Raw genomic sequence first — 337,958 nt, 5'->3', positions numbered from 1 at the left:
GGAGACCGACCGAGACCGGTATCCTCGCGGTTCGATTCCGCGACTCGGCGTTAGGCGGCCACAGCGGCGGGGTTGCCTCCCGTACCCATCCCGAACACGGAAGATAAGCCCGCCAGCGTTCCGGGGAGTACTGGAGTGCGCGAGCCTCTGGGAAATCCGGTTCGCCGCCACCATTCATACCTTACACAGCCCACCCGGGAGAGACATCTCTCCCGGGTGGGCTTTCTGTATTTATAAGCAGTAGGTAACTACACAATCGCCCCGAGTGTGTACTGTATGAGTCGCGAAGTCAAACTGAATGAAGCACTTCTCGAGACGGCGACGTACCCGCTCTCGGTCGCAACTGCGCGGCAGGAGTTTGAGGATGTACGGCTCGTGTACGCAGACGGTACCGAACCGTTAGCTGCGGTACTGGATCGGGTCGAAGACGAGCAGTTCGACTCTCCCGACGAAGCACAATCGTCGATCTATAACTCTATCCCGGCTGAGGGAGTCGGCGAACCGGGCCAGTCAGGGGGCGAGGGCTGATCGAATCCGCTACCCTTAAACGAACGAATTGAGTACTTCTATTTGCGCCAAGGTGGCAGAGTCTGGCCTAACGCAGCGGCCTGCAGAGCCGCCCATCGCCGGTTCAAATCCGGCCCTTGGCTTTTGACTTCTTGACACGTCGGAGACCCAAGTAGACAATCTGGATGGACTCGCTTGCTGACGCCACAAAGTCACCTGAGATCACTTTGTGCGCAGGGCAGAACAGACTAATGTGACCACTGGCTCATCTGGAATAACCTTTGGGAGACGGTAGTTAGTATAGCCCCGGAAACTGTGTCCTGGCAATATAGGGAGTCATGAACCCCAGTGCGTAGCCGAGGAAGTGCTCATACAGATTTAACACACCGCTATCAACCTGTGGGCTAGCGGGGAACGCGATAATTGGAACAACGAAAAGTAGCAAAACAGTGAGTAACAGCAGGTCGGTGTACCCGGTTGCCCGCATTGCAGATTTGATCTTCGTCCGTGTATTGTCGGTCTGATCGTACACCGAAAGGCCATACAATACTGTACTGAGCACCGCCGCTAAAACCAGACCGGCGGTGCCCAGCAGTACTGTTGGGTTCTGAAGGAGCACGGACTGGAGACCCAACACTGCAATAAACCCCAAACTTGCAAAGAATAAAGTTGGCGCGAACACGCTGACTGGACCGATATCGAAGTTCGTGTCAACGTACTCACTCACTGCCAGTGGGAGGTAGCCGGCAAAGACCATGATGACTCCTGAGGCACCGAATGTTACAGAAGACCTGGCAATCGCGAGATTCAGATACGAAAGAACAGGAGGAAACGCAACGAAGGTCGTGAAGGCAAACACTCGGAACTGCTGCTGACGACCGCTCAGGACGCATAGGACATACAGTACTGGAATCAAGAGGACGTACAACCCGACGTTCGTAATCAGGTGTCCGAACTCGAAATGAACGAACGCAGACGTAACCGCTGCGAGCAGTGTGGGATTTCTATAATCAAAAACGAGCGACTCACTGATGTTCAGTGGAAGGCTGTATCCGAGCCACAGAAGTAGTGGAAATGAAAGTAGAAGGGCAATATCGAAGAGCCGTACCTGCTCAGAAACGGCTTGTCGTACCGATTTTCTCGTCCGCTTGTCGGTAGTCGTATTGATATCAGTGTATACCCGTGTTATTTAAATAAGCACTCGGCTACGGATATCAGACTTGATTCTGTGGTAGTATCGGACGTATCCACCAGTTATGTCTCTGATCGGTGGTGTTGTAGAATCACAGATAGCACTGCTGACCTGGTATCAACTCTTATTTGTCGGCACCAGTATTACAGTTGCAATGGGGTTGTTGGGACGGGAAACACGACGGACAGTCGTCGACAACTACGAATTGCTACTGATTTGTCTGGTTGCCATCGCTGCGGCTGGCGGATATCTCACGTATACGGGGCATGTTGCTCCAGGAACGGAGACAACCACGCGACAGGTATCGTCGTGGCAATCGTCTGGATCGTTCTCGCATAACGCGACAGTTCGCAACGGTACCTCAGCGTTTCCCGAGGGTGAAGTGCTCGAAGACCAGCCCGTGTACCTCCGAAAGGTCGCTCCTGTATTGGACGGCGTGTTTGCATACACATACAGCGCTAGTAACGAAAGCGACCTCACCGCCTCGGCTGACATATTCGTCCAGTATCGATCCGTCGAATCGACGCAAAACGGCGAGCTCGTTTACTGGGAGGTAAAACGCCCACTGACACAAGACACCGAGCGCTCGTTGGCTACGGACGAGCGTATGGCAGTCCCGTTCTCGCTGAATGTCAGTCGCGCAGCTGAAACTGTTCGGCGTATCGATTCGGAGCACGGCCAGACACCCGGCCGACTGGAGATCGCGGTGATTTCTGAGCTTGCTCTCTCGGGAACACGTAACGGGCGGTCGGTCGACACAGCTCGCACGTACCGACTCCAGATTATTCCGAGCCAGAGCAGTTATCATGTTGCAAACGCCGGCCCGGTGACGAACGGCGGTGACCAAACTGTCGAAACACAGGTCGAGAAGAGCTACGGACCGCTCTGGATGCTCGGTGGCCCAGCACTCCTCTTTGGTGGCCTTGGTTGTGCTGCTGCTCTCGTCTACGGGCGCATGACCGACTATCTCACACTGACTGATGCCGAGTGCCGGTGGCTCGTATACAGGTCTGCCCGCGAGGAGTACGACGAGTGGATAACCGTCGGCCGGGCTGATCCAGTCGACGACGATATCTGGACCACTTCCGTTGATTCGCTTGTCGGTCTCGTAGATATCGCCATCGACACCGACGAACGTATCATCGAGTCGGATAGTGATTCTACTCTTATCGTGTACACAGGCGACCGACTGTTCCGGTACGAACCTCCGCCAGAGCCCGGGGCTGCTGTCACTGCCGGAGATAGTGGCGCTGAATCGTCGGACTGAGTGAGTATTTTATTGCTTTTCCGTGCTGCTGTCAGTGGCGTTCGGCCCGGGCGGTGCATCGAGCTTTGGGAGCAATCGATACCCGGTCACCGTGCCGGCTGCAGCGGAGAACGCGAGCGCGGCAACTAGTTGCGGGACTGGGCCGAAGCCAGCGCTCGAAACCGCTGAGACGACAAGCACCGTAAGCACGATTCCGGCGAAACCTATCGCCGCTTCACGGACAGCGACGTGGCGGAACCGGTGCCGGCGGTCACTCGGTTGTGTCTGGAGTACCGGGAGGACATCATGATATCGCGTTTGCACGAGGTAATTCGTCACTACGGCGAGAAGGCCAGCGATGAACGCCCACAATCCCCAGTTAATTCCGAATGCAGGGTCGAAATCGGGTGCGAATCCGCTCGGCTCGGCCGGCTGTTGGTTTTCGGGTTTCGACGGCGCGGGCTCGGCGCCACCGCCGGCCACGGTTTCGGTCTCTCTGTCGCTATCGGCGGGTGTCTCGGTCGGTGTCCCGACGCCAGTACCGCTGCCATCGCCTCCTCCGTCAGCGGGCGTTTCGGACTCGTTCCCGTCCTCGCCTGCGGCCCCGTTCGTCGAGCTATCGTCCCCTGGCGTTGGCGTCGGCGTTGCGGAATCGCTTCCGTCCTGCGTCCCGCCGCCTCCGTCGCCACCGGGTGAGATACCGCCACCACCCCCGCTGGTGCTCTCGTCGCCTTCGGTTGACTGCTGTTCGGGAACAGGGACGGTGATAGATACTGTTCCAGTGAAGTTGCGTTCTGCTGGTGTCACTGCCAGCCCAAAGCGCACTGATTCGTCTGGCTGTAACGAGACAGTATCACCGGCGACCCGTGCGCCAGTGTCCATCCGATATATCCGAACTGTTTCCGGCTCGCTGTCCAGCTCGACGGCAGCAGCACTACTATTTCCCTCGTAGCCCGCAAAGCCAACGACAAACAGGTCGTCGACACGGGTCTGACCGTTCGGGAGCACCGGTGCGAGACTGATACGTAGCTGTCCCGTCTCGTCGTATTCGGCGTACTGGTCCCCGTTTGCAGTGTCAGCGGGAGCCAGATAGATGCCGGAGTTCCGGTCGGGTGCCACTTCGTCGCCGGTGATGAAAGCACCCGTCGCCATAGCGGTCCCTGTCAAAAGGACGACCGCTGCCATGACGGCGACGAGTGTGCGATTCATAGGTGGTTGTGTTGTCCCGGCTACGTCGTGTCTTCGTGTGGGCCTGTATCTGGACCTGTTGGTCGACAGTCAGCGTCGGACTCGGGTTTCACTTACTGTTGGACCGCCTCGACGATGAAGGTCACATCGCTGATACTACTGAGGTTACTGCCATCAACACCGTCATCTCGGAGGTCGACAACGATGTCTATCTCCACGGTGTCGCTATAACCCCCGTCTGAACTCCCCCCGTCGGGGTCGAGCGTGATGGCCTGCGCTGAACCGACAATCGATGCATCAGTGCTGCCCGCGCGGAAGTCCAGAACCTCACCGTTTGTGGGGTCGTCCCCAATGCCAGTGGTGCTATCATCGATGTAGAGACTGACCTTCGACGCACTGTTGTTGTCGACCTGCAGGGCGTTCTCGAAGGTGGTCTTCGCTCGTTCGTTGAGGTCCGTCTGTTCAAACTTGATGATGTCAACCGATTCACCTGAGTCTGTTCCGATGATGCCTGTGGCACCGCTCCCCGGGCTAAACCCCACCTGTGCTGACCCGGTATCGCCGGTGACTTGCAGATTGACGTTCCGGTCTGCTTCGATAGAAGTGAACGCACCGGAGCCAAACACCGCACCAGTCCCCACACTGGCTGCACCAATACTAAGGAGAAAGCCACGCCGATTCATTGAAGCGTAGTTCACGGCATAGCGGCTTAGTACTGAACAGCGTTAGCAGCTTCAATGAGTGCTTTAGCCGGGCTAATGCAACAAAATAGTAAGTAGTAACCTCTCGACGAATGAACTGAACATGAAACTGAACCGTAGAAGCGTACTCGGTCTCATCGGGACAGTCGGTATCGGATCCGGCGCGGCGTTCGGCTCTGGTGCATTTAGCAATGTCAGCGCAACGCGTGAAGTCGAAGTCAATGTCGTCGGTGCTGACGGCAACGGCTCTGAGATCGCAACCGAATTTACCGACGTGCTTGTCGACGCGTCCGCCGCTGAGGTCGCGCTTCGGAATAGCGACGGCACTCTTGTTACCGATGCCACGACCCTGTTTCCGACGAGCTCTGACTCCCTAACTACCGACGGCGGCACGACTGTTTCGACCGACTACGTAAGCCTCATCGCAAACGATGTGTCTGTTGTCTTTGGCTACGAGGACAGTGGAACCGACGAGCGACTGATGCCAAACAGCACGTACGACTACTCGAGCGGGTTCTTCAAACTAGTCAACAACGACGACGGAAGCGGAACGAACTTTAACGTCGATCTGGATACTGGGAGCGGTCTCCTTACCGGAATTGGCGGTAGTACGGATTCCTACAATCAAGACGTGTCTGCTGGCTCGGTTTCCGATCTCTCTGCGACTCTCGAAACGGGCGACAGCGCCACAGAAACTGAAGATCTGACGATCACAATCACTGAAGCGTAACGCCTGCCCTGCAGGTCGAATCTTTCCCTTCACCACGCCCTGCCGCCGCCAGACGCCTGTCCCTGACGGTGGCTGTCTACCGTGGAAAACCATTTACTTACCATTTAGAATCAAATACGAACAAAAAATCTATCAAGTAGTACAGTATAAGCAGAGATATGGGACAGGTGGGGGTTAGCCGACCAGAAGAGCGACAGCTATCGCGCGATGACGTATACGATATACTAAGCAACCAACGACGTCGGTACGCTTTGCACGCAATAAAACAAGAGAACGAGCGTGCTGAACTCTCTGACCTTGCCGAGCAGGTCGCTGCGTGGGAAAACGACAAGTGCATTCAGGAGATCACGTCCACGGAGCGACACCGCGTGTACACGTCGATGCAACAGACACATCTCCCGACGCTTGAACGCGCGGGCGTCATCACGCACGACAACGGCACCGTAACGCTGACCGACACTGCTGACGGCCTTGATGTGTACCTCGACGTTGTGCCGGGGGATTCGATACCGTGGGCGGAGTACTATCTCGGACTCGCCGCTGTCTCGTTAGCGCTCGTCGTCGCTGTCTGGGTCGGTGTCTTCCCACCGTCGGTTCCGTCGCTCGTGTGGCCGACAGTGATTACGCTGCTATTCCTGGTCTCTGCGGCGTACCACGTCAAGGAGACTCGCCGGCTGCAACTCGGCGCGGCGGATAAGCCGCCGGAGCTGCTGGAATGAGTAAAAAGTGGACCCGGCGCAGTGCACTCGCGTTCATCGCCAGCGGTGCAGGCCTGCTTGCGGCCGACACATCAGGTGTCACTACCATTGACGCAGAGCGGTCCAGTAACCTGGGGACGGCCAGTGACAGCGATGCGCTGCTTGGTGTCGACATCGACCCAGTCAGTGGAATGGACGGCCAGCAGGTGATACTGGCAACACTCACAAACAACTTCGACCAGCAGCTCACGAGTGTTAGCGCCAGTCCCGGCCCGGCTCCGCCGTTCGAGACCGTCCAGACACCGAACAGGCTTCTGCCGGGCGAGAGCGGCGATGTCACAACGACGCTTTCCTGTGATTCAGAAGGGACGACGACTGTCGCCCTCGATATCACTGCGACCGGTCCCGACAGGCGTGTCGAACTGAGCCGGTCGCTTTCAGTCGAGTGTCGCGATCCCAGAGTGTCGTGGTGGCGCTTCGAAGACGTTAGCAGAACGGTTGTCCCGGATTCGTGGGCTGCCGGCAACGATGGTGAGCGTGCGTTTCGTCCCGGCAGAGGGTCCGACTTCCTTTTCGAACCTGACCTAGTAACATCACAACTGGGTCGCGGCGAAGTGCTGAATTTTGATGGTGACGATGCTGTTACCGTTCCCGACGACGAGACGCTTGACTTGACCGACGACTTCTCGCTCTCCGCCTGGGTATTCCCGCGAACCCAGGGCGGCCTCACGCGATTGTTCAGCAAATGGAACTCCCGTAACGAGAATAGCTATCAGTTCGGCTTCGGTGGCGGTTGGCAGGGCTCTGACGACAGAGAACTGCTCATTGAAACCACCGACGAATACAAGCTCACGGGTGTCTCACTGACGGAGAACCAGTGGGCACACGTCGTCTGGACCCACGGTTCACAGGACAAGGTGTACGTCAATGGGACTCAAAAGGGGCAGACGTTTTCACTCCCCGATGCGCAGGCGTCCACGCAACCGCTTCGAATCGGGACCGGCATCAACCCCGGTGGGAACGCTATCTACGGATTCAACGGCGCCATGGACGAGCCTAAAATATACGACGCCGCACTCACTGCCGACCAGGTGAGCACACTCTACAGCTCAAGCACGGCAAGTGCAGGCGGTGGTGGCGGCGACATCACCAGCTAAACTTGCCATCACTCACGTCCGAGCAGGCGACGTATCTGCCGCTTCAGCGGAACCGACCGGTCCCGGCTTCGCTTGCGCGTCGTTCCGAACCCGAATGTCGCCCCAACTGCCGCTGCAAGGCTTCCGAGAACCAGGAAATTGAACGCTCCGATGGCCACCAGCGGGTGGACTCTGTGCAGCCCTGCGATGACGCCCGGCGGTGCTAGCAGGAAGTAGCGATGCTCTTCAACGGTCACGACTGCCCGTTCGCCGGGCGGCGGGGCAGTCACCGACAGCGTTGCCGTCGCCGACCCGCCGCGCTGGACGACAAGCCGGTTACGGTCCATCGTTGCGTCCGGGTGTGGGGATTCGAGGACGATGAGCATCGTCACCAGGCCGCCGTTTTCCGCAGTGAATTCGCTTTCGACAGGCTCGCCCGGTGTGACCTCTTCGCTCGCACTATCGATGGTGACGCTATGTGTGCCGCTCGGAGCGACCATCGCGGCGTTTGCCGGCACGAGAATCAACACTGCCAGTGCGAGTATGATCGTCCAGCCGTTGATCGCGTCCCCATCGCGCGACCGAGTTCGGTCTCTGGTTCGCCCTTCACTGGCCCGGAAGCTGTCAACGAAGACGAGTAAAAACAGCCCGAGCCCGATAGAGATGAACAGTCCACTGAGTCCCTGCCCGCTCGTCAGGTCGCTGTTGCTTGCACCGCCAACCAATACCAATCCACTTTCCGCCGCCGTTCGAGCGGAGCTGATTGCGGTCCCGAGGCCGGGGAGCCGGACGACCTGTCCGTTGACCTGTAGTGCTGTCGCGACGACTCGGTCGTCAGTGACGACCGGCTCGCCGCCGCTCTGGTCTCTGAACGGGTTGTTGTCCCCTTTCGTGATGTACCCCGCTTCGGTCTCCGCGACGACCCGGTGTGTGGTCAGTCCGCCGCCCTGTAGCTCGACCGCTTCGAACACAATAACGTCTCCCGGCTCAATCTCGCCAGCGACGGGTGCAGGAACGGCGACAAACGCGTCACCCGTATTCAGCGTCGGCGACATACTTCCCGATGTCACGTACCCCAGCAGGATCGGCTGTCCGAGGAGTTGTCCGATAACGAGGGAGAGAACGACGAGGACAGCAAGCAGGGTGAACGCGTCCTCGACGGCCTGCCGCAGCATACCTGTAGTAACCGGCCACAGGTTTTCAACCCTCCGAACAGCGGAGGAGTCGCGGTGTGTCGACCAGTTATCGGTACGGTTCGAAACCGTGCGTGCTGTCTCTGGACGCAACGCGCTGCCGTCTGTTGACCGCGCGGCAGGGGTTGGACTACTCCCGTCTCGATTACTCCCTTTCGACAGGGATCGTGTGGACCTGCCGAAGTGGCTCGATGTGTGCTTTTGCTGCCGTGTCCAGTGGAAAGGTGCCGTGGATATCGGCCGGGACCTGGCCGTGGATGAGACGCCCGAACGGCGCGGCGGCGGTGGGATACACCTGCTCGGCCAACCGAGCGACGGGGGCCGCGACATCGAGTCCTTCCAGCGCTTCCTTCACAGCCGCTTCGCCGACGTGGACGGACTCGCCTTCGATCAAAATGAACGCGAACGGTGGGTCGTCGAACTGCGCTTGGAGGAACGCCTGAATGGCGTCGGATTCCCAGGGGACCGGCGTGATGTCCGTGGCACAGCGGGTTACCGTCTCGGCAGCGCGCCGGAACAGGTCGGTACTGCCGTCGTAGACGAGAAGCGACTGAGTCACACCAACTGTACGGGTCTGGGCCGTTTGAACGTTGTGTCGTGTCACAACGGCTTATACGTCTGCACCTCGACCGTCCTGTATGGACGCGCGGGACGAACCAGTGGCAAAACTCGCCCGCCGACTCGAAACGGCACTGGCGCGCACACTCGATGATAGCGTGTCGTGGACGGTCACGACTGACAACCCAGTCATCGCTCGACTACCCGACCGCGAGTTCGTGTTCGAACAGCGCGATGGGCCGGACGGATACCGGTTGACAGTCGTGTTGCGCGCGGACGGTGCGGTTGTGAGCAAGTTCGGGCAGTTCGAGACCATCGATAACGCAGTCGAGAAGGTTGTGTCTCTTGTCCGGGCCGACGTTCGGTACACGGTTTGCTGTGACGGCTAGCTGTCACAGTGCTGGACCCGGTCTGTGTGGCTAACTCGGTGCCCCCGTGTCAGTCAGCAAACACCGCTTGGGGGTAATCTCTATACCAATCCCACACCAACAGTGGGCCGTATGAGTCTGCTCAAGAGCAAGCATCTCCTCAACGGAATCGTCTCGCTGGTGGTGAGCGTCGCTATCACTGTCTGGCTGGCTGATGACGAAGACGCGCCCTGGAGCCTGACTGATATGGCCATGGCCGTCGCTGTTTCGTCGTTTCTGTCCGGCTTTTTCACTAGCTACTTCGCTGACTGATAGTCGGACGCCTCTGTGCAATGGGGGAACACCGATGCCGTTCCGGTCCGTTTCCCCAGTATGGATGAGCCAGACCCCGTCGACAGCTGGCCTCACCGCCCCTTCTCACCGGCGGAAGCCAGTGCCCTGCTGGACGACATTGACGGTGCTGCTGCGGTCTGGGTGATGCACCACGACAACGACGTTCGGTCAGCTATCGTTCTCGATAATGCTCCCGAGGACGCAGCCATCGACATCATCGTCGAGACCGACGTTGGCTTCGAGATGTACAGTTACACGAGCGGCGTGTGGCTGAACTACGGTACGCAGCGGAAAGACGACCCGGATGCGCCGCCGATGGCAGGGACGCTTGACAGCTACGACGTTCTCGCGGGGGAGTCCGATACAGCCTGATCGGTGTGATACATCGGCACCGTCGTTCCGGAGCGAGAGTCTGTGTTCCCCACGTACCAATGCGCTCGAAAAGTAATCATTAAACGGCGCGGCGACTGACCGTCCTGATATGCAACGACGAGCCGCGGCGGCGTACTTCGCGTTCTTCCTCGTTATCAGTGTTGCTGCGTACGCCTACATCGGCGTCGCGGAGAGTCAGCGGCCGACGGTGTCGCTCGACGCTGACGCCGAACTGACCAACGAGAGTACGTTCACTGTCGACGGAACGGAATACACAGCCACGAACATCCACATGTCCGGTGGCGGTGGCGGCCACGGCGGCGGTGGCGGGGGCAGTATGGCAGCTGACCTCTCGTGGACGAACGAATCGTCACAGTACACTGCGACGTTAGAGCACAACGCCACGACGACGTATCAGAACGACACCTACCGCGTACACACTGACAGCAACGAGAGTACGGTGACTCTCGAAGAGGAACTCAACGTCAGTGCGCTCCTCGCCGAGGACGCCTCGGTCAAGAACACGCTGGCAACCCAGAACGGAACTGAGTACGTGGTCTACCGGTCGAACAACACGCAGGTCCCACTGAGTGAATGGCTCCCTGAGCCGGAGACAGTGACGTTCTCCGTCGGTGATACCTACCCGTACGCGACCGACAGCGGTACCCAGGAGACCACTATCTCTGAAGTGACCGCCGACGGTGCAACGCTCGAATGGTTCGCCCCGCGTGAGAACACAGTCGAACTTTCGGAGGGTGGAAACGTCACGCTGAACGAGCAGCAGTTCTTCGCCCACTTCCCGGACCACAGCACCGTCCAGATCGTCCCGATTCAGCAGTACGACCAGTACCAGGCGACGCTTGACAAGCAGGACTACTTCCACGAGCGCAAGAACGGTATCTGGGGCGTCTCGATCCTCTCGGGCATCGCGGCCGTGCTGATGTTGGGAATGGCGTATATGCCCGTCCGCGGATAACAACGACGTCTGTTTCCGGCTTTTTTCAACGACTGACTTACGCGTCGGCTGCCCAGGTGATGTACGCCAGACCGACTCCGATCACACCCATCAGGCCCGCCGCGACCATCTGTACAATCGCCGCTGCCATTGAGGCGTGCGTCTGCCAGGGTGTGCCGGCGACCGCCGCGAGCGTCGCGACGACGAGCAATACACCGACAGTGACACCTAGCGGGCGCAACGGCTGCGTGAGTACGCGTTGAACCGTACCGGTCGTTCCGTCCATACTGATGCCATTCGCTGTCTGGGTGGTAAATGAACCGGTCTCGAAGTATACACTGCCGCGCCGCTTGTCCATAGAACAGCGTGTTGGGAGGGAGTTGAACCGACTCGCGTTGCTCAGCGGCTCACTGTGCGGGCCGGGAGGTGGTTGAACCGGAGCCAGACGTGCTCACTTCGTTGCGCGCGACTGGCAGGGTTCAACGCCCTCCGTAGCGCTACCACTATTCACTGTCGTTCATAGGGTGACGGGCCGGGAGGGAGTTGAACCCCCGACCATCTGGTTAAAAGCCAGACGCTCTGCCTAACTGAGCTACCGGCCCTCGCTATTCGCTCGGGGGAGCGGCGATTAAGACCTTACGGTCCGTCGTCGAAGTACGATTCGATAGCTTTACTCATGACCTCACCTGGGGACGCCCCGTCGAGTGCGGCCTGCCGGCGGAGTCGACAGTAGGCGTCGCGGCCGAGTTGTGTCCGCATCTCACCCAGCGCGTATCCGTTTCTGGCGAGTGCCGCGTCTACGGACGCGCCGTCGTTGACGCTGCTGGCAACGGAGCGGATCTGGCGGACAGTGAGGTCGTGGTCGAGGGCGGCCCACGCCAGCAGGAGGCGGGATTCGCCGGAGACTCTGGCGATGTGCTTGGCCGCCGTCGGCGCAATCTCTCCCTTGGCGACGTGAATGCGCACGGAGCGCGGGAGATCGTGCACCCGGGACCACTTGCGGATGAACGAGACCGACGCCTCGCCACCGGCCCGCTCGGCAGCGGCCTTGTAGGACCCTTCACCACGGACCAGGGCTGCACACGCGGCCGCGCCTCGTAGAATGAACACGTTGTCGTCGGCGCCGGCGGTGTTCTCGGAGAACTTCTCGACTGTTCTGGCCGCGAGTTCGAGACTCTCGGGGTCGTCGGGATCGAACTCGATTGCCTCCTCGGGTCGCTGGCCGGTGAGTGCCGGGTCACCGCGGATGACCGGTTTACCGACCGGTGATTCGCGGTCGGTCGATGGAACGTCGTTGTCGGGCCCCTCAGGCATCGATACGTGTTTGGGGAGCGCCGCACAAAAGTATCCCGTACAGGGGTGTCATGCAGGCTATTGTAAGTAATTCCCGGATGTCACCGACCCGGTGTCGGCGCAATCAGTGCCCAGTCTGTATCAGTCGTCAGATGCGCTCTCGCGCTCTTCGCTCATGTGCTCCCAGATTTCTGTGCAACCGCAGCCGTCCTCGACGTTATCGAGGTGGTCTGTGGTCGGCTCTTCGCGTTCGGCGTCATCGTCGTGGGTCTGTTGTGCGTTCGTCATCGTTTCAGTCACAGCAGCGACCTACGTGGCCGCCACGTGGTGTCGTACTCCTCCATAACGCCCCCATTATCTTAAACACGGACTCTCCTGTAAGCTTGGCCCGCACTGCGACTTACAGGCAACATTTAGTCCCATCTCGTACAGAACCCAAGAAATAGTGGGCCATTATATTTGATGCAGTTACCGCATGACTGCGACGGATTCGACCCGACCGCGGTGATACTTGCGACCGCCGATGTCCTCAGGTGTCTCGGGAATCTAATGAGATGTAATGACGACTGACGTTCACCAGCTCGACGACGGGGCCTGGATCTCCGTCAACGACTCGCGGGAAGTGAACGTCTCGGACCTGTGGCTGCTGGCTCGAAGCGGCTTCTGCGGGTGTGAGACGACGGATTTACTCGCTGAGGGGTTCGTGGAAGTGGGCGTTGATTACCCGGACATCCAGGCACGAATAGCCGGCCAGTGCATCGCCTGCGGTGAAAGCGGCGTTACCGACTGGTTGACCGTCGGCCGCGTCGTAGATCCCGATTCCGGCGAGTTCTACGGTGTTGTCCACGAGAGCATCCATTTTCCGGAGAAACGAACCCGGCTTGCGAACCCTGAAGAATAGGCAACAATCTCTTGTTTCGGGGAGTGGGGGAGACGGTTGACGGCAAAGTGTGTTGTATAAGTCTGTGAGACTTGTGAGAGAACACATTAGCTATGCCCAGTAAAGTCGAGAAATGGAAAGACGAGGTTTACGGCAACGAGATACGGGAGCATCTGATGGAGTTCGCGGAGAAGGGCTGGGACGCCATCCCGGAGGACGAACACGACGCCTGGTTCGAGCGCTTCAAGTGGTGGGGCCTGTACCACCAGCGCTCCGGGCAGGAGTCGTATTTCATGATGCGTATCGGGACGCCCAACGGCGTCATCAAGCCGGGACAACTGGAGGTCATCGGCGAAATCGCGAAAGAGTACGCGACCGGTCCCGCCGACAACCCCGAGTTCGGCGAGGCCTACTGCGACTGGACGACCCGCCAGAGCATCCAGCTCCACTGGATCAAACTGGAGGACATTCCGGAGATCTTCGAGAAGCTCGAAGCCGTCGGCCTCGGCACACAGCAGGCCTGCGGTGACTCCTGGCGCAACATCGTCGGCTGCCCGGTCGCCGGCAAGGACAAGCACGAGCACGTCGACGCCTGGCCCGTCGCCGAGGACCTCCACGAGACGTTCAAGGGCAACGACGACTACTCGAACCTCCCGCGCAAGTGGAAGGTCGCCATCGCCGGCTGTGACGAGGGCTGTGGCCAGGGCGACATCAACGACCTCGCTTTCGAGCCCGCAGAAAAGGACGGCGAACTCGGTTTCAACGTCCGTATCGGCGGCGGCCTCTCCCGCAAGGAGCCGCGCCTCGCCCGCGATATCGACGTATGGGTGCCGCCAGAGCAGGCCGCGGACGTGGCCCACGGCATGTCCGCGCTCTTCCGCGACCACGGCGACCGTGAGGACCGCTTCAACGCCCGCATCAAGTTCCTCATGGACGAGTGGGGTCCCGAGAAGATGCGCTCGGTCCTGCAGGAGGAGTACGTCGACTTCGAACTCCCGACCGCCGGCGAGGACATGCGCGACCAGTACAGCTACAACACCGGGTCCCAGGACGGGCACAACGACCACGTCGGGATTCACGAGCAGAAGGACGGCAACTACTACGTCGGCCTGAACGTGCTGGTCGGCCGCATGGGTGCCGACGACGTGCTCGAACTCGCCGAACTCGCCGACGAGTACGGCTCCGGCGAGGTCCGTCTGACCCAGCGCCAGAACATCATCGTCACCGACGTGCCCGAGGAGAACCTCGACGAGTTCACCAGCGAACCCCTGCTCGAACACTACTCCCCGGACCCGTCGCCGTTCATGCGCGGCTCCATCGCCTGCACGGGCACGGAGTACTGCTCGCTCTCTATCGTCGAGACGAAGAACCGCCAAGTTCGCTACGCCCGCTGGCTCAAGGACAACGTCGAACTCCCCGATGACCACAAGGACTTCCATATCCATCTCTCGGGCTGTACGGCCTCCTGTGCCCAGCCCCAGATAGCCGACGTGTCCCTGCGCGGCATGAAGACCCGCAAGGACGGCGAACCGGTCGAGGCCCTCGACATCGGCCTCGGCGGCGGCCTCGGCGACGACCCGCGCTTCGCCGACTGGGTGGAGATGCGCGTCCCCGCCGACGAGGTGCCCGGCGCTATCAAGAACCTCGTCAACAACTTCAAGGACGCCCGCGAGGGCGGCGAGACGTTCCGCGACTTCGTCGCGGACCGCGACGAGGAGACGCTGGCCGAGATGGTCGAACCCGAAGAGACGGACTACGACGACCCGTACATGCACAACACGAAGATGACGTGGTACCCCTACGCCGAGGACGACGACATGCAGGCCTCGCCCGCGCCGACTGACGGCTCCGGCGAGCCCCTGCCGTCTGACGACTAAGACGTACTACTGGGCATTCGCGCCTCGCTTCTCGCGGAACCGCGTGGCTGTCCACGTTTTGATTGCTCTCTGTCGCTTCCTGTGGCCGGGAGCGCGCTCCGTTGCGCGACCCGCCGTCAGAGCTGTGCTCTGACGAGCCTTCGTTCGCTTCGCTCACGAAGACGGGGAAGGGCAGGCGTGCCTGAGCAGAATACACAAATTTAGTGGCCGCTGTCGGTAAGCATACCGCGAGCGAAGCGAGCGGTTTCACGCGAATCGCGGCGCGATTCGCGCTTTTTTCATCGACGTTTTTTCCCCGGGGTTGAGCGCTCACCACCGGCGAGCGCGATGCCCCGGCGAAAAAAGGTCGTTGGTAAGTCTTATTCACGGCACTGGCGTACCCATTGGTGGCAGCGGGAGGCCGGCTCCCGTGGCGCAAGCCATGAGGAAAGTCCCCCCACCTGTCGGACAGGTGACCGGGCGCAAGCCCGGGGCGGGAGACCGTCGGCTCTGGAACAGCAACGACACGTCGTCGCCGGACCGATGAGGTGTGCGAATCCCGAGCGAGGCGACTCGTGCCCCACCAGACGGTGCGGCACGCCGCCAAAGCGAGGGAGAGGTAACCCACCGAGGGCAGTTGCGACCCGGTGACTCCGGGGCGCATTCCGTGGGCCGTCTCTGACGCCCCACGCTTCCGGCGACGGACCGATGGAACGGCGAAACCTCACCGGTGCAAGGCCGCGTCGACAGGTAGTCCGACGCTGCGCGCAAGCGCTGGACGTGGCCGCTCAGCCGAATGCTGGCCCGAACAGAAGGGGGCTTACTCCCCGCAGCCACACTACCTCGGTAGCGGCGGGTCCGATGGTTACAAGCCCGCGCCGGCCACATGCTGGAGTATGACTGCAGCCGACCTCATCGACGCCGTCCGTGACGACCAGCAGACGGAACTCTCCCGACTGGGCTCCTCGAAGACGCTCTATGCCGACACCCGCGGCGAGATGGACCCGGACGTGGTACTGGCGGCGGCGGCCGCCCGTGAGCAGGCGGCGCACGCAACCTTCGACGCTTGGAGCGACGACGACGCCGACGACGACGCGGCCGCGCTGTTTGCCGACGCGGCGGACGAGACGGCCGAGCGCGGTGACAGCACTGATGCCGAACCGGTCGACCGGACACCGGCGATGCACGACGTACTCGACGACCTCGATGGGACCGTCCAGCGCCTGGGCGGGTTCGTCGGCTGGTCGCTCGTCGACAAGAAAGTCAAAGAGCAGTACACCGGTTTCTTTACCGGGCAGGCGGACCCACAGACTGCGAGTACGTTCCGTAGCGCTGGCAGCGACGTGGTGGACCTCCGCGAGGACGCTGCCGACCTACTCGACGCAGTCTGTGAGAGCGACGACGACTGGGACGCCGCGGAGGCGGCCGCTATCGACGTTATTTCGACGGCCTACGACGAGTACTTCGAGACACTTGAAGACCTCGGCGTGAATCCGAAGCCGGTCTGCTAACTCTTTACGAACCACGCGGCTCAAGTCTATCCAGCCCGATATGTGGGTAATGAGCGACACCGGCGGCCCACTCTCTATCGACCGACCAGATGTCGACCGCGAGTTTCGTGTCGATGCCCCGTTCGACCCTGCGGGCGACCAGCCCGAGGCCATCGAACAGCTCGCGTCGGGCTTCCGGCAGGGAATGGACCGACAGACCTTGCTCGGTGTGACCGGTTCCGGGAAGACCAACACCGTCTCCTGGGTCGTCGAGGAGATCCAACAGCCCACGCTGGTCATCGCCCACAACAAGACCCTCGCGGCCCAACTGTACGAGGAGTTCCGAGAGCTGTTCCCGGACAACGCCGTCGAGTACTTCGTCTCTTACTACGACTACTACCAGCCCGAGGCCTACGTCGAACAGACGGACACGTTCATCGATAAGGATGCCTCCATTAACGACGAAATCGACCGCCTGCGCCACTCGGCGACGCGTTCGCTGTTGACCCGCGACGACGTGATCGTCGTTGCGTCGGTGTCGGCCATCTACGGCCTCGGTGACCCGCGCAACTACATCGACATGTCCCTCTCGCTGGAGGTCGGGCAGGAAATCGAGCGCGACGACCTCCTCGGTCGCCTGGTCGACCTGAACTACGAGCGCAACGACGTGGACTTCACGCAGGGAACCTTCCGCGTGCGCGGGGACACGCTCGAAATCTACCCGATGTACGGCCGCTACGCCCTGCGGGTGGAGTTCTGGGGCGACGAGATAGACCGGATGCTGAAGGTCGACCCGCTGGAAGGCGAGGTCAAAAGCGAGGAGCCGGCTGCGCTGATTCACCCGGCGGAGCACTACTCGATTCCTGAACAGCGACTCCAGCGGGCTATCGAGGAGATTGAGGAACTGCTGGACCAGCGCATCCGCTACTTCGAGCGCCAGGGCGACCACGTCGCCGCCCAGCGTATCGAGGAGCGGACCACCTTCGACATCGAGATGATGCAAGAGACGGGCTACTGTTCGGGCATCGAGAACTACTCGGTCCACCTCTCGGACCGCGAGACGGGCGAGGCTCCCTACACCCTGCTGGATTACTTCCCCGACGACTTCCTCACCGTCATCGACGAGTCCCACCAGACGCTCCCGCAGATTCGCGGCCAGTTCGAGGGCGACAAGAGCCGCAAGGAGAGCCTCGTCGAGAACGGCTTCCGCCTGCCGACGGCCTTCGACAACCGTCCGCTCACCTTCGAGGAGTTCGAGGAGAAGACCGACCAGACGCTGTACGTCTCCGCCACGCCCGGCGATTACGAGCGCGACCACAGCGACCAGGTCGTCGAACAGATCGTCCGCCCGACTCACCTCGTCGACCCGGCCGTCGAAATCGCCTCCGCGACGGGGCAGGTTGAGGACCTGCTCGAACGCATCGACGAGCGCGTCGAGCGCGACGAGCGGGTGCTGGTGACGACGCTGACAAAGCGGATGGCCGAGGACCTCACGGAGTACCTGGAGGAGTCCGGCGTCGACGTGGCCTACATGCACGACGAAACGGACACGCTGGAACGGCACGAACTCATCCGGTCGCTCCGGCTTGGCGACATCGACGTGCTGGTCGGCATCAATCTCCTGCGGGAGGGCCTGGACATCCCAGAGGTCTCCCTCGTCGCTATCCTCGACGCCGACCAGGAGGGCTTTCTCCGCTCGGAGACGACGCTCGTCCAGACGATGGGGCGCGCAGCTAGAAACGTCAACGGCGAAGTGGTGCTGTACGCCGACGAGCAGAGCAACGCCATGCAGTCGGCCATCGAGGAGACCCAGCGCCGCCGCCGCATCCAGCAGCAGTACAACGAGGAACACGGCTTCGAGCCGACCACCATCGAGAAGGAGGTCGGCGAGACGAACCTGCCGGGGAGCAAGACCGATACCGGCGGTATCTCCGGTGACGGGGCAAGCGACGCCGACGAGGCCGCCCGCCAGATCGAACAACTGGAGGAGCGAATGCAGGAAGCCGCGGACAATCTGGAGTTCGAACTGGCCGCGGACATCAGAGACCGCATCCGCGAGCTGCGCGAAGAGTTCGATCTCGACGGCGGCGACGACAGCGACGGCGTGCCGGCACCCGGGCCGGAGTTCTGACGGTCCGGTTCGGACCGCTCATCTGGGGAACCGGTTTGTACCCTGAAGTGAAATGGTACGTATCTCGATGACTGTCCCGTCGGAAGAGGCCATGCTCGACTCTATCCGTTCTCTGGGCGGCGGCATCTCGCCGTCCGGACTCGTCGTCGCTGGCATCGGTTTTTTTCTGACCCGATTCACGGTCACGCTGGCGGTCAGCGACGGCCCGGTGGCGTTCGTCTTCGGCGGTGTGTTGCCGCTGATGCTCGGTCTGGGGCTGTCTGCATTCGGTGTCGCCCTTGCCGTCGGCGAGTTCGAACGCGCCTTCGTGCGGACGGTCACGCTGTGGTGTCTCGCTGGCACTGGCGCGATGTTCGTCCTCGTTCTGGTGACGCTGGTCGGAAACGGCGGCATGGGGCCGCTGTCCGCCGGAGGGAGCCGGACGTATCTCTCAAACTTCCTCATCGGTGGCGGCGTCGGCGGGGCGCTCACCGGCGTCTACGCCGGTCGGTCGAACCGGCAGCGACACGAACTCGAACAGCAGGCCGCCAGGCTGGACCTGGTCAACCGCATCCTGCGTGACCGGGTGCTGAACGCGCTGACGGTCATCCGGGGCCGGGTCGAGATTGCGGAGTCGCGAAACGGTGTCGGCACGGCCGACGTCCTGCCGGTCATCGACGACCGGTCGGCCGGCGTCCAGCAGGTCGTCGAGAACATGAAACACATCACCCACGGCGGAGCCGACCTGTCGCTGGATGCCGTGCCTGTTGTCCCCTGTGTCGAGTCCGGCGTCGACACAGTCCGGGAGACGCACCCGTCGGCCGACTACGACCTTCAGGCCGACGTACCGCCGGACCTTCGAGTGCAGGGTAACACGATGCTCGATAGCCTCGTCGCGCATCTGGTCGAGAACGCGGTTGTCTACAATGACAGCGACACGCCCCACGTTGAGGTTGTGGTCACTGCTGCCGAGGACACTGTCACCATCAGCGTCAGCGACGACGGACCGGGGCTACCTGAGCGGCAACTCGACCTGCTGGACCGCGGCGAAATCGGCTCCTACGAGGACCGCTCGACTGGCTTCGGGCTGGACCTCGTTCGCTTGCTCGTCCGGAGCTACGGCGGGCAGACGGCGGCGACCGTTACGGACGGCGGAACGACAGTCACGCTGACGCTGCCGCGCGTTTCGGTCGAGGAGGGCGTCGTGAGGGCCACATCCGACGAGGTGCTGGAACTCTCACCGCGCCGTCTGGGCCTCGCCGTCGGAGCGTCGCTCGTCGCCGCCGTCGTCATGGGCGTCCCGATGCAGGCCCTCTCCGGTGGTGTCCCCGTCATCGGAGCGCTGTACGGCGTCCAGAACCCACTGGTCGGGTGGGTCACCCACGGCTTCCACAGCGTCGTCTTCGGACTGGTGTACGCCGCACTGGTCAGAACCGTGCCGGACCATTTCTCCGACAGACGCCGATACTACGGGGTCGCCCTCGGCTGGTCGGTCACGCTCTGGCTCGTGGCAGCCGGGATCGTCATGCCGGTGTGGCTCTCACTTGTTGGTATCGAGGCGAGCCTCCCGAATCTCACCGCGACGGCACTCCTGTCTCACCTCCTCTGGGGCGGGTCCCTGGCCGCGCTCTACCGCTACGGCTGCCGTGTCTGGCCTCCCTGACCCGCGGACGCGACCAACGCCAGTCGCCGAACCCTGCTATCATCTGCATTTGGACTAATACAACCAAAATTGTTTTACGCGCTACTGTAGTTGTATAGCGTGATGTCCCGCGTCTCGCTCCCACACGATGCGAAGGCCGGTCCCACCAAACCGGAGGTCCGGGCCGTCCTCGCCAGCAAACTCGCTCTCACCGGGTCCGACCACTTCGCGGAGGTCGGTTCCTGTACCGGTGCCGTCACCATCACGGCGGCGCGCCGGGCCGGGCGGGTCACTGCGCTCGAACGCAAGGGGAATCGACTCGACGTGACTCGCAAGAACCTCGCCGCCAACGACGTCGACGCCGACGTCGAACTCCGCGAGGCAGAGGCCCCGGAGGGGCTGCCCGACGACGCCGACGCCCTCTTCCTGGGCGGGTCGCGCAACTACGAGGCCGTCCTCGACCACGCGGTCGAGACCGGCGTCGATCGAATCGTGATGAACGTCTCGCGGCTCGAAGTCGCCGGCGCGGCGACGGAGGCCTTCCGCGAGCGCGACATCTTAGAGGAGGTCGTCCAGTTCCAGGTGAGCCACGGCTACGAACTCGCCGGCGCGACGAGCTTCGACTCGGAGAACCCCGTGTATATGCTCGTCGGCAGCGCCAGCGAGGACGTGGCCGCTGACGGCGCAGGCGGACCGAGTGACGCCGAGACGGCCGACGGAGGGGCGCGATGACCCTCTACGGCATCGGTCTCGGCCCCGGCCAGCCGGACCTCGTGACGGTCCGGGGCAAGCGCGCGCTCGAATCGGCCGACGTGGTGTACTCGCCGGGGCGGCTCTCGCGGTCGGTCGCGACCGAGCACGTCCCCGAGGAGCGCATCGGCGACCTCGACTTCCCGATGACACGCGACGAGGAGAAGCTCCGGGCGGCTTGGAAGGACGCCGCCGCCGAGATCGCGCCGACGGCCCGCGATGGCGACGCCGCCTTCGTCACGCTGGGGGACCCGAACGTCTACTCGACGTTCGGCCACCTCCGGCGGACCCTCGCCGCCTTCCACCCCGAGGTCGACCTCGAAGTGGTGCCCGGCGTCAGCGCCATGTCGGCGTTTGCGACGGCGCTGGGCGTCGAAATCACCGCCGGCTCCAGCCTGGCCCTGCGAGAGGCCGACCGCGGCGCGTCCCCGACCGGCCCCGACCGGATGATTCTGTTCAAGGTGACCGACGCGCCGGCCACCCACGAGGGGCTGGTCGAGGCCGGCTACGACGTGGTCTACGGCCGCCGGCTGTTCATGGAACAGGGCGAGACGGTCGTCACCGACGACCCGACCGACATCGACGAGCGAGACTACTACACGCTGGCCTACGCCGAGAAGCCCGAGACCCGCGTCGAGCAGGCGACCGACGCCTTCCTCGAAGCGGCCGACGAGAGCGGGGTCGTGACCGACGGCGGCGAAAACGGGTCTGAGGCGGTAGTGCGACAGGAGCGCTCTGAAGCCGCCCTTTGCGGCGACGAGGTGCAGCATGACTGACGAGACTGGTGAGACGGACCCACAGACGGCGATTGACTCCGTCGCCGGGAACCGAGACGACCGCGTGTACGAGTACAGTGCCGGCGACGAGCAGGAGGGCATCCCCTTCGTCGGGGCCGGCCCGGGCAACCCTCGATTGTTGACCGTCGCCGGCCGCGAACTGCTGGCCGACGCCGACCTCGTGGTCCACGCCGGCTCGCTCGTCAACAGCGAACTGCTGGAGGAGTACTGCGACGACGCCGAGACGGTCTCCTCTATCGGCAAGGACTTGGAGGAGCTGATTCCGCTGATGCGGGACGCCTACGAGGCCGGCGACACCGTCGTTCGCCTCCACAGCGGCGATCCCGCCATCTACGGGGCCGCGCTGGAGCAGATGGACGCACTGGAACACGAGGGCGTTCCGACCTACATCGTCCCCGGTGTCACCTCTGCCTTTGCCGCCAGCGCAACGATGCGCACGCAGTTGACGCTGAACGAGGTCGCCAACCACGTCGCCTTCACTCGCCCGCAGGGCAAGACGCTGGACGAAGACGAGGACCACATCTCTGAGTTCGTCGGCATGGGCGACGTGACGACGTGCATCTATCTGGGGACCCACGCCGTCAGCGAGACCATGGACCGCCTGCTCGAAGACGGCCACGACCCCGAAACCCCGGTAGCGGCTATCTACCACGCATCCTGGCCCGACGAGGACGTCATCGAGGGGACCATCGAGACCATCGGCGAGAAACTGGAAGACGCCGGCTATCGCGCCTCGGCGATGGTCGTTATTGGGGATGCTGTCGGCGGCGAGGACTACGAGCGCTCCTTCCTCTACGGCGACTGGGCCAACCGGGGGAGCGATGCGGATTCACAGGAGGCTGACGACTGATGAGCACTGACACAGACAACGAATCCAGTTCGAACAGTTGCAAAGCACCCGATTCAGACGGCGAAGTAGCCGAAGACATCGCCATCGTCGCCTTCGAGCGGAAGATGGACACCGCCGAAGATATCGTCGACGGCATCGGCGACCGCTACGAGTCTATCGACATCCTCGAATACCACGGCGACGTCTTCGAGGAGCACTGGGGCGAGTACGACTGCTTCATCGGCCTGATGGCGAGCGGTATCGCGATGCGTAAGACCGCACATCTGCTCGACGACAAGTGGGACGACCCCGCAATCTGTGTGGTCGACGAGGAACTCACCTGGGCCATCCCCATCACCGGCGGCCACCACGGCGCAAATCAGGTCGCCGACGACCTCGCAAGCATGGGCGCGGTGCCGGCGATGACGACCGCAAGCGAGGCTGCCGACAAGCAGGGCGTCGAGAAGCAGGCGAAAGCGCTCGATGCCCACGTCGTCAACGGCGACTCGACCGTTGCGACGAACCTCGCCGTGCTGGACGACGAACTCGGCCCCGTCGAGCGCCTCGACGGGCCGAAGGCCGTGCTGGTCGACGACGACGTGACTGTCCTGAAGCGCAACAAAGACGACGGCGTCGTGCTCGGCTGTGGCAGCGTCGCCGGCGCTGATGTCGAGCAGTTCCACGCAGCCTGGGAACAGGCGCTGAACGAGGCCGACCTCGACCGCGGGGACGTGGAGTTCGTCGCAACGGGCACCCGGAAAGCCGACGAGGAAGGCATGCTCGCCGCTGCCGAAGAGTGGGGGCTGGGCGTCATCGCCTTCGAGAAGGAGACTCTGGAGGAGTTCGAGGGACCGACGCCCTCCCGGTCGAAGGAACTCATCGGCTGGCCGGGCATCGCCGAGGCGTCGGCTATCGCCGCCGGTCGCGACCACGACCTGCTGGCCGAGAAGACCCGCTACGACGAGGCCGTGACCGTCGCTATCGGGGAATAGAGTCCCTTCCCTTCCGAGAATTGGTTTTTAGTTCCGATTTTCCGTCGCCGAGCGACTGCTGAACTATCTCTGGCGGCGACTGTACGACTGTTCCGAGTTCCTGTCTCCGTACAACTCTCAACTTATTTATTATGTGCACCTGTGGTGATAAATGGCGCATGACAACACTACTCGAAGACAAGACGGCGGTCGTCACGGGCGGCGCGAGCGGGTTCGGCCGGGCCATCTGCCGACGGTACGCGGAGCACGGTGCTGACATCATTGTCGCGGACCTGCAGGAGGCACCCCGTGAGGGCGGCGGACCGACACACGAACTGGTCAACGCTGAGACCGACCGCGAAGCGCACTTCGTCGAATGTGACGTGACGAACCCCGACGATCTGGAGGTAGCCGTCGCTGCGGCCGAGGAGCTGGGCGGTATCGACATCATGGTCAACAACGCCGGTATCTCCGAGATAGCGGACTTCTACGAGACCACGGAGGAGGACTACGACCGGCTGATGGACGTGAACACGAAAGGCGTGTTCTTCGGCGCGCAGGTCGCGACCGAGGCGATGCGGGAGAACGGCGGCGGCACTGTCATCAATATGTCCAGCTCCGGCGGCATCCGCGGCACCGGCCTGCTGGTCAACTACTGTACTTCGAAGGGCGCGGTCCGACTGTTTACCTACGCACTCGCGGATCGTCTGAGTAACTACGACATCCGAGTCAACGCTATCCACCCGGGCTACAGCAAGACCCAGATGTTCGAGGACGAGCGCATCGACGACACGACGAAGATGATGCTGAAGGAACTCATCCCCTCAGGTCGCTTCGGCGAACCCGAAGAGATCGCCGACGTGGCGACGTTCCTTGCCAGCGATATGGCCTCCTACGTCAACGGCGAGAGCCTCGTCGTCGACGGAGGGCTGTCGAACACCTGACCGCGGGGGTATCGAACTGTTTCCGGCGTGAGTCACCGACGTGAGTGTGATTGGACAGCCACTGTTTTCGACGCTTCTGTGACTCGGGTACAACCAAACTACTTCCTCTCAACACATACGATTGAACTAGTACAAGCAAAATTGTTTTATGCGAAAGCGGCGTTGTACTCACCATGCGCCACAGTATCGAGATTCGACCGGCTGCCCTCGGAGACCGAGGATGAGTAGCGACGGACGCCAGTCGACAGCGGCCGCGGCTGAGGCGACGCGTCCAGCCGACTACGGGACGCTGTACGTGGTCGGTATCGGGCCGGGGCTCCCCCACGACATGACCCAGCGGGCGAAAGACGTTATCCAGACCGCTGACTGTATCATCGCCTCGAACCTCTATCAGGAGTTCCTCCGGAAGGACGGCACGCTCCCGCCCCAATCGGCTGAACTCGACGGCGAAACCGACGACGGCGCGGTCGCCGACGAGGAGGGAACCGTGCTGGAGCGGCCCGACGGCAGCCGCCAGACCCTCATCCGGTCGTCGATGGGCAAGCAGGTCGAACTCGCCCGCGAGGCCTTCGAGCGGGTCCGGGCCGGCGAGGACATCGCCCACGTCTCCGGGGGCGACCCGAACGTCTACGGGAAGTCCGACCTCCTCTTTACGATGGCCGACGCCGACGACGCTGACGACGTGCCAATCGAGATCGTCCCCGGCGTGACCGCGGCGCTGTCGGGCGCGGCCAACCTCGGCGCGCCGCTGTCGAACGATTTCTGTACCATCTCGCTGTCGGACAAGTGGCGCGGCTGGGACGAGATTGAGGAGAAGCTGCGCGCGGCCGCAATCAGCGGCTTCGTCGTGGTGCTCTACAACTGTTGGCGCGACTACGAGCGAGCCGTCGATGTTCTGCGGGAGGAACGGGCCGACGACGTGCCTGCCGCCATCGTCAACGACTCCGGCCGCGGCGAGGCCGGGCGCAATCTCGACGACGAGACGGAGACGATTACGACGCTCGGCGACCTGCCCGACCACGACGACAAGGTCGGTGGCATGGGTTCGTCTATCGTCGTCGGTACCCACGAGACCGAAGTCTGGCGCAACGACTACCAAGAATTCCTCGTCACCCCGCGTGGCGGGCGTGACGTCGACGACTTCTGACAATGAGCACTGACAATACTACCGACGCAAGTACCGAGACAGAATCGAAGTGCGGGGCAAGCGAGGCGAGTTCGTCCACAGAAACGACACCGGACACGGGCGACGATACGGCCTCGAAGTGCGGGGCCTCGTCGTCCACGTCCTCGTCGTCCAGCAGCAGTTCCTGCGGCGCGTCCTCCTCCAGCGACTCGGACGAGGAGGAGGTCGGCGCGACGGTCGACGACTTCGACGCCGAGCCGGGCCAACTCATCGCCGTCGGCCTCGGCCCCGGCCAGCCGGAGGGGATGACCGCCCGCGCCCGGTCCGCTCTCATGGACGCCGAGCACATCGTCGGCTACACGACCTACGTCGAACTGCTTCCCGACGAGGTGACCGACGCCGCGGAGGACATCTACAACACGCCGATGTGCGGTGAAGTGTCTCGAACGGAAGAGGCAATCGACCGCGCGCTGGCGGGCAACGACGTCGCCATCATCGGCAGCGGCGACCCGAACGTCTACGCGCTGGCGGGCCTCGCGCTGGAGATAATCGAATCTAAGGGCGCGACGGCGACGATGCTCGACTTCGACGTGGTGCCGGGCGTCCCGGCGGCCCAGTCCTGTGCGGCCCGCGTCGGCGCGCCGCTGGTCAACGACACCGTCTCCATCTCGCTGTCGGACCACCTCACCGACATGCCGACCATCGAATCGCGGCTCCACGCCGCCGCCAAGGAGGGCTTCACCATCACCATCTACAACCCGTGGAGTCGCAAGCGCCGGGACAACTACGAGAAGTGCTGTGAAATTCTGCTGGAGCACCGCGACCCCGAGACGCCGGTCGGCGTCGTCCACGCCGCCGGCCGAGAGGACGAGCAGGTCGAAATCGTCGAACTCGGCGAACTGCCCGAACTCGGCGAAACTGACCTCGTGGACATGACCACTACGCTGCTCGTGGGCAACGAGGACACCTACGTCTGGGACGACCGGATGGTGACCCCGCGGGGCTACGAAACCAAGTACGACTACTGATGTACCGAATCACTATCGACCGCAAGGCCTGCGACGGCGTGTTCGCCTGTCTCGTCCGTGACGCCCGCTTCGTCGAGGATAGCGAGGGACTGGCGGCTATCGAGACGGACGACCAGACGGCAATCGAGGCCACCTTCGACGACGACCGGCGGGACGATGCCGAGCAGGCCGCTGCGGCCTGTCCGCTCGATGCGATTCACGTGGAATCCGTCGAGGAGGACGCCGGGGCCGCCGATACACCTGCCGCCACCGACCACGAGGAGGTCCAGCCATGAGCGTCGAAACGGGTGCGCCAAACGATATGCTCGCAGCCCACCCCGAGACGGCGTACTTCTGGGGTCGGGTCACCGGCGACGGCGAGTGCGAGGACAGCTGTATCACCGTCCGGACGAACGACGAAACGGCCGCTCGGCGGCTCGCTTCCATCGCTGGTGCGGAGCGAGCCGACCGCCGCATCGTCGAGCGGGCGTATGCCCACGACACCTCGATTACCCGTCAGGAGGAGGAGTTCACCGTCCAAGTCGTCGGCGGGCTGGCCGACCGCGCCAGCGCGGCGCTTGGCCTGCCGTTCGAGGGCGACTCGGGCGGCTACCGCTTCGACGCGCTAGCCGACTACGACCGGCAACTCCTCCGGGGGCTGCTCGAAGGCTGTGGCACGGTCTGTTTCAAGTCCGACGACGACGCCGTCGGCATCTCCTTTGTCCACGAAGACGAGCGACTCCTCCGGACGATACAGACGCTGCTCGACCGCTGTCCGGTCGACGCGCCCTACGATGACCTCTCGGAAACGTCCTCAGGCTACTGGTTCGGCGTGGACGACGACGCGGCACCTGCCCTCGGCGACTGGCTGTACGAGGGTAGCGAGGAGACGGGGCTGTTCGCGCCCAGCCGGCGGCGCAAGCTCCGGAAGAGTATCGAACGAGTCCGATGAGCGAAGCCATCAGCGCGCCGGAGACGCTGGACGACGAGGCGGTCCTGCTCGTCGGCCACGGCTCCCGGCGCGAGAAGTCCAACGAACAGGTCCGCGACCTCGCGGTCGAACTGGAAGGGCGACTCGGCCTCCCCGTCGACGCGGCCTTCCTCGAACTCGCGGAGCCGGCCATCGACGAGGCCATCGCGGGGCTGGCCGGGGCGGTCTCGGAAGTGTCGGTGGTCCACCTCTCGCTATTCGCCGCCAGTCACGTCAAAAACGACGTGCCCCTGGCCGTCGAGCAGGCCCGCGAGGCCCACCCCGAACTGACCATCAACAACGGCGCACACCTGGGCGTCCACCCGGCGCTGCTTGACCTGCTGGACGATCGCGCGGCGGCCGTCGAGGCCGAACTGGGCGTCGACCGCGAAGACGACGACGTGGCCGTCGTGGTCTGTGCCCGCGGCTCCAGCGACCCGGACGCCAACGCCGACGTACACAAGCTCGCCCGCCTGCTGTACGAGGGCCGCGAGTTCTCGCGGGTCGAGGCGTCGTTCATCGGCGTCACCGAGCCGCTACTGGACGAGACGCTGCACGACATCGCCAAGAGCCGGCCCGACGCCGTCGTCGTCGTGCCGTACATGCTCGGCGACGGCGTGCTGACCGGCCGTATCAAGGACGGCGCACGCGAGTTCGACGAGGAGTATCCCTATGTCGACGCCGCTCCCGGCGAACCGCTGGGGACCGACACGCGCCTGCTGGACGTGCTCGGCGACCGCTGGCAGGAAGCCCGCACGGGAAGCGTCGAGATGTCCTGTGACACCTGCAAGTACAAGGTCGAGCTCGACGGCTACGAGGAGGACCAGGGCGGCGCTCGCGCGATGCTCCGGGCGCTGACCCACCAGGCCGAACACGCCGACCGCGAGAACGTCGACGACGACCCGCACGTCCACGACGCCCCCGAGAAACACGTCGCCGTTTGCACGAACCAGACCTGCGCACAGGACGGCGCGCCGGCGGTCCTCGAACGGCTCCGTCAGGCCGCCCGCGACAGCGACCAGTGTGACGCCCGCATCACGCGGTCGTCGTGTCTCGGCCGCTGTGGCGAGGGACCGATGGTCGCCGTCTATCCCGACGGCGTCTGGTACGGCGGTGTCGAAGACGAGGACGCCGCCGACATCGTTTCCTCGCATCTGGACCGCGACCGCATCGTAAGCGAACTTGTCGACCAGACGCTTTGAGACTTACAACACTACTACATCCATGAGCTGCTACGAAATCGAGGCCCTCCGACTGGGCCTCATGAACGTCCTCGGTACCGAAGACGACCACGCCCGCCAGCACGCCGAACAGGAGCTGGAGGGCCACATGACCGGCCCCATCGAGGCCCTCGCGGGCGCGGAGACGCTGGCCGCCATCGAGCGCCACCTCGACGCCGCACTCGTGGACCTTGAAGAAGAGATCGCCGCGACTGATGAGGACGACCCCGAATACGACTACCTCCGGGGTCGACTCGTCGCCGTCCGCGACGCCGAGCGGGCGGTGTCGCGCATCACCATGCAGGGCGAGGATGTCCTCGCCGGACTCGGTGAGGCCCACGACGTGCTCCACGAGGCCTTCCCGGTCGATGAGTAGCCAGCGCACCCCGACCGTCGACCTCGGGGACGTGACACCGGCCCGCTCGCGGCATCAGGGCCGCCGCTCGGCGGTCACGCTGACGAATGGCTTCGCGGTCGTCGGCACCGCTGACGGGGACCTGCAGGCGTTCGACGCCGCGAGCGATGGCCCGCCACACCGGCGCTGGCAGTACGACACGGACGGCGAACCGAGCGTCGTCTCGGCGGTGCCCTTCGACGGCGGTGTCGTCGTCGGCGAACGCAGCGCCCGCGGCGAAATCCGCTGTCACGATGCCGACGGAAACCTGCGCTGGCGCTACGAAACCAGAACAGACCTGGGCGAGGCGCAGCAGGAGACGCGCTTCCTGCTCCCCTTCGTGGCCAGCCTCGCCACCGACGGCGACCGCTGCTACGCTGCCGCCCGGCGGTACGAGCGTCGCACCGACGACGACGGAACCGACCTGCGCCACTTCGAGAGCGTCGTCTACGCCTTCGGACCTGACGGAACCGTCGACTGGATGTACCGAACCGACGGCTCCCCCATCTCGCTCGACGCCGACGAGAACCGCGTCGCTGTCGCATACAACCGGTGTCCCGGAGACCACCAGCACGGCCTCGTCGTACTCGACGCCGACGACGGCAACCCGGGCTGGATGTGGGACCCCGGGACCGACGGCCAGCGCCGCATCGGCGATGTCGCGCTGCTTGACGAGGGCGCTGTCGTCTCCAGCCACGGCGACTACTGTGGCTACCGGCTCGACAGCGGCGGTCGGGAACGATGGCGCGTTCCGCTGGCGACGCCGACCGACGTGGCCGGCGACACCGTCTACGCGTACCCGAACCACGTCCACGCGACTGACGGGGGCGCGGTGTTCGTCACCGGTAACACCTACCCCGAGGACGGCCGCGAGACGGACGCCCGCCACCCGAACGAGCACACCGCCGTTGGTCTCTCACTCGACGGCGACCGCCGCTGGGACGCGCCCGTGGGCGGTTTCGCCAGCGGGCTGGGGACTGACGGCTCGCTACTGGCTGTTCCCGGCGCGCAGAACTTCCGGGACCGCGACGCCGACGACCACGCGCTTCGGCTGTTCGATGTCACAGACGGCCCTGTCGACACGCTGGACACTGACGGCGTCGTGACGGCGGCGGCAGTCTCCGACGGAACCGCCGTCGCCGTCGAGGAGCCGGTCGTCTACCACGACGAGGGCCGCGAGCGCGGCGCGTATCGGTTGCATCGAGTCGGGCTAGCACAGCCCTGTCGCTGACGCGCTGACGTCCCACTCTGGACCGGGAGCGGTCTGTCAGACTGCTTTTTACGTCGACGTGCTGTCCCCGGTTTGGCTCCGATTACTGTGTTATGTGGTGTCAAACTAACCATTCGCCAGTCGTAGTGTCTCGGTACCGGAGTCCAGTATGGCCGACAACACAGACCCGGACCACGAGGAAGCACAGCCAGCGGCGGATGCCGAAGCCGACGACGACAGCACCGCCGATCACCCTACAGAGCGCGAGCGGGAGTTCGCACAGATGCAGCGACGGCTCAACGAGCGGGAGATGGGTCTCGACCAGCGGGGCGCGGAACTCGACCGGCGCGAAGAGAAGATTGACGCCCGCGAGGACGAACTCGACCGCCGAGAGACGGAACTGGACGAGCGGGAGTACCAGCTCGATGAACGCGAAGCCGCGCTTGAGGACCGTGAGACCGCCCTCGACGAGCGTGAGGCCGAGCTGACAGAGTACGACACGCAGCTTTCCGAGCGCGCCGCGGAGCTCGACGAGCACGAGGAGACGCTGCACACCTACCTTTCGGGGCAGATGGCGGATGTCGAGGCGTCTGTCACGGAGACGATGCAGGACGCACTGGACCGGTACGAGGCGGACCGGGCGGCCGGTCAGTTCGGCCCGACCGGCACGATGCTCGTCGGGCTGGCCGGCGTGGCGCTCGTCGTCGCCGGCATCGGGTTCGGCGCACTGGCATCTGCCGGTACGGCCCCGTTCAGCGCCGGCGGAACGACAGCTGATCTCGCTATCGCTGCTGTCGTCGGTATCGTCGGGCTGGCGCTGAATCTCGGGACGGTTGCGGGAAAAGTCTGAGCCGCGTCGTCAGTCTGCCGTCGCGGGATAGTCCAAGCTGTCCGTGGCAGGCGTCTCACGGTCACCGAGCCATGCGTGAACACCAGCGATGGTGGCCCACAGCACCAGCTGGCCGAACACGACTGTCCAGCGGTAGGCCGCGACGAGCGCGGCAGGAACGTCGCCGTGGACCGGGTTTGCCGGCGCGAGCACGACCGGAGCCGCAAGCAGCGCGAGCGGCAGCGCCGTGGCTCCGAGTCGAACAGCGGTGTGGCGGTGTTCCGTCCGCTGATACGCGAGCCCGGCAAGCACTGCGACCAGCGCCCCCAGCGCCATCAGGCCGGCGTACCACGCAAGGCGCGTCTCCGTTCCGAGCGCCTGCTCGACGCCCGGTGGCTGCGGCGGCAAGACGAGCCACGGCGCGCCGGAGACGGTGAGAAAGCCGGCTCCCGCAAGCACCAGTCGCTTCGTCGCGCCCGACCCGGGAATCGCAGGTTCGAAGAAGAAGTACGCCATGCCGAAGGCGGCGACGCCGAACAGCAGGCCCCAGAGGACGCCGCCGCCGATGCTGGCGACCGTCGTCGTCAGCTCGGAGACGGCCGGCCCGCCGCCGTGGCTGTGTCCGTGTTCGAACGTCTCCAGCCCGGCGGTGAAGGCGTTCCCGACCGTCGCGACAAACAGGCCGTAGACCAGCCCACCCGCCACGCCGGCTATCGCGCCGCGTTCGAGGTAGTTAGTCGCCATCAGTGGCAGGTGATGCCGGCGCTGTGTCGGAAGTTGTGCAGTGAGTCGTGCAACATTGGGTCTTGCACGAACAACAGCGTGAAGCCGAGCGCCGCCACCAGCGCGACGGCGATGGCGACCTGTGGACCAGTCAGCGACGCTCTGGCGCGTTCGATACGGTCGTGCACGCTGTCCGTTGCGCGTGCAGTGTCAGTGTCGTCCTGCATTGAAATCTCGTTTGTCTTAAGAACAAGTAAGATTGTAAAACTTCCGCCTGACACAGCTTCGGGGGTTACTGTTCGCTGGCGACGGCATCGACGCGTTCGGCGGTCAGCGCGTCCAGCGGGACGACTGATGCGTCTGTTTCGTCTGCAACAAGGTCGAGCAATCCAGCGCGCCCCTCTTCACCAGCATTCACGATAACGGTCCGGTCGGCTGCTTCACCGAGCGTTCGCGCCGCGGTTCTGGTCGCTGCAACCGGACTCCCGTCGGCGGTGTTCGCCCGGCCGTCGGTCACGACGACGACGACGCCGGCGTCCGGGTCGGCGCGGTCGAGCACCTCGCGGGCGGCGGTCAGGCCGGCCGGCAGCGGCGTCCGGTCGCCGGTCGGCAGGTCCTTGAGGTGGCGGGCGGCCAGCGAGACGCTGTCGGTCGGCGGGAGCACCACGTCCGCGCTCTCGCCGGCGAAGGTGACGAAGGCGACCTGGTCGCGGGCCTGATAGGCGTCTTTCAGCAGTTCCAGCACGGTGCCTTTTGCGGCCCGCATCGCCGGGCGCATCGACGCGCTCGCGTCGACAGCGAACACGACCAGCGTCTCGGCGTCGCCTGCGCGAACGGACTTGCGGAGGTCTCGCGACTCGACGCGGCCGCTCCCGCGGCTGGCTGCTGCCCGGACCGACGCTGCAGCGTCGACCTCGTCGTCGCGGCCGGCACGCTCGGTGCGGACCGTTGCGCCGCGGGTCGTGCCCGTCGCGCCCGCGCGGCCGCTCGCCGCGCCGCCGTCCGTGTCGACCTCCGGGGCGTCCACGTCGGGCGCGTCGCTGTCGCCGACTGCCGCACGAGACTGGCCGGGCAGGAGCGGCGTCGCGTCCTCCGGGTCGTCGGGGCTGCCGTCCTCGTCACGGTCGTCGCCGGCATCCGATTCGGCCTCACTCCCCTGACCCTCCCCGTCTCCGTCTGCCGACGCGGGCGCTGGACCGCCCGGTTCGTCTCCCCCCTCGCGGTCCTCGGAGCGCTCGCCATCGTCGGGGCGCTGTTTCTGTGGGCCACCACCGGCATCGCCGTCCGAGTCGTTTCCGTCAGCCGCTGACTCGTCTGCGTCTTCTCCGCCCGCCGTCTCGTCATCCGCTTCACTCTCCGATCCGTCGGCTTCCTCGGTGTCGTCTCCGCTTTCCTCGTCTTCGCCCTCGTCGTCATCGAAGTGGTCGTCCAGCACGTCCTCGACGTCCGGCGCGTCCTCGAAGGGTCGAGAGGTGAGCCGGTGGGGCAGCGCGAACTCGGCGGCGCGCTCGATGTCTGATTCGAGAACCGTCGTCCGCCCGTCCAGTGCGGCAAACGTCCGGGCTGCTCGCGCTGTGGCGATATCGCCACGGTGGCCGTCGAGGCCGGCGTCCCGGCAGAGTTCGGCGATTTGCTCGCGGAACTCGCGGGCGAGGTCAACCTCGGGGAGAATCTCACGGGCGGTCCGCAGTCGCTCGCCGGGGTCGCGGTCGGGTTCGGTCCCGTCTCCCCCTTCGTCGCCCTCTCCGAGCGCCCGGTCGATGATGGCGACCCGGTCGTCGAGGGCCTCGCACGCGCTGACCTCGGTCTGGAGGGCGAAGCGGTCCCGGAGCTGGGGCCGCAGGTCGCCCTCCTCGGGGTTCATCGTCCCGACGAGGGTGAACGCGGCGGGATGCGTGACGGTGACGCCGTCGCGTTCGACGCGGTTCACGCCGCTCGCGGCGGCGTCGAGCAGCACGTCCACGAGGTGGTCGTCAAGCAGGTTCACCTCGTCGACGTAGAGGATGCCGCGGTTCGCGCGGGCCAGCAGGCCGGGGTCGAACTCGTGGTCGCCGTCCAGTGCGTCCGCCACGGAGAGGGTCCCGACGACGCGGTCCCGCGTCGCGCCGAGCGGGAGCGTCACCAGCGGGACCGAGCGCGTCTCGACGGGCGGGTCCGCGCGCGCCCGGCAGTCCTCACACTGGGCCTCGGGGCGGTCGGGCGGACAGCCGTAGGGGCAGTCCGCGACCGCGCGCTGCTCGGGGAGCAGGTCGGCGAGTGCCCGCACCGCCGTCGACTTCGCCGTGCCCTTCTCGCCGCGGACCAGCAGACCGTCGAGGTCATCGTCCGTCGCGACCGCAAGCAGCCCCTCTTTCAGGTCGCGCTGGCCGACGACGCCCGCGAACGTCGGCCCCTGCGAAGCTTTTTTGCCCGCGCCGAATACAACCATACTTGTATTAGTGTAAACGGAGATTTAATAACGTTATGCCACAGCTAGGACTCTACACCGCGACGGAGAACGAACTCGGGGCCGTCCAGCGGGCCGCGGGCGAGGTGGACGCGGACCTCGTCGTGCGCTCGGAGAGCGACCTCGACGACGAACCGGCGGTCGAGGCGTTCGTCGACGAACTGACCGACGCCGACGCCGTAATCCTCTGGCTCCACGGGGCCGAGGACAGCATGCCGGGCTACGACCTGGCTGTCGAGCGCCTGCGCGAGGCCGGCGTCCCGCTCGTGGTGAAAGCCACTGGCGACGCCTTCGCCTTCGAGGACACGTCGGTTCCCGACGAGCACCGCGAGACGGTCTACGAGTACTTGGAGAGGGGCGGCGCGAGCAACGTCGCCAACTGCGCCCGCTACCTCGTCGCGCAGTACGGCGACGCCGACCCCTCCTACGACGACCCGGTGACACTGCCGACGGAGGGGGTCTACCACCCCGACCATCCGGGTGCGAGCATCGAGGAACTGCGGGCGACGTTCGACCCCGCGAAGCCGACCGTCGCCGTCTGGTTCTACGAGTCCCACTGGACCCACGAGAACACCCGCTACGTCGACGCGCAGGTCCGAGCCATCGAGGCCCAGGGCGCGAACGCGCTCCCCATCTTCTGCGAGCCGGCGACCGACGCTGAGGGCCAGTGGAACGCCGAGCAGGTCACCGAGGAGTGGCTACTGGACGCCGACGGTAATCCGCTCGTCGACGCCGTTTGCTCGTCGTTCATGTTCTCGCTGTCGATGGACGAACGCGGCCGCAGCGCCGACGACGAAGGACAGGACGCCGAGGACGTGTTCCTCGACAAACTCGGTGTCCCCGTCATCCAGACCGTGACGACGATGCGCTCGCGCTCCCGGTACGACAGCAGCGACACGGGCGTGATGGGCTTCGAACTCGCGCTCTCGGTCGCGCTGCCGGAGTTCGACGGCAACGTCATCACGCATCCCATCTCGGGCAAGGAGCGCACCGACGACGCCGCCGACATCGGCAGCGCCCCGAAGCAGCACTTCCCAATCGACGACCGCGTCGACCACGTCGCGCGCCTCGCAGTCAACTGGGCCGAACTGCGCCACACCCCGAACGACGAGAAGCAGGTCGCCGTCGTCCTGCACAACTACCCGCCGAGCGACGACGGCATCGGGACCGCCTTCGGGCTGGACTCGCCCGAGAGCACGGTGAATCTGCTCGAAGAACTGGACGCCCGTGGGTATGATTTGGGAGATACGATGCCCGACAGCGGCCAGTCGCTCGTCGAACGCCTCACCGCACAGCTGACCCTCGACGACCGCTGGGTCGCGCCCGAGGACGTACGCGAGATGAGCGTCGACACCGTCTCGCCGGCCCAGTACGGCGAGTGGTTCGAGGCCCTCGACGCGGACTTCCGCGCGAACGTGGTCGAGGAGTGGGGCGACCCGCCCGAGCGCCCCTTCGCGATTCCCGGGGCGGAGTTCGGCAACGTTCTCGTGACGGTGCAGCCCCCGCGCGGGTTCGGCATGGACCCCTCGAAGGTGTACCACGACTCGGACCTCCAGCCGCCCCACGACTACGTCGCGTTCTACCGCTGGCTCCGCAACGCCTACGAGGCCGACGCCGTCGTCCACCTCGGGACTCACGGCAGCCTGGAGTGGCTCCCCGGCAAGACGGTGGGACTCGACGGCGAGAGCGCACCCGACCAGCTCATCGACGACATCCCGAACGTCTACCCCTACATCGTCAACAACCCCGGCGAGGGAACGCAGGCGAAACGGCGCTCCTACGCCGCTATCGTCGACTACCTGACGCCGGTGATGGCCAACGCCGGAACGTACGACGACCTCGCCGACCTGGAGGAACTGGCCGACCGCTACCGCGAGGCCGGCATGGAGGACGCCCGCAGCGACGACGGCGAACACCTCGCCGAGCAGATTCGCCGGACGGTCGACGAACTGGACCTCGCCGTTGAACTCGGCATCGCCGGTGAGATTGACGAGAAAGCAGACGTGCGGGGACCAGACGAGGCCGGGTCGACGCTCGCAGAGGGAGACGTCGAAGGCGACGACCTCGACATCGACGCACTCGTCGAGCGCGTCCACGAGTACCTCACCGACGTGAAGACCACCCAGATTCGCAAGGGCCTGCACACGATGGGCGAACCGCCGGCCGACGACCGACTGGTCGACTATCTGGTCGCGCTCACCCGCCTAGAGAACCCCGGCGCGCCGTCGCTGCGCGAGAGCGTCGCGGGCGTGCTTGGCGTCGACTACGACAAACTCCGCAACGCCCCCGGCGAGTACGACGAGGCCCTGGGGATGACCTACGCCGAGGCCGCCGACCGCGTCCACGAGACCAGCAAGGACCTCGTGGGGACGCTCGCCGAGTACGACTTCGACGTGCCCGTGAGCGAACTCGACGACGGCGACTCGGAGGTCAACATGAACCTCCTCGTCGTCGACATCGACCCCCTCGGGGACGCCCGCGCTCGGTCCGGCGCGCACGACGACCTCCGCGAGGCGCTGGCCTACATCTGCGAGGAGGCCGCTCCGCGGGTGGCCGGTGCGGCCGACGAGATCCCCCGCACCGCCGACGCACTGGCGGGCGAGTACGTCCCGCCCGGCGGCTCCGGCGCGCCGACCCGCGGCGGCGTCGACCTGCTCCCGACGGCCAGGAACTTCTACACGCTCGACCCGCGGAAGGTCCCGGCCAAGACCGCCTGGGACGTGGGCAGCGAAGTCGCATCCGGCGTGCTGGAACGTCACGAGAGCGACGAGGGCGAGTACCCCGAGGAAATCGGCGTCGTCGTCTGGGGGACGCCGACGGTCCGGACCCGCGGCGAGACCATCGCGCAGGTACTCGCGCTGATGGGCGTCGAACCGGTCTGGTCCGACGCCGGCCGCGTCGAGGACGTGGAGCCGATTCCCTTAGAGGAACTCGGCCGCCCGCGTATCGACGTGACGACGCGCGTCTCGGGCCTCTTCCGGGACGCCTTCCCCGCGGCGGCGGGCGTGGTCCACGACGCCGTCGACGCCGTGGTCGACCTCGACGAACCCCACGAGATGAACTACGTGAAAAAGCACGTCGAGGCGGAGACCGACGACCTCGTGGCTGACGGGATGGACGAGAGCGACGCCCGCAGCGCCGCCAAACACCGCGTGTTCACGACCCGGCCGGGCGGCTACGGAGCCGGGACGAACAAGGCCGTCGACGAGGGCAACTGGGACGACCGCTCGGACCTCGCCGACGTGTACGTCCAGTGGGGCGGCTACGCGATGGGCTCGCGCGGCCGCGTCAGCGAGGCCCACGAGTCCTTCGAGCGCCGCCTCTCGTCGGTCGACGCGACGGTCAAAATCGAAGACACCGCCGAGCAAGACGAGTTCGACTCCTCGGACTGGTACGCTTTCCACGGCGGGTTCATCTCCGCCGTGACCGAGATCGCCGGCGAGGAGCCGAACTCCTACGTCGGCGACTCCGCGGACCCGGATAACGTCGACGTCTACACCAACGAGGAGAAGGTGCGCAAGGCGATGCGCGCCCGCGTCCTCAACCCCGCCTGGCTCGACTCGATGGAGGAGCACGGCTACAAGGGCGCGGGCGACCTCTCGACCACGGTCGACGTGGTGCTGGGCTGGGACGCCACCACCGGCGTCGTCAGCGATACGCTGTGGGACGACGTGGCCGAGCGCTACGCCTTCGACGAGGACCGCCAGGACTGGCTCCGGGACGTGAACCCCTGGGCGCTGGATTCGATTACTGACACGCTGCTGGAGGCCATCGACCGCGGCCTCTGGGACGCCGACGACGAGACGCGCGACCGCTTGCGGGACCTGAATCTGGAAGTGGACGGAGACCTCGAAGCGCGCAACAGCAGTGCGGAACGGACGGAGGTGGCTTCAGATGACGACTGACGGCGCGACCCCGGAGGGGTCGCGAGACGGAGGCGGTGAAACCGCCGACGCAGACGACGCGACGGACGGTGAGACGAACGACGAGGACGACTTCGAGGAGTACGCCGACCTCGGCGCGACGACGGAGAACGCGATGGACATCGCCGAGACGTCGATGGACCGCGTTCGCCGACTCGTCCCCGACGAGACGCTGGCCGACCGCATCCGCCAGAAGTCCGTCCACGCGACCGGCGACCCAGAGTTCCAGCACCTCGTCCGCTTCACCGGCGCGGACGACGACGAACCGGTCCGCGCGGGGGCACAGGCCGTCCTCGACGAACAGCCCATCGTCACCGACATCACGATGGTCAAAGCGGGTATCACCGGCCGCGGCCACGACTGCCCGGTCCGGAAGGCCATCGGCAACGGCGCGGAACTGGCCGCCGAGACCGGCATGACCCGGACGGCCGCGTCGGTGCTGGAACTCGACCGCGAGGGCGTCTACGACGGCGCTATCGCCGTCGTCGGGAACGCGCCAACGGCGGCGCTCGCGCTCGCTGACTGTATCGAGGACGGCACCCGGCCGGCCGTCGTCGTCGCGACGCCCGTCGGCTTCGTGAAGGCCGCCGAGAGCCGGGAGCGGCTCCGCGAGGTGGCGGCCGAGCACGGCGTCCCGGCCATTACGAACGTCGGCCGCCGCGGCGGGAGCGGGCTGGCCGCCGGCCTGACGAACGAACTGGTGCACGTCGCCAGTGACGTGCGGGAGGGCGACGTCTCCCTGGATGACTGAAGGAGACGACTACGACCTCGATAGCGGGCCGGACCCCGCCGCCCTTGCGGCGAGCGCGCCCGAGGACCCCGCCGCCGACCGGCCGGTCAACGCCGTCGGAATCGGACCGGGGAACCTCGACTTCCTCACGCCGCGGGGCGAGCAGGCGATTCGGGAGGCCGACGTGGTCGTCGGCTTCGAGACGGTCGTCGACTTCGTCGCCGAGCGCACCGACGCCGACCTGCTGACCTGTGGCTACCGCGACGAACTCGATACGCTGGAGGCCTTCGCCGAGCGCGTGGCCGCCGGCGAGCGCGGGACGGCCGTGTTGATGGGCGACCCGAACCACTCGGGCTACCAGTTCGTCGGGAAGGTCCAGCGGGCCGTCGACCGCCCCGTCCGCGTCGTGCCGGGCATCTCGTCGCTCCAGGTCGCGGCCAGTCGCGCCCGAACGCCGATGGAGGACACGACGTTCGTCACGCTGCACAAGAGCGGTGACCTCTCGGCCGACCTCGACCGACTTCGGAGCGATGTGGGTGACCGACACCTGCTCGCCCTCCCGCGCCCGTTCGACCTGATGCCCGAGGACGTTGCGACTGAGTTGCTCGACGCCGGCGGCGACCCCGATCTGCCGGCGCTGGTCTACGAGCGACTCACCCACGACGACGAGGCCCGCACCGCGACGACGCTCGGCGACCTCGCACAGGATTCCGGCGGTGACAGCAGGGAGGACACGCGGTTCTCGGACTTGTCGGTGTTCGTCGTGCGGCGAGAGTGACGCGCGCGCCTCCAGTCCTGTCTAGCTAATTTCGGCCGTCCATCCCTGCCGTCGCCTGTACTCGCTGATAAGCCGGAACGCGAGCACGTAGCCGACAGCGGCGAACACGACGGCCAGAACGACGTTCCCCGTCCACAGTCGGACCAGCACGTCGCTCCCCATCGAGACCGAGACACCGTCAAACGACAGGCCGGGCACCGGCCCCAGAATCTGGTTCCCGAGCCAGAAGCTCGTCGCGTACACGCCCCACTTGACCGGCGGGTTGAGTATCAGTACAGACGCGAACAGCGCAACCTTGCTGAGTTGTTTGAACAGGTACGCGAGAACGAGGAAAGCGAGAAAGCCAGTCCCTAGCGTCGGGAGCGCGGTGAGGAACACGCCCACACTGAAGCTCACCGCGACTTCCCGCGGCGAGTGGTCTTCTATCAGCGCAGCCACGAGCTTCTCTTTGACCTGTTCCCGCGTCTGCGCTACTCGTCGGCGAACCATCTACGTGTCAGGATGTACCGTGGGTACAAATCGCTTCCTCTCGTTCGGCGTCCCCGGTTCTGACGCCGCGCCAGCCCTAATCGCCTTCACCGTCGGTCGCCATCGGCCGGTTTGTCGCGGCCAGCGTCGCCTCGAACGTCTGTGGCGTGCGTGAGTCGGCCATCGTCCGTGCCGTCTCGACGGCGGTTGCGACGGCCTCGGTGACAAGCGGGTGGTCGTCCAGCGTGTCGGTGTAGGCGAGTCCGCCCCTGTCGAGGTCGAGCTTGGCGGGAATCTGTGTCTCTGTCGCGTCAGTCGGCGCGAGAAAGAGCGGCACAGCGACGGCGTGGTCGTGGGTGAGATTGTATCGGACACATTCGACAGCGGGGTTCTGAAGCAGATAGCACGGCTCCACCTCGCCGAAGGCCGAGCGCTCGCGCAGGCGCTCGGCGTGGTATTCAGTCACTTGACGCTGGTACGGCTTGCCGCTGGAGCCGAAGGCGACGAGCGCGACGGAGGTGTCGGGGGCCTCCGGGACCGCAGCGGCGGCACGGTCCCGGAGCGCTTCGGTCAGCAGCGGGCTCCGCCCGACTGGTTCACAGTAGTGCGTCTCGGCGTTGACCTCGTCGAGTACCGCTGGCACGTCCGTGACTGTCGCGTGGTCGTGAGCGACGGTCATCGGCAGCGCGAACACGCGGTCGGCGTCGATGGCTACCAGTTCGTCGCGTAACTCCCGACGGGGTTCGTGGTCGTAGGTCAGCACCGCCACGTCAGTAGCTACCCCACGCTCGCGCAGCCGGCGAGCGTGTGTCTCGTAGGGCGTAGCGCGTGGCGTGTCCCGACCGATGAGCAGGAGTGTGTCGTGTGGCATTGGTAGCGTCCGACGCTAAAACAATCTGAGTTGTTTTAGCGAAAGTTGGCTTGCCTGAACGTTGGCAGGAATCCACTAATACCTTTGGGTCCTGCCGCTCGGGCGTCGGCGACCCGCTATCCGAGCCCGGGCACAGGGGCTTATACGCAGTCGAGCGCAATTCCGGGCTATGGACGTGACAGAGACCGACCTGCCTGGTGTGGGAAAGAAACACGAGGTGGACATCGGCGGCGGGCAGCAACTGGTAGTCGTGACCCACAACACGGGTACACGCGAACTGTACCTCAAAAAGGACGAGGACGCCGACTCCGAGAAACTCCTCGAACTCTCTGACCGGCTGGCGCGGATGGTCGGCACGATACTCGAAGGCGCGTACTTCCAGCCGGTCGAATCCAGCCACGTTGAGACGATGCTGTCGGAGGGGACGCTGCTGGAGTGGTACGCGGTCGAGAGTGATTCGCCGCTGGTCGGCGAGACGCTGGCGGGTGCGAACGTCGGGCAGCGGACCGGTGTCACTGTCGTCGCGATACAGCGCGATGACAACGTCATCGCTGGCCCGTCGCCTGACATGCAGATCGAAGCCTCGGACACCCTCGTGGTTATCGGCGAACGCGAGAACTGTGAGCAGTTCGAGAAGCTCCTCACCGGAGACCTGTAGATGGCTGGGACCGAAGCGCCGGAGGCCCGCCGTGGCTGACCTGCTCGGCATCGGTGTCTTGTTCGCCGCCGTCGCCGCCGCCACGCTCGTCGCTGTGTGGCTGAACAAGTCGGTGATCCCGTTTTACATCATCATCGGGATGCTGCTGTCGCCGTCTGTTGCGGGGCAGTTTTCCGTCGCCGGCTACGGCCTTCCCGTCGTCGAGTCCTCGGAGTTCGTCGAGCTCGGCGCGGAACTGGGTATCGTCTTTCTGCTGTTTTTCCTGGGGCTGGAGTTCAACCTCGACCGGCTGCTGGAGAGCTGGGAGCGCATCACCAGAGCGGGGACCATCGACCTCGCCATCAACTTCGGTGCCGGTCTCATGCTCGGGTTCGCGCTGTTCCGGGACCCGCTCGCGGCCTTCCTCACCGCCGGTATCGTCTACATTTCCTCGTCGGCCATCATCACGAAGTCGCTCATCGACCTCGGCTGGATCGCCAACGACGAGGCCGACCCGATGCTCGGGACGCTCGTGTTCGAGGACCTGTTCATCGCCGTGTACCTCACAGTCGCAGCCGCGCTCGTCACTGGGGGATCTGATGTGGCGGCCGCCGCGACCTCCGTCGGCATCGCGCTGTCGTTCATCGTTGCACTCCTGCTCCTGGCCCGCTACGGGACGCCGTGGTTCGAGCGGGCCTTACAGACGACTTCGAACGAGTTCACGGTGGTCCGGGCCGTCGGCATCACGGTCTTGGTCTCCGGTTTCGCCCTCGCTATCGGCGTCAGCGAGGCCGTCGCCGCGTTCTTCGTCGGCATGGCCTTCGCCCCGACCACTCACACGCACAAACTGGAGAGCCTGCTGGAACCGCTCCGCGACACGTTTGCGGCGGTGTTTTTCTTCTGGATCGGCGTCGAGACCGACCCGCGGCTGTTCGCCGGCGTCGCGGGGCTTGTCGCCGCCGCTATCGTCGTTACGACACCGACGAAAATCCTATCCGGCTATCTGAGCGGCCGCGCCTACGAGCTCAACCCCCGGCGGTCGATGCGTGTCGGCCTCGGGATGGTCACCCGCGGCGAGTTCTCCCTGATCATCGCCGCCGTTGCGCTGACCGGCGCAGGCACGTCGCTGTCGACAGCGCTGGCCAACGCGGTCTACTCGTTTACCGTCGCCTACGTCCTTCTGATGAGCATTCTCGGAACGATGCTGATGCAGTACTCGGCCCCTTTCGAGCAGTTCGCGACAGCGCGGTTCGGAACGGAGTAACGAAAAAAACGCGAGCCGGTTCTACAGTTCGCTGTCGGGAACGACTACGACCTTTCCGAAGCCCTCGCGGTCCTCGATTATCTCGTGTGCTCTGGCGATTTCGCTCATGGGGAGCGTCTCGCGGACCCGTGGTTCCATTTCTCCTTGCCAGACCAGCTCCAGCACTTCGTCGGCCTGACCCGGAGTGGCCATCGTCGAGCCGATGACCTGCAACTGGTTCCAGAAGATGCGGTTGAGGTCCGTCTCCGGGTTGCCACCGGTTGTCGCCCCGCAGGTGACGACGCGACCACCCTTGACGAGGCTCTTGAGCGAGTCCTGCCAGGTCTGTGCGCCGATGTGGTCGACGACCATATCGACGCCGCGGCCGTCGGTCAGGTCCCGAATCTCGCTCGCGAAGTCCGCCTCCTCGTAGTTGATGGTGTGATCCGCACCCAGTTCTTCTGCGTAGTCAAGTTTCTCCCGGCTGCTGGCGGTCGCAAACACCTCCGCGCCGGCGTGGTCTGCGACCTGGACGGCAGCGTGGCCGACGCCGCCGGACGCGCCGAGAACGAGGACGGACTCGCCGGATTTCAGGTCGCCGCGGTCGCGAAGCATCCGCCAGGCGGTCTGGAACACAAGCGGCGACGCGGCGGCTGTCTCCCAGTCGACGCCTTCGGGGACTGGCGTGAGGTTCTCGGCAGGCACAGCGGCGTACTCGCTGTGGACGCCCCGGACGTGTTCGCCGATGATGTGGAAATCCGGCGCAAGTGTCGGGTCACCCTTTCGCGTGAACTCGTCGCCACCGCCGCTTTTGCCGGCGAGGACGGCCACCCGGTCGCCGGGTTCGAACCGCGAAACGTCGTCACCGACTTCGTCGACGACGCCCGCGGCGTCGCTGCCGGGGATATGAGGCATGTCGAGGTCGACGCCGGGAAGGCCGCGCCGGGTCCATATGTCGAGGTGGTTCAGCGCGGCCGCCTTCACGTCGATGACCACCTCGTCGCGGTCGGGTTCGGGGTCGGGAAACTCGCCATACTCGAGCACATCACGGTCGCCGTGACTGTCGAACTGAACGGCTTGCATCGTCACCACTTCCCGTGGCTTGGTTATAAACGCCAGCCTCCCGGACGATACTAGTCGTGGTTGCACTACTGCGGTCGTACACCTGTATCTGGATACATCATAATCTATCTACTTACGGGAATTATATTCTCATAATACGGGCAATATTTAGATATAGCAGAGATACGGTGCCCTATTATATCTAGTGCGTCGAGAAAAGCTAAATATAAACTTGAATAGTGGATATTTCTCTACTAATAACCGAAGAATCTACTTACAGGGCTTCGTTTCTCGGTAGTACAGCCCTCTCTTGGGTTGGTGTGTGCTACTCCCCACCACTGCTGGCCCGATGAGGAGCATACTTACCGCTCGAACCCGTTTTCTACGCCACCAATGACACACACTGCAAACACACTCTCTGACCGCTCTCGGGGCGATCTGACATGCGACTGGGTGGCTCCTCGCGGCAGGACAGTGGTGACCGACCGATGAATCTCTCACTCGTTATCGTCGCGACGATGACCGGTGTCGCTACCGGCGTTGTGTTCGGACTGCTGGATGTCCCCATTCCGGCCCCGCCGAACCTCGCCGGTGTCATGGGTATCCTCGGCATCCTCGTCGGCTATCGCCTCATCGAGTACTTCGACGTCGGCGTCAGCCTGCTGTCGCTGCTGAAAGTCTGAGCAACTACACGGCTCTTTTCGCACCGAATCGTCTCATATTTCGCTCCCAGAACGACGGCGACGGCAGCGACGACGCTGCCGCCGTCAGTGGTCCGCGTGTTCTGTCCCGTTGTGGTGCTGGTGCGTGCTTTCGTTCTCGCTGTGGCCGGTACCAGCGTGGTCGTGACTGCGAGTGAGGCGGCCATGATACGTGTCAAGGGTCCGTTCGAGCAGCGCGGTCCGCGTCTCGTGGCCCTCGGTGACTGGCTCGACCCACCGCGATTCGGTTCGCCAGTAGCCCATCACCTCGCCGGACGGCTCGATCACCTCCGCGTCGAGACCTTCGACCCCCCAATCGTCCGTGTACGCCTGGATGAACGAGACGACGACTGTCTCGATGCCAGCCGCGAGTTCGTGGCCGCGCGCGCTCTTCGTGACGTAGGTCAGCCTGATGCGGCCGTCTTCGACGGCGAGGGAGTCGATGTCGACGAACCACTTCCGCAGATTGGACTCGAACGCGGCTAGCTCGGTGTCGGCCGAATCTGCTGCTTCGTCGTCGCTGCCGGCGTGTTCCCCGCCGTGGCTGTGTCCTTCACCGTGGTCGTGACCGCCGTCCGTGTGCGTGTGGCCGTGCGCCTCGTCGTGGTGTGCCCCAGTGTCTGCCTGTGTGGGCGTTCCCTCGGATGTTGCCGTCGAGCCGCCAGCTCCGGTGTTGCCCGGCTGGCTGTTCTGGGTGCCGCCGAGGCTGCTACAGCCTGCGCTGGTCACCGCAGCCAGCGCGAGGGTTCCGAGGAACCCACGCCGACTCCGTCGCTGGCTGGTGTCCCGCATGGCTCAGGTCCCCCGTCGCGTTGCGAGCAGCGCTGCGCCGACGAGCGCGAGCAGTGTGACGACGGCGGTGAACCCGGGTCCGGACGCGGCGGTCGTCTCCGACTCCGCGGTTGCAGTGTCTTCGGCCATCGTTCCCGCCGACTCGCCCTCGGTGTCAGGCGCAACAGTCGCCGTGGTACCGCCGGACTCGCCGTTGCCGTCAGTCCCGGATTCGGCTTGCTGGCTCGTCGAAATCCAGACCGGGCTGGTCAGCGCTCGGTCGCCGTCCTCGTCGACGACGCGGAAGGCGACCCAGGCGTTCCCGTCGATGGCAACGTCGGTGCTCATAGTGTCGTTTGTCCCGTCGAGCGTGACGTTCGAGACGGTCGTGCCGTTCCGGATGACCTCGGCGTACGCGAGTTCGTCGAGGTTCCGAACCGTCGCGGACGCCTCTACGGAGGACCCGGCGGTCGTGTTCACGGTCTCGCCGGGCATCCTGTCGTCGACGGTGAACTCGACGGCCGGACCGTACGTCGCGTACGTGTGCCCGTCTTTCACTGACTGGGCCCACTTCTCGGGCGTGACTGGCCCCTCGACGTATGCCCGGGTGCGGGCACTGCCGTATTTCGCCGGGAAGCACTGCGAACAGTGGTCGTCGCTGACACCGGTCGCCGTAATCTCGTAGCCGTTGTTCCAGAGGGTGAACAGCCCGCGGACGCTGGCAGCGTCGGACTCACCGTACGGACCGTTGTACGCTTCGATGGCGTCGACCATCGGGAGGTACTTCTCGTGTTGGCCGGGCGCACTGTCGAGGCTGACGAAGCGGTCACCCGGATGGTTGACCTGGAACACCGTTGCGTTGTGTCGGGTCCGGGACTCTTCGATGAACTCCACCAGGGTCCCGTCGGAATCAATCATCTCCTCGCCGTGCATCGGGTAGGGGTTGAAGTGCCCGAGGTCGCCGGTGGTGATTTCCTCGCTCCGGATGAACATGATGTCGCGCTCTGCGGCCTGTGACTCCATCGAGCCCCAGCCGCCGATGGCGTTGTGGTCGGAGATGAACACCGCGTCGACGCCCGCCGATTTCTGGATGGCGACGAAGTTGTCGATGGGCGTCTTGCCGTCGAAGCTGACGCTGCTGTGGGCGTGGGGGTCGATGCCGACCCAGTTGCGCTCGCTGGGGTCCAGCTCCTCGGTGAACGTCGCGTTGACGCTGACTGCCTCGCCGGGCGTCACTGAGACGTTCTTCTCGACCGGGTCGGCGATGTAGCCGGTTCCGTGGTTAAACACCAGCGTGTAGTTGCCGGGCGGGAGCTGGAACGAGGCAGTCCCGGCCGGCGTCGTCTGTGTGTAGACGGTCTGGACCGCGGTGCCGTCGTCGAGCACCGTGATCCGAGCGTCGGCGGGACTGACCTCACCCTCGTCGTCTATCGTTGCGGTGACGTTGACTGGTGCCGGCCCCTCCAGCGAGTCGAAGTCTGCGGTGGCTGTCTCGCCGCCGGTGACAGTGACGGATTTTGGCTCTGATGCCGCAAATCCGCTGGCATCAGCCGTCAGCGTGTACTCGCCGGCGGGGAGTTCGAGTTCGTACGTTCCCGTCTCCGAGCCGACGGTGTAGGTGAACGCACGGTCGCCCTTCGAGGCGGTGACTGTGGCCTGTGAGACGGACTCGTTGTCCGTACTCTCGATGCTGCCGGTCACCGTTCCCGTCTCGGTGCCATGCTGCTTGTTGTAGTACTCGCTGGTCGCGCTACTTGCGCCCTCCGAGCCGACGAAGAGGGCGAACTCTGCTGACCGCGTTTCGCCGGGGTCGAGGCGGTGTTCGAGCCACGGGTCAACCCATGTTGTGGAACCCGTGTACGACGTAAAGGAGCCGTTCCCGCCCCAGACGCCGTAGCTCACGCGGTCACCGGTGAGCGCGGCCCAGGGCTGGTCGAGTGTGTCGGCACTCACCGGCGGCGAACGCGTCTCTCCGACCGTCCCCGAACCGGGGAGCCAGGTTGATTGCCCCTCGGAACTCAGTGCCGCCCCGCTCTGGAGGCGCTCGGAATCGTTGACCGGGAGGCGCTGGTCGCCGCCGTTCTCCATCGTGGTGTTGATCCAGATGTGGCTGGAGTTGGCCGGCAGCGTATACGTCGTCGTGACGGACACGTTCGAGTTCGTACTGACGTGGCCGGTCGCGGTGACGACTGCTGCGCCGCTGGGCCCGGTCGCGTTCTGGTACTCGAAGGACTCGTAGTCCGGCCACGTCCCGAAGTTGTTGAACGCGAACTCGGCGACGCCGATCTGGTCGGTCGTCAGCCCGTACGCGTTGGCGTCGTAGATGCCACCGGGGAGCGTGCCGAAGGGACCGTTTGTTTCGGTGCCGATGGCGGCGGCGACTTCACTGTTTTTCAGAACGATGGTTTCGTTCGCTGGTGTCTCGCCGCCCTTGATTCGCTCGCCGGTGACGGCGACCGGCTTGTCCGGTCGCTCGACGTGGCCCGACGAGGCCAGCCACTTCACCGTCCGGAAGAGAAACGGCCGCGTATCGGTTTGCTGGTGTTCGGCCTGCCACTCGTCGGTGAGATACGTCGTGAGCGACTTCTGACTGCCGAAGGCGACGACGCGGCCGTTGTCACCGATGTCCCACGTCGCGGCCGCACCGACGATGCGCTCGCCACGGGGATACTCCGTCTCTGTCGTGGAGTAGGTGTACTCGTAGGTGTCGCTGTCACCGTACAGTAACGGGGCCTGGGTCCCGTTTTCGGTATCGGTCACGTTGAGACTGACCCCGTCGTACTCCACGGTGTCGACGGTGTTCATTATGGGATGCTGGCCCGTGTTGTGCAGAATGACCCGCCACTCGTAATCTGCAACTGTCTTGTTCGTCGGATCCTGAATGTTCCGGAGCCACTTGTCGCTCTCGCCGTTGAAGTGGAGTCCGTACGGGTCGGTGATGTCGTTGAGCTTGCCGGCGTGGCCCTGTAGTGGTGAGGTCCAGTCCCCGACGACGAACAGGCTGCCGCCGTTTCTGACGTATTCGTCGATTGCGGCCTGCTCGGACTCGCTATAGGCCGTCTGGGGGACGGGAATGATGACCACGTCGTAGTCCGACAGCCCGTTCGCGGCCGAACTGTTCCACGAGGTCAGCCCGCCGCTCGTCGACCGTTTCGTGTCGACGTCGTACCCGCGTTCGCTGAGTCGGTTCGCGAACTTCGTGAACGTTGAGCCCTGATGGCTCCCGTCGATCAACACGTCGACGCCGGCACCGCTGTTGTTGAGATCGACTGACCCATCAGGAACCGGACAGCTCCCGTCAAGCTGACAGGTCGCCCCACCAGCTGTGGCCGTCTGTGCCATCGTCTGACTGTTCACCGTTGCCACCTCGCTTTGCTCGCTCGGTGCAGCAGCGGCACTTCCGAGGAAACCGGTGCTGACAACCGAGAAAACGAGTAGTACGCTGAGTAGTACTGGCCGTATGTGATTTCTATCCATCACTTTCTATACCGTATTGTGACTATATAGTTAAAATTTACCATGGTCTCACTATTCTCGGATACTGACTGTGTTCTGTAACGAATGACCGACTCTTGTCTGTGCGAACTGTGATCCGGATTCCCACCTCGGGTCGGGCCTGTTTTAGCTGTCCCCTAATGTCACACCCCTCGGCCAGTATAAGCTGAGACTGACACACCCCATCTGTCGGCCACACATTTCGACACACAGGTTGTGGTCACAACGACAGCCCGACAGATAACCCACAGAACACTTGCAGTCTGTCCACAGCGGCGCTTCCGTGTCAACTCCGGGACGTACCAGCTTTTAAGACCCGGTGGGCGGAACTCCGAAGGTATGTCACGGAAAGTCTTCTTCGATACGGACCCCGGCTGCGACGACGCGGTCATGCTGGCAATGGCGCTCGGTCACGAGGCAATCGATGTGGTCGGGCTCTCGACTGTTTGCGGAAACACGACTATCGAGAACACGACGCGAAACGCACACGCGATACTGGGTCTCGGTGGCTACGATGTTCCGGTGTCTCGGGGCTGTGGTCGCCCACTCGTCGACGACCTCACGACTGCCGAGTGGATTCACGGCGAGAACGGACTCCACGGCGATATCCCCGACAGTGAGGGCGACACACGTGATATCCACGGGGCCGACGCAATCGTCGAAGCCGCCCGCGAGTACGGAGACGAACTGACGATTGCAGCCGTCGGTCCGCTTCCGAACCTGGCAATGGCACTGGCAAAGGAACCCCGGTTACCCGACCTCGTCGAGGATATCTATCTCATGGGCGGGGCGGCGATGACGACCGGAAACGTGACACCGATGGCCGAGGCCAACTTCCACAACGACCCCGCGGCAGCCAGTCGCGTCCTGCAAGACGCCACTACCCGGATGGTCGGGCTAGACGTGACTAACCGCGCTACCGTCGCTCCCGAGTTCATCGAGGAGTTCCGCACGGCCGGTGGCATCCGGGGGACCGTCGCCGAGTGGCTCGACTACCGGCCCGACTCCGGAACCTACCCGCTGGCCGACGCGCCGGCCATCCACGACGCCGCTGTCGTCGCTGACATCATCGACGAGTCGGTGCTCACTTTCGAGGAGTACTACCTCGACGTGGACACGACCGGCGGCCCCTGCCACGGGGCAGTCATCTGCGACGAGTACGGCACGACCGACAATGAGCCAAACAGCGAGGTAGCCGTCGACATCGACGTGGACCGCTACCGTGAGGTTCTCGAAACTGGCGTCAGAGCGTACGCAGCGGACTGATTCACCCCTTAGCCTGTGACGGCTGCTTGCGGCGCTATTCGTAGACGTGGACGCTTCCGGTAGTGTTGTCCGCGATGTAGTCCCAGTCGTACTCCACGCCGAGGCCGGGGCCGTCAGGAACACTGACCGTCCCGTCGTCGTCGACCGCATCCATCAGGTCGGAGTAGCCCCCCTCGTACACCGGCGGCTGGGTGTTCTGGCAGTCCGGGTGGACAAGCGCCATTTCGTAGTAGTTCGAGTTCCGGCAGGCGGCGATGCAGTGGCGCTGGGCCGGGCCGGGCGCGTGGAACTCCACGTCCAGCCCGAACGCTTCGGCCATCCGGGCCACCTTAATCGCGCCGGTGATACCCGCATCGTACTCGGGGTCGGCCCGGAGGAAGTCGGTCGCCTCGCTGGCGGCGAAGTCGGATTTGATCTCCAGTCCGCGGATGTGTTCGGTCTGGAGAATCGGCGTATCGAGTTTCTGTGCCAGCTTCTTGTGGGCGTGCTGTGAGATACCGCCGTCGCGGAACGGGTCCTCGTACCAGAAGAAGTCCTGCTCATCGAGCGCCCGGCCAAGTTCCAGCGCGTCGGCGAACGTCTCCAGTTCGCAGGCCGGGTCGTGCATCAGGTCCATCTCGTCGCCGACCGCGTCGCCGACAGCGTGGACCGCCTCGACCTCGCGGTCGAGACTCCGGGCGTCGTCGCCGCCGCCCCAGCCGTGAATCTTGAAGCCGCCAAAGCCCTCGTCGCGACAGTCTTCGGCGAAGTCGGCGAAGGCCTCGGGCGAGTCCAGTCCGCCGGCGTCGTCGCCGTGATACGTGGAGGCGTAGGCGGGGATGCGCTCGCGGTAGGTTCCGAGCAGTTCGTGAATCGGCGCGTCGTAGTACTTGCCGGCGAAGTCCCACAGCGCGATGTCGATTGGGCCGATGCCCATCCGGTCGTATTTCCGGAGTGCGCGCTTGCATTCGGACCAGTGCTTCTCGCGTTTCAGCGGGTCTTTACCGATGAGGTACTGTGCGATGATGTTGTACTGGGCGGCTGCCGGCGAATTGCCGCCGACGTACTCGCCCGTGATTCCCTCGTCAGTATGAACCTGTACGCCGAATAGTTTCCGCGTGGTTGTCTCGCCCGGCGCATAGACCAGATTGAAGCCGTGCTTGTCGGTCCCCACATCTTCGAGGGGGTACTCGAACTCTCGGCTTTCGATTTTCGTTATCGTTGGCGACATTTGCCGGACATACTGTGGTGGGGGTATTAAAGCTACCCCGTGACAAAACGCCGTCTCTGCTTGAGCGGCTGCCACAGCAGCGACTGGACCGCCTGTCTCATTCAGTCCAGCGCGTCGAGGCGACGAATCCCGGGCTCACCCAGCCGCACCGAACAGCCGATGTACAGCGGTTCGATGACCCGGGGGTAGTCGAACGACACCGCGTGCTCGTGAAGCACCTTCGGGTCGCCGGCCTCGCCCTGCCACATATCGTGATGCGCGGGAAGCAACCGGGATAGCTGCAGCTGGTTCGCGGCCTCGATGATCTCGTTTTCGTCCATGTACCACTTCGTTCTGACACCGCTGTCCGGTTCAGGCTCGTAGATAGAGCCGACGGTTCCAAACGCCAGCGCGCCCACGTCGATGTCGAACCGTTCGCCAACGCCGGTAAACCCCTCTGCGGGCCGGCTGTCGCCGGCGTGGAAGAACGTCCCGGCGTCGTGCTCGATGACGTACCCCACCGGTTCGATGGCGTCAGGGTCGTTCGTCCCGGTAACGTGGATGGTGAAATCACCGACAACGAACTCATCACCGACGGCGATTTCGTTGCGCTGCCCGTCAGGCACCCGCATCTCACCGTCGTAGTCCGGGGAGTCATACGATGCCGCCGGTGCATACAGGTCCGCGTCGAGGTCCTCGACCAGCGGGCCGTACGACGGCGGATGCATGTGGTCGATATGTTCGTGCGTGACGAGTGTGGCATCACACTCGGTCGCATCGGCGGGATCCATCGGTACCGGAATCATGCGGATGAGGTTCGGTGGGTCGCCAGTCCCGAAGTAAGGGTCGATGTACAGCGTCGTCGACTGCGAGCGGAGCACGAAACCGTTACAGCCGAGATACCAGACCACGACACCGTCGCCGGGGTCTGTCGCTTCAATCTCGTCGCGGACGAACCAGTCGTCCCACGTTGACTGAACCATGTGCCGAACTATGCCTGGCCGGGTCAAAAAATCTCGCACCGCGTTCAATCGAGCGTGACCGTCGACTCTGTCTCGGAGGCCTCGTAGACGGCTTTGATAGTGTTGATGTCGACGAGGCCGTGCTCTCCGTCGGCGTAGGGTTCGGTGTCGGTCAGTAGACAGTGGGCGAAGTACTCGAACTCCTCTTCCATCTGGTCGATCTGTTCGAAGCCGATGTCGACAGTCGTCCCCTCGTGAGACAACTGGAGCGCACGGTCGTCCCATGGGTAGAAGGCCGGTTCGACGCGGACCTTGCCTTCAGTTCCGAGTACGGAGATGTGGCTATCGAGATGTGCGTTCTGGCTGGCAGTACACACTGCGTACACGTGGCCGGGGAAATCTAGCTGGAACGCGCCGTGCTCGTCCGGCACGTCGGCGAACTCCTCCTGCACCGATGCGACGGTTCCCCGGACGGCCACGGGGTCGGCATCCAGCAGGAATCGGCTCGTGTTCAGCGGATAGATGCCGATATCCATGACGGCACAGCCGCCGGACAGCTCCCCGTCCAGCCGCCACTGGTCGGGGTCGGGGACGAGTTCGAGGATCGGCTCGGTCATGTTGCCGTGGACGAACAGCGGTTCGCCGATGTATCCCTCGTCGATGAGATCCTTCGCTCGCCGGACGGCTGGCTCGGTGTGCATCCGGTAGGCGATCATCAGCGTCGCGTCGTGTTCGTCACAGACGTCGACCATTCGCTCGGCACGCTCGATGGTGGCCTCCATCGGTTTCTCACAGAGGATCGCCTTATCCAGTTCTGCTGCCGTCTCGACGTACGGGAGGTGGAGCGCGTTCGGGGTAACGATGTAGACGGCGTCGTATGCGTCACTCGCGACTCCGTCGTGGAACTCTTCGTAGGTGATCGCGTGTTCGACCGTCTCCGAATCAGCGGCTACATCGGCTGCCTTTTCGCGGTCACTGCTGACCAGTACCGTTGTTTCACAGAGATCTCCCGCGTCGACGGCGGGCATCGCCTGTTCGGTCGTCCACCAGCCGACGCCGATCATCGCAAACCGAACGGGGTCGTCAGTTTCTGTCTGTTCCTGCCAGTCTCGACGGTCGAACCCTCCCGTGAGCGCGTCAACGTTCATACGGGTGCCGTCTCTTGGCTGGATATTATTTTTTGTGTTGGCATCCCGTGTCAGCCCATGCTGTCCCAGTGTATCGAATGACAGTTCATACATTAAGTAAATAGATCCCTGCAAATGAGATAATTGTTCGATATTGCAGAACAAAACAACAGTCTAACCGGTAGTATTCCACAGCCGTCAGTCGCTGCTCCGAATGGCAAATGCTGTTTTACGGCCCGTCTATGGCCTTTTCTCGTCCGTGCTCTCGGGTTCAGTATCGAGAATAACGGCAGTACAACCGTTACGGAAAGCGTTCCGTCATACTGAATGGTCGGTCATCACGGAGTGATAGGGTTCGGTCGACAGTTGGCTGGCTTGAAACGCTATCCTGATCGTTGTGGCCACGGTTTGCAGTGACTGACGATACCGCGGTGTTGTGTCCAACCGGACGCCGGGGCGCGCATCCCGAGAGTGGGCCGTCTGTACGGGATAGACAGTCCGATGTTGGGGCTGTTCCACAATCGTCGGTCGGGCCACGACCATGACTTTGCACGCTCACTCTTGCGGTTGACAAAAGCAACAGGGTCTAAAAACCAGTACGAAATAACCGTTCTGTAACAGAGCTCACACTCCGCAGACAACGACGGTGGCCGCCTCGGTTAGCTGTTGCGGTACACCGTCTTGATGTAGCTGAAGAACTCCAGTCCCGCGTCGCCCTGCTCGCGGTAGGTGTTCGTCGAGGAGCGCTTGAGGCCGCCGAAGGGAACGTGCAGTTCTAGGCCGGTCGTCTTCTCGTTGACCTTGACCACGCCGGACTCGGAGCGTTCGATGAACTCGTTTTCCTCCTCGATTCGGTCGGTGACAATGCTGGCCGAGAGCCCGTAGTCGATGTCGTTGGCAACTTCGACACCCTCGTCGAAGTCGGAGACGGGAATAACAGCGAGCACCGGTCCGAACACCTCTTCCTGTGCAATGCGCATATCCGACTCGACATCGGCGAACACCGCCGGCGAGATGAAGTTCCCGGCGTCGTACTCGCCGCCGGTGAGTTCCTCGCCGCCCGTTTCGAGGGTTGCCCCCTCCGACTGTGCGATGTCGATGTACTCCAGGCTCCCCGCAAGCTCGTCCTCACTGACGTGGGGACCCATACCGGCTCTGTCGAGGCCGTTTCCGATTTCGAGGGATTCGGCGTAGTCGACGATGGCCTCGAGGAACTCGTCGTACACGTCCTCGTGGACGATAGCTCGGGAGGTCGCCGTACAGGCCTGACCCGTTCCGCCGAAGGCCCCGGCACCCACGATGTCAGCCGCCTTGTCCACGTCGGCGCTCGGCATGACGACGGTCGGGTTCTTCCCGCCCATCTCCGCCTGGGCGCGCTTCCCGTTGCTCGTCGCCTGTTCGTAGACGTGCTCGCCGACCGAGGCACTGCCGGTGAACGAGACCACGTCAACGTCGTCGTGGGTGGTCAGCCGCTCACCGACCTCGCTACCGGGGCCACAGACCAGGTTGATAGCGCCGTCCGGAATCCCGGCCTCGTCCAGCGCCTCGACAATCATCGCGCCGACGGTCGGTGCCTGCATCGCGGGCTTGATGACAACGGTGTTGCCGACCGCGAGTGCCGGCGCAATCTTCCAGGCCGGGATCGCGATGGGATAGTTCCACGGCGTAATGAGCGCTGCGACGCCCATCGGTTCTTTTTTCGTCTGTAGGCCGGCACGGCCGCCGCTGGGCTGTTTGACGGTTCCGCCGAAGTCGCGGGCCTTCTCCGCGTAGTAATAGAAGATATCAATCGCACGCTGAACCTCGCCCTCGGCCTCGCCGAGCGGCTTTCCCTCTTCGCGGGTCAGTGTCTCCGCCAGCTTGTCTTTCCGGGATTTCAGGATTTCACCGGTCTCACGCAGGATCGCACCGCGCTCCGGACCAGACATCCCGGCCCACTCATCCGTCGCACCCGCTGCGGCCGCGACTGCCTCGTCGGCGTCTGCCGCCGAGCCCACCGGAACCGTGCTGACGATGTCCGTTTCGTCTGCTGGATTCGTGACGTCCTGTGTCTCCCCGGTTCCGGTCCACTCACCGCCGATATAGTTCTCATACGTCTGCGTCATACGTTTGAATCATCTCATTCCCAATACTTACGCGTTTCCCATCCTTCGCTGTGTCGCGACGTTCGACGGTGTGGAACGACGGCGACAACGCTGAACAACAAGCGTCGTAGTCACCGTAATCAGCGTTTCCAGAATCAGAGTTTCGATGACCGACTGCAGAATCCCAATTGAAGCCGGTAAAATAGCTACCGCTGTCAAACAACAAGACAACACGAACTCTGTGTGTTGCCAGATGTGTCACATCGCGAGGCGTGGCTGCGTTGCGATGCTGTGTTGTTGGAAATCCTACTCTCTGCACGTATCTCTGTTCCTGTGTTATCTGCGCTCTGGTGTCGTCACTATGACCGATCCATGATGGGCGATATTCTAGTATATAAATGTACTCCATAGTATAACACGTGTATGTATGTTATCGGGCACGCTGTCGACAGTCGCTACTGCTGGACCAGCGGTCCCGGTATGACCACCTGTTGTTTAATATAGTGTTGACTGGTTTATTGACGTAAACAGTGCAGATCAAAAGATTGCAGTTACTGCACTTACGACGACCCAACTCTCTCTTGAATCAGTTGCGGCTATTCTGCCAGCGGCACTATTTCACTATTCGATCACAGAAACAAGATAATAAGTGGCCGAATACGAGCACAAATTTTGTGATAGCTTTCTAAAAGCCTACAATTTGGTACTACTCGAAGACACTCTCGCCCGTATCGAAATTAAACACGGATTTATCCGTCACCGTCAACGCCTTCGAGAAGTGCACCAGCAAGTGCACTCTTTCGGTGTGAGACCAGCAGATGGCAGTAAATATCATTTTCACTGTCTGCACCACAATTACACAGCGGGCATCCGTATGTGTGGTTCTTTGCTGTATCGGTGGCTCGCTTCGGGATGCTGGCTTGCATACATTGACAGACGCTCCGTGCAAATATAGCGATTTCTAGGACTCCTATGTCGCCCTCAATGGATATATGGAGACTCTCTTCAGGGTGTACTCCTTCCGGAAGCAACACATACCATGATTTACCTCATGTCCGGTCCAGCGTCGCGATAAACTCCACAGTCTGCGTGTTCATGTTGCGCACCAAACGAGACCTCGTCGGTTAGACAGCCTTGCCGAAATGACATACCGCGAGCAGCATCTGCCACGAAAATGCCCGCTACTTTCCTCATATCTCCCCAATATGTTTGCTGAATGCACCCGTATATAGCTGAAAAAGCTGGTTCGAATATATGGCATCTTCGGGCGTCGATCAACAGCGCAGCTACCGACGGTCGTTCGATAGTTCGCGTGCTCTCATAGAATTACCCTGCACCCGCTCCTGTAGCCGCTGTATTCGCTCGTCCATCGGCGGATGCGTCGACAGGAGGCGTGACAGATTGCTGTCCGTTTCGCCGTGAACGTATAGTTGTCGCAGGAGTCCCGGATCCGGCTTCGACGCCTGTTCGATTTTCACGAGGGCCCGGGCGAGCCCAACGGGATTCCCCGTAACCTCGACCGCGCGGTCGTCGGCTGCCAACTCACGACGTCTGGAGTAGCTGAGTATCAGCAGTGTCACGGCGAATCCGAGACCGGCAACGACCTGCAGCGAGTACCGCTGTGTCCGCCCAAGCCAGGAGCGCGACCACGACGACGGGTCGCCACGCACCAGTGCGAGCGACCGGGCGACACCACCGACCAGCACCACGATGGGAAATAACACGAGGCCGACGAGTCCGACAAGCGTCTGGACGAGGCTGTACGCGACGGTCTGAACGAGTGCATCACGGGTCTCCAGATGCGCGAGTTCATGCCCCAGAAGAGCCTCGAATTCTGCTGGGGACAACAGCTGGAACAGCCGTCTGTCGAGGACGATAGCTCCGGCTCCGCCACCGATGGCAAACGCGTTCGGGACTGGTAGCTCCGCCAGTAGCAGCGTCGGTGTGTCGACATCCATCTGATCGACAAGCCCGTCAAGACGGCGGTGGAGTTCCGGTGCACGCGTCCGCGAGAGTTCGACTGCATCGAGGGACCGCTTGAGTTGCGCTGTTGCAGCCCAGTAGTTCAAGATGCCGAGAACGATCGCGGTCCCGAGAATGACCAGCGCGGCCAACAGTGGTGACGGGCGGCTGTTCCACACTGGCAACAGCAGCACGTACCCCACGTATGCAGCCATGAGATAGACCAGCAGCGACACCAGCCCGACGATGCCCACGAGTAGCCGTCGGGTCACAGCCATGTATGGCGGTACGCCGTTGTGCGAAAAACCGCTTTGGTGGGTGACTGCCGGCTACGCCTACACACTTCGGTGTCACGTTCCCGGGATATTTGATATAGCGATATTAGATTTATTATAGCTCCAAAAACGGGTCGCCTCTCGGCTGAAACGGCGGCAAAAAAGCATTTCGGCCGTGACCGACGATAGCTGTCGATTGGTGCACACTGTAGCCGACACGCCTTTTTCACCGCCACACAGACGACTCAGTATGCGAATCGCACGACTTCTGACGGACCGTGGACCGGTTACCGGCGAATACGTCGACGGCGTCATCCACGCTGACGATGGGCAGTACGTGGTTGGCCGCGACGGGCGGCTGCTCCCGCCGTGTGAACCGACCGCGCTGTACTGCGTCGGTCGGAACTACGCCGCTACGAACGACCAGATGGATTACGACCGCCCCGAGGAACCGGACTTCTTCATCAAGCCGCCGGCGGCGCTACTCGCCCATGAGCAGGACATTCCTTACCCGCCGTTCACCGATGAACTCACCTACGCAGGCGAGCTGGCCGCAGTCATAGACAAGCGGTGTCACGATATCGATCCCGCTGACGTTCCCGACGCGGTCAGGGGATACACGGTCCTGAACGATGTCGATGCGCTGGACCAGCAGGGTCGAACCGCGCGAAAAGCCTTCGATGGTTCTGGGCCGCTGGGGCCGTGGATCGAGACTGACGTTGATCCCACCAGCACCGATATGTACACGGACATCAACAATGAGCGCCGCCAGTCCGCCAACACCCGCGAGATGCTGTTCGGGCCCCACGAAGTTGTCGCGTACCTCTCGGAGCGGTTCACGTTCCGCCCCGGCGACGTCATCGCCTTCGGTAGTCCGGCCAACCCGGGGACTGTCGCGCCCGGCGACACAATCGAAATAACCTACGACGGCGTCGGCACGCTCCGGAACTCGGTTGTTGAGCCGTAGCGTCGACTGAGCACTAAAAACGCAGCAAAACGGCTTTTGAGGTCGTCTACGTGCAGAATGGTGGGCTTAGTAGTTGACTGGAATAAACTACTATCCGCTATACAAAATCACTGTAGCCGAGTCCGAATCGTTTCCGCGGTTTGCTCGCCGATACCGTCGATGGCCGTCAGTTCCTCGTCGGAGGCCGTCCTGACGTTGTCCACGCTGCCGAAGCGTCGGAGCAGTCGCTTCCGCGTCTCGGGGCCGATTCCGGGCACCTCGTCCAGCGTCGTCGACACGTCGTCCCGCAGCGTCTGGTGGTACTGCACGGCAAAGCGGTGTGCTTCGTCACGAACCCGCTGAAGCAGGTGGAGTTGCGGGGCGTCGTCGTCCCAGTCGTACACGCGGTCGGGCGTGATGACCATCTCCTCGTCTTTTGCGAGTGCGACGGCCGGCACGTCCCAGCCGGTCTCGGCCAGCGCGTCGCGGGCCGCCCCAAGCTGGCCGTCGCCGCCGTCGATGAGCAGCAGGTCCGGGTCCGGGCGGTCGTCCCGCCCTTCGATGGCACGCGCGGCCCGCCAGCGAACGAGTTCGCGCATGTTCGCGTAGTCGTCGTTTCGCTCGGTGAGCCTCTTCCGTCGGTAATCACTTTTCTCGGGCGTCTCGTCGACGAAGGTGACGTTCGAGCCGACGGCCGACCGGCCCTGGGCGTGGCTCACATCGAACCCCTCGATGCGGCTCGGGTGGTCGATACCCAGCGCGTCGGCCAGACGGCCGCTCTCGTCGTCGGTCCCGCCGCGCTGACGGGCGTTCTTCAGTGCGAGGTCGACCAGCGTCGCCTCCCGACCGGCCCCGGGCACCCCGAGCGTGACGCCCTCGCTTTCCAGCCACGCCTCGATGTCCGGGTCGGCGGGGGACTCGGCACAGAGAATCCGGTCCGGGAGGTCGCGTTCGGCGTAGTACTGCGGGATGAACGCCCGGTACACGCCGGCGGTTCCCTCGCCGTCTGGCGCTTCGAGCGTGTGGCGGTCCCGTTCGACGAGCTTGCCGCCCTCGGCGTGGAGCCGGGCGACGATGGCGCGCTCGCCCTCGATGGCGGCCCCGAGCACGTCCGTCGTCTGGGACCCCCCGGAGTCGCTGACGGCGGTGTCGCCCTCGCCGTGGAGCGCCTCGACGGCCCCGAGCTTGTCCCGGAGGTTCGCGGCGCGCTCGAACTCCTGGGCCTGTGCGGCAGCTTCCATCTCGCGGCGCAGCGGGTCCGCGAGAACGCCGGTCTCGCCTTCGAAATATCGGGTGACGGCTTCGACGTCCTCGGCGTACTCGGTCTCGCTGATCTCGCCGGTGCAGGGCGCGGTACAGATGCCCATCTCGTAGTCCAGACAGGGTCGGTCCCGGTTGCCGTACTTGTGGTCGGAACACCCCCGGAGCCCGTACGTCTCCCGCAGTGCCTTCACCACTGTCTCGACACGCCCCTTGTCGGTGAACGGCCCGTAGACGGTTGCGCCGTCCTCCGGGTCGCGTGTCACCTCGATTCGGGGGACGGCGTGGTCTGTCAGCTGGACCAGCGGGTAGGACTTGTCGTCTTTCAGCCGGACGTTGTAGGGCGGTCGGTGGCGCTTGATGAGGTTCGCTTCCAGCAACAGTGCCTGTGTCTCGGTGTCGGTGACGGCGAAGTCGATGGTCTCGGCCCGTTCGACCATCTTGGCGATGCGCTCGCTCCGCGGATCTGCGTAGGAGCGCACGCGGTCGCACAGGTCGACGGCTTTCCCGACGTAGAGGACCCGGCGCGTGTCGTCCCGGCCCTGTTCAAACAGGTACACGCCGGGCTCCCGTGGCAACGACCCCGCGCGTTCTCGGACCTCGTCGGCGTCCATTAGCTCAGGGTTGGTGCTCGGCGGGGTTGAACGTCACGGGAGTGGGTCGTCGGACGGCGGCTGTGCCGTCTCTTCGGCATCTGAAGTGGGCGTCTCGGGAACGATGGCGGCTTCGATCCGCTCGACGACGCTCTCGTCGTCTGGTGCGGCCAGTTCGATGTCGTCGTCACCGGCGACACGCACGACGAGCAACCGGTCGCGACTCCAGAGATAGACTCCGAGAACAACGGCGGCAAAGGCCAGCGCAAGGCCGCCAAACAGTCGCATTAGGTCGTCAAGTTGCGCCATCAGCGTCAGCATCGTCTGGAGCATCCCGAGCATCCCACCGATGCCGACGGCACTCGCAGCACCGCCGCTGTCCAGTGAGACGTTGCCGACGAGGCTATCGAGACTGACGGTCATCCCGGCAGCTACCAGCACGATACCGACCACCAGCGCTTTCACGCCGAGTTCGAGGAACGACCAGTCGCCGCTCGTGGTAGCGTCGACGCCCTCAACGTTAGGGCGGTCGACCTGCCGGTAGTTCGGTCCCTCGCGGTCCGGCGTGAACACGAGGACGCGGTGGCTCGTCACGACGACGCCACCACGGTCCAGCCGAACGTCCGCTTCGATTGCCTCGCCGTCGTACAGGAGGCTCTCGGCCCGTGCGACCCAATCCATACTTCCCGTTTACTGTGGAGACGTGTATATTCTCCCCCCGTAACCGCTAACTGTGCCCCCTCGAACATGACAGTATGACCGCCGATCCCCGCTGCCCTCACTGCTCGGAGAAAGTCAGTGCGACCGCGACGTGGTGTATGCACTGCGGCCGGGACTTCGAGAGCCCGGTCGACGCCGGAACCGGGACAACGGTCCTTGATGCCGACGGCAGCCAGACCACGTCTGATCTTGAAGCGGCACTCAATGCCGGTGATCTCGACGGGATCCAGAACGCGCTCACCCAGAGCGACAACGGGCCGACAATCGTTGGTGTTGTCCTCGCCGGTATCGCCCTGTTCACGCTCCCACTCGTCTCGCCCCCGGGCGCTGCGCTGTATCTCCTTGTCGTCGCCGGCGTCGGAGCGATTGCTGCGACACAGCCGACGTTCGACGCGGCGCTCAGAATCGGCGGGAAGGCACTTGCGCTCGCTCCCTTCCTGCTGGTGTTCATCGACGTGTTCCTCGGATATCTGTTCAGCGGAGCGGTGGCGACCAGCGCGACAGTTCTGGTCGGTCCGGCGATTTACGCCGGGCTGGTCATGTACGGTATCCGCTGGTATCGTCGTCGCTGAGCGGTTTACGCTGGCTCGGTTGCGAGTCGGCGTGCATCTCGGCCAGCGTGTCGGCGACTTGCGCAACCGCTCTATCGGCGATAGCCGCTCGCTGGACGTCTGTGAGCGGGGTGTGGCGGCCCATGTTCGAACCTGATTGTCCAACTGATAAATACTTCGTGGCGAGGACAATTGATCTGTGCGTATTTTCCCCGTGAGCGGTCTACCCGTTCAGGACGCTCGCTGATTCGCTTGGTATCAAAACTACCATGCCTCCCGGATTCGAGAGTGTACCTACTACAGGTGGTTCTGTGACCGAAAAACGCGAATACAAAGACGAGTATCAGGACAAGACGCTGTATCTTCCGGGGCCGACAGAGGTGCGCGAGGACGTCATCGAGGCGATGGCCGAGCCGATGTTCGGCCACCGGATGGACCGGATGACCGATCTCTACACCACCATCGTCGAGGACACCAAGGAGTTCCTCGGTACCGACAACGACGTCATCGTGCTCACGGCGTCGGGCACGGAGTTCTGGGAGTCGACGACGCTCAACCTAGTCGAGGACAGCATGCTCGTGCCGACCTCCGGCGCGTTCAGCGAGCGCCAGGCCAACGTCGCCGAACGCCTCGGCAAGGAGGTCGACCGCATTGAGTACGACTGGGGCACGGCGGTCAAGCCCGAAGACGTCCGCGACGCACTGGAATCCGGCGACTACGACGCCGTCGGGGCCGTGATGAACGAGACCTCGACCGGCGTCCGCAACCCTATTGAGGAGATCGGCGACGTGGTCGCGGAGTACCCGGACACCTACTTCGTCGTCGACGCCATCTCCTGTCTCGGCGGCGACCAGATCGACATCGAGGCCCACGGCATCGACGCCATCTTCACGTCCACGCAGAAGGCCTTCGCCATGCCGCCCGGCCTCGCCGTCTGTGCGGTCAGCGACGACGCCTACGAGCGGGAACTGGAGAAGGAGTCGGCGTCGTGGTACGGCGGCTTCCAGCGCTGTCTGGACTACTACGACCGGAAGGGCCAGACCCACTCGACGCCGGCGATTCCGCTCATGCTCGCCTACCGCAAGCAGATGAAACACATGCTCGACGAGGGCCACGACGCCCGCGACCAGCGCCACCAGGAGATGGCCGAGTACACCCGCGAGTGGGCCCGCGAGCACTTCGACCTCTATCCCGAGGAGGGCTACGAGTCCCAGACGGTGACCTGCATCGAAAACACGCAGGACATCAACGTCGCCGAGACGGTCGAGGCCGTCTCCGAGGAGTATGACATGGTGTTCTCCAGCGGCTACGGCGACATCAGCGAGGAGAGTTTCCGCATCGGACACATGGGCGAACACACCGTCGAGAGTATCAGGGAACTAACCGACGCAATCGAAGACGTCGCCGATCTGTAACACCGGTGAAAACCGACGAAGACCGAAGCTATGGCTCGATCTGGAGACCGCTGCTGCTACCACTTGGCGTTTTCACAGTTTGATAATGCTGGGAAGACTATATTACTGCTTGCTACTTTGATGCAGATAGACAAACCGCATGAGTAAAAGTAACAGACAGAGTACGGACAGCGATACCGCAACACCGATGAACGTGACCAGAAAACAGCTCGACTGGAGCGAGACCCGACCGAGTGCGGCCGTGACCGAGTACATCTCCGCTATCACCGGGCGGGAACAGACTGATTTCGCACCGCTGTACGAGACTGTCGACCCCGAAGCGCTCGACTCGCTCATCGACTCCTCGAACCGTTCGACACCTGTCAGTATCTCGTTTGAATATGCCGACCACTCGGTCACTGTCCGAAGCGACGGGGAACTCGTCATCAAGGCCCCCAGTTCCAGTATCGGCCGATAGCCGGACGTTTCTGCACTATCTCTATCTCGTCATATCGGACAGTAGCCGTCGGAAACTCACTCACAGCTTTCGTCTGTTGTTCTCCCGACCTGAGGGGCGGAGCAGAGCCGTTTTTGTATACGAGACGTAACTCTGGGTCAGCATGACCACTGCCGAGGATGTCGCCGGGAACCCCTACATCTCCGATCCGCGGACCGAGTTCGAGTCCGTCGAGGACGTGGACGCCGAGACCGCTCGCGAGCAAGCCGCCCAGTTGCGCGAGGCCATTCGCTATCACGACTACCGGTACTACGTGCAAAACGACCCGGTCATCGGCGACCGGGCCTACGACGCGCTGTTTACCCGGCTCCAGTCGCTCGAATCGGTGTTCGACCTCGACACCGACGGCAGTCCGACCCAGCGCGTCGGCGGCGAGCCGCTGGACGAACTCCCCGACGTCGAACACGTCGCTCGGATGGGCTCTATCGATCAGGGTGGCGACGAAGCGGACGTGCGGGAGTTCGACGAGCGGGTCCGAGACGGACTCGACACCGATGAGGTGCAGTATTTCTGCGAGCCGAAGTTCGACGGCCTCTCCGTTGAGGTCGTCTACGAGGGCGGCGTCTACCAGCGGGCCGCCACCCGCGGCGACGGCGAGGTCGGCGAGGACGTGACCGAGAACGTCCGCACCATCGCCGCCGTCCCCCAGCGCCTGCGCGGCGACTGCCCCGAGTATCTGGCCGTCCGCGGCGAGGTGTACATCCCGCGGGACGCCTTCACGGCGTTCAACCGCGAGCGCGTCGAGCGCGGGGAGGACCCCTTCGCCAACCCGCGCAACGCCGCCGCCGGGACGCTCCGCCAGCTCGACCCGTCGGTGACCGCCGAGCGCCCGCTGTCGGTGTTCTTCTTCGGCGTCCTCGATGCCTCCGTCGACTTCGAGAGCCACAGCGAGATGCACGAGCGGTTCCCCGAGTGGGGGCTGCGGGTCTGTGACCGGACGGGCGTCGTCGGGGACATCGACGCCGCTATCGACTACCGCGACGCGCAACTCGACGCCCGCGACGACCTCGACTACGAAATCGACGGCGTCGTTATCAAGGTCGATGACATGGCCGCCTGCGACGAACTCGGGTCGACCTCCCGCGCCCCGCGCTGGGCGTTCGCCTACAAGTTCCCGGCCCGCAAGGAGGAGACCACCGTCCGGGACATCGTCGTCCAGGTCGGCCGGACCGGGCGGCTCACCCCCGTCGCGCTCATGGACCCCGTCGAAGTCGGCGGCGTCACCGTCTCGCGGGCGTCGCTGCACAACCCCTCGCTCGTCGCCGACCTCGGCGTCGACGTGGGTGACCGCGTCCGCATCAAGCGGGCCGGCGACGTCATCCCGGATGTCGTCGAAGTGCTCGACGACGACGGCGACGGCCACTTCGAGTTCCCCGAGACCTGCCCGGCCTGTGACAGCCCGGTCGAGCGCGACGGCCCGATGGCGTTCTGTACCGGCGGCCTCACCTGTCCCGCCCAGCGCGAGCGCAGCGTCGAGCACTACGCCAGCCGCGATGCGCTGGACATCGAGGGCCTGGGCGAGAAGGCCGTCCAGCAACTCCTCGACGCTGGCCTCGTCTCCGACCCGGCGGACCTCTACGAACTCACTGTCGAGGATCTCACCGATTTGGAGGGGTGGGGCGAGACGAGCGCGACGAACCTCGTCGACAAGATGGACGCCGCCCGTGAGCCGCCGCTCGCGGACTTCCTCGTCGCCCTGGGCATCCCCGAGGTGGGATCGGTCACGGCCCGGAACCTCGCCCGGGAGTTCGGCACCTTCGAGGCGATACTGGAGGCCGCCGACGAGGGCGACACCGACGCCTTCGAGGCCGTGCCAGACGTGGGACCGACAGTTGCCCGCTCCATCGTGGAGTTCTTCGAGGGCGCGGGCAACCGTGCCGTCATCGACCGCTTGCTCGACCACGTCGACCCGCAGGCCGCCGAGGAGACGGGCGGCGACGCTCTGGACGGCCAGACGTTCGTTTTCACTGGCACACTCGACGGCTACACCCGCAGCGACGCACAGGAACTGGTCGAACGCAACGGCGGGTCGGCGACGACCAGCGTCTCCGGCAACACTGACTATCTGGTGCTCGGTGACAATCCCGGCCAGCGAAAACAGGATGATGCGGCCGAACACGATGTAGCAACACTCAGCGAAGCCGAATTCGAGGAGCTGTTGGCCGAGACCAGCGTGTTGTGAGGGTGGCGGTTGAACTGCAGACCGGCCCTCTGTGGTGTGGACGCTGGTTGTGGTATCGAATGCTGCTGGACCTTGTCTAGAGCACTTCGAAGTGACTCTTTTCCGACCGCGTCTCGTGCAGTAGCTGGAACAGTTGCCTGAAGAGGTGATTCGATGATTCGATTTGCGTGTCCGGTTTGTAGTGCCAGTGTGCGTACGCCCCGAGACTTCTGAACCGACCGTTCAGCGCATGCGTGAACTTGAACACCGGCTGCGTCCCGAACGAATTGATGAGCTCTGTCATATTATCTATACAAATGGTGAGATTGTCAACTGATTTATCGAGGTCAGTTAGTATGTCGTCAATCTCTTTCGCAAGCCCGTTCAGGTCGGCCGACGTGAGTTCTGTGACTCCCAACGGCCCGTCGATAAAATCCCCATCGCTGACGACGTCTTCTGCTGGAAGCTGCGCTGTCATGTTGGGTGTGAGGATTTCGAGTCGCTGTGGCCAGTCCCCAACATTGTGACGCCACGCCTTGAGTTTCAGCGCCGGTGACTTCGTAACAATAAGCACGCCTGTGTTAGCGGACCCGTTCACACTAAGATGCCGAACACACGCATCCTGTGCCTGATCGCTATCTGGTGTCTCATGCAAGAGAAGGCTGCCGCCCGCTTGGCGCTGGTGGCTTCGAATCCGACGGAGCAGGTCCCGGCGTGTCCCTGCCACGGCCGCGAAATCGCCGTGATTACAGGTCCACTCTGGAGGCACAGTAGTATGTCACCTTTTTCGAATAATACTGTTGTGTTACTGGCCGTTCAGAGGTCCTTGTTCTCAAAGACGTAGTAGCCGGCGACCAGCGGGGCGACCAGCCACAGCAGGAGATAGCCGATAACCGCGACAGTGCTGTACTGGGGCGGTAAGGCGGCGTTGGCACACTCGGCACCGGCCTGTGTCACTTCGAGCGTTCCACCCAGCATTTCCTCACACGTCACCTGCGGGTTCGACGTCAGAAGGAGCCGCGAGCGGATCGGCGAGCCCTGTAGTACCTCTTTGACGAGCGTGCGGTACGCTGCAATGGGGCTCAGCAGCGAAACGAACAGCTCGACGTGTAGCTGGGTCACTTGGTCGATGTTCGCGTGGTCCGACAGCAGGTTCCCGAGGCCGGCTCCGAGGTTCGACCAGAACACCTGCAGGTACACGTAGATTCCGAGCGATGCCGCCATCGCCCGGCGAGCGGTCTTTAGCGCCGCCGAGAGGCCGATAGCGAACGCCGTGAACACAACGCCGTATGTCATCGTGGCGAGCGCGAACAGCAGGAACGATTCCCACGCGATTTCGATTTCCGACGGGAGCAACACGAGCAGGGTCGTCAGGAACCCGACCGTCACCGGGATGAGCGTGATGGCGCTCCGGCCGACGAACTTGCCGGCGAGCAGTTCGCCGCGCGTGTACGGGAGCGACAGCAGTATCTTCAGAGAGCCGCGCTCGCTCTCGCGGGCAATCGCCGCGTAGCCGATGACGATTGCCACAGCGGGGAGCAGCGGTGCCGCAATCGGCAGCGCAAAGCGAACGTACGCGTCTGTCGTCAACGACGCCCCGGCTTCGGCGAACTGCTGGCCGATGTTGAAATACAGGCCCAGCACCGCCGGCAGGGCGAACAGCACGATGAAGATGAGCGAGAGCACCCAGATCCACGGCGAGCGGACCGTGTCCCGGAACTCCTTTTTCGAGATGGGGTACCAGTCGGCGAACTCGGAGTTCTTGATGCTCGTATCGATGTCTCCGAGGAAGCGCTTGACGGGGTTCTGCTCGGCACTCATGCGTCGGCCTCCGCGCGATCTTGGTCTTGCTGCTCGGTGTAGGCGGCGAACACCTCATCGAGCGAGGCCTCCTCGGTCTCGAAGTTGGCGACCTCGCTCCCGCTTTCCTCGACAGCGTTAAGAACGGCCATCTTCGCGTCGCTGTCACAGCCGACAGTGAGCGTCGTTCCGTCCGCGGTTACCGTCGACACCTCGTCAAGGCCCTCGATAGCCGTGACCGCGGCGTCGGTGCCGTCGCCGTCAGCCAGTGTCACGCGGAGGACGGTATCTCCGGCAGCGGCCTCGCGAAGCCCGGAAACGCTGTCTTTCGCGATGAGGCGGCCGTTCTGGAGAATACCGACCGTGTCACAGACGGCCTCAACCTGACCGAGGATGTGACTGGAGAAGAAGACAGTCGCGCCGCGCTCGTTCTCCTCGCGGATGATTTCACGCATTAGCCGTGCTCCGTTCGGGTCTAGTCCGGTCGTCGGCTCATCGAGGATGAGGAGGTCGGGCTTGCCGACGAGCGCCATCGCCAGCACGAGGCGCTGTTGCATCCCCTTGGAGTAGCCGCCGGCCTTGCGGTCGAGGGCGTCGGCGATGCCGACCCGTTCGGCCAGTGCATCGGCGTCTTCGTCGGCATCTTTCGATTCGATGACAAAGGAGAGGTGTTGCCGACCGGTGAGCCGGTCGTACACGTCGTAGCCTTCGGGGAGGACTCCAGTGCGGGCACGGATTCGCTTCGGTTCTTCGTGGATGTCGTGGCCGAGCACCGTCGCCGACCCGTCGGTCGCGCGGACGAAATCAAGGAGGATGTTGATCGTCGTCGACTTCCCGGCCCCGTTCGGGCCGAGGAAGCCGAAGATTTCGCCCTCCTCGACGGTGAGGTCGACCCCTTGCAGCGCGGTGAGACTCCCGAACTGCTTGGTGACGCCATCCAGTTCTATCGCTGCCATACGGCCGGTTTGTGACGGCCGCGTGTATAGTCTTTCGTGTTCCAAATATCAATCAAAAAACTCGATAGACGGGCCGTAGCTGTCGAAACGCTCGCTTACACTTCGGCGTCGGGGTCGTGGCGCTCGGCCATCCGCTGGGCCTCCGTGGCGTAGCGCTCCTGTGTCTCCTCGTCGGTGACGGGTTCGAGTCGGTCGGGTTCGACGTCGATGGCCGCCGTGATCCGCTTGCGCCTGAGCAGGTTCGGCGAGAGCTGCTTGGTCAGGTGGCGGTCGCCGTCCGGGGGCGCGTAGATGAGCGTCACCATGCGCTCGTCGCCGTAACTGGAGCGTTCGACCAGCCAGCACTGGACCGTCTCCTCGTCGTCGGTCATTGCCGTATCGTTTGCGTGCCGGCGGTTTATATCTTACAACCCCCTCTCACATCGCAATCTCGAACTGCCGTCAGCGGGTCACGTTCAGTCCCTGCTCGATGCCCGCGGTGTACGTCTCGTCGATGTCGATTGCGGTCCCGGCGTTGCGAACCGTGTTCGTCGCGACCACACCCGCGTCGCCAGACCGGAGTCGGATGCCGGCCGCCGAGGCGTCGCTGACTGTGTTGCCCGTGATGGTGAAACTGTACGGGCGCTTCGCAGTTCGTGCGTCGGTGTTGTCCGCATCCGCTGGAACCGTGCGAGCAAGGATGCCGACCGGACAGTTGTCGACCTGATTGCCCGTGATGGTGATATCCGACGACCGGGCTTCGGGGGTCCCGGCTACCTCGTCACGGAGATGCGTCTCCTTGTACTCTATCTCGATGCCCGCCTCGCCGCCGGGGTCGGGTGCGAACTCGGTCAGGTCTCGACAGACATTCCCGACGATGGTTCCGTGCTGGGCCGGCGAACACGCGATAAGGCTGTGGCCGCCGTCGACGGCGACGTTCCCGATGACGGCGAAGTTCGCCACATTGTACGGGGCGATGTTGTTGAATTTCACGCCAACGACGCGGTTACCGGCGACGACAACGTCGCTTGACTGCCGGAGGTCCCGGGCGCTGCCGGTCGGTGCGGCCCGGCTGGTGATACCGTACCAGTTCGGATCGACAACCTCGTTGTGTTCAACCGTCACACCAGTACACCGCGTGAACGACAGGGCCATCTGGAAACCGCTCACCGTCCGGTTGCGAGCGATATAGACGCCGTCGCACTGATCGGCCTGAATCGCCTGATTATTCAGTTGCGTCCCGTCGGCGTCGAACTCGATGTCGGTGATGGCAGTGTTATCACCGCGCACGCGGATGAGGTCGTGGCCGGCCGGTAGCGGGTTCGACTGGGATTCAGACGGCGCGGGGTCCTCAGCTGTGCCCGTCTGCGAGACAACGAAACGGGTTCCCTGCTGTCCGATCAATGCGGTGTTGTCGCCCATCGTTGCCGGGCCGCCAAAGCGGAAGCTGTCGGCGCTAGCCATAACGGCCCCGCCGCTGTCAGGCACGTTGTCGAAGGCGTACTGGAACGCTTCATCGGCAGTACCGTCAGTCGAGAACGCGACACCGCCGCTGCCGTCAAGCACCAGATACTCTGTCCCATTGCCGTTCCCGTTCGACTGGCCTGCTCCGGTCGTGACGAGATAGGCCGCTCCTACTCCCGCCAGCCCAGCGCCCGCCTGTGCCTGTCCGGTTCCGCTGAACAGTCCGATACCGGCTGCAGCACCGATACTCGACAGCACGGACCGACGTGTCGCCTGCCAGCCCGACTGCTGTGACCCAGTCCCAGCGCCGTTTGTGTCAACTGTCATGCACTTACAGCTGCCCGGCCGCTCGCAATAACCGCTTATAATAGCGGTCTGAATCATACGTACCGGTCAATACCTGAACTGTCCGGCACAGCTACCGCTGATTGGTGAGCTATTTGTTGTCGACGTAGCGTCCAGACGACAGAACAAGACGCCAGGCCGCACCCGCACCGCCGCTGACAGCAGATTTATGCCGACAGCGCCGGGACGATACGATAATCCGACGTGGGCTCCGACGACTCGCCGTTCGACGACGTATCGGCAGACCGGGACTACCTCCGTGTCCTCCTCACTGCTGTGTGTGTCGTCGCTGTGGTGCTGGCGACGGCGACGCTCCCGGTTCTGGCACCCGGTGGGACACAGAGCCCGCTGGAGTCTCTTATTCCGCTTCCCCAGGAGAATCCGTTCGGTGAGGCTGGCGGGACCGCAGCCGGCGGCAGCGGCGGCCAGCTCGGCGCGCTGAACCCGGGGAGCCAGACCAGTGTTGGCGGCTCGCTTGGCGGCGGCGACAGTCCGTACCAGTCACAGAACACGGACCCGCATTTCACCGTCACGAGTTCGGAACCGGCGTACTGGCGGACTGGCGCGTACGAGACCTACACCGGGACGGGCTGGGACGGGCGTGCGGACCCGCAGGCCTATCAGGGACCGATGGCGGTCGACGGGATGGCCGACTCGACGGTCGATTACGAGGTGCGACTGGCCAAGTCCGCCACGTCGCTGCCGACCGTCTGGCGGCCGAAATCAGTGTCTCGGGACGACGTGATGGTCACCGAGTACGGCGCGGTCACGTCCGAGCGACCGCTTCCTGCCGGAACGACATACAGCGCGACCAGCGTAACGGCTCCCGACGACCCAGCGGTACTTCGTACGAGCGGCCGGGATTACCCCGACAGCGTCGAATCGCGCTACACGGGCGTCCCGGCGTCGACCTCGGCACAGGTGGGGCCGTTTACTGACCGACTGACCGAGGACAGCGATTCGCCCTACGAGACGGCAGCGACCATCGAGCAGTGGCTGGAGGCGAACAAGAACTACTCGCTAAACGTCAGTCAGCCGCCCGAGGACGACGTGGCCTCGGAGTTCATCTTCCAGATGGACGAGGGGTACTGCGAGTACTTCGCCACGTCGATGGTGGTGATGCTGCGGAGTCAGGATATCCCGGCGCGCTACGTCGTCGGCTACTCCACTGGCGAGCGGACCGGCCAGAACCAGTACACCGTTCGCGGAATGAACGCCCACGCGTGGGTCGAGGTGTACTTCGAGGGCGTCGGCTGGGTGAAGTTTGACCCGACGCCGGGGCAGGAGCGTCTGGAATCCGAACAGCAGGCGATGCAAAACAGTAGTCAGGCCTACAGCGCATCGGAGTCCGGAAGTCCCGACGAGGAGTTCGCCGTCGGAACACCGACGGGCGAGACGCAAACCGAAGCCCCGACTGGCGATGAACAGGCGGCAGAGAGCGATGGAGTCGAGGGCACTGAGACGGGTGCAAACGGGGCCCGTGACGGCGACGAAACCGGCGACTCGGGCGACGGACAGACTGTCTCGCAGTCCGGCGAGTTCGTCATCGAACTCAATCGGACGGCGACGCCGGGCGCGGCGGTGGCCGCGACGGTGACACGCGACGGCGCCCCGGTCGAGGGCGCGATGGTCGCGTTCAACGGTGACCCGGTCGGAACGACAGGTCCGGACGGCACTGTTTCCGGGACCGTCCCTTACGAAGCCGAGCTGACGATTTCCGTTGAGGCACCCAGCAACGAGGAATCACTTGTCGCTCCCTCGGTCCCGCGTGACAGTGCTCGCGCCTTCGCCGTGGCCGGCCCGCAGGCCCAGCAGTCGACAAACGCGAGCTACGAACTGAACACGACCGCGTCGGTGAGTATCACCGGCGAACAGGTCACCGGCGGCGAGGTGACCGTCACTGCGACCGTCGACGGCGTGCCGGTGCGGGACGGGGATGTCCTGCTCAGTGGCGAGCAGGTGGCAACGACGGACCGGCAGGGGCGGGCAACGGTCACGCTCCCGACTGAACCCGGCAACGTCTCCGTTGCCGTCGAGCGCGACGCCGTCAGCGGTAACACAACTGTCGTGCTTGAGCGGCTCTCCGTAGCAACGTCGCCGTCGCTCCCGTTGGCCGTGCCCGTCGCTGGCCAGACGGTGAACGCGACGATGGGCGGGGACCCGGTCCCGAACGCCACAGTTGCCCTCGGCGGGGAGCCGACAGCACGCACCGGTGCGGCCGGTCGGGCAACCGTCGGGATGCCGGTCGCGGCAAGCGCCGAAATTTCCGTCTCGAAGTACGGACAGACGGCCACGACGACCGTTGGTGGTCTGTTCGTCAACGCCGCGGGCGTCGTCGGCGCTCTCGGTGTCCTCGTTGCCGGAACGGTCGTCGGCGCTCGGCGGCGGAACGTCACGCCGGGGACGCTCTGGGACTGGGTACGGGCCGTACGCGAACTTGCTGTCGGGGCGCTTGTCGGCGTTGCGGTAGTGGCCGATGACTTACTGGGCCGTTTCCGAACACGACTCGAACTCACTGTCACGGCGCTCCGTGACCTGCTCGCCGGCCACCGGTCGCCGGCGACACTGCTCGACGCGTTGCGAGCGTGGATTTCTGAACGACTCTCAGCAGCCGAAGACGCAGCCAGCGATGCGGTGGCGGTTGTCTCCACGACTGCATCCAACGAGGGCGACGGAACGCCTGCGGCTCGCGTCACCATCCGCGAAGCGTGGACGCGCTTCCTGACCCACGTTTCCCTTCGGCGGTACTGGACACGGACACCCGGTGAAATCGCGACCCACGCAATCGAACGCGACGGTCTCCCGCCGGCTGCGGTTCGGACGGTCCGGGATGCGTTCCGGGCGGTCGAGTACGGCCAGCGGGACCCACAGGAACACGTCGCGGCCGTCGAGGACGCAATCCGGACCATAGAGACGGCTGCCGGACAGCAGTCCAGTACGACCGACGACACTGACGACGCAACGGAGGGGCAGGCCTGATGCGCCTCCGAACGGTCGTCTTCGGGACTGTGGGGCTGCTGGCGACCGCTGTCGCAGCCTCCCTTCTGTTTGCGCCGACGGCCGCCGGCGAGTCGCTGGTCGCCGTGGTCGGGAGTGTCGCCCCGACGACCGCCCTTCTCACTGGAAGTCTAACTGTGGGCCTCTGTGCGGTCCTCGCCGGCTGGCTCGGCGGGCTTCTCGGCGGTAGCTCGCCGACTACCTTCGACGTGGCCCTCGACAGTCCACCGGAAGACGTGACAGCGACGGAGAGCCGGCTGTTCGCCGCTGACATAGACGCGGCTATCGACGACGCTGTCGCTGGCGACGACGCGGCGATGGACACGGTTACCGAGCGACTTACCGCGGCAGCAACGACGGCCTATGCCATTGGAGCCGGCGTCTCGCAGGCGTCCGCCCATCAGGCAGTCCGTGCGGGGACGTGGACCGACGACGCCGTCGCGGCGGCGCTGCTCGCTCCCGACGAACCGCAGTCGCTGCTGGCCCGGCTCCGCCTGTGGCTCGACCCGGAGAGCGAGCGCCGCCGCCGCATCCGCCGGACCGTCGACGCTATCGAGCAGGTGTCTGGAGGTGAGCGCTGACGATGCACCGCCGCGTGCGGCGCTGGAGTGGCGGCCTCGCAGCCGCGCTGTTTCTCGTTAGCGTCTCGCTTCTGACCGCCGAGCCGCTGTTGCTCGCGGCGACCGCAATCCCGCTCATCTACGTCGCGTACGGCGCGCTCTCGCGGCTCCCGGCGGGAACTGACCTGCAAGCGACACGGTCCGTCTCCGACGCCCAGCCGACGCCGGGCGAACCGGTTACGGTCGAGCTCACACTCGCGAACACTGGCGGCAGTTCGCTGACCGACGTGCGGGTCATCGACGGCGTGCCCGAGGAACTGGCCGTCGTCGAGGGGTCCCCGCGGCTCTGTACCTCGCTGCGGCCCGACGAGAGCGTGACGCTGTCGTACGCCGTGATGGCAAAGCGGGGGACCTACACGTTCGACGCCGCCGCGGTGCGGGTGCGGACGCTGTCTGCCAGCGACGAGGTGACTGTCGACCTGACAGTGGCCGGCGACGGGACGCTGACCTGCTCGAACACCGTTTCCGAAGTACCGATGGCCGACGCCACGCTCCCGCGGGCGGGCACACTCCCGACAGACACCGGCGGGAGCGGCCTGGAGTTCCACTCGACGCGGAGCTACCAGCCCGGCGACCCGGTCAACCGCATCGACTGGCGGCGCTACGCAAAGACCGACGAGCTGACCACCGTCGACTACCGCGAGGAACAGGCCGTCAGGACGGTGCTGGTCGTGGACGCGCGGCCGCCGGCCCGGGTGACGCCGGAGCCGGGGTACCCGACCGGAGCCGAACTATCGGCGTACGCGGCCGAGCGTCTGTTCGACGCGCTCTCCCGGACTAGCGTCGTCGCAAGCGTCTGTGCCGTCGGACTGGCCGAAGAAGATGTCCCCGGCGGGCTCGGGCCGGACGGGCTGGCGTGGGTCGACGCCTCGGGCGGTCACGCGGCTGCCCACGCGAGACAGATATTCGACAGCGTGGGCCGCGCCGCGGCCCGGCAGTCGGACGGCGAGACGGCCGATGACGCCGACGCGTCCGAGGACGGGCGACCACAGCAGTCCCGGGGCGAAGCGGCGAAGGTGACGACGGCTGACGGTGGCACCATCGAGGACCCGGCCCTGCTCGCCGTGCTCGCCCGACTCCCGCCGACCGCGCAGGTGGTCGTGTTCTCACCGGCCGCCGACGACTGGCCCGTCTCGCTGGTGTCGTCGCTCGCGGTCCGTGAGTACCCGACGACGCTCGTCAGTCCGTCGCTGGCCCGCGGCGACTCGCTTGGCGCGGCTGTCGCGAGTACCGAACGCGCCGCCCGCCTCCAGCGAGCCGAACTGTCCCGCGCGACCGTTATCGACTGGGACCTCGACAGCCCAATCGACGTGGCGCTTCGCGCCTCGCTTGCGGACCTGTTCAGCGTGTAACAATGGACACTCACACCACACTTCCGACCCGAATGCCCTGGACAAGCCTCGCCATCGTCGTCGGCGTGACGGCGTTACTGGTGGCGGCACTGCTGGAAACCGTGTCAGCCCATCGGGCTGCACTCGTCGGTGTGGCCACCGGCGTGTTGCTGGCGCTGTCCCTGTGGCTGAACGGGTGGGACCGCTGGCAGGCAGTCGGCACCGTTCTGGCTAGCCTTCTCGCCCTGCCGGTCGCCGTCGGGCTTTCCGTTGCCACTGGCGGCACAGTTGTCTCACTCGGTGCCGAACTGTTCCCTGCCCCCTCGCAGGCTGGCGTCCGACCGGCAGTCGTCACGCTCCTGTCGCAGGTGTTCGTCGTCCTCGGTTGTCTGACCGCTGTCTTCGGCGCGACCGCGGCTACCCGCGGTGTCGTCGACACTGAGCGGGTGGAGACCTACGGTGGCGTCGTCGTTCGGACGACCGCCGTACCGTTCGCTGTTGGGCTTGTGCTGTTTGCGCGTGGTGCCGTCGACTTCCTGCAGTCCAACGCCGGGACGCCGGGTATCCAGCAACTGACCGGCGAACTGCTCACACGGGTGCTGGACCCGATTTTCGACCCGGTCCCCGGGCGGACCCATATCACCATCTTCAGCCTGTTGCTCGCCCTCGCCGCCGCGGCACTGGCCCGCGGACTCGACGCCTTGCCGTTTTCCGAACTCGTCCCGGAAACGAGCGATGCGCCCGATGTCGACAGGGCCGTCGCCGCCGTCGAACGAACGCTCCGGTGGACGGGCCGACTCGCCCTGCTGGTCGCGCCGGTCGCCGGCCTGTTCGAACTGGGTCTCGGTCAGGAGTCATTAGCCGGACTGCTCCCGGTCGGGCTGTACGAACTCATCGTCGCAATCACAGCCGCACCGGGCCTTCGCGGCCTCCTCTGGTGGCTGTTCCTTATCGGGACGGTCGCCACAGTGGCTGTCTGGTTCCTCCGGCGGACGGTCCAGAGTTCGGCCGACCGCGTGGGGACCGTCCTCGCACCGTACGTCGGCGGCGGCGTCATCGCGCTGGCCGCGGTTGCGGTCGCGGGGCCGGCAGTCGATGCTCTCGAGACGGCGCTCCGGACGACGCCGGCCGCGCCGGCTGTCGAACAGTTCCTCGTTCCGATACTGGACGTGTACGGTCCGGAGACGGTCACGCTGGCGCTGGCCGTGGTGGCGCTGTTTTTGGCCATCGGCGTGACCGGACAGCTGTGGCTGGCGCTGGCGACGAATTACCTGCGTGCGCGGACGGCCGGCGTCACGCTCGCCGCGGCCGGTCTGTTCGGTGCAAGCGCGTTCGCCGCGACGCTTTCGACGCCGACGTGGCTGGTGCTCGGAGGTCTGGTCGGTGCCGTCGTCGTCTGGGACGCCGGGGCATTCGGGACGACGCTGAGACACGAGGCCGGTACCGGGGCCGCGACGCGCCGCACCGAACTCGTTCACACCGGCGGAACTGTCGGGGTAGGCGGCGTCGGTGCGGCGGCGACGCTGGGTCTCTCCGCCGTCGCCCGTGGTTCGATAGCTGTCGAGCCGTCGGTCGCCGTAGCCGGCCTCGTCGTCTGTCTCGTCGCCGTGTTGGCGCTGGTGGCTGCGATACGGTAGGCCCGCACCGAACAATCCATTGTGGTGTGGTGACAAGCCAGCAGTATGACTGACTGGTCTCCGCTGGGCCGAGCCAGAGCCAACGCGACGGAACTCGCCTCGCTGGGGGTCACCGGCTTCTGGCTCGTTGCTCTTTTTACCGGGCAGGAGTGGTGGCTCGCGGCGCTGCTCGTCGGATATGTCGTGGTCGTCCCGCTGACCGAACTGCTGTACGGTGAGCCGGACGAGGCGGAGGAAGATATCGAGGGAGCGGACCCAGCGCCGTCAAGCGATGCCAGTGACGAGTCACCGCTGGAGCGACTGCGCCGCCGGTACGCCGAGGGGGAACTGACCGACGAGCAGTTCGAGCGGAAACTGGGGCGGCTGCTGGAGACGGAGACACTGGAGGGCGTCGAGGACGCGACTCGGGACGAGTCGGAACGGGAGTTCGAGCGGAACTGAGGGGGTGTAGCGTCGCCGGTCGGTGTCGTTCTCACTCCGAGCGGGTGCCGGGCATCGATTTCTCCCGGTGAAAGCTATGGATTCCACCGCCAATCCTGCTGAGTCAGTGGGCGGCCATCGACGACAGGACGTTGAGGCAGTAGACGCCGGCGACGATGAGTGCGATCCCGACGACACCAACCGGGTCGACCGGTTCGTCGAACACGACGGTTCCGATGGCCGCGACACCGACGATACCCAATGCGGCCCACGTCCCGTAGACGACGCCGATGGGGAGTTCCTCTAAGGTCAGCGAGACGAGGTAGAACGCCGCGCCGTAGCCAAGGACGACGCCGAGGCTGGGAACGGGATTCGAGAACCCCTCCGAGAGCTTGAGCGCGGTCGTTCCGAGTAGCTCCGAGGCGATTGCGGCCCCGAGCAACACGTACGGATTCATACTGAGAACGCCGGCTGGCGGGGGAATGAACGTACTGAAACGCCCCGCCACTTTCGGTGTGTTTCGGCCGCTCGGCGGCTCTGGCGGCGCTGGCGGTGGCAGGGAACCCACACGGGGGCGCTCCTCGCGCCGACCGCACCCGCGTCGAGGCCGGTCCTGTGAATCTTTGTACCGGCCGCTCGACCACCCGACGATGACCGAACTGGCCGAACTCGGGCTCTCGAACTACGAGGAGACGGCGTATCGGACGCTGCTGGTGACCGGTGCGGTGTCCGCGAGCGATCTCTCCGACGCGAGCGGCGTCCCTCGGGGACGGATCTACGACGTCCTCAACGGCCTCGAAGCCCGCGGGATAGTCCAGACCCAGCCGACCGACCCGACGCGGTACACCCCCGTCGACCCGGAGACGGTCGTCGACAGGCTACTCGCGGAGCGGACCCGCGAACTGGCGTCGGAGCTCGATCGGTACCGGTCCGTCGCCGCGTCCGTCAGGGCGGACCTCCTGCCCACACCGCCCGTCGACAGCAGTTTCTGGCTCGGATCGCTCGGAAGCGAGGAGATGCGGGCGGCGATGAGACGGCACGTCAGGACCGCCCGAGAGCACGTCCGGGCGACCGTCGGTCCGCCGTACGAGCGCGCGTCGTGGGAGACGTTCCAGACTGAGGTTGACGCGTTTCTCGACGGCGTGGACAACGGTGTACGGGTCGATCTGCTCTGTAGCGAGGCGGTACTCGACGTGCTTCCCGAGTCGTTCCCCGACCTGCTCGCCGACCGCAACGCGGCGGTCCGGGCGGTGCCGACGGTCGGGGTCTCCTTCGACGTGATCGACGCCGCGGCGGTGACGGTCGACGTTCCGGACCCGCTCTCGCCCGCCGACAGGCTCGGCGTGGTCGGGATCACCGATTCGGAGGTCGCGGCGGCGTTCGAGGCCCGCTTCGAGCGACTGTGGGCCGAGGCGGAGCCGCTGCTGGGGCGGTAATCCGGAACCGACCGGCGGTGCCCGGTCTCAGCGGCCGGGGCTGACTGCGGGCACCTCGACGCGGTCAAGCACGTCCTCGACGACGGTCGCCGGGTCGACCCCGCGAACGCCCGCGTCGGCGGTCAGGACGAGTCGGTGGGCGAACGCCTCCTCGACGACGCTCTTGACGTCGTCGGGGACAGCGTAGTCGCGGCCGTCGAGGACCGCGGCGGCGCGAGTAGCCTCGAACAGCCGCTGGATGCCACGTGGGGAGACGCCGACCTCGACGCGGTCGTCCTCGCGGGTGGCCCGGCCGAGCTCGACGACGTAGTCCCGGAGCGTGCCGTCGACGGTGACCGATTCGACTGTCCGCTGGAGCGCCGGCAGGCGCTCGCCGTCGATGACGCTGGTGACGCTCGGAGCCTGTGCTGTCCGGTCTGCCCGCCGGTCGATGAGTTCGCGTTCGCCGCCGAAGTCGGGGTAGCCCATCGACGTTTTGACGATGAAGCGGTCCCGCTGGGCCTCGGGCAGGCCGAAGGTCCCTTCTTGTTCGACGGGGTTCTGCGTGGCGATGACGAAGAACGGGTCGGGGAGGTCGTGGGTCACGCCGTCGACGGTCACCTGCTTCTCGCCCATCGCTTCGAGCAGCGCGGCCTGCGTCTTGGGCGGCGCGCGGTTGATCTCGTCGGCCAGCACGACGTTGGCGAAGACGGGGCCGGGCTGGAAGTCGAACTCGCCGGTGGCCTCGTTGAACACGTTCGAGCCGGTGATGTCGGACGGCAGCAGGTCCGGCGTGAACTGCACCCGCTTGAAAGAGAGGTCCAGCGCCGTCGCGAACGACTGGGCGGTGAGCGTCTTCCCCGTGCCTGGCACGTCTTCCAGCAGGACGTGCCCCCGAGCGAGAATCCCGGTCATGACGGTTTCGAGGAAGCGGTCGTCGGCGATGACGGCACTGCCGACGGCGTCGAGAATCTGTCGGCTGGTTCGTCCGGCAGTGTCGTGGTCCATACCGGCGTGTAGATAGCCACCGACAAATACCCTCTCCCTCGGTTCCACTGGCCGGCGGGCCGATACCGTGCTATCCTATCACAATAAGAGAGTATTGCCGTAACTATGAGTTATAGATAGCTAGAGATATATGCATACTGCACATGACCGACGACTACGGATTCGGGACGCGCTGTGTCCATGCCGGCCAGGAGGAGCCGGACCCGGCGACGGGGGCACGCGCGCCGCCAATCTATCAGACCTCGTCGTACGTCTTCGAGGACGCCGACACCGCGGCCGACCGGTACGCGCTGGATGACGACGGCAACGTCTACTCGCGGTTCGACAACCCCACTGTCAGGATGCTCGAAAGCCGCATCGCTTCCCTCGAAAACGCCGTCGACGCCGTCGCGACGGGGTCAGGGATGGCCGCGCTCGACGCCGGGACGTTCGTCCTCGCGGCCAACGGCGACAACATCGTGACGGCCTCCTCCATCTACGGCGGCACGCACTCGTACTTCTCGAAGGCCGCCAGTCGGCGGGGCATCGAGACGCGGTTCGTCGACACGCTCGACCCGGACGCCTACGCCGAGGCCATCGACGAGGACACGGCCTACGTCCACTTCGAGACCATCGGCAATCCCTCGCTCGTGGTCCCGCCGATGGAGGAAATATCCGAGGTGGCGCACGACCGCGGCGTGCCCGTCTTCGTCGACAACACGTTCGGGACGCCAGCGCTCTGTAACCCGCTCGACCACGGCGTCGACCTCCTCTGGGAGTCGACGACGAAGTGGATCCACGGCTCCGGGACGACCGTCGGCGGCGTCCTCGTCGACGGCGGTTCGTTCCCCTGGGACGAGTACTCCGAGAAGTTCCCGGAACTGGGCGGCGAGAACGAGGCCTTCGGCAAGAACTTCTCCGAGGCCTTCGGTGACCGCGCGTTCTCCGTCGCTGCCCGCCAGCGCGCCCTCCGCTCGCTGGGCGACGGCCAGAAGCCCTTCGACGCGTGGGCGACGCTCCAGGGTGCTGAGACGCTCTCCCTGCGGATGGAACGCCACTGCGAGAACGCGATGACCGTCGCACAGCACCTTCAGGACCACCCCGAGGTCGCCTGGGTCACCTATCCCGGGCTGGAGAGCCACGAGACCCACGACCTGGCACAGCAGTACCTCTCCGGCGGGTTCGGCGGCATCGTCACCTTCGGGCTGGAGGACGGCTACGACGCCGGCCGACGGTTCTGCGAGGAGACGGACCTCGCCCAGTTCCTCGCCAACATCGGCGACGCGAAGACGCTGGTCATCCACCCGGCCTCGACCACCCACGCCCAGCTCAGCGAGGCGGAACAGCGCGCCAGCGGCGTCACGCCGGACCTCCTCCGGTTCAGCGTCGGCATCGAGGACTCAGCGGACATCATCGCAGACATCGACGAGGCAATCGAACGAGTCACATGAACGTCGAACACAACACTGTCTCGCTGGGCGAGTTCGAGTTCGACTGCGGGGAAACGATTCCTGATCTGGAAATCACATACGAGGCCTACGGGGAGTTCGACGGCGACAACGCGGTGCTGGTCTGTCACGCCCTGACCGGCAGCGCCCACGTCGCCGGTCGGGACCGCGTCGACAGCGCCGACCAGGCCCGCGCCTGGTGGGACGACATCGTCGGGCCGGGCAAGGCCATCGACACCACGGAGTACTACGTCGTCTGTGCGAACGTCCCGGGCTCGTGCTACGGCTCGACGGGCCCGAAAAGCGAGAACCCGGAGACGGGCGAGCCCTACGGCACGGACTTCCCGCCGGTCACTGTCACGGACTGGACCGAGGCCCAGCGCGCCCTGCTCGACGAACTCGGCATTCCGCACCTCCACGCCGTCGTCGGCGGTAGCGTCGGCGGCATGAACGTCATCGAGTGGGCCAAACGCCACCCGGACCACGTCGACCGCATCGTTCCCATCGCCGCGGCCGCGCGACTGGACACGCAGTGCCTCTCGCTCGACGCCATCGCCCGCCGGGCCATCACGACCGACCCGAACTGGAACCAGGGCCACTACTACGGCGAGGACGACGAGCCACCAAGCGACGGGCTGGCGTTAGCCCGCCAACTGGGCCATGTGATGTACCTCTCGAAGGCGTCGATGGAGCGCCGCTTCGGCCGCCGCGCCGCCGGCCGGGACGCCGTCCGCACGTTCCCCACCGACGCTGCGGGCGCGTTCTTCCCGTACCGTGACGTGGAGTCGTACCTCGATTACAACGCCGAGAAGTTCACCGAGCGCTTCGACGCCAACAGCTACCTCTACCTGACGCGGGCGATGGACAACTACGACCTCGCCGCCGGGTTCGAGTCCGACGCGGACGCGCTGGCGGCCTTCGACGGCGACGCGCTGGTGATGTCTTTCACCGCCGACTGGCACTTCACCACTCAGCAGGCCGAGGCGCTGGCTGATTCGCTCCGGGAAGCCGGCGCGAACGTCGCCCACCATGTCATCGACTCCGACCACGGCCACGACGCCTTCCTCGTCGAACCGGACAACGTCGGGCCGCCGCTCGCGGACTTCCTCGCTGCTGGTGTCGACGGCAACGCCGTCACCGACTCGGTGGTCGAGGACAGTCAGGAGAGCGATTTCGCACCCGTCCACAACAGCCTGTTCTCGCGGTAGCGACGCTGGCGTGCCGTCTGTCAGCCCGCGGGCTTGCTGACCCCACGATTCGGCTCGTCGATCATGCAATTCCTGATTCGCGGTAGCATTTAACACATCTCGGACCGACTAGCTCTATGTATGGCTGACATGACCACGAACATCGAAAGCGAGGAGTATTCGTTCGGACAGACGGTGTACGACGGGGACGGTAACGAACTCGGGACTATCCGCGGATTCGACGAACACGGGTTCTACGTCACAGTCGAAGACGGCATCGAGGCGATGTCGAGCGAGCACTTGCGCGCCGGGGCCGCGGGCGAGGCCGAACTGATGTGGCGCTGCTGGGAGTGTGGCGAAATGGGCCAGATAGCGGACATCCCCGACGAATGCCCGTCCTGCAACGCGCCAAAAGAGGACATCTACTACTGGCAGGAGGATTGACGGACCGGTGGCTGTCTGGACCCACCGACCACAAATGTGGGCCTACGCCTGCTCGAATCGCTCGGCGACGGCCGGTCCGACTGTCTCTTGCACTGTCTCGGCGGCCGACGGCGGGAGCGAGAACCGGAGCGTCGTCCAGTCGAGTTCGAGGATCGCCTGCCCGTCTTCGTCACCGATGACCACGTACACCAGCGTGCCGCCGTAGACCCGCGCCAGCGCGTCGAACGTTTCTGGCGTCATCGGCACCGTTCCGGTCGTGTGCGTATCGGTAGCCGAAACGTCGGTGTGGCCCGCGAGCGTCTCGACAGCGAACCGCTCGTGCTGTGGGGTGTCTCGCCGCCCGACACCGAGGTGGACGAACGCTTTTTCAGGAGACCGCGGTGACGCGTCCAACACCGCTGCGAGCACGTCTAGCCCGACCGCTTCGTCCGGTTCGGACAGTTCGAACCGCTGTGTGGTCTCCTCCTGTGGCCAGGTCGGCCCCGGTTCGGCGCCGCCACCGATCCCCTCCCACGCCGTGACAATCGTCTCGGTCAGTTGGTCGATACCAATCTCGTCGATGGCCCGGACTACCGCCTCGGCGTCGTCGGAGTCGCCCATGCCCACTCGTTCGTCACTCGCGGCCAAGTGCGTGCTGATTTCGCCTGCTGGTGATGGGTTTTTGTCCCGGCCGTCCCTGCGAGATGGTATGGATATCGTCGTCGTCGGGGCAGGGAGCCTCGGCAGCCTCGTCGGTGGCCTGCTCGCCCGCGAACACGACGTGACGCTGGTGGGCCGTGAGCCACACGTGGGCACCATCTCCGAGGACGGACTCTCGGTCGTCGGAGCCGAAGAGTTTCGGGTCCACCCGAACGCACAGACGACAGTCCCACAGGGTGCCGACCTCGCGCTGGTGACGGTCAAGGCCCACGACACCGCCGCCGTTGCAGCGGACCTCGCGGACTGCACCCTTGACGCTTGCCTCTCGCTGCAAAACGGGATGGGCAACGAAGCGGAGTTAGCTGCCGAGGTTGACTGCCCGGTGCTGGCAGGGACGTGTTCCTACGGGGCACGACTTCGAGAGCCGGGCACCGTCGCGTTCACCGGCCGCGGCGAGGTTGTGCTGGGGGACCGCGACGGCGGCCGGTCCACAGTCGCTGACGAGGTCGGGTCAGCGGTCGGTGCGGCCGGCATCGAGACGACCGTCGCGGCGGATATGCCGGCCCGCCTCTGGGAGAAACTCGCGGTCAACGCCGGCATCAACGCGGTGACGGCCCTCGCCCGCGTGGAGAACGGCGCACTGGCCGATTCGCCGGCCGACGCCATCGCCGCAGACGCCGCCCGTGAGACGGCCGCCGTCGCCCGCGAACAGGACATCGACCTCTCCGACGAGCGTGCAGTATCGCTCGTCGAACGTGTCGTCGACGACACCGCCGCCAACCACTCGTCGATGTACCAGGACATCTCGGACGGCCGCCAAACGGAAATCGACGCCATCAACGGCTACGTCGTGGCGACTGCGACGGCACCAGTCCCGGTCAACGAGACGCTTGCCGGGCTCGTCCGTACGTGGGAGCGACACCGCGAGCGGTAGGTTCTGGAATCACACAACGACTATATACACGTCTCCTATGTGTGTCTCACATGACTCCACAGACCGACAGAGCGCGGCTCGACGCGCCGCGTAGTGCTCCCAGCGGGACTGCTACTACAGCGAGGAGACCACTGGTATGACAGCGGACGACGCGGGTGGGAACCGAATTGTCGACTACGAACTGTTCGAGGTCCCGCCCCGCTGGCTGTTCCTGCGGCTGGAGACGGCCGACGGAACCGTCGGCTGGGGTGAACCAGTCGTCGAGGGCCGGGCACATACGGTACGCGCCGCCGTCGAGGAACTCCTCGACAGCTATCTCGTCGGCGAAAATCCCGAGACAATTCAGGACCACTGGCAGGCGATGTACCGCGGCGGCTTCTACCGCGGCGGCCCGGTCCTGATGTCCGCTATTGCCGGCATCGACCAGGCGCTGTGGGACATCAAGGGCAAGCAACTCGACACACCGGTCCACCAGCTGCTTGGCGGGCAGGCCCGCGACCGGATTCGGGTGTACCAGTGGATCGGCGGCGACGAGCCCTCGGACGTGGCCGACGCCGCCCGCGAGCAGGTCGAGGCAGGGTTCACGGCGCTGAAAATGAACGCCACGCCCGAAATCGAACGGGTCGACACTCCGGCGACGGTCGAGGCCGCCGCGACCCGGCTCCGGGAGGTCCGCGAGGCCGTCGGCCCCGAGGTCGACATCGGCGTCGACTTCCACGGCCGCGTGACGAAGCCGATGGTCAAGCGGTTGGCCTCGGCGATGGAACCGTACGACCCGATGTTCATCGAGGAACCGGTCCTGCCAGAGCACAACGACGCGCTGCCGGCGCTTGCCGCCCACACTGACATCCCCATCGCCACGGGCGAGCGGATGTACTCGCGGTGGGACTACAAGGAGGTGTTCGAGGACGGTGCCGTCGACGTGATTCAGCCCGACCTCTCACACGCCGGCGGCATCACCGAGGTGTACAAGATAGCCGCGATGGCCGAGGCCTACGACGTGGCGATGGCTCCACACTGCCCGCTCGGTCCGGTCGCGCTGGCGTCCTGTGTGCAGGTCGACGCCTGCTCGCCCAACGCGCTCATTCAGGAACAGAGCATCGACATCCACTACAACGAGGCCGCCGACGTGCTGGACTACCTCGCAGACCCGTCGGTGTTCGACTACGAGGACGGCTTCGTCACTGTGCCCACTGACCCCGGCTTGGGCATCGAAATCGACGAGGCGTTCCTCCGGGAACAGTCCCAGCAGGAGGTCGACTGGCACAACCCCGTCTGGCGACACGACGACGGCAGCGTCGCCGAGTGGTAGGCCGGCGGCGATTCCACCGCCATGCTCCCTCGCCAGTGACTGCGTGGGACACAGCACGGAACGCACTAAAGGAAAGGGCTCATATCCCGCGCCCGACACGTATCTGTATGGCCTCCTCAACGTCGTGGAAGCGCGATTTCGCGAGCGGCCTTATTATCCTGTTACCGCTGCTGGTGACGGTGTACGTTATCATCTATCTCTACTCTATCCTCGCGTCCGCGGCGGTTATCCCGGCGATTGACGCCGAACTGCTAGCGGCGCTCGGGCTCCCCTCGGGAACGTCGTCTGTCGAACTCGCTCGGGTGTTTACGACGCTGATTATCTTCATCCTCATCGTGTTCTCCATCGGGTACCTGATGCGGACGGCCTTCGGCGACATCGTCGAACGGGCCATCGACGACGCAATGAATCACGTCCCCGGACTCCGGGTGGTGTACAACGCTTCGAAGATGGCGGTCGAGACGGCTGTCGGGGGAACCGAAGACCTTCAGGCGCCGGTGAAACTCGAAGTGTGGGACGGGATGCGGATGACGGCGTTCAAAACGGGACAGACCACCGATGACGGCCGCGAGGTGCTTTTCCTGCCGACCGCACCGAACATCACGACCGGCTACGTCGTCGAGGTCGAACCACACCGCTACGAAGAAATCGACGAGCGCGTCGAGGAAGCGCTGACGCGCATTCTCAGCGCCGGCTTCGGCGACACGGACCGCAGCAACGCCACGCCGATTCCGGTCGCCGACGAGGACGACCTCGCGGACGACTGACCGCGCCGCTCACCCCGCTCTCAGACGTAGTGGAACCATTCTTCGCGGTTGCCGCTCTCGATGACGTCGAAGAAGGCCGACTGGATGTCGTCGGTGACCGGCCCTTTCGTCCCCTCGCCGATCTCGTTGTCGTCGACGCTCCGGATCGGCGTGACCTCCGCCGCCGTCCCAGTGAAGAACAGTTCGTCGGCGGTGTACAGTTCGCCACGGGAGATGGTCGCTTCCTCGTGGACGGTGTAGCCCATTTCTTCGGCGAGCGTGATGGCGGTGTTGCGGGTGATGCCTTCGAGGATGCTCTCGGCCAGACCGGGCGTGTATATCTCGTCGTCCCGGACCATGAAGATGTTCTCGCCCGGCCCCTCGGCGACGTTCCCCTCCTTGTTCAGGACGATGGCCTCAGTGTAGCCGTTGCGGCGGGCCTCCTCGCCGGCGAGCATACTGTTGACGTACAGGCCGGTCGTCTTGATGTTGGTCGGGATCTGGCTGGAGGCGTGCTTGCGCCAGGACGACACCATCACGTCGACGCCCTCCTCCAGCGCTTCCTCGCCGAGATACGCGCCCCACGGCCACGCTGCAATAGTTGTCTTCGTCGGGCAGTCTTTCGGGCTCACGCCGAGCGAGTCGAAGCCGTAGTAGACGATGGGGCGGATGTAACACGACTCGAACCCTTCCGTCTCGATGAGTTCGGTCGTCGCCTCGGTGAGTTCCGCCTTGCTGAACTCGATATCGAGGTCGTAGGGCTTGGCTGATTTGTACAGGCGGTCGAGGTGCTCCTCCCAGCGGAAGATGGCCGGTCCCTGCTCGGTGTCGTAACAGCGCACGCCCTCGAAGACGCCGGTGCCGTAGTGCAGCGCGTGCGTGAGGACGTGGGTCTGTGCGTCCTCGAAGTCGACGAACTCGCCGTCCATCCAGATACGGTCGGTCCCCTCGAACATCTCCGGACGGTCGCTCATCGCACGATCCCTCCGCTGAGTCGACAGTCGCGATGCCCGCGGGTGGTGCCTCCTGCAGTCTCGTCGTGTGTCATATCTACCCCATTGATTCCCGTGGTTAAGAGTGTTGACGGTCCACGAGAGAGCGCCCTGCTCCGATCAGGGTCGCGCTCATTCAGCCGGGAACGCCAGTCCGCGTCTCACCGCATGCTCCCGGTCTCGCCGGCGCGGACGACGACCGTATCCGCGACGATGTCTCCGAGCCGTTGCTTGCGGTCTGTGACGAGCACGGCGACGATGCCGATAAGGTAAAACGCCGGCAGCGCGTCGACGATGCGAAGCACAGTCCGTATCGCTGCCGGCCCGTACTCGATTGGGTCGCCGTCCTCCGTCACGACGACGATGTCGAGGGCCATCTTTCCGACCGTCTGACCGTACGTTCCTTCGAGGTAGATGTAGTAGCCAAAGCCGATGACGAGTCCGAACAGGCTTCCAAGGAATGCGAGCCGAACCTGCGCTAAGATGCCGCTGATGACTGACGAGACGATGGCGATAAGCACGATGTCGATTATTATTGCGCCAATCCGCCGCCCGACCACGTCGCCTTCCGTGCCCATCTCGGGTGCTGGGCGTTCAAACCAAGCCATACGCACAGAATGACATGCCACTGATATAAATCTGGGTCAGACATCGCGTATCTCTACAACAGAGGCCAGTACACGCCTTTTCGGTCAATTACTGCCGAGACAGATCTCCGTTGCCGTCAGTCGAACCGCTCTAGCAGGCTCGCACCCTCGACGTAGACCAGCCCCTCCCGGTCGGCGTAAGCCCGCGCCGCTGCCGGGGGCAACGCTGCACCCGTCTCGTCGTCCAGCATCTCACAGACGACGGCGGCCTCCGGCAGGTCGGCCGCGTCGGCGAGTTCGAGCGCGAGTTCGGTGTGGCCCTCGCGGTCAGAGAGGCCATTGGGGGCCGCCCGGAGAAGGTGAACGTGGCCCGGTGACCGGAAGGCATCGCTGAAGGCCTCGGGGTCGGGGTCCGTCGCGGCGGCGGCCAGTTCCTGAATCGTCAGCGAGCGGTCCTCGTCCGTGATGCCGGTGAAGGTGTCGCGGTGGTTCACCGTCAGCGAAAACGAGGAGCGCTCGTCGTAAGCGAGGTCGTGGTCGGCCGCTGTCGGGTGGTCGAGCACCTCCTGCATGAACGGCAGTTCGAGCGCGTCGGCGACGCGGTCGGAGAGGGCAACACAGACGAGGCCGCCGGCGTCGTTGCGCATCCGGGCGACGGCCTCGGGGCTGACGGCCCCGGCCGGGTAGACGAGGTCGGTCTCGCCTTCGCGGTCGGCGGCGTCGTGGATCAGCACTGGCTCGCCGCGGGCGAAGGCGGCGACGGCGTCAGCCACGCTGTCGGCGTCGACGGCGGCGTCCTCACTCCGAGACATGGACTATCACCTCGTCACCGTCGGCCAGTTCCAGCACCTCGCGGAGCTTCTCGGGCGCGATGACTTCGAGTTGCTCCTCGCCGTGGTGGGTCCGCTCGGGCGCGATGACGTGGGCCGGCTCGTACTCGCCGTCGCTGCCCTCTATCGAGGCGGGGTAGCAGTACGCGGGGCCGTAGGTCCGCTCGTCGTCCTCCCAGCCCTCGATGGTGACCGGCTCGATAGCGCTCATCCGCGCCCGCTTGCGGACGCTCTCGGCCGTGAGTTCGAGGTTGAGCGTGCCCGCGAACGGCTCGTACCCCAGCCGCTCGATGAACTGCTCCATGTAGCCCGGCAGCGTGATGTAGTGTCGTCCCTCCCCCATCCCCGAGGTGACGACCCCGGTCAGGTCGACGCTGGCGTCGGCCTCGAAGATGCGCCGGTAGTCGGCGTACTCCGACTGGAGGCGGCGCTCGCCGTCGCCGGTCAGCTCCACCTCCTGTCCGTCGCTGACCATGTCCCGAGAGAGAAAGCCGGCGTCTTCGAGTCGCTGGAGCCGCCGCGAGGCGGTCTGGTTCGACGCGTCCAGCCGGTCCCCGAGGTCGGCACAGGACACTTTCGTCGGCTCGTCGAGCGCGCCGTCGAGGGCGAGCAGTTTCAGCGTCGCCAGCTCGTCCCGACCGACGCCCTGTCCCGTTGATTCAGCCATACGCCGACGTAGGGAGTCGTGCCGGATAAGCATACCGAAGGTGGAATGCATCCCACTTTTGGAACGGCTAGAAACTATTTCGGCGTTGGTAACGGGAGCGTACCACTGTTTGGGCCGGACACAACTTAAACTGCCGTCTAACACGTTCAAATCTATCACACTGTTGTGATGACGCTGTCTCGTTTGCGATACAGTCAGTACTCCACGAGTGCGTCCCGCTCCCAGAACTCGCTCGACTTCTCCAGTTTCGGGACCCACGTGTTCTCGTCCTCGGCGAGCATCGCCACGCGGGAGTCTTCGACCTCTTTCAGTACGTCGTGGTCGGGGAGGTACTCACTCATCTCTCGCGTGAACTCGCGGACCTCGCTGTGGTCGGGCATCGAGTCCCGGTCGAGGCGGCCCCGCGAGTGGCCGACGTGCATGTACGCCTTCATCTCGACGAAGTCCGCGTCGGCCCGGTCGCACATCGCCGCGTACCACTCGGGGTGGTGCATGTTGTGGCCCTTGACAAGCGTCGTCCGGATGACGGTGCGGGTGTCGCCTTTCTCGGCCAGCACGTCCAGCGTGTCGATGAGCGAGTCCCAGGCGTCGTCCTCCATGGCTTGCACCGTCGAATCGAACGTCCGGCGGTCGGCGGCGTCGACAGAGACGTACAGCTGGGTCGGGTCACACCGCTCCAGCATCTCCGTGTTGGTCCCGTTCGAGACGAGGAACGTGGTGATGTCGCGGTCGTGGAACTCCTCGATGAGTTCCGGCAGGTGCGGGTAGAGAGTCGGTTCGCCGTCCAAGGAAATAGCGACGTGGCGCGGCTCCATTGCCTGTTCGAACACCTCGCGCGGGACTTCGTCGTTGCCGCCAAAGCCAGAGAGGAGTTTCCGCTGGAGTTCCACGGAGGCGTCGGCGACCGCCGCGGGGTCGTCCCATTCCACGTCGCCGAGTTCGTAGGCGTGGCCGGCGTGGTCGCGCCAGCAGAACACGCACCGCTCGTTGCATTTCACCACCGGCGTCATCTGGATGCAGCGGTGGGACTCGATGCCGTAGAAGATGTACTTGTAGCACTTCCCCTCCCCACGCAGGGCGTTTTTGGTCCAGCCGCAGGTCTGGGCGGCCGTGTGGTTCTCGCTGTGGTAGGCCGGATCCGAGACCTGCTTCGGACCGCCGTCGGCGTCACTCATTGGACACTGATTCAACAGCCAGCGGCAAAAACTCCCGGATGTTGCGCGTCAGCAGCGATGCTTCGGGACCGCGGTGCGCTTATGTCAGTTTGACGATGGGGTTGCTCATGTGGTGGCCGACGACGTTGCCATTTTCGATGATCCGGTCGTAGCCATCGTCGTCAACTTCGATTCGCGTTTCGCTGTCTTTCTGCATCAGATAGAGTGTTTCGCTCATACATCTGTGGATGCCCCTGATACGCAAGACAAGAACTACTAGGTGTATAGATACGCGCTGCGATGGATGCTATATGTATCAAACTGCACCGGAAATGTACTTCAGCCGGAAGATTTTGGGGGTTCGATGTTGAGTGTACTAGTATGGGTGTAATTGACACGGTCTCCGAGCTGTTTGGCTCCGGAGGTCGACACTACAGGTTCCGCTGTGATGACTGCGGGACCGAGTTCGCACAGCGTGCGGCGACGGTCGAGGACCTGACCTGTCCGGAGTGCGGCGCTGGGTCGGTACAGCCCGCGGAAGCGGCGTGAGGCCGGGTGTCAAACGGACCGGCCGCGTCAGCGGCCCAGGTCGTAGAAGTCGTCGTTCGGGCGGATGTCGGCGAGCTGTGCCAGCCGGTTTGAGAGGTTGAAAAAGGCGGCGACGCTGCCGATGTCCCAGATGGCGCGGCGGCTGTAGCCGTGTTCCGCCAGCCGTTCGAGGTCCGCGTCCTCGATGCGGGCGGGCGACTCAGTCAGTTTCACTGCGAAGTCGAGCATCGCCCTGTGGGTCTCGTTGATATCGGCTGTCCGGTGGTTTGCGGCAACCTGTTCGGCGAGCTTGGGCGCGTCGGCGTAAATCCGCAGGAGCGCACCGTGGGCGACGATACAGTAGAGGCAGTCGTTGACGCCGCTGACGGCGACGATTATCATCTCGACTTCCTCGCGTTCCAGCTCAGTCTCCTCGACCAGCGCGTCGTGGTACGCAAAAAAGGCCCGGAAATGCGAGGGACGGTACGCCATCGCTGGGAAGATGTTCGGTGTGAAGCCGGCGCGGTCGGTCTCCTCCTTGATGCGGTCCTGCAGGTCTTCGGGGAGGTCGTCGATGTCCGGGGTATCGAACCGTCTCATCACTGTATCGGAGTCTGCCATACCACCTGTCCGTCCGGCCTCGGCTTGAAAGTTAGTTGCCTGTCAGGCCATGGCCGGTGAGAGCTGGTGTATAGCTCTTGCGGGGCCGTGGCACAAGGTCGAACAGCCACGCTGGCTCTTTTGTCAGACGACACGACGAGTCAGATGCATGTCAACGACGACAGAAACGACGCAAACGTACGATCTCGGTACCGGCAACTGGAAAGCCGGCGTGCTCGGCGGCATCGCCGGGAGCGCCGTCATGGGGGCGCTGATACTGGTGATGAATCCCCCGACGCTCGCCGTCGCAATCCCGTCGCTGTACGGGCTCGCACCGCCGCCGAGCCCGGCTGCTGGTCTCGTTGTCCATCTCTCGCACGGGGCCGTACTGGGCGTGGCCTTCGCGGGGCTTGCGAGTGCCCTTGACCTGGATACGTCCGGGCAACTGTTCGGACTCGGCGTCGGCTGGGGCGTCGTCACGTGGGCGGCCTTCGCCGCGCTCGTGATGCCGGTCTGGCTCAGTGTGGTCGGCTCGCCGGCATCGCCGCCGTTCCCGAACTTCGCCCCGCCGTCGCTGCTGTGGCACGTCGTCTACGGGGCCGTCCTCGCCGTCGTCTACGCCGCGACCGCCGACCGGCTCTGACCGGCCCTACTCCTCCTGGAACACGGTCCACTGGCGCTCGTCGGTCCCGGCGTCGGCTATCGCCTCGACCTTCTCGCGTTGCAGGTCGCTCAACTCCGCGGTGGCCAGCCGAACCCACGCCAGAAATTCCCCGCGGAGCCGCTCCCGTACGACTTCGGGCGGTTGTGGCGTGTAGACGTACACGTGCCCACCCGAGGGCCTGATTCGGCGGCGCTTCTCGACGACGCCGAACTCGGCGAGGTGGTTGAGGTGGCGCGCGACGACGCTGCGGTCGTAGCCTATCTGCTCGGCCAACTCCGCCACGGTCAGTTCCCCGCCTTCCATCACGCAGAGGCAGACGTCCAGTTCGGTGCCGGACATGTCGAAGACCGTCCGCAGCAGGGTCTCAAGCGACGGCTCGGCTACCGCCGCCTCCGCCGTCTCGACCGTCTCCATCGGCCCGTCACAGCACTCCGGGCGGTTGTCGCCGATGCCGACGCCGCCGCAGGTCTCACATTCGAACAGCCGCGGTCCGTCGGCGGGTGGTGTCATACGACGGGGTACTCGCCCCGCCGATAGAAAGTTCAGGTATGGTCGGGGTAACTGCGGGCCGTGAGTTCGCCCCCGTGAGAGAGATGTTAGTCCAAAGGTCTAAGCCCTCCCGGGACCGAATACGAGTCACTATGAGCACTGACACAGAGGACGCCAACGACCTGCGCGAGCGAATCACGAACTTCCTGCGCCGCAACTTCCCCCAGATCCAGATGCACGGCGGGAGCGCGGCCATCGAGGAAATCGACCGCGAGGAAGGCAGCGTCACCATCCGCCTCGGCGGCGCCTGTTCCGGCTGTGGCATCTCGCCGATGACCATTCAGGCCATCAAGACGCGCATGACCAAGGAAATCCCGGAGATAAACGAGGTCACCGCCCGAACCGGAATGGAACAGCAGGAAGGGATGTCCGGCGGCAGCGGTGGCATGAGTCCCTCGTTCCCCGGCGAGTCCCGCGGCGGCGACGTTGGCGGCGACGACGACGAAGGCCCTGAAGCGCCGTTCTGAGGCCAGTTCTCGATCTTTTTTAGATTCGTGGCTAGCAACGGGTGTAGGCACGCCCGTGTCTACACCGGGTCTGTGTCTACTGTCACCACCCGCACAGCAGCGAGTCACACAGATTAAGACGACGGGGGCAGACGGCGGGGATATGGAGACGGTCGATACGGTCGTCTGGGCGCTGTGGGCGATGTTGCCGGCGTACATCCCGAACAACGCCGCGGTGCTCGCCGGCGGCGGCAGACCGATAGACGGTGGCCGAACGTGGAGCGGGCGGCGAGTGCTGGGCGACGGCAAGACCTGGCGCGGGACGCTCGTCGGCACCGCCGCGGGAACGGCCCTCGCGCTCGGCCTCACTCAGGTCGGGCCCGCCGTGAGCGCCGCGCTGGGAACGGACCTGCCGGCGTTTCCGTTCCGCGCGGGACTGGGCCTCGCCTTCGGCGCGATGCTCGGGGACATCGGCGCGTCCTTCCTCAAGCGCCGCACGGGCCGGGAACGCGGGGCCGCGTTCCCCGGCTTAGACCAGCTGGATTTCGTCGTCGGGGCGTTGCTCTGTGCCTTCGTGGTCGCCCCGTCGTGGTTCACCGAGACGTTTCCCCTCCCGGTGCTCGTCGTCGTCGTCGTCGCGACGCCGGTGTTACACGTCGTCACCAACGGCATCGCCTACCTGCTCGGGCTGAAAAACGAGCCGTGGTAGGCGACCCGTAGACCTACGTGCCAGCGCACGACGTCACTCGTGATGGCCCTGACCAATTCCCTCCCAGTCGTCAGCCGCGCCCCGCCGACCGTCCGACGCGCGACGGCCGCCGGCCTGCTCTGTACTGCGCTCTTCCTGCCGGCCATGTACGTCCTTCTGCACGCGTACGTCGCCCTCACAGTAAGCGTCGGCCCCGTTCACACGCTCAACAGACTGATTGACTTCGCCCTCGTCGCCGGCGGCCTGACGACGTTCCTCGCGGGATTCGTCTCGCAGTTCCTCACTGAGACTCTCCTCGCCGAGACGCCCGCGTAGCGTCGAACCGACGAAGAAGTGCGTTTTTACGCGCAGACCGTGGAGTGTCGGGTATGACAACACGCGGGGAGACACTGCAACTGGCGACGCGGGGCTCTGACCTCGCGTTGCGCCAGGCGGCGACGGTGCGGGATTCGCTGAGCAGTCGCCGGCTGTCGGTCGAACTCGTCGAGGTGGAGACGACGGGCGACCAGATACGGGACGAACTCATCCACCGGCTCGGCAAGACCGGCGCGTTCGTCCGCAGCCTCGACGAGAAGGTACTGGAGGGCGAACTCGACGCGGCGGTCCACTCGATGAAGGACATGCCCACCGAACGCCCCGACCGCCTCGTCGTCGCGGCGGTCCCCGAGCGGGCCGCCGCCGAGGACGTGCTGGTGACGCCCGACGGCCGCTCGCTGGAGGAACTACCAGAGGGCGCGACCGTCGGCACGTCGAGCCTGCGACGCAAGGCGCAGTTGCTCGCCGAGCGCGAGGACCTCACCGTCGAGCCGCTCCGGGGCAACGTCGACACGCGCATCGCCAAACTGCTGGCCCCGTCGCTCCAGCGGGAACACCAGGAGCGCCACGAGGCCGAACAGGAGCGGAAGGGCAACGCCGGCGATCCCGACACCGACGAGGAAGAAGAACACCCCTACGACCGCACGGTCGAGGAGTGGTTCGACGACCTCACTGAATTCGAACGGCGGGCGATGGAGCGGGACCCGGACACCGAATACGACGCCATCGTGCTGGCGAAGGCGGGGCTCCACCGGGCCGGCCTCACGCGCTACGTCGGGATGTCAGACCTCGACCCCGACCGGTTTGTGCCGGCTCCGGGCCAGGGCGCGCTGGCGGTAACCGCCGTCGACGGCGACCTCGCGCTGGACATCAAGGACCGACTGGACGACCCCCAGACGCGCGTCGAGACGACCGTCGAGCGGACGATTCTCGAAGAACTCGGCGGTGGCTGTGTCGCGCCAATCGGTATCCACGCCCACCTGGAGGGCGGTGTCATCCACACACGAGTTCGCGTCCTCTCACAGGACGGCACAGAGGAGGTGTCGGTCGGCCGTGACATCCCGGCTGAGTACCACATCGACGCGGCACAGGACCTCGCAGCGGAACTCGCCGAACAGGGCGCTGACGACCTCATCGCCGAGGCCAAGCGGGACTCGACGGGCGCGGACGATGACGCTTCAACGGTGCGGGAGGACGACGAGGAATGACGGACGCTGCACCCGGCAAAGTGTACCTCGTTGGCTCCGGTCCCGGCGACCCGGACCTGCTGACGGTCAAGGCAAAACGCCTGCTGGAGGAAGCCGACGTGGTGTTGCACGACAAGCTCCCCGGCCCCGAAATCATCGGGATGATTCCCGAGGAGAAGCGCGAAGACGTGGGCAAACGCGCCGGCGGCGAGTGGACACCGCAGGAGTACACCAACGCCCGACTGGTCGAACTTGCAGAGGAGGGAAACACCGTTGTCCGACTGAAGGGCGGCGACCCGACGGTCTTTGGCCGCGGCGGCGAGGAACTGGCCCACCTCGTGGAGAACGACATCCCGGTCGAGGTCGTCCCCGGCATCACGAGCGCCATCGCCGGCCCCGAGGCCGCCGGCATCCCGGTCACGCACCGGGACTACACCTCCTCAGTCTCCTTCGTCACCGGCCACGAGGACCCCACGAAGGACGAATCCGCTGTCGACTGGGATGCGCTGGCCGCGACCGGCGGCACGCTGGTCGTCCTGATGGGCGTCGGCAAACTGCCCCAGTACACCGAGGCCCTGCGCGAGGCTGGCATGGACCCCGACACGCCCGTCGCGCTGGTCGAACGCGCGACCTGGCCCGACCAGCAGGTCGCCACCGGGACGCTCGACAGTATCGTCTCGGTCCGTGACGAGGCCGGCATCGAACCGCCCGCCATCACCGTCATCGGCGAGGTGGCCGGCGAGCGCGAGCGGGTGGTGGAGTTCCTGGAGGGGTACTGATGCGCGAGGAACCGCGCCTCCGCGTGGCCGCGTTTCGCCCGGCCGATGACCGCCTCGACGACGCGGTCGAACTCATCGAATCGCTCGGTGCTGACCCGGTTCCGGACCCGATGCTGGCGGTCGAACCAGCGGCGGCCGGCGACATCGACGGTGACGGCGACGACGGCCCGGTCACGCCGCGCACCGACGCCGACTACGTCGTCCTGACCAGCAAGACCGGCGTCGAACTCGCCGCCGAAGCCGGCTGGGACTCCGGCGAAGCGACGGTGTGTGCCATCGGCGAGTCGACCGCCGCGGCGCTCCACGAGGCTGGCTATGGCGTCGACATCATCCCCGTCGAGTACTCCTCGACGGGGCTGGTCGAGACGCTGGCCGGAGCGGTGGACGGCGCGCGGGTCGAAGTCGCCCGGTCGGACCACGGCTCGGCGGTGTTGACCGACGGGCTGGAGGCGGCCGGCGCGTACGTCCACGAGACCGTCCTCTACCGGCTTGTCCGGCCGCCCGAATCGGGCGAGTCCACGGAGCTGGCAGCAAGCGGTGACCTCGACGCGGCGCTGTTTACCTCCTCGCTCACCGTCGAACACTTCCTCGATGCGGCCGCCGAGCGCGGGGTCCGCGAGGCCGCCGTCGACGGACTGAACGAGGCGACCGTCGGCGCAATCGGTGAGCCGACGCGGGAGACGGCCGAGGCCGCCGGCATCGCCGTCGACGTCGTCCCCGAGCAGGCCGATTTCGAGGCGCTGACCTGCGAGACCGTCGAGGCGGCCGCTCCGACACACCACGAGTAACGTGACCGCGTGCGGCTCACTCCGCCGCTTCTCTGGTGGCCTCTCGGCTCTCAACCTCGGTCCGGAGCGTCGCCAGTTCGTTCTCGACGGCCCGCTCGCTGGAGAGTCGGTCGAGTTCCTGGTCGATGGAGTCGCCCTCGTCGAGGACGGATTCGAGGTCGCCGCTCGCTTCGAGTTCCTCCAGCGCGGCCGCGCGGGCCTCCATCTGCTCGGTGCGCTCCGTCGCGCGCTCTATGGAGCGGTGGACGTCGGCCATCGTATCGCCAGCGCCGGTAAAGGCCTCCGAGACCCGCGCCGACGCCTCGGCGGCCTGATAGCGGGCCTTCATGGTCTCTTTCTTCGTGCGGAACTGCTCTATCTGGCTACTGAGCTCGGCCCGCTTGCCGACTAGCCGGTCCTGTGTTTCCTGCAGGTCGTCTATCTGTCCCGACAGCTCCGAAATCTGGCTGACGTTGACCTGCTTTTTTTCCAGTGCCCGGCGTGCGAGGTCCTCACGGCTCTCCTGCAGGGCGGCCCGGGCCTGCGTGTCGTGTTTCTCGACGTTGGACCGCAGCCGCTGGCGGTGTATCTCCAGGCGTTTCTTCTGGGTCGTCACGTCAGCGATGCCGCGGGTCACGTCCTGTAGTTCGTCCCGCATCTGTTCGTAGGAGTAGTCCAGTTCCGCCGCCGGGTCCGACGTGCGGTTGAGCAGGGCGTTGAGCTTGGCCCGGACCGCGAACGCGAACCGCCGGAGCAGGCTCATCGCGCCCGCTCCCGACCGCCTGCGGCTCGAATCGGTCCCGACCGTGGCTCGGCTGTGACAGCGTGCATGTCCTCTCGTATGATTGACACCGTTATAATAACAGGGTGCCACCCGGTGCGATACGCGACTGCGCGGCGAAATCGGGAGACAGTCGCGGCGATTCGACCGTCGCGCCGGCCCCCACCGAGCGACCGCACGTCTGAACGTTTTTATTCCGGAGCGCACCAATCTCCGGTACGATGACTACGACCGGCCCCGTTCCGGCGCTCGCTGATCGCGCGGCCGCCTGTGCCGACCGACTCCGGGCGGCCGAGCGCGTCCTGCTCGCGTCCCACATCGACGCCGACGGGCTGACCAGCGCCGCCATCGCCACCGCGGCGCTATCGCGGGCCGGTATCTCCGTCGAGACCGTGTTCAAGAAGCAACTCGACGCGGCCGAAATCGAGAGCATCGCGGTCCGCGAGTACGACACTGTCCTGTTCACCGACTTCGGCTCGGGCCAGCTCGACGTCATCTCCGAGCACGTCGCCGCGGGCGACTTCGAGGCGGTCGTCGCCGACCACCACCAGCCGTCGGACCCGGCGGACTGCCACCCCGACGCCGTGGTCGACACCGACGGCTACGCCGACTTCGAGACCCACCTCAATCCGCTGCTGGAAGGCATCGACGGCGCGTCGGAGCTTTCCGGTGCTGGCGCGACGTACGTCCTCGCCCGCGCGCTCGCGGCCGACGACACCGACAACCGCGACCTCGCCGCGCTCGCGGTCGTCGGCGCGGTCGGGGACATGCAGGCCGTCGGCGGCGAACTCGTCGGAGCCAACGCCGGCCTCGTCGAGGAGGGGGTCGACGCCGGCGTCCTCGAAGAGGGAACCGACCTCTCGCTGTACGGCAAACAGACCCGTCCGCTGCCGAAACTGCTCGAATACGCCACCGAAGTGCCGATACCGGGCATCTCGAACGACCAGGCCGGCGCGACCCGGTTCCTGGAGGGGCTCGGGGTTGACCTGAAGACCGACGGTGACTGGCGGACGTGGGCAGACCTTTCTGACGACGAACGCCAGACTGTCGCCAGTGGGCTGGTCCAGCGTGCCGTCGAGCGCGGCGTCCCGGCAGACAAGATCGAGACGCTCATCGGCACGACCTACACGCTGACCACGGAGCCGCGCGGGACGGAACTCCGGGACGCAAGCGAGTTCTCGACGCTCCTGAACGCCACGGCCCGCTACGAGCGGGCAGACGTGGGACTGGCGGTCTGTCTCGGCGAGCGCGATGCGCCACTTGAACGGGCGCGGACGCTGCTGTCGAACCACCGCCGGAACCTCTCGGAGGGACTCACGCTCGTCAAGGAGCGTGGCGTCACGCAGGCCGGCTCGGTCCAGTGGTTCGACGCCGGCGACGCTATCCGCGAGACTATCGTCGGCATCGTCGCCGGGATGGCGCTGGGGACCGACGGCGTCGACTCGGACAAGCCGATTATCGCGTTTGCCAGTACTGACGAAGACGAGACGAAAGTATCATCTCGGGCGACCGGCCCGCTGGTGGGCCGGGGCGTCGACCTGTCGGTCGTGATGCGCGACGCCGCTCAGTCCGTCGGTGGTGACGGGGGCGGGCACGACATCGCGGCGGGCGCGACCATCCCGGCCGGGAAGGAGTCGGCGTTTATCGAGGCCGCCGACGAGATTATCACTAACCAAGTGTCGTAATCGAAACCCATCAAACCGCGCGGTAGTGAAACTGACGACGCTGTCACCAGTATCAGCAATAAAAGATATACGTCCGCTTCTCCGAACACCCCACGATGGACTCTCGGGACCTGTTCGATCTCGTGCTCGTCGTCGTTGCCGGCCTGCTGGCTTACACTGAGACCTTCGGGTTTGCGAACCCGCGGACGACGCTACAGGAGATTATCGCAGCTATTGCCGGACTGGACATCCGCGTCTTTCTCGTCATCGGTGGCATCTTCGGCATCTGTTTCGTCGCGTACCTCACGATGTATCTCCCCCGGAAGGACGCACGCACGATACAACGCTGAACATCGGGCCATCTTTATCCCCAGCCCCGTACCGTTCTGGCAATGACAGAGTTCGATCCCGAGAAGTTCGAAGACAAGTACGCGAACTACTTCCCGGAGCTCCAGAAGGCCTACAAGAACGCCTTCGAGCGGATGAACGACACGTACGACTCTGAGCTGGTCCACGCTATCGACCAGCAGATCCTCAACGAGTCGGAGCCGTTTTATGATGACGGCGAGTTCAGCGTCGAACTACCCGAGGACCCGACGGAGCGGCTCTCAGCGGTCATCGTCGACGACGAGAAACTCGACGCCGTGCTTTCCGAATATCTCGACGAGATCGAGCGCGAACTGCACCGCGTGTTCGATCTCGACGACTGACTGCAGTCGCCGCGGTTCGGCGGTACCTGTCTACCAGTACTTCCAGCGAAAACGCGTGGTGATGTCTTACTCGTCGGACATCACAGTCTCGTTCGGGTCGGGCGCTGGGGTGGCATCCGGTTCGGACGGCAGTACACCGCCGCTGCCTGTTCCAGCACCGGGGAGCGAGCCGCCAGGTCCGGAATTACCCGATTCTGGGGGCCGCGGTGCGTCTGCGGGTGATTTTTCGCCTGTGACGAGGAAGTCAAGCAGATTTCCGACCAGTTGCTCGTTGTCGGCCCGGTAGAGGAACTCCTGCGTGAACACGCTCGTATCACCAACGGTGGCGACGTTCCCCGAGCGGGCAACGACGCCGTACGTGTCCTGTCGCCGGGTCTTCGAGAGCGTTGTCTGTTCCGTCGTCGTGAGTGCGGTGTCACCGCCCTGAACGGGGATCGCGGCGTAGAAGACCGCTCGGTCGACGCCCTCGGTGAGTTCCGTCTCGCCCGTCGGCGTCGCGTAGACGTTCTGGTAGTTCGTGTCGTACTCGTGCATATTGTACAGGTAGCCGTTCCCGTACGAGAGGCCGTACTGGCTCGCCAGTGGGGCCATCGGCTTGGTTACGCTATCCGACCGAATCGGGCCGAACAGTCCCAAGCCGGCGGGACTCGCCTGTGACGGCTCGTTCAGCAAGAGCACGCGACCGCCCGCATCGCTGAACGCGGAGAGGCCGTTCAGTTCGCTCTTGGTGTAGCGCTGTTCTGCGCCGAGAACAACGAGGGCGTCAGCCGAGCGGAGGGACTCGTTGAGTGGGCTCCCGCTCTGTCGCTCACCGACGTGGTAGCGGACCGTCGCTCCGTTCTCGGTCAGGGTCGAGACGAGCGGCGTGAGCGCTTCGCGGTCGATATCACCGGCGTGAGCGACATCGATAACGACGACCTTCCCGGACGCGTCGGCCGACATCGAGAGTTCACCGCTCTCGTCTGCCGGCGTTGCGACGGACTCGCCGCTGTTGAACGACGGGGCGTTCACCTGGGACACATCTGGGGCTGATTGTGCGCCGCCACCAATCGCGACGGTGCCGACAATCACCGACAGGACGAGTATCCCAGCGAAAAACCCTGCTCGGACGACTGGACTCGAACGTGAGCTATCGGCTGACATTTCAGGCACCTCCCTGTGCGGTACTGTTGTAGACGACCTGTTGATTCTCCGGCGTGCCGTATATCATGAGGAAGTGGACTGTGTCGACGCCCTGGAACGTGTACGGTGCGCCCTCGGCGACGACGGTCGCGTTCCCACCGGCTTCACTCCCGCCGGCGAGGAGGAACAGCCCCTGTGGGTCCGCGGGGTTGTGGTACACGACCTGATACTCCGAGAGGCCAGCAGCGTCGGCTGCGCCGGCTATCGCGGCTTCGAGTCCGCCGACTTCATCTGCGTAGCCGGTCTGGACCGCGCGACCGCCCTGATACGCCGAGGCTTCGGCGACAGTCTCTCGGGAGACGTTGAGCCTGTCACCGCGTTCGGTCATGACCGCACCGACAAAGGCTCGTTTCATCGACTCGAGGCTGGCGTAGTACTGGTCCCGTGTCATTCCTCTATGGGCCTTGTCGGGGCCAGTAGTGGCGGCGGGGCTCAGTCCGTCACTCGGTGCAGTTCCGATGACGCCGACGTGGCCGACGAGGCTGGCCGGCGTCACGTAGATGCGGTCGCTCGGGACCGCGGTGTAGTACGCGCCGGAGGCGGCGTACTGGTCGACGCTCGTGTACACCGGCTTCTCCGCTGCGAGCCGCTTGACGGCCAGATACATGGACTCACTGGAGGCGGCGCTTCCCCCGGGACTCGATATCCGGAGGACGACCGCTTCAACTGACTCGTTGCTGCGGAGTTCACGGAGTTGCTGTACCGTGTCCTGCGAACTAGAACTGGAGATTGTTTCGTCGATATTCACTACAGCGACGTACTGTTCGTCACCCTCGGCGACCGACGCCGCATACGGTACGACGGCGGCACCAATGAGAATGGCAATAACCGCAAGTACCGTATATGATTGGAGGGCAGTCGCGACCCGTCTATCGATTGGGTTGTTCATACGACAACATCGATTCGCGGTCACGTCGGACTAATAAAAGCATAGCCTGAACTGCTGGCCCAGAAGTCGCCATCCCGGAACGACATGGGAAGTTTCCTTACTATCGACCTGTAACCGGCGACTATGGACCAACGAAAGCCGCCAGCCACGGAAGAGGGCTGGTACGCGCTGCACGACTGCCGGAGCATCGACTGGGACGCCTGGCGCGAGGCCCCCCAGCGAGTCCGCGACCGTGCGCTCTCTGAGGGTATCGGCTTCCTCGACGCCTACGAAGCCGTTGAAGACGCCGACGAGGGCCAGACGGCGGTGTACACCGTCATGGGCCACAAGGCCGACATCATGATCCTCCACCTGCGGCCGACGATGGGCGACCTCGACGCGGCCGAACGGCACTTCGAGCAGACGGAGTTCGCCGCCTTCACCGAGCAGGAATTCTCTTACGTCTCCGTGACGGAGGCGTCGGGCTACACAGAGAAGTCCCGCGAGTACTTCGAGGGCGAGGTGGACGACGACTCCGGGCTGGCCCAGTACATTCAGGCCCGGCTCCATCCCGACGTGCCGGACGAGGAGTTCGTCTGTTTCTACCCGATGAGCAAGCGCCGCCAGCCCGACCAGAACTGGTACGACACGTCCTTCGAGGAGCGGGCGGCCCACATCAAACGGCACGGCGATATCGGCCGCGGCTACGGCAGCGAGGTGAGCCAGATGATAGCCGGCTCCATCGGCTTTGACGACTGGGAGTGGGGCATCACGCTCTGGAGCGACGACATGCGCCACATCAAAGAACTGCTGACCGAGATGCGCTTCGACCCCTCGACCTCGCAGTTCGCAGAGTTTGGTCCCTTCTACGTCGGCCGGAAGTTCGACCCGTCCGAGTTGCCGGCCGTTCTGGCTGGCCAGCGGGTGCCGACCGACGACGAGTCGGTTCCGGAGACGCCGGCGGATGTTGCGGAACACGAGCATGTGCCCACCGACACCGGCGCGAGTCACGGCCACGGCGAAGAGCCAGCGGCAAGCGGTGCACAGACGGGGGTACACGCCGGTGGAGACACCGACAGCCACGGCGGGACCCATCCCGGAAGCGCCGGCGAAGGTGACCACCCCCACGCCGAGGAGTCGTCCGACGAGGACGCGGATTCCGGCAGTAGCTCGGGCGGCCGGCCTGACGTTTCGGCCGACTTCGAAGAGATAGACGACGCCGCACAGCGACTCGGCCGGCTGGGGCTGCACGAGGGCGACGCGTATGACGCCGGCGACTACGCGCTGGTGTTCCATTCCTCGGCCGATGCGGAGGACATCGTCGACGACGTATCCGACCTCGAGAGTAACTTCGACCACTACGACCGCCACGTCCGGACGGCTGTGCGCGCCGACAGCGGGCAGACCTACGTTGTCAGTATCTGGACGGCGAAAGACGCCGCCGAGACGGCAGCCGGGTTCCTGAAAGACATCGACGGCGTTGACGAACAGCTCGGCGGCTCCCTCGGCGAAGGGGCCGCAAGCGAAGAGACCGAGGACGGCAGTGACGCCCAGACCGCAGAGTCATCGCAGTCTATCCGCGAAACGCTCGAATCGGCGGGCGTCTACGCCGGACAACCGCACGGTGAGGACGTGTACGCTCTCGTGGTGTACTCCGAAGCCGACGCCGAAACGCTCGACGCGGAAGTCGCGGACCTCCGGAGCGCGTTCGACCGCTACGACACCCACGTCCAGACGACAGTGTATGGCGATTCCGACGGCAACCTCTCGGCCGTCGCATCGCTATGGGACACTGAGGACGCCGCACAGACCGCCAGCGACTACCTCACCGACCTGCCCGGCGTCGTCGGCCGCCACGGCGAGGGCGACGGGTTCGGGACGATGGGGATGTTCTACACGGTCAAGCCCGAGTTCCACGACGACTTCGTCGAGAAGTTCGACACGGTCGGCGGCCTGCTCGAAGAGATGGACGGCCACCGCGAGACCTCGCTGCTGTTCAACCACGACGACGAGAACGACATGTTCATCGCCAGCCAGTGGGACTCACAGGAGGACGCGATGGCCTTCTTCCGCTCCGACGACTTCTCGGAGACGGTCGACTGGGGCCGTGACGTGCTGGCCGACAGACCGCGGCACGTGTTCCTGGCCTGACGACCGGCCGTCAGTCCACTTCTCCGCTACTCGGCGACAAGCCGCCAGAACTGTAGTTCGCCACCGTCGTTTTCGACCCGGGTCGCTCGTCGTAGTCGTTGCCTGGCATAGCCTGCGCTATCCTGGACTGAAAGGCAAGAGAATAGCAGCGGTGTTTCTACCCGTCTTAGTCGTCGTCTTCGGTCGTCGTCCGGTCGATGTCCTTCTCGCCGAAGTAGATCTCCGCGCCGTCCTGTGCCACCTTCTCGGCGAGGACGGCGCATTTCACCCGCATCGGCGAGATGTCGACGCCGAGCATCTCCGTGATGTCGTCGCGGTCCATCGCCTCCAGGTCCTCGACCGCCATCCCAGCCAGTTCCTGTGAGAGCATCGACGCGGAGGCCTGTGAGATGGCACAGCCGTCGCCCTGGAAGGCGACCCGCTCGATGGTCTCCTCGTCTTCGTCGAGGACGACATCCATCCGTATCTCGTCGCCGCACATCGGGTTCTCGCCGACGTGGGTGAACGTGGGGTCCTCGATTTCCCCGTAGTTCCGGGGGTTCTTGTAGTGATCGAGGATCTGCTGCCGGTACATATCCGAGCCACCGATACCCATAATTGAGCTATGATACGGCTGTCAGTCGGAAAAGGGTTCCGAGCCACCTTTTTCTGCGTCGGGTTCGAGTCGCGCTCTCCGAGCGCGTTCGAACCACGTCTGGAAAAACGTGGTCTTGCTGAGCAGCGCGAAGCAAGGCTCGAAAGACGAGCAAAGCGAGTCCTTCGGTGGCGAAAGAGGCCGGACGCTCACTTCGTTCGCGTCCGGGGGAAACCGCGCGCCGAGGGCGCGCGATAGAGATTGATTACGCGAACAGCTGACGCGCGTCGTCGATAGCCTCAACCAATTTATCCACTTCCTCGCGCGTGTTGTAGATGTAGAAGGACGCACGCGCAGACGCCGGGACACCCATCTTGTCGTGGAGCGGCTGGGTGCAGTGGTCGCCGGCGCGGATGGCGACGGCGGAGTCGTTGAGAATCGAGGAGAGGTCGTGGGCGTGGACCGAATCGAGGTTGAACGCGACCAGACCACCCCGTGCCGTCCCCGCGGGCGGGCCGTACGTCTCCACGTCGCCCTCTGCTTGGAGCTGTTCCAGCGCGTACTCGGCGAGCTGTTCCTCGTGGCGCTGAATCCGTTCCATGCCGATGTCGTCGAGGTAGTCACAGGCCTCCGCCAGCGCGATGCCCTGGCAGATGACCGGCGTTCCGGCCTCGAACTTCCAGGGGAGGTCGTTCCAGGTGGCGTCCTCGAAGGTGACCTTCTGTATCATCTCGCCGCCGTAGAGGTACGGCTCCATCTCTTCGAGAATGTGCTTTTTTCCGTAAAGAACGCCGATACCGGTCGGACCGGCCATCTTGTGGCCGGAGAAGGCCAGGAAGTCGGCGTCGATGGCCTCCACGTCGACCGGTCGGTTCGGCACCGACTGGGCGCCATCGACGAAGATGTAGGCGTCATGGTCGTGGGCGATGTCCGCCAGTTCTGAGACGGGGTTGACCGTCCCGAGCGTGTTCGAGACGTGGACGACGCTGACCATCGCGGTGTCGTCGGTGATGAGTTCGCGGGCGTGGTCCATGTCCAGCGTGCCGTCCTCCTCGACGCGGATGTACCGACAGGTCGCGCCGGTCTTCTTGGCGATCTGCTGCCAGGTGACCAGCGAGGCGTGGTGTTCCATCTCCGTGAGCACGACCTCGTCCTCGGGGCCGAGTTCGTTCAGGCCCCAGGCGTAGGCGACGAGGTTCTCGCTTTCGGTGGTGTTCTTGGTGAAGACGATTTCCTCGCGCTCGCCCGACGCGCCGATGAACTCGGCGACGCGGTCGTGGGCGTCCTCGTAGGCGACGCTGGCCTCCTGGCTGAGTTGGTGGAGCCCGCGGTGGACGTTGGCGTTCGTCGTCCGGTAGTAGTCAGCGATGGTCTCGACGACGGGTTCGGGCGTCTGCGTGGTGGCTGCGTTGTCGAGATACACCACTTGTTCGCCGCCGAATTCGCGCTGGAGGATGGGGAAGTCCTCGCGGATACGCTCCACGTCCAGTAGTTCAGATTCAGCGTGTCCCATTACTTCTGTTCAGGGGCTCAACAGGCAACATTCCTTCGGTTCACCTAGAACTCTTTCCACCCGGTAGCGGCCGTTCCTCGCCCTATTCGGAGTCAGACTCGGACACGGATGTGGCGGCCATCGCGTGTTGTTCCCGGTAGGTCTCCAGCAGGTAGTTGTCCCAGACGAGGTCCCCGAGGACGTGGGCGTACAGGACGAGGGCGGTAAACAGCGATAGCGGCTCGGAGACGAGCCAGAGGCTCCCGACCGCGAGACCGCCGATGAGGTGGTGGCTGAGGAGCCGCTGGAGCGGCCAGAGGTCCTGCGGGCCGAAAATTTTGTCTTGGTCAAGCAGCACAATCTTTGGATTCCGGAGGCAGCGGCGGAGCGCGGCCCAGTCTCCGCTCTCCAGTCGAGCCACGGCGAAGTGGTCGACGTCGATGGCGACGCCGACGACGACCGCATAACCGACAGCGGCCCACCAGGGGAGCGAAAGGGGCAGGACGACAACGCCAGCGGCCCCGACGGCCGCGGAGACGATGGCGTGGTCTCGAGAATACATACGTACCCCTGTCGACGGGCGTGTGCAAAGACTGTCGGGGTCGGGCGTGCGGTGGCGCTACATCCAGAGCAGTTGCGCGTGGCGCGTCTCACCCAGATCGAGGACGTTCTCCTCGTCGACGAAGCCGTGTTCGACAGCGACGCTGACGGCGTCGTCGCCGACGATGTTGGCGACCGAACACCGGGTGAGGCTGTCGACAATTTCGTCTTCGGTAGCCGTTTCGCCGCCGTAGAACTCCTCGTTGACGGTGAGTGACACGGGGCCGTTCTCGAACGTTTCGCCCATGATGTCGGGGTCACAGACGGAGACGAGCAACCCCTCGTCGGTGTCGCGTTCGTTGAGTATCATTCAAGCAGTTGCTGTTCGGCCTCCTCGCGCATCTCGTCGACTTCCTCGGCCAGCTCCTCGGCGCGGTCGAACTCGCCGACCTCTTCGAGGGCGCGGGCCTTCTCTTCGAGCACGTCGGCGTTCCGGAAGCCGAGTCGGACCGCGTTGTCGAAGGCGTCGATGGCCTCGTCAGCCAGCCCGCGTTCGAGCAGGAAGAAGCCGCGGTTGTACCAGCCCTCGCCGAAACGGGGGTCGATTTCGACGGCGCGCTCGGCGTGTTCGAGCGCCTGCTCGGAGCGGCCCGATTTCCACAGCGCGTACGCGAGGTTCGTCTCCGCCGTGGCGGCGTGATCGGACTCCTCGTCGAAATTGAGGGCTTCCTTGTACGCGCCGATAGCGGCGTCCCACTCCTCGAGTTCCGCGTGGGCCGCGCCCTTGTTCGTCCAGGCTTCCTGTTTGAGCCGCTCGTCGTCCGTGTACTGGGCGACGCGCTCGAACGTCTCGGCGGCCTGTTCGTGACGGTTGATGTGCATGTACTCCAGCCCGACATCGAGCAGCTGCTCGGGGTCGACGGCGTCGGAGGAGATGTTCCGCTGGTCCAGCAGGTCAGTGACGACACGGGAGTCGACGGGGTCGACCTTGTCCGGGTCGACCTCGAACTCCGGGGGTTCGAGGTCGAACCCCTCGTAGGGGTCGTCGAACCCCTGCCCCTCGGAGAAAGCGTGGTCGTCGTCGTGGTCTGTCATGCCTCCTGATTGACGGCCAATCCGGTTAAGGGCTACGTCCACGGCTCGTGAAGATATAGGTGTCCTGCGGTCGAATTCCCGGATATGCGGGACCCACTGGCAGTAGACGCGTTGCTCGTCTTCTCCGGGGGTGTGTTCGCGGTCGTCGGCTGGGCCGCTATCACCGCCAACGCGGTCCCGCTGTCACTGCCCGCTGCCGGAGCGGGCGTCGCTGGAACGGTCGTTCTGGCGGCTCTCGTCGGGCAGTACTACGCGCAGCTATCGAGGTTCTGGCGCTGGGTGTCCAGTCCGGCAGAGACGCCCCGAGAACGAGCACGGGTGGGTCTCCTGCTCGTGGCGGCCATCCTCGCTCGGCTCTCCCTCACACTGCTGCCCGACACCGCCGTCCCCGCTCTCTCCGGCATCGCGGTCGCAATGGTCGCTCTGGGGCTCGGACACAGTCTCTGGCGGTGGTATACGGCCCCGGAGCACAGCAGCCACTGACCCGTCGTAGCTTTCTTGCGGACACGACCGGAACCGCTAGCTATGGCCAAGCGCCTGTTCGTCAGCGTCGACCTGGACGGGCTCGAAGACGCGGTTGCGAACGTACAGGCGCGCTTCGACGGGGTATCGGGTCTTCGACTGACCGACCCCGAACAGGCTCATATCACGTTGAAGTTCCTTGGCGATACAGACCCGGACCGTGTCGGTGACATCGTCACCGCGCTCGAAACCGCGGTCGAAGACAGCGGCATCGAGCCGTTCGAAGCCGAGTTCGGCGGTTTCGGCGTCTTTCCGTCGCTGTCCTATATCAGCGTTGTCTGGGTTGGCGTCCGCGAGGGCCAGGGTGGCACGAGACTGACTGCGCTGCACGACGCTATCGAAGAGAGGACCGCCGCGATGGGGTTCGAGCCGGCAGACCACGAGTTCACACCCCACGCGACCGTCGCCAGAATGGACCATGCCGGCGGCAAAGAGACAGTACAGAACGCAGTCGAGAACGACGACCCCGACGTGGGTCGCCTGCTGGTCGAGGAAATCCGACTCAAGGAGAGTGAGCTGGGCCCCGACGGACCGACGTACCGGACCGTCGAATCGGTGCCGCTGTAAACGTGTGTCGTCACAGTCAGACGGCTACGCCGGTCCGACTTCCAGACAGACGGTTCTGGCCGGCGCTTATTGTAATAATATTTATACGAGCTGCGCGACGGCGTTGCGACCGCTGTAGCATGGGCGGTATTCCTTCCAGGGGCGTCAATTAGACCCCCGAGTAGCTATCGACAGCGTCTGGCTGCCCGTTTAGGTTAGCCAAAACAAATCAGGTTAGTGACAATTTTTATCGGTCCGAGTGGCGTAGGACCGATATGGTCGCCGTTGAGAACGTCGTCTTCGTGTTTGTCGCGGGGTTGCTTACGGCACTCGCCACCGGCCTCGGTGCGATCCCGTTCTTTCTGGTGGATGAGTTCTCTGACCGATGGAACGTCCTGCTGTGGGGGTTAGCCTCGGGGATCATGGTCGCCGCCTCGCTGTTCGGCCTCGTCCGGGAAGGGCTGGCCTACGGGTCGCCGGTGCTGCTGGTTCCCGGAATCCTCGCCGGGGTCGCGCTTGTGGCCGTGGCGCACGAACTTCTGGACGACTTCGACAGGTCACCCAAAGAGTTCGAACAGGCGGATTTCACGAAACTCCTGCTGATTCTGGGCATTTTGACTGTCCATAGCTTCCCGGAAGGCGTGGCTGTCGGCGTCTCCTTCGCGGAACTTGGGCTGGAATCGGCGACGCCAGACTCCGCCGTGAGTCTCGTCGGTGTCTCCGTCCCGCTGCTGGCAGTGTTCATGACGGTCGCCATTTCTATCCACAATATCCCCGAGGGGACTGCCATCGCCATCCCCCTCCGCTCGCTGGGCGTCAGCGAGTGGAAGATGGTCTGGTGGGCAGTGTTCTCCTCGCTGCCACAGCCGCTTGGGGCCGTTATCGCGTACTACTTCGTCACGCTGGCGAAGGCGTTTCTCCCGTTCGGCTTTGGCTTCGCCGCCGGAGCGATGGTGTATCTCGTGCTCACGGAGTTCGTCCCAGAGGCGCTGGAGTACGGCGGCGGTTTGCCGGGTGGGGGCAAACGCGAACTCCTCGCTGGCGTCGTTGTCGGAGTGCTGGCGATGGTGCCGCTGGCGTTCGTTTAGAATGGGAGCCTGTTCCGGATGACGGTGAGATCGACGAAGGCCTTTAGCGGGTCGTCGTAGTCGTCAACCCGGGTTTCCATCCGGTAGTTCGAGTGGTCGACGGCGAAAAAGTACGGTCCGGGCTCGTCAAGTGACTCTCGTGCGCCGCCGTCGTCTGTCGACGCCTGATAGATATCCGACCCCTTTGGCTGAACTGCTGTCTGGCTGAATTTGGGGTTCCCCGGCGGTGTCTCGTCCGGTTCTCGACCCTTGATGTACGCATCGTACTGCTTGAACTGCGCACGGTCAGTGAAGAAGTACACGTTGAACGGCGTCTCAGACTTGACAATATACTGTAGCTCACCGCCGGGGTCAGATACGTCCGGAATCCGCTCTTTTATCCACGCCTCGTGTGGCTCGACTCTGACATCCTGCTTCACGCTGACGACGACTTCGCCGCCACCACCCATGCAACCAGAGCCGACGGCTGTTGCACCGACACCCACTGTCTGGAGGAATCTCCGGCGCTTCATCCATTGATAATCAGGGTTGCGCTCTACTTAGTTCTACGTCCGCAGTTATAGTCGCTGATAACGGGTTCGAAAAGGAAGGAATTTAAACCACGGCACGGAACAAGCACCATACCATGGGTAAGAAATCGAAGGCTACGAAGAAGCGACTGGCCAAACTCGACAACCAGAACAGTCGAGTCCCGGCCTGGGTCATGCTCAAGACGGACCGCGAGGTCCAGCGCAACCACAAACGACGCCACTGGCGGCGCAACGATACTGACGAATAATGAGCGCCAGTGACTTCGAGGAGCGTGTCGTCACCGTCCCGCTCCGAGACGCGCGAGCCGAACCGAACCACAAGCGCGCAGATAAAGCGATGGTCCTCATCCGCGAGCACCTCGCCAAGCACTTCTCTGTCGACGAGGACGCCGTCCGTCTGGACCCCTCCATCAACGAGGCGGCCTGGGCCCGCGGTCGCGCCAACACGCCGAGCAAAATCCGTGTTCGCGCCGCCCGCTTCGAGGAAGAGGGCGAAGCCATCGTCGAAGCAGAGACCGCAGAGTAACGTTGCTCCGCGCGGCTTTCTCCGGGTCGTCGTACGTGGGTGTGTTCGCCCGTGCGACCGACGACTGCGTGCTGGTTCGCCCAGACTTAGACGAATCGCTGCTTGACGACCTGAGCGACGAACTCGACGTTCCGGCCGTGCCGACCACCGTTGGCCGCTCCGGGACCGTCGGCGCGCTCGCAACCGGCAACGAGAACGGGCTAGTCGTCTCCCAACGCGTCCGCGAGACCGAAATCGAACGGATTCAGGACGTCGTCGACGTGCCCGTGACGCGGCTGCCCGGCCGGATCAACGCTGCCGGCAACGTCGTCTGCTGTAACGACTACGGTGCGTACGTCCACCCCGACCTCTCCAGAGAGGCCGTGCAGGCGATCAAGGACGGGCTAGACGTACCCATCGAACGCGGTGTCATCGCCGGCGTCACGACCGTCGGGACCGCCGCCGTCGCCACCAACAAGGGCGTTCTCTGCCATCCGAAGGCCACGGACGGCGAACTCGATGCCCTTGAGGACATCCTCGACGTGCCGGCCGACATCGGGACCATCAACTACGGTGGCCCGCTCGTCGGCTCCGGGCTGGTCGCGAACGACCACGGCTACGTCTGTGGTTCGGACACCTCCGGGCCAGAACTGGGCCGTATCGACCAGGCGCTGGGCTACATCGACTGACGCGACTTCTCTTTCACCACTCAGGATGGATGCTGGTGGCTGAGTTTCTCTGCCACCACGCCTGGAACGGGTAGTCCACAGTCAGCACACGCCCAGGACCGGCTGGTCCCGCCCCGCTCCAGCGTCAGGTCTTGCCTGAACCGTAGCGTCGCACCACACTCACACTGGTAGGTTGTCTCGCTCATATCTCAACGTATGTGGTGTCCGGCCAAATCCGCCGGGGTCAGTGACCATGATAGATCGTGTCAAAGAATAATATAGTGCGTTCCCAAACATCACGTATGGTCCAGCGAACACCGACTGCGGAAGACCAGAACCGCCTCGTCTGCCGGAAGTGTGACTACTCGACAGGTGTACTCCGGCCGTCCTGCCCGGAGTGTGGTGGTGATATGGTGTACGCGCCAGAACCCAGTGAATAGAGGTATTTCGCCCGTTTCTTGATATGTCGGTACCGGACTGCCCGGGTCTGAGAGTGGTGAATACTGGTTGGTTCTGTCGCGGACAGTTGCGTTACTGGAAAAAGGCGGAAGGGGAAGATACTTCCCTGCCCTGCCCGCATCTGCGTGTATGAGCACGTACACTGTTCGCGGTAGTTTCCCGGCCCGAGACGGCCCACAGGAGTTCGAGAAGGAGGTCGAGGCGCCAAACGAGAACGTCGCTGAGGAGCGCGTTTACAGCGACTTCGGCTCCCAGCACAACCTCAAGCGCACGCAGATCACAATCGAGGAGGTGGCAGCATGATGGGCGGTGGCGGCGGTGGCGGCGGTCAGATGCAGCAGGTCGCACAGGAAATCGAACAGATGGAGCAGGAAGTCGACGCCATCGACGAGGAAATCGAACGCCTCCGCGAGAAGCAGACGGACATCGACGAAGCCATCGAGGCCATCGAAACGCTCGACTCCGGCTCCACGGTGCAGGTCCCGCTCGGCGGCGACGCCTACATCCGCGCGACTATCGAGGACATCGACGAGGTTGTCGTCTCTCTCGGTGGCGGCTACTCCGCAGAGCGCGAACAGGACGGCGCTGTCGACACGCTGGAAACCAAGAAGGAAACGCTGGACGACCACATCAGCGACCTGCAGGAAGAGAAGGCCGAAGTCGAGACCGAGATGGAGGAACTCGAACAGCAGGCCCAGCAGATGCAACAGCAGCAGATGCAGCAGATGATGCAACAGCAAGAGCAGGAAGACGAGTAAGGCCGCCATGTTCGACGGACTGAAGGACAAACTCAGCGGGTTCACGAGCGACGTCGAGGAAGATGTCGACGACGACGCGCTCGAAGCGGAGGACGAACCGGACGCCGGCGAGGCAGATGGGGACGTGCCTGCCGATGCAGAGACTGAATCCGAGCCCGCACCGGACGCACAGCCGTCCGAAGACGACACGCGGGTGGCGGAAGCGACAGCCGAGACCGACCAGCAACAGGCTGACGCTGAACCGCCAGCAGCGGACTCTATGGCGACAGAGGAGTCAGCCACAGCGTCGGCTACGGAACTCGAAGACACGGACGCGGTCCCCGACGACGAGTCACAGTCGGACACCGCCGCGGCGACCGAGGAGGACTCGGAGTCCGAAGCCGATTCGGAGTCTGAGGAAGACGACGGTGGCCGCGGCCTCGCCGCGAAGGCGAAGCTCATGGCGACCGGGAAGACGGTCATTGAGGAGGAGGACCTGCAGAGCCACCTCGACGACCTCGAACTGGCGCTGCTGTCGAGCGACGTGGAGATGAGCGTCGCCAACGAAATCCTCGACGGCGTCAAGGAGAATCTCACGGGCCAGACCCGCCGACGGCTCTCTAGCACGGGGAACCTCGTCCGGGACGCACTCCGAGAGTCGCTGTACGATGTCATCAACGTCGGCCAGTTCGACTTCGACGAGCGCGTCCAGCAGGCGGACAAGCCCGTCACCATCGTGTTCACCGGCGTCAACGGCGTCGGGAAGACGACCTCAATTGCGAAACTCGCCCAGTACTTCGAGGACCGTGGACTCTCGACGGTGCTCGCCAACGGCGACACCTACCGCGCTGGCGCGAACGAGCAACTGGAGAAACACGCCGAGAACCTCGACAAGAAGATCATTACCCACGAACAGGGGTCGGATCCGACGGCGGTTGTCTACGATGCCGTCGAGTACGCAAAGGCCAACGACATCGACGTGGTGCTTGGTGATACGGCTGGCCGACTCCACACCTCCGATGACCTGATGGCCCAACTGGCGAAGATCGACCGTAACATCGACCCCGACATGACGCTGTTCGTGGACGAGGCGGTCGCGGGTCAGGACGCCGTCAATCGGGCGCGCGAATTCAACAACGCGGCTGAGATAGACGGGGCGATCCTGACGAAAGCTGACGCCGACCCGCAGGGCGGTGCGGCTATCTCCGTCGCCCACGTCACCGGCAAGCCAATTCTCTTCTTGGGGACCGGCCAAGACTACGACGACCTCGAACCGTTCGACCCCGAGGAAATCGTCGACAGTCTCATCGGCGAATAGGCCTCTTACTTTGCGGTTATTGTTGCCGCAGCCTCCGGGCTGTGCGTAGCTATTGTGCACCCTGTGCGTGGAAAACACGGAGCGGTCACACGCTTCTGCCGAGGGCCCACTGCACTCGATGCGGCAAATATTACTACATGAGCGGAGGTGTGGTCGTTTTCGCCGACAGGAGCGCGCTGAAGTCACTCGCTGTGCATCTCTGACGTACACACTATCGTAGCGTGACACCAATGCAGACAACCGAACGACGCGACGTTTCCAGCGATGTTGTCAACGGGGGAGATAGCGATGTCTGACGGCCGCTACTGTCGGCAAGCCGCGCCGGCTGATGTCGCACCTGAACTCGTCGGGCCGTCTCCGGATGATCGTCCTCTCCCTGTTGACGAGCAGCGGTCGTAACTGGCGGGGGCGAGTTGCTGCCCGCTGTCTCAGTTGGCAGTGACGAGAACTGCGGCGATGGGAGTTCCCGCAGGCTGGAGACTGCTGCTGGACACACGCGTTATTACGTTGCTAAACGGGGCTGAGTGGATGAGTTCTGACCGGTGAACGGCTGTCCGTCACAGTGCGGAGCAGGCCGGCATTCCCAGAGGCGCAGATGTCTATGTGTTTGATAACTGCTTGGGAACAGTATGCATACATATAAGCCGGACACCGAACAACACCGCGACACCTCAATGTCTGGGCAATCAAAGCCAGAACTCCCGGTGAACCGGACGAAATACTGGCTTTGAACGAATCAGGGTCTGGCACAGACTGTTTATCGTTGTTCTGTGGACCGGCCCACCTTCGGATGTGTCTAATTCGTTCCGTCGGCTCCCTGTCAGACGCTTAGCAGGCCATTCATAAACTGCCCTGGTGGTCTTCGGGCAAACGCTATGGGACGACTCACAACTCGACGAAACGTTATCAAAATCGCAGGCGGCGCACTCGTAGCGCTCGCTGGCTGTAGTGACACTGGTGGTAGCGGCGGGAACGGCACGATGGAAACTGACGGCGGAGGTGGTGAAGCCCCGAACACACCCACGGCAGCAGCGACTGATGCGATGACGGAAGACGACACAGAACCGGCGATGGAGACTGCGTCCGACACCGAGGGCGAAACTGGAACCGATACCCAGACGGAATTCGACGAAAACGAGACCGGGATGCCGGACGGCGAAACCGACATACCCGGAAACGATACCGAGGGGCCGGGCAACGCAACAGACCTGCCAAGCAACGAGACCGAACTGCCGGATAACGAAACCGGTCTGCCCGGTAATGAGACCGACACGGCCGGAAACGAGTCGGGCAACGAAACGACTGCCAACGAAACCGGCACATAAGCCGCTGACGCCGTGCCGGACCGCGTTCTGTCCGGCCGGGTACGTCTGGTGTTACTCTCGGGCGGCTTCAACGGCGTCGACGAATGCCGCGGCCTGCTCGCGGACGCCGTCCATGTCGTCGTTTTCGATGGCCTCGTAGTTGACCAGCGCCGAGCCTGCGCCGACGGCGACTGCGCCAGCGTCGAAGTACTCGTCGACGTTGTCAGTCGAGACACCACCGGTCGGCATAATCGGGACATCGCCCAGCGGCCCCTGCAGCGCGCCGATGTGACCCGGGCCGACAGTCGAAGCGGGAAACATCTTCAGGATGTCCGCGCCAGCTTCCATCGCGTCGGCGGCCTCCGTCGGCGTCATGACGCCCGGAATCGCGAGGACGCCCTCGCGGTTGCAGACGTCGATGACGTCCTCGTTGAGATTCGGCGCGAGGACGAACTCCGCGCCCGCCTCGATGACGTTTCTGGCGGCGGCGGCGTCCATGACAGTGCCGGCCCCGATGATGGCGTCGGTATCGTCGAGGGCCTTGTCGACGGCGGCGATCATGTCCGAACAGCGCTTTGCGTCGGCCGTCAGCTCCAGCGCCGTGACGCCGCCCTCGTGGACCGCCGTCGCCACGTCGACCATTTTCTCCTCGGGAATCCCGCGCAGGACTGCCGTGACGCCGCTGTCGACCAGTTCCTGTTGTACCGCCTGTTTGCTCGTCATAGGCGCAACTGTGGTGGGGTGGCTGAAAAGCGTGTCTGAACCGCCGGCTCACTCGCTAGGCGTCCGGGTTGTACGGGCGCGCGATATCGGTCGGCGGCGCGCCGACGCCCAGCACAGTAACCGACTCGTCGGCATCAGCAGGGTTGTGGGCACGGTGTGGGCTTTCCGGTTCGGCGACGAACGCTTCGTCGGACGAGACAACGTACTCCCCGTCGGGCGTTTCGACGTGAAGTGTCCCCTCAAGGACGTAGAACAGTTCCTCGCGCGTCTCGTGGTAGTGGTAGGTCCGCGAGAGGTCCTCGCCGGGGGCCATCTCGTAGGTGGCCGCATGGAGCGCGTGGAGTTCGGCGGCGTCGGAGATGCCGCGCCGGTCACAGGGGTAGTCCTCGGTTTCTGACAGGTCCCGTGGGTCGATCTGATGATAGCCCATATCGTCGGTGGGGGCGTCGGCGGGCAAAAGCGTGCCCACGGCGCAGTGTCAGGTGAACAGCCAGACGAGAAGCGAAAGCGTTCCGATGGAGACGACCGTCGACGTGAAGACGTTTAGCGAGGCAAACGCCGCGTCGCCGCCGAGTTCCGTCGTGTAGACGTACGTCGACACCGCCGTTGGGGTGCCGAGCATCACGACCGCCGCGCTCAGCGCCGTCGTGTCCATCGACAGCGAGGAGTACACCAGCCACGCCAGCGCCGGCATCCACAGCACCTTCAGCCCGACGACGCTGACGGTCTTTTGCAGGTCCGCCATCGGGAGGTCCGTGTCAAGCGTCGCACCGATACACAGCAGGGCCACGGGGAGCGCCAGTTCAGCCGGCACGCCGAGTGCACCGATGAGTGACTCCGGAACGGATAGCGACAGGACCGAGGCTGTGATACCGGCCACCAGTGCGATGAGAACGGGGTTCGTGAGGAGTTTCCTGCACTCGCCCAGCAGCGAGGCGTCGCTGCCGTTGATGCGGACCAGCAGGAACACCGTCACCGGGACGTGAGTCACCGCGCCGATGCCGAGGATGACGCTGGCGACGGCTGTCGCTTCGCTGCCCATCGTCGCCGCTACGAGCGGCAGGCCGAGAAACCCCATGTTGCTGTGATACGACTGCACGACCGACACGCTCCGGCGACCCGCCGACTCTAGCCGTCGATGGACGAGCCAGCCCAGCGCTATCGTCAGTCCGATGACGGCCCAGAACCCCCCGAGGAGCGCCGGCGAGATAATCTCCTGTAACGGGCGGTTGTAGGTAGACCGGAATATGAGCGCCGGCAGCGCGACGGTAAAGACGAGTGTGGTGAGGATATCCGTCCGCCGCTCGGTCAGCAGCCCGAAGTGACCGGCAGCGACGCCGGTCGAAAGGAACGCGACCATGAACCCGAACTGCCCGAGAACGGCCATGTTGGTGCCCAATCGGTTCGAACGCTTGACCCTTTCGTCACAGGCGAAAGCGAATTTTAATCATGTAGTTCCCGCGCGGAGGGAGTCGGTTCCGCTCCCAGCCAGGGCGTGGCGGCCCGACAACAAGCCTTTACCCGCACCGTCGCGTATCTCGCGCCAACAATGGTACTCGACAATCTGGGGAGTTCACTCCGGGGGACACTTGACGACCTCCGGGGGAAGTCCCGGCTCTCTGAAGAAGACATCGAGGACATCGTCAAGGAGATTCAGCGGTCGCTGTTGCAGGCCGATGTGGATGTCGGGCTCGTGCAGGACCTCTCCGACAGCATCGAAACACGCGCGCTGGATGAGGAACCGCCGGCGGGGACGACCCCGCGGGACTGGGTTCTGCGAATCGTCTACGAGGAACTGGTCGACCTCGTCGGCGAGTCGACCGAACTCCCGCTAGAAGAGCAGACCATCATGCTCGCCGGCCTGTACGGGTCGGGGAAGACGACGACGGCTGCGAAGATGGCGTGGTGGTTCTCGACGAAAGGACTCCGGCCGGCTATCATCCAGACTGACACGGACCGGCCCGGTGCGTACGACCAGTCCAAGGAGATGGCCGAACGAGCTGAGGTCGACTTCTACGGCGACCCCGACGAGGACGACCCGGTGAAGATCGCCCGCGACGGGCTGGAAGCGACGGCGAACGCGGACGTTCGTATCGTCGACACGGCAGGTCGTGACGGCCTGAACGAGGAACTCATCGAACAGATCGAGCGCATTGAGCAGGAGGTCCAGCCCGACCGGGACCTGCTCGTGCTGGACGCGGCGATGGGCCAGAGCGCCAAGAGCCAGGCCGCCGACTTCGAGGAAGCCATCGGCATCGACGGCGTCGTCATCACCAAACTCGACGGGACGGCGAAAGGTGGCGGCGCGCTCGCCGCCGTCAACGAGACCGATTCCACCATCGCCTTCCTCGGTTCCGGGGAGACGGTCAAGGACATCGAGCGCTTCGAACCGTCGGGGTTCATCTCTCGACTGCTCGGCATGGGCGACCTCAAACAGCTCACCGAGCGCGTCGAGCGCGCGATGGAGGAGACCCAAGAGGGCGACGACGAGGACTGGGACCCCGAGGACATGCTAGAGGGGCAGTTCACCCTCAAGGACATGCGCAAGCAGATGCAGACGATGAACAACATGGGGCCGCTCGACCAGGTGATGGACATGATTCCCGGCCTGGGCGGCGGGCTGATGGATCAGCTCCCCGACGACGCGATGGACGTGACACAGGAGCGGATGCGTGACTTCGACGTTATCATGGACTCGATGACTGAGGAGGAACTGGAGAACCCCCGCGTCGTCGGTCAGTCCCGGACCGAACGCATCTGTCGCGGCTCGGGCAAGCCCGAGGAGCGCGTGCGTGAACTCCTCCAGCAGCACAAGCAGATGGAGCAGATGCTCAAGCAGTTCCAGGGCATGGGCGACGGCGACATGGAGCGGATGATGAAACAGATGCAGCAGGGCGGTGGCGGTGGTGGCGGCATGGGCGGTATGGGCGGCGGTATGGGGCCGTTCGGCGACTGACGCCGCTGTGTCGAGTCGCGGGCTGTGATGCCCTACGCTATTTTGATGATTTATATTCGAAATCCGGGCCAGAACTAAGGGTTGGCCCGTCCTACGGATAAAGCGAGCATGTACGAAATTGTCGCTGGGATAGACAAAAGTGAGGCTCGTGGGACCGCCATCGCGGAAGCGATAACCGAGATTCCGATGGACGCCAGCCAGGTCCGCGTCACGTTGCTACACGACTTCGAGGAGAACCCCGAAGGTGCGTCCGTCGATCAGGTGGCCTCTATCCGTCGGGCACGGGAAGTCCTCGAAGAGGCTGGCGTCGAGGTGGCTCTGGAGGAGTCGAGCGGCGAACCGGCTGACGCCATCCTCCGGCTAGCTGACGAGCAGGACGCTGACATGATTGTCGTCGCCGGGCGCAAGCGGACGCCGACGGGTAAAGTGCTGTTCGGCAGCGTCACACAGAGCGTGATTCTGGGCACGGACCGCTCCGTGCTGGTCTGTAGCGGCGAAGAAGAGTAACGCCGCGGTCAGACGCCGTACACTTCTTCGACCCGCTTAGCGAGCGGCGACGGGTCCGTCCGGCCAGTGATCCGCTCGACGGGGTCGCCGTCCTCGAATAGCACGACGGCGGGCGCCGCGTTGACACCGACTGACCGACAGAACTCCGGCGACCGCTCGCCGGCGACGCCGCCGACCGGAACGCCGTCCGGGAACGCGGCCAGGACGTCGTCTAACTGTTCTTTCATCGCTTCGCAGGGGTCACAGAACAGCTTCCATACGGTCACGACACACCGCTCGTGGGCGTCGACGAAGGCCTCGTAGCTGTCGTCGTCTAGATGTTCGACCCCGTCGGGGACCGGCGTCTCCGGTCCCAGTTCGGTCGCCATCTGTGCCATCGTCGTCAGTTCCACGGTGGTGTAGGAGCCGTCGACGTTCGACCGCAGGGTCAGGAACGTGGCGAACTCCTCACGCGAGACGTCGAGTTCGTCGACGCGCTCGGCCGCTTCGGCAGCCGAATCGAGGCCGAACACGTCGGCGACGGACTCGTGGAACTCCGCGTCGCCCATCGTGACGTAGGTGTCGTAGTACACCTCGCGGTCGGCCTCGAATGCCTCTGTCGTGCTGACTTCGTCCGTCTCCTCGTCGATGACGGCAACGCCTTCCGACTGCAGCGCGTCAAGCAGCGCTTCGGGAGAGCTTGTGTCCGACATTCAGACACCCAGATATTTGTCGCGCGTTTCTTGATCTTGCTGTAGTTCCTCGGCGGGTCCCTCGAAGACCACTTCTCCGCGATCCAGCACGTAACACCGGTCGGCAATCTTCATCGCCGCTACGGCGTTTTGCTCGACCAGCAGTATCGTCGTCCCGTCCTCGCTGATACGTTCGATGGCGTTCTCGACGGACTCGATGATCTGGGGGGCCAGCCCCTCGTACGGCTCGTCGAGCATCAACAGGTCGGTGCTCTGATGGAGCGCGCGGGCGATAGCGAGCATCTGCTGCTCACCGCCCGAGAGCGTGCCGGCCTTCTGGGAGCGTCGCTCGTCGAGTCGCGGGAAGTACTCGTAGATCTCCGCCGTCGACATCCCTTCGTCGCGGAAGTCGAGCTTCCGCCGCCAGGTGTTCGACTTGTTGCGGACGGTGTCCGCGAGGTGGAGGTTCTCGGCGACGGTCAGATCAGTGAACACGCGCCGTTCTTCCGGGACCAGCGAGATGCCGCGGACGGCGATGTCCTCTGGCGGCTGGTTCGTGATGTCCGTTCCGTCGAACTCGATACGGCCGCTCCGGACATCCGGCGGCGTCGCCCCGGAGATACACCGGAGTGTCGAGGTCTTCCCCGCGCCGTTTCGGCCCAGCAGGGCCGTGATTTCGCCGTCATCGACGTTCATCGACACGTCCTGGATGATGTGGCTCTCGCCGTAGTAGCCGTTGATGTTGTCCACGTCGAGCAGCGTCATTCTTCGACACCTCCAAGATACGCTTCCTGTACCGCAGGATCGTTCTGTACTTCCGTCGGCGTCCCTTCCGCGATGACTGCTCCGCGGTTGAGGACGACGATTCGGTCCGAGATGTCGAAGACGATCTCCATGTCGTGTTCGACAAGCAGGAAGGTCAGGTCGAGGTCCTCCTTGACTCGCTTGATGAGCTTGACGGTCGATTTCGTTTCGTCGGGGCTCATTCCGGCAGTCGGTTCGTCCATCAACAGCATATCCGGCTCGGCGGCCAGCGCGATGCCGAGTTCGAGCCGGCGCTTGTTCCCGTAGTCGAGGCTATCGGCCTGATTCTCCCGCTCGTCGTACAGGCCGACCGACTCGAGGACCTCGTTCGCCAGTTCGTCGACCGCCGGGTAGCTGTTCTGATTCCGGAAGAAATTGAACCGGAACGAGCCGTGCTCGGCCGCCAGTGCCGCGATGGTCGCGTTCTCCTTGACGGTTAGTTCAGGGAAGATAGAGGCCGTCTGGAAGGACTTGCTCATCCCTCGCTGGACGACCTCGTGTGGGTCCATCCCGATGATGGAATCCCCCTGGAACGCAATCTCGCCGTAGCTCGGTTCGAGCCGCCTGGTGACGAGGTTGATGAACGTCGACTTCCCCGCGCCATTGGGGCCGATGAGGCTCACGCCCTCCCCCTGTTCTATCTCCAGGTCCACCTCATCGACGGCCGTGAGGCCGCCGAACTGCTTGGTGAGCTGTTCCGTTTTGAGGACCGTCATTCGTCCTCACCCCCGACAACCATGTCACGAAGGTAGTCGATACCGCCCCAGATCCCGTTGGGGAAGAGGACGACAGCGACGACGAATACGATACCAAGAATGAGGTGCCAGAACGGGCCGAGCGTCTCGAACCCGCTGACGATGTTCTCGATGTACAGATACAGGCCGGCACCGAACAGCGGCCCGAACAGCGACCCGACGCCGCCGAGCACAGTCATGATGACGACGCGGCCGGATTCGGTCCAGTACAGCGACTCCAGTGGCACGTAGTTCCCCTCAATGGCGAACAGGCTCCCGGCGATGCCGGCGAAGGCAGCCGAGATGATAAACGCCATCAGCTTGTACCGCCAGACGTCGAGGCCGACGAACTCCGCCCGCCGCTCGTTCTCTCGAATCGCGCGGAACACGGTCCCGTACGGCGAGTGGAGGATGCGGTTCGCCATCGCGACCGACAGCACCGTCATGACGGCCACGAACACGTACAGCATGTTGTCGACCAGCATCGACAGCGGGAACGGCACGCCGCCGTGGATGTCGATGACGCCCAGCAGGCTGCCGATGTCCACGGAGGTGAAGCCGTTCTCACCGTTCGTCAGGAAGGCCAGCGGCGAGGCCGCCAGGTAGAACGACATCTGGCCAAACGTCAGCGTCAGGATGGCGAAATAAATCCCACCGCGGCGCAGCGACAGGAAGCCGACGATCCACGCCAGCAACACGGCAAACGCCGTGCCGGCGAGCAACACCAGCAGCGGCGAGCTACTGACGCTCGCGCTGAAGATACCGGCGGCGTAGGCTGCGCCCCCGAAGAAGACGGCGTGACCGAACGACAGCAGGCCGGTGTACCCCAGCAGGATGTCGAACCCAACGGCGAAGATACCGTAGATGAGAATCAGCGTCGCCAGCTGCGTGTAGCCGTTGAGGTAGTTGTTGAAGAGGAACGGGAAGACGGCCACGCCCACGACTGTGAGCAGTACCGTCGATATCTCCCGGTCGCGGAAGCTGGCCCACCGGTCGGCGAGGCCGCCGGTGACCTCCGCCTCAGCGTCGGCCGCTGCCGTGGCGGTCGCGTCACCCGGTTCGTCGCTCATGAGACGTCCACCTCCGAGCCCAGCAGACCCTGCGGACGCACCAGCAAGACGAGTGCCGCGAGCGCGTAGATACCGACCTGACTCCAGGCGGCGTACCCAGTCTGGATGAGGAGCACCTGTAGGGTTCCAAGCATCAGCCCGGCCACGACGGCCCCCTCTATTTTCCCGACGCCGCCGATAACGACAGTCAGAAACGCCGGAACCAACTGTTCAGTCCCGATGTTCGGATTGACATTGGCGAGCGGACCGCCAACGACACCAGCCACGCCGGCGAGTGCAGCACCGATGCCGAACACGACGAGGTACGGCCGGCTCAGTTTAATTCCCAGGAGGCGAACCATCTCACCGTCGAGGGTACCGGCCTGGACGATGAGTCCGAAGTCAGTGTACTCAACGAGGCCGTACACGCCCAGGACGAGGACTGCCGTAATCGCGATGACGCCGAGTCGCCAGCGCGGGAAGTTCCCAACGACGGGCAACGCGATGGGGCCGGATGCCCACGATGGCTGTGGGAACGGCTGGCTGTTCCCGCCAAGCAGCGCCCGGAGCAGTTCCTGGACGATGATTGCGAGCCCGAAGGTCACGAGAATCTGGTCCGTGTCGGGGCGGTCGTAGAACGCCTGTGCGACGAATCGCTCCATCAGGAGGCCGACGACGAACACGACAATCGGCACGATGATGAGCGCGGCGACGAACCCCAGACCGATGCCGTATGACTGGATGCCCCACTCTGCTAACTGGCCGTTGTTCAACGGGACCTGACCAGTTATGAACAGCCCCAGATACGCGCCGACGAGGTACAGTGCCCCGTGGGCGAAATTCACGAACTTCAGTGTCCCAAGGATAATCGACAGTCCAACCGCGAGTAGGACGTAAATCGCACCCTGTTGCAACCCGTTTAGTAAGATAGTGAGGATGTCCGCGAGTAGCGTCACGTCGGACTCCCCCCACTGCACTCCGCTCGTACTATCTGCGTATTCCTAATCATGCTAGTTTTTGTGTATCAAGTAAGGCGACCTCATGAACTATAAATCATGAGGGAAGCGGTCCCCTGTCGGGATTATGGCCTATTCGTCGCCGTATTCGCCGAGTTCACACTCCGCGGCCGGCCCGGAATCGCACGCGTATCCGACATCGTCCCGGGACGTGACCTCGACGATTTCGATGAAGTTCCCGTCGCCCTGTTCGCTCTCCGGGAGTCCGCGGGCAACTGGAATCGCTCGCTGGGCCTGGTGGTCGCAGGCCCGCATCGTCTCCTCGCCCATGCCGATATTGTTGTAGTTGTAGTCTTCCAGTTCGCGGATGACTTCCGGCGGGTAGAACGTTCCCGCCCGCTCGGCGGCAGCCGCGTACTGGAGCGTCTGGGCGTAGGCGAGCTGGGCCGGGCCAGAGGGAACACGGTCGTACTCGTTCTGGAACACCTCCGTGAACGCGTTCGAGGGCTCGTTGTCGATCTGGGAGTCCCAAGCAATCGTTCCGAAGACGCCCTCGATAGCCCCGCCGGCGGCCTGTGCCATCGGTCGGTTGTACAGCGGGACGACGATTTCCATGTCCTCGTCGATACCGGCATCGACGGCCTGGGAGACGGAGTTCGCGCCGTCCAGCCCGTAGTGGTCGAGCAGCAACACGTCCGCGCCGCTGTTTGCTGCCTCCGAGAGGTACGACGAGAAGTCGCTGGTCCCGAGCGGCGTCGGCACGCTATCGACCTGCTCCCAGCCGATTTCCGAGAGGAACTGGTTCATCGACTCCTGGACGGTCTGGCCCCAGGAGTAGTCGGCGTACAGCTGGTAGAAGGAGTTATCCGAGCCGTACTCGCTTTCGAGCACCGGCGCAAGCGCCTGTCCGGTCATGTACGCGTTGAACATCTCCCGGAAGCCGTACCGGGCGCAGTCTTTTCCGGTCGTGTCGTTGGAGTGAGTCAGGCAGGCCATGAACATGACCTTCTCCTGCTGGCAGAGGCCCTGGACGGCGATGGCCACCGCGCTGGAGGAGCCACCAGAGATCATCACTACGTCATCCCGGTTTATCATCCGCGAAGCGGCCTGTCGGGCGGTGTCGGCGTCGGTCGCTGTGTCGCCGTTCACCGACTCGACCGTATAGCCAAGGACGCCGTCTCCGCTGAGGTCCTCGAAGCTGTCCACCCAGCCACCCCCGTTATTGAGGTGTTTCTGGGCGAGTTCGTACGCCCGGAGTTCGTCTTGCCCCTCAGACGAGTAGGGTCCGGACTGTGGCACGTTGAACCCGAACGTGACCGTGTCGCCCTCGACCGGGAAGTTCCCGAGCGACGGGTAGTCGTCGCCGCCGTCGCCACCGTCGCCGCCGTCGCCACCGTCGCCGCCGTCGCCACCACCGCCGTCGCCACCGGAGCAACCGGCCAGTCCTGTTAGCCCTGCCACACCTGCGACGCCCGTACTCTTCAGCAACTGTCGTCGGTTGACCGATCTGCCATTAGTTGGCATGTTCCATACGGTGTGTGTATATATCATAATAGTTTCGGTAGGTTAACTAACGATTTAACATCTACAGGCCGACAGATTCCGGGTAAATTGCGATCCGCAGACTTATTTCGATCTGAATGGTTTGTTATAGCATGGCGAGGAACGCAGGGTGGCAGCTACTCGTCCTCACCGTCGTCGTTACCGCAGGCTGTGGGGGATTCGGGTTCAGCGGCGGCGACGGCTCGCCGACGCCGGTGACGCCCGCTCCGGTACCGACCGACTCTGCGACCGCGTATCCGGCCGGCGTTGGACCGACGGGTGTCACCAGCCCATCTCTGCTTGGGTCCGCACACGGCGACCGCCTCAACGGAACCGGGTACACGCTGACGATGACCCGCACCGTCAGATATGCAAACGGGTCGTTGCGGTCCCACCTTCGAGTCCACGTCGCGCTGGACAAGAACCGGACACATCTCGCGAACATCTCTGTCCGTGGACATGCAGCCCCAGTGCTCCTCGGCCGACCGCCGGCGACCGCCTCGTTCTGGTCCGACGGCGACACGTATCTCCGTCGACTTGTGCGCGACAACCGCACGGTCTACAACGAGTACGACCCGCCGGACAGCTACGCTGGTACGTGGCAATACTGGGTCCACACCGCCGCGCTGAACGGGCGTCCTGCCGCCGACGTCACTCGAACTGTTGCTCCGTTCCACACTCGGACCTCGCGGTCCGGGCGGTCCGACGGGGCGGTCTACGTCATCAGCGGTGACCGACTGTGGGACAACGCAACGTCGACAGTGTGGGCGAGCCGGAAGAACGCGACGCTCGTCGCCCACGTCACCCGGTCGGGACTCGTCCGCAACTACCGGACCGAGTACACGACGGTCACGGACGGCGGCGACCCGATCACCGTCACCAGAACTGTTCGGTTTACCAAGGTCGGGAACACGATGGTCGGGCCGCCGCCGTGGCGCGACAGGGCACAGTCGACTCCCGACTGAGCCGTCGCCAGCGCTATCAGGGGGCTTTTTTTCACTCGCCGTCCTTCGGCCTGCAATGACTGTCCGTGAGGTGGCACTCGAAGCCTACCGGGAATCGCTCCCGGTACTGGCGCTCAGTGCAGTCGGTGGCCTCTTCGCGGGCGTCGTCCTCGGCGGCATGGACGCGGAGTTGCAGGACGTTGCGGGACTGCTCGTGCTCGTGCCGGCGTTGCTTGCCACCCGTGGGAACGTCTACGGCTCGCTCGGGGCCCGTCTGGGGTCGGCACTCCATCAGGGACTCATTGACCCGCGGTTCTCCTTCGACGACGACCGCATCAACGCCGCCGTCGCGGCGGCACTGGCAAACGGCGTGCTCATCAGCGGCGTCGCCGCGGTGATGGCTGTCGCCCTGCTCGCGCTGGTCGGGCGACCGTCGGCCCCGCTCGCGACCCTCGTCGCCATCGCGCTCATCGCGGGCTTCGTCTCCGGGCTGTTGTTGACTATCGCTGTCGTCTCGGTCGTGTTCGTCGGCTACCGCCGCGGGCTCAACCCGGATACGCTGGCCGGCCCGGTCGTGACGACGACGGGCGACGTGGTCGGGGTCGCGACGCTGCTGGGTGCAACCCGCCTCGTTCTCGCGCTGGGGGGTGGCTGAGTGGCGGAGTTCGCCTCCCAGTGGTCGGTTTCGGGCATCATCCGGACGATGTTTCCCATTCTGATCGTCCTCACTGCTATCGAACTCGGGAGCGGCCTCGTGCTGGATACCTTCGAAGGAACACTGCTGCAGTATCCGTCGCTGCTCGTCCTCGTCCCGGTAACAATCGGAATGGCGGGCAACCTCGGCAGTATCCTCGCGGCACGGTTCTCGACGGCGTTTCACCTCGGCCTCCTGTCGTTTACGGCGACTGACGACCGGTTGGCCGGCAACGCCATCGCTACCCTCGCTCTCGCGGTGACACTGTTCCCGCTCGTCGGTGCCGGCGCGTGGCTTCTTCAGACCGTCATCGGCGGCGCTGCGCTCCCGCTCCGGACGGTCGTGCTGGTCGCGCTCGTCAGCGGCAGCCTGTTGGCGGTGCTGGCTATCGTCGTGACGACGGTGACGACCTACGCCGCCTACCGGTTCGAACTGGACCCCGACGACGTGGTCATCCCTGTCGTCACGAACGTCTGTGACGTGTTGGGCGTGGTGGTGCTGTTCGGTGCCGTCCGCGTGTTCGTGTGAGTGGCGACTGACGCTACCGATGGGCCTTTGCGGGACAGGCCGCTACGTCGAGCCGTGCAGTCGCTCGCCGCCGTCCTCGGGCACCCGGCCGTCTCGGTCCTCGGAGAGGTTGCCGTCCGTGTCCTCCGTATCACGCTCTTCCTCTCGTTTGGCGTGTTCCTCGCGGAACTGGCGGTCGCGTTCGGGCTGGTCGAAAAAATCGCCGTCGTCTCGCGCTATCTCACCTCGCCGGCGAATCTCCCGGACGAGGTCGGAACCGCCATCCTGACGACGACCGCGTCGACGACCGCCGGCTACGGGATGCTCGCCGACTTCCGGGAGTCCGGCGTGCTGTCCGACCGTGCGACGCTCATCGCCGTCACCATCAACACGTTCTTCGGCTTCGCCCAGCACATCATCACGTTCTACGCGCCGATACTCATCCCCATCCTCGGCTTCCGCGTCGGGGTGCTGTACGTCGCCACCCGCGGGCTCGTCGCGCTGGCGATTACGCTGACCGGCATCGCCGCGGGCGCGGTCCTGCTGGACCCGGCCGCCGTCGGCCGGTCGGGTGCCGGCGCGGGACCGGCCCCCGACGGCGGGACGGCCGACGACCCCGCGGACGTGTTCGACGAGCGCCCGGCCACCCGCCGGGCGGCCGTCAGGGCGGCGTTCGACGCGACGGCCGAGAAGGTCCGGGACATCCTGCCGCGGCTGGCGGCCATCTACGCCGTCGTCTCCCTGCTCGTGGCCTACGGCGACGAACTCCTGGCGCTGGCTGGCAGCGACGGCGCGTCCGTGACCGCCGCCGCCGACGGGTTCGCCGGGCTGCTCGGCCTGCCCGGCGCAGCCATCCCCGTCATCGCCGCGTACGCGCTAGATACCACCTCGGGGGCAACGGTCATCGCGCCGCTCATCCGGAACGGGACTTTCACCGCCCGGACCGCCGTGGCGACGATGCTCGTGGGCGGCATCATCTCGTATGCCGTCTCGACGTTCAAGCGCTCGATTCCGTTCCAGTACGGTATCTGGGGCCGGGAGTTCGGTTCGAAAGTTATCGTCGTCAACACGGGGCTGAAAATCGTCTGGATCGCGCTGGCGCTGGTCGTCCTGCTGTAGGCTCACTCGAACGTGTAGGCCATCATCACCTCGTCGACCTGCTCGCCGTCGACGGTGTAGTGGTTCCGCCGGATTCCTTCGGTGTGCCAGCCGTGGTCTTCGAGGAACACCATCGCGTTCTCCGTTATCGCCGGCACGCTGTTGTACAGTTTCCGGTAACCGTTGGCCCGTGCCCAGTCCAGCCCGCGTTCCATGAGTTGGCTGCCGATGCCCTGTCCCTGCCGTTCCTCCCTGACGCCGACGGTGAGCTGGGCCGTCTCGCGGAGCTTGTCCAGTTGCGGGATGTCGAGGTGACACCAGCCGACGACCTCGCCGTCGATTGTGGCGACGAAGAACACCCGCGACTCGACCGTGTTGTGCCGCGTGACGGCGTCCTCGTACAGCAACTGCTCGGCGACGCTCTCGGCGACGACGTAGGTGCCGTCGCTGGAGACGTTCCGAATCGTCTGGACGAGCCCCTCGAAATCGTCGTTACGGGCCGGCCGAATCGTGTACGTCAGCCCGTCCGTGGTGTGTTGCTCGACGGAGCCGACGTCGAGCGCCAGCGTCAGGGTCCCGCCATCGTCCTCGATGTATCCCTTCGACAAGAGGTGTGTCAGGGCCTCCTCGAATGCCTCCGGCGATAGATCCACCGCCTCGCGGACCCTGTGGCGCGCCGCGGTCCCGTGTCGCTCGACGTACTGATACACCTCCATCGCCGCGCTCGTCTCGAAAGTCGGCCGTTCAACAGCGTCCATGTCGAGCATATATACTAGCAGATTATTAACAATTGTTGTTTGGTAACACAAACCATTGTTGCGGTGGTTTCCTGTGCGATCAGTCCCGGCCGAGCGTGCCGAGGCGGGCTTACCTGTCAGCTCAGGCCGTGTCCGGAATCGGGTCGGAGATGACGACGGCATCGCCCTCGATGACGCAGTTCCCCTCTGAGTCATCGACGGCTGTGGCCAGCCGGAACCGGTTGTCCTGTATGCGCTCGACGACCTCACAGCGGGCCGTGACCTCCTCGTCGATGTCGACGGGTCCCTGATAGCTCAGCTCTTGCGAGAGGTAGATGGTCAGCCCGGGGAGCCGGGCCAAGGCCGCGCTGATGACGCCGGAGACGAGTGTGCCGTGAACGATTCGGCGGCCGAACCGTGTCCCGTCCGCGAATGCCGTGTCGAGGTGGAGTCTGTTCGTGTCACCGCTGGCCTCAGCGAAGGCCTCCACGTCGCTCTGCGTTATCGTCTTGCTGAACCGGACGTGGTCACCGACGTCGATACCGTCGGCAGTCCCGTAGCTCTCGAAGGTCCAGTCCTCGTCCTCGTACAGCGTGTCCGGCCGGGTGAACCGCTCTCGCTGTGACGGCTCGTCAGTCGCTCCCCCTGCCCGCCTGAGGTGTGGGATGTAGTCAGAGATGTCGGTTGTTGTGACAATCCCGACAAGTTCGCCGTCCTCGACGACGGGCAGTTTCTTGACGTTGTTCGTCCGGAGCCGTTCGACGGCTGTTTCGATGTCCACTTCGGGGGTGACCGTCACCAGTGTCTCGGCCATCACGTCGCCGACTGACAGCGCTCTGGTATCGCCCTCGGCTGCGGTGACAGCGACGATGTCACTCTCCGTGATGATGCCGACGCAGCTGCCGCCGTCCTCGACGACGAGCGAGCCGATATCCTCGTCGCGGAGGCGCTGGGCCGCCTCGATGACCGGAGCGTCAGGACTGATAGTCTTGACCGGTGTCCGCATAATCTCTCTGACTGGCAGCGGGACGAGCATTGTACGGACACCCACTCGTGGCAAACCTATAACAGTCCGCCCAGCGGCACCGTCACACTTGTGCCGCCGGCCGACAAGGTCTATCCGATGCGATGGCCCGTGTTCGGTTTCGTCGTCGTTCTCGTGGTGGCTGCCGGCTGTAGCGGCTTCGCCGGCTCGCCGTCGCAGTCGACGGGGGCCGCCGCTGACGGCCAGTCAGCAATCGACGTGCCACACGCAGTCGTCACCGTTACCGTCACGGCCGTCGTCGACGGCGATACGATACAGATTGCCTACGAGAACGGGACTGGCGACACGGTCCGACTCGTCGGCGTCGATACTCCCGAAGTCCACACCGAGACCGACCCCGCGGAGTTCGAGGGCGTCCCCGAGACCGACGCCGGGTCGGCCTGCCTCCGCGGGGCCGGCACGAACGCCTCGGCGCTCGCCAAACAGCGGCTCCTCGGCGAGACAGTGGGACTCGCCTTCGATTCGAATCTGAACCGGCGGGGCTACTACGACCGACTACTGGCCTACGTCGTTCACGAGGAAGTGCTGTTCAATTACCGACTCGTCGAGACTGGCCGCGCGCGTGTCTACGACAGCGAATTCACGCGAACCGAGCGATTTTACGCGGCCGAGGACGCCGCGCGCTCCGACCGGCGCGGGCTCTGGCACTGTACGGACCCGGGCGCTACGACCCGGACGGATACCGCCGACAGCGGGGCTATCACCGAGAGCACCAGCGGTGTCGAAATTGCGACGATCCACGCCGATGCGGCAGGAAACGACCACGAGAACCTGAACGACGAGTACCTCACGCTCACGAACGCCGGCGACGAGTCGGTCGACCTCTCCGGGTGGACGGTCAGCGACGCTGCGGGGCACCAGTACACGTTTGCGAACCTGACCCTCGGCCCGAACGACTCGGTCACCCTCTACACCGGTCGCGGCACCGACACTGTGACCGAGCGGTACTGGGGCCGGAACGGGGCAGTCTGGAACAACGACGGTGACACTGTCACGGTCCGAAACGCCAGCGGTGAGCCGCTCCTCCGGCAGTCGTACTGACGCCGCTGCGCTGTCACGGCAGTATAAGCCGCTCCGGTGCTAACCGGTACCATGGCCATCCACCGGCTGACGCCAACGCCACGGGCGGTCGACTGGGGGCTGTTCGCGGCGGTGGCGACGCTGCTTGCCACAGGTATCGCCACCATCTTCGCAGGCATTCCCAGCAGTGCGTGGATAATCGACCTCCACGCGCTCTCCGGCGTGGTGCTGACGCTCCTGCTGCCGGTGAAGCTCCACCGTGTGGTCCACCGTGTCGCGCCGTCGCGGCTCACTGCGGCCCGTGTCCTCTCGGTCGGTCTGGCAGCGGTCACGCTGGGGGCGCTTGGCACCGGCGTCTGGTGGATATTCGGCGGCACGCTCGACCTCGGTCCGTGGGGGCTGTTTCACCTCCACGTCGCGCTCGGCCTGCTGGTCCCGCTGCTGTTGCTGATGCATCTCCGAACCCGGTTTTACTCCCCAGCAGAGGCCACCCGCGGCGGCCGCCGTGACGTTCTCCGGTACGCTGGGTTGGTAACCACGGGGGCACTGATCTGGCGACTCCAGGGGCCAGTCAACGACGCACTCGGTACGGCCGGCGCGGACCGCAGGTACACCGGCTCGCGGGAGGACGGGACCGGTGACGGCAACCGGTTCCCAGTCACTAGCTGGGTCGCCGACGATCCGGACCCGGTCGACGCGGCCGAGTGGTCGTTGTCGGTCGGTGGCCGGGTCGCCAGCGAGACCAGCTACGCCGCAGCCGACCTCTCGCCGGACGCGACCGAACCGGCGGTGCTTGACTGCACGAGCGGCTGGTACTCCGGTCACGAGTGGCAGGGCGTTCGCGTCGGTGACCTGCTCGACGCCGCCGACCCCGACGACGCGGCGGCGTGGGTCCAGTTCCGCTCTATTACTGGCTACCGGTGGAGTCTCCCGCTCTTAGAGGCCCGCGACGCCGTGCTGGCCACACACGTCGACGGCGAACCCCTGGCCCACGGACACGGCTACCCCCTCCGACTCGTTGCGCCCGGTCGTCGGGGGTTTCAGTGGGTGAAGTGGGTCGATTCGGTGCGGGTCAGCAAGCGCCGCGAACTCGGGGAGTGGATCGCGATATTCGTGAGCGGATTCTGAACGACGCCCACACCCTTCGAAAAGAGAGCTTACCGGTGTAGCTGTCATTGAAGCTACTACTAACGAAGTACTGTGTCGCGGTACCGGGTGGTATGAACTGGCGACACCCCGCCCGACTCACCGGTCCCTCGAACACTGCCATTGCTCTGTGGGCGGTTGCCGTCGCCTTTTTCGGCGTCGGCGACCTCGTCACGACGCTCGTCGGCTACAGTATTACCGGGGTGACGGAACTCAGCCCCGTTGTCAAGCTACTGCTTGCACAGCATGCGGTGCTGGTGTTGACCGGCCTGAAAGCCGCCGTGTTCGTGGGCTTTTTCGCCATCTGGAAGTACGTTTCTCGGCCGTACTCAATCGGTGTCCCGCTCGGGCTGGCGCTACTCGGCGTCGTGGTCACGGCGTGGAACACCGGCGTTATCCTTACCGCTGTACTGACCTGATTGTCGGCCGCTTCCAGTACGCCGCTCCGTACCGATGGCTCCGTGCGCTACACCAGCGCGTCGATAGAATCCCAGAGGTCCGGCCCGCTGTCATCACCCGACTCGTAATGAATCGGCACGAAGCCCGCGTTACGTGCGCCTTCGACATCGGTTTCGTACTCGTTGCCGACCATCACGTATTCGTCGGCCGGTAGCTCTTCCCGGACCCGGTCGAACGGCGCGCTGTCGGGCTTGTGTGCGCCGACCTCGTAGGAGGCGACAACAAGGTCGAACAGGTCGGTCAGCCCGTGGTGGTCGAGCTTGGCGACCTGCCGCTCCCGGATTCCGTTGGTGACAATCGCGAGCCGATTGTCGGTGGCAAGTGCGGTCAGGCTGTCCCGGGCTGTGTCGGGGACGGTCGTCGACGCGAACTCGGTCTGCTTGAGCGTCTCGACCAGCGCATCGAGGTCAACGTCTGCCCCGGCCGCTTCGGCGACCGCGGCCATCGACTGGCGGTACGGGTCCGGCTCCAGCGCCTCGAAGGCCGTATAAAATACCTCCTTGCTAACGGCCCGAAGCTCGTCGGTGTACTCGATACCATGGGCTTCGACGGTCCTTCGGATAATGTTCTTGTACGGCTCCGGATAGTGGACGACTGTGTCGTCAAGGTCGAAACAGATGGTCGTCGTCATGAGTCTTCGTCGTAGACCGGCTGGCCGTCTTCGGTCGGCGGCGCGACGTAGTCGATATACTCCTCGGCCGACGGTTCGTTGACGGTCACGTTCACGCGGATGTCACCGAGTTCGGAGGGGTCACCGACTGCGAAGTTTATGCGTCCCTCGAACGCCGCTTGCTTCTTCACGTCGAACGCGAAGGTGTCCCCCTCCAGATTGTCGAAGAAGACAGACCGCGCCGTATCGAGGATTTCCCGCCGGTGGAGTAGCTCAGAGAACCCGTCCATCGTGTGGACCTCGGCGACGAGTGCGCCCTGCTGGTGTGTCGGGTCGGCCTCCGGGAAGAGGGTCCGAACTGCGTCTGCAACCCGGTCGGTTACCTCGGTGTCGTTGACGGGCGCTTCGATTTGGATGTCGACGGCGTAGACGGCGCTCATTGGTTAAGCGCCTCCGACCCGTCCCGAATCAGTGTGCGAACAGTCCGCTGGAACGCGGCCAGCGTCTCCGTGTTCTCGATAGTCAGGTCGGCCATGTCCATGGCCTCGCCCATCCCGAAGCCGAGTTCGCGAGCGTCACGGTCCTCAAGCGACTCGCCGCCGTCTTCGGCCGAAGTGTCCCGCCCCCGGATGTCGAGTCGCTCGGCCCGCAGTTCGAACGGGGCGTCTATCTCGACGAGCAGGAACGCGTCGCCAAAGGCCGATTCGAACGCTTCAACCTCCACGTCCGACCGAATACCGTCGACGAGGACGGTGTCATTCGATTCGAGTTCCGCCTCAATCATCGGTAGCGAGCGCTCGGCGATGGCGGCAGGGCCGTTCTCTTCTCGAAGCGCCTTCGCGACCGCTCCGTGGTCCGATGCGGGGTCAAGCCCGCGGTCACGGCACTCCTCACGGATGACGTCGCCCATCGTCACGACCGGCACGTCCATCTCGGCGGCGACGTTCGCTGCCTCGCTTTTCCCGCTGCCCGGCAGCCCGACGATACCGATAACTGTCATTGCCGGGCGTAATCGAGCAGCGGGCAAAAGCCCTCCCGTTCGGGCTCACCGCTCGCGGACGACGACGAACTCCGCGAGGTCCCGCAGGTACTCCATCGACTGGGACTCCGGGGCGTCGATGGTCGATAGCGACTCCAGGGCGGCGTCGGATTCAGCCCGCGCCCGCTCGTTTGCCTCCTCGGTCGTCAGCTCCGTCACTTCCACCAGCGACGGTCGTTCCATCTCCGCGTCGGTCCCGGCCGGCTTGCCCAGCGTTTCGGCGTCGGCTGTCGCATCGAGCACGTCGTCACGCATCTGGAAGGCCACGCCGACCCGTTCGGCGTACTGCCCGACCGCCTCGACCGTGTACGGGTCCGAGTCGGCCGCGATTGCCCCCAGTTCTGCCGCAGCGCGGAACAGCGCCCCGGTCTTCCGACGGGCCAGTTCCATGTACTCCTTCTCGTTGGAGGGCTCTGCGACCAGCTCCATGGCCTCGCCTTCGCCGAGTTCGACCATCGACTCGGAGACGGTCTGCATGGCGCGCTCGTCCGTCGAAAAGAGATTGAACGCTTCGCCGAGCAGGCCGTCAGAGGCGATGATAGCCGGGCCGTGGCCGAAGGCCTCCCAGGCGGCCGGAGAACCCCGCCGGAGCTCTGACTCGTCGATGATGTCGTCGATGACCAGCGAGGCGTTGTGGACGAGTTCGATGCCGACCGCGAAATCGACGGCATCGCCCGGCTCCCCGCCCAGCGCCTCACAAACCAGCACTGTCACCGTCGGCCGAACTCGCTTTCCCCCGGAAAGCGCCACGTGACGCACTTCATCTGCGAGTTCATCCGGCTCCACGCTGTCGAGAACCGCCTCCAAGCGCTCCTCGACCCGGTCTCGCCGGCGCTCGAGATACTCCATTACCGCCCCCTTAGGACTACCATAAAAAGTACCTTGTCACCCGCGATTCAGTGGGTCGCGGCTACTGGAACTGCTCGATGAGTGCCGGGACGACCTCGAACAGGTCGTCCTGAATACCGTAGTCGGCGATGTCGAAGATCGGTGCGTTCGGGTCGGTGTTGATGGCGACAATCGTATCCGAGCCCTTCATCCCGGCGACGTGCTGGACGGCCCCGGAGATACCGATGGCGATGTACACGTCCGGAGTAACGACCTTCCCGCTCTGGCCGACCTGGCGGTCCTTCTCCAGCCAGCCATTGTCGATGAGCGGCCGTGAACCCGACACCGTCGCGTCCAGTGCCTCGGCGAGGTCGTGGATAATGTCGAGGTTCTCCTCTTCTTCGATACCGCGGCCGACGGACACCAGCACGTCGGCGTCAGTGATGTCGATGTCGCCACCGCCGACCTCCTCGAAGCCCTTCACCGTGGACTTGACGGCACTCTCATCGATGGTCGCGTCGAATGCCTCGATTGTGGCGTCACCGTCCGCCTCGATTGTCGGCCACTCGGCCGGGCGGATGGTCACGGCCGCCTGCTCGGCGTGCACGTCGATTGTCGTCTCGGTTTTCGAGCCGTACAGCTCTCTGGTCGCGGTGAGGCCGTCTTCGGCGTCGATGTCGACCACGTCGGTCACGAGCGGCCGGCCCAGCCGGTTGGCGACTGCCGGCGCGTAATCGAGGCCGTTGACGCTGTTGGGCATCAGGAGAACGGTCGGGTTCAGTTCCGTGGCCAGCTGGGTGACGGCCTGCGTGTACACGTCGTGGTTGAACTCCTCGCCGATATCGACGGTGTGGACAATATCAACGCCCTCACGGTTCAGATCCGATCCAAACGCCTCGACATCACCGCCGATGACGGCGGTGTGTAGCTCGCCGCCGAGTTCGTCTGCGAGAGCGCGACCGGCTGCTAGCTGTTCTAGGCTCACCGGTCGGAGTTCCCCGCGCCGGTGTTCGGCGATAGCGAGGACCGACATTAGCTGGTCACCCCCTTCTCCGCGAGCAGTTCAGCCAACTCGGCCGCCGTCTCCTCGGGACTCCCTTCGAACACCGTCGCCTCGCCCTCGGTTTCCGGCTCGTACAGCGAGGTCTGTTCCAGCGGGCTCTCGATTTCAGCCGCGTCTAGTCCGACATCTACTAGGCTGTACTCCGCGAGTTCCTTGCTCTGAGCTTGCCGGATGCCCCGAAGGCTCGCGTAGCGTGGGTCGTTGATCCCGGTCTGTATCGTCAGTACAGCGGGGATTTCGATATCGGTGAGTTCCTCGACGCCGCCTTCCAGTTCACGGTGGACGCTTGCAACACCTGCCTCCAGATCGAGGTCGAGGTCGTTGACGACAGCGCCCCATTCCATGTCGAGTTTATCGGCCAGCGTGACACCGGTCGCCCCGAATCCGTCGTCGGCGGACTGAACGCCAGTCAGCACCAGATCGGGGTCTTCCTCGGCGGCGACAGCGGCCAGCACCTCGGCCTTCGTCTCGGGGTCCAGCAGGCCGGCGTCGGCGAGTGCGTCGTCCCAGACACGGATCGCGCGGTCGGCCCCTTTCGCCAGCGCCTGTCGGATCGTCTCGTCGGTTTCGGACGGGCCGATGGTGACGGTGACGACCTCGACATCGTCGTGGGCCTCCTTTATCTGGACGGCCTCTTCGACAGCGTACTCGTCCCACTCGTTGAGGTCGGCTGTGACATATCGGTCGTCGATAGCGAGTCCGTCGATCTCGAACTCGTCGTCGACGGCTGCCACCTCCTTCACCGTGACAAGAATTTTCATATCGGCAGTCCGATCGGACAGCGAATAAACGTTTCCGAACCAGAAACCACGCCCGGCTTGTTTACGCTCAGGCTGTCCTGTGGCTCACTCGTCGAAGTCGGTGATATCCTCGTCCGGGAACGAAATGAGGTTCTCCCGGCCGATGCGGAGTTTGTCGATCCGCCCTTCGTCGTCCATTGATGAGAGCAACTGGGACACCTTCGCGTTCGACCAGCCGGTCTCGGAGACGATGCGCGCCTGCTTCATCCGACCGCCGTTTTCTTCGAGGAGCCGTTCGACGCGTTCCTCGTCGCTCAGCAGTTCGACATCGACATCATCTGAGGCCGTGGTGTCGCTCGTTGCGGCTGCCGTCCCAGTACTGTCGTCTCCCTCGTCGTCGGTCCCGGCTGCGATTGATGGCAGCCCGTCAGTGTATCCCGTTTTGAACATGTACCCGACGGCACCAACGAGTAGCAACATCAGCACAACGCCGCCGATCCAGGCCGAGCCGATGCCACTGAAGATCGACTCCGGGGTCCCCGTCGGCGTTTCGGTCGTCGGTTGTTCGCCAGTGTACACGACGGACAGGTATCCCGGCTCGAACGTCCGACGCCCCTCGAAAACCAGCTTTCCGTCGTCTACGGCGCTCGGGGCGCTCTCTACACCGTACCCAGCCGGCGGCGAGATAACGAGTCGCTGGTCTGCAGTCAGCGTCCCGAACCACGTGCCATCCGTTGAATTGAACGCGTCACCGACGACGACGTTCTCGCTGGTGACAACCGCGAAGTTCGTCCAGGTAAACTCGAGGATCAGTTGCCCTCTGCGGTCTGACACCTCGTACCGACGGTCGACGTTAGTGATCTCCATCTCACGACCGGTGACCGTACTGGCCTCGTCTTTTGCCTCCCGAAATGCTGGTAGCCATACCGCCTCGCCGTCGCCAGCGAACTGCTCACCGGTGTCTCTGAACGACTCAGTTTCGCTTTCGTCAAGCGCGTAGGTGTCTGTTATCGTCCACTTGGCGTCGCCGTTCGATTGTATCTGGAGGGCGAACGTCGTGTTTTCCGCGACCGGTGCCGGCGTCCCGGTTGTCTGTTGTGCGGAGACAGTATCCGCTGTCGCCGCTGTCGCGAGCGGCGGGGTCGCAAACAGGGCAAGCAGGACAAGGAGGAGGAGGGCACCTGAAACCCGCGGGGTCATTCTCGTTCATCGATGAACGTTCTGGGGGCAAAACCCTTTCCATCCGAGAATAAAACGTCAGCGGGCGCTTTGAAACGTCTCGTGCCTTCTTAGACGATTATTGATATATGGAGAATGGGGAGATTTTTGTACAGTGGGTGAGTATTTGTCGGTGATGCGTCCCCTCCCCGCAGTCGGTGTGATCCTCCTCATGGTTGTTTCCGTGGCTGCCCCGGTGACTGGGGCAGCCTCGCCAGCCCAGACCGCTGACGGCAGCGATCAGTTACCACAGATCACGGCCGTCGACAACACGACGAACCATCTCGCGATCTCAGCCAGTGATGTCAGGTCAACGACGTACAACCGGTCCTCAATCGACGTCGGCGTCGCGGTTGCAACCGGATCCAGTGACCTCCGGAGCGATTACGCGACGACGACGTTTGAGCGGCAGTTCTTCCAGCAGGACAGCGAGGCCGCTCGCGACCGCCTCGTCGACGAGACGCTGACCGATATCGAAAGCCAGCGAGCGAGTCTCGAACGACGGAATCAGGCCGCCATCCAGCAATACGCCAGCGGTGTGATAACCGCGACAGAGTTCCTGCGACAGCGTGCACTGATCGACGCTGAGTCACGTCAGTTGGCCACCCGGCTCGACCGTATCCGGGCCACCGCCGGCACCGCGCCGGACTACTCGCTCTCACCGGCGCAGCGCTTCCGCCTGGAGAACAGCAGAGGCGTGCTCAAGACGTACCGCGGCCCGATAAGTCAGCGTATCAGCGACGAGACCGCCGGGACGGTCGAGCCGAACGCGGTGTACGTTGAGGCGTCCTCAGAAGGGTATATGTTGTCTACAGTCGCAGACGGCCAATACACGCGTGAGACGTATCTCGGACAGGACCGCGAACAGACGGCAGTTGACCAGTTCGCACAGACCAACGACTCTCTCGGTGCGGTCAACACGCGGGCAGAGACCCTCTATCCGTGGCTCTACAGCGAGCAGTACCCGTCTGTTCAGACATACGGTCGGAGTGCCATCTACCAGATTCAGGCTGATCACTCCAACGGACAACTGACGGCCTATCTCGACGGCGGGACGACGAACGTCTTCTACGAGACGCAGACTCTCGAACTGACGACGGTCGACCGGTCGGAAGTGGCGGCGGGTGTGAACCAGTCCGTTCGGGTTCGAGTCCAGCAGTCCTTCGAGTCCGGCCCGCTGCTCATCACGGCCACTGATAACAGCACGGGCTCTCCGACCGATGCGACCGTCAGAATAAACGGTAAGCGGATCGGTACGACCGGGACAGACGGCACTCTCTGGACGGTCGAGCCCCGTGGGGAGTACACGGTTACCGCCACCACACAGGACGGCGAACGGGTTCGAGTGCCTGTTAGCGGATCGGCGTAACGACGTGAGAAGGTAGAAACTCGCTGTTATTCGGGGACTTCTGCGATTGTCGTAATCGCACGCGGGCTGCCCGGTCGGGACTGCTGAATGTGGTGTTCGAACTCCTCGAAGCCGGCCTCAGTGAACATCCGGTCGGCCTCTTCCTCGTCGTAAAACAGCATGATGGCATCGGCCATCTTCTGGAAGACTGTCGAGTTCGGGTAGTCGGGACCGACGATGAGGACCTTGCCACCGGGTTTGGTCAGTCGGCGACACTCAGCGAGCGCGTCGACGGGGTTGGGCCAGTACTCGATGGACCCTGAGGACCACACCGCGTCAAAGCTGTCATCTTTGAACGGGAGTCGTTCGGCATCACCGAGGTGGTAGCGCACGTCACCGAACTTGCCGAACTTCTCGAAGGCTTTCGAAAGCTGGTGGGGGCTCTGGTCGAGCCCGTACACCGTATCGACGTGTTCGAGCAGTCCCTCGGTGGCGAAGCCGGTGCCACAGCCGACATCGAGGACTCTGTCGTCGGGCGCAAGGTCGAGCATTGCGATCGCCTCGTCGCGCATCCGTTCGTCCCAGATGAAGGGGTTGATCTGGTCGTACACCTTCGAGAGATACTTGTAGAACGTCCGCGCGCGGGCTTTATTCTCGAGGACTCCCATTACCCCCAGCTTAGGACTTGGCGGTCATAATTCCCCGGATTTTGGCCGGTGTCTCACACGGAGAAACTTCGCAACTACCAAATAGCCGCTCTGGCAACGCTCACATGATTAGAGAATGCCACGGCCAGAAGTTCTTGACAGGATACAGGAGGCCGAGCAGGAGGCCGACGAGATCGTCGCAGAGGCCGAACAAGACCGCGAAGACCGCATCGCGGAGGCTCGGGAAGAGGCCGAGGAGATCCGCGAATCAGCGCGGGATGAGGCCGACGCGGCCGCAGAAGACCGTCTTGAAGCGGCTCGCGAAGAGATCGAGGCCGAGCGCGAACAGATCATCGAGGACGGCGAGAGCGCTCGCGAAGACCTCGAACAGCAGGCCAGTGAACAGATCGACGAGGTAGTCGAATACGTCACAGACCTGTTCGAGGAGGCGGTGCATGCTCAGACCTGAGAAGATGTGCCGCGTCTCGGTGACGGGGTCGAAACGCGCGATGGAGCAGACAATCGAGGCCGTCCACGACCTCGATATGCTCCACGTCACCGAGTATGACGGCTCCTGGGACGGATTCGAACCCGGGAACTCGCTCGAGGGAACCAACGAGGTCTCGGATAAGCTCGTCACGGTTCGCTCGCTCCAGTCAATTCTGGATGTCAGTGAGGAGGACGCCGGTCCGACCCGAGTTGTCACTGACGAGGCGATCGAGGAGCAACTCGACGAGGTGCGGACGGCGGTCAACGAACTCGACGACCGGCGCGACGATGTCCGTGATGAACTCCGGGCCGTCGAGGACCGGATCAACACGATGGCCCCGTTCGTCACGCTTGGCATCGATCTCGACCTGCTCCGTGGCTACGACTCGCTGTCAGTCGTCGTCGGCGAGGGCGACAGCGACGAGATCGAGACCGTCCTTGCAGCTAGCGACATCGAAACGTTCGAGCTGTTCACCGAGGACGGCGTCGTCGCCGTGTTCGCACAGGCCGACGAAGACGCTCTGCAGGACGCACTGGTCGGGGCGACGTTCTCCCGGCTCGAAGTCCCAGAAGGCGACGGCGACCCGACGTCATATCTCGAAGAGCTGGAACACGAGAAACAGCAGCTCGAATCGAAGCTCTCGACCGTCGAAGACGAACTCAATGAACTCCGTCTCGACCACGCCGGATTCCTGCTCGCAGCCGAGGAGAAACTGGCTATCGAGGCCCAGAAGGGCGAAGCGCCGCTCACCTTCGCGACGACGGAAAACGCCTTCATCGCCGAGGGGTGGATTCCGAACGAGCGCTACGAGGAGTTCGAGCAGGCCCTTTCGAGCGCTGTCGGCGATGCTGTCGACATCGACAGGATCGAAATCGCCGAGTACGACAGCGACGGGCACGCGGAGTCTCACGAGGAAGTCGAGCGCGAGGGCGGCAACGGCGGCGAACCGGTCGGCAGTTCGGTCGATGCTCCCGAGCCGGAGAGCGAGCGCCAACCGCAGGAAACCGTCGCTGACGGCGGCGTCATCACGATGGGCAGCGACGACCCACCGGTCATTCAGGACAACCCGAGCGGCGTGCGACCCTTCGAGGACCTCGTCGAGGTCGTCAACCGACCGAAGTACGGCGAGTTCGACCCAACGGTCGCCTTCTTCCTGACGTTCCCGGCCTTCTTCGGGTTCATGATCGGTGACCTCGGCTACGGGCTCCTGTACCTCGCACTCGGATACGGGCTGTACTCGAAGGTTGACAGTGACGTGCTCAAAAGCCTGGGCGGCGTTGCGATGTGGGCCGGTGGCTTCACCGCGCTGTTCGGTGTGCTGTACGGTGAGGTGTTCGGCTTGCACACCATTTCGAACGTCTTCTGGCCCGCGCTGGGATTCAAGAGCGCGCCGATGCACAAGGGACTCCAGCCGCACTACGCCGACTACGCGCTGGCGTGGCTGACAGTCAGCCTGCTTGCCGGGACGGTCCACCTCGCTGCGGGCTGGATATTCGACTTCATCGAGAACCTGAGCCACAGCCTCTGGGACGCCGTCACCGAAAGCGGGTCGTGGCTGCTGATGCTGTTTGGCCTCTGGGCGTGGGTGTTCTCCGGCGCGAACGGTGCAGCGCCAGACTTCCTCTATACCGCTGAGGCAGGTGTCTTCGCAGGGAATCCGTACGCATGGGGATTCACTGGGCTGCCAGCGATCAATCTCTTCACGATTCCGGGACTGGGTGCGCCGTTCTCGGCGTGGCTCATCCTCTTCTTTGCCGGCCTCGTGCTGCTGGCGCTCGCCGACCCAATCGAGGTCGTCGAGTTCCTCAACGTGCTGGTGAACGTCCTGTCGTACACGCGGCTGGCTGCCGTACTGCTGGCCAAGGCAGGGATGGCCTTCGTGGTCAATCTGCTGTTCTTCGGCGCGTACTCACACGACGGTGAGTTCCACTTCCTCATCGGGCACGGGCCTGAGTGGGCAATCTCCGAATACGGCGCGGAAGCGATCATGTTCCCCGGGCTCATCCACTCCGGTATCGCCGCCGCGCTGGTCGGGGTTCTCATCCTGGTCATCGGGCATCTACTCGTGCTGGTGCTCGGCATCACCAGCGCCGGACTCCAGGGCGTCCGACTTGAGTACGTGGAGTTCTTCGGCAAGTTCTTCGAAGGCGGCGGGAAGCGGTACAACCCGTTCGGCTACGAACGCACCTACACGACCGAGGACTGACCGCGCGCTTCCTTTCTATTCGGGCTAATCGCCGCTGTTTACTGCCGGTTTTGCCAATTTCGTTGCGGGTGTCGACTGCTACACGCTCACAACCGACCACAGCTGAGCCGCTAAACCGCCCGAACAGCACGCTGACGAACCGTTTTGGGAAGCTTTATGAACTACGTGGATTCACATACGCCTGTTCGGACACGAGCAATTCCAGAGACTACACATCCATGATCGAAACCATCGCACTCCTTGTCAACGCAGTACTGCAGGAAGGTACCGCCAGTGCTCCAGCTATTCCGGCTTCAGCCGGCGCAGCGCTTGCCGTCGGACTCGCCGCGCTCGGTTCGGGGTATGCGGAACGTGGGATCGGGGCCGCCGCCGTCGGCGCAATCGCAGAAGACGAGAGCATGTTCGGCCGCGGACTCATCCTGACAGTCCTGCCGGAAACGCTCGTCATTCTCGCGCTTGTCGTCGTCTTCGTCGTCTAACAACACTCCGTCTTTTCCAATAATGAGCCTTCAAACAGTCGTAGAGGATATCCGCGACGAGGCCCGCGCGCGTGCTCAGGAGATTAGCGACGAGGCCGACGAACGTGCCGAGGAGATTATTGCTGATGCCGAGGCCGACGCCGAGCAGATCCGAGAGGATCGCGAGGCAGAGGTCGAGCGGACCATCGAGCAGGAGCGAGAGCAGCGGCTCTCCTCCGCGAAGCTCGAGGCCAAACAGGCTCGGCTCAACGCCCGGCGTGACATCCTCGAAGACGTTCACGGTGACGTCGAGGACGCGCTTGCGGCCCTCGAAGGGGACAGACGAGAGGAACTGACACGCGCACTGCTCGACGCCGCTGTCGAGGAATTCGGCGACAGCGACGAGCTGTCGGTGTACGGCCGTGCGTCGGACCAGTCGCTTCTCGAGGATGTACTCGATGACTACGACGGCGCGACGTACGCCGGCGAACGGGACTGCCTCGGCGGCGTCGTCGTCGAGAGCGGTGAGTCACGGGTCCGTGTGAACAACACGTTCGATTCCATCCTGGAGGACGTCTGGGAGGACAACCTGAAAGCAATCAGCGACCGCCTGTTCGAAGACCAATGAGTTCGCGAACGGGAACGAGCGGCCAGGGAAGCAACTACGAGTACGTCATCGCACGGGTTCGTGCCCGCAGCGCATCCCTGTTCGACGATGACGACTACCGGAAGCTGGTCCGCATGGGGACGGGCGAAATCGCCCGCTTCATGGAGGAAACAGAGTACGAGACCGAGATGAACGCGCTCGGCTCCCGGTACGACGGCGTCGACCTCGTGGAGTACGCGCTGAACCGTAACCTCGCGAAACACTTCGACGACCTGCTTCGCTGGTCCGAGGGGGCGCTGTACGACTACATCGCCCGCTACCTGCGGAAGTTCGACGTGTGGAACGTCAAAACCGTTATCCGCGGGCTCTACTCGGACGCAGAGCGGACGGAGGTCGAGGACGACCTCATCCGGGCCGGCGAGTTCGCCGACCGCCGCATCGAGGACCTGCTGAACGCCGGTTCTATCGAGGAGGTCGTCGAGCAACTCGACGACACCATCTTCGGCGAGTCACTGGCCGAGGCGTTCGACGTGTACGAGGAAAGCGGCGTCCTCGTGCCCCTGGAGAACGCGCTCGACCGCGCCTTCTACGAGACGTTGCTGTCGGGACTGCCGGACAACCCCGAGGTCGACAGTCCGACCGGGCTGTACGTCGAGTTCCTGGAGACGGAAGTCGACTTCCGCAACCTCCGGAACGCGCTCCGGCTGGCCCGCAGCGGCGCGGACATCGACCCCTCGGAGTACTTCATCGAGGGCGGCCAGCTGTTCGACGCCCAGGAGGTCGCACAGCTGTCGACGAATCTCGACCAGTTGGTCAGTGCCGTCCGCGAGAGCAAGTACGGCGAGGACCTCGATCAGGCGCTGTCGGCGCTTGAGGAGGCTGACAACCTCATCGACTTCGAGCGGGCGCTGGACGCGGCGCTGCTCGAATACGCTGACCGGCTCTCGAACCGCTATCCGCTGTCGGTCTGTCCGGTGTTGTCCTACGTTCTCGCGAAGGAACGCGAGGTCGACAACATCCGGGCCATCGCCCGCGGTCGCGAGGCCGGTCTCGGCCCCGACGAGGTCGAACAGGAGCTGGTGATACTATGAGCCAGGAAATCGCTGTCATCGGCAGCCCGGAGTTCACGACGGGCTTTCGGCTAGCTGGCGTCCGCAAGTTCGCGGACGTGCCTGCCGACGAGAAAGACGAGCAACTCGACGAGGCCGTCGAGGAGATGCTCAACGACGACGACGTCGGCATCGTCGTAATGCACGACGACGACCTGTCGCACCTCTCACGCGGTGTTCGGCAGGACGCGGAGACGAGTGTCGAGCCAGTGATGGTCACGCTCGGCGGCGGCACTGGGAGCGGCGGACTGCGTGAACAGATAAAACGAGCCATCGGTATCGACCTGATGGACGAAGACTAACCATGAGTCAAGCAACAGACACAGACGTCCGCGAGGACGGCATTATCGAAAGCGTCTCGGGACCGGTCGTAACGGCTCGGGACCTCGACGCCCGGATGAACGACGTCGTTTACGTCGGCTCGGAAGGGCTGATGGGCGAGGTCATCGAGATCGAAGGAAACATCACCACGATTCAGGTGTACGAGGAGACCTCCGGTGTCTCCCCCGGCGAACCCGTCGAAGGGACGGGCTCGCCCCTCTCCGTGGACCTCGGGCCGGGCATGCTCGACGCCATCTACGACGGCGTCCAGCGCCCGCTCGACGTGCTCGAAGAGAAGATGGGGTCGGCGTTCCTCGACCGCGGCGTCGACGCGCCGGGCATTGACCTGGAGAAGACCTGGGAGTTCACCCCCGAAGTCGAGGAAGGCGACGAGGTCGAAGCCGGCGATATCGTCGGCACTGTCCCTGAGACGCCCAGTATCGATCACAAAGTGATGGTCCCGCCCGACTCCGAGGGTGGCGAGGTCGTCGCCATCGAATCGGGCAACTTCACCGTCGAGGAGACGGTTGTCGAACTGGACAGCGGCGAGGAAATCCAGATGCACCAGGAGTGGCCGGTGCGCCAGCAGCGGCCGACCGTCGAGAAGGAGACCCCGACGGAGCCGCTCATCTCCGGCCAGCGCGTGCTGGACGGCCTGTTCCCGATTGCGAAAGGCGGGACGGCCGCCATCCCGGGTCCCTTCGGCTCCGGGAAGACGGTCACCCAGCACCAGCTCGCCAAGTGGGCCGACGCTGACATCGTCGTCTACGTCGGCTGTGGCGAGCGTGGCAACGAGATGACCGAGGTCATCGAGGACTTCCCGGAACTGGAAGACCCGACCACCGGCAACGCGCTGATGGACCGGACCTGCCTCATCGCCAACACGTCCAACATGCCCGTCGCGGCCCGTGAGTCCTGTGTGTACACGGGAATCACCATCGCGGAGTACTTCCGTGACATGGGCTACGACGTGGCGCTGATGGCCGACTCCACCTCCCGGTGGGCCGAGGCCATGCGCGAAATCTCTTCCCGGCTCGAGGAGATGCCCGGCGAGGAGGGGTACCCCGCGTACCTCTCCGCTCGCCTGAGCGAGTTCTACGAGCGTGCCGGGTACTTCGAGAACATCAACGGTACCGAGGGTTCGGTCTCGGTCATCGGGGCCGTCTCGCCGCCGGGCGGGGACTTCTCGGAGCCGGTCACCCAGAACACGCTGCGTATCGTCAAGACGTTCTGGGCGCTGGACGCCGACCTCGCCGAACGCCGGCACTTCCCGTCTATCAACTGGAACGAGTCGTACTCGCTGTATCGCGACCAGCTCGACCCGTGGTTCGAGGAGAACGTCCGGGACGACTGGCCGGAGACGCGCCAGTGGGCCATCGACACGCTGGATGAGGAGGCCGAACTGCAGGAAATCGTCCAGCTTGTCGGGAAGGACGCGCTGCCGGAAGACCAGCAGCTGACGCTGGAAATCGCCCGCTACCTGCGCGAGGCGTGGCTCCAGCAGAACGCCTTCCACGACGTCGACACCTTCTGTGAGCCCGAGAAGACCTACCGCATCATGGACGCCGCCAAGACGTACAACGATGCGGCCTTCGAGGCGCTCGATGCCGGCGTTCCCGTCGAGGAAATCACCGACATCGACGCCGCGCCGCGGCTCAACCGTATCGGCGTGCAGGAGGACTACAACGAGTACATCGACGAACTCGAAGACGACATCGAGTCACAGCTCAGGGAGCTGTACTAACAATGAAAGAGTACCAGACAATCACGGAGATCAGCGGACCGCTGGTGTTCGTCGAGACCGACGAACCGGTCGGCTACGACGACATCGTCGAAATCGAGCTCAGCGACGGCGAGACCCGCCGTGGCCAGGTGCTCGAATCTGCGAGCGACTACGTCGCCATCCAGGTGTTCGAGGGGACCGAAGGTATCGACCGCGACGCCTCGGTTCGCTTCCTCGGCGAGACGATGAAGATGCCCGTCACCGAGGACCTCCTCGGGCGGGTCATGGACGGGACCGGCCAGCCCATCGACGGCGGCCCGGAAATCGTTCCTGACGAGCGCCGCGACATCGTCGGCGAAGCCATCAACCCCTTCTCGCGGGAGTACCCCGAGGAGTTCATCCAGACGGGCGTCTCGGCCATCGACGGCATGAACACGCTCGTCCGCGGCCAGAAGCTCCCCATCTTCTCCGCCTCCGGCCTGCCCCACAACGACCTCGCGCTCCAGATTGCGCGACAGGCGACGGTGCCGGAAGAGGAAGACGGCGAAGGCGACGAGGGTTCGGAGTTCGCAGTCATCTTCGGCGCGATGGGTATCACGGCCGAAGAGGCAAACGAGTTCATGGACGACTTCGAGCGCACCGGCGCGCTGGAACGCTCGGTCGTCTTCATGAACCTCGCGGACGACCCGGCCGTCGAGCGGACGATTACGCCGCGGCTGGCCCTGACGACCGCCGAGTACCTCGCCTTCGAGAAGGACTACCACGTCCTGGTCATCCTGACGGACATGACCAACTACTGCGAGGCGCTGCGCGAAATCGGTGCCGCGCGTGAGGAGGTCCCGGGCCGCCGTGGCTACCCCGGATACATGTACACCGACCTGGCCCAGCTCTACGAGCGCGCCGGTCGAATCGAGGGCCGCGAGGGCTCCGTGACCCAGCTCCCGATTCTGACGATGCCCGGCGACGACGACACGCACCCGATTCCGGATCTGACCGGGTACATCACCGAAGGCCAGATCTACATCGACCGCGACCTCAACAGCCAGGGCATCCAGCCGCCGATCAACGTCCTGCCGAGCCTGTCGCGGCTGATGGACGACGGTATCGGCGAGGGGCTGACCCGCGCCGATCACGCCGACGTGAAAGACCAGATATTCGCCGCGTACGCGGAGGGTGAGGACCTGCGCGACCTCGTGAACATCGTCGGTCGCGAGGCGCTGTCGGAACTGGACAACAAGTACCTGGACTTCGCCGACCGCTTCGAAGAGGAGTTCGTCGATCAGGGCACCGACACGGCCCGCAGTATCGACGAGACGCTCGAACTCGGCTGGGACCTGCTCTCGATGCTCCCGAAGGATGCGCTGAACCGCATCGACGAGGACCTCATCGAAGAGCACTACCGCGAGGACGAGACCGCAGAAGCCGTCGAAGCGTAACGACGGCCCTACATCTCACGGCCGCCCGTCGTTTGTACCTAATATTTTGGGTATGCCACTATTTGCCTTTGAGTGCCTAATGTAAACTGCACTATGCCAGCACCAGGGAGCGAAGGAATTTGGCTGTGGTTAGGTACAGCGGGCATGTTCCTCGGCATGCTATACTTCATCGCGCGTGGCTGGGGTGAAACCGACAGCCGGCGCCAGAAGTTCTACATCGCGACAATACTTATCACGGCAATCGCGTTCGTGAATTACCTCGCGATGGCACTTGGCTTCGGGCTGACAATCGTTGAGTTCGCCGGTGAGGAACATCCAATTTACTGGGCGCGGTACAGTGACTGGCTGTTTACCACGCCGTTGCTGTTGTACGACCTTGGACTGCTTGCAGGGGCAGACCGTAACACTATCACGTCGCTCGTCAGCCTCGATGTGCTGATGATCGGGACCGGTCTGGTTGCGACGCTGAGCGCAGGCAGCGGCGTGCTGTCGGCCGGCGCGGAACGGCTGGTCTGGTGGGGCATCAGCACCGCCTTCCTGCTGGTCCTGCTGTACTTCCTGTTCAGCTCGCTGTCCGGCCGGGTCGCAGACCTGCCAAGCGACACGCGTAGCACGTTCAAGACGTTGCGCAACCTCGTCACCGTCGTCTGGCTGGTCTATCCGGTCTGGTGGCTCGTTGGTACCGAGGGAATCGGCCTCGTCGGTATCGGGATCGAGACAGCCGGCTTCATGGTCATCGACCTCGTCGCGAAGGTCGGCTTCGGTATCATCCTGCTCCGGAGCCACGGCGTGCTTGACGGCGCGGCCGAGGCGACCGGAACTGGCGCAACGCCTGCAGACGACTAACCGCTGCCGTTCGTCGACCTCGTTTTTTCGGTGTCAGTCCGGAAGCGGCAGCGCTCGGACCGAAATAACTGGAAACCGTTAACTGCCTACGTCGAAAAGAGGCCCGTAATGGCTAAGGACGTCAAACCCACGCGCAAGAATCTGATGCAGATCGAGGACCGCATCGAGCTGTCCGAGCGTGGGCACGACACGCTGGAGAAGAAGCGTGACGGCCTCATCATGGAGTTCATGGACATTCTGGATCAGGCGCAGGACGTCCGTGAAGATCTCGACGATTCCTACGAGCGGGCCCAGCGCGCGATCAATATGGCCCGGGCGATGGAGGGTGACGTGGCTGTCCGTGGGGCCGCTGCAGCGCTGAAAGAACACCCCGAACTGACGACCCAGTCGAAGAACATCATGGGCGTCGTCGTCCCGCAAATCGAGTCCAGCAAGGTTCGAAAGTCACTGGACGAACGCGGCTATGGCGTTATGGGGACCTCGGCCCGTATCGACGAGGCTGCCGAGGCATACGAGGAACTGCTCGAAAACATCATTCTCGCCGCCGAAGTCGAGACGGCGATGAAGAAGATGCTCGAAGAGATCGAGACCACGAAACGCCGTGTCAATGCCCTCGAATTCAAGCTCCTGCCCGACCTCTATGACAATCAAGAGTACATCGAGCAGAAACTCGAAGAGCAGGAGCGCGAAGAGATCTTCCGCATGAAAAAGATCAAAGCAAAGAAAGAAGAGGAAGAAGACACGCTCGCGGCCGAAGAGGCAGCGGAAGAAGAGCCCGAAGCGGTCACTGCTGACGACTGAACAGAGAGCCCGTCCTGACCGGTATCGTTTTTGCGGTTTCCCGTCCGTGGATGAGTATGTCCTGTCCCGACTGCGGTGGCGACCTCGTCTCGATTCCGGTTCCGGCTGATCTCCAGCAGTATCTCCCCGGCGACGCACCGGGGGCCAGCGTCTGCCGGTCCTGTCTGGCACTGCACCCAGAGACGGAGCCGCCCGCTGATGTGCCCGACCTCACAAGACTCGACAGTGCAATCCCCACTGCCGATGGGGCAGCGATCCCGGTGGTGTTGCTCGTCGGTCTGCTCGACTCGCTTGCGATGCACCGCGAGGAGATCACCGCGCTGCTAGAGCGAATCGAGCGCGAAGGCGTCGACCCGCTGCTGGTGCTGGATCGGCTTGCCGCAAGCTACGGGGAGGCGGCCCATGTCGACCTCGGCCGTCGCCGTCGGCAACTCGAACAGTTGCTATAACAGAACTGACGGTGTGAACGACGCGTTAGACGCCTGTCGAGTAACGCAGCAAGCCGGCGACGCCGCCAAAAGCGGTCAGCAGCTGTTCGCCTTTTTCGAAGTCAGTCGAGATGAACACCGTCTCTGTGCCCCGCTGGTCGGCCAGTTCCATCAGGTGGTCGATGGCGTCTTCGCGCTCGCCGTCCTCGGCGTCGACGGTGGCTTCACAGCGGGTACACTCGTGGTCGTCGGTCGCCGCGTTGCTGTTGATGAGGTCGTACTCGTCGTGGCCGTTCTCGCAGGTGTAGGCGACCACGTCCTTCCGGAGGTCCTCGGAGATGAGCAGCTGTTCGACCGCACCCATGTTGAGGTTCTGGCGGGTCTGGTCGAAGCCGTAGGTGGCCTTGTCCCCGTTGTGGAGCTGCTTGAAGAAGTCCTCCATGAGCTCCTTGTCCCGGAGCATCTCGTGTTCGGCCAGCACCTCGTCGGCTGCGTCCACGAGGTCGTACAGGCCCGACTCGTCGGTGTAGGCAACGTCGAACTTCCCCAGCACCATGTCCTGTAGCTCGTGGTGGAGGTAGTCGCCGTCGAGGAACTCGTCTTTCGTCGGTGAGGGGCCACCGACGAGGATACCGTCCAGGTCGTGGCGGTCGGCGACGAACAGGTCGTTGGCCATCCCCGCGACCTCCTGATAGAAGTTGTCGATAGCCTCTAGGCGCAGGCGGGCGAACCGCTGGGCGGACTGCCCACCTTTCCGCTGTTTGCCCGGCACCAGCGAGGAGGCGGACTTGACGGGTTCGACCCGTTTGCCCTTCAGCCAGCCGACGTTGGCCTCGCGCCGGTCGAGCACGATGAGGCCGAACAGCCCCTTGTCGGCTAGCATGTGCTCCAGTGGCTCGGTCAGGAACTCCGAGTCACAGTGGTAGCGGAACGACTCGATGGGGTCGGGCGGGGATTCGAGGACCTTGGTCACCATGTCGGTCCGGCCGCCGCCGGTGTCGAACGCCCCCGAGAACAGCACTAGGCCGTTCTCCGGCGGCGTGTTGTCGTAGTATCGAAGCCGGTCTTTGATCGAAGTCAGCGCGTCTTGGACCGCGGTGCGGGTGTCCTTCGACTTGATGTTCGAGGCCTCGGAGTGCTCTTGGGTGACGTGGGCGACGACGTCGCTTATCTGCTTGTCCTCGGGGACGTAAATAGAGACCAGCTGGGTGCCCGAACCCTGGTACCCCTTGAGTTCCTCTATGACCTTCCGGAACTCGTATTTCTGCTTGTCAGATTGTTCCTGTTCCTGCTGCTCGCTCATTACTCTCTGTTGGCCGAGGTGGCGTAAGAACCTGTTGACAGCGAGGGGCGCGAACGGAGTGAGCCGTCCTCGTGCCGGAACGGTGACCGGTGGGTGCCGTGGAGGAAGGGGCGAGGGGCACGCGAAGTGCGGTCCTCGGATACCCAGCGGGAGGAACGACCTGCGTGGCCGTGGAACTGACTAGTCTGTGCGGCGCCTCCCGGAGCGGTTCGACAATTGACAGTCGCATTTATATGACTGCCTGCATTGTACCCAAGCAATCAGACTATGGCGGGGTACGTGTGTACGATTGCGGGCGGCAAGGGCGGCGTCGGGAAGACGACGACCGCGGTAAATCTCGGAGCTGTCCTTCAGGAGATGGACTACGATGTGGCTGTCGTCGACGCGGATCTGGGGATGGCGAACCTCGGCTCGATGCTCTCCGTGGAGCCGGAAAAGAGCCTCCACGAGATTCTGGCCGGCGAGGCTGCCGTGAGTGAGGCTCTGACCGATGCACCGGGTGGGCTCACGGTGATTCCGGGTGAACAGTCGCTCGAAGCGTTCGCGGACGCTGACCCCGCAAAGCTCCGGAAAGTCATCAAGACGCTCCGAAATGCCTACGACGTGGTGCTGATCGACACTGGGGCCGGACTGAGCCACGAAGTTGCCGTGCCGCTCGGGTTGGCCGACGGAATCGTCCTCGTCACGACTCCCGACGACGTTGCGGTGGGTGATACGGTCAAAACGGCCCAGCTAGCGAACCGAATCGACGGGATCGTCCTCGGTGCGATCATCAACCGTGCGACCCGCCACACTGATGTCGCGTCCATCGCCGAGCAGATGGAGTTCCCGCTGCTCGCGGTCATCCCGGACGACCCGCAAGCGACGACCGAAGAACCGCTTGTGCTCAACGCCCCCGAAAGCACGGCTGCAGACGCCTACCAGCGGCTGACCGAGGCGCTTGAGGGTGTGTTCTTCCGGGGCGAGAGTCCCGAAGTAGATGTTGAGACCATACTTGATGATGAGTGGTTCCTTGACGACACCGACGACCGCTCAGATGTCGACGACGACGAGGACTCGGGCGGCGTGTTTGGCCTGTTTAATTGACGGTTCTGTACCGCTTGCTGTTCCGGTCGCAGCCCGCCGCTCCGACCGCATTTCACTACGTTTGGGTTTCCGGAAGCGGCGGCCACAGCGTTGCGACCGTTTCCTGGATGAGCTGGGTCTGTGCTCGGCGCAGTCGTTCGGAGAGCGACGACGCAGAGATGTCCAGTTCCTGTGCCACGGCAGCCAGTGGTGCACGTCGCGGAATCTCGAAATACCCCATTTCGTATGCCGTCCGTAGCGCTTCGAGTTGGCGGTCAGTGAGCCCGTTACCGGGCGGCTTCGGCTCCGCATCCCGTGTCAGCCGCTCCAGTTCGAAGTCCGCGTTTCGCTGCCAGAACGAGGCGAACTCGGTGAACGCTGCTCGATCGGCGAACCAGCCCATTTGCACCCACCCATCTGCAGTCACGGTTATCTGCTCGATACTAGCGTCTGCTGTGGCGAGTGCTTCAAGCCCGTCCAGGTCGTCAATTTGGTCGCCGAGTTGCGCCTCGAAGCTCAGCGCCGGCACTGCCTGATACCGCTGGGTATCGCCTGCCGTCCCGATGCGCGTCCACTCCTGTACGTCGTAGGCGTCAGTGAGTGCCCGCTCGACAGCTTGCTCGGAGCTACCCGTCACCGTGGCAAGAAACAGCGGACGACGGCCGTGGTTGTACTGGAGGGAAAGGGTAATCGACGCTTCGGGAACCGTCTCTGCAACCGACACGAGCGGCAACGCATCGCAGTATATCTGAAACTCTGCAACGAGCCCCATACGCTAGCGTTTTTTGCGAGGGTGAAGCGACTGTCGGAACAGAGCGCCAGCGGGGGTGTGAGTCCTGACTTTGACACCCCGTTTTAAACGGCCCAATCACTGAGAGAACGGCTTAGCCCGACCGCGCTCGACCGTACTATTGTATGCAGCAAGCACAATCCACAGACGAGATCGATGTCGAATTCGAGCGTTACGGCGACGGCCAGCCACTCATTCTCTTACACGGCGGGATGGCCCCCACCGAGTACTGGGAACCGGTCATACCGGCGTTCGAAGGCTACAGCGCTGTCGTCCCCCAGCGACCGGGGTTCGGGACCTGTCTTGACTCTCCCGCAGAAACGAGCGCCGACGAGGTACTGGCTCGCGAGGGCAGGTACGTCCGGGCACTTACCGATGCCGTCGACGGAGACCCAATCTTGTTCGGCCACTCCTACGGCGCGCTCACCGCTATCGAGGCCGCGGCGGCTCTGTCGGTCGAGGCAGTCATCGCGTACGAACCGGCAGTACTTCCTGCTGAGTACCGGGCCGATGCCGACCTCGCCGACCAGATGGCGTCGCTCATACGGGACGGGGCGCGCGAGGAGGCGGTGAAACGCTACATCGAACATGTCCTCCACCCCGACGGCATCGACGACCTCGACGCCTGGCTAGCGGACTGGCCGGTCTGGCCTGACTGTGTGGACCTTGCCGAGGAGGTCGTTCGGATGAACCGGTCCGTCGAACAGTACCAGCTCCCAGACCGCCTCAATGTCGACGCGCCCACTCTCGTTCTGGCCGGTACCGACGGGCCGGACTTCCTCCGACAGAGCGCTCGGTCCGTTCACGAGGCACTGCCACGGAGTCGATTCGTCGAGTTCGAGGGCGTCAGCCACAGCGGTCCCGCCGAGGCACCTGCACTGATCGCGGCGGAAGTCGACACGTTCCTGCAGAACTAGGCCGACTCGACAGACGTTTCGCGGCAATCGCGTCCGTCACACCGGATCCCCGGCCCAGACCGCTCCTACATCGAGGTCGGTGCTTCGACGCCCAGTGCGTCAAGCGCGTTCGCAATCGCGGTTCGCGTCCCGTCGACGAGCGCCAGCCGCGCAGCGCGGGTCTCTGGGTCGGCGTCGAGGACCGGGCACTCCCGGTAGAAGGCGTTGAACGTCTCAGCGAGGTCGCGAGTGTAGGTCGCGACGGTGTGTGGCGTCAAGTCGTCTGCGGCCGCCTCGATGACAGCGGGGAACCGGGCCAGCTCGCGAAGCAGGTCCCGCTCTTCCGGGTCCGACAGCGGGTCGAGTGCGGGCTCGTCGGGGATGTCAGCCTCCACGTCCGAAAGAATGCCACAGCACCGTGCGTGGACGTACTGAACGTAGGGTGCGGACTGGGCCTCGAAGTCCAGCGCGCGGTCCCACTCGAAGGTGATGCCCTTCGTCGGCTGTTTCGAGACGATGTCGTAGCGCACCGCGCCGATGCCGACTTGGCGAGCGATGCGGTCGATGTCGTCCTCGTCGAGGTCGCCGCGGGTCCGGTCGTCGAGTCTGGCCTCGACCTCTTCGCGCGCGCGGTCGATAGCCTCATCCAGCAGGTCGTCGAGGTCGATACCGGTCCCCTCGCGCGTGCTCATGCCGCCTTCCGGGAGGTTCACCCAGGAGTAGAACACTTGCCGGAGCTGGTCGGTGTCGTTGTCGAGCAGTTTGAGCGCTGCCGAGAGCTGGTCGGCCTGCAGCTTGTGGTCTTCACCGAGCACTGTCACGGCGCGGTCGTAGGTGTCGAACTTCCACTCGTGGTGGGCCAGGTCGCGGGTCGTATACAGGGAGGTGCCGTCAGAACGCAGGAACACGAGGTTCTTCTCGAAGTCCGGCAGGTCTAGCTGCCATGCGTCCTCCTCGTAGACGGCGCAGTCGAGCGCTTTCAGGCGGTCGACCAGGTCGTCCGTATCGCCGTTTCGCATGAACCGCGTTTCCTTGACGAACTCGTCGAACTCTGCCGGGAGCCGACCGAGTGTGTTCTGCATCCCGCCTAACACAGTGTCGACGACCTCGGCGACCCGTTCGTACGTCTCCTCGTCGCCGTCTTCGAGACCCTGCAGAATTGACTGTATCTCGGTCTCTGCTTCCTCGACTTCTTCGGGGTCCCCCTCTTCGAGGACGGTGTTGCCCTTCCGATAGTACCGGACCATCTCGTACTCCGGAGAGTCGCGCTCGGGTTCGGGCAGGGCGTCCTCGTCGAAGGTCTCGTAGGCCCAGGTGAACACCGCGATCTGTCGACCTGCGTCGTTGACGTAGTAGTGTCGGTCAACGTCGTAGCCGGCGTAATCGAGCACCCGGGCGACGGCGTCACCGATGATGGGGTTACGCGCTCGCCCGACGTGGACCGGGCCGGTCGGGTTTGCGGAGGTGTGTTCGACGACGACGCTAGTGTCGCGGTCGGGGAGCCGGCCGAACTCGCTCTCCGTGACCGACTGCAGGGTCTCGGCGAAGTACGTCTCGCTCGGGAGAAAGTTGACGTATGGTCCCTGTGTCGTCACGTCGCTGACGTAGGTGAGGCTGTCGGCGTCGATTGCCTCGGCGATGTCGCCGGCGACGTTCGGCGGCGCGGTACCGACCTCGCCGGCCAGCCGGAAGGCGACGCTCGACGCTAACACAGCGTCGACATCCTCCGGTGGCTCCTCGATACCGAGGTCTTCAGCCGGCAGGTCGAGGGTTGTGAGTGCGTCGGCGAGGGCGTCCTCGACCTCCGCACGGAGCTGCAGGAACATACGCCCGGCTTTCGCGGCGGGGAGTAAATGGGTAACGAAACCCCGACCGTCACAGAGGCCCGGTCGACTTTACAGCCACAGTAACCGCCGCTAGTCTGGCAGCCGTCGAGCGAATCAGAGACGACAGTCCGCCTCAGGTCAGGAGCCGCGGGCCAAACACCATTAACAGGAGGCCGCTGATCATCGACACCGTGATGGCAATCGAGACGGCCGTCGTCACCCGCCGCCCGTCCGAGACTGGCAGCCGCGAGACGAACGATTCAGTCGACGCCCGAAGAATGTGGCCCCCGTCGAGCGGGAACGTTGGGATGAGATTGAACTGGCCGATGACGAGGTTGATCCAGCCGGTCCAGAAGAGGACGTTTGCGAGCAGGAACACCGGCGTCGCCCCGAGCGCCCCGAGCGGGCCCTGAACGGTGTAGAAGTTCGTCGCGATTCCGGTGAAGCCGGCAAAGTTGTAGCCGAAGCCGCCAGCGACGCCGATGAACGGAAGCAAGAGCGTGCTGAATATCCGCTGTGCGAACGAGAACTCGGAGACCGATGTCGGTGTGTCAGGCGAGCCGCCGATGAATTCAAGAAACGCCGCCGCGGGGTAGGCGTCGATGCCGAAGTCACTGACCTGGATGCCGCTGATACCCTGCTGGATGCCGACACCGATGATGCCGTTGTCGACCTGTTCGCTCTCGGCCATCGTTAGCTCGTAGGTTTCCCGCGAGCCGTCGACGTAGCCGGTGACCGTCACTTTGTCGCCGGGCTCTCCACCTTCAAGCGCCTGGATCAATGCGGCCCCGCTGTGCGTGCGCTCCCCGTTGACCGCGGTGATGATCATCCCTTCGCCGCTTGGCGCTCCGTCCCCGGCGAGCGGGCCGTCTTCAGCGACCAGCACGTACGCGCCGAGTGGAGTCGTGACCGTCTCCCCGGACTCAGTTTCGAGCGTCGCGACGGGATGGGTTCGGGCCGCCTGCTCGAACTCACTGCGGGTCGCCACTGCGGTCCCGTTGACAGAGACAATTGTCTCACCAGTTCCGAGTGGCGCACTCTGAAGCGCCGCGGAGACGACAACGGAGCGTTCGACGGTGACGGGTTCGGCATCTTTTCGGGCCACTTCGACAGTCTGTGCATCGCTTTCGCTGAGCACCGATTCGAGTTCCTGCTGGTTTTCGACAGACTGGCCGTTGACCGCTGTGATAACGTCACCTGACTTGATGTCCGAATCAGCGGCGGGGGTTCCACTGATTGGGCTTCCGACCGGAACGCCATCGACGACAGAGATAGCACCGGCAACTGGTCCGAACAGCAGCAGGAGCGTGATGATAGCGAGCGCGAAGTTGTTGGTCACGCCGGCCGTGTACATCCGGGTTTGTGAGCCGCGGTCGGTACGGAGGAGTTCGTCTTCGTCGGGTTCGACGAACGCCCCGATCGGAATAATCGCCAGCAGGGCAAGCCCCATCGACTCGATGCTGATGTCCTCGACCCGACAGAACAGTCCGTGGCCACCCTCGTGGACGACGAGGCCGAGCAATAGCCCGAGCACGATTTCGGGTGCGACCGACAGCGGGAGGAAGTCGTTCACGCCGGGAATCGCCAGCGCGTTTCGTGGCTCGTTCAGTGCCGAGGGCTGTGGGTTGACGAGCGCCTGGTAGGCTCCGAGCGCAACGAGGAGAAACGAGCCGACCATCACGACGAGGCCGAACCCGACGCCGAGGTTCCCCCAGGCGCGCCAGAACCGCTTTGGCCGCGCGAGCCAGTCGAGAACTGCCTTGCCCTTCTGCGTGTGGATCGTCGTAATCGGGCCGCTAAAACGGATATACTCGGGTACAACGCCGCGAGTCCGTAGCGCCATCGCGAGGAGGGTGTAGGCGACAAGGCCCGCGAGGACCCACGTCAACGTACTCACCATTTATCAGAAGATAGGTTTAGCCAAGCAAGAGGGTTTGGTTTGGGACACACTGCTGGCACAGAGCGGCTAACGGTGAAGTGACCTCGCCGCAAACGACCACACAATGTACGACCACATTCTCATTGCTGTCGATGGGAGCGACGAATCCGTCGCCGCCGCACGGCGTGGCCTCGAACTGGCGATGGACTTTGACGCGACTGTCGAGGCGGTGTATGTCCTCAATCAACGAGCGCGCAGGCTTACGCGAACGGACCCCGAGAGCGCCCGTCTCCGAGACCACGGCGAGTCGGTCCTCGCGGAAATCGAGTCACTCGCAGCCGATATCGGCCAGCCGGTCACGACAGAACTGCTGGCGGGAAAACCGAGCGTGCAGATAGACACGCGCGCTCGTGATACTGATGCCGGACTCATCGTTCTTGGCCGACAGGGGATAACTGGCCTCGGGAAGCGACTCCTCGGTGGCGTCACTGAACAGGTCTTACACCGGTCCGCGGTGCCTGTCCTCGTCGTTTCAAACGGGCCACAGCCGGACGACTTCGATTACTCCCGGCTACTGCTGCCGACTGATGGCAGCGAGAACGCTAAGGCGGCGACGGAACACGCTGCGGAGGTTGCGGGCCGGTACGACGCGACGGTACACGTGCTCAACGTCGTTGATATCCAGGCCGCCGGCGGCGCGTTCAACGCTGGCGGGCTGGATCAGACGTTCCTCGAACGACTCGACGAGAACGGACGTGACGCCGTTGCAGCAACCGCCGACGAAATCGGACAGTTCGCCCCAGATGTATCGGTTGCAACCGCGGTGGAACGAACGGACTCCCTCAACGGCGTCGCCGACGGCATCCGCGAGTACGTCTCGGACCAAGATATCGACCTCGTCGTGATGGCATCACACGGCCGCTCGAACCTGAAACGTCAGTTGCTCGGTAGCGTCACATCGCGACTTGTCAGAACTACCGATGTCCCCGTACTTGTGACACCCCGTTCGACCTGAGCAGGTGGACGAACCACCTGTTCTATGTATCGTGGGAACGTACCGCAAACCGGTGCCGGAACATGCCAGAAACATGTGGAATCTGTGGCGAGATGGTCCCTTTCGACGCGACCGTCCATGCACTGATTCACACGCATAGCGAGACCGGCGTCATCGACGCGTACGTCTGTGAGGACTGTTACGACGAACGGCTCGGACCGATGTTCGACCGACCAGATACGCAGCAACAGTCGTCCTGAACGCGCCGTTTCGCTCTGGTGGCAGCTCGGTAAGACCTGCTTACTCAGGCTCACTCGTTCTGACGGAACCGTTCCACGACGAACTCTCGGTCCAGTTTCGCGATGAACGTCCCGAGCTGTGGGCCTTCGGTGTCGTCGAACAGCAGCCGGTAGCCGGCCGAGAAGAACTCACCGATGTCGATGTCGTTTCGCTTCGCCGTCTCGTAGATCTCCGACTGAATCGCTTCTCCGTCGTGGCCCTCTGCGATGAAATCGGCCAGTTCGTCCAGCGCGGCCGCCGTCTCGTCGTCGAATGACACGTCGGGCATCTCGGCGCGCTTGAGTTCGTAGTTGAATTCGTTGTTCGTTAGGCTGGCCCACTCCTGGGCGCGTTCGACGCGGGCAAGCGCCTGCTCGACGGCCCACTCTGGCGCGTCGTCCGGGATGTGACCTTCCTTCCGGGCGATCTGCTCCCGGAGCGCCGGGTCATCCGTCATCCCGAGCACGGCCGCGAACGTGTAGGGGATCCGCACCCGCTGTTCCTGCGGTTCGTCTACGACCATCGGGTAGGCCTGCTCAGCGAGTTCCAGTTCGTCATCACTCCCGTCTGTCTCACCGAAGTAGCGCCGCTCAAACCGGTCGAACTCGTCGACGAGCTGGTCAACGTTCTCGACGGAGAAGTCCCGCTGCTTCCGCGGGTTTTTGACGAAGAAGTACTTGAACACCTCCGGTTCAAGAATGTCGAGCACTTCGTCGACAGTAATGACGTTGCCGGATGACGAGGAGAGCGGCTCGCCGTCGAGCGTGAACCACTCGTACACCATCGGGACCGGCGGCTGGATGTCAAGTACGTTCTCGGCAACATCTTCGCCGGAGGGCCAGGACCCCTCGGCGTGGTCCTTGCCGAACGGCTCGAAGTCGACGCCCAGAATCTCCCACTGGGCGGGCCACTCGAACCGCCACGGGAGCTTGCCCTCCCGGAGCGAGGCCGTGCCTTCGTGGCCACAGCCCTCAATTGTCTGGTCGCCGGCCTCGACGTCTTCACAGACGTACTCGATTTCGCCCGCGTCTACGTCGACCGCGGTGACGCCCTCGGTGAGCTTCCCGCATTCGGCACACTGTGGCAGGAACGGGACGTAGTCGTCGCCGACCTTGTTCTGATACTCGGCGAGCACCTCGCGGGCGCGGCCCGCGCGTTCGAGCACGCGGCGCGTGACTGCTTCGAACTCGCCGTCGGCGTACAGCTCCGTGTTCGAGACGAACTCCACGTCGACGCCGACCAGTTCGGCGCTCTTTCGCAGGAGCGTCGTGAAGTGCGCGCCGTAGGAGTCACAGCAGCCGAGGGGGTCCGGGATGTCTGTGTAGGGCTTCCCGAGGTTCCGCCCGAGCGCGCCGGCGTCGACCTCCCCGAGGCCGACGACGTTCCAGTCGAGGTCGGCGAGCTGTCGGGGGACCGCACGCAGGCGGTCTTTGTCGTCGGCGGTGAACACCTGTTGGACCTCGTGGCCGCGGTCCCGCAGCGCCTCGGCGACGTAGTAGCCCCGCATAATCTCGTTGAAGTGGCCGATGTGGGGGACACCCGACGGCGAGACGCCGCCCTTGATGACGATTGGGTCGTCGGGGTCACGCGCCTCGATGGCGTCGGCGACAGAATCGGCCCAGAACGCACGGGAACCGCCCCGGCCAACCTCGTAGGGGTCTTCCGCCATCTATGCCTCCGGGAGGATCTCAGACCCTTCGAACTCGCCGTCTTCGACCGCGCGCACGACGCGGGCTGGGTCAGCGCCGTCGAGCACTATCGTCCGGATACCGGACCGCTGGATGATTTTCGCGGCGAGCAGGTCGACCGGTGCGCTGCTACCGGCATCCATTTCGATGTCGGCGATCACATCGACGAGTTCGTCAGCGCCGAGTACGTCGAACCGCGTCGCGTCGCCGTCCTCGTTCGGGTCGGCGTCGTAAACGCCCGGAACAGACGTAGCATAGACGAGCAGGTCAGCGCCGACGTACTCCGCGAATGCGGCCGCCACGGCGTCGGTGGTCTGTGCGGCGACGATCCCCCCGAGAACAGGGATGTCCCCGCGACGGATGGCTTCTCGCCCCTCGTCGTAGCTCTCCGCGGGTGTCGGTGCCGCGCGGTCGTCCAGGGCGGCGATGAGCAGGCGGCCGTTCAGCCGCGTGACGGCGATGCCGAGCTGGTCGAGTTCGATCTCGTTGGCGCCAAGGTCGCGGGCGCTGCCGATGTAGTCACGTGCGGTCGGCCCGCCGCCGACGACGGTTCCGAGTGTATGCCCCTGTGCATCGAGCGACTGGATGGCGTCGGCGTAGTCGGCGACCCGGTCCGCATCGAGGTCCGGGGCCAGTACGCTTCCGCCAATGGAAACGACGACTTTCATTAGCCCGCCGTAACCGCGATGCACTCTTAAGGGTTGTCAAGGCCACTGACTGCCGTCTCTATAGACGGCCCCTTCTGGCCCCCACAGCGACTGCTATCCGCCGCGTACCGGCGCGGAGCTCCGTATGACGTGTGCCCGACGTGCTGACGCACGTCTGACGGCTCTGGCGTTCTACCAGCGAAACATGCCGTTTGTTCGGGTCACAGAGGGTGATATCTCTCTTTTACAGACCGTTCAAACCGCCACGAAAGTAGCGCCCAGATATCGGCTAAGAATACTTCGTAAAATGTCTAAAGGAATTTGAAACGGTTATAAAAAATGCGTTTTAGCTCGATTTGTCCTGAAAGTGACCGAAGTGACCTGAAGGTTCCTCCCTTTATATACTCCCGGCGGGGTTACGGAGGAGTGAGGTGACAAAGATGAGCGCTACCGCAACGCCCTCCGGCGAGGAAGAGCCCTCCAAAGAAGAGCGCCTGAAGTCGTTCCTCGCAGAGAAGGCAAGTGACGGCGAGATGTATTTCAAGAGCAAGTTCATCGCCGACGAAGTCGGTCTCTCCCCGAAGGAGATCGGTGCCCTGATGGTCAAGCTCAAGGACAGCGCGTCCGAGATCAACGTCGAAAAGTGGTCGTACACGAGCGCGACCACCTGGCGTATCGAGCCGGCGTAGGCGACTGGTCCCCGTGTACAGTTTTCGGACTCGTACCTGCTAACTATGTGATCGTTCGCGGAGTATTTGTGCCCGCATCGTTTACGAGTAGTCGATGAGTGGCTCTGCCGATGACCCGCCGTCGCCCGACCGACTGGCTGGCGTATTTTCTGTCTCGTCAGTGCGGCGGGAAGACGGCACCGTTCAGTATATCGGCGACCCGCTAGTGCCACCAGCCGCCGTCACTGAGCAACTCAGGCCGGTGTTCCGACAGCAGGGCTATGACGTTCGGCTCGAAGAACTCGGCCCCAAATCGGCTGTGACGGCTGCCACGACGAGCACTGGTGGCACTGCTGTCGTCAGCCCCGGAGGCGATGACACCGGCTCCGGTGGGCCGCTGGGCGCGCGCCGGAACCAGTACGCGTTGATTGCGGAACCAATCGACAGGGACGTGGGCGTCCCGTGGCTCAACATCGGGCTTCTGCTGGCGACCATCGCCTCGACGCTGTACGTCGGCGCGAGTGCCTGGTACTACATCCCGGTCGCTGAGACCCCATTTCGCATCTTCGAGGCCTGGCCGTTCGTCGTGGCGATGCTTGGCGTGCTCGGCATCCACGAACTGGGCCACTACGCCGCGGCCCGCTACCACGGCGTCGACGTGACGCTCCCGTATTTCATCCCGTTCCCGTCGTATCTCGGCACGATGGGGGCGGTCATCAACATCCGCGGCCGCATCCCCGACCGCACGGCGCTGTTCGACATCGGCGTCGCCGGGCCGCTGGCTGGCCTTGTCGCGACAACAATCGTCACGGTCATCGGCCTCTCGATAGATCCGATTACGGTCCCGGAACGCGTGGCAAACAGCGACACCGGCGTCATCATCACATTCAATTACCCGCTCCTGTTTCAGGCGCTGGAAGCGCTGGTGAACGCGCTGGGGCTCGGGACCGAGGTCGGCCCCGGCGAGTCGGTCCATCCGATCGTGTTCGCCGGCTGGGCCGGGATGTTCTTTACCTTCCTGAATCTCCTCCCCGTCGGGCAACTCGACGGCGGCCACATCGTGCGGTCCATCGTCGGACAGCGCCAGGAGACTGTCGCCGCCGCAGTGCCCGGTGCACTGTTTGCACTCGCCGGCTACCTGTATTTCACCCGCGACCCGCCGCCGGTCGGCTTCGGCGTCTGGGGTCTGTGGGTGTTCTGGGGCCTGTTCGCTACCGGACTCGCGTATGCGGGTCCCGCCAGACCGACCGTGGACACGACGCTGGACCGACGGCGGACGCTGCTGGGGCTGTTTACGTTCCTGCTTGGGCTGGCCTGTTTCACGCCGGTTCCGTTCGAGATCAGCGCGATCTGACCGGTCGCTCGCGTCGCTGACGGCACGCTCTCAGTGTGAATACCCTTGATCTGGAAGCGGCTCGCCGTCGAGCGTGACGCCGCGCTCGGTGGCCGTACCGATCCGGTGAAGCGGGCACGGCACTGCCGCTCTGGCTCCGGACATGGCAGACTCGGGCAGCGTACACACCAGCTCGAAGTCCTCGCCGAAGAACACACCGAACTCCCTGCGCTCCTGTTCAGTTTCCGCGAGCGCGTTGGCCTGTGCGTCTATCGGCAGTGGCTCCTCGATAGCGAAGCCACAGCCGCTGGCCTCGGCTAACTGGTGGAGCGAGCGGGCCAGCCCGTCGCTCGAATCCATCATGGCTGTCGCGTGCGGTCGGAGCGCGACGCCAGCGCGTACGCGCGGCTCGAACCGGAAGAGGTCGTTCGCCCGGCCAGCCTCGCCCCGGTCGAACAGTTCGAGGGCGGCGGCTGAGCGACCGAGCGTGCCAGTGACACAGACCGCGTCGCCCGGCGTCGCGCCCGAGCGCCGGACTGGGGCAGCCGCGGAGCCGATGGCTGTCGTCGCGACGGTAAACTCGTCGTGGCTGTCCAGGTCGCCACCGACGTACTCTGCGCCGACCGCGTGACACACGTCCTGTGCGCCGTCGATGAACGCGCCGAGTTCGTCCCCCTCGAACGTCGGCGCGCCGTACGCGGCCACCGCGGCGGTCGCGTCGGCCCCCATGGCGGCCACGTCCGACAGCGAGGCCGCGACGGCTCGCCAGCCAGCCGTGTAGCGGGTCGTCCCCGCCGGGAAGTCCGTCCGCTCGTGGAGCATGTCGGTCGTGATGACCTGGTCGTCCACGACGGCGCAGTCGTCGCCCGCGTCGGGAAGCCGGTCGGCGAGGTCGGCGAGTGCAGCCCGCTCGTCCATACCCCGTCGTCGAGTCCCCGGGGCAAAACCCCCGTGGATATCCCTCGGCGAGACAGGGTCGGTGGGTTGAAATCGGAGACTGCCAATCCCATCCACATGGATGGGAACCGGATGGCGACTGTCGTCGGGTTCGCGGCAGCGCTCGCCGTCCTCGCGGGGCTGGTGTGGCTTGTCGGCATCGACGAGACGGTGGACGCGCTCGCGACAGCGGACCCGGCGGCGCTGCTCGCCGTCGCAGGCATCGCCATACTGTGGCTCGTCTCGTGGGGGTTAGCGCTGTGGACGGTCCTGCAGGCGCTGGGTGCATCGATGGCACCACACACTGCCGTGCTTGTGTTCGTCGCCGCCGTGTTCTCGAACAACGTCACGCCCTTTGGCCAGGCCGGCGGCGAGCCGCTGAGCGCGCTGTTGATTTCGACGGCCGCCGACTCCGAGTACGAGACCGGGCTGGCGGCTATCGCCACTGTCGATACGGTCCACTTCCTGCCGTCGGTCGGGTACGCCATCGTCGGCTTCACGTTCGTCGCCGTCGGTGCGGTCCAGTTGACCCGTAACCTGGCGTTTGCCGCCGGTGCTGTCGCGGTACTCGCGGTCGGCATCCCCATCGCCGCCGTTCTGGGCTGGCGACACCGGGACCGCATTCAGGCGGCGGTCGTTCGCGGTGTCGCACCCGCCTTCGCCGCGCTGTCGAGCGTCGTGCCCCGATGGTCACCGCCGTCCGCCGAAAACATCGAGGCGCGAATCGAGGGGTTCTTTTCGGCCATCGAGCGCATTGCGACCGACCGCCGGACGGTCCTCCAGACCTTCGGGCTCTCGGCGTTTGGCTGGGTCTGCCTGTCGGCGTCGCTGTGGACGTCACTGTACGCCGTTGGGGTATCGGTCCCAGTCGAAGTTGTCCTGCTTGTCGTCCCCGTCGGCAGCATCGCCAGCGTCGTCCCGCTCCCCGGTGGGTCCGGCGCTATCGAGACGGTGCTCGTGACGCTGCTCGTCTCGACGGCCCCGGTTTCGGCCGCACTCGCTACCTCTGCAGTACTGATCCACCGCGTCGGAAGCTACCTGTTGCCGACAATTATCGGCGGCGGCGTCGCCGCTGCACTCAGCGTAGACCAGGCGACTTCGCTTGAGGAGTGATTGCCGCGGTTCGTGGTATGAGCATCGCTGTCCTACGGGCGAGTGAACGGTTCACGCCCGCCGACTGCGAACGACGCGTTTAAATGACGGCGACGGAAAGCATTCTGCAATGGCTACACTCTACGACGTTCCCCCCGAGGAACTCATCGAGGCACTCACGGAGACGCTCGCAGACGAAGACGACATCGAAGCGCCGGACTGGGCCGAATACACGAAGACTGGCGTCGACCGCGAACTCCCACCCGAGCAGGAGGACTTCTGGGCCCGACGCGCAGCTAGCCTCCTCCGGAAAGTTGCCGTCGACGGCCCTGTGGGCGTCAACGCCCTCCGCTCCGAGTACGGCACCTCGAAGCAGGGGACGACCCGCTACCGCGTCCGCCCCCACCAGAAGACCAAGGGCTCGGGCAACATCATCCGGACGGCGCTCCAGCAGCTCGAAGACGCCGGCTACGTCGAGACCAGCGAGAACGACGGCCGCCGCGTCACCGGCGAGGGTCGCAGCCTCCTTGACGACACCGCGGGCGACCTCCTGACCGAACTCGACCGTCCGGAACTCGAACGCTACGCGTAACTGACGCCCTTCTGGCTGTTTTGCACCTGTCCTGTAGTCCCTGCTCCGAAATCGTTTTCCGACCGACCCCAGTATTTTTACACAACTATGAGTGGCGACCCCAGCGAGGAAGAACTCGAAGAGCTCCGGAAAAAGAAGATGGAGCAGCTCAAGGAACAGCAGGGCGGCGAGAGCGAGGGGCAGGAGGCCGCACAACAGCAGGCCGAAGCCCAGAAGCAGGCGGTTCTCAAGCAGAACCTCACGGACGGCGCTCGCAAACGGCTCAACACGGTCAAGATGTCCAAGCCGCAGGTCGGCGAACAGATAGAACAGCAGGTCGTCGCGCTGGCCCGCAGCGGCCGTGTGCAGGGGCAGATAGACGAAGACCAGATGAAGGAACTCCTCTCGGAGCTGACGCCCGACTCCAAGAGCTTCGACATCAAGCGCCGGTAGATGCGCTGTGCCCTGTTGTACAGCGGCGGCAAGGACTCGACGCTGGCGGCGCTCTTGCTCGACCCTTTTTACGACGTGACGCTCGTCAGCGGTTCGTTCGGCATCTGCGACACCGACCCAGCTCGGGAGAGCGCGTCGGCCGCCGGCTTCGATCACGTGACCGTCGAACTGGACTTGGACGTGGCTCACGACGCTGCCGAGCGGATCCACGACGACGGCTACCCGCGAAACGGTATCCAGCAGGTCCACGAACACGCCGTCGAAACCGTCGCCAGCGGTGACTGGCTCACCGATGCTGATGGTATCGACACAGTTGCTGCCGTGGCTGACGGCACCCGCCGCGACGACCGGGTGCCGACGGTGGACCGCCCGCTCGCCCAGAGCGTCGAGGACCGCTTCGACGTGGACTACCTTGCGCCGCTTGCGGGCATCGGCCGCGGCGCTATCGACGCGATGGCCGCAGACAAGCTCATCGTCGAGAGCGGCCCCAGCGCGGAGGTTCCGAAGGCAGACTACGAAGTCGAACTCCGCGCACTCCTGCGGGAGCGCTACGGCGAGGGTGCCGTGGCCGACGTGTTCCCCGAGCACACGCAGTCGCGCGTCAAGGGTCTGCGGTAGCCGTTGGCCCCTCTAGGTACCCGCCCGGTCAGGCGATATCTCGCGTGGTATCCACGCTGATGCGGTCTGTGAGGTCGAGACAGATCGGCTCGGTGAGCGCTCGTCCCCCGCGGAACTTCGGAATATAGAGCCTGTTTTCGATGGCGTCGTCGCGTCGCTTCGTTTCGAGATCGAGCACGATGTCGCTCGTGTACTCCGTCCGGTGGCGCTGAGGCGGCGTCCTGCCGTGTTTGAGCGCGTACAGGACTGCGATGCTGCCGGTCTGTGTGAGTCTGGCCTGCAGCGTTTCGAGGAAGGCCCGATACTCCCCCGTATCGGCGCGTTCGAGTGGCTCAACCGGATCGATGACGAGGAGTGATCCGTCGGTGAGCCCCTCAACATGCGCAAGCGCATCGCTGACCGGGGCCTCACGGTCTAGTTGACTGACCGCGAGGTCGTCGTAGGTTTCTCTCCGCGACCGCAGCGCTGACGTGACCGTCGTAGGTGCCTGTTCGCCGGAGAGATACACCGTCTCTTGTCGGGCGACGAACTCGGAGAGAAACAGCTCCGCCTGGCTCGCCGGCTCAGCGAGCAGCGTGACGAGGCTTCCAGTCGGAATGCCGCCGTTGAGCTTTCGGTCCAGCGCCCGGACACCCATCTCGAATCGCTGTGTCACTGTCTCACCCCGCGCCGCGTCCATCGAGCCGCTGCCCATCCCATACGATATCTCTCGGTGGAGGCGACCTTTGTTGTCGCCTCTCTAATACGGGCCGTGTCTCACCTAGTCTGTCTCTACCTCTCTTACCGCCAGCGTGCACTGGCTACGCCGCCTGTGATAGAGAGGGGGCTGGCAAACGCAGTAATGGGCACACCGTAGCGAGTCGCTACCCGTCCCTCATCTGTGGTTCTGGTCAGCGTGAACGAACAGGTTCAAGCGCGCCCTCGCTGTAGGCGCGGGTATGTACGACTCCGTCAAGGGCTTTCGCGACTTCTACCCCGAGGAGATGCAGGCTCGGCGCTGGGCCATGGACACGCTGGAAGACGTCGCACGGCGGTACGGCTTCCGGGAAATCGGCACACCGGCGCTGGAACCGACCGAGATGTACGTCGACAAGAGCGGCGAGGAGATTGTCGAGGAGCTGTACAGCTTCGAGGACAAGGGCGGACGCGAGGTGGCTCTGACGCCGGAGCTGACGCCGACCGTCGCGCGGATGTTCGTCGCCAAGCAACAGGAGCTGTCCAAGCCAATCAAGTGGGTGTCGACGCGACCGTTCTGGCGCTACGAGGAGCCCCAGCAGGGCCGGTTCCGGGAGTTCTACCAGACCAACGTCGACATTTTCGGGTCGTCGGAGCCGACGGCCGACGCCGAAATTCTGGCCGTCGCCGTGGACATGCTCACCGACCTCGGGCTCACGGGAGAGGACTTCGAGATTCGCGTCTCCCACCGGGACATCCTCTCGGGCGTGCTGGAATCGTTCGGGGCCGATGTGGACGTGCCCGAAGCGATTCGCGCGGTCGACAAGCGGGCGAAAGTCGACCACGACGAGTACCTCGACGCGCTCGTTGAGGCGGGACTCAACTACGGCCAGGCCGACAAGTTCGACGAGATGCTCCAGATTGACGCCGAGGAAATCGAAACGCTCGCGGACCTCACCGGCTCCGAGGATGTCCGCGCGGCGACTGACAACCTCCAGGCAGTGCTCGATGCGGCCGAGGACTTCGGCGTCCGTGAGTACCTCACCGTCTCGCTGACGACCGCGCGCGGGCTGGATTACTACACCGGTATCGTCTTCGAGTGCTTCGACTCGACGGGCGAAGTGTCACGCTCAGTGTTCGGCGGTGGCCGCTACGACGACCTCATCGAGGGCTTCGGCGGCCAGCCGACGCCGGCCGTCGGGTTCGCGCCCGGCCACGCCACGCTCCAACTCCTCTGCCAGCGGGCCGGCGTCTGGCCAGCCGAGGAGCTATCGACGGACTACTACGTCCTGCAGGTCGGCGACACGCGTCCGACCGCAGCCCGCATCGCCCGTGACCTGCGCGAGCAGGGCCACGTCGTCGAGAGCGACGTTGCCGACCGCTCGTTCGGTGCGCAGATGGGTTACGCCGACGGCATTAACGCCGAGACGGTCGTCATCGTCGGCGAGCAGGACCTCGAAAACGACGAGGTGACGCTCAAGGAGATGGACGACGGCGAGCAGGTCAGCGTCCCGCTCTCCGAGTTCCCGGGCGACCACGACCGGCCGACGTTCGATGACTTCGCGGAGTAACGCGGCCAAGCGGCAGGCAAACGACAGTAGCTTTTTGCGACCGCCGTGTTGATTGTGCGACATGCAGCTCCCCTCCATCGCCCTTCCGAGGTGGAAGCTTGTCGCGACCATCGTAATCGTTTCGACGGGCATCAGCATGCTCGCAGCCGTTGTCGGACTCGGCAACATACTTGCACCGGCCTCGATTATCCTCGGCTGGTTTATTCTGGCTCCGCTCGTCGGCCTTCTGGGATCGAAACTACCGATGGTTGAGCCGCCAGAGGGTGAGCCAGAGACGGACGATGGCGACACGACCATCCCCTCGGAATCAGCGGTGGACCCGGTTGACCAGCTCCGGGAGCGGTACGCTCGCGGCGAACTAACCGACAGCGAGTTCGAGCGACGGCTCGACCGGCTGCTGGAAACCGAACCTCTCTCAGCGAACAGCGGAACCGAAAACAAGGCCCGTGAAACTGACAGGGAAGTATCCCTCGAAACCGAGTGACGGCATCAGGGTCTACTGCCACGTACCACTATCCCTGCGTGTGGCTGTCCGTGAGTGGTCCAGTCAGAGCGCCCGTTCCATCTCCATCTCCACGCGTTCTTTGGCAATCGTCTCGAAGCCGACCGACTCGTACAGCGCCCGGGCGACGTGGTTCGTGTTCGAGACGGAGAGCCAGACGCGGTCGAGCCCGTTCTCCTGTCCGTAGCCAAGGAGGACACGGATGAGCCGCGAGCCGATGCCAGCGTGCTGGTAGTCCGGATGGACGAAAATCGCCAGTTCCGAGGTGTCCTGATACGGGACGAGGACAGCGTGGCCGACGGCGCGACCCTCGTGCCAGACAACGACGTTCAGGCCGTCTCCGACAAGGTTCGGTAGCCAGTCGCGGATGTCCGCTTCCGTCCGGGGTGGGACGCCCTGTGACCGGGAGTCGGGCCCGAAGTCAACATACATCTCCACCAGCGGGTCGATGGCGCCGTCATAGGCCTCGATTGTCACCGTCCGCCCGTCGTGGTCGGTGAACGTTTCGGGCGGGCGGGGGAAGTCGTGATCCGCCGCAGCGGCGTTGGACATACCCCATGTTTCGTTCTCAGCATGCCTAAGTTCGTCTATCCTTCCCAGCGACTGAGATTCGGGTGAGACAAGTGGCTCGCAGTCGACAAATCGGTATGCGCGCCTATCGCGTGGCCTACGACGGTCGACCGTATCACGGGTTTCAACGCCAGCCCGATGCCGACACCGTCGAGGGTCGACTGCGCTCGGCGCTCGTTCGCCTCGGTGTCTGTGAGCGCGGCGGAGAGCTACCCGAACGGTACGCGGCCGCCGGCCGGACTGATGCTGGCGTCTCTGCGCGGGCACAGACCGTCGCCTTCGACGCCCCGTCGTGGCTCTCGCCGGCGGCGTTCAACGGCGAACTCCCGGACGACATTCGCGTGTGGGCAAGCGCTGACGTTCGCGACGACTTTCACGCGACCCACGACCCCGCTGAGCGCAGCTACACCTACTACCTGTACGCACCGACGGACGCCGACCGGCCCGGACACGACCCAGTCGACGACCAGCGGTGGGCCCACGCTGTCGATGCGCTCGCCGGGACACACGACTTTCACAACCTCACGTCCGACGACACCGGCACTGAGCGGACCGTGGACATCGACTGGCACCGGGACGGCCGGTTCCTCATCGTCCGCTTTACCGCCGGTGGGTTCTGCCGCCAGCTGGTCCGTCGCCTCGTCTCGCTCGCGGCGGCTGTCGCGGACGGCTCGGCCCCGCTGTCGAAGGTCGACCGCATCCTCTCGCCCGACCCCGTCGACGGCCCCGACGGCGTCCCGCCGGCCCCGCCCGAACCGCTCGTACTTTCGGACGTGTGCTACCCGGAGGTGACGTTCACCCGGGACGAGGACGCTGCCGCGGACGCACGAGCGGTCTTCGCGCGTCGGCGCGCGACCGCTCGAACAACTGCACGAGTCGCCGACCACATCACTGACGGACTGTAGCTCCCCGCCGCTGAAACGAAGGCTTACTTCGACCCCGCTCCAAGGGCGGGCTATGAGTTCGGTACCCGCACGGAGCGACATCGACGAGGCGTACAAGTGGGACCTCGAATCCCTCTACGCCAGCGACGAGGACTGGGAAGCCGCCTACGAAGAAGCGGAGGAACTAATCGAAGATCTGTCGGCCTACGAGGGGCGAGCCACCGAGGACGCCGCCACCCTGCTAGAGACGCTAGAGACCTACGAGGAGCTGATGCGGACGGTGTCGAACGTCGCCGCCTACGCCCGGATGCGCAAGGACGAGGACACGACGGACGACACCTACCAGGCCCTGACCGCCCGATCGCAGTCGCTGTCTTCGGAGGCCAGTTCTGCGGCCTCGTTCCTCGACCCGGAACTGCAGGACTTGGACTACGACGACATCGAGGCGATGATCGACGCGGAGCCGGCGCTGGAACCCTACGAGCACTACTTCGACGACGTGCTCCGGATGAAAGACCACACCCGCTCGGCCGAGGTCGAGAACCTGCTCGCGGAACTGGGCGAGGTCACCGGCGCGCCCGGCGAGGTGTACAACATGCTCGCCAACGCCGACATGGAGTTCCCGACCGTCGAAGACCCGGACGGCGACCAGCAGCCGATCACGCTCAACAACTTCACGACGCTGCAGAAACACCCCGACCGCGAGTTCCGCCAGCGTGTCTACGAGGCATTCTACGACGAGTGGGAGACCGTCCGCAATGCCGTCGGCACGGCCTACAAGAACGCCGTCAAGACCGACGTGAAGATGGCCAACGCCCGCAACTACGACACCGCCCGCGAGGCCGCGCTGGACGGCCCGAACGTCCCTGTCGAGGTGTACGACACGCTTGTCGACACCGTCCACGATAATCTCGATACGCTCCACCGCCACGCCGACCTCAAGCGAGAGTCTATCGGTGCGGATGAGCTTCGGATGTGGGACCTCTACGTCCCGCTCGTCCAAGAAGAATCGCCTGAAATCGAGTACGAACAGGCCTGTGAGTACGTCACCGAGGCCGTCGCGCCGCTGGGCGATGAGTACCAGTCGCGGCTGGCCGAAGGACTGGACTCGCGGTGGGTCGACGTCTACGAGACCGAGCACAAGCAGTCCGGCGCGTACTCCGGGGGCACCTACGACTCCCAGCCGTTCATCCTGATGAACTATCAGGACGACGTGGAGTCGATGTACACGCTGGCCCACGAACTCGGTCACTCGATGCATTCGGAGTACACCAGCGAGGAGCAGCCCTTCGTCTACTCCGGCTACGAGATCTTCGTCGCCGAGGTTGCCTCGACGGTCAACGAGACACTGCTGACCCACCATCTGCTGGACACCGTTGCGGACGAACGCCTGCGTCGCCACATCCTCAACGAGTATCTCGAACGGTTCCGCTCCACTCTCTATCGGCAGACGATGTTCGCCGAGTTCGAGCACCGAACCCACGAGATGTCCGAGGCCGGCGAGCCGCTGACGCCTGACCGACTGGACGACCTCTACCGGGAGCTGAAAGGCGACTACTATGAGCCCGCGGCGCTCGACGACCGCATCGCCCGCGAGTGGATGCGTATCCCACACTTCTACCGGGCGTTCTACGTCTACCAGTACGCGACGGGCATCTCGGCGGCCGTCGCGCTTGTCGACGGGATCCTCGATGAAGGCGAACCCGCTGCCCAGCGGTACATCGACTTCCTCCGGAGCGGCTCGCGGCAGTACCCGCTGGAACTGCTTCGCGATGCTGGCGTCGACATGGCCAGTCCCGACCCGGTCGAGTCCGCGCTCTCGACGTACAGCGACTATCTCGACGAGTTCGCCGAGCTGTTGTAGGGCGGCCAGCGGCGACTCGCTGCCTGCCCGCCTGTTCGAGCCACCAGTCTCACTGACCGCTACAGCCCCGCCTCGACACGGATAACTGTTTCACCCCCCCCTGTGACCCGAAGGCACTTTGTGTCTCAACCGTATAGTACCGACCATCCAAATGTCGCGCAGTCCCTCGCTTCCGGAACGACCACGGTTGGAACTTGATCCCGATATGACGCCCGACGAGCGTCTGGAGGCACTCCGGGAACATTTCAAAGAAATAGTACAGGTCAACGAACAGCTGACTGAACAGCTTGACGCCGCCCGTGACCGGCAGCACGACCTCACGGACGAGGTCGACCAGCTGGAACGTGAAAACGAGACGCTCAAGACCTCCTCGCTGTACATCGCGACAGCCGAGGAGCTGACCGACGACGGCGTCGTCGTCAAACAGCACGGCAACAATCAGGAAGTGCTGACGGAAGTCTCGCCGTCTATCCGCGACGGGCTGGAGGCCGGCGACCGCGTCGCCATCAACGACTCCTTCGGCGTCAAGCAGATTCTCGACCCCGAGACCGACGCCCGTGCGCAGGCGATGCAGGTCGATGGCTCCCCCGACGTGAGCTACTCGGACATCGGCGGCCTCGAAGAGCAGATCCGCGAGGTCCGGGAAGCCGTCGAGGAGCCGCTGGTCAACGCCGACCAGTTCCGCGAGGTCGGCATCGAGCCGCCGAGTGGCGTCCTGCTGCACGGCCCGCCCGGCACCGGGAAGACGATGCTGGCGAAGGCTGTCGCCAACGAGACCGACGCGACGTTCATCAAGATGGCCGGCTCCGAACTGGTCCGGAAGTTCATCGGCGAGGGAGCGCGACTGGTCCGGGACCTGTTCGAACTCGCCGCCGAGCGCGAACCGGCTATCATCTTCATCGACGAGATAGACGCTATCGCGGCCAAGCGAACGGAGTCGAAGACCTCCGGCGACGCCGAGGTCCAGCGGACGATGATGCAACTGCTTTCGGAGATGGACGGCTTCGACGACCGCGGCGAAATCCGCATCATCGCGGCGACGAACCGCTTTGACATGCTCGACCGCGCCATCCTCCGCCCCGGCCGCTTCGACCGCCTCATCGAGGTCCCCAACCCCGACCGCGAGGGCCGCGAGCGCATCCTCGAAATCCACACCGAGGAGATGAACCTCGACGACGACGTGGACCTGGGCGCGTTTGCCACCGAGACCGACGGGCTCTCCGGCGCGGAACTGGCCTCGCTGGCGACCGAGGCCGGGATGTTCGCTATCCGCGACGGCCGGACCACCGTCCAGCAGTCCGACCTCCACGACGCCCTAGAGAAAATCGAAGCCGACGACGACGCAAGCAGCGTGCCGGTCGCGTTCGCCTAACCACCTTTTTCAGCGTCGGGTCGCCTTTGGCGACCACTCCTTGAAAAACGTGGGCGAAAAAGGCCGGTCGCTCGCTCCGCTCGCAGCCGGGGAAACCGGGGCCGTTGGCCGCGGTATGCCAACCGGGCGATGCTATCTCTCTTACTCTGTAGCAGTTTCGCCCTCTCGCTGGACCTGCTTGCGCTGCTCTTGCTCCCACTCCACCAGCCCTTGCTCCCACGCGATTTAAGCCACCCCGCCCGGTATCGGTGTCCGTGACAGAGCGCGCACGGACGCGACGGGCGTTTCTGGGGACGCTCGCGGCGACGACGGCCGGGTCGATTGCGGGGTGCCAGTCACAGTTCAATCCGCTCGCGTCGACGGCCCTGGACGAACGCGCCGCCACGCAGTTCCGGCAGGGACTCCTGAACCAGGGGTATCAGGACGCGTCGATTCCGGACGCTGTCGAGCGGGCCTGGGAACTGCCGGCCAATCGCGGGGACCACACCGCGGCAAAGGGAAGTCCCGCGCCGGCACCGACCGGCGACCTGATTCTGGCAGACGACACCGGCCGCGTGCGGGCCATTGCACCGGACGGTGAAGTCCAGTGGTCGACGACGATTACGCAGGCAACGCGCGGGAGCCACGGCACGCCCGCCATCGCCAACGACACCGTCTACATCGGGGCCTACGACGGCGCGCTGTCGGCGCTGGACCTCGAAACCGGAAAGCGGCGCTGGCGGACGGAACTGGGCGACGCTATCGGTGCGAGTCCGACCTACTACAACGGATCGCTGTACGTCGCCGTCGAACACGCCGCCCCGAGCGGCAGCGTTGTCGCTGTCAACGCCGCGACCGGTGATGTGCAGTGGCGAGACAGTCGGCCGACCGACCACCCCCACTCGACGGTAGCGCTGGACCGCGAACACGGCCGCCTGTTGTTTGGATCGAACGACGGCTATTGTTACGCCTGGTCGTTTCCGGCCCTCGAACGGGTCTGGCGGTACAACACTGGCGGCGATGTGAAAGCCCCTATCGCGGTCGCTGACGGGACCGCTATCGTACCATCGTGGGCCGAGACCGTCACCGCCATCGACGTGACCGACGGCTCGGAACTGTGGACCTTCGAGGCCGACGCCGACGTGATGTGTGCGCCGGCGGTCGACGACGGCACCGTCTACGTCGGCAGTCACGACGATCGGGTGTACGCAATCGACCTCGACAGCGGCGAGGAGCAGTGGCGCTACGACACCGGCGGCTGGATTATCGGGAGCACCGTCGCCACCCGGAACCACGTGCTCGTCGGGTCCTACGACGGCCGACTGTACGCACTGGAGCAGGACTCGGGTGCAGTGGCCTGGACCACGGACAACCGCGGCCACGTGACGAGTGCGCCGCTGGTGACCGCTGATGGCATCTACTACGCGGAGCGTGCCGTCGAGGGCGACCCGGACCGGCCGGGGATGTGTTACCGCCTCGTCCCGACGTAGCGAAGCGAAACCCCTTACCCCGCGGACCGTCGACAGTCGGCTATGAGCACCATCCGGGTCGTGTGGGGGACTGCGACCGGCCCGACCGCGCTGGCCGCGTACGACGCGGCACTCGCAGATGCGGGCGTCCACAACTACAACCTCGTCTCGCTGTCCTCTGTCATCCCGTCCGAACCGACCATCGAAGTGACGGGGACGGCACCGGACCTGGGGCCGCCCGGCGAGGCGCTAGAGGTCGTCCAGTCCTCGGCGACCGCGTCGCCGGGCGAGCGCGGGGCGGCGGGCGTCGGCTGGGCCCGGAGCGAGGACGGCCCGGGCATCTTCTACGAGGTCGACGGGGCCAGCGAGGACGCGGTCCGGACGGAAATCCGCGAGGGGCTGGCCGCCGGTCGGGACCTCCGTGACTGGGAGTTCGTCGAGGAAAACGTGTACGTCGAGTCGGCGTCCGACGACGCCGAGTACGCCAGTGCCGTCGTGCTCGCCACCTACGGCGAGAGCCACCCGGTCGTGTGAGCCGCCCGCGACCGGACCCGGACAGCCCTGTGCCGGACCCTGGGTTTTTAGTCTTCCCCCGCATAGAGACAGAGAACGTTCATGTACGGCAATACGTCGTTTGGTGGGGAAACGGAAGAAGTAACGCTGACCGCGGAACAGCGCGAGGAACTCCGACAGGACCTCTCGAGCGTCGCCGCCCGGACCCGCGAACTCCTGCCCGGCGAGTTCGTCGTCGGTTCGGAAATCAGCAACAGCACGACGGGGCCGCGGGCCACAATTGCGGTCCAGCCCCCGGTCGGATCGGTCGTCAGCGCCGACTACACGCCCGAGGACCCAGAGAGCGCGAGCATCTCCGACGCCGAGCGCGACGACCTGGCCCAGGGTATCGCCGCCTCCGCCGCACTGCAGGTAAAGCAAGTGATGGGCGACGACACGTCGCCGACGGCACAGTAGCGCCGCTTCAGTTCTCTTCGACGCGCCGCGAGCAGACCGTCAGGCGCGACCGCCGCTGGCGACTGGCGGATTGTAAAACAGCGCATAGCCGATGGAGCCGGTCGCCGGGAGACTGCCGGCACTCAGCGCCGTCACGAAGCTGATCGAGGTGACGACTGCGCCGAGCGACGCCAGCAGCATCGAGAGGGCGATGCTGGCAAGCACGAGGTCGGGCATCGACGGGGACCCAGGCATTCGTGTCTGTACAGAGACACGCCTCCTAATTAAATATTATTACTCGCGCAAAAGCGCACTGAGTATCGTCTACTTGCCCCAGAAGGGGTCGCGGTTCCGGTGTTTCTCCAGATACATCGACAGCGCCTCGCGCTCGTCGACAGAGATGTCTTCCTTGAGTTCCTGTTCGAGAATCTTCGCGTGCTTCTCCGGGATTTCGACCCAGAGGTCGTCGCCTTCCTCTATCTGGCGGCCGACGGTCGGCCCCTGAATCGAGACGGCCATGCGCTCGCCGGCGCGGGCCGAGTCGACGTCTTCGCCCTCGTCTTGAATCGTCTTGAGGGTCCCGACGCGGTTCGGCTCGCCGTCGTCCCACCTGACGACGTTGACGTTCCGGCGGAGTTCACCCGAGAGGATCTCGACGCCGACGACAGCGGGGTCGGACTGGCGGAAGGTGTGGTCCTGCAGAATCCGGAACTTCGCGGGACGGGTGATGTTCTCCAGAATCTGCTCTTGCTGGGCCTCCTCGATGGCAGTAACGTGATCGTCGTAGGACTCGACGAGCTGGTAGATGACGTCGTCCTCGAACAGTTCCACGTCCTCCTGTTCGGCGAGGTCCCGCGCGTCGTCAAGCACCTCGACGCTGAACGCCAGAATCGCCTGGTTCGTCGATTCACCTGCCGTCTCGGCGACTCGCACGTCCCGCGGTGCGACCGCGCCGACCTCGGCCCGCATGACCGGGATTTCCTCCTCTTCGAGCGTACTGGAGAGGGCCTCCAGCGAGCCCAGCGTGTCGGCCTTGATAACGACGCCCTCCTCCTGTGTTGTCACCTCAATCTCGGCGAGTTCCTGCTCCACCTCGGCGATGACCTCGCTGCGGTCGCGGTCGCGGATGACGCGGATCGGCGCGCCGGCCATCGCGTCGTCGAGGTCCGGTGCGGCGATCTTGACGCCGTCGGCGGCCGCGACCTGCTCGACCTGTTTGAACTCCTGTTCGGTCCGGATTTCTTCGAGCGGTCGCGGACGGAGCAGGGCGCGTACGTCGGTGACGATTGGCCCCTGCAGTCCGCCGACGACGATGGTGTCGTCGTTGCGGATGGTCCCGTCGTAGATGATGGCGTCGAGCGTCGTTCCAAAGCCCTGGGTGTCTTTCACTTCGAGGACAGTCCCGACACCGGGGCCGGTGGTGTCGATTTCCATCTCCTCTTTCATGTACCGCTGGGACAGCCCCATCATCACCGTCAGCAGGTCGGGGATGCCCTCGCTGGTTTCAGCCGACACCGGCACGACGCCGATGTTGGCCTGAAAGTTCTGGACGCGCCAGTACATGTCTGCGGAGAAGCCGTTGTCCGAGAGTTCGCCGATGATCTCGTACAGTTTCTCGTTTAAGTCGGACTGGACGCGGTCGGACTGGGCGTCCATCGTCTGCTGGACCGGCTTGCCCTCGTTGGGGTTCCAGCCGGGGACGGTGTCGATCTTGTTCGCGGCGACGATGAACGGCGTCTGGGTTCGCTTGAGGATATCGATGGCCTCCAGCGTCTGTGGCTGGAAGCCGTCGTTGACGTCCACGACGAGGATGGCGATGTCGGCGAGTGCGCCACCACGGGAGCGAAGCGTCGAGAAGGAGTGGTGGCCCGGCGTGTCGATGAACAGCAGGCCGGGCAGGTCGAAGTCCGTCGGGTCGACCAGATCGCCGGCGATTTCGGAAATCACGTTCAGCGGGACGGCGGTCGCGCCGATGTGCTGTGTGATCGCGCCCGATTCGCCGGCGGTGACGGCCGACCCCCGGATTTTGTCGAGCAGGCTCGTTTTCCCGTGGTCGACGTGGCCCAGAACGGCGACGATGGGCGTCCGCAGGGTGTCGTCGGTGGCTGTGGTGGGGTCCGTGTCAGACATAGATGGCTCCAGAAGTTGTCAGAACCGAGTCGTCGGTGGCAGTTAAGTTCGTCGTCATCAAACGCGCGCGACCGAACGTCGGGCTAAGCGGGCGTCACTCGGTTATAGTGAACGACCCCGTCATGCCGATGCTCTGGTGTGGGACACAGTGGTACTCGTACTCGCCGGGAACCGCGAAGGTGTAGGCGTACTCGTAGCCCGAACTGTACGTCTTTCCGTCGTCTCCGGGCGTCCCGGACCAGTCGCTCTCTTCCGGCGTCGCGGTCGGTTTGACGTTGTGGCCGCTGCCCTCCCACACCCACAGCACGGTGCTTCCGACTGGGACCTCGAAGGACACGGGCTCGAAGACAAAATCGCCCGGCGCGACGGCGACTTCTTGATCGGCGTCTATCGGCGTTTCCGTCGGTGTGGCTGTCGGTGTCTCGGTCTGTGTTTCGGTTGGAGTGGCGGTCTCCGTTGGTGTCGTAACCGAATCGGCCGATGTCGTCGCAGTACGGGTCGGTACTTGCGTAGCGGTGGCTGTCTCTGTTGGGGACGGCTCACCGCTGTCGCCACCACTGCAGCCCGCGATAGTCCCGGTGACGACGGCTGTGACCGCGCCGAGAAACTGACGCCTGCTCTGGTCCATGCGTACTTGTGTGGGTGCCTGTCGCTTAGGGCTGCTGCCTGCTGTGACTGTTGTGACCTCCGTTTCCGCCGGTGTTTCTCAGTGACTCCGTCAGCCGCCGACGCGTCAGCCCTCGGCAACCGTTCCGGTACCCTGCTCTCCCCTCGGACATCCCCGTGGCGTTTATGTAACCTCGTTCGGAACATGGGGATATGGCCGCGATACTTGCGGAAAACCTGTCGGGCAAAGACGTGATGGGGACTGACGGCGCGGAAATCGGCAGTCTCTACAACATCACGATGGACTTCTCCTCGGGCGCGCTACACAACCTCGTCATCGACCCCGCGGAGTCGCTCCGCAACACGAATTTCGAGTACAGTGACCAGGGCCGCCTGCTTGTCCCGGTTGAGCGGGTCAAGGCGGTGAAAGACCACATGATTGTCAAACGGTAGATGTACGTTCTCGATTCCTCGGCATTTATCAACGAGTACCACACCGACGAGCAGATAGCGACGATTCCGCTCGTCAGAGAGGAACTGGAAGACGAGGCTGCCTATCGCTTCGACGCCCTCGAAGGCTCGGGGATGCACCTTCACATTCCCGAGGACAACACCGTCGAGCGCATCGAGCGCGCCGCCGGTGAAACCGGTGATCTGGCGGAGCTCTCGGAGACCGATATCCGACTGATTGCGGCCGCGTTCGAACTCGACAGCCGACTCGTCACCGACGATTACGCGATGCAAAACGTCGCGGAGAAACTCGACGTGGCAGTCGAAGTCATCGCCCGTGAAGGGATCTCCGAACAGCGGGAATGGCTGTTCCAGTGTGCCGGCTGCGGCCGTGAGTTCGACGAGAATCGCGACCGCTGTCCCATCTGCGGTAGCTCGCTATCGCGGAAGAACCCGGCTTAGACGGTCTGTTCGTCTCGGGCTTCGAGTCCGAGCGCAACCAACTGTGAAAGGACTTCCTCCTCTGTGATGCTGTAGCGTCGCGCAAGCGTTTCGATAATCCGCGCTTGGTCGTCATCACAGACGACGGTGAACCGCCGAGCCATGCCATCGCCTACAACGGTATGTCGCATAAACACCCGTCAGACAGCAGTCAGACGGCTCAGATTGCCGGATTTCCTGTAATCTCGATGTACAATGTGAGGAACTGGATAGCGTTGAACGCCCCGTGAATAAAGACGGGCACGAGCAGGTTCTCGGTCTTGAGGTAGCTCAGGCCCAGCAGTGTCGACAGGACGAACACCAACAGCAACGAGAGGACGGTCTGTGTCGGCGTCCCAGTACTGTACTGTCCGAAGTGAACGACGCCGAACACAGCACTGGTGAGTATAATCGCCTGTAGGTCGCCGAAATCGTCGTAGAGGTACTTCTGGATGAGGTTTCGGTAAATAAACTCCTCACTTGGCGCGATGGTGAGAAACGCCAGCGGGACCATCACGAGCAGGAACGACGGGTCTTCGCGGGCCAGCTCTTCGACGCTGCTCCGAGCGGCTTCCAGCCCGAGCGCCTGAATGAGGTAACTGAAGCCAAACAGCGCGAGCATAAGGACGACGACGCCGCCGACGCTGTAGCCGATGTCGTGGAGGCCGGGGCGACGGAGGTCAAGGTCGGCCCAGGTTCGGTCCAGCCGGCTGGCAACGGCCGCCCCGAAACCAACGAAGCCGACGCCGATGCCGATAGTGAGCGTGATGTACGTGGGTCCGGTGACCGTCCCGCCTTCTAGTGCTGCGGCGCTGACTAACCCTCCCGCCGCGGCCCCGAGAACGACGAACTGGGCGAACACTGTGCCCACGAGGAAGCCGGCCAGTCCGATTCCCGTTGCGACCGAGAGCGCTCTGGCGACCGTGTACAGCCGGTCGTTCGGCACGCCGGTCGACAGCGCCCAGCCCAGTGCGACTGTGAGGCTGCCGGCCAGCACCGAAAAATAGACCGCGAGTCCGACAGTCGCCTCGACGCCAGTACGGAATTCTGGCCCGAAGAACGCGATGAGCGTCGCGAGGGTTGCGACGATGCTTGCGCCTGTCGCGCCCAGACCGGCCTGTCTGCGGCCGAGTGCGCCGTGGCGGACAAGTGAGAAGACGAGGGCGGCGACGACGAAGCCGGCGGCGGCGACCTGTCGGGCGGTAACTGGGCCGATAGCCGTCGCTGGTGTCATCCAGCCGACCACGCCGGTTTCTGTGGCGACGAGTACGACGAGACCGAGGCCAGCAGCGAGCACACCCCAGTTCGCGGCAGTGTCGTCCATTACCGGCAGTCCGTTGCGCCGGCCTAAAGGGACTCCGTTTCGCCGATCCGCAGGCGTTCGCGCTCGTCGATGACCGCCGTCTCGTCCGTCGTCTCGCCGCGGATGAGCGCCCGCGTGGCGTTTTTGCCCCACTCGACGGCCGGCTGGGTGAACGTCTCCACGTCCGCGAGTTCGCCGACGAGGACGCAGGCCGCCTCCATCGCGTACAGCAGCTCCCCGACGCTCTCGGCGTCGAGGCGGTCGATCTCTACTTCCAGCGCCGGCCGGTCAGCCGCCGGCAGACTCGCCACCGTCGCCTCGTACTCGGCGTCGATGAGGCCGCCGAGGTCGGTTCCAGCGAGATACGACAGGTCCTCGTGGTCCGGGTCGGGAATCGCCACGTCGGCGCGCTCGCGCGGTCGGACGAACGTGACGACCTTGTCGCGGTGGCCGGCGCGGTACAGCTGGAGCTGGGAGTGCTGGTCGGTCGCGCCAAGCGCCCGTGCCGGCGTCTGGCCCCGCTCGTCCTTGCCGAGACTCTCAGCCCAGAGCTGTGCGAACCACTCGCCGAAGGACTCCAGCCGTTCGGCGTAGGGCATAATAGCGTTGACTATCGCACCTTCTTCTTCGAGTGCGTAAGCCATCGCGCCGTAGGCGTATGCCGGCGAGTCATACAACGACGGCGCGAGATCGTCAGCCGCCTTTTGACCGCCGGAAAGCAGCCCCTCGATGTCGATACCGAGGATGGCTGGCGGGACGAGCCCGACCGCCGAGAGCGCGCTGAAGCGGCCCGGAACGCCCTTGGGAACCGGCAGCGTCGGCAGGTCGTGTTGCTCGGCCAGCGACCGTAGCGGGCCGGACTCACCCGTCGTGACGACGATTCGGTCGGTCCAGTCGACACCGTGGTCCTCGTAGGCCTCGCGGACAACGAGGAAGTTCGCCAGCGTCTCCGCCGTCGTCCCCGACCGTGAAACGACGTTGATCGCGGTGTCGGCAAGCGAAAGTCCGTCAAGCGTCCGCCGAACGTGCTCCGGGTCGACGTTGTCCAGCACGACGTGGCTGTCCGGGTCCTCGGCTAGCGCCTCCGTGATTGTTTTCGCCCCTAGCGCTGAGCCACCGATGCCGACAGTGATGACAGAGTCGGCGTCGGCGACCGGTGCGACGGCATCGCGGATGGCCTCGGCGTCGGTCGCTTCGGGGAGGTTCAGCGACGCGTAGCCGAACTCGTCGTCGGTTCGCCCCTGCTCGATTCGCTCGTGGGCCGCGGCCACCCGCTCGTCCAGCTCCTCTAGCGTCGCTCGCTCGACGCCCGGGTCGGCGGCACTGGCAAGCGCGGCTCCGATATCGACATGCATACTGTGGATGTCGACGGGCGGGTACAAACAACTCCCGGACAGTATGGCAGGCAGCTGACGCGGGTCCACAGTCACCGCCTGTCGGACAACACCGCGCTTAACCACGCGCTCGCCTAACAAACAGATATGACAGATGCGACGGCAGAGCAGTCCGTCACAGCCGACGACGACCGGCCCGAACCGTACAACGGGCTCCCCGGGGCGTTCCCGTACGCGTTCCGTGCCAGCGACTCGCTGCTGTTCAAAGCGTACGTTCCGGTCGCACTGTTACTGTCCGTGGCGATTACGCTCGTGTTCTCCTTTGGACTGATAACGCAACTCGCCGAAACCGGGAGCGTCCGCGGCGGGACGTTCACTTTCTCCCGGAGCTTTTTCCTGTTCGTTGGACTGTTGCTCGTCGCGCCGCTGCTGGCTCCGGTGCTCTCTGTCGCGCGCCGCCACCGACGAACGGAGTCATCGGTCGCCTACGACCGCGCACTCGCCGTTTCGGCGTTCCTGTTCATCGGGTCGATATACCTCGCGCTGTTGACCTCGGCTCCGGCGGCGCTTCGCGAGCCGACACAGAGCGCTGTCGTCGGCTTCTTCTACTCGCTGCCGCCGACTGCCGGCGTCGTCCCGCCGCTGCTTGCGACGCTGGTACTCTATCTGACTCATCGGCTGTTGAAGTAGTGCTGTAGGCCTACAGTCGCCCGCTCCTCCCGAGATGACACGACAGTCCGTCCCCGGGTCGAAACGGGCAAGAACGCCCGTCACGAATCTGAATCTATGACAGCAATCGAAGGGACATTTCTTGTCACAAACGCTGACGACGCGTCGGCGACGCTTCGGAACGTCGCAGACTCGCAAGTACTGACACTGTCGGACAATCCCGGCGTTGAGACCGGCGAGGTAGTAGAGGGGACAGTCGAACCGGAGCCGCCGATGGAAGTCACGTACACCCTTACCGAAGTCGAAGAGCGGCGAACAATTCCTGTGGAGACGGTCGACCTCGCGCCCACGGCGCAGACGACCGAAATCGCGGCCGAACAGGCCCCCGGCGAGCTAACCACGGTCGAGCGCGCCGGAGAGGGTGAGGTACACGTTCTGACGGTCCCGGACGACGAGACAGCCGAGGCTGCGGCAGATGTCGTCGAGGACGAAGCCACCCTCTCACGAGCGGCCAGACTCGGCGTCGACCGCGTCGAAATCCGAACGACTGACGGCGTTGTCAGCGTGCGCTACCTCCCGGACTGACGCGTTCTCTCACCCGCTCGCACTCCTTATTCGGTCGGTCCGGCAGCGCTCTGGACTTGCCAGCCGCCGGCAACACCACACGCCTCGCGCTCGGTGTACACGAACTCGGTGTCTTCGGTCACCGCTGTGCCGCCGTCGACGGATTCGACCCGAAGCGGGAAGTCTAGCGTGTCGCCACAGCAGCCGACGCCGACGAACTCCGTCCACACGTCGCCCGGTTCGGCGCTGTCGTGTGTCTTCCGAAGGTACGCACGGAACGGCGACCCGTCGATCTTGTCGCGACCCCACCCGCTGAGGTCTGCTGGATACGAGAGTTTGACCCTGATGGCGCGCTCTGACATACCGGATATACGTGACAGACTGTCATAGATGTACGGCCATGTCGGATGTCAGCGGCAGTGATTGAGAAGGCTTATTCGCGCCCGTCTCACATCGTTCGGTCATGTTCGAGTTCGAGGTCCCGGAAGTCGATTACACCCAGTACTCGAACCGCCAACTGGTGGCGGTTCCGCTGGTGGTGCTCGGTCTGGCACTTGCGGTGCTCGGTGGCTGGTATCTGGTCACCGGTGCGCCGGTCTCTCCGAGCATCGACTTCACGGGCGGTTCGGAACTCACCGTCGAGTCGTCTCTCTCACAGGCGGAACTCAGGGACAATACGTTCGACGAGCCCGTGGTTTCTGTCCAACAGGTTGAGGGTGAGAACCGCTACATTATCACGTTCGATTCGTCGAATCTGGAGCCTATCGAGGAAACCGCGCGGTCGAGCGACCAGATGGAGTTCCTCGGTAGCGGAACAACCTCGCCGATATTCGGTCAGGAGAACCAGCGGCTCGCGGTCGTCGGCATCGGTGTCGCTTTCCTCGGAATGAGTCTGCTCGTTTTTGCGATGTTCCGGTCGATCGTGCCGAGCATTGCGGTTGTCCTGTCGGCGTTTTCCGACCTTGTCATCCCGCTCGCGGTGATGAACCTGCTGGGAATCAAGCTTTCTCTGGGAACTGTCGCCGCGCTACTGATGCTCATCGGTTACAGCGTCGACTCAGATATCCTGTTGAACAACCACGTCCTCCGGCGGTCCGGCGGGTTCTACGAGTCGACATACCGCGCGATGCGGACCGGTGTGACGATGACACTGACGTCGATGGCGGCGATGGCGGTGATGGCGATTTCGGCGACGCTATTCGGTATCGAACTGATGGCCTCTATCGGGTTCGTTCTCGTCGTGGGACTGGCTGCTGACCTGATGAACACCTACATGCTCAACGTCACGTTGCTTCGCTGGTACAAGTACGAGGGGGTCAAACGATGAGCACACTCAAGGAAAACTGGCGCGTCGTTGCGCTGGTCACGCTGTTGCTACTCAGCGCCATTGCGCTGTTCGTCCCCGGCGTTCCGCCAGGGACCTCGGATACTGAAGGGGCCGGGGCCGCCGACCAATCGACGAACCTCCAGTACGGCATCCAGTTGAGTGGCGGCACACGCATCCAGGCACCAATCGTCGGTACCACTGCGGAAGGTGTTGACGTTGCGCCCGCGGACGAAGCTGATCTTGCCCAATCTATGTCGGACCGGTTGGGTCTTGATCCAATAGACGTGCGCGTCTCGAATCGGACCGAAACCGTCGAGGTGTTCTCGAACGATGTCACCACCTCGGAGGTCGAGTCTGCACTCGAAGCAGAAGGGTACCAACCGGACGAGGTGCGGCCCGGCGTGACACGAGAGACCCGGGAAAATATGGTATCGGTCATCGACGACAAACTACGCGAATCAGCGTTAACAGGAGGCTCCGTGCAGCAAGTCAGTTCGCCGGGCGGTCGGAGCTTCATTAGCGTCACCGCCCCGGACAGGGGGCGCGAGGAACTCATCGGTCTGCTGGAGGAACGTGGCGTCGTCCGCGTGTACGCCGTCCACGACAACACCGAGAACGGCTCCTACGTCCGCGAGCAGGTCCTCTCACAGGGTGACTTCGCCGGTATCGGGTCGGCACAGCGAACCGAGACGCAGGGAACGCACGTTCCCGTAACGGTCAAACAGAGCGTGGCCGAGCGCTACGCGAACGACATGGTCGAGGCCGGCTTCGGTAGCGGGTCGACCTGCCGTCGCTCGGATTACGACCACGATAACCTCCAGAACTCGCAGGCAGACTGTCTGGTGACGACGCTGAACGGCGAACCGGTGTTCGTCGGCGGCGTCGACCCGGGACTTGGCCAGTCCTACCAGAACGGTGAGTTCGTCAACAACCCGCAGTTTATCATGCAGACCAGCAACATGTCCGAGGCGACCGAGCTGGAACTCGCGCTGAAGGCCGGCCGGCTGCCGGCTCCGCTCAACTTCGACAACGCCGAAAGCCAGACGCTCTCGTCTGCGCTCGCTCAGGAGTTCCAGCAGCGCTCCCTCCTGACGGGCATTCTCGCCGTCATCGCGGTGAGTCTGGTAGTGTATCTCCGGTACGGGCGTCCCGAGGTCGCCCTGCCGATGATCGTCACGGCGCTGTCGGAGGTGTTCATCCTCCTCGGGTTCGTCGCCTTCGTCCAGTATCCGCTGAACCTCTCGCATCTGGCCGGGTTCATCGCGGTCATCGGCACGGGGGTGGACGACCTCATTATCATCGCCGACGAGATACTTCAACAGGGGAAAGTCGAGACCGGACGCGTGTTCCAGAGTCGCTTCCGCAAGGCGTTCTGGGTCATCGGCGCGGCCGCAGCGACGACCATCGTCGCCATGAGTCCGCTGATGGTCCTCTCTCTGGGTGACCTCTCCGGGTTCGCCATCATCACAATCGTCGGCGTGCTGGTCGGGGTTCTGGTGACACGGCCGGCCTACGGTGATATCCTCCGGAGTCTCGTGCTGGACGAGGACTGACCGCCCGCGGCCCGTTTTTATGCCCCGTCTCCAGTAGTCCGGTGCCGACTATTTTCATGTGGGAGAATATCAAATTCTTTTAGATTGACTTATTATTCAGCAGGTTTAATGGATATATCCCGCCAGATGCGGGGAGCAATCGGACGACGGGTCTCAGACTGTCCACACAGGACGGAACGGGACGCGTTGGGGGCAACAACCGAGCGGTCCGTCAAACGACTCCGAGGTGAACGCTCCGAAGGAGAACCGAAACAGCCCACCGCCGGCCCGGCCGGCCGGACCGGTGCGAAGGCCAACTACCGGATGTCACGTAAGTGGCGTTCGGGAATCCAGCACATCGACAAAACCCGGTGCGAGCCCGGGTAAAGCCCGAGAGGGCGAGGCCGGTGCAAGTCCGGCTACAGTCGGACACGTGCTGGAAGGGCCGTACGGGCTGTGGAAAACAGCTCCCGTCCGACTCCAAGCCGCGTCTGCGGGGATTTTCGGTATTCAGAACTCGCCCAGCGACGCCTGTTCCGCCGCGGCCAGCACGTCGTCACACGTCGACCACGACCGACGAGCACACGCCGGTAGCTCGCCGTGGCGCTCGACGTAGTCCGCCAGGAACGCTCGCGTCGTCGGGTCGCTGGGGTAGCCCGACCCCACGTCGCCGTACTCACCGGCCAGGTCCGCGACGTGTGTGTCACGGGCCACCTTCGCAATAATCGAGGCCGCGCCGACCACCGGGTCCGTCTCGTCGGCCCCGTGTTCTGCCCGCACGGTTACGTCGGCGCCGACCGCCTCCGCGACCCGGTGGCCGAACCGCACCGCGTCGGTGTCACCGGCGTCGACCATGCCCGACAGGTCGTCTCGGGCCACTTCTGAGAGTGCCGCTGCCTGCCCCTCAACAGTCAGCGTGTTCATGTCCGTCCCGTCGGCGTCGATGCGTTCGACCGGAATCTCGGCGACGCCGACAGCGTCTGCCAACTCGCGGATTTCCTCGGCTAACCGTTCGCGTCGCTCCGGTCTGATGTCTTTCGAGTCACCAACACCATCGGGTAGGACTGCTGGGTCGGCCCTGACAGCAGCGGCGAACATCGACCCCAGAACCGGCCCTTTGCCGGCCTCGTCGACGCCAAATTGCATGGCTGGCACGTCGATGCCGGTGTAAAAACAGGTTCCGGTCCTAGTTGTTGGGGCCGCGTCCCTTCCCGCCCGGGGGGTTCCGGAGGAACGGTTCGAAGGCGACGTTGCCGACGACGTCGCTCCGGTCGTCGTCGTCCGCGTCTTGGTTGAAATCGGCTTCTTCTGGCCCCTCGGGACTCCCCCAGTAGTTGTTCTTCGCGTCGACCTGTGGGTCGCTCGACGGGTCGCGATTCCCGTTGTCAGTCCCGTTCCGGTTGTTCAGCCCGACCGCGACCAGCAACTGGTTCGCCCGGACGGTCAGGCCACCGCCGTCGCCGTCGACTTTGATTGCTTCCGGGAGAATCGTCTCCGCGCTCGTGACGTCCTCGATGATGTTGTGGGCGAGAGTCGTCTCGCTCGTCGCGGGCGACGCGATGTTGATACCCTGTGCGAACGTGAAGCCGAAGTCCACGTCGTCGGACGGGTCGGAGTCGGTATCGTCCGCGGCTACGAGGTCCCGTATCTCGTTGTTGTTGATGTCGACGCCGTCGGTCTCGTGCTGGACGACGATGCCGAGCGGCGCGATGTCGCTCTCGATGTCCCGAATCGTGTTGTTGTTGACCGTCGTGTCGCTCACAGTGCCGGGGCCGCTGTTGTCGGCGTCGAAGAGTATCCCGTTGACTGTCGGGAACCCCGAGTCCTCGGTGGTCTCCTGGTCCAGGTTCTGAATCGTGTTGTTCACGATTTCGATACCCGCATGGTCGCCCTGGCCGACGACGACGCCGGTCACGCCGAGGCGACCGGTCGGACCGACGTCTTCGATTGTGTTGTTGCTGATAGCCGCGTCGTCACGTCCGCGCTCGACTTTCACGCCGAGCAATCCACCCGGATTCGTGACGGTGAACCCGTCGAGCGTGACGCTGTCTGCGTTGATGCTCACCGCCGCGCCAGTCCCGCCGTCGCCCTCGATTGTCGGACTCGCGCTCGTCTCAATTGTCACCCCGACGTCGACGGTAATCGGGTTATACACCGCCGAATCGATAACTGTGAGCGTCTCGCCGTCGCTCGCGTCGTCGATGGCTGTCTGTAGCGCGTTGCCGCCTCCGGAAACTGTCGTCGCCGCGCTCGCTGTGCCCACTGTGATTCCCAGCACGCCGGCCGCGACTGTCCCGTGGCGTAACACCGCTCGTCGTGAAAACGTGGTCTGCTCTCGTGTCATGTGTCTCCCCGCAGCACCGTTGATATATCTGGGATACGAATAAAACGCTTAGACGGTTCACAACCGTTTCGTCTATAGTGACCTCCTACTGCGACGCCGGTGGGCCGGCGCTGCCAGTAGCAGGCTGCTACTCCTTGAGGTACTCAGCTGTCGCGAACGGCTCGTCCTCGCCCTGCACGTCGATTACGTCGAGCGCCGTCACTACGGCGTCGGTGCCGAGCAGACCGGCCAGGCTCGGCTCCGTGCGGCCCTCGTCGCTGGAGACGAGTTCCTTCACGTACAGGCCGCCCTCGCCGTGGATGCGGAGTTCGGCGTGGCGCTCGTCGGTCAGTTCGCCCTCGGCGTCGTACACCGTCCGCGTCCGGGTGATGTCGGCCCGGCGGTGGGTGACCCGCTGGGGTGTCTCCTGCTCAATCGTGGTGCCGTCCAGTTCGGCAAGCGCGTCCCGCAGAGCGTCGGCGTCGACCGGCTCCCCGAACTCCACGTCCATCCGGTAGGTCTTCGAGGCGTCCAGTTCCTTGACGCGCTCGACCATCTCGTGGGTCGCCAGGTGGAGGTCCGTCACCTCGACTTTCCCGTCGGCGAAGGCGTTGATGTCGGCTTCGAGGTCGTCGGTGTCCACGTCGCGTTTTCGGGGCTCCATCACCTCGATGACGAACGGGCGGCCGGAGTCGAGCATCAGCGCGTCGACGTCTTCCCGACCGGCACCGTGGAACACGGCTTCCTCGCCATCCATCGCCTCGCGGACGACAGGGGCGGACAACTGTTCGACGCTCTCGTCGTAGCGATACCCGCTACCGCCACAGCCGTCGCAAGGCTCGCCCTGCCACAGCCCGGTCCCGTTGCAGTCGTTGCAGGGCCACTTCGTCTGTGGAATGTCGCGTTCGAGCTTGCGGTAGCGGCCGTAGACAAACGCCGAGTTGACGTGTGTCTCCACTTCGTCCGTTGCGAGGTCGAGTGTGAGCTGGACCGCTGGGCGGCCAAACTCCACCTCCGCGCCGGTCAGGTCACCGATTCGTTTGCCGACCTCGCGGTTGAGTTCGGTCTTCAGCGCTTCGCCGGCGTCGGGGTCGAGGCCCACGTCCTCTCGGAGCAGTTCGTCGTTCTCTTCGAGCAGCGGCGGCACCTTCGTCCCGACCTGATAGGTGTCGAACTCGTAGCCGCGGACGGCGCTTGCGGCCTGCTCGGCCCACCAGTCGAAGCGGTCGCACTCGCCTTCACAGACCCAGCAGTCCTCGCCTTCCTCGAAGGGGTCGTCGTCCGCGAGCGCGACCGTCACCCGCAGGGCGTGGCCTCGCTCGGCGTTAGCCAGCCCGAAGCTCCGGTCGGCGAAGAGCCGGCCGAGACAGGAATCACATAGCGGCCCGGTCGCAAGCGCCGCACGGGCGTCCTCAAGTATGCTCATTGCCTGAGCCGACGCGTCGCCATCGTAACTGCGTTTCGACCTCTCCGTCGCTGGGTCAGTGGGCGCTGTGACTGTGCTTGCACTCACTCGCCGGTCATGCCGCCGTCGTCTGTGGCTTTGCTCTTCGACTGCGCCTGATCGAATAGCTCGCCCGGAATCTCTTCGGCTGAGATGGAGATAGACCGCTGGGGGAACGGGATTTCGACGCCCTCGGCCTGGAACCCCTTGTATATCGCGCTGTTGAGTTCGTGTGTCGCCCTGGCCGTCAGGGCCGGGTTGCCGACCCAGCACAGCAGTTCGAAGTTTAACGCGGAGTCCCCGAACTCCCGGAACCGGACTCGCGGGTTCGGTCGGTCCTGTACGAGGGCCTCGGCTTCGGCTAATTCTAGGAGGATTCCTTCGACCCGGTCGATGTCCGTCCCGTAGGCGACGCCGACGGGGACGCGAATCCGGCGCTTGCGCCGCGGCGTCGACTCGTTGACGATGGCGGCGTTGTTGAGCTTCGAGTTCGGGACAGTGACGAGGATGTCGTCGCGGGTGCGGATGACCGTCGAACGGACGGAGATATCCTCGACGCGGCCGCGTTCACCACTTTCGAGGACAACGAAGTCGCCGACTGCGTACGTTCCATCGAGATACAGCGACAGCGAGCCAAAGAAGTTCGCCAGCGTATCCCGGGCCGCCAGGCCGACGATGATACCCATAATCCCCGCCGAGGCCAATAGCGGTGTGACGTCGATGTCCCAGAGGACCAGCAAGAGCAGGATGCCCCCGCCGGAGACGACCGCGCTCCAGATGTTCTGGAGGATGGGGACCATCTGGCGGTCGATATACGCCGAGTCCGTCGCGATGGCGGACGCCTGGCGGCCGATGCGCAGCAGCGTCACCATCCAGACGATGACGACCAGCGAGAGTGTGCCGGCTCCCAGTGAGACAGCGACGGCCGGGCGTACGTCGTAAATCTGTGCCCCGGCGTACGCGCCACCGAGACCGACCGTGACGTACATCGCAGTGTGAATTCCACGGAAGACGATGTCGTCGACATCGCCCTCGATGCGGGGCGTGACCTGTCTGAGCAGTCGGTCGCCGACCACGCGAATGCTCAGCGCGAGGACGACCCCGCCGCCGACGAGTAGCAGAAACCCCTGCCAGGCCGGCAGCCCCGACAGCAGGTCCACCGCACCGCTTCCCAGTTGCATACCTCCGATTGGACATCGGAGCTATATATACTGCCACGTCGACGCCCTGAACCGAACGGCCTTTGTCCCGCGGCGTCCGCTCCGTGGGTATGAACCCGATTCTCGTCGCTATTCTGCTGGGTCTGCTGCAAGGGGTGCTTGAGTGGATTCCGGTCTCCAGCGAGGGCGGCGTCGCACTCGCCTCGACGGTGGTCACGGGCGTCTCGCCCGCCGCTTCGACCCGCCTCGCGCTCTTTCTCCACGCCGGGACGGCGGTTGCGGCCGCGGCCTACTACCGCACTGAGGTCCGAACCATCCTCCGTTCGATTCGACGGCTCTCCCGTCGCCCGTTCGCCGACGAGACGGCCGACCTCTCGTTTCTCGTCGTCGCCACGGCGGCGACCGCCGTCACCGGCCTCCCGGCGTATCTGGTGCTCGACGCGGCTGTCTCAAATCTTGAAGGCGGGCTCTTTCTGGCGCTGGTCGGCGGCCTGCTCGTGCTGACGGGCCTGCTCCAGCGGTTCGCCGTCGCGCTGTCGCTCGGCGAGCGGGCGGTTCCCGACTGGGTCGACGCCGTCCTCGTCGGGGTCTTGCAGGGGCTGGCTATCCTCCCCGGCGTCTCCCGGTCGGGGACGACGGTGAGCGCGCTGTTGCTCCGGGGCCACGAGGGCGAGTCGTCGCTTCGCCTCTCGTTCCTGCTGTCGATTCCGGCCGCGCTCGGCGCGAACGCGCTGGTGCTGGTCGACGACGGCATCCCTGCAATCGACCCGCTGCCGGCTGTCGTCGCCCTGGCCGTCAGCGCTGTCGTCGGCTATCTCACCGTCGACGCGCTAGTCCGACTGGTGCGGCAGGTCCCGTTCTGGGCAGTCTGTACGGTGTTTGGTGGTCTTGGCGTCGTCGGCGGCCTGCTCGTCGCGCTGTGAGAGCGGTGCTGGAACTTATTTACCCTTCGGCGTCAAATCTCTAATATCAGCGGCCATGAGTGGTGACGAACGCAAGCTAGTCGACACGTCGGGGGACTTCCAGTACGTCGTCCGTGACGGCGACCCGGTCTCGGACCCGCAGTGGCGCTCCTGTCGACTCATCGTCACCAACAAGCGGCTCATTCTGGCGACGAACGGCTCGAAACAGCCGATTCCCCACGCCAACATCTCCCTCCCGTCGAACCCAGACGATCTGGTTCCTGACGGTGGGACCGGCGGCGCGACCGCACTGGAGGTCGGCAACAACGTTCTGCTGGTCGATACGCCGAATCTACCCGACTTCGAGACGGAGTACGTCCGCGCGACTTTACAGGGCGAGGTCATCCTCGCGCGACAGCAAGCGGTCGTCGGCGGCGTGGTTCAGGAGGACGCCGAGTGGAGCAAGGCGCGGTTTCAACTGGACGACGACATCATCCGACTTCAGTTCCCCGGCGGCAAGAGCATGTCATTCGAAATCGAGGACGTCGGTACCATCGAAATCGGGACCAGCACGGTGATGGGTCAGGAGCGGGAGGTCATCGAAGTCGAACACACTGACGACCAGGACCGCAGCGTCGAAACCCACATGTCGGGGATGGACCACCATACGCGGGCGCTGAAGACACTCTTTACCCGCGTTATCGAGGATCGCGAGGACGATTACGAACTCTCGGAGATGGAGAGTCAGGTGCTGATGGCGCTGTATTCCGGCGTATCACCGTTTGAGATGTCTGATTTCGTCGGGACGACACCTGACGAGGTCGAAGAAATCTATCAGAAACTACTCGATATCGGTGCAGTTGACGAGGTCCGGGTTCGGACCGAGGTCGCGTTGAACGCGCAGGGGCGAAATATGGCGAGTGAAGCGATGAGTGAGAAGTAGTGTGGCGCTACGCGCCACAAAACGACTGCTCTCGAATACCACTCGTGCGCGAACCAGTCCCGAGCCGAGCGGTAGGGCAGCACCGACGAACGACACACTCAGTATGACCCGGAACGGCGGTTCGTCTGCGGGGATTGCTGTAGCACCGACCGCTCAGACGGCCTCGCGGCTGCTCCTGTCTTGCCGCCGTTACTCGGGCAGGTACTCGACATCCTCAGCTTCCGTCACCGATACTCCGTCGGGGAGCTCTGATTCCGGGACTGGCGTCAGAGTGAGGATGTCACCTGCCTCGGTCTGTACCCATTCCTGTCCTGTCGCTTGACTCCAATCGTGCGGTTCCCAGTACCCCGATTCGAAGCGCATCCAGATGTCGAGACCACTGTAGTACTCTCCTGTTGAACTTTCGTATATCATTGCTGACTCCACAGCGACTGCTGCCATCGAAAAGGTCAATGCACCTACATGGTATTATTACTACCGGCAGGGCCGAAATTCGCCAGGCTTGAGCATAGAAGGGTGCCTGGATAGTACGGGTGTCGCGGCGACTCGGTCGCCGTCTGTGTGGTTCTCAGGTGGTCCTGCGAAACGGCTGGGGGACCCATCGCCATCGCGCAAACAGAGGGCGACTTACTGCTGTTCCATCGCCATCTCAAGCGACCAGAAGAAGCCGTAGTACGCGACCACGCCGGCGGCAAGCGTCAGGTAGTACGCCCACTGAGGTACCGACAATAGGTCGAAGATGACGCTCACGGCGGTCACCCAGGCGATAGCGAACACGAGGTCGACGAACATCCCCCGCTTGTGGTCGTGTACGTGGTCGCGAAGGGTGTCGACGACGCTCATCGGCGACCTCGCGTCGTCCGTGGCGGTCGGTGTCGGCTCTGTCCCATGCTAGTCACGCCTCGATGTCCGTGTCACCGTGCACGTCGACGACCAGTATCGGCAGCCGCGTTCGGCGCAGTACCTTCTCCGTGACGCTACCGAGAATGACACGCTTGAGGCCAGAGCGACCGTGTGACCCCATCACGACGAGGTCGATGTCGTTGTCCTCGACGAACTTCCGGATGGCGCGGGCTGGCTCGCCGGCGGTAACGTGTTCTTTGACTTCGATGCCGTGTTCGGCGGCCCGGTCGCGGACGTAGCCGGTGGCTTCGTCTGCGTCGGCTTTCACCTCGGTCATCTCGTCGAGGTACCCCTGTCGGATACGGTCGACCTGCTCTGTCCCCAGCGAGTAGCTGGTCGCGTCGACGTCGACGACGTACAGCGCATGGACTGTCGCGCCGTACTTCGAGGCGATGTCGACTGCTTGGTCGACCGCGTTTTCCGCGGTTTCGCTGCCGTCCGTCGGAACGAGGATGTTGTCGTACATTGGTTTAGTCGTCTGCGGGGGTGCCGCCGCCGGTGTTGTCGCCGACGACGTCTGCGGCAGTCTCCTGCTGTCCCATTGGTTCGGGGCTGTGACACTGTCGCACCATCTTCTTCGTCTCCAGTGGCGGTTCGGGCGTCGCAAGCGAGACGGCGATAGTGACGATGAACACGAGCGGCGTCCCGATCAGCGCAGCGCCGATGGGTGGGACGTACTGGGCGTATATCGGAACGAGTGCCCCACCTTCGCCGGCAATCGCTTCGAGCGCGCCGATGTAGCTCGGCAGGACGCTGTTGATGATCGAGGTAATCCAGATGAGCAGGCCGAGCACCATCCCGGCCAGTGCACCCTGTCGGTTCGTGTTCTCCCACCAGAGGCCGAGGAAGAACATCGGGAACAGCACGGTGCCCGCGAGTGAAAACGCGTAGGCGACCAGTTCGCCGATGAGCGCCGGTGGGTTGAACGCGGTCACCGTCACCAGCGCGCCCATGCCGATGATCGTTCCGCGACCGATGAGCACCTGCTGGCGCTGGGTCGCGTCAGGGTTGATCAGTTCGGTGTAGATGTCGTGTGCGACCGCAGAGGAGGCTGTGATGAACAGCCCGGCGGTCGTCGCAATGGCGGCGGCCATCGCACCGGCCGCGACGAGGCCGACGAACCACGTCGGGAGGTCGGCGAACTGCGCGGCGAGGACGACGATCACGTCACCCTCAGCGCCAGACATCCCGCCTTCAGCAGCGTATGCGCTCGCGCCCGTCGTCGTCTGGAACAGGTCGACGCCGAAGGCTGCCATCGCGGGCGACGCCCAGTAGAGCAGGAGGATGAAGAACAGCCCCCACACACAGGACCAGCGGGCGACGCGCTCGCTCCTGACCGTGTAGAACCGGACGAGGACGTGCGGGAGGCCACAGGTCCCAACAATGAGCGAGAACGCTGTCGCGATCCAGAGGTAGAACGGCTGGTTCACGAACGGTGCGGAGAACTCGCGACCGAGGTCGGCAATCAGCGCGCCGTACTCTATCTGCGGGAGTATCGTCGAGTACCCCTGCGAGAAGCCGACGACGTACACGCCGGCAAGGAACGCGACGATGAGGATGGTGTACTGGACGGCCATGTTCTTCGTCGCGCCCAGCATTCCCGAGAGCGCGAGGTAGCCGACGGTAATGGTCATCATCACGACGATCATCGGGATGATGTCAAGGCCGAAGACGTACTGACCGACCAGCCCCATGCCGCGGGCCTGACCAACGGAGTAGACGTACGCGATGAGTAGCGTAGTGAACGCGGCTAGCGCGCGGGCGGTTGGCGAATTGAACCGGTCGCCGACGAAGTCCGGCGCGGTGTACTTCCCGAACCGGCGCATCTGTGCCGCCAGGAATATGAGCAGGACGAAGTATCCGGTCGTCCAGCCGACGATGAACGCCAGCCCGTAGAAGCCAGAGAGCGCAACTAGTCCGGCGAGTCCCAGATACGAGGCGGCGGACATCCAGTTCGCACCGATGGCCATCCCGTTCTCGATGTTGCCGATGCCGCGGCCCGCGACCCACATTCCCTCCGTGTCGGCCACTTTGAACACGTAGCCGATGACGAGGAACGAGGCCATCATCAGGAAGACGATGATCGCCGGGACGAGCTTGAACGAGATGTCGAGCGCTTCGGCCTGTAGCGGGACCGTCACTGTTCGACACCTCCGTCAGTGGCCGCTGCCTCGCCGGTCTCCGGAGCCGTACTCTCGACGGCATCGGGGTCGATGCCGTACTTCTGGTCGAGCCGGTCCCGGTAACGGGTGTAGACCGTCGCCAGGATCAGCGCGCCCGTGGGCGCACCGAACGAGACGAGGAAGTAGTGCAGCGGGAAGCCGAACAGGGGCGTCTGCACGGTCATCATCTCCGGCGCAAGTGCGGTCAGCGTCACCGGCCCGAACACGACCAACGCCCAGAGCACGAAACTGCTCCAGATGATCTTCAGATGGTCGCGCATAAACGGTGTGCTTGGCCGTAACAGGTTCACCTCCCTGTCGAGGTAGTCGATGTCCTCATGGGCGGGCTCTGTACCACCGTCCGGTTGGATAATTGACTCTTCTCGGTCCGCAGGCGTGTCTCTTGACATGGGTTTGAAATGGTGAGAATTCGTGGTGCTGTTCGCCGCTACGGCTCAGTCACCCTGGACTTTGGTTTCGATATCACTGACAACGTCAGGGTTTCGCAGCGTACTCGTATCGCCCAGTTCCTCGCCGTTCGCGATGTCTTCGAGCAGGCGGCGCATGATCTTCCCGGAGCGGGTCTTCGGCAACTCGGGCGTGAAGATGACTGCTTCCGGCCGAGCTATCGGCCCGATAGCGTCTTCGACACCGTCGATAATCGCACTGCGGAGTTCGTCGGTCTCTTCGTAGCCGTCCTCGGTGATGACATAGGCGTACACCGCTTCGCCCTTGATATCGTGGTCGCCGCCGACGACGGCGGCCTCGGCGACGCCTTCGACGCCGACGATGGCACTCTCGATTTCCATCGTCCCGAGCCGGTGACCGGAGACGTTGATGACGTCGTCGACCCGTCCCAGTACGGTGATGTAGCCGTCCTCGTCGATTTTCGCGCCGTCTTCGGGGAAGTACACCCAGTCGTCGGAGTCGTCGCTGTCGGTGTCAGAGTACTCCGCCCAGTACTCGCTGATGAACCGTTCGTCGTTCTTGTACAGCGTCCGGAGCATCCCGGGCCACGGCTTGTTAACTGTCAGGTAGCCGGCGCGGCCGGGTTCGACTTCGTCACCCTCAGTGTCGACGATGCGCACGTCGTTGCCCGGTAGCGGCGGGCCGGCTGACCCGGGTTTCATGTCCTTGATGCCGGGGAGTGTCGTTATCATCATGCCGCCGGTTTCAGTCTGCCACCAGGTGTCGACGACGGGACACTCCTCGCCCCCGATGTGTTTGTAGTACCATTTCCAGGCCCGGGGGTTGATCGGCTCGCCGACCGTCCCCAGCAGGCGCAGGCTGGAGAGGTCGTGCTGCTCGGGGTACTCCTTGCCCCACTTCATGAACGCGCGGATCGCCGTCGGTGCGGTGTACAGCTGGTCGGCCTCGTACTCCTCGACGATCTCCCAGAGGCGGTCCTTGTCGGGGTAGTCCGGCGTCCCCTCGTACATCATCGTCGTGGTCCCGAGCGCGAGCGGGCCGTAGACGATGTAGGAGTGGCCGGTAATCCAGCCGATGTCGGCCGAGCAGAAGTACGTGTCTTCGGGTTTGATATCGAGCACCGCCTGCGAGGTCCAGGCCGCCCAGGCGAGGTAGCCGCCGGTGGAGTGTTTGACGCCTTTCGGCTTCCCGGTCGTCCCGGAGGTGTACATGAGAAAGAGCATGTCCTCGGCGTCGCGGTCGACCGGCTCGACAGTCGCGCCCTCGTTGTCGGCGATGACGTCTTCGAAGGCGACCTGGTTGTCCGCGTAGTCGTGATCGAACTCGTCGCCGTCCATCAGGCGCTCGGCGACGATGGCGCGTTCGACCTCGTGGTCGACGCCACTCAGGCCCTCGTTGGCCTTGTCGAGGTGATCGAGCGGGTCGCCGCGGCGGTAGTAGCCGTCGCAGGTAACAAGATACTCAGAATCAGCGGAGTTCATCCGCGTCGCAAGCGCGTCCGCAGAGAAGCCGGCGAATACGACGGAGTGGGGCGCGCCGATGCGGGCACAGGCCAGCATGGCGATGGGGAGCTGCGGAATCATCGGCATGTACATCGTCACGACGTCGTCTTCGCCGACACCCATCTCACGCAGACCGGCCGCGAACTCGTTGACCTTCTGATGGAGTTCCTCGTATGTGTAGGTGATATTGTCTTCTTCGACCGGCTCACCGACCCACTCGATAGCGGCCTCGTCGCCGCGCTCCTCAAGATGGCGGTCGAGGCAGTTGGCCGAGGCGTTTAGCGTCCCGTCCGTGAACCACTCGTAGAACGGCGGGTTCGAATCGTCGAGTACCTGATCGTACTCCTCCTCCCAGTCGAGAAGGTCGGCGGCACCCTCCCAGCACTCCGGCCAGTTCTCTTCGAACTCGTCGTAGATACCCTCGTCCGTGACGTTCGCCTGCTCGACGAACGACTCCGGGGGCTCGAAAACCTCCTGCTCTTCGAGCCGTGCTTCGAGTTGGACATCTTCATCTGACATGGTCTATCATCGATATTTCACAGCGGCCATATAAACGGGGGGTCTAACTACGATAACATGAAACAGGGTTTCAGTTGTCGGCCGGCTGTCGCGGCTCGGTCGGCCGCTCGTCGAAAAACGCGGTCAGAACCTTCTGCTGGGCCTTTCTGAGGTGATTGTGCAGCGTCGGCGACGAGATATCCAGCGAGTCCGCTAGCTCCTCGGCAGTTGAGCCGCGGGGCCACTCGAAATAGCCGCTGTGGTAGGCCGCCTGCAGGACGGTCTCTTGCCGGTCTGACAGAGTGTCGGTCAGCCGGTCGCGGAATCCGGTGTCCGTCTCCGCCGGCCGTTCCGTCTCTCGCTTCGCTGCCAACGATGTCTCTGGATAGGCGTCGGTGACAGCGTTGACTGTTGGTCTGATATCGGCCTCGCTGGGAAGCTCGACTGCGATGGTCGCGACCCCGCCGGTGGCTGTCACAGAGCGAACCCGGCCACCGCTTTCGACGAGCTGGAGTGCTGGCGTGTCGGTGACCACGACTTCCAGTAGTACGCCGTCGCTGTGCTCTTCGAGGAGTCTGGCGTCGGCCACGCCGTCGTCCTCGTCCGCATATGAGAGGATCGCGTCGGCCGAGGCGCCTTCGACCATCAGGTAGTACAGCAGCGACTGGCCCGCAACGGGAACGACCCCGGACAGTTCGACCGTACACTGTAATGCCCCGGATACCCCGGCGGTAAAGGTCCGCTCGTCCGCACAGTGGAACTCTAACTCGGTCACCGTGTCAGCAAGCAGGAGGCGTTTGCGCTCGGCGGCGATCTGTGCGTGCCCGACCTGCACACCGAGCGCGGACAGTACGGCACGTTCGGTATCAGTTAGACCCCCATCCGCTGCGACTCCGACGACACCGGAGATGGTGTCTTCCCTGACGAGTGGCACCAGCGCGACCGATCCACTGTCGTCGTCGACGAGACGAACCTCACCCACGTCGAGCAGACCAGTGACTGACTCGATGTGGGTGTCGATCTGCTGCTCGACAGCCGTTTCCGAGATTTCTGCCGTCGTGTGCGGTGTCAGTCCGTCACCGGTCCGTTCGGCGAGCCAGGCGAACTCGAAGCCCGCTCCTTCTGTCAGGTGGTCACAGACTGTTGTCGCAATTCCCTCACCGGTCGCGGCGACCGCAAGCGCCTCGCTGACCGCCGTAACCCAGTCGACCGGTCGCTGTGGCCCGCTCGGAGCCGCCCGCTCGCCGGACTCACCCACGGCTGCGACGATGGTTTCGCGGTCCGGTTCGTCAAGCAAGGGGTCCAGTCGGTCGAGTCGGTCCCAGCCGCCGAGCGCACAGACGACGTCCGGCGCGACACCGTCGTCCAGCAAGCTCGCCGCGAACCGCCACCGGAGGTCACGCGAGGAAACGTCTTTCAGGTGCGGTGTCGTCTCGGCGGCTCGGTCGGCTACTTCGCTGACGAGCATCTGGAGCCGACGTGCGGAGACGGAAAACAGTGGCTCGTCGTCGGCCGCTCCAGCCGCGTTTGCGTATTTTCGCATATCGTGTTCGACTGAGTCTGGAAGATAGGTCTCGCGGACCACCTCACCGCTTTCCCGAACAGCAAGCAGGCGATGCCCATCGAATTCGGTGATGTCGGCTAGCCGTACAGCGGTCATCTCTGCCGGGCGGAGCCCGATCTCTGCGCCGAGTCGGAGCACGAGGTCGGACCGGTGTGTCTCGGCCGCGCGTCGAAGCTGTTCGTACCCCCGCTCGCCGATGGGATCAGTTGCGCCGTCCATCTATTTCGGAAAGTCGAAGAATATCGAAATAAGCATTACGACCAAGGCGCGGCTGTCTGCGAGAAGAGCGAAGCGAAGGGGCTGTGAACGACGACGCTGGTACGAGAATTTTCGCAAATACCGAAGAAGACGAAACAGCTTATTTCTGTCTCGTCGTCGACTGGATTTCACCGAGGATTTCGGGGTTACGCAGCGCGCTGGTATCGCCCAGTTCCTCATCGTTCGCCACTGCGGTCAGCAGGCGGCGCATAACCTTACCCGAGCGCGTCTTCGGCAGGTCGGGCGTGAACACGATTTCTTTGGGGCGGGCGATACCGCCGATAGCATTGACGATAGCGTCTTCGATGGCTGCCCGGAGTTCACTCTCGGCGTAACCGTCCTCCGGGGAAGCGAACGCGTACACTGCCGTTCCGGTCGTCTCGTCGTCAGCACCAACGACGGCGGCTTCTGCGACGCCCGTGACGCCGGCGACTGTCGACTCAAGTTCCTTGGTGCTGAACCGCCGGCCAGCGACGTTAATCGCGTCGTCAATCCGGCCGAGGAACGTGATGTAGCCGTCATCGTCGACCGAGACGCTGTCTTCAGGGTAGTACCGCCACTCCTCGATGCTGTCTGGGACACTGCCCCAGCCCGTCCCATCGAGCAGCGCGCGCGGCATTCCGGGCCAGGGGCGCGTCACGACGAGCTCGCCGGCCGAATGAGGCTCGGCCGCCGCACCTGAACGGTCGACGACGGATGCTTCGATTCCCGGCAGCGGCCGTCCCGCGGCTCCGGGTTTCATCTCGTCGACGCCGGGCAGCGTCGATACGAGTATCGCGCCAGTCTCGGTCTGCCACCAGGTGTCGACGATGGGGCACTCGCCGCCGCCGATGTGTTCGCGGTACCACTCCCAGGCGCTCGCGTCCATCGGTTCACCGACGGTACCCAGCAGCCGCAGGCTGGAGAGGTCGTGCTTGGCGGGGTACTCTTCGCCCCACTTCATGAACGCTCGAACAGCCGTCGGTGCGGTGTAGAACACGTCGACGGCGTACTTTTCGATAAGTTCCCACAGCTGATCTTTTTTCGGGTGGTCCGCTGTGCCGTTGTACAGTACCGTCGTCGTCCCGAGTGCGAGCGGCCCGTAAACGATGTAGGAGTGACCGGTGATCCAGCCGATGTCGGCCGAACACCAGTAGGTGTCCTCTGGCTTTATATCAAGCACTGACTGGGCGGTCCAGGCGACGTGTGCGAGATATCCGCCGGTCGTGTGCGTGACGGCTTTCGGCTGGCCGGTCGTCCCCGACGTGTAGATACGAAAGAGCGGATCGTCCGCCGCCCGCGAGACGGGTTCGATTTCGGCCCCCTCGTGTGCTGCCAGCAGGTCGTGATAGTCGTCGTAGTCCGCGCCCAGGTGCACGTCACGGCCCAGTCGGTCAAGCACCACGACCGACACGTCGTGGTCGACGGCGATGCGCGCGTTATCGGCCTTGTTCTTTTGTGCGACGGCGCTACCGCGGCGGTAGTAGCCGTCGCAGGTGATGAGGTACTCCGACTCGGCCCGCTCCATCCGCGTCGCAAGCGCGTCCGCAGAGAAACCGGCGAAGACGACGTTGTGTGGCACACCAAGGCGTGCACAGGCCAGCATCGCGACCGGGAGTTCGGGCACCATCGGCAGGTACAGCGTCACCACGTCGTCCGGGCTGACACCGTGTTCGCGTAGCGCTGCGGCGAAGGCGTTGACTTCTCGGTACAGTTCGAGGTATGTGTAGGTGCGGGACTCGCCAAGGTGGCCCTCCCAGACCAGCGCGAGCTGGTTCTTCCGCTCGGGTAGATGCCGGTCGAGGCAATTGTAGGCGGCGTTTAATCGGCCACCGGGGAACCATTCGAACGGTGGGCCGTCCGTTCCATGGAGTACTGTCTCGAACGGCTCCTCCCAGTCGAGCAACTCAGCGGCCTCGCGCCAGCAATCGGGCCACTCCCGCTCGAAGCGGTCGTAGACAACTGAGTCTGTCACGTTCGCCTGTTCGACGAACCAGTCCGGTGGTTCGACTGTCTCTCGCCCCGGCTGGGACTGACCCCGATCCGGTTCGTCACCCCGTGTCATCAGTTGACAGTATACCGCCGCACGCAAAAAATATCCTATCTAATTGTGCACAATTCCGCTATGAGCGACTCGCCAGTGCAGTTGGCCGTTCTCAGTTTCGACACTGGCGACGGAAGTTATATTGAGTCCTGCGGACAACGGAGGTACGAGAGGCCGGTACGGGGCATGAGCGACACCGAAAAGAAGATCGCCGATACAAAAGGACAGTTCCTTCAGGCGGTCTCACAGGGCCAGCGCCTCACCGACGCCGAGTGGCGAAACTGTCGCATCGTCCTCACCACCGAGCGAGTCGCCCTGCTGGGCGACGACAAGCGACAGATTTCACTGACCGATATCGACCGTATCGCCGACCGGTTCGACGTGAACCAGCAGAGCGCCGGCGTCTCCGATTACGTCGCGCTCTACGTCGGCGAGGATGTCATCCTCGTGTCGGCATCGGACCACGAGGCGTTCGAAACTGACTTCTACCGGGCGAGTCTCGACGGCGCAATCGTGCTGGTCCAGCACCCCGCGCTCAAAGGCGGCGTCGTCCAGTCCGCCGAGTGGACGAAAGGCCGGCTGAAAGTCGGCGACGAGGCGCTAAAGCTCGCGATGGCCGATGGGCAGGCCGTCGTCGTCGACCGCGCCGATATCGGTGATCTCGCTGTCGAAGAGAAGCAGGTCAGCGGCGAGGAGCGGACAGTCATTCAGGTCGAGCACAGCGAGGACGACATCAGCGTCGAAACACACCTCGCGGGTGAGGAGTTCCACGCCACTGTCCTCCGGACGATGCTCGAAGAAAGCGCCGAACAGAACCAGGCTGATCTGGACCTGAGCTCGACGGAGAAACGGGTAATCATGGCACTTCACTCCGGCGTATCGCCGTTTGACATCCCCAACTTCGTCGGTATCGATGTCGACAAGACCGAGGAGATTTTCGACCGGCTGATTGAACTCGACGTAATAAGCGTGCTCCGGGAACGGACCGAAGTGAATCTGACGACGAAGGGGCGTCGCGTCGCCGGCGAGCGGATGGGCGAGCAGTAGTCCGTAGCTCTGGACTGCGAAGCGTTGAGACGGCTGGATGTCACAGCCGCCTGATACGTTTGATTTTCCCACCGCAATCTGGACATGCGTGGCAAGTAGACTCCGACGAATCTCGGTAAGGCCGCCATATTGAAGCCCCTCCTCCGTCTGCAACAGGTATGCACATCGATACGGCTGTGGTCCTCGCTGCGGGTGAGGGAACTCGCCTCCGGCCGTTGACGCGAAACCGGCCAAAACCAATGCTGCCGGCCGCAAACCGGCCGATTCTCGAACACGTCTTCGACGCGCTGGTCGAGGCGGGCATCGAGAAACTGGTTGTCGTCGTCGGCTACAAGCGCGACCGCGTTCAGGACCACTTCGGTCCGACGTACCGTGGCGTTCCGATTTCCTACGTGAGCCAGACAAAACAGTTGGGTAGCGGGCACGCACTCCTCCAGGCACGAAGCGTTGTCGACGGCCCGGTTCTGGTGATGAACGGTGACCGTCTCGTCGACGCGGCCACTATCGAGGCGGTAGACTCCTCCTATGCAGAGACTGCGCACACGAGCATCGCTGTGGTTGAACGGCAGGACACCAGTCGGTACGGTGCTGTCGAGGTACAGGACGGTGACATCGTCGACATCGTCGAAAAGCCACAGCACGACGAGTTCAGGCTCATCAACGGCGGCGTGTACGCCTTCGACGGTGATATTTTCGAAGCGATCGACGAAACGACGCGCCACGCCGGCGAACTGGCACTGACCGACACAATCGAACTCCTGCTGGAATCTGACCGTGTCCGCGCGGTCGAGGTCGACGGGATGTGGGTCGACGCGACATACCCATGGGACCTGTTGACCGTTGCCCGCGAGGTGCTGGCGCGGGGGCGGGTCGTCGAATCGGCTCGCGACGAGCAGGTCTGGGTCGACAACTCCGCACGTGTCCACGACGAGGCGACTCTCCAGTCGCCGGCCGTCATCGGCCCGGACTGTGAGATCGGTCCGGACGCTGTCATCGGTCCGAATGTCGCACTCGGACGCAACGTCACTATCGGGGCCAACAGCGTCATCCAGCACACTGTCCTCGACGCAGACACGCGTGTCGACCCGAGCTCGACTCTCGTCGATACTGTCACCGGTCAGGACGTGAATCTCGGCGTCAACACAGTTGTCCCCGGCGGCCCGGCTGACGTTCAGGTCGGTACAGCGGTGTTCGAGGACCAGCGACTGGGCGCTGTTATCGCCGACCGTGCCGTCGCACTCGGTGACGTGAGTTTCGTCCCCGGGTCGCTTGTGGGCCCCAACGCTCGGCTCGCCACCGGCGTCACAGTCGACGGAACTGTCCGCGAAGACGCGGAGGTGGTCCGCTGATGTGCGGGATCATCGGCTGTGTCGGCCGCGGCGACGAGACGCTCGACACGCTCGTTCACGGTCTCTCGAAACTGGAGTATCGTGGGTATGACTCTGCTGGCGTCGCGCTGGCGAACGATCACATCGACCTCTGCAAACACTCCGGTAAAATCGCCGACCTCCGCGAAGCGTTGTCCGATCGGACGCTCTCGGGGTCGGTCGGCATCGGCCACACCCGCTGGAGTACGCACGGGCCGCCGACCGACGAAAACGCCCACCCACACCAAGACTGCACCGGCGATGTCGCAGTCGTCCACAACGGGATCATCGAGAACTACCAGTCGCTGCGGGACGAACTCGTCAGCGCCGGCCACACCTTCACATCCGACACCGATACCGAGGTCGTCCCACATCTGATCGAGGACGCGCTGGAGACGGGAGCCAACCCCGAAGACGCCGTCAGAGAGACAGTCGACCGACTCGAAGGCAGTTATGCCGTCGCCGTCGTCATCGCCGGCTGTGACTCGGTGTTCGCCGCACGGAACGACTCGCCGCTCGTGTTAGGCATCGACGACGACGCGACCTACCTGGCCAGTGACGTGCCCGCCTTCCGGGACTTCACCGACAAGGTCGTCTACCTCGCCGACGGGGAGTTCGCCCGACTCAACGGTGCCGGCTGGACCGTCACCGACACCGACGGCAATATCATCGAGAAAGACATCGATACCGTCCAGTGGGACCCCGAGGAGACCGGCAAGAGCGGCTACGACCACTTCATGCTCAAAGAGATCCACGAGCAACCGCGCGCGCTTCGGCAGTGTCTGCGGGGTCGGGTCGACGAACTTGCCGGCACGGTCGACATCGGCGATCTCGGCGACCTCTCTCCGACCGGCGTCCAGTTCGTCGCTTGTGGCACCTCTTATCACGCCGCTCTGCACGGCGCACAGTTGTTCCGCGAAGCGGACATTCCTGCCCAGGCATTCCTCGCTAGCGAATACGCGACTGCGACCCCACCTATCGGCGACGCGCTCGTCGTCGGCGTCACCCAGAGCGGGGAAACCGCCGATACCCTTTCAGCGCTTCGGGCGGCCCGCCGTCGCGGCGCGCGCACGCTGGCCGTGACCAACGTCGTCGGCTCTACTGCGGCCCGCGAGTGCGATCATGCGCTGTACATCCGAGCCGGCCCGGAAATCGGCGTCGCCGCCACCAAGACCTTCGCCTCCCAGCTAGCCGCGCTGAACCTGCTTGCCCTCGGCACGTCGACGACCGGCGACGCCCGGCAGGTCATCAGCGCGCTCCGCGATCTCCCTGGTCACGTTCAGGAGGTCCTCGACGAATCTGCCGCCCAGGAGGTCGCTGAGTTGTATCAGGACGCCAGCGCGTACTTCTTCATCGGCCGCGGGTACCAGAATCCCGTCGCGCTTGAAGGCGCACTGAAAATGAAAGAGATCACCTACAAGCACGCTGAGGGCTTCGCTGCGGGTGAGCTAAAACACGGCCCGCTGGCGCTGGTGACCGAGAACACGCCAGTGTTCGCTATCGTGACCGGCGACGACGAGCGCGCCCGCAAGACCATCGGAAATGTCAAAGAGGTCGAGGCCCGCGACGCACCGGTCGTCGCGATCACCGATGGACAGAGCGACGTTGAACGATACGCCGACCACGTGCTCCACATTCCGGAGACCCACCCGCGGGCCGCTGCCGTGCTGGCGAACACGCACTTGCAGCTAGTGTCGTATCACACAGCCGCGCTGCTGGGGCGGAATATCGACAAGCCGCGCAACCTGGCAAAAAGCGTGACGGTCGAGTGAGAGGGCGTAGCTGGCTACTCGCGCTGGTCGCTGTTTGCTGGTGGTTCCGGCGGTTCCAGGAACTTTGCCGCCAGCTTGGCTGTTTTTGAACCAGAAAGGACGTTTTCGATAGCCCGTGCTACTGCGGCGAGACGAGACATTTCACAGAAGCGTGTGACTTGAGGTGTGGCAGCATCGAGAACAGCGAGTACTGGACCGACGCTGTGCGTTTTACGTAGATCAATGACGATACTCATCGACTCCGGTTCTGTCGTGAGCCAGCGATAGAGTCTGGATGCTCTCGTTCTCTCGAGGAGCAGAGTCCAGGCTCTGCCGAGCGTCGAGTGCTCGAAACTTCGTATAAAATCATCGGAAACCGACTTGAGCGTTGAGTTCTCGACAGCCGACTGGAGCCGCTGTTTCACCATTGTGACGTCGCTGTGCTTCTCATTGATGCCCTGAGACCACGGTCGCTTTGACTGTCATGGTGTCTAGATCCAGTGTCACGACGCGCCCCTGCTGGAGTGTTTGGCCTTTGAATGTGACGCCGGTATCCGTCTCTCGAACAGAGAGGTTTGCGGTGACGGTGACGTCTTGATTTATCGGATGTGTCCGCTCGTATATTTTTCCGTTCTGTCCCCTAGTAATAATTGTCGCATTCTGGCGCTGGACAGCCGAAATCTGCGCGATTGTTTCACCACCGAATGACTCTGTCATCCCTGGAGAGATGCTGTTAGCGAGTAACGGTGACACGTTAGAAAGCTGTAACTTGACCTCGCGCGTGGCGGGCTGGCCGCGTTGCGTTGTCGCACCGACTCGCGTGATTTTCCCCTTAACAAGGCCCGCTTCTGTCGGGAGTGAGAGGCTTACTCCCGGCCGGATTGTCGTCTCGCCGAACACCTGCTGTTCGCTGTAGGTCACGCTCTGGAGTGTTAATCCGAGGAAGACGGTCTTTGTATCAGGATCGTCGGTCCCGTATGCCGTTACCGAGTCGATGGTAGCTACTTCTCGTCCTTGCACACGGATCGGTTGCCCGGCGCTGAGACGACTGGCGTCGGTTTCTGACAGATCCGCTCTGACTACTACCTCTGTCTCAGTCGTGGTCAGTTCGGAGCCACCACCAACGTCACGAATCGTCCCTGTTGTGGAGTACGTCTCAGTCAGGATCTTGAGCTGTCGGCCGTGTCGTGGCGGTGCGCCGCTGTACTGGATTGTCTCTCCCGAAGCCGGTGCCGACAATTCGGCTCGAACTACCGCCCGTGTCGATCCATCTTGTGGAGTGAAATACACATCTGTGATCGTCACGTCCGAATTCTTCGACGGGCTGTAGCTGTCACCGGTCGATATTTGAGAAGTAATATATTCAGGTTGGGTACCGAGATCCAGTGTCACATTGGTTGTCTCGGTCGTCGGGGCTGAACTCGAATCGCTATCGTCTGCCAGTACCAGGCTGGTTCCAGCGACAAGTGCAGCGAGAACAAACACGACGACGAGGGCATCAATAATATTGACAACGCCAAACAGATTTCCCTCGTCGTCGATGATACCGTATGGCTCTTTCATCGACTTCATACAGGGGCATTTCCCGGCCAGTGTATGGCCTTTTCGCTTGGTCCCTAAACCTTACGACAGATCTCTGTTCATCAGTTCGCACGCAGCCTGTCATTGACCCCAGGGCATTTTCACGAACTGTCTGTGCTCCTCGTAACTGGTCTCACTCATGACTGGACTGAGTGAGTTCTGAGACCTGGTACCAATCCCTCCTGTTATTGCGTCCATTGCCCGCCGAAGGAGTATACGACGTACAATCGGTTCTACGGATCTCTGTACGCGACCAGTATATCGATAATAACACTCCAAATCTGCCTCGAAACGAGTTTCATATCGTAGCTAAACGACTGGTCGCGCACGTACTCTAGGTCGTACCGCAGCTTTTCGCCCGGCTCTTTCCCAGTTACGTGATTGACCTGGGCGGGTCCGGTCAGTCCCGGCTTGACGAACCATCGCTTCTGCCAGTCAACGACACCGGTCTGGATATCCGAGTCAAGCTCCGGTCGTTCTGGCCGTGGCCCGACAACGCTCATATCACCCCGCAGTATCGACCAGAGCTGTGGAATCTCATCGAGGTGCGTCTGCCGAAGGACTCGCCCGACTGATGTTACGCGTGGGTCGACTCCACCCGCATCCTCGTCACTGATCTTCGCACCGGTCTCGTCCTCCGCGTTCTCGATCATCGATCGGAACTTGTAGATGGAGAAGGTTTCGCCGAACACCGCTGTCCGGTCCTGCCGGTACAGTATCGAGCCGCCGTCTTCTAGCTTTATCCCGACTACGATCCCGAGAATCACCGGCGATAGCGCGATCAGCCCGGCCGATGCAAACGTGACATCGAATGCGCGCTTGAGAATGTAGTCCTGTATGTCCCAGGGTTCGATCTCTACGTCGACTAGGGTTCCGACTCCACCGCTGGCGGTCAACACAGAGTCTGCATGGTCGCGGTGGACTTTCGCGTCGAGACCGTACTCGTAACAGGCGTCGAGGGCACCGAAGAACTCCGCCCGGTCGGCGTGTTCAAACGCCAGCACGACCGTATCGATATCATACTCGACGAGCACGTCCTCGATTCGCGAGAGGCCACCTAACCGTTCCAACCCACTCGGGTTAGTGCCGCCGTCAGCGATGGCTTCGGTCCGTTCGATTGTCGTCATTACACTCGTCGGACAGAGATAGCCCAGGAGCGTGCCGTCGACCTCGCTTGCCACTTCTTCTATCACACGGAGATCATCGCCGACGACGATGGTCCGCTCGCCGTTTGACGACGGCCGCTTCCGAATCCACACAAACCACGCCGGCAGTGCGACCAGTAACAAAGGGGTCACTAACACGACAGTCAAACGCGGCAGCTTGTACGAATAGTCGAAGTAGCCGATTGTCGCCAGAACGAGAGCCGCCACGAGCACCCGCTTCTGGGCCAGTGCTATCGCGTCGAGAATTCTTCGCGGGCGGGGCTTGTACAGCGGGAGGAACACGCTGACGACGACTGCGATTGTGACCAAGAGCTCAATCGTGAACTCTGGCCCCGTTGGGGGGTCGGTCGGCAGCCGACTGAGTATCGGGAGAGTTGTCGCTATCGACTGGATGCTAGCGTTGTTAACAAGTGCGACGGCGACCGCTGTCAGCACGACAACGCCGGCTACACTTGCGACCCGGTACCGCCAGCCACTATCCATTATCACTGTGATTGCCGAGTTCCGGGATAAGTCCTGCGTCCCGGGACTCAAATACTGAAGTGACCGTGTGTGGACACGCAGCCCGACAACCCTGTACGGCCGTCGTGTTACTGAGAGCGAGTGCTACACGAACCGCGTTCGCGAGGCGACGTACCCACAATGACCGTCTCACCCCAGTCGTGTCGACTCTCGAAACGCCGAGCCAGCGTTCGTCATACCTGCCCTGTTTAACGGTGTCCGATGGAGATGGGATCACGGTGGTGGTCCAGCCTTTCGATTGAAATCCTATCCGACTGTGAAACATACCTGCCCGTGCTGTCACACTGGTAACTGGCGGGATGATACGGTTTCGTCGCTCACTCGCTTGCGGCGATGTTTTCGGCGGCCATCTCTGGGTTAATCTCGCCCTGTAGCCGCTTTTCGGCCTCGTCGCGGTCCTCGGGATAACCGATATCGTTTCGCCAGCCGTCCATGCGGATCGCATCGATCGTTCGCCCGGAGTGCAACAGGAGGTCAATCGCGTCACTGATCTCGTACTCGCCGCGATTAGACGGTTGCACCAGATGACAGGCGTGGAAGATGGCCGGCGTGAAGGTGTAGAACCCGGTCATCACCAGATTCGATGGCGGCTCTTCCGGTTTCTCGACGACTTCGGTTATCTCGCCGTACTTGTTGGTGTCACAGACGCCGTAGCGCCCGGCCTCCTCCCAGGGAACTTCCTCAACGAGGAAGGCGGCGTCGGCACGCTCCTCCGCCTGTCGGTTGACGACGTCTTGGAGGTTCGCCTCGAAGATGTTGTCGCCGAGCATCAACATGAAGTCGTCGTCGACGTGCTCTTCAACGGTCAGGAGCGCGTGGGCGAGGCCGTCCTGCTCGCGCTGGTGGGTGTAGGTGATCGGGACGCCTTCGAACTCGTCTTCGTAGTGATTAATGATGGCCTGCTTCTTGTAGCCGACAACTACCAGAAGTTCGTCGGCACCCAGTTCGATCAACTGCTCGAAGCAGTGGGTCAGGATCGGTTTCCCCGCGACCTCTACCATTCCCTTTGGCTTGTCTTCGGTCAGCGGACGGAGACGGGTCCCCTCGCCAGCGGCGAGTACGACAGCTTTCATATATCTCAATTCGTTGGCCGTCCGATAAAACTCTTGTCGAATTATAAGACCCGAATTATAATATCCGCTTCTCGACTATCGTCTCCTGATGAACGTCAGTATTGTCGGAAGCGGATACGTTGGGACGACGGTCGCGGCGTGTCTTGCGGACCTTGGACACGAAGTCGTAACGATAGATATAGACGAGGATATTGTCGACGCGGTAAACGACGGCGAGTCGCCGATACACGAACCCGGACTCGACGAACTCGTCGCTGAACATGGCGGCGGTCGCCTTCGGGCAAGTACCGACTACGCCGAGATTCTCGATACTGACCTGACGATGCTAGCGCTCCCGACGCCCTCGAACGACGACGGGAGTATCGACCTCCAGTTCATGGAAGCCGGTGCGGCATCCATCGGCGAGGCGCTGGCTGGCGCTGAGAACGCGGCAGCGGACCCACACCTTGTCGTCACGAAGTCGACTGTCGTTCCGAACACGACCGAAGACCGCCTCGCTCTCCGTATCGCCGACGCCGGTCTCGAACGCGGCACGGACTTCCTCGTCGCCTCCAATCCCGAGTTCCAGCGTGAGGGGACCGCTGTCGCGGACTTCCTGAACCCCGACAAACTCGTCTTTGGGACGGACGACGACCGCGCGACCGACCTCCTCCATGACCTCTATGCACCGCTACGTGAGGCCGCTGACGACGACGTGCCGGTCGTCGAGACCGGTATCGCCGAGGCCGAGATGATAAAGTACGCCAACAACACGTTCCTGGCGACGAAGATTAGCCTCATCAACGACATCGGGAACATCTGCAAGGAGTTCGGCGTCGACGCCTACGAGGTGGCCGACGCCATCGGTCTCGACGACCGCATCGGCGAGCAGTTCCTCCGCAGTGGCGTCGGCTGGGGCGGCAGTTGCTTCCCGAAAGACACCGACGCCATCATCGCCGCGGCGCGGGAGCAGGGCTACGACCCCACAGTCCTCTCTGCGGCCGTTGAGCTGAACGACGGTCAGCCAGAGCGCCTCCTTTCCCTCCTCGATGACCATGTCGACGTGTCTGGGAAACGCGCCGCTGTGCTCGGACTGGCGTTCAAGCCCGGGACGGACGATATCCGGAACACGCGGGCAGCACCGGTCATCGAGGGACTGAAAACGCGGGGTGCCGATGTCGTCGCCTACGACCCCGTGGCGACCGAGAACATGCGCGAGCGCTATCCCGACATCGAGTACGCCGACTCCCCGGCGGCCGCCCTCGACGGCGCGTCCGGCGCTGTCGTCGTCACCGACTGGGACGAGTTCGCGGCGCTCGACGCCGAGTTCGACGAGATGGCCGACCCCGTCGTCGTCGACGGCCGCCGCATCATCAAGCGCCGGGACGGCATCACCTACGAAGGGTTGACCTGGTAGCCAACTCAGTCACGTCGTACTCGCCTGTCGAGGACGGCGACCGCACCGGCCGCGAGAAGCGCTACGACGAGTACGGTCGGATCCGAAGACACGTACAGGCTCGGTGTCGGCGGCCGCCAGTTCGTGAACGGATACAGCCAGGCGCTGGCCCGACCGTCGGCGTACACCCGCAGCCCATCGAGCAGGAGCGAGGTGAGACCGCCGAACGTCACGAGGCCGAACACCCGTCCCCAGTACCGTCGCTCGAACGCGACAGTGATAAGACCGGCCAGTAGCAGAACTCCGCCGAGTGTCGAGAGGGGCATGTAGGTGAACGGCACGCCGAGAAGTGCTCCGACTGTCTCTTCGTTCACCACGATTCTGACTTTCACTACATCCGGAATCGCCGCACCACCCATCCCAACCACGACCCAGCGCTGGTCGAGCCAGTCGACGCGCCAACTCGCGACCGTGAGAAGGATGTACGGAGCGAGCAGATGTGTCAGCAGGTCAGCCATTGCGGGCCTCCAGCGTCCACGTGTCTCGATTGATGCGCCAGTACCGGAAGAACAGCAGCAGGAATCCGAGCGCGCCGATAGCCGAGGCGCCGTACTTGTAGAGTTCGGCCCACCGGCTGCTGTTGACGACTTCGACGCGCTCGGCCGCTATCGTTTGCTCTGGTCCGACCGTCCCGTACACTTGGACGACGCCGCCTGATTCGACGGCTGTGCTCGTCTCAGTGACTCTGAGTGTGATTGCCGTCCCGTCGCCCTCGACTTTTATATACAGCTCGCCGTCGCCGGTCTCTGTCACTGTTCCAAACACCATGAGTTGCTGTCCGACGTACGACTCGTACCCGGTCGAAAGGTCCGCAGCATCTGGATACGGTGACCGTTCGTCCTCTGTTATCTCCGCGTGGACGAACAGTCCTCCGAGTGTCACACACAGCACAAGCACGATGCCGACACGAACCCAGACGCGCACACCATCTGTTCTTTCGGTGAGGACAATGGTCGTTTCGCTTCAGACCCACAGCGTGTCTGTCTCCAAGATCACTCGACAGTGATATTGCCGCCACTGTACACCATTTCTTCGGTGACTTCGACGGACGTTTTATTCCCGCTATCGGTAGTCACGGCGTACGTCCCGGGGTTTGCGACGGTAACAGTGAAGTCACCATTCCGGTTGGCCGTCGTCTGGCGCTCGTAGTCGACTTCTCTGTCCGAAACAGTGATGGTCGTTACGACCGAGACGGTCGAATTCGGGGCCGCAGTCCCCCGTATCTCTCCACCCGGAACAACCGCGAACGCCTTGTGGCTCCCGTCTTCGCTCGCGAAGAGCGGCCGGTAACGGGCCAGTCCGTCCACATTTCCGTTACGGCTTCCGAAGTGCTGGTGTAGCCGAGCGTACATCGTGGCCGGTTCCTCGATGTCGGTCGCTGTCGTTACGACATACCCGACTCGGTTGGAAATCCGACCGTGGGCCGCATCGGGGTCCGTTGCTGCGACGAATGGCCCGTACCTTTGGCGGGCGTAACTGAAGCTCCGTGACTCGCCACTAACGAAGTAGTTGTACACGCGGTTCTGTCCCCAGCGGCTGAGGACGTAGTTTTCGGGGTATTCGAGTCCCCGCTCGGCGGCGTCGGCTTCGATTGCAGTCGCCGCGTCGTACGTCCCGTCCTCGACGAGTACCTGGCTCGTCTTCACAGGGACCTGCACGATCCCGAGGGACCCGAACAACAGGAACAGCACGAACAGCGACGCAACCGCGCGGGTGTCCGGAACGAGCACGTCTCGCAGGTCCCGATCCCCGGTCGCTAGGACCGGTCGGGCGAGCTCAACCCACGAGGCGACCCAGATGAACGCGAGGCCAGCGAACAGCGCGAGAAACGTGGCCAGTTCGCCGACGAAACGGACCTGAATCATGGCGAGGCCGAACAGCACCCAGACGTAGCTACTGGCGACGAGCCAGCCGCTCTGGTCGCTCCGCGCGAGGTCGAGTCCCCACACCATTGCCGGAAGCGCCAGGAACAACGTCAGACCGAGCAGGAACAGGAAGCCGAAGGCGTCCGTGCTGAACAGGCCGTACGTCTCGGCGATTGCGTCGGATCGAAACAACAAGTCGAGCCGGCTATTGAACGTGTCCCACTGTTCGGTGAAGCCAAAGCGGAAGACGAGGAGGCCAACGACGCCAAGTCCGAGATCGACCACAGCCAGTTGTCCGACAGTACCACCGAAGCGCCGGGCTACCTCTGCTGTCGCAATGACGACGACAGTACCCAGCGTCAGTAGTGCTGGCGCGCTAGTGACGAGCGCAGTTTGCCAGCCGGTGACAGTATGAACACTCCAGGCGAGTGTCGCACCGAAGCTAACGCCTGCAAGGACCGGCGCGTTGCTGACCAGTGCCGACCGGTCGTTCGAGACATCCAGCAGTGTCTGTCCCAGCACCACCAGACTGACCGGCAGGACAAGCAACGGCCCGGCCTCCCACGCGAGCACCTGGCCGGCAGTCCCGACACCGATGCCGACCGCGGCAATCCACGGCTGTGGTCGACGAAGCGACGTTCGATTCGTGGCCGTCGTTAGCGCGATGACGAGTGCAAGGGCGGAGAGTCCCAGCCAAGGATAATCGAAGGCGTGGTGATCCGCGAAACCCAGGCTGGTCCGGAAGGCGTGGCCCGGCATAAACGCGAGGAACAGAACCGCTGCGAGGCCGACACGCCGGTCGCTGGACACCCGAACTGCGAGCAGATAGAGCAGGACGCTCGTGACGAGTGCCGACACGACTGGATACCAGGCGAGAACGTGGCCGATAACTTCCTTGCTCCCGCCAAAGAGGCTGGAAACCAACCAGAGTGTCGCGATCATAAGCGGCTCTCCCTTGGTCACTGCGTCCGGAAGCACGGAGAGCGCCCCGAAATCAGCCGCGCTGCCGGCGTTCGCCGCGACCTGTTCGACGTGGTATCTGTAATAATAGGGGTCGTTGCTCGAGAGAACGATATCGCCGTCACGATATACTGACCCGATGATGTAGGTTCGGGCGACGAGCACGACCGATAGGGCGGCGACGAGCAATCCGGTTGCTCGCGCGTCGAAATCAAAACGCAGTGCGTCACCGAGCGCCAGCCCGTGTCCGCTGTCGCTACCGGCCTCAGGCTCGCCGTTGAGCGCGGCCCGTACAGCGTCTGGATCGGCGACTCGATACTGCTCACCGTCTTTCTCGACGATGCCCGCGGAGACGAGTTCGCCGAACTGCCCCGAATCGATAGGGATGTCATCGAACGTCCAGCCGTCCTGTTCGTCGTCGACGGCCAGAACCGCTTCTGTCGCATCTCGTAGCTCGGGCCGGTCATCGAGTACCGCTCCCGCCCCGGGCGTGTCGCTCATGTCTCTTCTCTTTCCGGTCTGGCGAATAAATCCATCGGGACTCGATGTCTACGTGGTCGCCGATTCCAGTGCCGCCCGAATCGCTGACTCTACGTCGTGTTCCGGGGTCCAGCCCAGCACGTCAGCCGTACGGTCAGTGTCGACCGGGAACGAATCGACGAGCGTCTCGTCGTCGCCCCGCGGGTTCTCGACCAGTTCCACGTCGGTATCGATGTCAGCGACTGAGGCGGCGATGTCGCTGACGAGTTCGGCGACGGTGTGAACGCCCGGGTCCTCGTCGCTAGCGATCTCGTATTTCTCGACGCCGGTCTCACCGCGGTCCAGTTGCTCTAGCAGTCGTTCGCAGCTATCGACGTAGGCCCGGGCTACGTCCTTGACGTGGATGAAGTTCCGGGACTGCGTCCCGGGCTCATAGACGGTCAGCGTCTCGCCAGCGAGTGCTCGGTTCACGAAGAAGTTGATGACGGTCCCCTTCGAGACGGTCTGGCCGTCTATCTCGTGGCTGCCGTAGAGGTTCGATATCATGAACTGGTGGGCGGGGAACGCGCCGGCGGCGTACGTTTCGATATCGCGTTCGTTGAGTAGTTTCGTCTGGCCGTACCAGTTCAGCGGGTCCCGTGGGTGATCGACCGTAATAGGGAACTCCTGTGGGTCGCCGATGACCGCCATCGAGAATGGGAAAATTAGCGCTGCGCCTGTCTTGCGACAGAACCAAGCAACGTTGTCAGTTCCCTGAACGTTGACCTCGTAGGCCAGATCCTGCTTTGCTTCGCAGTCGTCGACGCCGGAAATCGCGGCGAGGTGCATCACGACGTCGGCCCCGTCTAGCGCCGCCTCCAGACGGTCCCGGTTCCGGATGTCGACGTGTTCGATATCGACACCGCCGACGGTTTGCACGGTCCCGAGATAGAAGTTGTCGATAGCGGTGATTTTCCAGTCGGGGTGGGCCTGCTGTAGTTCGTGGATGACGCGGCTGCCGATGTAGCCCGCTCCGCCGGTGACGGCGATGTTGGGCGTCTCGCTGGTAGGTTCTGTTTCAGACATTGGTGGTAAATTTCTCCGCGAGGTCGCGGACGCCCTCGCGGAGCGTCCACGATGGTTCGAAGCCCGTCCGACCCAGTCGGTCGAAGTTGACGTGATAGGACGGCCCGGGGTGCTCATCTTCGAGATATGTGACGTCGACCGGCGCGACCTCGTCGGCGACGATATCGGCGATTTCGGCTATCCGGTAGTTCCCGGCCGCCGAGCCGACGTTGTAGACGGGTTTATCCCAGGACTCGGGCTCGCATGCGGCCGCCGCGTAGGCGCGGGCGGCGTCCCGGACGTGGATGAACGGCCGCCAGTTCGAGCCGTCGCCGTAGACGGTGAGCGGGCGACCGGTGAGCGCGCGGAACACGAAGTAGTTCACGACGAGGTTGAACCGGATGCCCGGCGAGTGGCCGAAGTTCGTGGCCATCCGCAGGGCGGTGCCGGTCATGTCGAACTCCTCGCAGTACTCCCGGAGCAGCGTCTCGGACTCCAGTTTCGTCTCCGCGTATGGGTTGATGGGGTCAGGGTCAACCGTCTCGTCGATGTCGGTGCTGGTCGCGCGGCCGTAGACGTTACACGAGGAGGCGAAGACGACGTGATCAACGCCGAGCTTGCCCGCCGCGGTCAGGACGTTCTCGGTGCCGTCGTAGTTGATGGCGAACGTCTCATCACGGCGTTCGTGGGTGCTCGACGCGCCGGTGATGGCCGCGAGGTGGATGACGCGGTCCACGCCGCGCATGACGCTCTCCACGTCGCCGTACTCGCGGACGTCGCCCCGCCGAAATTCGAGGCCGTCCCCGAGCGTCCCCAGCAACGCGCGCGGCGACCCTGAGGAAAGGTCGTCGAAGACCACGACGCTGTCGACACGGTCGTCGTCGCGCAACAGCGGGAGCAGCGCGCTACCGATGTAGCCACAGGCTCCGGTGACCAGCACGTCCATCGTCAGTCCTCGCTGAGAACGCCCGGCAGGAACCGGTCCTCGTGGGCCTCGATGGTGTCGGCGTAGCGGGTCAGCGTCTCGAAGATGTCGGCGACGCCGTCCTCGAAGGACTGTGACTGGCCGCCGATGAGGTCGGCATAGCGGTCGTTCTCGATTTCCATCTTGTGGGTCTCGTCCTCGTCGCGGGGGTTCTCGAAGTGCTCGACGGCGACGTCGAGGTCGAACTCGCTGCCCACGTCCGCGATGGTCTCGGCGATTTCGACGATACTAATCGCGCGCGTGACCTGATTATAGACGGTCAGCCCGTCCGGTCGGTCGTCGGGGTCGGCCAGCGCGACTTCCGCCAGCCCCTCAACGGCGTCCTCCAGCGAGATGAACGGCTTGCGCTGCTCGCCCTTGCCGTAGACGGTGACCGGGTAGCCCGCAACCGCCTGCGCACAGAAGCGGTGCGTGACGGTCCCGAAGTAGTAATCGAAGTCGAAGCGGGTCTTGAGCCGGTCGTCCGCGCGGGTCTCCTCGGTCTCAGTCCCGTAGACGATGGCCGTGCGAACGTCCGAGATCGGGATGTCGAACTGCGTGTGGGCAAGCCGCATGTTCTGTGCGTCGAAGCCCTTCGTCGCGTGGTACCAGCTCCCGCCCATGTTGGGGAAGGGCACGTCGTCGCGCTCGTCCTGGTTCTCCATCGTCGCGCCGCCCTCGGGGATGGGGAACTCCGGCGCGCCGTAGACGCCGGTCGTCGTCGTCTCGACGAAGTGGGTGTCCGTGAGGTCGTGCTCGTCGAGGCCCCACAGGAGGTTCCGCGTCGCCTGAAGGTTGTTGTGCTGGGTGTAGTTCGCCCGTTCGCCGTTGATCTGGGAGTACGGCGCGGAGGGCTGGGCGGCGGTGTGGACGACGACCTCGGGTTCGTGGACCGCCAAGAGTTCGTCGACAAAGGACTTCTCGGCGAGGTCGCCCTCGACGAAGGAGAGGTTCGTCAGGCCGTGGACCTCGCGGGCCGCGTCGAGGCGCTCATCGATGCTGGCCACCGGTGTCGCGCTCGTCGCGCCCACGTCTTCGACCCACTCTCTTCGGGCGAAGTTGTCGACAAGCAGCACTCTGTCGTCCGTCCGGTCTGCGATTCGCAGCGCGGCCGGCCACCCGACGTAGCCGTCGCCGCCAGTGATGAGGATGGTCATGGTTACTCAGATAGTGAGTAACTGCGGCGCGTAATCAATCTTCTGTTCGGTTGCCTGCTAGTCTTGTACAGCCTGCCCGCTCATCAGACACGCATTCGTCCTCAAAACAGCAATTCCTCCTCTACTGGCCGACGTCGAACCGTTCGAAGTACTCTGTGACGTACTGGTTCGCGTCCGCCGGTGGTTCCGTGACGACGCGATAGGCGTCATGCTGGTCGTCAAGTGCTATCTCTGCTCCGTCCTCGGGTACGACTCGATACACAACCGGTATCGTGTGCCGGGATGCGACGCCATCGACGGACGACGCGTCCCAGAAGTGTTCGCTGACGCCGAGCCGTTCCGTCGCAACCGATGTGAGACCGAGTTCCTCTTCGGCGATGCGCACCGCCGCGTCGTCCAGTCGCTCTCCTTTGTAGAGGCGACTCCCCGGCCAGAACCACTCGCCTTTGGCTGGTTCGTTCTGTCGCCGTGTGAGTAAGATACCCTCCTCGTACTCAACGACGAGGTCGACACAGGGCTGGGGCATGTTGTCGAGACAGGTGGCGAACGTCTCCGTCGGAATGCGTTCGTCGTGGCGGTCCATACTTCGCCCTTGCGGGCTACCGGTGAAACCGCTCCGCTTCTCGCTGTTTCGCAACCGTTAAAACCGACCCTGTCCTCTTTCCGATTGCTATCGCACGGGCCGGTGGGGTAGCCTGGTATCCTTCGGCCTTCGGGTGGCCGTAACCGCGATTCGAATTCGCGCCGGCCCATTTCTATCGCAACGCAATCACGAGGAGCGACAGCGACGAGTGTCCGTTGTGAGGAAATGGCTCCGAGAATTCGAGCAGGGAAGTCGCAGCGCGAACGAAGTGAGCGACCGTCTTCCCGTGTTCGACATTCGCGCCGGCCCACTTTTTCAACTACGGTACTGAGAAGCAAAGAGGTCACCACACTCGTATCAGCTGTCGACCCGGCCCCGCGTGGCCTCGTACGCCTGTCCGCGGAACTGGAACCGTCGACTGTTGGAATCGTATCCGAGAACGTCGTCCACAGCCCGCTCGTCAGTCTCGACAACGACCCGGGATACATCGTCTGTTAGGAACGGGAGTGCGTTGCGAAGCCCGCCGTCCGACGTGGCGAACCGATCGCTCGCCATCACCTGTTCGGCGAGAACCCGCTCGCCCGCGCTGTCGGTGCGAGTCAGCGAGAACGTCGCGTCGGCAGGACGCGCCCTATCGCCGTGATGGTCAGTCGTCACGGTGACAGTGTCGCCGTCGCGCGCCGTCGACACGCTGTCGGTTGGCGTCACGGTAGCGCGGTCGCCGACCAATTCGAACAGCGCACCGCTGTTGGCAGTCGCGTGGCCGTAGCCGGCGACGACGGCGTACTCGCCGCCGCCGAGGTAAGCCTGCGTGAGGCCGTCACAGTGGCAGTCGCCGGTGCTGCATCCGACTGCCTGGCCGTTGAACGCCCGGAGTCCCCACTGTTCTTGGCGGCCCGGTGACAGGAGGCGACAGTCCGTGGTGTGGACTGTTGGTGCGATGTGGAACCATTCGGCATCGACGAGTTTGTAGAGGTTCCAGTGGCCACATTGCAGTCGTTCGTGGCTGTTATTGACCATCTCGAAACCGACCTGTGCATCAAGTTCCGCCCGCTCAGTACTGGGCCGAACGAAGGCCGGGGTCGTCTTATCTGCGTTGTGGAACCACTGGATACCGTCGTCGTCGGGAAACGACGGGAGCGAGCGGCCAGTGAACCTGGACTCTGTTTCCGGGCCGGGTCTTCGCGTATCCCAGACGGAGAGCGAGAGTGGGCCGTCCCGGCCGCGGAACTCGTAGGTCCCGGTCGGCCGCTCGAACTGACCCGGCTCGCCGACAAGGGCGTACTCCAGTTGGACCCAGTCTCCAGGGGCCAGTCGGTGGGTGTCAGGCATCCACGGCCCGACGTCGTTGACGCGCCAGTATCCCTCGTCTGTTCGGCCGAGTGAGGGCACTTCGTCGGCGAGGTCGTTGTTATCCGTGGGCGCGAAATGGAGGCGGGCTTCGTGGCTGTAGCTGCCGGGCTGGCGGCTGTGTGTCTGTCCGACGCCCGGGATCCACTCAATCCTGAACGTGTTCTCGAACTCGTTGCCGTTCTGGAGCCAGCCGCGAATCGTGGCCGGATGGTCGTCGGTCGCCGTCTGGTCGAACCAGAGTCCGACTCGCGCCCCGTCGTCGGTGTGGAGTCCCGGCGAACTGAGGGCGTAGGTTCGCGGCCCGGTTTCCAGTTCGATGACAGTCGTCGGGTCGTCCGGTCGCGGCGGGTCGCCGGCGTCTGTCGGCGTCGCTGTCCCGCTGTCGTTCGCATCGGTCGCTGACTGCGTCGGGCGCGGGGCGGGCGTTACGTCACCAGTCTCGTCTGAGTCAAGAGTGCCGAACGAACAGCCGGTGAGTCCGGCCAGCGCTCCCGGGACCGACGCGAGGAGGGCACGTCTGCGCACAGGTAGCGATTCGCCGCTCCTGATAAACCCTTTCTGGACGCTTAGACAGCGTTTGTAGCGTTTCCGGTATCTGGATCCGTCGATACTCGCCCGCCGCATCGATGGCGAGGACTGTGACACTTCTCACTGACGTTACCTACAGTGCCCTCTGTGTGACCGCCAGACGGTGCGGCTTCGAAACACGTCGGACAGCGGTTGACCATGCTCGTGAGACGCTGTATCTCGCGGTACGGGTGGCAACACTGGACACAGACGTTCGCCTGCCTGTCGCCGGTCCAGCATGGGTGCCAGTCATTGCGACCGCTACGCGCTGGCTAGCTAAACGATTTCAACACCTCTCGACCTGTGACTGTCACCCTTCGGCGAACATCTCGACGACGCGGTCCAGGTCGGGCGACAGCTCCTGCATCACGTCTGTGGTCGTGAGGATACCGACGCCGTCAGTCTGTCCGTCGATCACGAGGCGCTTGATGCTATGCTCGACCATCGTATCGATTGCCTCCTCTAGCGGGGCACCGGCTTCGATGGTTTTCACGGGCGTTGTCATCAAGTCACCGACCGGCGTCGTATCCGGGTCGATGCCATCGCGGAGGCCGGTAATGATGTCCGTTTTCGTGAGTATGCCCTGCCCGTATTCGGTTTCAACGACGACAGAACCGACCGCCTCCGACGCAAGGAGTTTCGAAACGTCTCGGACGGAAAGCTCGCGGTCGACGGTTTTTACTGGCTTTGTCATCACCTGCTCGACCGGTGTGTCAAGTGAATTCATACCATTAGTTAGCAAACGAACATCATAAGTCATTTGACTCCCGAAATCGGTGCCGAACTGGCCTTACCAGTCAAAGTCCTCGTGAATTGACAGTCCTGCCTATTGACATATTGGCCCCACGACCTCGGTGACGCTGGAAAGAATTTGCCCAGAGCGAACGGACACCTCGTGGCCGCTGAAACGGTTCATCTCCTCACTGCTGACGCTGTACACGACTTTGCCGAGGCCGGCGTACCGGAGTCCGCCGGCGCACATCGGGCACGGCTCGGTGCTCGTGTACAGCACTATCTTCGCGCGCTCGTCTGAGTCACACTCGCGCATTGCTCGGTGCGCCAGTTGGAGTTCCGGATGGCGTCGCACATCCGATTCAGTGCGGACGCGGTTCGACGCCTCCATGACGATCTCGTCGTCACGAACGAGCACAGACCCGAACGGCCGGTCGCTGCGGTCGACAGCGGCCCGAGCCCGCTCGAACGCGCGTTGCATATGCGCTTCGTGGTCGAACTCGTCGAACGCTGAAACGGGCATAACGGCGTTTCGACCCGCAGTGGAAAATCGGCACGGCAGGGTGACCTCAACAGTGGACACACGCGGTCTCTGACCCCTCGTCGACACGAATGGGTGCAGCCGGCTTCGCGGTCGATGCACGTAAGTCTCTGACCGGCTTCGGACCCGTATGCGCCAGTTCGTCATCATCGGCCACGACGCCCCGACGACGCCGGAGTTCTCGCTCGACGACTTGGCCGGCGCTGCCGGCCGGCTCGACGTGCTCTGTCGGTGTGTCACCAGCGCGTTCTTCCTGAGCCACGCCATCCGCGAAGACGTTCGAGTTCACCTGATCCTGGCGGATGAGTACACTGTCACGTTCGACGGGAGCGACCTCCGCCGGCTGAACCCCGACGAACGGTCCACGGCAGCGCTGATGCGCAAGGCCCTCGAAGAGCGCGCGGAAGCAATCGGTCACATCCCGGTCGAAACCTCGCCCGGCGTGTCGCTCACACGCCGGGGGTTCGAGGGGACACTCGACGACGTGGCACGCCGCGGAACCGTCGTCCAGCTGCACGAAGACGGCGACCCGGTCGTCGACGTTGCACCGCCGTCGAACCCGGTGTTCGTCCTCTCGGACCACCACGACTTCCGGGATGAGGAAGCGGCGCTGTTGGCCGACCGGGCCGACGAGCGCGTCTCACTCGGGCCACGGGCCCTCCATGCCGACCACTCGATTACGGTCGCGCACAACTACTTGGACACGGCGGGGTTTGAGCAGTACTGACTGGACACCGGGAGACCGCCAGAAGGGTTTTTATCCGCGGTTCGCTGAATGGCGTATGGAATTCTTGGGTTCGGAGACAGCGACGGGTCGCGCTGTCCGACGACGTATCGAAGCGGTGAGGGACCGATGACCGACCGGGAACATCTGTCCCGTCGTGCGGTTCTGCAGACCGTCGCCGGGACCGGTGTCGCGTCGGTCGCCGGCTGTTCGGCGCTCGAAAGCGAAAGTGACGACGCGGCCTCGACAGTCGAGGGCGACCGTGCCGCGGAGCTCGCCCAGCGGTTCGCGCCGACGCTATACTTCGACCGGGCGGAGCCGTGGTTCCCGACGGACCCGCGGCCCTACACCAGCGAACAGGACGGGGAGACCGTCGTCAACGGGTTCGACGCCTTCGACGGGTACCATGAGCGGATGACCGACGGCGAGCCGCCGGCCCCGACGGTGTTCTACCACGTCGTTGAGTACGAGCAGTCGCCGCTTGCCGTCGTCCAGTTCTGGTTCTACTCGGCGTTCGACCAGTTCACGACGAACTTCCACTGGCACGACTGGGAGGTCCTGCACGTGTTCGTCGACACGGAGTCGGGCGACCCGCAGCTGTACGTCGCCAGCTCCCACTCCCGGAAGGTGCCCAACAACGAGTTCCTGGACCCGGACCCGGAGATGGTGCCGCGCATCCTCTCGGAGCTGGGATCACACTCCAGCGCGCTGTCGGTCAACGACGCCCGCGACCGGTTCACCCGGCTGCCGGAGGGCGACCGGTTCGCGGACATCACGAACAGCGCCGTCGAGACCATCGAAGACCTCGCGGAGATTCCGGTCGCCTACGGGCTCCCGCGGGACGAGGGCTCGCGGCTCCCCTACCTCGTGCCGGAGTACGAGGGCGCGCCGCTGTACGAACACGAGCGGCTGCCGTCGGTCAGCCGCGAGGACCTCGTTCCCGAGCGGCTGACCCTCCGCTCGTTCGACAGCCTCTCGGCACCGCCGACGGACCTGCCGACGCGGGAGACCGGCCTCGTCTTCCAACACACCGACCGCGGCGAGGCCGACCCGGACATCGAGTACGACCTCGTATCGAGCAGCGAACTGGAGCACATCGCCGATTTCACCGGGCCGCAGTTGAGCTTCGAGTTCGCCGTGCCCCAGTTCGCCGAGGACGCCGTCGCGGGCCACATCACGACGACCGGCGCGCCCTGGGACCAGCCCCGGTACGACAACCCCGCCGCGGACATCTCCGAGCCGAACCACCGGGCGGCGCTGGCCGAGCGCTACGACGCCATCGGCGCGCCGGCGGAGATACGCACCGTCGTCGCCAGCCTCTCGGAAGCTGTCTCGAACGACGACGCGCCCGAGAACGAGGGGCTTACGACCGAGGACACCGCCGTTGAGTCCGTCGCCCTACTGGAGAGCGACCCCGAGGCCGTCCCGACCTTCGCGGGCCTGGCCGTGGTGCAGGACGTGCCCGCGGGCGAACATCGGTTCACCGTCAACGGGGCCGGTGTCGCGCCACACAGCGAGTCGGTGTCAGTTCCGGAAACCGGCGACGCAGAGGGGCCGACGCGGGCCGGCGTCGACGGCGAGGTGCCGCTCGTCGCCCGCGAGAACGCCACCCGTCTCGAAGTCGACCCGTCGGGAGCCGACAGCGACCTCACGGACCTCGCCGTCGAGGACGACTTCGCCGGTCGGCTGTACGACGCCCCGCTGTCGGAACCCGACGCCGTTTACGTCCACGGCGGTGGCGCATACACGACGGAGGTCCGGGACCGTGACGACGAGATCGGTGCGTTCCGGGTGAATCCCGACCCCGCCGCGGACGTTGCCGCCCGAATCGAACAGCCCCGAACTGGCAAAGCCTCGTTAGCATCGTTCCTTGTCGACATCGCAGCGGAGACGCGCCAAGCGGTACTCGACGAGATGGACGATGACGACAACCCCGGAAACGGCGGTGGCTCCGAGAACGCTATCCAGGGTCTCGAACGGGCGCTCGCCGCTGTCGTCGAGGCTGCTCGGCGGGCGACGGAACGCGCCGAAGCGGGTGACCGCGGGAACGCTGACAAGCAACTCCAGACCGTTGCCGACCGGCTCCAGCGCGTCGCGGCCAGAATCGAGGACGCCGGCGACGACCTCTCGGACCCGCTGTCGAACGCGGCCCGGCGACGCCTCGAACAGGCCGACCGTCGGGCCGAGCAGGCACAGGCCGCCGACAAACTGTAAGCTCCCGCCCCGTTCTCAGAGGCCGAACCACCGCGCCAGCGCGCCCGCGACGAGTACCAGTCCCCCGGCGATGAACGTGCCGGGCACTGGGAGAACAAACAATACGACGCCGAGCAAGAGGCCGATGGTCGATATCCTCATTTCAAATACATTGCCACACCACGCTGTATCGGTCTAGTGCCTGCATACTCGTGGACCCCTGCTGATTTTGGCGGTGGGGGTCACACTGCTGGTATGGACGACGAACTCACCTGGGAGACGCTCGATGCCGAAACCGCCTACGCCTGTCCGGGGTTCGATGTCATCCGTGAGGACGTGCGCCTGCCCGACGGCACGGAGGGAGAGTTTGATTACGTACAGCACGGCGAGAGCGTCATCGTGCTTCCGTTCACCGCCGACGGTGACGTGGTCGTTATCGAGGAGTGGCGACAGCCGGTCCACCGGGTCAATCGCGGCCTGCCGGCCGGGACGATGGAAGACGGAGATGACGACCCGAGCGTCGCCGCTGCCCGCGAACTCCGCGAGGAAACCGGCTACGAAGCGGCGTCGCTCGACCACCTCTACACAGGCGAACCGGCCAACGGAAACACCGACTACGTGTTCCACTACTACGTCGCACGCGGCTGTGAGTCCACGGCCGATCAAGACCTCGACCACAACGAATCGATTCGGGTCGACACTGCCGACTTCGACTCGCTGGTCCAGTCAGTGCGAGACGGTACGCTCCGTGACAGTCGGTCCGCCGTCGGTATCATGTACTATGCCCTGTTCGAGCGCTGAACTGACGACAGTTTGAAATCCTGTGGAGTGGTATCGTCTATCATATGGATTCGATTGCACTCGACGAACAGACGGAGCGCCGGCTGGATAAACTGCGCGCGGCCGTCCGCCGTCGGACCGGGCAGCCGATTTCGCGGGCGGAGTTGCTCAACCAACTCGTCGAAGACGCCTACGCGTCCCGCAGTGAGGTGGTCGATATGTTCCGGACGTCACAGGCGTACGTCGCCGACGAAGACTCCGGGACCGTCTACCGGCCCGAGCGTGAACTGGTACCCGGCGGGGCGGAACAGCCCGACGAATAGCGGCGCTGTGCCAGCTGGGGCGTCGCTCGACCCTCCCGCCGTTCTGGCCGCTGCCAGCGACGAATAGCCAGTCACGGGCGAACACAACGCTTAGGCGCGCCGACCGACGACGACGTGTAATGACGAATTTCGAGGTCCGCCAGTACGACGCAGCGGGCCGGCTGGGCGAGCTAACGGTGCCACGGGCCGGCGTCACCGTCGAGACGCCGACTATCCTGCCGGTGGTCAACCCCCACGTCCAGACGGTCGAACCGGCGACGCTGGCGTCGGAGTTCGGGGCGGAGATACTCATCACGAACAGTTACATCCTGCATGGCTCTGACGACCTCCGCGAGCCGGTGCTGGAGCAGGGCTTGCACGGTCTGCTCGGGTTTGATGGGGCAATTATGACCGACTCGGGCTCCTTCCAGCTTGCCGAGTACGGCGACATCGACGTGACCACCGAGGAGATTCTGGAGTTCCAGCACGAGATCGGCTCGGACATCGGGACGCCGGTAGATATCCCGACGCCGCCCGATGTGGACCGCAAGCAGGCGACTGAGGAACTCAAAACGACACAGGAACGGCTCGAACACGCTGCCACCGTTGACACCGGCGAGATGCTCGTCAGCGCGCCAGTCCAGGGGGCGACCTACCCGGACCTGCGAGAGCGGGCCGCAGCGGACGCTGTCTCAACGGGACTTGACGTGTTCCCGCTGGGAGCCGTCGTCCCGCTGATGAACGAGTACCGCTACGCCGACCTCGCCGATGTCGTCGCGGCCTGCAAGCGCGGGCTAGGGGAGGTCGGCCCGGTCCACCTGTTTGGCGCGGGCCACCCGATGATGTTTGCGATGGCAGCGGCGCTGGGCTGTGACCTGTTCGATTCGGCGGCGTACGCGCTGTACGCCCGCGACGACCGGTATCTCACGGTGCAGGGAACGGAACTGCTTGACGAACTGAGTCACTTCCCGTGTCACTGCCCGGTCTGTACCGACCACACGCCGGCTGAACTCGACGCGATGGACGCCGACGGGCGCGAGGAACTGCTCGCCCGGCACAACCTGCATGTCACCTACGGCGAAATCCGGACGGTCAAACAGGCGATTCGCTCGGGGAATCTCCTGGAACTGGTCGACAGTCGCGCCCGCGGCCATCCGGCGATGCTCGACGGCTACCGCGCGCTGCTGGACCACGCCGAGCAACTCGAACGCACCGATCCGGTCTCGAAGGACGCGTTCTTCTACACCTCGAATGAAAGCGCTCGCCGGCCCGAGGTCCGACGCCATCAGGACCGACTGGAGCGCCTCCCGGTCGAGGGCGACGAGGTCCTGCTGACCGAAGGAAGCTCCAGTGCACAGTACGACGAGAGCTGGGGCATCCTGCCGCCGTTCGGCCCGTATCCCCGCGAACTCGCGGACACGTACCCCCTGACCGCGGAGGTCCCGGACCGGACCGACCGGGCGGCCTACGAGGCCGCGGCGGACGGTGTTCGGCGGCTGGTCGACCTCCACCTCGACGTGTCCTTCACGCTGGTCCACGACGACTGGCCGGCGACGGCGCTCGACCGCGTGCCCGACCGCGTCCGCTTGCGGGACCTGCACGCCCGCGACTGAGCGCCACCCGCCTCAGACTGTCGGCACGTCTACGTCTTCGTCGGCCGCCTCGCGCCAGGAACGGGTCGGCTCCCAGCCCAGCATCGCTGTGGCTTTCGCCGTCGCGTACGCTGCAGCGTCCCCCTCGACCGTGCAGTCGTCCGGAACCCTGCCGTAGTGCTCCCGCATGAGTTCGACCAGCGGCCGACCGAGCGCGTTGTCCGGGCCGACGCAGTTGAACGCCTCGTGGCCCTCGACCGCGCCCGCGAGCGCGGCCTCGACGAGGTCGACCACGTCCCGCACGTCGACGTACGACCAGTAGTTGCCCGCGCCGGCCGCCAGGTCGTCGACGTACTCCGGGGCCCGACAGGGGTACTCGCCGGGAATCTGTATCCACGAGGGGCGAATCGAGGCCACCGAGACGCCGTCACGGCGGGCGATTGCCTTCCCGATCTCCTCGGTGACGACCTTCGAGAGCCCGTAGTCATCTTCGGGTCTGCGCGCGTGGGCTTCGGTAATCGGAAGCTCGTCCGGCACAGGGGTCTCCTCGGCGAAGAAGAAGCCGTACGCGCCGTCGGAGGAGCCCTGGACCACGTCAGCGCCGACGCGGCCGGCCGCCGAGAGGACGGTGTGTGCCGCGAGCGCGTTGTTCCGGAACAGGTCGACGCCGGGGTGGGTCCCGGCCACCGGAATCGCCGCCCAGTGGACCACCGCGTCGGGGTCGATGGCGGTGAGCGAGTCGAAGACGCTCCCGGCGTCGGTGAGGTCAAGCGCCCGGTAGTCGACCTCCGGATGGCCCCCGCCGTCCGGGAGGCGGCGGTCGAGTACGGTCACGTCGTGCGGTTCGGCGAGCCGGTCGACGACCCAGCGCCCGGAACTCCCCCGGCCGCCGGTCACGACAACATCCATACCGGACTTGTCGTCGCTGACATCCAAAACGTGGCGGTGTCGCCGTGTCACCGGGCACGGTGCATATTTGACTCGCTACAGGTCGAGCCGGAACCGCTCACCGTGCGTGAACGTCGTCCAGCCGAGGATACGTTCGTCCCGATGCGGTCGGTCGGGGTTGTCGATTGCCGCCTGTTGCGCCGAGACGTACGTCGGGACGTTCTTGACCGGCTGGCCGCTCTGTTTGAGTGCTTCCAGATACGTGTCTTTCTCGTAGTACGAGTAGGCTACCTCGTACAGCGAGGACGCAGCTTCTTGCTTTCTGGCGGGGAAGCCGTCACTGTTGACGAACCGGTCGGGGTCGTCCTCGCCCATCGCCTCCCAGGCCGCCGGGTCGGCCACGTATGGCGCGTGGGCGTCGAGAATACGCTCGATAGCACCCCTGTCGCCTGCGAACTTCTGATACTCGTACAGTGTGGGCCCGTCGAGCCTGTCGGCATAGAGACGGCTGAGTTCCGCGGCGGTGACCAGTGCCTTCGCCGCGTACAGTGAGTACGCCAGGCTCGACGCGCGAATGATTTCGTTTTCCAGCAGACCGTCTTCGCGGAGCTGTCTGAAACCGTCTTCGCGGTTCCGCTGTATCGCGTCCCGAAACCGGTCCCAGTCCCGGAGATACACCGACCCGGCGGCGTGGGTCATCTCCTTCCAGTTGAAGATGTTCTGCTGGCCCATCGCCGTCGGGATGCCGTGGCCGACGTCGTCGAGGAACGTCCGGACCCACGCCCGCAGGTCGGCCTCCGTGCCGACGCTGTCGCTGTTCCACGCTTCATGGCCTCGAACGAGTTCCGCGCCCCACCACATTTTGGGGAGCGTGATGAACTGTTCGATGCCGTTCGTTTTCACCGGTGCCATGTAGGTCTCCGAACGCAGGAACCAGTGGTCCAGCAGCTCGATTGCCTTCTCGGCGTACTGGTCCGCGCCGGTGTACTGGTAGGCGAGGCCGAGGTCACGGATGCGGTCACCCGTCCTGATGGCGGCAACGTAGTCCTTGCGTTCCGTGGGGTCTTCGGGTCCTTTCGTTTTGAACTCGTGGCCGTCGCCGTTGTCCGTGACGCTCTCCGGGGCGGCGGCCATCGCCTCGCGAACGTCTTCCATGAAGGCTTCGTGGGCCTCCGTCCACGGGCTGTCGCCGTCCTCGACGCGGGACTGTATCGCAGACAGCGTGTCGAGGTGGACGAACATCGCGGGCCGGCTGTCATCTGTCGGTTCGGTGACCGCTGCCGGTTCGGTCGGCGTCGGTTCGGTCTCCTGCGGGGCGGCTCTGGCGTCCGTGTCTCCCGACGAAAGGTCGGTCGAACAGCCACTCAGCGCCACGGCTGTCCCCGAGAGGGCGAACAACACGTCTCGTCGAGTCTGTCGCTGCACGGGTGACCAACTGTCCCCGACATGGTTAGTTAGGATGCGGTTAATCGGCAGATAGCGCCCCGTTTGGGTGACGCGTGCCGACCGGGCTGACACGGCGACATGAGAGCTACGGGTCCCGTCGACGGCGCTGGCCCAAAGGCAAGATAGTTGGTTGCGCGTGGCCGACGCCATTGCATGACCGACTACTTCGAGGTCCACGAGCGCGACAGCGCCGCGCGAGTGGGTGCGTTGCGCCTCGCCGACCCCGTGACGACGCCGGCGCTGGTCGACGACGTGGACACGGCGACGCCGGGCGACTGTCGACACGTCCTCGACGACGCCGGCAGCCGCTGGCCGACGCCACAGGACGACCCCGAGGGCGACGAGTCCCTGCTCACCGTCCTCCCCCACCGCGGCCTGCCCGCCGGCACGCCGGACGAAGTCGCAGAGGCTTTCGCCGTCGACTATCCCGATGTCGCGTTCCCGAGCGCGGCCGTCGTCTCGCCCGACACCGCGGCCGACCACGGCAGCGACGCCTACGTGCTCGCCGGCGCACCCGGCTACGTCGGGCACGCGTCGGCGTTCGTCGACGCCGTCACGACCGTCCGGAACCGTATCCCGGCTGATACCGCGCTCTACCTGCCCGGCGTCGCCACGCCGCGAAACGTCGCGACACTCGTCTACGCCGGCGTCGACCTCGTGGACCCCGACCGCGCCGTCATCCGCGGGACCGAGGGCCGGTATCTCACGACTGACGAGGCGTATTTCCTCGAAGACCTCGATGAACTGCCGTGTGCCTGTCCGGCCTGCCAACAGCCACGCGAGGCGTTCGACCGCGAGGACTGCGTCGAGCACAACGTCAACGCCTTGGCCGCGGAACTCCGGCGCGTTCGCCGCCGGATTCGCGACGGTCGCCTCCGCGACTACGTCGAGGGACAGGCCAGACAGGACAACTGGCTCACCGCGACGTTCCGGCGGCTTGACCAGGAGTACGGCTACCTCGAAGAGCGCACGCCGCTCATCCGGCGGGCCGACCTCTCGGCGGCCAGCGACGACTCGCTCCGGCGGGTCGAAATCCAGCGGTTCGCCGAGCGGATCACCGACCGCTACGTCCCGCGGTTCGACGACCGCCCGCTCGTGCTGGTGCCCTGCTCGGCGCGCAAGCCCTACAGCGACTCCCAGAGCCACAAGCAGTACCACGACGCCATCAAGTGGCGCGCCCACGTCGTCTCGATGACCTCGCCAATCGGCGTCGTCCCGCAGGAACTCGAACTCACCTACCCCGCCCAGCACTACGACTCCGTCGTGACGGGTAACTGGACCGCCACCGAAATAGAGTTCGTCAGCCGCGTGCTCGAACGCTATTTAGAAGGCACTGATTACCCCGAGATTATCGCCCACGTACCCGGCGAGGGCTACCGCGACATCTGCGAGCGCGTCGCCGACTCGCTGGGCCGCGAGTTCACCTACACCGTCACCGACCACCCGACGACGGCCGACTCCCTCGGCAACCTCGCCGCCGAACTGGAGGGGTGGGACCGCTACCCCAAGCGCGAGCGCGAGCACAACACCATCCGCGCTGTCGCGGACTACCAGTTCGGCGAAGGCGCGGGCGACGAACTGTTCGACGACCTCTCGACGCAGGGCCGGTATCCCCAACTGCGGGCCGACGACGCCGACGGCGAGCAACTGGCGGCCCTGGCCCAGCAGTACGGCGTCCTCTCTTTGACCACCGCTGGGGCGCGCCGCTGGGTCGAGAGCGATGTGCCGACCAAAACCGTCGAAATCGAGCCGTTCGTGCCCCACGGTTCCGTGCTCGCGCCGGGCATCACCGACGCCAGCGACGACATCCGCGTCGGCGACGACGTGGTGATTCAGGGCGAGGCGGCCTTCGGCGTCGGCCGCGCCCAGATGAGCGGGCCGGAGATGCGCTCCTCGACGCGGGGCATCGCAGTGCAGATGCGCCACGTCGAAGAGCAGTGAGCGGCGGGCTGACCGCCCGACTTATCTGCCGAGCACCCCTCTCGCCGGTATGGAACGGTCGCGTCTGTGCCGGTACCGACGCTACCTGCCGGCGGCGGGGTTCGCGCTCGTCTTGCTTGCCACCTCGCTGCTCCCTGTTCCCGAGGGTGCGAGCGAGCAGGTCCCCGCGCTGCTCGGCGTCGCACTCGACAAGTGGGTCCACGCGCTGAGCTACGGGGTTCTGACGGCGCTGCTCGCGTGGGGCCGCCGCGCCCGCTCGATCCCCCTCGTCGCGGCGCTCGTGGCAGTCGCCGTCTGCTACGGGGCCGGCATCGAACTCCTGCAGAGACTCGTGCCCTCACGCGGACTCAGCGGCGCTGACTTCCTCGCCAACGCCGTCGGGGCGGTGCTCGCTGGCGCGCTGTGGCTGGCGCTCGGGCGCGCCGACACCGCTCCGGACGGAAGCGAACCGACCGCTCGGCGGTAACGAAGCGGCTTTACGCGGCCGTCGGCTACCCCGCCCTAATGAGCAAGCCCAGTCCCGAGGTCTACGAGGAGGGCAAGGGCATGGACGCCCACAACTCCGTGATGCGTGACATCCGGTCGCGCAACGACTCGACGTACGACCCTCGCGAGCCGACCCGCGTGTGGCTCGACGAGGACAACACCCCCGACGGCGTCTACCAGAGCCTGACCATCATCCTGAACACCGGCGGCTGCCGGTGGGCCCGCGCCGGCGGCTGTACGATGTGTGGCTACGTCGCCGAGAGCGTCGAGGGCGGCAGCGTCGCCCACGAGGACCTGATGGCCCAGATTCAGCACTGCCTCGACCACGAGGCCGAGAACGCCGACGAGCCGTCGGGACTCATCAAAATCTACACCTCCGGGAGCTTCCTCGACGAGCGCGAGGTGCCGGCGGAGACGCGTCAGGCTATCGCCGAGACGTTCGCCGACCGCGAGCGCATCGTCGTTGAGTCCCTGCCCGACTTCGTCGACGAGGAGACAGTCGGTGACTTCGTCGACGTAGGCCTAGAGACCGACGTGGCGGTGGGCCTCGAGACCGCAACCGACCGCGTCCGACACGACTGCGTGAACAAGTACTTCGACTTCGCTGACTTCGAGGACGCTTCCGAAGCGGCACAGGCGGCCGGCGCTGGCGTCAAGGCGTATCTGCTGATGAAACCGCCGTTCCTCTCGGAAGCCGAGGCCGTCGAGGACATGAAGCGGTCGGTGCGTCGGTGTGCCGCCGTCGACGGCTGTCACACCGTCTCGATGAACCCCTGTAACGTCCAGCGATACACGATGGTCGAGGAGCTGTATCACGACGGCGGCTACCGACCGCCGTGGCTCTGGTCGGTCGCCGACGTGCTAGAATCGACCGCTGACGAGGACGTCATCGTCGTCTCCGACCCGGTCGGCCACGGCAGCGACCGCGGCCCGCACAACTGCGGCGAGTGCGATGACAAGGTCCAGCGGGCCATCAAGGACTTCGACCTCCGGCAGGACCCGTCGGTGTTCGAGCAGGTGTCCTGTGAGTGCGAGGCGACGTGGGACGCTGTCATCGAACGCGAGCGCAGCTACTCGCTTCCGCTCGCTCGATAGGGCCTCCGAGCACCGGAATCCGTGTGACGCCCTGTCGACCAACGCTTATCCGTCTTTCGCGCATAATACTGTTCGATATGACCCCGAACGGTGACCCGGACAGGCGCAGCTTCAACACGCGCGGGACGGTCACAGAGTGTGATCTGTGCGGTGAACAGCGACAGTGTATCGACGGCGATGGGATGGTCGCCTGCAGCACCTGTCAGTCCGACCTGCTGCCGTCCGGCTGGGGTCTCTGAGGCACCCGCTGGAGCCACCGCACCCCGCTCGCTCACGATGACCCATCCGCCCGTGACTGGTCGAGAGCGGAAATGACGCCAACGGTCGCGGTTGCTTTGAACGAGGCGACAAGCTCCGAGCCGGCAGTGATGTCGAGCTTCTCGAGGCTTGTGTCGGTCACAAGTGCCGACAGCGTCGTGTCGGGGTCGACGGCCAGATCGACCAGCGCGATAGCGGTTCCCTCGTCGATACGCTCGACGGTGCCCGCGAATTGATTCCTCGCACTCGTCCCCGCTGGCTCGGGAGCCTCGTGCGGTGCATTCAGCGTCACCGAGTCAGCGCGGATGCCGACCTCCACCGCGTCGCCGGGACCCGCCTCGGTGTCGACGATAGCCCGGACCGTCCCCGACGGGGTCTCGACGGTCGCCAGTTCCCCGTCCCTGTCTACGACCGTCCCCTGCAGGACTGTCTCCGCTGCCGTCGCTACCCCGTCGAACTCCGCTTGCAGTCGCTGAAAGCGGGCCAGCAGTTGCTCGGCGGCGTCCGTGAGTTCGCTGCCGCCACCCCCGCTCCCGCCGCGACTGCGGTCGACCAGCGGGCCGAACGCGTCTTCCAGTTCCACGATGCGGCGCTGGGCGTGGGCGTAGGACCGGCCCAGCGCGTCAGCGGCGGCGTTCAGCGACCCGTGGGCGGCGACCGCTTGCAGGAGCGTCCGGTCGCGGGCGGTCAGCGCCACGTCGCCCTGCCCCAGTTGCACTTCGACGTCCGCAGTCGCGTCCATATTTTGACATAGTCGTTCCCTGATAAAGGTATTGCCACCGATCAGCGCTGCCTCCCACCGGGGATCGGAGTAGAGTACGAAGCGGTCAGTAGACCAGTTCGCCGGAGATGAACTTCCGTGTGCGGTGGTCCGACGGGTTCTGGAAAATCTCTTCTGTCGGGGCAATTTCGGTTATCTGCTCGTTGAGTAGCACTGCGACCCGGTCGGCGACCCGCTCCGCCTGGTGCATATCGTGTGTCGCCACCACGACACCGATACCCCGGTTCCGAGCTTCTGCAATCGCGTCCTCGATAACTGCGGTGTTTCGCGGGTCGAGGTCCGATGTCGGCTCGTCGAGCAGGAGCAGGTCCGGGTTGTAGGCCAGCGCACGGGCGAACGACACCCGCTGTGCCTCCCCGCCCGAGAGTGAGTCCGCGTGTTGATCCATCTTCTCGCGTAGCCCGACAACATCGAGGGCCTCACAAACGGCGTCCGCGGTGCCGTTCGAGCGAACTACCGACTGGAGTTCGTGCCGGAGTCGGGCGGCCCACGACCGGCGGACTCGAAGCCCGTATTCGACGTTCCGAGCGACCGGCGCGTCGAACAAGCTCGCCTCCTGAAACACCATTCCGATGCGTCGGCGCAACGACAGCCGTGTCGCCTCGTCGACGGCCCACACGTCCGTGCCGTCGAAGGTGATCGTCCCCTGGTCCGGTTCCAGTGAGAACGCGAGCAGTCGGAGCAACGTCGTCTTCCCGACGCCCGACGGGCCGATGACGGCGACGACCTCTCCGGGATTGACCCCGACAGAGAGGTCTCTGAACACGTCGTTGGCCCCGTAGGCGTGGGACACGTCCGTGACTTCGAGCATTATCGCTGGACCCCCTGATCGCCGAGTCGGATGACAATAGCGTTGACCGTCAACACGAGAGTGACCAGCACGGCCCCGAGAATCATCGCCGTCTCGTACTGTCCCTGCCGGGCTTCGAGTTGAATCGCGGTCGTCAGCGTCCGTGTTTTCGAGATGCCGCTCGCGCTCGTGATGTTCCCGCCGACGATGAGCACGGACCCGACTTCGCTGATGGCGCGGCCAAAGCCCGCAAGCACTGCCGTTGCGATACCGTATCGGGCTTCCTTGAGCACGACCAGCGCCACGTCGAGGCGTGTTCCGCCGAGGACGTGTGCGGCGTCGCGGACGTTGTCGTCGACGCTACTGATGGCGGCGAGACTGATGGCGGTAATCGGCGGCGTCGCGAGGACGAACTGTGACATGATCATCGCCTCTTTGGTGAATATCAGCTCCAACTCCCCCAGCGGCCCCTGGTTCGAGACGGTGAACAGCACGACGAGGCCGACGACCACGCTGGGAAACCCCATCCCCGTGTTGATGACTGACTTCACGAACTGCTTGCCGTGAAAGTCGGACAGCCCCATCACGATAGCAATCGGGATGCTGAACAGCGTGCTCAGCGTCACAGCTATAATGCTCACGTACAGCGACACGTACGTGATACTCGACACGTAGCCGTCCCGGAACGGAAGGTCGACCACGGCCATCGGCAGGTATCCGACTGACTCGAGGGGCACGCTTACTCGTCAGACGAGTTGCTACTCCAGCCTTCTGGAACGTACTGCTGGAAGTCTGGGTTTTCGGAGACGGCTTCAGGGAAGAACAACTGCTCCCCGTTGACCTGATAGTTCGAAATCGCGTCCTGGGTATCTGGGCTGGTAATCCACCCGATGTATGCCATCGCCAGGTCGTAGTTCGCGTTGTCGTGGATGCCGGGGTTGACTGCCATAATCCCGTATGGGTTTGCGAGGATTTCTGGTCCATCTTCGATTGGCCCCTGCACCAGAATAACGAGGTCGATCTCCGAGCGCTGGGAGATGTACGTCCCGCGGTCCGAGAGCGTGTACGCGCCTTGCTGGTTGGCGATGTTCAGTGCCTCCCCCATCCCAGTCCCGGTCTCCTGATACCAATCCCCGCCCGGCTCGGTCCCCGCGGCCTCCCAGAGATTGAGTTCCTTCGTATGGGTGCCGGAGTTGTCCCCGCGTGAGACGAACTGGGCCTCCGACTCGGCGATAGCAGTCAGCGCCTCGGTCGCCGAGCCCATGCCCTGAATCCCTGCCGGGTCACTTTCAGGCCCGACGATGACGAAGTCGTTGAACATCAGGTCTCGGCGGTTGACCCCGTACCCGTTGCGCATGAACTCGTCTTCGAGGCCGCGGGCGTGAACCATCACTATGTCCGAGTCACCGTTACGGGCCGACTCGAGGGCCGCACCGGTCCCCTGTGCGACCGCGTCGACGGACACCCCGTACATTTCTTCGAAATCGGGGTGAATCTCGTCAAGCAGGCCCGTGTCGTACGTGCTTGTTGTCGTCGTAAGCGTCAGGGTCTCGCCCGACACGCCTGGCTGACTGCCCCCTCCGGACTCCGCTGCCGCTTCGGTCTGGCCACTGCTTTCCCCGGACTGGGCGCACCCGGCGGTAGCTGCTAACGCCCCGGTCCCTATCGCCGCAATGAACTCTCTTCGTTGTATCGGCATAGATACATCGTTGACCTAATAGCAAATATAATTTATGCTGAATAAACCGTTGCATCCGTTCTGTTAGGTCCACCTGTGCGAAAGCGATAGCGGCCCCCCGTGGCTCGTCGTCCTACAAAGCACCTGCGACAATGTAGCCACTTGCGGTAGACACGAATCGAGTGGTGACCGCTGTTCCGTCAGCGATGAACAGTTGAGCAGAGCGGATGCGAGTGGCTGACGCACTCGACTGCCATCAACCGCAGCCAAATGCTTTGTCCGCTTGGATTTCACTTCCACTCCGGTACGCGTGTATTTATACGGCTTGACCTCCAAAGCCACTATAGGGGCCGCCGGACGATGTCACACGCTCCGCTGGTCCCTTCCCCTTTGAAACAACCCCAGATAGCTACACGGCTGTTCGAGCCCGGAACAGTCGCATCGGAAACCGTCGCGATGACAGGCGGGTCCGTGAACGTTACTCGGCGAAGCCCGCGAGCACGCCCTGGCCGTCAGTCCGACCGAGGTCCGACAGTGTTGCCCGCTCCGGATGGGGCATCATGACAGCGACGTGTTCGGCTTCGCCGGTGACGCCGGCCACACTGTGCTTCGAGCCGTTCGGGTTCGCCTCGGGTGTGACATCGCCGTTCTCGTCGCAGTACTTGAACAGGATCCGGCCCTCGGTTTCGAGTTCATCCAGCCGTTCGTCGGAAATCTCGTACCGACCCTCGCCGTGAGCGATGGGGAGCTCCACGACTTCTCCCTCTTCGTACTGGCTGGTCCAGGGCGTGTCGGCGTTCTCGACGCGCAGGTGGACGTGTTCACACTGGAAGCGAGCGCTCTCGTTCGTCGTGAACGCGCCGGGAGTCAGCGATGACTCACAGCCGATCTGTGCGCCGTTGCAGATGCCAAGCACCGGCGTTCCTTCGCTCGCGGCTTCGCGGACTTCTGCCATGATGGGCGAGCGGGCGGCCATCGCGCCGGCACGGAGGTAATCGCCGTAGGAGAAGCCGCCGGGGAGGACAACGCCGTCGATGTCCTCGGGAAGCCCGTCTTCGTGCCAGACGAGTTCGGCGTCGAAGTCCAGCGACTCTAGCGCTTGGACGGAGTCACGGTCGCAGTTCGAGCCGCCGAACTGGATGACGGCGATAGTCACAGTGACCACTCCGTGTGAGAACAGAGCATCGCCGTCAGTTGCGAGGCGATGCTCATTCTGTCTCAGTCACCTCGATGTCGTAGTCGTGGATCGTGGGGTTCGCGAGGAGTCGCTGGGCCATCTCCTCGGCGCGTTCGGCCGCGTCCTCGGCGCTGTCGGCGTCGAGGTCCAGTTCGAACACGTCCGCCGAACGGAGGTCGTTCAGCTCGAAGCCGAGGCGTTCCAGCGAGCGCTGGGTCGTCTCGGCCTCGGGGTCAAGGACGCCCCGCTTGAGCCGGACTGTGACGGTCGCGGTAAAGGCAGTCATTACTGGCAAGCGAGCGGGCAGTAGAGAAAACGCTTGTGTTCTCCCGACACTCAGGTCCCGGCACTGAGCGGCGTCCAGTCGGTCAACTGGTCGCGCAGGCCGGTCACGCGGAGTTCGAAGTCTTCCCGGTCGGCGCGAACGTCGACTCGCCCGTCGAAGAACTGTGCCACGCTTTCGACGACCTGCTCCCCGTGAGCGTCCGGGTCGAGCACGCAGACGCCGAGACCGTCTGCGGTTCCGATCCGACCGGTGATGGTGTTGAGGAACCGGTACACCGCCCGCACGTCGTCGCTGTACACGAGCAGCGGCGTCAGCGTGATGATACCGGTCCGGACCCGCGTGTAGCCGCTGGCGTACGTCGACTCGTACTGGCCGGAGTACTCGATACCGATGCCGGTCAGGTCCGCCGGCGTGTTGACCGCCGAAACGCTGTCTTCCGGCAGCTCGCCGCTTTCCTGTGCGCAGTCGATGACACGGACCCGGTCGCGGTCGAGGATGCCGCCGTGGCGCTCGAAATCCTCCAATATCGTCGTGGCGTCGCTGTCCGTCGCGACGAGGACGGTCCCGCCGTCGGCGTCGGAGCTACAGAGCAGTCGCAGTCCCATCTCCCGCGCTCCGCTCAGAACAGGGCCGGTTACGAGCAGGCTCGTCCCCGGTTCGACCGGATTCAGCGGCAGTCCGTCGAACGCGTACAGCTCGTTCTGTTGGTGTGACATCAGGCATCCCCCTGCAGCTGGCGTCGCAACAGCAGTTGTTCCTCGACCTCGTCAGCGAACCGCTGGAGGTCGTCTAGTTCTGCCTGCGTGTAGCGCCGTGGTTCGCTGTCGGTGCAACAGACGGCACCGATTGCATTCCCCTCCCTGTCTGTAAGTCGGACGCCGGCGTAGGACCTGATATCGAGCTGTTTCAGCGCGTCGACTTCGGCGAAGCGTGGGTCTTCGTGGGTGTCTTCGACGACCATCGTCTCGTCTGTGAGAATCGTGTGGGTGCAGATGGTGTCCTCGCGGGCGAGAGTCCGCCAGTTGGCTCCCTCACACGCCACGAACCGCTCCTCGTGTTCGTCCATGAGGCCAACGAAGGCCACGTCGATGTCGAAGTGGCTGGTCATAAGTGCCGTCAACCGGTCAAACGCGTCGGTCGCTGCCAGCTGGTCGACATCGTACCGCTGGACGGCTGCCAGCCGTTCGGTCTCGGTCTCTGGAACTGGATAGGCTGCCTGCGTTATCTCGGCGGCAGCCATGGCCGCGACATCTGCAAGCCGCTCTCGGGATTCTGGGACCGTTCGCGGAACGTATTCGACGACCTGCTCGGGACTGCCGCGGGGGAGGTCTGACGGTGCGTGTTCCGTATAGAGAGCCACTACACAGGCCGGGTTTACCGAACGGACCGCGTCTACTACGTCGAACCCGTCGCCGTCCGGGAAGTCGAAGGCCGTCACAACACAGTCAACCGACCGGTCAAGTGCTTCGGTCAGCGTCTCGACGGACCCGACTTCCTTGACAGCGAGTCCGGCGTCGGCAAGTGCGTCGGCCGTCTCTGCGCGCTCGCCAGCGTCCGGCTGGGCACAGAGAACGGTCGGCGAATCACTCATCACGACCGTACACTCACAGACGGATACACAAAGGATTGGTGTCCACGCTCGGTGGAAAACGAAGGCTTTTGCCGTGGGACTGCCGACTCTGCGTCAAATGAATCACGACGCTGTCCGGAGGTGGGTATCGTGACGCGCGATTTGACTGAGATTACGGTCGTCGGTGAGGACGACACGGGCCTCATCGCCGAAGTGACCTCGCTGCTGTTCGAGCGCAGTATCAACATCGAGGACCTCGACCAGGCTGTCCGGGAGGGGGTCTTCCGGATGACCATGCGCGTCGACACGTCCGAGATGGTGACAACGGAGGAGAAACTCCGCGAGGACCTCACAGAACTCGGCGACGAACTCGGCGTTGACGTGCAGGTCCGATTCCCGGCCGACCGCGAGACACAGACCATCGCCGTTCTCGTCACGAAGGAGTCACACTGTCTGGAAGCGCTGTTCGAGGCGTGGGCCAACGGTGATCTCGGAGCCGACATCGAGGTGGTCATCGGGAACCACGACGACCTCGAACCGCTGGCCGCGAAGTACGACGTGCCCTTCCACGACATCGGCGACGAGAAGGGCACGCCCGACGAGGACCAGTTGCTCGACCTGCTGGCGGAGTACGATGCCGACCTCATCGCGCTGGCCCGCTACATGCGCATCCTCTCGCCGGATGTGGTCTTCCGCTACGAGAGCCGCATCATCAACGTCCACCCGAGCCTGCTGCCCGCCTTCCCTGGCGCGTCGGCGTACATGCAGGCCATCGAGGAGGGTGTCCGCATCGCCGGCGTCACCGCCCACTACGTGACGACCGACCTGGACCAGGGACCGATTATCACTCAGCGAGCGTTCAACGTCCCCGACGACGCCACTGAGGCGGAACTCCAGCAGATCGGTCAGCCGCTGGAAGCTGAGGCGCTCATCGAGGCGATCAAGCTCCACCTCAACGATGAAGTGAGCGTCCACCGCGGCCGGACGAAACTGCGGGATCCCGAGGAAACCTCAGCCCAGCTCGGCGCGCCGGAGAAACTCGACCAGTTGAACCCTGACCGTCCCATCGACGGCCTCGGCGAGTTCGTCGCCGAGGACGACGGCGAGATAGAGGCTGACGACTAAAAACGCGCTACCTTTTTAAATCACTCAGAGTTCGCTCGCGGCGCTGACGGCCTCGTCGAGTGATGGCGCGTCGAACACGCTCCCCCCGACATAGGCGTTCGTGCCGGCACAGTAGAGGTCCCGCGCGACCTGAATCACGTTCTCGTCGAGCGGCTGTGGCGACTCCGCACAGAGGGATTTCCAGTCGGCGACGCCGTCCGTGTCGGCTTGCTGTTTGGCATCGCTTACAGCCGCGACCCACTCGGGCTGTGTGCGCTTGTGGTACTGGCGGATGACTTCCTTCGAGACCTGCTGGCCCTCGTAGGAGAAGCGGTTCTCGTCGAACGTCCCGACCACGTCGGCGACGCGAATCTCCCCGTCGTAGTACAGGCACTCGATCTTCCCGTCTTCGTGGACCAGATCGGCCTCGGCGGCCTGCTGGGTGACGATGTGGTTGACCGCCCGGGCCAGTTCTTCCAGCCGATCGATGTCGGCCGTCCCGGCGATGCGGTCGGCCGCTTCGCGGTCGAGGTAGCGGTCCTGCTCCTCGTATTTCGTCGAGAACTCGACGATTGGCCTGTCCAGGTCAACGACCTCCTCGGGCCAGGTGTCGTAGTCGAGGCCGTGGTCTGCGGGCTCGGTCCGAGACCGAAGTGACGACCCGACGCCCACGCGGTTCCGGAAGACGATTTCCAGGGGAATGAGGTAGTTCTCGTTGGCCCCCCGGTGGTAGGCGTCGTAGTCGTAGCGACCGCCCTCGAACGGGAGGTCCGGGACCTGCGTGAGTTCGATGACCATCTCTTCGGGGGCGGCGTCGGCAGACAGCGCCTCGCCGAGGTCTACCACTTCGTCGTTGCCGGGGAGCCTGACGCCTTCGTAGTGTGTCGGAACGTGGTTCTCCTCCAGTAGCTGGAAGTTGTACGCGCCCATCGTACACAGCGACGCGCCCTTGTCGGGGATCTGGTCCGGCATCTTCCCCCAGTCGAATACAGAGTAGTCGTCCGTGAACACGAACGCACCGCGGCCCAGTTCCTCGGCCGTCGCCGGTTCGTCCACGCGGAAGTCCTTGACGCTCGTCATTGTGCCCGCCTTTCGCGCCGGGGACAAAGACGTTTCTCATACTGTTGGCTGTAACTATTTTTAAGGTATTCGCGGTAGCGAAATTCGCTACAGGCAGTATCACTCGCGCTCGGAAGGCAACGTTTTCCGTCGGGCCATCGACTGATTGGCTGATGGCTCCCAGTCTGTTGGTCGAGGCTGCGATCATCGTCGCCGCGACGGTCGCAATCTGGAAAGGCAGTGACTGGCTCGAATCGTCGAGCGAACGGCTCGCGACGTACTACGGCCTCCCCGAAGTCGTCCAGGGTGCGATAATCGTTGCTGTCGGGTCGAGTTTCCCGGAGGTCGCGACCGTCGTCGTCGCGGCGCTTGGCGGGTCGATGCCGCTCGGCGTCGGCGCAATCGTCGGTTCAGCTATCTTCAACATCCTCATCATCCCCGCTGCTGCGGGCATCGCCACGGACGACCAACTCGAAGCGAGCCGGACGCTCGTCTACAAGGAGGCGCAGTTCTACATGCTCGCCGTCTCGGTCCTGCTCATCACGATGGCGCTTGCGGTCATCTACTACCCCGGCGAGGCCACACTCACTGGCGTCATCACGCGGCCGCTGGCGGCGATTCCGCTCGCGCTCTACGGCCTGTACGTCTTCATCCAGTATCAGGATACGGCCGACCACGACCCTGAAAAGGACTGGACTGCCGACATCTCGGTCAGGCGGGAGTGGCTCTTCCTCCTGCTGGGCCTGGCTGTCATCCTCGTGGCCGTGGAGAATCTCGTCCACGCAGTCGGCGTCATTGGCCGGGCCGCCGGCATTCAGGAGTTTCTGCTCGGCGTGACGATTCTCGCGGCGGCGACGAGCCTCCCCGACACGCTCGTCAGTGTTAAAGCAGCCCGCGACGACCGCGGGGTCACGTCGCTCGCAAACGTGCTCGGCTCGAACACCTTTGACCTGCTCGTCGCCATCCCGCTTGGCGTTCTCATTGCCGGTACGTGGACCGTCGACTTTGCGATGGCCGTGCCGATGTTCGGCGTCCTGACCGGGGCGACGATTCTCCTGTTTACCGTCCTCCGGACCGACCTCGTGTTGAGCGAACTCGAATCGTATGCACTGCTCGGCGCTTATGCGGTTTTCGTCGCCTGGGTTATCGTCGAGACTGCGGGCTGGGTCGGCGGCGTGTTACCGACCTGATGCAGCGGTCCCGGAACCGCAGCCCCGTGTGGCCCGAAACACGGGGTCCTGCCGACCCTGTGGACCGTGTGCGTACCCATACGCTTTTGACCGTTCTTTCCCTCCTGTCCAGCAATGCCGGACGTCCCAGAGACCGTCGGTACCCCGGACGGCTCCACCGAGTTCGAGTACCGTCCGACGACTGACCAGTCGTTCGAGAACGCGCTCGCCAAGGCGAGAAACGGGACGCGACTGACAGTCGACGACGCAGTCGAACTCTTTACCACGGGCACCGACCGGGACGGCATCGACCACGACCGGAAAGAGCAGGTGCTCGAAGCGGCCGACCGACGCCGGGCCGAGGTCGTCGGTGACGAGGTCACCTTCGTCGCGAACCTCAACAACAACGTCACGACGGCCTGTAACACGGGCTGTCTGTTCTGTAACTTCAAGGACCGCTCCGAGCAGTTCCGGAGCGAGTATCAGGAGGACCACGGCGGCTTCACGAAGACGCCGAGCGAGTCCCGCGAAATCGTTCGGGACGCTCTCGACCGCGGCATCTACGAGGTCTGTTCGGTGTCGGGACTCCACCCCGCGCTCGCGCTGGACGACGAACACAGAGAGATACTGGAGACCAGCGACCGCGGCGACCTGAACTACCGCTCGCCGGCGGAGTACGAGAAAGACCCGGCCACCTACTGTGAACAACTCAGCGCGATGAACGTCGGCGACGTCCACCTCCATTCAATGACGCCGGAGGAGGCCTATCACGCCCGCCGCGGCACCGACTGGTCCTACGAGGAGGTGTACGGCCGGCTGAAAGAGGCCGGGCTCGACAGTGTCCCCGGCACCGCCGCCGAAATCCTCGTCGATGAGGTCCGTGACGTTATCTGTCCGGGTAAGATTGGGACCGACGAGTGGCTCGAAGCGATGGAGGCGGCCGCGTCGGTCGGTCTCGATATGACCTCGACGATGATGTACGGCCACGTCGAGAACGAACGCCATCGCGCGCTGCACCTGAAGCGTATCCGCGACCTGCAGGACCGGACCGGCGCGATTACGGAGTTCGTCCCGCTATCCTTTGTCCACGAGGAAACGCCGCTGTACGAGCGCGGCATGGTTGACGGCGGCGCAACGGTCGACGAAGACGAACTGCTGATTGCCGTCTCCAGACTGTTCCTCGACAACATCGACCACATTCAGGCCTCGTGGGTCAAATATGGCGACACGCAGGGACTGAAGATGCTCACCTGCGGTGCCGACGACTTCATGGGGACAATCCTCTCTGAGGAGATTACCAAGCGCGCCGGCGGCGACTACGGCGAGTTCCGCTCGTTTCAGGAGTACGCCGATATGATTTCCGCTATCGGCCGGACGCCCGTCGAGCGCTCGACGGACTACGAACAGCGCCGCGTCATCGACCCTGACGCCGACGTGCTCGGCCCGCAACTCGGACCACAAGCTGACGGAACGCCGTTACTCGACTGAAGTAGTAGACCACGGCTGGGCACTGGCCGTGGCCATTGTGGTAGAGTATTTTGCCTGGAACTGCTGTCAGAGGCACGTCCAGGCATGATATATATTGGTGTGCCAGTGTATGTGTAGCTATGGCCTAGACGACTAGGTGATTGGTGTCCGGGATCTGCTCCGACTGTAACGGCAGTTCACGCGAAGAAACCGACAGGCAGTCTCAGGAGGCTCCCGAATTCTCGCCCCGGTTCAGTATCGACCGGAACCGTTCGCCGGCGTCGGTATCAGCCTCGATGGCCGCCTCGATGGGATCCGAGAGCCAGCCGTTATCAACGAACCGGTCGTAGACCGGTAGCCGCTCTGTCAGTGGCACCTCGGCGGCCTCGGCGACGGCAGTCAACTCCTGTAGAGCGGGCCACTCGTACTCTGGGTTGATGTGGTCGACCGTCACTGGGGAGACGCCGCCCAGGTCGTCGATGCCACAGTCGGTCAGGTCACGGGCGGGCGCAAGGTTCGGGGGGACCTGAACGGACACCGCCTCGGGCAGGGCCGCACGGGCCATCGCCGTCACCCGGCGCATCGTCGCCAGGTCGGGGGAGCCGCTCCGCCATCGCTCGTTCTCGACGACAGGCTGGACGATAACCTCCTGAATGTGACCATACCGCTCGTGCATTTCGCGGATAGCGAGCAAGCTCTCGGCGCGGTTGTGCCAGTCCTCGCCGATCCCAACGAGGATACCCGTTGTGAACGGGACGCCGAGTTCGCCAGCCACTCGGAGGGTGTTGAGCCGCTGGCCGGGGTTTTTTGCTCGTGGACCGCCGTGGGCCTGCACCTCGGTGGTCGTCTCCAGCATGACGCCCATCGAGGCGTTCAGGTCGGCGACGTGAGCCATCTGGTCGCGCGTCTGGTCACCCGGGTTGGCGTGGGGGAGCAACCCCTCTTCCAGCGCGATTTTGCAGGCTTCGCGGAGATACTCGTGGATGGAGTCGTAACCCCACGCGGCGAGCTGGGCGTGTATCTCGGTGTAGCGGTCGTCCGGGTCGTCGCCGAAGGTGAACAGCGCCTCGGTGCAGCCGGCGTCGGCCCCCCGGCGACACGTCTCCCGGATTTCATCTGGGTCCATCAGTTCGGCCTCGCCCGGCGGATCGTAGTACGTGCAGTAGGTACAGGTGTATCGGCACGCGGTCGTCAGCGGCAGGAACACGTTCCGGCAGTAAGACAGTGCTGACGCCGCCCCGACGTCCTCGGGCATCACCGACAGCAGGCGCTCGACGTCATCGTCCGGAATGTCGATGGCGATGTCGTACGCGTCCGTGCCGGGTATCACGTTCCGGGGTCTGCACCCTATGGATAAAAAGTTTCAGTCGTGTGTGATAGCCTGTGCCAGTAGTTGTAGGCGGTCGAAACAGGGCGCGCGGCAACAGAATCAGTGTGTCGCTACACGCCGAGCACCTGTGAACCGGTATCCGCGCCGAAGTACCGCGTGGTCGACGATACCTCTGTGGTCGTACCTGTTCAGTCCGCCGGCGTTACTGTGGCGTCGCCCGACTCCTGAAGCAGTTTCGTGGCGAACACCTGCCGTCGGGCGTAAAAGAAGTACACGTAGGGGACCTTCGCCAGCAGGTCGAGGAATGCATAGGTGATGCTGACACCGACGTAGGTCGCGAACCCAAGTCCTTCGGGGCCAGCAAGCCAGACGAGCGGATACGCGATCCACAGCAGCCCGACGTGGTTCTTGAGGAGGCTAAACAGACCGATACGCTGTGGGTCGTCCGGAACTGAGCGCGGGAAGACGAGGTACAGGTAGGCAAACAGCGAGACGTGGAACATCGCCGAGACGCCGAACAGCGCCCATTTCAGTGTTCCAGCAGTGACAACCGCCCCGACGCCTGCAAGTATCATCAGGGCGTCCGCCGCCATAACCCCGACAATCGCCCGTCTCGACGCGCCCGCAGTATACCCGATAAATCCGACGAGCAACGGCGTCGTCACCACCCAGTCGAGATATCGGAACCCGACAAGCGTCGTCTCACCAATGGTTACGGTGCCGATACCGAACGCCATCGCAACGTACGAGAGGCCTGCAACTGCCGGTATAAGCGCCAACGCCCCCAGAACCGACCGTTCGTCGGACCCCTCAAGCGACGCATAGAGGAACCCGACGATAGCGACACCGACCGCAAAGCCCGCGGCGGTTATCCCGTACACGACTGCAACGGCGTCCATCAGTCGTCACCCCCGACTGACGGCGACCCTGCGACGCGTCTGTGGCTCGCCGCCGTAGTATCTGTGTCAACAGTAAATAGTCGCACCCGGGATTCGAGGTCGTCAACCGCGGTTTCGCGGAAGGAATCGAGTGAGTCGGAGATCGACTTGACGACGTCCCGCTGCCGACGGATCTGTGTCGACATTTCCTCTGCAGTAGTCGCCGTCTCCGCACTTGCTTCAGTGACAACCTCTATCGAGTCGGCCGTCGCCTGCACGGTGTCTGCCTGTTCCGAGGTCGTCTGTCGCATCTCCTCGATGGATGCTGAGATGTCGTCGACGGCCTCCGCGATTGTCGCAATCTCCGACAGGGCCGACTCAACGGTCTCAGTACCAGTTTCGACTCGCGTTTCGGTCGCCTGTATCGAGGCTGTCACCTCTTCTGTCTGCTCAGAGACCTCAGCGATGACCGTTGCTATCTCGTCAGCCCGTGACTGCGTCTCTTCAGCGAGTGACTTGACTTCGTCGGCAACGACGCTGAACCCATCCCCGTCCGCGCCGCTGCCCTGTCCACCAGCGCGAGCGGCCTCTATCGACGCATTCAACGCCAGCATATTCGTCTGCTCTGCAATCTCGGAGATGATGTCCGCGATGTCGGTTATCTCGGCCATTCGCTGCTGGAGGGTCTCGACCTGTGTGACAGCTTCAGCTGCATCAGCCTGTATCCGGTCCATCTCTGTCAGGGCTGTTTCTGAGGCTGCCCGGGCGTCGTTGCTGGCCTCCTCGACCTCACGGCTCCGGTCGGCAAGGTTGTCAATTGTCGCGGCGATTTCCTCTGCCGACGCGCTCACGTCCTGAATATCGGCTGCAGCTGATTCGAGCTTTGTCTGCTGATCGGTTGCCTGCGTCTGGATATCGGCAACCGTTTCCACAGCCGCGTCTACCTCCTGTTGGACTTGCTGACTCGTTTCGGTAATCTCGTCAGTTTCGGTTGTGATACGCTCGGAAACGGCGGTGACCGTCTCGATTGTCTCCTGTAGCTCGTCCATCATCCTGTTGAACGACTGGCCGACGGTTTCCATAGCGTCGTACTCAGTGGCCACATCGACACGCTGCGTGAGATCGCCGTCTGCGGCGTCTGCCATGACCGTCCCGTACGCTGTTGCAATTTCCTGGTAGGCTGTGGCGAGTTCCCGTGCTTCCTCCTCAGCGGCCTCTGCTTCGGCCTGTGCCTCGTTTGCGTCAATCTGTGCCTGTTCGAGGTCCGCCCTCGCAGCCTCCATCTCTGACAGTCGGTCGCGCAACGAGACGCGCATTTGCTCGATGGAGTCAGCAAGGTCACCGAACTCATCGGTCCGCGTCGAGACGATTTCGGTATCGAGGTCCCCGTCTGCCACCCGCTGTGTCTGTGCTGATAACTCGGTGATGCTCGCGACCGTTTCGGCTGCGTTGATCGAGCCAAGTGTCAGTAAGCCGGCGATGCCGGCGACGACTGTTGATGCGACATCCTGTGTTACCACCCCGACTGTGATAAGGAGGGTAGCCGTTGCGATGTATCCGACACCGAGCTTGGCCCCGTAGCTCTGCTTGACACTAGAAACAGTCACATGTGGATAGTAGTCTGAAACTACCTAAATGTAAACTCGGGAGTATCAGGATTGATATTACGGCGGCGGAGACTGGTCCAAACTACCGAGATCGCTGCACGTCGACTCGCCCACCGGCGGCTGTCAGTTCGAACCCTGACTGTGTGAGCCAATCCGCGGCCGCGCCCTCGCTGTGTAACAGCACCTCTGCGAGATCATCCGGTTCGTCGATATCGGTCGCGAGCCGCCGCGAGTCAATTTCGGTAACGCTGGCTCCCACGTCGCGTGCGGTCTCTCGGTGGTCGCGGATAGACGCGCCGTGGTAATCGACCCTGAATTCGGGGTGCCGACAGACGAAGGCGTTCGTCCCGCCGCCCAGGCCCGGGGCCAGCACCACGTCGGCTTCGGGAGCGAGCAGTCGCTCGATGCTCTCACGAGTTACGAGCGGGAGGTCGGCCATCACGACGGCAAGCGCTCGTTCGCCGTCAGTCACTGTCGACGCGAGCAGGTCGTTAACGAGCGCGTCGAGTCCGCGGTCGTCGACGGTGACCGGCACGGCACAGTCAAGCGGTGCTGTCGAGATGATCTCGGGTTCGTGGCCCGCCGCTGTCACTGCGTCGACGACGTCTGAAAGCATAGCTTCGGTAAAATCACGGCGCTCGGCTGGAGACAGAACAGACGCAAGTCGCGTTTTGGGGGCAGACCCCGAGACGGGGACGACAAGACGCATTACAGCTTGGAGTACTCGTCCTCACTCATCTGCGTGTACGCGTAGTAGCCGCCACCGACCAGCAACAGGAGGACGACAAGTCCGCCGCCGACCAGCAGGAGCGTTCGCTGGGTCTGGGCGCTCTGCTGGGCCTGCTGTGCCTGACTCTCAGCCTGCCCGGCGAGGTCCTGGGCGTTCTGGAAGTTTCCGTTCTCGTATGAGGAGATGGCGCTACTGACCAGTTCTTCGGCGTTTTCGTTCCCACCGGCCGCGTCGATTGCAGCCTGTGCGTCGTCGATCGCTTGCCTCGCGGCCTGACTCTCTTCGGTGTAGTGGTGAGCGGTGTCGCTGCGGAACTCCTCTTCGTTGTTGCCGCTGATTCGACTGAGCGAGGCGACCTGATAGTTCTGTGCCGGGTCGTACGTGTAATTCGAGATGGCTGGCGTCGTGCCGACGAGTTCGACGCGGACTTGGTCACCGTTGTTATCGATTTCCAGATCCTGTTCGAAAGACTGGTCGCCGTAGGTCTCTTGATTCACCTGATTCCCAGCACGCAACACGGTGACCGTCCAGCTAACGTTCTGGAGTTCGGTCGAACCGGCAAGTGTCCATTCGTTCGGCGCATCGGTGAACGGGTCGTCTATCGTGTACGTCACCGACACCTCTTCGCCGACGGCACTCTCGGTCGGCACCCCGTCGGCAGAGACAGAGAACGCACTCGCTGTGCCGGCAGTCGCGAGCAGCGCGACAACACAGAGGAGTGCGACGGTCTTGTTAGAACAGCGGATCAAGTTCATCTTCGTCGTCTTCGACCAAGTCCTCTAAGTTATCTTCGCTTTGGTTACGGATGTCGTCGATGTTGTCCTGGGCCTCGATGGCGACCTGCTGGAGTTCCTTGATTCGCGGAACGTTGTGGACGCCGGCCAGCAGGATGGATGCGGCCACTTTCGGGGCGTTGGTCGGATAGTCGCCACCGCGGACCTCCATCGAACCGGTTTGCTCCTCAAGCCACTTCCGGCCGCGCTCAATTCCCTTCCGGTTCAGGTGCTCCGGCGGCCCTGCCATCACGAGGAGGGCACGCTCTGCACCCTCGATCTCACAGGGGAGTGTCAGTCGGCCGAGCGCGGCTTTCCGGACGAGCGACGTGATACGATTCGTGGTGTTGGCCGTATCCATTCCGTCGTCGGACGAGTCGTCGCCCTTGAACCGCGAGAGCAGGCCGCCGCCGCCAGAGGACACCTCGACGTCCTCGGAGGCGTAGCCGACGGTGGAGACGCCGCCGCCGTCGAGCGTATTGATGATTTCCGAGGAGTCGACGACACTTTCGGCGACGTTGTCGCCGGCCTCGATCTCACCGGCTCCGAACAGTACGCCGAAGCGGCGGACGATTTCCTCGTTTATGTGGTCGTAGCCCCCCTCAACGGACTCGCCGGTCTGTCGCCAGGCGTCGTTGTCGAACACCATGAGGTTGTCCACCTCGCGCACGAACGTCTGGAACGAGCGGGCGGCGTTGAGGGTGTAGATACCACCCTCGTCGCTGCCCGGCAGGACGCCCAGACCGTACACCGGTTCGGTGTAGATGCGCTTGAGGTGTTTTGCGACGACCGGCGACCCGCCCGACCCCGTCCCGCCGCCGAGGCCGGCGACGATGAGGAAAGCGTCGACTTCGTGGACGGGGATGTTGTCAATCGCACCCTGCACCTCGTCGATGTCCTCTTCGGCGATTTCCGCGCCGAGTTCGTTGTCCGCGCCCACGCCATGGCCCTTGACGCGAGCCTGGCCAATGAGCACTCGATTCTCTTCCGGAATGTGTTCTAGCCCAAGCAGGTCTGCTTTTGCTGTATTGACCGCAACAGCCGAGCGGACGATTCCCGAGCCGGTTTCCTTGTCGTACTCGAGGAATTTGTCCACAATTTTGCCACCGGCCTGCCCGAAGCCGATCATCGCCAGTTTCATTATATGGTTCTCCGCTTAAAGGGTCAAAGAGCGATGGCGAGTATAAGTGTTTTGCCCGGCTCTCAGCCCTGAAAGCCAGGATTGAAAATCAATACTATCTAACACAATTCTCTTTAGGAAGTGGCTACTGCTGGCGCTTCTCCCCTGAGATATCCGCTGAGTGTCGTTAGAGAGTCACTACTGACACCGAATGCATCTATTTCGTTGGTCGCTGGCGTGTTATCGAATTTGAGTGACCGGTACTGGTCGGCACCCATCGGGAACCCGACACTTCCCAAGACAGAGAGCCCGACCTTCGCTAGTGGCATCGGAAGGGGGACGACGCTTACTGACGACCCCTCGGCATCGTACACCTGATTGGTCACGTCTCTGAGCGTCAGTACTTCCGGCCCACCGACCTCGTAGGTCTCGCCGACGTGGTCTTCGGATTCGATACTGTCGACGAGCATCGGCACGAGGTCACCGACCCAGATCGGCTGGAACGTCGTCTGTCTGCCGCCGCCGGGAAGCGGATACAGCGGGACACCCGGCGCGAACATCCCCTTGAGGCGCTTCGTGAAGGAGACAAACTCACCGCCCTCACCGAAGACGACCGACGGGCGGAAAATGGTCCAGTCCAGCGAAGACCCCGTAACAACCTGCTCAGCCTCTCCCTTCGACCGGATGTAGTGTGTGTCGCCGGTGGGGTCTGCACCCAGTGCGCTCAGCTGGACGAACCGGTCGACGCCGTGCTCTTCTGCGGCCTGTACGCTGTTTTCCGTCCCGCCGAGATGAATGCGCTCGTGCATCTTGTCGCCGCCGTCCGGTTTGAACAGGGGCGACAGTGCGACCAGATAATACACCGCGTCCTGATTTTCGAACGCGCTCTCGATACTCCCGTAGTCTGTGACGTCCCCGGAGACGGTTTCGACACCGTCTGGTAGTGTTGCGTCTTCTGGTGACCGAGACAGCGCAGTGACGGTGTGCCCTCGCTCGTCGAGCTCACGGCATAGGTGTTGTCCGATGAATCCGGTCCCGCCGACGACAAGTACATCCATGGACTCCAATACAGTTGGTAGAACCGTAAAGGTGAGCGTATTTATTTGATCGACGGGCCCGCAGTCCGGTCACTTGTGTCAGGCTACGGATACACCGTTCAGGTCGGGGCGCTTACGTCCCCCCACACAGATTGTGAGGTATGCTCGTCACGCTCGAAGGACTGGACGGGAGCGGCAAGACGACCGTGTGGGAACGGCTCCGGAGCGACGACGCTGTCCCCAGCGAAACTGTGTTCACGCGCGAACCGACGGATACTTGGTACGGCGACGCCGTCCAGCGCTCCATCGACAACGACGACGCGGACTCGCTGGCCGAACTGTTCCTCTATACGGCAGACCACGCCGCACACCTCTCGGACACGGTCCGACCGGCACTCAGCGAAGACCGGCTCGTTGTCTCCGACCGCTACAGCGACTCTCGGTACGCCTATCAGGGTGCGACACTCGAAGCGAGTGAGACCTTGGACGACCCGCTGTCGTACGTTCGCGAGGTCCACGCGCCCTGGACCCGGCCGCCGGACCGGACTGTGTATCTCGATCTCGATCCAGAAACCGCCGCACAGCGAAGCGGCGCGACGAACAAGTTCGAGACGGCAGAGTATCTCACAACGGTGCGTGACAACTACGAGCGACTAATCGAAGCCGACCCGGAGCGGTTCGTTCGCGTCGACGCAACCGCCGACCCGGATGCTGTGTACGAACAGGTCCGAGCAGCGATTCTCGATTAGTCCATCGACGCCGGTAGTTCGACTTCGTCGGGAGCGGGCATCCAGAAGTAATCGAACGTCATCCCGGTAGCGAGTGGAATAACGATAGTTACGAGGAGGACAGCGGTCTGACTCCCGAGGTTCGCACCGAGACTGAACACGCCACTCAACACCAGCAGGATGACGACCATGACTACCGGACAGAGGAGCAGCGAGTAGATGAGGCTCCCCCACCGAGTGTGCAAGCGGACGCGGAAAAAGCGCGTCATGAGCGCCGTCACAGCACTGTTGACCAGCACGATGACGAGCAGGCCGATAATACCGGCGACACTGACCATGTTCGCCGTAGGGCGGCAAGTCCCTTTGCGGTGTCGGAACAACGCGGGGCGCTCACTCCAAACAGATGTACGTGCGCGTGTCGTCGACGCCGTTGAGGTCTCGGATGTGACCCGAGACCGACTGCATGATGTCGTACACCTCGGTACCTGTCGCTTCGGCGATGATGTCGTACTGCCCGGCGACGATGTGTGCCTCAGTGATGCCTTCGGCGTCTCGAACTGCCGCAAGGAGGTCTTCGGATTTGCCGGCAGCCGTCTTGACCATAATGAACGCGCTAACCATATTATGGTGTGTCGTGTCATGGCACGAAAAAGGTTTCGTCAGGAAAAAACAACGGCTGTATTGTTTGACGGCGTGGTCAAGGCGTCTGGTGGTTCCACCGGGTGGGTACTTTTATTCACCCCCGCCCCATAGGAGGGTGTATGCGATTCGTTATCGTGGGTGCAGGTCGTGTCGGACTGCGGACGGCTCGCGTCCTGCAAGAGAGTGGCCACGAAGTTGTCCTCATCGAGCGCGATGAGAACGCAGTCGAGCGCGCGCGAACGGCTGGCTTCGAGGTGATTGCGGGCGATGGCGCTATCGAGGAGACGCTCGGCAGCGCTGATCTCGAAGCTGCCGACGCACTCGGCGCGCTCACCGGCGACCTGAACGACAACTTCGTTGCCTGTATGATCGCCAAAGAACACGGCTGTCGAACCGTCATGCGCATCGACGAGGACTACCGCGAAGAGATCTACCGGCGCTACGCTTCCGAGGTCGACGAGGTAATCTACCCTGAACGACTGGGCGCTATCGCCGCCAAGAATGCGCTGCTGGGCGGGAACATCCGCGCAGTCGCCGATATCGCACAGAACCTCCAGCTCGTGGAGTTTACCATCCAGCGGCAATCGCCGATGGAGGGGTACACGCTGTCGGAACTGGAACTGCCGTCGGATTCCCGGCTGATGGCACACGGGAAAGGCGAGGCCCCGCTCGCCATTCCCAACCCGGACGAAACGCTAGAGGCCGGTGACCGAGTCGTGATACTGGCCGACTTCGAGACGCTTTCGGATGTCCGAAGCATCGTTGTTGGCGAATCAGAGCGCGCAACCGCGCTTGGAGGTGCCTGAACATGGTCATTGCATACGTCATGGTCAAAGCCCACACCGGTGACGCGGACCGCCTGAAGGATGATATCGAAGCCGTCGACGGTGTTGTCGAGGCACACATCGTTGCCGGTGACGTCGACTTTATAGCGAAAGTGAACGTGGAGACGCCCGCTGAAGTCAAGGATGTCGCAGCGACGCACATCCAAGAAATTCAGGGCGTCGAAACGACACAGACGTATATCGCGATGGATTGAGACAGAGCGTTATCTGTATGCCGTACTCGGCACGGCCCCACTATAGCGGTGTCCCGCCACGAGAGCCGTCACTGCCACCGGTACTCGCCGAATTGAGCAGGTCAGCCACGACACCGACGTAGTCGTAACCGGGTATGACGCCCTCAACGTACGTCCCTTCGACGTACTCGACGAAGGTCTTTGCGACGTCTGCGGCCTGCCGTTCGCCACCCATTGTGTACTCGAACGCGACCACGACCTGCTCGCCGTCCTCGACGACGCTGTACTCGTCCAGTTCGACAGCAGTTCGGGTCGCTTTCGGCGCGTCCTCCAGCCGCCGCTCCAGCGTCTCAAGCCAGCCATCGACGACGGCAGCACCGACCTCGTCGCTTGTCGCGGCCTGCAGCGACGGCGCTCTGACCGTCACCTCGTAGTTCGTCCGCCACTCTTCGCCCTCGGTCGCAGTTACGCGAGCGTCGAAGTTCGTCGTCTCGACAGCGTAGCTATCCCCGGCCGGGACGAGCGCATCGTGTCGGTCGAACGCTTCGGCAACGTCGTTTGGCACGTCAGTCATTACGCCGGTATAGGCCACAGACGTGCAAAAACGCGTCGTGTCCGCCCTCTCTCCGTTCGAAGCATCTGTCATCGCCGCACCCGGATCTGTGACCGACACGGCTGTGCCACATAGACTGTCGAGTGTGTCACACATAAGCGGTCAGCGTTGCTCCTGTGAAGTCTGTGGCCAACTGTGCACAAGCCACAGCGTCCGGTGAACAGCGCACTCTCCTCACCCGAATCGCTCTCCCGTCCGTAGTTCGCATCCCGTTTGCACCGCTCCTCGTGTTCACTCGTCGCAGAATGCGAGGGATGGGATTCGAACCCACGGACCCCTACGGGAGCGGGTCTTAAGCCCACCGCCTTTGGCCAAGCTCGGCTACCCTCGCGCAGATTGAACTCTGCGGGGGCTAGTGAATGGTCCTTTCGGTCTTGGACTGCGAGGTGGGCCATCGTGTCCTATCGCAGGCACGCCGGTGAAGTTCGATAGCGACCGTGACACACTGTTCAACTGTCGCGTACTCTCTGACGCCTGTCCCTACTCCTCGACCGGGAGCCTGTCGGTCGGGAGGAACTTCGTCCGGTCTGCGTGGTCGAACGATGCGACCGGCGTCCCGTCCAGTTTCCTGAGCAACGTCTGGAACGTCGCCCCGTCGTTCGCAGCAGTCACCGCGTTACCGGCGTCCCGGAGTTCGTACGCGCCAGCGATGAACAGCGAAGCGGCGTCCGGATCGAAATACTCGACGGCCAGAAACACCTGCTCTCCGACTGTTCGCCGGTACACGTCGTACGCTTCGAGGGGATTCGATTCGACCAGTCGCGTCACGCCTTCGGCCTTGTTGCCCGGAATAACGAACACGAGTTCGAGGCTGTCACCGTCGTCGACTGTCCGTAGACCCGCATCCCCGGCGGGGACGACGACTGCCTCGCGGCCGTCAGAACGCCGCTGGTCCGCCAGCGCCTGTGTCTCCTCTAACGTCTGTTTCCACGATGCCTTGCGGGCGTCAGAACCAGCGGCAAGCCGTTCGAGGTCGTCTGTCCCCTCGCCACCTGTCTTTACCATACCCTGTCGTTACGCCCGCGGGAGGTAAATGGTGGTGTCACTGGACGCCGAAGATGACTTCCATGCTCAGGGAGAGCCCGAGGACGAACAGACTCGCAACGAAGAGCTTCACCGGCGGCGAGAGCCGGTCTTCGGGCGGAGCGAGCGTATCGAGGGGCGGGACGACACGAGCTAGCATCGACTCGAACGGTGTCCGCTCCCGTGCCGACACGCCAAACGACACGGCGGAGTCGTCCGAGTCGTCGGAATCGAGAGACGGCGCACGCCACAGCGTAACCGAAGCGTAGCCAAACAGCGCGAAGCCGATAAAAAACAGCACGAACTTCACTGTCACCCAGCCGCCGCCGCGAAGCGGTGAGAGTACGCCGCCGATAAGCGTCGCTGTGAGCGTTACGCCGATGGCGTACCACAGCAGATCGAGTACCTTTCCCGCCAGGTTATCCATCGTGCGTGTCGTAGCCACGTTGGCGCAGTTCGTCGCCAGGGGAGACGTGCTCCTGTGCGTGCCGGTGACAGAAGCTCATCCGTCTGTCGTCGACATCGTAGTACTGCGGTGTTTCGGTGTCACACCGACCGCCGAACACTTCCTTGAGGTACGCCCGTGCAGCATCGGGGTCCCCATCACTGAGATACGTCGCAGCCTGTTCGACGTGCTCTCGTACGTCCGGCGGGAGGTCCACGTCGCTGAACTCTTCCTCGACGATTTCCTCGCCGTCAGCCAACGCGGTGTCGAACCCGAGCCGTTCCTTGAGCCGCTCACCGAGCGACTGTTCCGCGCGGGACCGCTCGCGAATGACATCACGGAACTCTCGGATCCGGTCCCACACCGCATCGCTAGCGTCTATGTCTTCGGGCCGTATCCGGACGGGGCACCGCGTTGCGAAGGGACACCCTTCCGGTGGGTCCCGTGGACTCGGTGGCGAGCCGGGCAGGGTAATCCGGTCTGCCTGAACCGTCGGGTCCGGTTCCGGAATCGCCGACAGTAACGCGCGTGTGTAGGGGTTTTCTGGGCGCTGGAACAGCTGCTCCGTCGGCCCGACCTCCATGAGGTTCCCGAGGTACATCACTCCGACGCGGTCACAGATGTGCCGGACCACACTCAGGTCGTGCGCGATGAAGAGGTACGTGAGGCCGAACTCTTCTTGCAGGTCTTCCAGCAGATTGAGTATCTGGGCTTGGACGGACACGTCGAGCGCCGAAACGGGTTCGTCGAGGACGACGAACTCCGGCTCGAGTGCGAGCGCCCGTGCGATGCCGATACGCTGTCGCTGGCCGCCGGAGAACTGGTGGGGGTACCGGTAGTAGTGTTCCGGCATGAGTCCGACCTGATCGAGCAGTGTCCGCACCTTCTCCCGACGCTCGCGAGCCGTGCCCTGCTCGTGGACGTCCAGCGGTTCGCGGATAATCTCACCGACAGTCATCCGGTCGTTGAGGCTCGATTCGGGGTCCTGAAACACCATCTGGGCGTTGCGGCGCCACTCCTTGAGGTCGTCGCCGCTGAGTTCGGTTATATCCGTTCCATCGAAGGAGACTGTCCCGGAGGTAGCCGTTTCCAGTTGGATGAGTGTCCGACCGAGGGTTGTCTTGCCACAGCCGGATTCACCGACCAGCCCGAACGTCTCGCCGCGCGAGATCTCGAAGTTCACGCCGTCGACGGCTTTCACTGGGTCCCCGCCGAGCAGTCCACCGCCTTCGTAGTACGTCTTCAGATCCTGCACATCGAGCAATGTCTCGCCGGTCTGGTGGGACGCGGTCTCGACGACAGATTCACTCATCTGGGTCACCTCCCTCCCGCTGGCCGCCGGTGTCCACGGCACTGCTGCCGTGGCCACCATCAGCCCGTGCGTCGCTGTCTTCGGACCCGGCCGGGCCGGTGTCTTCACCGGCTGCTCGGCGCTCAACTGGCCAGTCGTCCGCCGACAGTGCTTCGTCTGCTTCGACGCCTGTCTGGTCCGCGTTCGCTTCGTGCTGTGTCACAGTGTCGTCGGTAGGCATATCTTCGGGGTACAGGAGACAGGCGGCCGTGTGGTCCGCTGATTCGCTGACTTCGACGTGGGCGGGATGGACCCGCTCACACTCGTCAAAGGCCTTCGGGCACCGGCTGACGAACCGACAGTACGACGCCGATTCGTGTGGCGTCGGCACGTCCCCTTCGATAGTGGGTAGCCGATCTGTACTGGGGTTCCGGCCGGGAATACTCTGCAAGAGTCCCTGTGTGTAGGGGTGGTGTGGGTTCGCGAACAGTTCCTCTACGGGTGCCTGCTCGACGACTTCGCCGGCGTACATCACGGCGACGCGGTCGGCGACCTCCGCGATGACGCCCATGTCGTGCGTGATGAACATGATACCGATGTCACGCTTCGTCTGAATCTCCTGTAACAGGTCCAGAATCTGGGCCTGAATGGTGACATCGAGTGCTGTCGTCGGCTCATCACAGATGAGCAGGTCTGGGTCACAGGCCAGTGCCATCGCGATGACGGCTCGCTGGCGCATCCCGCCGGAGAACTCGTGGGGGAACTCATCGACACGGCGTGCCGCGTCGGGGATGCCGACTGCACGCAGCAGTTCGATGGCCTCCGACTTGGCTTCGGCCCCTTCCATACCGCGGTGGAGCTCCAGCGCCTCGATGATCTGGTTCCCGACAGTGTACACCGGATTGAGCGAGCTCAGCGGGTCCTGAAACACCATCGCGATGTCGCCGCCACGAACTGATCGGTATTGCTTCTCCGAAAGCGTCGTCAGCTCTCGCCCGTCTAACCGTATGGACGACTCCTCGCTGATTTCGCCCGGACTATCGACCAGTCCCATAATCGAGCGCGCGGTGACACTCTTGCCCGAACCGGATTCGCCGACGATACCGAGCGTCTCGCCGCGTGCAATATCGAATGAAACGCCGTCGACAGCGCGAATTTCCTCTTTGTCGCTGTGGAACACGGTCCGGAGGTTGTCAACGGCCAGCAGCGGCTCGCCGTCTTCGATGTGGCTCATCCGCCACCACCTCCGGCGGCCGCGCCAGTTGCACCGCCTTCAGCACCCTCGCTCTGTGGGTCAATCGCGTCCCGAATCCCGTCGCTCAACGCGTTGAAGCCGGTGACGACCAGCGTAATCAGGATGCCCGGAATGAGCGAGATGTGCCAGGACTGACTGGCGATGTACTGTTGCCCGATGTTAATCGCCCGCCCCCACTCGGGAGTCGGGGCGGTAATCCCGAGTCCGAGGAACGACAGGGCAGAGACGGAAATAATGACGCCACCGAGCGTCAGGGAGGCGTAAACCAGGAGATAACCGAGGATATACGGTGCCATGTGTTTCCGCATAATCACAGTGGGTCGCTGGCCGTAACTCTTTGCCGCATCTACCCATTCCTGTTCGCCGACCTGTAACGCAGGACCACGTACCGCCCGCCACAGCCCCGGCCAGCGTATCAGCGCAAACAGGAGGATGAACAGCATCGCCCCGTTGTAAATCTCTGCTATCCAGTGGTTCTTGAACACCACTGTCGCAAGAATCACCAGCAGCAATGCTGGCATCGCCTGCACGGAGTCACTGGTCAGGACCACAATGAGGTCAGTTACCCCCTTGTAATAGGCGGTAACTAACGCCAGCGTCGTCGCAATAAAGCCCGCAATCGCCATCGATCCGAGGCCGATGAACAGCGACACCCGTGCGCCGAAGGCGAGGAAGGTGAACAGATCCTTACCGCTGACGAGCGTTCCGACAGGGTGGAATCGCCCGAAGTCGTCGTAACTCCATATCCCGACGTTGCTGTCCCCGCTCCCGCGCGACGCGGACCCGAGATTCGCCTCGCCGATGGTAATCGTTTCGACCGTCTCCGTGTCCTCGTTGAAGTACTGCATCTCGTGGGAGTACGGCCCCTGGATATTCTCTTCGGCTGTCGTTGGGCCGACAACGGGAGCGAACACGGCCATTGTGACGAAGAAGACGACGACAGCGAGTCCGAACAGGCCCCAGTAGTGACTTCGAAGCCGGTCGATGACGTCGTCAGTCGGCGTCCAGTCAGCAGCGCGATAGTGCCGTCGGAAGAGCACGTACCCGTACCACAGCCACGCCAACAAGACTGCGACGTATGCATACACCAGCAGGAAGCGAATGAGCCATGCGTACTTCGGCTCAAGGCCGAGGAACGTGCCCTGCCAAGCACTCCCGTCGTAGTACCCTCGGTTGGGTATCAGTTCTCGGCTCAGCAGATGCGGCAGGTCGCTGCAGAGGGCTGACGCACTGGCGAACGCCTCAGCGCCGGGCGACCCCGGGAATAACGCGAGCACGTAGCTTATCGCGCCGAACAACCCATCGAGGTACGTCGGTCCCTCAAGCAGTAACAGGGCACAGAGCACGACACCCCACAGTAGTGCCGGTCTAGGGTGTGCCTTGAGTCGGTCCCTCAGCGGCTGATCGATGTCTTCGGTGGGTTCTGTCTCTCTCATCCGTCGTACCCCACGCGTGGGTCGATGATTGTGTACGCGAAGTCCTGTACGATATTCAGCCCGACGATAAGAAGGATGAACAGATACATCAGTGTTCCAACAAGTGGGAGGTCACCCTGCTCCGCTGCCCGGAAGAACAGGAGACCGATACCGTTGATCGAGAAGACGGTCTCGACGAGCACTGACCCGCCGATCAAGATGAACGCCTCCGCAGTGATCACCGGTACGAGCGGAATCAGGGCGTTCCGGAAGATGTGCTTCCAGACCAGTACCCGCGGTGAGACGCCTTTGGCCTTGGCTGTTTCGACGTATTTCGAGTTGATCGTTTCGAGAACGGCAGTTCGGCCGATCCGCATCTCTGTGCCCATCGATGCGGATCCGAGCACCAGTGCGGGCGGCAGTATCTGTTTTGTCGCTTTCGCGAGGTTGGTCCATGCCTGTCCCGGATCGGTTATCAGTCTCGTGGGATTCTTGAGCACGGCGAGGTTCGGCGAGGTCACGACGTTGGTCTCGACAATAAAGCTGGTCCAACTGAACCCGAACAGCTGTTCCGTCTGTGACAGCACCGTCACCAGAATGACCGCGAGCCAGAAGTTCGGCATCGCCCGCCAGACAATCCCACCGAAGGAAGCGAAGTAATCCGAGAACGTATTGGGATTCAGGCCGGCGTAGAAGCCGAGCGGAATGCCGATCCCGAGGGCGATCAGGACCGCCCAGAATCCGAGCCAGATCGTCCGTGGTGCGTAGCTGATGATGAGGTCGATTGCCGGTGTCCCGGAATTGACGACCCACGACTGGCCCAGATCGAACAGGAACAGGTCTCCCATAAAGTCGAAGTACTGTTCCCAGAGCGGTTCGTTCAGTCCCAACCGTTGCTCGATCTGTCGAATCGCACGAGCGTCACCTTGGGGGCCGAGGATCGCCGCTGCAGGACTGAGCGGCCCCAGCCGGATAATTGCGAACGTTACTGTCGTCCCGAATATGATAACAGGGATCGACAGTACCAAGCGCTTGAGCAGATACGTAGCGCGGCTCATGGCTTAGCTTGTCTCCGTTGTACGGGTACTTGTGAGTTCATAATCTCTGAGGGCTGCGAAGTCGTTCCCGTCACCAACCGTGGCGGGGACGATCACGCCAGCAGGGACGCGATTACTGTCTGTCTCCGAGCGACACGGTGTTCATCTTCTGTCGGCTCGGCCCCATTCCGGCTGGCGGCGTGAAGTCGACGTGGTCGTACCAGAACAGCTCAGTCAGCTCGTGATACACCGGCAGCATTGCGACGTCTTCCCAGTTCGCGTTCTCCATCTGGATGTACGCGTCGTTCCGGGCGGCCTGATCCTCCTCCGTCGGTGCCGGGTTGTCAGCAATCGACTGGTACGCCTCCGCGGCCTGCTGGGCAGCGTCGCCGTTCTCCGGCTGCCAGTTGACATACGAAATCGGGAAGTCAAGACTCGTATCGGTCTGTGGCGGGTTCAGCAGCTGGAGGAAGTTATCCGGCGCGGGCCAGTCAGCGACCCAGCCAAGCGAGTACATCTCTAGTTCGCCGTTGCGACCACGCTCGAGGAGCGTGTTGAACGGCGCCTGGTTGACTTCGAGGTCGATGTAGACGCTCTGCAGCTGGTCTCGAAGAATGCTTGCAGTTTCGCTCCAGACACCGGACTCGTAGATCGTCAGCTCGACGGCGACGCGCTCGTTTTCGCCGTAGCCAGCCTCTTCCATCACCGATCGGGCCTTTCCGAGCTGGCTGTCGTCGTAGCCGTACGGGTACTCGTTTTCGGCGCGGTCGTTGTAGTTCTGGGCACCACCGGGGAAGATGGATTTCGGCGTGAAATTGTACGCAGGCTCGCCGCGCTGCTTGAACACCTGCTCGACAACGGTGTGCTGGTTCATCGCGTACGCGACCGCCTGACGGACCGGCTTGGGTACGCTGGCCATGTTAAACCCAAGGTAGAACACCCCGATGTTCGACACGGCGGAGTAATTAGCCGTGTCGCCGTTGCGCAACTCGCCGTAGGTCCCGATCTGGCGACCCTCGTCGTCTTCCTCCTCAACGGACACCTTCCCGGGGTCGTACTGCGCCGTGGGGAGTTCGAAGATATCGGCGTTCCGGTTCATCGCATAGTTGTAATTGGCCGAGTCGTTCTCGATAACCGCAAAGTGGACGCCGTCGACGCTCGGACTCTCGCCATAGTAGTCGTCGTACGCGCTGACTCTGGCCTCTGTTCCGGAGTTCCACGTATCGAACTCGAAGGGGCCGTTTCCGATCGGGTTCGAACTGGAGAACTCGGCCTGGGTCATCTCGCCCTCGTACCCTTCGATGTCGCCAACCATGCCCTCAGGAACCGGTGAGAAAGATGAGTACGCGAGCATCTCCAGCGTGGAGGCAAACGGCGCGTCTAGCTGGATCTCGAGCGTTGTTTCGTCAACGGCCGTGACGCCGAGTGTCCCGGGCTTGTACACTTCCTGTTCCTCGCCGTCGACCGTCTCAGTCGTCGTCTCGTGTGTCACGCCCAGCGAATCCAGAACGAAGTAGGCGCGACTAGAGTTGTCAGATGCAGTCAACCGCTCGAACGCGTAGACAAAGTCACTAGCGGTTACGGTGTCGCCGTTGTGGAAAGTCGCGTCCTTCAACTGGAACGTGTAGGTCGTGAAGTCATCAGATACCTCGTAGTCCGCAGCCATAAGCCCCTCTACAGCGGGCTGGCTGTCGGGATAGTTCATCAGCGGATCGAACATCTGCTGGATGACGATTCCCGACTGGGTGTCGGTCGCCTCGATCGGGTCCATCGTCGTCATCGTCCCCGTGTTGACCCGCCAGAGGTCCCCGTCCTGTTTCAGATCGGTCCCGACATCGCCACCACTGGAGTCTGTCGAGTCCGTGCCGCCGCCGGTCTCCTCCGCTGCGCCCTCAGTCTCGTCACTATCACTGGAACATCCCGCCAGCGCTGCGGCGGCCGCAGCACTGCCCGTTGCTTTCAGAAACGATCGCCGTTCCATGCTACTTGAACGTGGCATATTGATACCCAAATTGCCCCCCACAAATAGAAGTTATGTCATACAGTAGCTTGAAATATTAAACTGCTCGCATGAAGAAATTCAGTTTATTATCTATAGTAATCTTACATGATATATACTGCGACGGCTGTTTTCTGTATTCTGGAGCCTTGCCTTCTCGCACTGAATTCTCGGTGACATTGACAGCGCATATCGGTGTCTACGCGGACTGATAGGAGGTGGTAAAACTGCCGCTAGTAGGCACTGCGCTACCAGTCGACGGAGAGCGTCCCGTCGCCGTTCGGGTCCGGGGCGATCTCCTCGTTGGTCCGCCGGTCGACGACGTGGATGATGCCGCGGTCTTTCTTCGCCGGGCAGGCCTCGGCGGCCGCGATGTTATGATCGAGATCCGATTCGTCGATGAAGTAAGTCTCGGGCTTGGCGATACCAGTATCCAGGTCGAGCGTCCAGTTGCGCGACTTCTCGGCGCACTTGCCCGCCCCGAAGCATTTGTTGGCCTCGAAGATTATCTTGTAGGGCTTCTCCTCGACCGGGGGGCCGTCCTGTTCGCCGATTTCGCTCGGGTCGACGTGTTCGTCCGCGTCTGCCATTACTCCGTGTTCGTGGCCGACCGTCTTTCGATTGTCGGTCTCGCCGTCGGGGGTTCACTACGTTTCGGCCGCCGGCACGACTTCGACGGGGTCCCCGACGGCCAGTTCCGCGCCGCGGTCGGCCTCGGGGACGTGGGTGATGAGCATCACGGTATAGAAGTGATCGAAGGCGTCCTGGTCGGCCCACTCCGGGAACGTCGCCTGCCGGCGCTTGACGAACTGCTCCCGGAACCCCGGCGTTGCCTCGCCGATGTCGGGGTCCCGCTGGGGGACGACACAGCGACCGCAGGGGGTCACTCCCTCGAACCGGACGCCGCCGGCCCGGAAGGCGGGGGCGTCCGCGCCGACAAATCGGTCCTCCCAGAACGCCGGGACCCCGCCGATTTCGACGTTCGCCCGGAGCCGCCGGCGCAGGCCGTCGACGGTCACGTCGTCGAACCACGACGCTACGGTTTCCAGCGTCGCGGTGCTGATGACCGACGGCCCCATCTCGCGGCGGTCGACGTAGCCCAGCGTCTCGTCGCGCTCGACGGTCAGGTCCACGCCGAAGAACACGCCGAGCCAGTCGGCCGCCCGCGAGCGGCCGCGCTCGTCCCGGAGGTCGAACGACGCGCTGTCGTCGTCGGTCGTGACCGACAGCGTCCCCGACTCGGGGTCGTAGCCGGTGTCGATGTCGTGGACGCGGCTGGTCCGCTTCCCGTTGACCACGTCTCCGGCGTCGTCGAACATGGCGAACTCGCGGTCGTGGGCCAGTGTGCCGCCCGGGCGGATCGATACCGATTCGCAGTCCATGCCGTCCAGCGCCTTGACGGGGTAGACGGTGAGTCGCTCGACGTGTGCCACTGCCATTAGCTTCGGCGGCCGGGCCTATAGCAGTGTCCCGTTCTCGGCCGCAGGCGAAGCCGACGCGGCGGCCGCCTGTCCGAAACCGGGGCGAAAACGAGGATATCCGGGGACGCGCCTGAACGATACTATTACGTATCGACTGGGGTAATCAGTCGCCAGACGAATGGTCGAACACACTCGAACGCTGGATTTCAAAATCGCGTTCGCAATCGGGCTGGGGACGATGATCGCGGCCGGAATCTTCTCGCTGTCCGGCACCGCCGTCGCAGCAATCGGATCGAGCGCCGTCATCGCGTTCGTCATCGCCGCCGTCATCGCGGGCGTCACCGCCGCCGCGTACTCCGAGTTCGCGTCGGTCTACTCAGAAAACGGCGGCGGCTACCTCTTCTGTTCGCGGACCTTCGAGGACCGGGACCTGCTGACCTACAGCATCGGGATGTCGCTGTTTCTCGGCTACACCGGCACGACGGCGTTCTACCTCGCGACGATGGACGAGTGGGTCGTCCGCTTTCTCCTTCCCGAGGCGCTTCACTTCCTGCCACACGGGACCGCCGGCGTGGCGACTGCGGTCCTGCTCGGCGTTCTCAATGCCCGCGGGACCGAGGAAAGCGGGAGCTTCCAGCTCCTCGTCACGGGCGCGAAGGTCGCCGTTCTGCTCGCGTTCATCGGCGGTGCGTTCGCCTTCCGCGGGCCGTCGGTGGCCGTCAGTAAGTTCGCTGGAAACTTCGGCGGCGGCCCCGTCGATATCCTGACTATCTCTGCGCTGGCGTTCATCACGTTCTTCGGCTTCTCGGCCATCGCGGCCAGCGCGGGCGAGATAATCGAGCCGAAGCGGACCGTCCCACGGGCCATCGCCGCGAGCATCCTCACAGTCACTGTCCTCTACGCGCTCGTCATCGTCGCGATGGTGAACTCCCCGATTCCAGCAGAGGTCATCGCACAGGAGGGCGAGACGGCGATGGGGCGGGTCGCCGCTTCGTTCCTCGGGAGCATCGGCGAGAGCCTCATTGTCGCCGGGGCCATCTTCTCGATGGTGTCGGCCTCGAACGCGTCGATACTCGCCGCGAGCAGCATCGGCTCGCTGATGGGGACCCGCGGGCAGGCCCCCCGGCGGTTCTCGCGCATCCACCCCGACTACGGGACGCCGTCCTGGAGTGTGGCGACCGCGACGGCGACCATCGTCGCGCTCATCGTGTTCTTCATCGCGCTGTTCCCGGCTGAGGGCGGCCTGTTCAGCGGGCTCGGCCTCCATCTCGGGCTGAACGCCCTGACCGGGTTCGCAACGCTGAACCTCCTGTTGCCGCTCGCCGTCGTCAACGTCGCGCTCATCTACTCCCGGCGGCGGTTCCCGGATATCACGCGGGGCTTTCGCGTCCCCGGCGTCCCGGTGGTCCCGGTCATCGGCGTGCTGGCGAACCTCGGGCTCATCTACAACCTCCCGCCGAAAGGCGTCGTGACCGGGCTCGTACTGACGGGCGCGATGGTCGTTGTGTACCTCGCCTGGGGCGGCGCGCCGGAGACCGAGGACCTGCTTCGGGAGGTGGTCCCGGAGACGCCGGCGTCGGGTGCAGCGGGGGCTGAAGCGGCCGCCGAGACCGGCGGCTTCCGCGTCCTCGTCCCAATCGCACGTCCGGGCCGGGCCGCTCGCTACGTCGAACTCGCCGCGGCGCTGGCGAAGGTGTCCGACGAGGACCCCGTCATCCACGTCCTCAACGTGACGCAGGTCCCCGACCAGACGCCCTGGGAATCCGTCCAGGACACCGCGAAAGCACGGACCGAGCGCATCCGGTCAGAACTGGGGGATGACTACGGCGTCGACCTCCTCATCGAGGGCCACACCTGCCGGGACGTGGCCTTCGATATCCTCCAGACGGCGCGCGACGACGACGCCGACCTCATCCTCATGGGGTATCCCGAACGCCATCAGGACGTGACCGAGACCGTCGAGCGCGAAGCACCCTGTGACGTGTTCTTCGCCGACAAGACTGCGTCTGCGGACGCCCTCGACGTTATTAACATCGGCGCAGGCGGCGGCCCCCACCATCAGGCCGTGCTCCCGCTGGTGAACGCGCTCGGGCAACTGGGGAGCGACCTCCACCTCATTAACGTCAGCACCGACGACGAGGGGGCAAACGAGGCGTCGGGGACGACGCTTGACGCGCTTGAGGGCGTCGAGACGACCCAGGTCCACAACGTCCGTGCCGGCACCGTCGCCGACGGCCTCGTCGAGACCGCGGCGGAAAACGGCGGCGTGCTGGTCATCGGCGCGTCGCGGGACCGCTGGCTCAGGCAGGCCCTGTTCGGCAGCACTCCTGACGAGGTCATCGCACTGGCCGCCGACCGGGATGTGCCGGTCCTCGTCTACGCCAGCCAGACCGGCGTCTCGGGCCGGCTGAGCGAGCGGCTGTTCCCGGTCACGCGGTACCTCAGAAAGCGGCTGTCGCGGTCGGGCCGGAAACAGGGGTCTAGCCCCGACTGGAACTAAGTCGTCTCGCAGCCGGCGCGCTTATCGGTGGATGTCGACCGATTCGAGCAGCATTTCTTGGGTCGGCGCGTCGTTGCGGTCGGTGTCGACGCTGCCAATGGACTCGACGACGTCCATCCCGTCGACGACCTTCCCGAAGACGGCGTGTTTGCCGTCCAGGTGGGGCTGGGCGTCGAGGGTGATGAAGAACTGCGAGCCGTTGGTGTTCGGGCCGCTGTTGGCCATGCTGAGGACGCCCGGGCCGTCGTGAGTGAGGTCGTCGTGGAACTCGTCGTCGAAAGAGTAACCGGGGCCGCCGCGGCCGGTGCCGGTCGGGTCCCCCATCTGGATCATGAAGTCCTCGATGATGCGGTGGATGTCGATGTCAGTGTACAGCGGATCGATCCGCTTCTCGCCGGATTCAGGGTCCTCCCACGCGCCGGTCCCCGGAGCGATTTCGGTCCCGTCGTAGTCGTTGGCGCCTTCGGCTAGGCCGACGAAGTTCTCGACGGTGGTCGGCACGCGCTCGTCGTACAGTTCGACTTCGATGTCGCCCTCTGTCGTGTGCAGGGTCGCGGTCAGGTCGCTCATACTCGGTCGGAAGGAAGCCCGGCAGAAAAGCCTGCCCACTGACCGAGGGTTCTTGTGCCAGCACCGGACCACCCCCGCCGTGTCCTGACGACTGACCGCGTGGCGTCCAGCGGGTGTCCGACACGCCGCCACGCGCCGGTGAGTGTCGGCTGTTCGTCGTACCAGGCTACGGCAGGTGTGACAGCAGCAGGTCCGATACCTGCTCGGGGGCATCGAACTGGACCCAGTGGCTTGCCGCCGGGAGCCGCTCGACTCGAAAGTTCGGGACCCACTCGCCGAGGTCCTGCGTCAGCGCCAGCGAGAGCGCGTCGTCTTGCACGCCCCAAATAAGGAGCGTTGGCGCTGTCACCGGGTTGTCGCCGACGCCGCCCACAGTGAGCGTCAGCTTTGCGTTCCGCCGGGCGAGCGCCCGGTAGTAATTAACTGCGGCCGTGCGTGCGCCCGGTTGCCCGAGTGCCCGCTTGTACCGCCGCACGTCGGTCTCTGTGAAGGCGTCGGGTCGGGTTGGCCCGTCAGTCAGGATACGCTCCAGCATGGCGAAATCGTTCCAGCGGAGGCTAGCCTCGGGAAGGACGGGGAGCTGAAAGAACAGCACGTACCAGGACCGAAGTAACTGGTCGACCGAGCGGCGGATCTCGCGCTCGTATGCTGACGGGTGGGGCGCATTCAGGACCGCGAGTTGGTCGACTACGTCCGGTCGGTCAATGGCGGTCTGCCAGGCAACGACGCCGCCCCAGTCGTGACCGACGATGTGGGCCTGCTCGCGGCCGAGCGCCGAGACGAGTCCGGCCACGTCGGCGACCAGCTCGTCTATGTGGTACGCGGCGACGCCGTCGGGCTTATCAGAGTGATTGTAGCCCCGAAGGTCCGGCGCGACCACACGGTAGCCGGCGTCTGCGAGCGCCGGTATCTGGTGTTTCCAGGCGTACCAGAACTCCGGAAACCCGTGCAACAGGACGACGAGGTCGCCGTCCTGCGGGCCAGCGCTCACGGTATGGAGCCTGATACCGTTGGCGTCGGCCAGCTCGTGGACACCGGGCGTCTCCGATGCGGGTACCGTCCACGCAGTGCTGTCACGAGCGCTAGCGTGTTGTCCCATCAGAATGCCTTCGCCCGCTCGGTAGAAATCGGTTCCGCTCTGCTCGTCGTCGGATTAGAAGGCCCGGAGGTCGTCGAGTGTCTCCGCTGCACTGCCGTCGGCAATCGCGCCACGGGCCCGTTCAAGCCCGTCCTGAATGCTGTCGGCGTCCTCGCGGGCGTAGATCCGGAGCGCGGCGTTGAGCGCGACAGCGTCGGCGAAGCCGTCCTCGCGTTCGCCGGTCAGTACGGCTTCGGTTATCGCCGCCGACTCTTCGGCCACGTCATCGACCTGCAGGTCCTCGCTCTCGATGTCCATCCCGTACTCGCCGGTGCGGATCTCGAAGTCCGCGATGTCTTCGTCGTCGGATTCGTCGCCGGTGACGGGCCATTCGGCGACGATGGTCTCGCCGGGGCGGACGTCGTCGTAGCCCTCCATTCCCTGGAAGAACAGCGCCCGCTCGACGCTGCTGGTCTCGGACTGAGCAAGCGTGCGGACCATCTTCTTCGCGAAGGCCAGGTGGTAGAAACTGCCGAGGTGGACGCTGGCGTCGGCCGGGTTCGCCAGCGTCTCGACAGTGTTGACGAAGGTCCGGACGCCCATGTTGTCGCGGCGCTCGAACAGGGCGTCGATGCCGGGGTTGAACGCCGGCTGGTAGTAGAAGCCAAAACCGATCTCGTCGACCATGTCGGCGCTCTCGCTCGGTTCGAGTTCGGTTCGGACGCCGAGTTCGTCCAGCACGTGCTTGTAGGCGTCCTGTTTCTGCGTCGGGACGCGGTCGCCGGAGTGGACGACGACGGGTGTGCCGGCGGCAGCGGCAACAACACCCGCGGCGACGCCGAGAATCGCCGACCGGCCCTTGCCGTCGTAGTTGGCCCCGCAGTCGACCGGGTCAGCGTCCGGCGTGGCTGTCTCGACCGACTCCTCGGACATCACGTCGACGTACGCACCCAGTTCCTCGGGGGTGTTGCGTTTCCAGCGGTTGGCGAGCCAGAACGCACCAAGCGTCGTGTGGTCGGGTTCGCCGCCGAGGATGCGCTGGAACGCCTCCCGGGCTTGCGTGCGGGACATATCGTCGGCAGATTTGTGACCGGAGCCGACGACTTCCGTCATGAGTCGTTTGAGCGGCCATTCGCCGTACTCCCGGGTCGCTTGCGCCATGGAAACGTGTTCGGGCCAGAGTTCAAAAGCCCCTGCGTTTCGTTCTCAATTTGTGGGAACTGACCGCCTTCCCGAAAGGGATACACGACTACGCTCCTAATCGTGTACAATGAGTCTCAAGTCGGGTGAGTGGCGCGAGCAGATCGACGAGGTAGACGCTGCGCTCATCGACGAGTTCCAGAGCGATTTCCCGATTCAGGAACATCCCTTCGAGGCTGTCGGTGAAGCGTTGGGAGTCTCGGCGGGGGAAGCACTCGACCGGGTCAGAACACTCCGTGACGACGGTATCTTCCGTCGGTTCGGCCCAGTCCTCAATCCGCCAGTCATCGGCTCTTCCACGCTGGCGGCTGTCAGTGCCCCGGAAGACCGGTTCGACGAGGTCGCAGAGATAATCAATGGGTACCGACAGGTGAATCACAACTACGCTCGCGACCACGAGTGGAATATGTGGTTCGTTGTCACTGCAGGCTCTCGACAGCGGCGCGACGAGATCCTAGCCGAGATTGAGGAGCGAACCGGTTGTTCGGTACTCGTCTTGCCGATGTTGACCGACTACTACATCGATCTTGAGTTCCCGGTTGTCAACGGGGACCGGTTCGCCCGGGAGAGTCTGGAGACGACCGACGCCACTGCGACCCGCATAAGCGAAGATGCCGCCGCGGACCTCTCGGAGCTGGACCGACAGTTGTTGCTCGAAATCCAGACCGGCTTCCCGCTTGTCGCAACACCCTACCGCAACGTGGCAGACGCTCTCGATGCCGACGTGTCGGACGTACTCTCGGCGATCAAGCGCCTCCAGCAGACTGGCTGTATCAAGCGTATCGGCTGTGTCGTGAATCACATCGTTACCGGGTTTGACAACAACTGTATGGTCGTCTGGGACGTGCCGGACGACGCTCTTGACGAGCGCGGGCAGGCAGTCGGCGAACTCCCCTACGTCACGCTCTGCTATCATCGGCCACGCCGCCCGAAGCAGGACTGGCAGTACAATCTCTTCACCATGATTCACGGGCGCGAAGCGGCCATTGTCGACCAGAAGATCGACGAACTCGCGACCGAACATCTGCCGTACGACCACGACCGACTGTACTCGACGGAGACGCTCAAACAGACTGGGGCACGATACGACGATATTGTCGGCCAGTAACCATTTTCAGTCAGGTCGTCTCGGGCAAGATGGCCGGAATCCTTTTGCAATTCTGTGGTATATATGCTAGCTAATGACAGAGAGGCGACGAGCGACGATCCTCGTTGTCGATGACGAGCCAGCGGTGGCTGACGTGTACGCGGACCAGTTACGTGACCGGTACGCAGTCGAAACGGTGTACAGCGGTGAGGCAGCCCTTTCGAAGCTAGATTCCACAGTCGACGTTGTCCTGTTAGACCGGCGGATGCCGGACCGCTCCGGCGACGAGGTACTGTCGGCGATCCGTGAGAAACGCTACGACACACGCGTGGCAATGGTGACCGCAGTTGACCCCGATTTCGACATCATCGAGATGCCCTTCGATGATTACGTCATCAAACCGGTGTCGAAAGAGGACCTCTTCGGGACAATCGAACAGTTGCTTCGGTACGCCGATTACGAGGAACGACTGCGTGAGTGCTACTCGCTCACGGCGAAATACGCTGCACTGGAGTCTTCAAAACCACAGGCGGTCCTCGATGAGAGCGAGGAGTTCACTGCACTGAGAGCCGAGCTTACCGAAGTCCGTGCGGAACTTGACGAACTCACGGGTTCGTTCGACGCCACTGACTTCGAGTTGCTGTTCCGAAACTTTGAGACGGACGAGTCAATGCCGGACAGCACACAGTTTTGATCCGGCTCGGAGTGGTCGCTTCGGGACTCACGGCGACCCGCCCACCCTTTCGAAAGCACTAACCGATTCTCTTCCATAGAGAGGGCAATGAGTCAACAACTCCCGGACGTGCAGGCGTCGAGTCCGGACGTAACGGTCGGTCTCAATCGCGTCGGTGTGACGGGCGTCGAGAAGCTCGTCAAACTGGGGCGTCGTGACCGCGACCCCATCGTACTCATGGCGGAGTTCGAAGTGTTCGTCGACCTGCCGTCTTGGCGAAAGGGTGCCGACATGTCCCGCAATATGGAGGTCATCGACGAGACGCTGGAGACCGCCGTCTCCGAGGAGGCCTACCGGGTCGAGGACGTCTGTGGCGACGCCGCCGAACTCCTGCTTGAGAAGCACGACTATACGACGAAAGCGGAGGTTCGGATGGAAGCCGAGTACGTCACACACGAGAAGACGCCGGAGTCGGGGATGGCCACCCAGTCGACGGCCGATATCATCGCCTCGGCGACAGCGACCGAAGACGGGACGAGCGAGGAAATCGGTGCCCGCGTCACCGGGATGACCGTCTGCCCGTGTTCGCAGGGGATGTCAGCCTCTCGCGCCCGTGAAACACTCCAGCAGCTCAACGTCGAAGACGATGTCATCGAAGAGTTCCTCGAAACCAACCCACAGGCCGGCCACTCACAGCGCGGCCACGCCACGCTCACCGTCCAGAGCGACGGCGCGCCTGAGGTCGACCTGAATGAACTCATCGAAGTCGCCCGGGATTCGATGAGCGCCCGCATCTACAACCTCGCGAAGCGGCCCGACGAGGACCACATGACCTACGAGGCCCACAAAGACGCCAAGTTCGTCGAGGACTGCGTCCGCGCCCTCGCCGAGGGCGTCGTCGAGACGTTCCCGGACCTGCCGGACGACGCCGTCGTGACGATGAAACAGTCGAACGACGAGTCCATCCACCAGCACAACGCCCACGCCGAGCGCGTCGCGCAGTTGGGCGATTTGCGGCAGGAAGTCGGCGAGTAGCGAGGACTGAGCGAAGCGAAGTCCTCGGAACGTCGAGCGGGGAGCGTAGCGACCCGCGAGACTACCTTAGTTGTTGAACGAAGCGCAGTCCTCGAACCGTCGAGCGAGGTGCACGAGACGCGCCGCGTCTCGATTGCGAGCGGTGAAGCCGCGAGCGCAGTCTCGCGGTCGCTGTCTGTGACTCTGTTTCTCACTCACCGATGACCCAGTTACGGCGGGCCGACCGGCTTTGCTTCTGCCCAGTGTTCTTCGAACGCCTGGCTGATATCGGCAGTGAAATCGGAGTCTTTCATGTCGATGACGCCGAAGGTTTCCTCGCGGCCCAGCGGGTGCGGGACCTCGATACAGACCTCGACCCCATCGAGTAGCTCGAACGTGGTCCTGATGTTGGGGCTGGCGCGGGCACTGTAGTTGTCGTAGTGGAAGAGGCGCTCGTAGTACTCGCGGTTGGCTTCTTCAGGAAGGCTCTCGAACAGATCCGGCCGAACGAGCAGAGACACTTCGACGCCCCGTTCCAGCGCCGCTTCGAGTTCATCCACGATTCGCTCGGTCCCGGAGAGGATGTCGACCTGCCGGGCGGGTGCCGAGCCGACCATGATAATCTCGTCGTCGGCGGCGGCCAGCCGCTCAAGCAATAGGTCAAGCGAATTGTCGGGGCCAACGGCGGCTGTCCAGAACGGCTCCTCGACGGGCTCTGCCGACTCCAACTGTGTCGAGAGGTCGTCGACGATTTCCTCGTACTGGCCGACTTTCTCCTGGAGTTCCCGCTTCTTGTCCTCGAGCAGGCGGTCGAGAGCCGTGTCCGGTTCGACGGCGACGTATTTTTTGGGTCGGCTGGCGGTCTGGCTGCGGACGAGATTGTACGTTTCGAGGCTGTTTAGCACGTCGTAGATGCGGCCCATCGGAACGTCGCTGGCCCGCGATAGCTCCTTGGCCGTTGTCGGCCCTGTTTCCAGCAGTGATCGGTATGCTCTGGCTTCATATTCGGAGAGTCCGAGATCTCTGAGACTGGACATACCCATACATCAAGGTACGTGTGCAAAAACTTGTCGGGGGTTTACCGTTTGTCCACGTTTGCGGCCGTTGTTCGTGTCAGTGCTCGCCAGTGAGTGCGGCTTCGAGTTCGGCCGGGGTCGTCCCCTCGGCGACGATAGCATCCCCGTCGAGGAGTCGTGCCGTGCCGTCGCCGTCCGGCTCCGGGACGACGGTGATTTCGTGATCAGCCAGTCGAAGCGCCGCGCGGTGGAGATCGGTCCCTGCCTCGGTCCCGACCGTGAGCGTCTGGGGCTGCTGGAGACGCGCCGCAACACCGGCGTAACCAGCGACTTCGACGCCCATGCGCTCGGCCGCGCCGGCGAAGGACTCGACCGCTGAAAGCGCTGCGTTGCGGTATCGGTCCTCACCGGTGAGCGCCGCGAGGTCGACCAGTGCGTCGGCCAGTTCCACCGTCGCGTCGAGTGGGTGAAGCGAGCGGTCACAGAGCCCTGGCCCGCTTGCAGGCCCGTCACGGAACGCACCTCCGTCCTGCTGGCGGTTTTCGATCGTCCAGTCCGCGACAGCTTCGGCTGGCCCCGGCTCACCGAGGACCTGCCAGCTCGTCGTCAGCCCCTGGAGGAGCTGTGCCTGGTCCAGCAACAGGCCGGTGTCACTGTCCGTGCCGTCGTAGTGGGTTACCTCGCCGCCGTGGACGAGGGACTCACAGACCGCGTCCCGTGCGCGAGTCGCGTACTGCCGGGCGCGCTCGTCGTCGGTGTAGGCCGCCACCCACAGCAGGGCGTCGATGGCGAGGCCGTTGCGGTCGGCGAACACCGTGTCGTCGATGTTCGGAGGTACCGTTCCCTCCCGCTCGCTCGGTTCGAGCCGGTAGTACTCGTCGGAGCCGGCCTGGCTCGCGGCGAAGGCGTCGTCGGCCCACAGCGTCGTCGTGAGGTAGTCGACAGTCCGCTGGGCGGCGTCCCGGTACGCTTCGGTCCCGGTGTACCGGTAGCCGTGGGCGAACGCCCGGACCAGCGCAGCGTTCTCGTCCAGTAGTTTCTCCCGTCGCGGGTTCCCCCAGTTGCGCTCCGTGGCGTACCGAAAGAAGCCGCCGTCGTAGGTATCCAGCAGGTGGGTCCGAATCGCCTCCAGCGTCCGGGTCGCCTGGTCGCGCGCCCGGACGAGGGCGAACTCCACGGTCCGTGGCAGCGGGAACTTCACGTCGGTTCCCCAGCCGCCGAACTCGTCGTCGAACGCGCCTAGCAGTTGCTCGACCATGTGCTCCTCGATGCGCGGGCGGAGCTCGCCAGCAGGGGGTGATTCGTCCTGTAGCTGCCGTGGGACCGACCCCGCCGCCGCGCCTTGGGCGTCCCACGATTCCCGGACAGAGTCCAGAATACCGCGGAACCCGTCCGGTCCGAGGAACGTCGCGCCGGTAATGACCTCGCCTTCAGGTGTCAGGAACACCGTCGACGGGAACCCGCCCATCGTGTACCGCTCTCGGACGCGGGGATTGCGGTCGGCATCGACACGGACCGGGATGAACCCGTCGTTGATGTTGGCCGCGATGCGGGGCTCGCCGAACGTCCCGCGGTCCATGGCCCGACACTCAGCACTCCACGGGACCGTCAGCGCCAGCAGCACCGGCTTCCCCGACTCGGCGGCGTCCTCGAAGGGGGCCGGTCCCCACTCGCGCCACTCGACCTTCGTGTCGCGTGCGTACTCGTCCATACCTGCCCTGGGCGGTGAGCGTACAAAGGCTCTCTCACTCGGCGAAAGACCGATTGTCGGGGCGACCCAAGCGTCGGCGATGGATACCCCGCAGGCGATTCCCGAAACACCGGAGCCGGTCACGCCGGGTGACCGGCCGCCCCGACTCGGCCGCGTCCCGTTCATCGACAACACCGCCGCGATGCTACGTGACCCGCTCGGGTTTTACGACCGTGCCGGGGCCCACGAGGCCGACGTGGTGGGGTACAGCGTCGCCGGGACGACGGGCTGTTTCGTCTGCCACCCGGACCTCGTCGAGCAGGTGCTGGTGACCGACGCCGACGCCTACGAGAAGGGGCAACTCCTCCAGGACACGCTCGGTCAGTTCATCGGCGAGGGGCTGTTCCTGCTGGAGGGCGAGGAGTGGCAGCGCCAGCGGACGGCGCTCCAGCCGGCGTTCTACCGGGAGCGCATCGCCGCCTACGGCGACACGATGACCGCGTTCGCCGACCGGACGGCGACGGGATGGCGCGACGGCCAGCGTCTCGACGTGCGCCCGCACATGCAGTCGCTGACGCTGAACATTCTCGGCAAGACCCTGCTCGACGTGGACATCGAGACCACTGCGGACGCGCTGGAACCGCTGCTGGACGCGCTGCGCGAGCGCCTGGACCCGCGGTCGTTGTCGGCGTACCTCCCGCTGTGGGTCCCGACGCGGACGAACCGCGCCGTCAATCGCTCGCTGTCCGAGTTCCAGTCCACGCTCGACGACGTCATCGCCGCCCGCCAGCGCGAGGCCGACCGCGCCCGCGAAGCCCGCGACGACGTGCTCTCCCTGCTGCTCTCGCTGGACGAGGCGACGATGGACCGCGAGCGACTGGGCCACCAGCTGCTGACCTTTCTGGTCGCCGGCCACGACACGACGGCGCTGACGCTGACCTACGCCTGGTTCCTGCTGGCGAACAATCCCGACTGCCAGCGACGCCTGCACGAGGAACTGGACGCGACGCTCGGGGACCGCCAGCCGACGCCCGAGGACCTGTTCGACCTGCCGTACCTCGACGCCGTGGTGAACGAGGTGCTCCGGCTGTACCCGCCCGCTTTCACCGTGTTCCGTCAGCCGACGGAGCCGGTGACCCTCGGCGGATACGAACTCTCGACGGACGCACAGCTCACCCTCCCGCAGTGGCTCATCCACCGCGACGACCGCTGGTACGACGCGCCCGACGCGTTCCGCCCTGAACGGTGGGACGACGACCTCGAAGCGTCGCTCCCGGACTACGCCTACTATCCCTTCGGCGGCGGCCCGCGCCACTGTATCGGCATGCGCTTCGCCCGGATGGAGGCCAAACTCGCACTGGCGACCATCGCCCAGCGGTACGCCGTCGAAGCAGTCACCGAACCGCCGCTCTCACTGGCGATGCAGATTACGCTGAGTCCCGCAGAGCCAGTCGAAGTCCGATTACGAGAGCGGTGAGCGCCTGACCGGGCGGCCGACAGTCCGGTCTCGCTCTCGAAAGGCGTTTGGGGGCGGGCCTGCAAGCAGTCGTATGCTCCGGGTCATCGGGCTGTTGCTGCTCATCCCGCTGTTCGACATCGTGTTGCTGGTGACGGTCGCGATACCGTTCCTCGGCCCGCTCGTGACGGTCGCGCTCGTCGTCCTGACGGCGCTGGTCGGCATGCTGCTGGTCCGTGCCGAAGGCCGTGCGACGCTCCGGCAGATACAGCAGCGGCTCGCGGTCGGCGAACTCCCGACCGACGAACTCATCGACGGCGGCCTCCTCATCGCCGCCGGCGCGTTCTTCCTCACGCCCGGCCTGGTGACGGACTTCGTCGGCCTGCTGCTCGCGGTCCCGTTCACCCGCTACCCCGTCCGGGCCGCCACGCGCCGCTGGGTCGTCCAGCCCTACGTCGACGCCAAGACCGGCGGCTTCGCCAGCGGCCAGGTGTATGTCGGCGGCTTCCCCAACGACGAGAACGGGCCCACTGGCCCCGGCCCGACTGGTCCCGACGGCGGCTCCGGCACCGGCTCCAGCGGCGGCGGCTCCTTCGACCCCGACGAAGCCACCGACGTCGACTTCGACGACAGCGACGAAAACTGAAGCCCTGACGCGGTTTCACATCCCCAACCGGCCGCGAAACGTTACCCTTTTCAATACCCCTCGGGTACAACTGAATGCGTTGGGCCAATAGCTCAATCAGGTTGAGCGCTCGGCTGATAACCGGGAGGTTCGCGGTTCAAATCCGCGTTGGCCCATACCGAGTTCTTCCCGTTGTTGGCTTTACCGAAACCGGAGCTACAGCGCTGTAGTTCGCTGATTTCGGCGGAATTGAAAAGTGCCGTTGAAGGAAGTATTTATCAACTCGCAAGGGAACCTTGCGGACCCTGCCGCCGTCTGGCGTTTACTACGGCTCAGGCTGTTCTCACGAGGTGGTTCCGGTGACCGACTCGGAGTACCGAGAGACATCGCCACCGGTTTTGAGTCCGTCGAAACGCGGCTCCGGTCGTGAGAACCTGCCGCAGGAACACAAGCCCGAAGTTTCCGGTTCTATCGACTGGTCCGAGTACACCGCGTACCGGTGCTGCATCTGCCAAGACAACTGCATCAACAAGATTGACTCGGACTACGCCCGGGCGAGAGAGTGTCGCCACTGCTACGCAGTTCCGACACTCGACCGACACAGCGTCGACGATCCGGCGCTTGATCGGTAACTCCTCTGTCCGACGATGTGCCGAGGAGAGGACAGGGGAGTACCCGCCATAGGTAGCCGACCCACCGTCCGACCAACCCAGTGTGTCGGCGGCTCGACCCCACACGTTCGCGTTCCGGGAGAGGAAACCCCCCTTGCGGGGGTTGACTCGACCACTCAGCCGCGCGTCTCTGCCAGCCCCCACAGCCCACCGAAAGCGAGGGCCCGGGAGAGCTGGCACGCCCGGCAGCGCAGCGAAGCGAGCAGCCCGGACCGGGCCGCGAGCGCCAATCGCGGCCCGCACCTGCTCGACCAGCCGGCAGCGACCCCTTGCGGGTCGACCCGGAAGCCCGAGCGTTTCCCCCGAACCCGGCGGGTGAGGGGAATCGTTACCGCGTTCATCTGTCCGACCAATGCTGTTCCTGCCTGCGCGGGGTCCCACGCATGACGAGCCGCGTGGAGCCGCCGGGACACCTGGGCGGCCTCGACCTCGCTGATAGATGTAACACTCCCGTCTTAGCGGACCTTCTGGAAGAGCGTGATCTCCTCGGCCACGGCCAGTTGCTCGACGGAACACTGACCGAACGCGACGAAGACCGCGTACGCATTGCGAAGTTCGTTGCGGCGCATCCGGAGGGTACGCCGCTGTCGCACGTCGTTTCGTACGCAGTGAAGGGAGTGTCGCCTGAGACGTGCGAGCGCGTCGACGGTTCGGACCCGGATTACCAGTTTGCATACCGCTTCATCGACGACCTCATAGCCCCCGACGACCCGTACGTGCGGAAATCCCGGTCGTCAGGCGTTCTTTTCGTGACCCCGACACTGCGGCTTCTTGACTTGATTACAGAAGGCATTACTCAAACAACCCAGACAGAGGGCCTGACGTATGATCGTGAGTTCCTGCGTAATTACCTCTCTCGCGTCGATTCTGTCGATGATGACCTGCGGGAGCTACTGAAGGACGGTTTTACATCCTACCTGAACCGCATCAAAGATTACAAACTGCTGTTCGATGTCCACTTCGTCGACCGGCGCGGCGGTGAGTTTACACAGCGGATGACGAAGGAATACAAGACCCGGTTCAACGACCAGGGCCGCGTCTCCAAGCAGTTTGCACGGTTCAATGATGCGCTGGAATATGGCTACGAGAACGCTGAGAACGCTGTGCTGGTGACGTTGACGACTGACCCGAAGCGTCAAGACTCGCTGCTCGACGGAATAGATTCAATAAACGAGAACTTCAACCGGTTGTTGTCGTATTTCGACTCGGACCCGTCGACGAAAGCCGATACCCGCGACCCGAGCGTTCCCGGCTGGCGACCCGATCTCGACGACGATGTGACTGGGCGACCGCGTGACCGACCGGACTACATCAAGGCGCTGGAGTTCACTGAGAAAGGATACCCGCACCTGCATGTGCTGTTTTTCGACGTGCCGACCCGTGAGAAAGACGGACTGCCGTGGCTGTGCGACAAGCCGGAGGTAGCTGCGAAATGGGCCGACTACGGCCAAGGTGAGATTGTCGACGTGTACCCGCTGACGTACCGCGACGACCTCGACGACCTGGAACCAGAGTTCCAGAGCGACGAGGGCTTTGTCGACTGGTATCGCTTCGGCGACCACGATCACGGTGAGCAATGGGTCAGAGAACGGACCCGTTCGCACGAGTTGATCGAGTTCGGCGACGACGGCCATGAAATGGAGTCGACAGCTGGCGCGTATCTCGGCAAGTACCTGAGCGCGACGTTCGGCTCGCTGCTTGATGCGACGGAGTCCTTCGAGCAGGTCGACGACGACCGAGAGACGTACGCAGACAAAGCGGCGACGTGGAAGCTCGCGCTGTACTGGGCGACGAACCGGCGGTTCTGGTCTTGCTCGGAGTCGATTACGAAAGGAATCGACCCGAACGACCACCTGCAAGACCCGGACGTGCGCGAAGCCGTGCGCTGGTGTTCCCTAGACTCAGTACAAGCCGCGAGCGAGAGCGAGATACGCAACGAATTGGCGCGTCGGCAGTGGGACGACCTCGACGATCTCGACGCCGCCGTAGAGCGGGCGATTTCCGATGTGGAACAGCCGCAGGTGCGCTCGACATTGCCCGAGGCTGCTTCGTTTCGGTGCGTCGTTGACTACATCGGTGCGTATGCGTACTGGGATCTCCCCAGTAGCGAGTTAGCCGATGGTTCGTGTGGTCTCGAAACCGCTGAAGACTGTGTTGCTGATACCGATGGGCTACCAGCAATAAACCGTGAGAACAACCTGCCGATACTTGATGTGTGGTTGTAGCTGGTAGCAGTAGATTAATAAAAGATTCCAATACAAAATCTGGAGATTTGCAGTTAATTCACAGATCCCAACTCTCAGAGCTTGATGGACGGGGTGTTCGTCCAGTTTTGTATGTGAAAAACCGATCTTTAAGCTTATAAACAAGAAGAGTCAGCAGGAGGAAACCGGGATACGTCAACATCAAATCCAGACCAAATTCCCTGATATTGATGATAAGCTTACCAAAAAGTTCGGTAGGATGGAATTCGTTCACAGCTGGTAGCAAACTAACAGCCTCCAGTGCTCTCTCCAAATAATCTAATGCCGATATTAGTGTCTCAGAATAGGTTGAGCTGTCATTAACCATAGTATAGATTTCGTCGCCAATTTCACAGATCATAAATACTGAATCAGTTGGCTGGCCGAACTCACTTTGAGGGTATTGAAATAGCTTATTAACAGAATTGGACGAGTTTGAGACCATGAGTGGCATTGAAGATCGTAATAAAAGAATGTTATGTACGTTTGCGTACTCAGTGGGGACTCTAATATTCCGACGTGAGATTGGTGATTTATATTACTATACACACGCATAGCTCTGCTTATTTGGGAATTTGAGCCTGAAAAGCGTCCGTCAAACGAGTCCCCGATGTGCTGACGGCGACCGAGTCCCCGATGGGAGAGCAATACTGGTTCGTCGAGTTAGGAGTGATCGACGAGCGAGTCCCCGGTGCGCTGTCGACGACTGAGACCCCGACAGGAGAACGTGTCGCCTGCTGTGTGAACGACCAATAAGTGAGTCCCCGACACACCATTGGTGACCGAGTCCCCGATGGGAGAGTGAACCCAGCGCTTCGGGTCGTGTTTGTGAAGTGTTCGGTGAGCGAGTCCCCGATGCGAAACCGACGACCGAGTACCCGATGGGAGAACGTAGAAGTACTAAATATCTGAAATCAAGTAGGTAGTGGCGATTCTATCACTCGTTTTCTGTATCACTGTTCCTTTCTTCGATTTCCTTTTTTATTTCTTCACGTGTTTTCCCGTGCCAAGGTTTGTACTCATCGTCAACATCGGCCCACTCGGTCATGTATTTGAGACCTTCCTCAGTGATCTCGTACTTGCCTCGGTCAACCTTTCTAACCAGCCCACCCGCTTGAAGTGAGTTTAGCCTGTTTCCGACTCCCTCACGTGACCGGTCGATATTTTCTGCGATGATTGACGGAGTAAGAGTTAAATTAGTACCCAATACGTTGATGATTTCCTTGTCCATCTCGGTGAGCCAATCCGGATGCCCATCGTCATTCTCCATGTTTCCATTGATGAGATGTCTCGGTTTAAAACCCAATCACCCATTAGTCCCAACCAAAACAAAGTTGCTAAGTAAGGGTTGCTTAACAGAGATTGCTAATTAGTGAAAGCTTTTAAGAGGATGGCTGTTGATGGCTAAGATGGAGTCGCCCAGTTGGTCGTTGATGACTCTGGTCGGGAAGTAACGGAGGGCCGTGCTGGAACACGGCCCCGAGGTGGCTCCGGTGAAACGATGGAAACCGAAACCAGCGCGGGAGTGGAGTCCCGCACGGCAAGAAACGACGTACGGAGTGAAAAGACCGCTGGTAGTTCGTACACGGTCTACCGCGTCCACTGTCCGGATTGCGGTCACTCGAAGGAGTGTAACAACCGTGCTGACGCTGCTACCCGGCAGCGAAAGACGCCCTGTCCGAACTGCGACCGGATGATGGGTGTCACAGAACTACATCGGCCCGGTGACAGTGCGGAGTTCCGTCTCGCTTCTCAGGCTGTTGCAGCTGCTCTCGATGCACAGCGAAGCGTATCCGGTGACGATGTTCCCAGTGTCAATGCGATTCTGGAAGCGATGGGACGCAGTCCCGACGGCTACCCGTCCGATGGTGGTCCGACGGACCTCACCGCGAACCAGGCAGCCCGCGCTCTCGTCGAGGACGGTGCGCTATGAGCGACGACCGACTGTACGTCTGCGAAGCCTGCTCGAATGTGACGTTCGAGCCGGTTCGCGTCTGTCCAGCGTGCGGAAACCACGGTGAGCCGCTGTCGCTCGCGTTCACCTTCGAGCGAGGTGAACAATGAGCGACGACGACCTCGACCCGATCACGCCCGAGGCGGCGCTGACGTACTACCTCGACGCGCGGCGTTACGACCTCCGCGAGACGACGATGCGAAGCCACGAGTCGCGCCTCCGGTCGTTCATCGACTGGCTGCAAGACGAGGGCATCCAGAACATGAACGACGTGGACCTCCGAACGGTCCATGCGTACCGCGTCTACAAGCGAGAGGACAACGGCGACGACGACACCTGCAACGACGTGACCATGCAGGGACAGGTGTCGACCGTCCGCCGGTTCCTCGATCACCTCGTCGACATTGACGCCGTGCCTGAATCCCTGCCGGAGCGGATACGGCTCCCGAACGTGAACGGTGACGGCTCGGACGACACGCAACTCGACTCCGGGCGCGCAAACGCGATTCTGGACTACCTGCGAGAGTACCGATACGCTTCGGCGGAACACGTCACGCTGCTGCTGATGTGGCGGACCTCTGCCCGACGTGGTGGCGTCCGTGCGCTCGACCTGGAGGACTTCGACGCTGACGAGCGCGCGCTCTGTTTCCGGCATCGACCGGATACAGGCACACCGCTGAAGAACGGTGACGGTGGCGAGCGTGACGTATCGCTTTCGGCGCACGTCGCGGCGGTGATCGAGGACTACATCGACAGCCCGAACCGCCACGACGTGACCGACGACAACGGGCGATCTCCGTTAGTGACCACTGAGTTCGGCCGCCCATCGGTGACGACGTTTCAGAACTGGGTGTACCGGCTTACCCGCCCCTGCGTCATCGGTGAACCCTGTCCGCACGATTACGACCCGGAGACCTGCGAGTTCAACACGCACGACCGCGCGAGCGGTTGCCCCTCGTCGGTGTCACCACACGCAGTTCGGACCGGTTCGATCACGGCCCACCGTGATGCGGGGACGCCGCGCGAGGTCGTCAGTGACCGCGGTGACGTGAGCGAGAAGATTCTCGAAAAGCACTACGACAAAGCGTCGAAGCGCCAGCGGATGCGTCGCCGTCGCGACCACCTGCCGGAGGAAATCTAACCATGATTGCTGAACACAGAACCAGACCGCAAAGTCCGATTGCTCAGACCGCGTTGGCCCACTATTCTCGAACCGTCCTGACACCGTGAGAGAGTCGACTGCGTCGTGACGGCGTCAGGCTGGCCGGGCTAGTCGGTGTACTCGTCGAACAGGTCGGCGACGCGCTCCGCTATCTCGTCTCGGATTTCCCGCACGCGCTCGACGGACTGACCGTGGGGGTCGTCCAGCGCCCAGTCGCGGACTGCCACGTCGGCATCGAGGTCGAGCGTCGAACACCCCATCGTCGCAACAACGGTGCAACTGTTGAGTTCGTCGTTCGAAACAGCTTGCGGGACCCGGTCAGATAGGTCGATGTCGAGTTCGGCCATTGCCTCGACGACTTCCGGATGCACTTCGTCCGCGGGGTCCGTGCCCCCGGTCAGGATTTCGACCTCGTCTTCGAGCCCGCGGCGGGCTCGCTCTCGTTCGGCGAACGCTGCGGACATCTGACTCCGGCCGGCGTTCTGGACGCAGACGAACCCGAATCGCAGTGGCGTAGTCATACCTGAGCGTTCCGGGCGAGCGGAATAACCCTTCCTAAGACCGCTATTGTGGGCTATATAGTCGGCGGCCACCGCCCGCTCTGGACCGGTCAGGCGGGAGGACTGCGAGCCAATGAGTGGGAGCCGTCCGGCCGGTGACAGGTCGGCGAACCTATATACCCTTCAGATTGAGGGGCAGTCCCTTCGGTCGTCCCCGTCCCTGCCTGCCACATGCCGGAGTACCGCTTCGCGTGTCCCAACTGCGGTGCGTGTACGACGGTCGACGGCGGCGTTCGGGAGCGCTTGCTGGCGGTCGGGTGTCCGGTCTGTGCCGAACCGGTCGACGCCCGAGCGTTCGTCGAAGTCCCGGCACACACCGACACCTGACGGGCGGGCCGCTAGAAATCGCTCAGTTGCGACTGGAGTCCGGCGACGAGTTCGGACTTGCGCCGCAACGCCCCGAGGCTGACGGGGAGTTGGTCGGCGATAGCTGTCAGCGTCTCCCGGAAGGACTGGGCGGTCCCGGGTTCACCGTCGAAGGCATTCCGGACCCCTTCGCGCACCTGCCAGACGCCGACGGGTGCCCAGTAGTCGTCGGTTATCTCCCGCAGCACCAGACACTTCGCCTGTCTGTCGCGCTCCTGCAGATGTTCGAGGACGCCGAGCCGCGCCGCGTAGTACGCCCCCGCAGTCTCCTCGACGTAGGCCGTCCGACCCTCGTAGCCCTCGTGGGCACTCGACATGTAGTAGCCAGTCTCCGGACGTGGGTTCCAGACGCTCTGAGGCGCTTTCATTTCGACGAGTTCGAACTCCCAGCGGCCGGGCGCGAGCACGACCCAGTAGCGGTTCCCCATGTACTCGTTGTACCACAGCTCCGGCTTGTCGATGGTGTCGGCGTTGCGCAGCGTCCCGCGGACGTACTGGCCGACCGTGTCGTCGACCGCCGTAATCGACCACCGCGTCGGCACCAGCGACCGTTCGCTGGCCTGGCCGAGCGCGCCCGCCGAGAGGATAGTGTTGATGTCGTAGACGTCGAAGCCCCGACGGTACAGGTACGCCATCGCGCCCTCCGCGCGCCAGTCGTCGTCCGACAGCGTCTTCTCGACGGGCCGGGGGACGTGGGGGTTCTCGGCCAGGTCGGCCCCTGTCGCGTGTGCCCGCGGCCCCGTCGGCGTACCCACGTCGTCGAACTCCACGTCCAGTTCCGGCGTGCCGTCGAGTCCGACCTCCACGTCGACGGGATGGTCCGCGATGGCGACCTCTCGTTGGACGCCGACGAAGCCGTTCCAGACGTCGTGGACGCCGCCGCCACGTCCGCTACCGGCGCTGACCGAGTCGACCGACGCCGTCTGCGTGGAGTTGACCATCCCGGTCCGGCGCTGGAGCACGTCCTCGATGCCCAGCCCCTCCTGGTACCACTCGCCGCTGGTCGCGAACCCGGCCGCGGCGGCGTCGGTGTCGACCGGGGAGAGCAGGCCCGTGGAAACGTTGGGGTATCCCGAGCGACCGACGAATATCTCCGGGGCCGTCGACCCGAACAGCGAATCGCCCTGCACCGCCGCCTCGAACTGGCGCTCGACGTCTTCGAGGTGGTCCGTGATGGCGTAGGACTTCTCCGCAGCGAGCCGCCGCCGCTGTGCGGCTTCGTCCTCTTCGAACCCCTCGATGAACTCGTCGAGTTGCATCTGTCACGCCTTCGGCCCTCCCCGATAAGAACCTTTCCGGGGGTCCGTGGGAGAGCAACTCTTACAGGGTTGGATTGAGTAACAACAGGTGATATAAATCATGGCAAATACAACGAAGTGGTTCCTCCTCGGCGCAACGCTGGTCAGCATGGTTGTCGTATTCGTCTCGGCGCTTATTCCGGTCGCGTACCAGCAGGCGCTGGTCAACCTCCTTGTTGGGGAACTTGCGGCACTCACGCTCGCCCATTCCACGTACCGCGTTTCGTCGGGGAAACAGGTAAGCCCAGCCGCAGCGGCGATAACCATTCTGTCCGGGATCGTTCTGTTTCTCTCACCCATTTTCATCGAGCCTGTCGACCCCATCCTGTCGATAATGTTTGCCGCCGGAGCCGTTGTCACCATCGGCGGGCTGGTCGGTGTCCTGGGTCGGTTCTTGGGCGGTGAAGAGGGCCGACAGACCGGTGCCGAACGCATCAGAAGCAAAGCCGGGAACTGATAGACCGACCACAACGTCTATATCGACGGGTCAGCCACCCTCGGACAATGCCGGTTATCGAATGTGACGAGACGACGGCCCGCGAGCGACTGTCGGATGCGGGGCTCGACATCCGACAGGGAAACACTGATCACGAGCGCTGGCGCGTCGAATATGGCGGCGCGACGGCGGTCGCCTATGACGGAAAAGTCGTTGTTCAAGGTGAGGGGACCGCACAACTTGAGGCCCTGCTGCGCGGCAATGACGGCGGGCGCGTCCATGCGTATTTTGACGGCGCATCGCGGGGCAACCCGGGACCGGCCTCGGTCGGCTACGTACTGGTCGACGACAGCGGGATTGTCACGGAAGGCGGCGAAACGATTGGCACGGCGACGAACAATCAGGCGGAGTACAAAGCGCTCATCCGCGCGGTCGAAGTCGCACGCGATTACGGATTCGACGACGTCCATATCCGAGGCGATTCTGAGCTTATTGTCAAACAGGTCCGCGGTGAGTGGGATACGAACGACCCAGACCTGCGCGAAAGCCGTGTCCGCGTGCGCGAACTGCTGACCGACTTCGACGACTGGCAGATCGAGCATGTTCCGCGGGAAATAAACGACCGTGCGGACGAACTAGCAAACGACGCACTCGACGATGACTGACCTGCCGACAGACGTGACCGAACGGGCCGAACGGCTGACCAGACTCGCTCGCGAGGCGGTCGACGATGCCGAGGCCGACGCCTACAGGACCGAACGCGACGAAATCCTCGCCGGGTACGACTACACTGCCCGCATCAGGAACGATGAGACGGGTGACGTGCTCGTCTGCCATCCCGTCGAATGGGTCGATGACGGCGTCATCCGTCCAGAGCGGGTCGACGACATCGACCGCGGCGTGGAAATACAGCTCTCAGGTCCCGGTGACCCGGACGAGTGGGCGGAGATCGACGCTGCAAACCGGGCTGTCGTCGAAGCTGTGACCGACGCACACGGTGAGACACACGGCGCGAACGCGGAGTTGCTTGCCGACTTCATGGGTAACCACTACGCGAAACCGATCTCCGAGGCGACGCCAGACGAAATCCAGGAGTTTCGGGACGAGTACGTCCGGCGAAATGCGTGGCCAACTGCGGAACAACAGTCGGTGCTCGAGCAGTCGATCCGTCTCACTGTCGAAGAAGCCGGTGGCCGTGTTCCCGATGCGTAACTGCTCGGTACACCTGTCGGTAATCAGTATTTATTCTGCGTTAAGAATTGATTAACAGTAGTTCGCAGGTGCCCAGGTGCGAGTCTACTGCTGTGCCGCGATCAGGTCACGGAGTTCGTCGGCTCGACCGTCATCGGAGATGAACTTTCCGAACACCCAGCCGAGCTGGTCAAGGACTGCGTCCTTGCCCGACTCTGTCAGGGAGTACTGGTTCGTTCGCTTGTCGAGTTCGCTTTTCTCGACGAGACCCATCTCGACGAGGTCGTCGAGATTCGGGTACAGGCGACCGTGGTTGACTTCGTCGTCGTAGTACTCTTCGAGTTCGCGCTTGATAGCGAGACCATACCGCGGCTCTTCAGCGAGTATTACTAGGATATTCTGCTGAAAAGCGGTAAGCTCTTTTGCGATGCCCGGACTGTCAGTAACTGTTTGTGCCTCTGACATAGTTGGGTAAATGTCAGCAAGCTATTTAACACTTGTTAACTCTGGCGCACAACGCCTGCTGTGGGGCATTAACCACCACACAACTAGCAGGTACAATAGTGTTGTTTTCGTTATATTATGTGCTCTCGACCGAATGGCTTTTCCGATTAATTTGCTTTCAGATTGTCGTTTACAGGCGGTAAGTGTAATCTAAGAATATATCTGTAGTTAGATATTATTGGGTTATATAGCGCATAATACCGAATAGCTATGGCTATTACGAAAGGATTTTTTGACGGCGTCGCGCAGTCGGCGATGATGACGAACCTCTGGGAAGACCTCGAAACTGGACCGAACCCACCTGAAGAAATCTACGCTGTTGTTGAGTGCCTGAAAGGCGAGCGTAACAAGTACGAATACGAGAAGGACATCCCCGGTGTCGTCCTCGACCGCGTTCTTCACTCGAACGTTCACTACCCGTCTGATTACGGCTTCATCCCGCAGTCGTACTACGACGACGAGGACCCGTTCGACGTGCTCGTGCTTGTCGAGGACCAGACGTTCCCCGGCTGTGTCATCGAGGCCCGCCCCGTTGCCATGATGAAGATGGACGACGACGGCGAGCAAGATGACAAGGTCATCGCAGTCCCGACCGAGGATCCGCGCTACGACCACATTGAGGACCTCGACGACATCCCACAGCAGACCCTCGACGAGATCGACGAATTCTTCGCGACCTACAAGAACCTCGAAGAAGGCAAAGAAGTTGAAACGCTGGGCTGGGAGGACAAAGAAGCCGCAAAGGACGCTATCGTCCACGCGCAGGAACTGTACGACGAAGAGTTCAACTGACGCTCCCGGGACTACCTTTCGCGGTTTCGCTCCACTGGCAGTGTATTTCCAGAGGTAATACCGACAGGCGCCTCCGATTATGTATGAGCATGGGTAATTTTTTGCCCGTGTGAACACTATGAATACGCGTATGGCTACTGACGACACCGACACGGCGCTGGACCACACGACTGTCGTTCCGCGAATCGAGCGACGGTCTACACCCGGAATCGCACATCTAACCGTGGTTCCGGAGAACGCGGACCGGTCGTCCTGACCAGGCTGCTGTGACGATGATTTTGCCGCTTTCGGTGACGCGGTCCCGAAAAGAAGTTTCTTGTTCCTGACCTGACTAACGGGTCGTATGGGATTATTCGACCGGTTGAAGGGCGACGACGCACCGCGTGTTGCCTTCTTCGGCATTGACGGCGTACCGTTCAGCCTCATCGACGAACACCCTGACGTGTTTCCGAACCTTACGGAGATGGCGTCGGACGGAAGCGCCGGCCCCATCGACAGCATCGTTCCGCCCGAGTCTAGCGCCTGCTGGCCAGCGTTGACGACCGGCGTCAACCCCGGACAGACCGGCGTGTACGGCTTCCAGGACCGGGAAGTTGGTTCATACGACACCTACGTCCCGATGGGGCGTGACGTGCAGGCGACGCGGCTCTGGGACCGCGTCACCGACGACGGCCGCAACGCGACGGTGCTCAACGTCCCTGTGACCTTCCCGCCACAGCGCAACGTCCAGCGGATGGTGTCAGGCTTCCTATCGCCCGGCGTCGACAAGGCCGCTTACCCGGACGAACTCCGGGACCACCTCCAGGAAAACGACTACCGCATCGATGTCAACGCCAAACTCGGCCACGACGACGACAAGAGCGACTTCGTCGAAGACGCGCACAAGACGCTCGAAAAGCGCTACGAGACGTTCAAACACTACGTCGAACAGGACGACTGGGACCTGTTTTTCGGCGTGTTCATGACCACGGACCGGGTCAACCACTTCCTGTTCAAAGACTACGAGCGCGACGGCGAGAACCAGGAGGCCTTCTTTGAGTTCTACAAACAGGTCGACGCCTACCTCGGCGACCTGCGCGACCGACTCCCCGACGACGTGACAATGGTCGTCGCCTCGGACCACGGGTTCACCTCGCTTGACTACGAGGTCCACTTCAACGAGTGGCTCCAGCAGGAGGGGTGGCTCGACTACGCGGACGACGACCACTCTGAACTCGGCGATATAAGCGAGGGCACGAAGGCCTACTCGCTCATCCCCGGCCGCTTCTACATCAACCTGGAGGACCGTGAACCGAACGGCGGCGTCCCGCGGGACATGTACGAGTCCGTCCGCGCCGACCTCAAACAGCGTCTCGAAGAACTCGAAGGCCCGGACGGCAAGAAGGTCGCTGACCGCGTGGTCACCAAAGAGGACGCCTTCCGCGGCGACCACGACGACATCGCGCCGGACCTTACCGTCGTTCCGAACCACGGCTTCGACCTGAAAGCCGGATTCAAGGGCTCCGAGGACGTGTTTGGCGTCGGGCCGCGAAACGGCATGCACAGTTTCGACAACGCGACGTTGCTCGTCGATGACCCGGACGTCCGCATCGACGACGCCGACCTCTACGACATCGCGCCGACAATTCTCGACCTCCTCGACCACGACTTCGACCGCGCCCAGTTCGACGGTAGCAGCCTCGCCTGAGGCCCCTGCTGCGGTCGGGTGATTCTGAGGCCCGGAGCAGTCAGAACAGGCCGTCCAGCTCGTCGTTCGTGAACTCGTCCGGATCGGTCGTTGCGCCCTGTGAGTTCGCTGCTTCTTTAGCGCGGTCCATAAATTCGTTAACCCGTTCGGACCGTTCGACGCCCGAAAGAACGATGAGCGACGCGACTTTATCCGAACCGAGTGGGAAATCCCCGCCCCGGACCTCCATACTCCCGGTCTCGTCTTCCACCCAGCGGCGCGCTCGTTCGATACCCTTTCGCGAGAGGCGTTCGGGGTCACCCGCGACGACGAGGAGGGCCGAGTCGGCCTTGACCGCGTTGGGCAGGCTCATGCTCGTAAGGAGGGCATTCCGTGTCACGCTGGTGATAGTATTGACGTTCTCGCCGGCGTCCTCGCTGGCCTCTGCGCTGGCGTACCCGATAGAGGCGATGCCGCCGCCTCTGAGCGTGTTGATGATTTCCGAGGAGTCGACGACACTTTCGCCGACCCCCTCGACTGCCTCGCCGGAGGCGAACAGCAGGCCGACGCGCTGTGAGATAGCGTCGTTGACGCGTTCGAAGCCGGCGGCGACGCTGTCGCCGCTGCCCCGCCAGGCGTCGTTGTCGACGAGCAGGAGGGAGTCTGCCTCGCGGGCAGCGGTCTTGAGCGACCGACCGGCGTTGGCCTGGTAGAGGCCACCCTCGTCCCGGCCGGGGAGGATGCCGAGGACGTACACCGGCTTCTCGTAGATACGCTTGAGTTCGCGGGCGAGCATCGGTGCGCCACCTGAACCAGTGCCACCGCCGAGGCCGGCGACGACGACGATGGCCTCGGCCTCGGTCGTGATGCGGCCGTCGAGTTCGTCGAGCACTTCAGTGGCGTTCTCTTGCATAATCTGGGCGCCGAGTTCGTTGTCACCGCCGACGCCGTGACCTTTCACGCGGTCCTGTCCAATGAGGGCCGTGTCTATATCGAGGTTCTGGAGGTCTGCTCGTGCCGTATTAACGGCGAGGGCTCCCCGAACAGCATTGAACCCCATGTCGTAATCGAACTGGGCAAGCGACTGGGTCACTTTCCCACCAGCCTGCCCGACACCAATCAGGACGACTTTCATACCAGATGTCTTGTGAGGCTGACTAATCAACGTTGTCCTCACACTGTGAACGGGCGACAAGGCAGGGTAAAGCGGTTCTTGACCCAGAATACAGGGTGCGCTTACTCGACCTGAAGCGTGTAGATCCGTTTGCGAGCGTCGGCGAAGGAAAACCGGGACTCGATGACGCCGACATCTTCGAGACGGGAGAGGGCGTACCGAACCGTCCGTGGCGGCAGTAGCGTCTCCTCGGCGAGCTGGCTCTGCGTCAGGGTCTCGTTGTACTCCAAGACTTTTGCGACGAGTTTCGCGCTCGGCGGGAGATCGCGGACGGCTTCCCATCCGCCACTCTCATATTCGCTGTCGGTATCAGCAGATTGGATATCGGATGCACTCATGGTACTACCACTGTACCCAATACAGGATGATAATATTTTCTGTTTGATATTATGCTCTGTGGAAATGTTACGGCAAAAATCGCTGCCACGGACCCGGCTCTATGCCCGAAAGTTTACGGTCAGTACATCCGGTGTCACAGACGTGGACGAAGTCGAGGTCAGCACAGTCGTGTATGTCCCACCCGAAGAAGTCTACGAGTTTCTGCTGGACTTCCCGGGCTACGCACAATACTCGGAGTATCTCGACCGCGTGGTACAGGACGGCGACGGCTCGCCGGGGACGAACTACGACCTCGTGTTTTCGTGGTGGAAGCTCTCTTACACTGCGCGCTCGGAGGTAACTGACGTTTCGCCGCCGACGCGCATCGACTGGCGGATCGTCAAAGACATCGACGCCGAAGGACACTGGGCAGTCGAACCGGGTCCGGACGGCGTCCCGGCGGACGTACAGTCGGCGTCACGGGTGCGGTTTCACGTCGCGTTCGACCCCGGGTCGGCCTCGAGCAGTGCCATCGACCTCCCCCGACTGGTTTCGATGGACTGGGTTATCGAGAAAGTCAAGCCGCTCATCCGCAAGGAAGCGACCAAAATCGTCGAACGTGTCGTGGAGGACCTCGAAGGACAGAAACGGGACGTCGATTTGGAGATTCACGCCGGCCCGGATTCGGTGTAACGCGGTGACGGAGCGTTACTCGGGCGTCTCGTAGTCGCCGCCGTACCGGATGAAAAAGTACGCGAGGCCGAGCGTCGCGACCATCACGAACGAGGTCGCGACACCGAGCGTTTTCGCGCTGTTTGGCACTTCCGGCGGGCCGGAGCTCCCACTACCACCACCGCCGCCACCGGAGGACTTCGTCGGGTAGTCGGTGCCGACGACGATAGCTCCTTTCATCCCAAGCCCTTCGTGTGGTACGCAGACGTAGGGATAGATGCCGTCCTCCTCGAAGGTGTGTTCGTAGTTGACGCCGGCGCTGGAGACAGCGCTCCCGGAGTCAAGCGGGCCCTCGCCGTCCGAGACGACGTTGTGGCCGCCGCCGTTGCCCGTCCACTCGAACTGGACGGTCGCGCCGTTGTCGACGTGGATCGCGGCCGGGCCGAAGCCGAAGGCGCCGCCGTTTGCCTGCACGCCGACTTCCACTGTCGCCGTGTCCTGTCCGGTCGCATCGACGACCGAGCCATCGTAGTTTCCAACCTGGTCGAGGAATCCGCCGAAATCCGGCGGCCCCCCGCCGCCACCGCCGTCGCCACCTTCGGTGCCTTCCTGTGCGGTCGCGGTGCCTGCTGCGGCCGACGCAGCCGTGGCCCCTGCCGCCGTCCGCAGGAAGCCCCGACGGGACACGTCCGCTCTACCGTCTGTCATACCTGACCGTTTGGGACTCCCCGTCCTGAATATGTCGGTTTCGAATCGGGGCAGAGCAATCACACACCAGTCACAGGTGCCGTGAAACATTTAACGCCGGTAGAACGAAACCACCGGTATGTCTACCGGAAGCCACGGGGTCGTCGGCGGGATTCGTATCGACCTCAATAGATTACACGAAACGTGGATGGAACTCGTGTATCCGCGTCAGCGAAACGCTAACGACACCGTCCTCGGCACGTGGACGCCAGACACCTCTATCGGGCTGGCTCTCTATCACCTCTGGTCTGCGCTCGGGGTCCCAGTCATCGCGCTGGTGTATCCGCTAGTACTGTGTGGCGTCGTCCTGCGCTACCAGACCCGTCGCATCGACGGCACGGCGACCCGTCTGGGCGTTGTTGGTGTGGTTCTCCTTTCGGTCCTCGCCTGGGGCGGTCTGGCGGCTCTCGCGCGACTCGAACCGGGGAGCATCAACCTCGTGTCAGGTGGGTTCACCGCCGTCGCTGTCGCCGGCGGCGTTGCGACACTGTCGGCTGCACTGGCTGTCACGTTCCGGCGGGTCGGTGGCCGCGGGACGACCGTCGCGCTGGCGTATCCGTTCGCTATGACCGCTATCTTCCTGCCGCCGGTCGTCGCCGCGCTGTACTCGACGACTGTCGCCTCGGTCGTCATTCCCGCAAGCGACTCGCTGTCCCGGTGGTTCCTCTATGAGGTGCTGGCCGCCGTCGGCGTCGCGGAGTTCTTCATCGAAAACTTCGACCGGGAAGGCATCGCCTACGTCATCATCTGGCTCGGCATCTCCATCCCACTGGGCTGGCTGCTCGGCCTACTGGTGACGCTCGCGGACTTCGTCCGCCCGACTGAGTGACGGCAAAGCCACCGTGTAGACGACCCCGTCTCCAGCGACAGCCCGGTGTTACGTCCGACGAAGTACTTTCCGAAAATAATGTGGTTTTGTCGTCTGACAGAGGGTATTCAGACAGGCCTATACACCAGCCAACACGCAGCCCTGCCGGTAACCGAGTGGCGTTGAAATCGGAGGAACTCAGGCCGTTGTTCTGTGACCACGCGGACTGAGAGCGGCTGTTACGGACTGGCGCGGAACTCGCCGTGTTTCATTCCGAAGAAGAACGCGATGACCGAGAAGACGATCATCGAGGGCAGCACCATCATGAACACTGTCGAGGAAGTCATTACCCTCGTGAGCGCGACCGCCGCGACGGCAACAATCACGACGAGTGGGGCAACCGCTGACACGAAGTCAAAATCCATACGCCCGCTTGTGGCCGGACAAATATATTCTTTAAGAAAGCAACAGCGGCCTCCAACTGACTGCCGGGCGGTTCCGTCTCTTGTCCACACCAACACGGCGAGTGCCGCGTACCCGCTGAGGATATCAATGACGAACGTCCGCCCGGTTGCTACGACGGCGTCGCGTCGCCCGGTCGAACAACGATCTCCTCAGGTACGTTCCGGTCAGCAACAGCGATATCGGCTTCCTCGTCGCCGCCGAACACAACTGTCGCACCGGCCCGCATCGGCGCGAGCAATCCGGCGACGACCGCGCCTGCAGTCGTCATCGGTGCCCGAAGCGCGACAGTCGTCTCTGCGTCGATGTCGTAGTCGGCGACGACACGGCCGCTCTCGGCCATGAGCTCGCCGTGCGTGTAGGTCCTGTCGGCCGCCAGCACCGCGTCGTCAGGCGCGACCTCTCCCGGTGGCTGAAGCGGGTTCTCGCTCCACAGTTCTCGCTCGAATTGGGCGATTGTCGGGTCATCGACCGGACCACCGTAGGCCAGTCCCTTGGTTCCTGGTCCCTGCGTGTAGCGGTCGAACCACGCTGCCGGCGCGACGAGCGCTGTCGCGTCGACCGCATTCGGCGGGTCCATATCCACGATCGCCCCGTCGAGCGCCGCCGCGAGGAAGGCAAGTAGTGCGTCCGGGGCGTCTCGAAGGTAGCCCGGTCGGTCCCCGTCTGTCGGCTCTTTCGGACCCACGACGACGGCGACCCGCGTCCCGTGCCGGACGCCGTAATGCCGCAGCAGATTCCCGCCTTTCCAGGCGTTCGTGGCGAAATCGGAGTAGCTGTACGGCGTCGCCCGCTCCGGCGAACGAAAGAGGACGCCGTCGCGGTCGCGGGCCTGCGCGACAAGGTCACCGAGTACCTGCATACGTTGTCGTTCGGCTCCACCGATGAAAAACAGCGCGGCCACAAAGCGGATGTGGATAGGGTCCTCCACTGCCTATAAATGAAACGACAGCAACAAATCGCTGACGTACTCAGCCGGAGCGACATCGACACGCCGCCCGCCTACCGACTGCTCGATGTCGTGACTGAACTCGGTGACATTGCGGCCGCAGTCAACGAGACGACCGGCTACGGCACTGATTCGGCGGCACTGTCGGTACGGGAAGCGGAACTCGGCGACGCTCTATTTGCACTGCTTGCGCTGTGCGTGCAACTCGACATCGACGCCGATGCCGCGCTCTCGTCGGCGCTTGCGAAATACGAGGGCCAATCCGGAGCAAACGGGACATCGGCGAGCGACGGCTGACTACAGCGAGTTCTTCAGCTTCTCGAAGAAACCTTCCTCGACGTCGACCTCCTCGCCACCGGCCTCCGCGAACTGTTCGAGGGCCTCCTTCTGCTCGGCGTTGAGGCTGTCGGGCGTGACGACTTGCACCTGCACGTAGAGGTCCCCCCGGCCGCGGCGGCGGAGGCGGGGCATTCCCTTGCCCTCTAGGCGGAACACCTCACCGCTCTGGGTACCGCTTGGCACGTCGACCTCGACATCGCCGTCCAGCGTCGGGACGGTGATGGTGTCGCCGAAGACGGCCTGCGGGAATGAGATGGCCTGCTGGTGTTGCAGGTCGTCGCCGTCGCGCTCGAAGTTCGGGTGGTCGCGGACGTTCACCTCGATGAGCAGGTCGCCGTTCGGGCCGCCGTTCTCGCCGGGCGCGCCCTCGCGCTCCATCCGGAGCGTCTGTCCGTCGGCGATACCGGACGGAATCTCGACCTCGAGCGTCGCGTCGTTCTGGACCACGCCATTACCCCGGCAGGTCGAACACGTCTCATCGTATAGCGTCCCCTCGCCCTCACACCGGCGGCAGGTCGTCGTCTGCTGAACCCGACCCATCGGTGTCTGCTGGACCTGCGTCGTCTGGCCCTGCCCGTTACACTCCGGACAGGTCTCCGAGTCGGCCCCCGGCGGATGACCGGTCCCGCCACAGTCGTCACAGGCTTCCGGCCGAGTGACGTTCAGTTGCTTCGTCGCGCCGTTGTAGGCCTCCTCAAGGTCGATTTCCAGCCGCGTCTGGAGGTCCTGTCCCTGTCGCCGTCGACTGCCACCGCGCCCGCCGCGGCCGCCGCCACCGAAGAACTGGTCGAAGATATCCTGCATATCGAAACCGCCAGCGCCGCCACCGAAGGGGTCTCCACCCATCCCGCCGCGGCCGCCGCCACCGCCAGCGCCGCCGCGCTTCTCGGCCTGCTCGAAGCGCTCGTGGCCCATCTGGTCGTACATCTGGCGCTTCTCCTCGTCGGTGAGGACCTCCTTGGCCTTCTTGGCCTGCTTGAATTTCTCCTCGGCGTCGGGGTCATCGCTCACGTCCGGGTGGTACTCCCGGGCTTTCTCTCGATAGGCCTCCTTGATCTCGTCTTCGGAGGCGTCCCGAGAGACACCCAGTATCTCGTAGAAATCCTGACTCATTCGTTGTACAAGGCTTAGACGATTGAGCTACTTCAAAAGAACGGGTTGCCGACTAGTAGTGTTCGACCCGTACCGGGGCGCTTATTTCCGTGCCGAGGGAGGATTCTGGCAATGAGTCCTGAGTCGTCGCGCGGTCACCGGGGTCTCGTCACGGTCGAGCGAGTCGCAGTCTGGGGGCTCGCGGCGCTGGCCGTCGTCGGGCTGGTCGCCCTCGTCGTCGGCCCCGGCGCTGATCTGCGGACGGCGTCCCCGTCGGTTACCATTGAGGGTGAGTTCGACGCTGAGGCGGGAGCGGTCACGCTCACCCACACCGGCGGGGACCGGCTTACCGACACCAGTACGCACGCGCTGGAGCTTGTCGTTACCGACGCCGACCAGAACCGCTCGATAACGTTGACGTGGGCCGGGCCGGACCAATTGCCCGTCGACTCTAGCGATACGGTCGTCGTTGACGACCCGCGCGTGGACTCGAACGGTGACGGTAACTACCTTGATGGCGACGTCTCGGTCGGCTTCTACCTCGACGCTGGCGACACCGTCGCGGTCCGCTGGACCGGCCGCCCGCTCGGCGCGCCGGCCGAACGGACAACGACGCTCGATACAGTAACGCTCGGGAACGAGACCGGCTGACTGCTTCCTCACAGGGAGGGTCGCCAGAGCGTTTCGGAGATGCGTTTTTGGGCTTCGACGGTGGTGTTCATTCTCCCGCGCAGTCACAGACGGACAGACTCAGTGCGGACATACACGTCCCCGGTTCCGGTCATGGTTACTGCGTACTTGCCCAACTGAAACGAGAGTGAGACGGTACTGTCCGGCCCTGACGACTGAACAAATAGTTGATCGAGTGCGTCCGGATCGAGCGTTTCGATGAGGGGCGACAGCTCTGTTGCCTCTCGGTCAGCCGCGATCGCGACCGTTTGTACGACTGCTACTGACGGCGAGACTGCGTTCCAGTCGAACTCCGCATGGAGGGTGTCCGGGTCGTCAGATGGCCGGTCGGGCTGGCTGTCGGACCCACTCATTACTAGAACTGTGTTGGTCAAACGTATTAATTCTACGCTTAATTTACAGGTCAGGTTACTTATATATGGGTCGAAAACTCAGTTTGCTTGACTAGAACATCGGCCCTCTCGTCGAGGCTGTGGCTGCTTCGATGCAACGCCGTACGGACCGTGATATCCTACACGCAACTGTGCTCCTGTCGCAACTGGACTGGCTCCACAGCACAGTAACTTCTGCGGGGGCGTTCCGGTCAGACGATTCTCGCTCGTCAGTTCAACCGACGTGCAGACAGACGACGAACGATCACTGCCGCCACTAAATTCTGTTTCGGCCACTCACCGTACGACATCGAACCGGCGTGACCGTTCAGTCGGTCACGGTTCGGGGATGGCCTGCCAGTTGGTCGGCTTCCGGTCCGCTGTCCCGACCCAAGCGATGTGATCTGCCCTATTCGTCTTCGTCAACGTCTTCGAAGTCGGCGTCGACGTACTCCTCGCCCTGCTCGGCCGCGCCGCCCGGTCCGGCAGCCCCACCGGGACCGGCTCCGGCCGCGCCACCCGGACCAGCGCCCGCAGCGCCGCCGGCGGCCTGCTGGGCCTGCTCCTGGTACATCTGCTTCCCGATCTCCTGCAGTTCCTCGCTCAGGGTCTCGGTGACTTCCTCGTAGTCTTCTTTCGTGGCGTCCTCGTCGTCGAGGACTTCCTCGACGTCCTCGATTTTGGCCTCGATGTCGGCCCGGAGGTCGTCGTCTATCTCCTCCTCGTTTTCGTCGAGGAGTGTCTCGGCGCGGCGGACGGACGCCTCGGCCTCGTTGCGGGCTTCGATACGCTCGCGGCGCTGTTCGTCCTCCTCGGCGTGCTGTTCGGCCTCCTGTTGCATCTCTTCGATCTGCTCGTCGGAGAGGCCGGCACCGCCTTCGATGGTAATGTCCTCCTTGTTGCCCGAGCCCTTGTCCTCGGCTTCGACGTTGACGATACCGTTCTCGTCGATGTTGAACGACACTTCAATCTGGGGCGTGCCCGCAGGGGCCGGCGGGATGCCCGAGAGCGCGAACGCGCCGAGCAGTTCGTTCTCCTCGGCGATTTCACGCTCGCCCTGGAAGACGCGAATCTGGACCTGCGTCTGGTTGTCCTGGGCGGTGGTGAAGATTTTGGACTCCTCGGTCGGGATGGTCGTGTTCTTCTCGATGAGCCGCTCGAACAGGCCGCCCTTGACCTCGACGCCCAGCGACAGCGGCGTCACGTCGAGCAGGACGATGTCGTCTACGTCGCCACTCAGGACGCCGGCCTGGATGGCCGCGCCCAGCGCGACGGCCTCGTCGGGGTTGACGTTCTTCTTGGGCTCCTGGCCGGTCATCTCCTCGACCTTGTCCTGGACCTGGGGCATCCGCGTCGACCCGCCGACGAGGATGACCTCGTCGATGTCGCTTTTCGTGTAGTCGGCGTCGGCCAGGGCCTGCTCCGTCGGGCCGACGGTGCGCTCGATGAGGTCCTCGGTGAGCGACTCGAACTTCGCGCGCGTGAGTTTCTGTTCGAGGTCCAGCGGGCCGTCGTCGGTGGTCGCGATAAAGGGGAGGTTGATGCGGGTCTCCTTGCGCGAGGAGAGCTCGATTTTGGCCTCCTCGGCGGCCTCGGTCAGCCGCTGGAGGGCCTGCCGGTCGTCGCGCAGGTCGATGCCGTGTTCGGCCTCGAACTCGTCGGCGAGGTAGTCGATGATGGCGTGGTCCCAGTCGTCGCCACCGAGGTCGTTGTCGCCGTTCGTGGCGACGACCTCGTAGACGCCCCCGCCCAGGTCGAGGATGGACACGTCGAAGGTCCCCCCGCCGAGGTCGTACACGAGGACGGTCTGGTCGGACTCGTCGTCCAGCCCGTAGGCCATCGCGGCCGCGGTCGGCTCGTTGACGATGCGTTCGACCTCGAAGCCGGCGATCTCGCCGGCGTCCTTGGTCGCTTGGCGCTGGCGGTCGTTGAAGTATGCCGGGACCGTAATGACGGCCTTCTCGATTTCGTCGCCGAGGTACTCCTCGGCGTCGTGTTTGATCTTCTGCAGAATCATCGCCGAGACCTGTTCCGGCGTGTACTCTTCTCCGTCCAGTTCGACCGTGTAGTCGTCGTCGCCCATGTGGCGCTTGATCGACTGGATCGTCTCGTCGGGGTTCTTTACCGCCTGGTTCTTCGCCGGTTTCCCAACGAGTCGCTCGCCGTCGTCGAACGCGACGACGGACGGTGTTGTCCGCTCGCCTTCGCCGTTGACAATGATTTCAGGGTCGCCACCTTCCATGACCGCGAACGCGCTGTTCGTGGTCCCAAGGTCGATACCCAGAATCTTGTTGCTCGCCATCTTACCCGCTCATAGCGGATTGGGCCGGTTAAAAGTTGCTAGATGTACTGATTGGAAAAACGGACAAAGGGACCTCCTCCGGGCGGTTTTATACTCGATAGTCTCCTCTGACCGGTGATTATTTAATGTACCGCTATACGACCGCTATACCGTTGATATCGCCCGCTATTCCTCGCCCTCGCTGACTGTGACCTGTGCCTCGCGCAACACTTTGTCGGCCATCTCGTAGCCCGGCCGGTGGACATCGGCGATTGCTCCGTCGGGCTGGTCGCTGTCGACGCGGGCAAGCACCTGATGCTGCGTCGGATCGACGTCTCCGCCGGGATCGGGGTCGATAACCTCGACGTTCTCGGCATCGAGCACGTCGTCAAGCTGGCGAAGCGTGGACTCGACCCCGCCCCTGATATCAGTGTCCTCGTCTTGTTCGAGCGCGCGCTCCAGATTGTCCCGAACGTCGAGCAGGCGCGTTACGAGGTCTTCGGTGGCACGCTTCTGTTCCTGCTCGCGGCGCTTGTCCATCCGCTTTTTGTAGTTCTGGAACTCCGCTTGCTTGCGTTTGAGCTTTTCCTCCAGCTCCTCGATGTCGTCGTCCTGCTGTTCGACCTGCGATTCGAGGCTGTCCACGCGCGACCGTAGCGCGGAGAGTTCGCGGGCGATGTCTTCAGGATCCGATTCGGCGACCCGGTCGACCAATTCGTCGTCGATATCGAACTCGCCCAGGTCAACCTCATCGGCGTTGCCGCCCTCGGGCACGTCCTCGAAATCCGCGTCGCCGTCCGCTTGCGCCTCGCTCGCGGTCGACTCCTCGGTCGCGGCCGCGTCGTCGGCTGCGTCCTGCTCAGTCATACCCGATAGAAGTCGTCACGTAAATAAAAGGATTCAGAAACGGTCTGGCGGTGACACTGTCCACCGACACTGGTATCACAGGAGGAAGCTGACGACCATCAGGACGAGGAAAACGACCACAAGTATTTTCGCGATTCGCATGCTGAGCCCCGCGATACCGCCCAGACCAGCCAGTCCGGCGACGACGGCGAGGACGAGAAACAGCAGGGCCAGTTCGAGGAACCCGCCGCCGGCTTGGAGCGGGGCCGTGGTCAGTAGGTGCGTCATGACCGTAGCCAACGCCTTCTCCCCGGTTTATTATACAGCCACTAATCAGGGGTCGACAGCGAACGCCCCGGGGTCGTACTGGAACCGCGTGCGGTAGGCCTCCCACTCGTCGAGTTCCTCGAGACGGTACTTGCCGAAGGTGGGGTTCCGGACCAGCTCCAGTTCCGCGAGCCGTTCCTGAACCGGGTCGAACAGAGTCCCCCAGTCGAACTCTCGGAGCGATTCGTCCGGGTTTTCGTCGTTCTCGGTGAACGTCAGGCCGTTATCGGTTCGCTCGATGGTCCCGTACTGGTACCGACTCCAGACGGTGTACTCTCCGAACGGAACGGTCTCAGTCGGCGGCGGCGGGCGGCGGTACTGTGCCTGGAACCGCTGGTGTGTCTCACCGCCACCCCACAGCACCCCGCGGGTAAGGAGCTTTATTCGTCGGTTGGCGTCTACGCCGCTGTTGTAGACGACGCGTGCGTGCTCGTACTCACTGGACTGAAACTGTTCGGCGACGTCGTCGTCGTGGTGAACGTCGACCTCGTGCTGATACGGTAACGGCGTCCGGAGGGCGCGTTCGAGCACCGAGACCGTCTCAGCGCCCCGGCGCAGGTCGTCGTACGGTCCTGTTCCACGCCACTGCGCCGGGTCGGCCTCGTCGGGGTCGACCCATCGGTCCATGCTAATACTATGTTGGAGACGGTCTTAGTTTTTCCCGCGACGTGCGCATCCCGCTCAGCACGACCGCCGCCGGCACCAGCACGCCCGCTCATACCAGCACGCGGTCGATTTCGACAACAAGGCCATCAGCTGCGTCCGGGTCGCCAACGAGCGTTCCGAGACAGACTGCAACGCCACCGGGAGTAATGGTGACGACCTGCGACCCCATCTCAGCCGTCGCGTCACCTACTTCGGCCGGGCCGGCTTCGATGACGCCCGGCGCGTACACCGGCGCACCCTCGGCGACTTCGCGGGCGGCGCTGGGCGCAATTATGACCTGCGGCAGGTGGACCAGCGCGCGTTCTGCAGGCTGGATAATCTCGCGCACCTCCGACTCGTCCCCCTCCTCGGCGAACGCGAGCGCGTCCACGAGGTCGTGCATCGTCGACAGCGACGCGTCGTCGAAGGTCCCCGTCGCCGTCCGTCGGAGGTCACCCATGTGTGCGCCGGTTCCCGCTGCCAGTCCGATATCGTGGCACAGTTTCCGGATGTATGTCCCCGACTCACAGCGCACCCGGAGAAGCAGGCGGCGCTCCTCGCGTTCAAGCACGTCCAGCGAGTGAATTCGGCGAGAGCGCAACTGGCGCTTCACCGCGCTTTTCCGAGGTGGCTTCTGGTAGATGTCCGTCTCGAACTCGGCGACGATGTCCGTGATGTCTGCCGGGGCCTGGTCGTGGAGCTCCAGCACCGTCACGTACTCCTTGACCGCGTCGTCGAACACCTGCGCCATCCGGGCGGCGTCGCCGAGCAACACGGGGAGACAGCCGGTCACCTTCGGGTCGAGCGTCCCGCCGTGAGCGACCCGGTCCTGGCCAGTGGCGTCCCGAATCCAGGCCGCGACCTGGTGGGCCGAGGGTCCCGGGGGCTTATCGAGGTTGACGACACCGAAGGACCGAAGCGAATCCAGATCCCGTTCGTCGGGCGGGGCACGGAGCGTCATCGGCTCAGAACTCGTACCGGATGTTCTCGACCGGTGCCTTCCCTTCGTCGCCGTCGGGACTGTACGACTCGACGGCGTGCAGCGTCACGCTCAGGACGCCCTGCGGGTCCCAGCGGGCGGTGTTGACCGACAGGTCGTAGATAGAGAGGTCGTCGAAGTCGATGTCGTAGTAGTCGCTGTAGCGCTGGGCTTCGCTCTCGCCGCGCTCTTTCGTCTCGGTCTTGGCCTGCTCGAAGGGCTTGTTCTCGCGGGTCGCGATGCGGTCGGCGCGCACGTCCAGGGGCGCTGTCAGCCACAGTTTCATGTCGGCGTACTCGCCGGCCATCCAGCCGGCCAGACGGGATTCCAGCACGAGGTCGTCGCGCTCGGCGGCGATGTCCCTGAGTCGCCGGTCGAGGTCGCGGTCTATCTGGTCGTCCTCCTCGGCGGCCTTGTTCAGTTCCAGCGGCGTCATCCCGCGTTCCTCGGCCAGCGAGCGGAAGATGTCGCCGCCGCTGACGTGCTCGTAATTCAGTGCGTCGGCCAGACTCTTGGCAAGTGTACTCTTGCCGCTGCCGGCCGGCCCGGAGACGGTAATCAACATAGAGGTGTTCGGGTGGCCCCGATAGAAAGGGCTGTCTCTTCGCGCCTACCCGGTCGGCGTCGTCTCGACGTTGAGCGCCTTCCGGATGATCTGGGTGAACGAGAGCGAGCACAGGAAGTACCAGACAATCCACGCCTGTACCGGGCCGACGACGCCGTTGCGCCACGCCTCAACCTCCCCGAAGATGGGGAGCGTAATCACCGGACTCGCCTCGACGCCGGCTCCGAAGACGATCCAGTAGAGCCAGAGGAACAACGGGATGTTGACCAGCATGATCCACACCATCGGGCGGAACTGCTGTTTGAACATCCCCATCTGGTCGGTCATCAGCTCCATCTGCTCCTCTTCGAGCCGGTCTAGCGCTTCCTGGTCGTCGCGTTCCTTTGCAGCTTTGCGGCGCTCTTTCAGGTCCTCCATCTTCTCCTGATGGTCGCCCATCCCCGACATGTCCATAAGGTTGTCCTGCAGAATCGTCGAGGTAGTCCCGGTAATAATCGCAAGCACCAGGATGACGACATAAAAGGGGAGCATATCGTTGAGCGGTCCGAGGACGATATCGATGACCCCGCCCGCGATAACGTCTCGAACAGACGTCATCGAGTAGCCGGCAAACAGGCCGAGCGTTCCGAGGCCGGCGAGCTTGTCCCACTTCGACCAGCCGCTGTCCTCGTCATCATCGCTCGGTGCCGCGTCGGACTCTTCGAGCGCCTCGCGGACGCCCTCGGGGTCGTCGATGACGAACCCCTCGCCATCGGCGTCGATGAGCAGGCCGGACTCGATGAGCCGTCCCCACTCACCGCTCGTGAGGTCGTCACTCACGTCACTCCAGGTGACGGTCCCGTTCTCTTCGGCCGCAGCGAGCACCGTCGAGAGCGCGTCAGTCATTGCCTCGCCGTCTTCGGCGAGTCGTTCTACCTTCGGCGCGGTACGTGCCATTGTGTGTGCTTGAGTTGCGACGGCATATCAACGTTTTACTCTGACTGTCTCGACGACATCGGCCTCGAACGGTAGTTCCGCCGGGTCTCAGGCCGTCTGTGCGTCGACAGCGTCCTGAATATCGCTCCAGACCTCGTCGGGCGTCTGCTCGCCATCGACAGCGACGAAGCCGTCGTGGTCCTCGTAGTGGTCGATGACCGGCGCGGTGTTGTCGTCGAACACGTCCAGTCGGTTGCGGACGGACTCCTCGTTGTCGTCGTCGCGCTGGATGAGGTCGCCACCACACTCGTCACAGACGCCCTCCTCCTCGGGTTGGTTGAACTCGACGTGGAAGTTCGCGCCACAGTCGTCACAGACGCGGCGGCCGGTGAGTCGGTCGACCAGTTCCTCGCGGGACACGTCTAGCGAGAGGATGACGTCGAGGTCGGTCATCCCCTCGAGTTCCTCGGCCTGGTCGAGGTTGCGTGGATAGCCGTCGAGCACGAAGCCGTCGGCCTGTGAGAGGGCTTCGTCGACAATAGCGTTGACTACCGCGTCCGGTACGAGGTCGCCCGCTTCCATGTACTCGCGGGGCGTGTCGTACTCGGTATCCATGTCGCTGATGTCCATGTCTTTGTTCGCCCGGAGCGCGTCACCGGTCGTGATGTGCTCGACGCCGTACTCCTCGGCGAGGTTGGCGCTCTGCGTTCCTTTGCCGGCTCCCGGCGGCCCGAGAATCAGGATTCGCGGATTCGACATGGTCTGGGTTTCCGAGGGGTCCGTTAAATGGTTGTCCAAATGCGTCTGTCGGAGCGAGACGCGTCAGGCGATGTCTAGAAGGGTGTGGGTACGCTCCCATCGCTGTCCGCGGTATAATATGGTCCGTCCGGAAACCGGAGTGGTTTTATGAATTAGGTCCACCTAAAAATATGCTGCGCCGGTGAGATGGCCAGATTGACCGATACAGCGCGGTTCGATAAGCATCATGTTTTTTGGCTAGCCTAAAATCCGCAATCTATTTGTACTGTTTTAGGCATGCCTAAATCGCATGGTGAACAATGCCGATGATTCGACTAGTCCGACTCGACGTGACTCCCCGAACAGCGTGCGAAGCGCGCGGTGGAGACCGTCGGCGCGGACAGAGAGCACGACAAGAGTATCGCGAACAGCACCGACCGACAAACTCCGGAGCCTGTTTCTGACGGCGTTGGTGGTGGCGTCGGTACTCGTCGGTACCGTCGCCGCCTCCGGGACAGCGGCCGCCGCTGGTAACGTCAGCGTCGAGCAGGCTGTAGAGTACTCGGCAGCTAGCGGGGGCAGTACGATCGAACTGGCGCTGAACGAGTCCGTCACCAACGGACTCGACGGGACCGACGAACTCGCGCTTTACCTCGACGGCGACGAGGTTTCCGGCACGCTTGTCGACCGTATCGACGCGGACGGAACCGACGGCCGCGTCGAGATTGATCTCACACAGGACGTGGCGCCGAACCGGAATCTGTCGGTGAAGCTCACTGACTTCGGGAGCGGGTCCGTCACCGCGACGGACATCAGCGTGTCCTCGAAGACGATCACACCGGCCTCTGACGGCGGCTCCGACGCGAACGTCTATCACGGCGAGGTCATTGCTGTCGAGGACAGGGACGCCAATGCCGACACAAACCTAGTCGTCGAGGCCGGCGGCGGGAGCGTCGTCCTCGACGGGAGCTACGCGGACAACAGCCAGGTCTACGTCTTCGACACGGACGACGTCGACGCGGGGGAGCGCTACGACGTCACGTCCGGTTCCGACGCGGCCGGGTTCCGTATCAGTGACCTCGAACTCGCCGTCGAGGTGAGCGACACCAACGTCACCGACGAGGACAGCATCACCGCCGACGTGACTGCCATCCGCGGGGGCACCACGGCGACCGGGACGCTGACCGACGGCGATGGTGATGAGGTCGCGACCGCGGTCGAGACTCTCGATGGCACGGAGGCCGTCGAGTTTGACTTCGGCAGCCAGTCGGCCGGCAACGGACCGTACACGGTCAGCGTCACGGATAACCAGAGCGGTCTCGCGGTCACCTCGACGGACATCACCGTCTCCGAATCACAGGAGGGAGAGGTGCGCTTCGAGGACAGCGTTGTCTCCGACGAGCGCGGCGATGTGGTTAGCGTCACGTACCAGTTAGAGAACACGGACGACGGCTACATCGTCATCGGCGACGAGGGCGAGGACAACTACGCCGTCTCCGGGCAGATCACCGACGACGACGGCGACGGCGAAGTCACCGTCCTGTTCAACAGCTACCTCGCCGGCGTTCCGAACAGCGGAAACGCGAGCATTGCGGCGAGCGATGTCCTCAGCGTCTCTGGCGACGACGAGATCAGCGGCGTCAGCGAGAGCGGGTCGTTCGCGCGAGCTGACCTCACGGCCGAGGCGCTTGACGCGGCCAGCTACACGATGAACGCGACCGCCGGCACAAGTCAGATTGACGACCCCGACGCTGTCGGGACGCTCCGGTTGGAAGCGCGTTCGACCGAACACGTCCAGAGCTGGGTCGCCCCGAAAGACGCCGACCTCACGGACGAGGACGTCGGCATCTACGACCGCGTCGGCACAACTCTCACGCAGTCGACCGCAGTCGCAGACGGTGACATTGTCGTCCACCGAGTCACCGCCTCCGGTATCGAGGGCGCGATCGACTACCGGACGGACGTCGGGGGCGCGAGCAACACCACGGCCGCGTTCCTCCAGGCCACCGGGGACGGGGACGCGTTCAACATCTGGGTCAACCGGACGAACGTCGGCGCGAACGCCGACGAGGACCCGCTACACCTCAACAACAGTAACGTGGTCGTGGTCGATGACCCCGACAACGACACGTACTTCGTCGCCGTCGAACTGTCGAACGTGAACTATCAGAGCGGAGCACCGGTCCGTGGAGACGGCGACGACGAGATCACGACCACCTTCTCGGTCTCGGGCGCCACCGGCCTGAGCGACGATGACGATGAGGAGACAGCCAACTACACGATTACGGAGCGCGACGCTGGCTTCGACACGACCGACGGACGCGTGACCGTCGAGGCCGCCGTGAACCAGTCCGTCTCGGGTACGACGACGATTGCGCCCGGTTCGGACGTCGAGGTCAGCCTCGCTTCCGAAAGTCAGGCGAACCCGTTTATCCATCGTCCTGGTGCGACTGTCACGTCGAACGGGACATTCACCGCTACAAGTGACATGAGCAAGTACGCCGCCGGCGTGAACTTCACCGCGGACGTTCTCGACGTGGATGGTGACAGCTTTGCCGCCGACAAAGACGGGCGCATCGTCTCGGCGGCCACGGCGAACGGCTCCGTCGAGTCTGCGAGCGCGAACGTCAACACCACCGGGGAGCCGACCGAGCAGCCGCCAGAGGAACCGAGCACGACGGTAGATGACGTCGAAGCGACCGCAACATCAACGCGGACCAGACCACGGTTGCACGCACCGATACGGTGACAGAAGTCGCCACTACACCCGCGTCCGGCCCGGGCTTTACTGTAGCCGTCGCGCTCATAGCACTCGTCGCCGCGGCGCTCCTCGCCGTCCGACGAAACGCCTGATCGAGACGGAGCGGCAGCGGTTAGAAGCCCCTGCGCCGCGGCCGAGACGTAAGTAGACGCGGGCGTCGACTCCCGGGCAAAGGCGTCCAGCATCGTACTCGCAACCTTTCGGCGGTGTTCGAAATGAGCACGTCAGGGGAAGCTGACTCCCAGTCGTGGTCTCTCGGGTCAAGTCCGTCGCGGGCTATGCCCCGTCGCCGACCGAGGGGCGCGGCTACCGCTTATCGTCCGGCGGCTCCCGCGCAGGCAAATAGAAGAAGACGGCGTTCCCGTCGCCGTCCCGCTCGAATCGGAGTTCACCGCCGAGAGACTCGATACACCACTTCATCACGAACAGGCCGACGCCGGTCCCGTGTGCCGTCTCCGTGGCCTGTGTCGGATCAAAGAGCGCGCTGACCTCCGTGTCGGGAATCGGCGGGTTCGAATCGCGAATGCATATCTCCACCCGCCCGGTGTTCGGTGACGGGCCGATGTGTACCTCGACTGTCGGGGTGACAGCCTCGCTGTGGATGATTGCGTTCTCGACGGCGTGGGTGAGCGCGTACGTGAATGCGTCAGTGCTGTCAATCCACATCTCCGCCTGGTCGGTGACGGTAATCTCCGCAGCAGGGTAGTCGGTTACAATTGTGTTTACGATACCACGGACCCTGCGCGTTACGTGACAGCGAGTGTAGTCCGTGCCGGGGCGCGTGACCGCCCGTTCGATCTGTTTGACGGATTCGACGATATTGGTGAGGTTTTCGACCCGGGACCGAATCGTCTTGCTGGCGTCCCGCACGGACTCAGTCCCGGCCGCGGCTGTGATACGGGCCGTGTTACCGGCGATGACTGTCGCTTCGTTCCGCAGGTTGTGTCGCAGTATCCGCCAGAGGAGTTCCTCGCGGTGGTGTGTCTCGAAGTAGTCCGTGATATCACGTATCTCTGCACAAACGTACGTCTCCTCGGACGCGACTCGCTTCGAGAGGTGTATCCGAGCCCAGATGAGCTCGCCGTCCGCCCGCTTGATCCGCCACGTGAACTGGCGTGACTCGCCCGCGGCGCTGTCCTCCAGCCGGGACCTGAAATCGGCGACGGAGTGGACGAACGTGTTTGCGGTGTACTCCCCGATTGACCGCTCGCGCAACTCCGAAACCGAGTATCCGAATATTTCTGCCACTCGTTCGTTCCCGTCTAGGATAGCACCACTATCGGGGTCGTACAGTGCGATACCGATGTTGAGCGCGTCGTACGCTGCTGGAAGCGCGTGCCCCGTCTGAGATGCCATTGATAGTTCAGGTAGCGGGGCGAGACGCCTTGGTGTTACTAATAGCAGTACATAGCAGTATACCGCAGTACTGACATCTCGTCACCCGTCGGAGTACCTCTCTGTCGCGCTAATGAGACGATTTTCGGTATCCTCGACTACTGCCTTCGAAACAGAGCTATCTGCTACTCGCAGAGCCCACTGATGCGGGCCTGCGGACAGTCTCAGAACACTTCTGCACCGCGGCCGATTCGGGTCTGATACACGCGAGCGTCGACGCCGCGCTCGCCGAAGGCGTCGAGCATCGTGCTCGCAATCCGGCGGCGGTCTTCCTCGGCACACGCGGCGATGACAGTCGGCCCGGCCCCGGAGATGGTGACGCCGGTCGCACCGGCGGCTAGGGCGGCCTCGCGGACCTGGTCGTAGCCGTCGATGAGCTTCGCGCGGGCCGGCGTCACGACGGTGTCGTGCATCCCCTGCCCGACGAGTTCGGGGTCGTCGCGGTGCATCCCCGTCGTCAGCGCTGCAGCGTTTCCGACTGTTTCCACCATCTGCTCGACCCTGGCGCTCTCGGGGACGACGTTGCGCGCGTCCCGCGTGGACACAACGATATCAGGGAGACACGCCACGAGCGGGATGTCGGCGTCGACCTGCGTGACGCCCTTGTCGGTCGCGATGGTGAACCCACCCATGATCGAGGGGGCGACGTTGTCGTCGTGGGCGTCGCCAGAAACGACGGCCTCGCCCTTGGCGGCGATAGGGACCAATTCTTCGCGGGAGTAGCCGCGGTCGTACAGCTCATTCAGCCCGACGGCCGCTGCGGCGGCGCTGGCCGCCGAGGAGCCCAGCCCAGAGGCGGGGCGGACGCCCTTGTCTATCTGAATGCGTGCCGGCGCATCGAGCGCCTCGGCGACCGCACCGACGGTGTTCTTCTCGGGGTCTTCAGGGATGTACTGGCTGCCAGCGCCAGTCATTTCGATGGTGACCCGGTCGGCCTTCTCCAGACGGACGACGTCGGCCGGACGCTCCAGTGCGACACCGAACACGTCGAAGCCGCTCCCGAGGTTCGCACTGGTAGCCGGCGCCCGGACTGTCAGCATGCCTGCGAATTTCAGCAGTGTAGGCAAAAAGGTAGCGAACCGACACTGTGGCCGCGTCGCAGTACTGAGAACGCGGCCCAAAGGCATAATACAGGGAAACCTGACGTTGGAATAGGTATCGATATGGATGTCGACATCGCTACAGTCGCCATCCTCGGGAACGCGGGTGGGGCGCTCATCGGCTTCGCAATCGCTGTCGTCGCCGCCCGGAACCAGGATGTCCCCGGCGCTCGCCAGTACGGCTGGCTCGCGGCCGCTGGGGGTTGCTGGTGTACGATCTCGATATGGCAGATAGTCGTTTCGGACCCTGCCGCTGTCAAGACAGTGTATCTGCTGTCGCGAACCGCCGCTATGCAGGTCATCGGGCTCTGGATCGTCTTCGCGCTCGTCTACACTGGCCGCCAGTCGTGGCTTCGGCCATCGTCGCTCGGACCGCTGTTTCTCGTGGTAAACGCGGACGTGCTACTACTGCTGACGGACCAGGCACACGACCTCGTTGAGGTGACAGCCGTCCCTGTCACTCAGCTCGGGACGACGCTGGTCGCCATCCAGCGCGGTCCCACGTTCGCGGTACTTCTCGCCGTCAGTTACGGGCTGTTACTGCTCGGATACGCACTCCTGATTGAGTTCTTGTTCCGGTCGCAGAACGTCTATCGGCGACAGACAGCGGCCATCATTATCGGAACCGGCCTTCCGATATTCGTCGCTGTGCTGTATGATTTCGGCTACACACCGCATCCGGCTATCGACCTTACACCGGTGGCGTTCTCGCTCAACGCGGTGCTCGTCGGGTGGGTACTATTCAAAGACGAATCGCTGTCTGTGACGACGCTGTCGGGAGATACGCTCGTTGACAACCTTCCCGACCCGGTCATCGCTCTCACCGACGACTGTGTAATTATCGATTACAACGCCGCAGCGGCCAGCGCGCTGGATCATCCGGACCCCGACGGAGAATCACTTGATGATCTTGCTCCAGGAATCGTCGAGCACATCGAGCGTGGCGAGGTGTTCTCGTTCGGTGATTCGTTCACGTACTACAACCCACAGACGACGAGCCTCACTGATCAGTCCGGGACAGAACGCGGCCGGCTCGTCGTTCTCAGAGACGTAACGGGCCAGCAGCGCCGACAGGACCGACTCGAAGCGCTACAAGCCGCAACACAGCAGTTCATCGAAGCAGAGACCGCCGAGGGAGTCGCTGAGATGGCTGTCGAGTTCGCGACGGCCGTCCTCGATAAGAACGCAGCAGGCGTGTTCATCGAAAACGATCGCGTTCTCGAACCGGCCGTCATCAGCGAGTCGATCGAACAGAACGTCGCGGAAGAGCTGCTGTACGGTTCGCCGACGGACGAGCCTGAAAGCAAACTCTGGAAGACGTACGAGACAGGTGAGATACAGGCTGTCTCACTGGACCAGGATGGACTCGACCCGCTCGACAACGCCCTCATGCTGCCGCTCGGTTCCCACGGCGTGATGGCGATCACGTCACACGACAGCACCCTTGCCACGGAAGACAGGCGGTACGCTGCGATTCTCGCACAGACGACGCAGGTGGCCCTCGATCAAGTCGAACGCGAGCGCGAGCTCCGCCAGAGCCGCAGTTCTGTCCAGCGCCGCCGCGAGCAGATCGAGTTCTTCAATGGCGTCCTCAGACACTCGCTGCACAACGCGATGGTCGTCATCCGTGGCCGCGCGGAACACATCAGAGAAACCGTACCGCGGTCGAAACAGCGACATCTCGACAGCATCAGCGACTGGTGTGGGAAGCTCACTGAGATGAGCGAGACGATACGGGATATCAACAACACGGTGACAGCGAGCGAAGCCGAGCGGCTGGACGCCGTCGACCTCAACGCCACGCTCCGTCGCTCAATTGAGTCGCTCCGGGACGAGTACGATTCGGTAGCTGTCTCCTGTGAACTCGATGAGGACTACAGTGTGCAGGCGAACGAACTGCTCGAAGAGGTCCTCTTGAGTATCCTCCGGAACGCAGTCGAGCACAACGACGCCGACAGCCCGAAGGTGACTGTGTCGGTCCAGCAGGCCAGTGACTGGCTGCAGGTCCGCATCGCTGACAACGGCCCCGGTATGAGTGACGAACTGAAGACGACGGTGTTCGAACGCGGGCTCTCGCCCGATCAGACCGCTGGCGGGTTCGGGCTCTACTTCGTCTCGGTCATGATGGACCTGTACGGCGGGACGCTCTGGTTCGAGGACAATCATCCGACTGGGACCGTCGCGATCCTCGAATTCCAGCAGGCGGTGACAGGCGGTGCGGTCGATGATGACCAGCCTGTCGACACCAAGACGGCGGCGACCGAAGCGCAAACTAAATCCCACAACCGCGGATAGCTCGGGGTATGATTGGCGTCGTCGGCGGCGGTATCGCCGGCCTCTCGGCAGCGTACCGGCTCCAGAAACGCGGCCACGAGGTCCGAGTCTTCGAGGCGAGCGAGGACCTCGGCGGCCTGGCCGCGACCTACGAAACGGCCGGGGACCCCATCGAGAAGTTCTACCACCACCTCTCGAAGTCCGAGGAGACGATAGTCGAACTCGCCGAGGAACTGGGGCTGGGCGACGCCGTGGAGTGGCACATCGGACAGAACGCCTACTACGTCGACGGCGTCGTCCACCCGATGGACAGGCCCTGGGAAATCCTCACGTATCCGCATCTCTCGCTGTACGACACGTTCCGGCTTGGGATGCTCGTCCTCGACATCGACGTTCGCGGCGGCGTCCCCTCGTTTGACACCTACGAGCGACTGGAGGACTTCGAGGACGTGCCCATCGAGGAGTTCGTCGTCGAACACACCACGCGGGGCGTCTACGAGAACTTCTTCGAGCCGCTGCTGGACGCGAAGTTCGGCGACCGGAAAGACGACGTGAGCGCCGCGTGGCTACTCGGCCGGGTCAAGTTCCGCGGCGAACGGGACATCCTGAACGGCGAGATTCTGGGCTACTTCGACGGCGGGTTCGGCCGCCTGCTCGACGCGCTGGTCGAGGCCGTGGGCCGGGAGAACATCGAGACGGGCACGCGCGTGACAGCGGTCGATACGGGCGGCGGGGCCGTCTCGTCGCTGACCGTCTCCGACGGCACCGGGACGACGACACACTCGGTCGACGATGTCGTCGTCGCGGCGATGCCGAACGTGCTTGAGGACCTGACCGGCTACGCCTGCGACATCGACTTCCAGGGGACGGTGTGTTCGGTCATCAGCATGGACGAGTCCCTGCTAGATACGTACTGGCTGAACATCGCCGACGACGCCCCGTTCGGCGCGCTCATCGAGCACACGAACTTCGTCTCTCCCGAACGGTACGGCGGCGAGCATCTGCTGTACGTCGCTCGCTACATCCAGAACGAATCTGAGGCGATCTGGCAACAGAGCGACGACGAGGTCGCCGAGACGTGGCTCTCGGGCATCGAGTCGCTGTTCCCCGAGTTCGACCGCGACGCCGTCAACTGGGTGCGGACGGCCCGCAACCCACGGACGGCACCGGTTTACGAGCGCGGGTATCTAGATATGGTCATCCCCTACGACCTCGGCGACGCCGTCGCGGACGGGCTCTACTACGCCGGCATGGCCTCGCGGGCACAGTACCCGGAGCGGTCGCTCAACGGCGGTATCGTCGCGGGTTTCGAATGCGCCGACCGAATCGCGGACGGCTCGGCGGCGACCGATGCAGAATCGCCGCTCTCCGAAGCCCGGCGCTGAGACGCCCGCTAAAGTTCCGCGGTCCGAGACGCCGTTCGTCGCTCAGTCCCCGGCCGCGTTCTCCACGTCGTCCTCGTCGATGACCGGCGCGTCGGTCGCGCTCACATCGTCCGGTTCCTCGCGGCCGCCACCGACAATCATCTCGCCGTCCTCTGTTTCGACATACACGTCGTCGGCGAAGCCACCGACGGCATGGGGGTGTTCCGGCTGGTCCAGCCGCTCCGGCGTGGACGGCGCGTCGGCGACGCCGTCGGCCGGGCGGAAGGAGCCGAGCGGGTCGTCGATGGTGATGCCGTGGGTCTCGAAGAAGTCCGCGTACCGCTCGTAGTGGGCTTCCAGTTCCTCGGCCGGGAACTCCATCATCTCCGTCCAGCCGTGATTGTAGAAGTCGAAGTTGGCCTGGATGTGGGTTATCTCGCGGGCCTCGGCCTCGGAGTAGTCCGCCTCCAGTGCGGCCACGTAGGTGTCCATCGTGGCGTCGAAGAAGTCGTCCAGGTGGTCGCGCCGCTCCTCTCGGTGTGCCTCGTCAGCCTTCCCGAGGAAGATTTTGGTGTGGAGTTTCACCAGCCCGTAGTTGGCCACCGACCGGACACCGGGTGTGGTCAGCGCCTTCTTACTCGCCCAGTGGCGCGGGTTCTGGTAGATTTTCATTTCAGAATCGAATACGGGCCCAAGCGCCTTCAAATCCCCGACTATCGGTGTGTTCAGTGCGCTATCGGAAACGATACACAGATAGCAATCCACATTAGGCCTGATTTCGTATCGGCCGTACATGAGCACGTCGCACGTAATCATCGGTGACGGCATCGCGGGTGCGTCCGCAGCCGAGACAATCCGGGAAGCGGACCCGGACGCGTCGGTCACAGTCCTGACCGACGAGGGGGAGGCACTGTATAACCGGATCCTCATCAAGGAGTTCGCCAAGGGGAAGCTGCCGGAAGCGCCCATCTCCATTCACGAGCCGGAGTGGTACGACGAGCGCGACATTGACCTGCAGCTGAACACCCACGTCACGGACATCGACCCCGACGCCCACGAGATCCAGACCCACGAGGGCGACACCTACGAGTACGACAAACTGCTCGTCGCGACGGGCGGGACGCCGGCACAGCTCCCGGTCGAGAACAGCGACGCCGACGGCATCCACCACTTCTGGACGTTCCAGGACGCGCGTGGCATCCGCGAGCACGCCGACGAGGCCGACCAGGGCATCATCGTCGGCGCGGGCCTGCTCGGCATCGACCTCGCCGCCGTGTGCGCCGCACAGGAAATCGACGCGAAGTACCTGATGCGTGGCAACCGCTGGTGGCGCTACGCGCTCTCGGAGGACGGCGCAGAGATCATTCACGAGGCGCTCGAAGAGAACGGTGTCGAACCCGTCTTCGAATCCGGCGTCGACCACTTCGAAGTCGATGACGATGGCAAAGTTACCGGTGCGGTCGACCCTGACGGTAACCACTACGACGGCGAATGGGCCGGCGTCGCTATCGGCCTCGATTTCAACACCGAGTTCCTCAACGGGACCGGGCTCGAACTCGACGACGGCGTCGTCGTCGACGAGTACATGCAGACCAACGTCGAGGACATCTACGCCGCGGGCGACCTCACCCAGTTCTACGACACCATCCTCGACTCCCAGGCGCAAAACGGCGCGTGGGGTTCGGCCAAGGAGCAGGGCTCGGTCGCCGGAACGAACATGGTCGCCGACGCCGAGGAGAAGGAGTTCCGCTGGGTCTCCTCGTACTCCATCACGCACTTCGACTTCCCGTTCCTCTCCTTCGGTCACCCGACCCGTGGCGACGACGAGGCCGAACGGAAGTACTCCGACAGCGAGTGGCGGCGGCTCGCGTTCGAGGACGGACAGCTTATCGGCGGCGTGCTGATCGGCGACCTCTCACAGCAGTCGGCGTTCAAACAGCTCATCCGCGAGGAGCGACAGGTCGCCGACAAGAAGGAACTGCTACTGGAGAAGGAAGTGGACCTCGAAGAAGTGAAGGCGCAGACGCCCGCGCCGGCCGAATAAGGCCAGTCGACACCGATATTTTTACGCACTGCTGACGTAGCGACGCACATGCGTGACGCCCTTCCCCGCGCCGTTGCCTGGCTCACCCGCCGGGGCGACCAGTCAGGTGAGGCAGACGAACCAAGCGACGACAGCGGCGGCTTTGCCGGCTCGTTGCTCGATGCGTCGGTCAATCATGGGCACGGTCAAGGCAACCCACAGGCTACCGGCGAGATGGCGGCGGTGCGAGAGGAGGCCGACAGGCTCGCGCAGGCGGACAAGAATCGTGAGTAACTGCCCGCGGGAGAACGACGCTCTTTTTTCGCCCTAAAGCGGAGAGTCGCGTATGGATGGCGGCAGCGGCGATATGACACTCGCGTTCGACCTTGACGCCCTCAAGCAACTGGCCTACCCTGACAGCGTGTTCAACGACGCGCGCCAGTGGTCCGAGTACGTCGGCGTCATCTCCGAACAGCCCACCTACGTCGTGACCAACTTCACCCGGAAACACCGGATCAGACAGGACTTCTTCTCCGGCCCGCGCGGCCGCGAGGAGAGTCTCGAAAACGTCAAAGAGCAGTTCGACACCGACCGGCACGTCTTCGTCGGTGCGGACGACGAGGACGCCGACCTCGCCGAAGCGGCGGGCTGGGAGTACCTCCCGGTCACGCAGGCCGCGGAGGCGGCCGAGTGGGACCTCGGCGACCCGGAGACACCGGACGCGACAACCGACGAGGACGAGGCGCGCGACGACTGGCCGTAGGCGACACACTCCCGCTGTCGGCGGGAATCTACGCTTCGACTAGTTTTATATTTTCCCGGAGAGCGACTGAAGATATGGCCCTCCAGATCGGCGATGCCTTGCGTAGCGGTCTCGATACCCTCCTCAGTGAGGACGGACTCCTTGTTACTGGCGTTTTCCTCCTGTTCAACCTCGGGAACACTGTCGCAAACTCTTCGTTCACCGAAGCGCTGTTCGACGAAGTGATGGACATGGGCGGTCCCGCTGGGCCGGGCGGCTCCGCCGGGGCAGGTGCACCGGGGTTTTCGGTGTCAGATTTCACCGGGCCGTTCAGTCTTGATATCGCATTGCCGGTTGCCGTCGTGATGGTCCTCCTGTTTCTGGTTGTCGGCCAGCTCGTCAAATTCTGGGGGATCAGGCTCTTCACCGAGCCACAGGAGATCATGGACGAGAATACGTCCGAGCGGGCCGTTATGGCCGCCGTCCTCGGTGGCGGCGTCGCAGTCGTCACGTTCGCAGCCTCGATGAGTTCGACCGCGCTGAACGTCAGCGGGCGTCTGCTGCTTGGGGGACTAGCTGGTCTTCTTGGCGGTCTCCTGTCTCTGATCGTCGGTCTCGCCTTCGTCTACCTGCTGCAGTCGATTGCCCTGTACGACGGCGGTTACGTCGACACGCTCAAGCACTGCGTCGCGCGGTTCATGGATGCCCCGGCACAGATCATCGTGCTTCTGTTTCTCCTGTTGCTTCTCGGGATCATCCCGGGCATCCCGTCTACGGCGTCAGTTATTTCGGTGTTCCTCCCCGGCTCGTTTGACTTACCGTCCCAGTCGGTGCTGCAGGTCGCGTCAATGGTGTTGAACGCACCAGTGCAGGCGTTCAGTCTCGCAGTGATTACGGACGCGTACCTGCAGGTGCGGGCGGACCGGGACGACGAGTTCTGAGAGCTGGACTCGCGTGCCCTCTTGATACTGGTTTCGGGCCGTCGACCGGGCGGTGTTTAGCTCAAAAACATTTATTCAGCTTTATGTCTCCCCCATCAGGGGTACTGTGTATGGCCCTCCAAATCGGCCGTGCCTTCCAAGACGGTATCGACGAACTACTCAGTGAACGCGGGGCGGTGTTTGCCGGCGTATTCATCGTCTACGGATTACTCAGCTCTGTCGTCTGGGCGTCGCTTTCGCAGGCGTTCACAGAGCTGTTTCTGGGGCAATTGCCGAGCGATGCACAGGTAAATCAGGCGGCAATGGCTGGTGGGACACCACTGGCACTCGACCTGCCGCTTGCAGTTGCTGGCGTCGGTGCGCTCGTGCTGCTTGTCGTCAACGAGGCGCTGAATGTTGTCGCAATCCGTGCCTTTGCCAGCGGTGACCGTGAACCGATTCCCGACAATGTGGGCCGGCGGCTCGGGAAGACCGTTGCAGTCGCAATCGTAGCCGGCATTCTCACCACTATCGCAGTGGGGATCGGCATTATTCTGCTCGTCATTCCCGGACTGGTGTTTGCACTCCTGTTTTTCTTTGTCCGACAGGAAATTGCACTGAACGACAGCGGCGTTATCGAGTCTATCAGCAACAGTGTTAGTGTCGTCATCGACAACCTCCTCGCTACGTTTGTCCTGGCCGTTGTTCTCTCGGTGCTCGGACTCGTTCTTGGAGGCGGCTTCAGTTTCCTCCCGGTTCCGTTGCCGCCGATGGTCTTGACGACGGTCTCGACTGTCTTCTCAAGTGTCGTCAGCGTCTTCTCCATCGCTGTGACGACCGTGGCGTACCTCCAAGCAACGGAGTCCAGCTACACACAGGAAACAGCGTCTATCGGCGGGCTCTGAACCACTGTAGTTCGTATCGCGGCCTTTAACCACGCGAACGACCAATCTCAAGTAATGGCTGAACCGCGCGTGCCCGGCGGGCGCGAGTCCGAACTCGAACTGGCCTGTGGCGAACTTGTCGACACGCATGACCTCCATCTGGGCATGCGGGAGTTCGCGTGTGACTGCGGGAAGACACACGCCGTCGTGCTCGACCCGCACCCGCTGGCACGCTTCGTGCCGGAGTTTCTCACCGAGGTGCTGCACGCGACCATCGAGACCAACGACGACTACGACGAGTTCACCACCGTTCACCTGATGGGTGTCGTGATGGAGGAGTTCCCCGAAAAGGTCGTCGCCGCCGACACCAGTGAGGACGGGTCGGTCGGGTTCTCGCTTGCGTGGGTAAGCGACTTCGACTCCCGTCGCCTGCACGAAATCGTCGTCGAACTGCTCGTGGAACTGATGGAACACGCCATCAGCCACGCCGAGGACGACGAGGTGATGGCGGAGTTCGAGGAGCAGATGCTCCAGTTCGACGTCGACGCGTTCGTCGAGCAGTACCGCGACGAGCGTGACTTCGACGGCCGATCGGACACCGCTATCTGAAACAGACACCGACCTGAGTACTTAGTGTGGTGCACTCACACACCCACATATGGCAGGTCGTCTCGCGGTCCTGCTCGTACTCGTGCTTTTGACCGGCTGCGGAGCCTTCGGCGGGGCGGAACGACAGACGGTAACCCCGGTTCCGGTCCCAGAGCAGCCACAGGACAGCCGGGCCGTCCCCGCTGTGACCGAGAACGCTGTCGACGCCAGGCGACTCGCGGCGGGCCACCGGCGCGCGACCCGGAACCGCTCGTACGTGCTGGGGATGCGGCTCTCGCTGGAATGGGGGACTCAAATCGTCAGCTTCGTCGTCGAAGACAGGTATCGCTATCAGTTTCGGACCGAAATCATCAACAAAAATTACACCAAGCGAGTGTACAACACCCGGAATCGGCGCTATGTCTACGACGAACGTGCACAGGGTGCATGGAGCGCAACGAGGCGGCCAACCCCGGTCCGCGAGCTGCTCGACCCTGATCCCGCTCGGCTCATCGAAGCATATCTCGCAACGAACGTCAGCGTCAAGCGGCCGAGGGACGGCTGTGACACCTGTCCCGTGATACTCACAGCCACGGAGCCCCCTGCGGCGTTCGAACCGGCCGACAATTACAGCGTGCAAGCGACTGTCCGGCCGGACGGACTCGTCCAGTCGTTCACTGTCTCGTACTGGGATCGTTCCAGAAAGGCTCGGGTCAGTTACGAGATCAGGTACTCCGCGATCGGCGAGACAGCCGTCTCCAGACCGACGTGGGTCCGAAAGCGCTGGGGGAACGCGACAGACAACGACCCTGTCCTGTCCGACAGCCAGCGACGCGCCGCCGTCGGCTGATTTCCCGAAATCAGCCGTCTGACTGTTGTCTGACGGTGTTATATGGTAGTTGCGGTGTTGTGACTGTGTATGGCTATGCGTGAGGGAGAGTTCGAGCGCATCCTGACAGTGCTCGAAGAAGCCGACGCTGACAGCACACTGACGGCCCGCGAGATCTGTGACTTGCTGGAGGAACACGACGAGGCGGTCGGGAGCGCTCACCGCGTTGCGACAGTCTTGGGCCGTCGTGCCCAGTCCGGCGAGGTCGAGGTCATTCAGGGCCAGCCCTATCGGTATCGTGTTCCCGACCGCGACAACTGACCGGATTCAGCAACGCTACCGCTCGAATCCTCTCTTGGTACACATCTCTAAGAGTGTCTTCCGTGTGCCGCTCAGGTGTTACGATATTCGAAATTAGGCTTCGAGCTTCGCATCCTTTCGCCGGGCTTATTACGATGTATAGACTCCGCTCGTACAATGACAGCGGACGAGGACCGTACAATCCTGCTCATCGGCAGCGGCCCGATCAAGATCGGCCAGGCGGCCGAGTTCGACTACTCCGGCGCACAGGCGTGTCGCGCCCTCCAGGAAGAGGGTGCCCGCGTCGTGCTCGTGAACTCGAACCCGGCGACGATTATGACTGACCCGGAGATGGCGGACAAGGTGTATCTCGAACCCATCAACACTGAGGCCATCTCTGAGATCATCCGAAAGGAAAACCCCGACGGCGTCATCGCCGGTCTGGGCGGCCAGACCGGCCTGAACGTCACGGCCGAACTCGCCGAGGAGGGCGTCCTCGACGAGTACGACGTGGACGTGATGGGGACGCCACTGGACACTATCTACGCGACGGAGGACCGCGACCTGTTCAAACAGCGGATGGAGGACATCGGCGAGCCGGTGCCGCGCTCGACGACCATCACGCTTGACGAGGGCGAGTCGGTCACCGACCTGGACGAGGAGTCGCTCGTGGACCGCGTCGAAGCCGCCGTCGACGAGGTCGGGGGCCTCCCCGTCATCGCACGCACGACGTACACCCTGGGTGGCTCCGGCTCCGGCGTCGTCGACGAGATGGACGAACTCATCGAACGGGTCCGGAAGGGCCTGCGCCTCTCGCGTAACAACGAGGTGCTCATCACCGAGTCCATCTCGGGCTGGGTCGAACTCGAGTACGAGGTGATGCGCGACGCCGACGACTCCTGTATCATCATCTGCAACATGGAGAACATCGACCCGATGGGCATCCACACCGGGGAGTCGACGGTCGTCACGCCCTCGCAGGTCATCCCCGACGAGGGCCACCAGGAGATGCGCGACTCCGCGCTGAAGGTCATCCGCGACCTCGGCATCCAGGGCGGCTGTAACATCCAGTTCGCTTGGCACGACGACGGCACGCCCGGCGGCGAGTACCGTGTCGTCGAGGTCAACCCCCGCGTCTCCCGCTCCTCGGCGCTGGCCTCGAAGGCGACCGGCTACCCCATCGCCCGCGTGACAGCGAAGGTCGCGCTCGGCAAACGGCTCCACGAAATCGACAACGAGATTACCGGCGAGACGACCGCCGCCTTCGAGCCGGCCATCGACTACGTCGTGACGAAGGTGCCACGCTGGCCCATCGACAAGTTCCAGGACACCGAGTTCGAGCTTTCGACGGCGATGAAATCGACCGGCGAGGCGATGTCAATCGGGCGGACCTTCCCCGAGAGCCTGCTGAAGGCGCTTCGCTCCTCGGAGTACAATCCGGCCGCGGACTTCGACGAGATAGCCGACGCGGAACTGGAAACGGAGTACCTCGAGAAGCCGACGCCGGACCGCCCGTACGCGATGTTCGAGGCGTTCTGTCGCGGCTACACCGTCGAGGAAGTCGTCGACATCACCGACATCAAGGAGTGGTACGTCGAGCGGTTCAAGGAGGTCGCCGACGCCGCCGAGGCCGCCCGCGATGGTGACTACGAGACCGCTGCACAGGCCGGCTTCACCGACCAAGAGATAACCGCGCTGGCCGGCGGCGAGTTCAACGACACGCACGTCTCCTGGCTCCCGGCCGACCTTGACCAAGACGGCGGCGACGAGCCGGAAGTCGAGGCGGCGACCGACGGTAGCGGTGTGCAGATCGAGAACGTCGAGACGGACACGACCGACCGCGACTTCAAGCTCGTCGACACCTGCGCCGGCGAGTTCGAGGCGACGACGCCGTACTACTACTCGACGCGAGACCCGCTGTCGGGCATCGACCGCAACGAACTCCAGATAGACCCCGACCTAGAGAGCGTCGTCGTCGTCGGCGGCGGCCCCATCCGCATCGGGCAGGGCGTGGAGTTCGACTACTGCTCGGTCCACGCCGTCCGCGCGCTGGAGGAACTGGGCATCGACGCCCACGTCGTCAACAACAACCCCGAGACGGTCTCGACCGACTACGACACCTCCGACGGGCTGTTCTTCGAGCCGGTCACCGCCGAGGAGGTCGCCGACGTCATCGAGGCGACCAACGCCGACGGCGTGATGGTCCAGTTCGGCGGCCAGACCTCCGTCGACATCGGCCACCCGCTCGAACAGGAACTCAAGCGCCGCGACCTCGACTGTGAGATTATGGGCACGTCCGTCGACGCGATGGACCTCGCCGAGGACCGCGACCGCTTCAACAAACTGATGGACGAACTCGGCATCTCACAGGCCGAGGGCGGCTCCGCGACCTCCAAGGAGGAGGCGCTGGACCTGGCCCACGACATCGGCTACCCGGTCCTCGTGCGCCCGAGCTACGTGCTCGGCGGCCGCGCGATGGACGTTGTCTACAACGACGACGACCTCGAAACGTACATCGAGGAGGCCGTCCGCGTGAGCCCGGACAAGCCGATTCTCGTCGACGAGTTCCTCGCCGACGCCGTCGAACTGGACGTCGACGCTGTCGCCGACGAGGACGACATCCTCATCGGCGGCGTGATGGAACACGTCGAAACCGCCGGCGTCCACTCCGGGGACTCGGCCTGCATGATTCCGCCCCGCTCCCAGGAAATCAAGGACGTGATGCCCCGCATCCGCGAGGTCGTCGAGGACATCGCCGACGCGCTGGATACGGTCGGCCTGCTGAACGTCCAGCTGGCGGTGCGTGACGGCGAGGTGTTCGTCCTCGAAGCGAACCCGCGCTCCTCGCGCACTGTCCCGTTCATCTCCAAGACCGCCGGCGTCCCAATCGCCAAAATCGCCGCCAAGGTGATGTCCGGCGCGTCGCTGTCCGACCTTGACGTGCAGGAGCAGATTCCCGAGCAGGTCTCTGTCAAGGAGGTCGTCCTGCCGTTCGACCGCCTGCCGGGTTCGGACCCTCGTCTCGGCCCCGAGATGAAATCCACCGGCGAGGTCATGGGCACCGCCGGCTCCTTCGGCAAGGCCTACCAGAAGGCCCAGATGGCCGTCGGCAAGGCAATCCCGCTCGAAGGCACGGCCATCGTCGACCTGCCCATCCTCGGCTTCGAGGAGCACTTCGACGTGCGGGACTTCGACGACTACGAGGACACCGACGCCATCATCGACGCCATCCAGAGCGGCGAGGTCGACCTCGTCCTCTCCCGCGACCGCGACGTGCTTGAAGCCTGTGTCGAGGAGACGGTGACGTACTTCTCGACCCACGAGAGCGCTGAGGCGGCGCTTGAAGCGATCAACTCCGCCGACCAGCCACTCGCTGTACAGGCCATTGACGAGCGGCCAAAGACCCAGCGCGAGTGGGGCGCTGAGTAACCCGACCGCCCGTCAGGGACAGGTCGCTCATTGCGGTAGCACTGATTCCGATCACTCGAACAGACGGGCACAAATACTTATTCGTTGGACCCGCCCATGTATCATTCATGGCCGATGCCGTACGTGTCCTCCACGTCGAGGACGACCCCGAGTTCGCGTCGATGACGGCAGCGTTTCTCAGCCGTACCGACGACCGGTTCGACGTGGTCTCGGCAACGTCGGCGAACGAGGGACTCACCCGGCTCAGCGAAGAACCAATCGACTGTGTCGTCTCCGATTTCGATATGCCCGGGCAGGACGGCATCGAATTTCTGGAATCTGTCCGGGCTGTCGATGAAGACCTCCCGTTCATCCTCTTTACTGGGAAAGGTTCCGAGGAAGTGGCCAGTGAGGCCATTTCGGCCGGTGTGACTGACTACCTCCAGAAGCAGCAGGGGACTGACCAGTACACGATTCTCGCCAACCGCATCACTAACGCGGTCGAGCAGTACCGATCACAGCAAGCACTGGACGCGAGCCGGAAGCGACTCTCGCTGTTTATCGATAAGTCGCCGCTCGGCGTCATCGAGTGGGACGAGAGCTTTGAGGTGGCGCAGGTCAACGAGAAAGGCGAAGAAATCCTGCAGCGAGCGGAGTCGGCGCTCGTCGGCACGGGATTTGAGACGCTCGTTCCGGACTCGTCGCGGGATGCAGTCGAAGAGACGATCACGGCCCTGCAGGAAGGCAGCGGCGGCTACTATACGGTACTCGATATCGAGACCGGTAACGGTGAGCAGATTGTCTGTGAGTGGCACAACCGCATCATCCGAGAGAACGGAGAGACTGTCGCGATATTCTCACAGTTTCAGGAGATAACGGAGCGTCGGCGGCGACAGCAGCGCATCGAGGCGTTGCACGACACAACGCGGGAGCTGATGCACGCCGAGTCTCGCGAGGATGTCGCCGCACTGGTCGTCGAAACCGCACGCGACCTGCTCGGACTGCCGCTCAGCGCTGTCTTTCTCGCCGACGAGTCAGCCGACCTTCTCAGACCGGCCGCGGCGACCGACCAGGCACAGGCGAGTATCGGCGAGCACCCGACGTTTAGCGAGGGTGACAGTCTCGTCTGGGAGGTGTTCGACTCCGGTGAACAGCGCGTCTTCGACGATATCTCCACTCACCCTGACCGCTACAACCCCGACACCGACATCAGCAGCGAGATACTACTCCCGCTGGGCGACCACGGCGTGCTGGTCGCCGGCTCGACTGACGCCGCCGCGTTCGAGGACGCATCGGTCTCGCTGATGCGAACCCTCGCTGCGAACACCGAGGAGGCGCTTTCCAGACTCGACCGGCAGCAAGAACTCAGAACGCTCACAGAGCGGCACGAACTCGCGCTCGAAGGTGCCGAACTCGGCGTCTGGGACTGGAACGTCAAGACGGACGCGGTCACCTTCGACGAGCGGTGGGCCGACATGCTCGGGTACTCGCTGGACGAACTCGAACCCACGGTCGACACCTGGGACGAACTGATACACCCGGAGGACCGCGAGCAAACATACGAGGCGCTGAACGCCCATCTCGACGGCGAGACGGAGATCTACGAATGTGACCACCGGCTCAGGACGGCCACCGGTGAGTACCGGTGGATCCGCGACATCGGCAAGGTGTTCGAACGCGACGAGAACGGCGACCCGGTCCGTGCAGTGGGGATCCATCAGGACGTGACCGACCACAAAGAGCGGAAACAGGAACTCGAAGACACGAGCCGCAAACTCCAGGTCATTCTCGACACAGCCCCGACCTACATCCTGATGAAAGACACCGATAGTCGATTTCTGTTCATCAACAGCGCGGCCCGTGACCTCTACGGGATCGACGACGACGAGTCCGTCGTCGGAATGTCCGATTACGATATTCTCCCGGACCACATCGCGGAGCAGACCCACGCCGACGATCAGCGGGCCCTCGAACAGAAAGAGACCGTCGAAGTCGAAACGGTGATCCCTGTCGACGGGACAGATCGGACACATCTGACGCGGAAGACACCGATACTCGACGAGGACGGCGAGCCCTACGCTCTCTGTGTCGTCGCGACCGACATCACCGACCAGAAACGGCGCGAACAGGAACTGGCCCGACTCACTGACGAGTACGAGGCGGTGTTCGAGAACACGAACGACGCTATCGCGCTCGTCGACATCGAGAGGTCGGCAGATGGTCCAACGTTCCGCTACGTCCGGACGAACGAGGCCTACGAACGCCAGACCGGATTCGACACCGACTCGCTGACCGGGCAGACCCCGGTCGAGGCCGCCGGTCCGGACATCGGTCGGCGAATCGCTGACCACTACGAGCGGTGTGTCTCGGCTGGCGAGACCATCACATACGAGGAGCGGGACCTCGGCCCCACCGGTGTCTGGGAAACACAGGTAACGCCGATCTTCGCTGACGGGGCGGTAACTCGGCTTGTTGTCATTTCTCGGGACATCTCTGACCGGATCGAGTACCGCGAGGAACTGGAGCGACAGAACGACCGGCTCGAAGAGTTTGCGAGCATCGTCAGTCACGACCTCCGGAACCCGCTCGGCGTCCTCGAAGGTTCGCTCACCCTTGCCAGAGACACCGGCGAGGACGAGCAGTTCGACCGCTGTTTCCGCGCAATCGACCGCATGAAGGAGCTCATTGAGGACCTGCTAACCCTCGCCCGCGAGGGGGATACAGTGTCGGAGACGGAGCCGCTCGACCTCGAATCGACTGCACGGTCCTGCTGGCGGGCCGTCAAGACTGACGACGCTACCCTCGAAATCCCGGCTGAAAGCCCAATCCACGCCGACGAGAGCCGCGTTCGTCAACTCCTCGAAAATCTCATCAACAACGCCGTGACACACGGCGGCTCAGACGTCACTGTCAAAATCGGTGAACTCGACGGTTCAGGGTTCTATGTTGCCGATGATGGCGATGGTATCCCGCCAGAAAAACACGAAATGGTGTTTGAGAGCGGCTACACCACCACTGACGGAGGCACCGGGTTCGGGCTCGCTATCGTCGAGGAGATCGCAGAAGCACACGACTGGTCGGTGTCCGTGACAGAAAGCGACGACGGCGGTGCACGGTTCGAATTCAGAGGCGTCAGGCAGGAGTCATAGCGTGTCTGTGCTTTCGCAGCTTTTTCTGCGTATCGAAGCAAGTATTCTATCTCATAACTGTTGTGTCGATATTGTGGCTATAAATAGTAATGAATGGGGTATTGGTGACTACATGTCCTGTTCTGCGCCAATAATGGCACGTTCGTAACACTCATCTCCGGGGCTGTGACATTAGCTGTATGGATCGCGTTGCAATCGCTGTCGCTGCTCCGGGAAGTCGATGAGAGAGGACGTCATCAAGCGGGCGGAGACAGTCGCTGAGATGGCCCCCGGTGATTCGGTCACGGCGGGAGTCCTCGCTGGATACAAGAGTCGCTTCTCCGAGTCACCACCGCTGAACAACCCACCGCTGACGTACCTCGACGGGGCTGAAGCTCCGGCGTATCTCCTGACCAACGGGAAGCGCGGCATCGGACGCGGGACGAAACGCAAGACCGACTCACCGGTCGGCGACCGCCGGACAGTCATTCTGGTCACCGGCCGCCGGACCCTCTGTCTCATTGGGAAAGCCGAGGACGACGATGTCATCGAGATCCCACACGAGTCGGTCGCCGACGTCACCACCAAGTCCGGGTTCCGAGCGCACCGCCTCGCGCTCCGCACCCCACGGAAAATGTACCACTGCTGGGTACACCGCAAGACCGACAAAGCAACCCTCAACGCGGCCGCCGAGTTCATCGAGACACACCAGCAGGACCGTCCGGACGCAATCGACGGCGACGACACCGCCAACCGGGTGATGTATCGCGGCCGCCCCGTTGCACCGCAAGACACCACACACGAAACCGAAGACAGCGACCAGACGACGTACTATCGCGGGCAGCCAATCGACGACGACAGCGACTGAAAGACGTGGCTCAGGCGCGTGCAAACCGCGTTACTGTTCCCAGAGCACTTCGTTCCCCGCTCGGGCATTCGGAGACCCCTCGCTACGCTCGGGCTCTCCCCGCTCACGGCTGCGCCGTTCGCGTCTCGCGGTTCTCGCTCGCGTTGCTCGCTCCGAACCGCGCTATTCCCCCGCCATCCCCAGCACATCGTCGAAGAAGCCAAGCGAGTCGTGCGGGCCGGGGTTGGCCTCGGGGTGGTACTGGCGCGTGATGATGTTCAGGTCGTCGTTCTCCAGCCCCTCCGGCGTGTCGTCGTTGACGTTGACCTGAGTCACGTCCAGTTTGTCGCCGGGGTCGGCGACGGTGTAGCCGTGGTTCTGGGTCGTCATCACGACCTGGTTCGAGCGCAGGTCACGGACGGGCTGATTCACGCCGCGGTGGCCGAACTCCATCTTCTCGGTCTCGCCGCCGAGCGCGTTGGCGACGACCTGCTGGCCGAGACAGATGCCGGCGAGCGGCACGTCACCGACGTAGGTCTCGACGAGTTCGCCGGCCTGCTCGAAGTTCTGTGGGTCGCCCGGGCCGTTCGAGATGAACAGCAGGTCCGGGTCGACGGCGGCTACGTCGTCCTCGCTGGCGTCGTACGGGAAGACATGGACCTCGGCGTCGCGTTCGACAAGCGACTCGACGATAGAGCCCTTCGCACCGCAGTCGACCAGCGCGACCGTCGCGCCGTCGCCGCCCTCGTTGTGGACCTCCACCTCGTCGACGGAGACCTGCGCGCCGATGTCGGTGTGGTCGGACATGTGCTTGCACTCGTGGAGTTCGTCGAGCGCTTCCTGCTCGGTCACGTCCGGACCGGCGGCGATGCCGCATTTCATCGCCCCCTCGTCGCGGATTTCGGTCACGATGTCGCGCGTGTCCAGATGGTCGACAGCGGGAACGCCCTCTGATGCCAGCCACTCGGCCACATCGTCGGTCATCTCGCGGGCGACGGCCGCGCGCGGGTGGACGCGGTCGGACTCGAAGCGCTCCTCTCGGACGCCGTAGTTCCCGATGAGCGGATAGGAGAACGTCAGGACCTGCTCCTCGTAGGACGGATCGGTGAGACTCTCCTCGTACCCGGTGTACGCTGTTGTAAAGACCAGTTCGCCGCGGGCCGTCCCCGGAGCGCGAGCGCGCGCCTCGATGACGCGGTCGCCTTCGATTGCCACGTATGCGTCAGCCATTACGAGATGCGTATACTATAGTCGGCCATAAGGGTTGCTTTCGAAGACGAGTTTCGAATTTCGCAATCCTCAAGTCACGACCGGTGATATTATCTCATCTCGATGGACGACCTCGACAGAGAGATACTTTCGATACTCCGCCGGGACGCCCGAACCCCGTACACGGAAATCGCGGACCGGGTCGGTACGTCGGAAGGGACTGTGCGAAACCGCGTCGAACGACTGGTCGACGACGGCGTTATCGAGCGTTTCACCGTCGCGACGCGGACCGGAAACGTGAAAGCGATGATCGAGGTTAGCGTCGACGTAAACGTCGACACGGCCGAGGTCTCGGACCGTATCGCCGATTGGCAGGAGGTCGACTTCGTCTGGCAGGTTTCCGGGGAGGAGGACATTGTCGTCGTCGTCGACGCCGCTGACACAGACGCGGTCAACGGACTCATTACGCAGGCGCGTGAACTCGAAGAGGTTGTCGGGACGAAGACGAGGTTGATTTTGAACGAGCGCGTCGGGTGAGCAGCGAGGTCGCTACGAGGCCGGACGTGACACCCTGATTTCATATCCGCTGGGCTACGAGAAACGGTATGCAGTTCCCGGCGGGTCTAGATATCGACATCGCCTCGACGTACGGCCAACTCGCGACCGACGGGGCGCAGTTCCTCGCGGTCGCGGCGCTACTCTACGCTCTCGGCCGGCTGATCGCCGTGCCGGTGGCCCGATGGCTGCTGACACGGATGGAGACTAACAAGACAGTTGCCAGTGCGCTGACCAGTGCTGTCCACCTGTTGTCGGTTGTCGTTGCGGTGGTAATCGGTGCTAGCGTTGCGGGCTTTCAGGGCGCGCTTGCGGGGTCGACCCTGCTGGCGGCAGGTATCACACTGGCAGTGGGACTGGCGGCACAGGACGTGCTCGGGAACTTTGTCGCCGGCGCGTTCATCGTGACTGACCCAGACCTGAACGTCGGTGACGTCATCGCCTGGAACGGGATGCAGGGGACGGTGGTCGATATCGACCTGCGGGTGACCCGGATTCGGACGTTGGACAACGAACGCATCATCGTCCCGAACACGGCACTGGCAACGAGCGCGGTGACGAACCAGACATCGACTGGCCCCGTCGGGATTTCTTACCAGTTCGGTATCGGCTACGAGGACGATATCGAAACGGTACAGGCTATCATCGAAAACGCCGCCCGCGACCTCGACCACGTCTCGGAGAAGCCAGCTCCGACAGCCAGGGTCACCGACCTCGCGTCGACGGCGATCATCCTGACAGGCCGGATCTGGATTCCCAACGAACGGCGGAACCGACTCGCGTCAGTCAAGGCCGCGTTCATCCGGCAGGTGAAGGAGGACTGCCACGCGGAAGGCATCGACCTCAGCGACACGAGCCAGCACGAACTCGCCGGCGAGATCGGCGTCCACGACAGCGTTGAGCCGACGCGCGAGCGACCCGAATAGCGCCGGTCCGAACAGGGTTCGACCCGCGCTGTCTGCGGGATTCCCGGCGCCCGTACGTTTATACTTATTCACAAAATGGTACGTATATGGACGAGAAGCGATTCGTCGTCGCCCTCTTTGGTCTCGCTGTTGCGGTGGTGGTCAGTGTCCTCGCATATCAGTTCATCGCGGCGTTGACCGTCTCCGTGTTCCTCTATTATTCGACGCGACGGTACTACAGTTCCTTGCGCAGGCTTCGCCTTCCGGCGCGGGTACGTGCGGTCGTCGTCATGGCTTCGTTGGCGATCCCCCTCCTGTTGCTCGTCAGCTATGCGGCCGTCCTCCTCATTGTCGAAGCCCGACAGTTCGTGACCCAGTACGCGCTCGTTGACGTGGCTGCAACGCACATCAGTTGGCTGGACGGGGCAGAGTCCGTGCCGGACCTCACCGTCGAGGGGCTGTACAGCGCCTACCAGTCGGGGCAGCTCACGCCGTTCGTCGACTTCCTCAGCGAAAACGCGATGGTGCTTACCTCGGTCGCTTCCCAGTTCGTTCTCAATCTGTTCATCACGACCATCGTCACGTACTACCTGCTGGTGGACGGGCGGCGTATCCGCGAATGGCTACTCCGGTTCGACGATGGGGCCATCATCCGTGAGTACCTCGAAGCCGTCGACGAGGAACTGGAAGCGGTGCTGTTCGGCAATCTCCTGAACGTGTTGGCGATTTCGCTTATCGCTATCGCTGCATTCACCGGTTATAACGTCGTCGCGCCAGCGGCCGTCGAGGTCCCGTATCCGACGCTCGCCGGCGCGCTGACCGGTATCGCGAGCTTGATTCCCGTCGTCGGGATGAAGATCATCTACCTCCCGCTGACCGGTATCACCGCACTCCCGGTGGTGCTTGACGGGCAGTCGTCGCTGCTCGTGTACGTCCTTGGGTTCCTCCTCGTCGCGGTGGTCGTCGTCGACACGATTCCGGACCTGCTGCTCCGGCCACTTCTCAGCGGCGAGAGCACGCACGTCGGGCTCCTGATGCTGGCGTATACGCTCGGCCCGGTCGTGCTGGGGTTCTACGGGCTCTTTTTTGCCCCTATACTGCTCGTCGTCGGCATGACGTTCGCGAACACGGCATTACCCCGTTTACTCGGTGCGAGCGAACCGGACGGTATCCACCCCGACCAGTTGCGACTGGAAGACTTCAGCTAGCCGCCACAGCGGTGACCAACAGCCGAACGTGGGTCGGGTTCGCGAGCGAGCAGTGAGTGACGGACACGTCGAGTGTGTCCTTGTGACATACAAAAAGAACATTTATATTCAAGTCAAAATAAGAAACTAAAAATGGGGTCAAACTCCGAGTCCGCTCCCCCCCAGGCGCCTCCAGCGGACCAAATCGAGGAGTTGCACGTGGCGATGCGGCGACTGATGGCCGCCGAGGACCAGTCTGAGGTCGCGGTAATCGCGGTCGAGACTGCAACCGCGATTCTCGATTTCCCGTTCAGCGTCTTCTGGGAGGCCACCGACAGCGCGCTCACAGCAGAGGTGATTTCTGACCCGCTTCGAGAGCACGTTCAGGTTCCAGACGACCCGGGAGAGGTCATGCGACACGAGCGCGGGAGCTGGCTGTGGGACCAGTATGAATCCGACGAGACACAGCGAGTCCTCGTTTCGACAGACAAAGCCGCATCGGATGCACCGCTGCACGGGGGTATCAGCGTCCCACTCGGCGAGTACGGGCTTTTGACTGCCGGGACGGATGAGCGAGCCGAACCGACCGAACGTGAGACGCAGTTGGCCGATATACTCGGGAAGAACGTACTCTCTACCCTCGAACGGATCGAGCGCGAGCGGGAGCTGAAACGGCAGCGCGACAACCTCGACCTGCTGAATCAGATCGTCCGTCACGACCTCACGAACCACCTGCAGACCATCAGCGGCCGGGCGGAACTGCTCCGGGACTACTGCAGCGGCGACGCCCTAGAACACGTCGACGGGATACAGGAGAGTAGCCAGTCGGCCGTGGAACTGCTTGAGACGGCTGGAAACCTCGCGGCGGTAATGCGACAGACGGACTGGGAGACCGAGCCGGTCGCCCTTGGACCAGTTCTGTCTTCGGTGACCGAGGATATCACAGCGACATACACCGACGCACATGTCACCGTCCCGGACGAGTTCCCGTCGGTACAGGTGCAAGCCGACGAACTCCTGTCCCCCGTGTTCCGGAACGTTCTCACTAACGCAATCCAGCACAACGATTCGGCAACGCCGTCGGTCGTCGTTGACGTGACTGACGACGGTGACGTGTTTCAGGTCACTGTCGCCGACAACGGCCCGGGAATTCCGGACGAGCAGAAACGGGCGGTGTTCGAACGTGGGGAGAAGCGACCGGACAGTGCGGGGACCGGCGTCGGCCTCTATCTCGTTCAGACGCTGGTCGACGCGTACGGTGGTGACGTCTGGGTCGAAGACAACGAGCCGCGGGGGACCATCGTCGGACTCACGCTACCGAAGGCCACGGACGACGCCTGAGTCGGCTCCAGAACTGGACGGTCCCGCTACCGCTCCAGCAGCCCGTTCAGTAGGTGTATCGCGCCGTGTTTGTCCAGCGGGTCGTTCGCGTTGCCACAGTGGGGCGACTGCACGCAAGCCGGGCAGCCGTCAGCGCAGTCACACGAGCGCAGCATCGAGAGCGTGGTGTCCATCAGCGGCCCGATGTCGTGATAGCCGGCCCGCGTCAGACCGATACCGCCGGGGTACCCGTCGTAAATGAAGATGGTTGGCTCGTCAGTGTGGGGGTGCCGGGGCGTCGACAGGCCGCCGATGTCGCCGCGGTCACAGAGGTACTCGAAGGGGAACATGGAAATCATGGCGTGTTCGGCGGCGTGAATCGCGCCCGGGAAGTCTCCGGCCTCGCCGCTGTCAGCAACTGCGTCGCCTGATAGACTGCCGCCGTCGCCACTGTCGGGTCCGTACTCGCCGCGGCGAATCTGCGCTTCCAGTTCCGACGGCACCGTGTAGTACAGCGCCTTCGTCTCCAGCGTCGTCTCGGGCAGGTCGAGGGCGCGCTGGCCGAGCACTTCCCCCGAGGAGCCGTCGCGGCGCTCGTAGCCGGTTATCTGCTTTCGCATCGTCACCGAGGCGAAGCGGACCGGCACGTCCCCGCGGGCCGGCAGTCGCCGCTCGTCGAGGTCGGCCTCGACGGTGATGGTCTTGTCGTGGAGGACCCGCGTGAAGTAGTCCGCCCACGTCCGGGACAGTTCGGCCACACCTGCGTTGAGGTCGAGGTCGGTCACCTCGTACCGCCGCCCCTGATG

The 337,958-nt window shown here is 63.7% G+C and carries 352 protein-coding genes, 5 tRNA genes, 1 rRNA gene and 1 other RNA gene (1 of these 359 cut by a window edge); 185 read left to right on the top strand and 174 right to left on the bottom strand.

Annotation, left to right across the window (positions count from 1 at the left end; translation table 11 throughout):
• Positions 1–50 precede the first annotated feature (50 nt).
• The 3 genes from rrf to DVK00_RS12260 all read left to right on the top strand — a co-directional run bounded on the left by rrf (position 51) and on the right by DVK00_RS12260 (position 650).
• Positions 51–173, top strand: a 5S ribosomal RNA gene (gene rrf, locus DVK00_RS12270).
• 103 nt (positions 174–276) lie between these two features.
• The gene (locus DVK00_RS12265; RefSeq protein ID WP_101351387.1) at positions 277–528 is read left to right on the top strand and encodes a hypothetical protein; all 252 of its coding nucleotides are present in this window, start codon (positions 277–279) and stop codon (positions 526–528) included.
• 46 nt (positions 529–574) lie between these two features.
• Positions 575–650, top strand: a tRNA-Cys gene (locus DVK00_RS12260).
• A gap of 152 nt (positions 651–802) precedes the next feature.
• Here the strand turns inward: DVK00_RS12260 and DVK00_RS21745 are convergent.
• Positions 803–1,264 carry a hypothetical protein gene (locus tag DVK00_RS21745; RefSeq protein ID WP_198560208.1) on the bottom strand — a complete coding sequence of 154 codons (462 nt, stop codon included), beginning with the start codon at positions 1,262–1,264 and terminating at the stop codon, positions 803–805.
• Between the two features lie 499 nt (positions 1,265–1,763).
• Between DVK00_RS21745 and DVK00_RS22275 the strand changes: the two genes are divergently transcribed.
• Entirely contained in the window at positions 1,764–2,966 is a 1,203-nt protein-coding gene (locus DVK00_RS22275; RefSeq protein WP_342764775.1) for a DUF5305 domain-containing protein, read from the top strand.
• 9 nt (positions 2,967–2,975) lie between these two features.
• On the opposite strand, the gene DVK00_RS12245 is transcribed toward DVK00_RS22275, so the two are convergent.
• Together DVK00_RS12245 and DVK00_RS12240 are read right to left on the bottom strand one after the other, a co-directional pair.
• Positions 2,976–4,154, bottom strand: coding sequence for a hypothetical protein (locus DVK00_RS12245; RefSeq protein ID WP_121577771.1), 1,179 nt, complete (start codon positions 4,152–4,154; stop codon positions 2,976–2,978).
• A 92-nt stretch (positions 4,155–4,246) separates the two neighbouring features.
• On the bottom strand, positions 4,247–4,774 hold the full coding sequence (locus tag DVK00_RS12240) for a hypothetical protein (RefSeq protein ID WP_199722457.1): 528 nt from the start codon (positions 4,772–4,774) through the stop codon (positions 4,247–4,249).
• A gap of 163 nt (positions 4,775–4,937) precedes the next feature.
• On the opposite strand from DVK00_RS12240, the gene DVK00_RS12235 reads away from it, so the two are divergent.
• From DVK00_RS12235 to DVK00_RS12225, 3 genes are all read left to right on the top strand, one after another.
• Positions 4,938–5,564 carry a hypothetical protein gene (locus DVK00_RS12235; RefSeq protein ID WP_198560210.1) on the top strand — a complete coding sequence of 209 codons (627 nt, stop codon included), beginning with the start codon at positions 4,938–4,940 and terminating at the stop codon, positions 5,562–5,564.
• A 158-nt stretch (positions 5,565–5,722) separates the two neighbouring features.
• Positions 5,723–6,283, top strand: a complete 561-nt coding sequence (locus DVK00_RS12230; RefSeq protein ID WP_101349021.1) for a hypothetical protein — start codon at positions 5,723–5,725, stop codon at positions 6,281–6,283.
• Positions 6,280–7,419: a LamG domain-containing protein gene (locus DVK00_RS12225; protein WP_101349022.1), complete on the top strand. Its 1,140-nt coding sequence runs from the start codon at positions 6,280–6,282 to the stop codon at positions 7,417–7,419. The genes DVK00_RS12230 and DVK00_RS12225 overlap by 4 nt, the downstream gene beginning before the upstream one ends.
• An 8-nt stretch (positions 7,420–7,427) precedes the next feature.
• Here the strand turns inward: DVK00_RS12225 and DVK00_RS12220 are convergent, their stop codons facing one another.
• Positions 7,428–8,573, bottom strand: a complete 1,146-nt coding sequence (locus DVK00_RS12220) for a signal peptidase I (protein ID WP_121536187.1) — start codon at positions 8,571–8,573, stop codon at positions 7,428–7,430.
• A gap of 163 nt (positions 8,574–8,736) precedes the next feature.
• Positions 8,737–9,150 (bottom strand): hypothetical protein, encoded by a 414-nt coding sequence (locus tag DVK00_RS12215; RefSeq protein ID WP_101349024.1) that lies wholly within the window; start codon positions 9,148–9,150, stop codon positions 8,737–8,739.
• A gap of 79 nt (positions 9,151–9,229) precedes the next feature.
• Here DVK00_RS12215 and DVK00_RS12210 point away from each other — a divergent pair, with 79 nt between their 5' ends.
• The 4 genes from DVK00_RS12210 to DVK00_RS12195 all read left to right on the top strand — a co-directional run bounded on the left by DVK00_RS12210 (position 9,230) and on the right by DVK00_RS12195 (position 11,198).
• Positions 9,230–9,538 carry a hypothetical protein gene (locus DVK00_RS12210; RefSeq protein WP_121513733.1) on the top strand — a complete coding sequence of 103 codons (309 nt, stop codon included), beginning with the start codon at positions 9,230–9,232 and terminating at the stop codon, positions 9,536–9,538.
• Positions 9,539–9,649: 111 nt separating this feature from the next.
• Entirely contained in the window at positions 9,650–9,829 is a 180-nt protein-coding gene (locus DVK00_RS12205) for a hypothetical protein (RefSeq protein ID WP_004518239.1), read from the top strand.
• Between the two features lie 60 nt (positions 9,830–9,889).
• Positions 9,890–10,222, top strand: coding sequence for a hypothetical protein (locus DVK00_RS12200; protein ID WP_121577769.1), 333 nt, complete (start codon positions 9,890–9,892; stop codon positions 10,220–10,222).
• 109 nt (positions 10,223–10,331) lie between these two features.
• Positions 10,332–11,198: a hypothetical protein gene (locus DVK00_RS12195; RefSeq protein WP_121513731.1), complete on the top strand. Its 867-nt coding sequence runs from the start codon at positions 10,332–10,334 to the stop codon at positions 11,196–11,198.
• 37 nt (positions 11,199–11,235) lie between these two features.
• On the opposite strand, the gene DVK00_RS12190 is transcribed toward DVK00_RS12195, so the two are convergent.
• From DVK00_RS12190 to DVK00_RS21740, 4 genes are all read right to left on the bottom strand, one after another.
• Complete coding sequence (locus tag DVK00_RS12190; protein ID WP_121513730.1) at positions 11,236–11,463, bottom strand: hypothetical protein; 228 nt, start codon at positions 11,461–11,463, stop codon at positions 11,236–11,238.
• Positions 11,464–11,705: 242 nt separating this feature from the next.
• Positions 11,706–11,779: transfer RNA gene (locus DVK00_RS12185), tRNA-Lys, on the bottom strand.
• 34 nt (positions 11,780–11,813) lie between these two features.
• On the bottom strand, positions 11,814–12,491 hold the full coding sequence (locus tag DVK00_RS12180) for a hypothetical protein (RefSeq protein WP_121577768.1): 678 nt from the start codon (positions 12,489–12,491) through the stop codon (positions 11,814–11,816).
• A gap of 120 nt (positions 12,492–12,611) precedes the next feature.
• The gene (locus DVK00_RS21740; protein ID WP_008311379.1) at positions 12,612–12,758 is read right to left on the bottom strand and encodes a hypothetical protein; all 147 of its coding nucleotides are present in this window, start codon (positions 12,756–12,758) and stop codon (positions 12,612–12,614) included.
• A 271-nt stretch (positions 12,759–13,029) separates the two neighbouring features.
• Here DVK00_RS21740 and DVK00_RS12175 point away from each other — a divergent pair, with 271 nt between their 5' ends.
• From DVK00_RS12175 to DVK00_RS12085, 19 genes are all read left to right on the top strand, one after another.
• On the top strand, positions 13,030–13,371 hold the full coding sequence (locus tag DVK00_RS12175; protein WP_101349030.1) for a hypothetical protein: 342 nt from the start codon (positions 13,030–13,032) through the stop codon (positions 13,369–13,371).
• Between the two features lie 92 nt (positions 13,372–13,463).
• Positions 13,464–15,227, top strand: a complete 1,764-nt coding sequence (locus DVK00_RS12170; protein ID WP_101349031.1) for a nitrite/sulfite reductase — start codon at positions 13,464–13,466, stop codon at positions 15,225–15,227.
• A 388-nt stretch (positions 15,228–15,615) separates the two neighbouring features.
• Positions 15,616–16,041, top strand: an RNA gene (gene rnpB / locus DVK00_RS12165) — RNase P RNA component.
• A 61-nt stretch (positions 16,042–16,102) separates the two neighbouring features.
• Entirely contained in the window at positions 16,103–16,717 is a 615-nt protein-coding gene (locus DVK00_RS12160) for a rubrerythrin family protein (RefSeq protein ID WP_121536191.1), read from the top strand.
• Positions 16,718–16,766: 49 nt separating this feature from the next.
• On the top strand, positions 16,767–18,827 hold the full coding sequence (gene uvrB, locus DVK00_RS12155; RefSeq protein ID WP_101349033.1) for an excinuclease ABC subunit UvrB: 2,061 nt from the start codon (positions 16,767–16,769) through the stop codon (positions 18,825–18,827).
• Positions 18,828–18,894: 67 nt separating this feature from the next.
• The gene (locus DVK00_RS12150; RefSeq protein WP_233560789.1) at positions 18,895–20,469 is read left to right on the top strand and encodes an ATP-binding protein; all 1,575 of its coding nucleotides are present in this window, start codon (positions 18,895–18,897) and stop codon (positions 20,467–20,469) included.
• 102 nt (positions 20,470–20,571) lie between these two features.
• Positions 20,572–21,180 carry a precorrin-6Y C5,15-methyltransferase (decarboxylating) subunit CbiT gene (gene cbiT / locus DVK00_RS12145; RefSeq protein ID WP_101349034.1) on the top strand — a complete coding sequence of 203 codons (609 nt, stop codon included), beginning with the start codon at positions 20,572–20,574 and terminating at the stop codon, positions 21,178–21,180.
• Complete coding sequence (locus DVK00_RS12140; protein WP_121577767.1) at positions 21,177–21,974, top strand: cobalt-factor II C(20)-methyltransferase; 798 nt, start codon at positions 21,177–21,179, stop codon at positions 21,972–21,974. Before cbiT ends, DVK00_RS12140 begins: the two co-directional genes overlap by 4 nt.
• Positions 21,967–22,845 carry a cobalt-precorrin-4/precorrin-4 C(11)-methyltransferase gene (locus DVK00_RS12135; protein WP_101349036.1) on the top strand — a complete coding sequence of 293 codons (879 nt, stop codon included), beginning with the start codon at positions 21,967–21,969 and terminating at the stop codon, positions 22,843–22,845. Before DVK00_RS12140 ends, DVK00_RS12135 begins: the two co-directional genes overlap by 8 nt.
• On the top strand, positions 22,845–23,816 hold the full coding sequence (gene cbiG / locus DVK00_RS12130) for a cobalt-precorrin 5A hydrolase (RefSeq protein WP_121577766.1): 972 nt from the start codon (positions 22,845–22,847) through the stop codon (positions 23,814–23,816). Before DVK00_RS12135 ends, cbiG begins: the two co-directional genes overlap by 1 nt.
• 158 nt (positions 23,817–23,974) lie before the next feature.
• Positions 23,975–24,739: an SDR family oxidoreductase gene (locus DVK00_RS12125; RefSeq protein WP_101349038.1), complete on the top strand. Its 765-nt coding sequence runs from the start codon at positions 23,975–23,977 to the stop codon at positions 24,737–24,739.
• Positions 24,740–24,959: 220 nt separating this feature from the next.
• Complete coding sequence (locus DVK00_RS12120) at positions 24,960–25,886, top strand: precorrin-3B C(17)-methyltransferase (protein WP_101349039.1); 927 nt, start codon at positions 24,960–24,962, stop codon at positions 25,884–25,886.
• 2 nt (positions 25,887–25,888) lie between these two features.
• A complete protein-coding gene (cobJ, locus tag DVK00_RS12115; protein WP_101349040.1) occupies positions 25,889–26,893 on the top strand; it encodes a precorrin-3B C(17)-methyltransferase in 1,005 nt (334 codons plus the stop codon).
• Entirely contained in the window at positions 26,893–27,168 is a 276-nt protein-coding gene (locus tag DVK00_RS12110; RefSeq protein WP_101349041.1) for a ferredoxin, read from the top strand. The genes cobJ and DVK00_RS12110 overlap by 1 nt, the downstream gene beginning before the upstream one ends.
• Entirely contained in the window at positions 27,165–27,824 is a 660-nt protein-coding gene (locus tag DVK00_RS12105; RefSeq protein WP_101349042.1) for a cobalamin biosynthesis protein, read from the top strand. The genes DVK00_RS12110 and DVK00_RS12105 overlap by 4 nt, the downstream gene beginning before the upstream one ends.
• A complete protein-coding gene (locus tag DVK00_RS12100; protein WP_121536195.1) occupies positions 27,821–29,044 on the top strand; it encodes a CbiX/SirB N-terminal domain-containing protein in 1,224 nt (407 codons plus the stop codon). The genes DVK00_RS12105 and DVK00_RS12100 overlap by 4 nt, the downstream gene beginning before the upstream one ends.
• Before the next feature lie 22 nt (positions 29,045–29,066).
• Positions 29,067–29,438 (top strand): DUF3209 family protein, encoded by a 372-nt coding sequence (locus DVK00_RS12095; protein ID WP_053966592.1) that lies wholly within the window; start codon positions 29,067–29,069, stop codon positions 29,436–29,438.
• Entirely contained in the window at positions 29,431–30,687 is a 1,257-nt protein-coding gene (locus DVK00_RS12090; RefSeq protein ID WP_121536197.1) for a PQQ-binding-like beta-propeller repeat protein, read from the top strand. The genes DVK00_RS12095 and DVK00_RS12090 overlap by 8 nt, the downstream gene beginning before the upstream one ends.
• 148 nt (positions 30,688–30,835) lie before the next feature.
• On the top strand, positions 30,836–31,516 hold the full coding sequence (locus DVK00_RS12085) for a DUF3552 domain-containing protein (RefSeq protein WP_121536199.1): 681 nt from the start codon (positions 30,836–30,838) through the stop codon (positions 31,514–31,516).
• A gap of 9 nt (positions 31,517–31,525) precedes the next feature.
• On the opposite strand, the gene DVK00_RS12080 is transcribed toward DVK00_RS12085, so the two are convergent.
• From DVK00_RS12080 to DVK00_RS12070, 3 genes are all read right to left on the bottom strand, one after another.
• On the bottom strand, positions 31,526–32,239 hold the full coding sequence (locus DVK00_RS12080; RefSeq protein ID WP_101349046.1) for a CbtA family protein: 714 nt from the start codon (positions 32,237–32,239) through the stop codon (positions 31,526–31,528).
• Entirely contained in the window at positions 32,239–32,445 is a 207-nt protein-coding gene (locus DVK00_RS12075) for a CbtB domain-containing protein (RefSeq protein ID WP_053966588.1), read from the bottom strand. Before DVK00_RS12075 ends, DVK00_RS12080 begins: the two co-directional genes overlap by 1 nt.
• A 65-nt stretch (positions 32,446–32,510) precedes the next feature.
• The gene (locus DVK00_RS12070; protein ID WP_121577765.1) at positions 32,511–34,646 is read right to left on the bottom strand and encodes a VWA domain-containing protein; all 2,136 of its coding nucleotides are present in this window, start codon (positions 34,644–34,646) and stop codon (positions 32,511–32,513) included.
• A 35-nt stretch (positions 34,647–34,681) separates the two neighbouring features.
• Here DVK00_RS12070 and cobN point away from each other — a divergent pair, with 35 nt between their 5' ends.
• From cobN to DVK00_RS12055, 3 genes are read left to right on the top strand one after another with little or no spacing between them, the layout of a single operon-like run.
• A complete protein-coding gene (cobN, locus tag DVK00_RS12065) occupies positions 34,682–38,569 on the top strand; it encodes a cobaltochelatase subunit CobN (RefSeq protein ID WP_121577764.1) in 3,888 nt (1,295 codons plus the stop codon).
• Complete coding sequence (locus DVK00_RS12060; RefSeq protein ID WP_121577763.1) at positions 38,559–39,338, top strand: precorrin-8X methylmutase; 780 nt, start codon at positions 38,559–38,561, stop codon at positions 39,336–39,338. Before cobN ends, DVK00_RS12060 begins: the two co-directional genes overlap by 11 nt.
• Positions 39,331–40,095 (top strand): cobalt-precorrin-7 (C(5))-methyltransferase, encoded by a 765-nt coding sequence (locus DVK00_RS12055; RefSeq protein WP_121577762.1) that lies wholly within the window; start codon positions 39,331–39,333, stop codon positions 40,093–40,095. Before DVK00_RS12060 ends, DVK00_RS12055 begins: the two co-directional genes overlap by 8 nt.
• Positions 40,096–40,116: 21 nt before the next feature.
• Here DVK00_RS12055 and DVK00_RS12050 read toward each other — a convergent pair whose 3' ends face one another.
• Both DVK00_RS12050 and DVK00_RS12045 read right to left on the bottom strand, forming a co-directional pair.
• On the bottom strand, positions 40,117–40,584 hold the full coding sequence (locus DVK00_RS12050) for a DUF2062 domain-containing protein (RefSeq protein WP_101349051.1): 468 nt from the start codon (positions 40,582–40,584) through the stop codon (positions 40,117–40,119).
• Positions 40,585–40,660: 76 nt separating this feature from the next.
• Positions 40,661–41,434, bottom strand: coding sequence for a CbiX/SirB N-terminal domain-containing protein (locus tag DVK00_RS12045; RefSeq protein WP_101349052.1), 774 nt, complete (start codon positions 41,432–41,434; stop codon positions 40,661–40,663).
• A 169-nt stretch (positions 41,435–41,603) separates the two neighbouring features.
• On the opposite strand from DVK00_RS12045, the gene DVK00_RS12040 reads away from it, so the two are divergent.
• Together DVK00_RS12040 and DVK00_RS12035 are read left to right on the top strand one after the other, a co-directional pair.
• On the top strand, positions 41,604–42,092 hold the full coding sequence (locus tag DVK00_RS12040; protein WP_101349053.1) for a cation:proton antiporter regulatory subunit: 489 nt from the start codon (positions 41,604–41,606) through the stop codon (positions 42,090–42,092).
• A 31-nt stretch (positions 42,093–42,123) separates the two neighbouring features.
• Positions 42,124–43,335 carry a cation:proton antiporter gene (locus tag DVK00_RS12035; RefSeq protein WP_101349054.1) on the top strand — a complete coding sequence of 404 codons (1,212 nt, stop codon included), beginning with the start codon at positions 42,124–42,126 and terminating at the stop codon, positions 43,333–43,335.
• A 21-nt stretch (positions 43,336–43,356) separates the two neighbouring features.
• Here the strand turns inward: DVK00_RS12035 and DVK00_RS12030 are convergent, their stop codons facing one another.
• Positions 43,357–44,397 (bottom strand): zinc-binding dehydrogenase, encoded by a 1,041-nt coding sequence (locus DVK00_RS12030; RefSeq protein ID WP_101349055.1) that lies wholly within the window; start codon positions 44,395–44,397, stop codon positions 43,357–43,359.
• Between the two features lie 467 nt (positions 44,398–44,864).
• Between DVK00_RS12030 and DVK00_RS12025 the strand changes: the two genes are divergently transcribed.
• Positions 44,865–45,059 carry a XapX domain-containing protein gene (locus DVK00_RS12025; RefSeq protein ID WP_004518274.1) on the top strand — a complete coding sequence of 65 codons (195 nt, stop codon included), beginning with the start codon at positions 44,865–44,867 and terminating at the stop codon, positions 45,057–45,059.
• An 84-nt stretch (positions 45,060–45,143) separates the two neighbouring features.
• Here DVK00_RS12025 and DVK00_RS12020 read toward each other — a convergent pair whose 3' ends face one another.
• Positions 45,144–45,869: a hypothetical protein gene (locus tag DVK00_RS12020; RefSeq protein WP_121577761.1), complete on the bottom strand. Its 726-nt coding sequence runs from the start codon at positions 45,867–45,869 to the stop codon at positions 45,144–45,146.
• A gap of 3 nt (positions 45,870–45,872) precedes the next feature.
• A complete protein-coding gene (locus tag DVK00_RS12015) occupies positions 45,873–49,325 on the bottom strand; it encodes a CehA/McbA family metallohydrolase (protein ID WP_121577760.1) in 3,453 nt (1,150 codons plus the stop codon).
• Positions 49,326–49,682: 357 nt separating this feature from the next.
• Between DVK00_RS12015 and DVK00_RS12010 the strand changes: the two genes are divergently transcribed.
• A complete protein-coding gene (locus tag DVK00_RS12010) occupies positions 49,683–50,609 on the top strand; it encodes a nucleoside hydrolase (RefSeq protein WP_101349058.1) in 927 nt (308 codons plus the stop codon).
• 34 nt (positions 50,610–50,643) lie between these two features.
• On the opposite strand, the gene DVK00_RS12005 is transcribed toward DVK00_RS12010, so the two are convergent.
• The 5 genes from DVK00_RS12005 to DVK00_RS11985 form a co-directional block, all read right to left on the bottom strand.
• Complete coding sequence (locus DVK00_RS12005; RefSeq protein WP_121536217.1) at positions 50,644–51,819, bottom strand: mandelate racemase family protein; 1,176 nt, start codon at positions 51,817–51,819, stop codon at positions 50,644–50,646.
• 101 nt (positions 51,820–51,920) lie between these two features.
• The gene (locus tag DVK00_RS12000) at positions 51,921–52,781 is read right to left on the bottom strand and encodes an MBL fold metallo-hydrolase (protein ID WP_121577759.1); all 861 of its coding nucleotides are present in this window, start codon (positions 52,779–52,781) and stop codon (positions 51,921–51,923) included.
• Between the two features lie 44 nt (positions 52,782–52,825).
• Positions 52,826–53,908 carry a D-xylose 1-dehydrogenase Gfo6 gene (gfo6, locus tag DVK00_RS11995; RefSeq protein ID WP_101349061.1) on the bottom strand — a complete coding sequence of 361 codons (1,083 nt, stop codon included), beginning with the start codon at positions 53,906–53,908 and terminating at the stop codon, positions 52,826–52,828.
• Positions 53,909–54,546: 638 nt separating this feature from the next.
• On the bottom strand, positions 54,547–55,992 hold the full coding sequence (locus tag DVK00_RS11990) for an aldehyde dehydrogenase family protein (protein WP_121577758.1): 1,446 nt from the start codon (positions 55,990–55,992) through the stop codon (positions 54,547–54,549).
• 1,265 nt (positions 55,993–57,257) lie between these two features.
• Positions 57,258–58,211: a M48 family metallopeptidase gene (locus tag DVK00_RS11985; protein ID WP_101349063.1), complete on the bottom strand. Its 954-nt coding sequence runs from the start codon at positions 58,209–58,211 to the stop codon at positions 57,258–57,260.
• Between the two features lie 247 nt (positions 58,212–58,458).
• On the opposite strand from DVK00_RS11985, the gene DVK00_RS11980 reads away from it, so the two are divergent.
• Positions 58,459–59,175, top strand: coding sequence for a fumarylacetoacetate hydrolase family protein (locus DVK00_RS11980; protein WP_121536223.1), 717 nt, complete (start codon positions 58,459–58,461; stop codon positions 59,173–59,175).
• Positions 59,176–59,282: 107 nt separating this feature from the next.
• On the opposite strand, the gene DVK00_RS11975 is transcribed toward DVK00_RS11980, so the two are convergent.
• Together DVK00_RS11975 and DVK00_RS11970 are read right to left on the bottom strand one after the other, a co-directional pair.
• Positions 59,283–61,028: an excinuclease ABC subunit C gene (locus DVK00_RS11975; RefSeq protein WP_121536225.1), complete on the bottom strand. Its 1,746-nt coding sequence runs from the start codon at positions 61,026–61,028 to the stop codon at positions 59,283–59,285.
• A gap of 33 nt (positions 61,029–61,061) precedes the next feature.
• A complete protein-coding gene (locus tag DVK00_RS11970) occupies positions 61,062–61,688 on the bottom strand; it encodes a hypothetical protein (RefSeq protein WP_101349066.1) in 627 nt (208 codons plus the stop codon).
• Between the two features lie 137 nt (positions 61,689–61,825).
• Here DVK00_RS11970 and DVK00_RS11965 point away from each other — a divergent pair, with 137 nt between their 5' ends.
• Positions 61,826–62,299 (top strand): hypothetical protein, encoded by a 474-nt coding sequence (locus tag DVK00_RS11965; protein WP_101349067.1) that lies wholly within the window; start codon positions 61,826–61,828, stop codon positions 62,297–62,299.
• Here DVK00_RS11965 and DVK00_RS21355 read toward each other — a convergent pair.
• Positions 62,265–62,423, bottom strand: coding sequence for a hypothetical protein (locus DVK00_RS21355; protein ID WP_157829422.1), 159 nt, complete (start codon positions 62,421–62,423; stop codon positions 62,265–62,267). The genes DVK00_RS11965 and DVK00_RS21355 overlap by 35 nt on opposite strands.
• Positions 62,424–62,589: 166 nt before the next feature.
• On the opposite strand from DVK00_RS21355, the gene DVK00_RS11960 reads away from it, so the two are divergent.
• The 3 genes from DVK00_RS11960 (at position 62,590) to ligA (ending at position 66,371) form a co-directional block, all read left to right on the top strand.
• The gene (locus DVK00_RS11960; protein ID WP_101349068.1) at positions 62,590–63,693 is read left to right on the top strand and encodes an alanine--glyoxylate aminotransferase family protein; all 1,104 of its coding nucleotides are present in this window, start codon (positions 62,590–62,592) and stop codon (positions 63,691–63,693) included.
• Positions 63,694–63,832: 139 nt separating this feature from the next.
• Positions 63,833–64,150 carry a HalOD1 output domain-containing protein gene (locus tag DVK00_RS11955; protein ID WP_232794509.1) on the top strand — a complete coding sequence of 106 codons (318 nt, stop codon included), beginning with the start codon at positions 63,833–63,835 and terminating at the stop codon, positions 64,148–64,150.
• Positions 64,151–64,292: 142 nt separating this feature from the next.
• Positions 64,293–66,371, top strand: coding sequence for an NAD-dependent DNA ligase LigA (ligA, locus tag DVK00_RS11950; RefSeq protein WP_121577757.1), 2,079 nt, complete (start codon positions 64,293–64,295; stop codon positions 66,369–66,371).
• Between the two features lie 76 nt (positions 66,372–66,447).
• On the opposite strand, the gene DVK00_RS11945 is transcribed toward ligA, so the two are convergent.
• The 5 genes from DVK00_RS11945 to DVK00_RS11925 all read right to left on the bottom strand — a co-directional run bounded on the left by DVK00_RS11945 (position 66,448) and on the right by DVK00_RS11925 (position 70,876).
• Positions 66,448–66,924 (bottom strand): hypothetical protein, encoded by a 477-nt coding sequence (locus DVK00_RS11945; RefSeq protein WP_101349071.1) that lies wholly within the window; start codon positions 66,922–66,924, stop codon positions 66,448–66,450.
• 242 nt (positions 66,925–67,166) lie between these two features.
• A complete protein-coding gene (locus DVK00_RS11940) occupies positions 67,167–68,171 on the bottom strand; it encodes an ABC transporter permease (protein ID WP_121513641.1) in 1,005 nt (334 codons plus the stop codon).
• Positions 68,168–69,106: an ABC transporter ATP-binding protein gene (locus DVK00_RS11935; RefSeq protein ID WP_101349073.1), complete on the bottom strand. Its 939-nt coding sequence runs from the start codon at positions 69,104–69,106 to the stop codon at positions 68,168–68,170. Before DVK00_RS11935 ends, DVK00_RS11940 begins: the two co-directional genes overlap by 4 nt.
• Before the next feature lie 95 nt (positions 69,107–69,201).
• A complete protein-coding gene (locus DVK00_RS11930) occupies positions 69,202–69,477 on the bottom strand; it encodes a hypothetical protein (protein WP_101349074.1) in 276 nt (91 codons plus the stop codon).
• Positions 69,478–69,547: 70 nt separating this feature from the next.
• Positions 69,548–70,876 (bottom strand): right-handed parallel beta-helix repeat-containing protein, encoded by a 1,329-nt coding sequence (locus DVK00_RS11925; protein ID WP_233560788.1) that lies wholly within the window; start codon positions 70,874–70,876, stop codon positions 69,548–69,550.
• A 222-nt stretch (positions 70,877–71,098) separates the two neighbouring features.
• Between DVK00_RS11925 and DVK00_RS11920 the strand changes: the two genes are divergently transcribed.
• From DVK00_RS11920 to DVK00_RS11900, 5 genes are read left to right on the top strand one after another with little or no spacing between them, the layout of a single operon-like run.
• Complete coding sequence (locus DVK00_RS11920; protein ID WP_121577756.1) at positions 71,099–73,873, top strand: transglutaminaseTgpA domain-containing protein; 2,775 nt, start codon at positions 71,099–71,101, stop codon at positions 73,871–73,873.
• A complete protein-coding gene (locus DVK00_RS11915; RefSeq protein ID WP_121513922.1) occupies positions 73,873–74,472 on the top strand; it encodes a hypothetical protein in 600 nt (199 codons plus the stop codon). Before DVK00_RS11920 ends, DVK00_RS11915 begins: the two co-directional genes overlap by 1 nt.
• A gap of 2 nt (positions 74,473–74,474) precedes the next feature.
• Positions 74,475–75,863: a DUF58 domain-containing protein gene (locus DVK00_RS11910; RefSeq protein WP_101349077.1), complete on the top strand. Its 1,389-nt coding sequence runs from the start codon at positions 74,475–74,477 to the stop codon at positions 75,861–75,863.
• 2 nt (positions 75,864–75,865) lie between these two features.
• The gene (locus tag DVK00_RS11905; RefSeq protein WP_101349078.1) at positions 75,866–77,479 is read left to right on the top strand and encodes a hypothetical protein; all 1,614 of its coding nucleotides are present in this window, start codon (positions 75,866–75,868) and stop codon (positions 77,477–77,479) included.
• A 45-nt stretch (positions 77,480–77,524) separates the two neighbouring features.
• On the top strand, positions 77,525–77,920 hold the full coding sequence (locus tag DVK00_RS11900) for an SHOCT domain-containing protein (RefSeq protein WP_121577755.1): 396 nt from the start codon (positions 77,525–77,527) through the stop codon (positions 77,918–77,920).
• A 103-nt stretch (positions 77,921–78,023) separates the two neighbouring features.
• On the opposite strand, the gene DVK00_RS11895 is transcribed toward DVK00_RS11900, so the two are convergent.
• Positions 78,024–78,356, bottom strand: coding sequence for a multidrug efflux SMR transporter (locus DVK00_RS11895; RefSeq protein ID WP_058993047.1), 333 nt, complete (start codon positions 78,354–78,356; stop codon positions 78,024–78,026).
• A gap of 193 nt (positions 78,357–78,549) precedes the next feature.
• Between DVK00_RS11895 and DVK00_RS11890 the strand changes: the two genes are divergently transcribed.
• Entirely contained in the window at positions 78,550–79,335 is a 786-nt protein-coding gene (locus DVK00_RS11890) for a TrmB family transcriptional regulator (RefSeq protein WP_232794512.1), read from the top strand.
• 27 nt (positions 79,336–79,362) lie between these two features.
• Here the strand turns inward: DVK00_RS11890 and DVK00_RS11885 are convergent, their stop codons facing one another.
• Entirely contained in the window at positions 79,363–80,322 is a 960-nt protein-coding gene (locus DVK00_RS11885) for a MoxR family ATPase (protein WP_101349080.1), read from the bottom strand.
• A 143-nt stretch (positions 80,323–80,465) separates the two neighbouring features.
• Here DVK00_RS11885 and DVK00_RS11880 point away from each other — a divergent pair, with 143 nt between their 5' ends.
• The 3 genes from DVK00_RS11880 (at position 80,466) to DVK00_RS11870 (ending at position 83,380) form a co-directional block, all read left to right on the top strand.
• Entirely contained in the window at positions 80,466–81,752 is a 1,287-nt protein-coding gene (locus DVK00_RS11880) for an O-acetylhomoserine aminocarboxypropyltransferase/cysteine synthase family protein (protein WP_121536237.1), read from the top strand.
• Positions 81,749–82,957 (top strand): homoserine O-acetyltransferase, encoded by a 1,209-nt coding sequence (metX, locus tag DVK00_RS11875; protein ID WP_121577754.1) that lies wholly within the window; start codon positions 81,749–81,751, stop codon positions 82,955–82,957. Before DVK00_RS11880 ends, metX begins: the two co-directional genes overlap by 4 nt.
• Before the next feature lie 120 nt (positions 82,958–83,077).
• Positions 83,078–83,380, top strand: coding sequence for a hypothetical protein (locus DVK00_RS11870; RefSeq protein ID WP_101349083.1), 303 nt, complete (start codon positions 83,078–83,080; stop codon positions 83,378–83,380).
• Between the two features lie 42 nt (positions 83,381–83,422).
• Here DVK00_RS11870 and DVK00_RS11865 read toward each other — a convergent pair whose 3' ends face one another.
• Complete coding sequence (locus tag DVK00_RS11865; protein ID WP_101349084.1) at positions 83,423–83,980, bottom strand: hypothetical protein; 558 nt, start codon at positions 83,978–83,980, stop codon at positions 83,423–83,425.
• Between the two features lie 88 nt (positions 83,981–84,068).
• Here DVK00_RS11865 and DVK00_RS11860 point away from each other — a divergent pair, with 88 nt between their 5' ends.
• From DVK00_RS11860 to DVK00_RS11850, 3 genes are all read left to right on the top strand, one after another.
• Positions 84,069–84,953, top strand: a complete 885-nt coding sequence (locus DVK00_RS11860) for a ketopantoate reductase family protein (RefSeq protein ID WP_121513916.1) — start codon at positions 84,069–84,071, stop codon at positions 84,951–84,953.
• A 136-nt stretch (positions 84,954–85,089) separates the two neighbouring features.
• The gene (dgoD, locus tag DVK00_RS11855; RefSeq protein WP_101349086.1) at positions 85,090–86,265 is read left to right on the top strand and encodes a galactonate dehydratase; all 1,176 of its coding nucleotides are present in this window, start codon (positions 85,090–85,092) and stop codon (positions 86,263–86,265) included.
• Positions 86,266–86,372: 107 nt separating this feature from the next.
• Positions 86,373–87,032, top strand: coding sequence for a DUF502 domain-containing protein (locus DVK00_RS11850; RefSeq protein ID WP_101349087.1), 660 nt, complete (start codon positions 86,373–86,375; stop codon positions 87,030–87,032).
• Between the two features lie 20 nt (positions 87,033–87,052).
• Here DVK00_RS11850 and DVK00_RS11845 read toward each other — a convergent pair whose 3' ends face one another.
• From DVK00_RS11845 to DVK00_RS21735, 6 genes are all read right to left on the bottom strand, one after another.
• Complete coding sequence (locus tag DVK00_RS11845) at positions 87,053–87,985, bottom strand: branched-chain amino acid transaminase (RefSeq protein ID WP_198560211.1); 933 nt, start codon at positions 87,983–87,985, stop codon at positions 87,053–87,055.
• A gap of 179 nt (positions 87,986–88,164) precedes the next feature.
• Entirely contained in the window at positions 88,165–88,611 is a 447-nt protein-coding gene (locus tag DVK00_RS11840) for an RDD family protein (RefSeq protein ID WP_121577753.1), read from the bottom strand.
• Between the two features lie 116 nt (positions 88,612–88,727).
• Positions 88,728–89,402, bottom strand: a complete 675-nt coding sequence (gene ribB, locus DVK00_RS11835; protein ID WP_101349089.1) for a 3,4-dihydroxy-2-butanone-4-phosphate synthase — start codon at positions 89,400–89,402, stop codon at positions 88,728–88,730.
• On the bottom strand, positions 89,389–90,087 hold the full coding sequence (locus DVK00_RS11830) for a DUF120 domain-containing protein (protein WP_101349090.1): 699 nt from the start codon (positions 90,085–90,087) through the stop codon (positions 89,389–89,391). Before DVK00_RS11830 ends, ribB begins: the two co-directional genes overlap by 14 nt.
• A gap of 194 nt (positions 90,088–90,281) precedes the next feature.
• The gene (gene twy1, locus DVK00_RS11825; protein ID WP_121536245.1) at positions 90,282–91,262 is read right to left on the bottom strand and encodes a 4-demethylwyosine synthase TYW1; all 981 of its coding nucleotides are present in this window, start codon (positions 91,260–91,262) and stop codon (positions 90,282–90,284) included.
• A gap of 79 nt (positions 91,263–91,341) precedes the next feature.
• On the bottom strand, positions 91,342–91,479 hold the full coding sequence (locus DVK00_RS21735; protein WP_199722321.1) for a hypothetical protein: 138 nt from the start codon (positions 91,477–91,479) through the stop codon (positions 91,342–91,344).
• A 143-nt stretch (positions 91,480–91,622) separates the two neighbouring features.
• Between DVK00_RS21735 and DVK00_RS11820 the strand changes: the two genes are divergently transcribed.
• Positions 91,623–91,790, top strand: coding sequence for a zinc ribbon domain-containing protein (locus DVK00_RS11820; RefSeq protein WP_101349092.1), 168 nt, complete (start codon positions 91,623–91,625; stop codon positions 91,788–91,790).
• 27 nt (positions 91,791–91,817) lie between these two features.
• On the opposite strand, the gene DVK00_RS11815 is transcribed toward DVK00_RS11820, so the two are convergent.
• Entirely contained in the window at positions 91,818–92,390 is a 573-nt protein-coding gene (locus DVK00_RS11815) for a peroxidase-related enzyme (RefSeq protein ID WP_101349093.1), read from the bottom strand.
• A 148-nt stretch (positions 92,391–92,538) separates the two neighbouring features.
• On the opposite strand from DVK00_RS11815, the gene DVK00_RS11810 reads away from it, so the two are divergent.
• Positions 92,539–93,012, top strand: a complete 474-nt coding sequence (locus DVK00_RS11810; protein WP_121577752.1) for a DUF6789 family protein — start codon at positions 92,539–92,541, stop codon at positions 93,010–93,012.
• Between the two features lie 6 nt (positions 93,013–93,018).
• Here DVK00_RS11810 and DVK00_RS11805 read toward each other — a convergent pair whose 3' ends face one another.
• Positions 93,019–93,543 (bottom strand): helix-turn-helix domain-containing protein, encoded by a 525-nt coding sequence (locus DVK00_RS11805; protein ID WP_121536249.1) that lies wholly within the window; start codon positions 93,541–93,543, stop codon positions 93,019–93,021.
• 131 nt (positions 93,544–93,674) lie between these two features.
• On the opposite strand from DVK00_RS11805, the gene DVK00_RS11800 reads away from it, so the two are divergent.
• The 6 genes from DVK00_RS11800 (at position 93,675) to DVK00_RS11775 (ending at position 97,806) form a co-directional block, all read left to right on the top strand.
• Positions 93,675–94,049 carry an iron-sulfur cluster biogenesis protein NfuA gene (locus DVK00_RS11800; RefSeq protein ID WP_053966533.1) on the top strand — a complete coding sequence of 125 codons (375 nt, stop codon included), beginning with the start codon at positions 93,675–93,677 and terminating at the stop codon, positions 94,047–94,049.
• Positions 94,050–94,191: 142 nt separating this feature from the next.
• Positions 94,192–94,737 carry a CDP-2,3-bis-(O-geranylgeranyl)-sn-glycerol synthase gene (locus DVK00_RS11795; protein WP_121536251.1) on the top strand — a complete coding sequence of 182 codons (546 nt, stop codon included), beginning with the start codon at positions 94,192–94,194 and terminating at the stop codon, positions 94,735–94,737.
• Between the two features lie 42 nt (positions 94,738–94,779).
• Entirely contained in the window at positions 94,780–95,052 is a 273-nt protein-coding gene (locus tag DVK00_RS11790; protein WP_121577751.1) for a hypothetical protein, read from the top strand.
• A 53-nt stretch (positions 95,053–95,105) separates the two neighbouring features.
• Positions 95,106–96,260: a hydroxymethylbilane synthase gene (hemC, locus tag DVK00_RS11785; RefSeq protein ID WP_101349098.1), complete on the top strand. Its 1,155-nt coding sequence runs from the start codon at positions 95,106–95,108 to the stop codon at positions 96,258–96,260.
• Complete coding sequence (cobA, locus tag DVK00_RS11780) at positions 96,257–97,018, top strand: uroporphyrinogen-III C-methyltransferase (protein ID WP_101349099.1); 762 nt, start codon at positions 96,257–96,259, stop codon at positions 97,016–97,018. The genes hemC and cobA overlap by 4 nt, the downstream gene beginning before the upstream one ends.
• On the top strand, positions 97,018–97,806 hold the full coding sequence (locus tag DVK00_RS11775) for a uroporphyrinogen-III synthase (RefSeq protein WP_121536259.1): 789 nt from the start codon (positions 97,018–97,020) through the stop codon (positions 97,804–97,806). The genes cobA and DVK00_RS11775 overlap by 1 nt, the downstream gene beginning before the upstream one ends.
• A 16-nt stretch (positions 97,807–97,822) precedes the next feature.
• On the opposite strand, the gene DVK00_RS11770 is transcribed toward DVK00_RS11775, so the two are convergent.
• Positions 97,823–98,548, bottom strand: coding sequence for a PspA/IM30 family protein (locus DVK00_RS11770; protein ID WP_101349101.1), 726 nt, complete (start codon positions 98,546–98,548; stop codon positions 97,823–97,825).
• Positions 98,549–98,787: 239 nt separating this feature from the next.
• Between DVK00_RS11770 and DVK00_RS11765 the strand changes: the two genes are divergently transcribed.
• The 3 genes from DVK00_RS11765 to DVK00_RS11755 all read left to right on the top strand — a co-directional run bounded on the left by DVK00_RS11765 (position 98,788) and on the right by DVK00_RS11755 (position 100,940).
• On the top strand, positions 98,788–100,251 hold the full coding sequence (locus tag DVK00_RS11765) for a DHH family phosphoesterase (protein WP_121577750.1): 1,464 nt from the start codon (positions 98,788–98,790) through the stop codon (positions 100,249–100,251).
• A 95-nt stretch (positions 100,252–100,346) separates the two neighbouring features.
• The gene (locus tag DVK00_RS11760; protein WP_121513898.1) at positions 100,347–100,580 is read left to right on the top strand and encodes a hypothetical protein; all 234 of its coding nucleotides are present in this window, start codon (positions 100,347–100,349) and stop codon (positions 100,578–100,580) included.
• 42 nt (positions 100,581–100,622) lie between these two features.
• Positions 100,623–100,940, top strand: a complete 318-nt coding sequence (locus DVK00_RS11755) for a DUF5783 family protein (protein ID WP_101349104.1) — start codon at positions 100,623–100,625, stop codon at positions 100,938–100,940.
• Positions 100,941–101,006: 66 nt separating this feature from the next.
• Here the strand turns inward: DVK00_RS11755 and DVK00_RS11750 are convergent, their stop codons facing one another.
• Positions 101,007–102,083: a DUF4350 domain-containing protein gene (locus DVK00_RS11750; protein WP_101349105.1), complete on the bottom strand. Its 1,077-nt coding sequence runs from the start codon at positions 102,081–102,083 to the stop codon at positions 101,007–101,009.
• A 1-nt stretch (position 102,084) separates the two neighbouring features.
• Complete coding sequence (locus DVK00_RS11745; RefSeq protein WP_101349106.1) at positions 102,085–103,011, bottom strand: S49 family peptidase; 927 nt, start codon at positions 103,009–103,011, stop codon at positions 102,085–102,087.
• 123 nt (positions 103,012–103,134) lie between these two features.
• Here DVK00_RS11745 and DVK00_RS11740 point away from each other — a divergent pair, with 123 nt between their 5' ends.
• A complete protein-coding gene (locus DVK00_RS11740; protein ID WP_121536263.1) occupies positions 103,135–105,141 on the top strand; it encodes a heme-binding protein in 2,007 nt (668 codons plus the stop codon).
• Between the two features lie 166 nt (positions 105,142–105,307).
• Here DVK00_RS11740 and sufU read toward each other — a convergent pair whose 3' ends face one another.
• From sufU to DVK00_RS11715, 5 genes are all read right to left on the bottom strand, one after another.
• A complete protein-coding gene (sufU, locus tag DVK00_RS11735; protein ID WP_101349108.1) occupies positions 105,308–105,736 on the bottom strand; it encodes a Fe-S cluster assembly sulfur transfer protein SufU in 429 nt (142 codons plus the stop codon).
• Positions 105,737–105,980: 244 nt separating this feature from the next.
• A complete protein-coding gene (locus DVK00_RS11730) occupies positions 105,981–107,228 on the bottom strand; it encodes an aminotransferase class V-fold PLP-dependent enzyme (RefSeq protein WP_121513894.1) in 1,248 nt (415 codons plus the stop codon).
• Positions 107,229–107,310: 82 nt separating this feature from the next.
• Complete coding sequence (locus DVK00_RS11725) at positions 107,311–107,769, bottom strand: hypothetical protein (RefSeq protein ID WP_101349110.1); 459 nt, start codon at positions 107,767–107,769, stop codon at positions 107,311–107,313.
• Positions 107,770–107,826: 57 nt separating this feature from the next.
• Entirely contained in the window at positions 107,827–108,117 is a 291-nt protein-coding gene (locus tag DVK00_RS11720) for a DUF424 domain-containing protein (RefSeq protein WP_101349111.1), read from the bottom strand.
• A complete protein-coding gene (locus tag DVK00_RS11715; RefSeq protein ID WP_101349112.1) occupies positions 108,114–108,842 on the bottom strand; it encodes a tetratricopeptide repeat protein in 729 nt (242 codons plus the stop codon). Before DVK00_RS11715 ends, DVK00_RS11720 begins: the two co-directional genes overlap by 4 nt.
• Positions 108,843–108,926: 84 nt before the next feature.
• Here DVK00_RS11715 and DVK00_RS11710 point away from each other — a divergent pair, with 84 nt between their 5' ends.
• The 3 genes from DVK00_RS11710 (at position 108,927) to DVK00_RS11700 (ending at position 110,998) form a co-directional block, all read left to right on the top strand.
• Positions 108,927–109,325, top strand: a complete 399-nt coding sequence (locus tag DVK00_RS11710) for a hypothetical protein (RefSeq protein WP_121577749.1) — start codon at positions 108,927–108,929, stop codon at positions 109,323–109,325.
• 42 nt (positions 109,326–109,367) lie between these two features.
• Positions 109,368–109,931 carry an RNA 2',3'-cyclic phosphodiesterase gene (gene thpR / locus DVK00_RS11705; RefSeq protein ID WP_101349114.1) on the top strand — a complete coding sequence of 188 codons (564 nt, stop codon included), beginning with the start codon at positions 109,368–109,370 and terminating at the stop codon, positions 109,929–109,931.
• A gap of 254 nt (positions 109,932–110,185) precedes the next feature.
• The gene (locus DVK00_RS11700) at positions 110,186–110,998 is read left to right on the top strand and encodes a ZIP family metal transporter (protein WP_101349115.1); all 813 of its coding nucleotides are present in this window, start codon (positions 110,186–110,188) and stop codon (positions 110,996–110,998) included.
• Here the strand turns inward: DVK00_RS11700 and DVK00_RS11695 are convergent.
• Positions 110,995–111,447: a hypothetical protein gene (locus DVK00_RS11695; RefSeq protein WP_121513890.1), complete on the bottom strand. Its 453-nt coding sequence runs from the start codon at positions 111,445–111,447 to the stop codon at positions 110,995–110,997. The genes DVK00_RS11700 and DVK00_RS11695 overlap by 4 nt on opposite strands.
• A 176-nt stretch (positions 111,448–111,623) precedes the next feature.
• Between DVK00_RS11695 and DVK00_RS11690 the strand changes: the two genes are divergently transcribed.
• From DVK00_RS11690 to DVK00_RS11680, 3 genes are read left to right on the top strand one after another with little or no spacing between them, the layout of a single operon-like run.
• The gene (locus DVK00_RS11690; protein WP_004518346.1) at positions 111,624–111,776 is read left to right on the top strand and encodes a 50S ribosomal protein L39e; all 153 of its coding nucleotides are present in this window, start codon (positions 111,624–111,626) and stop codon (positions 111,774–111,776) included.
• Positions 111,776–112,054: a 50S ribosomal protein L31e gene (locus DVK00_RS11685; RefSeq protein ID WP_053966510.1), complete on the top strand. Its 279-nt coding sequence runs from the start codon at positions 111,776–111,778 to the stop codon at positions 112,052–112,054. Before DVK00_RS11690 ends, DVK00_RS11685 begins: the two co-directional genes overlap by 1 nt.
• 2 nt (positions 112,055–112,056) lie before the next feature.
• Positions 112,057–112,722 carry a translation initiation factor IF-6 gene (locus tag DVK00_RS11680; protein ID WP_121513888.1) on the top strand — a complete coding sequence of 222 codons (666 nt, stop codon included), beginning with the start codon at positions 112,057–112,059 and terminating at the stop codon, positions 112,720–112,722.
• A 20-nt stretch (positions 112,723–112,742) separates the two neighbouring features.
• Here the strand turns inward: DVK00_RS11680 and DVK00_RS21730 are convergent, their stop codons facing one another.
• The gene (locus DVK00_RS21730; protein ID WP_199722456.1) at positions 112,743–112,907 is read right to left on the bottom strand and encodes a hypothetical protein; all 165 of its coding nucleotides are present in this window, start codon (positions 112,905–112,907) and stop codon (positions 112,743–112,745) included.
• Between the two features lie 382 nt (positions 112,908–113,289).
• Here DVK00_RS21730 and rpl18a point away from each other — a divergent pair, with 382 nt between their 5' ends.
• From rpl18a to DVK00_RS11655, 4 genes are all read left to right on the top strand, one after another.
• Positions 113,290–113,463 carry a 50S ribosomal protein L18Ae gene (rpl18a, locus tag DVK00_RS11675; protein WP_004518350.1) on the top strand — a complete coding sequence of 58 codons (174 nt, stop codon included), beginning with the start codon at positions 113,290–113,292 and terminating at the stop codon, positions 113,461–113,463.
• On the top strand, positions 113,460–113,918 hold the full coding sequence (gene pfdA, locus DVK00_RS11670) for a prefoldin subunit alpha (protein ID WP_101349118.1): 459 nt from the start codon (positions 113,460–113,462) through the stop codon (positions 113,916–113,918). Before rpl18a ends, pfdA begins: the two co-directional genes overlap by 4 nt.
• Positions 113,919–113,925: 7 nt before the next feature.
• Entirely contained in the window at positions 113,926–115,215 is a 1,290-nt protein-coding gene (gene ftsY / locus DVK00_RS11665; protein ID WP_121536267.1) for a signal recognition particle-docking protein FtsY, read from the top strand.
• Between the two features lie 875 nt (positions 115,216–116,090).
• Positions 116,091–116,540, top strand: coding sequence for a cell wall anchor protein (locus DVK00_RS11655; protein WP_101349120.1), 450 nt, complete (start codon positions 116,091–116,093; stop codon positions 116,538–116,540).
• A gap of 51 nt (positions 116,541–116,591) precedes the next feature.
• Here DVK00_RS11655 and DVK00_RS11650 read toward each other — a convergent pair whose 3' ends face one another.
• Genes DVK00_RS11650 through DVK00_RS11640 form a run of 3 tightly spaced genes read right to left on the bottom strand, consistent with a single transcriptional unit; the run spans position 116,592 to position 118,629 of the window.
• The gene (locus DVK00_RS11650; protein ID WP_121536271.1) at positions 116,592–117,242 is read right to left on the bottom strand and encodes a bifunctional 4-hydroxy-2-oxoglutarate aldolase/2-dehydro-3-deoxy-phosphogluconate aldolase; all 651 of its coding nucleotides are present in this window, start codon (positions 117,240–117,242) and stop codon (positions 116,592–116,594) included.
• Positions 117,243–117,297: 55 nt separating this feature from the next.
• On the bottom strand, positions 117,298–117,672 hold the full coding sequence (locus tag DVK00_RS11645) for a cupin domain-containing protein (RefSeq protein ID WP_101349122.1): 375 nt from the start codon (positions 117,670–117,672) through the stop codon (positions 117,298–117,300).
• A 48-nt stretch (positions 117,673–117,720) separates the two neighbouring features.
• Positions 117,721–118,629, bottom strand: coding sequence for an AEC family transporter (locus DVK00_RS11640; RefSeq protein WP_121577748.1), 909 nt, complete (start codon positions 118,627–118,629; stop codon positions 117,721–117,723).
• Positions 118,630–118,791: 162 nt separating this feature from the next.
• Here DVK00_RS11640 and DVK00_RS11635 point away from each other — a divergent pair, with 162 nt between their 5' ends.
• Positions 118,792–120,198, top strand: coding sequence for a signal recognition particle protein Srp54 (locus tag DVK00_RS11635; protein ID WP_101349124.1), 1,407 nt, complete (start codon positions 118,792–118,794; stop codon positions 120,196–120,198).
• A gap of 108 nt (positions 120,199–120,306) precedes the next feature.
• Positions 120,307–120,705, top strand: coding sequence for a universal stress protein (locus tag DVK00_RS11630; protein ID WP_053966501.1), 399 nt, complete (start codon positions 120,307–120,309; stop codon positions 120,703–120,705).
• Between the two features lie 8 nt (positions 120,706–120,713).
• Here DVK00_RS11630 and DVK00_RS11625 read toward each other — a convergent pair whose 3' ends face one another.
• The 6 genes from DVK00_RS11625 to DVK00_RS11600 form a co-directional block, all read right to left on the bottom strand.
• On the bottom strand, positions 120,714–121,397 hold the full coding sequence (locus DVK00_RS11625; RefSeq protein WP_121513882.1) for a thioredoxin family protein: 684 nt from the start codon (positions 121,395–121,397) through the stop codon (positions 120,714–120,716).
• Positions 121,398–122,141 (bottom strand): ABC transporter ATP-binding protein, encoded by a 744-nt coding sequence (locus DVK00_RS11620; RefSeq protein WP_101349126.1) that lies wholly within the window; start codon positions 122,139–122,141, stop codon positions 121,398–121,400.
• Entirely contained in the window at positions 122,138–122,896 is a 759-nt protein-coding gene (locus DVK00_RS11615) for an ABC transporter ATP-binding protein (protein WP_101349127.1), read from the bottom strand. The genes DVK00_RS11620 and DVK00_RS11615 overlap by 4 nt, the downstream gene beginning before the upstream one ends.
• Positions 122,893–123,984: a branched-chain amino acid ABC transporter permease gene (locus DVK00_RS11610; RefSeq protein WP_101349128.1), complete on the bottom strand. Its 1,092-nt coding sequence runs from the start codon at positions 123,982–123,984 to the stop codon at positions 122,893–122,895. The genes DVK00_RS11615 and DVK00_RS11610 overlap by 4 nt, the downstream gene beginning before the upstream one ends.
• The gene (locus DVK00_RS11605) at positions 123,981–124,919 is read right to left on the bottom strand and encodes a branched-chain amino acid ABC transporter permease (protein WP_101351392.1); all 939 of its coding nucleotides are present in this window, start codon (positions 124,917–124,919) and stop codon (positions 123,981–123,983) included. Before DVK00_RS11605 ends, DVK00_RS11610 begins: the two co-directional genes overlap by 4 nt.
• Before the next feature lie 132 nt (positions 124,920–125,051).
• Positions 125,052–126,443 (bottom strand): substrate-binding protein, encoded by a 1,392-nt coding sequence (locus tag DVK00_RS11600; RefSeq protein WP_121577747.1) that lies wholly within the window; start codon positions 126,441–126,443, stop codon positions 125,052–125,054.
• Between the two features lie 131 nt (positions 126,444–126,574).
• Here DVK00_RS11600 and DVK00_RS11595 point away from each other — a divergent pair, with 131 nt between their 5' ends.
• From DVK00_RS11595 to DVK00_RS11580, 4 genes are read left to right on the top strand one after another with little or no spacing between them, the layout of a single operon-like run.
• The gene (locus tag DVK00_RS11595) at positions 126,575–127,426 is read left to right on the top strand and encodes a hypothetical protein (RefSeq protein ID WP_121577746.1); all 852 of its coding nucleotides are present in this window, start codon (positions 126,575–126,577) and stop codon (positions 127,424–127,426) included.
• 55 nt (positions 127,427–127,481) lie between these two features.
• Positions 127,482–128,060, top strand: a complete 579-nt coding sequence (locus tag DVK00_RS11590; protein WP_101349131.1) for a magnesium transporter — start codon at positions 127,482–127,484, stop codon at positions 128,058–128,060.
• Positions 128,061–128,627, top strand: a complete 567-nt coding sequence (locus DVK00_RS11585) for a magnesium transporter (protein WP_101349132.1) — start codon at positions 128,061–128,063, stop codon at positions 128,625–128,627. It begins immediately after the preceding gene.
• A 54-nt stretch (positions 128,628–128,681) separates the two neighbouring features.
• Complete coding sequence (locus tag DVK00_RS11580) at positions 128,682–129,725, top strand: nucleoside recognition protein (protein WP_121536275.1); 1,044 nt, start codon at positions 128,682–128,684, stop codon at positions 129,723–129,725.
• A gap of 2 nt (positions 129,726–129,727) precedes the next feature.
• Here DVK00_RS11580 and DVK00_RS11575 read toward each other — a convergent pair whose 3' ends face one another.
• Together DVK00_RS11575 and DVK00_RS11570 are read right to left on the bottom strand one after the other, a co-directional pair.
• A complete protein-coding gene (locus DVK00_RS11575; protein ID WP_121511304.1) occupies positions 129,728–130,462 on the bottom strand; it encodes a GNAT family N-acetyltransferase in 735 nt (244 codons plus the stop codon).
• A 121-nt stretch (positions 130,463–130,583) separates the two neighbouring features.
• Positions 130,584–131,477: a CBS domain-containing protein gene (locus tag DVK00_RS11570; RefSeq protein WP_121511303.1), complete on the bottom strand. Its 894-nt coding sequence runs from the start codon at positions 131,475–131,477 to the stop codon at positions 130,584–130,586.
• Positions 131,478–131,564: 87 nt separating this feature from the next.
• Here DVK00_RS11570 and DVK00_RS11565 point away from each other — a divergent pair, with 87 nt between their 5' ends.
• The 3 genes from DVK00_RS11565 (at position 131,565) to DVK00_RS11555 (ending at position 134,071) form a co-directional block, all read left to right on the top strand.
• Positions 131,565–132,527 (top strand): lamin tail domain-containing protein, encoded by a 963-nt coding sequence (locus DVK00_RS11565; RefSeq protein ID WP_101351394.1) that lies wholly within the window; start codon positions 131,565–131,567, stop codon positions 132,525–132,527.
• A gap of 51 nt (positions 132,528–132,578) precedes the next feature.
• Entirely contained in the window at positions 132,579–133,634 is a 1,056-nt protein-coding gene (locus DVK00_RS11560) for a molybdopterin-dependent oxidoreductase (RefSeq protein ID WP_101349135.1), read from the top strand.
• A 92-nt stretch (positions 133,635–133,726) separates the two neighbouring features.
• Positions 133,727–134,071 carry a hypothetical protein gene (locus DVK00_RS11555; RefSeq protein WP_101349136.1) on the top strand — a complete coding sequence of 115 codons (345 nt, stop codon included), beginning with the start codon at positions 133,727–133,729 and terminating at the stop codon, positions 134,069–134,071.
• A gap of 47 nt (positions 134,072–134,118) precedes the next feature.
• Here DVK00_RS11555 and DVK00_RS11550 read toward each other — a convergent pair whose 3' ends face one another.
• The 7 genes from DVK00_RS11550 to DVK00_RS11520 form a co-directional block, all read right to left on the bottom strand.
• Positions 134,119–134,742, bottom strand: coding sequence for an HAD family hydrolase (locus DVK00_RS11550; protein WP_101349137.1), 624 nt, complete (start codon positions 134,740–134,742; stop codon positions 134,119–134,121).
• A complete protein-coding gene (locus tag DVK00_RS11545) occupies positions 134,739–135,161 on the bottom strand; it encodes an RNA-binding domain-containing protein (protein ID WP_101349138.1) in 423 nt (140 codons plus the stop codon). Before DVK00_RS11545 ends, DVK00_RS11550 begins: the two co-directional genes overlap by 4 nt.
• Positions 135,158–135,721 (bottom strand): AAA family ATPase, encoded by a 564-nt coding sequence (locus DVK00_RS11540; protein WP_121577745.1) that lies wholly within the window; start codon positions 135,719–135,721, stop codon positions 135,158–135,160. Before DVK00_RS11540 ends, DVK00_RS11545 begins: the two co-directional genes overlap by 4 nt.
• 45 nt (positions 135,722–135,766) lie before the next feature.
• Complete coding sequence (locus DVK00_RS11535) at positions 135,767–136,609, bottom strand: polyprenyl synthetase family protein (protein WP_121511299.1); 843 nt, start codon at positions 136,607–136,609, stop codon at positions 135,767–135,769.
• Positions 136,610–136,670: 61 nt separating this feature from the next.
• The gene (locus DVK00_RS11530; protein ID WP_101349141.1) at positions 136,671–137,621 is read right to left on the bottom strand and encodes an electron transfer flavoprotein subunit alpha/FixB family protein; all 951 of its coding nucleotides are present in this window, start codon (positions 137,619–137,621) and stop codon (positions 136,671–136,673) included.
• Positions 137,621–138,412 carry an electron transfer flavoprotein subunit beta/FixA family protein gene (locus DVK00_RS11525; protein ID WP_101349142.1) on the bottom strand — a complete coding sequence of 264 codons (792 nt, stop codon included), beginning with the start codon at positions 138,410–138,412 and terminating at the stop codon, positions 137,621–137,623. The genes DVK00_RS11530 and DVK00_RS11525 overlap by 1 nt, the downstream gene beginning before the upstream one ends.
• Positions 138,413–138,496: 84 nt before the next feature.
• Positions 138,497–139,591: a hypothetical protein gene (locus tag DVK00_RS11520; RefSeq protein WP_121536281.1), complete on the bottom strand. Its 1,095-nt coding sequence runs from the start codon at positions 139,589–139,591 to the stop codon at positions 138,497–138,499.
• 154 nt (positions 139,592–139,745) lie between these two features.
• Here DVK00_RS11520 and DVK00_RS11515 point away from each other — a divergent pair, with 154 nt between their 5' ends.
• On the top strand, positions 139,746–140,978 hold the full coding sequence (locus DVK00_RS11515) for a hypothetical protein (protein WP_121577744.1): 1,233 nt from the start codon (positions 139,746–139,748) through the stop codon (positions 140,976–140,978).
• 26 nt (positions 140,979–141,004) lie between these two features.
• Here DVK00_RS11515 and DVK00_RS11510 read toward each other — a convergent pair whose 3' ends face one another.
• Positions 141,005–141,625 carry a methyltransferase domain-containing protein gene (locus DVK00_RS11510; RefSeq protein ID WP_101349145.1) on the bottom strand — a complete coding sequence of 207 codons (621 nt, stop codon included), beginning with the start codon at positions 141,623–141,625 and terminating at the stop codon, positions 141,005–141,007.
• 115 nt (positions 141,626–141,740) lie between these two features.
• On the opposite strand from DVK00_RS11510, the gene ahaH reads away from it, so the two are divergent.
• From ahaH to DVK00_RS11455, 11 genes are all read left to right on the top strand, one after another.
• The gene (ahaH, locus tag DVK00_RS11505; protein ID WP_101349146.1) at positions 141,741–142,073 is read left to right on the top strand and encodes an ATP synthase archaeal subunit H; all 333 of its coding nucleotides are present in this window, start codon (positions 141,741–141,743) and stop codon (positions 142,071–142,073) included.
• Positions 142,060–144,300, top strand: coding sequence for a V-type ATP synthase subunit I (locus tag DVK00_RS11500; RefSeq protein WP_101349147.1), 2,241 nt, complete (start codon positions 142,060–142,062; stop codon positions 144,298–144,300). Before ahaH ends, DVK00_RS11500 begins: the two co-directional genes overlap by 14 nt.
• A 218-nt stretch (positions 144,301–144,518) precedes the next feature.
• Positions 144,519–144,779 (top strand): F0F1 ATP synthase subunit C, encoded by a 261-nt coding sequence (locus DVK00_RS11495; RefSeq protein ID WP_004518385.1) that lies wholly within the window; start codon positions 144,519–144,521, stop codon positions 144,777–144,779.
• Between the two features lie 22 nt (positions 144,780–144,801).
• Entirely contained in the window at positions 144,802–145,386 is a 585-nt protein-coding gene (locus DVK00_RS11490; RefSeq protein ID WP_101349148.1) for a V-type ATP synthase subunit E, read from the top strand.
• Positions 145,383–146,456 carry a V-type ATP synthase subunit C gene (locus tag DVK00_RS11485; RefSeq protein ID WP_101349149.1) on the top strand — a complete coding sequence of 358 codons (1,074 nt, stop codon included), beginning with the start codon at positions 145,383–145,385 and terminating at the stop codon, positions 146,454–146,456. The genes DVK00_RS11490 and DVK00_RS11485 overlap by 4 nt, the downstream gene beginning before the upstream one ends.
• Entirely contained in the window at positions 146,453–146,776 is a 324-nt protein-coding gene (locus DVK00_RS11480; RefSeq protein WP_053966473.1) for a V-type ATP synthase subunit F, read from the top strand. The genes DVK00_RS11485 and DVK00_RS11480 overlap by 4 nt, the downstream gene beginning before the upstream one ends.
• Positions 146,777–146,778: 2 nt before the next feature.
• On the top strand, positions 146,779–148,539 hold the full coding sequence (locus DVK00_RS11475) for an ATP synthase subunit A (protein WP_101349150.1): 1,761 nt from the start codon (positions 146,779–146,781) through the stop codon (positions 148,537–148,539).
• Positions 148,540–148,541: 2 nt separating this feature from the next.
• Positions 148,542–149,954, top strand: a complete 1,413-nt coding sequence (locus DVK00_RS11470) for an ATP synthase subunit B (protein WP_121577743.1) — start codon at positions 148,542–148,544, stop codon at positions 149,952–149,954.
• 93 nt (positions 149,955–150,047) lie between these two features.
• Positions 150,048–150,800, top strand: coding sequence for a cruxrhodopsin Cop3 (gene cop3 / locus DVK00_RS11465; protein ID WP_101349151.1), 753 nt, complete (start codon positions 150,048–150,050; stop codon positions 150,798–150,800).
• 108 nt (positions 150,801–150,908) lie between these two features.
• A complete protein-coding gene (locus DVK00_RS11460) occupies positions 150,909–151,601 on the top strand; it encodes a V-type ATP synthase subunit D (RefSeq protein ID WP_101349152.1) in 693 nt (230 codons plus the stop codon).
• Positions 151,602–151,657: 56 nt separating this feature from the next.
• Entirely contained in the window at positions 151,658–152,050 is a 393-nt protein-coding gene (locus DVK00_RS11455) for a DUF6276 family protein (RefSeq protein ID WP_101349153.1), read from the top strand.
• Positions 152,051–152,075: 25 nt separating this feature from the next.
• On the opposite strand, the gene prf1 is transcribed toward DVK00_RS11455, so the two are convergent.
• Positions 152,076–153,332: a peptide chain release factor aRF-1 gene (prf1, locus tag DVK00_RS11450; RefSeq protein ID WP_121577742.1), complete on the bottom strand. Its 1,257-nt coding sequence runs from the start codon at positions 153,330–153,332 to the stop codon at positions 152,076–152,078.
• A 267-nt stretch (positions 153,333–153,599) separates the two neighbouring features.
• On the opposite strand from prf1, the gene DVK00_RS11445 reads away from it, so the two are divergent.
• On the top strand, positions 153,600–154,418 hold the full coding sequence (locus DVK00_RS11445; protein ID WP_101349155.1) for an AAA family ATPase: 819 nt from the start codon (positions 153,600–153,602) through the stop codon (positions 154,416–154,418).
• Positions 154,419–154,473: 55 nt separating this feature from the next.
• Here DVK00_RS11445 and DVK00_RS11440 read toward each other — a convergent pair whose 3' ends face one another.
• Positions 154,474–155,169, bottom strand: coding sequence for a helix-turn-helix domain-containing protein (locus DVK00_RS11440; RefSeq protein ID WP_101349156.1), 696 nt, complete (start codon positions 155,167–155,169; stop codon positions 154,474–154,476).
• A gap of 143 nt (positions 155,170–155,312) precedes the next feature.
• Here DVK00_RS11440 and DVK00_RS11435 point away from each other — a divergent pair, with 143 nt between their 5' ends.
• Positions 155,313–156,104, top strand: a complete 792-nt coding sequence (locus DVK00_RS11435) for an alpha/beta fold hydrolase (protein WP_101349157.1) — start codon at positions 155,313–155,315, stop codon at positions 156,102–156,104.
• Between the two features lie 65 nt (positions 156,105–156,169).
• Here DVK00_RS11435 and argS read toward each other — a convergent pair whose 3' ends face one another.
• Together argS and DVK00_RS11425 are read right to left on the bottom strand one after the other, a co-directional pair.
• On the bottom strand, positions 156,170–157,909 hold the full coding sequence (gene argS, locus DVK00_RS11430; protein ID WP_121577741.1) for an arginine--tRNA ligase: 1,740 nt from the start codon (positions 157,907–157,909) through the stop codon (positions 156,170–156,172).
• A gap of 133 nt (positions 157,910–158,042) precedes the next feature.
• The gene (locus DVK00_RS11425) at positions 158,043–159,809 is read right to left on the bottom strand and encodes a site-2 protease family protein (protein WP_121577740.1); all 1,767 of its coding nucleotides are present in this window, start codon (positions 159,807–159,809) and stop codon (positions 158,043–158,045) included.
• Positions 159,810–159,912: 103 nt separating this feature from the next.
• Here DVK00_RS11425 and DVK00_RS11420 point away from each other — a divergent pair, with 103 nt between their 5' ends.
• Together DVK00_RS11420 and DVK00_RS21725 are read left to right on the top strand one after the other, a co-directional pair.
• Entirely contained in the window at positions 159,913–160,803 is an 891-nt protein-coding gene (locus DVK00_RS11420; protein ID WP_101349160.1) for a universal stress protein, read from the top strand.
• 62 nt (positions 160,804–160,865) lie between these two features.
• On the top strand, positions 160,866–161,042 hold the full coding sequence (locus tag DVK00_RS21725) for a hypothetical protein (protein WP_198560213.1): 177 nt from the start codon (positions 160,866–160,868) through the stop codon (positions 161,040–161,042).
• 50 nt (positions 161,043–161,092) lie between these two features.
• On the opposite strand, the gene lysS is transcribed toward DVK00_RS21725, so the two are convergent.
• Positions 161,093–162,730 carry a lysine--tRNA ligase gene (gene lysS, locus DVK00_RS11415; RefSeq protein ID WP_101349161.1) on the bottom strand — a complete coding sequence of 546 codons (1,638 nt, stop codon included), beginning with the start codon at positions 162,728–162,730 and terminating at the stop codon, positions 161,093–161,095.
• The gene (gene pyrH / locus DVK00_RS11410) at positions 162,731–163,417 is read right to left on the bottom strand and encodes a UMP kinase (RefSeq protein WP_101349162.1); all 687 of its coding nucleotides are present in this window, start codon (positions 163,415–163,417) and stop codon (positions 162,731–162,733) included.
• Between the two features lie 419 nt (positions 163,418–163,836).
• On the opposite strand from pyrH, the gene DVK00_RS11405 reads away from it, so the two are divergent.
• Both DVK00_RS11405 and DVK00_RS11400 read left to right on the top strand, forming a co-directional pair.
• The gene (locus tag DVK00_RS11405) at positions 163,837–164,085 is read left to right on the top strand and encodes a hypothetical protein (protein ID WP_004518404.1); all 249 of its coding nucleotides are present in this window, start codon (positions 163,837–163,839) and stop codon (positions 164,083–164,085) included.
• 94 nt (positions 164,086–164,179) lie between these two features.
• Complete coding sequence (locus tag DVK00_RS11400) at positions 164,180–165,418, top strand: site-2 protease family protein (protein WP_121536285.1); 1,239 nt, start codon at positions 164,180–164,182, stop codon at positions 165,416–165,418.
• Between the two features lie 30 nt (positions 165,419–165,448).
• Here DVK00_RS11400 and thiL read toward each other — a convergent pair whose 3' ends face one another.
• Entirely contained in the window at positions 165,449–166,315 is an 867-nt protein-coding gene (gene thiL, locus DVK00_RS11395) for a thiamine-phosphate kinase (RefSeq protein WP_121577739.1), read from the bottom strand.
• 96 nt (positions 166,316–166,411) lie between these two features.
• On the opposite strand from thiL, the gene DVK00_RS11390 reads away from it, so the two are divergent.
• From DVK00_RS11390 to DVK00_RS11375, 4 genes are all read left to right on the top strand, one after another.
• Positions 166,412–167,446, top strand: coding sequence for a lysylphosphatidylglycerol synthase transmembrane domain-containing protein (locus DVK00_RS11390; protein WP_121577738.1), 1,035 nt, complete (start codon positions 166,412–166,414; stop codon positions 167,444–167,446).
• Positions 167,447–167,555: 109 nt separating this feature from the next.
• On the top strand, positions 167,556–168,017 hold the full coding sequence (locus DVK00_RS11385) for a 30S ribosomal protein S19e (protein WP_053966456.1): 462 nt from the start codon (positions 167,556–167,558) through the stop codon (positions 168,015–168,017).
• Positions 168,018–168,104: 87 nt separating this feature from the next.
• Entirely contained in the window at positions 168,105–168,449 is a 345-nt protein-coding gene (locus DVK00_RS11380) for a DNA-binding protein (protein WP_053966455.1), read from the top strand.
• The gene (locus DVK00_RS11375) at positions 168,450–169,067 is read left to right on the top strand and encodes an alpha hydrolase (RefSeq protein ID WP_101349166.1); all 618 of its coding nucleotides are present in this window, start codon (positions 168,450–168,452) and stop codon (positions 169,065–169,067) included.
• A gap of 28 nt (positions 169,068–169,095) precedes the next feature.
• On the opposite strand, the gene DVK00_RS11370 is transcribed toward DVK00_RS11375, so the two are convergent.
• Positions 169,096–169,761, bottom strand: a complete 666-nt coding sequence (locus DVK00_RS11370) for a transcriptional regulator (RefSeq protein WP_121577737.1) — start codon at positions 169,759–169,761, stop codon at positions 169,096–169,098.
• Between the two features lie 244 nt (positions 169,762–170,005).
• Here DVK00_RS11370 and hisS point away from each other — a divergent pair, with 244 nt between their 5' ends.
• Together hisS and DVK00_RS11360 are read left to right on the top strand one after the other, a co-directional pair.
• Positions 170,006–171,313 (top strand): histidine--tRNA ligase, encoded by a 1,308-nt coding sequence (gene hisS, locus DVK00_RS11365; RefSeq protein ID WP_121536291.1) that lies wholly within the window; start codon positions 170,006–170,008, stop codon positions 171,311–171,313.
• Positions 171,314–171,374: 61 nt separating this feature from the next.
• On the top strand, positions 171,375–171,797 hold the full coding sequence (locus tag DVK00_RS11360; RefSeq protein ID WP_101349169.1) for an SHOCT domain-containing protein: 423 nt from the start codon (positions 171,375–171,377) through the stop codon (positions 171,795–171,797).
• 63 nt (positions 171,798–171,860) lie between these two features.
• Here the strand turns inward: DVK00_RS11360 and DVK00_RS11355 are convergent, their stop codons facing one another.
• Entirely contained in the window at positions 171,861–172,367 is a 507-nt protein-coding gene (locus DVK00_RS11355; RefSeq protein ID WP_101349170.1) for a GNAT family N-acetyltransferase, read from the bottom strand.
• Between the two features lie 95 nt (positions 172,368–172,462).
• Here DVK00_RS11355 and truA point away from each other — a divergent pair, with 95 nt between their 5' ends.
• From truA to DVK00_RS11325, 6 genes are all read left to right on the top strand, one after another.
• On the top strand, positions 172,463–173,290 hold the full coding sequence (gene truA / locus DVK00_RS11350; RefSeq protein ID WP_121536295.1) for a tRNA pseudouridine(38-40) synthase TruA: 828 nt from the start codon (positions 172,463–172,465) through the stop codon (positions 173,288–173,290).
• 52 nt (positions 173,291–173,342) lie between these two features.
• On the top strand, positions 173,343–175,133 hold the full coding sequence (gene pepF, locus DVK00_RS11345; protein ID WP_121577736.1) for an oligoendopeptidase F: 1,791 nt from the start codon (positions 173,343–173,345) through the stop codon (positions 175,131–175,133).
• Positions 175,134–175,284: 151 nt separating this feature from the next.
• Positions 175,285–176,505, top strand: coding sequence for a proteasome-activating nucleotidase (locus DVK00_RS11340; RefSeq protein WP_121577735.1), 1,221 nt, complete (start codon positions 175,285–175,287; stop codon positions 176,503–176,505).
• Positions 176,506–176,759: 254 nt separating this feature from the next.
• Positions 176,760–177,974 (top strand): PQQ-binding-like beta-propeller repeat protein, encoded by a 1,215-nt coding sequence (locus DVK00_RS11335; protein ID WP_121577734.1) that lies wholly within the window; start codon positions 176,760–176,762, stop codon positions 177,972–177,974.
• A gap of 42 nt (positions 177,975–178,016) precedes the next feature.
• Positions 178,017–178,487: a pyruvoyl-dependent arginine decarboxylase gene (locus DVK00_RS11330; protein WP_121577733.1), complete on the top strand. Its 471-nt coding sequence runs from the start codon at positions 178,017–178,019 to the stop codon at positions 178,485–178,487.
• A gap of 81 nt (positions 178,488–178,568) precedes the next feature.
• The gene (locus DVK00_RS11325) at positions 178,569–178,922 is read left to right on the top strand and encodes a DUF5811 family protein (RefSeq protein WP_121577732.1); all 354 of its coding nucleotides are present in this window, start codon (positions 178,569–178,571) and stop codon (positions 178,920–178,922) included.
• A 39-nt stretch (positions 178,923–178,961) separates the two neighbouring features.
• On the opposite strand, the gene DVK00_RS11320 is transcribed toward DVK00_RS11325, so the two are convergent.
• From DVK00_RS11320 to DVK00_RS11310, 3 genes are all read right to left on the bottom strand, one after another.
• Positions 178,962–179,156, bottom strand: a complete 195-nt coding sequence (locus tag DVK00_RS11320) for a hypothetical protein (RefSeq protein ID WP_053966438.1) — start codon at positions 179,154–179,156, stop codon at positions 178,962–178,964.
• A 69-nt stretch (positions 179,157–179,225) separates the two neighbouring features.
• The gene (gene infB, locus DVK00_RS11315) at positions 179,226–181,031 is read right to left on the bottom strand and encodes a translation initiation factor IF-2 (protein WP_121577731.1); all 1,806 of its coding nucleotides are present in this window, start codon (positions 181,029–181,031) and stop codon (positions 179,226–179,228) included.
• Positions 181,032–181,125: 94 nt separating this feature from the next.
• A complete protein-coding gene (locus tag DVK00_RS11310; RefSeq protein ID WP_101349177.1) occupies positions 181,126–181,659 on the bottom strand; it encodes a plastocyanin/azurin family copper-binding protein in 534 nt (177 codons plus the stop codon).
• Positions 181,660–181,850: 191 nt separating this feature from the next.
• On the opposite strand from DVK00_RS11310, the gene DVK00_RS11305 reads away from it, so the two are divergent.
• Together DVK00_RS11305 and DVK00_RS11300 are read left to right on the top strand one after the other, a co-directional pair.
• Positions 181,851–182,090, top strand: a complete 240-nt coding sequence (locus DVK00_RS11305) for a PRC-barrel domain-containing protein (RefSeq protein ID WP_004518435.1) — start codon at positions 181,851–181,853, stop codon at positions 182,088–182,090.
• Positions 182,091–182,549, top strand: a complete 459-nt coding sequence (locus DVK00_RS11300; protein WP_053966435.1) for an NOB1 family endonuclease — start codon at positions 182,091–182,093, stop codon at positions 182,547–182,549.
• Here the strand turns inward: DVK00_RS11300 and DVK00_RS11295 are convergent.
• From DVK00_RS11295 to DVK00_RS11285, 3 genes are read right to left on the bottom strand one after another with little or no spacing between them, the layout of a single operon-like run.
• The gene (locus DVK00_RS11295; protein ID WP_101349178.1) at positions 182,546–182,692 is read right to left on the bottom strand and encodes a CopG family transcriptional regulator; all 147 of its coding nucleotides are present in this window, start codon (positions 182,690–182,692) and stop codon (positions 182,546–182,548) included. The genes DVK00_RS11300 and DVK00_RS11295 overlap by 4 nt on opposite strands.
• 56 nt (positions 182,693–182,748) lie before the next feature.
• Positions 182,749–183,891, bottom strand: a complete 1,143-nt coding sequence (locus DVK00_RS11290) for a CPBP family intramembrane glutamic endopeptidase (protein WP_121536303.1) — start codon at positions 183,889–183,891, stop codon at positions 182,749–182,751.
• Positions 183,892–183,914: 23 nt separating this feature from the next.
• On the bottom strand, positions 183,915–185,225 hold the full coding sequence (locus DVK00_RS11285) for a glucose-6-phosphate isomerase (RefSeq protein ID WP_121577730.1): 1,311 nt from the start codon (positions 185,223–185,225) through the stop codon (positions 183,915–183,917).
• Between the two features lie 126 nt (positions 185,226–185,351).
• On the opposite strand from DVK00_RS11285, the gene DVK00_RS11280 reads away from it, so the two are divergent.
• A complete protein-coding gene (locus DVK00_RS11280; protein WP_121511269.1) occupies positions 185,352–185,894 on the top strand; it encodes a hypothetical protein in 543 nt (180 codons plus the stop codon).
• A 96-nt stretch (positions 185,895–185,990) separates the two neighbouring features.
• Complete coding sequence (locus DVK00_RS11275) at positions 185,991–186,458, top strand: DUF5812 family protein (RefSeq protein WP_121536307.1); 468 nt, start codon at positions 185,991–185,993, stop codon at positions 186,456–186,458.
• Between the two features lie 26 nt (positions 186,459–186,484).
• Here the strand turns inward: DVK00_RS11275 and DVK00_RS11270 are convergent, their stop codons facing one another.
• Positions 186,485–186,799 carry a hypothetical protein gene (locus tag DVK00_RS11270; RefSeq protein WP_121511267.1) on the bottom strand — a complete coding sequence of 105 codons (315 nt, stop codon included), beginning with the start codon at positions 186,797–186,799 and terminating at the stop codon, positions 186,485–186,487.
• Positions 186,800–186,900: 101 nt separating this feature from the next.
• Here DVK00_RS11270 and secF point away from each other — a divergent pair, with 101 nt between their 5' ends.
• Together secF and DVK00_RS11260 are read left to right on the top strand one after the other, a co-directional pair.
• Positions 186,901–187,764 (top strand): protein translocase subunit SecF, encoded by an 864-nt coding sequence (secF, locus tag DVK00_RS11265; RefSeq protein ID WP_101349184.1) that lies wholly within the window; start codon positions 186,901–186,903, stop codon positions 187,762–187,764.
• Entirely contained in the window at positions 187,761–189,317 is a 1,557-nt protein-coding gene (locus tag DVK00_RS11260; protein WP_121511266.1) for a preprotein translocase subunit SecD, read from the top strand. Before secF ends, DVK00_RS11260 begins: the two co-directional genes overlap by 4 nt.
• Positions 189,318–189,806: 489 nt before the next feature.
• Here DVK00_RS11260 and rnhB read toward each other — a convergent pair whose 3' ends face one another.
• From rnhB to DVK00_RS11240, 4 genes are all read right to left on the bottom strand, one after another.
• Entirely contained in the window at positions 189,807–190,442 is a 636-nt protein-coding gene (rnhB, locus tag DVK00_RS11255) for a ribonuclease HII (RefSeq protein WP_121577729.1), read from the bottom strand.
• Between the two features lie 40 nt (positions 190,443–190,482).
• On the bottom strand, positions 190,483–191,640 hold the full coding sequence (locus DVK00_RS11250) for a hypothetical protein (protein ID WP_121577728.1): 1,158 nt from the start codon (positions 191,638–191,640) through the stop codon (positions 190,483–190,485).
• Between the two features lie 127 nt (positions 191,641–191,767).
• Positions 191,768–193,045: a tRNA pseudouridine(54/55) synthase Pus10 gene (locus DVK00_RS11245; protein ID WP_121511262.1), complete on the bottom strand. Its 1,278-nt coding sequence runs from the start codon at positions 193,043–193,045 to the stop codon at positions 191,768–191,770.
• An 83-nt stretch (positions 193,046–193,128) separates the two neighbouring features.
• The gene (locus tag DVK00_RS11240; protein WP_101349189.1) at positions 193,129–194,244 is read right to left on the bottom strand and encodes a mechanosensitive ion channel family protein; all 1,116 of its coding nucleotides are present in this window, start codon (positions 194,242–194,244) and stop codon (positions 193,129–193,131) included.
• 89 nt (positions 194,245–194,333) lie between these two features.
• On the opposite strand from DVK00_RS11240, the gene DVK00_RS11235 reads away from it, so the two are divergent.
• Together DVK00_RS11235 and DVK00_RS11230 are read left to right on the top strand one after the other, a co-directional pair.
• On the top strand, positions 194,334–195,146 hold the full coding sequence (locus DVK00_RS11235) for an undecaprenyl-diphosphate phosphatase (RefSeq protein WP_101349190.1): 813 nt from the start codon (positions 194,334–194,336) through the stop codon (positions 195,144–195,146).
• Positions 195,147–195,201: 55 nt separating this feature from the next.
• Positions 195,202–196,068, top strand: a complete 867-nt coding sequence (locus DVK00_RS11230) for a CheF family chemotaxis protein (protein ID WP_101349191.1) — start codon at positions 195,202–195,204, stop codon at positions 196,066–196,068.
• A gap of 189 nt (positions 196,069–196,257) precedes the next feature.
• On the opposite strand, the gene DVK00_RS11225 is transcribed toward DVK00_RS11230, so the two are convergent.
• The 8 genes from DVK00_RS11225 to acs (DVK00_RS11190) all read right to left on the bottom strand — a co-directional run bounded on the left by DVK00_RS11225 (position 196,258) and on the right by acs (DVK00_RS11190) (position 205,428).
• A complete protein-coding gene (locus DVK00_RS11225; RefSeq protein WP_232794514.1) occupies positions 196,258–196,482 on the bottom strand; it encodes a hypothetical protein in 225 nt (74 codons plus the stop codon).
• Positions 196,483–196,695: 213 nt separating this feature from the next.
• Complete coding sequence (locus DVK00_RS11220; protein WP_101349193.1) at positions 196,696–196,911, bottom strand: hypothetical protein; 216 nt, start codon at positions 196,909–196,911, stop codon at positions 196,696–196,698.
• Between the two features lie 52 nt (positions 196,912–196,963).
• The gene (locus tag DVK00_RS11215; RefSeq protein WP_101349194.1) at positions 196,964–197,437 is read right to left on the bottom strand and encodes a universal stress protein; all 474 of its coding nucleotides are present in this window, start codon (positions 197,435–197,437) and stop codon (positions 196,964–196,966) included.
• A 4-nt stretch (positions 197,438–197,441) separates the two neighbouring features.
• A complete protein-coding gene (locus DVK00_RS11210; protein ID WP_101349195.1) occupies positions 197,442–199,112 on the bottom strand; it encodes a cation acetate symporter in 1,671 nt (556 codons plus the stop codon).
• A complete protein-coding gene (locus tag DVK00_RS11205; protein WP_101349196.1) occupies positions 199,109–199,543 on the bottom strand; it encodes a DUF4212 domain-containing protein in 435 nt (144 codons plus the stop codon). The genes DVK00_RS11210 and DVK00_RS11205 overlap by 4 nt, the downstream gene beginning before the upstream one ends.
• 45 nt (positions 199,544–199,588) lie before the next feature.
• A complete protein-coding gene (acs, locus tag DVK00_RS11200; protein WP_121577727.1) occupies positions 199,589–201,583 on the bottom strand; it encodes an acetate--CoA ligase in 1,995 nt (664 codons plus the stop codon).
• A gap of 70 nt (positions 201,584–201,653) precedes the next feature.
• Complete coding sequence (locus tag DVK00_RS11195; protein WP_101349198.1) at positions 201,654–203,345, bottom strand: bacterio-opsin activator domain-containing protein; 1,692 nt, start codon at positions 203,343–203,345, stop codon at positions 201,654–201,656.
• Between the two features lie 139 nt (positions 203,346–203,484).
• Positions 203,485–205,428 carry an acetate--CoA ligase gene (acs, locus tag DVK00_RS11190; protein ID WP_121577726.1) on the bottom strand — a complete coding sequence of 648 codons (1,944 nt, stop codon included), beginning with the start codon at positions 205,426–205,428 and terminating at the stop codon, positions 203,485–203,487.
• 165 nt (positions 205,429–205,593) lie between these two features.
• Between acs (DVK00_RS11190) and DVK00_RS11185 the strand changes: the two genes are divergently transcribed.
• From DVK00_RS11185 to glmS, 3 genes are all read left to right on the top strand, one after another.
• Complete coding sequence (locus DVK00_RS11185) at positions 205,594–206,454, top strand: CheF family chemotaxis protein (protein WP_101349200.1); 861 nt, start codon at positions 205,594–205,596, stop codon at positions 206,452–206,454.
• Between the two features lie 158 nt (positions 206,455–206,612).
• On the top strand, positions 206,613–207,803 hold the full coding sequence (gene glmU, locus DVK00_RS11180; RefSeq protein ID WP_121511253.1) for a bifunctional sugar-1-phosphate nucleotidylyltransferase/acetyltransferase: 1,191 nt from the start codon (positions 206,613–206,615) through the stop codon (positions 207,801–207,803).
• Complete coding sequence (gene glmS / locus DVK00_RS11175; protein WP_121577725.1) at positions 207,803–209,593, top strand: glutamine--fructose-6-phosphate transaminase (isomerizing); 1,791 nt, start codon at positions 207,803–207,805, stop codon at positions 209,591–209,593. The genes glmU and glmS overlap by 1 nt, the downstream gene beginning before the upstream one ends.
• 14 nt (positions 209,594–209,607) lie before the next feature.
• On the opposite strand, the gene DVK00_RS11170 is transcribed toward glmS, so the two are convergent.
• From DVK00_RS11170 to aglF, 4 genes are all read right to left on the bottom strand, one after another.
• Positions 209,608–210,000: a hypothetical protein gene (locus DVK00_RS11170; RefSeq protein WP_121577724.1), complete on the bottom strand. Its 393-nt coding sequence runs from the start codon at positions 209,998–210,000 to the stop codon at positions 209,608–209,610.
• A 19-nt stretch (positions 210,001–210,019) separates the two neighbouring features.
• On the bottom strand, positions 210,020–211,144 hold the full coding sequence (locus DVK00_RS11165) for a DUF4330 family protein (RefSeq protein WP_121577723.1): 1,125 nt from the start codon (positions 211,142–211,144) through the stop codon (positions 210,020–210,022).
• Positions 211,145–211,386: 242 nt separating this feature from the next.
• Positions 211,387–212,802, bottom strand: coding sequence for a sugar transferase (locus tag DVK00_RS11160; RefSeq protein ID WP_101349205.1), 1,416 nt, complete (start codon positions 212,800–212,802; stop codon positions 211,387–211,389).
• A 356-nt stretch (positions 212,803–213,158) separates the two neighbouring features.
• Positions 213,159–213,914, bottom strand: a complete 756-nt coding sequence (gene aglF / locus DVK00_RS11155) for a UTP--glucose-1-phosphate uridylyltransferase AglF (RefSeq protein ID WP_121536325.1) — start codon at positions 213,912–213,914, stop codon at positions 213,159–213,161.
• 88 nt (positions 213,915–214,002) lie between these two features.
• On the opposite strand from aglF, the gene aglM reads away from it, so the two are divergent.
• Positions 214,003–215,310, top strand: coding sequence for a UDP-glucose 6-dehydrogenase AglM (aglM, locus tag DVK00_RS11150; protein ID WP_101349207.1), 1,308 nt, complete (start codon positions 214,003–214,005; stop codon positions 215,308–215,310).
• Positions 215,311–215,315: 5 nt separating this feature from the next.
• Here the strand turns inward: aglM and DVK00_RS11145 are convergent, their stop codons facing one another.
• From DVK00_RS11145 to DVK00_RS11115, 7 genes are all read right to left on the bottom strand, one after another.
• Entirely contained in the window at positions 215,316–215,807 is a 492-nt protein-coding gene (locus tag DVK00_RS11145) for a hypothetical protein (protein WP_101349208.1), read from the bottom strand.
• Entirely contained in the window at positions 215,800–216,273 is a 474-nt protein-coding gene (locus tag DVK00_RS11140; RefSeq protein ID WP_121577722.1) for a hypothetical protein, read from the bottom strand. The genes DVK00_RS11145 and DVK00_RS11140 overlap by 8 nt, the downstream gene beginning before the upstream one ends.
• Positions 216,274–216,341: 68 nt before the next feature.
• Positions 216,342–218,675 (bottom strand): STT3 domain-containing protein, encoded by a 2,334-nt coding sequence (locus tag DVK00_RS11135; protein WP_121577721.1) that lies wholly within the window; start codon positions 218,673–218,675, stop codon positions 216,342–216,344.
• 48 nt (positions 218,676–218,723) lie between these two features.
• Complete coding sequence (locus DVK00_RS11130; protein ID WP_121577720.1) at positions 218,724–219,719, bottom strand: NAD(P)-dependent oxidoreductase; 996 nt, start codon at positions 219,717–219,719, stop codon at positions 218,724–218,726.
• Positions 219,712–220,644 carry an NAD(P)-dependent oxidoreductase gene (locus DVK00_RS11125; protein ID WP_101349212.1) on the bottom strand — a complete coding sequence of 311 codons (933 nt, stop codon included), beginning with the start codon at positions 220,642–220,644 and terminating at the stop codon, positions 219,712–219,714. Before DVK00_RS11125 ends, DVK00_RS11130 begins: the two co-directional genes overlap by 8 nt.
• Before the next feature lie 2 nt (positions 220,645–220,646).
• Positions 220,647–221,819, bottom strand: coding sequence for an NAD-dependent epimerase/dehydratase family protein (locus DVK00_RS11120; RefSeq protein WP_101349213.1), 1,173 nt, complete (start codon positions 221,817–221,819; stop codon positions 220,647–220,649).
• A 121-nt stretch (positions 221,820–221,940) separates the two neighbouring features.
• Complete coding sequence (locus tag DVK00_RS11115) at positions 221,941–222,402, bottom strand: GDP-mannose mannosyl hydrolase (RefSeq protein WP_101349214.1); 462 nt, start codon at positions 222,400–222,402, stop codon at positions 221,941–221,943.
• 96 nt (positions 222,403–222,498) lie between these two features.
• Between DVK00_RS11115 and DVK00_RS11110 the strand changes: the two genes are divergently transcribed.
• Positions 222,499–222,571, top strand: a tRNA-Pro gene (locus DVK00_RS11110).
• Positions 222,572–222,759: 188 nt separating this feature from the next.
• Here the strand turns inward: DVK00_RS11110 and DVK00_RS11105 are convergent.
• The 3 genes from DVK00_RS11105 to DVK00_RS11095 all read right to left on the bottom strand — a co-directional run bounded on the left by DVK00_RS11105 (position 222,760) and on the right by DVK00_RS11095 (position 225,577).
• Positions 222,760–224,280 (bottom strand): hypothetical protein, encoded by a 1,521-nt coding sequence (locus DVK00_RS11105; protein WP_121577719.1) that lies wholly within the window; start codon positions 224,278–224,280, stop codon positions 222,760–222,762.
• Positions 224,281–224,632: 352 nt separating this feature from the next.
• Positions 224,633–225,049 (bottom strand): cyclic nucleotide-binding/CBS domain-containing protein, encoded by a 417-nt coding sequence (locus DVK00_RS11100; RefSeq protein ID WP_101349227.1) that lies wholly within the window; start codon positions 225,047–225,049, stop codon positions 224,633–224,635.
• A gap of 99 nt (positions 225,050–225,148) precedes the next feature.
• Positions 225,149–225,577 (bottom strand): nucleoside deaminase, encoded by a 429-nt coding sequence (locus tag DVK00_RS11095; protein ID WP_121577718.1) that lies wholly within the window; start codon positions 225,575–225,577, stop codon positions 225,149–225,151.
• A gap of 148 nt (positions 225,578–225,725) precedes the next feature.
• Here DVK00_RS11095 and trmY point away from each other — a divergent pair, with 148 nt between their 5' ends.
• Together trmY and DVK00_RS11085 are read left to right on the top strand one after the other, a co-directional pair.
• Positions 225,726–226,322, top strand: coding sequence for a tRNA (pseudouridine(54)-N(1))-methyltransferase TrmY (gene trmY / locus DVK00_RS11090; protein WP_121511226.1), 597 nt, complete (start codon positions 225,726–225,728; stop codon positions 226,320–226,322).
• A gap of 126 nt (positions 226,323–226,448) precedes the next feature.
• Positions 226,449–228,533, top strand: coding sequence for a hypothetical protein (locus tag DVK00_RS11085; protein ID WP_199722461.1), 2,085 nt, complete (start codon positions 226,449–226,451; stop codon positions 228,531–228,533).
• Positions 228,534–228,548: 15 nt separating this feature from the next.
• On the opposite strand, the gene DVK00_RS22270 is transcribed toward DVK00_RS11085, so the two are convergent.
• Positions 228,549–228,674 (bottom strand): hypothetical protein, encoded by a 126-nt coding sequence (locus tag DVK00_RS22270; protein ID WP_255410414.1) that lies wholly within the window; start codon positions 228,672–228,674, stop codon positions 228,549–228,551.
• 93 nt (positions 228,675–228,767) lie between these two features.
• Between DVK00_RS22270 and DVK00_RS11080 the strand changes: the two genes are divergently transcribed.
• The 3 genes from DVK00_RS11080 (at position 228,768) to tgtA (ending at position 231,207) form a co-directional block, all read left to right on the top strand.
• Positions 228,768–229,313, top strand: a complete 546-nt coding sequence (locus DVK00_RS11080; protein ID WP_101349231.1) for an NUDIX hydrolase — start codon at positions 228,768–228,770, stop codon at positions 229,311–229,313.
• Positions 229,314–229,357: 44 nt separating this feature from the next.
• Positions 229,358–229,615: a hypothetical protein gene (locus DVK00_RS11075; RefSeq protein ID WP_121577716.1), complete on the top strand. Its 258-nt coding sequence runs from the start codon at positions 229,358–229,360 to the stop codon at positions 229,613–229,615.
• A 119-nt stretch (positions 229,616–229,734) separates the two neighbouring features.
• A complete protein-coding gene (gene tgtA, locus DVK00_RS11070) occupies positions 229,735–231,207 on the top strand; it encodes a tRNA guanosine(15) transglycosylase TgtA (protein WP_121577715.1) in 1,473 nt (490 codons plus the stop codon).
• 12 nt (positions 231,208–231,219) lie between these two features.
• Here tgtA and DVK00_RS11065 read toward each other — a convergent pair whose 3' ends face one another.
• Positions 231,220–232,095 carry an NAD(P)-dependent oxidoreductase gene (locus tag DVK00_RS11065; RefSeq protein ID WP_121536333.1) on the bottom strand — a complete coding sequence of 292 codons (876 nt, stop codon included), beginning with the start codon at positions 232,093–232,095 and terminating at the stop codon, positions 231,220–231,222.
• A gap of 75 nt (positions 232,096–232,170) precedes the next feature.
• Positions 232,171–233,316 (bottom strand): alginate lyase family protein, encoded by a 1,146-nt coding sequence (locus DVK00_RS11060; protein WP_198560234.1) that lies wholly within the window; start codon positions 233,314–233,316, stop codon positions 232,171–232,173.
• A 357-nt stretch (positions 233,317–233,673) separates the two neighbouring features.
• Here DVK00_RS11060 and arcS point away from each other — a divergent pair, with 357 nt between their 5' ends.
• The 4 genes from arcS to DVK00_RS21720 all read left to right on the top strand — a co-directional run bounded on the left by arcS (position 233,674) and on the right by DVK00_RS21720 (position 237,281).
• Positions 233,674–235,461, top strand: a complete 1,788-nt coding sequence (gene arcS, locus DVK00_RS11055; protein ID WP_101349236.1) for an archaeosine synthase subunit alpha — start codon at positions 233,674–233,676, stop codon at positions 235,459–235,461.
• Positions 235,462–235,510: 49 nt separating this feature from the next.
• Entirely contained in the window at positions 235,511–235,927 is a 417-nt protein-coding gene (locus tag DVK00_RS11050) for a VanZ family protein (protein ID WP_101349237.1), read from the top strand.
• A 38-nt stretch (positions 235,928–235,965) separates the two neighbouring features.
• Entirely contained in the window at positions 235,966–237,042 is a 1,077-nt protein-coding gene (locus tag DVK00_RS11045) for an archaeosine biosynthesis radical SAM protein RaSEA (protein WP_101349238.1), read from the top strand.
• 77 nt (positions 237,043–237,119) lie between these two features.
• Positions 237,120–237,281, top strand: coding sequence for a hypothetical protein (locus DVK00_RS21720; RefSeq protein WP_198560215.1), 162 nt, complete (start codon positions 237,120–237,122; stop codon positions 237,279–237,281).
• Between the two features lie 32 nt (positions 237,282–237,313).
• Here DVK00_RS21720 and DVK00_RS11040 read toward each other — a convergent pair whose 3' ends face one another.
• The 8 genes from DVK00_RS11040 to DVK00_RS11005 form a co-directional block, all read right to left on the bottom strand.
• Positions 237,314–238,042, bottom strand: a complete 729-nt coding sequence (locus DVK00_RS11040; RefSeq protein ID WP_101349239.1) for a TOBE domain-containing protein — start codon at positions 238,040–238,042, stop codon at positions 237,314–237,316.
• A gap of 85 nt (positions 238,043–238,127) precedes the next feature.
• Positions 238,128–238,892 carry an amino acid ABC transporter ATP-binding protein gene (locus tag DVK00_RS11035; RefSeq protein ID WP_101349240.1) on the bottom strand — a complete coding sequence of 255 codons (765 nt, stop codon included), beginning with the start codon at positions 238,890–238,892 and terminating at the stop codon, positions 238,128–238,130.
• Entirely contained in the window at positions 238,892–239,578 is a 687-nt protein-coding gene (locus DVK00_RS11030) for an ABC transporter permease (RefSeq protein WP_121577714.1), read from the bottom strand. The genes DVK00_RS11035 and DVK00_RS11030 overlap by 1 nt, the downstream gene beginning before the upstream one ends.
• A 32-nt stretch (positions 239,579–239,610) precedes the next feature.
• Complete coding sequence (locus DVK00_RS11025; protein ID WP_101349242.1) at positions 239,611–240,570, bottom strand: substrate-binding domain-containing protein; 960 nt, start codon at positions 240,568–240,570, stop codon at positions 239,611–239,613.
• Positions 240,571–241,027: 457 nt separating this feature from the next.
• Positions 241,028–241,705, bottom strand: a complete 678-nt coding sequence (gene purQ, locus DVK00_RS11020; RefSeq protein WP_101351395.1) for a phosphoribosylformylglycinamidine synthase I — start codon at positions 241,703–241,705, stop codon at positions 241,028–241,030.
• A gap of 52 nt (positions 241,706–241,757) precedes the next feature.
• Positions 241,758–242,012, bottom strand: coding sequence for a phosphoribosylformylglycinamidine synthase subunit PurS (gene purS, locus DVK00_RS11015; RefSeq protein WP_121577713.1), 255 nt, complete (start codon positions 242,010–242,012; stop codon positions 241,758–241,760).
• A gap of 50 nt (positions 242,013–242,062) precedes the next feature.
• On the bottom strand, positions 242,063–242,728 hold the full coding sequence (locus tag DVK00_RS11010) for a hypothetical protein (RefSeq protein ID WP_121577712.1): 666 nt from the start codon (positions 242,726–242,728) through the stop codon (positions 242,063–242,065).
• Complete coding sequence (locus DVK00_RS11005; RefSeq protein ID WP_101349245.1) at positions 242,728–243,603, bottom strand: GAF domain-containing protein; 876 nt, start codon at positions 243,601–243,603, stop codon at positions 242,728–242,730. Before DVK00_RS11005 ends, DVK00_RS11010 begins: the two co-directional genes overlap by 1 nt.
• A gap of 120 nt (positions 243,604–243,723) precedes the next feature.
• Between DVK00_RS11005 and DVK00_RS11000 the strand changes: the two genes are divergently transcribed.
• Positions 243,724–244,707, top strand: a complete 984-nt coding sequence (locus DVK00_RS11000; RefSeq protein ID WP_101349246.1) for a formyltetrahydrofolate deformylase — start codon at positions 243,724–243,726, stop codon at positions 244,705–244,707.
• 24 nt (positions 244,708–244,731) lie between these two features.
• On the opposite strand, the gene DVK00_RS10995 is transcribed toward DVK00_RS11000, so the two are convergent.
• Positions 244,732–245,766: a phosphoribosylaminoimidazolesuccinocarboxamide synthase gene (locus DVK00_RS10995; protein ID WP_101349247.1), complete on the bottom strand. Its 1,035-nt coding sequence runs from the start codon at positions 245,764–245,766 to the stop codon at positions 244,732–244,734.
• 152 nt (positions 245,767–245,918) lie between these two features.
• Here DVK00_RS10995 and DVK00_RS10990 point away from each other — a divergent pair, with 152 nt between their 5' ends.
• Both DVK00_RS10990 and cofH read left to right on the top strand, forming a co-directional pair.
• Positions 245,919–246,935, top strand: a complete 1,017-nt coding sequence (locus tag DVK00_RS10990) for a sodium:calcium antiporter (RefSeq protein ID WP_101349248.1) — start codon at positions 245,919–245,921, stop codon at positions 246,933–246,935.
• 114 nt (positions 246,936–247,049) lie between these two features.
• Entirely contained in the window at positions 247,050–248,402 is a 1,353-nt protein-coding gene (cofH, locus tag DVK00_RS10985) for a 7,8-didemethyl-8-hydroxy-5-deazariboflavin synthase subunit CofH (RefSeq protein ID WP_121536343.1), read from the top strand.
• 202 nt (positions 248,403–248,604) lie between these two features.
• Here the strand turns inward: cofH and cofG are convergent, their stop codons facing one another.
• From cofG to DVK00_RS10950, 7 genes are all read right to left on the bottom strand, one after another.
• On the bottom strand, positions 248,605–249,711 hold the full coding sequence (gene cofG, locus DVK00_RS10980; protein ID WP_121577711.1) for a 7,8-didemethyl-8-hydroxy-5-deazariboflavin synthase subunit CofG: 1,107 nt from the start codon (positions 249,709–249,711) through the stop codon (positions 248,605–248,607).
• A gap of 188 nt (positions 249,712–249,899) precedes the next feature.
• Positions 249,900–250,610, bottom strand: a complete 711-nt coding sequence (gene sop1, locus DVK00_RS10975) for a sensory rhodopsin I (RefSeq protein WP_121577710.1) — start codon at positions 250,608–250,610, stop codon at positions 249,900–249,902.
• Positions 250,610–252,196 (bottom strand): sensory rhodopsin I transducer Htr1, encoded by a 1,587-nt coding sequence (gene htr1 / locus DVK00_RS10970; RefSeq protein ID WP_101349252.1) that lies wholly within the window; start codon positions 252,194–252,196, stop codon positions 250,610–250,612. The genes sop1 and htr1 overlap by 1 nt, the downstream gene beginning before the upstream one ends.
• Before the next feature lie 82 nt (positions 252,197–252,278).
• Positions 252,279–252,905, bottom strand: coding sequence for a 2-phospho-L-lactate guanylyltransferase (gene cofC / locus DVK00_RS10965; protein ID WP_101349253.1), 627 nt, complete (start codon positions 252,903–252,905; stop codon positions 252,279–252,281).
• On the bottom strand, positions 252,905–253,681 hold the full coding sequence (locus tag DVK00_RS10960; RefSeq protein ID WP_101349254.1) for a hypothetical protein: 777 nt from the start codon (positions 253,679–253,681) through the stop codon (positions 252,905–252,907). The genes cofC and DVK00_RS10960 overlap by 1 nt, the downstream gene beginning before the upstream one ends.
• A complete protein-coding gene (locus DVK00_RS10955) occupies positions 253,659–254,840 on the bottom strand; it encodes a tubulin/FtsZ family protein (RefSeq protein WP_005536054.1) in 1,182 nt (393 codons plus the stop codon). The genes DVK00_RS10960 and DVK00_RS10955 overlap by 23 nt, the downstream gene beginning before the upstream one ends.
• A gap of 113 nt (positions 254,841–254,953) precedes the next feature.
• Complete coding sequence (locus tag DVK00_RS10950) at positions 254,954–255,877, bottom strand: complex I NDUFA9 subunit family protein (protein ID WP_121577709.1); 924 nt, start codon at positions 255,875–255,877, stop codon at positions 254,954–254,956.
• 140 nt (positions 255,878–256,017) lie between these two features.
• On the opposite strand from DVK00_RS10950, the gene tmk reads away from it, so the two are divergent.
• Positions 256,018–256,605, top strand: a complete 588-nt coding sequence (gene tmk / locus DVK00_RS10945) for a dTMP kinase (RefSeq protein WP_101349256.1) — start codon at positions 256,018–256,020, stop codon at positions 256,603–256,605.
• Here tmk and DVK00_RS10940 read toward each other — a convergent pair.
• Both DVK00_RS10940 and DVK00_RS10935 read right to left on the bottom strand, forming a co-directional pair.
• Positions 256,602–256,922, bottom strand: a complete 321-nt coding sequence (locus DVK00_RS10940) for a hypothetical protein (protein ID WP_121511206.1) — start codon at positions 256,920–256,922, stop codon at positions 256,602–256,604. The two genes, tmk and DVK00_RS10940, sit on opposite strands and share 4 nt — an antisense overlap.
• A gap of 52 nt (positions 256,923–256,974) precedes the next feature.
• Complete coding sequence (locus DVK00_RS10935) at positions 256,975–257,205, bottom strand: Lrp/AsnC family transcriptional regulator (RefSeq protein ID WP_101349258.1); 231 nt, start codon at positions 257,203–257,205, stop codon at positions 256,975–256,977.
• A gap of 140 nt (positions 257,206–257,345) precedes the next feature.
• On the opposite strand from DVK00_RS10935, the gene DVK00_RS10930 reads away from it, so the two are divergent.
• Positions 257,346–258,032, top strand: a complete 687-nt coding sequence (locus tag DVK00_RS10930; protein ID WP_101349259.1) for a TrkA family potassium uptake protein — start codon at positions 257,346–257,348, stop codon at positions 258,030–258,032.
• A 2-nt stretch (positions 258,033–258,034) separates the two neighbouring features.
• The gene (locus DVK00_RS10925) at positions 258,035–258,265 is read left to right on the top strand and encodes an Lrp/AsnC family transcriptional regulator (RefSeq protein ID WP_004593869.1); all 231 of its coding nucleotides are present in this window, start codon (positions 258,035–258,037) and stop codon (positions 258,263–258,265) included.
• Positions 258,266–258,305: 40 nt separating this feature from the next.
• Here the strand turns inward: DVK00_RS10925 and DVK00_RS10920 are convergent, their stop codons facing one another.
• From DVK00_RS10920 to DVK00_RS10870, 11 genes are all read right to left on the bottom strand, one after another.
• Complete coding sequence (locus tag DVK00_RS10920) at positions 258,306–258,818, bottom strand: DUF5813 family protein (RefSeq protein WP_121577708.1); 513 nt, start codon at positions 258,816–258,818, stop codon at positions 258,306–258,308.
• Between the two features lie 285 nt (positions 258,819–259,103).
• Positions 259,104–259,188: transfer RNA gene (locus DVK00_RS10915), tRNA-Leu, on the bottom strand.
• A 149-nt stretch (positions 259,189–259,337) separates the two neighbouring features.
• Positions 259,338–259,862, bottom strand: coding sequence for a hypothetical protein (locus DVK00_RS10910; protein ID WP_101349261.1), 525 nt, complete (start codon positions 259,860–259,862; stop codon positions 259,338–259,340).
• A gap of 37 nt (positions 259,863–259,899) precedes the next feature.
• Complete coding sequence (locus DVK00_RS10905; protein ID WP_101349262.1) at positions 259,900–260,307, bottom strand: hypothetical protein; 408 nt, start codon at positions 260,305–260,307, stop codon at positions 259,900–259,902.
• Positions 260,300–261,637 carry an ABC transporter ATP-binding protein gene (locus DVK00_RS10900; protein ID WP_101349263.1) on the bottom strand — a complete coding sequence of 446 codons (1,338 nt, stop codon included), beginning with the start codon at positions 261,635–261,637 and terminating at the stop codon, positions 260,300–260,302. Before DVK00_RS10900 ends, DVK00_RS10905 begins: the two co-directional genes overlap by 8 nt.
• Positions 261,630–262,850 (bottom strand): ABC transporter ATP-binding protein, encoded by a 1,221-nt coding sequence (locus DVK00_RS10895; protein ID WP_101349264.1) that lies wholly within the window; start codon positions 262,848–262,850, stop codon positions 261,630–261,632. The genes DVK00_RS10900 and DVK00_RS10895 overlap by 8 nt, the downstream gene beginning before the upstream one ends.
• Entirely contained in the window at positions 262,847–264,307 is a 1,461-nt protein-coding gene (locus DVK00_RS10890; RefSeq protein ID WP_121577707.1) for an ABC transporter permease, read from the bottom strand. Before DVK00_RS10890 ends, DVK00_RS10895 begins: the two co-directional genes overlap by 4 nt.
• Entirely contained in the window at positions 264,304–265,344 is a 1,041-nt protein-coding gene (locus tag DVK00_RS10885) for an ABC transporter permease (RefSeq protein WP_101349266.1), read from the bottom strand. Before DVK00_RS10885 ends, DVK00_RS10890 begins: the two co-directional genes overlap by 4 nt.
• A gap of 112 nt (positions 265,345–265,456) precedes the next feature.
• Entirely contained in the window at positions 265,457–267,304 is a 1,848-nt protein-coding gene (locus tag DVK00_RS10880; protein WP_101349267.1) for an ABC transporter substrate-binding protein, read from the bottom strand.
• A 266-nt stretch (positions 267,305–267,570) separates the two neighbouring features.
• Complete coding sequence (locus DVK00_RS10875; RefSeq protein ID WP_101349268.1) at positions 267,571–267,912, bottom strand: ferredoxin; 342 nt, start codon at positions 267,910–267,912, stop codon at positions 267,571–267,573.
• A 57-nt stretch (positions 267,913–267,969) separates the two neighbouring features.
• On the bottom strand, positions 267,970–268,755 hold the full coding sequence (locus DVK00_RS10870) for an MOSC domain-containing protein (RefSeq protein WP_121577777.1): 786 nt from the start codon (positions 268,753–268,755) through the stop codon (positions 267,970–267,972).
• Positions 268,756–268,921: 166 nt separating this feature from the next.
• On the opposite strand from DVK00_RS10870, the gene DVK00_RS10865 reads away from it, so the two are divergent.
• Complete coding sequence (locus tag DVK00_RS10865) at positions 268,922–271,243, top strand: amino acid permease (protein WP_101349269.1); 2,322 nt, start codon at positions 268,922–268,924, stop codon at positions 271,241–271,243.
• Positions 271,244–271,264: 21 nt separating this feature from the next.
• Here DVK00_RS10865 and DVK00_RS10860 read toward each other — a convergent pair whose 3' ends face one another.
• From DVK00_RS10860 to DVK00_RS10850, 3 genes are all read right to left on the bottom strand, one after another.
• Positions 271,265–271,813 carry a peptidylprolyl isomerase gene (locus DVK00_RS10860; RefSeq protein WP_101349270.1) on the bottom strand — a complete coding sequence of 183 codons (549 nt, stop codon included), beginning with the start codon at positions 271,811–271,813 and terminating at the stop codon, positions 271,265–271,267.
• Positions 271,814–271,979: 166 nt separating this feature from the next.
• The gene (locus DVK00_RS10855) at positions 271,980–272,912 is read right to left on the bottom strand and encodes an alpha/beta fold hydrolase (RefSeq protein WP_121577706.1); all 933 of its coding nucleotides are present in this window, start codon (positions 272,910–272,912) and stop codon (positions 271,980–271,982) included.
• A 54-nt stretch (positions 272,913–272,966) separates the two neighbouring features.
• Entirely contained in the window at positions 272,967–274,052 is a 1,086-nt protein-coding gene (locus DVK00_RS10850) for an anthranilate phosphoribosyltransferase (RefSeq protein ID WP_121577705.1), read from the bottom strand.
• Positions 274,053–274,161: 109 nt separating this feature from the next.
• Here DVK00_RS10850 and DVK00_RS10845 point away from each other — a divergent pair, with 109 nt between their 5' ends.
• The 3 genes from DVK00_RS10845 to mptA all read left to right on the top strand — a co-directional run bounded on the left by DVK00_RS10845 (position 274,162) and on the right by mptA (position 276,886).
• Positions 274,162–275,199, top strand: a complete 1,038-nt coding sequence (locus tag DVK00_RS10845) for an AsnC family transcriptional regulator (protein ID WP_101349273.1) — start codon at positions 274,162–274,164, stop codon at positions 275,197–275,199.
• A gap of 73 nt (positions 275,200–275,272) precedes the next feature.
• Positions 275,273–275,872, top strand: a complete 600-nt coding sequence (locus DVK00_RS10840; RefSeq protein WP_121536361.1) for a response regulator — start codon at positions 275,273–275,275, stop codon at positions 275,870–275,872.
• 87 nt (positions 275,873–275,959) lie between these two features.
• Entirely contained in the window at positions 275,960–276,886 is a 927-nt protein-coding gene (gene mptA / locus DVK00_RS10835) for a GTP cyclohydrolase MptA (protein ID WP_101349275.1), read from the top strand.
• A 209-nt stretch (positions 276,887–277,095) separates the two neighbouring features.
• On the opposite strand, the gene DVK00_RS10830 is transcribed toward mptA, so the two are convergent.
• Positions 277,096–277,902, bottom strand: a complete 807-nt coding sequence (locus DVK00_RS10830) for a TrmB family transcriptional regulator (protein ID WP_053966348.1) — start codon at positions 277,900–277,902, stop codon at positions 277,096–277,098.
• A 76-nt stretch (positions 277,903–277,978) separates the two neighbouring features.
• Positions 277,979–279,592, bottom strand: a complete 1,614-nt coding sequence (locus tag DVK00_RS10825; RefSeq protein WP_121577704.1) for a DUF255 domain-containing protein — start codon at positions 279,590–279,592, stop codon at positions 277,979–277,981.
• 79 nt (positions 279,593–279,671) lie between these two features.
• On the opposite strand from DVK00_RS10825, the gene DVK00_RS10820 reads away from it, so the two are divergent.
• The 5 genes from DVK00_RS10820 (at position 279,672) to DVK00_RS10800 (ending at position 284,548) form a co-directional block, all read left to right on the top strand.
• Positions 279,672–281,048, top strand: coding sequence for a cytochrome P450 (locus DVK00_RS10820; RefSeq protein ID WP_121577703.1), 1,377 nt, complete (start codon positions 279,672–279,674; stop codon positions 281,046–281,048).
• A 73-nt stretch (positions 281,049–281,121) separates the two neighbouring features.
• On the top strand, positions 281,122–281,673 hold the full coding sequence (locus DVK00_RS10815; protein ID WP_101349278.1) for an FxsA family protein: 552 nt from the start codon (positions 281,122–281,124) through the stop codon (positions 281,671–281,673).
• 81 nt (positions 281,674–281,754) lie between these two features.
• Positions 281,755–281,828: transfer RNA gene (locus tag DVK00_RS10810), tRNA-Ile, on the top strand.
• A 183-nt stretch (positions 281,829–282,011) separates the two neighbouring features.
• Positions 282,012–282,284, top strand: coding sequence for a hypothetical protein (locus DVK00_RS10805; RefSeq protein ID WP_147435884.1), 273 nt, complete (start codon positions 282,012–282,014; stop codon positions 282,282–282,284).
• Between the two features lie 422 nt (positions 282,285–282,706).
• A complete protein-coding gene (locus DVK00_RS10800) occupies positions 282,707–284,548 on the top strand; it encodes a hypothetical protein (protein ID WP_121577701.1) in 1,842 nt (613 codons plus the stop codon).
• 58 nt (positions 284,549–284,606) lie between these two features.
• On the opposite strand, the gene DVK00_RS21180 is transcribed toward DVK00_RS10800, so the two are convergent.
• Positions 284,607–285,020, bottom strand: coding sequence for a hypothetical protein (locus DVK00_RS21180; RefSeq protein ID WP_147435883.1), 414 nt, complete (start codon positions 285,018–285,020; stop codon positions 284,607–284,609).
• A gap of 483 nt (positions 285,021–285,503) precedes the next feature.
• Positions 285,504–285,836, bottom strand: coding sequence for a hypothetical protein (locus tag DVK00_RS10795; RefSeq protein WP_199722455.1), 333 nt, complete (start codon positions 285,834–285,836; stop codon positions 285,504–285,506).
• 231 nt (positions 285,837–286,067) lie between these two features.
• On the opposite strand from DVK00_RS10795, the gene DVK00_RS21175 reads away from it, so the two are divergent.
• From DVK00_RS21175 to DVK00_RS10785, 3 genes are read left to right on the top strand one after another with little or no spacing between them, the layout of a single operon-like run.
• Positions 286,068–286,499 (top strand): hypothetical protein, encoded by a 432-nt coding sequence (locus tag DVK00_RS21175; protein WP_147435882.1) that lies wholly within the window; start codon positions 286,068–286,070, stop codon positions 286,497–286,499.
• The gene (locus DVK00_RS22265) at positions 286,496–286,630 is read left to right on the top strand and encodes a zinc ribbon domain-containing protein (protein WP_255410815.1); all 135 of its coding nucleotides are present in this window, start codon (positions 286,496–286,498) and stop codon (positions 286,628–286,630) included. The genes DVK00_RS21175 and DVK00_RS22265 overlap by 4 nt, the downstream gene beginning before the upstream one ends.
• Entirely contained in the window at positions 286,627–287,661 is a 1,035-nt protein-coding gene (locus DVK00_RS10785; RefSeq protein WP_121577699.1) for a site-specific integrase, read from the top strand. Before DVK00_RS22265 ends, DVK00_RS10785 begins: the two co-directional genes overlap by 4 nt.
• 128 nt (positions 287,662–287,789) lie before the next feature.
• Here DVK00_RS10785 and DVK00_RS10780 read toward each other — a convergent pair whose 3' ends face one another.
• Positions 287,790–288,203: a low molecular weight phosphatase family protein gene (locus tag DVK00_RS10780; protein WP_101349279.1), complete on the bottom strand. Its 414-nt coding sequence runs from the start codon at positions 288,201–288,203 to the stop codon at positions 287,790–287,792.
• A 210-nt stretch (positions 288,204–288,413) separates the two neighbouring features.
• Here DVK00_RS10780 and DVK00_RS10775 point away from each other — a divergent pair, with 210 nt between their 5' ends.
• A complete protein-coding gene (locus tag DVK00_RS10775) occupies positions 288,414–288,569 on the top strand; it encodes a zinc ribbon domain-containing protein (RefSeq protein WP_121511190.1) in 156 nt (51 codons plus the stop codon).
• Positions 288,570–288,580: 11 nt separating this feature from the next.
• Here DVK00_RS10775 and nreA read toward each other — a convergent pair whose 3' ends face one another.
• Positions 288,581–289,867 (bottom strand): DNA repair protein NreA, encoded by a 1,287-nt coding sequence (gene nreA, locus DVK00_RS10770; RefSeq protein ID WP_101349280.1) that lies wholly within the window; start codon positions 289,865–289,867, stop codon positions 288,581–288,583.
• Between the two features lie 100 nt (positions 289,868–289,967).
• Between nreA and DVK00_RS10765 the strand changes: the two genes are divergently transcribed.
• The 3 genes from DVK00_RS10765 to DVK00_RS10755 are packed head-to-tail and all read left to right on the top strand — an operon-like array spanning position 289,968 to position 291,554.
• Positions 289,968–290,363: a hypothetical protein gene (locus DVK00_RS10765; protein ID WP_101349281.1), complete on the top strand. Its 396-nt coding sequence runs from the start codon at positions 289,968–289,970 to the stop codon at positions 290,361–290,363.
• A gap of 47 nt (positions 290,364–290,410) precedes the next feature.
• Positions 290,411–291,007: a ribonuclease HI gene (rnhA, locus tag DVK00_RS10760; RefSeq protein WP_101349282.1), complete on the top strand. Its 597-nt coding sequence runs from the start codon at positions 290,411–290,413 to the stop codon at positions 291,005–291,007.
• Positions 291,000–291,554: a rnhA operon protein gene (locus DVK00_RS10755; protein WP_101349283.1), complete on the top strand. Its 555-nt coding sequence runs from the start codon at positions 291,000–291,002 to the stop codon at positions 291,552–291,554. The genes rnhA and DVK00_RS10755 overlap by 8 nt, the downstream gene beginning before the upstream one ends.
• Before the next feature lie 84 nt (positions 291,555–291,638).
• Here the strand turns inward: DVK00_RS10755 and DVK00_RS10750 are convergent, their stop codons facing one another.
• Entirely contained in the window at positions 291,639–291,998 is a 360-nt protein-coding gene (locus tag DVK00_RS10750; protein ID WP_004518536.1) for a PadR family transcriptional regulator, read from the bottom strand.
• A 297-nt stretch (positions 291,999–292,295) separates the two neighbouring features.
• Here DVK00_RS10750 and DVK00_RS10745 point away from each other — a divergent pair, with 297 nt between their 5' ends.
• The 3 genes from DVK00_RS10745 (at position 292,296) to DVK00_RS10740 (ending at position 294,516) form a co-directional block, all read left to right on the top strand.
• Positions 292,296–292,829, top strand: a complete 534-nt coding sequence (locus DVK00_RS10745) for an inorganic diphosphatase (RefSeq protein WP_101351397.1) — start codon at positions 292,296–292,298, stop codon at positions 292,827–292,829.
• A gap of 130 nt (positions 292,830–292,959) precedes the next feature.
• On the top strand, positions 292,960–293,085 hold the full coding sequence (locus DVK00_RS22260; RefSeq protein WP_255410212.1) for a hypothetical protein: 126 nt from the start codon (positions 292,960–292,962) through the stop codon (positions 293,083–293,085).
• Positions 293,086–293,172: 87 nt separating this feature from the next.
• Entirely contained in the window at positions 293,173–294,516 is a 1,344-nt protein-coding gene (locus tag DVK00_RS10740; RefSeq protein ID WP_101349284.1) for an alkaline phosphatase family protein, read from the top strand.
• Between the two features lie 40 nt (positions 294,517–294,556).
• Here DVK00_RS10740 and DVK00_RS10735 read toward each other — a convergent pair whose 3' ends face one another.
• Both DVK00_RS10735 and DVK00_RS10730 read right to left on the bottom strand, forming a co-directional pair.
• Positions 294,557–295,630 carry a tubulin/FtsZ family protein gene (locus DVK00_RS10735; RefSeq protein WP_101349285.1) on the bottom strand — a complete coding sequence of 358 codons (1,074 nt, stop codon included), beginning with the start codon at positions 295,628–295,630 and terminating at the stop codon, positions 294,557–294,559.
• 101 nt (positions 295,631–295,731) lie between these two features.
• A complete protein-coding gene (locus DVK00_RS10730) occupies positions 295,732–296,007 on the bottom strand; it encodes a helix-turn-helix domain-containing protein (RefSeq protein WP_121511184.1) in 276 nt (91 codons plus the stop codon).
• A 142-nt stretch (positions 296,008–296,149) separates the two neighbouring features.
• Between DVK00_RS10730 and DVK00_RS10725 the strand changes: the two genes are divergently transcribed.
• A complete protein-coding gene (locus DVK00_RS10725; protein WP_121577776.1) occupies positions 296,150–296,680 on the top strand; it encodes a type II toxin-antitoxin system RatA family toxin in 531 nt (176 codons plus the stop codon).
• 15 nt (positions 296,681–296,695) lie between these two features.
• Here the strand turns inward: DVK00_RS10725 and DVK00_RS10720 are convergent, their stop codons facing one another.
• Entirely contained in the window at positions 296,696–297,367 is a 672-nt protein-coding gene (locus DVK00_RS10720; RefSeq protein ID WP_101349287.1) for a halocyanin domain-containing protein, read from the bottom strand.
• A 118-nt stretch (positions 297,368–297,485) separates the two neighbouring features.
• Between DVK00_RS10720 and DVK00_RS10715 the strand changes: the two genes are divergently transcribed.
• A complete protein-coding gene (locus DVK00_RS10715; RefSeq protein WP_101349288.1) occupies positions 297,486–298,235 on the top strand; it encodes a hypothetical protein in 750 nt (249 codons plus the stop codon).
• A 218-nt stretch (positions 298,236–298,453) separates the two neighbouring features.
• Here the strand turns inward: DVK00_RS10715 and DVK00_RS10710 are convergent, their stop codons facing one another.
• Together DVK00_RS10710 and DVK00_RS10705 are read right to left on the bottom strand one after the other, a co-directional pair.
• Positions 298,454–298,639, bottom strand: coding sequence for a hypothetical protein (locus DVK00_RS10710; RefSeq protein ID WP_101349289.1), 186 nt, complete (start codon positions 298,637–298,639; stop codon positions 298,454–298,456).
• A 149-nt stretch (positions 298,640–298,788) separates the two neighbouring features.
• Entirely contained in the window at positions 298,789–299,538 is a 750-nt protein-coding gene (locus tag DVK00_RS10705; RefSeq protein WP_121536835.1) for a hypothetical protein, read from the bottom strand.
• A gap of 78 nt (positions 299,539–299,616) precedes the next feature.
• Between DVK00_RS10705 and DVK00_RS10700 the strand changes: the two genes are divergently transcribed.
• The gene (locus DVK00_RS10700; RefSeq protein WP_101349290.1) at positions 299,617–299,922 is read left to right on the top strand and encodes a MazG-like family protein; all 306 of its coding nucleotides are present in this window, start codon (positions 299,617–299,619) and stop codon (positions 299,920–299,922) included.
• Here the strand turns inward: DVK00_RS10700 and dnaJ are convergent, their stop codons facing one another.
• Positions 299,923–301,077, bottom strand: a complete 1,155-nt coding sequence (dnaJ, locus tag DVK00_RS10695) for a molecular chaperone DnaJ (protein WP_101349291.1) — start codon at positions 301,075–301,077, stop codon at positions 299,923–299,925.
• A gap of 111 nt (positions 301,078–301,188) precedes the next feature.
• On the opposite strand from dnaJ, the gene DVK00_RS10690 reads away from it, so the two are divergent.
• Positions 301,189–301,707 carry a hypothetical protein gene (locus DVK00_RS10690; RefSeq protein ID WP_101349292.1) on the top strand — a complete coding sequence of 173 codons (519 nt, stop codon included), beginning with the start codon at positions 301,189–301,191 and terminating at the stop codon, positions 301,705–301,707.
• A gap of 83 nt (positions 301,708–301,790) precedes the next feature.
• Here DVK00_RS10690 and DVK00_RS10685 read toward each other — a convergent pair whose 3' ends face one another.
• From DVK00_RS10685 to DVK00_RS10645, 9 genes are all read right to left on the bottom strand, one after another.
• Complete coding sequence (locus DVK00_RS10685; RefSeq protein ID WP_101349293.1) at positions 301,791–302,099, bottom strand: HalOD1 output domain-containing protein; 309 nt, start codon at positions 302,097–302,099, stop codon at positions 301,791–301,793.
• A 427-nt stretch (positions 302,100–302,526) separates the two neighbouring features.
• On the bottom strand, positions 302,527–304,419 hold the full coding sequence (dnaK, locus tag DVK00_RS10680) for a molecular chaperone DnaK (protein ID WP_101349294.1): 1,893 nt from the start codon (positions 304,417–304,419) through the stop codon (positions 302,527–302,529).
• Between the two features lie 165 nt (positions 304,420–304,584).
• Positions 304,585–305,265, bottom strand: coding sequence for a nucleotide exchange factor GrpE (locus DVK00_RS10675; RefSeq protein ID WP_121511180.1), 681 nt, complete (start codon positions 305,263–305,265; stop codon positions 304,585–304,587).
• Between the two features lie 75 nt (positions 305,266–305,340).
• Positions 305,341–305,532: a DUF1328 family protein gene (locus DVK00_RS10670; RefSeq protein WP_101349296.1), complete on the bottom strand. Its 192-nt coding sequence runs from the start codon at positions 305,530–305,532 to the stop codon at positions 305,341–305,343.
• A gap of 45 nt (positions 305,533–305,577) precedes the next feature.
• Positions 305,578–306,198 (bottom strand): hypothetical protein, encoded by a 621-nt coding sequence (locus tag DVK00_RS10665; RefSeq protein WP_121577698.1) that lies wholly within the window; start codon positions 306,196–306,198, stop codon positions 305,578–305,580.
• Between the two features lie 88 nt (positions 306,199–306,286).
• Positions 306,287–307,177 carry an RNA-guided pseudouridylation complex pseudouridine synthase subunit Cbf5 gene (locus tag DVK00_RS10660; protein WP_101349298.1) on the bottom strand — a complete coding sequence of 297 codons (891 nt, stop codon included), beginning with the start codon at positions 307,175–307,177 and terminating at the stop codon, positions 306,287–306,289.
• A gap of 4 nt (positions 307,178–307,181) precedes the next feature.
• Positions 307,182–307,760, bottom strand: a complete 579-nt coding sequence (gene cmk, locus DVK00_RS10655) for a (d)CMP kinase (RefSeq protein WP_053966311.1) — start codon at positions 307,758–307,760, stop codon at positions 307,182–307,184.
• A 45-nt stretch (positions 307,761–307,805) separates the two neighbouring features.
• Positions 307,806–308,696: a DUF106 domain-containing protein gene (locus DVK00_RS10650; RefSeq protein ID WP_101349299.1), complete on the bottom strand. Its 891-nt coding sequence runs from the start codon at positions 308,694–308,696 to the stop codon at positions 307,806–307,808.
• An 87-nt stretch (positions 308,697–308,783) separates the two neighbouring features.
• Positions 308,784–309,434, bottom strand: a complete 651-nt coding sequence (locus DVK00_RS10645) for an adenylate kinase (protein WP_101349300.1) — start codon at positions 309,432–309,434, stop codon at positions 308,784–308,786.
• A 454-nt stretch (positions 309,435–309,888) separates the two neighbouring features.
• Here DVK00_RS10645 and DVK00_RS10640 point away from each other — a divergent pair, with 454 nt between their 5' ends.
• Both DVK00_RS10640 and DVK00_RS21990 read left to right on the top strand, forming a co-directional pair.
• Positions 309,889–312,162: a BGTF surface domain-containing protein gene (locus DVK00_RS10640; RefSeq protein ID WP_233560785.1), complete on the top strand. Its 2,274-nt coding sequence runs from the start codon at positions 309,889–309,891 to the stop codon at positions 312,160–312,162.
• Positions 312,159–312,266, top strand: coding sequence for a PGF-CTERM sorting domain-containing protein (locus DVK00_RS21990; RefSeq protein WP_233560784.1), 108 nt, complete (start codon positions 312,159–312,161; stop codon positions 312,264–312,266). The genes DVK00_RS10640 and DVK00_RS21990 overlap by 4 nt, the downstream gene beginning before the upstream one ends.
• 214 nt (positions 312,267–312,480) lie before the next feature.
• Here the strand turns inward: DVK00_RS21990 and DVK00_RS10635 are convergent, their stop codons facing one another.
• Both DVK00_RS10635 and DVK00_RS10630 read right to left on the bottom strand, forming a co-directional pair.
• Entirely contained in the window at positions 312,481–313,530 is a 1,050-nt protein-coding gene (locus DVK00_RS10635; RefSeq protein WP_121536371.1) for a PAS domain-containing sensor histidine kinase, read from the bottom strand.
• A 203-nt stretch (positions 313,531–313,733) separates the two neighbouring features.
• Positions 313,734–314,609: a homoserine kinase gene (locus tag DVK00_RS10630; RefSeq protein ID WP_121511173.1), complete on the bottom strand. Its 876-nt coding sequence runs from the start codon at positions 314,607–314,609 to the stop codon at positions 313,734–313,736.
• 123 nt (positions 314,610–314,732) lie between these two features.
• Between DVK00_RS10630 and DVK00_RS10625 the strand changes: the two genes are divergently transcribed.
• Positions 314,733–316,964, top strand: coding sequence for a histidine kinase N-terminal 7TM domain-containing protein (locus tag DVK00_RS10625; protein ID WP_101349304.1), 2,232 nt, complete (start codon positions 314,733–314,735; stop codon positions 316,962–316,964).
• 8 nt (positions 316,965–316,972) lie between these two features.
• On the top strand, positions 316,973–318,328 hold the full coding sequence (locus DVK00_RS10620) for an NAD(P)/FAD-dependent oxidoreductase (RefSeq protein WP_121577697.1): 1,356 nt from the start codon (positions 316,973–316,975) through the stop codon (positions 318,326–318,328).
• Between the two features lie 42 nt (positions 318,329–318,370).
• Here the strand turns inward: DVK00_RS10620 and DVK00_RS10615 are convergent, their stop codons facing one another.
• Complete coding sequence (locus tag DVK00_RS10615) at positions 318,371–318,979, bottom strand: DUF6149 family protein (RefSeq protein ID WP_121511170.1); 609 nt, start codon at positions 318,977–318,979, stop codon at positions 318,371–318,373.
• A gap of 121 nt (positions 318,980–319,100) precedes the next feature.
• On the opposite strand from DVK00_RS10615, the gene DVK00_RS10610 reads away from it, so the two are divergent.
• The 11 genes from DVK00_RS10610 to DVK00_RS10560 all read left to right on the top strand — a co-directional run bounded on the left by DVK00_RS10610 (position 319,101) and on the right by DVK00_RS10560 (position 331,997).
• On the top strand, positions 319,101–320,351 hold the full coding sequence (locus DVK00_RS10610; protein WP_101349307.1) for an NAD(P)/FAD-dependent oxidoreductase: 1,251 nt from the start codon (positions 319,101–319,103) through the stop codon (positions 320,349–320,351).
• 48 nt (positions 320,352–320,399) lie between these two features.
• Positions 320,400–320,624: a hypothetical protein gene (locus DVK00_RS10605; protein ID WP_101349308.1), complete on the top strand. Its 225-nt coding sequence runs from the start codon at positions 320,400–320,402 to the stop codon at positions 320,622–320,624.
• A 52-nt stretch (positions 320,625–320,676) separates the two neighbouring features.
• Positions 320,677–321,093, top strand: a complete 417-nt coding sequence (locus tag DVK00_RS10600) for a hypothetical protein (RefSeq protein ID WP_101349309.1) — start codon at positions 320,677–320,679, stop codon at positions 321,091–321,093.
• 74 nt (positions 321,094–321,167) lie between these two features.
• On the top strand, positions 321,168–322,013 hold the full coding sequence (locus tag DVK00_RS10595) for a hypothetical protein (protein ID WP_101349310.1): 846 nt from the start codon (positions 321,168–321,170) through the stop codon (positions 322,011–322,013).
• 110 nt (positions 322,014–322,123) lie between these two features.
• Positions 322,124–322,897, top strand: coding sequence for a hypothetical protein (locus tag DVK00_RS10590; protein WP_101349311.1), 774 nt, complete (start codon positions 322,124–322,126; stop codon positions 322,895–322,897).
• 54 nt (positions 322,898–322,951) lie between these two features.
• A complete protein-coding gene (locus DVK00_RS10585; RefSeq protein WP_101349312.1) occupies positions 322,952–323,485 on the top strand; it encodes a DUF5815 family protein in 534 nt (177 codons plus the stop codon).
• Between the two features lie 49 nt (positions 323,486–323,534).
• Positions 323,535–324,314, top strand: a complete 780-nt coding sequence (locus DVK00_RS10580; protein ID WP_121577696.1) for a hypothetical protein — start codon at positions 323,535–323,537, stop codon at positions 324,312–324,314.
• Between the two features lie 69 nt (positions 324,315–324,383).
• Positions 324,384–324,614 (top strand): hypothetical protein, encoded by a 231-nt coding sequence (locus DVK00_RS10575; RefSeq protein ID WP_101349314.1) that lies wholly within the window; start codon positions 324,384–324,386, stop codon positions 324,612–324,614.
• Positions 324,615–324,770: 156 nt separating this feature from the next.
• Positions 324,771–328,022 (top strand): carbamoyl-phosphate synthase large subunit, encoded by a 3,252-nt coding sequence (gene carB, locus DVK00_RS10570; protein WP_121577695.1) that lies wholly within the window; start codon positions 324,771–324,773, stop codon positions 328,020–328,022.
• A 107-nt stretch (positions 328,023–328,129) separates the two neighbouring features.
• Positions 328,130–331,150 carry a PAS domain S-box protein gene (locus DVK00_RS10565; RefSeq protein WP_121577694.1) on the top strand — a complete coding sequence of 1,007 codons (3,021 nt, stop codon included), beginning with the start codon at positions 328,130–328,132 and terminating at the stop codon, positions 331,148–331,150.
• 220 nt (positions 331,151–331,370) lie between these two features.
• Positions 331,371–331,997 carry a PH domain-containing protein gene (locus DVK00_RS10560; protein ID WP_101349317.1) on the top strand — a complete coding sequence of 209 codons (627 nt, stop codon included), beginning with the start codon at positions 331,371–331,373 and terminating at the stop codon, positions 331,995–331,997.
• Between the two features lie 162 nt (positions 331,998–332,159).
• On the opposite strand, the gene carA is transcribed toward DVK00_RS10560, so the two are convergent.
• Positions 332,160–333,206: a glutamine-hydrolyzing carbamoyl-phosphate synthase small subunit gene (gene carA / locus DVK00_RS10555; protein WP_121577693.1), complete on the bottom strand. Its 1,047-nt coding sequence runs from the start codon at positions 333,204–333,206 to the stop codon at positions 332,160–332,162.
• 102 nt (positions 333,207–333,308) lie between these two features.
• Between carA and DVK00_RS10550 the strand changes: the two genes are divergently transcribed.
• The 4 genes from DVK00_RS10550 (at position 333,309) to DVK00_RS10535 (ending at position 337,173) form a co-directional block, all read left to right on the top strand.
• Complete coding sequence (locus tag DVK00_RS10550) at positions 333,309–333,722, top strand: Lrp/AsnC family transcriptional regulator (RefSeq protein ID WP_004518577.1); 414 nt, start codon at positions 333,309–333,311, stop codon at positions 333,720–333,722.
• A gap of 68 nt (positions 333,723–333,790) precedes the next feature.
• Entirely contained in the window at positions 333,791–334,666 is an 876-nt protein-coding gene (locus DVK00_RS10545; RefSeq protein ID WP_101349319.1) for a mechanosensitive ion channel family protein, read from the top strand.
• An 86-nt stretch (positions 334,667–334,752) separates the two neighbouring features.
• Positions 334,753–335,853 carry an AI-2E family transporter gene (locus tag DVK00_RS10540; RefSeq protein WP_101349320.1) on the top strand — a complete coding sequence of 367 codons (1,101 nt, stop codon included), beginning with the start codon at positions 334,753–334,755 and terminating at the stop codon, positions 335,851–335,853.
• Between the two features lie 132 nt (positions 335,854–335,985).
• On the top strand, positions 335,986–337,173 hold the full coding sequence (locus tag DVK00_RS10535; protein WP_121577692.1) for a sensor histidine kinase KdpD: 1,188 nt from the start codon (positions 335,986–335,988) through the stop codon (positions 337,171–337,173).
• Positions 337,174–337,199: 26 nt separating this feature from the next.
• Here DVK00_RS10535 and DVK00_RS10530 read toward each other — a convergent pair whose 3' ends face one another.
• Positions 337,200–337,958: the 3' portion of a DEAD/DEAH box helicase gene (locus DVK00_RS10530; protein WP_121577691.1), read on the bottom strand. 1,653 nt of this gene lie beyond the right edge of the window; 759 of the gene's 2,412 nt are visible here — the last part of the coding sequence; its start codon lies beyond the right edge, outside the window — the gene reads right to left on this strand; its stop codon occupies positions 337,200–337,202.

Origin of the sequence: Haloarcula sp. Atlit-47R, assembly GCF_003665985.1 — an archaeon.
Lineage (GTDB): Archaea > Halobacteriota > Halobacteria > Halobacteriales > Haloarculaceae > Haloarcula > Haloarcula taiwanensis.
Note: the sequence above shows the minus strand (reverse complement) of the source record. Positions and strands in the feature narration are given on the sequence as shown.

Coding starts and splice junctions, on each gene's coding strand:
- DVK00_RS12265 (WP_101351387.1), top strand. CDS start 277: ATGAGTCGCGAAGTCAAACTGAATGAAGCACTTCTCGAGACGGCGACG.
- DVK00_RS21745 (WP_198560208.1), bottom strand. CDS start 1,264: ATGGTCTTTGCCGGCTACCTCCCACTGGCAGTGAGTGAGTACGTTGAC.
- DVK00_RS22275 (WP_342764775.1), top strand. CDS start 1,764: ATGTCTCTGATCGGTGGTGTTGTAGAATCACAGATAGCACTGCTGACC.
- DVK00_RS12245 (WP_121577771.1), bottom strand. CDS start 4,154: ATGAATCGCACACTCGTCGCCGTCATGGCAGCGGTCGTCCTTTTGACA.
- DVK00_RS12235 (WP_198560210.1), top strand. CDS start 4,938: ATGAAACTGAACCGTAGAAGCGTACTCGGTCTCATCGGGACAGTCGGT.
- DVK00_RS12230 (WP_101349021.1), top strand. CDS start 5,723: ATGGGACAGGTGGGGGTTAGCCGACCAGAAGAGCGACAGCTATCGCGC.
- DVK00_RS12225 (WP_101349022.1), top strand. CDS start 6,280: ATGAGTAAAAAGTGGACCCGGCGCAGTGCACTCGCGTTCATCGCCAGC.
- DVK00_RS12220 (WP_121536187.1), bottom strand. CDS start 8,573: ATGCTGCGGCAGGCCGTCGAGGACGCGTTCACCCTGCTTGCTGTCCTC.
- DVK00_RS12210 (WP_121513733.1), top strand. CDS start 9,230: ATGGACGCGCGGGACGAACCAGTGGCAAAACTCGCCCGCCGACTCGAA.
- DVK00_RS12205 (WP_004518239.1), top strand. CDS start 9,650: ATGAGTCTGCTCAAGAGCAAGCATCTCCTCAACGGAATCGTCTCGCTG.
- DVK00_RS12200 (WP_121577769.1), top strand. CDS start 9,890: ATGGATGAGCCAGACCCCGTCGACAGCTGGCCTCACCGCCCCTTCTCA.
- DVK00_RS12195 (WP_121513731.1), top strand. CDS start 10,332: ATGCAACGACGAGCCGCGGCGGCGTACTTCGCGTTCTTCCTCGTTATC.
- DVK00_RS12190 (WP_121513730.1), bottom strand. CDS start 11,463: ATGGACGGAACGACCGGTACGGTTCAACGCGTACTCACGCAGCCGTTG.
- DVK00_RS12180 (WP_121577768.1), bottom strand. CDS start 12,491: ATGCCTGAGGGGCCCGACAACGACGTTCCATCGACCGACCGCGAATCA.
- DVK00_RS21740 (WP_008311379.1), bottom strand. CDS start 12,758: ATGACGAACGCACAACAGACCCACGACGATGACGCCGAACGCGAAGAG.
- DVK00_RS12175 (WP_101349030.1), top strand. CDS start 13,030: ATGACGACTGACGTTCACCAGCTCGACGACGGGGCCTGGATCTCCGTC.
- DVK00_RS12170 (WP_101349031.1), top strand. CDS start 13,464: ATGCCCAGTAAAGTCGAGAAATGGAAAGACGAGGTTTACGGCAACGAG.
- DVK00_RS12160 (WP_121536191.1), top strand. CDS start 16,103: ATGACTGCAGCCGACCTCATCGACGCCGTCCGTGACGACCAGCAGACG.
- uvrB (WP_101349033.1), top strand. CDS start 16,767: ATGAGCGACACCGGCGGCCCACTCTCTATCGACCGACCAGATGTCGAC.
- DVK00_RS12150 (WP_233560789.1), top strand. CDS start 18,895: ATGACTGTCCCGTCGGAAGAGGCCATGCTCGACTCTATCCGTTCTCTG.
- cbiT (WP_101349034.1), top strand. CDS start 20,572: ATGTCCCGCGTCTCGCTCCCACACGATGCGAAGGCCGGTCCCACCAAA.
- DVK00_RS12140 (WP_121577767.1), top strand. CDS start 21,177: ATGACCCTCTACGGCATCGGTCTCGGCCCCGGCCAGCCGGACCTCGTG.
- DVK00_RS12135 (WP_101349036.1), top strand. CDS start 21,967: ATGACTGACGAGACTGGTGAGACGGACCCACAGACGGCGATTGACTCC.
- cbiG (WP_121577766.1), top strand. CDS start 22,845: ATGAGCACTGACACAGACAACGAATCCAGTTCGAACAGTTGCAAAGCA.
- DVK00_RS12125 (WP_101349038.1), top strand. CDS start 23,975: ATGACAACACTACTCGAAGACAAGACGGCGGTCGTCACGGGCGGCGCG.
- DVK00_RS12120 (WP_101349039.1), top strand. CDS start 24,960: ATGAGTAGCGACGGACGCCAGTCGACAGCGGCCGCGGCTGAGGCGACG.
- cobJ (WP_101349040.1), top strand. CDS start 25,889: ATGAGCACTGACAATACTACCGACGCAAGTACCGAGACAGAATCGAAG.
- DVK00_RS12110 (WP_101349041.1), top strand. CDS start 26,893: ATGTACCGAATCACTATCGACCGCAAGGCCTGCGACGGCGTGTTCGCC.
- DVK00_RS12105 (WP_101349042.1), top strand. CDS start 27,165: ATGAGCGTCGAAACGGGTGCGCCAAACGATATGCTCGCAGCCCACCCC.
- DVK00_RS12100 (WP_121536195.1), top strand. CDS start 27,821: ATGAGCGAAGCCATCAGCGCGCCGGAGACGCTGGACGACGAGGCGGTC.
- DVK00_RS12095 (WP_053966592.1), top strand. CDS start 29,067: ATGAGCTGCTACGAAATCGAGGCCCTCCGACTGGGCCTCATGAACGTC.
- DVK00_RS12090 (WP_121536197.1), top strand. CDS start 29,431: ATGAGTAGCCAGCGCACCCCGACCGTCGACCTCGGGGACGTGACACCG.
- DVK00_RS12085 (WP_121536199.1), top strand. CDS start 30,836: ATGGCCGACAACACAGACCCGGACCACGAGGAAGCACAGCCAGCGGCG.
- DVK00_RS12080 (WP_101349046.1), bottom strand. CDS start 32,239: ATGGCGACTAACTACCTCGAACGCGGCGCGATAGCCGGCGTGGCGGGT.
- DVK00_RS12075 (WP_053966588.1), bottom strand. CDS start 32,445: ATGCAGGACGACACTGACACTGCACGCGCAACGGACAGCGTGCACGAC.
- DVK00_RS12070 (WP_121577765.1), bottom strand. CDS start 34,646: ATGGTTGTATTCGGCGCGGGCAAAAAAGCTTCGCAGGGGCCGACGTTC.
- cobN (WP_121577764.1), top strand. CDS start 34,682: ATGCCACAGCTAGGACTCTACACCGCGACGGAGAACGAACTCGGGGCC.
- DVK00_RS12060 (WP_121577763.1), top strand. CDS start 38,559: ATGACGACTGACGGCGCGACCCCGGAGGGGTCGCGAGACGGAGGCGGT.
- DVK00_RS12055 (WP_121577762.1), top strand. CDS start 39,331: ATGACTGAAGGAGACGACTACGACCTCGATAGCGGGCCGGACCCCGCC.
- DVK00_RS12050 (WP_101349051.1), bottom strand. CDS start 40,584: ATGGTTCGCCGACGAGTAGCGCAGACGCGGGAACAGGTCAAAGAGAAG.
- DVK00_RS12045 (WP_101349052.1), bottom strand. CDS start 41,434: ATGCCACACGACACACTCCTGCTCATCGGTCGGGACACGCCACGCGCT.
- DVK00_RS12040 (WP_101349053.1), top strand. CDS start 41,604: ATGGACGTGACAGAGACCGACCTGCCTGGTGTGGGAAAGAAACACGAG.
- DVK00_RS12030 (WP_101349055.1), bottom strand. CDS start 44,397: ATGCAAGCCGTTCAGTTCGACAGTCACGGCGACCGTGATGTGCTCGAG.
- DVK00_RS12025 (WP_004518274.1), top strand. CDS start 44,865: ATGAATCTCTCACTCGTTATCGTCGCGACGATGACCGGTGTCGCTACC.
- DVK00_RS12020 (WP_121577761.1), bottom strand. CDS start 45,869: ATGCGGGACACCAGCCAGCGACGGAGTCGGCGTGGGTTCCTCGGAACC.
- DVK00_RS12015 (WP_121577760.1), bottom strand. CDS start 49,325: ATGGATAGAAATCACATACGGCCAGTACTACTCAGCGTACTACTCGTT.
- DVK00_RS12010 (WP_101349058.1), top strand. CDS start 49,683: ATGTCACGGAAAGTCTTCTTCGATACGGACCCCGGCTGCGACGACGCG.
- DVK00_RS12005 (WP_121536217.1), bottom strand. CDS start 51,819: ATGTCGCCAACGATAACGAAAATCGAAAGCCGAGAGTTCGAGTACCCC.
- DVK00_RS12000 (WP_121577759.1), bottom strand. CDS start 52,781: ATGGTTCAGTCAACGTGGGACGACTGGTTCGTCCGCGACGAGATTGAA.
- gfo6 (WP_101349061.1), bottom strand. CDS start 53,908: ATGAACGTTGACGCGCTCACGGGAGGGTTCGACCGTCGAGACTGGCAG.
- DVK00_RS11990 (WP_121577758.1), bottom strand. CDS start 55,992: ATGACGCAGACGTATGAGAACTATATCGGCGGTGAGTGGACCGGAACC.
- DVK00_RS11985 (WP_101349063.1), bottom strand. CDS start 58,211: ATGGCTGTGACCCGACGGCTACTCGTGGGCATCGTCGGGCTGGTGTCG.
- DVK00_RS11980 (WP_121536223.1), top strand. CDS start 58,459: ATGCGAATCGCACGACTTCTGACGGACCGTGGACCGGTTACCGGCGAA.
- DVK00_RS11975 (WP_121536225.1), bottom strand. CDS start 61,028: ATGGACGCCGACGAGGTCCGAGAACGCGCGGGGTCGTTGCCACGGGAG.
- DVK00_RS11970 (WP_101349066.1), bottom strand. CDS start 61,688: ATGGATTGGGTCGCACGGGCCGAGAGCCTCCTGTACGACGGCGAGGCA.
- DVK00_RS11965 (WP_101349067.1), top strand. CDS start 61,826: ATGCACTGCGGCCGGGACTTCGAGAGCCCGGTCGACGCCGGAACCGGG.
- DVK00_RS21355 (WP_157829422.1), bottom strand. CDS start 62,423: ATGGGCCGCCACACCCCGCTCACAGACGTCCAGCGAGCGGCTATCGCC.
- DVK00_RS11955 (WP_232794509.1), top strand. CDS start 63,833: ATGAGTAAAAGTAACAGACAGAGTACGGACAGCGATACCGCAACACCG.
- ligA (WP_121577757.1), top strand. CDS start 64,293: ATGACCACTGCCGAGGATGTCGCCGGGAACCCCTACATCTCCGATCCG.
- DVK00_RS11940 (WP_121513641.1), bottom strand. CDS start 68,171: ATGAGTGCCGAGCAGAACCCCGTCAAGCGCTTCCTCGGAGACATCGAT.
- DVK00_RS11935 (WP_101349073.1), bottom strand. CDS start 69,106: ATGGCAGCGATAGAACTGGATGGCGTCACCAAGCAGTTCGGGAGTCTC.
- DVK00_RS11930 (WP_101349074.1), bottom strand. CDS start 69,477: ATGACCGACGACGAGGAGACGGTCCAGTGCTGGCTGGTCGAACGCTCC.
- DVK00_RS11925 (WP_233560788.1), bottom strand. CDS start 70,876: ATGACAGTTGACACAAACGGCGCTGGGACTGGGTCACAGCAGTCGGGC.
- DVK00_RS11915 (WP_121513922.1), top strand. CDS start 73,873: ATGCGCCTCCGAACGGTCGTCTTCGGGACTGTGGGGCTGCTGGCGACC.
- DVK00_RS11910 (WP_101349077.1), top strand. CDS start 74,475: ATGCACCGCCGCGTGCGGCGCTGGAGTGGCGGCCTCGCAGCCGCGCTG.
- DVK00_RS11905 (WP_101349078.1), top strand. CDS start 75,866: ATGGACACTCACACCACACTTCCGACCCGAATGCCCTGGACAAGCCTC.
- DVK00_RS11900 (WP_121577755.1), top strand. CDS start 77,525: ATGACTGACTGGTCTCCGCTGGGCCGAGCCAGAGCCAACGCGACGGAA.
- DVK00_RS11895 (WP_058993047.1), bottom strand. CDS start 78,356: ATGAATCCGTACGTGTTGCTCGGGGCCGCAATCGCCTCGGAGCTACTC.
- DVK00_RS11890 (WP_232794512.1), top strand. CDS start 78,550: ATGACCGAACTGGCCGAACTCGGGCTCTCGAACTACGAGGAGACGGCG.
- DVK00_RS11885 (WP_101349080.1), bottom strand. CDS start 80,322: ATGGACCACGACACTGCCGGACGAACCAGCCGACAGATTCTCGACGCC.
- DVK00_RS11880 (WP_121536237.1), top strand. CDS start 80,466: ATGACCGACGACTACGGATTCGGGACGCGCTGTGTCCATGCCGGCCAG.
- metX (WP_121577754.1), top strand. CDS start 81,749: ATGAACGTCGAACACAACACTGTCTCGCTGGGCGAGTTCGAGTTCGAC.
- DVK00_RS11870 (WP_101349083.1), top strand. CDS start 83,078: ATGGCTGACATGACCACGAACATCGAAAGCGAGGAGTATTCGTTCGGA.
- DVK00_RS11865 (WP_101349084.1), bottom strand. CDS start 83,980: ATGGGCGACTCCGACGACGCCGAGGCGGTAGTCCGGGCCATCGACGAG.
- DVK00_RS11860 (WP_121513916.1), top strand. CDS start 84,069: ATGGATATCGTCGTCGTCGGGGCAGGGAGCCTCGGCAGCCTCGTCGGT.
- dgoD (WP_101349086.1), top strand. CDS start 85,090: ATGACAGCGGACGACGCGGGTGGGAACCGAATTGTCGACTACGAACTG.
- DVK00_RS11850 (WP_101349087.1), top strand. CDS start 86,373: ATGGCCTCCTCAACGTCGTGGAAGCGCGATTTCGCGAGCGGCCTTATT.
- DVK00_RS11845 (WP_198560211.1), bottom strand. CDS start 87,985: ATGAGCGACCGTCCGGAGATGTTCGAGGGGACCGACCGTATCTGGATG.
- DVK00_RS11840 (WP_121577753.1), bottom strand. CDS start 88,611: ATGGCTTGGTTTGAACGCCCAGCACCCGAGATGGGCACGGAAGGCGAC.
- ribB (WP_101349089.1), bottom strand. CDS start 89,402: ATGTCTCGGAGTGAGGACGCCGCCGTCGACGCCGACAGCGTGGCTGAC.
- DVK00_RS11830 (WP_101349090.1), bottom strand. CDS start 90,087: ATGGCTGAATCAACGGGACAGGGCGTCGGTCGGGACGAGCTGGCGACG.
- twy1 (WP_121536245.1), bottom strand. CDS start 91,262: ATGAGTGACGCCGACGGCGGTCCGAAGCAGGTCTCGGATCCGGCCTAC.
- DVK00_RS21735 (WP_199722321.1), bottom strand. CDS start 91,479: ATGAGCGAAACACTCTATCTGATGCAGAAAGACAGCGAAACGCGAATC.
- DVK00_RS11820 (WP_101349092.1), top strand. CDS start 91,623: ATGGGTGTAATTGACACGGTCTCCGAGCTGTTTGGCTCCGGAGGTCGA.
- DVK00_RS11815 (WP_101349093.1), bottom strand. CDS start 92,390: ATGGCAGACTCCGATACAGTGATGAGACGGTTCGATACCCCGGACATC.
- DVK00_RS11810 (WP_121577752.1), top strand. CDS start 92,539: ATGTCAACGACGACAGAAACGACGCAAACGTACGATCTCGGTACCGGC.
- DVK00_RS11805 (WP_121536249.1), bottom strand. CDS start 93,543: ATGACACCACCCGCCGACGGACCGCGGCTGTTCGAATGTGAGACCTGC.
- DVK00_RS11800 (WP_053966533.1), top strand. CDS start 93,675: ATGAGCACTGACACAGAGGACGCCAACGACCTGCGCGAGCGAATCACG.
- DVK00_RS11795 (WP_121536251.1), top strand. CDS start 94,192: ATGGAGACGGTCGATACGGTCGTCTGGGCGCTGTGGGCGATGTTGCCG.
- DVK00_RS11790 (WP_121577751.1), top strand. CDS start 94,780: ATGGCCCTGACCAATTCCCTCCCAGTCGTCAGCCGCGCCCCGCCGACC.
- hemC (WP_101349098.1), top strand. CDS start 95,106: ATGACAACACGCGGGGAGACACTGCAACTGGCGACGCGGGGCTCTGAC.
- cobA (WP_101349099.1), top strand. CDS start 96,257: ATGACGGACGCTGCACCCGGCAAAGTGTACCTCGTTGGCTCCGGTCCC.
- DVK00_RS11775 (WP_121536259.1), top strand. CDS start 97,018: ATGCGCGAGGAACCGCGCCTCCGCGTGGCCGCGTTTCGCCCGGCCGAT.
- DVK00_RS11770 (WP_101349101.1), bottom strand. CDS start 98,548: ATGAGCCTGCTCCGGCGGTTCGCGTTCGCGGTCCGGGCCAAGCTCAAC.
- DVK00_RS11765 (WP_121577750.1), top strand. CDS start 98,788: ATGACTACGACCGGCCCCGTTCCGGCGCTCGCTGATCGCGCGGCCGCC.
- DVK00_RS11760 (WP_121513898.1), top strand. CDS start 100,347: ATGGACTCTCGGGACCTGTTCGATCTCGTGCTCGTCGTCGTTGCCGGC.
- DVK00_RS11755 (WP_101349104.1), top strand. CDS start 100,623: ATGACAGAGTTCGATCCCGAGAAGTTCGAAGACAAGTACGCGAACTAC.
- DVK00_RS11750 (WP_101349105.1), bottom strand. CDS start 102,083: ATGTCAGCCGATAGCTCACGTTCGAGTCCAGTCGTCCGAGCAGGGTTT.
- DVK00_RS11745 (WP_101349106.1), bottom strand. CDS start 103,011: ATGAACAACCCAATCGATAGACGGGTCGCGACTGCCCTCCAATCATAT.
- DVK00_RS11740 (WP_121536263.1), top strand. CDS start 103,135: ATGGACCAACGAAAGCCGCCAGCCACGGAAGAGGGCTGGTACGCGCTG.
- sufU (WP_101349108.1), bottom strand. CDS start 105,736: ATGGGTATCGGTGGCTCGGATATGTACCGGCAGCAGATCCTCGATCAC.
- DVK00_RS11730 (WP_121513894.1), bottom strand. CDS start 107,228: ATGGGACACGCTGAATCTGAACTACTGGACGTGGAGCGTATCCGCGAG.
- DVK00_RS11725 (WP_101349110.1), bottom strand. CDS start 107,769: ATGTATTCTCGAGACCACGCCATCGTCTCCGCGGCCGTCGGGGCCGCT.
- DVK00_RS11720 (WP_101349111.1), bottom strand. CDS start 108,117: ATGATACTCAACGAACGCGACACCGACGAGGGGTTGCTCGTCTCCGTC.
- DVK00_RS11715 (WP_101349112.1), bottom strand. CDS start 108,842: ATGACAGACCACGACGACGACCACGCTTTCTCCGAGGGGCAGGGGTTC.
- DVK00_RS11710 (WP_121577749.1), top strand. CDS start 108,927: ATGCGGGACCCACTGGCAGTAGACGCGTTGCTCGTCTTCTCCGGGGGT.
- thpR (WP_101349114.1), top strand. CDS start 109,368: ATGGCCAAGCGCCTGTTCGTCAGCGTCGACCTGGACGGGCTCGAAGAC.
- DVK00_RS11700 (WP_101349115.1), top strand. CDS start 110,186: ATGGTCGCCGTTGAGAACGTCGTCTTCGTGTTTGTCGCGGGGTTGCTT.
- DVK00_RS11695 (WP_121513890.1), bottom strand. CDS start 111,447: ATGGGTGGTGGCGGCGAAGTCGTCGTCAGCGTGAAGCAGGATGTCAGA.
- DVK00_RS11690 (WP_004518346.1), top strand. CDS start 111,624: ATGGGTAAGAAATCGAAGGCTACGAAGAAGCGACTGGCCAAACTCGAC.
- DVK00_RS11685 (WP_053966510.1), top strand. CDS start 111,776: ATGAGCGCCAGTGACTTCGAGGAGCGTGTCGTCACCGTCCCGCTCCGA.
- DVK00_RS21730 (WP_199722456.1), bottom strand. CDS start 112,907: ATGAGCGAGACAACCTACCAGTGTGAGTGTGGTGCGACGCTACGGTTC.
- rpl18a (WP_004518350.1), top strand. CDS start 113,290: ATGAGCACGTACACTGTTCGCGGTAGTTTCCCGGCCCGAGACGGCCCA.
- pfdA (WP_101349118.1), top strand. CDS start 113,460: ATGATGGGCGGTGGCGGCGGTGGCGGCGGTCAGATGCAGCAGGTCGCA.
- ftsY (WP_121536267.1), top strand. CDS start 113,926: ATGTTCGACGGACTGAAGGACAAACTCAGCGGGTTCACGAGCGACGTC.
- DVK00_RS11655 (WP_101349120.1), top strand. CDS start 116,091: ATGGGACGACTCACAACTCGACGAAACGTTATCAAAATCGCAGGCGGC.
- DVK00_RS11650 (WP_121536271.1), bottom strand. CDS start 117,242: ATGACGAGCAAACAGGCGGTACAACAGGAACTGGTCGACAGCGGCGTC.
- DVK00_RS11645 (WP_101349122.1), bottom strand. CDS start 117,672: ATGGGCTATCATCAGATCGACCCACGGGACCTGTCAGAAACCGAGGAC.
- DVK00_RS11640 (WP_121577748.1), bottom strand. CDS start 118,629: ATGGCCGTTCTCGGGCAGTTCGGGTTCATGGTCGCGTTCCTTTCGACC.
- DVK00_RS11635 (WP_101349124.1), top strand. CDS start 118,792: ATGGTACTCGACAATCTGGGGAGTTCACTCCGGGGGACACTTGACGAC.
- DVK00_RS11630 (WP_053966501.1), top strand. CDS start 120,307: ATGTACGAAATTGTCGCTGGGATAGACAAAAGTGAGGCTCGTGGGACC.
- DVK00_RS11625 (WP_121513882.1), bottom strand. CDS start 121,397: ATGTCGGACACAAGCTCTCCCGAAGCGCTGCTTGACGCGCTGCAGTCG.
- DVK00_RS11620 (WP_101349126.1), bottom strand. CDS start 122,141: ATGACGCTGCTCGACGTGGACAACATCAACGGCTACTACGGCGAGAGC.
- DVK00_RS11615 (WP_101349127.1), bottom strand. CDS start 122,896: ATGACGGTCCTCAAAACGGAACAGCTCACCAAGCAGTTCGGCGGCCTC.
- DVK00_RS11610 (WP_101349128.1), bottom strand. CDS start 123,984: ATGAGCGACGAACCGGGTGACGCGACCGCCACGGCAGCGGCCGACGCT.
- DVK00_RS11600 (WP_121577747.1), bottom strand. CDS start 126,443: ATGCCAACTAATGGCAGATCGGTCAACCGACGACAGTTGCTGAAGAGT.
- DVK00_RS11595 (WP_121577746.1), top strand. CDS start 126,575: ATGGCGAGGAACGCAGGGTGGCAGCTACTCGTCCTCACCGTCGTCGTT.
- DVK00_RS11590 (WP_101349131.1), top strand. CDS start 127,482: ATGACTGTCCGTGAGGTGGCACTCGAAGCCTACCGGGAATCGCTCCCG.
- DVK00_RS11575 (WP_121511304.1), bottom strand. CDS start 130,462: ATGGACGCTGTTGAACGGCCGACTTTCGAGACGAGCGCGGCGATGGAG.
- DVK00_RS11570 (WP_121511303.1), bottom strand. CDS start 131,477: ATGCTCGTCCCGCTGCCAGTCAGAGAGATTATGCGGACACCGGTCAAG.
- DVK00_RS11565 (WP_101351394.1), top strand. CDS start 131,565: ATGCGATGGCCCGTGTTCGGTTTCGTCGTCGTTCTCGTGGTGGCTGCC.
- DVK00_RS11560 (WP_101349135.1), top strand. CDS start 132,579: ATGGCCATCCACCGGCTGACGCCAACGCCACGGGCGGTCGACTGGGGG.
- DVK00_RS11555 (WP_101349136.1), top strand. CDS start 133,727: ATGAACTGGCGACACCCCGCCCGACTCACCGGTCCCTCGAACACTGCC.
- DVK00_RS11550 (WP_101349137.1), bottom strand. CDS start 134,742: ATGACGACGACCATCTGTTTCGACCTTGACGACACAGTCGTCCACTAT.
- DVK00_RS11545 (WP_101349138.1), bottom strand. CDS start 135,161: ATGAGCGCCGTCTACGCCGTCGACATCCAAATCGAAGCGCCCGTCAAC.
- DVK00_RS11540 (WP_121577745.1), bottom strand. CDS start 135,721: ATGACAGTTATCGGTATCGTCGGGCTGCCGGGCAGCGGGAAAAGCGAG.
- DVK00_RS11535 (WP_121511299.1), bottom strand. CDS start 136,609: ATGGAGTATCTCGAGCGCCGGCGAGACCGGGTCGAGGAGCGCTTGGAG.
- DVK00_RS11530 (WP_101349141.1), bottom strand. CDS start 137,621: ATGTCGGTCCTCGCTATCGCCGAACACCGGCGCGGGGAACTCCGACCG.
- DVK00_RS11525 (WP_101349142.1), bottom strand. CDS start 138,412: ATGAAAATTCTTGTCACGGTGAAGGAGGTGGCAGCCGTCGACGACGAG.
- DVK00_RS11520 (WP_121536281.1), bottom strand. CDS start 139,591: ATGACCCCGCGGGTTTCAGGTGCCCTCCTCCTCCTTGTCCTGCTTGCC.
- DVK00_RS11515 (WP_121577744.1), top strand. CDS start 139,746: ATGCGTCCCCTCCCCGCAGTCGGTGTGATCCTCCTCATGGTTGTTTCC.
- DVK00_RS11510 (WP_101349145.1), bottom strand. CDS start 141,625: ATGGGAGTCCTCGAGAATAAAGCCCGCGCGCGGACGTTCTACAAGTAT.
- ahaH (WP_101349146.1), top strand. CDS start 141,741: ATGCCACGGCCAGAAGTTCTTGACAGGATACAGGAGGCCGAGCAGGAG.
- DVK00_RS11500 (WP_101349147.1), top strand. CDS start 142,060: ATGCTCAGACCTGAGAAGATGTGCCGCGTCTCGGTGACGGGGTCGAAA.
- DVK00_RS11495 (WP_004518385.1), top strand. CDS start 144,519: ATGATCGAAACCATCGCACTCCTTGTCAACGCAGTACTGCAGGAAGGT.
- DVK00_RS11490 (WP_101349148.1), top strand. CDS start 144,802: ATGAGCCTTCAAACAGTCGTAGAGGATATCCGCGACGAGGCCCGCGCG.
- DVK00_RS11485 (WP_101349149.1), top strand. CDS start 145,383: ATGAGTTCGCGAACGGGAACGAGCGGCCAGGGAAGCAACTACGAGTAC.
- DVK00_RS11480 (WP_053966473.1), top strand. CDS start 146,453: ATGAGCCAGGAAATCGCTGTCATCGGCAGCCCGGAGTTCACGACGGGC.
- DVK00_RS11475 (WP_101349150.1), top strand. CDS start 146,779: ATGAGTCAAGCAACAGACACAGACGTCCGCGAGGACGGCATTATCGAA.
- DVK00_RS11470 (WP_121577743.1), top strand. CDS start 148,542: ATGAAAGAGTACCAGACAATCACGGAGATCAGCGGACCGCTGGTGTTC.
- cop3 (WP_101349151.1), top strand. CDS start 150,048: ATGCCAGCACCAGGGAGCGAAGGAATTTGGCTGTGGTTAGGTACAGCG.
- DVK00_RS11460 (WP_101349152.1), top strand. CDS start 150,909: ATGGCTAAGGACGTCAAACCCACGCGCAAGAATCTGATGCAGATCGAG.
- DVK00_RS11455 (WP_101349153.1), top strand. CDS start 151,658: ATGTCCTGTCCCGACTGCGGTGGCGACCTCGTCTCGATTCCGGTTCCG.
- prf1 (WP_121577742.1), bottom strand. CDS start 153,332: ATGAGCGAGCAGCAGGAACAGGAACAATCTGACAAGCAGAAATACGAG.
- DVK00_RS11445 (WP_101349155.1), top strand. CDS start 153,600: ATGGCGGGGTACGTGTGTACGATTGCGGGCGGCAAGGGCGGCGTCGGG.
- DVK00_RS11440 (WP_101349156.1), bottom strand. CDS start 155,169: ATGGGGCTCGTTGCAGAGTTTCAGATATACTGCGATGCGTTGCCGCTC.
- DVK00_RS11435 (WP_101349157.1), top strand. CDS start 155,313: ATGCAGCAAGCACAATCCACAGACGAGATCGATGTCGAATTCGAGCGT.
- argS (WP_121577741.1), bottom strand. CDS start 157,909: ATGTTCCTGCAGCTCCGTGCGGAGGTCGAGGACGCCCTCGCCGACGCA.
- DVK00_RS11425 (WP_121577740.1), bottom strand. CDS start 159,809: ATGGTGAGTACGTTGACGTGGGTCCTCGCGGGCCTTGTCGCCTACACC.
- DVK00_RS11420 (WP_101349160.1), top strand. CDS start 159,913: ATGTACGACCACATTCTCATTGCTGTCGATGGGAGCGACGAATCCGTC.
- DVK00_RS21725 (WP_198560213.1), top strand. CDS start 160,866: ATGCCAGAAACATGTGGAATCTGTGGCGAGATGGTCCCTTTCGACGCG.
- lysS (WP_101349161.1), bottom strand. CDS start 162,730: ATGGCGGAAGACCCCTACGAGGTTGGCCGGGGCGGTTCCCGTGCGTTC.
- pyrH (WP_101349162.1), bottom strand. CDS start 163,417: ATGAAAGTCGTCGTTTCCATTGGCGGAAGCGTACTGGCCCCGGACCTC.
- DVK00_RS11405 (WP_004518404.1), top strand. CDS start 163,837: ATGAGCGCTACCGCAACGCCCTCCGGCGAGGAAGAGCCCTCCAAAGAA.
- DVK00_RS11400 (WP_121536285.1), top strand. CDS start 164,180: ATGAGTGGCTCTGCCGATGACCCGCCGTCGCCCGACCGACTGGCTGGC.
- thiL (WP_121577739.1), bottom strand. CDS start 166,315: ATGGACGAGCGGGCTGCACTCGCCGACCTCGCCGACCGGCTTCCCGAC.
- DVK00_RS11390 (WP_121577738.1), top strand. CDS start 166,412: ATGGATGGGAACCGGATGGCGACTGTCGTCGGGTTCGCGGCAGCGCTC.
- DVK00_RS11385 (WP_053966456.1), top strand. CDS start 167,556: ATGGCTACACTCTACGACGTTCCCCCCGAGGAACTCATCGAGGCACTC.
- DVK00_RS11380 (WP_053966455.1), top strand. CDS start 168,105: ATGAGTGGCGACCCCAGCGAGGAAGAACTCGAAGAGCTCCGGAAAAAG.
- DVK00_RS11375 (WP_101349166.1), top strand. CDS start 168,450: ATGCGCTGTGCCCTGTTGTACAGCGGCGGCAAGGACTCGACGCTGGCG.
- DVK00_RS11370 (WP_121577737.1), bottom strand. CDS start 169,761: ATGGGCAGCGGCTCGATGGACGCGGCGCGGGGTGAGACAGTGACACAG.
- hisS (WP_121536291.1), top strand. CDS start 170,006: ATGTACGACTCCGTCAAGGGCTTTCGCGACTTCTACCCCGAGGAGATG.
- DVK00_RS11360 (WP_101349169.1), top strand. CDS start 171,375: ATGCAGCTCCCCTCCATCGCCCTTCCGAGGTGGAAGCTTGTCGCGACC.
- DVK00_RS11355 (WP_101349170.1), bottom strand. CDS start 172,367: ATGTCCAACGCCGCTGCGGCGGATCACGACTTCCCCCGCCCGCCCGAA.
- truA (WP_121536295.1), top strand. CDS start 172,463: ATGCGCGCCTATCGCGTGGCCTACGACGGTCGACCGTATCACGGGTTT.
- pepF (WP_121577736.1), top strand. CDS start 173,343: ATGAGTTCGGTACCCGCACGGAGCGACATCGACGAGGCGTACAAGTGG.
- DVK00_RS11340 (WP_121577735.1), top strand. CDS start 175,285: ATGTCGCGCAGTCCCTCGCTTCCGGAACGACCACGGTTGGAACTTGAT.
- DVK00_RS11330 (WP_121577733.1), top strand. CDS start 178,017: ATGAGCACCATCCGGGTCGTGTGGGGGACTGCGACCGGCCCGACCGCG.
- DVK00_RS11325 (WP_121577732.1), top strand. CDS start 178,569: ATGTACGGCAATACGTCGTTTGGTGGGGAAACGGAAGAAGTAACGCTG.
- DVK00_RS11320 (WP_053966438.1), bottom strand. CDS start 179,156: ATGCCTGGGTCCCCGTCGATGCCCGACCTCGTGCTTGCCAGCATCGCC.
- infB (WP_121577731.1), bottom strand. CDS start 181,031: ATGTCTGACACGGACCCCACCACAGCCACCGACGACACCCTGCGGACG.
- DVK00_RS11310 (WP_101349177.1), bottom strand. CDS start 181,659: ATGGACCAGAGCAGGCGTCAGTTTCTCGGCGCGGTCACAGCCGTCGTC.
- DVK00_RS11305 (WP_004518435.1), top strand. CDS start 181,851: ATGGCCGCGATACTTGCGGAAAACCTGTCGGGCAAAGACGTGATGGGG.
- DVK00_RS11300 (WP_053966435.1), top strand. CDS start 182,091: ATGTACGTTCTCGATTCCTCGGCATTTATCAACGAGTACCACACCGAC.
- DVK00_RS11295 (WP_101349178.1), bottom strand. CDS start 182,692: ATGGCTCGGCGGTTCACCGTCGTCTGTGATGACGACCAAGCGCGGATT.
- DVK00_RS11290 (WP_121536303.1), bottom strand. CDS start 183,891: ATGGACGACACTGCCGCGAACTGGGGTGTGCTCGCTGCTGGCCTCGGT.
- DVK00_RS11285 (WP_121577730.1), bottom strand. CDS start 185,225: ATGCATGTCGATATCGGAGCCGCGCTTGCCAGTGCCGCCGACCCGGGC.
- DVK00_RS11280 (WP_121511269.1), top strand. CDS start 185,352: ATGACAGATGCGACGGCAGAGCAGTCCGTCACAGCCGACGACGACCGG.
- DVK00_RS11275 (WP_121536307.1), top strand. CDS start 185,991: ATGACAGCAATCGAAGGGACATTTCTTGTCACAAACGCTGACGACGCG.
- DVK00_RS11270 (WP_121511267.1), bottom strand. CDS start 186,799: ATGTCAGAGCGCGCCATCAGGGTCAAACTCTCGTATCCAGCAGACCTC.
- secF (WP_101349184.1), top strand. CDS start 186,901: ATGTTCGAGTTCGAGGTCCCGGAAGTCGATTACACCCAGTACTCGAAC.
- DVK00_RS11260 (WP_121511266.1), top strand. CDS start 187,761: ATGAGCACACTCAAGGAAAACTGGCGCGTCGTTGCGCTGGTCACGCTG.
- rnhB (WP_121577729.1), bottom strand. CDS start 190,442: ATGCAATTTGGCGTCGACGAGGCCGGCAAAGGGCCGGTTCTGGGGTCG.
- DVK00_RS11250 (WP_121577728.1), bottom strand. CDS start 191,640: ATGACACGAGAGCAGACCACGTTTTCACGACGAGCGGTGTTACGCCAC.
- DVK00_RS11245 (WP_121511262.1), bottom strand. CDS start 193,045: ATGAGCATACTTGAGGACGCCCGTGCGGCGCTTGCGACCGGGCCGCTA.
- DVK00_RS11240 (WP_101349189.1), bottom strand. CDS start 194,244: ATGCAACTGGGAAGCGGTGCGGTGGACCTGCTGTCGGGGCTGCCGGCC.
- DVK00_RS11235 (WP_101349190.1), top strand. CDS start 194,334: ATGAACCCGATTCTCGTCGCTATTCTGCTGGGTCTGCTGCAAGGGGTG.
- DVK00_RS11230 (WP_101349191.1), top strand. CDS start 195,202: ATGAGTGGTGACGAACGCAAGCTAGTCGACACGTCGGGGGACTTCCAG.
- DVK00_RS11225 (WP_232794514.1), bottom strand. CDS start 196,482: ATGATATACGAAAGTTCAACAGGAGAGTACTACAGTGGTCTCGACATC.
- DVK00_RS11220 (WP_101349193.1), bottom strand. CDS start 196,911: ATGAGCGTCGTCGACACCCTTCGCGACCACGTACACGACCACAAGCGG.
- DVK00_RS11215 (WP_101349194.1), bottom strand. CDS start 197,437: ATGTACGACAACATCCTCGTTCCGACGGACGGCAGCGAAACCGCGGAA.
- DVK00_RS11205 (WP_101349196.1), bottom strand. CDS start 199,543: ATGTCAAGAGACACGCCTGCGGACCGAGAAGAGTCAATTATCCAACCG.
- acs (WP_121577727.1), bottom strand. CDS start 201,583: ATGTCAGATGAAGATGTCCAACTCGAAGCACGGCTCGAAGAGCAGGAG.
- DVK00_RS11195 (WP_101349198.1), bottom strand. CDS start 203,345: ATGGACGGCGCAACTGATCCCATCGGCGAGCGGGGGTACGAACAGCTT.
- acs (WP_121577726.1), bottom strand. CDS start 205,428: ATGACACGGGGTGACGAACCGGATCGGGGTCAGTCCCAGCCGGGGCGA.
- DVK00_RS11185 (WP_101349200.1), top strand. CDS start 205,594: ATGAGCGACACCGAAAAGAAGATCGCCGATACAAAAGGACAGTTCCTT.
- glmU (WP_121511253.1), top strand. CDS start 206,613: ATGCACATCGATACGGCTGTGGTCCTCGCTGCGGGTGAGGGAACTCGC.
- glmS (WP_121577725.1), top strand. CDS start 207,803: ATGTGCGGGATCATCGGCTGTGTCGGCCGCGGCGACGAGACGCTCGAC.
- DVK00_RS11170 (WP_121577724.1), bottom strand. CDS start 210,000: ATGGTGAAACAGCGGCTCCAGTCGGCTGTCGAGAACTCAACGCTCAAG.
- DVK00_RS11165 (WP_121577723.1), bottom strand. CDS start 211,144: ATGAAGTCGATGAAAGAGCCATACGGTATCATCGACGACGAGGGAAAT.
- DVK00_RS11160 (WP_101349205.1), bottom strand. CDS start 212,802: ATGGATAGTGGCTGGCGGTACCGGGTCGCAAGTGTAGCCGGCGTTGTC.
- aglF (WP_121536325.1), bottom strand. CDS start 213,914: ATGAAAGCTGTCGTACTCGCCGCTGGCGAGGGGACCCGTCTCCGTCCG.
- aglM (WP_101349207.1), top strand. CDS start 214,003: ATGAACGTCAGTATTGTCGGAAGCGGATACGTTGGGACGACGGTCGCG.
- DVK00_RS11145 (WP_101349208.1), bottom strand. CDS start 215,807: ATGGCTGACCTGCTGACACATCTGCTCGCTCCGTACATCCTTCTCACG.
- DVK00_RS11135 (WP_121577721.1), bottom strand. CDS start 218,675: ATGAGCGACACGCCCGGGGCGGGAGCGGTACTCGATGACCGGCCCGAG.
- DVK00_RS11130 (WP_121577720.1), bottom strand. CDS start 219,719: ATGTCTGAAACAGAACCTACCAGCGAGACGCCCAACATCGCCGTCACC.
- DVK00_RS11125 (WP_101349212.1), bottom strand. CDS start 220,644: ATGGACGTGCTGGTCACCGGAGCCTGTGGCTACATCGGTAGCGCGCTG.
- DVK00_RS11120 (WP_101349213.1), bottom strand. CDS start 221,819: ATGACCATCCTCATCACTGGCGGCGACGGCTACGTCGGGTGGCCGGCC.
- DVK00_RS11115 (WP_101349214.1), bottom strand. CDS start 222,402: ATGGACCGCCACGACGAACGCATTCCGACGGAGACGTTCGCCACCTGT.
- DVK00_RS11100 (WP_101349227.1), bottom strand. CDS start 225,049: ATGAATTCACTTGACACACCGGTCGAGCAGGTGATGACAAAGCCAGTA.
- DVK00_RS11095 (WP_121577718.1), bottom strand. CDS start 225,577: ATGCCCGTTTCAGCGTTCGACGAGTTCGACCACGAAGCGCATATGCAA.
- trmY (WP_121511226.1), top strand. CDS start 225,726: ATGCGCCAGTTCGTCATCATCGGCCACGACGCCCCGACGACGCCGGAG.
- DVK00_RS11085 (WP_199722461.1), top strand. CDS start 226,449: ATGACCGACCGGGAACATCTGTCCCGTCGTGCGGTTCTGCAGACCGTC.
- DVK00_RS22270 (WP_255410414.1), bottom strand. CDS start 228,674: ATGAGGATATCGACCATCGGCCTCTTGCTCGGCGTCGTATTGTTTGTT.
- DVK00_RS11080 (WP_101349231.1), top strand. CDS start 228,768: ATGGACGACGAACTCACCTGGGAGACGCTCGATGCCGAAACCGCCTAC.
- DVK00_RS11075 (WP_121577716.1), top strand. CDS start 229,358: ATGGATTCGATTGCACTCGACGAACAGACGGAGCGCCGGCTGGATAAA.
- tgtA (WP_121577715.1), top strand. CDS start 229,735: ATGACGAATTTCGAGGTCCGCCAGTACGACGCAGCGGGCCGGCTGGGC.
- DVK00_RS11065 (WP_121536333.1), bottom strand. CDS start 232,095: ATGGATGTTGTCGTGACCGGCGGCCGGGGGAGTTCCGGGCGCTGGGTC.
- DVK00_RS11060 (WP_198560234.1), bottom strand. CDS start 233,316: ATGTTCGTCCACCTCGACACGCTGTCTGCGATACAGTCCCGCGTCGAG.
- arcS (WP_101349236.1), top strand. CDS start 233,674: ATGACCGACTACTTCGAGGTCCACGAGCGCGACAGCGCCGCGCGAGTG.
- DVK00_RS11050 (WP_101349237.1), top strand. CDS start 235,511: ATGGAACGGTCGCGTCTGTGCCGGTACCGACGCTACCTGCCGGCGGCG.
- DVK00_RS11045 (WP_101349238.1), top strand. CDS start 235,966: ATGAGCAAGCCCAGTCCCGAGGTCTACGAGGAGGGCAAGGGCATGGAC.
- DVK00_RS21720 (WP_198560215.1), top strand. CDS start 237,120: ATGACCCCGAACGGTGACCCGGACAGGCGCAGCTTCAACACGCGCGGG.
- DVK00_RS11040 (WP_101349239.1), bottom strand. CDS start 238,042: ATGGACGCGACTGCGGACGTCGAAGTGCAACTGGGGCAGGGCGACGTG.
- DVK00_RS11035 (WP_101349240.1), bottom strand. CDS start 238,892: ATGCTCGAAGTCACGGACGTGTCCCACGCCTACGGGGCCAACGACGTG.
- DVK00_RS11030 (WP_121577714.1), bottom strand. CDS start 239,578: ATGGCCGTGGTCGACCTTCCGTTCCGGGACGGCTACGTGTCGAGTATC.
- DVK00_RS11025 (WP_101349242.1), bottom strand. CDS start 240,570: ATGCCGATACAACGAAGAGAGTTCATTGCGGCGATAGGGACCGGGGCG.
- purS (WP_121577713.1), bottom strand. CDS start 242,012: ATGACTGCCTTTACCGCGACCGTCACAGTCCGGCTCAAGCGGGGCGTC.
- DVK00_RS11010 (WP_121577712.1), bottom strand. CDS start 242,728: ATGTCACACCAACAGAACGAGCTGTACGCGTTCGACGGACTGCCGCTG.
- DVK00_RS11005 (WP_101349245.1), bottom strand. CDS start 243,603: ATGAGTGATTCGCCGACCGTTCTCTGTGCCCAGCCGGACGCTGGCGAG.
- DVK00_RS10995 (WP_101349247.1), bottom strand. CDS start 245,766: ATGACGAGCGTCAAGGACTTCCGCGTGGACGAACCGGCGACGGCCGAG.
- DVK00_RS10990 (WP_101349248.1), top strand. CDS start 245,919: ATGGCTCCCAGTCTGTTGGTCGAGGCTGCGATCATCGTCGCCGCGACG.
- cofH (WP_121536343.1), top strand. CDS start 247,050: ATGCCGGACGTCCCAGAGACCGTCGGTACCCCGGACGGCTCCACCGAG.
- sop1 (WP_121577710.1), bottom strand. CDS start 250,610: ATGGACGCCGTTGCAGTCGTGTACGGGATAACCGCCGCGGGCTTTGCG.
- cofC (WP_101349253.1), bottom strand. CDS start 252,905: ATGCGTCTTGTCGTCCCCGTCTCGGGGTCTGCCCCCAAAACGCGACTT.
- DVK00_RS10960 (WP_101349254.1), bottom strand. CDS start 253,681: ATGAACTTGATCCGCTGTTCTAACAAGACCGTCGCACTCCTCTGTGTT.
- DVK00_RS10955 (WP_005536054.1), bottom strand. CDS start 254,840: ATGAAACTGGCGATGATCGGCTTCGGGCAGGCCGGTGGCAAAATTGTG.
- DVK00_RS10950 (WP_121577709.1), bottom strand. CDS start 255,877: ATGGATGTACTTGTCGTCGGCGGGACCGGATTCATCGGACAACACCTA.
- tmk (WP_101349256.1), top strand. CDS start 256,018: ATGCTCGTCACGCTCGAAGGACTGGACGGGAGCGGCAAGACGACCGTG.
- DVK00_RS10940 (WP_121511206.1), bottom strand. CDS start 256,922: ATGGTCAGTGTCGCCGGTATTATCGGCCTGCTCGTCATCGTGCTGGTC.
- DVK00_RS10935 (WP_101349258.1), bottom strand. CDS start 257,205: ATGGTTAGCGCGTTCATTATGGTCAAGACGGCTGCCGGCAAATCCGAA.
- DVK00_RS10930 (WP_101349259.1), top strand. CDS start 257,346: ATGCGATTCGTTATCGTGGGTGCAGGTCGTGTCGGACTGCGGACGGCT.
- DVK00_RS10925 (WP_004593869.1), top strand. CDS start 258,035: ATGGTCATTGCATACGTCATGGTCAAAGCCCACACCGGTGACGCGGAC.
- DVK00_RS10920 (WP_121577708.1), bottom strand. CDS start 258,818: ATGACTGACGTGCCAAACGACGTTGCCGAAGCGTTCGACCGACACGAT.
- DVK00_RS10910 (WP_101349261.1), bottom strand. CDS start 259,862: ATGGTAAAGACAGGTGGCGAGGGGACAGACGACCTCGAACGGCTTGCC.
- DVK00_RS10905 (WP_101349262.1), bottom strand. CDS start 260,307: ATGGATAACCTGGCGGGAAAGGTACTCGATCTGCTGTGGTACGCCATC.
- DVK00_RS10900 (WP_101349263.1), bottom strand. CDS start 261,637: ATGAGTGAATCTGTCGTCGAGACCGCGTCCCACCAGACCGGCGAGACA.
- DVK00_RS10895 (WP_101349264.1), bottom strand. CDS start 262,850: ATGAGCCACATCGAAGACGGCGAGCCGCTGCTGGCCGTTGACAACCTC.
- DVK00_RS10890 (WP_121577707.1), bottom strand. CDS start 264,307: ATGAGAGAGACAGAACCCACCGAAGACATCGATCAGCCGCTGAGGGAC.
- DVK00_RS10885 (WP_101349266.1), bottom strand. CDS start 265,344: ATGAGCCGCGCTACGTATCTGCTCAAGCGCTTGGTACTGTCGATCCCT.
- DVK00_RS10880 (WP_101349267.1), bottom strand. CDS start 267,304: ATGGAACGGCGATCGTTTCTGAAAGCAACGGGCAGTGCTGCGGCCGCC.
- DVK00_RS10875 (WP_101349268.1), bottom strand. CDS start 267,912: ATGGCAGACGCGGACGAACACGTCGACCCGAGCGAAATCGGCGAACAG.
- DVK00_RS10865 (WP_101349269.1), top strand. CDS start 268,922: ATGGTCGAACACACTCGAACGCTGGATTTCAAAATCGCGTTCGCAATC.
- DVK00_RS10860 (WP_101349270.1), bottom strand. CDS start 271,813: ATGAGCGACCTGACCGCGACCCTGCACACGACAGAGGGCGACATCGAA.
- DVK00_RS10855 (WP_121577706.1), bottom strand. CDS start 272,912: ATGGGACAACACGCTAGCGCTCGTGACAGCACTGCGTGGACGGTACCC.
- DVK00_RS10850 (WP_121577705.1), bottom strand. CDS start 274,052: ATGGCGCAAGCGACCCGGGAGTACGGCGAATGGCCGCTCAAACGACTC.
- DVK00_RS10845 (WP_101349273.1), top strand. CDS start 274,162: ATGAGTCTCAAGTCGGGTGAGTGGCGCGAGCAGATCGACGAGGTAGAC.
- DVK00_RS10840 (WP_121536361.1), top strand. CDS start 275,273: ATGACAGAGAGGCGACGAGCGACGATCCTCGTTGTCGATGACGAGCCA.
- mptA (WP_101349275.1), top strand. CDS start 275,960: ATGAGTCAACAACTCCCGGACGTGCAGGCGTCGAGTCCGGACGTAACG.
- DVK00_RS10830 (WP_053966348.1), bottom strand. CDS start 277,902: ATGTCCAGTCTCAGAGATCTCGGACTCTCCGAATATGAAGCCAGAGCA.
- DVK00_RS10825 (WP_121577704.1), bottom strand. CDS start 279,592: ATGGACGAGTACGCACGCGACACGAAGGTCGAGTGGCGCGAGTGGGGA.
- DVK00_RS10820 (WP_121577703.1), top strand. CDS start 279,672: ATGGATACCCCGCAGGCGATTCCCGAAACACCGGAGCCGGTCACGCCG.
- DVK00_RS10815 (WP_101349278.1), top strand. CDS start 281,122: ATGCTCCGGGTCATCGGGCTGTTGCTGCTCATCCCGCTGTTCGACATC.
- DVK00_RS10800 (WP_121577701.1), top strand. CDS start 282,707: ATGACGAGCCGCGTGGAGCCGCCGGGACACCTGGGCGGCCTCGACCTC.
- DVK00_RS21180 (WP_147435883.1), bottom strand. CDS start 285,020: ATGCCACTCATGGTCTCAAACTCGTCCAATTCTGTTAATAAGCTATTT.
- DVK00_RS10795 (WP_199722455.1), bottom strand. CDS start 285,836: ATGGAGAATGACGATGGGCATCCGGATTGGCTCACCGAGATGGACAAG.
- DVK00_RS21175 (WP_147435882.1), top strand. CDS start 286,068: ATGGAAACCGAAACCAGCGCGGGAGTGGAGTCCCGCACGGCAAGAAAC.
- DVK00_RS22265 (WP_255410815.1), top strand. CDS start 286,496: ATGAGCGACGACCGACTGTACGTCTGCGAAGCCTGCTCGAATGTGACG.
- DVK00_RS10785 (WP_121577699.1), top strand. CDS start 286,627: ATGAGCGACGACGACCTCGACCCGATCACGCCCGAGGCGGCGCTGACG.
- DVK00_RS10780 (WP_101349279.1), bottom strand. CDS start 288,203: ATGACTACGCCACTGCGATTCGGGTTCGTCTGCGTCCAGAACGCCGGC.
- DVK00_RS10775 (WP_121511190.1), top strand. CDS start 288,414: ATGCCGGAGTACCGCTTCGCGTGTCCCAACTGCGGTGCGTGTACGACG.
- nreA (WP_101349280.1), bottom strand. CDS start 289,867: ATGCAACTCGACGAGTTCATCGAGGGGTTCGAAGAGGACGAAGCCGCA.
- DVK00_RS10765 (WP_101349281.1), top strand. CDS start 289,968: ATGGCAAATACAACGAAGTGGTTCCTCCTCGGCGCAACGCTGGTCAGC.
- rnhA (WP_101349282.1), top strand. CDS start 290,411: ATGCCGGTTATCGAATGTGACGAGACGACGGCCCGCGAGCGACTGTCG.
- DVK00_RS10755 (WP_101349283.1), top strand. CDS start 291,000: ATGACTGACCTGCCGACAGACGTGACCGAACGGGCCGAACGGCTGACC.
- DVK00_RS10750 (WP_004518536.1), bottom strand. CDS start 291,998: ATGTCAGAGGCACAAACAGTTACTGACAGTCCGGGCATCGCAAAAGAG.
- DVK00_RS10745 (WP_101351397.1), top strand. CDS start 292,296: ATGACGAACCTCTGGGAAGACCTCGAAACTGGACCGAACCCACCTGAA.
- DVK00_RS22260 (WP_255410212.1), top strand. CDS start 292,960: ATGGCTACTGACGACACCGACACGGCGCTGGACCACACGACTGTCGTT.
- DVK00_RS10740 (WP_101349284.1), top strand. CDS start 293,173: ATGGGATTATTCGACCGGTTGAAGGGCGACGACGCACCGCGTGTTGCC.
- DVK00_RS10735 (WP_101349285.1), bottom strand. CDS start 295,630: ATGAAAGTCGTCCTGATTGGTGTCGGGCAGGCTGGTGGGAAAGTGACC.
- DVK00_RS10730 (WP_121511184.1), bottom strand. CDS start 296,007: ATGAGTGCATCCGATATCCAATCTGCTGATACCGACAGCGAATATGAG.
- DVK00_RS10720 (WP_101349287.1), bottom strand. CDS start 297,367: ATGACAGACGGTAGAGCGGACGTGTCCCGTCGGGGCTTCCTGCGGACG.
- DVK00_RS10715 (WP_101349288.1), top strand. CDS start 297,486: ATGTCTACCGGAAGCCACGGGGTCGTCGGCGGGATTCGTATCGACCTC.
- DVK00_RS10710 (WP_101349289.1), bottom strand. CDS start 298,639: ATGGATTTTGACTTCGTGTCAGCGGTTGCCCCACTCGTCGTGATTGTT.
- DVK00_RS10705 (WP_121536835.1), bottom strand. CDS start 299,538: ATGCAGGTACTCGGTGACCTTGTCGCGCAGGCCCGCGACCGCGACGGC.
- DVK00_RS10700 (WP_101349290.1), top strand. CDS start 299,617: ATGAAACGACAGCAACAAATCGCTGACGTACTCAGCCGGAGCGACATC.
- dnaJ (WP_101349291.1), bottom strand. CDS start 301,077: ATGAGTCAGGATTTCTACGAGATACTGGGTGTCTCTCGGGACGCCTCC.
- DVK00_RS10690 (WP_101349292.1), top strand. CDS start 301,189: ATGAGTCCTGAGTCGTCGCGCGGTCACCGGGGTCTCGTCACGGTCGAG.
- DVK00_RS10685 (WP_101349293.1), bottom strand. CDS start 302,099: ATGAGTGGGTCCGACAGCCAGCCCGACCGGCCATCTGACGACCCGGAC.
- dnaK (WP_101349294.1), bottom strand. CDS start 304,419: ATGGCGAGCAACAAGATTCTGGGTATCGACCTTGGGACCACGAACAGC.
- DVK00_RS10675 (WP_121511180.1), bottom strand. CDS start 305,265: ATGACTGAGCAGGACGCAGCCGACGACGCGGCCGCGACCGAGGAGTCG.
- DVK00_RS10670 (WP_101349296.1), bottom strand. CDS start 305,532: ATGACGCACCTACTGACCACGGCCCCGCTCCAAGCCGGCGGCGGGTTC.
- DVK00_RS10665 (WP_121577698.1), bottom strand. CDS start 306,198: ATGGACCGATGGGTCGACCCCGACGAGGCCGACCCGGCGCAGTGGCGT.
- DVK00_RS10660 (WP_101349298.1), bottom strand. CDS start 307,177: ATGACGCTCCGTGCCCCGCCCGACGAACGGGATCTGGATTCGCTTCGG.
- cmk (WP_053966311.1), bottom strand. CDS start 307,760: ATGTTGATTACCGTCTCCGGGCCGGCCGGCAGCGGCAAGAGTACACTT.
- DVK00_RS10650 (WP_101349299.1), bottom strand. CDS start 308,696: ATGGCACGTACCGCGCCGAAGGTAGAACGACTCGCCGAAGACGGCGAG.
- DVK00_RS10645 (WP_101349300.1), bottom strand. CDS start 309,434: ATGTCGAATCCGCGAATCCTGATTCTCGGGCCGCCGGGAGCCGGCAAA.
- DVK00_RS10635 (WP_121536371.1), bottom strand. CDS start 313,530: ATGGCATCTCAGACGGGGCACGCGCTTCCAGCAGCGTACGACGCGCTC.
- DVK00_RS10630 (WP_121511173.1), bottom strand. CDS start 314,609: ATGCTGACAGTCCGGGCGCCGGCTACCAGTGCGAACCTCGGGAGCGGC.
- DVK00_RS10625 (WP_101349304.1), top strand. CDS start 314,733: ATGGATGTCGACATCGCTACAGTCGCCATCCTCGGGAACGCGGGTGGG.
- DVK00_RS10620 (WP_121577697.1), top strand. CDS start 316,973: ATGATTGGCGTCGTCGGCGGCGGTATCGCCGGCCTCTCGGCAGCGTAC.
- DVK00_RS10615 (WP_121511170.1), bottom strand. CDS start 318,979: ATGAAAATCTACCAGAACCCGCGCCACTGGGCGAGTAAGAAGGCGCTG.
- DVK00_RS10610 (WP_101349307.1), top strand. CDS start 319,101: ATGAGCACGTCGCACGTAATCATCGGTGACGGCATCGCGGGTGCGTCC.
- DVK00_RS10605 (WP_101349308.1), top strand. CDS start 320,400: ATGCGTGACGCCCTTCCCCGCGCCGTTGCCTGGCTCACCCGCCGGGGC.
- DVK00_RS10600 (WP_101349309.1), top strand. CDS start 320,677: ATGGATGGCGGCAGCGGCGATATGACACTCGCGTTCGACCTTGACGCC.
- DVK00_RS10595 (WP_101349310.1), top strand. CDS start 321,168: ATGGCCCTCCAGATCGGCGATGCCTTGCGTAGCGGTCTCGATACCCTC.
- DVK00_RS10590 (WP_101349311.1), top strand. CDS start 322,124: ATGGCCCTCCAAATCGGCCGTGCCTTCCAAGACGGTATCGACGAACTA.
- DVK00_RS10585 (WP_101349312.1), top strand. CDS start 322,952: ATGGCTGAACCGCGCGTGCCCGGCGGGCGCGAGTCCGAACTCGAACTG.
- DVK00_RS10580 (WP_121577696.1), top strand. CDS start 323,535: ATGGCAGGTCGTCTCGCGGTCCTGCTCGTACTCGTGCTTTTGACCGGC.
- DVK00_RS10575 (WP_101349314.1), top strand. CDS start 324,384: ATGGCTATGCGTGAGGGAGAGTTCGAGCGCATCCTGACAGTGCTCGAA.
- carB (WP_121577695.1), top strand. CDS start 324,771: ATGACAGCGGACGAGGACCGTACAATCCTGCTCATCGGCAGCGGCCCG.
- DVK00_RS10565 (WP_121577694.1), top strand. CDS start 328,130: ATGGCCGATGCCGTACGTGTCCTCCACGTCGAGGACGACCCCGAGTTC.
- DVK00_RS10560 (WP_101349317.1), top strand. CDS start 331,371: ATGAGAGAGGACGTCATCAAGCGGGCGGAGACAGTCGCTGAGATGGCC.
- carA (WP_121577693.1), bottom strand. CDS start 333,206: ATGGCTGACGCATACGTGGCAATCGAAGGCGACCGCGTCATCGAGGCG.
- DVK00_RS10550 (WP_004518577.1), top strand. CDS start 333,309: ATGGACGACCTCGACAGAGAGATACTTTCGATACTCCGCCGGGACGCC.
- DVK00_RS10545 (WP_101349319.1), top strand. CDS start 333,791: ATGCAGTTCCCGGCGGGTCTAGATATCGACATCGCCTCGACGTACGGC.
- DVK00_RS10540 (WP_101349320.1), top strand. CDS start 334,753: ATGGACGAGAAGCGATTCGTCGTCGCCCTCTTTGGTCTCGCTGTTGCG.
- DVK00_RS10535 (WP_121577692.1), top strand. CDS start 335,986: ATGGGGTCAAACTCCGAGTCCGCTCCCCCCCAGGCGCCTCCAGCGGAC.